This window comes from Aeromicrobium fastidiosum (assembly GCF_017876595.1).
Taxonomy (GTDB): Bacteria; Actinomycetota; Actinomycetes; order Propionibacteriales; family Nocardioidaceae; genus Aeromicrobium; species Aeromicrobium fastidiosum.
Map to the genome: position 1 here is coordinate 54,943 of NZ_JAGIOG010000001.1, position 449,942 is coordinate 504,884.

435 protein-coding genes, 6 tRNA genes, 3 rRNA genes, 1 pseudogene and 3 riboswitches (2 of these 448 only partly in view) are annotated in these 449,942 nt (G+C 70.1%); of the genes and pseudogenes, 172 read left to right on the forward strand and 273 right to left on the reverse strand.

The annotated features are described in order from the left end of the window. Positions 1–826, forward strand: the 3' portion of a protein-coding gene (dapD, locus tag JOF40_RS00300) for a 2,3,4,5-tetrahydropyridine-2,6-dicarboxylate N-succinyltransferase (protein ID WP_129183043.1). Its footprint begins 122 nt before the window's first position; 826 of the gene's 948 nt are visible here — the last part of the coding sequence; the start codon falls outside the window, past its left edge; the stop codon is at positions 824–826. Between the two features lie 27 nt (positions 827–853). Continuing rightward, positions 854–1,678 carry a hypothetical protein gene (locus tag JOF40_RS20105; RefSeq protein ID WP_129183045.1) on the forward strand — a complete coding sequence of 275 codons (825 nt, stop codon included), beginning with the start codon at positions 854–856 and terminating at the stop codon, positions 1,676–1,678. Positions 1,679–1,788: 110 nt separating this feature from the next. Here the strand turns inward: JOF40_RS20105 and dapC are convergent, their stop codons facing one another. Beyond that, the gene (gene dapC, locus JOF40_RS00310; protein WP_246152814.1) at positions 1,789–2,901 is read right to left on the reverse strand and encodes a succinyldiaminopimelate transaminase; all 1,113 of its coding nucleotides are present in this window, start codon (positions 2,899–2,901) and stop codon (positions 1,789–1,791) included. A gap of 6 nt (positions 2,902–2,907) precedes the next feature. Continuing rightward, complete coding sequence (fdxA, locus tag JOF40_RS00315) at positions 2,908–3,231, reverse strand: ferredoxin (RefSeq protein ID WP_129183047.1); 324 nt, start codon at positions 3,229–3,231, stop codon at positions 2,908–2,910. Between the two features lie 98 nt (positions 3,232–3,329). Here fdxA and JOF40_RS00320 point away from each other — a divergent pair, with 98 nt between their 5' ends. Together JOF40_RS00320 and JOF40_RS00325 are read left to right on the forward strand one after the other, a co-directional pair. Beyond that, the gene (locus tag JOF40_RS00320; protein WP_129183049.1) at positions 3,330–4,298 is read left to right on the forward strand and encodes a GNAT family N-acetyltransferase; all 969 of its coding nucleotides are present in this window, start codon (positions 3,330–3,332) and stop codon (positions 4,296–4,298) included. Between the two features lie 39 nt (positions 4,299–4,337). Next, the gene (locus JOF40_RS00325; RefSeq protein ID WP_129183051.1) at positions 4,338–5,192 is read left to right on the forward strand and encodes a dioxygenase family protein; all 855 of its coding nucleotides are present in this window, start codon (positions 4,338–4,340) and stop codon (positions 5,190–5,192) included. Between the two features lie 21 nt (positions 5,193–5,213). Here the strand turns inward: JOF40_RS00325 and JOF40_RS00330 are convergent, their stop codons facing one another. The 3 genes from JOF40_RS00330 to mshB form a co-directional block, all read right to left on the reverse strand. Further along, positions 5,214–7,328 (reverse strand): VanW family protein, encoded by a 2,115-nt coding sequence (locus JOF40_RS00330; RefSeq protein ID WP_129183053.1) that lies wholly within the window; start codon positions 7,326–7,328, stop codon positions 5,214–5,216. Positions 7,329–7,419: 91 nt separating this feature from the next. Then, positions 7,420–7,755 carry a hypothetical protein gene (locus JOF40_RS00335; RefSeq protein WP_129183055.1) on the reverse strand — a complete coding sequence of 112 codons (336 nt, stop codon included), beginning with the start codon at positions 7,753–7,755 and terminating at the stop codon, positions 7,420–7,422. Between the two features lie 6 nt (positions 7,756–7,761). Continuing rightward, on the reverse strand, positions 7,762–8,670 hold the full coding sequence (gene mshB, locus JOF40_RS00340) for an N-acetyl-1-D-myo-inositol-2-amino-2-deoxy-alpha-D-glucopyranoside deacetylase (RefSeq protein ID WP_129183057.1): 909 nt from the start codon (positions 8,668–8,670) through the stop codon (positions 7,762–7,764). Positions 8,671–8,816: 146 nt separating this feature from the next. Between mshB and JOF40_RS00345 the strand changes: the two genes are divergently transcribed. Then, positions 8,817–10,892, forward strand: coding sequence for a S9 family peptidase (locus JOF40_RS00345; RefSeq protein WP_129183059.1), 2,076 nt, complete (start codon positions 8,817–8,819; stop codon positions 10,890–10,892). A gap of 66 nt (positions 10,893–10,958) precedes the next feature. On the opposite strand, the gene JOF40_RS00350 is transcribed toward JOF40_RS00345, so the two are convergent. Beyond that, entirely contained in the window at positions 10,959–11,237 is a 279-nt protein-coding gene (locus JOF40_RS00350) for a hypothetical protein (RefSeq protein ID WP_129183060.1), read from the reverse strand. A gap of 136 nt (positions 11,238–11,373) precedes the next feature. On the opposite strand from JOF40_RS00350, the gene JOF40_RS00355 reads away from it, so the two are divergent. Next, the gene (locus JOF40_RS00355; RefSeq protein ID WP_129183061.1) at positions 11,374–12,945 is read left to right on the forward strand and encodes an ABC-F family ATP-binding cassette domain-containing protein; all 1,572 of its coding nucleotides are present in this window, start codon (positions 11,374–11,376) and stop codon (positions 12,943–12,945) included. Positions 12,946–12,949: 4 nt separating this feature from the next. Here JOF40_RS00355 and JOF40_RS00360 read toward each other — a convergent pair whose 3' ends face one another. Beyond that, complete coding sequence (locus JOF40_RS00360; protein ID WP_129183063.1) at positions 12,950–13,897, reverse strand: NADP-dependent oxidoreductase; 948 nt, start codon at positions 13,895–13,897, stop codon at positions 12,950–12,952. 59 nt (positions 13,898–13,956) lie between these two features. Between JOF40_RS00360 and JOF40_RS20110 the strand changes: the two genes are divergently transcribed. Beyond that, a complete protein-coding gene (locus tag JOF40_RS20110; protein WP_129183065.1) occupies positions 13,957–15,198 on the forward strand; it encodes an FAD-binding protein in 1,242 nt (413 codons plus the stop codon). Here the strand turns inward: JOF40_RS20110 and JOF40_RS00370 are convergent. Further along, positions 15,188–16,051, reverse strand: a complete 864-nt coding sequence (locus JOF40_RS00370; RefSeq protein ID WP_129183066.1) for a bile acid:sodium symporter family protein — start codon at positions 16,049–16,051, stop codon at positions 15,188–15,190. The genes JOF40_RS20110 and JOF40_RS00370 overlap by 11 nt on opposite strands. A gap of 99 nt (positions 16,052–16,150) precedes the next feature. On the opposite strand from JOF40_RS00370, the gene JOF40_RS00375 reads away from it, so the two are divergent. Then, the gene (locus JOF40_RS00375) at positions 16,151–16,885 is read left to right on the forward strand and encodes a YqjF family protein (RefSeq protein WP_246152813.1); all 735 of its coding nucleotides are present in this window, start codon (positions 16,151–16,153) and stop codon (positions 16,883–16,885) included. A 14-nt stretch (positions 16,886–16,899) separates the two neighbouring features. Here JOF40_RS00375 and JOF40_RS00380 read toward each other — a convergent pair whose 3' ends face one another. Both JOF40_RS00380 and JOF40_RS00385 read right to left on the reverse strand, forming a co-directional pair. Next, positions 16,900–17,343, reverse strand: coding sequence for a cupin domain-containing protein (locus JOF40_RS00380; protein ID WP_129183068.1), 444 nt, complete (start codon positions 17,341–17,343; stop codon positions 16,900–16,902). Next, positions 17,340–18,113 (reverse strand): phosphotransferase, encoded by a 774-nt coding sequence (locus JOF40_RS00385; RefSeq protein ID WP_246152812.1) that lies wholly within the window; start codon positions 18,111–18,113, stop codon positions 17,340–17,342. The genes JOF40_RS00380 and JOF40_RS00385 overlap by 4 nt, the downstream gene beginning before the upstream one ends. 9 nt (positions 18,114–18,122) lie before the next feature. Between JOF40_RS00385 and JOF40_RS00390 the strand changes: the two genes are divergently transcribed. Beyond that, the gene (locus JOF40_RS00390; protein ID WP_188111754.1) at positions 18,123–19,373 is read left to right on the forward strand and encodes a YibE/F family protein; all 1,251 of its coding nucleotides are present in this window, start codon (positions 18,123–18,125) and stop codon (positions 19,371–19,373) included. Between the two features lie 319 nt (positions 19,374–19,692). Beyond that, positions 19,693–21,828, forward strand: coding sequence for a DEAD/DEAH box helicase (locus JOF40_RS00395; RefSeq protein WP_129183074.1), 2,136 nt, complete (start codon positions 19,693–19,695; stop codon positions 21,826–21,828). Between the two features lie 72 nt (positions 21,829–21,900). Here the strand turns inward: JOF40_RS00395 and JOF40_RS00400 are convergent, their stop codons facing one another. Genes JOF40_RS00400 through JOF40_RS00415 form a run of 4 tightly spaced genes read right to left on the reverse strand, consistent with a single transcriptional unit; the run spans position 21,901 to position 24,092 of the window. Further along, a complete protein-coding gene (locus JOF40_RS00400; protein WP_129183076.1) occupies positions 21,901–22,083 on the reverse strand; it encodes a hypothetical protein in 183 nt (60 codons plus the stop codon). Positions 22,084–22,140: 57 nt separating this feature from the next. Further along, entirely contained in the window at positions 22,141–23,247 is a 1,107-nt protein-coding gene (locus JOF40_RS00405) for an alkaline phosphatase family protein (protein ID WP_188111753.1), read from the reverse strand. Then, positions 23,244–23,720 (reverse strand): ribonuclease HI, encoded by a 477-nt coding sequence (rnhA, locus tag JOF40_RS00410; protein ID WP_129183080.1) that lies wholly within the window; start codon positions 23,718–23,720, stop codon positions 23,244–23,246. The genes JOF40_RS00405 and rnhA overlap by 4 nt, the downstream gene beginning before the upstream one ends. Before the next feature lie 30 nt (positions 23,721–23,750). Then, complete coding sequence (locus JOF40_RS00415) at positions 23,751–24,092, reverse strand: DUF2200 domain-containing protein (protein ID WP_129183082.1); 342 nt, start codon at positions 24,090–24,092, stop codon at positions 23,751–23,753. 33 nt (positions 24,093–24,125) lie between these two features. Between JOF40_RS00415 and JOF40_RS00420 the strand changes: the two genes are divergently transcribed. The 4 genes from JOF40_RS00420 to JOF40_RS00435 are packed head-to-tail and all read left to right on the forward strand — an operon-like array spanning position 24,126 to position 26,942. Next, positions 24,126–24,527, forward strand: a complete 402-nt coding sequence (locus JOF40_RS00420) for an HNH endonuclease (RefSeq protein ID WP_246152811.1) — start codon at positions 24,126–24,128, stop codon at positions 24,525–24,527. Positions 24,528–24,540: 13 nt separating this feature from the next. Then, complete coding sequence (locus tag JOF40_RS00425) at positions 24,541–24,978, forward strand: hypothetical protein (RefSeq protein WP_188111752.1); 438 nt, start codon at positions 24,541–24,543, stop codon at positions 24,976–24,978. A 12-nt stretch (positions 24,979–24,990) separates the two neighbouring features. Continuing rightward, complete coding sequence (locus JOF40_RS00430) at positions 24,991–26,334, forward strand: MFS transporter (RefSeq protein ID WP_246152810.1); 1,344 nt, start codon at positions 24,991–24,993, stop codon at positions 26,332–26,334. Continuing rightward, on the forward strand, positions 26,331–26,942 hold the full coding sequence (locus JOF40_RS00435; RefSeq protein WP_129183084.1) for a hypothetical protein: 612 nt from the start codon (positions 26,331–26,333) through the stop codon (positions 26,940–26,942). Before JOF40_RS00430 ends, JOF40_RS00435 begins: the two co-directional genes overlap by 4 nt. A 70-nt stretch (positions 26,943–27,012) precedes the next feature. Here the strand turns inward: JOF40_RS00435 and JOF40_RS00440 are convergent, their stop codons facing one another. After that, a complete protein-coding gene (locus JOF40_RS00440) occupies positions 27,013–37,257 on the reverse strand; it encodes a calcium-binding protein (protein ID WP_129183086.1) in 10,245 nt (3,414 codons plus the stop codon). A 30-nt stretch (positions 37,258–37,287) separates the two neighbouring features. Next, entirely contained in the window at positions 37,288–39,075 is a 1,788-nt protein-coding gene (locus tag JOF40_RS00445) for an Ig-like domain-containing protein (RefSeq protein WP_129183088.1), read from the reverse strand. A gap of 260 nt (positions 39,076–39,335) precedes the next feature. Between JOF40_RS00445 and JOF40_RS00450 the strand changes: the two genes are divergently transcribed. Next, complete coding sequence (locus tag JOF40_RS00450) at positions 39,336–41,003, forward strand: bifunctional 3'-5' exonuclease/DNA polymerase (RefSeq protein ID WP_129183432.1); 1,668 nt, start codon at positions 39,336–39,338, stop codon at positions 41,001–41,003. A gap of 304 nt (positions 41,004–41,307) precedes the next feature. Here JOF40_RS00450 and JOF40_RS00455 read toward each other — a convergent pair whose 3' ends face one another. Together JOF40_RS00455 and JOF40_RS00460 are read right to left on the reverse strand one after the other, a co-directional pair. Then, positions 41,308–42,060, reverse strand: a complete 753-nt coding sequence (locus JOF40_RS00455; protein WP_129183090.1) for a hypothetical protein — start codon at positions 42,058–42,060, stop codon at positions 41,308–41,310. An 87-nt stretch (positions 42,061–42,147) separates the two neighbouring features. After that, positions 42,148–43,905 carry a GNAT family N-acetyltransferase gene (locus JOF40_RS00460; RefSeq protein WP_129183092.1) on the reverse strand — a complete coding sequence of 586 codons (1,758 nt, stop codon included), beginning with the start codon at positions 43,903–43,905 and terminating at the stop codon, positions 42,148–42,150. Positions 43,906–43,955: 50 nt separating this feature from the next. On the opposite strand from JOF40_RS00460, the gene JOF40_RS00465 reads away from it, so the two are divergent. Next, entirely contained in the window at positions 43,956–44,741 is a 786-nt protein-coding gene (locus JOF40_RS00465; RefSeq protein ID WP_129183094.1) for an alpha/beta fold hydrolase, read from the forward strand. 626 nt (positions 44,742–45,367) lie between these two features. Here the strand turns inward: JOF40_RS00465 and JOF40_RS00470 are convergent. From JOF40_RS00470 to JOF40_RS00500, 7 genes are all read right to left on the reverse strand, one after another. Further along, complete coding sequence (locus JOF40_RS00470; protein WP_129183096.1) at positions 45,368–45,856, reverse strand: hypothetical protein; 489 nt, start codon at positions 45,854–45,856, stop codon at positions 45,368–45,370. A 55-nt stretch (positions 45,857–45,911) separates the two neighbouring features. Beyond that, positions 45,912–46,307 carry a hypothetical protein gene (locus JOF40_RS00475; RefSeq protein ID WP_129183098.1) on the reverse strand — a complete coding sequence of 132 codons (396 nt, stop codon included), beginning with the start codon at positions 46,305–46,307 and terminating at the stop codon, positions 45,912–45,914. A 112-nt stretch (positions 46,308–46,419) separates the two neighbouring features. Beyond that, a complete protein-coding gene (locus JOF40_RS00480) occupies positions 46,420–46,929 on the reverse strand; it encodes a hypothetical protein (RefSeq protein WP_129183100.1) in 510 nt (169 codons plus the stop codon). Then, a complete protein-coding gene (locus JOF40_RS20115; RefSeq protein ID WP_129183102.1) occupies positions 46,926–48,572 on the reverse strand; it encodes a Tle-like phospholipase domain-containing protein in 1,647 nt (548 codons plus the stop codon). Before JOF40_RS20115 ends, JOF40_RS00480 begins: the two co-directional genes overlap by 4 nt. A gap of 47 nt (positions 48,573–48,619) precedes the next feature. Continuing rightward, positions 48,620–48,916 (reverse strand): type VII secretion target, encoded by a 297-nt coding sequence (locus JOF40_RS00490; protein ID WP_129183104.1) that lies wholly within the window; start codon positions 48,914–48,916, stop codon positions 48,620–48,622. 116 nt (positions 48,917–49,032) lie between these two features. Continuing rightward, positions 49,033–49,731 (reverse strand): thermonuclease family protein, encoded by a 699-nt coding sequence (locus JOF40_RS00495; RefSeq protein WP_129183106.1) that lies wholly within the window; start codon positions 49,729–49,731, stop codon positions 49,033–49,035. 135 nt (positions 49,732–49,866) lie between these two features. Then, a complete protein-coding gene (locus JOF40_RS00500; RefSeq protein WP_129183108.1) occupies positions 49,867–51,006 on the reverse strand; it encodes an InlB B-repeat-containing protein in 1,140 nt (379 codons plus the stop codon). Between the two features lie 265 nt (positions 51,007–51,271). Here JOF40_RS00500 and JOF40_RS00505 point away from each other — a divergent pair, with 265 nt between their 5' ends. From JOF40_RS00505 to JOF40_RS00515, 3 genes are read left to right on the forward strand one after another with little or no spacing between them, the layout of a single operon-like run. Continuing rightward, complete coding sequence (locus tag JOF40_RS00505) at positions 51,272–52,135, forward strand: alpha/beta fold hydrolase (RefSeq protein ID WP_129183110.1); 864 nt, start codon at positions 51,272–51,274, stop codon at positions 52,133–52,135. A 51-nt stretch (positions 52,136–52,186) separates the two neighbouring features. Then, positions 52,187–52,657: a hypothetical protein gene (locus tag JOF40_RS00510; protein ID WP_129183112.1), complete on the forward strand. Its 471-nt coding sequence runs from the start codon at positions 52,187–52,189 to the stop codon at positions 52,655–52,657. Between the two features lie 13 nt (positions 52,658–52,670). Then, complete coding sequence (locus JOF40_RS00515; RefSeq protein WP_129183114.1) at positions 52,671–53,414, forward strand: hypothetical protein; 744 nt, start codon at positions 52,671–52,673, stop codon at positions 53,412–53,414. Between the two features lie 99 nt (positions 53,415–53,513). Here JOF40_RS00515 and ychF read toward each other — a convergent pair whose 3' ends face one another. Genes ychF through JOF40_RS00530 form a run of 3 tightly spaced genes read right to left on the reverse strand, consistent with a single transcriptional unit; the run spans position 53,514 to position 55,784 of the window. After that, the gene (gene ychF, locus JOF40_RS00520; RefSeq protein ID WP_129183116.1) at positions 53,514–54,602 is read right to left on the reverse strand and encodes a redox-regulated ATPase YchF; all 1,089 of its coding nucleotides are present in this window, start codon (positions 54,600–54,602) and stop codon (positions 53,514–53,516) included. 19 nt (positions 54,603–54,621) lie between these two features. After that, positions 54,622–55,143, reverse strand: coding sequence for a GNAT family N-acetyltransferase (locus JOF40_RS00525; RefSeq protein WP_129183118.1), 522 nt, complete (start codon positions 55,141–55,143; stop codon positions 54,622–54,624). Then, positions 55,143–55,784 carry a LysE family translocator gene (locus tag JOF40_RS00530; RefSeq protein ID WP_129183120.1) on the reverse strand — a complete coding sequence of 214 codons (642 nt, stop codon included), beginning with the start codon at positions 55,782–55,784 and terminating at the stop codon, positions 55,143–55,145. Before JOF40_RS00530 ends, JOF40_RS00525 begins: the two co-directional genes overlap by 1 nt. A 137-nt stretch (positions 55,785–55,921) precedes the next feature. On the opposite strand from JOF40_RS00530, the gene JOF40_RS00535 reads away from it, so the two are divergent. From JOF40_RS00535 to JOF40_RS00550, 4 genes are all read left to right on the forward strand, one after another. Further along, a complete protein-coding gene (locus JOF40_RS00535) occupies positions 55,922–56,389 on the forward strand; it encodes a sigma factor-like helix-turn-helix DNA-binding protein (RefSeq protein WP_129183122.1) in 468 nt (155 codons plus the stop codon). Between the two features lie 40 nt (positions 56,390–56,429). Then, complete coding sequence (locus tag JOF40_RS00540; protein WP_129183124.1) at positions 56,430–56,756, forward strand: antibiotic biosynthesis monooxygenase family protein; 327 nt, start codon at positions 56,430–56,432, stop codon at positions 56,754–56,756. Positions 56,757–56,888: 132 nt separating this feature from the next. Further along, positions 56,889–57,971: a DNA recombination protein RmuC gene (locus JOF40_RS00545; protein ID WP_129183126.1), complete on the forward strand. Its 1,083-nt coding sequence runs from the start codon at positions 56,889–56,891 to the stop codon at positions 57,969–57,971. Next, the gene (locus JOF40_RS00550) at positions 57,962–58,402 is read left to right on the forward strand and encodes a DUF6542 domain-containing protein (RefSeq protein WP_209674290.1); all 441 of its coding nucleotides are present in this window, start codon (positions 57,962–57,964) and stop codon (positions 58,400–58,402) included. Before JOF40_RS00545 ends, JOF40_RS00550 begins: the two co-directional genes overlap by 10 nt. 192 nt (positions 58,403–58,594) lie before the next feature. On the opposite strand, the gene JOF40_RS00555 is transcribed toward JOF40_RS00550, so the two are convergent. Beyond that, entirely contained in the window at positions 58,595–60,481 is a 1,887-nt protein-coding gene (locus JOF40_RS00555; protein ID WP_129183130.1) for a Na+/H+ antiporter, read from the reverse strand. Between the two features lie 91 nt (positions 60,482–60,572). Here JOF40_RS00555 and ggt point away from each other — a divergent pair, with 91 nt between their 5' ends. After that, positions 60,573–62,429 carry a gamma-glutamyltransferase gene (gene ggt / locus JOF40_RS00560; RefSeq protein ID WP_129183132.1) on the forward strand — a complete coding sequence of 619 codons (1,857 nt, stop codon included), beginning with the start codon at positions 60,573–60,575 and terminating at the stop codon, positions 62,427–62,429. A 105-nt stretch (positions 62,430–62,534) separates the two neighbouring features. Here the strand turns inward: ggt and JOF40_RS00565 are convergent, their stop codons facing one another. Next, positions 62,535–63,530 carry a 4-hydroxy-3-methylbut-2-enyl diphosphate reductase gene (locus tag JOF40_RS00565; protein WP_129183134.1) on the reverse strand — a complete coding sequence of 332 codons (996 nt, stop codon included), beginning with the start codon at positions 63,528–63,530 and terminating at the stop codon, positions 62,535–62,537. Between the two features lie 144 nt (positions 63,531–63,674). Next, positions 63,675–63,849, forward strand: a riboswitch (cyclic di-AMP (ydaO/yuaA leader). 5 nt (positions 63,850–63,854) lie between these two features. Here JOF40_RS00565 and JOF40_RS00570 point away from each other — a divergent pair. From JOF40_RS00570 to JOF40_RS00580, 3 genes are read left to right on the forward strand one after another with little or no spacing between them, the layout of a single operon-like run. After that, positions 63,855–64,406, forward strand: a complete 552-nt coding sequence (locus JOF40_RS00570) for a C40 family peptidase (protein WP_188111750.1) — start codon at positions 63,855–63,857, stop codon at positions 64,404–64,406. 9 nt (positions 64,407–64,415) lie between these two features. Then, positions 64,416–65,654 carry an exodeoxyribonuclease VII large subunit gene (gene xseA / locus JOF40_RS00575; RefSeq protein ID WP_129183137.1) on the forward strand — a complete coding sequence of 413 codons (1,239 nt, stop codon included), beginning with the start codon at positions 64,416–64,418 and terminating at the stop codon, positions 65,652–65,654. Then, positions 65,647–65,892, forward strand: a complete 246-nt coding sequence (locus tag JOF40_RS00580; RefSeq protein ID WP_129183140.1) for an exodeoxyribonuclease VII small subunit — start codon at positions 65,647–65,649, stop codon at positions 65,890–65,892. Before xseA ends, JOF40_RS00580 begins: the two co-directional genes overlap by 8 nt. Here JOF40_RS00580 and JOF40_RS00585 read toward each other — a convergent pair. Beyond that, positions 65,865–66,389 (reverse strand): DUF4245 domain-containing protein, encoded by a 525-nt coding sequence (locus JOF40_RS00585; protein WP_129183142.1) that lies wholly within the window; start codon positions 66,387–66,389, stop codon positions 65,865–65,867. The two genes, JOF40_RS00580 and JOF40_RS00585, sit on opposite strands and share 28 nt — an antisense overlap. 131 nt (positions 66,390–66,520) lie before the next feature. Here JOF40_RS00585 and glpX point away from each other — a divergent pair, with 131 nt between their 5' ends. The 10 genes from glpX to JOF40_RS00635 all read left to right on the forward strand — a co-directional run bounded on the left by glpX (position 66,521) and on the right by JOF40_RS00635 (position 75,552). Beyond that, on the forward strand, positions 66,521–67,528 hold the full coding sequence (gene glpX / locus JOF40_RS00590; RefSeq protein ID WP_129183144.1) for a class II fructose-bisphosphatase: 1,008 nt from the start codon (positions 66,521–66,523) through the stop codon (positions 67,526–67,528). 63 nt (positions 67,529–67,591) lie between these two features. Next, positions 67,592–68,521 carry an alpha/beta fold hydrolase gene (locus tag JOF40_RS00595; RefSeq protein ID WP_209674291.1) on the forward strand — a complete coding sequence of 310 codons (930 nt, stop codon included), beginning with the start codon at positions 67,592–67,594 and terminating at the stop codon, positions 68,519–68,521. 10 nt (positions 68,522–68,531) lie between these two features. Then, positions 68,532–69,164: an FMN-binding negative transcriptional regulator gene (locus JOF40_RS00600; RefSeq protein WP_209674294.1), complete on the forward strand. Its 633-nt coding sequence runs from the start codon at positions 68,532–68,534 to the stop codon at positions 69,162–69,164. Positions 69,165–69,206: 42 nt separating this feature from the next. After that, positions 69,207–69,620 (forward strand): TOBE domain-containing protein, encoded by a 414-nt coding sequence (locus tag JOF40_RS00605; RefSeq protein ID WP_129183148.1) that lies wholly within the window; start codon positions 69,207–69,209, stop codon positions 69,618–69,620. Then, entirely contained in the window at positions 69,617–70,396 is a 780-nt protein-coding gene (gene modA / locus JOF40_RS00610) for a molybdate ABC transporter substrate-binding protein (RefSeq protein ID WP_129183150.1), read from the forward strand. Before JOF40_RS00605 ends, modA begins: the two co-directional genes overlap by 4 nt. A 9-nt stretch (positions 70,397–70,405) precedes the next feature. Next, complete coding sequence (locus tag JOF40_RS00615) at positions 70,406–71,197, forward strand: ABC transporter permease (RefSeq protein ID WP_129183152.1); 792 nt, start codon at positions 70,406–70,408, stop codon at positions 71,195–71,197. Then, positions 71,194–72,240: a sulfate/molybdate ABC transporter ATP-binding protein gene (locus JOF40_RS00620; protein ID WP_129183154.1), complete on the forward strand. Its 1,047-nt coding sequence runs from the start codon at positions 71,194–71,196 to the stop codon at positions 72,238–72,240. Before JOF40_RS00615 ends, JOF40_RS00620 begins: the two co-directional genes overlap by 4 nt. 76 nt (positions 72,241–72,316) lie before the next feature. Next, positions 72,317–73,489, forward strand: a complete 1,173-nt coding sequence (locus JOF40_RS00625) for a redoxin domain-containing protein (RefSeq protein ID WP_129183156.1) — start codon at positions 72,317–72,319, stop codon at positions 73,487–73,489. 30 nt (positions 73,490–73,519) lie between these two features. Next, a complete protein-coding gene (locus JOF40_RS00630) occupies positions 73,520–74,161 on the forward strand; it encodes a spermine/spermidine synthase domain-containing protein (protein ID WP_129183158.1) in 642 nt (213 codons plus the stop codon). Beyond that, a complete protein-coding gene (locus tag JOF40_RS00635; RefSeq protein ID WP_129183160.1) occupies positions 74,158–75,552 on the forward strand; it encodes a class II fumarate hydratase in 1,395 nt (464 codons plus the stop codon). The genes JOF40_RS00630 and JOF40_RS00635 overlap by 4 nt, the downstream gene beginning before the upstream one ends. Positions 75,553–75,660: 108 nt before the next feature. Here the strand turns inward: JOF40_RS00635 and JOF40_RS00640 are convergent, their stop codons facing one another. The 5 genes from JOF40_RS00640 to JOF40_RS00660 are packed head-to-tail and all read right to left on the reverse strand — an operon-like array spanning position 75,661 to position 81,203. Next, positions 75,661–76,986 (reverse strand): DUF2079 domain-containing protein, encoded by a 1,326-nt coding sequence (locus JOF40_RS00640; RefSeq protein WP_129183162.1) that lies wholly within the window; start codon positions 76,984–76,986, stop codon positions 75,661–75,663. Beyond that, complete coding sequence (locus JOF40_RS00645; RefSeq protein ID WP_129183164.1) at positions 76,983–78,149, reverse strand: ABC transporter ATP-binding protein; 1,167 nt, start codon at positions 78,147–78,149, stop codon at positions 76,983–76,985. The genes JOF40_RS00640 and JOF40_RS00645 overlap by 4 nt, the downstream gene beginning before the upstream one ends. Continuing rightward, complete coding sequence (locus JOF40_RS20120) at positions 78,146–79,123, reverse strand: carbohydrate ABC transporter permease (protein ID WP_129183166.1); 978 nt, start codon at positions 79,121–79,123, stop codon at positions 78,146–78,148. Before JOF40_RS20120 ends, JOF40_RS00645 begins: the two co-directional genes overlap by 4 nt. Next, a complete protein-coding gene (locus tag JOF40_RS00655) occupies positions 79,120–79,941 on the reverse strand; it encodes a carbohydrate ABC transporter permease (protein ID WP_129183168.1) in 822 nt (273 codons plus the stop codon). The genes JOF40_RS20120 and JOF40_RS00655 overlap by 4 nt, the downstream gene beginning before the upstream one ends. After that, on the reverse strand, positions 79,938–81,203 hold the full coding sequence (locus tag JOF40_RS00660; protein ID WP_188111749.1) for an extracellular solute-binding protein: 1,266 nt from the start codon (positions 81,201–81,203) through the stop codon (positions 79,938–79,940). Before JOF40_RS00660 ends, JOF40_RS00655 begins: the two co-directional genes overlap by 4 nt. 64 nt (positions 81,204–81,267) lie before the next feature. Between JOF40_RS00660 and JOF40_RS00665 the strand changes: the two genes are divergently transcribed. Next, positions 81,268–81,516 carry a DUF2630 family protein gene (locus tag JOF40_RS00665; protein WP_129183172.1) on the forward strand — a complete coding sequence of 83 codons (249 nt, stop codon included), beginning with the start codon at positions 81,268–81,270 and terminating at the stop codon, positions 81,514–81,516. Positions 81,517–81,576: 60 nt separating this feature from the next. Here the strand turns inward: JOF40_RS00665 and phoH2 are convergent, their stop codons facing one another. Further along, complete coding sequence (phoH2, locus tag JOF40_RS00670) at positions 81,577–82,902, reverse strand: RNA 5'-3' helicase PhoH2 (protein WP_129183174.1); 1,326 nt, start codon at positions 82,900–82,902, stop codon at positions 81,577–81,579. 305 nt (positions 82,903–83,207) lie between these two features. Then, on the reverse strand, positions 83,208–83,969 hold the full coding sequence (locus tag JOF40_RS00675; RefSeq protein ID WP_129183176.1) for an isoprenyl transferase: 762 nt from the start codon (positions 83,967–83,969) through the stop codon (positions 83,208–83,210). Between the two features lie 77 nt (positions 83,970–84,046). On the opposite strand from JOF40_RS00675, the gene trhA reads away from it, so the two are divergent. Continuing rightward, positions 84,047–84,748 carry a PAQR family membrane homeostasis protein TrhA gene (gene trhA, locus JOF40_RS00680; protein ID WP_129183178.1) on the forward strand — a complete coding sequence of 234 codons (702 nt, stop codon included), beginning with the start codon at positions 84,047–84,049 and terminating at the stop codon, positions 84,746–84,748. On the opposite strand, the gene JOF40_RS00685 is transcribed toward trhA, so the two are convergent. Continuing rightward, positions 84,745–86,730 carry a thioredoxin domain-containing protein gene (locus tag JOF40_RS00685; RefSeq protein WP_129183180.1) on the reverse strand — a complete coding sequence of 662 codons (1,986 nt, stop codon included), beginning with the start codon at positions 86,728–86,730 and terminating at the stop codon, positions 84,745–84,747. The two genes, trhA and JOF40_RS00685, sit on opposite strands and share 4 nt — an antisense overlap. Positions 86,731–86,904: 174 nt before the next feature. Between JOF40_RS00685 and JOF40_RS00690 the strand changes: the two genes are divergently transcribed. Together JOF40_RS00690 and JOF40_RS00695 are read left to right on the forward strand one after the other, a co-directional pair. Beyond that, the gene (locus JOF40_RS00690; protein ID WP_129183182.1) at positions 86,905–87,240 is read left to right on the forward strand and encodes a hypothetical protein; all 336 of its coding nucleotides are present in this window, start codon (positions 86,905–86,907) and stop codon (positions 87,238–87,240) included. After that, positions 87,240–88,622, forward strand: a complete 1,383-nt coding sequence (locus tag JOF40_RS00695) for a site-specific integrase (RefSeq protein WP_129183184.1) — start codon at positions 87,240–87,242, stop codon at positions 88,620–88,622. The genes JOF40_RS00690 and JOF40_RS00695 overlap by 1 nt, the downstream gene beginning before the upstream one ends. A gap of 1,046 nt (positions 88,623–89,668) precedes the next feature. Here the strand turns inward: JOF40_RS00695 and JOF40_RS00700 are convergent. The 6 genes from JOF40_RS00700 to JOF40_RS00725 all read right to left on the reverse strand — a co-directional run bounded on the left by JOF40_RS00700 (position 89,669) and on the right by JOF40_RS00725 (position 94,059). After that, positions 89,669–90,175, reverse strand: coding sequence for a universal stress protein (locus JOF40_RS00700; RefSeq protein ID WP_056610824.1), 507 nt, complete (start codon positions 90,173–90,175; stop codon positions 89,669–89,671). 14 nt (positions 90,176–90,189) lie between these two features. After that, positions 90,190–90,573 carry a fluoride efflux transporter CrcB gene (gene crcB / locus JOF40_RS00705; protein WP_056610821.1) on the reverse strand — a complete coding sequence of 128 codons (384 nt, stop codon included), beginning with the start codon at positions 90,571–90,573 and terminating at the stop codon, positions 90,190–90,192. Next, positions 90,570–91,082, reverse strand: a complete 513-nt coding sequence (locus JOF40_RS00710) for a fluoride efflux transporter FluC (protein WP_197984176.1) — start codon at positions 91,080–91,082, stop codon at positions 90,570–90,572. Before JOF40_RS00710 ends, crcB begins: the two co-directional genes overlap by 4 nt. 10 nt (positions 91,083–91,092) lie before the next feature. Beyond that, positions 91,093–91,164: riboswitch (Fluoride riboswitch) on the reverse strand. A 221-nt stretch (positions 91,165–91,385) separates the two neighbouring features. Then, positions 91,386–91,961 (reverse strand): DUF305 domain-containing protein, encoded by a 576-nt coding sequence (locus JOF40_RS00715; protein ID WP_129183186.1) that lies wholly within the window; start codon positions 91,959–91,961, stop codon positions 91,386–91,388. Between the two features lie 596 nt (positions 91,962–92,557). Continuing rightward, positions 92,558–93,157: a uracil-DNA glycosylase family protein gene (locus JOF40_RS00720; RefSeq protein WP_056610816.1), complete on the reverse strand. Its 600-nt coding sequence runs from the start codon at positions 93,155–93,157 to the stop codon at positions 92,558–92,560. Further along, on the reverse strand, positions 93,154–94,059 hold the full coding sequence (locus tag JOF40_RS00725) for a LysR family transcriptional regulator (RefSeq protein ID WP_056610813.1): 906 nt from the start codon (positions 94,057–94,059) through the stop codon (positions 93,154–93,156). The genes JOF40_RS00720 and JOF40_RS00725 overlap by 4 nt, the downstream gene beginning before the upstream one ends. 94 nt (positions 94,060–94,153) lie before the next feature. Here JOF40_RS00725 and JOF40_RS00730 point away from each other — a divergent pair, with 94 nt between their 5' ends. Continuing rightward, complete coding sequence (locus JOF40_RS00730) at positions 94,154–95,302, forward strand: TDT family transporter (protein ID WP_056610810.1); 1,149 nt, start codon at positions 94,154–94,156, stop codon at positions 95,300–95,302. A 682-nt stretch (positions 95,303–95,984) separates the two neighbouring features. On the opposite strand, the gene JOF40_RS20125 is transcribed toward JOF40_RS00730, so the two are convergent. Together JOF40_RS20125 and JOF40_RS00740 are read right to left on the reverse strand one after the other, a co-directional pair. Then, entirely contained in the window at positions 95,985–97,523 is a 1,539-nt protein-coding gene (locus JOF40_RS20125) for a ThiF family adenylyltransferase (RefSeq protein WP_209674296.1), read from the reverse strand. Between the two features lie 236 nt (positions 97,524–97,759). After that, positions 97,760–98,017, reverse strand: a complete 258-nt coding sequence (locus JOF40_RS00740) for a hypothetical protein (RefSeq protein WP_129183188.1) — start codon at positions 98,015–98,017, stop codon at positions 97,760–97,762. A 192-nt stretch (positions 98,018–98,209) separates the two neighbouring features. Between JOF40_RS00740 and JOF40_RS00745 the strand changes: the two genes are divergently transcribed. Beyond that, positions 98,210–98,575 (forward strand): hypothetical protein, encoded by a 366-nt coding sequence (locus JOF40_RS00745; protein WP_056610804.1) that lies wholly within the window; start codon positions 98,210–98,212, stop codon positions 98,573–98,575. Between the two features lie 180 nt (positions 98,576–98,755). Here JOF40_RS00745 and JOF40_RS00750 read toward each other — a convergent pair whose 3' ends face one another. After that, positions 98,756–99,301, reverse strand: a complete 546-nt coding sequence (locus JOF40_RS00750; RefSeq protein WP_056610801.1) for a hypothetical protein — start codon at positions 99,299–99,301, stop codon at positions 98,756–98,758. A 1,156-nt stretch (positions 99,302–100,457) separates the two neighbouring features. Between JOF40_RS00750 and JOF40_RS00755 the strand changes: the two genes are divergently transcribed. The 3 genes from JOF40_RS00755 to JOF40_RS00765 all read left to right on the forward strand — a co-directional run bounded on the left by JOF40_RS00755 (position 100,458) and on the right by JOF40_RS00765 (position 105,574). After that, positions 100,458–103,814 carry a hypothetical protein gene (locus JOF40_RS00755; protein ID WP_129183190.1) on the forward strand — a complete coding sequence of 1,119 codons (3,357 nt, stop codon included), beginning with the start codon at positions 100,458–100,460 and terminating at the stop codon, positions 103,812–103,814. A 402-nt stretch (positions 103,815–104,216) separates the two neighbouring features. Beyond that, on the forward strand, positions 104,217–104,681 hold the full coding sequence (locus JOF40_RS00760) for a hypothetical protein (RefSeq protein ID WP_129183192.1): 465 nt from the start codon (positions 104,217–104,219) through the stop codon (positions 104,679–104,681). A 404-nt stretch (positions 104,682–105,085) separates the two neighbouring features. Further along, on the forward strand, positions 105,086–105,574 hold the full coding sequence (locus JOF40_RS00765; protein ID WP_129183193.1) for a hypothetical protein: 489 nt from the start codon (positions 105,086–105,088) through the stop codon (positions 105,572–105,574). Positions 105,575–105,691: 117 nt separating this feature from the next. On the opposite strand, the gene JOF40_RS00770 is transcribed toward JOF40_RS00765, so the two are convergent. Beyond that, positions 105,692–106,627: a nucleoside triphosphate pyrophosphohydrolase family protein gene (locus tag JOF40_RS00770; RefSeq protein ID WP_129183194.1), complete on the reverse strand. Its 936-nt coding sequence runs from the start codon at positions 106,625–106,627 to the stop codon at positions 105,692–105,694. A gap of 106 nt (positions 106,628–106,733) precedes the next feature. On the opposite strand from JOF40_RS00770, the gene JOF40_RS00775 reads away from it, so the two are divergent. The 4 genes from JOF40_RS00775 (at position 106,734) to JOF40_RS00790 (ending at position 109,238) form a co-directional block, all read left to right on the forward strand. Then, positions 106,734–107,024, forward strand: a complete 291-nt coding sequence (locus tag JOF40_RS00775; RefSeq protein WP_129183195.1) for an acyl carrier protein — start codon at positions 106,734–106,736, stop codon at positions 107,022–107,024. Beyond that, entirely contained in the window at positions 107,021–107,389 is a 369-nt protein-coding gene (locus JOF40_RS00780; protein WP_129183196.1) for a helix-turn-helix domain-containing protein, read from the forward strand. Before JOF40_RS00775 ends, JOF40_RS00780 begins: the two co-directional genes overlap by 4 nt. Before the next feature lie 149 nt (positions 107,390–107,538). Continuing rightward, a complete protein-coding gene (locus JOF40_RS00785; protein ID WP_209674298.1) occupies positions 107,539–108,399 on the forward strand; it encodes an ImmA/IrrE family metallo-endopeptidase in 861 nt (286 codons plus the stop codon). Then, positions 108,396–109,238 carry a hypothetical protein gene (locus JOF40_RS00790; protein ID WP_129183198.1) on the forward strand — a complete coding sequence of 281 codons (843 nt, stop codon included), beginning with the start codon at positions 108,396–108,398 and terminating at the stop codon, positions 109,236–109,238. The genes JOF40_RS00785 and JOF40_RS00790 overlap by 4 nt, the downstream gene beginning before the upstream one ends. A 3-nt stretch (positions 109,239–109,241) precedes the next feature. On the opposite strand, the gene JOF40_RS00795 is transcribed toward JOF40_RS00790, so the two are convergent. The 18 genes and pseudogenes from JOF40_RS00795 to JOF40_RS00880 form a co-directional block, all read right to left on the reverse strand. After that, positions 109,242–110,405 carry a nucleotide kinase domain-containing protein gene (locus JOF40_RS00795; protein WP_197984178.1) on the reverse strand — a complete coding sequence of 388 codons (1,164 nt, stop codon included), beginning with the start codon at positions 110,403–110,405 and terminating at the stop codon, positions 109,242–109,244. A gap of 321 nt (positions 110,406–110,726) precedes the next feature. Beyond that, positions 110,727–110,891: pseudogene (locus tag JOF40_RS00800) on the reverse strand (DUF255 domain-containing protein); the annotation flags it as partial. Positions 110,892–110,928: 37 nt separating this feature from the next. Continuing rightward, on the reverse strand, positions 110,929–112,029 hold the full coding sequence (locus JOF40_RS20130) for an XdhC family protein (protein WP_129183199.1): 1,101 nt from the start codon (positions 112,027–112,029) through the stop codon (positions 110,929–110,931). A gap of 19 nt (positions 112,030–112,048) precedes the next feature. Further along, a complete protein-coding gene (locus JOF40_RS00810; protein ID WP_129183200.1) occupies positions 112,049–112,939 on the reverse strand; it encodes a fumarylacetoacetate hydrolase family protein in 891 nt (296 codons plus the stop codon). Continuing rightward, complete coding sequence (locus JOF40_RS00815) at positions 112,936–113,343, reverse strand: RidA family protein (protein WP_129183201.1); 408 nt, start codon at positions 113,341–113,343, stop codon at positions 112,936–112,938. Before JOF40_RS00815 ends, JOF40_RS00810 begins: the two co-directional genes overlap by 4 nt. Positions 113,344–113,396: 53 nt before the next feature. Next, complete coding sequence (locus tag JOF40_RS00820) at positions 113,397–113,951, reverse strand: cupin domain-containing protein (protein ID WP_209674302.1); 555 nt, start codon at positions 113,949–113,951, stop codon at positions 113,397–113,399. Further along, positions 113,948–114,640 (reverse strand): hypothetical protein, encoded by a 693-nt coding sequence (locus JOF40_RS00825; protein WP_129183202.1) that lies wholly within the window; start codon positions 114,638–114,640, stop codon positions 113,948–113,950. Before JOF40_RS00825 ends, JOF40_RS00820 begins: the two co-directional genes overlap by 4 nt. After that, positions 114,637–116,256, reverse strand: coding sequence for an FAD-dependent monooxygenase (locus JOF40_RS00830; protein WP_129183203.1), 1,620 nt, complete (start codon positions 116,254–116,256; stop codon positions 114,637–114,639). Before JOF40_RS00830 ends, JOF40_RS00825 begins: the two co-directional genes overlap by 4 nt. A gap of 1 nt (position 116,257) precedes the next feature. After that, a complete protein-coding gene (locus JOF40_RS00835) occupies positions 116,258–116,983 on the reverse strand; it encodes an SDR family NAD(P)-dependent oxidoreductase (RefSeq protein ID WP_129183204.1) in 726 nt (241 codons plus the stop codon). Positions 116,984–117,041: 58 nt separating this feature from the next. Next, entirely contained in the window at positions 117,042–118,100 is a 1,059-nt protein-coding gene (locus tag JOF40_RS00840; protein ID WP_129183205.1) for an Ldh family oxidoreductase, read from the reverse strand. After that, positions 118,097–119,050, reverse strand: coding sequence for an amidohydrolase family protein (locus tag JOF40_RS00845; RefSeq protein ID WP_188111747.1), 954 nt, complete (start codon positions 119,048–119,050; stop codon positions 118,097–118,099). The genes JOF40_RS00840 and JOF40_RS00845 overlap by 4 nt, the downstream gene beginning before the upstream one ends. After that, complete coding sequence (locus tag JOF40_RS00850) at positions 119,047–119,490, reverse strand: SRPBCC domain-containing protein (protein ID WP_129183207.1); 444 nt, start codon at positions 119,488–119,490, stop codon at positions 119,047–119,049. Before JOF40_RS00850 ends, JOF40_RS00845 begins: the two co-directional genes overlap by 4 nt. Further along, entirely contained in the window at positions 119,490–121,937 is a 2,448-nt protein-coding gene (locus JOF40_RS00855; RefSeq protein ID WP_129183208.1) for a xanthine dehydrogenase family protein molybdopterin-binding subunit, read from the reverse strand. Before JOF40_RS00855 ends, JOF40_RS00850 begins: the two co-directional genes overlap by 1 nt. After that, complete coding sequence (locus JOF40_RS00860) at positions 121,934–122,491, reverse strand: (2Fe-2S)-binding protein (RefSeq protein WP_129183209.1); 558 nt, start codon at positions 122,489–122,491, stop codon at positions 121,934–121,936. The genes JOF40_RS00855 and JOF40_RS00860 overlap by 4 nt, the downstream gene beginning before the upstream one ends. Beyond that, on the reverse strand, positions 122,488–123,375 hold the full coding sequence (locus JOF40_RS00865) for an FAD binding domain-containing protein (RefSeq protein ID WP_129183210.1): 888 nt from the start codon (positions 123,373–123,375) through the stop codon (positions 122,488–122,490). The genes JOF40_RS00860 and JOF40_RS00865 overlap by 4 nt, the downstream gene beginning before the upstream one ends. A gap of 286 nt (positions 123,376–123,661) precedes the next feature. Continuing rightward, positions 123,662–124,633 (reverse strand): AraC family transcriptional regulator, encoded by a 972-nt coding sequence (locus JOF40_RS00870; RefSeq protein WP_129183211.1) that lies wholly within the window; start codon positions 124,631–124,633, stop codon positions 123,662–123,664. A 161-nt stretch (positions 124,634–124,794) separates the two neighbouring features. Then, a complete protein-coding gene (locus tag JOF40_RS00875; protein WP_129183212.1) occupies positions 124,795–125,988 on the reverse strand; it encodes an acyl-CoA dehydrogenase family protein in 1,194 nt (397 codons plus the stop codon). Continuing rightward, entirely contained in the window at positions 125,985–127,157 is a 1,173-nt protein-coding gene (locus tag JOF40_RS00880; protein WP_129183213.1) for a CaiB/BaiF CoA transferase family protein, read from the reverse strand. Before JOF40_RS00880 ends, JOF40_RS00875 begins: the two co-directional genes overlap by 4 nt. An 83-nt stretch (positions 127,158–127,240) precedes the next feature. Here JOF40_RS00880 and JOF40_RS00885 point away from each other — a divergent pair, with 83 nt between their 5' ends. Continuing rightward, positions 127,241–127,903, forward strand: coding sequence for a GntR family transcriptional regulator (locus tag JOF40_RS00885; protein ID WP_129183215.1), 663 nt, complete (start codon positions 127,241–127,243; stop codon positions 127,901–127,903). Between the two features lie 4 nt (positions 127,904–127,907). Here JOF40_RS00885 and hglS read toward each other — a convergent pair whose 3' ends face one another. Beyond that, entirely contained in the window at positions 127,908–129,140 is a 1,233-nt protein-coding gene (gene hglS, locus JOF40_RS00890; RefSeq protein ID WP_129183217.1) for a 2-oxoadipate dioxygenase/decarboxylase, read from the reverse strand. Next, on the reverse strand, positions 129,133–130,638 hold the full coding sequence (amaB, locus tag JOF40_RS00895) for an L-piperidine-6-carboxylate dehydrogenase (protein ID WP_129183219.1): 1,506 nt from the start codon (positions 130,636–130,638) through the stop codon (positions 129,133–129,135). The genes hglS and amaB overlap by 8 nt, the downstream gene beginning before the upstream one ends. A 101-nt stretch (positions 130,639–130,739) precedes the next feature. Here amaB and JOF40_RS00900 point away from each other — a divergent pair, with 101 nt between their 5' ends. Next, positions 130,740–131,663 carry a LysR family transcriptional regulator gene (locus JOF40_RS00900; RefSeq protein WP_188111746.1) on the forward strand — a complete coding sequence of 308 codons (924 nt, stop codon included), beginning with the start codon at positions 130,740–130,742 and terminating at the stop codon, positions 131,661–131,663. Here the strand turns inward: JOF40_RS00900 and JOF40_RS00905 are convergent. Both JOF40_RS00905 and mca read right to left on the reverse strand, forming a co-directional pair. Then, positions 131,660–131,899, reverse strand: coding sequence for a hypothetical protein (locus tag JOF40_RS00905; RefSeq protein ID WP_129183223.1), 240 nt, complete (start codon positions 131,897–131,899; stop codon positions 131,660–131,662). The genes JOF40_RS00900 and JOF40_RS00905 overlap by 4 nt on opposite strands. Before the next feature lie 124 nt (positions 131,900–132,023). Next, positions 132,024–132,896, reverse strand: a complete 873-nt coding sequence (gene mca / locus JOF40_RS00910; RefSeq protein WP_129183225.1) for a mycothiol conjugate amidase Mca — start codon at positions 132,894–132,896, stop codon at positions 132,024–132,026. A gap of 126 nt (positions 132,897–133,022) precedes the next feature. Here mca and JOF40_RS00915 point away from each other — a divergent pair, with 126 nt between their 5' ends. Together JOF40_RS00915 and greA are read left to right on the forward strand one after the other, a co-directional pair. Next, the gene (locus JOF40_RS00915; protein ID WP_188111745.1) at positions 133,023–133,400 is read left to right on the forward strand and encodes a DUF4307 domain-containing protein; all 378 of its coding nucleotides are present in this window, start codon (positions 133,023–133,025) and stop codon (positions 133,398–133,400) included. Positions 133,401–133,464: 64 nt separating this feature from the next. Then, positions 133,465–133,968: a transcription elongation factor GreA gene (gene greA / locus JOF40_RS00920; protein WP_129183229.1), complete on the forward strand. Its 504-nt coding sequence runs from the start codon at positions 133,465–133,467 to the stop codon at positions 133,966–133,968. Positions 133,969–134,043: 75 nt separating this feature from the next. On the opposite strand, the gene ilvA is transcribed toward greA, so the two are convergent. After that, positions 134,044–135,234: a threonine ammonia-lyase gene (gene ilvA, locus JOF40_RS00925; RefSeq protein WP_129183231.1), complete on the reverse strand. Its 1,191-nt coding sequence runs from the start codon at positions 135,232–135,234 to the stop codon at positions 134,044–134,046. A gap of 67 nt (positions 135,235–135,301) precedes the next feature. Here ilvA and JOF40_RS00930 point away from each other — a divergent pair, with 67 nt between their 5' ends. Next, positions 135,302–135,760, forward strand: coding sequence for a MarR family winged helix-turn-helix transcriptional regulator (locus JOF40_RS00930; protein ID WP_188111744.1), 459 nt, complete (start codon positions 135,302–135,304; stop codon positions 135,758–135,760). 18 nt (positions 135,761–135,778) lie between these two features. On the opposite strand, the gene JOF40_RS00935 is transcribed toward JOF40_RS00930, so the two are convergent. Beyond that, the gene (locus tag JOF40_RS00935) at positions 135,779–136,111 is read right to left on the reverse strand and encodes an MmcQ/YjbR family DNA-binding protein (protein WP_129183235.1); all 333 of its coding nucleotides are present in this window, start codon (positions 136,109–136,111) and stop codon (positions 135,779–135,781) included. Next, positions 136,108–137,211, reverse strand: coding sequence for an AI-2E family transporter (locus JOF40_RS00940; protein WP_246152809.1), 1,104 nt, complete (start codon positions 137,209–137,211; stop codon positions 136,108–136,110). Before JOF40_RS00940 ends, JOF40_RS00935 begins: the two co-directional genes overlap by 4 nt. 31 nt (positions 137,212–137,242) lie before the next feature. On the opposite strand from JOF40_RS00940, the gene JOF40_RS00945 reads away from it, so the two are divergent. Beyond that, entirely contained in the window at positions 137,243–138,052 is an 810-nt protein-coding gene (locus JOF40_RS00945) for an ankyrin repeat domain-containing protein (protein ID WP_209674304.1), read from the forward strand. Positions 138,053–138,084: 32 nt separating this feature from the next. Next, positions 138,085–138,732, forward strand: a complete 648-nt coding sequence (gene msrA, locus JOF40_RS00950) for a peptide-methionine (S)-S-oxide reductase MsrA (protein WP_129183237.1) — start codon at positions 138,085–138,087, stop codon at positions 138,730–138,732. Positions 138,733–138,840: 108 nt separating this feature from the next. Here the strand turns inward: msrA and JOF40_RS00955 are convergent, their stop codons facing one another. Further along, positions 138,841–139,296: a DUF4279 domain-containing protein gene (locus JOF40_RS00955; protein WP_209674306.1), complete on the reverse strand. Its 456-nt coding sequence runs from the start codon at positions 139,294–139,296 to the stop codon at positions 138,841–138,843. Positions 139,297–139,499: 203 nt separating this feature from the next. On the opposite strand from JOF40_RS00955, the gene JOF40_RS00960 reads away from it, so the two are divergent. Together JOF40_RS00960 and JOF40_RS00965 are read left to right on the forward strand one after the other, a co-directional pair. Further along, positions 139,500–140,072: a hypothetical protein gene (locus JOF40_RS00960; protein ID WP_209674308.1), complete on the forward strand. Its 573-nt coding sequence runs from the start codon at positions 139,500–139,502 to the stop codon at positions 140,070–140,072. Positions 140,073–140,096: 24 nt separating this feature from the next. Beyond that, positions 140,097–140,657 (forward strand): mismatch-specific DNA-glycosylase, encoded by a 561-nt coding sequence (locus tag JOF40_RS00965; protein ID WP_129183241.1) that lies wholly within the window; start codon positions 140,097–140,099, stop codon positions 140,655–140,657. Between the two features lie 91 nt (positions 140,658–140,748). On the opposite strand, the gene JOF40_RS00970 is transcribed toward JOF40_RS00965, so the two are convergent. After that, positions 140,749–141,546, reverse strand: a complete 798-nt coding sequence (locus JOF40_RS00970; protein WP_129183242.1) for an SDR family NAD(P)-dependent oxidoreductase — start codon at positions 141,544–141,546, stop codon at positions 140,749–140,751. A gap of 49 nt (positions 141,547–141,595) precedes the next feature. Continuing rightward, entirely contained in the window at positions 141,596–141,982 is a 387-nt protein-coding gene (locus JOF40_RS00975) for a winged helix-turn-helix transcriptional regulator (protein ID WP_129183244.1), read from the reverse strand. Between the two features lie 105 nt (positions 141,983–142,087). On the opposite strand from JOF40_RS00975, the gene JOF40_RS00980 reads away from it, so the two are divergent. Together JOF40_RS00980 and JOF40_RS00985 are read left to right on the forward strand one after the other, a co-directional pair. Next, entirely contained in the window at positions 142,088–142,939 is an 852-nt protein-coding gene (locus tag JOF40_RS00980) for an SDR family oxidoreductase (protein WP_129183246.1), read from the forward strand. Between the two features lie 68 nt (positions 142,940–143,007). Further along, positions 143,008–143,433, forward strand: a complete 426-nt coding sequence (locus JOF40_RS00985) for a VOC family protein (protein ID WP_129183248.1) — start codon at positions 143,008–143,010, stop codon at positions 143,431–143,433. Here the strand turns inward: JOF40_RS00985 and JOF40_RS00990 are convergent. From JOF40_RS00990 to JOF40_RS01005, 4 genes are read right to left on the reverse strand one after another with little or no spacing between them, the layout of a single operon-like run. Beyond that, the gene (locus JOF40_RS00990; RefSeq protein WP_129183250.1) at positions 143,334–144,869 is read right to left on the reverse strand and encodes a cytochrome P450; all 1,536 of its coding nucleotides are present in this window, start codon (positions 144,867–144,869) and stop codon (positions 143,334–143,336) included. The genes JOF40_RS00985 and JOF40_RS00990 overlap by 100 nt on opposite strands. Positions 144,870–144,903: 34 nt before the next feature. Then, entirely contained in the window at positions 144,904–145,722 is an 819-nt protein-coding gene (locus tag JOF40_RS00995) for an SDR family NAD(P)-dependent oxidoreductase (protein ID WP_129183252.1), read from the reverse strand. Positions 145,723–145,782: 60 nt separating this feature from the next. Continuing rightward, on the reverse strand, positions 145,783–146,682 hold the full coding sequence (locus JOF40_RS01000) for a pirin family protein (protein ID WP_129183254.1): 900 nt from the start codon (positions 146,680–146,682) through the stop codon (positions 145,783–145,785). Beyond that, entirely contained in the window at positions 146,679–147,368 is a 690-nt protein-coding gene (locus tag JOF40_RS01005) for a tyrosine-protein phosphatase (protein WP_129183257.1), read from the reverse strand. Before JOF40_RS01005 ends, JOF40_RS01000 begins: the two co-directional genes overlap by 4 nt. A gap of 85 nt (positions 147,369–147,453) precedes the next feature. Between JOF40_RS01005 and JOF40_RS01010 the strand changes: the two genes are divergently transcribed. Further along, entirely contained in the window at positions 147,454–148,395 is a 942-nt protein-coding gene (locus JOF40_RS01010; protein ID WP_129183259.1) for an SGNH/GDSL hydrolase family protein, read from the forward strand. Between the two features lie 217 nt (positions 148,396–148,612). Here JOF40_RS01010 and JOF40_RS01015 read toward each other — a convergent pair whose 3' ends face one another. The 4 genes from JOF40_RS01015 to JOF40_RS01030 all read right to left on the reverse strand — a co-directional run bounded on the left by JOF40_RS01015 (position 148,613) and on the right by JOF40_RS01030 (position 151,458). Next, positions 148,613–149,446 carry a Bax inhibitor-1/YccA family protein gene (locus JOF40_RS01015; RefSeq protein WP_129183261.1) on the reverse strand — a complete coding sequence of 278 codons (834 nt, stop codon included), beginning with the start codon at positions 149,444–149,446 and terminating at the stop codon, positions 148,613–148,615. An 84-nt stretch (positions 149,447–149,530) separates the two neighbouring features. Next, positions 149,531–150,541 (reverse strand): hypothetical protein, encoded by a 1,011-nt coding sequence (locus JOF40_RS01020; protein WP_129183262.1) that lies wholly within the window; start codon positions 150,539–150,541, stop codon positions 149,531–149,533. After that, on the reverse strand, positions 150,538–150,873 hold the full coding sequence (locus JOF40_RS01025) for a PadR family transcriptional regulator (protein WP_129183264.1): 336 nt from the start codon (positions 150,871–150,873) through the stop codon (positions 150,538–150,540). Before JOF40_RS01025 ends, JOF40_RS01020 begins: the two co-directional genes overlap by 4 nt. 66 nt (positions 150,874–150,939) lie before the next feature. Continuing rightward, entirely contained in the window at positions 150,940–151,458 is a 519-nt protein-coding gene (locus JOF40_RS01030; RefSeq protein WP_129183266.1) for a DinB family protein, read from the reverse strand. Between the two features lie 18 nt (positions 151,459–151,476). Between JOF40_RS01030 and trmB the strand changes: the two genes are divergently transcribed. Further along, the gene (gene trmB, locus JOF40_RS01035; RefSeq protein ID WP_246152808.1) at positions 151,477–152,211 is read left to right on the forward strand and encodes a tRNA (guanosine(46)-N7)-methyltransferase TrmB; all 735 of its coding nucleotides are present in this window, start codon (positions 151,477–151,479) and stop codon (positions 152,209–152,211) included. A gap of 9 nt (positions 152,212–152,220) precedes the next feature. Continuing rightward, the gene (locus JOF40_RS01040; RefSeq protein WP_129183268.1) at positions 152,221–152,607 is read left to right on the forward strand and encodes a DUF3052 family protein; all 387 of its coding nucleotides are present in this window, start codon (positions 152,221–152,223) and stop codon (positions 152,605–152,607) included. A 4-nt stretch (positions 152,608–152,611) separates the two neighbouring features. Here the strand turns inward: JOF40_RS01040 and JOF40_RS01045 are convergent, their stop codons facing one another. The 13 genes from JOF40_RS01045 to JOF40_RS01105 form a co-directional block, all read right to left on the reverse strand. Beyond that, positions 152,612–153,070, reverse strand: coding sequence for a GNAT family N-acetyltransferase (locus JOF40_RS01045; protein WP_129183270.1), 459 nt, complete (start codon positions 153,068–153,070; stop codon positions 152,612–152,614). Positions 153,071–153,135: 65 nt separating this feature from the next. Next, positions 153,136–154,116, reverse strand: a complete 981-nt coding sequence (locus JOF40_RS01050) for an aldo/keto reductase (RefSeq protein WP_129183272.1) — start codon at positions 154,114–154,116, stop codon at positions 153,136–153,138. A gap of 71 nt (positions 154,117–154,187) precedes the next feature. Then, positions 154,188–154,484: a putative quinol monooxygenase gene (locus JOF40_RS01055; RefSeq protein ID WP_129183274.1), complete on the reverse strand. Its 297-nt coding sequence runs from the start codon at positions 154,482–154,484 to the stop codon at positions 154,188–154,190. 67 nt (positions 154,485–154,551) lie between these two features. Next, positions 154,552–154,767 (reverse strand): helix-hairpin-helix domain-containing protein, encoded by a 216-nt coding sequence (locus JOF40_RS01060; RefSeq protein WP_129183276.1) that lies wholly within the window; start codon positions 154,765–154,767, stop codon positions 154,552–154,554. A 27-nt stretch (positions 154,768–154,794) separates the two neighbouring features. Then, positions 154,795–154,868, reverse strand: a tRNA-Leu gene (locus tag JOF40_RS01065). 6 nt (positions 154,869–154,874) lie between these two features. Continuing rightward, a complete protein-coding gene (locus JOF40_RS01070; RefSeq protein ID WP_129183278.1) occupies positions 154,875–155,783 on the reverse strand; it encodes an NAD(P)-dependent oxidoreductase in 909 nt (302 codons plus the stop codon). Positions 155,784–155,914: 131 nt separating this feature from the next. After that, the gene (locus JOF40_RS01075) at positions 155,915–156,838 is read right to left on the reverse strand and encodes a Ppx/GppA phosphatase family protein (RefSeq protein ID WP_129183280.1); all 924 of its coding nucleotides are present in this window, start codon (positions 156,836–156,838) and stop codon (positions 155,915–155,917) included. Positions 156,839–156,919: 81 nt separating this feature from the next. Then, positions 156,920–157,429 carry a DUF501 domain-containing protein gene (locus tag JOF40_RS01080; protein WP_246152807.1) on the reverse strand — a complete coding sequence of 170 codons (510 nt, stop codon included), beginning with the start codon at positions 157,427–157,429 and terminating at the stop codon, positions 156,920–156,922. Beyond that, positions 157,426–157,833: an FtsB family cell division protein gene (locus JOF40_RS01085; RefSeq protein WP_188111743.1), complete on the reverse strand. Its 408-nt coding sequence runs from the start codon at positions 157,831–157,833 to the stop codon at positions 157,426–157,428. The genes JOF40_RS01080 and JOF40_RS01085 overlap by 4 nt, the downstream gene beginning before the upstream one ends. A gap of 186 nt (positions 157,834–158,019) precedes the next feature. Next, a complete protein-coding gene (gene eno / locus JOF40_RS01090) occupies positions 158,020–159,315 on the reverse strand; it encodes a phosphopyruvate hydratase (RefSeq protein WP_129183284.1) in 1,296 nt (431 codons plus the stop codon). A gap of 150 nt (positions 159,316–159,465) precedes the next feature. Next, positions 159,466–160,167 (reverse strand): MazG nucleotide pyrophosphohydrolase domain-containing protein, encoded by a 702-nt coding sequence (locus JOF40_RS01095; RefSeq protein WP_245343203.1) that lies wholly within the window; start codon positions 160,165–160,167, stop codon positions 159,466–159,468. A 2-nt stretch (positions 160,168–160,169) separates the two neighbouring features. Beyond that, positions 160,170–160,817 carry a hypothetical protein gene (locus JOF40_RS01100; protein ID WP_129183288.1) on the reverse strand — a complete coding sequence of 216 codons (648 nt, stop codon included), beginning with the start codon at positions 160,815–160,817 and terminating at the stop codon, positions 160,170–160,172. Positions 160,818–160,840: 23 nt separating this feature from the next. Beyond that, positions 160,841–162,352, reverse strand: a complete 1,512-nt coding sequence (locus JOF40_RS01105) for an APC family permease (protein ID WP_129183290.1) — start codon at positions 162,350–162,352, stop codon at positions 160,841–160,843. A 149-nt stretch (positions 162,353–162,501) separates the two neighbouring features. Here JOF40_RS01105 and JOF40_RS01110 point away from each other — a divergent pair, with 149 nt between their 5' ends. Next, positions 162,502–163,062, forward strand: a complete 561-nt coding sequence (locus tag JOF40_RS01110) for a 1-acyl-sn-glycerol-3-phosphate acyltransferase (RefSeq protein ID WP_129183292.1) — start codon at positions 162,502–162,504, stop codon at positions 163,060–163,062. Positions 163,063–163,065: 3 nt separating this feature from the next. Here the strand turns inward: JOF40_RS01110 and JOF40_RS01115 are convergent, their stop codons facing one another. From JOF40_RS01115 to JOF40_RS01130, 4 genes are read right to left on the reverse strand one after another with little or no spacing between them, the layout of a single operon-like run. After that, positions 163,066–164,532, reverse strand: a complete 1,467-nt coding sequence (locus JOF40_RS01115; RefSeq protein ID WP_129183294.1) for a histidine kinase N-terminal 7TM domain-containing diguanylate cyclase — start codon at positions 164,530–164,532, stop codon at positions 163,066–163,068. After that, positions 164,532–168,089: a transcription-repair coupling factor gene (mfd, locus tag JOF40_RS01120; protein WP_129183296.1), complete on the reverse strand. Its 3,558-nt coding sequence runs from the start codon at positions 168,087–168,089 to the stop codon at positions 164,532–164,534. The genes JOF40_RS01115 and mfd overlap by 1 nt, the downstream gene beginning before the upstream one ends. A 19-nt stretch (positions 168,090–168,108) precedes the next feature. Beyond that, a complete protein-coding gene (gene pth, locus JOF40_RS01125; RefSeq protein ID WP_129183298.1) occupies positions 168,109–168,690 on the reverse strand; it encodes an aminoacyl-tRNA hydrolase in 582 nt (193 codons plus the stop codon). Continuing rightward, positions 168,690–169,358 (reverse strand): 50S ribosomal protein L25/general stress protein Ctc, encoded by a 669-nt coding sequence (locus JOF40_RS01130; protein ID WP_129183300.1) that lies wholly within the window; start codon positions 169,356–169,358, stop codon positions 168,690–168,692. The genes pth and JOF40_RS01130 overlap by 1 nt, the downstream gene beginning before the upstream one ends. A gap of 205 nt (positions 169,359–169,563) precedes the next feature. On the opposite strand from JOF40_RS01130, the gene JOF40_RS01135 reads away from it, so the two are divergent. From JOF40_RS01135 to JOF40_RS01150, 4 genes are all read left to right on the forward strand, one after another. Next, on the forward strand, positions 169,564–171,306 hold the full coding sequence (locus JOF40_RS01135) for a sensor histidine kinase (protein ID WP_129183302.1): 1,743 nt from the start codon (positions 169,564–169,566) through the stop codon (positions 171,304–171,306). Between the two features lie 7 nt (positions 171,307–171,313). Further along, positions 171,314–172,426 carry a GGDEF domain-containing protein gene (locus JOF40_RS01140; protein WP_245343205.1) on the forward strand — a complete coding sequence of 371 codons (1,113 nt, stop codon included), beginning with the start codon at positions 171,314–171,316 and terminating at the stop codon, positions 172,424–172,426. Between the two features lie 97 nt (positions 172,427–172,523). Then, positions 172,524–173,978: a glycosyltransferase family 2 protein gene (locus JOF40_RS01145; protein WP_129183306.1), complete on the forward strand. Its 1,455-nt coding sequence runs from the start codon at positions 172,524–172,526 to the stop codon at positions 173,976–173,978. 62 nt (positions 173,979–174,040) lie between these two features. After that, on the forward strand, positions 174,041–174,772 hold the full coding sequence (locus JOF40_RS01150; protein WP_129183308.1) for a hypothetical protein: 732 nt from the start codon (positions 174,041–174,043) through the stop codon (positions 174,770–174,772). An 81-nt stretch (positions 174,773–174,853) separates the two neighbouring features. On the opposite strand, the gene JOF40_RS01155 is transcribed toward JOF40_RS01150, so the two are convergent. Together JOF40_RS01155 and JOF40_RS01160 are read right to left on the reverse strand one after the other, a co-directional pair. Then, positions 174,854–175,903 carry a response regulator transcription factor gene (locus JOF40_RS01155; RefSeq protein ID WP_129183310.1) on the reverse strand — a complete coding sequence of 350 codons (1,050 nt, stop codon included), beginning with the start codon at positions 175,901–175,903 and terminating at the stop codon, positions 174,854–174,856. Positions 175,904–175,972: 69 nt separating this feature from the next. Then, entirely contained in the window at positions 175,973–176,911 is a 939-nt protein-coding gene (locus tag JOF40_RS01160) for a glycoside hydrolase family 6 protein (RefSeq protein WP_188111741.1), read from the reverse strand. A 194-nt stretch (positions 176,912–177,105) separates the two neighbouring features. On the opposite strand from JOF40_RS01160, the gene JOF40_RS01165 reads away from it, so the two are divergent. Beyond that, a complete protein-coding gene (locus JOF40_RS01165; protein ID WP_209674310.1) occupies positions 177,106–178,389 on the forward strand; it encodes an MSCRAMM family protein in 1,284 nt (427 codons plus the stop codon). Between the two features lie 28 nt (positions 178,390–178,417). On the opposite strand, the gene JOF40_RS01170 is transcribed toward JOF40_RS01165, so the two are convergent. The 5 genes from JOF40_RS01170 to JOF40_RS01190 form a co-directional block, all read right to left on the reverse strand. Then, positions 178,418–179,395 carry a ribose-phosphate diphosphokinase gene (locus JOF40_RS01170; RefSeq protein ID WP_129183316.1) on the reverse strand — a complete coding sequence of 326 codons (978 nt, stop codon included), beginning with the start codon at positions 179,393–179,395 and terminating at the stop codon, positions 178,418–178,420. After that, positions 179,388–180,851: a bifunctional UDP-N-acetylglucosamine diphosphorylase/glucosamine-1-phosphate N-acetyltransferase GlmU gene (gene glmU / locus JOF40_RS01175; protein ID WP_281286507.1), complete on the reverse strand. Its 1,464-nt coding sequence runs from the start codon at positions 180,849–180,851 to the stop codon at positions 179,388–179,390. Before glmU ends, JOF40_RS01170 begins: the two co-directional genes overlap by 8 nt. A gap of 44 nt (positions 180,852–180,895) precedes the next feature. Then, a tRNA-Gln gene (locus tag JOF40_RS01180) sits at positions 180,896–180,977 on the reverse strand. 55 nt (positions 180,978–181,032) lie between these two features. Next, the gene (locus tag JOF40_RS01185) at positions 181,033–181,803 is read right to left on the reverse strand and encodes a methyltransferase domain-containing protein (protein WP_129183318.1); all 771 of its coding nucleotides are present in this window, start codon (positions 181,801–181,803) and stop codon (positions 181,033–181,035) included. Between the two features lie 31 nt (positions 181,804–181,834). Beyond that, positions 181,835–183,199 (reverse strand): amidase, encoded by a 1,365-nt coding sequence (locus tag JOF40_RS01190; protein WP_129183319.1) that lies wholly within the window; start codon positions 183,197–183,199, stop codon positions 181,835–181,837. Between the two features lie 102 nt (positions 183,200–183,301). Between JOF40_RS01190 and JOF40_RS01195 the strand changes: the two genes are divergently transcribed. Further along, positions 183,302–183,925, forward strand: coding sequence for a DUF4232 domain-containing protein (locus tag JOF40_RS01195; protein ID WP_129183322.1), 624 nt, complete (start codon positions 183,302–183,304; stop codon positions 183,923–183,925). A 7-nt stretch (positions 183,926–183,932) separates the two neighbouring features. On the opposite strand, the gene JOF40_RS01200 is transcribed toward JOF40_RS01195, so the two are convergent. Continuing rightward, entirely contained in the window at positions 183,933–184,625 is a 693-nt protein-coding gene (locus tag JOF40_RS01200; RefSeq protein WP_129183324.1) for an SDR family NAD(P)-dependent oxidoreductase, read from the reverse strand. A gap of 101 nt (positions 184,626–184,726) precedes the next feature. Here JOF40_RS01200 and JOF40_RS01205 point away from each other — a divergent pair, with 101 nt between their 5' ends. The 3 genes from JOF40_RS01205 (at position 184,727) to JOF40_RS01215 (ending at position 188,095) form a co-directional block, all read left to right on the forward strand. After that, positions 184,727–185,248, forward strand: coding sequence for a MarR family winged helix-turn-helix transcriptional regulator (locus JOF40_RS01205; protein ID WP_129183326.1), 522 nt, complete (start codon positions 184,727–184,729; stop codon positions 185,246–185,248). Positions 185,249–185,257: 9 nt separating this feature from the next. Then, complete coding sequence (locus JOF40_RS01210; protein ID WP_129183328.1) at positions 185,258–187,063, forward strand: ABC-F family ATP-binding cassette domain-containing protein; 1,806 nt, start codon at positions 185,258–185,260, stop codon at positions 187,061–187,063. A gap of 159 nt (positions 187,064–187,222) precedes the next feature. Beyond that, entirely contained in the window at positions 187,223–188,095 is an 873-nt protein-coding gene (locus JOF40_RS01215) for a hypothetical protein (protein ID WP_129183330.1), read from the forward strand. Between the two features lie 69 nt (positions 188,096–188,164). Here the strand turns inward: JOF40_RS01215 and JOF40_RS01220 are convergent, their stop codons facing one another. The 10 genes from JOF40_RS01220 to JOF40_RS01265 form a co-directional block, all read right to left on the reverse strand. Next, positions 188,165–189,082 carry a 4-(cytidine 5'-diphospho)-2-C-methyl-D-erythritol kinase gene (locus tag JOF40_RS01220; protein WP_129183332.1) on the reverse strand — a complete coding sequence of 306 codons (918 nt, stop codon included), beginning with the start codon at positions 189,080–189,082 and terminating at the stop codon, positions 188,165–188,167. Between the two features lie 165 nt (positions 189,083–189,247). Next, positions 189,248–189,364: ribosomal RNA gene (gene rrf, locus JOF40_RS01225) — 5S ribosomal RNA — on the reverse strand. A gap of 129 nt (positions 189,365–189,493) precedes the next feature. After that, positions 189,494–192,596: ribosomal RNA gene (locus JOF40_RS01230) — 23S ribosomal RNA — on the reverse strand. 357 nt (positions 192,597–192,953) lie between these two features. Further along, positions 192,954–194,470: ribosomal RNA gene (locus JOF40_RS01235) — 16S ribosomal RNA — on the reverse strand. Together the 16S, 23S and 5S rRNA genes form the textbook arrangement of a ribosomal RNA operon. 517 nt (positions 194,471–194,987) lie before the next feature. Next, a complete protein-coding gene (gene rsmA, locus JOF40_RS01240) occupies positions 194,988–195,833 on the reverse strand; it encodes a 16S rRNA (adenine(1518)-N(6)/adenine(1519)-N(6))-dimethyltransferase RsmA (RefSeq protein WP_209674312.1) in 846 nt (281 codons plus the stop codon). Positions 195,834–195,847: 14 nt separating this feature from the next. Continuing rightward, positions 195,848–197,008, reverse strand: a complete 1,161-nt coding sequence (locus JOF40_RS19860; RefSeq protein ID WP_188111613.1) for a resuscitation-promoting factor — start codon at positions 197,006–197,008, stop codon at positions 195,848–195,850. Positions 197,009–197,069: 61 nt separating this feature from the next. Further along, positions 197,070–197,945: a TatD family hydrolase gene (locus JOF40_RS01250; protein WP_129179361.1), complete on the reverse strand. Its 876-nt coding sequence runs from the start codon at positions 197,943–197,945 to the stop codon at positions 197,070–197,072. Then, a complete protein-coding gene (metG, locus tag JOF40_RS01255) occupies positions 197,942–199,534 on the reverse strand; it encodes a methionine--tRNA ligase (protein ID WP_129179363.1) in 1,593 nt (530 codons plus the stop codon). The genes JOF40_RS01250 and metG overlap by 4 nt, the downstream gene beginning before the upstream one ends. A 32-nt stretch (positions 199,535–199,566) precedes the next feature. Further along, a complete protein-coding gene (gene rsmI, locus JOF40_RS01260) occupies positions 199,567–200,394 on the reverse strand; it encodes a 16S rRNA (cytidine(1402)-2'-O)-methyltransferase (RefSeq protein ID WP_129179365.1) in 828 nt (275 codons plus the stop codon). Between the two features lie 121 nt (positions 200,395–200,515). Beyond that, positions 200,516–201,442, reverse strand: a complete 927-nt coding sequence (locus JOF40_RS01265) for a putative endonuclease domain-containing protein (protein ID WP_188111614.1) — start codon at positions 201,440–201,442, stop codon at positions 200,516–200,518. A 211-nt stretch (positions 201,443–201,653) separates the two neighbouring features. Between JOF40_RS01265 and JOF40_RS01270 the strand changes: the two genes are divergently transcribed. The 4 genes from JOF40_RS01270 to JOF40_RS01285 all read left to right on the forward strand — a co-directional run bounded on the left by JOF40_RS01270 (position 201,654) and on the right by JOF40_RS01285 (position 205,827). Further along, complete coding sequence (locus JOF40_RS01270; protein ID WP_188111615.1) at positions 201,654–203,180, forward strand: dolichyl-phosphate-mannose--protein mannosyltransferase; 1,527 nt, start codon at positions 201,654–201,656, stop codon at positions 203,178–203,180. An 87-nt stretch (positions 203,181–203,267) separates the two neighbouring features. After that, a complete protein-coding gene (locus JOF40_RS01275) occupies positions 203,268–204,590 on the forward strand; it encodes a PKD domain-containing protein (RefSeq protein ID WP_129179371.1) in 1,323 nt (440 codons plus the stop codon). Then, positions 204,587–205,363, forward strand: coding sequence for a MotA/TolQ/ExbB proton channel family protein (locus JOF40_RS01280; RefSeq protein WP_129179373.1), 777 nt, complete (start codon positions 204,587–204,589; stop codon positions 205,361–205,363). The genes JOF40_RS01275 and JOF40_RS01280 overlap by 4 nt, the downstream gene beginning before the upstream one ends. Then, a complete protein-coding gene (locus JOF40_RS01285) occupies positions 205,360–205,827 on the forward strand; it encodes a DUF2149 domain-containing protein (RefSeq protein WP_209674314.1) in 468 nt (155 codons plus the stop codon). The genes JOF40_RS01280 and JOF40_RS01285 overlap by 4 nt, the downstream gene beginning before the upstream one ends. Positions 205,828–205,834: 7 nt before the next feature. Here the strand turns inward: JOF40_RS01285 and JOF40_RS01290 are convergent, their stop codons facing one another. The 15 genes from JOF40_RS01290 to JOF40_RS01360 all read right to left on the reverse strand — a co-directional run bounded on the left by JOF40_RS01290 (position 205,835) and on the right by JOF40_RS01360 (position 218,499). Continuing rightward, entirely contained in the window at positions 205,835–206,443 is a 609-nt protein-coding gene (locus JOF40_RS01290; protein ID WP_188111616.1) for a TetR/AcrR family transcriptional regulator, read from the reverse strand. Further along, positions 206,440–207,636 carry an NAD(P)/FAD-dependent oxidoreductase gene (locus tag JOF40_RS01295; RefSeq protein WP_129179377.1) on the reverse strand — a complete coding sequence of 399 codons (1,197 nt, stop codon included), beginning with the start codon at positions 207,634–207,636 and terminating at the stop codon, positions 206,440–206,442. Before JOF40_RS01295 ends, JOF40_RS01290 begins: the two co-directional genes overlap by 4 nt. Positions 207,637–207,643: 7 nt before the next feature. Further along, the gene (locus tag JOF40_RS01300) at positions 207,644–207,808 is read right to left on the reverse strand and encodes a rubredoxin (RefSeq protein ID WP_129179379.1); all 165 of its coding nucleotides are present in this window, start codon (positions 207,806–207,808) and stop codon (positions 207,644–207,646) included. Beyond that, positions 207,805–208,050: a rubredoxin gene (locus tag JOF40_RS19865; protein WP_129179381.1), complete on the reverse strand. Its 246-nt coding sequence runs from the start codon at positions 208,048–208,050 to the stop codon at positions 207,805–207,807. Before JOF40_RS19865 ends, JOF40_RS01300 begins: the two co-directional genes overlap by 4 nt. A 1-nt stretch (position 208,051) precedes the next feature. Next, positions 208,052–209,242 carry an alkane 1-monooxygenase gene (locus tag JOF40_RS01310; protein WP_129179383.1) on the reverse strand — a complete coding sequence of 397 codons (1,191 nt, stop codon included), beginning with the start codon at positions 209,240–209,242 and terminating at the stop codon, positions 208,052–208,054. A 135-nt stretch (positions 209,243–209,377) separates the two neighbouring features. After that, positions 209,378–210,985 (reverse strand): pilus assembly protein TadG-related protein, encoded by a 1,608-nt coding sequence (locus tag JOF40_RS01315; RefSeq protein ID WP_129179385.1) that lies wholly within the window; start codon positions 210,983–210,985, stop codon positions 209,378–209,380. A gap of 1 nt (position 210,986) precedes the next feature. Continuing rightward, positions 210,987–211,415 carry a TadE family protein gene (locus JOF40_RS01320; protein WP_188111617.1) on the reverse strand — a complete coding sequence of 143 codons (429 nt, stop codon included), beginning with the start codon at positions 211,413–211,415 and terminating at the stop codon, positions 210,987–210,989. Between the two features lie 110 nt (positions 211,416–211,525). After that, the gene (locus JOF40_RS01325; RefSeq protein WP_129179389.1) at positions 211,526–212,407 is read right to left on the reverse strand and encodes a type II secretion system F family protein; all 882 of its coding nucleotides are present in this window, start codon (positions 212,405–212,407) and stop codon (positions 211,526–211,528) included. Between the two features lie 9 nt (positions 212,408–212,416). Then, on the reverse strand, positions 212,417–213,349 hold the full coding sequence (locus JOF40_RS01330) for a type II secretion system F family protein (protein ID WP_129185964.1): 933 nt from the start codon (positions 213,347–213,349) through the stop codon (positions 212,417–212,419). Further along, entirely contained in the window at positions 213,349–214,740 is a 1,392-nt protein-coding gene (locus JOF40_RS01335) for a TadA family conjugal transfer-associated ATPase (protein WP_129179393.1), read from the reverse strand. Before JOF40_RS01335 ends, JOF40_RS01330 begins: the two co-directional genes overlap by 1 nt. Continuing rightward, positions 214,737–215,930 (reverse strand): CpaE/TadZ family protein, encoded by a 1,194-nt coding sequence (locus JOF40_RS01340; RefSeq protein ID WP_129179395.1) that lies wholly within the window; start codon positions 215,928–215,930, stop codon positions 214,737–214,739. Before JOF40_RS01340 ends, JOF40_RS01335 begins: the two co-directional genes overlap by 4 nt. Next, complete coding sequence (cpaB, locus tag JOF40_RS19870; RefSeq protein ID WP_129179397.1) at positions 215,927–216,601, reverse strand: Flp pilus assembly protein CpaB; 675 nt, start codon at positions 216,599–216,601, stop codon at positions 215,927–215,929. The genes JOF40_RS01340 and cpaB overlap by 4 nt, the downstream gene beginning before the upstream one ends. 242 nt (positions 216,602–216,843) lie before the next feature. Continuing rightward, entirely contained in the window at positions 216,844–217,041 is a 198-nt protein-coding gene (locus tag JOF40_RS01350; RefSeq protein WP_245343082.1) for a Flp family type IVb pilin, read from the reverse strand. A gap of 150 nt (positions 217,042–217,191) precedes the next feature. Next, positions 217,192–218,247: a hypothetical protein gene (locus JOF40_RS01355; RefSeq protein ID WP_129179402.1), complete on the reverse strand. Its 1,056-nt coding sequence runs from the start codon at positions 218,245–218,247 to the stop codon at positions 217,192–217,194. A 60-nt stretch (positions 218,248–218,307) separates the two neighbouring features. After that, positions 218,308–218,499, reverse strand: coding sequence for a Flp family type IVb pilin (locus tag JOF40_RS01360; RefSeq protein ID WP_129179404.1), 192 nt, complete (start codon positions 218,497–218,499; stop codon positions 218,308–218,310). Positions 218,500–218,768: 269 nt separating this feature from the next. Here JOF40_RS01360 and JOF40_RS01365 point away from each other — a divergent pair, with 269 nt between their 5' ends. Both JOF40_RS01365 and JOF40_RS01370 read left to right on the forward strand, forming a co-directional pair. Further along, on the forward strand, positions 218,769–219,356 hold the full coding sequence (locus JOF40_RS01365) for an RNA polymerase sigma factor (RefSeq protein WP_246152645.1): 588 nt from the start codon (positions 218,769–218,771) through the stop codon (positions 219,354–219,356). Beyond that, positions 219,353–220,336, forward strand: coding sequence for a DUF4349 domain-containing protein (locus tag JOF40_RS01370; protein WP_129179406.1), 984 nt, complete (start codon positions 219,353–219,355; stop codon positions 220,334–220,336). The genes JOF40_RS01365 and JOF40_RS01370 overlap by 4 nt, the downstream gene beginning before the upstream one ends. Positions 220,337–220,339: 3 nt before the next feature. Here JOF40_RS01370 and JOF40_RS01375 read toward each other — a convergent pair whose 3' ends face one another. The 3 genes from JOF40_RS01375 to JOF40_RS01385 are packed head-to-tail and all read right to left on the reverse strand — an operon-like array spanning position 220,340 to position 221,590. Then, a complete protein-coding gene (locus JOF40_RS01375; protein ID WP_246152647.1) occupies positions 220,340–220,834 on the reverse strand; it encodes a GNAT family N-acetyltransferase in 495 nt (164 codons plus the stop codon). 4 nt (positions 220,835–220,838) lie between these two features. Next, a complete protein-coding gene (locus tag JOF40_RS01380) occupies positions 220,839–221,174 on the reverse strand; it encodes a YnfA family protein (protein ID WP_129179411.1) in 336 nt (111 codons plus the stop codon). A 56-nt stretch (positions 221,175–221,230) separates the two neighbouring features. Beyond that, the gene (locus tag JOF40_RS01385; RefSeq protein WP_129179413.1) at positions 221,231–221,590 is read right to left on the reverse strand and encodes an ArsR/SmtB family transcription factor; all 360 of its coding nucleotides are present in this window, start codon (positions 221,588–221,590) and stop codon (positions 221,231–221,233) included. A 109-nt stretch (positions 221,591–221,699) separates the two neighbouring features. Here JOF40_RS01385 and arsB point away from each other — a divergent pair, with 109 nt between their 5' ends. Genes arsB through JOF40_RS01400 form a run of 3 tightly spaced genes read left to right on the forward strand, consistent with a single transcriptional unit; the run spans position 221,700 to position 224,541 of the window. Next, positions 221,700–222,797, forward strand: a complete 1,098-nt coding sequence (gene arsB / locus JOF40_RS01390) for an ACR3 family arsenite efflux transporter (protein ID WP_129179415.1) — start codon at positions 221,700–221,702, stop codon at positions 222,795–222,797. After that, entirely contained in the window at positions 222,794–223,210 is a 417-nt protein-coding gene (locus tag JOF40_RS01395) for an arsenate reductase ArsC (RefSeq protein WP_129179417.1), read from the forward strand. The genes arsB and JOF40_RS01395 overlap by 4 nt, the downstream gene beginning before the upstream one ends. An 8-nt stretch (positions 223,211–223,218) precedes the next feature. Next, positions 223,219–224,541, forward strand: coding sequence for an NAD(P)-binding domain-containing protein (locus tag JOF40_RS01400; RefSeq protein WP_129179419.1), 1,323 nt, complete (start codon positions 223,219–223,221; stop codon positions 224,539–224,541). Positions 224,542–224,634: 93 nt separating this feature from the next. Here the strand turns inward: JOF40_RS01400 and JOF40_RS01405 are convergent. The 7 genes from JOF40_RS01405 to JOF40_RS01435 all read right to left on the reverse strand — a co-directional run bounded on the left by JOF40_RS01405 (position 224,635) and on the right by JOF40_RS01435 (position 230,196). Continuing rightward, a tRNA-Ala gene (locus JOF40_RS01405) sits at positions 224,635–224,710 on the reverse strand. Positions 224,711–224,762: 52 nt separating this feature from the next. Further along, positions 224,763–225,671 (reverse strand): divisome protein SepX/GlpR, encoded by a 909-nt coding sequence (gene sepX, locus JOF40_RS01410; RefSeq protein ID WP_129179421.1) that lies wholly within the window; start codon positions 225,669–225,671, stop codon positions 224,763–224,765. 83 nt (positions 225,672–225,754) lie between these two features. After that, positions 225,755–226,345 (reverse strand): GNAT family N-acetyltransferase, encoded by a 591-nt coding sequence (locus JOF40_RS01415; RefSeq protein WP_129179423.1) that lies wholly within the window; start codon positions 226,343–226,345, stop codon positions 225,755–225,757. Beyond that, a complete protein-coding gene (locus JOF40_RS01420; RefSeq protein ID WP_129179425.1) occupies positions 226,342–226,845 on the reverse strand; it encodes a MogA/MoaB family molybdenum cofactor biosynthesis protein in 504 nt (167 codons plus the stop codon). Before JOF40_RS01420 ends, JOF40_RS01415 begins: the two co-directional genes overlap by 4 nt. Then, positions 226,845–227,315, reverse strand: coding sequence for a cyclic pyranopterin monophosphate synthase MoaC (gene moaC / locus JOF40_RS01425; RefSeq protein WP_209674316.1), 471 nt, complete (start codon positions 227,313–227,315; stop codon positions 226,845–226,847). The genes JOF40_RS01420 and moaC overlap by 1 nt, the downstream gene beginning before the upstream one ends. Continuing rightward, positions 227,315–228,850 carry a molybdotransferase-like divisome protein Glp gene (gene glp / locus JOF40_RS01430; RefSeq protein ID WP_307800751.1) on the reverse strand — a complete coding sequence of 512 codons (1,536 nt, stop codon included), beginning with the start codon at positions 228,848–228,850 and terminating at the stop codon, positions 227,315–227,317. Before glp ends, moaC begins: the two co-directional genes overlap by 1 nt. Positions 228,851–228,855: 5 nt before the next feature. Then, positions 228,856–230,196 (reverse strand): UTP--glucose-1-phosphate uridylyltransferase, encoded by a 1,341-nt coding sequence (locus JOF40_RS01435; protein WP_129181794.1) that lies wholly within the window; start codon positions 230,194–230,196, stop codon positions 228,856–228,858. A 73-nt stretch (positions 230,197–230,269) separates the two neighbouring features. Here JOF40_RS01435 and JOF40_RS01440 point away from each other — a divergent pair, with 73 nt between their 5' ends. Continuing rightward, positions 230,270–230,833 carry a 5-formyltetrahydrofolate cyclo-ligase gene (locus tag JOF40_RS01440; protein WP_129179427.1) on the forward strand — a complete coding sequence of 188 codons (564 nt, stop codon included), beginning with the start codon at positions 230,270–230,272 and terminating at the stop codon, positions 230,831–230,833. A gap of 70 nt (positions 230,834–230,903) precedes the next feature. Here the strand turns inward: JOF40_RS01440 and JOF40_RS01445 are convergent, their stop codons facing one another. From JOF40_RS01445 to JOF40_RS01455, 3 genes are all read right to left on the reverse strand, one after another. Continuing rightward, on the reverse strand, positions 230,904–233,426 hold the full coding sequence (locus JOF40_RS01445) for a penicillin acylase family protein (protein WP_246152650.1): 2,523 nt from the start codon (positions 233,424–233,426) through the stop codon (positions 230,904–230,906). Positions 233,427–233,489: 63 nt separating this feature from the next. After that, a complete protein-coding gene (locus tag JOF40_RS01450) occupies positions 233,490–234,521 on the reverse strand; it encodes a hemolysin family protein (RefSeq protein WP_129179429.1) in 1,032 nt (343 codons plus the stop codon). Continuing rightward, entirely contained in the window at positions 234,514–235,887 is a 1,374-nt protein-coding gene (locus tag JOF40_RS01455; protein ID WP_129179431.1) for a hemolysin family protein, read from the reverse strand. The genes JOF40_RS01450 and JOF40_RS01455 overlap by 8 nt, the downstream gene beginning before the upstream one ends. 84 nt (positions 235,888–235,971) lie before the next feature. Here JOF40_RS01455 and JOF40_RS01460 point away from each other — a divergent pair, with 84 nt between their 5' ends. The 3 genes from JOF40_RS01460 (at position 235,972) to mscL (ending at position 237,442) form a co-directional block, all read left to right on the forward strand. Beyond that, positions 235,972–236,310 (forward strand): FmdB family zinc ribbon protein, encoded by a 339-nt coding sequence (locus JOF40_RS01460; protein WP_129181800.1) that lies wholly within the window; start codon positions 235,972–235,974, stop codon positions 236,308–236,310. 68 nt (positions 236,311–236,378) lie between these two features. Next, complete coding sequence (locus JOF40_RS01465) at positions 236,379–236,969, forward strand: SAF domain-containing protein (protein ID WP_129179433.1); 591 nt, start codon at positions 236,379–236,381, stop codon at positions 236,967–236,969. Between the two features lie 62 nt (positions 236,970–237,031). Continuing rightward, positions 237,032–237,442 carry a large conductance mechanosensitive channel protein MscL gene (gene mscL / locus JOF40_RS01470; RefSeq protein WP_129179435.1) on the forward strand — a complete coding sequence of 137 codons (411 nt, stop codon included), beginning with the start codon at positions 237,032–237,034 and terminating at the stop codon, positions 237,440–237,442. Here mscL and JOF40_RS01475 read toward each other — a convergent pair. The 4 genes from JOF40_RS01475 to JOF40_RS01490 form a co-directional block, all read right to left on the reverse strand. Next, a complete protein-coding gene (locus JOF40_RS01475; protein WP_129179437.1) occupies positions 237,439–237,630 on the reverse strand; it encodes a hypothetical protein in 192 nt (63 codons plus the stop codon). The two genes, mscL and JOF40_RS01475, sit on opposite strands and share 4 nt — an antisense overlap. After that, positions 237,611–238,516 (reverse strand): NAD-dependent epimerase/dehydratase family protein, encoded by a 906-nt coding sequence (locus JOF40_RS01480; protein ID WP_129179439.1) that lies wholly within the window; start codon positions 238,514–238,516, stop codon positions 237,611–237,613. Before JOF40_RS01480 ends, JOF40_RS01475 begins: the two co-directional genes overlap by 20 nt. A gap of 151 nt (positions 238,517–238,667) precedes the next feature. Next, positions 238,668–239,444, reverse strand: coding sequence for an HAD-IIA family hydrolase (locus JOF40_RS01485; RefSeq protein WP_129179441.1), 777 nt, complete (start codon positions 239,442–239,444; stop codon positions 238,668–238,670). A 21-nt stretch (positions 239,445–239,465) separates the two neighbouring features. Further along, on the reverse strand, positions 239,466–240,428 hold the full coding sequence (locus JOF40_RS01490; protein ID WP_129179443.1) for a CE1 family esterase: 963 nt from the start codon (positions 240,426–240,428) through the stop codon (positions 239,466–239,468). 95 nt (positions 240,429–240,523) lie between these two features. Between JOF40_RS01490 and JOF40_RS01495 the strand changes: the two genes are divergently transcribed. The 5 genes from JOF40_RS01495 (at position 240,524) to JOF40_RS01515 (ending at position 246,062) form a co-directional block, all read left to right on the forward strand. Further along, positions 240,524–240,597: transfer RNA gene (locus tag JOF40_RS01495), tRNA-Arg, on the forward strand. 109 nt (positions 240,598–240,706) lie between these two features. Further along, entirely contained in the window at positions 240,707–242,065 is a 1,359-nt protein-coding gene (locus tag JOF40_RS01500; RefSeq protein ID WP_188111618.1) for a pyridoxal phosphate-dependent decarboxylase family protein, read from the forward strand. Then, complete coding sequence (locus JOF40_RS20135) at positions 242,062–244,353, forward strand: putative bifunctional diguanylate cyclase/phosphodiesterase (RefSeq protein ID WP_129179447.1); 2,292 nt, start codon at positions 242,062–242,064, stop codon at positions 244,351–244,353. Before JOF40_RS01500 ends, JOF40_RS20135 begins: the two co-directional genes overlap by 4 nt. Then, positions 244,350–245,054: a hypothetical protein gene (locus JOF40_RS01510; protein WP_129179449.1), complete on the forward strand. Its 705-nt coding sequence runs from the start codon at positions 244,350–244,352 to the stop codon at positions 245,052–245,054. The genes JOF40_RS20135 and JOF40_RS01510 overlap by 4 nt, the downstream gene beginning before the upstream one ends. Positions 245,055–245,066: 12 nt before the next feature. After that, positions 245,067–246,062 (forward strand): DNA topoisomerase IB, encoded by a 996-nt coding sequence (locus JOF40_RS01515; protein WP_129179451.1) that lies wholly within the window; start codon positions 245,067–245,069, stop codon positions 246,060–246,062. 2 nt (positions 246,063–246,064) lie between these two features. On the opposite strand, the gene JOF40_RS01520 is transcribed toward JOF40_RS01515, so the two are convergent. The 3 genes from JOF40_RS01520 to JOF40_RS01530 form a co-directional block, all read right to left on the reverse strand. Beyond that, the gene (locus tag JOF40_RS01520) at positions 246,065–247,456 is read right to left on the reverse strand and encodes a dihydrolipoyl dehydrogenase family protein (protein WP_209674318.1); all 1,392 of its coding nucleotides are present in this window, start codon (positions 247,454–247,456) and stop codon (positions 246,065–246,067) included. Positions 247,457–247,507: 51 nt separating this feature from the next. Further along, on the reverse strand, positions 247,508–248,734 hold the full coding sequence (locus JOF40_RS01525; RefSeq protein ID WP_188111619.1) for a S8 family serine peptidase: 1,227 nt from the start codon (positions 248,732–248,734) through the stop codon (positions 247,508–247,510). A gap of 114 nt (positions 248,735–248,848) precedes the next feature. Next, positions 248,849–249,325: a PGPGW domain-containing protein gene (locus JOF40_RS01530; protein ID WP_188111620.1), complete on the reverse strand. Its 477-nt coding sequence runs from the start codon at positions 249,323–249,325 to the stop codon at positions 248,849–248,851. Between the two features lie 67 nt (positions 249,326–249,392). Here JOF40_RS01530 and JOF40_RS01535 point away from each other — a divergent pair, with 67 nt between their 5' ends. Continuing rightward, positions 249,393–250,727, forward strand: coding sequence for an SAM-dependent methyltransferase (locus JOF40_RS01535; protein WP_129179456.1), 1,335 nt, complete (start codon positions 249,393–249,395; stop codon positions 250,725–250,727). Next, the gene (locus JOF40_RS01540; protein WP_246152653.1) at positions 250,724–251,533 is read left to right on the forward strand and encodes a DUF1295 domain-containing protein; all 810 of its coding nucleotides are present in this window, start codon (positions 250,724–250,726) and stop codon (positions 251,531–251,533) included. Before JOF40_RS01535 ends, JOF40_RS01540 begins: the two co-directional genes overlap by 4 nt. A 100-nt stretch (positions 251,534–251,633) precedes the next feature. Here JOF40_RS01540 and JOF40_RS01545 read toward each other — a convergent pair whose 3' ends face one another. The 3 genes from JOF40_RS01545 to JOF40_RS01555 all read right to left on the reverse strand — a co-directional run bounded on the left by JOF40_RS01545 (position 251,634) and on the right by JOF40_RS01555 (position 253,442). Beyond that, the gene (locus JOF40_RS01545; RefSeq protein ID WP_129179458.1) at positions 251,634–252,050 is read right to left on the reverse strand and encodes a hypothetical protein; all 417 of its coding nucleotides are present in this window, start codon (positions 252,048–252,050) and stop codon (positions 251,634–251,636) included. 156 nt (positions 252,051–252,206) lie between these two features. Further along, complete coding sequence (locus tag JOF40_RS01550) at positions 252,207–252,458, reverse strand: hypothetical protein (RefSeq protein WP_209674320.1); 252 nt, start codon at positions 252,456–252,458, stop codon at positions 252,207–252,209. Between the two features lie 294 nt (positions 252,459–252,752). Beyond that, positions 252,753–253,442 (reverse strand): iron-dependent transcriptional repressor DtxR, encoded by a 690-nt coding sequence (locus tag JOF40_RS01555; RefSeq protein WP_129179462.1) that lies wholly within the window; start codon positions 253,440–253,442, stop codon positions 252,753–252,755. Positions 253,443–253,488: 46 nt separating this feature from the next. On the opposite strand from JOF40_RS01555, the gene JOF40_RS01560 reads away from it, so the two are divergent. From JOF40_RS01560 to JOF40_RS01575, 4 genes are read left to right on the forward strand one after another with little or no spacing between them, the layout of a single operon-like run. Next, positions 253,489–254,850 (forward strand): cryptochrome/photolyase family protein, encoded by a 1,362-nt coding sequence (locus tag JOF40_RS01560; protein WP_129179464.1) that lies wholly within the window; start codon positions 253,489–253,491, stop codon positions 254,848–254,850. 9 nt (positions 254,851–254,859) lie between these two features. After that, complete coding sequence (locus tag JOF40_RS01565; protein WP_209674322.1) at positions 254,860–255,576, forward strand: hypothetical protein; 717 nt, start codon at positions 254,860–254,862, stop codon at positions 255,574–255,576. Positions 255,577–255,612: 36 nt separating this feature from the next. Further along, a complete protein-coding gene (locus tag JOF40_RS01570) occupies positions 255,613–256,896 on the forward strand; it encodes an MFS transporter (RefSeq protein ID WP_129179466.1) in 1,284 nt (427 codons plus the stop codon). A gap of 17 nt (positions 256,897–256,913) precedes the next feature. Further along, positions 256,914–257,195, forward strand: coding sequence for a hypothetical protein (locus JOF40_RS01575; protein ID WP_129179468.1), 282 nt, complete (start codon positions 256,914–256,916; stop codon positions 257,193–257,195). Between the two features lie 16 nt (positions 257,196–257,211). Here the strand turns inward: JOF40_RS01575 and JOF40_RS01580 are convergent, their stop codons facing one another. Beyond that, positions 257,212–257,892 carry a DedA family protein gene (locus JOF40_RS01580; RefSeq protein ID WP_129179470.1) on the reverse strand — a complete coding sequence of 227 codons (681 nt, stop codon included), beginning with the start codon at positions 257,890–257,892 and terminating at the stop codon, positions 257,212–257,214. Between the two features lie 62 nt (positions 257,893–257,954). Beyond that, a complete protein-coding gene (rfbA, locus tag JOF40_RS01585) occupies positions 257,955–258,818 on the reverse strand; it encodes a glucose-1-phosphate thymidylyltransferase RfbA (RefSeq protein WP_129179472.1) in 864 nt (287 codons plus the stop codon). Positions 258,819–258,898: 80 nt separating this feature from the next. On the opposite strand from rfbA, the gene rfbB reads away from it, so the two are divergent. Together rfbB and JOF40_RS01595 are read left to right on the forward strand one after the other, a co-directional pair. Continuing rightward, positions 258,899–259,897 (forward strand): dTDP-glucose 4,6-dehydratase, encoded by a 999-nt coding sequence (gene rfbB, locus JOF40_RS01590; protein WP_129179474.1) that lies wholly within the window; start codon positions 258,899–258,901, stop codon positions 259,895–259,897. A gap of 2 nt (positions 259,898–259,899) precedes the next feature. Then, a complete protein-coding gene (locus JOF40_RS01595) occupies positions 259,900–261,192 on the forward strand; it encodes a sugar nucleotide-binding protein (RefSeq protein ID WP_246152666.1) in 1,293 nt (430 codons plus the stop codon). A gap of 95 nt (positions 261,193–261,287) precedes the next feature. On the opposite strand, the gene pdxH is transcribed toward JOF40_RS01595, so the two are convergent. Beyond that, positions 261,288–261,911: a pyridoxamine 5'-phosphate oxidase gene (pdxH, locus tag JOF40_RS01600; protein ID WP_245343084.1), complete on the reverse strand. Its 624-nt coding sequence runs from the start codon at positions 261,909–261,911 to the stop codon at positions 261,288–261,290. A 60-nt stretch (positions 261,912–261,971) separates the two neighbouring features. Here pdxH and JOF40_RS01605 point away from each other — a divergent pair, with 60 nt between their 5' ends. Next, on the forward strand, positions 261,972–263,078 hold the full coding sequence (locus JOF40_RS01605; protein WP_129179478.1) for a citrate synthase 2: 1,107 nt from the start codon (positions 261,972–261,974) through the stop codon (positions 263,076–263,078). 82 nt (positions 263,079–263,160) lie between these two features. Here the strand turns inward: JOF40_RS01605 and JOF40_RS01610 are convergent, their stop codons facing one another. Next, positions 263,161–266,583, reverse strand: a complete 3,423-nt coding sequence (locus JOF40_RS01610; RefSeq protein WP_188111622.1) for a glycosyltransferase family protein — start codon at positions 266,581–266,583, stop codon at positions 263,161–263,163. A gap of 90 nt (positions 266,584–266,673) precedes the next feature. On the opposite strand from JOF40_RS01610, the gene JOF40_RS01615 reads away from it, so the two are divergent. Continuing rightward, positions 266,674–267,606 carry a hypothetical protein gene (locus JOF40_RS01615; protein WP_129179482.1) on the forward strand — a complete coding sequence of 311 codons (933 nt, stop codon included), beginning with the start codon at positions 266,674–266,676 and terminating at the stop codon, positions 267,604–267,606. Between the two features lie 188 nt (positions 267,607–267,794). Here the strand turns inward: JOF40_RS01615 and JOF40_RS01620 are convergent, their stop codons facing one another. The 5 genes from JOF40_RS01620 to JOF40_RS01640 form a co-directional block, all read right to left on the reverse strand. Continuing rightward, the gene (locus JOF40_RS01620; RefSeq protein WP_129179484.1) at positions 267,795–268,586 is read right to left on the reverse strand and encodes a transglutaminase-like domain-containing protein; all 792 of its coding nucleotides are present in this window, start codon (positions 268,584–268,586) and stop codon (positions 267,795–267,797) included. Between the two features lie 159 nt (positions 268,587–268,745). Beyond that, positions 268,746–269,753, reverse strand: coding sequence for a methylmalonyl Co-A mutase-associated GTPase MeaB (meaB, locus tag JOF40_RS01625; RefSeq protein WP_129179486.1), 1,008 nt, complete (start codon positions 269,751–269,753; stop codon positions 268,746–268,748). A gap of 13 nt (positions 269,754–269,766) precedes the next feature. After that, on the reverse strand, positions 269,767–271,950 hold the full coding sequence (scpA, locus tag JOF40_RS01630) for a methylmalonyl-CoA mutase (protein ID WP_129179488.1): 2,184 nt from the start codon (positions 271,948–271,950) through the stop codon (positions 269,767–269,769). Beyond that, positions 271,947–273,776: a methylmalonyl-CoA mutase family protein gene (locus tag JOF40_RS01635; protein ID WP_129179490.1), complete on the reverse strand. Its 1,830-nt coding sequence runs from the start codon at positions 273,774–273,776 to the stop codon at positions 271,947–271,949. Before JOF40_RS01635 ends, scpA begins: the two co-directional genes overlap by 4 nt. Positions 273,777–273,839: 63 nt before the next feature. After that, positions 273,840–274,154: a hypothetical protein gene (locus JOF40_RS01640; RefSeq protein ID WP_129179493.1), complete on the reverse strand. Its 315-nt coding sequence runs from the start codon at positions 274,152–274,154 to the stop codon at positions 273,840–273,842. A gap of 42 nt (positions 274,155–274,196) precedes the next feature. Between JOF40_RS01640 and serC the strand changes: the two genes are divergently transcribed. Beyond that, positions 274,197–275,303, forward strand: a complete 1,107-nt coding sequence (gene serC, locus JOF40_RS01645; protein WP_129179495.1) for a phosphoserine transaminase — start codon at positions 274,197–274,199, stop codon at positions 275,301–275,303. Positions 275,304–275,407: 104 nt separating this feature from the next. Here serC and JOF40_RS01650 read toward each other — a convergent pair whose 3' ends face one another. The 3 genes from JOF40_RS01650 to JOF40_RS01660 all read right to left on the reverse strand — a co-directional run bounded on the left by JOF40_RS01650 (position 275,408) and on the right by JOF40_RS01660 (position 278,493). Further along, a complete protein-coding gene (locus JOF40_RS01650; protein ID WP_129179497.1) occupies positions 275,408–275,926 on the reverse strand; it encodes a gamma carbonic anhydrase family protein in 519 nt (172 codons plus the stop codon). 23 nt (positions 275,927–275,949) lie between these two features. Next, positions 275,950–277,389, reverse strand: coding sequence for an NCS2 family permease (locus JOF40_RS01655; protein WP_129179499.1), 1,440 nt, complete (start codon positions 277,387–277,389; stop codon positions 275,950–275,952). Positions 277,390–277,476: 87 nt separating this feature from the next. Then, complete coding sequence (locus JOF40_RS01660) at positions 277,477–278,493, reverse strand: hypothetical protein (RefSeq protein ID WP_129179501.1); 1,017 nt, start codon at positions 278,491–278,493, stop codon at positions 277,477–277,479. Between the two features lie 59 nt (positions 278,494–278,552). On the opposite strand from JOF40_RS01660, the gene JOF40_RS20140 reads away from it, so the two are divergent. Further along, positions 278,553–278,966, forward strand: coding sequence for a DUF2530 domain-containing protein (locus JOF40_RS20140; RefSeq protein WP_246152668.1), 414 nt, complete (start codon positions 278,553–278,555; stop codon positions 278,964–278,966). Positions 278,967–279,083: 117 nt separating this feature from the next. Here the strand turns inward: JOF40_RS20140 and JOF40_RS01670 are convergent, their stop codons facing one another. Beyond that, entirely contained in the window at positions 279,084–280,667 is a 1,584-nt protein-coding gene (locus JOF40_RS01670; RefSeq protein ID WP_129179503.1) for an MDR family MFS transporter, read from the reverse strand. A gap of 87 nt (positions 280,668–280,754) precedes the next feature. Next, positions 280,755–281,501: a DUF3027 domain-containing protein gene (locus tag JOF40_RS01675; RefSeq protein ID WP_129179505.1), complete on the reverse strand. Its 747-nt coding sequence runs from the start codon at positions 281,499–281,501 to the stop codon at positions 280,755–280,757. 60 nt (positions 281,502–281,561) lie between these two features. Between JOF40_RS01675 and JOF40_RS01680 the strand changes: the two genes are divergently transcribed. Further along, a complete protein-coding gene (locus JOF40_RS01680; RefSeq protein WP_129179507.1) occupies positions 281,562–283,010 on the forward strand; it encodes an MFS transporter in 1,449 nt (482 codons plus the stop codon). Between the two features lie 74 nt (positions 283,011–283,084). Here JOF40_RS01680 and JOF40_RS01685 read toward each other — a convergent pair whose 3' ends face one another. The 4 genes from JOF40_RS01685 to JOF40_RS01700 form a co-directional block, all read right to left on the reverse strand. Next, entirely contained in the window at positions 283,085–283,480 is a 396-nt protein-coding gene (locus JOF40_RS01685) for a cold-shock protein (protein WP_129179509.1), read from the reverse strand. A gap of 75 nt (positions 283,481–283,555) precedes the next feature. Next, positions 283,556–284,542 carry a YihY/virulence factor BrkB family protein gene (locus tag JOF40_RS01690; protein ID WP_129179511.1) on the reverse strand — a complete coding sequence of 329 codons (987 nt, stop codon included), beginning with the start codon at positions 284,540–284,542 and terminating at the stop codon, positions 283,556–283,558. Beyond that, positions 284,539–284,937 (reverse strand): type II toxin-antitoxin system PemK/MazF family toxin, encoded by a 399-nt coding sequence (locus JOF40_RS01695; RefSeq protein ID WP_246152670.1) that lies wholly within the window; start codon positions 284,935–284,937, stop codon positions 284,539–284,541. Before JOF40_RS01695 ends, JOF40_RS01690 begins: the two co-directional genes overlap by 4 nt. 35 nt (positions 284,938–284,972) lie before the next feature. Next, positions 284,973–285,506, reverse strand: a complete 534-nt coding sequence (locus JOF40_RS01700; RefSeq protein ID WP_129179515.1) for an RNA polymerase sigma factor — start codon at positions 285,504–285,506, stop codon at positions 284,973–284,975. Positions 285,507–285,608: 102 nt separating this feature from the next. On the opposite strand from JOF40_RS01700, the gene JOF40_RS01705 reads away from it, so the two are divergent. Next, positions 285,609–286,187 carry a YveK family protein gene (locus JOF40_RS01705; protein WP_129179517.1) on the forward strand — a complete coding sequence of 193 codons (579 nt, stop codon included), beginning with the start codon at positions 285,609–285,611 and terminating at the stop codon, positions 286,185–286,187. Here JOF40_RS01705 and JOF40_RS01710 read toward each other — a convergent pair. After that, the gene (locus tag JOF40_RS01710) at positions 286,156–287,751 is read right to left on the reverse strand and encodes an AMP-binding protein (RefSeq protein WP_129179519.1); all 1,596 of its coding nucleotides are present in this window, start codon (positions 287,749–287,751) and stop codon (positions 286,156–286,158) included. The genes JOF40_RS01705 and JOF40_RS01710 overlap by 32 nt on opposite strands. A 198-nt stretch (positions 287,752–287,949) precedes the next feature. Between JOF40_RS01710 and JOF40_RS01715 the strand changes: the two genes are divergently transcribed. Beyond that, a complete protein-coding gene (locus JOF40_RS01715; protein ID WP_188111623.1) occupies positions 287,950–288,477 on the forward strand; it encodes a calcium-binding protein in 528 nt (175 codons plus the stop codon). Positions 288,478–288,522: 45 nt separating this feature from the next. On the opposite strand, the gene JOF40_RS01720 is transcribed toward JOF40_RS01715, so the two are convergent. The 4 genes from JOF40_RS01720 to JOF40_RS01735 all read right to left on the reverse strand — a co-directional run bounded on the left by JOF40_RS01720 (position 288,523) and on the right by JOF40_RS01735 (position 292,753). Beyond that, on the reverse strand, positions 288,523–289,947 hold the full coding sequence (locus JOF40_RS01720) for an exopolysaccharide biosynthesis polyprenyl glycosylphosphotransferase (RefSeq protein ID WP_129179522.1): 1,425 nt from the start codon (positions 289,945–289,947) through the stop codon (positions 288,523–288,525). Next, entirely contained in the window at positions 289,947–290,891 is a 945-nt protein-coding gene (locus JOF40_RS01725) for a glycosyltransferase family 2 protein (RefSeq protein WP_129179524.1), read from the reverse strand. Before JOF40_RS01725 ends, JOF40_RS01720 begins: the two co-directional genes overlap by 1 nt. Positions 290,892–290,893: 2 nt before the next feature. Next, the gene (locus JOF40_RS01730; protein WP_246152671.1) at positions 290,894–291,334 is read right to left on the reverse strand and encodes an FAD synthase family protein; all 441 of its coding nucleotides are present in this window, start codon (positions 291,332–291,334) and stop codon (positions 290,894–290,896) included. Positions 291,335–291,415: 81 nt separating this feature from the next. Next, positions 291,416–292,753 (reverse strand): sigma-70 family RNA polymerase sigma factor, encoded by a 1,338-nt coding sequence (locus tag JOF40_RS01735; RefSeq protein WP_129179526.1) that lies wholly within the window; start codon positions 292,751–292,753, stop codon positions 291,416–291,418. 370 nt (positions 292,754–293,123) lie between these two features. On the opposite strand from JOF40_RS01735, the gene JOF40_RS01740 reads away from it, so the two are divergent. Next, a complete protein-coding gene (locus JOF40_RS01740; protein ID WP_129179528.1) occupies positions 293,124–294,437 on the forward strand; it encodes a Wzz/FepE/Etk N-terminal domain-containing protein in 1,314 nt (437 codons plus the stop codon). A 94-nt stretch (positions 294,438–294,531) separates the two neighbouring features. Here the strand turns inward: JOF40_RS01740 and JOF40_RS01745 are convergent, their stop codons facing one another. The 8 genes from JOF40_RS01745 to surE all read right to left on the reverse strand — a co-directional run bounded on the left by JOF40_RS01745 (position 294,532) and on the right by surE (position 305,345). Continuing rightward, a complete protein-coding gene (locus tag JOF40_RS01745) occupies positions 294,532–296,034 on the reverse strand; it encodes an oligosaccharide flippase family protein (protein ID WP_129179530.1) in 1,503 nt (500 codons plus the stop codon). Continuing rightward, positions 296,027–297,322: an O-antigen ligase family protein gene (locus JOF40_RS01750; RefSeq protein WP_129179532.1), complete on the reverse strand. Its 1,296-nt coding sequence runs from the start codon at positions 297,320–297,322 to the stop codon at positions 296,027–296,029. The genes JOF40_RS01745 and JOF40_RS01750 overlap by 8 nt, the downstream gene beginning before the upstream one ends. Continuing rightward, a complete protein-coding gene (locus tag JOF40_RS01755) occupies positions 297,319–298,056 on the reverse strand; it encodes a CDP-alcohol phosphatidyltransferase family protein (RefSeq protein WP_307800752.1) in 738 nt (245 codons plus the stop codon). Before JOF40_RS01755 ends, JOF40_RS01750 begins: the two co-directional genes overlap by 4 nt. Continuing rightward, a complete protein-coding gene (locus JOF40_RS01760) occupies positions 298,053–300,935 on the reverse strand; it encodes a delta-60 repeat domain-containing protein (RefSeq protein WP_129179534.1) in 2,883 nt (960 codons plus the stop codon). Before JOF40_RS01760 ends, JOF40_RS01755 begins: the two co-directional genes overlap by 4 nt. Positions 300,936–301,034: 99 nt before the next feature. Further along, positions 301,035–301,418 (reverse strand): DUF779 domain-containing protein, encoded by a 384-nt coding sequence (locus JOF40_RS01765; RefSeq protein ID WP_129179536.1) that lies wholly within the window; start codon positions 301,416–301,418, stop codon positions 301,035–301,037. Between the two features lie 16 nt (positions 301,419–301,434). Further along, entirely contained in the window at positions 301,435–302,958 is a 1,524-nt protein-coding gene (gene exaC / locus JOF40_RS01770) for an acetaldehyde dehydrogenase ExaC (protein WP_129179538.1), read from the reverse strand. A gap of 184 nt (positions 302,959–303,142) precedes the next feature. Then, positions 303,143–304,432 carry a GAF domain-containing protein gene (locus JOF40_RS01775; RefSeq protein WP_129179540.1) on the reverse strand — a complete coding sequence of 430 codons (1,290 nt, stop codon included), beginning with the start codon at positions 304,430–304,432 and terminating at the stop codon, positions 303,143–303,145. A 52-nt stretch (positions 304,433–304,484) separates the two neighbouring features. After that, positions 304,485–305,345, reverse strand: coding sequence for a 5'/3'-nucleotidase SurE (gene surE / locus JOF40_RS01780; protein WP_188111624.1), 861 nt, complete (start codon positions 305,343–305,345; stop codon positions 304,485–304,487). A 136-nt stretch (positions 305,346–305,481) separates the two neighbouring features. Here surE and JOF40_RS01785 point away from each other — a divergent pair, with 136 nt between their 5' ends. Together JOF40_RS01785 and JOF40_RS01790 are read left to right on the forward strand one after the other, a co-directional pair. Continuing rightward, positions 305,482–307,392 carry a methyltransferase gene (locus JOF40_RS01785; protein WP_188111625.1) on the forward strand — a complete coding sequence of 637 codons (1,911 nt, stop codon included), beginning with the start codon at positions 305,482–305,484 and terminating at the stop codon, positions 307,390–307,392. A 5-nt stretch (positions 307,393–307,397) separates the two neighbouring features. Further along, entirely contained in the window at positions 307,398–308,975 is a 1,578-nt protein-coding gene (locus JOF40_RS01790) for a glycosyltransferase family 2 protein (protein WP_129179546.1), read from the forward strand. A gap of 3 nt (positions 308,976–308,978) precedes the next feature. Here the strand turns inward: JOF40_RS01790 and JOF40_RS01795 are convergent, their stop codons facing one another. The 3 genes from JOF40_RS01795 to JOF40_RS01805 are packed head-to-tail and all read right to left on the reverse strand — an operon-like array spanning position 308,979 to position 311,427. Beyond that, positions 308,979–309,683 carry an acyltransferase gene (locus JOF40_RS01795; RefSeq protein ID WP_129179549.1) on the reverse strand — a complete coding sequence of 235 codons (705 nt, stop codon included), beginning with the start codon at positions 309,681–309,683 and terminating at the stop codon, positions 308,979–308,981. Continuing rightward, positions 309,683–310,501 carry an ABC transporter permease gene (locus JOF40_RS01800; RefSeq protein WP_129179551.1) on the reverse strand — a complete coding sequence of 273 codons (819 nt, stop codon included), beginning with the start codon at positions 310,499–310,501 and terminating at the stop codon, positions 309,683–309,685. The genes JOF40_RS01795 and JOF40_RS01800 overlap by 1 nt, the downstream gene beginning before the upstream one ends. Then, a complete protein-coding gene (locus tag JOF40_RS01805; RefSeq protein WP_129179554.1) occupies positions 310,498–311,427 on the reverse strand; it encodes an ATP-binding cassette domain-containing protein in 930 nt (309 codons plus the stop codon). The genes JOF40_RS01800 and JOF40_RS01805 overlap by 4 nt, the downstream gene beginning before the upstream one ends. Before the next feature lie 43 nt (positions 311,428–311,470). Here JOF40_RS01805 and kynA point away from each other — a divergent pair, with 43 nt between their 5' ends. Then, complete coding sequence (kynA, locus tag JOF40_RS01810) at positions 311,471–312,310, forward strand: tryptophan 2,3-dioxygenase (RefSeq protein WP_129179556.1); 840 nt, start codon at positions 311,471–311,473, stop codon at positions 312,308–312,310. A gap of 185 nt (positions 312,311–312,495) precedes the next feature. Here kynA and groL read toward each other — a convergent pair whose 3' ends face one another. The 13 genes from groL to JOF40_RS01875 all read right to left on the reverse strand — a co-directional run bounded on the left by groL (position 312,496) and on the right by JOF40_RS01875 (position 323,610). Continuing rightward, positions 312,496–314,127 (reverse strand): chaperonin GroEL, encoded by a 1,632-nt coding sequence (gene groL / locus JOF40_RS01815; protein ID WP_129179558.1) that lies wholly within the window; start codon positions 314,125–314,127, stop codon positions 312,496–312,498. A 177-nt stretch (positions 314,128–314,304) separates the two neighbouring features. Continuing rightward, positions 314,305–314,868: a dihydrofolate reductase family protein gene (locus JOF40_RS01820; RefSeq protein ID WP_129179560.1), complete on the reverse strand. Its 564-nt coding sequence runs from the start codon at positions 314,866–314,868 to the stop codon at positions 314,305–314,307. 21 nt (positions 314,869–314,889) lie between these two features. Then, positions 314,890–316,140, reverse strand: coding sequence for a hypothetical protein (locus tag JOF40_RS01825; RefSeq protein WP_129179562.1), 1,251 nt, complete (start codon positions 316,138–316,140; stop codon positions 314,890–314,892). Continuing rightward, complete coding sequence (locus JOF40_RS01830) at positions 316,137–316,598, reverse strand: cupredoxin domain-containing protein (protein WP_129179564.1); 462 nt, start codon at positions 316,596–316,598, stop codon at positions 316,137–316,139. The genes JOF40_RS01825 and JOF40_RS01830 overlap by 4 nt, the downstream gene beginning before the upstream one ends. Next, positions 316,595–316,786 (reverse strand): hypothetical protein, encoded by a 192-nt coding sequence (locus JOF40_RS01835; protein WP_129179566.1) that lies wholly within the window; start codon positions 316,784–316,786, stop codon positions 316,595–316,597. The genes JOF40_RS01830 and JOF40_RS01835 overlap by 4 nt, the downstream gene beginning before the upstream one ends. Next, complete coding sequence (locus tag JOF40_RS01840; RefSeq protein WP_188111626.1) at positions 316,783–318,624, reverse strand: hypothetical protein; 1,842 nt, start codon at positions 318,622–318,624, stop codon at positions 316,783–316,785. The genes JOF40_RS01835 and JOF40_RS01840 overlap by 4 nt, the downstream gene beginning before the upstream one ends. 47 nt (positions 318,625–318,671) lie before the next feature. Beyond that, a complete protein-coding gene (locus tag JOF40_RS01845) occupies positions 318,672–318,872 on the reverse strand; it encodes a cold-shock protein (RefSeq protein WP_129179568.1) in 201 nt (66 codons plus the stop codon). A gap of 120 nt (positions 318,873–318,992) precedes the next feature. Continuing rightward, positions 318,993–319,271 (reverse strand): ubiquitin-like small modifier protein 1, encoded by a 279-nt coding sequence (locus tag JOF40_RS01850; protein ID WP_129179571.1) that lies wholly within the window; start codon positions 319,269–319,271, stop codon positions 318,993–318,995. A 20-nt stretch (positions 319,272–319,291) separates the two neighbouring features. Beyond that, on the reverse strand, positions 319,292–320,578 hold the full coding sequence (gene thrC / locus JOF40_RS01855; RefSeq protein ID WP_246152682.1) for a threonine synthase: 1,287 nt from the start codon (positions 320,576–320,578) through the stop codon (positions 319,292–319,294). A 10-nt stretch (positions 320,579–320,588) separates the two neighbouring features. Beyond that, positions 320,589–320,703, reverse strand: a riboswitch (SAM riboswitch). Between the two features lie 121 nt (positions 320,704–320,824). Then, complete coding sequence (locus tag JOF40_RS01860) at positions 320,825–321,772, reverse strand: putative endonuclease domain-containing protein (RefSeq protein WP_129179573.1); 948 nt, start codon at positions 321,770–321,772, stop codon at positions 320,825–320,827. A 162-nt stretch (positions 321,773–321,934) separates the two neighbouring features. Next, on the reverse strand, positions 321,935–322,750 hold the full coding sequence (gene otsB, locus JOF40_RS01865; RefSeq protein WP_129179575.1) for a trehalose-phosphatase: 816 nt from the start codon (positions 322,748–322,750) through the stop codon (positions 321,935–321,937). A gap of 7 nt (positions 322,751–322,757) precedes the next feature. Then, positions 322,758–323,306, reverse strand: a complete 549-nt coding sequence (locus JOF40_RS01870) for a LytR C-terminal domain-containing protein (protein WP_129179577.1) — start codon at positions 323,304–323,306, stop codon at positions 322,758–322,760. A gap of 7 nt (positions 323,307–323,313) precedes the next feature. Next, positions 323,314–323,610: a DUF3263 domain-containing protein gene (locus JOF40_RS01875; RefSeq protein ID WP_129179579.1), complete on the reverse strand. Its 297-nt coding sequence runs from the start codon at positions 323,608–323,610 to the stop codon at positions 323,314–323,316. 82 nt (positions 323,611–323,692) lie between these two features. Between JOF40_RS01875 and JOF40_RS01880 the strand changes: the two genes are divergently transcribed. After that, entirely contained in the window at positions 323,693–324,670 is a 978-nt protein-coding gene (locus tag JOF40_RS01880; protein ID WP_129179581.1) for a Gfo/Idh/MocA family protein, read from the forward strand. Between the two features lie 29 nt (positions 324,671–324,699). Beyond that, complete coding sequence (locus JOF40_RS01885; protein WP_129179583.1) at positions 324,700–326,130, forward strand: alpha,alpha-trehalose-phosphate synthase (UDP-forming); 1,431 nt, start codon at positions 324,700–324,702, stop codon at positions 326,128–326,130. Here the strand turns inward: JOF40_RS01885 and JOF40_RS01890 are convergent. Next, positions 326,127–327,764: an ABC-F family ATP-binding cassette domain-containing protein gene (locus JOF40_RS01890; RefSeq protein WP_129179585.1), complete on the reverse strand. Its 1,638-nt coding sequence runs from the start codon at positions 327,762–327,764 to the stop codon at positions 326,127–326,129. The two genes, JOF40_RS01885 and JOF40_RS01890, sit on opposite strands and share 4 nt — an antisense overlap. Positions 327,765–327,796: 32 nt before the next feature. Between JOF40_RS01890 and JOF40_RS01895 the strand changes: the two genes are divergently transcribed. Genes JOF40_RS01895 through JOF40_RS01905 form a run of 3 tightly spaced genes read left to right on the forward strand, consistent with a single transcriptional unit; the run spans position 327,797 to position 329,944 of the window. Then, positions 327,797–328,288 (forward strand): ASCH domain-containing protein, encoded by a 492-nt coding sequence (locus tag JOF40_RS01895; protein ID WP_129179587.1) that lies wholly within the window; start codon positions 327,797–327,799, stop codon positions 328,286–328,288. A 23-nt stretch (positions 328,289–328,311) separates the two neighbouring features. Continuing rightward, a complete protein-coding gene (locus JOF40_RS01900) occupies positions 328,312–328,902 on the forward strand; it encodes a GNAT family N-acetyltransferase (RefSeq protein ID WP_129179589.1) in 591 nt (196 codons plus the stop codon). Between the two features lie 10 nt (positions 328,903–328,912). Next, positions 328,913–329,944: a GNAT family N-acetyltransferase gene (locus JOF40_RS01905; protein ID WP_129179591.1), complete on the forward strand. Its 1,032-nt coding sequence runs from the start codon at positions 328,913–328,915 to the stop codon at positions 329,942–329,944. A 12-nt stretch (positions 329,945–329,956) separates the two neighbouring features. Here JOF40_RS01905 and JOF40_RS01910 read toward each other — a convergent pair whose 3' ends face one another. Further along, on the reverse strand, positions 329,957–330,421 hold the full coding sequence (locus tag JOF40_RS01910; RefSeq protein ID WP_209674324.1) for an Lrp/AsnC family transcriptional regulator: 465 nt from the start codon (positions 330,419–330,421) through the stop codon (positions 329,957–329,959). Positions 330,422–330,566: 145 nt separating this feature from the next. Between JOF40_RS01910 and ald the strand changes: the two genes are divergently transcribed. Next, the gene (gene ald, locus JOF40_RS01915) at positions 330,567–331,676 is read left to right on the forward strand and encodes an alanine dehydrogenase (protein WP_129179595.1); all 1,110 of its coding nucleotides are present in this window, start codon (positions 330,567–330,569) and stop codon (positions 331,674–331,676) included. Between the two features lie 72 nt (positions 331,677–331,748). On the opposite strand, the gene JOF40_RS01920 is transcribed toward ald, so the two are convergent. After that, positions 331,749–332,969: an MFS transporter gene (locus JOF40_RS01920; RefSeq protein ID WP_129179597.1), complete on the reverse strand. Its 1,221-nt coding sequence runs from the start codon at positions 332,967–332,969 to the stop codon at positions 331,749–331,751. A 58-nt stretch (positions 332,970–333,027) separates the two neighbouring features. On the opposite strand from JOF40_RS01920, the gene JOF40_RS01925 reads away from it, so the two are divergent. From JOF40_RS01925 to JOF40_RS01935, 3 genes are read left to right on the forward strand one after another with little or no spacing between them, the layout of a single operon-like run. Continuing rightward, positions 333,028–334,179, forward strand: a complete 1,152-nt coding sequence (locus JOF40_RS01925; protein WP_246152683.1) for an MFS transporter — start codon at positions 333,028–333,030, stop codon at positions 334,177–334,179. Continuing rightward, positions 334,176–334,853, forward strand: a complete 678-nt coding sequence (locus tag JOF40_RS01930; RefSeq protein ID WP_129179601.1) for a uracil-DNA glycosylase — start codon at positions 334,176–334,178, stop codon at positions 334,851–334,853. Before JOF40_RS01925 ends, JOF40_RS01930 begins: the two co-directional genes overlap by 4 nt. A 9-nt stretch (positions 334,854–334,862) precedes the next feature. Continuing rightward, entirely contained in the window at positions 334,863–336,008 is a 1,146-nt protein-coding gene (locus JOF40_RS01935; protein ID WP_129179603.1) for an AI-2E family transporter, read from the forward strand. Here JOF40_RS01935 and JOF40_RS01940 read toward each other — a convergent pair. After that, the gene (locus tag JOF40_RS01940; protein ID WP_129179605.1) at positions 335,997–336,917 is read right to left on the reverse strand and encodes an NAD(P)H-binding protein; all 921 of its coding nucleotides are present in this window, start codon (positions 336,915–336,917) and stop codon (positions 335,997–335,999) included. The genes JOF40_RS01935 and JOF40_RS01940 overlap by 12 nt on opposite strands. Positions 336,918–336,997: 80 nt before the next feature. On the opposite strand from JOF40_RS01940, the gene fdhD reads away from it, so the two are divergent. Next, on the forward strand, positions 336,998–337,840 hold the full coding sequence (gene fdhD / locus JOF40_RS01945; protein ID WP_129179607.1) for a formate dehydrogenase accessory sulfurtransferase FdhD: 843 nt from the start codon (positions 336,998–337,000) through the stop codon (positions 337,838–337,840). A gap of 68 nt (positions 337,841–337,908) precedes the next feature. Then, positions 337,909–339,651: a GAF domain-containing SpoIIE family protein phosphatase gene (locus JOF40_RS01950; RefSeq protein WP_129179609.1), complete on the forward strand. Its 1,743-nt coding sequence runs from the start codon at positions 337,909–337,911 to the stop codon at positions 339,649–339,651. A 3-nt stretch (positions 339,652–339,654) separates the two neighbouring features. Here JOF40_RS01950 and JOF40_RS01955 read toward each other — a convergent pair whose 3' ends face one another. Then, complete coding sequence (locus JOF40_RS01955) at positions 339,655–340,218, reverse strand: dihydrofolate reductase family protein (RefSeq protein ID WP_129179611.1); 564 nt, start codon at positions 340,216–340,218, stop codon at positions 339,655–339,657. Between the two features lie 53 nt (positions 340,219–340,271). After that, positions 340,272–341,900 carry an acyl-CoA dehydrogenase family protein gene (locus JOF40_RS01960; RefSeq protein WP_129179613.1) on the reverse strand — a complete coding sequence of 543 codons (1,629 nt, stop codon included), beginning with the start codon at positions 341,898–341,900 and terminating at the stop codon, positions 340,272–340,274. 85 nt (positions 341,901–341,985) lie between these two features. Between JOF40_RS01960 and JOF40_RS01965 the strand changes: the two genes are divergently transcribed. Next, positions 341,986–342,714, forward strand: a complete 729-nt coding sequence (locus tag JOF40_RS01965; RefSeq protein ID WP_246152684.1) for a PaaX family transcriptional regulator C-terminal domain-containing protein — start codon at positions 341,986–341,988, stop codon at positions 342,712–342,714. Here JOF40_RS01965 and JOF40_RS01970 read toward each other — a convergent pair. The 3 genes from JOF40_RS01970 to JOF40_RS01980 all read right to left on the reverse strand — a co-directional run bounded on the left by JOF40_RS01970 (position 342,680) and on the right by JOF40_RS01980 (position 345,324). Then, positions 342,680–343,360: a TetR/AcrR family transcriptional regulator gene (locus JOF40_RS01970; RefSeq protein WP_129179617.1), complete on the reverse strand. Its 681-nt coding sequence runs from the start codon at positions 343,358–343,360 to the stop codon at positions 342,680–342,682. The two genes, JOF40_RS01965 and JOF40_RS01970, sit on opposite strands and share 35 nt — an antisense overlap. A gap of 16 nt (positions 343,361–343,376) precedes the next feature. Further along, a complete protein-coding gene (locus tag JOF40_RS01975; protein ID WP_209674325.1) occupies positions 343,377–344,900 on the reverse strand; it encodes an MFS transporter in 1,524 nt (507 codons plus the stop codon). 82 nt (positions 344,901–344,982) lie between these two features. After that, the gene (locus JOF40_RS01980) at positions 344,983–345,324 is read right to left on the reverse strand and encodes a DUF1801 domain-containing protein (protein ID WP_129179619.1); all 342 of its coding nucleotides are present in this window, start codon (positions 345,322–345,324) and stop codon (positions 344,983–344,985) included. Positions 345,325–345,386: 62 nt separating this feature from the next. Between JOF40_RS01980 and JOF40_RS01985 the strand changes: the two genes are divergently transcribed. Beyond that, complete coding sequence (locus JOF40_RS01985) at positions 345,387–345,710, forward strand: STAS domain-containing protein (protein ID WP_188111627.1); 324 nt, start codon at positions 345,387–345,389, stop codon at positions 345,708–345,710. Here the strand turns inward: JOF40_RS01985 and JOF40_RS01990 are convergent. From JOF40_RS01990 to JOF40_RS02000, 3 genes are read right to left on the reverse strand one after another with little or no spacing between them, the layout of a single operon-like run. Continuing rightward, positions 345,682–346,104 carry an ATP-binding protein gene (locus JOF40_RS01990; protein WP_129179623.1) on the reverse strand — a complete coding sequence of 141 codons (423 nt, stop codon included), beginning with the start codon at positions 346,102–346,104 and terminating at the stop codon, positions 345,682–345,684. The genes JOF40_RS01985 and JOF40_RS01990 overlap by 29 nt on opposite strands. A gap of 35 nt (positions 346,105–346,139) precedes the next feature. Then, positions 346,140–347,375, reverse strand: coding sequence for a fatty acid desaturase family protein (locus tag JOF40_RS01995; protein WP_129179625.1), 1,236 nt, complete (start codon positions 347,373–347,375; stop codon positions 346,140–346,142). After that, positions 347,372–348,502: a ferredoxin reductase gene (locus JOF40_RS02000; RefSeq protein ID WP_129179627.1), complete on the reverse strand. Its 1,131-nt coding sequence runs from the start codon at positions 348,500–348,502 to the stop codon at positions 347,372–347,374. Before JOF40_RS02000 ends, JOF40_RS01995 begins: the two co-directional genes overlap by 4 nt. 108 nt (positions 348,503–348,610) lie before the next feature. Here JOF40_RS02000 and JOF40_RS02005 point away from each other — a divergent pair, with 108 nt between their 5' ends. Further along, on the forward strand, positions 348,611–349,777 hold the full coding sequence (locus tag JOF40_RS02005) for a PucR family transcriptional regulator (protein ID WP_129179629.1): 1,167 nt from the start codon (positions 348,611–348,613) through the stop codon (positions 349,775–349,777). A 15-nt stretch (positions 349,778–349,792) separates the two neighbouring features. Here the strand turns inward: JOF40_RS02005 and JOF40_RS02010 are convergent, their stop codons facing one another. Then, positions 349,793–351,052: a DUF222 domain-containing protein gene (locus JOF40_RS02010; protein ID WP_129179631.1), complete on the reverse strand. Its 1,260-nt coding sequence runs from the start codon at positions 351,050–351,052 to the stop codon at positions 349,793–349,795. 105 nt (positions 351,053–351,157) lie between these two features. Beyond that, entirely contained in the window at positions 351,158–351,454 is a 297-nt protein-coding gene (locus JOF40_RS02015) for a DUF2277 domain-containing protein (protein WP_129179633.1), read from the reverse strand. Between the two features lie 97 nt (positions 351,455–351,551). Between JOF40_RS02015 and JOF40_RS02020 the strand changes: the two genes are divergently transcribed. Then, a complete protein-coding gene (locus JOF40_RS02020; protein WP_129179635.1) occupies positions 351,552–352,604 on the forward strand; it encodes an alpha/beta fold hydrolase in 1,053 nt (350 codons plus the stop codon). A gap of 7 nt (positions 352,605–352,611) precedes the next feature. Here the strand turns inward: JOF40_RS02020 and JOF40_RS02025 are convergent, their stop codons facing one another. From JOF40_RS02025 to JOF40_RS02050, 6 genes are read right to left on the reverse strand one after another with little or no spacing between them, the layout of a single operon-like run. Further along, on the reverse strand, positions 352,612–354,000 hold the full coding sequence (locus tag JOF40_RS02025) for an aminotransferase class III-fold pyridoxal phosphate-dependent enzyme (protein WP_129179637.1): 1,389 nt from the start codon (positions 353,998–354,000) through the stop codon (positions 352,612–352,614). Between the two features lie 3 nt (positions 354,001–354,003). After that, positions 354,004–355,371: a flavin monoamine oxidase family protein gene (locus JOF40_RS02030; protein ID WP_245343085.1), complete on the reverse strand. Its 1,368-nt coding sequence runs from the start codon at positions 355,369–355,371 to the stop codon at positions 354,004–354,006. Beyond that, complete coding sequence (locus JOF40_RS02035; RefSeq protein ID WP_129179640.1) at positions 355,368–356,816, reverse strand: gamma-aminobutyraldehyde dehydrogenase; 1,449 nt, start codon at positions 356,814–356,816, stop codon at positions 355,368–355,370. Before JOF40_RS02035 ends, JOF40_RS02030 begins: the two co-directional genes overlap by 4 nt. Beyond that, on the reverse strand, positions 356,813–357,193 hold the full coding sequence (locus tag JOF40_RS02040) for a cupin domain-containing protein (RefSeq protein ID WP_129179642.1): 381 nt from the start codon (positions 357,191–357,193) through the stop codon (positions 356,813–356,815). Before JOF40_RS02040 ends, JOF40_RS02035 begins: the two co-directional genes overlap by 4 nt. Next, positions 357,190–358,605 carry an NAD(P)/FAD-dependent oxidoreductase gene (locus JOF40_RS02045; RefSeq protein ID WP_129179644.1) on the reverse strand — a complete coding sequence of 472 codons (1,416 nt, stop codon included), beginning with the start codon at positions 358,603–358,605 and terminating at the stop codon, positions 357,190–357,192. The genes JOF40_RS02040 and JOF40_RS02045 overlap by 4 nt, the downstream gene beginning before the upstream one ends. Positions 358,606–358,639: 34 nt before the next feature. Continuing rightward, positions 358,640–360,172, reverse strand: a complete 1,533-nt coding sequence (locus JOF40_RS02050) for a CoA-acylating methylmalonate-semialdehyde dehydrogenase (RefSeq protein ID WP_129179646.1) — start codon at positions 360,170–360,172, stop codon at positions 358,640–358,642. 84 nt (positions 360,173–360,256) lie between these two features. On the opposite strand from JOF40_RS02050, the gene JOF40_RS02055 reads away from it, so the two are divergent. Then, the gene (locus JOF40_RS02055; RefSeq protein WP_129179647.1) at positions 360,257–361,879 is read left to right on the forward strand and encodes a PucR family transcriptional regulator; all 1,623 of its coding nucleotides are present in this window, start codon (positions 360,257–360,259) and stop codon (positions 361,877–361,879) included. Between the two features lie 16 nt (positions 361,880–361,895). Here JOF40_RS02055 and JOF40_RS02060 read toward each other — a convergent pair whose 3' ends face one another. After that, positions 361,896–363,287 carry an NAD(P)/FAD-dependent oxidoreductase gene (locus JOF40_RS02060; protein WP_129179649.1) on the reverse strand — a complete coding sequence of 464 codons (1,392 nt, stop codon included), beginning with the start codon at positions 363,285–363,287 and terminating at the stop codon, positions 361,896–361,898. Between the two features lie 91 nt (positions 363,288–363,378). Between JOF40_RS02060 and mmuM the strand changes: the two genes are divergently transcribed. Next, on the forward strand, positions 363,379–364,293 hold the full coding sequence (mmuM, locus tag JOF40_RS02065) for a homocysteine S-methyltransferase (RefSeq protein ID WP_129179651.1): 915 nt from the start codon (positions 363,379–363,381) through the stop codon (positions 364,291–364,293). Between the two features lie 146 nt (positions 364,294–364,439). Then, complete coding sequence (locus JOF40_RS02070) at positions 364,440–365,477, forward strand: zinc-binding dehydrogenase (protein WP_129179653.1); 1,038 nt, start codon at positions 364,440–364,442, stop codon at positions 365,475–365,477. Positions 365,478–365,506: 29 nt separating this feature from the next. Here the strand turns inward: JOF40_RS02070 and JOF40_RS02075 are convergent. Both JOF40_RS02075 and JOF40_RS02080 read right to left on the reverse strand, forming a co-directional pair. Next, positions 365,507–365,579 (reverse strand) — tRNA-Thr (locus JOF40_RS02075). 138 nt (positions 365,580–365,717) lie between these two features. Next, complete coding sequence (locus JOF40_RS02080; RefSeq protein ID WP_129179655.1) at positions 365,718–366,551, reverse strand: hypothetical protein; 834 nt, start codon at positions 366,549–366,551, stop codon at positions 365,718–365,720. 53 nt (positions 366,552–366,604) lie between these two features. Here JOF40_RS02080 and JOF40_RS02085 point away from each other — a divergent pair, with 53 nt between their 5' ends. From JOF40_RS02085 to JOF40_RS02115, 7 genes are all read left to right on the forward strand, one after another. Then, a complete protein-coding gene (locus JOF40_RS02085) occupies positions 366,605–367,768 on the forward strand; it encodes an alanine racemase (RefSeq protein ID WP_129179657.1) in 1,164 nt (387 codons plus the stop codon). Further along, positions 367,761–369,071 carry a D-arabinono-1,4-lactone oxidase gene (locus JOF40_RS02090; protein ID WP_129179659.1) on the forward strand — a complete coding sequence of 437 codons (1,311 nt, stop codon included), beginning with the start codon at positions 367,761–367,763 and terminating at the stop codon, positions 369,069–369,071. Before JOF40_RS02085 ends, JOF40_RS02090 begins: the two co-directional genes overlap by 8 nt. Positions 369,072–369,360: 289 nt before the next feature. Next, positions 369,361–370,500 (forward strand): dimethylsulfone monooxygenase SfnG, encoded by a 1,140-nt coding sequence (gene sfnG, locus JOF40_RS02095; RefSeq protein WP_129179661.1) that lies wholly within the window; start codon positions 369,361–369,363, stop codon positions 370,498–370,500. Between the two features lie 84 nt (positions 370,501–370,584). Then, positions 370,585–371,826: an acyl-CoA dehydrogenase family protein gene (locus JOF40_RS02100; RefSeq protein WP_129179663.1), complete on the forward strand. Its 1,242-nt coding sequence runs from the start codon at positions 370,585–370,587 to the stop codon at positions 371,824–371,826. Between the two features lie 116 nt (positions 371,827–371,942). Continuing rightward, positions 371,943–372,422, forward strand: a complete 480-nt coding sequence (locus JOF40_RS02105) for an OsmC family protein (RefSeq protein ID WP_129179665.1) — start codon at positions 371,943–371,945, stop codon at positions 372,420–372,422. Beyond that, the gene (locus JOF40_RS02110) at positions 372,389–373,591 is read left to right on the forward strand and encodes an SfnB family sulfur acquisition oxidoreductase (RefSeq protein ID WP_129179667.1); all 1,203 of its coding nucleotides are present in this window, start codon (positions 372,389–372,391) and stop codon (positions 373,589–373,591) included. Before JOF40_RS02105 ends, JOF40_RS02110 begins: the two co-directional genes overlap by 34 nt. A 28-nt stretch (positions 373,592–373,619) precedes the next feature. Next, a complete protein-coding gene (locus JOF40_RS02115) occupies positions 373,620–374,750 on the forward strand; it encodes an LLM class flavin-dependent oxidoreductase (RefSeq protein WP_129179669.1) in 1,131 nt (376 codons plus the stop codon). Between the two features lie 81 nt (positions 374,751–374,831). Here JOF40_RS02115 and JOF40_RS02120 read toward each other — a convergent pair whose 3' ends face one another. From JOF40_RS02120 to cysS, 3 genes are all read right to left on the reverse strand, one after another. After that, entirely contained in the window at positions 374,832–375,338 is a 507-nt protein-coding gene (locus tag JOF40_RS02120) for a flavin reductase family protein (protein ID WP_129179671.1), read from the reverse strand. A gap of 95 nt (positions 375,339–375,433) precedes the next feature. Then, complete coding sequence (rlmB, locus tag JOF40_RS02125; protein ID WP_129179673.1) at positions 375,434–376,381, reverse strand: 23S rRNA (guanosine(2251)-2'-O)-methyltransferase RlmB; 948 nt, start codon at positions 376,379–376,381, stop codon at positions 375,434–375,436. Positions 376,382–376,385: 4 nt separating this feature from the next. Next, positions 376,386–377,807 (reverse strand): cysteine--tRNA ligase, encoded by a 1,422-nt coding sequence (gene cysS, locus JOF40_RS02130; protein ID WP_129179675.1) that lies wholly within the window; start codon positions 377,805–377,807, stop codon positions 376,386–376,388. A gap of 103 nt (positions 377,808–377,910) precedes the next feature. Here cysS and JOF40_RS02135 point away from each other — a divergent pair, with 103 nt between their 5' ends. After that, on the forward strand, positions 377,911–379,137 hold the full coding sequence (locus tag JOF40_RS02135; RefSeq protein ID WP_129179676.1) for a C39 family peptidase: 1,227 nt from the start codon (positions 377,911–377,913) through the stop codon (positions 379,135–379,137). 30 nt (positions 379,138–379,167) lie between these two features. Here the strand turns inward: JOF40_RS02135 and JOF40_RS02140 are convergent, their stop codons facing one another. Then, the gene (locus tag JOF40_RS02140; protein WP_246152691.1) at positions 379,168–380,670 is read right to left on the reverse strand and encodes a molybdopterin-dependent oxidoreductase; all 1,503 of its coding nucleotides are present in this window, start codon (positions 380,668–380,670) and stop codon (positions 379,168–379,170) included. A 36-nt stretch (positions 380,671–380,706) separates the two neighbouring features. Between JOF40_RS02140 and ispF the strand changes: the two genes are divergently transcribed. After that, positions 380,707–381,204, forward strand: coding sequence for a 2-C-methyl-D-erythritol 2,4-cyclodiphosphate synthase (gene ispF / locus JOF40_RS02145; protein WP_129179678.1), 498 nt, complete (start codon positions 380,707–380,709; stop codon positions 381,202–381,204). A gap of 161 nt (positions 381,205–381,365) precedes the next feature. Here the strand turns inward: ispF and JOF40_RS02150 are convergent, their stop codons facing one another. After that, a complete protein-coding gene (locus JOF40_RS02150; protein ID WP_056612020.1) occupies positions 381,366–381,851 on the reverse strand; it encodes a CarD family transcriptional regulator in 486 nt (161 codons plus the stop codon). A gap of 213 nt (positions 381,852–382,064) precedes the next feature. On the opposite strand from JOF40_RS02150, the gene JOF40_RS02155 reads away from it, so the two are divergent. After that, positions 382,065–382,628 carry a hypothetical protein gene (locus tag JOF40_RS02155; protein WP_129179680.1) on the forward strand — a complete coding sequence of 188 codons (564 nt, stop codon included), beginning with the start codon at positions 382,065–382,067 and terminating at the stop codon, positions 382,626–382,628. A gap of 93 nt (positions 382,629–382,721) precedes the next feature. Here JOF40_RS02155 and phoU read toward each other — a convergent pair whose 3' ends face one another. Next, a complete protein-coding gene (phoU, locus tag JOF40_RS02160) occupies positions 382,722–383,363 on the reverse strand; it encodes a phosphate signaling complex protein PhoU (protein ID WP_129179682.1) in 642 nt (213 codons plus the stop codon). A gap of 133 nt (positions 383,364–383,496) precedes the next feature. Here phoU and JOF40_RS02165 point away from each other — a divergent pair, with 133 nt between their 5' ends. Together JOF40_RS02165 and JOF40_RS02170 are read left to right on the forward strand one after the other, a co-directional pair. Then, positions 383,497–384,645 carry a sensor histidine kinase gene (locus JOF40_RS02165; RefSeq protein ID WP_129179684.1) on the forward strand — a complete coding sequence of 383 codons (1,149 nt, stop codon included), beginning with the start codon at positions 383,497–383,499 and terminating at the stop codon, positions 384,643–384,645. Next, positions 384,642–385,322 carry a response regulator gene (locus tag JOF40_RS02170; protein ID WP_129179686.1) on the forward strand — a complete coding sequence of 227 codons (681 nt, stop codon included), beginning with the start codon at positions 384,642–384,644 and terminating at the stop codon, positions 385,320–385,322. Before JOF40_RS02165 ends, JOF40_RS02170 begins: the two co-directional genes overlap by 4 nt. Positions 385,323–385,433: 111 nt before the next feature. Here JOF40_RS02170 and JOF40_RS02175 read toward each other — a convergent pair whose 3' ends face one another. From JOF40_RS02175 to mshA, 4 genes are read right to left on the reverse strand one after another with little or no spacing between them, the layout of a single operon-like run. Next, on the reverse strand, positions 385,434–386,177 hold the full coding sequence (locus JOF40_RS02175) for a phosphoglyceromutase (protein WP_129179688.1): 744 nt from the start codon (positions 386,175–386,177) through the stop codon (positions 385,434–385,436). An 18-nt stretch (positions 386,178–386,195) separates the two neighbouring features. Continuing rightward, complete coding sequence (locus JOF40_RS02180; RefSeq protein WP_129179690.1) at positions 386,196–386,867, reverse strand: DsbA family oxidoreductase; 672 nt, start codon at positions 386,865–386,867, stop codon at positions 386,196–386,198. Positions 386,868–386,896: 29 nt separating this feature from the next. Further along, positions 386,897–387,391 carry a type III secretion system chaperone family protein gene (locus JOF40_RS02185; protein WP_129179692.1) on the reverse strand — a complete coding sequence of 165 codons (495 nt, stop codon included), beginning with the start codon at positions 387,389–387,391 and terminating at the stop codon, positions 386,897–386,899. After that, on the reverse strand, positions 387,388–388,623 hold the full coding sequence (mshA, locus tag JOF40_RS02190; RefSeq protein ID WP_245343087.1) for a D-inositol-3-phosphate glycosyltransferase: 1,236 nt from the start codon (positions 388,621–388,623) through the stop codon (positions 387,388–387,390). Before mshA ends, JOF40_RS02185 begins: the two co-directional genes overlap by 4 nt. A gap of 94 nt (positions 388,624–388,717) precedes the next feature. Here mshA and JOF40_RS02195 point away from each other — a divergent pair, with 94 nt between their 5' ends. Beyond that, positions 388,718–389,455 (forward strand): SDR family NAD(P)-dependent oxidoreductase, encoded by a 738-nt coding sequence (locus tag JOF40_RS02195; RefSeq protein WP_129179696.1) that lies wholly within the window; start codon positions 388,718–388,720, stop codon positions 389,453–389,455. A gap of 61 nt (positions 389,456–389,516) precedes the next feature. Here the strand turns inward: JOF40_RS02195 and JOF40_RS02200 are convergent, their stop codons facing one another. Together JOF40_RS02200 and JOF40_RS02205 are read right to left on the reverse strand one after the other, a co-directional pair. Next, entirely contained in the window at positions 389,517–391,136 is a 1,620-nt protein-coding gene (locus tag JOF40_RS02200) for a DHA2 family efflux MFS transporter permease subunit (RefSeq protein ID WP_129179698.1), read from the reverse strand. Further along, on the reverse strand, positions 391,133–391,588 hold the full coding sequence (locus JOF40_RS02205) for a MarR family winged helix-turn-helix transcriptional regulator (protein WP_209674327.1): 456 nt from the start codon (positions 391,586–391,588) through the stop codon (positions 391,133–391,135). The genes JOF40_RS02200 and JOF40_RS02205 overlap by 4 nt, the downstream gene beginning before the upstream one ends. 160 nt (positions 391,589–391,748) lie before the next feature. Here JOF40_RS02205 and typA point away from each other — a divergent pair, with 160 nt between their 5' ends. Further along, positions 391,749–393,614, forward strand: a complete 1,866-nt coding sequence (typA, locus tag JOF40_RS02210; protein ID WP_129179700.1) for a translational GTPase TypA — start codon at positions 391,749–391,751, stop codon at positions 393,612–393,614. Positions 393,615–393,640: 26 nt separating this feature from the next. On the opposite strand, the gene JOF40_RS02215 is transcribed toward typA, so the two are convergent. Further along, positions 393,641–394,363 carry a putative endonuclease domain-containing protein gene (locus JOF40_RS02215; RefSeq protein ID WP_129179702.1) on the reverse strand — a complete coding sequence of 241 codons (723 nt, stop codon included), beginning with the start codon at positions 394,361–394,363 and terminating at the stop codon, positions 393,641–393,643. A 512-nt stretch (positions 394,364–394,875) separates the two neighbouring features. After that, entirely contained in the window at positions 394,876–395,499 is a 624-nt protein-coding gene (locus JOF40_RS02220) for an alpha-ketoglutarate-dependent dioxygenase AlkB (RefSeq protein WP_129179704.1), read from the reverse strand. A gap of 60 nt (positions 395,500–395,559) precedes the next feature. On the opposite strand from JOF40_RS02220, the gene JOF40_RS02225 reads away from it, so the two are divergent. Continuing rightward, the gene (locus JOF40_RS02225) at positions 395,560–395,853 is read left to right on the forward strand and encodes a hypothetical protein (protein ID WP_129179706.1); all 294 of its coding nucleotides are present in this window, start codon (positions 395,560–395,562) and stop codon (positions 395,851–395,853) included. A gap of 37 nt (positions 395,854–395,890) precedes the next feature. Here the strand turns inward: JOF40_RS02225 and JOF40_RS02230 are convergent, their stop codons facing one another. From JOF40_RS02230 to JOF40_RS02250, 5 genes are all read right to left on the reverse strand, one after another. After that, positions 395,891–397,576 carry a BCCT family transporter gene (locus JOF40_RS02230; protein ID WP_129179708.1) on the reverse strand — a complete coding sequence of 562 codons (1,686 nt, stop codon included), beginning with the start codon at positions 397,574–397,576 and terminating at the stop codon, positions 395,891–395,893. Between the two features lie 85 nt (positions 397,577–397,661). After that, complete coding sequence (locus JOF40_RS02235) at positions 397,662–397,928, reverse strand: DUF2516 family protein (RefSeq protein ID WP_129179710.1); 267 nt, start codon at positions 397,926–397,928, stop codon at positions 397,662–397,664. 83 nt (positions 397,929–398,011) lie between these two features. Next, positions 398,012–398,710 (reverse strand): hypothetical protein, encoded by a 699-nt coding sequence (locus JOF40_RS02240; RefSeq protein WP_188111629.1) that lies wholly within the window; start codon positions 398,708–398,710, stop codon positions 398,012–398,014. Between the two features lie 2 nt (positions 398,711–398,712). Beyond that, positions 398,713–399,153, reverse strand: a complete 441-nt coding sequence (locus tag JOF40_RS02245) for a helix-turn-helix domain-containing protein (protein ID WP_129179712.1) — start codon at positions 399,151–399,153, stop codon at positions 398,713–398,715. A gap of 80 nt (positions 399,154–399,233) precedes the next feature. After that, positions 399,234–400,163 (reverse strand): asparaginase, encoded by a 930-nt coding sequence (locus JOF40_RS02250; RefSeq protein ID WP_246152694.1) that lies wholly within the window; start codon positions 400,161–400,163, stop codon positions 399,234–399,236. Between the two features lie 185 nt (positions 400,164–400,348). Between JOF40_RS02250 and JOF40_RS02255 the strand changes: the two genes are divergently transcribed. The 3 genes from JOF40_RS02255 to JOF40_RS02265 all read left to right on the forward strand — a co-directional run bounded on the left by JOF40_RS02255 (position 400,349) and on the right by JOF40_RS02265 (position 404,405). Further along, entirely contained in the window at positions 400,349–401,641 is a 1,293-nt protein-coding gene (locus JOF40_RS02255) for an endonuclease/exonuclease/phosphatase family protein (protein ID WP_188111630.1), read from the forward strand. A gap of 257 nt (positions 401,642–401,898) precedes the next feature. Beyond that, positions 401,899–403,323, forward strand: a complete 1,425-nt coding sequence (locus tag JOF40_RS02260) for an endonuclease/exonuclease/phosphatase family protein (RefSeq protein ID WP_129179718.1) — start codon at positions 401,899–401,901, stop codon at positions 403,321–403,323. A gap of 5 nt (positions 403,324–403,328) precedes the next feature. Continuing rightward, complete coding sequence (locus tag JOF40_RS02265; RefSeq protein ID WP_209674329.1) at positions 403,329–404,405, forward strand: mannose-1-phosphate guanylyltransferase; 1,077 nt, start codon at positions 403,329–403,331, stop codon at positions 404,403–404,405. Here JOF40_RS02265 and manA read toward each other — a convergent pair. Together manA and JOF40_RS02275 are read right to left on the reverse strand one after the other, a co-directional pair. Further along, positions 404,374–405,612, reverse strand: coding sequence for a mannose-6-phosphate isomerase, class I (gene manA, locus JOF40_RS02270; RefSeq protein WP_129179720.1), 1,239 nt, complete (start codon positions 405,610–405,612; stop codon positions 404,374–404,376). The two genes, JOF40_RS02265 and manA, sit on opposite strands and share 32 nt — an antisense overlap. 69 nt (positions 405,613–405,681) lie before the next feature. Next, positions 405,682–407,529: a DEAD/DEAH box helicase gene (locus JOF40_RS02275; protein WP_129179722.1), complete on the reverse strand. Its 1,848-nt coding sequence runs from the start codon at positions 407,527–407,529 to the stop codon at positions 405,682–405,684. A gap of 198 nt (positions 407,530–407,727) precedes the next feature. Between JOF40_RS02275 and JOF40_RS02280 the strand changes: the two genes are divergently transcribed. Next, the gene (locus JOF40_RS02280) at positions 407,728–409,113 is read left to right on the forward strand and encodes a tyrosine-protein kinase domain-containing protein (RefSeq protein ID WP_188111631.1); all 1,386 of its coding nucleotides are present in this window, start codon (positions 407,728–407,730) and stop codon (positions 409,111–409,113) included. A gap of 10 nt (positions 409,114–409,123) precedes the next feature. Here JOF40_RS02280 and JOF40_RS02285 read toward each other — a convergent pair whose 3' ends face one another. From JOF40_RS02285 to JOF40_RS02295, 3 genes are read right to left on the reverse strand one after another with little or no spacing between them, the layout of a single operon-like run. Then, complete coding sequence (locus JOF40_RS02285) at positions 409,124–409,669, reverse strand: arsenate reductase/protein-tyrosine-phosphatase family protein (RefSeq protein WP_188111632.1); 546 nt, start codon at positions 409,667–409,669, stop codon at positions 409,124–409,126. Between the two features lie 10 nt (positions 409,670–409,679). Then, positions 409,680–410,621: a CAF17-like 4Fe-4S cluster assembly/insertion protein YgfZ gene (ygfZ, locus tag JOF40_RS02290; protein ID WP_188111734.1), complete on the reverse strand. Its 942-nt coding sequence runs from the start codon at positions 410,619–410,621 to the stop codon at positions 409,680–409,682. Position 410,622: 1 nt separating this feature from the next. Further along, complete coding sequence (locus JOF40_RS02295) at positions 410,623–411,117, reverse strand: heme-binding beta-barrel domain-containing protein (RefSeq protein WP_129179730.1); 495 nt, start codon at positions 411,115–411,117, stop codon at positions 410,623–410,625. A gap of 54 nt (positions 411,118–411,171) precedes the next feature. On the opposite strand from JOF40_RS02295, the gene dtd reads away from it, so the two are divergent. Beyond that, positions 411,172–411,594, forward strand: coding sequence for a D-aminoacyl-tRNA deacylase (dtd, locus tag JOF40_RS02300; RefSeq protein WP_129179732.1), 423 nt, complete (start codon positions 411,172–411,174; stop codon positions 411,592–411,594). A gap of 28 nt (positions 411,595–411,622) precedes the next feature. Here the strand turns inward: dtd and JOF40_RS02305 are convergent, their stop codons facing one another. Beyond that, on the reverse strand, positions 411,623–413,428 hold the full coding sequence (locus tag JOF40_RS02305; protein ID WP_129179734.1) for a DUF4012 domain-containing protein: 1,806 nt from the start codon (positions 413,426–413,428) through the stop codon (positions 411,623–411,625). Positions 413,429–413,497: 69 nt separating this feature from the next. Then, the gene (locus JOF40_RS02310) at positions 413,498–413,827 is read right to left on the reverse strand and encodes an LPXTG cell wall anchor domain-containing protein (RefSeq protein ID WP_129179736.1); all 330 of its coding nucleotides are present in this window, start codon (positions 413,825–413,827) and stop codon (positions 413,498–413,500) included. A gap of 215 nt (positions 413,828–414,042) precedes the next feature. On the opposite strand from JOF40_RS02310, the gene JOF40_RS02315 reads away from it, so the two are divergent. Beyond that, the gene (locus tag JOF40_RS02315) at positions 414,043–414,939 is read left to right on the forward strand and encodes a tyrosine-protein phosphatase (protein WP_129179738.1); all 897 of its coding nucleotides are present in this window, start codon (positions 414,043–414,045) and stop codon (positions 414,937–414,939) included. Positions 414,940–415,004: 65 nt separating this feature from the next. Here JOF40_RS02315 and JOF40_RS02320 read toward each other — a convergent pair whose 3' ends face one another. From JOF40_RS02320 to JOF40_RS02345, 6 genes are all read right to left on the reverse strand, one after another. After that, on the reverse strand, positions 415,005–415,301 hold the full coding sequence (locus JOF40_RS02320) for a DUF1416 domain-containing protein (protein ID WP_129179740.1): 297 nt from the start codon (positions 415,299–415,301) through the stop codon (positions 415,005–415,007). Then, complete coding sequence (locus JOF40_RS02325; protein ID WP_129179741.1) at positions 415,301–416,149, reverse strand: sulfurtransferase; 849 nt, start codon at positions 416,147–416,149, stop codon at positions 415,301–415,303. Before JOF40_RS02325 ends, JOF40_RS02320 begins: the two co-directional genes overlap by 1 nt. A 73-nt stretch (positions 416,150–416,222) precedes the next feature. Next, positions 416,223–416,663, reverse strand: a complete 441-nt coding sequence (locus JOF40_RS02330) for a DUF4395 domain-containing protein (protein WP_129179743.1) — start codon at positions 416,661–416,663, stop codon at positions 416,223–416,225. Positions 416,664–416,923: 260 nt separating this feature from the next. Further along, complete coding sequence (locus tag JOF40_RS02335; RefSeq protein ID WP_129179745.1) at positions 416,924–417,361, reverse strand: TlpA family protein disulfide reductase; 438 nt, start codon at positions 417,359–417,361, stop codon at positions 416,924–416,926. Between the two features lie 29 nt (positions 417,362–417,390). Continuing rightward, a complete protein-coding gene (locus tag JOF40_RS02340) occupies positions 417,391–418,200 on the reverse strand; it encodes a hypothetical protein (RefSeq protein ID WP_129179746.1) in 810 nt (269 codons plus the stop codon). A gap of 25 nt (positions 418,201–418,225) precedes the next feature. Further along, the gene (locus JOF40_RS02345; RefSeq protein WP_246152696.1) at positions 418,226–418,471 is read right to left on the reverse strand and encodes a MoaD/ThiS family protein; all 246 of its coding nucleotides are present in this window, start codon (positions 418,469–418,471) and stop codon (positions 418,226–418,228) included. A gap of 154 nt (positions 418,472–418,625) precedes the next feature. Here JOF40_RS02345 and JOF40_RS02350 point away from each other — a divergent pair, with 154 nt between their 5' ends. Genes JOF40_RS02350 through mshD form a run of 3 tightly spaced genes read left to right on the forward strand, consistent with a single transcriptional unit; the run spans position 418,626 to position 421,624 of the window. Next, positions 418,626–419,339, forward strand: a complete 714-nt coding sequence (locus JOF40_RS02350) for a winged helix-turn-helix transcriptional regulator (protein ID WP_129179748.1) — start codon at positions 418,626–418,628, stop codon at positions 419,337–419,339. 12 nt (positions 419,340–419,351) lie between these two features. Then, the gene (locus tag JOF40_RS02355; RefSeq protein ID WP_129179750.1) at positions 419,352–420,779 is read left to right on the forward strand and encodes a carboxyl transferase domain-containing protein; all 1,428 of its coding nucleotides are present in this window, start codon (positions 419,352–419,354) and stop codon (positions 420,777–420,779) included. Then, complete coding sequence (gene mshD, locus JOF40_RS02360; protein WP_129179752.1) at positions 420,776–421,624, forward strand: mycothiol synthase; 849 nt, start codon at positions 420,776–420,778, stop codon at positions 421,622–421,624. The genes JOF40_RS02355 and mshD overlap by 4 nt, the downstream gene beginning before the upstream one ends. Positions 421,625–421,638: 14 nt before the next feature. On the opposite strand, the gene JOF40_RS02365 is transcribed toward mshD, so the two are convergent. Next, complete coding sequence (locus JOF40_RS02365; RefSeq protein WP_129179754.1) at positions 421,639–422,682, reverse strand: alpha/beta hydrolase; 1,044 nt, start codon at positions 422,680–422,682, stop codon at positions 421,639–421,641. 92 nt (positions 422,683–422,774) lie between these two features. Here JOF40_RS02365 and JOF40_RS02370 point away from each other — a divergent pair, with 92 nt between their 5' ends. Further along, positions 422,775–424,901 (forward strand): RNA degradosome polyphosphate kinase, encoded by a 2,127-nt coding sequence (locus JOF40_RS02370; protein WP_129181833.1) that lies wholly within the window; start codon positions 422,775–422,777, stop codon positions 424,899–424,901. A gap of 42 nt (positions 424,902–424,943) precedes the next feature. Here JOF40_RS02370 and JOF40_RS02375 read toward each other — a convergent pair whose 3' ends face one another. Further along, the gene (locus JOF40_RS02375; protein ID WP_188111633.1) at positions 424,944–426,017 is read right to left on the reverse strand and encodes a hypothetical protein; all 1,074 of its coding nucleotides are present in this window, start codon (positions 426,015–426,017) and stop codon (positions 424,944–424,946) included. A gap of 55 nt (positions 426,018–426,072) precedes the next feature. On the opposite strand from JOF40_RS02375, the gene JOF40_RS02380 reads away from it, so the two are divergent. From JOF40_RS02380 to pstB, 5 genes are all read left to right on the forward strand, one after another. Next, positions 426,073–426,960 carry an NUDIX hydrolase gene (locus JOF40_RS02380; protein WP_188111634.1) on the forward strand — a complete coding sequence of 296 codons (888 nt, stop codon included), beginning with the start codon at positions 426,073–426,075 and terminating at the stop codon, positions 426,958–426,960. 124 nt (positions 426,961–427,084) lie between these two features. Next, the gene (gene pstS, locus JOF40_RS02385) at positions 427,085–428,191 is read left to right on the forward strand and encodes a phosphate ABC transporter substrate-binding protein PstS (protein ID WP_246152698.1); all 1,107 of its coding nucleotides are present in this window, start codon (positions 427,085–427,087) and stop codon (positions 428,189–428,191) included. A gap of 98 nt (positions 428,192–428,289) precedes the next feature. Further along, positions 428,290–429,237 (forward strand): phosphate ABC transporter permease subunit PstC, encoded by a 948-nt coding sequence (gene pstC, locus JOF40_RS02390; protein ID WP_188111635.1) that lies wholly within the window; start codon positions 428,290–428,292, stop codon positions 429,235–429,237. Then, positions 429,237–430,304 carry a phosphate ABC transporter permease PstA gene (pstA, locus tag JOF40_RS02395; protein WP_129179760.1) on the forward strand — a complete coding sequence of 356 codons (1,068 nt, stop codon included), beginning with the start codon at positions 429,237–429,239 and terminating at the stop codon, positions 430,302–430,304. Before pstC ends, pstA begins: the two co-directional genes overlap by 1 nt. Before the next feature lie 19 nt (positions 430,305–430,323). Further along, on the forward strand, positions 430,324–431,103 hold the full coding sequence (pstB, locus tag JOF40_RS02400) for a phosphate ABC transporter ATP-binding protein PstB (protein WP_129179762.1): 780 nt from the start codon (positions 430,324–430,326) through the stop codon (positions 431,101–431,103). Positions 431,104–431,324: 221 nt separating this feature from the next. Here pstB and JOF40_RS02405 read toward each other — a convergent pair whose 3' ends face one another. The 4 genes from JOF40_RS02405 to JOF40_RS02420 form a co-directional block, all read right to left on the reverse strand. Next, positions 431,325–432,350: an inorganic phosphate transporter gene (locus JOF40_RS02405; protein WP_129179764.1), complete on the reverse strand. Its 1,026-nt coding sequence runs from the start codon at positions 432,348–432,350 to the stop codon at positions 431,325–431,327. 2 nt (positions 432,351–432,352) lie between these two features. After that, on the reverse strand, positions 432,353–432,970 hold the full coding sequence (locus tag JOF40_RS02410) for a DUF47 domain-containing protein (RefSeq protein ID WP_129179766.1): 618 nt from the start codon (positions 432,968–432,970) through the stop codon (positions 432,353–432,355). A gap of 86 nt (positions 432,971–433,056) precedes the next feature. After that, the gene (locus JOF40_RS02415; protein WP_188111636.1) at positions 433,057–433,209 is read right to left on the reverse strand and encodes a hypothetical protein; all 153 of its coding nucleotides are present in this window, start codon (positions 433,207–433,209) and stop codon (positions 433,057–433,059) included. Between the two features lie 137 nt (positions 433,210–433,346). Continuing rightward, complete coding sequence (locus JOF40_RS02420) at positions 433,347–434,798, reverse strand: MFS transporter (RefSeq protein ID WP_223148456.1); 1,452 nt, start codon at positions 434,796–434,798, stop codon at positions 433,347–433,349. A gap of 117 nt (positions 434,799–434,915) precedes the next feature. On the opposite strand from JOF40_RS02420, the gene JOF40_RS02425 reads away from it, so the two are divergent. From JOF40_RS02425 to JOF40_RS19875, 10 genes are all read left to right on the forward strand, one after another. Next, complete coding sequence (locus JOF40_RS02425) at positions 434,916–436,124, forward strand: sensor histidine kinase (protein WP_188111637.1); 1,209 nt, start codon at positions 434,916–434,918, stop codon at positions 436,122–436,124. Positions 436,125–436,263: 139 nt separating this feature from the next. Continuing rightward, on the forward strand, positions 436,264–436,791 hold the full coding sequence (locus JOF40_RS02430) for a TasA family protein (RefSeq protein WP_129179770.1): 528 nt from the start codon (positions 436,264–436,266) through the stop codon (positions 436,789–436,791). Positions 436,792–436,851: 60 nt separating this feature from the next. After that, positions 436,852–437,439 carry a signal peptidase I gene (locus JOF40_RS02435; protein ID WP_129179772.1) on the forward strand — a complete coding sequence of 196 codons (588 nt, stop codon included), beginning with the start codon at positions 436,852–436,854 and terminating at the stop codon, positions 437,437–437,439. Between the two features lie 198 nt (positions 437,440–437,637). Next, the gene (locus JOF40_RS02440) at positions 437,638–438,165 is read left to right on the forward strand and encodes a TasA family protein (protein WP_129179774.1); all 528 of its coding nucleotides are present in this window, start codon (positions 437,638–437,640) and stop codon (positions 438,163–438,165) included. A gap of 188 nt (positions 438,166–438,353) precedes the next feature. Continuing rightward, positions 438,354–440,177, forward strand: a complete 1,824-nt coding sequence (locus tag JOF40_RS02445) for an Ig-like domain-containing protein (protein ID WP_129179776.1) — start codon at positions 438,354–438,356, stop codon at positions 440,175–440,177. Beyond that, positions 440,177–440,566, forward strand: coding sequence for a hypothetical protein (locus tag JOF40_RS02450; RefSeq protein WP_129179778.1), 390 nt, complete (start codon positions 440,177–440,179; stop codon positions 440,564–440,566). Before JOF40_RS02445 ends, JOF40_RS02450 begins: the two co-directional genes overlap by 1 nt. 1 nt (position 440,567) lies before the next feature. Continuing rightward, positions 440,568–441,293 (forward strand): response regulator transcription factor, encoded by a 726-nt coding sequence (locus JOF40_RS02455; RefSeq protein WP_129179780.1) that lies wholly within the window; start codon positions 440,568–440,570, stop codon positions 441,291–441,293. Next, positions 441,286–442,524 (forward strand): sensor histidine kinase, encoded by a 1,239-nt coding sequence (locus JOF40_RS02460; protein ID WP_129179783.1) that lies wholly within the window; start codon positions 441,286–441,288, stop codon positions 442,522–442,524. Before JOF40_RS02455 ends, JOF40_RS02460 begins: the two co-directional genes overlap by 8 nt. Positions 442,525–442,610: 86 nt before the next feature. After that, a complete protein-coding gene (locus tag JOF40_RS02465) occupies positions 442,611–443,795 on the forward strand; it encodes an SGNH/GDSL hydrolase family protein (RefSeq protein WP_129179785.1) in 1,185 nt (394 codons plus the stop codon). Positions 443,796–443,844: 49 nt separating this feature from the next. Beyond that, positions 443,845–444,531, forward strand: coding sequence for a ferredoxin--NADP reductase (locus JOF40_RS19875; protein ID WP_188111639.1), 687 nt, complete (start codon positions 443,845–443,847; stop codon positions 444,529–444,531). Positions 444,532–444,552: 21 nt separating this feature from the next. On the opposite strand, the gene JOF40_RS02475 is transcribed toward JOF40_RS19875, so the two are convergent. Next, positions 444,553–444,981: a VOC family protein gene (locus tag JOF40_RS02475; RefSeq protein ID WP_129179790.1), complete on the reverse strand. Its 429-nt coding sequence runs from the start codon at positions 444,979–444,981 to the stop codon at positions 444,553–444,555. Between the two features lie 141 nt (positions 444,982–445,122). Between JOF40_RS02475 and JOF40_RS02480 the strand changes: the two genes are divergently transcribed. After that, positions 445,123–445,195 (forward strand) — tRNA-Lys (locus tag JOF40_RS02480). Positions 445,196–445,271: 76 nt separating this feature from the next. On the opposite strand, the gene JOF40_RS02485 is transcribed toward JOF40_RS02480, so the two are convergent. Further along, positions 445,272–445,649, reverse strand: coding sequence for a tyrosine-type recombinase/integrase (locus JOF40_RS02485; protein ID WP_209674333.1), 378 nt, complete (start codon positions 445,647–445,649; stop codon positions 445,272–445,274). Here JOF40_RS02485 and JOF40_RS02490 point away from each other — a divergent pair. Then, positions 445,621–445,860, forward strand: coding sequence for a hypothetical protein (locus tag JOF40_RS02490; RefSeq protein WP_209674336.1), 240 nt, complete (start codon positions 445,621–445,623; stop codon positions 445,858–445,860). The two genes, JOF40_RS02485 and JOF40_RS02490, sit on opposite strands and share 29 nt — an antisense overlap. A 57-nt stretch (positions 445,861–445,917) precedes the next feature. On the opposite strand, the gene JOF40_RS02495 is transcribed toward JOF40_RS02490, so the two are convergent. The 3 genes from JOF40_RS02495 to JOF40_RS02505 all read right to left on the reverse strand — a co-directional run bounded on the left by JOF40_RS02495 (position 445,918) and on the right by JOF40_RS02505 (position 447,559). Next, positions 445,918–446,124 (reverse strand): hypothetical protein, encoded by a 207-nt coding sequence (locus JOF40_RS02495; protein WP_129179792.1) that lies wholly within the window; start codon positions 446,122–446,124, stop codon positions 445,918–445,920. A gap of 161 nt (positions 446,125–446,285) precedes the next feature. Next, entirely contained in the window at positions 446,286–447,011 is a 726-nt protein-coding gene (locus tag JOF40_RS02500; protein WP_129179794.1) for a hypothetical protein, read from the reverse strand. A gap of 176 nt (positions 447,012–447,187) precedes the next feature. Next, positions 447,188–447,559 (reverse strand): helix-turn-helix domain-containing protein, encoded by a 372-nt coding sequence (locus JOF40_RS02505; RefSeq protein ID WP_188111640.1) that lies wholly within the window; start codon positions 447,557–447,559, stop codon positions 447,188–447,190. An 82-nt stretch (positions 447,560–447,641) separates the two neighbouring features. Between JOF40_RS02505 and JOF40_RS02510 the strand changes: the two genes are divergently transcribed. After that, a complete protein-coding gene (locus JOF40_RS02510; RefSeq protein WP_129179798.1) occupies positions 447,642–448,196 on the forward strand; it encodes a hypothetical protein in 555 nt (184 codons plus the stop codon). 273 nt (positions 448,197–448,469) lie between these two features. Here JOF40_RS02510 and JOF40_RS02515 read toward each other — a convergent pair whose 3' ends face one another. After that, a complete protein-coding gene (locus JOF40_RS02515; protein ID WP_129179800.1) occupies positions 448,470–449,369 on the reverse strand; it encodes an AraC family transcriptional regulator in 900 nt (299 codons plus the stop codon). Between the two features lie 113 nt (positions 449,370–449,482). Then, positions 449,483–449,942, reverse strand: partial view of a siderophore-interacting protein gene (locus JOF40_RS02520; protein ID WP_209674337.1) — the 3' portion only. The gene runs 386 nt beyond the window's last position; only the last 460 of its 846 coding nucleotides appear in the window; its start codon lies off the right edge, out of view — the gene reads right to left on this strand; the stop codon is at positions 449,483–449,485.

Genomic DNA, 449,942 nt, shown 5'->3' on the forward strand with positions numbered 1-449,942 from the left:
GACCGAGCCCGCCGAGCTCACGGCGCTCGAGGGCGACGACGCCGTCCGCCAGGTCACCAAGGTCGTCGTGCTGACCGAGATCGACGATCTCGGGGCCGCCCCCGCCGACGCCTACGACGTCTGGCTGCGCCTGCACCTGCTGTCGCACCGGCTGGTCCGTCCGCACGGGCTCAACCTCGACGGCCAGTTCGGGCTGCTCGCCAACGTCGTCTGGACGTCGATCGGCCCGTGCGCCGTCGCCGACTTCGAGGCGACCCGCGCTCGCGCCCGCGGGGCCGGCCAGCACGTCCAGGTCACCAGCGTCGACAAGTTCCCGCGGATGACCGACTACGTGATCCCCACGGGCGTGCGCATCGGAGACGCCGACCGCGTCCGTCTGGGCGCGCACCTCGCCGAGGGCACCACGGTCATGCACGAGGGCTTCGTCAACTTCAACGCCGGCACGCTCGGCCACGCGATGGTCGAGGGGCGCATCTCGGCCGGTGTGGTGGTGGGTGACGGCTCGGACGTCGGCGGCGGCGCGTCGATCATGGGCACGTTGTCCGGTGGCGGCAAGGAGGTCGTCCGGGTCGGCGAGAACTGCCTCATCGGGGCCAACGCCGGCATCGGCATCTCGCTCGGCAACGACTGCGTCGTCGCCGCGGGCACCTACGTCACGGCCGGCGCGAAGGTCACGACTCCCGACGGCTCGGTGGTCAGGGCGTCCGAGCTGTCAGGTCAGGACGGCATCCTGTTCCTCGTCAACAGCCAGACCGGCGTGCTCGAGGCGCGTCCTCGCGGCGACCGCACCGGCATCGAGCTCAACGCGGCGCTGCACGCCAACTAGGCGGGCTGGCGGCGAGGGTCACGCCCGGTGAGGTTCCGATGGTTCGTCGTGCTGGGGCTGGTGTCGGCCGCGGTGCTGTTCGCGACGGTGGTCCGCGACCGCGCTCCGATGCGGGCGGAGTTCTGTGTCGCCGACGTCGGTGACACCCGCGCGCAGCTCGATCTCGAGCAGGGCCGGTGGGCTGCGCTGATCGCGGCGATCGCCCAGCAGCGTGGGCTGCCGCCGCGGGCCACGACGATCGCGATCGCGACGGCCTTCCAGGAGTCGAAGATCCACAACATCGACTACGGCGACCGCGACTCGGTGGGGCTGTTCCAGCAGCGTCCCTCACAGGGCTGGGGCACCGCGGCGCAGATCATGGACCCGCACCACGCGATCGGCGAGTTCTACGACGCCCTGGTCAAGGTCGACGGCTACGAGACCATGGTTATCAATGACGCAGCGCAGCTCGTGCAGCGCTCGGGGTTCCCGGAGGCGTACGCCCAGCACGAGGACTACGCCCGCGCCCTCGCCTCGTCGCTGCGCGGCTACAGCCCGGCGGCGTTCACGTGCCAGGTCAACCCCGGTGGCAGCGGCAGCACGACCGCTGTCGTCGACGACGTGCGCCAGGCCTTCGGCGACATCACGGTGGTCCGCAACGGCGACGACGCGTCGTACCCGCTGAGCGGACGTCCGGCCGACATCGAGGCTCGCGGATGGGCCATCGCGCAGTACCTCGTGGGCCAGGCCGCGTTCCTCGGCATCAGCGAGGTCACGTTCGACGGCTACCGGTGGACGGCCGTCGACTCCGACCAGGGCTGGGAGAAGGGTGCTGTCCCCCGTTCGACGACCGTCCGGGTCTCGACGAACTGAGGCAGACACCTGATGGTCCGTGGCGGGGACCGAGGATGAGGGTTCGTGGCAGCGCAGGCTACCCAAGACCCTCATCGTCCGTCGGAGCCCGACAGCGGGAGGAGGGACGGTCAGGCGGTCAGGCGCTCGACCGCGGCGGCGACACGCTCGTCGGTCGCGGTGAAGGCGATGCGGACGTGCTGGGCACCCGCGGCGCCGTAGAAGTCGCCCGGTGCGGCCAGGATGCCCCGCTCCGCCAGCCACGCGATCGTCTCGCGGCACGGCTCGCCGCGCGTCGACCACAGGTAGAGGGCACCCTCGGAGTGCTCCACCGTGAACCCGGCCGTCTCGAGCGCGGCCCGCAGCGCGGCACGGCGAGCGGCGTAGACCTCGCGCTGCACCGACACGTGGTCGTCGTCGGCGAGGGCCGCGGTCATGGCGGCCTGCACGGGCGTCGGCAGCATGAAGCCCAGGTGCTTGCGGACGGCCAGCAGCTCGGACACGACCGACTCGTCGCCCGTCACGAACGCATCGCGGTAGCCCGCGAGGTTGGACCGCTTCGAGAGCGAGTGCACCGCCAGCAGGCCGTCGAACGAGCCCCCGCAGATGTCGGGGTGCAGCACCGACACCGGCTCACCGTCCCAGGCGAACTCCAGGTAGCACTCGTCGGAGACCAGCAGCGCCCCCCGGTCGCGGGCGAACTCGACGACCTTGCGCAGGTGGTCGGCACCCAGGATGCGCCCGTGGGGGTTGGCCGGGGAGTTGACGTAGATCAAGGCGGGACGACGGGGGCCGATCGCGACGGTCGAGTCGGCGGCCAGCACCTGGCAGCCGGCGTAGCGCGCGCCCACCTCATAGGTCGGATAGGCCAGCTCGGGGAGCACCACGAGGTCGTCGGGGCCGAGCCCCAGCTGCATCGGCAGGTTGGCGATGAGCTCCTTGGAGCCGACCGTCGGCAGCACCTGGGAGGGGCTGAGCCCCGTGATGGCGAAGCGTCGCTCGAGCCAGTCGACGGCGGCCTGACGCAGCGACTCCGGTCCGAAGACCGTCGGGTAGCCCGGCGCATCGGCCGCGGCCACGAGAGCCTCGCGAGCGACGGCGGGCGTCGGGTCGACGGGCGTGCCGATCGACAGGTCGACGATGCCGCCGGGATGCTCGGAGGCGCGCTGCTTGGCCTCGGCGAGGGTGTCCCAGGGAAACTCCGGGAACCTCGTCGACACGCGGGGCGCGGAGCGACCGCCCACCTGCGGCTACTCCTGGTTCTGCGGGGGCAGCGCGGCGATCATCGGGTGATCCTTGTCGATCACACCGAGCTTGGCAGCGCCGCCGGGCGAGCCGAGGTCGTCGAAGAAGTTGACGTTGGCGTCGTAGTAGTCCTTCCACTCCGGCGGCGTGTCGTCCTCGTAGAAGATGGCCTCGACGGGGCACACGGGCTCACACGCACCGCAGTCGACGCACTCGTCGGGGTGGATGTAGAGCATCCGCTTGCCCTCGTAGATGCAGTCGACGGGACACTCGTCCACACACGCGCGGTCCTTGATGTCCACACACGGCTGGGCGATCACGTACGTCACGGGCTTCTTCTCCTTCGGCGAGCTGCGACCAGTATCCCGTCCGGGTGGACGCAGGGACTAGTTAGGTTCGCCTCAAACGACATGGAAGTCTTGTCCCCATGACTCTAGACGCTGCCGCGGTGGGTGCCCGCATCGTCGTGCGCCATGAGACGGGTGGCACGGGCCCGACCGGCGGACCCCAGATGACCGACGTCGTCGGGCACGTCCGAGCGGTCGACGACAGCGTCGTCACGGTCGAGCTGCGGGACGGCTCGACGCGCTCCGTCGAGCTGTCGACCGTCGTGACGTGGAAGCGCGTGCCCGACCGGCCCGTCCGTCGCCGTCGGGCCGTGGCGATCGACCCCGACGAGTTGACACGCATCACCTCGCGGGGCTGGCCGGCCGTCGAGTCCGTCGCCCTCGGCGACTGGGAGCTGCGCCACGCCGGACGCTTCACGGGCCGCGCCAACTCGGTCGCCGTCACGGGCTCCCCCGGCCTGCCGTTCGCCGAGGCCCTCGATCGGGTGCTGGCCTTCTACCGAGAGCGCTCGGCACCTGCGCTCGCGCAGGTCGTGGTGGGCTCCGAGAACGACCGACTGCTGGCAGCCGCCGGGTGGACGCCCACGGCCGGCTATCACGGCGGTGCCGTCGTGCAGGTCGCCGACCTCGGGGCGAGCTACACGTCGGACGCGGTCGCCCGGGTGTCGCCCACGGCCGATGACGAGTGGCTCTCGCACTACGGACGCGTCGACGACCCGGCGTCCGCCCGGGCGGTCATGGAAGGCCCGGCCCGCGTGGCGTTCGTGTCGATCGGCGCACCGACCGTGGCGATCGGCCGGGTCGTCGTCACGGGCGAGTGGGCGGGGCTGTCGGCCGTCGAGGTGGACGTCGCCGCGCGCCGGCAGGGGCTGGCCCGGCGCATCGTCGAGACCTCGTTGGCGTGGGCCGCCAGCGAGGGTGCCGACAAGGCGTACCTGCAGACCATGCGGTCCAACACCGCCGCGTTGGCGCTCTACCGCCCGTACGGCTTCGTCGACCACCACGACTACGTGTACCGCGAGCCGGGCACAGGCTTCTCACAAGGATGACACCGTGAACCCTCAGCCCCGGTCCGTAGGGTCGAGCCCATGAGTGACGACCACACCCCGCACGAGCACGATCTCGGCCTCTCTCACGACCTGCCGACGGTGCTGAACCGCCGCCGGGCGCTGGGCCTGCTGAGCGCGGCTGGCCTGGCCGCCGCGCTGGCGGCCTGCAGCGGCGGCAACAACGCACCCGACTCGTCGGGCGGAGGCAGCACCTCCAACTCGTCCGGCGGGGCCGGCTCGGCCACAGCCCCCACCGCGGCCACGGCCGTCGACGAGATCCCCGAGGAGACCGCCGGCCCCTTCCCGGCCGACGGCAGCAACGGGGTCGACGTGCTGACCGAGAGCGGCATCGTCCGCCCCGACATCAGCGCGAGCTTCGGCGGCTCCAGCACCGTCGCCGCGGGCGTGCCGGTCAGCGTCGCCCTCAGGGTCGTCGACCTGAGCGGCGAGACCGTCACCCCGTACGCGGGAGCGGCCGTCTACCTGTGGCACTGCGACCAGCTGGGTCGCTACTCGATGTACGACGACGAGATCGTCGATGAGAACTACCTGCGCGGCGTGCAGGTGGCCGATGCCGACGGACGACTGTCGTTCACGACCGTCTTCCCGGGGGCCTACCCCGGGCGCTGGCCGCACATGCACTTCGAGGTCTACCCCGACGAGGCGTCGGCCGTGACGTCGTCGGGCCGGTTGCGCACCTCGCAGCTCGCGATCCCCGAGGACGCCTGCACGGACGTCTACGCGACGTCCGGCTACGACAACAGCGCGCAGAACCTGCGCCGCACCTCGCTCGACTCCGACTCGGTCTTCGGCGACGGCTACTCGCTGCAGCTGGCCACGGCGTCGGGGTCGGTCGACGAGGGCTATGCGCTGACGCTCACCGTCGCCGTCTGACCGCCGGCGGCGAGCCCGCCGTCAGTCGTCCTCGGGCTTGGGCTTCTTGCCGCAGATGACGCGGTCGGCGGCCTGGTAGTTGGCCGTGTCGGTCTCGGTCTTGGCGACCTTGCCGTCCTTGATGAACCTGCGGACGATGTCGATGTCGAAGCCCGAGATGGGTGCCTGCGCTACGCACCGGTCGGTGTCGTCGTAGCGGGTGCCCGGGCTGCGACCGTTGCGCCGCGGCGACGCATCGGCCTCGATCTTGTCCCAGACCTTGGTGCTCCACAGCTCGACGTGCATCACGCCCTGCTTGCCGGGGGTGCTCTTGTCGACGTAGGCGCGGATCAGCACGCCGTAGTCGGTGGGGTTCTTGAACCGCAGGTCGAGGCTGCCGTAGTAGACCGTTGCCTCGCGACCCACCGGGTAGCGGTCGATGTAGAACGCGTGCGGGTGGTGCTCGACATCGTCCATGCCGCCGAAGAAGCCTGCGTTGTAGAGCGTCGTGACGACCTGCGAGACGCCGCCGCCGAGCTCTTCGCGGAACACGCCGCCGTTGATCACGGTGCCCGTCACGAAGCCGTTGTCGACGGTGCGCTCGCCGACGGTGTCGTTGAAGCTGAACGTCTCGCCGGGCTTGACGATCGTGCCGTCGATCAGCTCGGCGCCCCGGCTCTGGTTGGTGTTGCGGTACTCCGCGTACGGGAACTGGGTCTCGAACTCGCTGATCTTCTCGGTGATCTTGAGCGCCTCGGCGTCGGCCGTCGTGAACTGGGGCTCCACGACCTTCGCCTCGACCTCGACGGCGCGGGCCTCGCCGGTCTGCGTCAGGGCGGGGACGAGGCTCTCGGCCATCTCCGCCGGCTGCAGCCCGAGGCCCTCCTTGCCGGGCACGACGACGGGCTTGCCGCCCTCGATGACGACCGTCGCGTCGACCGCCTTGGTGCCGATGCCCGTCGTGGAGTCGGTCAGCGGCTGCGCGAGCTTCTCGGGGTCGAGCACCGGTGCCAGACGGTCGTCGCGCACGCGGACGCTCAGGGCCGGGGCGAAGGCGGTGACGGGCAGGGCGACGGTCTTGTCGCCGACGGTGAGCGTGACGGGCGCGCTGACGGCCGGCTCGGCGATCTCGGTCATGGCGGTCGCGAGACCCTCGGCGTCGACGGTCGGCTCGACGGCGGCCGTCGGCACCTCGATCGGCTCGTCGCTGACGAGGTAGGCGTCGCGGATGGCGTCCTCGGCGTCGGAGCGGGACACGACCAGGCCCTCCTCGGGCTGGCGGGCCTTCGGGGCACCGTTCGGGAAGGTGATCAGCGGCTCGACGACCTCACGGTCGATGCCCTCGCTGATCGCGGCCACCGACGCGGACAGTGCGGCCTCGTCGACGTCGAGCACGGGGGCATGGGGGTGCTTGCCGACGAACAGCGCCACCATCGCGCGCGGGTCCCAGCTGCGCGCGCTGCCCGCCCGGTCGAGCGAGCGTTCGACATCGAGCTTCAGGCCCGCGTCGGCCGGGTCGACCGTGAACTCCTGCTTGCCGTAGGTCAGGTCGATCTCGCGGTCGGCGATGGGATTCAGCGCCCGCTCGAGGGTCTCGCGAGCCTCTGCGCGGGTCTGGCCCGACACGTCGACGCCCGCGATGGAGGCGTCGGCTGGCATGCGCGTGCCGGTGAGGAAGTAGCCCGTGACGTAGGCGGCACCGACCAGGGCCAGCACCGCGAGCAGGACGTAGCGCCCCCAGTGACGCCCGGACGTCGACGGCTCGTCGGGCGGGCCAGCGGGGGGCGGGGAGTCGCCTGCCGCGGGGCGCGGACGCTCGTCCCAGTCGTCGCTGACGGCATGCGCGGGGATGACGATGTCGTCGCTGTGGTCGCGCAGGCCGGTCGGGACGGGCTCGGGCTCGGGCTCGATGGGCTCCGGCTCGACCGACGTAGGCTCGGGCTCCGGGTCGACCGGTGCAGCCTCGTCGACCGGCTCCGGTGTCGCATCACTTTGGGGCGGTGTCACGGAGTCGGGGTCGGACGGGGACGGCTCGGAGAGGTCGAGCTCGTCGCTCTCGACGACCAGTCCGGTCTCGGGGTCGACGCGCGACTCGCCAGCGGGAACGTCTCCGCCAGGCATCTCGTCTTCGCGGCGGCCGGGTGTCTCGTCGGTCATGTGTGCCTCCCCTGGACGACCGCCCGCGGCGAACCGCCGTCATCGCAGCGGTGGCACAGGCGAAGAGAGGCTGTCCCGTCCCCCGTCGCGATCATGGAGCGAGCCTAGTTCGCAGCACGACCGGCAGCACGATGGCCCCCAGCGACCCCGCCGTGAACGTCAGGCTGATCCAGTCGGAGGCGACCAGGTAGCTGCCGCTCGGCGACCACTGGAGCGCGAGCAGCGTGGCCGCCCACCCGAGAGCGATCCACGCCCCACCGATGCGGATCACGTCGTTGGCGGCGACCGTGACGAGCCCGGTCACGGCGATCGCGGCGGCCAGCCCCCACGGCCACGCGACTCCCCCCGCTGTCCAGACCTGTCGGTGCACGAGGGCACCCAGGACGCAGACATAGGCCCCGACGACGACCAGGGCAGCACGCAGCACGTCGACCTACAGCCCTGCGAACAGGTCTTCCTCGAGCCCGCTGGCACCCACCGGGCCACGGACCCCCTTGACGAGGCGGTAGAACTCGCTGCCCCAGACCACGGCCGCCATGTCCATGCCCCCGGCGAAGAACGTGCCGTCCTCGGTGATCTGGCTGCGGTGCGCCTTCATCGCGGCGAGCTTGGCCTGGACGTGCTCAGGTGCCTCGACGACCGCGTCGAGGTACTCGTCCTCGACGACGAACGGCGGCAGGTTGTCGGGGTCCATGCCCTCGAACGTCGTGGTGTCGCCCGTGGCGCGGATGGCCCTCAGACCGTCGCGGAAGCGCGACGCCGACATCGCGGACCAGTAGATCTTGGCGACGTCCCAGGCAGCCCCGAGGTCGGGGCGGAACGACCGGGCGGCCGCGAGGGCCGCGGCGTAGTGCGCGACCCGGTGGGCCTGCACGTGGTCGGGGTGTCCGTAGCCGCCGAAGTCGTCGTACGTCACGAGCACCTGCGGGCGCACTTCGCGGATGACCGCGACCAGCTCGGTCGTGGCCTCCAGCAGATCGGCGTGCCAGAAGGCGTTGTCGTGGATCACGTCGGCGGCCGTCGCGTGGCCGTTGTCGTCCCACTTCATGCCGGAGTCGCGGAACCGACCGGCACCTCCGAGCAGGCGGTGGTCGGTCACGCCGAGCTCGGCCATCGCCTCGGCCAGCTCGCCCTCGCGGTGCTGGCCGAGCCGGTCGTCGCGGTCGGCAGCGAGATGCTCGAGCTCTGGCACCAGGATCTCGCCCATCTCGCCCAGGGTGCACGTCACGAGCGTCACCGACGCACCCTCGGCGACGTACTTGGCCATCGTCACCCCGTTACCGAGCGACTCGTCGTCCGGGTGGGCGTGGACGAGGAGGAGACGACGAGCAGGTGAGGTCATGGGGGCAAGGCTACTGACCGCTCAGTTCGCCGTGCGCTTCGAGCGGGTGAGACCGTGGCCTCGCCGGGGCAGTCGACGTCTCCGGGGAGGAGGGCGGCCGCGGACGAGTCCGCAGGTCGCGCCGGCGCGCGTGATTGACTCGTGCCATGACCGTCTCGTACCCCCGGCTGGCCGCCCGCACGCTGCGCTTCACGCTCGGCATCCCCCGCAACGTCACGGTGTCGCCGGACGGTGCGACCGTGCGCTTCATCCGCACGCACGACGGCGTGACGCGCACCGGACAGCTGTGGGAGCACGACGTCGCCACCGGCCGCGAGACCGTCCTGGTCGATCCGGCCGAGCTGCTGGGCGACGCCGGTGAGCAGCTGTCCGCCGAGGAGCGCTCACGACGCGAGCGGAGCCGCGAGTCGGCTGCCGGGCTCGTCGGCTACGACGTCGACGCGACGGGGCGCTGGGCGTGCTTCGCGCTGTCGGGCGCGCTCTGGGCCGTCCACCTCGGGGCAGGTGCCGTCTCGGCACTGCCCAGCGTCGGCGCGGTGATCGACCCGCGCCTCGACCCGACCGGCCGTCACGTCGCCTACGCCTCGGGCGGTTCGCTGCGGGTCGTCGGCGTCGACGGATCCGGCGAGCGCGCCCTGGTGTCTCCGCAGACCGACACCGAGGTGTGGGGACAGGCCGAGTTCATCGCCGCCGAGGAGATGGATCGTCACCGCGGCTTCTGGTGGTCGCCCGACGGCACGTCGCTGCTGGTCGAGCGCTTCGACGACGCACCCGTGCAGACGTGGCACGTCGCCGATCCCGAGCACCCCGAGCGGCAGCCCGTGTCGCAGCGCTACCCTGCCGCCGGGACGCCCAATGCCGAGGTGACGCTGTGGCACGTCGGCCTCGACGGCTCCCGCACCGAGATCGTCTGGGACCGGGACGGATTCGAGTACCTCGGACGCGTCACGTGGACGCGCCACGGTGCGCCGCTGCTGCAGGTGCTGAGCCGCGACCAGAAGCGGTCGCAGGTGCTCTCGGTCGACGTGACGACGGGTGCGACGTCGGTGCTGCGCACGCTCGCGTCCGACACCTGGGTCGAGCTGACGTCCGCACCCCGGTGGACGCCCGCCGGCCGGCTCGTCACGGTCGAGGCCGGCGATGCGTGGCAGGTCGTCGTCGACGAGGCTCCGGTGACGCCGCCCACCTGGCAGGTGCGGTCGATCGTCGAGACGTTCGACGACTGCGTCATCGCGACCGCGTCCGACGACCCCACGCAGGTGCAGGTCGTGCGACTCGGCTTCGACGGCTCGGTGACACCGCTCACCGAGGGTGCAGCCGTGCACGGGGCGGTCGTGGGCGGGCCGACCACGGTCATCTCCCGGTCGGGCCTCGACGTCGTGGGCACGACCGTCACGGTGCACCGCGACGGTGCCGACCCCACCTCGGTCGGCGTCGTGTCCGAGCCGGCCCCGCTCGAGCCCCGCGTGACGATGCTCGAGGCCGGCGAGATCGGCATCCGCACGGCGGTGCTCTTCCCGCGCGACCACCAACCAGGTTCCGTGCGGCTCCCCGTGCTGATGGATCCCTACGGCGGCCCGCACGCTCAGCGCGTGCTGTCGTCGGCGCGCGCGTTCCTCGAGGCCCAGTGGCTCGCCGACCAGGGCTTCTGCGTCGTCGTCGCCGACGGCCGGGGCACGCCCGGTCGCGGCCCGGCCTGGGAGCGCCTGGTGCACGAGGACTTCGCCGGCGTGACGCTCGACGACCAGGTCACGGCGCTGGCGGCGGTGGCCGAGGCCTATCCCGACGACGTCGACATCTCACGGGTCGGCATCACGGGCTGGTCGTACGGCGGCTACCTCTCGGCGCTGGCCGTGCTCAAGCGTCCGGACGTCTTCCACGTCGCCGTGGCCGGTGCCCCCGTGACGGAGTGGCGGCTCTACGACACCTGCTACACCGAGCGCTACCTCGGCGATCCGGCGCAGCAGCCGGAGGTCTACGACCGCAACTCGCTGATCCCCATGGCACCCCTGCTGGAGCGGCCCCTGATGCTGATCCACGGTCTCGCCGACGACAACGTCGTCGCGGCCCACACGCTGCGGCTGTCGTCCGCCCTGCTCGCCGCAGGCCGCCCCCACACGGTGCTGCCGCTGTCGGGCGTCACGCACATGACCCCGCAGGAGGTCGTCGCCGAGAACCTCAAGCTGCTGCAGGTGCAGTTCCTGAAGGAGCACCTGGCCTGACGGCTCCACGCCGTCCGCGATCCGTGACGTCCACGGCGTCATCGACCGCCCCTGACGCCGTGGACGTCACAGATCGCGGGAGTTCTTGAGACGTTTGGGTCCGTCGGGCAGGGGTGGGGGCTCGGACGCCGGGCGGTCGTCGCCCAGCGTCCAGCCCCCGTAGACGTCGACCATCTCCACCACACGGTCGTCGAACGGCTCGACCAGCAGCACCCACGCCCGGTCGTCCCAGTCCTCCTCGCCCGCGAAGGCCTCACGGGTCAGCGTCGTCACGTATCCCTCGGCCTCCAGGGCACCGATGAGCTCGTCGGCGTCGTCTCGCTCGTCGAAGTGGATCGTGGTCACGGTCAGATCGTATGATGGTCTCGATCGCATCCCCGAGAACGAGGTCACCAGTCCGTTGAAGCTCTGAGGTCCGCCCCCGCCCGCACCCGTCGACGACGACGGTGCGAGCGACCAGCTCGACCCCATGGAGCATCCGATGCGTGCATCTCTCTCGTTCAACCACGTCACCTTCTCCTGGCCCGACGGCTCGACCGTCGTCGACGGCCTCGACCTAGCCGTCGGACCCGGCCGACACGGCCTGGTCGGCCCCAACGGGTGCGGCAAGTCGACCCTGCTGAGGCTCGCGGCCGGTGAGCTGGCACCGGGGTCCGGCACGGTCACGGCTCCGGCCGACGTCGCACTCCTCCGTCAGGACCCCGGCGTCGACCCCGACCGCACGGTCGCCGACGTGCTCGGTGTCGGCCCGATCCTCGCGGCGTTGGGACGCATGGCGGACGGCGACGTCCGCGACGACGACTTCGACCTCATCGGCGACGACTGGGACGTCGCCGAGCGCACGGAGGCGGAGCTGTCGCGCCTGGGGCTGAGCCACTTGGGCCTCGACCGGACGGTCGGCAGCGTCTCGGGCGGCGAGCTCGTCCTGCTGTCGCTGGTCGCGCTGCTGTTGCGTCGCCCGTCGGTCCTGCTGCTCGACGAACCCTCCAACAACCTCGACCGATCGGCCCGCGGGCGACTCGTCGACGTCGTCGCCGGCTGGCGCGGGACGTTGCTCGTCGTCAGCCACGACCGCGAGCTGCTCAACACGATGGACGACATCGCCGAGCTGCGTGACGGTCAGGTGACCTGGTACGGCGGCCCGTACGACGACTACGAGGCCGCCGTCTCGGTCGAGCAGGAGGCCGCACGGCGTGCCGTGCGCAACGCCGAGTCCGACCTTCGCGCGCAGAAGCGCGATCTGGTCGAGTCGCAGACCAAGCTCGCCCACCGACGCAAGGTGGGTGAGAAGGCGTGGGCCGAGAAGCGGATGCCGAAGATCGCGATGGGCAACTACAAGCGGCGAGCGGAGGTGTCGGCCGGCAAGCTGACGGGTCTGCACGAGGACCGGCTCGACGCGGCGGGACACCACCTCGACGAGGCGGAGGGCCGGGTGCGGGACGACCGCGAGATCCGGGTCGACCTGCCCGGCACGGCGGTGCCGCCCGGCCGGGTCGTGCTGGTGGCCGAGGGGCTGCGTGCGACGCACGGACGGGCCGTGCTCGATCTCGACGTGCGCGGGCCCGAGCGCATCGGGCTCACGGGCCCGAACGGGAGCGGCAAGACGTCGCTGCTGCGCACCGTGGCCGGGCTGGCCGAGCCGGCAGCGGGCGCGGCCTCGGTGGCGGTGCCGCTCCGCTACCTGCCGCAGCGGATGGACGTGCTCGACGACGCGCTGACGGTCGCCGAGAACATCGCACGGATCGCCCCCGAGGCGACCGAGACCGAGCGCAGGTCGCGGCTCGCGCGATTCCTGTTCCGGGGCAGGGCCGCCGACCAGCTCGCGTCGACGCTGTCGGGCGGTGAGCGGCTGCGGGCGACACTGGCGTGCCTGCTGCTGGCCGACCCCGCCCCGCAGCTGCTGCTGCTCGACGAGCCCACCAACCATCTCGACCTGCCGAGCGTCCGCCACCTCGTCGAGGCGCTCAGGTCGTACCGGGGCGCGCTGGTCGTCGTGAGCCACGACGAGCACTTCCTCGACGACCTCGAGCTCGACCGGCGCGTCGAGGTGTGACGGGCTACGGGACGAGCGCCAGCTTGCCGCCGGGGTGGCCGCCCATCAGCTCGGCGGCGGCGGCCCGCGCGTCGTCCAGGGCGTAGGTGCGCGCCACCGGCACGACGAGCTCGCCGCTGCCGGCCAGCTCGACGAGCCTGGCCCGGACGCTGTCGCGGTAGCGCGCACTGTCCGGGTTCGACCCCGCCAGGGCCGTGAACCCGTCACGCTGGGCGCGGGGCTTCGCGGCGATCGTGACGATGCGGCCCCGATCGGCCACGAGCGCGAGGGACACGTCGACGGCCTCGTCGGCGCCTGCCGCGTCGAGGGCCGCGTCGAGGCCGCCGGGCACGGCATCACGCACCCGCTCCTCGAGTCCGTCGCCGTGGGCCACGGGCACGCCTCCGAATCGGCCGACGACGTCGAACCGTCCGGGGCTGGCCGTGCCGACGACCGTGACCCCGAGCAGGCGGGCCTGCTGCAGGACGCTGACCCCGACGGCACCCGACGCCCCGTGCAACAGGATCGTGTCGCCCGCCACGACGTGCGCGGCGCGCAGCATGTCGAGCGCCGTCGTGCCGGCGAGCAGCAGGTTCGCGGCCTCGGCGAACCCCAGACGCGCCGGCTTCGCGAACACGTCGGAGGCCCGCACCGTCACGGCCGTGGCGTAGCCGCCAGCGATGCGGAACGCGAGCACCTCGTCGCCGACCTCGACCGGACCCGTGGCGATCCGGGTGCCCGGCCCGACCGCCGATACGACCCCGGCGACCTCGTAGCCGATCGCGACGGGCAGCCGGGACGCGTCGGTGCCGGCCGCGACGTGCTTGACGTCGGCGGGATTCATGCCCGCCGCCCGCACCTCGATCGTCACCTCGCCCGGGCCCGGTGCGGGAACCTCGTGGTCGTCGAGCCGCCAGACGTCCGGCCCGCCCAGCTCGTGTGCCGCCCATCGTCGTGCGTGCAGTGCCGTCATGACCCCAGTCAACCGCGCGTGGCAAGCGGGAGTCACCCCCTGGCGCGCACACTGGGGAGGTGACCACCACCAACTGGGCAGGCAACCTCACCTACGGCGCGACGACTCTCCACACGCCGACGAGCGTCGAGCAGCTGCAGCAGATCGTCCGCGACGCGAACCGGCTGCGCGCCGTAGGCTCCCGCCACTCGTTCAACCGCATCGCCGACACCGACGCCGCGCAGGTCTCGGTCGCGGGGCTGCCCTCCACGGTCGACGTCGACGAGCTGTCGCGGACCGTCACGGTCTCCGCCGGGCTGCGCTACGGCGAGCTGGTCGACCGGCTCGACGCCGCGGGCTGGGCCGTCCCCAACCTGGCCTCGCTCCCCCACATCTCCGTCGCCGGTGCGATCGCGACCGGCACCCACGGATCGGGCGACGGCAACGTGAGCCTCGCCGGCGCGGTCGCGGGCGTCCGTCTCGTCGGCGCCGACGGCGAGCTGCACGACATCCGCCGCGGCGACCCCGACTTCGAGGGTGCCGTGGTGTCGCTGGGACGGCTCGGCATCGTGACCCAGGTGACGATCGACGCCGTGCCGACGTTCGAGGTGCGCCAGGACCTGTTTGAGCACCTGCCGTGGTCGGACGTCGAGACGAGCTTCGACGCGATCACGTCGAGCGCCTACAGCGTCAGCATGTTCACCGACTGGAGCGACCGCGGCCCGCACCAGGTCTGGACCAAGTCACGCGTCGACGACGGACCCGTCACCGAGCTGCTCGGCGCGCGGCTGGCGACCCGGGAGCTGCACCCGCTCCCGGGCGTCGACCCGGGGGCGACGACGCGCCAGCTGGGAGTGCCCGGTCCGTGGTGGGACCGGCTGCCGCACTTCCGGCTCGAGTACACGCCGAGCGACGGCGACGAGCTGCAGACCGAGTACCTCGTGCCGCGGTCGTCGGCGCTCGACGCCATCCGCGCGGTGCGCGGGCTGCACGACCGCCTCGAGCCGATCCTGCTGGTCGCGGAGATCCGCACGATCGCGGCCGACGGCCTGTGGCTCAGCCCCAGCCACGACGTCGACTGCGTCGCGCTGCACTTCACGTGGCGCATGGACGTGCCCCGGGTCGAGCAGTTCCTGCCCGTGCTCGACGACGCCCTCGCACCGTTCGCGGCCCGCCCCCACTGGGGCAAGGTGTTCGAGACGACGCCCGAGCGGCTGCTGGCGGCCTATCCCCGACTGCCCGAGTTCGCGGCCCTCGTCGGACGGCGCGACCCGGACGGGGTGTTCGCCAACGAGCTGACCGACCGCTGGCTCACGCGCTGACCCGACTGACACGGCGCGACAGGATCGAGCCCCACACCGCGGCGAAGACGAACATGAACACGGAGTACACCGCGGCCGGCACGGAGATCTCCGTGACGTCGAGGACCTCGACCGCGACGTAGATCGCCAAGGTGCCGTTGTGCACGCCGATCTCCATCGACGAGGCGATCGCCTGCCCCTCCGTGACCCCGAGCGCCTTGGGCACGACGTACCCGACCACGAGGCTGATGGCGCAGAACAGGGCGGTCGCCACCCCGACGTCGCCGAGGTACTCGCCGATCTTGTCGCGTTGGTCGACGATGATGCCGAGGACGAGCACCGCCAGGATGACGGCCGACCCGACGCGCACGGGCTTGTCTGCCCGCTCCGCCACACCCGGTCTGCGCGCCCGCACGAGCATGCCGAGCACGACGGGCACCAGCACCACGGCGAACACCTCGACGACCTTGCCGAGCTGCAGGTCGACGGAGTCCTGCCGGTCGAAGTGGGCGATCGTGAGGTTCGTGATGAGCGGCAGCGTCACGATCGCGACGACCGAGTTGATCGCGGTCAGCGTGACGTTGAGGGCGACGTCGCCGTGGAAGAGGTGACTGAACAGGTTGGCGCTGGTGCCTCCCGGCGAGGCTGCGAGCAGCATCAGGCCGATGCCCAGCAGGGGCGGCAGGTCGAGTGCCACGACGATCCCGAACGCGACGGCCGGCAGCAGGAGCAGCTGGCACGCCAGGGCGATGACGACGGCGCGCGGCTGCTCGCGCACGCGGCGGAAGTCGTCGAGGGTCAGCGACAGGCCCAGCCCGAACATGATGATGCCGAGGGCCAACGGCAGTCCGACAGTCGTGAGTGCGGAGTCCATCACGACACCCTAGGGGTGACCCGCGTCACACGTCGACCTGTGACGTGCTCGGCGTCCCCTCGTCGGGCCGGATCGGCCCGGACCGCCCATACTCAAGAAGTGAACACGTTCAATCCAGAGCCTGCCCCTCTTCGGGGTGCCCGCATCATGCAGCAGGACTGGAACCGCATCAGCTTCGTCCACTGGGCGGTCGACCCCGAGCTCGTCGCCCCGCTGCTGCCTGCGCGAACGCGGCCGGACGTGCTCGACGGCGTCACCTACGTCGGGCTGATCCCGTTCGACATGCGGCACGCAGGCTTCGGCCGGGGCCCGGCGGTGCCGTTCTTCGGCGACTTCGCCGAGACCAACGTGCGGCTCTACTCGGTCGACGCCGAGGGCCGCCACGGCGTCGTGTTCCGCTCGCTGGAGACGACCCGGCTCGTGGTCGCCCTGGGAGCCCGGCTGGCCTTCGCGACGCCGTACACCTGGGCCCGCATGCGCATCGAGCAGGACGGCGACACGCTCGAGTACACGACGCGCCGCCGCTGGCCCCGCCCGGTCGGTGCCGGCGGCACGATGCGGGTGACCGCCGCGGAGCCGATCCCCGACCCGTCGCCCGTCGAGCAGTTCGTCACCGCCCGCTTCGGGCTGCACACGCGCTGGATGGGCCGCACCCTGTGGATCCCCAACCACCACGAGCCGTGGCCGCTGCGCCGCGCGACGCTCGACCGGCTCGGCGACGACCTCGTCGCGGCGGCGGGGCTGCCCGGGCTCGTCGACCGCGAGCCCGACTCGGTGCTGCACTCGGACGGCGTGCGGACCGCGTTCGGGATGCCCCAGCTCGTACGGGCCTGACTCGTACGGGCTGATCAGCCCCGGTCGAGCTCGAAATCGTCGAAGTCGAAGCCCGGCGAGACCGTGCAGGTGACCAGTGCATCTGCGGCGGACGGGACGGTCCGCTGCCACGTCCCGGCGGGGACGACCGCCTGCGGACGCTGACCGGCTTCGAGGTCGAGCCCCACGACAAGCGTCTCGCCGTCGCCCGGACGGTCGCCCGTGCCGCCGAGCTGGAGCCGCACGGCACCCAGCTGGGCGACCCAGATCTCGTCCGACGCGACACGGTGCCACGCCGACGCCTCCCCCGCGGGCAGCAGGAACAGGATCATCGTCGCGGTCGGGCGCATCCGGCCGTCGGCAAGCGTCACGTCGACCGGCGACGCCCACGTGCGCCGGTACCAGCCGCCCTCGGGATGCGGCGAGAGGTCGAGCCGGGCGGCGATGGCCGGGCGAGGTGTCCCCGGGCGCGATGTCACAGGGCGGCCTCGATCTCGGGCAGCCGCGCACGGAATGCCTCGACCCGGTCACGCGTGCGCTGCGGCTCGCCGAGCCTGCCGAGGTTGAGGAACCCCACGTCGCCCCGGGCCTGACCCGCCTCGATGCGGTCGGCCGCGGTCGACATGCGCCGCACGACGGCGTCGAGCACCGTCATCGGGCCCCACTCGCCGTAGGCGTCGACCAGGATGTCGAGGCGGCGGACGACGTCGGCGACGGGGATCTCGCGGTACAGCGGCAGCGCCGTCCACGCCATGAACGCGAGGTCGTCGATGGCCTGCCCCGGCCCCGCCATGTCCCAGTCGATCATCGCGACGAAGTGACCGCTCTGGATGATCCAGTTGTACGCGCCGGGGTCGTGGTGGCAGATGACCTCGCCGTCGCCGAGCTCGACCTCGCCGGCACCCCTCCACACCCGGCTGCCCGACGGACGGAACCCCTCGACGACGTCGTGGAAGTCGCGCAGCCACGTGACGGCCTCCTCGAGCACGGTGTCGAGCACGACCTCCCGGTCGACGGGGACGCCGCGACCCTCGACGTGCTCGAGCACCTCGCGCCCCTGGTCGTCGAAGCCGTGCAGCGCCGGCACCCCACGCAGGTCGTTGTCGTGCAGGAACGTCAGCAGCTCATGGACGGCAGGCGTCCAGGGGCCCGTCGGACGGCGCACCGTGCGTCCCACGCGGGTGGCTCCGCCCACCGCGCCGGGCAGCTCCTCCACCTCTTCCACGATGGATTCACGCGGCTCTGGCACGCTGTCATCGTGGCACATTCGCATTCGCACTCGCACTCCCCCGCGGCCGACGGTCCACCGAGGCGCGGGCTCGCGGTCGTGCTCTCGATGGTCGTCATGACGATCTCGGCCGTGGCCATCGTCGCGATGGTCCTGCTGTGGCCCAACGCCAGCGACGTGCCGAAGGACCAGAACCCCTACGGGGCCGACGGCGTCAGCACCGTCGACGCCACCGTCACCAAGGTCGTGCCGTTCGGGTGCAACAGCGGCGGCGAGGGCCCCGACGGCACGGTCGAGGTCGCGGGCGACTGTGCCCACATCAGCGCCGACGTCCCTGGCGGCACCGGCACGTTCGACCTCGACGCGTCCCGCTACAAGGCCGGCATCGACGTCGGCGACAAGATCACGGTCGTGCGCATCCAGCCCGCGGGTCAGGAGGCGTCGTACGAGTTCCTCGACTTCCGCCGCGGCGTGCCGCTCACGGCGCTGGCCGCGATCTTCGCCGTCCTGGTCGTCGCGATCGCCCGCTGGCGGGGCCTGTTCGCCCTGGTCGGCATCGGCGTGACGCTGCTGGCCGTCACCAAGTTCATGCTCCCCGCGTTCCTGGCCGGGGAGTCGCCACTGGCCGTCGCGGTCGTCGGGTCGACCGTCATCATGATCGTCGTCCTCTACCTGGCGCACGGCATCTCGATCCGCACCACGTCGGCGTTGTTCGGGACGCTGGTGGGCATCGCGATGACGGCGGCGATCGGGCTCGCCGCGACGGGCTGGGCTCAGCTGAGCGGTGTCGGGTCCGAGGACGACCAGCGGCTCATCGCCACGGTGCCCGACATCTCGCTGTCGGCGATCGTCGCGGGCACCATGGTCATCGCCGGGCTCGGCGTGCTCAACGACGTGACGGTCACGCAGGCCAGCGCGGTGTGGGAGATGCGGGCGCTCAAGCCCGCCGCCCGGGGACGCGAGCTGTTCACGTCGGCGATGCGGATCGGCCGCGACCACATCGCGTCGAGCGTCTACACGCTCGTGTTCGCGTACGCAGGCTCGGCGATGACGATCCTGCTGCTCGCGACGGCCTACCAGCGTGGTCTGGCCGATCTCGCCACGACCGAGGAGATCGGCCAGGAGATCGTCCGCACCCTGGTGGGGGCCATCGGCCTGGTGCTGGCCGTGCCGATCACGACCCTCTTCGCGGTGTGGCTGGCGCCGCCGCGGGTCGACGAGCCGGTCGAGCCCGCGCCGCGACGGTCGGGCGGCAGCCACGCCGGGCCCGTCGGCGGCTGAGCGCACGGCCGGCCGGTTCGCGCTGAGCGCCACGCCACGTTCTGGCGAGGTTCGCCGGCACGCGCGTCGGGCCGGGGGTAGCATGGTGGTCACACCGACCCGCAGCGTCTCCCCGAGGGACGATGACTGCTCGAGGGCCGTCGTGCGAAGCCGTTCCCCAGGCTCCCCGCACGACCGACGCCGCCGGACGCAGAATTCCCGGCGGTCGACACGGGTGGCGCACCGGTCACGAGGTCCGGCGCGTCCCGCGTCACGGTCCGCGAGCAGGCCCGGTGCCGCCGTACCGCCGGGTCTGCCCGGCACGCCACAGGAGGATCTCTTGGCTCGACGAGGCCAGCGCCAGTCCGGCACGACCCGCACCGCCCCCCGGCAGCAGCGGGGTGCCGGGCAGCGACCGCTCGAGAAGGGCGACATCATCCGCGTGCTCGCCCGCGCCGTCCGCGAGGTCGAGGCGAAGGCGCAGCGCGGTCCGCTGACCCCCGCCGGTCGCACCAAGTTCCAGGTCGTCGCGGTGCTGGTGCGCGAGGAGCGCACCCGCGTCAAGAACGACAAGGACGCCCCGGAGGCCCACCGGGCCGAGCAGCTCAAGCGGCTCGACGGCGTCGCGCAGATCCTCGCGCAGACCGTCGCCCTCGATCCCACGGTCTACCCCCTGCTCGACGAGAACGCCGTCTTCACCGATGCCGCCGACACCCTGCGCAGCGAGATGCTGCAGGCCGCCGGCATCGAGGCACCCACCGACGACACGTCCGGCAGCGCGCCGGTCGTCGTCACGGAGCGACGGGTCGTCCCGCAGTCGGTCGTCGCCCGCCAGCTCGCCAACCCGTTCCTGGCCCCCGACTTCTCGGCCGTCGAGCAGCGTCCCGCGAGCCCCCGCCGCCTGTCGACGTGGGAGCTGCTCGGGCCGTTGTTCCGCGCCTTCGAGTACGGCGGCTCGTCGTCGTGCATGCCCCTGCCCCCGCCGGGGTTCCTGATGACGCCGGGTGGCCTCGAGCTCATGCCCCACCAGGCGCAGGTCGTCGGCGCGGCCGCCGAGGGTCACCGCACGTTCCTGCTCGCCGACGAGCCGGGTCTCGGCAAGACCGCACAGGCCCTGCTCGCCGCGCACGCCGCCGACGCGTACCCGCTGCTCGTGGTCGTTCCCAACGTGGTCAAGACCAACTGGGCACGCGAGGCCGAGATCTGGACGCCGAGCCGCAAGGCCACCGTGATCCACGGCGACGGCGACACGATCGACGGATTCGCCGACATCGTGATCGTCAACTACGAGGTGCTCGACCGTCACGCCGGCTGGCTCGGCGAGTTCGGGTTCCGCGGGATGGTCGTCGACGAGGCCCACTTCATCAAGAACCGGACGTCGCAGCGCTCCAAGCACGCGCTCGAGCTGTCCGAGCGCATCCGTCACCGCACGGTCCGGCCGCTGCTGATGGCACTGACCGGCACCCCCCTGATCAACGACATCGAGGACTTCCGGGCGATCTGGCAGTTCCTCGGCTGGATCGACGACAAGAAGCCGCAGGCCGAGCTCATGGAGCGCCTCGAGGACACCGGTCTGACGCCGGCCGACGCGGGCTTCTACTCGGCCGCGCGCACCAACGTCATCAACATGGGCATCGTGCGGCGCCGCAAGGTCGACGTCGCCGCCGACATCCCGGCCCGCCGGGTCGCCGACCTGCCCGTCGAGCTCGACGACGCCGTCGGCCGGTCGATCCGCGAGGCCGAGGCCGAGCTGGCCCGTCGCCTGGTCGCCCGCTACGACTCCGCGCTCGAGAACCGCACGTCGGGCGTCACGGTCGACGGCATCGACCACGAGCTCGTCCGCAGCGTCGCCCGCTGGGAGCGCGAGGACGCCGATGACGAGAAGACCGGTCAGAACGTCTTCGGCATGATGCGTCGCATCGGTCAGGCCAAGGCGAGTCTGGCCGCCGACTACGCGGCCCAGCTGTCGCGCAACGTCGGCAAGGTCGTCTTCTTCGCCAAGCACATCGACGTCATGGACGTCGCCGAGGAGACCTTCACGAAGCGGGGCATCCGGTTCGCGTCGATCCGCGGCGACCAGACCGCCAAGGTGCGGCAGAAGAACATCGACGCCTTCGTCGAGGACGAGGACGTCGAGATCGTGGTCTGCTCGCTGACCGCCGCCGGCGTCGGGCTCAACCTGCAGGTCGCGTCCAACGTCGTGCTCGCCGAGCTCTCGTGGACCGATGCCGAGCAGACCCAGGCGATCGACCGCGTGCACCGCATCGGCCAGGAGGAGCCCGTCACCGCGTGGCGCATCATCGCGGCGCAGACGATCGACGGCAGGATCGCCGAGCTCATCGACAGCAAGGCCAGCCTGGCAGCACGTGCGCTCGACGGCTCCGACGAGGAGATCGCCTCATCGGCCGACGTGCAGCTCGAAGCGCTGATCTCGATGCTGACCGAGGCCCTCGAGGACCGCGCCGGCCTCGCCTGACCGCTGGGCCTGACGTTTCTGCGAACACGCCGTCGGCGTGTCTGCAGAAACGTCAGGCCCAGCGGGGTGGTGTCAGCGGTCGGGGTGCTCGTCCTGGTCGGGGCCTGCCTCGGCCGTCAGGTCGCCGGGACGACCCTCGCCGGTGTCGGTCGCGTCCTCGGCCTCCACCGGCACGGGGCCGGGGTTGGCGAGCTGCCCGTCCTCGTCGGTCGTGGAGTCGTCGGTGTCGTTGCGGGCTGTGATGGGATCGCTCATGGCCGACGCGTACCCCGACGACGCGAAGTTCACGCGGTGGACGCGTCCCCGCGCACCTCAGCGGACGACGACGGGCGTGCCGGCCGTGTCCGGCAGCTGAGGCAGGCCCAGCAGCGCCAGCGACGTGGCCGCGACATCGAGGTTGCGCACCGGCTGCGGCCCCGAGTAGCCGGGGCGTCCCGTGCCCGGGTCGGACCGGGTGCTGTCGAGGTCGTAGAGATCGGCGCCGGCACTCACGGTGCGACCCCACACGATGAACGGCACCCGGTAGTCGGCCTCGAGCGTCGCGTCGCCGTGGTCGCGCGATCCCGCCGGTCCGCCGTGGTCGGCCGTCAGGACGATCGTCGTGCGGGCGACGAGCGCGGGATCGGCGTCTAGGGCGGCCAGGACGTCACCGATGCGTCGGTCGGCCTCGCGCACGGCCGCCAGGTAGGCCGGGGTCAGCCAGCCGTTCGCGTGACCTGCGGCGTCGGGTGCGGCGAGGTGCCAGAACACCAGCCCAGCCCCGTCGCCACGCAGCGCTGCAGTGACGTCGTCGACGAGGTCGGCAGCAGGGCCGATCGCCGCCGCGTCGAGCTTGTCGCGCCCGTCGTCGTCTCCCGTGACGTCGTCGGCACCGTGGTTGCGGTCCCACGAGCGCACCAGCAGGCGGAACTTGTCCTTCTCGGCGAACAGCGCGGTGCGCACGCCGTGGTCGTGGGCGACGTCGAACATGCCTGGCACGTAGCTGCCGTGCACCTGCTCGAGCGTGCGGCCGTCGTCGTCGTTGAACGTCACCGATGTGCCGTCGGGGCCATCGACCCGCCGGCCGGTCATCATCCCGGTGTGGTTGGGCAGCGTGATCGTGAGCTCGCGCGACGTGCGGGCGTCCAGCGTCGACGCGCCCTGGTCGATCAGTCGTCGCAGCGCTGGGATCTCTGCGGGTGACAGGGCCGTGAGGGCCTCGGGGTTGAGGCCGTCGATCGAGATCGCCAGCACGACGGGGGCACCGTCAGCAGGAGGCTGCGACGCAGACGGGGACGGGGACGCCTTCGGAGCGGCCGGGGCGGACGTCGCGGACGCGGGCGGCGTGGCAGGAGCGCCCTGCTCATCGGGCGGTGCCGAGGAGCAGGCCACCGGCACCAGGCACAGCGACAACGCCACCAGGTGCGCGGCAGCCCTCACGTGACCACCCCGGTCGAGCCGGAGGCGGAGCCCATCGCATCTACCATGCCGCGGGTCGCCAGGACGTCGGCCAGCTCGTTGTCGGGGACGCCGGAGTGTCCCTTGACCCAGAACCACTCCACGTCGTGCCGCTCGCACGCGGCCTTGAGCCGCTGCCACAGGTCGACGTTCTTGACCGGCTGCTTCGACGCGGTGCGCCAACCGTTCTTCTCCCACCCCGCGACCCACTGCGTGATGCCACTGCGGACGTAGGTGCTGTCGGTATGCAGGTGCACCGTGACCGGACGCGTCAGCGCCTCGAGGGCCATGATCGGAGCCGTCAGCTCCATGCGGTTGTTGGTCGTCGACGTCGGCTCCCCGCCGAACATCTCCCGCACGTGCTCGCCCTGCCGCAGCACCGCGCCCCATCCTCCCGGTCCGGGATTGGGCGTGCAGCCGCCGTCGGTGTGGATGATCACGGGGTCGTTGCTCACCGGACCATCCTGCCTCAGCCCGTCAGCCAGTCAGCCCCGCAGCACCTTCTGCACGGCCTTGCCGCGGGCCAGCTCGTCGACGAGCTTGTCGAGCCAGCGGATCTTCTGCATCAGGGGATCCTCGACGTCCTCGACCCGCACGCCGCAGACCACGCCGGTGATCAGGGCGGTGTGGGGGTTGAGCCGCGCGTCGGCGAAGAAGTCGGCGAACGTCGTCCCCGCCTCGAGATGGGCGTCGAGCTGCTGCTGGTCGAAGCCGGTCAACCACTCGATGACCTCGTCGAGCTCGGCCTTCGTGCGGCCCTTGCGCTCGACCTTGGCGACATAGTGCGGATAGACCGACGCGACGCTGGTCGTGAAGATCCGGTGCATGCCGGCAGCCTAGTGCCGCCGTACGATCGGCTGGTGCCCACGAGCAGGAAGGCCGCGACGTACGCCCGTCGCCGCAAGCGCCGCATGTCGCTGGTCGAGCACGACCTGACCGACGACCAGTGGTACGCGTTGATGGACGCCTGGGCCGGTTGCGCGTACTGCGGCGGGGACGGGGCGGCGCTGCAGAAGGACTGCATGCTGCCGATCTCGCGGGGCGGCCGCTACACCGTGTCCAACGTCGTCCCGGCCTGCGGTTCGTGCAACGCCAGCAAGTGCAACCTCGAGGTCACGACGTGGATGCGGCGCAAGAAGCTCGACGAGGGCAGGTTCCTGCTGCGCCAGATCGAGGTGCTCGGCGAGATCCTGGCCCGTCCGGACGAGTCGGGCCCGATGGGGCTCGACGATCGTCCGCCCGGCACGCCCACCGCTTTCTGAGTACAGTCCGCGCATGGCACTCGACCCCGCGACCGCCCTGGTCGCGGCGAGCGGGCTGCACCTGGGCTTCCAGGCCGTCGTCACGGTGGTCGTCTACCCGGCGCTCGCCGAGGCCCGCGCTGACGACTGGGCGGCCGCGCACGCGGCCCACTCGCGACGGATCGTGTTGCTCGTGGCCCCGCTCTACCTGATCGTCGCAGCGGCCTGCCTCTGGACGCTCGCGGTCGGGCCACGCACAGGCTGGACGCTCGTCGCTCTGGCCGGGCACGCCGTCGCAGCCGCCGTGACCGCGACGTCCGCCGCGCCGTCGCACGGCCGGCTGGGCCGCGACGGGCGCACCGATCGTGAGCTGACCCGGCTGCTCACCGCTGACCGGTGGCGTCTGGCCGCCACGGTCGTCGCGTTCGGTGCGGCGCTGGCGGCCTGGGACGCGCCGCCGCCCGTGCGCTGACAGGATGGCGGGGTGCGCCGTGCCGTCAGTGTCCTCCTCGCCGTCACGGTCGCGATGGTGCTGGCCGACTCGGCGGTCGTGACGCTCGCACTGCCCGACATCCTGCTCAACCTCGACGCGTCGGTTGGGCAGGTCGCGTGGGTGCTGATCGCCTACAACCTGGTGCTGGGCCTCGCTGCCGTGCCGGCCGCGGCCGGGCTCGGCATCGCGCGGCCGCACGTCGTCAGCGCCGCCGGCATCGCGGTGTTCGCGGGTGCCTCCGCCTGGTGCGCCGTCGCGGGCTCGATCGAGGTGCTGATCGTGGCGCGGTGCGTCCAGGCGCTCGGCGGCGCACTGGCCCTCGTCGGCTGCCTGGAGCAGCTGGTCACCGAGCGCGGCGAACGACGGGGCGTCGCCACCTGGGTGACGGCCGGGGTCGTCGGGACGGCGGCGGGCCCCGTCGTCGGCGGTCTCCTCACGCAGGCGATCTCGTGGCAGGCCATCTTCGTGGTGCAGGTGCCGTTCGCCGTCCTGGCCGTCCCCGCGGCACTGGCCGTGCGGTCGACGGTCACACCCCCGTCCGACCGGCACCGTCCGGCCGTGCGGGCCAACCTGACGCTCGCGCTGATGTCGGCAGCCCTCACGGCCGCACTGTTCCTGCTCGTGCTGCTGCTGGTCGAGGGCTGGGGCCGGTCGCCGGCCACCGCCGCCGTCACGGTGTCGGTCGTCGCCGTCGCCGCGGTCGCCGCCCCGTGGCTCGTCCGACCGCTCCGCCCGTCTACGGAGGTCGAGGTCGCGACCGGGTGCTTCCTGGTGGCCGGCGGCTTGGCCGGGCTGGCGCTCCTCCCCTCGTCGCACCTCGGCTGGACCATCGCCCCGCAGGTGCTGGTGGGTCTCGGTCTCGGTTTGACGGTCGACCGCCTGACGTCGCAGGCCATGGAGATGCGTCTGCCGCGGGCACGGCACGCGGGCTGGACGATCGGGGCCCGGCACCTCGGCGTGGTCGTGGGGCTCGCGGTGCTGACCCCGGTGTTCACAGCCGACCTTCGCGACGCCCAGGTGCCGGCGCAGGAGGCTGTCACCGCGCTCGTGATCGACGCACCCCTGACGCCGCAGGGCAAGATCGCCGTCGCCAAGACGCTGGGGTCGGCCCTGGCGGACGAGCGCGGCCAGGTGCCCGACCTGTCACGAGCCTTCTCACGTCTCGACGTCGACGCGCGTGACCGACCGGCCGCCGCGCAGCTCGAGCGGGCCCTCGACGACCAGCTCGAGCGGGCCGCCAACCGCGCCTTCCGCGACTCGTTCCTGATCGGTGCCGGCCTGGCCGCCCTCGCGCTGCTGACCGTCGTCGCGCCACGGCGCAGGAGGACGTCATGACGTCGCCGGCCCGCCGCGCCGCCCTGCCCCTCGCCGCGGTCGCGCTCGTGGCCGGCACGATCGGCGTCCAGCTGGGACACGGCGGAGGCACCTACGAGCCGCTGCGACCAGCCGACGCGTGCATCGAGCGTCCGGTCACGTCGCAGGTCGACGGCATCGAGGGGCTCACCGAGCGGCTCGTGCTGATCGGCATCGATGACGCGGCGTGCACCCTGGGCACCAGCCGCGAGGCCCTGACCCTCCGCATCGCCCAGGCCGACGAGCCCACCGCGGCCGAGATCGGTGCCCTGCGCCGCGGGCTCCTGTCGGCGGTGCGACGCATGAAGGCCGACGGCACGCTGCCGCCCGCGTCCGACCTCGTCGACGAGGTGCTCGGCTCCGCCGACCTCAACCCGCTGCTCGAGCGGGTCGTCAGGGCGCTGCCCGACTCCGCGATCAACGCGGCCCTCAAGACCGATGACGTGCTGAGGCGGACGATCGAGGGCCTCGACCTGCGCCGGCTGCTGCGCGACGTCGACGACGTGTCCGCGATCGACGAGCAGATCGAGCCCGCCGTGACGCAGGCCGTCAAGGACTCCCTCGAGGCGCGGGTGCGCGACCTCGTGTGAGAGGCCCCCACCGTCGGTGACGGTGGGGGCCTCAGGCCTGGCGCGGCCGAAGGCACCTAGGACAGGCGCGTCAGCGCTCGCACACGAACCCGGGGCGACCGGGGTACTTCGTGATGCGCTCCCGGACCGGGAGGGCCAGCTCGGCCGACCCCACCGAGCCTGAGGCCCGGGCCAGCTCGCGGAGCGTCGAGCTCATCGACGAGCTGGGCTCGTCCATGACCTTGCCGGTGCCGCGTCCCGTGCGGCACACCTTGAACGCGCTGGCCCTGGAGGACCAGTCGATCAGGCGGTCGCCCTGACCCTTGCGGGTCCTGCTGCGATCGCCCTCGTCGGCCTGCAGACCGTCGGCGCCCGATCCTCCGTACAGGAGGTCCGAGCCGTTGGTCGTGCGACGACGCGTGTCGGTGTCCTCCACCGGCGCCACCGCCCGCCACAGGGCCGAGTGGCTCCCGCGCCGCTTGATGTCGAGCAGGTCCCTACCCTCGCCGCCGAAGACGCGGTCGTGGCCCGTTCCACCCCACAGCGCGTCGGCACCGTCGGCACCGAACACGACGTCGCCGTCGGCACCGGCGTTGACGACGTCCTTGCCGGCACCGGCGTGGATCGAGTCCGAGCCGCCCTCGCCCAGGATGACGTCGTCGCCGCCCTGGCGAGAGTGCGTCATCGTGACGACCCGCACGAGGCTGCCGCGCGGGCGCACGAACTCGCGGACGAACGACTTCTTGTCCTTGAGGGTCCGGTTGACCGACCCGAGCGACTTGGCGGGAGTCGGCACGTCGACACCCTGGTCGCCGATCAGGGCGTCGTCCCCGAGACCGCCCAGCAGCACGTCACCCGGCACCGACGGCAGACCTGCGAAGGCCTGTCCCGGGCGACGCGTGCGCGTGTTGTCGAACTGTCCGTAGAGGTCGTCGTCGCCCGAACCGCCCGACAGCTGGTCGCTGCCCGACCAGACGCCCGGCTGCTTGTCGGCCATCGCGACCTTGCGGACCGTGTGCGGTCCGGAGGCTCCGCCGCTGAGGACTGCCGGCGGACCACCGCGGGTGATCCGGCCGTTGTCGCCCAGCAGGACGTCGCGCTCGTCACCGCCCGTGAGGGTGTCGTTGCCGTCGAGCAGACCGGACGCCGAGACGTCCGTCAGCTTGCCGGGTGCCGTGAGCAGCCGGTCGACGACGGGGCCCGAGGTCGTGATGACGGCTCCGGTCCTGCTGGAGCCACCGCCCACCAGGTCGTCCTCGCCCGTCCCGCCGTCGAGCGCATCGGCACCGTCGTTGCCCTCGAGGTAGTCGTCGCCCAATCCACCGGCGAGCGAGTCGCCGCCGCCCTGGCCGAAGACCAGGTCACGGCCCTCGCCTGCGGTCACGACGTCGTCGCCAGAGGAGCCGCCGGGTGCCTTCTGCCTGGCCGTGGCCAGGTCGAACAGCAGCACCGAGCGCAGGCTCGTGCCGTCGGCGCGAGTGCCGCCGGTGGTGTCGAGGCGGGCGTTGTCGCCTGCCACGACGTCGTCGCCCGTGCCGCCCGTGAGGACGTCGCCCGTGTCGAGCTGGCCCGCGCCGGAGCGGTCGGGCACGATGCGCCCGTCACCGGACGAGCTGCCGCCGGTCAGGGTGTCGTCGCCGGCACCGCCGTCCATGACGTCCCGGCCCTCGCCGCCCTCCAGCGCGTCGACACCGGCGTCGCCGACGATCGTGTCGCCGCCGCTCTGGCCGAAGAGCCGGTCGTCGCCCGCGCCGCCCGCGAGCGTGTCGCCGCCGGACGTGCCGGCCGCAGGTGCCTTGCCGGCCGCGGGAGCGTCGTGCAGCTGCACGAAGAGCTGGTAGAGGTCAGCCGACCGTCCGTTGTCGCCCAACAGGACGTCGTCGCCGTCGCCACCCTTGAGGTCGTCGCCCGCGTCCGCGGTGCCCGCGGTCCAGGAGCCGCCGAGCAGCGCGTCGTTGCCGGCGTTGCCTGACACGTCGTCCGCGCCGGCACCGCCCTCGACCGCGTCGTCGCCGGAACCGGCCCGGACGGTGTCGTTTCCACCCTGGCCGAAGACCAGGTCGGCCTCGCCGTCGCCGACCAGGGTGTCGGCTCCGCTCACGTCGGCGTCCGGGGCCGATGCTCCGGCCTCGTCGAACAGCTCGACCTCCACGTCGCTGCGCACGCGCTTCCAACGCTCGCGAACGTCCGTGGAGAGCTGCAGACGGGCGTTGTCGCCGACCATGACGTCGGATCCGTCGGCTCCGTCGACGCCCTGGTCACCGACGACCGTGTCGCCGCCGTCGGGGACGCCGGTGGCCGTGCGATCGGTCGTGACCGCGCCGGTCGTCGACGAGCCGCCGACGAGCAGGTCGGCCTGGTCGTCGCCTCGCACGAGGTCGGCGCCGGGGCCGCCCTCGACGACGTCGGTGCCCGGTCCGCCGTAGGCCTCGTCGTCACCGTCCTGGGCGAACACCCAGTCGTTGCCGGCGCCGCCGTAGACCTTGTCGTCCAGGCCCTTCGCAGACGGGGTGTCGAGCAGGGTCACGCCGGTGCCCGAGATCGCCGTCTCGGCGATCGCCGTGCGCGAGAGGGTGGCGTTGCCGCCGAGGACGACGTCGTCCTGCCCGTCGCCGAGCACCTCGTCGGCACCGTCGGTCGCATCAGCCGTGCTGCTGCCGCCCGCGAGGAGGTCCTTGCCGGACCCGCCGCGCAGGACGTCGGCGTCGGCGTTGCCGTACAGGATGTCGGCACCGCCGTCACCTGCGACGAGGTCGTCGCCGGCGTCACCCAGCACCGTGTCGTCGCCCGCGCCACCGCGGACCAGGTCGTCACCGTCGCCGCCACGGACACCCGTGTCGTCACCGGCGCCTGCGTCGAGGTAGTCGGCGCCCACGCCGCCGTCGAGCGTCGTGTCGACCTCGTCGCCGCCGAGGATGCAGTCACCGTTGCCCATGGCCCCGGTGATGCCCGCCAGGGGCACCGAGCCGGTGTCGCCGAGAGCCGACGAGGTGCGTGCCTGGATCTTGCCGTCGCCGTTGACGTCGACCTTGCCGTCGATGAAGACGATGTCGCCGACGATGCCCGTGTACGTGCCGCCGTTGGGTGCCTGGACCAGTCCGGTCTCGACCGACATGCCCTCGAGCTGTCCGGTGTCGCCGGTCACGTTGGTGCCCGACAGGTCGCCGTCGAGGTCGATCCTGCCGCCCACGACGCTGCTCGACATCGAGCAGGCGATGAGCCGGCCACTGGCCTTGGGGTCGGAGTCCGCCGTGACCGCCTCGATGGCGGTCTCGCCGGCCGCGGCGTCACCCATCACGGTGTCGGTGCCCGACTCGCCGAGCAGGAGGTCCGATCCGGCACCACCCGCGAGGTCGTCGTTCGCGACACCGCCGCGGATCAGGTCGTCGTCGGCGCCGCCACGCAGCGTGTCCCTGCCGCCGGCACCGTAGATGCGGTCGCGGCCGGGGCCGCCACCGATCAGGTCGTCGCCCTGCTCGTCGAGCTCGACGGCCGAACCGTCGCCCTGCAGCAGGTCGTCGCCACCACGGCCGCACAGCGTGTCCGCGCCAGCGCCACCGGACATGTCGTCGCCACCGGCACCACCGATCACGATGTCGCGGTCGGCACCGCCGCTCACGACGTCGGGACCGGTCTCGCCGTCCTCGCCCGGATCGGCGCACTGCGTCCGCACCTGCTCGTCGGACGGCAGGGCCACCGTCGCGATGTCGTTGACGTCGACCCGCAGGAGCTTCTTGTCCGCGTCCTGGGCGTCGACCGTCACCTTGTCCTTGGCCGTGAAGGCCGCCTTGCCGCTGTAGGCACCGCCGACCACGACGTCCGAGCCGTCGCCGCCGTTGATCGTGTCGGCACCGTTGCCACCGACCACGAGGTCACCGGCATCGAGCAGGGGCCTGATGTCGTTGGCACTGGTCACGTCGAACATCGCGAGGCGCGATGCGCCCACGCCGCCCTCGAGGCTGTCGTCGCCGTCGTCGCCACGGACGTCGTCGGCACCGGCACCGCCGTTGACGCGGTCGTCACCTGCTCCGCCCTCGAGCGTGTCGGTGCCCTGGCCGCCGTCGACCTGGTCGGCGTCGGTGCCGCCGCGCAGCGTGTCGTCGCCACCTCCGCCACGGATCGTGTCGTTGCCCTCGTCACCATCGACGATGTCGTCGCCGTCGCTGGTCTCGATCGTGTCGGCCGCCAAGCCGCCGCTGATGACAGCACGCGAGTCGAACGTCGGCGGCACGTAGCCGTCGTCGGCCGGGCCCAGCAGGACCGGGTCGCCGTCGGCGTCGGTGGTCACAGCGGGCATCGCGTAGAGGCGCACCGTGTCGGAGCCCGTTCCGGCGTTGGCCACGACGGGCGTGCCCTTGGGCACGACGTAGTTCTGGGTGAGGTTGAACGCCGTGACCTGCATCAGCACGTCGCCCTTGGAGTCCGGGACGCCGACCTGGCGCACGGTGTACTTCTCGGCGACGTCGCCCTTGAAGCCGTTGCGCTTCGAGTCGGCGATGTCGCCCATCGTCAGCACCAGCGACTCCTTGCCGTCGAGCGTTCCCTTGACGGCGAGCACCGGGGTCTCGGGCTTGCAGTTGAAGTCGAACAGCGAGTACCGGGGGCTGCGCACGATGTCGAACTGCTTCTGGAAGGTGTAGAAGACGAACTCGATCGCGAAGTAGAACTGCAGGAAGAACGAGATGCCCGACGAGACGTTGAACGCACAGCCCGGACCGTTCGAGGCCGCCGCGAACTCGTCGGTGTAGATCTTGCCGTCACCGTTGGGGTCGAACGCGTCGAGCGAGAGGTCCAGCGTCGCGCCGCCGCTGATGCCGGCCTCGACGATGCCGATGCTGATCGCCGCGCCCGCCTGCACCATGAAGGACAGCTTGATCTCCGGGACGTCGACACCCTTCTCGAGGTCGTCGATGTAGAAGCCGTCGCTGAAGACCGACAGCTTCTTGCCGTCGGCGTAGAGCGCGTCGAAGCCGGCGATGCTGCCGGTGTCGAGCGCCTCGATCTTGCGAGACAGACCCCTGGTGTCGAAGCCGAAGGCGAATCGGCCGTCGAGCGTCACGGTGCCGCCGATCGACGCCGTCAGCGGGATGGGTCCCACGGCGAACGGGCCGAACTTGCGCGTGATGGAACCGGCCACGCCCGCGTGACCGAGATCGACGTACAGCATCGTGGCGTCACCGGTGTCCTGCAGCAGTCCGAAGATCTGGCTGGTGTCCTGCAGCACGGGCAGCGACACGCTCGGCAGGCTGAGGTACGGCGTCCGCGTGATGGTCTTGTCGATCTTGAGGCCGGCGGGATCCTTCTCGGGCTCCTTGCCGTCCTTGAGCTGCTTGAGCTTGGTGATGGTGCCCGGCTTGCAGCGACCGCTCGTGACCTTGCCGGGGCTGACCTTGCCGTCGGTGACGCGCTTGAACGGCTTGCCGTTGGCGGTGCCCTTCTCGGTGCACTTGGTGCCGAGGCCCTGCTTGTACGGCTCGACCTTGAAGCCCTGGAGGCCCGATCCGCCGATCTCGACGAGGTCGACGGCCTTCTCGTCAGGCTCTCCGGCGATGACGTTCTGCATCTGCAGGAGGTTGACGATCAGGTTGATCGGCGTGTTCTTCTTCTGCAGCAGCGTCAGCAGCGAGGTGGGACCCTGGCCGACGAGCTCGGACAGGTTCGTGACGACGGGGATGGGCTTGGAGAGCTGCTCGACGACCGGGTTGAGCGGCGCCGTCCAGGCCAGCGCCTTCTTGAAGCCCGGGAAGACCGCCTTGTTGAGCGTGCCGACGTCGAGGCGCAGGAGCCCGTACTTGACGTCCTCGTACACGCCGTCCTTCCAGACCTGGTCGATCGTGCCGAGCACGTCGAAGAAGCCGGCCTTGCTGGCGAACGACTCGAAGTAGGTGGACAGACCACCCGTGCCGGTCGCGGTCGTCGTGAACGCCGGGACCTTGTCGGCCAGGGTCGGCGCGTAGACGATGCCGTCCGTCGTGCCGGCGGGCGCTTCGACGTCGACGGCGATGGAGGTCTTCAGGAACGTGCCGGCGGTGCCGTCGGACTTCGGGCGGTCGACGAGCACCGACGGGAACTTGCCGACGAACGCGTCGATGCAGCGGTTGTCGGATCCTGCGGAGTAGTCGGAGACCGACAGGTTGCTGAGACCGCTGCCCGATCCGTCGCCGACCTTGGTCTTCCACTCGTCGGACCGCGACCACTCGTGGCACGCCGTCGTGGAGTTCTTCTGCAGACGCGCGGTGAGGTCGATGTCGAGCAGCGGCTTGGCCGGGTCGACGGCGGGCAGCTTGACGAACGGTCCGGTGCCGCGGCCGATGCCGACCGTGACGTCGAGCTTCCAGGTCGCCTCGGCGCGGGCCGAACGATCCGTGATGATCGTGGAGCCGGCCGGGCCCGCGCGGAACGGGACGTCCTTCTCGCCGAGGGCTCCCTCGAGGGTCACCGGCACGCTGATCTGCTGGATGTCGGAGACCTTCTTGGTCTTGGGATCGCAGACGACGCCGCCCGCACACAGGTAGACGAACGCCTTGTTGCTGGTCGTGATCTTGTTGGTGCCCGCCCCGAGCTGGGTCGAGACGGCCGTGATGGCCTTCGCCAGCTCCGTGTCGAGATCGGTGATGCTCGCGGTCTCGGCCACGGCCTTCTCGACCGGGGAGAGCTTCGAGCGGACCGCGGAGACGTACGTCTCGACGTCCTTCGGCACGTCGGCGCTGCCGTCGAGGTCGATGCCGACGACGGGCAGGCTCAGCGGACCGTCCTCGGTGCCGGCGAGATCGCCGTCGAGGGCGTCGGCCAGCGTGAGGTTGAGCTTCGACAGGCCCTCGGCGAGGAACCGGTACGCGATGGGCTTGGCCGCGACCGAGCCGCCCTTGCCACCCGAGCTCTGGTCGGCGGCCAGATCGACCTCGACCGTCGCGATGGCGGGCGTGCTGTCGATCGGCAGGCGCAGGCAGGCCGCGATCTTCGGGTCCTTGCCGGACCCGTCGACGCACGCCAGGCCGGAGCCGGCGACGGAGCGCTTCTGCGTGAGCTTCTGGGGCAGCGCCGCGAGATCGCTCCAGTCGTCCTTCGTGCCGTCGGCACCGGTGGCCGCCTGGACGTCGATGCCCACCCGGACGTCCGAGTCGGGGCCGGACGTGACGCGTGCCGAGCCGTAGTCGGTGGCCTTGGCACCGAGGGTCTTGCGGACGTTCGCCATCCTGTCGGCGTCGCCGCTGATCTTGGTGATCTTCTCCGTGACGGCCGTGTCGCCGCGCACCTGCGAGCTCGCGTCGGCGAGGTCGATGCCGAGCGCGAACGTGGCACCCGACTCGACGTCGACGGGCAGCGTCGCCGGGACGTCCTTGTCATCGGCGGTCGAGCTGTAGACCTTGACCTCGCTGTTGCCCGTGGCGACCTTCATCGTGGCGTCACGCGTGCCCGTGGTGTCGAGCGACGTCTCGAGCTCGAGACGGTTGCCCTTGAGCGCGAACCCGATCTTCGCGCTGCCCGGCACGGCGACGTCCTCGCCCTCGACGGAGCCCTTGAGCTGCTTCTCGAACGTGCTCCTGAACGACTGCAGCGACGAGACCGACTGCTGCTTGGCCAGCTCACCTGCGTCGATCGTGTCCTGGATCGCACGGATCGTGGCACCGAGGCTGTCACGAGCGGCGCTGATGTCGGTCGGACGCAGGTCGACGAGCGGGAAGGTCTTGTCCGCCCCCACCTCGGGCCCGGCCGTCGTGAACGAGTTGAGGACGCCCGCGAGGTCCTCCATCACGACGTCGCGCAGCGCGTCGGGATCGCCCTCGATGACGTAGGGGTGTCCCTTGCCGACGACTCCGGCCTTGGACAGGGGCCCTTGCTGGCACTCCAGCTTCGTCGGGCTGCTGACGACGAACTGGGTGCAGACCACGCTGCTGGCCTCGGTCGTGCCCAGGTCGTACAGGGGGCGGGTCACGGTCCGCTCGGCCGCGGTCATGCCCGAGGTCAGGCCGAACTGCTTCAGGAAGTCCGCGGTCGGGTCCTGGATCACGCCGTCGGCGGATCCGTCACCCATCGTGGCCTGGCGGGCCGGGACGATGTCGAGCAGGCGGAGCTTGTCGAACCCACCACCGGTCTCGACCTTCGGCAGGCTGCCCGTGAGCAGACTGGTCCACTCGGCCTTGACCGTGCCGTCGGCACCGATCGGACGCTTGCCCGAGCTGTCCTGGGCCGTGTCCTTCACGGTCAGGTCTGCCTTGGCCGTCAGGCCGCGCTGCAGCGTCGCCTTGAGGGACGGGTCGAGCAGGTCGGAGAGCGTGACGGCGTCGTCGATCTCGCCCTTGCTCGGCAGCGGGACGGTCGAGGTGGGCACCTTGACCGACGCGGCCTTGCCGCTCTGGCTCACGGAGTACGACGTGACGTCGACGTCGACCGACAGGAAGCCGATGCGGGCGCCGAGCTTCGCGTCGGTGCCGAGGGAGGCGGATGCGTCGTCGATCTCGTAGACGCGACCGTCGTCGCCGGGCACCAGGTAGTACGTCGGGTCGGCCTGCACGGGCTGGCCCTCGACGGCCGGTGTGGGCTTGACGAGGCCGATGCCGAAGTCGGCGTCGAACGTGCGCGACCCGACCTTGACCGTCGCCTCGCCCTCCTGGGGCACGACGACCGTGCCGTTCGGCTGCTCGCCCGTGGGGCTGCACAGGCGCGGGTTGCTGCCCTTGATGGCCTGGCAGAGTCCGGTGAGACCCGTCAGCGGAGCGAGGTTGCCGTTGCCGCCGGTGGGATAGGTGCCGCCCTTGTCGTCGTCCTCGTCGTCCCGGACCTTGATCTCGAGCGCCTGCTTGGTCGGGTCGTAGACGACCTCGCCGTCGAGCCCGAGCTGCTTGATCGCGTCGCCCAGGGCCTGGATCGAGCGGACGGCCGAGCGAGCGACACGCTCCTTGCCGTCCTCCGAGGTGAACGTCACGCGCAGCGTCGGGAACCCGTCGCCTCCCGTGACCTTGACGTTCTTGGTGGGCGACGTGCCGACGGTGCCGGTCCGGCCCGTCGAGTCGGCGGCGATGTCGACGCCCTTGTCGGGCGACTCCCACGTGATCTTCTCGCCGGACGCCGGCACGAAGCCGGCCGTGACGGCCTGGCAGTAACGCGCCTCACCGGGCTGCGGTGCACCCGAGGGCGGGGACGTGTCGGCGGCGCCGCAGACGATCGTCGCCGTCGCCTGCTCGGTGATGAGATCCTGCAGCTGCTGGGCGGGCGAGTAGAGGTCGGTCAGGGAGAGGTCGACGAGCGGGAACTGCTGGTCGACCGAGGCCTCGACCGACTGCACGGCGCTGGCGTACTGCGTGAAGCCCGACATGGCCTGCACGCGCGTCAGCGACGTGAGGTCCTTGAGGGTGGCCGAGCGGTCGACGACCGGCGCGGCGTACGTCGGCTGGGTCTCCCCGTCCTTGACCTTCGCGCGGGTGCCGACCTTGACGGTGCCGGTCGCGGAGTCGTCCATCGACGTGCTGAGGTCGAGGTCGATCGCGATGTCGTCGGCACCGGGTGCCTGGGTCGTCTGGAAGAGCTCGGACGCGGCGCTGAACTCGAGGTCCTCGGTCGTGATCTGACCGCGACCGTTGGGATCGCGCAGCGACAGGACCGTCGAGCTGTCGACCTTGGCCTCGCCCGAGCCGTCGAGCTGGATGAATCCGTCGACCGCCGTGAAGTCGGGGACGTCGACCTTCTCGGGACCGCCGTCCTTCTTGCCGGCTTCGCGCGACCACACGTGGGTCGTGAGCTCGGACGTGCCGACGACGGCGAAGTTGCGCAGGGCGAGCTTCTCGTCGGGGTCATAGCGGAAGCGGATCGTGCCGTCGAGCGAGGCGGCCAGGTCGCCACCGAGCCTCGCGGTGCCGAACTCCAGCTCGTCCTTCTGATAGGTCATGGCGGTCTTGCGCGAGGCCTTCAGCGACACCTTCATGGTCCACTCGCGGCTGTTGGCCGGGGCACCGGGCAGACGGTCCTTCGCGTCGACCTCCTCGACGACGAGCGGGCCGTCCTTCGGGAACGCCTCGTCGATCGTGTCGAGCGTCGTGTCGCCCTTGGCACTGAGCGCGTCGGTGACCAGTGTGCCGATCACGGTGTCGAGCGACAGCAGGTCACGCACCGAGGTGTCCGTCAGCGGCAGGTCGTCCGACAGCGCCGGCTGCTCGGCGGCGCCCGCGAGGGCACCGCCGAGCTTGATCAGACCGATGCGGACGTCCCGCACGTCGTCGGGCTCCCCCGCCGCCACGGCCGGTGACGGCCCCATCAGCGGGACGAGCAGCGACAGGGCGGCCACCGAGGCGATCCCTGCGGTGCGGCGGGTGGTGAAGACGAGCGGCCGCAGCGACATCGCGGGATTCCTTTGGTGGAGGTGGAGGTGTCAGCGGGTCTTGAGGGCGTTCGAGCGGTCGGTGAGCGACTTCGACGTCGAGCGGACCACGGCGACGTACGTCGTCTTCTTGCTGCGGTTGCGATCGCGAACCTTGAAGGCGGCCGTTCCCTTGCTGTTGACCTTGCGGCTCGAGACCAGCTTCTCCACGCCCTTGACGACGCGGTAGAGGTCGACGCGGGCACCCGAGGCGACCTTGCCCGTGGTGACCGTCATGCGATCGGCGCTGGTCGTGCTCTTGGCCTTGGCCAGTCGTGCACGGACGCCCGCGCCGAACGCTGCGGTGCCGGTCAGCTCGCGGCGGCGGTTGCCGTCGGACACCTCGGCGGTGATGACGGCGCGACCACGACGGGTTCCGATGAAGCTGTAGGTGGCCTCGCCCAGCGCGTTGGTCGTGCGGGTCGCGACGACGTCGCCGTTGGTCGCGTCGGGGCCGAAGCGCAGGAACCGCACCTGGTAGCCCTCGATCGGGTTGCCCTGCTGGTCGACGGCGCGCACGGTCTGCGTGACGGCGGTGCCGACGCGCACGGTGTCGGACACCGACGAGCCCATCGAGAACGAGGACGCGTTGAACGAGATCTCGTAGGTCGAGGAGCGCAGCGAGCCGCTGACGGGCTTGTCAGTCTTCGGCAGCGGCGCGCTGTTCGCGTCGTAGACCGTCGAGGGTGCCTCTTCCCAGGTGCCGGTCAGGTCGATGTAGCCGGCCTTGAGGAGCGTGATCGCGACGTCGCCGAAGGTGTCGAAGTTGGACACGACGTCCTCGGTGTCGGCGTCGACGTCGAACTCGCCGACGTTGCCCGGGAACGTCAGTCCGATCTCGGCACCCGCGACGGGGTTGCCGAACTGGTCGAGGCCGAAGACGTCGAAGAACGTCCGGTTGCCGGCCAGCGTCGGGTTGACCGGTCCGTCCTGCTCGCCCGCGGGCGAGAGGCGCACGGCCACCTGGCCGTTGAGCGGGTCGGCGGTCGACCACGTGGCCGTGCCGCTGCCGACCGGTCCGCCGGCGACCGTGACCGACGCCGCGACCTTGCCGTCGTCGTCGAAGCCGCCGTCGCGGGCGATGCCGATGTCGAAGGGGATCTCGCCCTGGCTGTCGGTCACGGCGGTGAGCGTCGTGCCGTCCTGCTCGAGGTTGCCGACCAGGGCGCCCTCGGCGGTCGACACGTCGTCGCCCGTCGTGAAGAAGCCGTGGTCGACCGTGAGCGTGAAGACCTGGCCGGCGATCGGGTCGCCGTTGGGGTCCTCGATCGTGACGGTGCCGTCCTGCGCCTCGCCCGGCTTGGCCGCGGCGAGGCCGTCGACGGAGGTCGTGCTGCCTGAGGGGGCGGTGTTGCCGACGGTGAAGGTCTGCAGCGTCTTCTCTGCGACGGCGTCATCACCGTTGGTGTCCGCGTTGATCGACGCCTTCAGGCTGTAGGTGCCGGGGCCCTGACCGATCGGCATGACGACCTCGAAGCGGCCGGCGCGGTCGGTGGGCTGGACGTCATCACCGGTGGCGGGGACCGTCACGGAGCTGCTCGAGCCGAACGGCGTGAAGGTCCACGAGTAGCTGAGGTCCTGCTCGTCCTTCGCGTCGACCTTGGCCCCGTTCCGCACGGTCTGCACGAAGACGTCGCCGGCGGCGTAGTCGGACGGCTGGAAGAAGTCGCCGTCCTGCGACAGAGCCAGCAGGTCGAAGCCGACCGGCGCGGCCGAGGCGGGGGCGTACGTCATGGCGGTGGTGGCGAGTGCGCCGACCACCCCGAGTGCGAGCGCGCGAGTGATCTGGGCGGTGTTCACGATGATGTTCTCCCTATGACGGGAGAAGCTCCCGAGTGATGGGACCACCCGGCCAGGGACCTCACCGGCGGCTGATGGACTCCCGAACACCCTGCCCCGACTCACCGATCCCCTCGGTGGTACCGGGTCAGCGTATCCAGACAAAAGTACGATTCCGCCCAATTCCTGAGAATGCGATGAAAGATCATCCGAAGTGACTAGGGGGGTACATTCCGATGGCTCACGTCGCCGATGTGGTCCCGGTCCGAGGAGGTCAGATGGTGCGCGTCTCGCTGTCGCGCCTGCCCGACGACGGCGTCCTCGTCGTCGACGGAGACGCTGGTGAGCACCGGCTGGCAACGGTCGATCTCGCGGAATTCGTGGCGGAGCGAGAGGTCGACCGACCGCGCTGGGTCTGGGACGACACGGCCCGCTGGTACCCCGGTCTGCTGGCCGCCGGGGTGCGCGTCGAGCGGTGCCACGACCTGCGGCTGTGCCACCGGCTGCTGCGCCGAGCACCCGCTGTCGATCCATCCCTGCTCGACGGCGAGCAGTCGGCGCTGTGGGACGTGCTGGGCCCGCGTGAGGCCACGGCTCCTGCGCTGTTCGCGGTCGACGAGCCGTCCGAGCACCTGCGCGCCGACGTCGAGGACGCCCGGCAGCTCGCCGCCGTCGCGGCATCCGCCGAGCCGTCGCGCCTGAACCTGTTGCTCGCCGCCGAGTCGTCAGGGGCCCTGGTCGCGGCCGAGATGACGTTCGCCGGCGTGCCGTGGCGGGCCGAGGTGCACGACCGCCTGCTCACCGAGCTGCTGGGTCCGCGCCCGCTGCGCGGCATGCGACCGCGCCTGCTCGAGGCCCTCGCGGCGGACGTCCGGCAGGCCCTGCAATCCCCCGGGCTCAATCCCGACTCCCGACCCGAGCTGCTCGCAGCGCTGCGCCGCTCGGGCATCGAGGTCGACGACACCCGGGCGTCCACCCTGCGTGCGGTGCCCCACCCCGCGATCGACGTGCTGCTGCGCTATCGGCAGCTCGCCCAGCTGGCCGCGACCAACGGCTGGGCCTGGAGCGACGAGTGGGTCAGCGACGGGCGTTTCAGGCCGGTCTACCAGCCGGCCGGCTCGTCGACGGGGCGCTGGTCGTCCAACGGCGGCGGCGCCCTGTCGCTGCCGACCCAGGTGCGGGCCGCGGCGGTGGCCGACGACGGCTGGCGGCTCGTTGTCGCCGACGTCGCCCAGCTGGAACCCCGGGCGCTGGCCGGCATGAGCGGCGACCGCGCCCTGGCCTCCTCGGCTCGTGGCGCCGATCTCTACCAGGCGATGGCCGACGACGGTGCCGTCGCCAGCCGCACCGAGGCCAAGCTGGGGCTGCTCGGCGCGATGTACGGGGCCACCAGCGGCGAGAGCGGACGCCTCGTGGCCGGCCTGACCCGGCGCTATCCCGCCGCCTTCGGACTGGTCGAGGACTCTGCCCGTGCCGGCGAGCGCGGCGAGGTGGTGCGGACGCTGCTGGGCCGCGGAGCGCCGCGTCTCGGCGAGACCGACGACGTCGATCCCGACGACCCGGCCGTCGATCCCGCCGGGCGGGCGCGTGACCGTCGCGCCTACGGGCGCTTCACCCGCAACTTCGTGGTGCAGGGGACGGGCGCGGAGTGGGCGCTGTGCTGGATCGCCGATCTGCGCAATCGGCTCTGGCGCCTGGGCGGCGACGGCCCGCTCAACGAACGGCCACACCTCGTGTTCTTCCTGCACGACGAGGTCGTCGTGCACACCCCGGCTGCGCTCGCCGACGAGGTCGTCGTCGAGATGGAGCAGGCGGCCGCCACCGCGGCGGGGCTGGTGTTCCGCGACCTCGCGATCGACTTCCCGCTCACGACCTCGATCGTCCGGTCGTACGCCGATGCCGGCAAGGCAGGACGACGCTCGCCCGACGGCGACTCCACCCGGACGTGAAGAGGCGGGCCGATCCCGGTCTGCGTGAGTCCGGTGGCCCGCCATCTTCGTGGTGCTGCGCACTGTTCGTCGCCGGTGTCCCGGTTCAAGCAGTGCACACCTGATGTACCCCGGTTGAACCTGAGCAAACCCTCACGTACAGCACATCCCCACCGAGCCGTGGTGATCCCGGCGGGGACGTCATCACGACCGCTGCGTCCCAGGTACTGAAGTGATGACGTCCGCGGTGGCGTCTCTGGGACGTCATCACAACAGTTTGCGCGTTACCGCAGGAGTGATGACGTCCCCGCGACGTCGCCGGCGATCAGTGACGGACGGCCCGGTCGACCCGGTTGTGGTAGCGGTGACCCAGCAGGCCACCGAGGATCGCCGACACCAACGTGACGGCGATGACGGCCAGACCAGCCACGATCGCGCCCGTGGTGATCTCGTCGGTCGAGAACGGGATGCGCGGCAGGTCGACCCGGCTCAGCACGTCGTAGTCGTCGCCGAAGACCGCACCGAGCACGACCGCGACGATCGAGACCACGAGTCCGAGCACCCACACGCCGACACCCTGGCGGGCACCGTCGAAGCGCGACATGCGACCGGCGACGTACCCTCCGGCGTAGTAGGCGAGGGCGAGGATGACCAGCAGCACGACGGCGGTCGAGACGCCGATCGTCCCGGCCTGTCGCTCGGCCTCCGTCTGGGTGACCTCGATCGAGGAGTTGACGGCGGTCAGCACGGCACCGACGATTCCGGCGAGCAGGATCGCGACGCCGATGGCCACGATCCAGCCGAAGAACGCGGCACCGATGTTGAGGCCACCGAACTTGTCGCGGGCGTGGGCGTCGTCAACGACGACCGCGCCGGCCGGCACGGCCGACGTGGCGGGGGCAACGGGCTCACGTCCGTCGTCCACGCGCTCGTCCTGCAGGCGGTCTGCCGGCACCCGCTCGTCGTGCAGGCGGTCACGGTCGTGGACACGCTCGACGGGGGTCACGCCCTCGATGCGGGTCGCGTCGGGTGCGGCGGCGTACGTGCCGTCCGGGCTGTTGTCGGCGTGCTTGGCCATGACGATCTCCTTCGTGGTGCCGCAGGTCCTGGCGACCCGCGACCGCCCCGGGTACCCGCCGCGCACTCCCCCAAACCACAGCCGCCGTCAGAGCGCGCGCTTGAGACCCACGTGGCTGGTCTCGTAGCCGAGCCGTTCGTAGAACTCGCGTGCCCGTTCACGTGCCTCGTCGGTCGTGACCTGGGCGAGGGATGCTCCGCGTGCGCGCCCGTGCTCGTGCGCCCAGGCCAGCATCGCCGCGCCGAGTCCGCCGGACCTGTGCGAGGCGGCGACACGGAGACCCTCGATCTGCAGGCGGGTCGTGCCGCCACGCACGAGCCCCGGGATGATCGTCAGCTGCATCGTGCCAACGACGTGGTCGGCGTCGTCGCGGACGACCGCGAGGTACTGCGCACCGTCGCGTGCGACCACGTCGAAGGCCGCCTCGTACCTCGTGCTGTCGGCACCCTCGCGCGTCGAACCCAGCTCGTCGTCGGCGAGCAGGGCGACGACGGCCGGCACGTCGGCGCGGGACGCCCGCTGCACGCGGTAGTGCCCGTCGCCGACGCGAAGACGTCCTCCCGCCGACGACACCGCGATCGCCCGCACCCGCTCGACCAGCAGGTCGAGCCAGGCACCCACGTGCATCCGCGCCTCGGAGGTGTCGGGGTATCGGCATCGCAGGTGCAGGCCCTGCTCGTCGAGGATGAACCACAGCATGACGCCGTCGGTGCGGATCGAGGCACCGATGTACTGCGCCTCGAGTCCCGCCGCATCGACCCGCACGGGCAGGCGACGCAGGTCGAGCCACGAGATCGCCAACATCCCCGGAGCCTCCGGCATGCCGCCCCACGGCCGCAGGATCTCCTCGAGCGGCCACGATCCCAGGCGCACGGCCTCCTTGACCGCTGCCGCGCAGGCCGCCGGGTCCGGGTCGGCCGACTCCAGCACGGAGTTGGTGATGAACCAGCCGACCGAGTCGTGCCACGTGCTCTCGTAGCGGCTGTGCACCGGGAAGACCGCGCGCAGCGACGTACCGGCGAGCTCACCGGTGACGGCGGTCATCGCCGACACGGCGAGCGTCAGCGTCGAGACGCCGTCGGACGCAGCCTGCGCCGAGAAGGCCGCGCTGTCGTCGACGTCGAGGACGTCGCGCACCTCGACCCGTTCGAGGTGCGCGACCGGCTCGCCGAGCGGCAGCGGGAAGCGCGGCATCGTCCCGCCGCTGCCCTCGAGGATCTCGCGCCACCGGCGGTGCACCTCATCGGGTGCGGCGGGACGCTCGCGCAGCGCGGCGGAGTGGTCGGCGAAGGCCGGCACCGCGGCGACCTCGTCGATCGTCCCGCCCAGCGCAGCCAGGAGGTCACGGACGATGACCAGCATCGACCACATGTCGACGTGCGAGTGGTCCGCCGCGATGACGACGGTGGGGCCCGTCGCGGTCTCCAGCACGCAGAGCCGGTGCGATGGTGCTGAGAAGGGCGTGCAGGAGCGGTCGAGCTGTTGTCGCAGCGCATCGTTGACCGCCTGACCGGGCGCGATGCGGTGCTCGGTCCACTCCCCCGGCAGCACGTCGACATCGTGCAGGTGCGGCTCGGCGTCGTCCTGCCCAGGGACGAACACGGACCGCAGCGTGCCGTGACGGGCGATGACGGCCAGCCAGGCGTCCGACAGCGCGTCCCGCGACACGGGCGCGCCGAGCCGGAACGAGATCGCCATCCACGACCCGGGACGTTCGCCAGCCTGCACGTGGCGGCGCTGGTCGAACGAGACCGGCAGCCGGCGACCCGGCTCGGAGACCCTCACGTCGTACCCCATCAGTCGTCCGAAGGGGAGGCGCAGATGGGCGACGTTGGTGAGTCGCATGGCCGATACCCTAGCCGTCCGACGTGTCGCGACGAGGAAGGGACGCACCCATGAGCACCTTCACCGTCCCGGGTGCCGACCTCGATGTCGAGCTGAGCGACGAGGGCGGTCACCCCGTCGTCCAGCTGCACGGGCTCACCTCGAGCCGCTCGCGCGACCGCCTGCTCGACCTCGACCTCGGACGCGGCCTGAGCGGCACCCGCCTGCTGCGCTACGACGCCCGCGGCCACGGCCGCTCGACGGGCCAGCCGGAGACCGAGCACTACCGGTGGGGCAACCTCGCGGACGATCTGCTGCGGCTGCTCGACCGGTACTTCCCCGGCGAGCAGGTGCACGGTGTCGGGCCCTCGATGGGCACCGCCACGCTGCTGCACGCGGCGGTGCGCGAGCCCGAGCGGTTCAGCGGACTGACACTGCTGGTGCCGCCGACGGCCTGGGAGACCCGCGTGGCCAAGGGCGAGGAGTACCGGGCCGCGGCCCGCCTCATCGAGCAGCAGGGGCTCGAGGTCTTCCTCGAGGCCGGACGCCTCGCGCCGGTGCCGCCTGCCACCGCCGGTCTGCCCGAGACCCAGCCCGACGTCGACGTGAGCCTGCTGCCGTCGCTGTTCCGCGGGGCCGGCGCGAGCGACCTGCCGTCACCAGACGACATCGCCGCCATCGGTGTCCCGCAGGTCACGATCCTCGCCTGGGTCGACGACCCGGCCCATCCGCTGTCGACGGCGCAGGCACTCGTCGAGCTGCTGCCGCATGCGACCCTCTCCGTCGCGTCCACCCGGGCCGATCTCGAGACGTGGCCCGCCGTCCTGGCCGCCGACGTCGCGCGCCACGGATCCTGACCTCGGCGACTGCCCTCACGGCATCGGGGAGCTTTCCAGCCACCAGGTGACTGGGAAGTTCCCCGATCACGTCCTCAGGGACGCGGCGCTCAGCCCCGGTTGACGCAGCCGAACAAGTCGAGGCCGAGTCTCGTGCTCTCCACCTTGTCCCCCCCCACGCCAGCCAACCAGGATCGGCCGGCGACTCGAGGTCGAAGAACGAAGTCGAGAAAGTGCCGACCGGTCCCAACAGCTTTCCGTCCGAGTCCAGAGCAAGGTACAGAGCCCCGTCGAAGCCCGTGATCCCTCCCGACGCGTCCTCTCCGCCAAGGACCGTGGAGACCAGCAGCACGAGCAACTGGTCGGCACCGAACTTGCGATCCTTCTCCGGCAGCTTCGCGACACTCGAGTCCAGAGGCTCCAGGTGATCGACGAGCACTCCCGTCCCGCCATCGGGGGGCGTCGGACGGAAGTCGGTCCTTGCCCCCGCCATGATCTGCTTGACAAGCGCCGGGTCCGCCTCCTCACACGAGCCCGCGCTTCCTCCCCTCGCGTGGTCCACGTCGCACGCTGCAACACTCGCGAGCACGACGAAGGCCAACAGACCGGCTACAGCGCACCTCACAGCGTGAGTGGCCCGACGCCCCTCAATCAGGATCAACACAGCCGAACAAATCGTTCCCGAGCTTGGACGTCTCGACCTTGTCCCCCCATGCCAACCAACCAGCGTCGGCCGGCGATTCCAGGTTGAAGTGGGACGCGGTGAACTCACCGGCCGGGCCCAAGAGCTTGCCGTCCGCATCCAACGCGAAGTAGAGAGGCCCGTCGTAGCCAGATATCCCGCCGGATGCATCCTTCCCACCAAGCACCGTGGTGACCAGCAACACCACCAGCTGATCGGCACCGAACTTCCGGTCCTTCTCCGGCAGCTGCCCGACGCCGGACTTCAGCAGCTCAAGGTGGTCGACAAGCACTCCCGTCCCGCCATCGGGAGGCGTGGGACGGAAGTTGGTCTTCGCCCCAGCCATGATCTGCTTGACCACCGCCGGGTCAGCCTCTTCGCACGAGCGCCGCGGTCCTCCGGTACCGCCATCCGCGTCGCACGCAGCACCCGCCGTCAGCACGACGAATGCCATCAGACCGCCCACGGCGCACCGAGCGGCTCGCCACGGTCCCACGGGAACGCGGCCCTCAGCCCCGATTGACACACCCAAACAAGTCAAAGCCGAGTTTCGTGTTCTCGACCTTGTCCCCCCATGGCAACCAACCAGCATCGGCCGGCGACTCGAGATCGAAGTACGGAGTCGAGAAAGTGCCGACCGGCCCCAGCAGCTTGCCTTCCGAGTCCAGAGCAAGGTATAGAGCCCCGTCGAAGCCCTTGATCCCCCCTGACGCGTCCTCTCCACCAAGCACCGTAGAGACCAGCAGTACGACTAACTTGTCGGCACCGAACTTCCTGTCCTTCTCGGGCAGCTTCGCGACACTCGAATCCAGAGGCTTCAGGTGATCGACGAGCACTCCAGCCGAGCCGTCAGGAAGAGTCGGACGAAAGTTGGTTCGTGCTCCCGCCATGATCTGCTTGACCACCGCCGGGTCAGCCTCGGCACACGGACCGCGCCCGCCTTGATCCGAGCCGTCTGCGTCGCACGCAGCGCCTGTCGCCAACAGCGTCATAGCAACGGCACAAGCCATCGCTTGCCTAAACATCAAGTTCCTCCCACGACATGCGGCTCACGGACAGGTCATAGTCCTCGACGTCGAGCTCATCGAACGGCCCGTCGAACGCCGTGACTCGGACCAGCAACAGACGGCCCGACTCCGGATGGACCACACCATAGGTCAACACATCCGTCGCAGCAGAGCCGCCGCCGGAACGTGTGCGCACGCACGCGTACTCGGCCGCGTGCTCGATCAGCTCGCCTTCGGCTCCGAGACGGCTCTGCACCCCCGCGCGTGACGGATCACCGGTCTCCTCGCCGGGGGGCCAAGCGAACAGCAGACCAACAGACGGCTCGGAACGGATGCGGAACATCAACAGCACGCCGCCGAGTGCCTTGGTGCTGGCGATCCACGACGTGGGGTCGGGGGTGGCTCCGTCCAGCAGCCGTGTCAGCTCGGCGACCTGGCTTTCGTCGTCGAGGCCGACCCGCACCCATTCGCCCGGCAGCGCGAAGACGACCTCCGGTTTCTCGGCCTGCGACATCGTCATCGGACCTTCGCCTTCGGAGTCTCGAACTTCGACCAGTCGAACGAATCGAGGCCGTGAGCCGAAACGGGATTGCGGGTGGTCGAGTCGACCGTGACCTGCGCACCGGCCGCCGGCCGGATACCCCCGGCGTCTTGCCCATTGGTCAGGATGTCTGGGGCAGTGTGATAGTTGACGATCTGCTTCTCGCTCGTGCCGTGCCCACCGGCGGCCTTGGCCAGCAAGTAGTTGCCCTCACCGATGCTCGCCGCGTTGAACGTCTTGGCAGGATTGCCCGTCGCGACGCTGGCGATGCTGGCGAGCGAGCCGCCCAGGGAGTGCCCGGTGTACTCGATGTCATGGTTCTTGAACCGCGGATCCGCAGCCACGGACTTCGCGACCTCGATGGCCTGCCGGGCCTGGTTGCTGGGCAGATCGGTCGCATTGATGGCATTGTCGCGCCAGTCCTTGACTGACTCCATGGAGGTGCCTCGGTAGGCAAGGACCACGGTGTCAGTGCCTTTCTTCTTGAACGCGACGGCGTAGAAGCCGTCCGTCCCGGGGTAGTCCTGAACTCGCTCCCAGCCTTTCGGCGCACCTGAGGGCTTGTAGGCGAAGTTGGCGAGGTCCTGGCGTTCCTTGACCTCGGCCAGGAAATCTGGATAGGTCAGGTCGCGAAGCGCCGCACGATCAGCAACCTTCGTGTCTTTCATGCGCCGATCATTCAGTCCGAGATCCCGACGGATCTTCCCGGCAATCAACGCCATGACGCCAGCCACGAGCGCGGCGGCACCGTCGAGGACGAACTCGATGACGTCCCACACTTTCTTGCCGAGCGAGATCAAGAAGTCGATCGTCGCCTTCACCGAGTTGACCACGGCGTCGAAGACGATCTTCGCAGCGCTCGCCACCAGGTGGCCGATCGCCACGGCCGCCTTGCGACCGAGCTCGAACAACGTCTCGATGGCTTCGCCAGCGGCCTTGAGCGCCGACTCGATGGCGTCGACGAAGGCTTCGCCGACGGCCTCCAAAGCGCGGACCGCCCCGCGGACGATGCCGCCGATCAGGTCGATGACCTTGTCGATGCCGTCGAGCACCGCGTTGACGCCCCATTCGGCCGCGTTGCCGATGGCCTTGGCCATGCTCTTCACGTCACCGAGGTCGAAGGCTCCGGGGGCGACGGGGCGCATCGTGGGCGTGGGCGGGTGGGGATCCCACGACAGCAGGCGCTCGACGACCTCGTGGGCGAACTTCGCCAGGCCGGACGTCGCTGCGCCGGTGATGTCGCCGAGGATCGGGACGTCCTCGACCTTGTCGTCGAGGCCCTCGATCCCGCGCTTGATCTCGTCGGCGAGGTGCTGGGCGCCGGCCTTGCCCTCGCGGCGGTAGGTGGTCGCCGCCGACTCCATGTCGCGGCGGGCGGACCGTGCGATTCGATCGGTCTCCTCCCACTGCGTGCAGTAGTCGCGAACCTGCGTTGCGGCTTGGTAGTGCGTCTCCGACACGCTGTCGACGGCACGCCGCGCGGCGGCCACCCGCAGGTCGAACGCGGCAGCCGCTTCGCCGTTCCAGCCCTGGGAGACAAGCTGCGACAGCCGATCGATCTCGTTGGCGGTGTCGTGGACGCGCTGCGCCCGCGCCTCGAGATCGGTCGCCGCGTCCTGCACCGTGGCCAGCTCGCCCTTGGGGACGGGCACCGTCAATGAGTCGCCCATCAGTCGTCCGTCGGCACTCTGGAAGCGAGCTCCCGGTCGGTCGCCTCGACGACGTCGGCGGTCATCTCGAGCTCGGTGCCGAAGCCTCTCAGGCCCTCGACGACTCCGGTGTGGGCGCTCTTCAGGGTGCGCAGCAGGTCATCGACGGCGGACTTGACGTCGTCCTGGGAGGTGCCGGACGAGACGTTCGACAGCGACGTCTCGGCACCCTGCGCCTCGATGGCCAGGCTGTCGGCGAGTCGCCGGGTGTCTCGGCCGAGTCCGCGCACGGCGTCGCCGTCGAAGTCCAGGGTCATCGCACGATGGTAACAGCGTGTTACCTATCGCAACCACCCTCTGAACGGCACCATCCGCCGTCCATCGAGTGAACGAACAGAGACGCAGCAAGCCCGGGCGGGCGGCACGCCTGGAGTCAGCGCCAGATGCCGCGATCGGCCTTCTTCGCCGACCGCTCGGCGCGCTTGTACAGGCCCTTCTTGGTCAGCGGAGCGCACGTCCTGGCGTCGTAGAACCTGGCCCATCCCTTCAGCAGCTGCGCCCGGTTGACATCTGTGGAGCCCCGTCGCACGTAGCGCAGCATGCGACCGTACTGGTCGTCGTACGGCTGCGTCGGGTCGCTCGTGAGGGTGACCGTCCTGCCCACGGGCGTGAGCTTCTTCAGCGCCTTCGTCGCGGCCCCGTAGTCCTTCCGTCCCCGCTCGGGCGTGTCGATGCCGAGCAGTCGGACCTTCGTGCGAGCTCCGTCGACCCGGGCACGGAGGGTGTCACCGTCGATCACCCGCTCCACGACGGCTCTCTGTGTGACCTTCGCGTTCTGCACGCACCGCGACACGAGAGGTGCCGGGGCAGGCTGCGGGGCCAGCGGCGCAGGCGATGTGCTGCACGGGCACGGCAGCGTCTCGCACGCGAGGCCGTCGCCCTCCGCATCCAGACGGTGCGGGTCGGCCGCCGGTCCGCCGTTGGCGAGATAGAACGCCTGCGCGTCAGCCTGGGTGGCGAAGTCCGAGCAGTCCTTGTCGACGAATGCGTACGCGGGAGTCGCCACCAGCACCACCACGCCCACCAAGGCGGTGACGAGCACTGAGGCGAGGGCACGGCGGCGATGAGTCATCGCGCGAGCGTAGCCCCGCAGCGTCCCGCGCCTGGGCGAAACGACCAGATCCGGCACGCGGCACGAAAGGCCTCGCCCCGTCGGCGGCGATCCCGCTCGGACGAGCCGAGCACGTCCAGTTCGACGCCGGTGGCGCTACTTCTTCTTGGTGATCTTGAGGGTGTCGAAGCCTCGGCGGTTGATCGCTGAGCCGATGACCTTGACCGTGTGCATGCCGCTCCTGGATGACCTGGGGATCTTGACCGTGCGGGTGATCGTGCCGGCCTTGGACGCCTTGCCCGTGGCGACATCCTTGCCGGCGATACGGAGCGTGTAGGTCTCACCAGCGGCCAGCCCACGGACCGTGACAGTGATCCTCTTGCCGGTCTTGGCTGTGGCGGGGGCCTTGACGATGAACGTGGTTGCCGGCAGCACCGCGGGTGCACTCGGCTTGAGGGGTACGACGGGCACGTCGGGTGTCACCGGCACGTCGACGGTGTCCTGGGTCCAGCCGGCGTACGCGGTGTCGGTGGTCGTGTCGGAGAAGTCGAACGCGGTCGTCAGGTCGGCGTCGGCGTACCAACCGGTGAACGTCCAACCCGCTTCGGTCGGCTCCTCAGGTTCGGTGGTTGCCGTGCCGTACGTGATGTCCTGGCCCTCGATGGCCGAGCCGTGGCCACCCAGGTCGAAGGTCACCGGGACGGTCGTGGTCGTCGTGTAGCCCTTCCACGTGCCGGCGGTGTATCCGCCATCGAACGTGCTGGAGTCGAACTCCCACGGGTAGGTGACGATCAACTTGTTCGGACTGCCCAACGATCCCCCCTCCTCACCAGCGATCATCGTTCCGGCCGGGGTGAAGGTCGTGGGAGGCGCACCGAGAAATGTGAGCGAGGTCAACCATCGACTGCCGTTCTTGAAGGCGCGGGCACCGATCGTGGTGACCGACGCAGGGATCGTCACCGTGGGCATGGGATTCTCCGCAAATGCGTAGTCGCCGATCTCGATGAGGTTGTCAGACAGCGTGAGATCGCTGATACCCCAACTGCTCAAGCCACTGACCTTGGTCACCTTGTACTCGACACCACCGAACGTCACCGAGCTCAGCATGTGCAAGTCGGAGGTGTCCCCCTGCGACTCAGCGAGCTCGGCACCCAAGCTCGGATTGTCGGTGTCGAAGTAGTAGAAGTAACCGTCGTCCACGACGTGATGGGACGTCGCGCTGGCCGACTGGGCCGCGAAGAGGCTTCCGCCACAGAGCGCTGCGGTGGTTGCTACGACCGCGAGGAGCCTGGGCATGAGACGAACGCGTTGATTCACGAGGATCCATCTACTGGGGACCAAGATCTGGTCGAGTCGGGTGAGCGGCCAACGATCTGAGAGTCCCCACCATCAGGTCAGCGGGAGTCTAGCGCCGCCTGGGTGCCTGGATGACTGGAATCAAGGAGTCTGTTCACCGTCACGAGCCCGGACGTCTTGGGGACGGCTCGTGGCCGGGCGACCGCCGCCCCGACGGGCTACCGTGAGCCTGCCCGGTTCACCGACCATGTCGAGGACGACCACCATGCCGCACAGCGCTACCCGCAAGGTCGTGCTCCACGGTCACGAGCTCTCCTACGCCGACCGCGGCGAAGGCCCGGTGGTGCTGTTCATCCACGGCATCCTCGGCAGGCAGCAGCAGTGGTCGCACCTGGTCGACCGGCTGGACGACGACCACCGGGTGGTCCTGCCCGACCTGTTCGGTCACGGCGAGTCGGCCAAGCCCATGGGCGACTACTCGCTCAGCTCCCACGCCGCCACGATGCGCGACCTGCTCGACCACCTCGGCGTCGAGCGCGTCACGCTCGTCGGGCACTCGCTCGGCGGCGGCATCGCGATGCAGTTCTTCTACCTGTTCCCCGAGCGGGTCGAGCGTCTCGTCCTGGTGTCGAGCGGCGGTCTGGGTCGCGAGGTCAACGTGGTCCTCCGGTCGGCGACCCTGCCAGGTGCCGCCCAGGTGCTGAGCGTGCTGGCATCGGCACCCGTCCTCTCCCAGGTCGAGGCGCTGGGCCGCCTCGCGTCGAAGGCCGGGTGGAGGCCCGGTGCCGACATCGGCGCGATCTGGCGGGGCTTCAGCTCGCTCGGCGACCGCGAGAGCCGCCGCGCATTCTTGTCGACGACGCGCGCTGTCATCGACATCGGCGGGCAGAGCATCAGCGCCCACGACCACCTCGAGGGCTCGCTGCCCGTGCCGACCCTGATCGTGTGGGGCTCGAAGGACCACATGATCCCCGCCTCGCACGCGCTCAGCGTCGCCGAGTCGCTGCCGGAGTGCCGCGTCGAGATGTTCGAGGGCGCAGGGCACTTCCCGCACCTGGACGACCCCGACCGCTTCGCCCGCGTGCTGCGCGACTTCATCGCCTCGGACGACGGCTCCGATCCGTCCTGATGCGACGCCTGGCTGGAGCAGCTGTCCGTCCAGCAGTGAAGGATGGGTCGCATGACCCTGCTCGACGACTTCGTGTCGAAGGACCGCGGCCGGATCCTGCACGCCACCTGGGAGGTGTTCCGCACCCGCGACCCCGAGGTGCTGGCACCGCTGGCGAAGCAGCTGCGGCGTATCGACCAGGCCACGGACGACATCGACCTCGGGGGTGCTCTCGCGTCCAACGCGCAGCACGTGGGCCACGCCATCGAGCGCCTGCGCCTGTTCGCCGACGGCGAGTGCCTGTGCGCCGCCTATGCCGACCACATGTTCTACGAGCCTGCCAAGGAGGAGTCGTACGGCTACGTGCAGATCGTGGAGGAGATCCCGGTCTTCACCGAGAAGGGATTCCCCGACCGACCCAAGCGCGTCTGCGAGTGCACCGACTGCGGGCGGATCTTCGACGTCCAGGAGGGCGAGTACCACTACCCCTGGTGGAAGTGGACGCCGCGCGGCAAGCGTCCTCTCACGAAGAAGAGACGATGACGAGGAGCCCTCGGTGGACCGCAAGGAGCTGAAGTCGAAGGGTGTCGCAGCGCGCGGCTACGGCAACGCGTTGTTCCTCGACGAGGGCGACGACGTCGAGCCGGACGCCGTGGTCTTCACGCCGCACGACGGGGCCTGGACGGTCTTCGCGACCGATGGCGAAGGGACGCTGATCGAGTCGACGCGGCGGACGTTCGCGACCGACGCCGAGGCGTTCGACTACATGCACCGGTGCCTGCACGAGCAGATCGCCTCGCGCCGGGCGGCCCGGACGGAGCAGCGGCAGGCCGAGACGACGAGGCCCCGACCGAGCCTGTTCTCGATGTATCGCCAGATGGGCCTGACGGGCGTCCTGACGGTCTTCGCGTCGATCGCGACGGCATGGGGCTGGCTGTGGATCTCGCCGTTCACCTGGACCACCGAGGACCGATTCGCGCTCTACGCCGGCGATCGCGGCTCCTACATCTTCGACGCTGGGAGCGGCGTCTGGGTCGTGACCGCCTGCTACCTCCTGGCCACGGTCAACATGGGCGAGCAGTGGTCGCTCGGCCGGCACGACGGCGGACGTCTGGCGCGCCGGTCGATCGGCGTGGCTCTCGGAACGGCGGTGTTCTCGACCGTCGCGCTGATCTGCATGACGATCCGGTCCGACGAGATCGGCAGCCTGCTGTTCTGGCTGCCGCCATCGCTGGCGCTGCTCAGTTCCGTCGTCGTCGGGCTGGGACTGTTCGCCACCACCGCTCGCTCACCTGCGTGAGCCGGGTGCGGCTGGGCCGCCACCCGCCGAGCACGATCTGTGACGCGCAGGGCGTCACGGCACGCCCATGACGCCGTCGGCGTCACACATCGGAGGACGTCAGACGTTGAAGCGGAACTCCACGACGTCGCCGTCGGCCATGACGTACTCCTTGCCCTCCATGCGCACCTTGCCGACGCTCTTGGCGGCAGCCATCGAGCCGGCCTCGAGCAGGTCGTCGAACGAGACGATCTCAGCCTTGATGAAGCCGCGCTCGAAGTCGGTGTGGATGACGCCGGCGGCCTGCGGGGCGGTCGCACCCTGCGGGATCGTCCAGGCGCGCGACTCCTTGGGGCCGGCCGTGAGGTAGGTCTGCAGGCCCAGGGTGTCGAAGCCGACCCGCGCGAGGGCGTCCAGCCCGGGCTCCTCGACGCCCATGTCGGCGAGCATCTCGGCGCGCATGATCTCGGCATCCTCGTCGTCGCCCAGCTCGACCAGCTCGGCCTCGCCCTTGGCGTCGAGGAAGATCGCCTCCGACGGTGCGACGAGGTCGCGCATCTGCTGCTTGAGCGCCTCGTCCTTGAGCTCGTCGGCGTCGCAGTTGAAGACGTAGATGAACCGCTTGGACGTCATCAGGTGCAGGTCGCGCAGCAGGTCGAGGTCGAGCCCGGCCTTCAGCACGCCGGTGCCAGCCTCGAGCGCCTCCTTGGCCTTCTTGGCCTCCTCGAACGCGGGGACGAGCGACTTGTCCTTGCGCGACTCCTTGTCGAGCCGCGGCAGCGCGTTCTCGAGGGTCTGCAGGTCGGCGAGGGCCAGCTCGATCGAGATCGTCTCGATGTCGTTGGCGGGGTTGACGTCGCCGTCGACGTGCGTGACGTCCTCGTCGCGGAACACGCGGGTGACCTGGCAGATCGCGTCGGACTCGCGGATGTGCGACAGGAACTTGTTGCCCATCCCCTCACCCTCGGAGGCACCGCGCACGATGCCGGCGATGTCGACGAACTGCACCGTCGCCGGGAGGATCTTCTCCGATCCGAAGATCTTGGCCAGCTCGGCCAGGCGCGAGTCCGGGACGCCGACCACGCCGACATTCGGCTCGATCGTCGCGAACGGGTAGTTCGCCGCGAGGACGTCGTTCTTGGTCAGTGCGTTGAAGAGGGTCGACTTGCCCGCGTTGGGGAGTCCGACGATGCCGATGCTGAGAGCCACGAGGGACGATCCTACGTCGTCAGGGGCGGTCGAGGCGAAACGCCCGCAGCTCCCGGTCGTACCAATCGCTGCGCAGGCCGAGGTCGGTCATGCCGAGACGACGGCAGACCGCCTGCGACCGGACGTTGTCGGGGTTCGTGACGGCGTAGACCTCGGGGATGCCGGACGCGAACGCGCGCTCGACCAGGGCCGTCGCCGCCTCGGTGGCGTATCCACGCCCCCAGACGTCCGGGTGCAGGTGCCAGCCGATCTCGTGAGCGTCCCGCCCGAAGCCCTCGCTGGCCGGGATGGGCACGAGGACGGCCATGCCGACAGGCGCTTCGACCTCGTGCGGGACGACCGCGAACACGTCCGCGGCCGGGTGGTCGCCGCGGCGGACGGGCATCCGCTCGATGCGGTCGACGGCCTCCTGCCGGTCGACCATGGGCACCCCGCGCCCGCTCCACCGAGCGACCTCGGGCCGGCTCATGAGAGCGAACAGGGCGTCGGTGTCGCCGAGCGTGAACGGGCGCAGGGTCAGCCGTGCCGTCTCGACGGTCATCACTGCTTGCTCCCCGTGACGGCCAGCGCGCCACCGAGCCCGATCATCATGACGCCCCCACCCGCACCCGCCCGGGCGAGCCGCCGCGGGTCGCGGGCGAACCACTGCCGCGCGGTGCCGGCCGCGAGCGCCCAGACGCTGTCGCATGCGAGCGCGATGACGAAGAAGATGCCGCCGAGCAGTGCGAGCTGCAGGGGTACGCCGCCGGACTCGTGGCTCACGAACTGCGGCAGCACCGCGACGAAGAACACGATCGTCTTCGGGTTGGTGACGCCGACAACGAACCCCTCGAGCACGAGGCGGGCGGACGTCGGCCGTGTCGCCGATTGACCGACATCTGCACCGACATGATCGTGGCGGTGGCGGATCGCCTGGACGCCGAGGAAGACGAGGTAGACCGCGCCGACGAGCTTGACGATGAGAAGCACGACCAGCGACCGCGACACTAGCGCGCCGATGCCCACGGACACTGCGACGATCGCCGGGACCATGCCCAGCGCGTTGCCGAGGACGCTGAGGAAGCCGCCCATGCGTCCCAGAGACAGGGAGCGCCCGATGACGAACAGGACGCTGGGCCCGGGGATGACGATGAGGGCGAGCGCGGCGAGGGCGAAGGCAGCAGCGTGGTCGGCGGGCAGCATGGACGTCCTCTCGATCGGTCGGACCCCGAATCTATCGCGTCGATCCGATGTCCCTGAATAACTTTTGAAGAGGTTCTCTGGCGCTCAGTCGGTTCTTGCGCCATGCTGGGGCCACCCCGACCAGACAGGCACCCGACATGCGAGCTCTCAGCAGCATCGATCCGTCCGCGGCCCCTGATCGTCTCGCGGGTCCGCTCGACGCCCTCGACCGTCATGCGGCCGACCTCAGCCGAGTCGCCGCCACGCTGACCGACGACGTCGAACACGCGACCGTGCTCGTCGTCCGGGCCCTCGCGGCGTGCACCGCAGGCGAGCTCGGGTTCCGTGACCTCAGCGCCCACGTCGTGACCGATTGGCTCTACGGCGACGACGCCGAGCCGTCCTTGTCCGAGCTGCCTGCCGAGGTGTCGATCCTCCACGACCTCCGCGGCTTGCCCCCGACCGAGCGCGCGCTGCTCGCCCTGTGCCGGTTCGGCGACCACACCTACCGCGATGCCGCTGACGCCCTCGGCGTCACCCATCTGACGGCGGCGTCGCTGCTGACCGCGACGGTGCGCAGTCTCGCCGTGGCCGGGCCGGTGGACGGCCTCGCCGACAGCGCCTGAGACCGCCGCTCCCCCACCGACCGGGTCGTAGGGTGCTGGCATGACCGTCATCAAGATCAACGCCATCACCGTGCCCGAGGGATCCGGCGACGAGCTCGCCCACCGCTTCGCCGCACGGGCCGGAGCCGTCGACGGAGCCCAGGGCTTCCAGGGCTTCGAGCTGCTCAAGCCCACCGACGACCGCACCCAGTGGCTGGTGCTGACGCGCTGGGCCAGCGAGGACGACTTCCAGGCGTGGGTCAGCTCGCCGTCGTTCGCCGAGGGCCACCGCTCCGCCGCCGAGCGCGCCGGCGGCGACGCGCCGAAGCCCGTCTCGACGCACAGCGAGATCTGGAGCTACGAGGTCGCCGGGGGCTCGCAGGGCTGAGCCCCGCCGAGCGGTGCATTCCCGTCCCCGAGTGGTGCGGACTGGACAGACACGCCGTCCCAGAATGGCCACTCTGCACCGCTCGCGGAACGGGCGGGCGGAAGTGTCGGAGGTCGCCGACATGCTGAGCGCATGGACGTCTTCCCCCTCCTCCTCACCGCGCTGCTGGCCCTCGTGGCCGGTCTGTCGCTCGGCGTGCTGCTCGGCAGCCGCCGCGCACCGTCGGCATCCGCCCACGACCTGAGCCTGTCGCGAGCGGCCACGGCTGAGGCCGTCGAGCCCGTCCGCGAGAGCCTCGATCGCTTCGGCCAACGACTGCGAGAGCTCGAGTCGAGCCGCATCGAGTGGCACACCCAGCTACGAGAGCAGGTCGACGCCGTCCGGGTCACGAGCGACTCCCTGCGCAAGGAGACCGCCTCGCTCGCGACGGCACTGCGCCGCCCACAGGTGCGGGGCCGGTGGGGCGAGATGCACCTCAAGCGCACCGCCGAGCTCGCCGGCATGCTCGACCACTGCGACTTCGAGCTGCAGGTCAGCGTCGGTGACGCCGACTCGATGCTCCGGCCCGACATGGTCGTGCGGCTAGCCGGCGACAAGCGAGTCGTCGTCGACTCCAAGGTGCCGCTCGACGCCTATCTCGACGCAGCGCAGGCCGGCACCGAGGCCGAGGCCGCCGAGCACCTGCGACGCCACGTCAAGCAGGTACGCACGCACATCGACCAGCTGGCCGCCAAGTCGTACTGGTCGCAGTTCGACCAGACGCCCGAGTTCGTGGTGCTGTTCGTGCCCGGCGAGTCGATCCTGTCGGCGGCGCTCGAGGCCGAGCCCACCCTGCTCGAGCACGCCTCGGCCAAGAAGGTCGTGCTGGCCACGCCGACGACGCTGATCGCGCTGCTGCGCACCGTCGCCTACGCCTGGACTCAGGAGCAGCTCGCCGCCAACGCCCGCGAGATCCAGACGATCGCCCGTGAGATGTACGACCGCATCGGCACCGTCGCCGGTCACGTCGACAAGCTGGGACGCTCGCTGGAGTCGACCGTGCGGTCGTACAACGAGGCCGTCAGCTCGATCGAGTCGCGCTTCCTGGTCACGGCCCGACGCTTCAACGCCCTGCACGTGGCCGACACACCGGTCGACCCGCCCCGTCTCGTCGAGACGACACCCCGTTCATTGACCGCTCCCGAGCTCGTCGATGAACTACCGTCATGGTCATGACGCAGGCGGTGCGCACCCCACCCCCTCGCTCGGCGCGGCGCGACCTGACCGCCCGCCAGGCGATCATCGCCTCGTGCGTCGCAATGACCGCGATCGTGCTTCTCGACCTCGTCGACGGACAGCTCGACCTGCTCTACTCGGTCGGCTTCGTGCTGATCGCCGTCACCGCACCCATGAGCGTCGGCACCAGGCACCTGTTCGCGACCGGTGTGCTGGCCCCCATCCTGATGATCGCCAGCCTGCTCGCCGTGATCCTCGTCGATCCCACCGTCATCCGGGTCGAGGGCATGGACGCGGACGCCGGCACGTTCGCGCGTCTGATCGCCGGCACGCTCGACCACGGCATGACGCTGTTCGTCGGCGGCGGACTGGCCCTCGCCGTGATCGCCCTGCGCCTCGCCGCCGACCGCGGTCGTCCCGCCCGCCGCTGACCCCCTGGCTGTTTCCCAGGTGAACCCCGGAAACAGGGGCCTCGCACGGGGATCTTCTCGGGGTCACCCCGAAAGCCGACACCTCACCCCGGTTGCAACCCGTGCGAGGTGCAAGATCTCGGGGTCACCCCGAAATCTGCGGCACTGGCGGCGAGGATTCCCAGGTGAACCTGGGAAACCGTGCGCTGCGGATCAGCCCGTCGCCTCGTCGACGAAGCACCAGCGCCATGCCTCGCCGGGCTCGAAGCTGCGCATCACGGGGTGGCCCGTCTCGGCGAAGTGACCCGTGGCGTGCTTGCCCACCGACGAGTCGCAGCACCCCACGTGACCGCACGTCATGCACAGCCGCAGGTGCACCCACTGGCTGCCGTCGCGCAGGCACTCCTCGCACCCCGTCGGCGTCAGCGGCTTGGGGTAGTCGCAGGCGACGCGCAGGTGCTCGCACGCCGCGTCGGGGTCGACCGGCGACCGCAGATCGGTCTCCCGGTCGGCCGTCGTCTCGCCCTCCGACAACCGGTCGAGGATCGACTCCTCGACGTCGAGGGCGTTCATGACCCGCTGCAGGATCGACTGGTCGACGCTGCCGAGGTCGCGGATGCGGAGCAGCTCCTCGCGCTCCTTGCGCAGCATGCTCGCCCTCAGCCGTGAGTACTGGGCGCTCGGCGTCTCGAGCCCGCCGAGGCGCTCCCACACCGCATTGGTGCGGTCGGTGGCGCGCTCGCGCAGGCGGTGCATGACGTCGTCGCCGACCGTCCCCTGCACCTCCTCGTCGAGGTAGGCCTTGCCCGCATCCGTGACGGCCTGGTAGATCGTGGCCTCCTGCAGGTGGTCCTCGTGGACGTCGGGCCCCGGCACGCCGAGCACCCGCACGAGCGTCGGGATCGTCAGCCCCTGCACCATCAGCGTCCCGACCGTCACGACGAACGCGATGAGCACCAGCACCTCGCGCTCCGGCACGCTCGGCGGCAGGAGGAACACCGCGGCGAGCGTCACCACGCCGCGCATGCCCGTCCACGCGACCATGAAGATCGTCCGCGGATCGGGCGTGGGCTCGGCGGCGGCGATCCGTGGCACGAGCCGTGGCAGGTACGTGGCCGGGAACACCCAGACGAATCGCAGCACGATGACGGTCGCCAGCACCGCGAGGCACGTGACCGTGATGCGGGTCGCCGACAACGTGCTCTCGTCGAGGTCGTTGACGATCGAGCGCACCTGCAAGCCGATCAGCAGGAACACCGCGTTCTCGAGGACGTACGAGATCGTCGCCCAGTTGGTGCGCTCGAACAGGCGCGAGGCCCCCGACTGGATGAGCGGCGACTTGTGGCCCAGGATCACGCCGGCGACGACGACCGCGAGGACGCCGGACGGCTGCGAGTCGAGACCCTTGACGTGGATCTCCTCGGCCGGCAGGTAGGCGATCCACGGCGTCAGCAGCGATACCGCGACGTCGGTGACCTCGTCCTCGATGTAGCGACGGATGCGGCCGACGACGAGCGCGACGACCAGTCCGATCGCGATGCCGCCCGCGGCCGACACGACGAACCCGGCACCGGCCTGCCAGACACTGACCGTCCCGCCGATCGCAGCGATCGAGGTGCGCAGCGTGACGATCGCCGTCGCGTCGTTGACCAGGCTCTCGCCCTCGAGGATCGTCACGACCCGGCGCGGCAGGCCCACCCGGCGGGCGATTGCGGTGGCCGCCACGGCGTCCGGCGGTGCGACGACCGCTCCGAGCGCGAGTGCGGCCGCCAGCGGCACCCCGAGCAGCTGCCAGACGAGCAGACCGACGCCCGCCGTCGTGAACAGCACGAGGCCCACGCTGAGCAGGATGATCGGACGCTTGTTGGCGCGGAAGTCGACCAACGAGGTACGGATCGCGGCGGCGTACAGCAGTGGCGGCAACAGCCCGACCAGGACGATGTCGGGGGTCAGCTCGAAGTCGGGGATGAAGGGTGTGTACGACCCGGCGATGCCGACGACGATCAGCACGAGCGGTGCCGACAGGTTCAACCGACCCGCGATCGCGCTGACCGCGACGACGATGGCCAGCAGGGTCACGAGCGTCAGGGCGGTCTCCACCCGCTCATTCTGTCAGCCCGCGACGGGTGGTGGAGACGCTCTCGCAGTCGTACGGTGAGCAGACGTCACGCACGCCTTCCGGGGGGAAGCCATGAGCCAGCTCGTCGTCCACAGCCACCAGGTCCACCGTCGCACCGGCCGCCATGTGCGCCTCGTGGCCGCGACCAGCGCCGCCGCCGTCGCCGCAGCTCTGCTGACCGTGAGCCCTCCGGCCGACGCCGCAGAAGCGTCCAAGGCCTCGTCGGGGTCGACCGCGCGGGGCACCGGCGGTGCCGTGTCGTCGGTCGACGTCAACGCCAGCCGCGTCGGCCGTGCCGTCCTCGCGAGTGGCGGCAACGCGGCCGACGCCGCCGTGGCGATGGCCTCGGCCCTCGGCGTCGCCGAACCGTACAGCGCCGGGATCGGCGGTGGCGGCTACTTCGTCTACTACGACGCCAAGAAGGACCGCGTCAGCACGATCGACGGACGCGAGACCGCCCCGGCCGGCATCACCGCCAACGCCTTCGTCGACCCCGCCACGGGCAAGCCGTACCCGTTCACGCCGCAGCTCGTGTCGTCGGGCGTCGCCGTCGGCGTCCCGGGCACCGTCGCCACCTGGGACGAGGCCCTCGACCGCTTCGGCACCCGATCGCTCAAGCGCACCCTCGCCCCGTCCATCGAGCTGGCCCGCAGGGGCTTCCGTGTCGACCAGACCTTCCGCAACCAGACGCTCGACAACAAGACCCGGTTCGCGGCGTTCCCCGACACGGCGAAGCTCTTCCTGCCGGGCGGCGACGCCCCGAAGGTCGGCACCCGCTTCCGCAACCCGCAGCTGGCCCGCACCCTCACCGCCATCGCCGATCGCGGGCCGAACGCGTTCTACCGCGGCTCGCTGGCCCGCGAGATCGCGTCGGTCGTCCAGTCGCCGCGCAAGGACCCCGCCTCGACGCTGCCAGCTCCCGCCGGCAGCCTGACGGCCAAGGACCTCGCCGGGTACCGCGTGAGGAACAGCAAGCCGACGCACGTCCGCTACCGCGGCCTCGACGTCTACGGCATGGCGTCCTCCTCGTCCGGCGGCACCGCCGTCGGTGAGGCGCTCAACATCCTCGAGACCTACCGCCTGGGCGGCGGCAAGCGGACGCCGCGCAGCCTGCACCTCTACCTCGAGGCGTCGGCCCGCGCTTTTGCCGACCGCGCCGCGTACGTCGGCGACCCCCGCTTCGTGAAGGTCCCGACCGCCAGGCTGACGTCGCAGGCCTTCGCCGACTCACGCCGCTGCACGATCGACGACGCGTTGGCCTCGGTGCGCCCCGTCGCGGCGGGCAGGCTCTACGCGAAGGGCTGCGGCACCGTCGTCGCGCAGGACAAGCCCGACACCGAGAACATCTCGACGACCCACCTGTCGGTCGTCGACAAGTGGGGCAACGCCGCGGCCTACACGCTCACGATCGAGCAGACCGGCGGCTCCGGCATGACGGTGCCCGGTCGGGGCTTCCTGCTCAACAACGAGCTGACCGACTTCACCGCGGCGTACGACCCGGCCGACCCCAACCGGATCGTCCCCGGCAAGCGTCCGCGCTCGTCGATGTCGCCGACGATCGTGACCGACCGCGGGCAGGTCAAGTACGTCGTCGGCTCCCCCGGCGGCGCGACGATCATCACGACCGTCCTGCAGATCCTGGTCAATCGCATCGACCTCGGCATGACGCTGCCCGAGGCCGTCGCCGCACCACGGGCGTCGCAGCGCAACTCCGCGTCGACCCCGGCCGAGCCGGCCTTCATCCAACGCTACGGGCCGGCTCTCGGCCGGTACGGGCAGCAGCTGACCCCGTCGGGAGACACCTTCACGTCCGCCGCCGAGATCGGGGCCGCGGCCACAATCGAGGTGGGACGCGGCGGGACGCTCACGGCCGTCGCGGAGCCGAAGCGCCGCGGAGGCGGCAGCGCCCTGGTGGTCAAGCGACGCTGACCGCGGCGGCTGCCGACCCTCCGCAAGATGTCGGCACTTCTGGACGCCAAACCGGGCCGGGGACGTCCAGAAGTGCCAACATCTTGATGGGGCGGGGCTACCGGCCTACTTGTAGGGGACGCCGGCGGCCTTCATGTCCTTGCGCAGCTCGGGCGGCAGCGCGAAGATCAGGCTCTCGTCGGCGGTACGCACGGCATCGGCGTCGGGGTGCCCGTGCGCGCTGAGGAAGCCCAGGACGTCCTGCACGAGGTCGTCGGGCACCGACGCGCCGGACGTGACGCCGACCTTCTCGACGCCCACCAGCCAGGCCTCGTCGAACTCGGAGATGTCGTCGATGCGGTAGGACGCCTTGGCCCCCGCCTCGAGGGCGACCTCGACGAGGCGCACCGAGTTGGACGAGTTGGCCGAGCCGACGACGATGACGAGGTCGGCGTCCTTGGCGATCTCCTTGACCGCGACCTGGCGGTTCTGCGTGGCGTAGCAGATGTCGTCGCTGGGCGGATCCTCGAGCTGCGGGAACTTCTCACGCAAGCGTCTGACCGTTTCCATGGTCTCGTCGACGCTGAGCGTCGTCTGCGACAGCCACGACAGCCGCGTGCCCTCGGGGAACTCGAGGTCGTCGACGTCGTCGGGCGTCTGCACGATCGTGATGTCGTCGGGTGCCTCGCCGGCCGTGCCCTCGACCTCCTCGTGCCCCTCGTGCCCGATCAGCAGGATGTGCTTGCCCTCGCTCGCGAAGCGTCGGGCCTCGTGGTGCACCTTGGTGACCAACGGGCAGGTCGCGTCGATCGTCTTGAGGCTGCGCTCGGCTGCCTCGGCATGCACCATCGGCGAGACGCCGTGGGCCGAGAACACGACCGTGGCACCCTCGGGCACCTCGTCGAGCTCCTCCACGAAGATCGCGCCACGGGCCGCCAGGTTGTTGACGACGTGCTTGTTGTGGACGATCTGCTTGCGGACGTAGACGGGCGCGCCGTACAGGTCGAGCGCCTTCTCGACCGTGATGACGGCCCGGTCGACGCCGGCGCAGTAGCCGCGCGGGTCGGCGAGCAGCACGCTGCCGCCGACGGGGGGCATGCCGAGAGTGACCGTTGAGGACATGGCCCCATGGTAGGCGATGGGGCCATGTCGACCCCGACTGCCAAACGTCCCGGGACCGCAGGGCGATCAACCTCACACGTCCCCGGCGAGACTCATTCGTCATCGGTCTGTAATGTTCTGCGGCGTTGGCCTCACCAGGTCGGCACTGCGTACGCGCCGAGGCCCGTCACGTCCGCAGTCATCGATCCAATAGCGACGGGCATGGAAGACCCAGCAGTGCGGCTCGTCCCGAGCCTTGGGGTTAATCGGTTCCACCGACAGGCATCCTTCGCGCCTGAACCCGACAGGTCATCTTTCACAGGCGTGCACGAAGGAATCCTGCATATGCGTTCTCACGCACGAATTTCTGCGAGCCTCGCGCTCGGTTCGGCCCTCGTTCTCACCGGTCTCGCCGGTCCCGCCTTCGCGGAGGGCTCGTCGGCCGTCAAGGTCAGCAAGGTCAGCACCGCCAAGGAAGTCATCAGCGAGGCCAAGCAGCTCAAGGGCAAGCCCTACCGCTACGGCGGCGCGACCCCCAGCGGCTTCGACTGCTCCGGCTACGTCCAGTACGTCTACAAGCAGGCCGGCAAGAAGATCGGCCGCACGTCGGGTGCCCAGCTCTCCGGCGCCAGCATCCCGAAGAGCAAGAAGAAGCCCGGCGACATCCTGATCTTCATGCGCGGCGGCACGGCCTACCACTCCGCGATCTACGCCGGCGACGGCAAGATGTGGGAGGCGCAGCGCACGGGCGTTCCGGTCGGCAAGCACGGCATCTGGTCGTCGGGCTACGTCGTCCGTCGTCCTGCCGGCACCGTGACGGTCGCGAAGACGTCGGCCAAGGAGGCTTCGTCCACACCCGCGCCGAGCTCGCTCGGGGCAGGGACGTACGCCCCCTAGTCTTGGGCCATGGCCCTCGACACCAGTGCGGACACCCCCGCACCGCTGCGTCAGATCTCGCAGCTGCTCGACGGCTACATCGGCCGCCTCGGCGCGGTGTGGGTCGAGGCGGAGATCGCCCAGCTGACCCGTCGGCAGGGCATCTGCTTCCTGACGCTGCGTGACCTGCAGGCGAAGATCTCGATCGACGCCAAGTGCCACGTCAGCGTGCTCGACGCCTCGCCGGTCCCCGTCACGGAGGGCTCGCGGGTCGTCGTGCACGCCAAGCCGGCGTTCTACGCACCGCGCGGCAGCCTCTCCCTCGACCTGCGCGAGATCCGACCGCAGGGCGAGGGAGAGCTGCTGGCGCAGCTCGAGCGGCGGCGACAGCTGCTCGCGGCCGAGGGCCTGTTCGACCCGCGGCTCAAGAAGCCGTTGCCGTTGCTGCCGCGCGGCATCGGGCTCATCACGGGACGCGCCTCGGCCGCCGAGCGCGACATCCTCGAGAACGCCCGGCTGCGGTGGCCCGACGTGCACTTCGTCGTCCGCCACGCACTCATGCAGGGCAACGACTCGGCCCGCGACGTCATGGCCGCGCTGCGGCAGCTGTCGGACGACCCGTCGATCGACGTCATCGTCATCGCCCGGGGCGGCGGCTCGGTCGAGGACCTGCTGCCGTTCTCGGACGAGGCGCTGATCCGCGCGGTCCACGCCTGCCCCGTGCCCGTCGTCAGCGCGATCGGGCACGAGCCCGACACCCCGATCCTCGACCTCGTGGCCGATCTGCGGGCGTCCACGCCCACCGACGCCGCCAAGCGCATCGTCCCCGACGTGCGCGAGGAGCTGGCCGGCGTCGCGATGATGCGCGAGCGTGCGTCCGTCGCGATCCGCTCGATCCTCGAGCGCGAGGTGCGCGGCCTGGCCGACATCCGCTCGCGCCCCGTGCTGGCGCAGCCGTCGACGTTGGTCGACGCCGAGCAGTCGCTCGTCCACGACTGGCGCGACCGGTCGCGACGCTCGCTGGGCCACCGCCTCGACCGCGCCGGCGACGAGGTCGGGCACCACCTCGCCCGGGTGCGCGCGCTCTCCCCCCTGGCGACGCTCGAGCGCGGCTACGGCGTCGCGCAGCTGCCCGACGGCACCGTCGTCACCTCGATCGCCCAGGTGTCGCCCGACGCCGAGCTGACCATCCGGGTCGTCGACGGCTCGATCGCCGTCCGCACCCTGACCACCCACCCCACCCCGACCGGCGAGGACCCCCATGGCTGACGCCACGACACCCGACCAGGCCACCACGCCCGACCAGACGATCGGCTACGAGCAGGCGCGCGACGAGCTCATCGCGGTCGTCGGACGTCTCGAGCAGGGCGGCACGAGCCTCGACGAGTCACTGGCGCTCTGGGAGCGCGGCGAGCAGCTGGCAGCGATCTGCCAGCAGTGGCTCGACGGTGCCCGTGCCCGGCTGGCCAAGGCCACCGATCAGGACGTCGACAGCGACGCGATGTAGTCCTCGAGCACGGCCCGCGACGCCGAGGTGTTGACCAGCGTCGTGAGGCCGTCCTCGTTGCGCAGATACGTCCACCGGCCGTCGGGGCCCGAGCGGACGTTCCACACCTGGCCCGCGACATCGGCCGTGCCGACGCTCTTGCTGTCCTGGGCGAACCGGTCGACGGCCCGCTCGTTGGTGCCCCGCAGCTGCTCGAGGCCCACGTAGTCGTCGGTGTCGGTCAGGACGCCGAGATGCCACCCGTTCTCCTGGAACCGTGCGGACGTCGCCCGCCATCCCTGGGGCAGCCCGGTCGGCGCGGCCAGCGCGAACGTCGCCGCGGGGCGCGCCTGCTCCACGACGGAGACGTAGTCGACCGTCTTGACATTGGTCTCGGGGTCGGACGTGAACAGCTGTCCGATGCCGTACAGCGCGACCACGACCGCGCCGATCACGACGACGGAGCGGATGATGTCGCCGATCGCGGGATTGCCGCGGGACGAAGCGTTCGAGCTCATCGGACCACGTCCTCCACCTCAGCGACGTACGGACGACGTCGGCGCTGCCACTTTACGGGGCCGCTGCACGACGTGGGCCGTGCCACCTCGTCGCCGACCCACACCCGGTGCCCGACCGCTAGTATGTGGCCGTGGACAGCCTCAAGCCCGCCGCCCAGGCCCCGGATCGCAACCTCGCCCTCGACCTGGTCCGCGTGACCGAGGCAGGAGCCATGGCCGCCGGCCGGTGGGTCGGCCGCGGCGACAAGAACGGTGCCGACGGCGTCGCGGTCAACGCGATGCGCTCGCTCATCAACACCGTGCAGATGCGCGGTGTCGTCGTGATCGGCGAGGGCGAGAAGGACGAGGCCCCGATGCTGTTCAACGGCGAGGAGGTCGGCGACGGCACGGGTCCCGCGTGCGACGTCGCGGTCGACCCGATCGACGGCACCACGCTGACCGCCAAGAGCCTCCCCAATGCCGTCTCGGTCATGGCCGTGGCCCCCCGCGGCTCGATGTACGACCCGTCAGCCGTGTTCTACATGGAGAAGCTGATCGCCGGGCCCGAGGCCGCCGACGTCGTCGACATCCGCCTGCCCGTCGCCGAGAACATCGCCCTGGTCGCCAAGGCCAAGGGCATCTCCCACAGCGACGTCACGGTCTGCGTCCTCGACCGTCCCCGCCACCAGGGTCTCGTCGACGAGATCCGGGCGGCCGGTGCGCGCATCAAGTTCATCATCGACGGCGACGTCGCCGGCGGCATCACGGCGGCTCGTCCCGACACCGGCGTCGACCTGCTGGTCGGCATCGGCGGCACCCCCGAGGGCATCATCACGGCGTGCGCGATCAAGGCGATCGGCGGCACGATCCAGGGCAAGCTGTGGCCCGTCGACGACGACGAGCGCCAGCGCGCGATCGACGCGGGGCACGACCTCGACCGGGTGCTGCACACCGGCGACCTGGTCGACGCCGACGACTGCTTCTTCGTCGCGACCGGCATCACGGACGGCGAGCTCATGAACGGCGTCCGCTACGGCGCGGGCAAGGCGTACACCGAGTCGCTCGTCATGCGCTCGCGCAGCGGCACGATCCGCAAGATCACCAGCGAGCACCAGCTCGGCAAGCTCAAGGCCTACTCGGCGATCGACTACGAGCGCTGAGCCACCTCCGCCCGGGCGGCGGACGGACGGCGTCCGCCCCGTGCGGGTCGTACGATCGTGGACATGTCCGTCACCATGTCCGATGAGCTCTTCGCATCGCTGCCGTCCGGCATCGACATCTGCTACCAGACGTTCGGCGACCCCGCGGATCCCGCGGTCCTGCTGATCATGGGCCTCGGCGGGCCCATGGGCTGGTGGCCGGCACCGTTCTGCGAGCAGCTGGCCGAGCGGGGCTTCTTCGTCATCCGCTACGACAACCGCGACACGGGTCGCTCGACCAAGCTGCGCCAGCACCGGGTCGGCCGCTCCGACGTCGTCCGCGCCTTCACTGGCCTGCCGATCGTCGGCCGCGTCTCGGTGCCCTACTCGATCAGCGACCTGGCGGCAGACGCCGTGGGCCTGCTCGATCACCTCGACATCCCCCGCGCCCACATCGCCGGCGTGTCGATGGGCGGCATGATCGCGCAGACCATCGCGATCGAGCATCCGTCCCGCGCCCTCACCCTGACCTCGATCATGTCGACGACCGGACGACGCACCGTCGGCTTCCAGAACCCCAAGGTGTTCCCGGTGCTGCTGTCGTCAGCGGGACGCACCCGCGACTCCTACGTCGAGCGCTCGCTCAAGGGATCGAAGGTCATCGGCTCCCCCGCGTTCCCGTCCGACGACGCCATGGCCCGCGACCGCGCCTACGAGACGTACGACCGCGGGTGGACCGCGAGCGGCGTGACCCGTCAGATGCTCGCCGTGCTGACGCAGCCCAACCGCACCGCGGCGCTGCGCGGGCTCGACCTGCCGGCACTCGTGATCCACGGCCTGAACGATCCGCTGGTGCACCGCTCCGGGGGCAAGGCCACCGCCGACGCGATCCCGGGTGCCGAGCACCTCGAGATCGCCGGCATGGCGCATGACATGCCGGCACAGCTCTACTCCACCTACATCGACGCGATCGCCCGCACGGCGGCTCGGGCCTCCGACTCCGCCGAGCGATGAGCCCCGCCCCGTGAGGCACAACCCGCGGCACGCCACGACCGACGAGCAGGTCGCGCGCCAGATCATCGACGACCACCCGTGGGCGATGCTGGTCAGCCAGCGCGACGGGGTGCCGGTCGCGTCCCACTACCCCGTGCTGCTCGACGAGTCGGACGAGCTCGCGCTCGTGACGCACGTCGGCAGGCCGGACGACCGACTCCACGACTTCGAGGCCGGCCAGGTGCTGGTCGTCTTCCAGGGAGCGCACGGCTACGTGTCGCCGAGCTGGTACGTGCCCGGCGCGAGCATCGCGCCGACCTGGAACTTCAGTGCCGTCCACTGCTGGGGCACGCCCCAGGTGCTCGACGCCGAGGCGAATCTCGCGGTGCTGGAGCGGCTGACGGCGCACTTCGAGCAGCACGTCGACGAGCCGATGTGGCTCGACCCCGTGGCGGCCGCTCCCCTGGCCCGCGGCACGGTCGGGCTGCGCATCCCGGTCGAGCGCTTCACGTGCAAGGTCAAGATGAGCCAGGACAAGGACGTCGTGTCGGTGCAGAACGTCATCGACCGGCTGCGGGCACCGGGTCCCTACCGGCAACCGCGGCTGGCGGACGACATGGAGCGCGCTCGCGCCGACAGCATCGGACACGCATCCACGGACTGAATCGGTCGGCATCGCCGCAAATGATGCCCTAGGCTTCGATCCATGTCGCACGTACGGATCTCCGATGCCGCCCGGTTCCTCGGCGTCAGCGACGACACCGTCCGCCGCTGGATCAGCGGCGGATCGCTCGCGTCGGTCACCGACGCCTCGGGACGCATGGCCGTCGAGGGGCGTGAGCTCGCACTGTTCGCCCAGCAGCAGGCCCGCACGGCCCTCGACCCGTCCGGCTCGGCCAGCTCGGCCAGCTCGGCGCGCAACCGCTTCGTCGGGCTCGTCACGGCCGTCAAGGCCGACACCGTCATGGCGCAGGTCGAGATGCAGTGCGGCCCGTTCCGCGTCGTGTCGCTCATGAGCAGCGAGGCCGTCGACGAGCTGGGGCTCGAGACCGGCAGCGTCGCGGTGGCCGTCATCAAGTCGACCAACGTCATCATCGAATCCCTCGAAGGACAGTCATGAAGCGCATCATGGGCCTCGCGGCCGCGGCCCTGCTCCTGACCACGACCGTCGCCGCGTGCGGGTCGTCGGACGACGCGTCCCGAGGCGCCGACGCCCCGAAGGCCACGACCATCACGGTGTTCGCGGCAGCGTCCCTCAAGGGAGCGTTCACCGAGATCGGCGCTGAGTTCGAGAAGGCCAACCCCGGCGTCACCGTCACGTTCAACTTCGCCGGCTCGGCCGATCTCGTGTCCCAGATCCAGCAGGGTGCCCCCGCGGACGTCTTCGCGTCGGCCGACACCAAGAACATGGACAAGGCGACCGGCGACGACCTCGTCGACGGGACGCCCGCCGACTTCGCCACCAACACCCTCGAGATCGCCACGCCGCCGGGCAACCCCGCGAAGATCGACTCGCTCGACGACCTCGCGCGCAAGGGCGTCAAGGTCGTGCTGTGCGCCCCCGAGGTGCCGTGCGGTGCCGCTGCCGTCGGCGTGGAGCAGGCCAGCGGGGTCGACATCGCGCCCGTCAGCGAGGAGCAGTCGGTCACCGACGTGCTGGGCAAGGTCATCTCCGGCGAGGCCGACGCGGGCCTCGTCTACGTCACGGACGTCAAGGCTGCCGGCGACCAGGTCGTCGGTGTGACGTTCCCGGAGTCGGGCGACGTCGTCAACACCTACCCGATCGCATCCCTCGCGGGCAGCAAGAGCCCCGAGGCGGCTCGGGCGTTCGCCGAGTTCGTGACCGGCACGAAGGGCCAGGCCGTCCTCGCGGCGGCCGGCTTCGCGAAGCCCTAGGGTCGACGCATGGCCTCGGCGAGCTGGTCGGGCGTGCCCCGCTGGGTGTGGGTGCCCGCCGGGGCGGGGGCACTGTTCATCGTCCTGCCCCTGGTCGCGCTGGCCACCCGGGTCGAGTGGGGCAGCTTCTGGTCGCTCATCACGTCCGAGTCGTCCCGGCAGGCGCTGCTGCTGAGCCTGCGGACGTCCGGGGCGGCGACGGTGCTGTGCGTCGTGCTGGGCGTGCCGATGGCCCTCGTGCTGGCCCGCACCTCCTTCAGGGGTCAAGGCCTGCTGCGCTCGCTCGTGCTGCTGCCGCTGGTGCTGCCACCCGTCGTCGGCGGCATCGCGCTGCTCTACACGTTCGGCCGCAGGGGCCTGCTCGGCGAGACGATGGACGTGCTGGGGCTGCAGATCGCCTTCTCCACCACGGCGGTCGTCATCGCCCAGACCTTCGTGTCGCTGCCGTTCCTGGTCGTGAGCCTCGAGGGGACGCTGCGCACCGCGGGGCAGCGCTACGAGGTCGTCGCCTCGACGCTCGGCGCGCGACCGACGACCGTCCTGCGGCGGGTCACGCTGCCCTTGGTGCTTCCGGGGCTGGCCGCCGGCGCGGTGCTGTCGTTCGCCCGCGCGCTCGGCGAGTTCGGCGCGACGATCACGTTCGCCGGCAGCCTGGAGGGCGTCACCCGCACCCTGCCGCTCGAGATCTACCTGCAGCGCGAGACCAATCCCGACGCGGCCGTGGCGCTGTCGCTGGTGCTGGTCGTCGTGGCGGTGCTGGTCATCGGCTTGGTGCGCGGCACCCGTGGGAGCCAGCCGTGAGCCTGTCACTGTCGGCGACCGTCACGGCCCGTGACGTCGAGGTCGCGCTCGACGTCGAGGACGGGCAGACCGTCGCGGTCCTCGGGCCCAACGGCTCCGGCAAGTCGACGCTCCTGTCCGTCGTGGCGGGCATCCTCCGGCCCGATGCAGGACGGGCAACCCTCGACGGGCACACCCTGTTCGACGTCGCGGCGGGCACCTGGCTGCCGCCGCACGAGCGCGGCACCGCGCTGCTGGCGCAGGACCCGCTGCTGTTCCCGCACCTGTCGGTGCTCGACAACGTCGCCTTCGGGCCCCGCAGCAGCGGCACCGGACGGGCCGCGAGCCGCGAGGTGGCCCGCGCCTGGCTCGACGAGGTCGAGGCCGGCGACCTCGCGGGCCGAAGGCCCGCCGGCCTGTCGGGCGGACAGGCACAGCGGGTCGCGATCGCGCGAGCGCTCGCCGCCGATCCGCGGTTGCTGCTGCTCGACGAGCCGATGGCTGCCCTCGACGTCACCGTCGTCCCGGCGATGCGACAGGTGCTCCGGCGCGTGCTGGCCGGACGCAGCGCCGTCATCGTCACGCATGACGTCCTCGACGCCCTGCTGCTGGCCGACCACGTCGTCGTGGTGGAGGCCGGACGCATCGTCGAGCAAGGTCCGACCAAGGACGTCCTCGCCCGCCCCCGCAGCACGTTCGGGGCCGGCATCGCGGGGCTCAACCTCGCGCGCGGACCCGTCGAGAACAGCGCGGTACGGACGTCCGGTGGCCTCCTCGTCGCCGGCCTGCACGGCGACCGGGTCGTGCCGGAGGGCACCGCGGCGGTCGCGGTGTTCTCGCCCGGGGCCGTCAGCGTCCACCGCGAGCGTCCCGGCGGGAGCCCGCGCAACGTCTACCCTGCGGTGGTGCGCGAGCTGGAGCCACGGGGGTCGCAGGTGCGCATCCGCACCGACGAGATCGCGGCCGACGTCACGGTGCCCGTCGTCGCCGAGCTCGACCTCGCGCCGGGCACTGAGGTCTTCCTCGCGGTCAAGGCCAGCGAGGTCGCGATCTACGAGGCGTGAAGGCATCCGCACTGCGCCGGGCATCCGTCCGCGAGATGCTGGGTCACGTCCCTGACCCTTCTCCCGGACGGATCCCGTGTCACGACTGCGGCAAGCGCTCCGGCAGGTGCTGGGCTCACGGCGTGCGCTCGGCATCTCAGCCGCGCTCGCCCTGCTCGTCGTCGCGGCGCTGGTCGACGTGCCGGGACGCCTCGCGGCCGTCGCACCGTCCGACCCCGCACCGTCGGCGTCCCCCTCCCCCTCACCCATCTCGACGGGCACGGCCGATCGCGGACGCCTCAGCAACCTGACCAACGCCGACAACCAGCAGCTCGACCAGTGCCCGCCGGGCAGCACGACGCTCGCACGCTGCGGCACGGCCCCGCCGCTGGGACCCGGCGCGTGGCTCAACACTCCCGGCGGCACGCCGGTCAGCCTCGACGACCTGCGCGGTTCCGTCGTGTTGGTCGACTTCTTCTCGAGCTCGTGCATCAACTGTCGGCGGGCCAGCCGCTACCTGAACGAATGGCAGCAAACGTACGGCGACGCAGGACTGCGCATCGTCGGCGTCCACAGTGCCGAGTTCGCCTTCGAGAAGGACGATCGCCAGCTCGCCCGCACGCTCGACCAGCTGGCCGTCACCTTCCCGGTGCTGCAGGACCAGAGCTTCGCAACGTTGACCGACTACCGCGCCCAGGTGCTGCCCTCGACGTACCTGGTCGACGCCACCGGCACCGTGCGGGCGATCTCGATCGGCGAGGGCGGGGCCGTGGGCACCGAGGAGCTCATCCGCCGCCTGCTGGTCGAAGGCGACCCCGCCGTCGACCTCCCCGACCGGGTCGGCGGGCTCGACGACGGTGAGGACCCCGGGGCCGACACGACCCCGCAGATCAACCTCGGCGCGTCGGACGGACGGCGCGTCGACGGCGAGTCCGACACCGTCATCGGCGACGACACGCGTTTTCGCCTTCCGCCGTCGCAGCCGGAAGGCACATTCAGCTTCGGCGGCCTCTGGACGGTCGGCTCCGAGAGCTCATCTCCCCGCAACTCCGCCGTCGCCCGCGTCAGCTACCGGGGGCGCTCGGCCTACCAGCTGGTCGCCGGTGACGGCACGCTCGTCGTGACGACCTCGGACGGGCTCACCAGGCAGATCGTGGTCGACGGCCCACCGCAGCTGCTGCAGCTGCACGTGTCCGACCTGTTCGCGCGCGAGACCCTCACGGTCCGCTACGAGGGCGAGCTGCAGGTCTACGCGTTCTCGTTCGGCTGAACCCGTCAGGCCTCTGTCTAGGGTGGTGCCATGGATGAGGTGGTCGTTCGCCGACGCGACGACGGGGCCCTCGAGCTGCGGGTCAACGGCGTGTTCGTGATGGACGACGTCGAGACGACCTCCGAGTGCCTGCTGGCCCGCACGGCCATCGATGCCGGTGCCCGCCGGGTGCTGGTCGGCGGACTCGGACTGGGGTTCACGACCCGTGAGCTTCTCGGCGGCCCCGACGTCGAGCGGGTCGTCGTGGCCGAGCTGCACCGCGAGATCGTCGACGCGATGCGCAGCGGGACGATCCCGGGTGCCGACCTGCTCGACGACCCACGCCTCGACGTCGTCGTGGGCGACGTGCGCGACGTCGTCGCCGCGCAACCGTCCGCCTCGTTCGACGCGATCCTGCTCGACGTCGACAACGGCCCCGACTTCCTCGTGCACGATCAGAACGCGGCGGTCTACGGCCCCGGGTTCGTCGCGACGTGCGCCGACCGTCTGACGTCCGACGGCCGGCTCAGCGTCTGGTCGATGGCCGACTCCGCCGCCGTCCGCGCGACCCTCGCCGAGCACTTCGTCGACGTCGTCGCCGACGCGGTCGACGTCCGCCTGCAGGGCCGTGACGAGCGCTACTGGATCCTCACCGGTCACGCGCCGTGGACCAGCGATATCGTGCCGACATGACCGACACCACCGAGTACCGCATCGAGCACGACACCATGGGCGAGGTCCGCGTGCCCGTCAACGCCCTGTGGCGAGCGCAGACCCAGCGCGCCGTCGAGAACTTCCCGATCTCCGGCACGCCCATCGAGTCCGCACAGATCCGCGCGCTCGCGCAGATCAAGGCCGCGTGCGCCAAGGCCAACGCCGAGCTCGGCATCCTCGACCAGGACATCGCCGACGCGATCGTCGCGGCGGCCGACGAGGTCGCGACGGGCGCCCACGACGCGCACTTCCCGATCGACGTCTTCCAGACGGGCTCCGGCACGTCGAGCAACATGAACACCAACGAGGTCATCGCGACCCTCGCGACCAAGGCCCTCGGCAAGGACGTGCACCCCAACGACCACGTCAACGCCTCGCAGTCGTCCAACGACGTCTTCCCGACCTCGATCCACGTCGCCGCGACCGCCTCGGCGACCCACGAGCTGATCCCCGCGCTCGACCACCTCGCGACGTCGCTGGAGGCCAAGGCCGCCGAGTTCGCATCCGTCGTGAAGTCGGGCCGCACGCACCTCATGGACGCCACGCCCGTCACGCTGGGCCAGGAGTTCGGTGGCTACGCCGCCCAGATCCGTCGCGGCATCGCCCGCGTGGAGTCGGCGCTGCCGCACACCGCCGAGGTGCCCCTGGGCGGCACGGCGGTCGGCACCGGCATCAACACGCCGATCGGCTTCCCGCAGCGGGTCATCGAGATCCTGGCCGCCAGCACGGGGCTCCCGATCACTGAGGCCGTCGACCACTTCGAGGCCCAGAGCGCGCGTGACGGCCTGGTCGAGATGTCCGGACAGCTGCGCACGATCGCCGTCAGCCTCACCAAGATCTGCAACGACCTGCGCTGGATGGGTTCGGGTCCCCGCACGGGTCTCGGCGAGATCGCCCTGCCCGATCTGCAGCCCGGCTCGAGCATCATGCCCGGCAAGGTCAACCCCGTCCTGCCCGAGGCGACGCTGATGGTCGCCGCGCAGGTCATCGGCAACGACGCGACGATCGCGACCGCGGGTGCGTCCGGCTCGTTCGAGCTCAACGTCATGCTGCCGGTCATCGGCCGCAACATCCTGGAGTCGATGCGCCTGCTCGGCAACTCCTCGCGGGTGCTGGCCGACCGCTGCATCGACGGCATCACCGCCAACGAGGAGCGCTGCCTCGAGCTGGCCGAGTCGTCGCCGTCCGTCGTGACGCCGCTCAACCGCTACATCGGCTACGAGAACGCCGCCAAGGTCGCCAAGACCGCGGTCAAGGAGAAGAAGACGATCCGCCAGGTCGTCGTCGAGATGGGCTTCGTCGAGCGTGGCGAGGTCTCCGAGGCCGACCTCGACACGGCCCTCGACGTCATGAGCATGACCCACCCCTGACCCATCCCCTCGCTGACGCGTGGGTTGCGCCCCACTGAGGCGTGGGTTGCGCCCGTCGCAACCCGCGCGTCGGTAGGGCGCAACCCACGCGTCGGCGGTGGTGTGGGGTCAGCGGCGTTGGGCGAGGACGTAGCCGTCGCGGTCGAAGATGACGTCGTAGGTGCCGCCGTGCGCCTGCTCGGCGTAGGCCTTGACGTCGGTCGGCGACCCGATGCCGGCGTCGAGGTCGAACAGCACGTAGTCGGGACGGGCGCTGCCGATCGTCCCGAGCCAGTAGACGGTGTGGTCGGTGACCAGGTGGCCCATCAGCCCGATGTCGGCCTCGACCGAGGCCCCGTCGGGCACCAGCGACAGCACCAGACGCGCGGCGTCGGCGCGCGGCGGCTCCCTGTACGTGGCGGGCTCGATCAGCGCCGCCACAGGTGAGCTCACCAGCATGAACGCCCCCACGACCAGGCCCACCGGGGTGGCCCAGCGCAACAGCGGACGGCGCCGGATCGCGTCGATCATCGCGACGAACACGATCGGCATCAGCACCAGCGAGTAGTGCCACTCCGTGCCCCAGTAGAACGGGACGTCGCCGGCGAACCTCCACGCGAACGTCGGCAGCACCACCAGCACCCACGGCGAGGCCAGCGCCGCGAGTCCCGTGATCGCTAGGGTCAGCACGACCGTGGCCAGCTTGCGGTCGGACGCCTCGAGCAGCGTCGCGACGATCCCGCGGTCGCCGCCGAGCGTCCCCGAGTACGCGTACGAGCCACCGGCGTTGAACGCCGGGACGATCACCAGCAGCACCAGCGCCATCGCCGCGATCGCACCCGCCGCCAGTGCCGTGCCCCGCCGTCGCTCCCCGGCCAGCCACAGGACCGCGCCGATCATCGCCACCGTCAGCCCCATGTCCTCCTTGACCAGCAGCAACGGCACCGACCACATCACGACGCGCCCGAACCGTCGATCGACGTAGGCCGCTCCCGCCAGCGCCAGCAGCGGTGCAGCGAAGGCCACCTCGTGGAAGTCGGCCTCGACGGCCGACTGGATGCCGAACGACAACGCGTAGGCGACGCCGATCGCCACACCCGTCACCGTGCCCAGCGTGCGCATCCCGAGCACCGCGATGACGTACACCGACACCGCGATCAGGACGACCTGGGCCAGCAGGATCGTCTGCGCCGACGGGAACAACCGGTAGAACGGCGCGATGAGGGCCGTGACGGGCGAGAAGTGATCGCCCAGGATGTTGAAGCCCGGCCCCTTGATGTCGACGATCGGCGCGCCCCAGCCGGCGTAGCTCTTGACGGCCTGCTCGAAGATCGCGTTGTCGAACGAGGCGATCGTGAACCGGTCGAAGCGCACCAACGACACGACGGCGTAGACGACAGCTGCGGCCAGCGCCAGCAAGGCGGCCAGCAGGTGCTGCGGACGGGTCGCCGTCATCGCGGAAGCGTGAGGTTCTCGCCCGTCTGCGGGTCGAACACGTGAATCCTCTGCCGCGGGATCACGACACGGATCGACATGCCGGGCTTGACGGCGCTCTCGGCGGGCAGCTGCGCCACGAGGAAGCTCTGGAACAGGTCGAACTCGAGCAGCTCCTCGACCTCGCCCATCACGGCCTCGATCTCCGGCTCGATCTCGTAGCCCAGATAGGCGAACTGCGAGCTGCCGCGCCACTCGATGTCGTCGATGCGGGTCGTGAACTCGACGCGATCGTCCACCGTGGCACCGCCGGGTCCCGTCGCGTCGATGCAGTGCTCCGGACGGATGCCGGCCACGACGAGGGTGCGATCGCCGATGCGCTCGATCAGGTCGTCGTCGAGCAGCATCGTGCCGAGCGGCATGACGAGCTGCTGTCCCGCCGGCACGGCCGGCACGAGGTTCATGGGCGGCGAGCCGAGGTAGCCGGCCACGAACATGTCGGCCGGCCGGTCGTACAGCTCGCGGGGCGTGCCGACCTGGTGGATGAATCCCTGGTGCATCACCGCGACGCGATCGGCCGTGCTGAGTGCCTCCTCGACGTCGCTGGTCGTGAAGATCGACGTGCGCTCGGCCTCCTGCTGCCACTGCGTCGTGACCGACCGGACGTGCGTGCGGACGCGCTCGGACTGCGCCGTGAACGGGGCGTCGAACAGGTAGACCGTCGCTTCCCGCACCAGCGAGCGACCGAGCGCGACCCGCTGACGCTGGGCGGCGTCGAGGTCGGCCGGGCGGACGTCGAGCAGAGCGGTCAGCGCCAGCAGCTCGGCGACCTCGTGGATGCGGTCGGACAGCGCCTCCTTGTCGACCCCCTTGCGCAGCAGCGACGAGAACGCGAGGTTGTCGAAGACGTCGAGGTGCGGGTGCAGGGCGAAGTCCTCGAACACCATCGAGATGTCGCGCCCCCGCGGGTCGACCGCGTTGACGACGATGTCGTCGATGAGGATGTCGCCGGACGTCTGCTCCTCGAGCCCGACGATCGTGCGGAGCAGCCGCGACTTGCCAGCCCCCGGGGGGCCCGTGATGGCCAGGGTCGTCCCGGTCGGCACAGTGAGGGTGATGTCGTCGAGCAGCGGACGACCGCCGGTGCCGTCGGTCGTGACGTGGCTGAGCTCGATGGATGTCATCGGTAGGACCTTCCGAGGAGGTGGTTGATCCGGCGTGGGAGGACGAGCAGGAGGGCCAGCGGCAGCAGGAGCCACAGCAGGCCGGCGGCGGCGACGGCGCTGGACCCGTCGACCTGCCCAGAAGCCACGAGCAACGTCGCCGGCAGCGGCAGGCTGGGACGATCGGGCGCGAGGCCGGCACCGATCGCGAAGTCGTTGCACGCGGCCACGAACACCAGGAGCGTCACCGTGACGACGCCGGGGCCGAGCCGCGGCACGGCGAACTGCCGCAGCGTCTGCGACCGGCTGGCCCCGTCGGCGCGCACCGCGTCGAGCAGGCCCCACGAGACGTCGCGCATGACCGTGACGCTCAGCCACACCGCCAGCGGCAGCGTCACCACGAGCGTGGGGACGACCAGCGCCAAGCGAGAGCCGTAGGCGCCGAGGTCGATGAGCTGCGCGGCGTACGGGCCCGACAGGGCCAGCACCGGCATCAGCAGGGTCGCGACGACGAAGCCGTAGACGATCCGGCGGCCGCGCATCGGCAGCTGCACCAGCGCGTAGGCCGCGGGCACCGCCAGCAGCATCGACACGATCGTGGCGAGCAGCGCGACCAGCAGCGAGGTGCCGGCCGCGGAGCGCAGCGTGTCGGACGAGAGCGCCCCGTCGAAGGCCGCCCACGTGACGTCCTGCGGCATCAACGTCCTCGGCGTCACCCCGGACGGCGTCGTGGCGACCGTGAACGTCCACAGCATCGGCACGAGGGTGAACACGGCGAACAGCTCGACGCCGAGGATCGCCCAGAACGACACCGCGCGGGTCGTGTCGGCGAACAGGACGCCCGCCGCGCCCGTCAGCATCAGGACGACCGACACGGCGATCCACGCCCACTGGTCGGGGCGGGCGATCATCAGCACGCCGTAGTTGCCCGCCGCGAAGCCCAGTGCGAAGGACGTCGCGGAGGCCCAGAGGCGGGACCGCACGGAGGGAGTCACACGACCCTCCTGACCCGCAGGACCGGCACGAGGAAGGCCGCGAGCAGCGCAGCCAGCAGCAGGAGCACGATCGACATCGCAGCACCGAGACCCGTCTCGAACGAGCTGAAGGTCGTGTCCCAGACGACGAACGGCGCGGTGCGCACGTCAGCCCCGGGCTGGTCGACCACGAGCGGCCCCTCGAGCATCCGGAAGGCGTCGAGCGCGCGGTAGGTGACGGCGACGGCCACGGCAGGACCCATCGCGGGCAGGATCACGCGAGTCAGCCGCTGCAGGCCCGTGGCACCGTCCGCGACGGCCGATGCCAGCAGGCTCGACTGCACCCGCAGCAGACCTGCCAGCAGGATCACGGCCGTGATGCCCGTGCCGCGCCACACCTCGCCCAGCGACACCGCAACGAGGGCGCCGAGCGGGCCGGTGTCGTCGAGCCGGAACCACGAGGCCGCGAAGCCCGTGGTGACGGCGTCGCGCCACATGACCGCCGAGACGATCGCGAGCATCCCGAACGGCAGCAGCACCAGCACGCGGGTGACAGGCCAGGCGGCACCCAGGCGGCGCAGCGCGACGGCGAACGCCATGCCCAGCACGAGCTGCAGCGCCACCACCAGCACGACGATCACGAGCGTCGCGGCGACGGCCAGCCACCACGTGCGGCTGGAGACGATGTCGACGTAGTTGTCGACGCCGACGAAGCGTCGGTCGTCGGGGCTCGTGAGGTTCGACCGCGAGAGCGACGTCCACAGCGCCCGACCGAGGGGCACCGCGGTGACGAGCAGCAGCACAGCCACGGCGGGGGCCGACCAGCGCCAGCCCCTCATCGGATCGTCCCCTCGACGGCGGCCTCGACCTCGGCCTGCGAAGTCTGGGGTGTCGCGTCCTGGGTCACCGAGGAGACCGGCGACCAGGTCTCGTCGAGGGCGTCGACGACGTTGCCCCACCACGGGGTCACTGGCACCGTCACGCCCGTGGTCGCCGCTGCCCGGGCGACATCGGCGCTGCGGAACGCCTGCGCGACGGCCGGGTCGTCCAGCACCGCCAGACGGCTCGGGGTGTGCTGGGGGCCGGTCGCGAGCGCCTGCAGCGACGTCGCCGAGGTGAGGCAGCCGACCGCCTCGAAGGCCTGGGTGCGGTCCTTGGCGTGCCGCGGCACCGCGAGCCCGACGCCGGCCATGGGGGCGACACTGGTGTTGCCGACCACGGGGTACGCAGTGGCCCGCATGTCGGCCTGCACGGCCGCGAGGGCCGGATCGGCGATCGCGGACGTCGAGGCGAGCAGGAAGCCGCCGTTCGCGCCCGCGAACCGCGCCAGCGCGTCCGACGAGGGACCCGGACCGACTCCGGCCTCGTCGTAGAACTCCACGACCGAGGCCGCGGAGCGCCCGGCGTCGGAGTCTAGGCCGACCGTGGTCGAGCGGCCCTTGCCGGACACCAGGGCACCGCCGCTGCCGGCGACCAGCCCGTTGACCCACTCCGACAGCCCGCTGCCGTCGCGGTCCTCGATCTCGACCGTGACGCCGAGCCTCTGGGCACCCGCCACGAGGTCGTCCCAGCTGATCGGTTGCGTCGTGTCGAGCCCGGCGCGCTCGGCCGTGTTGCCGCGGAACCACAGCACCTGCGGGTCGAGGAACCACGGCGCGGCCACCAGACGTCCGTCGTGGGTGGCCGCCGCCAGCGCGGCCGGGGTGACGCCGTCGCTCAGGGCAGCGACCTGCGCCGTCGGCACCGGGGCGAGGAACCCGGCCGAGGCCAGCTCGGCGGTCGAGGACGTGTCGAGGCTCAACAGGTCCATCGACGAGTCCTTCGCGAGCAGGCGACGCACCAGCAGGGCGCGCCGGGCCCCGACATCGGCGGGCAGCTGCTCGACCTCGATGCGGTAGTCGCTGCCGGCCTGGTCGTTGCACGTCGCGGCGAGCGCAGCGGCATCGAGCCGGTCGGGACCGACGTACCAGCTGACGACCGGCAGGTAGGGAACGTTGTCGTTCGCGCCTCCGCAGGCAGCGACGGCGCACGTCATCGCGACGGCAGCCACTCCCGCCGTGCGGTGCCTCCACCGACGAGCGGCTCTCCCGGGTGCCCTCACGGGCGCAACTTTGCCACAGACGCGGGGCATGGCCGGCGCGGCGCGACCGACCTAGACTTCGACGATGACCACAGATGAAGGCGTCCACCAGCACATCGCCGACCTGGTCGCCGAAGAGAAGTCGCTCCGCGACCAGCTGGCGTCCGGCGAGATCACCCCGGGCGAGGAGCACACGCGTCTCAACGCGCTCGAGGTGCAGCTCGACCAGGCCTGGGACCTGCTCCGTCAGCGCAAGGCGCTGCGCGAGACCGGAGGGTCGCCCGACGACGCCTCCGAGCGCTCGCCCTCGGTCGTCGAGAACTACCTGGAGTAGACGGCGGACGCGGACCCGGCAGCTGCCGGACCCGCGTCGGCGGTCGTGCTGTGCCCAACCTCAGAGCGAGACGTCCTCGAGCATCTCGGTGACGAGCGCCGCAACGGGCGAGCGCTCGGAGCGCGTCAGCGTGACGTGCGCGAACAGCGGGTGGCCCTTGAGCTTCTCGACGACCGCGACGACGCCGTCGTGGCGTCCGACCCGCAGGTTGTCGCGCTGCGCCACGTCGTGCGTCAGGACGACCTTGGAGTTGGAGCCGATGCGCGACAGCACTGTGAGCAGCACGTTGCGCTCGAGCGACTGCGCCTCGTCGACGATGACGAACGAGTCGTGCAGCGAGCGTCCGCGGATGTGCGTCAGCGGCAGCACCTCGAGCATCCCGCGGTCGAGGATCTCCTCGATGACGGCCGGGGAGGCGACGGCACCGAGCGTGTCGAACACCGCCTGCCCCCACGGCCCCATCTTCTCGGACTCGCTGCCGGGCAGGTATCCGAGCTCTTGTCCGCCCACCGCGTACAGCGGGCGGAAGATCACGACCTTCTTGTGCTGACCGCGCTCCATCGTCGCCTCGAGCCCGGCGCACAGCGCCATCGCCGACTTGCCGGTGCCGGCGCGGCCGCCGAGCGACACGATGCCGATGTCGGGGTCGAGCAGCAGGTCGAGGGCGATGCGCTGCTCGGCCGAGCGGCCCTTGATGCCGAAGGCGTCACGGTCGCCACGGACGAGCTGCACCTCCTTGTCGGCCGTCACCCGGCCGAGGCCGCTGCCCTTGTCGGACAGCAGCACGAGGCCCGTGTGGCACGGCAGGTCGCGGGCCTCCGGCAGGTCGAGCGTCCCCTTCTCGTAGAGGTCGTCGAGGTCGAGGCTGTCGATCTCGAGCTCGCGCATGCCCGTCCAGCCCGACTCGAGCGCCAGCTCGGCGCGGTACTCCTCGGCGACGAGGCCGACCGCCGAGGCCTTGACGCGCATCGGCAGGTCCTTGGAGACGATCGTGACGTCGAGGCCCTCATCGGCGAGGTTCTTGGCGACCGACAGGATGCGGGTGTCGTTGTCGCCGAGCCGGAAGCCCGACGGCAGCGAGGACGAGTCGGTGTGGTTGAGCTCGACCCGGATCGAGCCGCCCTCGTCGCCGATCGGCAGGGGCACGTCGAGGGTGCCGTGGAGGACCCGGAGGTCGTCGAGGAAGCGCAGGGCGCTGCGGGCGAAGTAGCCGAGCTCGGGATCGTGCCGCTTGCCCTCCAGCTCGGTGATGACGACGACCGGGATGACCACCTCGTGCTCGTGGAAACGGTTGACGGCGTTGGGGTCCGCGAGCAGGACACTCGTGTCCAGGACGTACGTGCGGCGGGTCGTGCCCTGCTTCGATGACGTGCGCGGTGCAGCCACAGCTGTCTCCTCAACGGGCCCGCGCGCGCCTACGCCGGCCCTACTCGTGGGTAGGTGATCCAGGCTCAAGCGCGAGCGTCAACACACCTCGAACGTACGACCGACGAACAGCGATTTCCGGCACGACACGCAGAACGAATATGACGCCCACGTGAACATCCGCCCCACCCGCCGCAGGACGTCAGACTCGCCCAAGCCACGTGGCGACCACGAGCCGAGCGAGCGCAGCGAGCGAAGGCAGTGACCCGGGCGAAGCCCGGCAGCCGTGAGGAACGAACGGCTGGAGCGGCGAGGAACGAGCCGCGTCACGCTCCGAAGCGGCGCTCTCGTGACGCGTACGAGCGCATCGCGCGGAGGAAGTCGACGTGGCGGAACGACGGCCACAGCGCGTCGCTGAAGTAGAACTCCGAGTGCACGCTCTGCCACAGCAGGAAGCCCGAGAGCCTCTGCTCGCCGGAGGTGCGGATCACGAGGTCGGGATCGGGCTGTCCGCGCGTGTAGAGGTGCTCGGCGATGTGGTCGACCTCGAGGGTCTCGGCGACCTCCTCGAGCGACCGCCCCTTGGACGCCTGGTCGAGCAGCAGCGACCGCATCGCGTCGGTCAGCTCCTGGCGTCCCCCGTAGCCGACGCAGATGTTGAGCCGCATCTCCTGGACGTCGCCGGTCGACTCCGCCAAGCGCTTCATGCGGGCGGCCGACTCCGGCGGCAGCATGTCGAGGTTGCCGATGACCGCCAGCGGCCAGCGTCGCTCGTCGGCGATCTGCTGCATCAGCGTCTCGACGGCCGCCAGGATGCTGGCGACCTCCTCGGCCGGACGCTGGAGGTTGTCGGTCGACAGCAGCCACAGCGTCACGATCTCGACGCCGAGGTCGTCGCACCACTGGGCGAACTCGATGATCTTGTCGGCGCCGGCCTGGTAGCCGGCCTCGAACTTCGCGCCACCGCGCTTGGCCCAGCGCCGGTTGCCGTCGACGATCGCACCGACGTGATGCGGGAGACGGGCGGGGTCGAGGCTCTTGGCGAGACGGCGCTCGTACACGCCGTACGCGAGATCGCTGACACCCATGACGGAAGAGTAGCCCCGAGGACGGTCGGGGCGGTCGCGCGACCGGGAGGTTGCCACCCGTGCCCTACGCTTCGGGCATGAGCAACCAGGAGCACGAGGGCGTCGTGCAGGAGGCCACCGAACGCCTCCGCGAGACGGTCGAGGAGATCAAGCCGAAGCTGCGCGGTTGGCTACATGCCGTCACGGTTCCGTTGGCGTTCTTCGCGTTCATCGTGATGCTCGTGATCTCCGACGACGTGCTGGTGCGCATCGGCGTCGCGATCTTCATGGTCAGCTCGATGATGCTGTTCACGGTCAGCGCGGTCTACCACCGCGGCACCTGGAACGAACGGGTCAAGGGCTTCTGGAAGCGCTTCGACCACGCCAACATCTTCTTGCTGATCGCGGGCTCGTACACGCCGTTCTCGCTGCTGCTGCTGACCCCCGCCCACGCGACGATCATGCTGTCGCTCGTGTGGGGCGGCGCGCTGCTGGGCGTCCTGTTCAAGATCTTCTGGATCGGCGCACCACGCTGGCTGTACGTGCCGCTGTACCTGCTGCTGGGGTGGGCCGCGGTCATCTACTTCCCGGAGTTCGTCGACAACGCCTCCACCGCGGTCATCGTGCTGCTCGTGACCGGCGGCGCGCTCTACACGATCGGTGCCCTGGTCTACGGCTTCAAGTGGCCCGACCCGTCACCGACGTACTTCGGCTTCCACGAGATCTTCCACGCGTTCACCATCGCGGCGTTCATCGTGCACTACATCGGCGTCAGCCTGCTGGCGTACCAGCAGCGCTAGCCGCGGACGACCTCGGTCAGCTCCTCGACCGTCGTCACCGGCCGGCTGCACACGAAGCCCTCGCACACGTAGGCCGCGGCCCGCCCGTCGACGCGGTCGCGCTGCTCGAACAGCGGGACGTCGAGGCCGACGTCGCCCGCGACGACCACGGCCCCCGGCGAGGTCAGCGCCAGCGCGGCCCGGTGCAGCTCGGCGCGTTCGGCCGGGCCGCCGACCACCGCGACCTCGCGGGGGCCGGCGAGCACGGCCTCGGCGGCGGCGAGCGTCCAGCCGGCGAACCGGGGCGCACCCGTGGCGATGACGGCGGCCGACCCGATGCCCGACTCGGCGGCGACGCGGTAGCGGTGGTCGCCGGTGACGGCGGCGCAGGCGAGCAGCGCGTGCACCGCGGCGGACGTGCCGGCCGGGTAGGCGTTGTCGGATGCGTCCTTGGGCCGGACGACGAGCGCCTCCGCGTCGTCGGCGGTGTCGAAGAAGCCGCCCTCGGGATCGGCGAAGTGCTCGACGACCCGGTCGAGCAGGATGCGCGCGCGATCGAGCCACACCGCGTCGCCCGTGACCCCGAGCACCGCGATGAATGCCTCGGCGACGGATCCGTGATCCTCGAGGACGGCGCTGTTGGCCCCTGCGACGCCGTCACGGGACGTGCGGACGAAGCCGGCGGGCGCCATGTGCACGCCGTGCAGCAGCTCGGCGGCCGACACCGCCGCGGCGACGAAGTCGGGCTCGTCGAGCAGCACGCCCGCCTCGGCCAGCGCCGAGATCGCCAGCCCGTTCCACGACGCCACGACCTTGTCGTCGCGCGCGGGACGGGTGCGGGACGCCCGGGCGGCCAGCAGCTGGCCGCGGACCCGCTCCCACCGCTCGGCGTCGTCGGGGTCGTCACGCAGCTGCAGCGTCGAGAAGCCACGCTCGAACGTCCCCGGACCCGTCACGCCGAGCAGCTGCGCCGCCCAGGCACCGTCCTCGACGCCGAGGACGCGCATCAGCTGGTTGGGGTTGAAGACGTAGAACGTGCCCTCGTGCCCGTCGCTGTCGGCGTCGAGCGCCGAGGCGAACGCACCCTCGGGGGTCATGAGCTCGTCGAGCAGGAAGCGGCCCGTCTCGCGCACGATGCGCTCGGCCAGCGGGGAGCCGCTCTGCCGCCACCAGTGCAGGTAGACCCGCATCAGCTGGGCGTTGTCGTAGAGCATCTTCTCGAAGTGCGGCACGCGCCAGAACCGGTCGACGCTGTACCGCGCGAAACCGCCCGACAGCTGGTCGTACATGCCGCCGCGGGCCATCGCCTCGCACGTGCCCGCCACGAGGTCGAGCGACTGCTGCGAGCCCGTGCGGGCGTGGTGCCGCAGCAGGAACTCCAGCACCATCGACGGCGGGAACTTGGGGCTGGTGCCGAAGCCGCCCGCGTCGGCGTCGTAGCCCTTGGCCAGCTCGGCGACCGCGGCATCGAGCTCGGCCGGACCAAGCGCCCCGCCGACGGGATCGATCGACGACTCGAGGTGGCTCATGACGTCCTTGCTGACCGTCAGCACCTCGTCGCGCCGGTCCCTCCACGCCTCGGCCAGCGCCTGCAGCACCTGCGTGAACGCCGGCGTGCCCTGCCGCGGCTCGGGCGGGAAGTACGTGCCGGCGAAGAACGGCTGCCCGTCGGGCGTCAGGACGCACGTCATGGGCCAGCCGCCCTGGCCCGTCATGGCCTGGGTCGCGCGCATGTAGACCGCGTCGATGTCAGGACGCTCCTCGCGGTCGACCTTGATGTTGACGAAGTGGTCGTTCATGTAGGCCGCCGTCGCGGGGTCCTCGAACGACTCGTGCGCCATGACGTGGCACCAGTGGCAGGCAGAGTAACCAACGCTCAACAAGATCGGTTTGCTGAGACGCTGCGCCTCCGCCAGAGCCTCAGCGCTCCATTCCCACCAGTCGACGGGATTGTCCTTGTGCTGCTGAAGATACGGCGACGTCGCGTTTCCGAGTCGGTTCATGGTTCGTCTCCTTGGTCATCACGGGGCGCCAGTGACAGCGATTGCTCGGAGCACGTCTCAGCATTTGTAACGAGCATTCGACGCTACGAACGAGTTTCGGAAATCAGTGCGAGAAAGTTCGAGCTCGGTGTGTGCACCATTGCAGATCTGTTGGCGGCTCGGACCTTCCCTCTCATGGTTACTTACCCCCCACAGGCAATGTCCACCGGAGATCAGGTCTTCCTGTCTCCCCGTCAGGTCTTCAGCCGTTACGGCTGGGGCCGCACCAAAGGCTACGAGATGTTGAAGTCTCCAAGCTTCCCCAACGCGATCGGCGGCAAGTACCGCCTCGACTCTCTCATCCAGTGGGAGAACTGGCTCCTGGGTGGCGGCGAACTCGCGGCAGACCCGACGCCTCTGAGCGATGGCGCAGATACGTCCGAACACGACCGCAACACGTCAGCTACCACCGTCGCCCCGGTTCGTCCTCGTCGCCGCACTCGCGGCAGCGTCCTGAACGGAGCGATCTGATGGCCCGCACACGCAAGGACGGCAAGCGGTCCGCCAGCGCGACTCGCGTCGGCAAGCCGCGCCCCACCGCCACCGGCGGGACCTGGCAGGTCCGGGCCTACAAGCCCACGCCGACCTCACCTCACGGTCGTGTGGTCTACCGTCACCCGGAGACAGACAGGCAGACCTCAGCCGTTCCGGGGAACGACGAGACGCTCGACCAGGTCTTCGACCAGATCGAGAAGTCCCTCGACCAGAACGTCGCCATCGGGACGCACACGCCGGCAGTCGCTGGTGCATCACCTGGGGTCAAACGCGATCTCGACGCCCTCGGCCAGCTCTACCTCGACTGGCTTGTGACGCTCAACCGCTCCACGGACTACGTCTCGAATCGTCGCAGTCTGCTAAACAAATGGATCTCTCCAGTCATCGGCGAGGTGCTCGTTCGCGACTGGTCGGTCGAGCACTCGCAACAGGTGATCTCGAACGCCCGCCGAGCAGGGTTGTCGGCCTGCCGCGTCGAGGACCTCGGTTCGACACTGTCAGGCATGCGCCGCACAGCACACCGCAAGCGCACAGGTGGCCGCTGGCTCTCGAAGGACGAGAATCCCCTCGAGGATGTGTCCTACGGTCGGTCAGCAAATGTCCAAGGCGCCCACCGCACGTACGTCGCGCCGCGAAAGAGGCCGTCAACCGACCGGGTGATCGCTGCGATCGAGTCCGCTCGGAGTCTTCCTGTCTGGGAATGGATGCCGGATGTCATGTCCTACGCTGCCTTCTGCGCGCCGCGGTTGGGTGAGCAGCTGGCGCTCCGAGCCATCGACGTCGATCTCGAGACCCGCAGGTTCGAGATCAACGGCGTCTGGCGCGTCGATCACAAGGCGGAGGTGGACGGAGACCGACGCGACCGGTATCGCGTGCCGATCCCCAAGAACGGCAAGCGACGGGTCGCCCCGTACCTCGGCTCGCAGCACCTCGGACTGATCAGGCGGTGTGCAATTGCCCTTGAGCTACCCGAAGACGCGTCCGAGGAAATCGTCATCGCTGCCATCGCGGCTGAGCGGGAGCGCAGAGCTCAACTCGACTCGGACGGCGACTGGGCGTCCTACGCCGAGGACCCTCGCAACGAGCCTTGGTTGTTCGTCGATGCCTCCGGGGTCCCTCCCACGCGCGAGGCGTTCAACGACGCCTGGCATGTCATCCGTGACGCCATTGATTGGCCGAAGCACATCCCGTACAAGAACCTTCGACACCATGCCGCCCTCTGGTGGAAGTCCAAGGGGTTCGACTGGGAGCTCATCGCGGAGTGGGACGGTCACGACGTCCGAACGCTGCAGCGGTACTACGTCATCGCCGCAGAGGATGGAACCGAAAAGGCAAGGGGAACCCTGGACGATCTCTGAACAAAGGCGCTGACGCTCACTTCACCGTGCGCGCCAGCGCCTTGCTGGTGTAGTCGAGTCAGCTCCAGGAGCCCTGGTCAAACTGATCAGCACCTAACCTTCTCGAGCTCATCAGCCCTTGGGGCCTGGCGCAAACAAATCAGATTTGTGTGAGCTTCCCATTCGCTACGCCCGACTGCAGACCAAGTCAACGGGCGCGAAGCCACTGGCGAGCGGTCGCGACGCGATGAGTGATTCACGCGAGCGCCCTCTGGGGAAAACCCGAGCACATGGCAAAAGACCCCTGACCGGCATCCATGCTTTTCAGGGGCCTCGTCAGTTGCGGGGACAGGCCAGAACGTCTGAACCTGCCCCCCCCCCCTGGAAGCCTTCTAAGCGTGAAGATGACGGTTGCGGTGGCAGATGCCACCCTCGGCAAAGATTAGATCTGACTACTGACAACGCCGCCACAGTCGCTCAGACACGCAGCCTTTCTGGCCAGCTGGCTCTGCACTCTTCGGCCGACGCGTTCACAACCCAAGGACCTCAACTGAGTGAGCCTTGAGGACGTCCAGCGCCTGTTCTGGAGTGCCGCGGAAGAACTCGCGGGACAGATTGACCTTGTTGAAACGGTGACCCGCGAACGTCTGGTGCGACATCGTCTCGATGCCAACTGCATCGTGGGAGAAGAATGTGCATGGACGGCACCACCACAGTCCTCGACTGATGTCTTCGCACCTGGTCTGTCTGAGGCTCCACCAACCATCGGCGCACAGAAGACCCGATCCAGAAATGGCGGAGGGCGTTCGCCAAGCTCCAGGCACGGCTGTTGGCCTCCGGAGCGCTTGATCTCAGCTCCCTCAGCGCCTTTCGAGCCGACTCGAGCCTCGCCGACACCCCAGCATGGCTGCGGCAAGAAGGTTCTCGCATCCTTGCCGTCGACCGCGCGGACAGAACGTTCTATCCGCGGTTCCAGTTCTCGGAGGCGGGCGACCTACGACTCTCCAAGAGTCGGAAGCACCGCCCGGGCGGATCTGGGCCTGTTTGACGGAGCCAGATGCGCTTCATCATGGCCTGGTACTCGGACTCGGTACGACGAGCACCCCGCAGGGTGGTCTTTCGCTGAGCAGCCGGTGCTCGATCGACCCCTCGAACAGGTGAGCCAGAGCATTGCCCATGCCTTGGCCGTGGCTGCCGACGACGATCATCATGGCCTTGGTCTCCACCGCGACCGCCGCCAGGAGATCGGCCGGGTCATGTCGTCCGGCTTGGTAGGTCCATGCGCAGCCGAAGGGGTCGAGGACATCCTGGACGGTGCGTTCTTCGTCCCGCAACGTCGCTCTTGCCTCCTCCTCCCAGTCGGGACCGTCTGGATCGATCGGGTAGTCGCGAAGATCGACCGCGTGCACGACATGGACGACGATCGACAGCCGGGTTGCCAACGTTGCCGCGCTCTTCAGTGCGGCTGTGGACGCCTCATGTCGGTCGAATCCGACGACCAACCCGCCGGTGGTGGTATCGCCGTCACGAAGCTGGAGGCGCCTGCTGGGAATTTCGGGTGGATTGTCGTTCATGGAGACTCTCCCTTTCATGGGGCTGTGATGAGGTACGCGGCGGCAAGCTCATACCCACCAAGGCACAAGACGATAGTGAGCACGAGGCTCAGACCGAGGTTGAGCACTGCCGCTGTCAGGTGCTGTTGCTCGATGAGTCTGACCGTCTCGAAGCTGAACGTGGAGAACGTCGTAAGCGCCCCGCAGAAACCGGTGCTGATCAGTGCCACTACTGCTTGGTCGAGATCCGAGGTGGCCGCGAGTCCAGCGATGAAGCCGATGACGAATGACCCGATCGCGTTGACGGTGATAGTGCCCCACGGCAAGGACGAGGAATGGCGAGACTGGACGAACAGATCGACCAGGTAGCGGGTCGGCGCTCCTACCGCTGCGCCCAGGGCCACCACGAGAACCGTCATCGCGAGACCTCCATTCGGCGGACGAGCGATCGGGTGGAGACAAGACCAACCCATACCGCCAGCAACGACAAGGAAACGCTCAACGCCAGATAGGCAGCCGCGACGGCCACGTGCCCAGTGCGCAGCAGCTCGTGCACGTCCAATGCTGCGGTCGAAAAGGTCGTGTACCCGCCCAGGACGCCCACGCCGAGGAACGGCCGCAGCAGGCGCTGATCCGGCAGCACATCAACCACCACGACCATGAGGACGCCCAACAGAAGAGATCCGCTCGCGTTGATCGCCACCGTCGCCCACGGCAGCTCACCCAGCCGGTGCGGGAACAGATCCAGCAGCAACCATCGCCCTGCCGCGCCTGCAGCGCCGCCGGCGGCGATCACGCTCAGGATGTCCCATCGCTCACGGAGCACCTGCGCGACCAAGCGCACGTGATGCACTGTTCCGGTTGAACCGACGAGGCCATCAGACGGTTCGACGTCCGGATCGATGGGCTGGTCATCGAATGTGGACACACTTCTCCTGCGAATAGCAGGAGCCATCAGCACAATGCGGTTCGAGTCTGAAACTCAGGCGGGGTCCATCGCCAAGGTCGATGATACCGGCGAACTGCGTGGGACGCCATGCACAATGGGCAGGCGCGCGATCCTGGTCTCGTCGTCTCCGTCGCAGACAGTGTTGGCGGCGCGGGCCAGGCGTCAGACGGCTCGTCGCAGCACAGCCAGTGAAGAACCGCGGCTGGAGGACACCGGCGACGACGAACAGCAACGGGGTGCCGGCCGCGTCGGTCATGGACGCGCCCGGCACCGCGCCGTGCGTCAGGAGCTGAGCAGCCTCTGCATGGTCGAGATCTCGGCCGTCTGATCAGCCTGGATCTTCTCCGCCAGTTCGACGGCCTGGTCGATCCTGCCGTCGACCTCTTCCTGGGACGCCATCTCGATAGCGCCCTCGTGGTGGTCGATCATCATCGTGAGGAATTGCCTGTCGAACGCCGCACCAGATGCGGCCTCCAGCGAGCTCATGTCCTCTTCGCTCATCATGCCGGGCATGTCCGACGACGAGGACCCGTGATCCATCCCTTCCATCTCGCCCATGCCGCTGGAATCGGCGGGGACCTCCTTGTCCCAGGACGTCAACCAGCCCGACATGGTGTCGATCTCGGGTTGCTGTGCAGCGATGACGTGGTCGGCAAGACCCAGAACGTCCGTGTTCCGGGTCCGTTCCGCAGCAAGCTGCGCCATCTCGGTTGCCTGACGGTGGTGCGGGATCATGTCCTGAGCGAATGTCACGTCAGCGCTGTTGAAAGCAGCTGACGACGTGTCGGACCCTGAACAGGCCGACAGTCCGATGAGTGCAGCGGCAGCAACAGCTGTCGCGAGCAGCTTGGTATGCATTGTTCTCTCCTGAGGTCTGTGTGTGCATGACGAAGTAGCGATGCCGACGGGTCGGCCTCGCTGTCAGCACCTCAGGACGCAGGTACGTTCTCGTGGACTGCGTGGATCCCGTGAACGAGTGAGGTCGACAATGCCCAGCTCGAGGGGTGGCGGCAGCTGCCACAGGACCCGTTCGACGCGGCGCCGAGCGACCCACAGGACAACGCCAGCGCCGACGATCATCGCCAGACAGAGCGCGGCGAGTCCGCAGCATCCGTCCATCACACCAGACCTGTCGGGCATCGCAGGCACGTCGTCGGCCGCCGCACTGACAACTGTCTGCGTCGTATGGTGCATGCCCGAGGTCATGGAAGGGACGGTGAGCTCCAGGTTCATCCCAGCACCATGGTCGACACCGAGCAGCAGACCGTGCATGGCCGCGATACCACCGACGACGGCGGCAATCAGCGCAGCGCGAACCCAGTTGGGTGTCCCTACCCTCGTGGTCGTACCGCGACATGACATTGCCGCAACATTAGCCCTGGGCGCAACGACAGCCTGCGCGCCGAACGAGTGCGACAGGTCGGCGGCGGACGTGAGTCGAGATCTTCACGCTCTCAGGAGGTCGCGATCTCCTGGGCTCGTTCAAGAGCCACACGCAGTCGATTGAAGGCTTCTGCGCGAGCGTGGGCGTTGCGTGGTGACGGATGCGGTGCGCCCAGCGCGGGCACGACTCGGGCTGTCTCGTCGATCGTCATCAGCCGCATGACACCTTGGAGGGCTGGTGTCCCGACGGCGACGACGACCTGGAGGTCGGGCAGAGCCGCCCACAGCGCGGCCAGCGCCGGACGCGCCTCTTCAAGATCTCTCACCAGCGGAGGGCGGCGGTGGCCGGCAGCGTCGTAGGTCGGCCACGGCACCACGTTCCACCGCAGATACCCGTCACGGGCCATGCCCGCAGAAACTCGCGCTGCACGGAGTGCGGCCGCCGTCGGGTCGTCGTTGTCCTCGGTGCTGAACCCGAGGTCACCCGCGGCGACGGTGCGAGGGCCGGGCGACTCCATCAGCACCAGGATCCTCGCGTTCACGCCAGGACCGTCCGGGTCGAACCACGGGACAAACCGCTGCTCGTCGACCGCCGCACGCCAAGCACGGACCAGCGTGTTGAGCGCGAAGACGTGCGGCTCGTCAACTCGCGACCGGCGATCGGTGCTCATCTCGTGCGGGCCTTCGTGGCGATCGCCAGCAGATCGCGGACCGGACCGGCCGGCGGGCGGCCGCTGCCGACCCACAGCGCGGTGAGGTCGCGCGACAGGTCCAACCCGATGATCGGCACCTCGACGAGCCGGCCCGCCTCAACATCGCTGCGCACCGAACGTCGGCTCATGAACGCCGGCGGGCTGCCTGCGCTGACCGCCGATCGGATGCCGGACGTGGTGGTCAGCTCGGCGGCGGGCGCCGTGGCGGTCAAGCCGAGTCGTGCGAGCGCGTCATCGACGACACGCCGGGAGCCTGACCCCGCCTCGCGCCACGTCAGAGGCCGCGTGACGATCTCATCTGGCGCCAACGGCGAGTCCTGCTTGGCCCACGGGTCGTGCGGTGCCGAGTACAGGCCCAGCTCGTCGCGAGCGACGACCAGTGACGCCAGGTCGCCGGGGTCCGCACCGTCCTCGACGAAACCGATGTCGGCTGACCCGTCCGCCACGGCCGTCCTCACGTGCTCGCTGTTGGTGGCGATCAGGCTGACGACCGTGTCGTGCTGCTGGCGAAGCCGGACCAGCCACAGGGGAAGCAGATACTCGGCCACGGTCATGCTCGCCACGATGCTCAGCTGGTGCGTCCGGCCCTCGCGCAAAGTCGCGATCGACTCGTCGATCTCCTGAGCAAGATCGATCAGACGTGCGGCCCAGCCGACCACCAGGACACCGGACTCGGTCAGCGTCGATCCCCCGGCAGCACGACGCAAGAGGGTCAGTCCCGTCAGGGCCTCGACGGCTCTGAGCCGTTCGGATGCCGATTGCTGGGTGATGCCGTTCGCTCGGCCCGCAGCGCCGATGCTGCCATGAGTGGCCACGTCGACCAGCAGTTGAAGAGCAGCCAGATCGGGGATGTTGCGCATCTGCCCAGACTACCCGTCCTCCACAGGTCTGCCCTGTGGAGCCACAGGGTGACGGGTTCTACCGGCAACCACGCATCGAGACCACAGTGGAGTCATGACCACCGCACACCTCACGACGACCAGCGAGCACGCCGCCCGCAGCACCCGCGACCGGACGGGCTGGCTCCGCGAGCTCGAGGGCGCTCCGGCTCTCGGCTTCATCGGACCCAACTGGTTTGCCTCGGTCATGGGCACCGGCATCGTCGCAATCGCCGCTGCCTCGCTGCCCTTCTCCGTCCCAGGGATCACGGTCTTCGCCACCACCGTCTGGGTACTCGCCCTCCTGCTGCTCGTCGCTGTGGTCGTGGCGACTGCCGGCCACTGGACGTTGCATGGCGAGGTGGCCCGCGGCCACCTTGACGACCCAATGATGTCGCACTTCTACGGCGCGCCCGCGATGGGACTCATGACCGTCGGTGCCGGCGCGATGCTCGTGGGACATCACCTGATCGGCATGCCTGCCGCGCTGGCGCTGGACTGGGTGCTGTGGACCGTCGGGACCCTGCTCGGTCTGACCACGGCCGTGCTGGTGCCGATCCGTGCCTTCACCTCGCACGAGGTCCGCGAGGACTCCGCTTTCGGCGGCTGGCTCATGCCCGTGGTCCCGCCCATGGTCAGTGCCGCCACCGGCGCTGCCCTCATCCCGCACCTGCCGGCCGGCCAGGCCCAGCAGACGATGCTGCTGGCCTGCTACATGTTCTTCGGCCTCACCCTCATGTGCAGCATCGTCATGATCGCGTTCATCTGGAACCGACTTCTGCACCACGGCATCGGAGCCGCCGGCGCCGTGCCCACCCTCTGGATCGTCCTCGGTCCCGTCGGTCAGTCGATCACTGCGGCCCACCACCTCGGCAACGTGACCCCCGACGTGCTGGACAGCCCCTACGGCACCGCGTTCCACGCCTTCGCCCTCGTCTACGGCATTCCCATGTGGGGATTCGCGATGCTGTGGCTGGCGATCGCCGCCACCCTCACCGCCCGCACCGCCCGGGAAGGACTTCCGTTCAGCCTGACGTGGTGGTCCTTCACCTTCCCGGTCGGCACCGTGGTCACCGGCACCTCGGGGCTGGCCCAGCTGACCGGCAACCACGTGCTCCAGGTCGCAGCCGGCGCATTGTTCGTCCTCCTTCTCAGCGCCTGGTCGGTCGTTGCCGTCCGCACCCTTCGCGGCGTGCACTCTGGGAAGCTGCTCAAGAAGCCCTGAACTCCGACAGACCCATACCTCCGATGAAAGGGAAGCCCTGATGAAGACGCCCCGTAACGCCCTCCAGGCCAACCTCGGGGTTGCCCACCAGTTCCAGCTCAGTGATCATCGCGCTCATCTACTTTCGGTCCGGTCCGCACGGGTGTGCACACTCAGACGTGACTGTGCTTGGGGCACCGATCGTCGCAATCAAGCTCCTGAGTGCAGCCCCGGAGCATCTCGTCCAGGTCATTCATCGGTTCACCCAGCGGGCGAGGTGGCGATGGCGCCGAGAACTAGAGCTCCTCGTCTGTCCTGTCCTGCCCGCTTGCCTCTGGGCTAGTACCTGGGGCAGGGCCGCTCGGCGGGTGCACGACGATCTGGCCGTCGTCGTCCATCGCCACTGAGTAGAGCCCTCTCCTGGACAGCATGGCTCGCCAGTTGATGCTCGCGAGACGGCGTGCCATCGCCTCGTGGACTGCTGTGTTGAATGCGGCGAGTTCGTCTGGTGTCAGCTCGCTGAGCGGGAGGTGGCCAGCTCGGGCTGCCTCGATCCTGCGCGACTTGCTCGGGGGCTGCGAGTCTTCGTTGCGGGTCTCGCGCGGCTCACCTTCCTCCCCCATGCGAGCGTCCCCCTCGGCTGCGCCACGTGACCCTTCCGGATGCCGCAGGTGAAGCGGCGAGATCACGTGTCCTGCTCGCGTTACGGGTGGTGGTTCTCGCACGCGGGATGTGGCGGTAGGTCAACCGAGCGCCAAGAGGCCGGCGTCGGAGCTCCCTGGTCATCGCGCAACGTGGCGACGTAGTAGTCGCCGCCGAGCTGCCGGCGTTCCGCGAGGTGGTGGATGGCTACTCGGCTGGCGTGATGGGAAAGACAACCCGCTTCGCTGTTGGTCCCGGTGAAGGTGGGTTCGGAGCATGAGACCGGGCTCGTCCAACCATCGGGATCGGCGGGCGGCGTCGGCCAGCGGCTGTCTCTGAGTGTTGCGTGGTCGGCGCGGTGATGGGCGAGGCATTCTGTGCAGCCCGTCTGGCCTGGTCGGACCAGGGCGACCCAACCGCCCCACAGGCCCGGGGTGCCGGCGACAGTCAGCAGCGGACTCCGGTTCAGAGCCACGGCATTGAGGATGGCCGTCGCATTGGGGTTGGCTGTGGCGTCGATGATGAGATCGGCATCCATCAGGGTCCGCAGGACCCTCCGGCGGTTGCGTTCGGTGTCCGCGTCAGCGTCGTGCTCGAACAGCCGGGTGACGTTGATGTCCCAGGAGCCGACGCTGCCTGCGAGGGCAGTACCGCGGAGGTGCTCGGCCAGCGCGGCGGTCTTCGACATTCCCGCATGACTAACAGGGCCGTAGCTTCTGGCTCGCGTGTTGGGGTCGACCCAGTCGCAATCGACTAGGTCGAGGCGGTGAACGCCGGTGCGGGCTAGGTCGGCGGCAATGTGGTGCCCGATGGCGCCGACGCCGACGATGGCTACCTTTTTGTCGGCCAGGCCGGCGGCGATGGGTGTGCGGGTCGAGGTGCTGTCGTTCAGCTCTAGTCCCGCCAGCAGGACCGTCCCGTAAACGGGCGCGCCGTCGCGTGTGGTTCCCGTGCGGACTCGGAGAAGGAACATCCAGCACGGCCCGGGCTGGCCGTAGTCGCGCTCGTCCTCGACGAGCAAGCCAACGACGGTGAGAACCCTCGGGTCTGCCTCGACGATGAGTGGATCCTTGTCCCCACTGACCTCCAGTGCCGGTAGGGCTGGCGACAGGCGCTCCCAGAGCTGGTCTGCTGTCTCAGTCGGGTCCCACGACGGCAGACGTAGCCACCAGCCGGTCACGACGATCGGGAAGCTGTCCAGGACGTCGAGGTTGGTGTTCTGGATGTTCAGTCCCGGGCCGAGTATCTGGTCCACGATGCTGGTGACGACGACGCCGGACCGGTCGATGCGCTGGCGCAGCACCAGCGCTCCCCCGGCGATGTTGTCTGGGATGTTCGTGTGCGGGACGACGACTCGGCGGGGTGCGGCGCTGTAGACCGTCCTAGGTTCAGCGACGGGCAGCTCGAGGCCACGGGTCGACGCTGCGAGGCGGTCGGCCGAGGTCAGGTCGTTGGACCGGACGAGCTTCGGCAGCTGGATGGCAAGGAGGTCCGCTGCTGTCCAGGTGGGGTCGTGGTCTGCGTCGTGGACCAGGCACAGCAACCCGCGGGTGGGATCGCGGTGGCGTGTCACGCCGAGCTCGTCGTGGAGGTCGAACACCTGGACCGGCATCCACGCGGGGTACGACTGTCGCGGGTAGACGACCTTCAGGCGAGCAGTCCGAGCAGCGACGTCCTCTGCCGCGGGTAGCGGGTAGTCGACGTGGACCTCCACTCCCCCGTCGACGTACCTGACCCTGTGCGCCCAACCGTGGTCGCCGAAGGCCTGACGCTCACGGGCCCACCTGCGCGGGAACCGGCGATGCCACCCCAGGGACGCGGGTGGGGTGTCGGCGGTCATCCGACGGCCGGCGGATGGCCGGGGACCGAAGGTGCCCGGTACGCAGACGCGGGGAGCAGTTCCTCCACGTCCTCTTCGATGCGGTCATCCACCACAGTTCGGCGGGTCGTCACCGTGCGTCGTGTGATGCGGTAACCACCGTCGGGAAGTTCCTCGAACGTTGATGTCGACGTCGTCTTTTCCGCACCCGGCCCGCTCGGCTCCTCAGCCGTTTCCGGCGGGTGAGCGTCGGCCGCCTTCGGCTCGTCTCTCATGCGTGGACTTTCCGGTTCGTCGCTGCTCAAGATGCCTCCCATCGCCGTCGTGAATGACCAGTTGAGCGGACACCTGACCTCGGATCCACCCGTGTAGCAACTTTTGCGCGACCACGCGGGACTCGCGCAAAAGTTGCCACAGGGAGTCACCGAAGGGGTTGTCTCTGGCCGGTCGCCTCGACGGTCCGCGTCATGTCTAAACGATCCCCCACCCTGCTGCTCAAGCCCAGGGACTACGCGGTTCCCGACTATGCCTTCGGCACGACCGCGGCCATCGACTGGACCGTCCCGGCCGGAGGTGATGAGCTCAGTCGCCGGTTCGCCGAGCTTCAGCACCGGCTCGTCGTAGCCGTGGCCACCCGGCCCGACCCGAAAGCTGAGGTGTCGAGGCGCCCGCGCAAGGACCTGACCGACCGAACAGCCATCGCCCGGATGAGCCGGTCTTGGTCGTTCAGCCGCTCTTGGTACCAGTCGGCCAGCCAAGGCCGCACGTGGCTCCACGTCACGGGCCTCGCCGCCGTGACCGACCTGCTGTTCTTGCAGGACCCTCACCACTGATCTGCCGTCCAGTCCCGCGCGAGACAACTACACGGTCCGCGTCCAAACGTTGGCACGCAATCATTCACACCATGGTCTCCGCCACCAAAGAGCACCGGCCAGCACGAAGACGACCCCCACGCGCTGCGTGGGGGTCGTCTTGATGGTGCCGAAATCTGGGTCAGTGTTGCCGGGCGTCGGTCAGGGCGCCAAGACCGTCATCGGAGGGATCAGTCCCATGTCGGACCGGAACTGCCAACTACTCATCTCTCGTCGGTGACGATCGAGGCTCTCTTCCCAGGTCTCATCCTCCTTGGCGCCGAACGCTTGGTGGCCGCGTTGATCGCATCGCTGCGGCCAGTCGCTGTCGTGAATCGACAAGGTGCTGCCGTGTCCACACGCGTGGCAGAACGGGTCCGTGGGCGCATCTCCCGGCCCACGCAGCATCGTCACCTCGTACTTGTCGGCCGTGGAAGTGGCCTCGATCGCCGCCCGCACCAGACGCGACAGCAACCGGTGCGACTCCTGACAGCTCACGAGACCAAACCCGCCGATGTCCAGCAGGGCCGGTCTCTGCCTGTCGGCCAACGCGAAGGCCATCACCTGGTCCAGTGTGGTCCCGATGCCGACGCCACGCAGCCAAGTGCTCACCTCCCCACCATGCTCCGAGTGCGTGCCTCGCAACAGGACCATTCCGCTTCCAGCCTCGACGACCAGCGCCTCGCAGTCGTACACGTAACCGCTCATGTTCTCTCCTTCTGACACACCGTGGGGATGCGTCGTGTGATGCAGGCACCGGATGGTGACTGCACCTCAGACCGTGCGCAACGACTACTTGCGCGCAATCGAGCCCGCCTTGCACGTCGCCGCATCGGCACGGGCGCCTCGAGTCAGAGTTCCGGCTGGCCCCGAGTGCACGTGCACCATTGCGAACGTTCGGCCTCAGCAGACGGTCGCACTTAGACGCCGCACATCAGGCCGTCCCCACCCATGGTCCGGAAGGCCTGTCATGAGACTTAGATTCACGATTCAGCTGACCGCCTCAAGGAGTCGAAGCCGTCGTACGCCGCATGAGGGCCAGCCTTCGACAAGACCGCCTCAACTTCCGAGATGTGGTGTCGGTTGATGAAGGATCCCGGCTGGAGCCCATCTGGAGGTTCGACAAGCAGGTCGCGTTGCGTCCGGGCAGGGTCTTGACTCATTCACCATCAGAACGTGGCACCGACCTGAAAACCTCTACGGAGAGGGCGGCCGCGCGTTCGAATTCGTGGGCGCGACATCTCCTCTGGTTGCTATCAGCGATCTCTCATCACTCCATAGCGGCCTTGACTTCACTTTCCACATCAGCGCCGCGTAAGAGACCGGGGAAGTGATCCACGCAGCAGACAGATACTTCAGGGATGGGATGTGCGAGTGGTGACAGGCTCCGGAGCGCGTGGTGGATCTTCGCGAATTGGTTCTCAGGCGAACATCCTGTAGACGCTGCTTGAATCCCAAGACTTCCAATGTCTCCGACTCCGAGCGCTCACCTGCCGGCCGAGCCTGCCGCCGACGGCGGCGGATGCGCGGACGGCTGTCGCGCACCCGCGACGCTTCATCAACCGAACTCGCGAGCTGGTCCCGTGTGCCTGGGCTACACCGGCGGGTAGCGCATCGCACTGGCGAGGCGCACCACGCGACCTCAACGATGACTCCTCCCAGCATCGCCTCGAGCTGAACTGCCATTGAAGGGTGAATGGGCAGAGAGTCGACGCCGACCTGGCGGCGGCGGTTCCAGCAAAGAGTCCGTCTCGCGGTAAGCGGTACCGGCTGACTGAGCAGTCCTGCTCGATCTGCACATACCCATTGCACGATGGTCCGCGGCCCGCACTGTCCTAGGCATCACCAACGCCTAGGAGGCACCATGAGCAAGCACCGCACTCGACGAGTCGGACGGCTCACCCAGCGATCGACATACGCACAGCTCGAGTCATGGCTTCGATCTCGTAACGGAGACGCTGTCAATCGCGGCACGATCATCCGCCGAGCTCGCCTCATCAGGACGTCCGGCAGGAGCAGGGAGGCGTGGAAGGCGAGCGCCGAAACGTCATTCGCCTCGATCGACAAGACACTGCCCGACGTAGCGCAAGCACTCGCTCTCGGATTCGATCTCATCCGTAACGACGCCATCGGCGTCACAACACGGTCAGAACTGGGAGACAGCGTCTTTGTTCTGCGCCGTGGGCATGCGCCTGGCGGAAAGGGCGAAGCGCAGATCGGCCTCATCCTGCACGTCGGGGAAACCCTGTTTCTCTATCTCCTGACCTCTGCGCGCGCGAACGACATCAAGGGCGCAACAGCGGACCGCGGCTCCAACGCCTTTACCGAAGTTCTTTCGACGGTCGTTCGTCACATCACCGATGCCGGCCGATCTGCCGATCCGACCTTTCGGCCGGAGGTTCACGCCCGAGAGCACGGGCGATTCGTGCGAAGCGAAAAGCACGGTGCGGCCTTGAAGGAAACCTTCATCCGCTGCAAGGCTCTGGTATTCAAGCCTCAGGAAGTCGACTTGACCGACCCTGCCGCACAGCAGGCTTTCTCATTCGGATCACTCATGGAGGATTCGGCGGTCAACTCCCTGATCAAGGGAATGAACCGGCCCGAGGTCATCATGCAAGCTGACGGCGCGTGGTACGAGGGCCACAAACAAATTCCCTTCACGCACCAACCAGCGAGGACGGTCGAAACGGACTCTCGGACTGGCCGGACCATCGAGACAATCCACAAGCACCGCCTCACTGTTGCTGACGACCTGAACCTCGCCAAGACCATTCTGCGGTCGCTCGTCGATGAGGTTCTCAAGGACAAGGCCGGGACGAGGGGCGTGACCGACTGGGAAGCCGTTGGTGCCGTCGCGGCCGGCTTCGGTTTGCCATCTCGTAGACCGGAGGACGCCGTCAGGGACGTTCTCTTGTCCGACCTGCCGCCAGCCTCTCAAGGGCGCGCGGGCAGGAACTTGCTGCAGAAGAACTACATCGACGGTTGGCGTCACGGGTCCTTCTTGAAGGACGTGAAGATCAAGACGGCGCTAGACCTGGAGCTTGACGGGGTAGAGATTGTCACCACCGCCGACGGTGACTACTACCGGTGCAAGATCGACTTCCCGCTTCCTGAGGGAGGGTGGGGCATCACGGACGAGGAGTGGGACCTCGTCCTGAAGCGCCGCTACCCGCAGACCGAGGAACAGAAGGCCGCCCGGCGAGCAGCAACAACCGGTGAGCGTTTGCCGTTCGCGGGTGTCATCGGGTGGGACGACACCACGACCGGCACGCAGTGGAAGCTGCAAACCAAGAAGACGTACGGGCTGCACTCCCGTCCGCTGGACGAGGCCTACGTCCGGGGTCTTCCTGTCGGGTGGGAGCGCACCACCATGGGCCCGTCCCATGCCACGCTGCGGCCAGCGCTCCTGCACACGTCGGTGGGTAAGGCCATGGAGGCAGCGCTCCTTGCTTTGGACTCGCCCGCGCAGGAAACGTCGATGCCGGTCTATCGCGCAGTGTCCGCCACCGAGTCGACAGCCGACCGTGCGCGGAAGCAGATTCAAGAAGCGGAGGAAGATCTGACCGATGCTGAGGACCAGCTTGCTGGCGCGGAGGACGAGAATGCCCGGGCGGCCGGACGCGTGCGGAAGGACCCGTCCGACACCAACACCCGCACAGCCAAGCGAGCCCGCGCGACGCTAGAGCGGGCACAAAGTCGAGTCGTCGACGCCGAGCAACGCCTCGCCCAGGCCAACAAGCTGACCGCGAAGCAAACGACGAAGGCAACCTCGTCCGAGCACGAAGTGGAGTCCGCTACCGCCGAGTTCACGGCCGTCGCTCTCCAGAAGTGTGTCGAGTCCGCACCCCCTTGGTTGAACCAGGCGTGCGGCTACTTCTTGACCGACTGGACCATGACACCCGTCAGCGTTCCTGGCCGTCGCCCGTCCGTGGACTGGTCGTGCAACCTGGTCCTGGCAGATCCCGAGACCGGTACCGACGTGCTTGTGCCGCTGTCCGGAAACGTCGCAAACACCGCGCACGACGGAACAACTCGCGGCCGCAAGAAGGCCGAAGCCATGGCCTGGGCCTTCCTCTACGACGGCCAAGAAGTAGCAGACATCGCCGAAGCAGCCGGCCTCACACGCTCGTCGGCCAAGAACTCGTACGCCTACAGCGAGATCAGACGAGTCATGTCCGCCGTCGTGACCGACAGCCAGCTGCTGGCAGCAGCGATGGACCACTTCTCTCCGGCTGCACGGCGCGTCCTGTGGGCAGCGGTTAGCGACCAAGCCAAGGCCCTCCACGGCATCGACCCGGGCTTCGCGAAGCACATCAAGACCACCTACACCGGAGTGGCAGCCGTCAACTCCTGGTCGTTGTGCCGAGGCAGCTTCTTCCACCCACGCGCAGTCGCGGGACTGCTCAAAGCAGCCGGCGGATCCATGACCTTGCCCGACCTCACCGAGGCCAGCGGACTCTCGGCCGAGGACATCATGTCGCTGACCCGTGGCGGGTCCAACTCCCCCGGCAGCACAGCGACCAAGCAGATCGCGTACTTCACGAAGAACTTCTCCCGCGGCGGCACGCCCATGCCGATGGCCGAACGCGTCATCAGACTGCGCGAATGCCCACACGAGGACTGCCCCGATCGTCTGCGCGGCAACGCCGCATGGTGCACGATCATCCTCCGCCTACCTGAGACCGAGGCCGGGTTCGGCGTGCTGTGCCCCACCTGCCGGCGATGCCCCGTCCAAACGATGTCCAAGGTCAGGTTCCCCGCCGACTACCTCCGACCCTGGAGCGGACGATTCGGACGAGGCAGCCACGCCGCGGGCCGAAAGCCTGACGTCCGCATCTTCCTGCAACCCGGACTGCGCGACCCCGGACCAGCGGCGCCGTTGCCGGACGTCGGCTGCCTCCCCCGCGAAGACACCACCATCCGCGAACGATCCCCGAGAGCCAAGCGCCCCGACAAGGCACAGAAGAGCCGCCCACTTCGCGGACGGCGCGTCTACGTCGACCCTCGGATCGTCAACGACGAACGCCGAGAGCTCGCGGAGCACATCACTACCAACGGTGGAGATGTCGCCATCCGACTGAACAAGAGCGTCCTCGTCTACGTCCACCCCGGAGACAAACCGCACGGTGAGCACCTCGCGTGGATCACAAAGATGAAGATCCCGACCGCCAACACCGAGTCCTTCTACATGCGCGAACCCAGCAGCTGGGTCGCGTCCTAGGGCATCAGGTCGCAACGGATGCGTGCATGCGGATGCGGGTCCCGAACCGTAGAGGGGCATGCCCACCTCTCATGCCCCATCACGCTCAGACACCAACACCATGGCTGCTCGTATCCGAAAATGGAACGCCCTCAGCTGGGACGAACTCAGTGAGCTCATGAACGCTCAGCCGTTTGACCCAGCAACCATCGGTGATCACCGAGCACAGATCCGCGTCGTGGCCACAGAGCCCGACGCACAAAAGCAGCTATCCGACGCCTAGACGTCCTTCTGCCCACTCATCTCAGTCCTGAGCAACCCGTCGGACGCCTCGGGGCGATCGATCTTGAGGCGAGCCTCATTGCGCAATGAACGCTGAGCCGCACGATCTCAGGTCTAACCCCTCCTACCTAGGACACCGTCATGGAATCGTTCACCTTCAACCTCGTTATCGACGGACCGGCTGACCAGCTCAAAGATTTTTACGACGCCACAGCCCAAGCGTCGACTCTTGCCGGAGGCATGCTGCAGTTCAAGTACGCCCCGTGGACTGCATCCACACCGCCTATCGGTGACTGGACCGCAGACTTCTGTACCGCGACTCTGTACGCCGCAATCCGACACGGCATCAGTCACCTGGTGGCCAGTGCCGAGATCGTCGGCCAGACCCCCTTGAGGCCAACCATGGACGGCAAAGCTGCAATCACGTACGAGCTAGACGTCGTGTCCGTCCCGCTCTACGAGCTGGAAGAGACGTCCCGGCTCCACCCCGACCTGACCTTCACTGCTACCTGGACCGCGCCCTTCGCGCCACCGATGAAGTCCCAGTGGATCGCCGGCGACTGGACTATGGAACGCACTGACACCGACCCTGCCGGCGCTCAGTAGAACGCGACGTCAAGCAGTCAGCCCCGGTCCTGACGTGATCTGACATGCGCGCTGGACCTAGCTCGCCTCAGCATTGACGTCAGCGGCAGCGCCCTCGACGGCGTGCCGCCGTTTGCGCAGCATCTCCGACCACGTCGAGTGACCCAGCTCGCAGCGCGGCCTCCGGCTCGGACTTCTGGCAACCGAGCGGAGTACATCAGCGAATGAAGCTGGTGGCGCACCACGCGACTTCGAGGCCCCGCCGCCTGTCGAAAGCAAGCAACCGCATCTGCCTGCACGCTTCGCCAGATCCTCAGGTATGTGCGCCATTGCGCCCATTGGGGAGCAGCGCACTGTCCTAGTTCTGGCACCTGCCGTCAGAGCCAACGACAACCCCACAACCACACGAGATTGGAACAAGACAAATGAGCAAGACCATCGAGGTGCTGCTGTTCATGAGCGGCCCCACCAAGGACATCAACGCCCTGGCCACCACCGTGCGTTGCGCGACCAGTAAGAACGGCGCCTTTGACCAGGCCCACGTCCAGCAACTCGCAAGCGGAGTGAGCGTCCCCGCCCATCTGGCCATGGAGAACATCAACCAGCAGGCGGTCGACACGTTTGCTCACCTCTCTCCGCGCAGGCTGCGACTTATCGACAGCAATGCACCCATCACCCCCGACACCGCGACCACCGCCACATGGGAGATCCACTTCCGCGGCGACGAGGTGCCCAACCTGACGATCGAACTCGCGTCCATCGCGTACCCGGACGTGTTCTTCGGATGCTGGGCCGTCATCAAGAATCTGAAGGCCGCCTCACCTCACGACCGTGAGATGGAGATGACCGCTACGTGCGAAGCCGGCCAATGGAACTACGCCCACCGAGAAGCGGCACGCAACTCCTGTCCCTGAAGCACCCTCTGGTCCCAAAAGGCGGCTCAAGCATCGAAGGCGGGTGGCACACAAGGTGTCGCCACCCGCAGGTCGAACCGTCTCATCGTTCTGACCCCGACAGCGAGTCGGGCAGACCTACTCGACGCCACGTGCAGTAGATACGCCGTCGGTGGAGTACTCGAACTGGGCCAAGTCGGCATCAAACAGCACGTAACCACCGTCGTTCGCGACTAGGGATCGAAACGCCGAAAGTCCCGACAAGATGGCGACCTCCCACTCCGCAGGGGTCCGCACGCCAACCTCGAGTGGACCGACCAGCATCTCGATGTTGTCGAGCAGGCGTTGGTCCAGACGCTTGATGGTCTTCCCCATCTGGTGCTGCCCGGCGTATGCGAAAACCGTCGCAGAAACACCTTCTTCGATGGCGATGGCGCGACCGCCATCCTCGTTCTCATCAGTCCTCTGAACGCTGCGCCTCTTCAGGCCGGCGAGACTTCGCGTGACCGGCGACCACCCGAGCAGCGTTGCGTAGGCAAGGTGGAACACGTCGTGGAACCGGTAGCCGTCTGCGTTGTGCGACGCATCGGTGAGCTCGTCACCGAGCTGGCGGCCCTCGAAGTAGATGCGTACCGACTCGCGCCCGTCAGCGTTGGTACCGGAGCGGAACTCGTAAACGCCAGCTCTCGGGAGTCGTTCGTGTATGGGGTAGTCCGCGTCCAGCGCCGCTGTCGGTGATGTCAGCCACCGCGAACGGGTTTTCGTGATGTTGGCCTGTGCCACCTCATCCAGATCGAGACCGACGTGGGAGGCGACGTTGGCGACGTACCAAAGCACGTCTCCGAGCTCCTCGCGCATCCGAGCCTTCCACCAGTGGTGCGCCTCGCCATCTCGAAGACGCTTCTTGTATTCGCTAGCCACGGAGCCGGCTTCACCTGCAAGACCCAGCAGGTGCACTACCAGTCCGGCGTCGTAGTCCTCGGCCTCCTTGGGAGTTCCGGTCCCATCGCCGGTCTGCGTGGCATTGAACTGGTCTGTATCTGACGTCTGTCGCTGATACTCGGTGAAATCCATCCTTGACTCCTGTTGTCTTTTCCGACCGCCTTGTGCTCTTTCCAGACAATGTTCTATCATGGGACAAGCGTGTCGGTAAAGCCGACAACACGATCGGAGAAAAAGTATGGATCAACGGCAAGTCGAGGACCTCATCCTGGAACTCATCGCGGACGGACAGCACCGCGACGCTAAGCACCTGCGCGCGGAACTCGAAGCGCTGGGTGAGGAACTGCCCATCGATTCGCTTTTTGCAGTGGAAGTGCTCGCACAGGTCGAAGACCGGTGTGGCGTCACGCTGTCCACCGATCCGGAGCGGGCAGCCGCGATGAAATCGGTCAAGCTATTCGCGGCAGCAATCGTGGCAGAGCTCGAGAAGGTCCAGCGCGCGTCAGCAGGCGGAGAGATGCCGGCGTGAGCGAAGACCCGTCGGCCGAGTGGCGTCAGCTCGGCGTCCGGCTGCGCGACGCACGCGAGTACTTGTCGTTGTCTCAGCAAGATGTCGCGGCGAGCACAGGCATTCCCCGTTCGGCGATTTCCGACATCGAGCGGGGCCAGCGGAAGGTGGACAGTCTGGAGCTGCGGAAACTGGCAAAGATCTACAAACGCCCCGTCGCATCTCTGCTCGGCACCGACGACTCCGACACCGGCTCAGAGACCTCGCGCGATGTCAGTATGCTCGCGCGCGCCGTGGAAGGCCTCACTGTCGATGACCGCGCCGAAGTGGTCCGCTTCGCGGAGTTCCTGCGCTTTCAGTCTCGTGGGAGTGGCGGCACCGCATGACTCAGAAGCCTTCGCACCTCTCGTCGGTCAAGCCTGCTAGCGCAACCTCAACTTCAGCAGCACGACCGATGACGTGGGCGAAGGCGCACCAGGTGGCGCACATGGCGGCAGCAAAAGCTCATCACGCGCTCGGGGTTGATCTGAGCGGGGTGAGCGTCGACGTCGTCAGCGCTCTGGGAGCCGCCGACCTCATCGTCATGTGGCGACCCATGCCGCAACTCTTCGGTGCCTACCTGAACGAGCCGGGTGTCGCGCCGGGTGTCCTCATCAACAGCGCACTCCCACGTCCCGCCCGACGGTACACATGCGCTCACGAACTCGGACACCACTGGATGCGCCACTCCACCAGCGTTGATGACGGGTCGAGCATCGACACGACACTTCACGAGGACATCGACGCAGTCCCGCAAGGAAACCGCCGTCGTCCCTGGCCCGAACAGGAGAAACTCGCCGAAGCCTTCGCCTCCTGGTTCCTCATGCCAAGGCGTGTGGTCGCGACCGCGCTGGACGTGCTCAATCTCAATCGTCCACGCACCGCAGCTGACGTTTACTCGCTATCTCTACTGCTCGGCACAAGCTACCGAACCACCGTCCGCCACCTCCCGAACCTGCGATTCGCGACCCCAACTCAAGCCAACTCCTGGGCGAACGTCGCCCCGGGTCGCCTCAAGGCAACCCTTGACGCCGGAGTGTCTGCTCCCACATCCAGACGCCCGGACGTCTGGATTCTGGATGACCGGTTCGACGGCCTCCGACTACCTGTCAGGCCAGGCGACCGACTCGTCATCCTGGGCCCGCCAGGTGTCGCGTCGCTCAGGCCCTCAAACACTTCTGTCCCGTTCTCAACGACACAGCTCGGCCAAACCAGCGGAACCCTCCGCGACGGCACCGTCCACGTCATCAACGACAACCCAACAGGCTCAGAACTGACTGTCACGTTCAACCACGCTTCCACGACCCTTCACATCCACCCGAGCCCGACCGGGCTGGACCCGCGAGGAGCAGCATGAAGTCCACCGTCGCCACCGGCGTGTTCGCCGGCAGCAATCTTTCCGAGGCCTGGCAGAACACCGTTCTGGGCATCGACCGAGCACCTGACCAGAAGCTGTTTCATACCGTCACCCGCATCGACGACCCGACCACTGAAGACGACCATGTGCGCCGCGCCATCGACTCACTTCTAGCCGACGAGGGGCACATCGACGTCGAGACGGTCGCAAACACCATTTTTCCCGCTCGCCTGGCAGACCACTGCGCCACCATCGAGGAACTAGCTGAACGCTACCGAGCCATGTACACCACCATTCGCCGATTCCGGGACAACAACCGCGGGACGTACTTCGGGCGAATGGTCAGCTACCCAGGACCGACGGCAACGGACAGTACAGACCAGCTCACGGCACTCGTGTCTCGGCTGCGTGACCAACTCGAGTTGAAGGGACCGATGAGCACGCCTTACGAGGTGACCCTGGACAGCCCCGGCGAAGACGCCGCCGGCACGCCGGATCCACGCCACGGCGACTCTCACGACTTCGACAGCACCGCCGTCGCCCACACGAACGCGGCCGGCGAGGGTCGCATCCGCGGCTTTCCCTGCATGTCCCTGCTCAGCGTTCAAATCGACAGGCACCACCTTCATGCGTTTGCGCACTATCGGTATGAGCTGCTCATCGAGAAGGGTTACGGCAACTACCTGGGCATCGCTCGGCTTCAGCAGTTCCTGTCCGAGCAGGTCGGGTTGAAAGTCGGTGTCCTGACCATCGCGACGGGGCGAGCGAATGTGGACGTGTCACACGCCAAGGTGACGAAGCATTTCGCGCAGGACTCGCTGCTCGTACCGCGAAGTTAATGTTCAGCGCGCCGCGAGCAGACCAGTCGAAGCGTCGCGCGAGTTTCGTCGAGGCCGGCGTGTCCGATGCTCGTCTAGATCCGTCGGCACTCGCAGCGGTGAGTCGCACTCCTCTGGGTTGATGCCCCATTTCGGGGGGAACCACGCGGGTGTCGGCGTGCCCGCCGGGGCAAAGCGCTGCTTGATGCGCGACCTGCCGGAGTAGCCAGCAATGTCAGGGTGCACGACTCGTGCGTATTTGTCGGTCTCGCAGAACAGGTTCTGGCAATCGATGAGTTGGAGCGGTCGGCCACGAAGACCGGTGAACTCGAGTCCAAGCCGCTCGAAGTGTTCGTCCTGGTGCTCAGCGACGTACCGAATGAGATCTGCTTCGATGCCCTTCGCTGCGTCACCGAAGCATTTGCGGAGACCGTCACGGGCGCCTGGTCCCGCCACAACGAAATCCATCTCGTCGAAGTTGATGGCCGTTGAGTAGTTCAAGTCGGTCGCGAACTGGAACGCGAGAAACGGCCCCATGCTTGGGTACGAGAGCAGCAGCTCATACACGGTCTTCATCGTCGAGGCCTCGCCGAGCCTGTCCGGTAGACCTTCTCCGAACATCCGTGCCAGCAGACGTAGATGGTTCGTGTGCTTTCGCGTCGCGCCGAGGTGGGGTGCTGGCATGACGTAGGCCGCGGAGTAGATCCGCTGACCCTCCGCCATAGCCGCGGAAAGAACGCGGTCGTACGCAGCAGCATCGAACGACGCCCACGACGGCGCACCAACCTCATCGACGAGCAAATTCCAGGTCTCGATGCGGTTGAAGAATTTGAATAACAGGATCCGGAACGCAACTTCGTCCGTCGCCTGGTCGCCCGTGTAGATGACGTCGTTGATGAGGAACTGGCTCACTCGGTCCGACGCGCGGTAACAGTTCGTGAAGCGGTGACCTAGAAGGACCGGGTCATCAGTCCATGGGCCTTCCGTCCCACTTTGGCGTGCGTCGTACACCTGCTGGCGGGCGTGGGCAAAACGCCAATAGGTGTCAAAGACGGGGGTCGGCGAAATGGTGCGCCCCGCGATAGTGATGGATGGCGCCGGTGCGTTTCTCACTGAGGGCGCGGCGGACCCCACCGCTACAGCATCATCACAAAATTGGGAAGCGACTGACCCCCGGAATTCGACCACGCGTTCACTGTAGGACTCATCCCATCGGCAAGCTGGGATCCATCACGCGACACGTCGCCCGCACGAGGCCAGTCTGCGTCCCTGTTCAATTGGCGCGCTAACCCGCACGCGGTGGTTCCCCACCGGATGACGATGGGATGCGCGCATCGCGAGCCCGGTCCGTCGCATCCTCACTCGGTCTGCATTCCAGCATTGAAGCCCAGCATTCGTAGACCGCGGACCTTCCGAACCACTGCGGAAAAGTCAACACAGTCCGTCAGCATGTGGAACATCCCGGACGCGGCGTCGCAGCAGATTCCCGCGTTTACGCCTAGGACTTGACACGTGGCACCAGTGGCAGGCCGCGTAGCCGACGCTCAGCAGGATCGGACGGTCGAGCGTCCGGGCGAGCGCGAGGGCCTCGGGGCTCCACTCCCACCAGTCGACGGGGTTGTCGGCGTGCTGCTGCAGGTACGGCGAGGTGGCGTCAGCGAGTCGGTTGGCCATGCATCCACCCTAGGCCGCGTCCTCGCCCTCGCCGGGCTCATGCCGAGCCGTGGATCGCCGTCGTCAGCTCGCTGAGCCGCCTGCCGGTGCCCCGACGACGATCGGCGATGACCTCCGCCAGGATCGACACGGCGGTCTCCTCGGGGGTGCTGCCGCCGAGGTCGAGCCCGATGGGCGACCGCAGCCGCTCGAGCGCCTCGCGCGAGACGCCCCGCTCGATCAACGAGGAGATGCGGTGCTCGTGCGTCGAGCGGCTGCCCATGGCACCGACGTACCCCGCGTCGGACGCGAGCGCCTCCTGCAGCAGCGGCAGGTCGAACTTGGGATCGTGCGTCAGGACGCAGATGACGTCGGTCGGCCTCACGTCCACGCTCCGCAGGTACGTGTGCGGCCACGAGACGACGACCTCGTCCGCCAGCGGAAAGCGCCGGGCAGTCGCGAACACCGGACGCGCGTCGCACACCACGACCCGGTATCCCAGCAGCTTCGCCGCGCGGCTGAGGGCGTCGCTGAAGTCGACCGCACCGAACACGTACAGGCTCGGGGTCGCGGCGATCGACTCGACGAAGACCTCGCCGACGGGATCGCAGTACGGGCCGTCCTCACCCACGGTGCAGAGCGCTGACCGTCCGTGGTCGAGCATCGCGCGCAGATGGCGCAGCATGCCGTCGCCGACCGGCCCGGGGGGCACCGGGCCCACGACGCCCGTCCGCGTCAGCACGACACGCTCGGTCGTCCGACGCGAGAGGTCGATCGAGGTCGCGATCGCCACGGCATCCCGCTGGGCGACCGCGCGACGGACCTCCCCCAGCTGCGGGAAGGACCCGGGCCCGACGGGCTCGACCAGCACACGGATCGTCCCGCCGCAGGTCAGCCCGACCGCGAAGGCGTCCGCCCCGGAGACACCGTAGGTCTCGAGCGCCGGGACGCCCGTGGCCAGGACCTCCTCGGCCACCCCGACCAGGGCGCCCTCGACGCATCCACCGCTGACGCTGCCGACCACCTCGCCGTGCTCGCTGACGGCCATCGAGGCACCCGCCGGACGCGGCGCCGAGCTCCACGTCTCGATCACGGTCGCCAACGCGAAGCGCGTGCCGGCCGTGTACCAGTCGTGCACGGCCTCGACGATGTCCTGCACGGCTGCTCCTCCCGCCGGCTCAGACGAGCGCGGTCCGGCGCACGGTGTTGACGAGCGTGCCGAGGGTCGAGATGCCGGTGACGACGCGGTCGCCGTCCTGCAGGAAGACCTGAGGCTCACGCGCGTTGCCGATCCCGCTGGGCGTTCCCGTCAACACGACGTCGCCGGGCCGCAGCGTCATGCCGCGGCTGAGCTCCGCGATGACCCGCGCGATCGTGAAGGCCATCTGCCCGACCGTCGCGTGCTGGACCAGGACGTCGTTGACGCGGCACTCGATCACCAGGTCCGCGACGTCGCCGATCTCGTCGGCGGTCGTGATCCACGGGCCGATCGGCATGGTCTGGTCGATGCTCTTTCCCTTGAGCCACTGCCCGCCGTGCGCTCGTTGCAGGTCGCGCTGCGACACGTCGTTGGCGACGAAGTAGCCGAAGACGTGGTCGAGCGCATCGGCCTCGGGGATCGAACGCCCCTCGGTGCCGATGACGAGGGCCAGCTCGGCCTCGTAGTCCCACTTGCTCGACAGGTCCTCGTCGAACGCGATGTCGTCCATCGGTCCGACCACGGTGTCGGGCCCCTTGGTGAAGAACGCGGGGTGGTCGGGCATCGCGACGGGGTCCTGGCCCTCCCGCTTGCCCTGCGACTCGTAGAAGTGGTCGAGGTAGTTCCACCCCGTGCAGAGGACGTCCCGGTTGAACCGGCGCAGCGGAGCGTCCAGCTCGACCTCCCCGATCGCGACCGACGAGCCGGCAGCGGCGGCGGCGGCGCGCACCTCCTCGAGGGCTGGGCGGCCGCCGCGCACGACGTCGTCGACGGTGCCGAGCGCGGGGTCCAGGACCACGATCCGCTCGAGGTCGTCGCTGACGACGCCGATGCGCGGACCGGACTCCGAGCGGACGGCGGCCAACCTCACGATGCGTCCGTGTCGACGACGGCGATCGCGTTGATCTCGATCAGGTAGTCCTTGTTCACGAACTTCGAGACCTCGACCATCGTCGAGGCCGGCGCACCGTTGCGGAAGTACTCGCGGCGGACGGCGTGGATCGCGTCGAAGTCCTCCATGTTGCGCACGTACACGTCGACGCGGGCGATGTCGTCGAGCGTCCCGCCGGCAGCCTCGACGGCCGCCTGCAGGTTCTGGCACACCTGGTGCGTCTGGGCGGAGATGTCGCCGACGCCGGTCACGCCCCCCGCGGCGTTGCGCGCCGTCATGCCGGAGATGAAGACGAACTGTCCTCGCGGCACGACGCTGGTCGCCTGGGCGAAGTGTCCGTTGGGCACGGCGAGCTGGTCGGTGACGACCTGGGTCTTGGGCATGGGCGATCTCTCATTCGTGGGATGTGTGGCGGGGTGGTCGTGACGTGCGAGGTTCAGCGCGCGTCGTCGGTGGACGTGTACCAGTCGGGCTGGGTCGGGTAGTGCGGTCCGTCGTAGACCTCGAGGAGCACCGACTCCTCCTCGGCGAAGGTCGGGCCGTGCAGGCTGCCCTTGGGGTTCCAGTAGAAGGAGCCCTGGGTCAAGGTGATGCCGGTCGGCACGTACGTGTAGCGACCTCCGAGGCAGAACATGAACTGGTTGGACGCGTGGGAGTGCCGCGAGGGGATGCCCGAGCCAGCGGCGAACTTCACCAGTGAGATCGACGCACCGGTGTCCTCGTCGCGCCACAGGGCCTTGTGGGTCAGGCCCTCGAGGGTCTTGTCGACCCAGTCGAGGTCGGCGGTCTGCACGAGGATCTCCCGGAACCGGTGCGCGGCTCGCCCGTCGTCGGTCGATGCGAGCTGCTCACGAGAGCGGTCGGCGGCGACCCCGCCGTAGCGCGACGGCTCGGACAGGTTCTCGGCCCACTCGGCCTGATCGACCGCCGACGGTCGTAGCGGGGCAGGCACCAGCGGGGCACCCTCGTCGTAGATCTCGCTGTCGGTCATGGGGACTCCTCTGCTCGGGTCGCGGGATGCGCCAGGTAGCTCAGCTCGACGACGAACCATCGGGCGTCGTGCTCCGTGTCGTTGACGATCGAGGTCGGTCCGCCGGCGTGGAACAGCGATCCGCCGTCGGGGCCCTCGGTCAGATCGACCGGCCGGAGCGCCGACAGGACGTGCGGCACGGCGGACAGGTCGAGGTCGACCGTGGTGCCGGCCGGCACCGTCACCTCCCAGACCGTCGTGTGCGGGTGCGAGATCACCGGGACACGACCGTCCGTCGTCGCCGCACCGGCGCTCTCGCCCTCGACGGACCGCGCGCCCGGCCCGATGTCGAGCGGCTCGGACCGGTTCTCGCCGAGCGCCTTGAACTCGACCAGCCGGTTGCTGTACCGGCGGTCGCCGATGTTCGTGAGCCGGTGCACCGGCGAGACGGGGCGGTAGACCGAGCCGCCGACGTACTCGTCGAGGAAGCGGGGCTCGCTGCCGTCCAGCCAGTCCATCCGGCCCGGCGAGGCCTCCAGGCTCAGGACGACGTACGGATTGTGGTGGAGGTGCCAGGGCTGCACCTGCCCCGGCTCGAGCTGGACGGTCCAGACCCGGACGACGTCGTTGTCGACGACCACGGTCTGCCCGATGTCGACCAGGACGATGTGCTCGCCCTGCGGCGAGCGCACCACGGTGCCGGCGCTCATCGCGCGGCCTCCGATCGAACCGCCGCGGCGCCCCTGACGATGTCCAGGTACGCGCTCTCGATCGCCGCGCCCGACTCCGGGCCCCACGGCAGCATCGCGGCGACGTGACCGTCGGGACGCACCAGCACGACGGTGTCCTCGGCGAGGCCGAACCTGCTCCTGACCCGGTTGCCCGGGTCGAACAGTGCCCGGTCGCGCAGGCCCGAGTCGTGCGGAGCGTCCCACCTGCTGACGACGACCTGCCGCAGGCCCGGAGGCGAGGAGGCGGGGATCGACGGCCGGCGCCGGGCGTCCGTGAAGTGCATCGCGACGAACTCGTCACGGACCAGTCGGTGCAGGTGGACCGGCCCCGACGGAGTCACGAGGGGCAGGTCGGGCGCACGGTCGCCGGGTCGGACCGGTGACGGTTCACTGCCCGAGCGCACCATCGACCAGTCACCCGACCCGTCGACGTCCAGGCTGACGCCCAGCAGCGTGCGGGTGAACGCATCGCCCCAGCCACCGGCGGCCATGGCCTCCGTGGAGTCGGAGCGGCGATCCATCACGGCACGGGCGGCCTCGGCCATCTCGCCGGAACCCTGGATCGCGACGGGTGCCTGCTCGGTCTCGTAGCCGTCCAGCAGCGATGGATCGGCCCAGCCCCGCTCGACCCAGGCGAGCCGCCAGGGCAGGTTCGACGCGTCGAGGACGCCGGTGTTGAGGCCGAGCGCCCACATCGGCGTGATGAGGTGCGCCGCGTCGCCCATCAGGAACACCCGCCCCACCTGCCAGGTCTCGGCGACCCGGTGGTGGACGGGGTAGATGTTGCTGCCCAGCACCTCCAGGCCCGAGACCTCGCCGATGAAGCTGCGGGCCTTGTCGACCAGCTCGTCCTGCGTCGGCGGCTCCGCGTCGGTGTCGAGCGGGAACAGGAAGCGCCAGCAGTGCGGCTGACGCACCAGGATCATCCACTCGGCGGGATCTCCGAAGTAGGCGAGGTACGGGTAGTCGCGCGGGTTGTCGACGTCCAGGTCGCAGACCAGGTCGATCAGCATGTACTTCTGAGGCAGGGTGTGGCCCTCGACGACGATCCCGAGCTGCTCGCGGATCTGCGAGCGACCGCCGTCGCAGGCCAGGACCCGCGACGCCTCGAAGGCGACCGGTCCGTCGGGGGTGTCGAGGTGCAGGACGACGTGGTCGTCGTGCTCGTCGAAGCTCGTGAGCCGGTGTCTCATGCGCAGGACGTCCGGGGCCAGCTCGTCGAGCCGGCCCCGCAGGATCGGCTCGAGCTCGTGCTGCGGGATGTTGATGACGAACGGGAAGCGGGTGTCCTCGGTCAGCGTCGCGGTCAGGACGCTGCCGGTCGACACACCGGTCGCGCGGTCGAGCTCGCCGATCTCGTCGATCCGCAGCGACGCCGTCAGCACGTCGTCGAGCGCGTCGTAGCGGTCGAGCACCTCCAGCGTGCGGGTCAGGATCGTGCCGGCCTTGGTGTCGAGGGACAGTGCGTGGTCCTCCTCGAACACCACGACGGGGACGCCGTAGCGGACCAGCCCCAGCGCGGTGATGAGCCCGATGGGCCCGGCGCCGACGATGGCGACGGGTCGAGCGAGCTCGGGCGGTGTCGTGACGTCCATGTCATCGCTCCTTGGGGTAGGCCCGGTCGCGGGTCAGGGTCGAGCCGGTCATGGTGGCGGAGTCGGAGAGCAGGAACAGCAGGGGCTCGACGACGTCCTCGGGGGTGCCGATGCCGGTCACCCGCTCCCAGTGCTCGCGCTCGCCGCCGGTGGGGTTGGCCGCACGGAACTGCGGCGTGTCGATCACGCCGGGAAAGACCGTGTTGACCCGCACGTTGCTGGCCACGACCTCGGCGGCGAGGGACTTGGCGAACGAGATGAGTGCACCCTTGCTCGCGGCGTACGCCGCGGCCTCGGCCCGCCCCTGGTAGGCGAGGCCGGACGCGAACACGACGATGCTGCCGCGACCTGCGGCGATCATCGTCGGCAGCACCGCCTGGCACGCCCACACGACGCCGTCGACGTTGACCGCCATGGTGCGCTGCCACACCTCCTGCGTGGTCTCCAGGACCGAGACCCGCGGCTGCACGGCGGCACCGGCGACGAGGCCGTCGACACGGCCGTGACGCCGGATCGTGCCGGCCACGGCGGCGATCACGGCGTCGCGGTCGGAGACGTCGACCGCGACGTGCTCCACCCCGCGGTGCTCCCGGTCGGGCCTCGCGACGTCGAGGACGACCGAGGTGCCGCCGGCGTCGGCGAAGCCCCGGGCCAGCGCCGCGCCGATCCCGTTGGCCCCTCCCGTCACGACGAGCACCTCGCCGGTTGCGTCGAAGACTGCTCTCATCGTGCGGACCTTCCGTCGATGCCGGAGCCGATGACGACCGCGTCGAGCTCCCGGGTCGTCACGCGAGCTCCTCGGGCAGCTCGGCGCCGACCAGCTGGGCCGCACCGCGCAGGCCGTCGACGACCGATGACTCGACCGGCACGCCGTCCACGAGCGCCGCGGCGGCGCGCTCGTCCTCGAGCTGCCCGGGCAGCAGCACCCGCTCGGTCCCCGGGGCGAGCCTCGACGCGCCGATCTGGGCGACGAGCTCGGTGACGGATCCGTCGAACGTCCCGTCGGGGTCGAACGTCGCGACGTCGATCGCGATGAACACGTGGGCGCAGTTGTTGGGCACCGCGACGTCGGCGTACATGCCCTGCACCGACGCACCGAAGGCTCCCCCACTGAGGACCCCGGTCAGCACGTCGACCATGAGGGCGAGCCCGTAGCCCTTCGGCCCGCCGACGGGCAGCAGCATGCCGGCGATGGCTGCAGCGGGGTCCGTCGTGGCGGCACCGCTCGCATCCGTGGCCCACGTGGCCGGGATCTCGCGGCCCTCGGCCTCGGCGAGCCGGATCTTGCCCAGCGCGGCCTCCGACAACGCCATGTCGAGCACGACGGGGCCGTCACCGGGTCGCGGGACGCCGAAGGCGACGGGGTTGTTGCCCACGACCCGGGTCGCGCCACCGGGGGCGGGCATCAGGGGACGGGTGTTCGACGCGACGATGCCGATGCATCCGGCCGACGCCGCCTGACGGGCGTACCGGAACGCGCCCCCGAAGTGGAAGGCGTGCCGCACGCTGACGATGCCGATGCCGTGGAGGCCGGCCTTCTGCACGGCCAGGGCCATCGCCTGGTCCGACGTGAGCTGTCCGAGCGCGTGACGAGCGTCCAGCACCGCCATGGCCCCCAGGTCGAGCACGACGTCGGCGTGCTCGTGTGTCGCGACGGAGCCGGCGCGCAGCCGGTCGACGTACATCGGGACCAGCATCAGGCCGTGCGAGGGGATGCCACGCGCGTCGCCGTCGACGAGCGATTCCGCGACGCGACGCGCGGCACCCGGCGCGATGCCGGCGGCCTCGAAGATCGAGCCGGCGGCGCGGACGAGCACGTCGACGTCGAACAGGGTGCGGGTCATGGATGGCCTCCGAGAAGAGTCGTGACGTTGCGATGGCTGATGGCGTGCACCGTCTCGGCCGACAGGTGCTGCAGGGAGCCCAGCGGGTCGTCCAACCCCATCGGGAACGGCCAGTCGCTGCCGACGACGACCTTGTCGCCGCCGATGGCCGAGAGGGCCAGGTCGAGCAGGGCCGCGTCGTGGGCGAGGCAGTCGACCCACAGGCGGCGCACGGCCTCGCGCGGATCGATCGTCAGTGGCTGGACGCCCGGTCGGGCGGAGTCGACGCCGCGCTGCCAACGCCCCACCAGGGCGGGGACCGCGCCGCCGCAGTGGACCAGGACGATCCTCAGCAGCGGCCGACGGCCGAGGACGTCGCCGAACACCAGCTCGGCGGCCGCGACCGTCGTCTCGACGGGGTTGCCGAGCAGGTTCGCGAGGTAGTGGTGGTCGAGCCGGCGGTCGGGCGTCGCACCGGGGTGCAGCAGCACGGGCCGGTCGCCGGCCTCGAGCGCATCCCACACCGGCGCGAGGCGGGAGTCGTCCAGGCGCAGCGATCCGCTGGCGGCAGCGGCACACCAGCCGGAGAAGCGCGGGTCACCGCCGAGGCGGGCGATCTCGGCCAGGGCCACCTCCGGCTGGTCGAGCGGCAGGTACGCCAGCGGGTGCAGTGCGTCGTGCCGTGCCAGCCGCTCGGCGATGCCGTCGTTCAGGGCGGCGACCCAGGCCGACGTGCCCTGGGGGTCGAGGCCCTGGCGGAAGAACGGCGGCGGCACCGACACCCAGGCCTGGTCGAGGCCGCGCTCGGCCAGCCAGCCCAGCAGGGCCGCCTCGTCGTACAGTGCCGCCGGTCCGGCGACCCGTCCGTCGATCGACACCGTGTCGCCGACGACCTGGACGCCCTCGAGGGCGTCCAGCCCACCGATCGCGGGTGCCAGGTGTGTGTGCACGTCGGTCGTGGGGCCGTTCACGCCTGCACCTCGCGGCCGTGAGCCGCGGACGCGGCCTGCTCGAGGACGTCCTGGATCGCGTGGGAGGCGACCGATCCGGCGACGCGCTGGCCGACGCTGGCGGCGTTGCCGCGGACGACGAGATCGGCCGTCCACGACACGACGGTCCCGATCGGCACCGGCGAGAACGCGAGGTGCAGATCGACGTCGACGCCGTGGCCGGCCCGCGAGCCGCGCACCCGCAGGCGGGCACCGGCATCGGTGTCGACGAGCGTCTCGATCGTGGTCCGCAGCGGGATACGGCCGAGGGCGGTCGTCGGCGAGAACACCGCGCGGATCATCCCCTCCACGGGGCGGATCTCGCTCAGCGTGCTGACCGACGCGAGCACGTCGGCCGAGCCCGACAGCGACCGCAGCTCACCCACCGTCGCGCGTGCCGTGAACTCACCGGAGATCATCATCAGAGCACCCTCACCTTGTCGGCGCCGGCCCCGGCCAACGCATCGAGCACTGCCTCGGGAGAGGCGTGGCTGTTGAGGATCGCGCCGGTCCTGCCGATCGCGTCCTGCACGGCCGCCGACACCGCGTGCAGCGGCGCTCCCCCGCCCTCTCCCATGCCCTTGGCACCGGTCGGCGTGAACGGGGAGGGGCTGACGACGTTGCCGTACGCGATCGTCGGCATGTCGAGGGCCGTCGCGGCGTGGTAGTCGTAGAAGTTGGCGGCCAGCAGCTGACCGTCGGCGTTGTAGCCGAAGTGCTCGAACAACGCGGCCGACAGGCCGTGGGCCGTCGCCCCGAACACCTGGCCCTGCACGATCATGGGGTTGATCGGCACGCCGCAGTCGTCGACCGCCGCGTAGCGCAGCACCTCGACGAGGCCGGTCTCCTCGTCGATCTCGAGGACGCAGGCATGGATCTGCGTGGCGTACGTCAGGGTCAGGTTGCCGGTCTTGTGCTCGACGTCGGGCAGCTCGAACGGCGCGCGGTAGACCGCCCTGCCGACCAGCCCGACCTCGTCCGCGACCTCGGCGGGCAGCGAGCCCGGCGCGAAGTGCACGATCCCGGCGACGTCGCCGAACGGCAGCATGCGCTCGGGGTCGCCGTCCACCTTGGCGAAGCCGCCCTCGAGGACGATCTCGTCGGGGGACGCCCCGAGGACCGTGCCGGCGACCAGTCGGATCTCCGCGGACAGCTTCGCGGTCGCGTTGAGGATCGCACCGATGCCGGTGACCGCGAACTGCGATGCGTACGAGCCGGAGAAGCCGGTCTGTGCGCTCAGGGCGGAGTCGCCGCCGCGGTGCACGTGGATGTCCTCCGGCCGCAGGCCGAGCGCGTCCGCGACGACCTGCGCGGTCGTCGTCTCGTGACCCTGCCCGAAGGCCACGCCGCCCGTGGTCGCGAAGACCGTCCCGTCCACACCCATCCGCACGAGGCCGCCCTCGGTGTTGCCACCGAACGGCAGGTACGGGTTCATCAGCCGCGCCTGGCCGAAGTTGTTGGTGCCGGAGTCCAGCGTCGATCCGATCCCGATGCCGATCCGCTTGCCCGTACCGACCGCCGCAGCCTGCAGGCGTCGCGCGTCGTCGTAGTCGATCAGTTCCAGGGCCTGTCGCAGGCTGGCGGGCAGGTCGCCGGAGTCGTACACGCAGCCGTTGACGGTCGTGTACGGGTACTGGTCGGGCTGGATGTAGTTGTGGAGCCTGAACGTCACCGGGTCGAAGCCCAGGTGGTGGGCCGCGAGGTCCATCATCCGCTCGACGAGCCACATGTGCTGCAGCCGCGAGTAGCCGCGCACGGGGTGCGTGGGGCCCTTGTTGGTGTAGACGCTCGTGAAGTCGACCCGCAGGTGCTTGAGCTGGTAGCAGGCGTTGGCGACCTGCGCCCAGATCACCGACCCCAACGGTTCGTACCGGGAGTAGGCGCCGATGTCGTCCAGGCACTCGTAGCTCAGCCCCAGGACCGTGCCGTCGTCCTCGACCGCCAGCCTGACGTTGCGGAAGGTCCGCTCGTTGCTGTGCCCGCCCATCTGGTGGTGCTCGCTGCGGGTCTCGGTCCACCGCACAGCCCGCCTCAGCTTGCGCGCCATGAGGGCGACCGCAGTGGCCGGGACGTACATGCCGATCTTCACGCCGAACGACCCGCCGAAGTCGCGGCTCTGGATGCGGATGCGCGACGAGGGGTGCCGCAGCGCCCCGGCCATCATCAGCATCGTGAACTGCGGCATCGCGCAGCCACCGATGATGTCGAACACATCGGTCCCCGCGTCGTAGTCGACCGTCACGACGCTGCACTCCAGGGGCGTCGCCGAGAAGCGGTGGCACACCAGCTCGTCGACCTCGATGAGGTTCTGGGCGTGCTGGAAGGCGAAGTCGACGTCGCCGAAGTCCCAGGCACCGTGGTGGAGCACGTTGTGGCCGATCCCCTCGTGGATCACTGGGGCGTCCGCGGCCACCGCTTGGTCGGCGGAGGTCAGCGGGACGAGCTCGTCGTACTCCACGACGACGGCCGCGGCCGCGTCACGGGCGGCCTCGCGCGAGACCGCCGCGACGGCCACGACCGGCTCGCCGACGAAGCGCACCTTGCCGCCCGAGGCGAGACAGCGGTCGACCTCTGCGTCGGCGGGCGCAACCTGCAGCTCGCCGAACTTGTCGGTCAGCTCGTCGACCTCGTCGGGGGTCAGCGCCCCGAGGAAGCCGTCGACCGTCTCCGCACCGGAGACGTCGATCGACACGATGCGCGCGTGCGCATACGGCGAGCGGACGAAGAACAGGTGCGCCAGCCGGCTGATCGGCGTGTCGTCGCCGAACTCGCCCTGGGCCCTCAGCAGCCGGTCGTCCTCGGTGCGGTTGACCGACTGTCCCGACCAGGTGGCCGTCGTCGTCGCGGCCGTGGTCGTCGAGGTCGTCATGAGCGTCCCCCGTCGAGACCGGCACCGTGCGTGTCGGGGGTCTTGCCGTGGGGCAGCGGGATGTCATGACCTGCCGTCGCGCGGACCGCGTTGACGATGCCCTGGTAGCCGGTGCAGCGGCAGATGTTGCCCTTGAGCGCACGACGCACGCTGTGGTCGGTGATCTCCTCACCGGACTCGAGCAGGTCGGTGGCCGTCATGAGCATCCCGGACGTGCAGTAGCCGCACTGCAGGGCGTGGTGCTCCCGGAAGCTCGACTGCAGGTCGTTGAGCGGGCCGTCGGGGTGGGCGAGCGCCGCAGCCGTCGTCACCGCCGTGCCGTCCGCCTGCACGGCCAGCACCATGCACGACTTGACCAGCAGTCCGTCCCACTGGATCGTGCAGGCACCGCAGTTGCCGGTGTCGCAGCCGATCTTGGGCCCACGCCGGTCCAGCTCGTCGCGGAGCCAGTGCACGAGGAGCGTGCGCGAGGACACCACGCCGCGCTCGGTCGTGCCGTCCACGTCCACCGTGATCGCATGGACGTCCGGAGCGTCGTGCTGCGTGTCGGTCATGATGCGCCTTCCTGCGTCGTGGTCCGTTGGCCGCAGACGTCGGACAACGCCCGTCGCAGCTGGACCCTCGTCACGGCGCGCCGGTAGGCGGCCGATCCGTGCGTGTCGCCGACCATCGCGATGGTCGTGCCGTCGAAGGCCTCGAGCGCGTCGAGCTCGGCACCGGCGCCGACGGGGCGGCCCAGCAGGGACCGCTCGACGGCGTCGAGGCCCAGGGGGCTGTCGGGCACCGCGCCGAGGGCGACCCGGGCTGCGGCGATCAGGCCGTCCTCGACGTCGATGCGGACGACGGCCCGCGCCACGGCCCACGAGTCCGCGCCGACCTGCTGGTGGCGGTAGGCCACCCGTGCCGTCGCCGGCGTCGACGGCACGACGACCTCGGTCAGCAGCGCCTGGCCGCTCGCCGCGGTGACGAAGGTGCCGAGGAAGAACTCCCGCGCCGACAGCGTCCTGGGCGAATCGCCGAGCTGATGGACCACGAAGCTCGCGTCGAGGCACGCCAGCAGCGGCGGGAGGTTGCTCGTCGGATCGTTCAGGCAGCAGTTGCCGCCGATCGTGCCGCGGTTCCTGACCTGTCGGTCGACGAGCCCGGCGGCGACGGTGGCGAGCGAGGGGACGTGCTGTGCGACGAGTGGGTGCGCGGCGAGCGTGGCGTAGGTGACGGCCGCGCCGATGCGCAGGCGTCCGTCCCGCAGCTCGATCCCCGTCAGCTCGGGCAGACGGTGGACGTCGACGAGGACGGACGGCGACACCAGGTCGAGCTTGAGGGCGTTGACGAGGGTCTGGCCGCCGCCGAGCACGACGGCACCCTCGTGGGACGCCAGCATCGTCAACGCATCGTCGACCGTCGTGGCCCGCAGGTAGCGGAACGGCGGCGGGATCATGGGCGCCGGCCCGGTGACGTGGTCACGCCCGAGGAGGGCCGACCGGCGGCCGCGCGCCCTCCCTCGACGTCGACGTCGGCGACGACGGCTGTTCGTCCCTCGAGCGTGGTGGGCATGCGCTGCTCCTGGCGTCGGGCCCCGACCGATTCGGGACCCTACGGACGCTAGGGGCGATGGCGGCCGCGAGATATCCGCGAGGCGAGGGCACTATCCGATTCGCGCAGACGTCGCGGTCGAGGGGGCACCACGGGTACTCGCACGTCGACCCCGGCTCGGCGGGATCGGTTCACTGCACGCGGCGCAGCGTGTCGATGGGGGCCTCGCCGAAGGCTGCCCGGTAGTCGCCCGACAGCCGTCCGAGGTGGGTGACACCCCATCGGTGGGCTGCCTCGGTGACCGACCGGGCGGTGCCGTCGGTCAGCGACTCGCGGACCCGCACGAGGCGAGCCCGTCGGACGTACGCCATCGGGGTCGTGCCGAGATGTGCCTGGAAACCGGCCTGCAGGGCGCGGATCGAGACGCCGACCGCCTCGGCGATGTCGGCGGTCCCCAGCGGTTCGGCGCAGTGCTCGTCGATGAGGCGCGCCGCGCGCCGGACGACCCGCTCGTGGACCGCTCCCGGCGGTGGTGAGTCCTCCGGGGGTGCTGCCAGCGACGCGATCAGTCCGTCGACGACCGCGATCTCCAGCGACTTGGCCACCCGCGGCGACGACATGAGCCCACGGTCGTTCCCGAGGTCGGTCACGACGATCTCGACGAGCCTGCGCCAGCTCTGACCGGCCTCACCGCTGACGTCGAGCAGGGACCCCGGTCCCCACGGCACGACGAGACCGCCGGCCGCGGCAAGGACCAGTCGATCCTGGAGCAGCTCGGGGTCGATCCGCACCAGCAACCGTGGGTTGCCGGCCGAGTAGCGCATGCGCACCGGCGCGCCCGGAGCGATGACGACGGCCCGCCGGGCCGTGACGGTCGTGGCGTGCTCCCCCGCCTGGATGGCGGTGACACCGGCCAAGGGGATCTGGATGAGGTGGAAGTCCATGCGGTCCGCCGTGACCTCGACCTCGGCACCGTAGTCGATGTAGTGCAGGCTCAGTCGGTCGAGCGTCGCGGCGTTGTGCAGGGCCCGGAACTTCTGCGGCTGATCGAGGACGTCCAGCCCGTGGGGCGCGAGCGAGGCAGCGATCGACTCGCGCGCGTCGTGGACGTCGGTCGTCCTCAGGACGCCATGGCACCCGAGTGGCGTCGTCGCACGAACCATGGCTCCACCCCGTCTCCGGACATCGACGGGCTACGCGCGGCCGCCTCACATCACTATCGCACCGATTCGAGCCGATCGGACAGATCGCGTCGAAACGGGGACGACGATCAGCGCTGGGTGGATAGTCGCCGCCGTCAGCGGATAGCGGTGCCCGCGCGTGATCACCGGAACGCGGCGATGCCCGTCATGGCCTGGCCGATCGAGAGGGCGTGCATCTCCGACGTGCCCTCGTAGGTCAGCACCGACTCGAGGTTGTTCATGTGCCGGATGACCGGGTACTCCAGACTGATGCCGTTGGCACCGAGGATCGTGCGAGCCGTGCGGCAGACGTCGAGGGCCTCGCGGACGTTGTTGAGCTTGCCGAGGCTCACCTCGACCGGCGTCAAGCCACGGGCGTCCTTGGCACGGCCCAGGTGCAGGGCGAGCAGGGTGCCCTTGACGACCTCGAGGGTCATGTCGGCGATCTTGCCCTGGGTCAGCTGGAAGCCCGCGATGGGCTTGCCGAACTGGGTGCGCTGGCCCGCGTAGTCGAGCGCGCACTGCAGCGAGGCCCGGGCGGCACCCATCGAGCCCCAGACGATGCCGTAGCGCGCCTCGTTGAGGCAGCTCAGCGGGCCCTTGAGCCCCACGACGTCGGGCAGCACGGCCTCGGCCGGCAGGCGCACGCCCTCGAGCACGAGCTCGCTCGTGACCGAGGCCCGCAGCGACATCTTGTGCTTGATGAGGGGGGCGCTGAAGCCCGGCGTGTCGGTCGGGACGACGAATCCGCGGATGCCCTCGTCGGTCTGCGCCCACACGACGGCGACGTCGGCGACCGAGCCGTTGGTGATCCACATCTTGCGGGCGTCGAGCACCCAGTCGTCGCCGTCGCGGCGGGCGCGGCTGCGCATCGAGGCCGGGTCGGACCCCGCATCGGGCTCGGTGAGGCCGAAGCACCCGATCGCGCGGCCGGCGGCCATGTCGGGCAGCCAATGGTTCTTCTGGTCCTCCGAGCCCCAGCGGTGGATCGCGAACATCGCCAGCGAGCCCTGCACCGAGACCAGCGAGCGCAGTCCGGAGTCGGTCGCCTCCAGCTCGAGGCACGCCAGTCCGTACTCCGTGGCGGTCATGCCGGGGCAGCCGTAGCCATCGAGGTGCATGCCCAGCACGCCGAGCGTTCCGAGCTCGACGGCCAGCTCGCGGATGTCGGGGATCGTGCCGTCCTCGAACCACGTGCCGACGAACGGCTCGACCCGCTCGTCGCAGAAGTGGCGCACCGCATCGCGCACGTCGCGCTCGTCCTGGGTCAGCACGAGGTCGATGCCGGCCGGGTCGGCGGACCTGAAGGGGGTGGCGGGGGCGTGGGAGGTGCTCATGCGTGCTCCTGGTGAAGGGTCGTTAGCCAGCGACGGATCTCGCTGCTGTGCTGCCCGAGGGCGGGCGGGGCGGTGGGCGGGGTGCTCGTGAAGGCGGAGTAGCGGATGGGGTGGGCGACCTGAGGCGAGGTGCCGTCGATCTCGACCACGGGATCGAGCCCCAGCGACGTCGCCAGCTCGATGCCCTGGGCGATGTCGTTGACCCCACCCGCGGGCACCGAGGCGGCCGACAGGAGCGCCTGCCACTCGGCGGCCGGACGCTGTCCGAGGACGTCCTCGAGCAGCCGCACCAGCTCGTCGCGGTGTGCGACGCGGTCGCCGTTGGTCGCGAAGCGCGGATCGCCGCGCAGGTCGTCGAGGCCGAGCACGTCGCACAGTCGGCCGAACTGGCCGTCGTTGCCGCACGCCACGACCAGGAGCCCGTCGGCGCACCGGAGCGACTCGTAGGGCGCGATCGACGGGTGCGCGTTGCCCAGACGGGTCGGCGCGACACCGCTCGCGAGGAAGGCGCTGGCCTGGTTGGCGAGAGAGCCGATCAGGCTCTGCAGCAGGTTGACCTCGACGTGCTGACCGAGCCCCGTGACGTCGCGGTGCCTCAGGGCGGCGAGGATGCCGATCACGGCGTCCTTGCCGGTCAGGACGTCGACCAGCGCCACCCCGACCTTCTGGGGGTCACCGTCGGCTTGGCCGGTGATGCTCATGAGCCCGCCGACGGCCTGCACGACGAGGTCGTAGCCGGGGAGGTCGGCGCCGGCTCCTGCACCGAATCCCGTGACCGAGCAGTGGACCAGGCGCGGGTTCATCCGCAGCGTCGCCGCCGGCGCGAGGCCGAATCCGTCCAAGGAACGGGGGCGGAAGTTCTCGACGAGCACATCGGCTCGGGCGACCAGCTCGTGCGCCACCGCGAGATCGGCGGGGTCGCGGAGGTCGAGGGCGATGCTGCGCTTGGTGCGGTTGACGGCGTCGAAGTACGACGATCCGCCCTCGGTCCACGGCGGGCCCCACCGTCGGGTGTCGTCGCCGCCCTCGGGGTGCTCGACCTTGACGACGGTCGCGCCGAGGTCGGCCAGGGTCATCGCGGCGGACGGTCCGGCCAGCACACGGCTGAAGTCGGCCACGAGGACGCCGTCGAGCGGCGTCGGACCGTCCGGTCGGGCGTGCTGGGTCATGTGTCTCCTGTCGACGGCTCCACGATCTTATAAAATCTAAGATCCGTCAACAGCAGGCGGGCCCGCGATACGATGACGCCGTCATGAGTCAATCTCCCACACGGCCGACGCGGGTCACTGCCCAACAGCTCGCCCTGCGCCACCTCCGCCAGCTGATCTCGGACGGCGTCCTCAAGCCCGACGACCGCATCCGGCAGGAACAGCTGGCCACGGAGCTGGGGTGCAGCGTCATCCCCGTGCGCGAGGCACTCAAGACCCTCGAGGCCGAGGGGCAGATCCGCTACATCCCGCACCGCGGCTATCACGTCACCCGGCTGAGCCTCGCCGAGCTCAAGGAGACGTACCTCATCCGCCGGCTGCTCGAGGACGAGATCGTCCGGATCGCGGCACCCCGCCTCGCCGAGGACGACTTCGAGCACCTCGACCGGTTGATGGACGCGATGGAGTCGGCGAGCTCGACGGGCGACGTCGCCACGATGATCGAGTCCAACCGCGATCTGCACTTCCACATCTTCGAGGTCGCCGGCCAGCCCCGGATGGTCGACTTCATCCGCATGCTCTGGCAGGCCACCGACTCCTACCGGGCGCTCTACTACGGCGACGAGGTCGCCCGCGACCGCGTGGACCACGAGCACCGCAGCATCGTCGAGGCGCTGCGCACCGGCGACGTCGACCGCGCCGTGGCCGAGCTCGAGCGCCACCGCAGCCACGCCGTCGCAGCCCTCGAGGAGCGCCTCGCGGAGTAGCCCGTCAGGCACCTGCTCGTTCGGCGGCGTACAGCTCATACGGATCGTGCAGCGTCCGTCCCAGCACGTCCTGCATCCATGCCGCGTCGCGCAGCGACCCGCGCCGGGACGTGTCGGAGCTGCCCTCGCCGGTCAGGTTGGACGCAAAGATGCCCGCCGCCGACTTGGGCAGGAAGTCCTCGTAGACGATCGGCACGAGCACCCCGGCGTCGGTGCGGGTGAAGTAGGCCAGGTCGTGGGCGTGCAGATCCGCGTCCGAGTCGGGCAGCCCGCCCAACCCCTCCGCGTCGTAGCGCTCGCGACCCGCAGGGGTCAGGGCCACACCGCGCTGCTCGACCTCCCCGAACCTCACCCGCAGGGAGTCCGTGACGATGGTGCCGTCGACCTCCCTGAAGGAGCGGGGCTCCGCGAGGGCACGGAAGGACGTCTGGCGCAGCAGCACGTCGGTGCGGCCGGGAGCGGTGCGAGGAGGACCCTGGATGCGGTCGATCATCTCGATGCCACGGCTCTGCATGCGGCGGTACAGCTCGTCGATGTCGAGCACTCGCGGGGTGAGGTGGTTGATGTGCGTCGACGCGACACCTCCGATGTCGGCCGCGACGCTCGACACCGCCTCGAGCCGCTCGTACCAGTCGCGGTCGACCGGCTCGGGCGACAGCGCGAACGCCGCCGTGGCCAGCTCGATGAAGCGGTCGGCGTCCGCGATCGACAGCTCGTGCTCGCTCTCCATGCGATCGGCCAGCTCGAGCAGCTCGCGCGGGAACAACGTCCGTGCCGCCAGGAACTCCCGCAGCTCCGCCTCGAGCCGCTCGTCGAAGAACCGCCGGTCGTCGACGACCAGCAGCGACGTGAACACGCGGAACGGGTTCTCCCTGAGCTCGGGACGGGCGACGGGGCGGAATGCCGTCGACACCACGGGGATCGCCGGCGTCGCCTCGCGCAGGTCGTAGAAGCCCACGGGGTACATGCCGCAGGCCCCGAAGATGCGCGCGACCTGAGCGAGCTCGTCAGGCGTCCCAAGGCGGATCGCGCCGTGCCGCTCGGCCGTCACCCGGCGGATCGAGCCGAGGCGCTCGGCGTCGTCGCGGGTCGCCAGGACGTCGGCGTTGACCTCGGCCGACACCTCGACCAGCGTCGTGTACGCCGGCACCTCGCGTCCGTAGAGCTCTGACAGCGCCCTCGCGAACCGCGACCGCAGCGTCGTCGGCGAGACGGCGAACCCTCTGTCCTCAGACAAACTCCACCCCCTGGGCAAGGGGCAGCTCGGTCGAGTAGTTGACGGTGTTGGTCGTGCGACGCATGTAGGCGCGCCACGCGTCCGAGCCCGACTCGCGTCCCCCGCCGGTCTCCTTCTCGCCACCGAACGCGCCACCGATCTCCGCACCCGACGGGCCGATGTTGACGTTGGCGATGCCGCAGTCGGACCCGACGACCGACATGAACGTCTCGGCCTCACGCACGTCGAGCGTGAAGATCGACGACGACAGTCCCTGCGCGACCTCGTTGTGCAGCGCCAGCGCCTCGTCCAGCTCGCGGTACGTCAGCACGTACATCAACGGCGCGAACGTCTCTGCCCTGACGATCTCGGTCTGGCGCGGCATGTCGACGATCGCGGGGTGGACGTAGAAGCCGCCGCCGTCGACCTCGGCCCGGGTGCCACCCGTGACGAGCTCGCCACCGTCGGCGCGAGCGGTCTCGATCGCGGCCCCGAAGGCGTCGAACGCGGCCTCGTCGACCAGGGGGCCCACGAGGGTCGACGACTCCAGGGGTGAGCCGATCGGCAGCGTCTCGTACGCGGCCTTGAGGCGCGCGACGAGGTCGTCCTTGATCGACTCGTGCACGATGATCCGGCGCAGCGACGTGCACCGCTGACCGGCGGTGCCGACCGCCGAGAAGACGATGCCGCGCACCGCGAGGTCGAGATCGGCCGACGGCGCGACGATCGCGGCGTTGTTGCCGCCGAGCTCGAGCAGCGAGCGGCCCAGCCGGGCTGCGACGCGCGGGGCGACCTCGCGTCCCATGCGGGTCGACCCCGTGGCCGAGACCAGCGGCACGCGCGGGTCGTCGACCATGATCTCGCCGACCGTCCGGTCGCCGATCAGCAGCGCCGACAGGCCGTCGGGCACGCCGGCACGGCGCCCGGCCTCCAGCGCGAGCGCCTGGCACGCGAGCGCCGTCAGCAGGGTCTTCTCCGACGGCTTCCACACCACCGCGTCGCCGGCGACGAAGGCCAGCGCCGCGTTCCACGACCAGACCGCGACCGGGAAGTTGAAGGCCGAGATCACGCCGATGACGCCCAGCGGGTGCCACTGCTCCATCATCCGGTGGCCCGGACGCTCGGTCGCGATCGTCAGGCCGTGCAGCTGCCGCGACAGACCGATGGCCAGGTCGCAGATGTCGATCATCTCCTGCACCTCGCCGAGGCCCTCCGACACGATCTTGCCGGCCTCGATCGACACCAGCGCACCGAGATCGTCCTTGTGCTCCCGCAGCAGCTCACCGAGCTCGCGGACGAACTGGCCGCGCACGGGCGCCGGCACGGTGCGCCACTGCTCGAACGCCGCGTGTGCCCGGCCGATCAGGTCGGACGCCTCGTCGGCGGTGTGCGACCTGAGCCGCCCCAGCTCGCTGCCGTCGATCGGGGATCGGCACACCAAGTCGCCGTCGGCGGCGAAGGGATCGCCCGCCCCCAGCCGTTCGAGGATCTGCTTCGCCTGCGCCTGGACGTCCGTCATGCCACACCTTTTCGAGTCGAGCGGTCATCTGCCACCGCCATCTTCGCGTGGTTGAATGAATGACGGAACCGAGTTAAGCAGCACTTAAGGAGAAGTTGGTCGTGTCGCCTGATCCGCAGACCGTGACCCGCCTCGTCACGCTCGTGCACGTGTCCCAACAGGGCAGCCTCAGCGGAGCGGCGCGCGTGCTCGGCGTCTCGACGTCCGCCGTGTCCCAGCAGATGTCGGCGCTCGCGGCGGACTGCGGCACCGAGCTCTTCGACCGCCAGCCGCGCGGGGTCGTGCTGACCGGGGCCGGGCTGGCGCTGCTCGAGCACGCGGAGCAGCTCGTACGCCACCTCGACCAGACCGCGACGACGATGTCGCAGCTCAGCGACTCACTGGCCGGGCCGGTGCGCATCGCCTCCATCGCGTCGGCGGCGGCCTCGATCGTCCTGCCCACCGCGCACGCGCTCCACTCGTCGGCCCCCGACGTGACCCTGACCGTCACGACGCTCGAGCCGGCGGCCAGCCTCGAGGCCGTCGAGCGCGGCACCGTCGACGTCGCGCTGATCGACGTCTACGACCACGTGCCGCTGGCGCTGCCGGCCCACCTCGTCGTCGAGGAGCTGCTGCGCGAGCCGCTCGTGGTCGTGGCGCGACGCGGCACCATCTCGTCGCGGTCGGTCGCGCTCGGCACCCTGGCCGGACACCGCTGGGTGCTGCCTCCGTCCGAGGCCGCGTGCGGCGCAGCCACCCGCCACGCCTGCCGGGCCGCGGGGTTCGACCCCGCGGTGTCGTGGCAGACCGACGACCTGCTGCTGCTGGTGGCCGCCGTCTCCCGGGGAGAGGGCATCGCGCTGCTCCCCCGTCGCGCCGTCAGCGACTCGGTCGCACCCGTCGCGCTCCACCGGCTCGTCGACCCCGTGCTCGAGCGACGGATCCTGGTCGTCGGCCGCCCCAGCACGCTCGAGCGTCCGACCGTCCGGGCACTGCTCGACGCGCTGCACCACGTCGTCCGGCACGTGCCGGCGCAGACCCGCTAGCGGGAGCGGTCGTGCGGGGTCGTGCGCTTGACGCCCGGGTCGGCGTCCTCGCCCTCCCACGGCTTCTGGGCCTTGCGCGCGTGCGACAGGAACGAGCGGCACAAGAAGTACGTCGCCACGATCAGGATGCAGACGATGCCGAGCGCGACCCAGCCGGGCTTGACGTCGTTGGGGTCGAGCGGGGTGTCACGGGTGCCCGCGGCAGCGAAGCTCGCGAGAAGGGCGTAGGCGCTCATGTCGTCAGTCTACGCGGGGTCACGTCTCGGGCAGCGCGTCCGGCACCACGGGGACGGCAGCACGGCCTGGGGTTAGCACGCTCAGCGCAGACCCGGCACCGTGCTGGTCGCTTCGCGGGCCCTGCTAGCGCAGACCCGCGAAGAGGTCTGTCTCCGGCAGGCTCGTCTCGACCTTGGCGTCGACGAGCTGGTAGTCCTCACTGGGCCACGCCTCGGCCTGGATCTCGCGCGGGATCGAGAAGAACCAGCCGTCGGGGTCGATCTGCGTCGCGTGCGCCAGCAGGGCGGCGTCGCGCACCTCGAAGTACTCTGCGCACTCGACCTGCGTGGTCATGCGGGCCTCGTCCTCGGGCTTGCGCTCCCAGTCCTTGAACCGCTCGGCATAGGGGTTCTCGAGACCGTGCTCGTCGCAGGCCTTCGCGATCGCCTCCATCTTCGCGTAGCTCCAGCCGAGGTGGTAGTAGAGCTTCGAGACCTGCCACGGCTCTCCGGCGTCCGGGTAGCGCGTGGGGTCGGCGGCGGCCTCGTAGGCGGCGACGCTGACGAGGTGGCACATGATGTGGTCGGGGTGCGGGTAGCCGCCGTTCTCGTCGTACGTCGTCAGCACGTGGGGCTTGAACTCACGGATGAGACGGACGAGGGGCTCAGTGGCCTCCTCGACGGGTACGAGGCCGAAGCAGCCCTCGGGCAGCGGCGGCTTAGGATCGCCCTCGGGCCAGCCGGAGTCGACGAACCCCAGCCAGTCCTGCGTGACGCCGAGGATCTCGCGGGCCCGGTCCATCTCCTCACGGCGGATCTGCGTGATGAGCTCGGGGTCGTCCTCGATGCCCGGGTGCTTGAACTGCGGGTTGAGGATCGAGCCGCGCTCGCCGCCGGTGCAGGTGACGACGTGGACGTCGACCCCCTCGGCGACGTACTTCGCGGTCGACGCAGCGCCCTTGCTCGACTCGTCGTCGGGGTGGGCGTGCACGTGCATCAGGCGGAGCTTCTCGGCCACGGTTCTCCTTCGAAGGCGTGCGCAAATCCTTGCACCTGTGCGAACAATGGGTGCCGCCCGGGTGTTCCACCGTCCGATCCGGGCCGTCGCTGCCGCGGGTGGGACCGGCCTGAGACACTGGACGACGTGACCGACCTCAACGCCCGCTACGCGCCCCGCCAGCGTCCCCGATGGTTCTGGCCTGCGATCGCGGCAGTCGGCATCACCCTCGGCATCGCCTTCGCGGCATGGGTCGGCTTCCAGAAGGATCCCGTCACCGGACGCCTCTGGGGCTACGAGGTCAAGAGCGACAACCAGGTCGCGGTCAAGGTCGACGTGATCCGGCCCGACCCCATCGACGTCACGTGCACCGTCTACTCCCAGGCCGCCGACCACTCGATCGTCGGCGAGAAGACCTTCGACGTCCCGGCGTCGCGGCGCGAAAAGGTTCGCGTCTTCGTCGACATCGAGACCGAGCGCAGAGGCGTCAACGGTGTCCTGAGAACGTGTGTGCCGGCTGATTGAGTGCTAGCCTCGTGAGTTCACCCCGGGCGGTTTCCCGGGGTTCCGTACGTAAAGGAGAGCTCACATGACTCAGCCCACAGACACCGACACCATCTGGGTGACCCAGGAGGCGTACGACCGTCTGAAGCAGGAGCTCGAGCACCTCAAGGGCGATGTCTGGACCGACATCACCACCAAGATCGCCGCCGCTCGCGACGAGGGCGACCTCAAGGAGAACGGCGGATACCACGCCGCCCGCGAGGAGCAGGGCAAGACCAAGGCCCGCATCGACCAGCTCGAGAGCATGCTGCGGCGCGCCGAGGTCGGCGACAAGCCGGCTGACGACGGCACGGTCGAGGCCGGCATGATCGTGACGATCCGCTTCGAGGGCGACACCGACACCGAGGAGTTCCTGCTCGGCTCGCGCGAGCTGCTCAGCATGGACTCCAACGTCGAGATCGACGTCTACTCCCCCACGTCGCCGCTGGGTGCCGCGATCCTGGACAAGAAGGTCGGCGACTCCGCGTCGTACGAAACCCCCAACGGCAAGAGCATCACGGTCGAGATCGTCGCCGCCAAGCCGTTCTGAGCGCATCCGCCGGTTGAGCCTGTCCGCCGGTTGAGCTTGTCGAAACGCCCTTTCGACGAGCTCAAGGGGCGGATTTCAGAGCAGCTGGTAGCCCAGCTGCTCGAGCTGGGTGATGACGTCGGAGCGGTCCTGCGGGCCCCGCGTCGCCACCCGCACGTCGACGTCGACCTGCCGGACCGGCAGCGACTCCGACGCCCGGTCGTGGTTGACGTCGAGCACGTTGACCTGCATCGCGGCGAGATCGCCCAGCAGCCGCATGAGCTCGCCCGGACGGTCGGAGATACGCGCCCGGAAGCTCAGGAACCGACCGGCGGCGACGAGACCGTGCCGGATGACGTCGAGCAGCACGAGGGCGTCGATGTTGCCACCTGAGAGCACCGCGACGACAGGCCCCTCGAACTCGTCCGGACGATCGAGCACCGCCGCGACTGCCGCCGTGCCGGCGGGCTCGACCAGCATCTTGGCCCGCTCGAGCAGGTGCACCAGCGCCGTGCTCATGGCGTCCTCGCTGACCGTGATGACCTCGTCGAGGTGCTGGGTGAGGATCTCGAAGGGGATGTCGCCGGGCTGCGCGACCGCGATGCCGTCGGCCATCGTGACGCCCATCGCCGTCGCGACGGGGTGACCGGCCGCGATCGAGGCGGGGTACGCGGCAGCGTCCTCGGCCTGCACGCCGATGATGCGCAGGTCGGGGCGCTCGGTGCGCAGCAGGGCGACACCCGCCGCCAGACCACCGCCACCCAGCGGCACCAGGATCGTCTTGACGTCGGGGCACTGCTCCAGCACCTCGAGGCCCAGCGTCCCCTGCCCGGCGACGATGTCCTCGTGGTCGAACGGGTGGATCAGCACGGCCCCCGTGCGCTCGGCGAACTCGCGGGCCGGCACGAGCGCCTCGGTGACCCCGGAGCCGTGGAAGCGCACCTCGGCCCCGTAGCCCTCGGTCGCAGCGACCTTGGGCAGCGCCGCGCCGACCGGCATGAAGATCGTGGCCTTCGCACCCAGCAGCGACGCCGCGAGGGCGACGCCCTGAGCGTGGTTGCCGGCGCTCGCCGCGACGACGCCTCGCGCGCGCTCCTCGGGGCTGAGTCGCGCGATGCGCACGTACGCGCCGCGGATCTTGAACGAGCCGGTGCGCTGCAGGTTCTCGGCCTTCAGGAACACGTCCTGCCCCGTGCGGCTGCTCAGCCACCGCGAGTGCGCCATCGGCGTCGTCTCGGTGACTCCCTTGAGCAGGCCGCGAGCCGCCCTCACATCGTCCAGGTCCACCTGGCCACCCTAACCGTCGCAGGTAGCGCATCTTGGTTGCGTCATGCAACTGATATATGCTTGCGTCATGCAACCAGCCGTCATGCCGTCCGCCCCGGTCACCGACGAGGTGCCGACCACCGAGGAGGCCGTCCTGAGATTCGTCATGGCCATGGGCCGGCGGATCCGCGCCCGCATCGACGGCGACACCGTCGACCCGTCCCAGGCCGCGATCCTCTACTCGCTGTCGTGCCGTGGACCCATGCGCCTGGGCGATCTCGCCGAGTCGATGCGGCTCGACGCGTCGACGGTCAGTCGTCACGTGCATCAGCTGGGCGAGCACGAATTCGTCCGTCGCGACCCTGACCCCGCCGACGGACGCGCCAGCATCATCGACATCACCGCGGAGGGCCGCACCGCTCTGCGGCGGACGTTCGACCAGCGTCGCGCCTTCGTCTCCGAGGCCTTGGCCGACTGGAGCGACGACGACCGCACCCGTCTGCGTGACGACATCACCCGCCTCACCGCCGACCTCGGCGACAGCTGAGACTCCCCTCCCCCGCCCTCAGGGGCGGTCGCGGGCCGGCAGCTTGTCGACGACCAGGTCGTAGGAGTCCTCGACGAGCTCCTCGAGCAGACCGGCGGGCAGGCTGCCGTCGAGCTGCACCGTGATCCAGTGCTTCTTGTTCATGTGCCACCCGCGCATGATCGCGTCGTAGGTGTCGACGAGCCCGGTGACGTCCGGCGGCTCGGCCTTGAGGTTGATGCTCGTCGGCTCGTCCTGCGTCAGCGCGAACATGCGTCCACCGACCTTGTAGACCGCCGTGCCCTCACTGAAGGGGTACGTCCGGGTGGCACCGGGCATGGCAGCGCAGAGGGCGTGGACGTCGACGGTCATGCCGGTTCGGGCTCCAGCCCCACATCGTCCTCTGGCTCGTCCTGGTAGTCCTGCGCGACCGACACGAGATGCCTGACGACGCCGTTGAGGCACGCCGCCAACGGCACCGCGATCAGGGCACCGACCACGCCGGCCACCGTGACGCCCGCCGCGATTGCGATGATGATCGCGAGCGGGTGGACGGCGACGAGGCGGCCCATCAGGAACGGCTGGAGCACGTGCGACTCCAGCTGCTGGATGCCGACGACGACCAGCAGCATGAACAGCGCCGTGACAGGTCCCTGCGCGACGAGCGCGACCAGCACCGCGACCATGCCCGACAGCAAGGCACCGATGATCGGGATGAACGCGCCGAGGAACACCAGGACGCCGATCGCGAAGGTCAGCGGCACACCCAGCACCCATGCGCCCAGGGCGATGCCCACGGCATCCGTGAAGGCCACGATGACCGTCGCCCGCACGAACGCCACGAGCGACGCCCATGCGGTGTGGCCCGAGGAGTCGACGCGCTCCCGCGCGGCCCTGGGGAACAGGGCCACGATCCAGCCCCAGATGCGCTGCCCCTCGTACAGGAAGAAGAACGCCGAGAACAGGGCGATGAAGAAGCCGGCGAGCACGTGCGTCAGGGTCGAGCCGAGCTCGCCGACCCGCGTCACGACCGAGGTGTCGCTCGACTGGATCGACTCCTTGGCGGTGTCGATGTAGCCCTGGATCTGGCTGTCGGTCAGCTTGAGCGGGCCGGTCTTGGCCCAGTCCTGCACCTGCGTGATGCCCTGGACGACGTTGTCGCGCAGATCGGTGACCTGCGTCGAGAGCTGCTGACCCACCAGCGCGAGGGCACCGAAGAAGGACACCAGCATGACGATCACGACGACGAACGTCGCGAGCACGCGCGGCAGCCCCTTGCGCTCGAGCCAGTTGACCGCGTTGATCGTCAGCGCCGTGCCGAGCAGGGCGACCGCGAGGGGCACCGTGATCTCGGAGAAGTAGCGCAGCAGGAAGATGCCGACGCCGCCGGCAGCGGCGATCACCAGCAGCCGCCACGCCCACGCCGTCGCGATCTCCACGCCGGGCGGGACCTGATATCTCTCGATGCTCACAGAGCCACTCTCCTCGCGGGTCAGCGTAGCCGTGAAGGAACCTGATGCGCTCGCCGAGAGTTGTCTTCTCGTGACGTTCTCGACCGTGCGCCTCGTCGCGCCCCTCGCCGCGGCGGCCCTGCTCGCCTCCTGCTCGTCCGGCGGCGCGGACCCCGCCGGCTCGGGTGAGGACTCCCCCACGTCCGCGCCGACTGCCGCCGCACTGCCTGATGCTCCGTCCAACCCCTACACCGGCCGATCAGCGCAGTTCCGCGACCGCCAGCTGCTGAACGCCGCCGGAACGGGCGACGCCGACAAGATCGCCCTGCTCGTCGAAGCGGGGGCCAACGTCGAGACACGGGACGCACGTGAGCGCACCCCCCTCCTGATCGCCGCGACCGACGACCACGTCGCCGCGGCGCGCGTGCTCGTCGGCGCAGGTGCCGACCCCGATGCGCTCGACGTCCGGCACGACACCCCGTGGCTCGTCACCGGCGTGACCGGCAGCATCCCGATGGCGCAGGTGCTGCTGACCGCGTCGCCCGACCTGACGATCCGCAACCGCTTCGGCGGCGTCTCGCACATCCCCGCCAGCGAGCGCGGGCACGCCGACTACGTCGCGTTCGTCGTCCAGAGCACCGACATCGCGATCGACCACGTCAACGACCTCGGCTGGACCGCGCTGCTGGAGGCCGTGATCCTGGGCCGGGGAACAGAACCCTGGCAGCGCATTGTTGACACTCTTGTGAAGAACGGCGCAGACGTGTCGATCGCCGACCGTGACGGGATCACCGCTCTGCAGCATGCTCGCCGGCTCGGGTTCACCGAGATCGCCGGCATCCTCGACCGCGCTTCATCCTGACCACTGCACCCCTGCCACGAGAGGCGAACACGATGATCTTCGGTCGCAGCAAGTCTGAGCTTCCCACCCCCGAGTCGGCCCTGCCCGGCCGCGAGGGCCGTCCGTTCCAGGTCGGCGGTACGCACCTCGTGCTCGGCACCCCCGTCGAGACCCAGGTGCCCGACGGCTACGAGTCCGCCGTCTTCGGCCTCGGTTGCTTCTGGGGCGAGGAGAAGACGTTCTGGGAGGTGCCCGGTGTCTGGTCGACGTCTGTCGGATACGCCGGCGGCCAGACCCAGCACCCCACCTACGAGGAGGTGTGCTCCGGCCGCACGGGTCACGCCGAGGTCGTCCGCGTCATCTGGGACCCGGCCGAGCTGACGTTCCACGACCTGCTCAAGACGTTCTGGGAGAACCACGACCCCACCCAGGGCATGCGCCAGGGCAACGACCGTGGCACCCAGTACCGCTCGGTCATCCTCACCACGACGCCCGAGCAGCAGGCCGAGGCCGAGGCATCACGGGACGCCTACCAGGTCACGATGACCCAGGCCGGCTACGGCGAGATCACCACCTCGATCATGCCGCTGGAGCGTTACTACTACGCCGAGGACTACCACCAGCAGTACCTCGTCAAGAACCCGTTCGGCTACTGCCCGCTGCACGCGACGGGCGTGGCGTACGAGCCTGCTGGCGCCTGAGCGCAACAACGGGGAACTTCCCAGTCACTAGGTGACTGGGAAGTTCCCCGTTGACGTCGGCGGCCATCGCGCCGCTCATCGAACGCGGGATCACTCCCAGGTCATCGGTCATCCGTACTCGTCGACATCGATCGTCGCCCCCATCGCCACCAGCAGCTCGAGGGTCTCAGCGTCCAACGACCACCCCAGCATCTGATGCTGCCCGGGCATCTTCTCCCAGGAGTGGCCTTCCTCGTCGATCGTGACGGTCTCCTCCGGTTGACCGTCATCATCGTTGAAGTACCTCACGACCTGCAGCGTGGCGAACACCTCGTTCGTGTCGACGAGCTGACGAATTCGTTCCGCCGCCGGGGCCACCCGGCCGAGGACGGCGGAGGCCAAGGCGTCGAGATCAAGCCCCGGAGTCCGGCAAACGATCTTCCAAGCATGACTCGCCGGACGGACAGGATCGAGCTGCCTGCTCCCCCGAACCAGGACCTCATCGGGATCCACAGCTAGGTAGGCAGCCATCTCGGCCGCCGACATCGAGTCGCTGTCCAGCACGAAGTAGACGTACTGGCTCATCCGCATGCGTGGCTGTTGCCGAATCCGCATCCACGAGGGTCGTCGCACGAATCAAAGACTAGTGCGGGTGCACCTGCAGAAACCGAGGCTGCGGGCCCCCACGGCGTCGCCGACGTCCGACCGTCCCATCCTGATGCATCGTGACCGCATACCGGTCGGGATGCATCAGGATCGGCGAAGGTACGCGGGCGTACCTTCAGTGAATGACCCTTCGACCGTGTGCTGACACGTCACAGGCTGACTGGCTTCTCGCGTCGGGCGTCTCCTGGCACCAGGTGGTGGGCTTCGGGCCTGCGGGCTTCGAGGCCTACGCGCGTCTGAGGTTCATCCCCGATCCCGTGCGGCCGGGACAGCACGAGGGCGACGTCGAGGTGCCCGACGACCACCCGTCCGACTGGTCACAGGCCTTGTCGGCCCTCGATGTCCTCGCACGGTTCACCCAGTCGGAGCGCTGGTTCATCTGCGTGTGGGAGGGGTCGGGGCACGACGTGCCGCCGGCGGTGTTCCGCGAGCCGCTGGTCGGGCCGCCGGAACGTCGCTACTTCATGGCCGAGGGGACGAGCGACGACCTCGCGCAGTGGGAGACGATGTTCGAGCACGGCCAGCCCGTGCCCGCACTCGTCTGGCCCGCCGATCGGGCGTGGTGCTTCGCCAGCGACGTCGACGCGCACTGGGCCGGGATCGGCGCGAGCGCGGCCGCCGTCCAGGCACTCATGAGCAGCGGTCTCGACGTCGTCCCGGCCGATCCTGAGGAGCCTCAACCGACCTACTACTGAGCGCGACCAGATAGCGTCGCCGGCATGGCCATGTCGCGTGCCGAGCTCGAGTCGTTCGCGGGGCGCACGATCCCCGACCTGATGCCCGATGCCCTCCGGCTGCTGTTCATCGGCATCAACCCCGGCCTCGTCAGCGCCGCGACCGGGATGCACTTCGCGCGTCCGGGCAACCGGTTCTACCCGGCGCTGCGGCTGGCGGGGGTCATCCCCCACGGCGCCGTGACGCCCGAGCTGGCGGCACCGGCCCTGACGGCGCGGGGCGTGGGCATCACCAACATCGTCGCCCGGGCGTCGGCACGGGCCGACGAGCTGGACGACGTCGAGCTCGTCGAGGGACGCGTCCGCCTGGAACGACTGATCCACGCGCGGCGTCCGAAGGTCGTCGCGTTCGCGGGCATCACGTCCTACCGCATCGCGTACGGCGAGAAGAAGGCCCGGCCGGGACTCCAGGAGCGGACGATCGCCGGTGCCGCGGTGTGGGTCGTCCCGAATCCCAGCGGCCTCAACGCGCACGAGACCGTCACCTCGCTGGCGGCCGCCTACCGTTCCGCCGCCGCAGCGGCCGGGATCGTCCCGCCGACCTGAGGCACCCACCGAGGGACGCTCTCACCCACCTCGCGTTGCAACCCTCGGTAGGTGACGGAATCCCACGAGACCGTGGTGAACCGGCACCCCGTCAGCGTTTGTCGCGCTGGCCGTCGACCATCGAGGCCGCGACCCTGTCGGCACCACCGGCACGCTGCAGCGACGCCGACAGCGTCGGGAAGACGCCGCCGATCGCCGTGCCGACGCGCAGCTCGACCGGTGCCACCACGACCTCGGCCCGGTTCTTGCGGATCGCGTGCACGACCTTGGCGGCCACCTGCTCCGGGCTGACGGTCCGCACACCGGACGGCAGCTCGGCCCCCGACTCGACGAACATCCCGGCGTCACGGACGAACCCCGGTTCGACGATCGAGAGGCCGACACCCAGCGGAGCGAGGTCCTGCCGCAGCGCCAGCGAGAACCCGCGGAGCCCGAACTTGGTCGCGTTGTACATCGCCGCATTGCCGGAGGCGACCTTGCCCGCCACCGACCCGATCATGACGATGTGCCCACGCCCCCGATCGGCCATCCCCAGCGCGGCGTCGCGGGCCATCAGCATCGGCACCTCGAGGTTGACCGCGAGATTGCGCCGGATCTGCTCGTGCGTGTATTCCAGCACGGCACCCGATCCGGGCAGGGCCGCGTTGGCGACGAGGACGTCGAGGTCGCCCGCGTCGGCCATCAGGCGGCGGACATCATCAGGCTCGGCCAGATCGGCGACGACGACCCGCGCACCCAGCTCGGCCGCCAATGGTTCGAGGACCTCGCGCCGGCGTCCGCTGATCATCAGGTCGCAGCCCTCGGCGGACAGCGCCCTGGCGATGGCCTGACCGATGCCGCCCGTCGCACCGGTCACGAGCGCTCGCGCGCCCCTCAGCTCGAATCCCATCACGATCCTCTCGACGTCCGGACCGCCAGCGTAGGGCGCGCGGGACGGTTCAGCCCGCCTCGGCGACTCTCAGCACCTCGGGCATGACGTCGTAGACCGCGAGGACGAGCTGCTGCACCGCCGCCGCGACCTGCTCGCCGGCTGCGGTCAGCGCGTAGTCGACGTGCGCCGGCAGCGTCGACTGCACACGGCGGTCGATCAGCCCGTCGCGCTCGAGCGACTTGAGCGTCTGCGACAGCATCTTCTCGCTGATGCCGTCGACGTGGCGCCGCAGCTCGCCGAAGCGGGCCGGCTCGGTCGACAGGGCCGCAAGCGTCAGGGCGCCCCACTTGCTCGTGACGTGCTCGAGGACGACGCGGGACGGGCACCCGCCCGCCATGACGTCGAACGGACGATCGGCTTCGCTGGACACGGGCACCTCCTGAGGTTCGCTCATGCTATCACTTGGTTAGCGCTAACCAATAGTTGGCACTTACTAATCGTTAGTGTATGTTCGCAGTGACCGAGCGGACAGCCCGCCCGCACTCGAAAGGACCTCACCATGACCATCGCCGTCACCGCGGCCAGCGGACAGCTGGGCACCCTCGTCGTCGACTCGCTGCTGACCCGCGTCCCCGCCTCCGAGATCGTCGCCATCATCCGCGACAGCGCCAAGGCGCAGCCGCTCGCCGACAAGGGCGTCACGGTCCGGATCGCCGGATACGACGATCCCGATGCCCTCACGGCAGCCCTCGAGGGCGTCGACAGGCTGCTGCTGATCTCGGGCAACGAGTTCGGCCAGCGCCTCGCGCAGCACAGCAACGTCATCGACGCCGCCTCAGCCCAGGGCGTCTCGCTGCTGGCCTACACCAGCGCGCCCTCGGTCGACACGTCCACGCTGCCCGTCGCCCCCGAGCACCTCGCCACCGAGCAGTACCTCGCGACGACCGATCTGGACGTCGTCCTGCTGCGCAACGGCTGGTACCACGAGAACTACCTGACGAGCGTCGACGCGGCCCGTCACACCGGCGTCGTGCTGACGAGCGCCGGCGAGGGCAAGGTCTCGAGCGCTGCGCGTGTCGACTTCGCCGAGGCCGCGGCCGTCGTGCTGACGACCGACCAGCCGCTCAAGCCCGTCTACGAGCTCGGTGGGGACGTCGCGTGGTCGCAGGCCGATCTCGCAGCGACGCTGGGAGACCTGCTCGGCACCACCGTCACCGTGGCCGAGGTGTCGCCCGAGGAGCAGGCCACGACGCTTGCCGCGGCCGGTGTCCCGCAGATGTGGGTCGACTTCACCGTCGCGACCGACGCCTCGATCAAGCAGGGCGAGCTCGAGATCCCGGGCAACGAGCTCAGCACCCTGATCGGACGCCCGGCGACGCCCCTGGCCGACTCGCTGCGCACGGCTGTCTGACCGCACGACCCTGACCGAACGACCCAGCGGGGCCTGACATCGTCGGGCCCCGCCGTTACGGTCTGAGGATGGAACAACGCGTCAGCCTGATCACCCTCGGCGTCTCCGACCTCGCCCGCGCCCGCCGGTTCTACGAGCACGGCCTGGGGTGGACCAAGGGCAATCCCCAGGACGAGGTCGCGTTCTACCAGCTCACCAACGGTCTGGTGCTGGCTGTCTGGACGCGGGACGACCTCGCAGCTGATGCCCGGGTCGCCGACACAGGGGCGACGTTCAGCGGCATCACGATCGCGTTCAACACCCGCTCGCGCAACGAGGTCGACGAGGTGCTCGCAGCGGCCGAGGCGGCCGGCGGCACCGTCACCAAGCCCGCCGAGGAGCAGGTGTGGGGCGGCTACTCGGGGTACTTCGCCGATCCCGACGGACACCCGTGGGAGGTCGCGTTCAACCCGGGCTGGTCGATCGACGAGGCGGGGCACGTCGCGCTCTCCTGACCCGCGGCGGCTGGGGTGGCGTCGGCACCGACGACCCGGGCCGGCGTACGCAGCGTCAGCCCCAGCTCGAAGCCCTCGGGCATCAGCGTCAGCCGCTCGGTGATCGACAGCTCGTACGACAGGTCGGCCGTCAGCTCGTAGCGGTGCAGCATCCGGGCCAGCACCAAGATGGCCTCGTGCAGGGCGAACTGTCGTCCGATGCACGACCGCTCCCCCGTGCCGAACGGCTTGTACGTCTGCGTCGGACGTCCGCGGGAGTGCCCGGGCAGGAACCGGTCAGGGTCGAACTCGTCTGCGGTGTCGCCCCAGACCGATGGATCGCGGTGCACCGCCGGCAGCAGCACGAGAGCCCAGTCCTGCGGCCGCATGACGTGCCCTGACGACAGGGTCGTGGTCTCGCGCGGGCTGCGCGCATAGGCCGGGGCCGTCGGCCACAGCCGCAGTCCCTCGTCGAGCACCCGGCGCAGGAACCGGAACTTCGCGACCTGCTCGAAGGTCGGCTCGACGTCGCGATCCGGCCCCAGGATGCGGTCGACCTCCTCGTGCGCGCGGGCGAGCAGCCCCGGGTTGCGCGTGAGGTAGTAGAGCGCGAACGACAGCGCGCCCGACGTCGTCTCGTGCCCCGCCACCAGGAAGGTCAGGATCTGGTGCCGGATGTTGAGGTCGTCGAGCCGGGCACCCGTCTCGGGGTGCGGGGTGTGCAGCATGATCCCCAGCAGATCGGTGTCGTCCACTTCGGGAGAGGCGCGGCGGGTCGAGATGATGTCGTCGAGCAGCCCGTCGACGTAGGCCTGGTGGTGCGCGTTGCGCTTGTCGATGCGCTTGGCCATCAACGACGCGCCGGGCATCGAGTTGAGCGTGCCCTTGCGCTGACCGGCTCTCAGCGCGGCGATCATCGCCGGGATGAACGGATGCGGCTCGTCGCGGGTGAACGAGCCGAAGTCCTGGCTGAAGGCCGTGCGGCTGATGGTTTCCATCGTCAGCTTGGTCATGTCGGCCGACACGTCGACCGGGGCCGTGGCCTCGTCCCAGTGGTCGAACAGCTCCTGCGCGGCAGCGAGCATCACGGGGTGGTAGCGCCGCATGGCGTCGCGCGTGAACGCCGGACGCAGCAGGTCGTGCGCGAGCGCCCAGTCGGTCTCGTCGTTGTACGCCGTGAACAGTCCCGCACCGGCGAACTCGCGCAGCGCCTCCAGGGCCGGCGAGAGCGCCTTCTCGAAGCGTGATTCGTCGGCCAGCTCGGCGGAGAGCTCGGCCCCCGTGACCACCACGAACTTCTGGTCGAAGATCTTGAGCTCGAAGATGGGCCCCAGCCCCTTCGAACGCTCGAGCGAGCTCTGCAGCGGCTTGCGGGGATCGGCTCCCAGCACGTCACCGACCAGCGGGCGCCGTCCGGGCGGGTGCGGAAAGCTCTGGCCGCTCCAGTCGTTGCGCACCGTCCGCACCCCTCGCCCGTCGTCCCCGGCCGACCTAGAGCCCGCCGCGCTTGCTGGCTGCGGCCACGATGCGCTGGTAGCCCGAGCCCGTCACTCTCACGAGCACGTCGAGCGCCTTGGCGTCCGCGCCGATCAGCACTCGCGCCTTGTTCTTCTCGACCCCGGCCAGGATGACCTCGGCCGCCCGTTCTGGCGAGGTGCGCGCGATCTTGTCGAACGATGATGCGAGGCGGTCGTGGTCGAGCCCCTCGACCTGCTCGCTGTTGCGCGCGATGTTGGTCTTGATGCCTCCGGGGTGCACGCAGGTGACCTTGACCGGGCGGCGGTCGTTGATCATCTCCTGCCGCAGGGCCTCGGTGAACCCACGGACCGCGAACTTGGCGGCGTTGTAGGCGCTCTGCTTCGGCACGGCGAGGAGGCCGAAGAGGCTCGAGATGTTGACGACGTGACCGTCGCCCGACGCGATCAGGTGCGGAAGGAACGCCTTGGTGCCGCTGACGACGCCCCAGAAGTCGACGTCCATGACCCGGTCGATGTCCTTGAACGACATCTGCTCGATGCTGCCCGTGAACGCGATGCCGGCGTTGTTGAAGACCAGGTTGACGACGCCGAAGTGCTCGGCGACCGTGTCGGCGTACGCCAGCACCAGCTCGCGCTGCGACACGTCGAGGGTGTCGCTGCGCACCTCGGCACCCGCCGCGACGAGCAGCGCCTCGGTCTCGGCGAGCCCCGTCACGTCGACGTCGCTGATCGCCAGCCGCGCACCCCGGCGTCCGAGCTCGAGGGCCAGCGCCCGTCCGATGCCTGATGCCGCGCCGGTGACGACGGCGACCTTGCCGGTGAAGTGGCCCATGACGATCCTCTCGACTCGGATACTGTCGGTATCCGAGATCGACGCTACCAGATAATTGCGTTACGTGACAGACCTGCGGCGGGGTGTCAGGCGCACCTCGGGCAGCGGCGGGGCGGGGATGACCTGTCCGTCGTGACCGTCGACGCGACCGAACCGCTCCGCCGCGGCCTGCCAGTCGTCGCGCGCCAGCACGATGTCGTCATGCGAGCGGCCGATGAAGTTCCACCACATCACGAGCTCCTCGTCGAAGGGCTCGCCGCCGATGACGAGGACCGTCGTGGCGCGGGGCACCTGCAGGCCCACCGCCGCGCGTCCGGGCGCGAGGTAGCGGAGCTCGCGGTGCGCGACCTCGACGCCGTCGACGACGACCGGGCCGTCGACCGCGAGGATCGCGTGCTCGAAGTCGGGTCGCAGCGGGAGCGTGGCCGTCCCGTGGTCGAGCGTCACCTCGGCGCCGACGATCGGGGTGTAGGTCGTGGCCGGGGACGTCGCGCCGCCGAGCTCGCCCAGCAGCACTTTCGCCGTCCAGCCGTCGCCGCTCGCGACCGGCAGGTCGGGGTGGTGCTCGAAGCCGGCGGGGCCCTCGAGCGCATCGGACGGCAGGGCCACCCACAGCTGGATGCCGTGCATGGGGGCGTCGGGGTCGCCGACCGAGAACTCGGAGTGGGACACCCCGTCGCCCGACGTCATCAGGTTGAGCTCGCCGGGCTTGAGCACGACGTCGCTGCCCAGGCTGTCACGGTGGCGGATCTCGCCGGCGATGGGCCACGTGACGGTCTGCAGACCCGTGTGGGGGTGGGGCAGGACGGCCATCGAGTGGCTCGTGGGTCCGAAGTGGTCGACGAAGCACCAGGCCCCCACCGTCGGGAAGCCCTTCTGCGGCAGCGTGCGGTGAACGGTGAGGCCGCGCAGGCCTCCGAGGGGCACCTCGCGAGCGCCCAGCGTCAGGTCTTCGGTCATGCGAGGAGCGTACGTCGCAGCTGGTCGACCGACGTCGATGATCCGCCCGCCTCGACGAACCAGCCCTCGACGCCGTCGCCGTGACCGTCCCAGACCTCCAGGACCGACTCGATGGCCTCGGGCGACACGTGCGCGAACCCCGGCGGATAGGTGTGCGCCGGCGGCGGCCCTGCCGAGCTGGGCCGGAGCCTCGCATCGATCTCGTGCCGTGCGTGCTCGGTGAGGTTGTAGTCGTGGAGCACGTCGTCACCCGAGACGCCGACGAGGCGCAGCAGGAGGGCGATCGAGATGCCCGTTCGGTCCTTGCCAGCAGCGCAGTGGACGAGGGTCGGGCCCGGCTCGTGGGCGATCTCGTCGACGAGACGCACCAGCTCGTCGGCCGCGGTGTCGAGCACGAGCCGGTAGAGCAGCGTGAGGGTGTCGACAGGTGCCACGCCCGGGCGCAGTGCCGCCAGCAGCGGGACGTTGACGATGCGTGCCCCGGCCGCCGACAGCGGATGTGCCTCGGCCAGCTCGGTGGACGACCGCAGATCGATGACCAGCGACGGCGGCCACGCGATGCCGTCGGGGGCCAGGTCGCCGGCCCGGGGAACGGCGCTGCGCAGCACGCGACCCGTCGCCGTCGCGCGGCCGCCTGCCGCGGGAAGGCCGCCGATGTCGCGGAGATTGGGGGTGAGGTCAGGCACGCCGCCACTGTAGGGGGAGGGAGAGACATGTCACGTCGGGGCGTCCGCGTCCGATCGACCGGCCAGCGCATCGTAAAATCGGGTTATGGTCCGTCCCCGCAGAGCTGCCACCACTGCGCTCATCGGCAGTGGTGCCACCCTCACCGGGTTCTACGGATTCCTCATCGGAGAAGCCGTGCTCGCCCGCAGGGCCATCGGCACCACCGACGAGCGTCCGCCCTCCCCCGACGGCGTCTACGGCTACGACCTGCCCGGGCGCCCCATCCGACTGCTCGTCATCGGCGACTCAGCCGCGGTCGGCTACGGCATGACGTCCGCCGAGGCGACACCGCCCGCGATGCTGGGCCTGGGGCTGGCGCACGTCATGGACGCGCCCGTCGAGGTGCGCAGCCGGGCGGTCGTCGGCGCGCAGACGTCCGAGCTGATGCAGCAGATCGCCCAGGTCGACGGGTGGGAGCCGCACGTCGCGGTCATCGTCGTCGGCACCAACGACGTGACGCACCAGGTGCCGCCCAGCACATCAGCCCGCCTGCTCGGCGAGGTCGTGCGCCATCTGGTCGCCGGCGACTGCGAGGTCGTCGTGGGCACGACCCCCGACCTCGGGTCGGTGCGGCCGATCATGCAGCCGCTGCGGTCCGTGGCCCGCCGGTGGAGCCGCAACCTGGCCCGCAAGCAGACCGTCGCCGTCGTCGGTGCGGGTGGGCGCGCGGTGTCGCTCGGCGACCTGCTCGGCAACCTGTTCACCGAGAACCGCGACATCATGTTCGGGCTCGATCGCTTCCACCCGTCCGAGACCGGCTACGCCAACATGGTGTCGGTGCTCGTGCCGGCCGTGGCAGCGTCTCTGCGCGAGAGGGCCCGCACGCTGGCCTACGCCGGCTACCCGTCGACCGAGAAGCCCCGCGACCTGATGTCGGTGCGCGAGGCCGCGGCCGAAGCGGCCGAGAACGCGGGCACCCAGGTCGTCCAGGACTCCGCTCCAGGCGGCCGCTGGGCGACCGTGCTGCGCCGCCGCCGCGCCGGCTAACCGGGCGCTGAATACCACGAGACCGTGGGAATCCGGCACCTACCGGGGGTTGCAACCCTGGGTGAGTGCGGGCAGTCCTCGGTGAGTGACGGCGACCCTCGGCGAGCGACGGCATCCCACGGTCTCGTGGTAATCCGACACCGCCGGCGGGAGGGCCGGGACAGACCGATGGCCGGCCCCCGAGGGGACCGGCCATCGTCATGGGTTCAGCTGGTGATCAGTCGCCACGCAGGATCGCGAGGATGCGCAGGATCTCGATGTAGATCCAGACCAGCGTGACGGTGAGGCCGAAGGCCACACGCCAGGACTCGCGCTCCGGCAGGCCTGCCTGGATACCCTTCTCGGCGTAGTCGAAGTCGAGGATCAGGCAGAAGGTCGCGTACACGACCAGCGCACACGAGACGAGCAGCCCCAGGGTGTTGAAGCCGCGCAGACCGCCGGACTCGAAGACGCCCGTCAGGCTCAGCACCATGTTGATCAGCAGCACGCCGATGATCGCGAAGCCCGAGATCATCATGACCTTGCGGAACTTGTCGGTGACCTGGATGTTGAAGAACTTGTAGGCGGCCAGCGTGCCGGCGAAAGCGACGACCGTGCCCAGGACGGCTTGGAAGACGATCGACGTCTCGCCCACGTATGCGGCGATGACCTTGGAGAAGGCACCGATGAAGACGCCCTCGAAGACCGCGTAGGCCAGGACGAGCGCGGGGCTGACGACCTTCTTGAACGAGTTGACCATCGCGAGGGCGAAGCCGACGAAGACACCGACCATCGCGAACGTCATGGCCTTGCCCATGACTGCTTCGCCCGTGGTCGGGTCGATGACGTCGCCGATCGCGAACCACGTGACAGCTGCGGCGACGGTGAGGAGACCCAGCGTGATCGCGGTCTTTTCGACGACCGAGTCGATCGTCATCCGGCCGGTTCCGGGCTGCGTGTGCGTGGGCGACCCGTTGAGGTCGACCTGCCACTGGGACGGGTCGTTGGCGATCGCGCCGCCGCGGCCGTTGAACTCGGCGCTGCGGGCGAAGACAGGGTTGCTGCTCTTCATGGTTTCCCTCCGTGGGATCGGCTCCGAGCTGGAGTCGTCTTCTCTATCCTATCCAACGCCTGAGACGACCTGTTTGATCCCGGATCACTCGTTGGGTGTTGCAACCACCTCGGCGGCGGGAGCAGGCGGACCTTGGACGGCCGGGACCTTGAGGAAGGGTCCGTTGGCGTACGCCGCCGCCTTGTCAGGATCCGGGTTCGGGTCGGGCACCAAGTCACCGAGGTCGTCGTACGTCATGCGCATGACGGTGAGCGGGTAGACGTTGTAGGCCTGCGCGCCGGTCTCGAGCGTCGCCGGCGTCTGCTGCACTTGCGTCTCGTCGACGTTGCGGTTCGGCAGCAACGGCTTCCCGTCAACATCGAACAGCTGGACGCCGGTCAGCTTGTTGCCCGCCGCGTCGTAGGGGTAGATGTTCTCGATCGGCTGCCCGTCCAGCGACAGCCCCTTCCTGTCGCCAGACGACTCCGAGCTAGACCCGTCTGCATACCCCAAGTTGTAATCGTCGCTCTGACCACCCCACGACCTGGCGGCGGCGAGGACCGGCAGGAGCGCGACGAGCGCCAAGACGTTGCCGGCTATCACCACGCCCTTGACACCCGGAAGACGCCATGTGCCGCGCCCCCCTTGCACGCTCACGACGGCGAACGCCAGGAACACGACCCACCACGCCGCCTCGAACCAGTACCCGTCCTCCATCCCGAAGAAGGCCGCAAGGAGCCAGGTCGCCAGCCATGCCCGAACGATCCACCACAACGGCCGGAGGGACGCCGCGAACTCGGACACGGAGTCGAGTGCGGGATTGCGAGCGATCGCCTCGGCGACGCCGGTCCGTGCTCCTCGCCACGTGTCGATTAGGCCCGTCAGCATCCCGCGTTCGGGGACACGTCCCGGCAGCCCGGCCGCAAGCCGCAGTTCGGCCGCGTAGGCGACCGGATCGGGGAGCGTGCGCCGCAGGTCTTCGGCGAGCGACTCGGCGAGATCGGCCTCGAGCCCCTCGGTCAGGTCGTCGACCTCCTCCGGCGGCAGGTCGGCGAGCGCGGCACGCACGCCCTTGGCGAACGTGACGATCTCGGGCGTGACGGTGGACGTGGTCATGCTGCCTCCCCTGTGGTGGTGCCGAGCAGAGCGTTCATGGTGGTGGAGAACTCGGACCAGACCTTGCGCTGGAGCTCGAGCATCGCCCTCCCCTGGGCGTTGATGCCGTAGTACTTCCGGTGCGGCCCCTCCTCGGACGGGACGACGTACGACGTCAGCGCCCCGGCCGAGTAGAGCCGGCGCAGCGTCCCGTAGACCGAGGCGTCACCGACGTCCTCGAGCCCGGCCGCTCGCAACCGGCGCACGACGTCGTAGCCGTAGCCGTCCTCCTCCTCGACGACCGCGAGCACGGCGACGTCGAGCACTCCCTTGAGCAGCTGGGTCGCATCCATGGATGGGACAGTACCACGCAATCCGCACTAGTGCGTGATCCACAAGCCAAGTCGCAGATGGGCAGCTCAGCCGCGGACGTCGACGAGGTGGTGGACGACGTCGTGCAGGAAGTACAGCGCCAGCGTCTCGACCGTGAAGATCGAGCCGTTGCTGCGCCGTCCCGTGCGGCCCCACGCGTCGTCCGGCACCGCGGCGAACGTCGCAGCGGCCGACCGACCGGACTCGTCCAGCAGGGGGGCCACGTCGGACGCTCGTTGGCCGGCATAGTCGTGCTCGATCGCCGTGACGTCCTGGTCCCAGTTGTCGAACGCCGGATCGTCCTCGGCGAGCATCAGGTCGACCCGCCGGGCGAACACGTCGAAGACGTCGCGGACGTGGCACGCGTACTCGGCGGGCGACCACGTGCCGGGCGTGGGACGCTCGGCCGCGTCAGGTCGGGCCAGCACGGCCTCCCAGCGCGGCAGCGTGGCGAGCACGCGGACGGCCACCTCGGTCGCCGGCACCTGCCCGGCATCGAAGCCGCACTCGGGGCACGGCTGCTCGAGGACCCAGGTCCAGTCCTTGGTGTCAGGCTCGATATCCACGCAACTACGCTAGCGCCCGTGGAACCCGCCCCCTACCGCACCGAGCCCGTCTCGTTCACCCGCCGCGGCGGCCGTCTCTCCGAGCGCCAGCAGGCCGCGTGGGACGCCCTGTCGTCCACCTACGTGACCGAGGCGCCCGACAACGGGCCCGAGACGTCGATCGACCCGTCGTACGTCCTCGACCCGACCGCCCTGTTCGGCCGCGAGGCACCCCTGGTCGTCGAGATCGGCACCGGACGCGGTGAGGCCGTCGTGCACGCCGCGGAGCAGCACCCCGAGCTCAACTTCCTGGGTCTCGAGGTCTACGTGCCCGGCGTTGCGCAGACCCTCGTCACGATGCGTCACCGCGGCGTCGAGAACGTCCGGCTCATGATCGTCAACGCGGCCGAGGCGCTCAGCACGATGCTCGCTCCGGCGTCCGTGCACGAGCTGCGGGTCTGGTTCCCTGATCCTTGGCACAAGAAGCGGCACAACAAGCGCCGTCTCGTCACGCCTGCCTTCGCCGAGCTGGCCGCGCGCGTCGTCGAGCCGGGTGGACGGTGGCGCCTCGCGACCGACTGGCAGGAGTACGCCGACCAGATGCGCGACGTGCTGGCGGGCAGCGCCGACTTCGATTTCGACGGTGACTGGGCCCCCCGGTTCGAGGGACGCCCGCTGACCCGCTTCGAGGACAAGGGACTGCGCGTCGACCGCGACATCCGCGACCTCGTGGCGGTTCGGCGGACGCCCGGGAGCGACGTGCCGACCCTCTAGGATGAGGCCATGACCACCGACGTGACGAACGCCGAGAAGCTGCGGATCTCCGACGGGTTCGTGGTGTGGATCATCGGGACCACGGTCGAGGAGACCTCGGTGCTCGATCCCATGCCGGAGGGTGCCGAGATGATCGAGACCCGCGACGAGGACGCGCCGGAGTCGGTCGACGCGGCGATCCTGTTCGCCGACGACCGCACACGGCTCGCCGACAGCTTCGACGACGTGCTGCCACAGCTCGGATCGATCCCCGTCGTGTGGGTCGCCTACGCGATCCGCGAGGACGACATCGACGAGGACTCCATCCAGGAGCTCGTCGCCGACTACGGCTGGTTCGCCGAGGAGTCGATCCTGCTCGACGACACCTGGGCTGCGCTCCGCATCGAGCAGTCGTAGCCGGCTAGCCTCGCGCGAGCCTGAATCGGGTGGTCCAGATGCCCGGCGGCACGTGCTCGTCGGCCTCGCGGACGAAGCCGTGCCGCGCGTAGAACGAGACCGCAGGAGCGTTGTCGCGGCCCGTCGACACGACGACGTCGCGTCCGTCCGTCGCGCTGAGCACCCGACTCAGCATCGCCGTGGCCACCCCCCTGCGCATCGCCGGCGGGCTGACCATGACCTTGGCGAGGTCGACGTGGTCGCCGACGCCGGTCCACGCGACCGCGCCGACGAGCTCGACGCCGTCCCACGCCATGAGCCAACGTCCTCGCCAGGCGGCCAGGGCGTGTGCGTCCTCGAGCAGCGGTGGCAGACGGTCGTCCCCGACCAGCTCGGCCTCGACGGCGTACGACGCGAGCTGCAGCCCCAGCACGGCTGTCGCGACGAACGGGTCGGCGGCCGGGTCGGGCGAGGACAGGATCATCCGGTGCCCTCCCCTCCCCCGTCGTCGATGCGGGTCAGCCTACTGCCGCCGGCGTCCGGACGGCGCTACCAGCGGGGATGGATCTCCGCCCGTAGCAGCCGGTCGTAGATCTCGTGGACGTCGGCGTCGAAGCCGTCCGGCAGGTCGACGGCAGCCGCGGCCGCGTTGCCTCGCGCCTGCTCGACGTTGCGCGCACCAGGGATGGCCGCGGTGACGCCGTCCTGCGCCAGGATCCAGGCGATCGCCGCCTCTGACGGTCGGACGCCGGAGGGCACCAGCGCACCGAACTCGCGCGCCGCGGCGACCCCCGTCGCGAAGTCGACGCCGGAGAACGTCTCGCCGACGTCGAACGCCTCGCCGGACCGGTTGTAGGTGCGGTGGTCGTCGGCGGCGAACGTGGTCTGCTCGGTGTAGCGACCCGACAGCAGCCCGGACGCCAGCGGCACCCTGGCGATGATGCCGACGCCTGCCTCGCGCGCGGCCGGCAGCACCTCGTCGAGGGGCTTGAGCCGGAACACGTTGAGGATGATCTGGACGCTCGCGACGTGGGGGCGGGCGATCGCGGTCAGCGCCTCGTCGACCGTCTCGACGCTGACGCCGTAGGCCGCCATGACCTTCTCGTCGACCAGCGTGTCGAGGGCGTCGAAGACCCGGTCGTCGGCGAACACCGCGCTCGGCGGACAGTGCAGCTGAACGAGGTCGAGGGTCTCGACGCCGAGGTTGCCGCGCGACCTGTCGGTCCAGGTGCGGAAGTTGTCCATCGTGAAGCTGTCCGTCACCTGCTCGCCGCGGCGGCCCATCTTGGTCGCGACGAACACGTCGAGCTCGGGCCGGCTGCGCAGGTACTCGCCGATGATCTGCTCGCTGCGGCCGTCTCCGTAGACGTCGGCAGTATCGAAGAACGTCACCCCCTCGTCGACCGCGGCGTCGAGCACCGCGACGGCGTCCTCGTGACTGACGTCGCCCCAGTCGGCACCCAGCTGCCAGGTGCCGAGGCCGACCACGGAGACGTCGCGTCCCGTGCGTCCGAGTGTGCGGGTGTCCATCAGGCGATGCTCCTTCGAGGGGTGGACCTCCACCCTAGGCACCGGCACCGACGCGCGCCCGCCCGGCGGCCTCAGCCGACGATCAACGGCTGCAGCGGGTGGATCGCCGGTGCGGCGGCGAGCTCGGACCCCAGCACCGAGAGGGCCGACTGGATGTGCGGGGTCTGCATGTGCGCGTCGAGGTCGGACTGGCCGTCCCACTCCTCGACCGTGATGAAGGTGCCGGCGGCGACGGTCGACTCCGACAGGTCGTACGCGATGCACCCCGCCTCGTCGCGGGTCGGCTCGACGAGGCCCTTCAGCGCCTCGCGCACGACGTCCTCCGAACCGGGCTTGGCGGTGATGACGGCGACGACGTTGATGCTCATGCGACCTCCGGGTGGTGGGTGTGCAGTCACCGTACGGCGCGTCGAGCCCTTCTGCCTGTCGGACGTCTCACGGCGCTCGCCACGTGAGGCCACGCTCGGCCAGCTCGTCGGTGAGGAGGCGGATCGCGCGCGGCCCGACACCGTGGATCGCGAGCAGCTGTTTCGGCGTCGCCTCGGTCAGCTGGGCGAACGTCGTGAAGCCGGCGAGCGCGAGCTGACGACGGGCCGTGCGGCCCAGCGACGGTGGGTACTCGGTCGGGACAGGGGAATCCTCGGGTGGCATCGGGCCCTCCTGGTTCGTCTCGGCGGGTGCTCCCGGTGGGGGTCGAACCCACACTGCGACGGGTTTAAGCCATCTGCCTCTGCCAATTGGGCTACGGGAGCGCGAGGTCAGCCTAGGACAACGTCGTCCGGGCGCTGTCCCGCGAGCAGCCGAGCGACCTGGCGGCGGACCACGGCCTCGATGCGAGGACGCATGGCGCTCGACATCCCGCCGACGTGCGGGGAGATCAGGATGCCCGGCGTCGTCCACAGCGGGTGCTCGGGCGGGAGCGGTTCGGGGTCGGTGACGTCGGCGGCCAGCCGGATGCGTCCGGCTTGGCGCACGACGGCATCGGTGTCGACGACCTTGCCGCGCGAGACGTTGACGACGACGGCACCATCGGGCAGCGCCGTCAGGAACGCATCGTCGACGAGCCGCGTGGTGCTGTCCGACAGCGGGACGGCCAGCAGCACCGCATCGACGGTGGGCAGCAGGTCGGGGAGCTCGTCCTGGCCGTGCACCGTGCCGCGGTCATCCTCACGGGACGTCGAGGCGACGCGCACCAGCTCGGCACCGAAGCCCCCGAGCCGTTTCTCGATCTCCCGGCCGATTCCACCCGTCCCGAGCAGCATCAGCCGCCGGTCGATGAGGCTCGCGGTGAAGCTCTTGTTCCACTGCCCGGTCTCGCGCGCATAGCGGTCGATCTCGCGCTGGGACGCCAGCAGCAGGGCCACCGCGAGCTCGGCCGTCGACCCCTCGTGGACCCCGACGGCGTTGCAGTAGACGATCCCGTCCGGCAAGGAATCGGCCACGCCATCGAAGCCGAGCAGCTGCGACTGGACGACGTCGAGCCGGTCGGCGTCGAGGACCTCGAGCCCTCCAGCGGCCAGGGTGTACGGCCGCAGAGCCAGATCGACGTGGTGCTCGGGCTGCGGGGCCCCCATGTCCCACACCGACAGCTCGACGCCCTCGAGGTCGTCCAGGCTCTCGAGCCAGCTCTCGTCGGGGACGGTCACGTGCAGGGTGCGGGAGGTCATGAGTCGATCATGCCGAGTGGCGCAAACCAGTGCGCGAGTGGTGCGTCGTGGTCAGACACGCCGTCCCGAAAAGACCAAACGGCAGCACTCCCCCGCAAGCGGGAGGTGCCCCCAGCGGACCGCGGGAGCGGTCAGGTGGCCATGTCCCAGGCGATGCCGTCGAGGATGTCGTGCTCGCTGACCACGAGGGTGTCGGTCTCGAGCGGCAGCAGGGCCACCAGACGATCCAGGATCAGCGACCCGGCACCGATGACGTCGGCGCGTCCGGGGTGCATGAACGGCAGGGCGCGACGGTCGGCGATCGTCATCTGGGCCAGTGACAGGCACGCGGCGCTCACGTCGTCGAGGTCGAGCCGGGCCAGGTGGATGGCCGCGGAGTCGTACGACGGCAGACCCAGCGAGTGGGCCGCGACCGTCGTGACGGTGCCCGCGACCCCCACGAACGAGCCGACCGGCGCGATCTGCGACACGACGGGCGCGAGCACCGCGTCGACGTGGTCCATGCACGCCGTGACCTCCGCGACGGGTGCCGGGTCGCCCGCGAGGAACCTCTCGGTGAGCCGCACCGAGCCGATGTCGAGCGACACCGACCACTCGATGCTGTCGCCGGTACCGACGACGATCTCGGTCGACCCTCCCCCGATGTCGACCACGAGCGTGCGCACCGAATCGAGCCCACGGGTCGCGCCCAGGAACGATGCCCGGGCCTCGTCGAGCCCCGCGAGCACGACGGGTCGGACACCGAGGATGCCCTCGACGGCGTCCTCCAGCTCGGCCGCGTTGTCGGCATCGCGCACCGCCGACGTGGCGCAGAACCGGATGTCGGTGACCCCGAACATCGCGATGAGCTCGGCGTACTCGCGGGTGGCCTGCAGGGTGCGGGCGATGGCGTCCTCGGCGAGGTGGTGGGTGCGGTCGACGTCCTGTCCGAGACGGACGACGCGCATCTCGCGCAGGAGGTCGGACTTGTCGTCGTCACCCACGTCGCTGATCAGCAGACGGATGGAGTTGGTGCCGCAGTCGATCGCAGCGACTCGGGCGCGATGCTCAGGCATGCCGACGAGCATAGCCATCGCCCGCCCACGCGAGCCGCAGCCGCAGGCGTGCGAAGCCTCACACGCCCGTCGCGTGCCGCCTCAGTCGTCGACGGGCGCGACCCACTCGGGGTCGCACGGGCTGCCCCGCCACCACTCCCCGAGCAGCTCGAGCGTCTCGTCGCCGAGCGGGTTGACGCCGGGGCCCTTGGCCAGGGAGTGGCCGGCCAGCACGTGCAGGCACTTGACCCGGGTCGGCATGCCGCCGGCCGTGATGCCGTCGATCTCGGGCACGTGGCCGAGCGCCTCGCGCTCGGCGAGGTACTCGTCGTGCGCGCGCTGGTAGGCCTCGGCGAGGGCCTGGTCCTCGAGCAGCCGGGCGCTCATCTCGCGCATCAGGCCGGACGCCTCGAGCGTGCCGATCTCGCCGGCCAGGCGCGGGCACGTCAGGTAGAACATCGTCGGGAACGGCGTGCCGTCGTCGAGCCGCGGCTCGGTCTTGACCACGTTGGGATGGCCGGACGGGCAGCGCGACATGATCTCGAGGATGCCCCGCGGGGGACGTCCGAGCTGGTCGGCGACGGCGTCGAGGTCGGCCTGGGCGACTGTCACTGGTTCTTCAGCACCTTGTCGGGTTCGGGTTCGGTGGTCGGGGCGGGGGTGGGCTTCTTGCCGGCCTCCTTGACGCTGCCCCAGAGCTTGTCGTACCACTCGGGGTCGGCCGGCCGGGGAGGTGCGTCGAGCGTCGGGACGTCGGCGCCCTGCACCTTGCCGTCGCTGCCGATGACCCGGTATCCGACCTCGCCCGGCGAGACCCAGCCGAAGCGTTCCTTGGCCTGCTGCTTGACGTACGCGGGGTCGTCCCAGCGGGAGATCTGGTCCTCGAGCTCGACGATCGACTCCTTGCGCGTCGCGATCTCAGCCCTGGTGGCCTGGATCTCGGAGCGCTGCTGCCACCACGCGTGCAACGTCGACGTGTACGACGCGATGAGCAGCAGGACGACCGCGAGCAGCACGATCGCCCGCGTCGTCAGCTGAGGGCCGGAACCGATCGAGCCCGTCGAGACGGACTTCGCCGGTGTCGGGCTCGGGCGGGACGTCGCGGACGCTCCCGCCCGGGGGGTGCGGCGTCCACCCCGCGTCGCGGTCGGCTTCCGGGATGGAGGCCGACCGCGACCGCGGGGCGAACGTGATGCCATGCGTCAGAGAGCCAGCCGGGGGAACGCCGAGGCTCCCGCGTAGCTGGCCGCCGAGCCCAGCAGCTCCTCGATGCGCAGCAGCTGGTTGTACTTGGCGACACGGTCGGAGCGGGCCGGCGCACCGGTCTTGATCTGGCCGCAGTTGGTCGCGACAGCGAGGTCGGCGATCGTGGTGTCCTCGGTCTCGCCCGAGCGGTGGCTCATCATGCAGCTGAAGCCGTGGCGGTGGGCCAGGTCGACCGAGTCGAGGGTCTCCGTGAGCGAGCCGATCTGGTTGACCTTGACGAGCAGCGCGTTGGCAGCGCCCTCGGAGATGCCTCGGGTCAGTCGCTCGACGTTGGTCACGAACAGGTCGTCGCCGACGATCTGCACGTCGTCGCCGATCGTCTCGGTCAGCGTCGTCCAGCCTTCCCAGTCGTCCTCGTCGAGGGGGTCCTCGATCGAGACGATCGGGAAGTCGGCGGCGAGCTGCGCGTAGTAGGCCGACATCTCCTCGGCCGACTTCTGCTGGCCCTCGAAGGAGTACGAGCCTGTCCCAGAAGAAGACGCCGAAAAGAACTCGGACGCGGCGACGTCGAGCGCCATCGCGATGTCGGTACCGACCTTGAGGCCGGCCTTCTCGACCGCGACCGAGATGAGCTCGAGCGCGGCCCGGTTGGAGTCGAGGTTGGGGGCGAAGCCGCCCTCGTCGCCGAGGCCCGTGGAGAGTCCGCGCTCGTTGAGCACCGACTTGAGCGCGTGGTAGACCTCTGCACCCTGGCGCAGCGCCTCGGAGAACGTGGGCGCGCCGATCGGCGCGATCATGAACTCCTGGATGTCGACGTTGGAGTCGGCATGCGAGCCGCCGTTGAGGATGTTCATCATCGGCACCGGCAGCACGTGCGCGTTGGGACCGCCGACGTAGCGGAACAGCGGCAGCTTGGCCGAGTCGGCGGCGGCGCGGGCGGCGGCCAGCGAGACGCCGAGGATCGCGTTGGCGCCGAGCGTGGCCTTGTTGGCGGTGCCGTCGAGGCCCAGCATGGCCAGGTCGATGGCGCGCTGGTCGTCGGCCTCGAAGCCCACGAGGGCCGGGCCGATCGTGTTGTTGACGCCGGCGACGGCCTTGAGCACGCCCTTGCCGAGGTAGCGCTTCTTGTCACCGTCACGCAGCTCGACGGCCTCGAAGGCACCCGTCGAGGCGCCGGACGGCACCGCGGCGCGCCCGATCGTGCCGTCGTCGAGGGCGACCTCGACCTCGACGGTGGGGTTGCCCCGTGAATCCAGAATTTCCCGTGCTCCGACGGCGTCGATGCGTGCCAAGAGACTGCTCCTCATGAGTGAAAGAACGTGCTGCCACAGCCTAGTCCCGCGGGCCCACCGGCCCGCACCGCCTCGCCGCAGGCGGAGCGGCGGTGCACTGACGTCCACCGAGATGGCCGAAGTGGACGCCAGCGCACCGCCCGGGTCGGCTCAGTGGGGGTGCGAGTACGGGTCGGACGCGCGCTCGGTCAGCTTGATGCGCTGCCACTGGGCGTCGATCTCGTCAGCCGTGGTGGGGACGTGGTCGAGCGTCTCGGGCGCGAAGACGTGGGGGTTGCGGCGGATCAGCTTGGCCGCGATGCCGGCTGCCACGTCATCGACGTCCCAGCCCTGCGACTCGGCGGCGATGCGGGCGTGGAACACCACCTGCATGAGCAGGTCGCCGAGCTCTTCGCGGACGTGGTCGGAGTCGCCGTCGGCCAGCGCCTCGTGCACCTCCTGCGCCTCCTCCAGGACGTACCGCGCCAGCGACTCGTGCGTCTGCCCGGCGGTCCAGGGGCACTCGCGGCGCAGCCGGTCCATGACGTCGACGACGTCGAGCAGGCCCGATCCGGGCAGGTCGTAGGAGCCGAAGACCACCTCGACCTGCCGCTGCTGACCGTCCGGTCCCGTCAAGTCGTCGGCCACCGAACGGGCCCACGTCGCGTCACCCGTCGGTGCGATCCATACCGAGCCCGGCTCGTAGGTGGGCGCGCCCGTGCCGGCATCGACGGCGATGCCTGAGTCGACGATCGCCCGGACGTGCGGATCGTCGACGGAGGCCCGCACGACGCTCGCGGCGCGCAGCGCGTCCCACGCGGCCAGCGTCAGGATGCCTGGGGCTACACGCGGGCTGAGCACCAGCACCTGCATCGTCACGAGCAGCGCTGACTCGCCGGCAGCTCCTCGTCGACGGGCGACTCGGGGTCGACCGGCGTCACCGAGACCGACCCCGTCGCGGCGCGCTGCTCGCCCTTGCTGTCGAGCCCGAACCGCGGGGCGAACGAGACGTCGCGGGCGGCGAAGCCCGCCAGGATCTCGCTCTGCCCGAGCTCGGCGAACTGCGCCTCGTTCTCGGTCGTGGCCTGCTGGTTGGTCTTCTTCTCGGCCAGCGCGACGGCGATCGCCGAGACCTCCCGGCTGTCCTCGATGGCCTGGGCGAGCTCGTCGAGATCGGCCCCCGGGAAGGACTTCGACAGCTCGTCGCGCTGCTGGGCGGTCAGCTCGTAGCTGCTGGGCCCGATCGTGATGTCGTGCGAGGCCGCGAGGTCGCGGGCGACCCGCAGCGACACCAGGCCGACGACCGCCTGACGGCGTACCTCCGCGTTGCTGACCGTCGTGATGCCCTGCGCCCGCGCGGCCTGGGCCGTCAGGGTGCAGTAGGCCGAGGCCGTGCGGTCGAGGGTGTCCATCGAGATCGTGCGACCGTCGACGACCGCGGCCGATCCGGGGTGGACGGTGCCGCAGGCAGCGAGCGACAGACCCGCGACCGCGAGGACGACCGCGCGTGTTCGAGTGAGCATGGTCACAGGCTACCCACGGCCGCTCAGCCGCGTGGGAGGTCCCTCGCGTCGGAGCCGGTGGCGTGCAGCGTGGAGTGGTGACGTCCGTAGACGAGGTAGACGACCAGACCCAGCGCCAGCCACACCAGGAACCGCAGCCACGTCTCGACCGCGAGGTTCGTCATCAGCGCGATGCAGGCGACGCCCGAGACGGTCGGCAGCAGCGGCACCTGCGGAGTGCGGAAGGGACGCTTCATCTTCGGCCTCGTGCGACGCAGCACCACGACCGCGATCGAGACGACGAGGAACGCGAAGAGCGTCCCGATCGACACCATCTCGGCCAGCACGGCCAGCGGCACGAACGCACCCAAGATGGCGACGGCGACCGTCGTGCCGACGGTGATGACGACGGGCGTGTGGTACTTCGGGTGGATCCTGCCGATCGCCGGCGGCAGGAGACCGTCGCGGCACAGCGCGAACCCGATGCGTCCCATCGCCACGATGTCGACGAGGATCACCGACGTGAGACCGGCGACGGCCGCCGTCCCGATGATGATGCCCGCCCAGCCGAGGCCGACCTGGTCGAAGGCGTCGGCGAGGGGCTCGCCCGTGCTGAGCCGGGTGTACTTGACCATCCCGGTCAGGACGAAGCACACCGCCACGTAGAGCAGCGTGCAGATGATGAGCGTGCCGATCAGGCCCCGCGGCATGTCCTTGGCGGGGTCCTTGGTCTCTTCGCCCAGGTTGGCGACGGCCTCGAAGCCCGAGTAGGCGAAGAACACGATCGCCGCGGCCACGAGCACGCCCGTGACGCCGTACGCCGTCTGGTCGATGCCGGTGATCCACTGCCAGAGCGGCTGCTTGAGCCCGCTGGCGCCGGTGGCCTTCTCGCTCGGGGGGATGTACGGCTTCTGGTTGTCGAGGCTGACGTAGAAGAGTCCGACGCCGATGATGAACAGGCAGATCGACACCTTGACGACGACGAGGGCGTTGGTGACGAGCTTCGACTCGCGGATGCCCATCGCCGCGATGACGCCGAGCACCACGACGATGAACACGGCACCCAGGTTGATGACGCTGTCCTCCTCGCCGAAGAAGGCCTTGGGCAGGTCGAACACGCCCTGCAGGTAGCCCGACCAGCCGCGGGCGACGACGGCCGCGCCGAGAGCGAACTCGAGGATCAGGTCCCAGGCGATGATCCAGGCGAAGATCTCGCCGATCGTCGTGTAGGCGTACGTGTACGAGCTGCCGGCCGTGGGGACGGCGGCGGCGAGCTCGGCGTAGCAGAGCGCCGCCAGCATCGCGACGACGCCCGCGACCAGGAACGAGATCATGACGGCCGGTCCGGCGTTGTCCTTGGCGGCGGTGCCGGTGAGGGTGAAGATGCCCGTGCCGATCACGATCCCGATGCCGAAGCCCATGAGGTCCCAGACGGTCAGACGGCGGTCGAGGCGGGCGTGGTGCCCCTCCTCGGTCGGGTCCGCGTCGTTCTGGTGGATGACGTCGTCGACGTCCTTGGTGCGCACGAGCTGCTTCCACGTCCCCGGTGAAGTCATGGGACGACGCTAGTACGCCGGTTGCCATCCGCAACCGATTGGGTTCCGGACCGGACCGAGGATGAGGGTTCTCGGCAGCCACCACTACCCAAAGCCCTCATCGTCAGTTCCCCGCCGATGACGCACCGGCGCTCGCCTAGGGTTGTCGCATGATCCGACAGCGGCTGGCCCGCACCATCGCCCGGTTGATGCGCTACCGCATGGTGGGCGACGTCCCGCAGACCGGCATCCTCGTCGGTGCCCCCCACACGTCCAACTGGGACTTCATCACGATGCTCCTGGTCATGTGGCAGGGCGGAGCCCATCCCCGCGTGCTGGTCAAGAAGCAGCTGTTCAAGGGGCCCGTCGGCTGGCTCCTGAGGGCTCTCGGCGGGGTGCCGCTCGACCGCGACAACGCGGGCACGGTCGTGCGCGACCTCGTCGACGAGGCCGGTGCGGGCAACGCCTTCAGACTGATCCTCGCTGCCGAGGGCACCCGGTCGCGCGGCGAGTACTGGAAGTCCGGATTCCTGCGCCTGTCCCGCGAGACGGGGCTGCCCATCACGCTGGCCTTCTTCGACCCGCCGACCAGGACCATGGGCTTCGGCCCGACGTTCCACGCCACCGACGACGTCACCGCCGACATGGACATCGTCCGGGCGTTCTACGCCGACAAGCACGGCATCAAGCCCAAGAACGCGACGCCCCCGCGGCTGCGCGAGGAGGGCTGACCGCTAGGCGGAAGGACGTGCCGTGCCGACCCGGTCGCGACCGGCCCGCTTCGCCCCGTACATCGCACGGTCGGCGGCACGCAGCAGGTCGGCGACCGATCCGCCGTCGTGCTGGGCGACGCCGATCGTGACGGTGACCCGGGCCGAGACGTCACCGAGCGTCATGGGCGTGCCCGAGACCGCGGCGCGCATCGCCTCGGCCACCTCGGCCGCCTCCGAGGCACGCCGACCGGCGAGCACCGCGACGAACTCGTCGCCGCCGAACCGGCCCAGGACCGTCGCCGCGCCCGCGGCCCGGTCGACCCGTTCGGCCATCTCGCGCAGCACCTCGTCGCCGGCGACGTGGCCGTAGGTGTCGTTGATCGCCTTGAAGGCATCGACGTCGAGCAGGGCGATCGACAGCGGCTCCGCCTCGTCGCGGGCCGCGATGACGGCGCGCCGCAGGACCTGGTCGAGCTGGCCGCGGGTGAGCACTCCAGTTACTGGATCGTGCCGGACACTGTCGGCCGAGCTGCTGTGCGTCGATGCCAGGGCGACGTCACGGCACATGATCATCCAGCCGGAGGCCCGTCCCTGCGCATCCGTCAGCGGCGAGCACCGCGTGACGGCCTCGCGGGCGGACGCTCCCGAGCCGAGCACGACCCTGGTCTCGACGTGCTCGGCGAGGGGCACGGTCGTGCCGAGCACCGTCTCGACCGAGTCGCCCACGCCGACGCTGCTCCCGCCCGGCACCGCCACGACCCGCCTCGCCGACGCGTTGAGGCCCACGAGGCGACCTCTCGTGTCGAAGAAGAACACCGGATCGCCCATCTGGTCGACCGCCGCACCGAGATCGACCGGCACGACGTCGTTGAGTCCCTGCCCGAAGACCGAGCGGTGCAGCACGGCCAGACCGGCCACGGCGATGTACTGCGAGAGGTGCAGCTGGCCGACCTCGACCACGAAGATGGCCACGACCAGCACCTGCAGCACGACGATCTGGCTCCGCTGCTCACGATCAGCGCGCGAGGCGCGCGTCGCCAGTGCGATGGCCGACGCCAGCACCAGGGCGATGCAGTAGGCCGTGTGCACCTGGTAGGCGATGCCGAACACGAGCTCTCCACCCGGCTTCGAGCCGACCAGGCCGTGCCACGGGTTCGTGACCTCGAGCACGAAGATCGAGATCGACTCGAGCACGAACACCCCGACGAGCCACCGAGGGGGCGACCAGCGCGGCAGCACTGCGCGACGGGACATCACGAACACCGCGGCGACGCATGCCGAGACGGCCGCGAGCCACAGCCCGACGACGGGGTAGGGATAGCGTCCCGGTTCGTCGAGGCGGTCGAAGGCCGCGATCGACCAGCACCAGACGGCTGCGGCGAACGCCGCCGCAACGAACGCGCCGGCCCCGAACGTCGCGCGCCTCCGGGCCCACCCGGAGATCGCCAGCATCAGCGCCACGAGCCCGGCGACGACACTGACGGCCATCAGCTCGCCGCCGGCACCAGGGTGTCGATGACGGTGCGGGTCCACTCGAGCAGCTCGCGGCCCACGAGCGGCTTGCCGCCGATCGGCGCGGTCTTCGGGCGCGGGATGAGCGCGACCTCGGCGGCGACCTTGTAGGTGCTGCGCGGGTAGACGCGCTGCAGCCGCATCTGCGCCGAGTCGGGCAGCTTGAGCGGAGCGAACCGGACGTTCGGCCCGGCTGCCGTCACCTCGGTGAGTCCCGCCTCGCGCACCCGGACGCGCAGGCGGGCGACCTCGAGCAGGACGTCGACGGCCTCGGGCGGCTCGCCGTAGCGGTCGACCAGCTCGCCGCGGATCTCGTCGACGTCGGCCAGCGCGCGGACGTCGGCCAGCCGCTTGTACATCTCGAGCCGCAATCGCTCGCTGCTGACGTAGTCGTGCGGCAGGTGCGCCTCGATGGGCAGCTCGATCTTGACCTCACGCTCGGGCTCCGCGTCGCCGCGGGCCTCCGCGACGGCCTCGCCCACGAGGCGGACGTACAGGTCGAAGCCGACGTCGGCGATGTGGCCGGACTGCTCGCCGCCCAGCAGGTTGCCGGCACCGCGGATCTCGAGGTCCTTCATCGCCACGGCCATGCCGCCACCGAGCTCGGAGTGCTGCGCGATCGTGGCGAGCCGGTCGTGCGCCGTCTCGGTGAGCGGCTTCTCCGGCGGGTAGAGGAAGTAGGCGTAGGCGCGCTCACGCGAGCGTCCGACACGGCCACGCAGCTGGTGCAGCTGCGACAGGCCGAGGGTGTCGGCCCGCTCGATGATCATGGTGTTGGCGTTCGACACGTCGAGCCCCGACTCGACGATCGTGGTGCAGACCAGCACGTCGTAGCGCTTCTCCCAGAAGTCGACCATGACCTCCTCGAGCTGGTGCTCCCCCATCTGGCCGTGCGCCGCGGCCACCCGCGCCTCGGGCACGAGCTCCTTGATCTTGGCGACGGCCCTGTCGATCGACTGCACGCGGTTGTGGATGAAGAAGGCCTGGCCCTCGCGCAGCAGCTCGCGGCGGATCGCAGCGACGACCTGGCGGTCCTCGTACGGCCCGACGAACGACAGCACGGGGTGGCGCTCCTCGGGCGGCGTCGCGATCGTCGACATCTCGCGGATGCCGGTGATGGCCATCTCGAGCGTGCGCGGGATGGGCGTCGCCGACATCGAGAGGACGTCGACGGCTGCGCGCAGCATCTTCATCGCCTCCTTGTGCTCGACGCCGAAGCGCTGCTCCTCGTCGACGATGACCAGGCCGAGGTCCTTGATCCTGACGCCGGGCTGCAGCAGCCGGTGCGTGCCGATGACCATGTCGATCGAGCCGTCGGCCAGACCTGCCAGCGTCTCCTTGGACTCCTTCTCGGTCTGGAACCGCGACAGCGGCTTCATGACGACCGGGAACTGTCCGAACCGCTCGGCGAACGTCGCGTAGTGCTGCTGGACGAGCAGGGTCGTCGGGACGAGCAGGATGACCTGCTTGCCGTCCTGGATCGCCTTGAACGCCGCCCGCACCGCGATCTCGGTCTTGCCGTAGCCGACGTCGCCGCACACCAGGCGGTCCATCGGCACGGTGCGCTCCATGTCGCGCTTGACCTCGTCGATCGTGACCATCTGGTCGGGCGTCTCGACGAAGGCGAAGGAGTCCTCGAGCTCGGCCTGCCACGGCGTGTCGGGGCCGAAGGCGTGACCCTTGGTGGCCTGCCGCGCAGCGTAGAGCTTGATCAGCTCGCCGGCGATCTGGCGGACGGCCTTGCGCGCCTTGTTCTTTCGCGTCGTCCAGTCGGCACCGCCCAGCCGGTCGAGCGAGGGCGACTCGCCGCCGACGTAGCGGCTGATCTGGTCGAGCTGGTCCATCGGCACGAACAGGCGGTCGGCGGGCTGTCCGCGCTTGGACGCCGCGTACTCCATCACGAGGTACTCGCGCGCCGCGCCCTGCACGACGCGCTGCATGAGCTCGACGTAGCGGCCGACGCCGTGCTGCTCGTGCACCACGAAGTCGCCGGGCTTGAGCTCGAGCGGATCGACCTGCTTGCGACGCCGGGCGGGCATCTTGCGCTCGCTGCGATCGGCGGCACGCTGCCCGACGAGGTCGTCGTACGTCATGACCGCGAGCTGCAGCGGCGACGACACGAAGCCCGTCGACAGCTCGCCGATGACGACCTGGACGATGCCGGGCGTCGGGGCGGTCACCTCGTCGTCGAGGGCGGCGGGCACGTCGCTGTCGGCGAGCCACTCGAGGGTGCGCTGCGCCTGACCTGCGGCGGGGGCCACGAACACGACCCGCATGCCGGCCGCGACCCAGCGGCGGATGTCGTCGAGCGCGGCGGACGTGTCGCCGCGGTAGGCCGACCCGGCCTCCATCTCGACGGCACGCTGGCCTTCGTCCAGGTCGAGGCCGAAGGGCGTCTGGGTGAACCAGGTGTGACCCAGCGCGAGCGTCTCGAGCTTGACGTCGTCGAGCGAGTGGAAGGCAGCCGAGCCGAGGTCGATCGGCGACTCGCCGCCGCCGGCGGCCGCGGCCCACGACGCCTGCAGGAACTCCTCGCTCGTCGCGACCAGGTCGGCGGCCCGGGCCCGGATGCGCTCGGGGTCCATCAGCAGGACGGCCGAGCGCTCAGGCAGCAGGTTGACGAACGACTCCATTCCCCCGCCGGCTACGCCCCCGTTGGCGGGGGGACCCCCACTATCGGTCACCAGGACGGGAGTCAGCGACTCCATGCCCTCGACGGCGTGGCCCTCGGACAGCTTCGTGAAGATCTCAGCCAGGCTGGGGTGCTCGACGGCCAGGCGGGCCGCGCGCGCCCGCACCTCGTCGGTCAGGAGCAGCTCGCGGCACGGCGGAGCCCAGACGTGCGTGATCTCCTCGAGCGTCCGCTGGTCGGCCACGGCGAAGCGCCGGATCTCGTCGACCTCGTCGCCGAAGAACTCGATGCGCAGCGGGTGGTCCTCGGTGGGCGGGAAGACGTCGATGATGCCGCCGCGCACCGCGAACTCGCCCCGGCGCTCGACCAGGTCGACGCGGGAGTAGGCCGCACCGGCGAGGTCGGCGACGACCTGGTCGAGGGCGATCTCGTCGCCGCGGTGCAGCTCGACCGGCACGAGATCGGCCAGCCCCTTGACCTGCGGCTGCAGCAGCGACCGGATGGGGGCCACGACGACCCGCAGCGCGCCGCTCGCGGTCTCGGAGTCGAGCTCAGTCGCCTGCGTCGGGTGCACCAGGCGACGCAGCACGGCCAGCCGGCGGCCGACGGTGTCGGACCGCGGCGAGAGCCTCTCGTGCGGCAGCGTCTCCCATGCCGGGTAGTACGCGACGGCGTCAGCGCCCAGCAGCTCGCCGAGCTGGGCCGTCAGGTCCTCGCCCTCGCGGGCCGTGGCGGTGACCGCGACGACGGTCGCCTGCTGCGCGAGAGCCGCGGTGAGGAACGGTCGCAGCGGCTCGGGGGCCTGGACGTCGAGGGCATCGACGCCGCCGGCACGCTCGGCGAGGACGGCCGCGACGGTGGGCTCGGAGGAGACGATCGAGGCGAGGCGAGAAAGAGTCATGTCTATCGGTCACCTCCCCTCATCGGTTGAAGGCGCTCTGGGTCTGGTCCAGTCCCACCGTGACGAGGCTCTCGACCGCATCGGCAGCTTCCTCGATGTACACGGGCAGGTCCTTGCGCTCGGTCGAGCTGTACGGCTTGAGCACGAAGTCGTGGACGTCCTGCCGCCCCGGAGGACGACCGATGCCCACGCGTACCCGGTAGAACTCACCCGAGTCGAGCGACTGCCGCATCGACTTCAGCCCGTTGTGACCGTTGTCGCCGCCGCCGAGCTTGACCCGCAGCATGCCGAAGTCGATGTCGAGCTCGTCGTGGATCGCGATGACGTGATCGGGCTCGACGCCGTAGAACTTCGCCAGCGTCGAGACCGGCCCGCCGCTCTCGTTCATGTACGACTTGGCGCGACCGAGGACGACCCGCTCACCCGCGAGCCGTCCCTCGATCACGTCACCTCGGCCGGACTTGTGCTTCTTCCAGCCGAGGTTCTTCATACTTCCGCCCATGCGCAGCGCGAGGGCGTCGGCGACCATGTAGCCGATGTTGTGCCGCGTGGCGGCATACGTCGGGCCCGGATTTCCGAGCCCGACGACCAGCCAGGTCACTACTCGGACTCGGCAGGAGCCTCAGCCTTGGCGTCGCCCTCGGCAGCGGCCTCTTCGGCGTCGGTCGGCTCGTGCTCGATGCCGAGATCGGCCTCGGCCTCGGCGAGCTCGGCCTCGAGCTGGGCCTCGGTCGGGGCACCCGTGACGTTGACGATGAGGATGTCGTCGTCGACAGCGAGGGTCGAGCCCTCGGGCAGCTGGACGTCCTTGGCCAGGATCTGGTCGCCGGCGACCAGGCCCTCGACCGAGACCTCGAACGACTCGGGGATGTGGGTGGCCTCGGCCTCGATCGCGATCGACGCGTTCTCGAGGACCACGAGGTTGCCGCTGACGGCCTCTCCGACGGTCGTGATGCGGACGTCGACGGTGACCTTCTCGCCCTTGCGGACGATCAGGAGGTCGGCGTGCTCGATGAAGCCCTTGAGCGGGTCGCGCTGGACCTGCTTGGGGATCGCGAGGTGCGACTCGGAGCCGACCTCGATCGTGAGCAGCGCGTTGGCCGAGCCCTTGAGCGCCAGCATGAGCTGGTGACCCGGGAGGGTCAGGTGGACGGGGTCGGCGCCGTGACCGTAGAGGACGACGGGGACCTTGTCGGCGCGACGGATGCGGCGGGCCGCACCCTTGCCGAACTCGGTGCGGGTTTCGGCGGCGATCTTGATCTCGGCCACGGGAGGCTCCTGTTGGGTACGTCGAACGTGCGAAGGATGGGGATGTCACCCTGGGGTCGAGGCGCTCGACACAGCACTCCTGTGGAGCGCCCTGTCGATCACGGTCCGTGAGGACCCTCGCCGAGGCAACCTCACCAGCCTATCGCAGCGTCCTTCGACGGTGAAATCGCGGCCACAGGACCTCCTCGGAAGATAGGCTGTGCGCATGGAGCCGTCCCCGGTCCGCGATCGGGTCCCCGACCCGGCGGCCACGCACTTCGGCGAGAGCGTCTTCCGGTCCCAGGTGCTGCTGACCGGAGCCGTCGGCTTCGTCATCTGCATCACCGTCGCCCTCTCGAAGCGCGACCTGAGTGACAGCCCCGCGTTCTTCATCGGCATCACGGCGATCCTGTGGGTCACGATCGCTGCCGCCCTGGTGCCGTGGCTCCGCATGGCCCAGCAGTGGCAGATGGTCGTCCCGCTCCTCGACATCGCAGCACTCGGCATGCTCCGCATCGCCGTGCCCGACAGCGGCTTCGGCATCCTCATGATCTTCCCGGTCATCTGGCTGGCGACCTCGTTCGGCCGGTGGGGTGCCGTCTCGGGCGCGGGGCTGGGATCGGCGATGCTCGTCACCCAGACCGTGCTGATCGAGACGGGCCGGACGTCCTTCGCCCGCGGGACCACCAGCCCCATCGCGACCACCAGCCTCGCCGTCGCGCTCACCTTCGTCGCCGGGGTGCTCTACACGACCTCGCAACGGGTCTCGTCCCAACGCGTGCTGCTCCGCCGGCAGACCCGCATGCTGGAGGCCGCGCTCGGCCGGGCCCGCACCCAGGAGCTGACCCTGCGCGAGGCGCTGGACGCCGTCGAGTTCGCGGTCATCAACCTCGACCCCGACGGGCGCACCCTGACGGCGAACCGCGCGACCCACGCCCTGCTGTTCGAGCTCGGCCTGCCGGTCACGACGACGTGGGACCGGTTCCCGCTGTACCGCTCCGACAAGGTCACCCCGGTGCCGCCCGCCGAGTTCCCTCACGTGCGGCTGCTCGCCGGCGAGGCGGTGGGCAGCACGACCTACTGGATCGGGCATCGCACCGGCACCCGGTTCGCAGTCGATGTGTCCGCCCGTCTGATGCACGACCACGCCGGCCAGGTCGACCGGATCGTCGTCGTGGTGCGCGACGTGTCGGCCGAGGTGCGGGCCATCGCCGACCGCGACGACCTCGTGACGTCGATGTCACATGAGCTGCGCACGCCGCTCAGCTCGATGCTCGGCTACGTCGACCTGGCCCTCGAGACCGATCTCCCACAGGCCACACGCGACATGCTGCAGATCGCGCTGACCAACGCCGAGCGGCTCAACGCCTTGGTCACCGACCTGCTCGCGGCCCGTTCCACGAGTCCTGCCAACGCCATCACCCTCAGCCCCGCCCCGTACGACGTGTCGGCCCTGGTCAGCGAGTCCGTCGACGCGATCCGGCCCATGTCGGCCGAGCGGCTCATCTCTATCCACCTCGACATCGACGACGGCGTCGAGGCCGAGGTGGATGCTTTCCGCCTGCGGCAGGTCGTCGACAACCTCCTGTCCAACGCGATCAAGTACAACCGCATCGGCGGTCGCATCACGATCTCGGTCGCGGCAGTCCCCGGCGACGATGCCGACGGCACGGTCGAGATCCGCGTCGCGGACACGGGTCGCGGCATGTCGCTGGAGGAGCAGAAGGGCCTGTTCGAGCGCTTCTACCGGGCCGAGTCCGTGCGCGGTTCGACGGTCCACGGCACCGGGCTCGGCCTCAGCATCTCCCGCGAGATCGTCGTCCTGCACGGCGGGACGATCGAGGTCGACAGCGAGCCCGGGCGTGGCACCGAGGTCGTCGTCCGCGTGCCCCGACGGTCGACGTCCGGCGCGGCCGCCTCCCATGCCCCACCGGCCCTCGCGGCCGACTCCCACCACCGAGAGGCCTGACGTGTCCATGGACATCGACCTGGAGACCCTGCTGATCGTCCGCGTCCTACCGGTGACGATCGCGACCGCGATCTTCGCCACGACCGCCGCCCTGCGCCACAACGACGAGGCCAACCGGGCCTGGACGGCGGCCTTTGGCGCGGCGCTCTGCGTCTCGGCGCTCGACGCGATCTACGCGGCGGACGGTCAGGCACCACTCGTCGTGACGGCCGCCGGCGACGCCTCGACGGTCTTCGCGCTCGGCGCGATGTGGTCGGGCGCGCGGCTGCTCGACGGCCGGGCGCGCTCCCACATCTGGGTCGTGGTGGTCGTCGCCCTGGCCGCAGCGGTGCCGACGCTCGTGCAGTCGTCGACCCCGGGCCCGGGCCTGAGCACGGCTCTGCCCACGGGTGCTGCCGGCGTGTTCGCGTGGCTCGCGGCGTCCGAGCTGATGCGCGGCACCATGCGGCTCAACCTCAACGCCAGGATCCTGCAGACCGTCTACTTCCTGTTCGGGGCCTGGTACATCACCGCGGCCGCGCTGGAGGCCAGCGGTGCCGCGACACCCAGCATCTACAGCACCGCGCTGCCCTTCACGGGAATCTTCATCGTCTCGGCGATCTGCCTGTCGGCCCTGCGGGTCGAGCGCGCGGGCAACTGGTGGTCGGTCAGCTCGGAGGCCCACCGGCGCTCCGACCTCGGTGTGCTCTCGTCCGAGGCCTTCCGCGAGGACGCCCACGACCGCATCGAGCGCGCCACCCTCGCCGGCAGCCACGTGGCCCTGGTGCTGGCCGAGATCGAGGACCTCGACGAGCTCAACTCGGCCTTCGGCCGACAGGCTGGCGACAGCGCCCTGCTGCACTTCGCGGGCATCATGCGCTCGCGTCTGCCGGCCGATGCCCTGCTCGGCCACCTCGGGGCCGGCCGGTTCGTCGTGCTGGTGGCGTCCGCGGCCCCCGACGCACCGGCGACCGTCGTCGACGCGATCCGCACCGGTCTGACCGAGTCGCCCGTCGGCGAGGGCATGGAGCTGCGTTCCGACGCCAGCTTCGGCACCGCGCACTCCCTCGACTCGCCTGCCACCCTCGACTCGCTGCTGGGCCGGGCCGACGCCGACCTGACCCGCGCCCGGCAGAACTGAGCCGATCCTGAGGCGGCCCTGAGCCAATCCTGATCTTGACCCGTCAGGCTGGTGCTGTGGGACGGCACCGGCCGGTCCACGGCGGACGAGGAGCAGCATGAGCGACGAGGGCATCGGCTACGCCGGCCAGGCGGCACCCTTCATCGACCCCCTGATGGACCAGTACGCCGACCAGTTCATGGCCAGCATCGAGGCCCTCCCGACCTACCGGTCGACGGTCGGCTGCGTCATCCCGGCCTACAACGAGGAGGACGCCATCGCGGGCGTGCTCGACTCGCTGCTCTCCCAGACCCTCCTGCCCGACGCGATCCACGTCATCGTCAACAACACGACCGATGCAACGGTCGAGATCGCCAGCCACTACGCGGGGCTGCACACGCGTGGCGAGGGTCGCGACGAGCAGATGACCGAGATCTTCGTGCACGACATCGGCGAGAACCCCGACAAGAAGGTCGGTGCCCTCAACTACGGCTACACGCTGGTCGAGGGCATGGACTACCTGCTGGGCGTCGACGGCGACACGACCGCCGATCCGCACGCGATCGAGTACCTCGTGCGCGAGATCCAGGACGACGAGCGCATCGGCGGCATCTCCGCGATCTACAGCATCGACGACAGCGGCCTCGACTCGCTGATGGGCAAGTTCCTGATCGCCGGGCAGCGCGCCCAGTTCGCGGCCTTCAACATGCAGAACCTCCTGCGCGGACGCAACATGGCGGTCCTCGGCGGCCAGTACTCGATCTTCTCGACCACGGCGCTGCGCGCGGTCGTCAAGCAGACCCACCAGCGGTACCCGTGGGTCCGCGACAGCGAGATCGAGGACTCGCTGCTGTCACTGGAGATCAAAAGCGCCGGCTACCTGACCAAGATCAGCGCCCACGCGCGCGCCAACGTCGGTGGCATGACGACGCTCCAGTCGCTCGACGCCCAGCAGGTCAAGTGGAACACCGGCGCGATCGACCTGATGTGGCCCGGCCAGCGAGGCGACACCAAGGGGCAGCCGCTGCACCCCAACCTGCGCCTGCGCTGGTTCGAGAACATCTCGATGGCCACGAACGGGTTCACCCGCCTGGTCTTCCTGTTCCTGCTCATCACCTCGCTGATGCTTCACGCCTTCGTGTTCGTGTGGCTGTGGATCGTCCCGACGATCATGGCGACCCTGCTGAACCTCCGCACGGCCCATGCGATGCAGAACGCCAACCGACGCGACTACCTGTTCGCCCTGCTGTTCTTCCCGGCCGAGCTCTACATGTGGGTGCGCCTGGGCCACTTCGCCCGGTCGTGGACCAAGTTCGCGAGCAGCTCGCAGACCGACAACTGGGCCCTGCAGGCCAAGGCCGAGAGCGGCGGAGGCGGCCTCGCGCACTTCTTCCCGATCGCCGTCGTCGCGGTCGTCGTGTCCGGCGCCGTGGCGATCTGGGCCCAGCTGCCGACGTCGCTGCAGTCGGACGTGCTGGTGGGCGGCTGGACCGTCCTCGGCATCGTCACGGTCCTCCAGACCGCCTGGATGGCGCTCAAGCTGCTCAAGCGCCACAAGGGCTTCCAGGCATGACCCGTCGCCCGTCCCCCCTTCGTTCAGCACAGTCCCTCCCCCGCCGCCCTCAGGAGCATCCCGTGACCACGCCCCACCACCACCGCGCCCTCCGCCGCCGCGTGGGCCAGGCCGCCATCGCCGTCGTCGCCGTCACGGCGCTGGGCGGCTGCAACCTCGGCACGTTCTCCGCGTCGTCCGACGCGCCGGCCACCGCGGCCACGCCCACCCCGACCCCCACGCCGACGTTCGACTCGCAGTTCACCAAGGACGGGACGTTCCAGTCTCACGTCGACATCGACGGCGTCGACTTCGTCTACACGCTCTACCCGACCAAGTCGACGCCCCGCACCAACGAGTGGTTCCCGAAGGGCAACAAGTTCTTCTCGTTCACGTTCCAGGCCTACGACCTCGATCGTGAGCTGCGCGACCCGTTCAAGACCAAGCGCAAGGTCTACCTCGACCGCATCGAGGTCGAGTCGGCGACGACCACCCCGACGGGCACCGTCGAGCGTCCGTACGCGCTGGATGCCCGGGCCCAGGACATCACGTTCGACCCCGAGGCCGTCACGTCGAAGTACGGCATGCTCATCACCTCGCCGAAGGGTGCCTTCGAGCTGCGCAACCAGCCGATCGGCGACCTCGCTACCGACACCACCGGCCTGACGCTGACCTTCCGGGCCACGGTGCGCATCCAGCGCTCGGCGGGCTCGAAGTCGTTCATCCGCGAGACGATCCGCCAGGAGGTGCCGATCGCGATCTTCGCCTCCGACACCCCGACGCAGGTCGCCGAGATCCCCGTCGACGCGAACTGACCTCGCCCTGCACGACGAAGCGCCCCGGCCCATGGGCCGGGGCGCTTCGTCGTGCAGGCTGCAGGTGTCGCCGTGCGTGCGTCAGGCGGAGTCGCGGTCGGACGCCAGTCGGTAGCCGACGCCGCGCACCGTCTCGATGAAGCGGGGTGTCGCCGACGAGTCGCCGATCTTGCGGCGCAGGTTGGCCATGTGGACCTCGACGGCGCGCTTGTCGGCGTCGTTGACGTAGTAGGTCGTCACGTAGCTCTCTCCGCGCAGGGCCAGCACGAGGTCTGCCTTGCTGCGCACCCGGCGGCCCGAGTTCATGAGCGTGGCGAGGAGGTCGAACTCGCTACGGGTCAGCTCGACCCCGCGTCCGTCGACCTGGGTGAGCCTGGTCTGGGTGTTGAGCTGCAGCCCTCGGTGCTCGAGCCAGCCGTCGGCGGTCGCTGCCGGCGCCGCCGGTGCGGCCGGCGCGGCCGGCGCGGCCTCGGCAGCCGGAGCCGGTGCCGGCTCATGGACCGGCTGCCGGTACGCGGGCGCGGGCGGTGCCGCAGCGACGGGAGCGGGCGCGACGGGCGGCGCCGCCGGTGCCGGGGCGTGGTGGACCGTGACCGGCGCGGGCTGCGCCACCGGCTGGGGTGCGACCGGCTGCTGAGGCGCGACGGGCTGGACCGGCGGGGTCGGCTGGGGCGGGATCGGCTGCGGTGCAGGCACGGTCTGGACCTGCGCGTCGACGGGTGCCGCAGCGGCTCCGGCGACCCCTGTGCGCTCGCGCGGACGGCGCAGCAGCGTCTCAATGCGCGCCCGCAGCTCGCGGGGCCGGAAGGGCTTCAGCAGGTAGTCGTCGGCACCGGAGTCGAGCCCCTGCACGATGTCGATCTCGTCGGCCAGGGCCGTGAGCATGATGATGTAGGTGCCGCTGAACTCGCGGATGCGCTTGGCAGCGGCGAAGCCGTCCATGCCGGGCATCGAGACGTCGAGCGTGGTCAGCACCGGGTCGTGGGTGCGAACGGCCTCGATGCCGTCGGCACCATTGGTCGTCAGGATCGTCTGGAACCCGCTCTGCGTCAGCACCGTCTTCAACAGGTTGCGGACGTCGGCGTCATCCTCGATGATCACCGCGAGCTTGTCTTCGACTCCTTCAGGCATGATCTCGATCCTAGTGGCGGCCGGGGTCGGGCGCGGTCAGCCCGACCCACCGTGTCGATGACATTGGTCTCACCAGCCGGCCGTACGGGCCAGCTGCAGCGCCCGTTCGGTCCAGAACTGGCCCGCCGGTGGGCCCCCGCCGCACGTCCCGTCGCTCTCGCCCGGCGGCTTGATCCACAGGTAGGCGTCGAGGTGACCGTCGTCGGCCACGGCAGGCTCACGCCCCAGGGCACGCCCCTCGGGGTTGCACCACTCACCGTTCGAGCCGGCACCGTTGCGGCTCGTGTCGGTGACGTAGTGCGCGCCGCCGAGCGCCTTGCTGATGGCCTCGGCGTACGTCCGCTCGTCGGCGGCCGACTCGTAGCCCGACACGTTGGTCGAGAAGCCGCGGGCTCGGTCGACCCCGGCGTCGGTCAGCATCGTGGCCATGGCGCGAGGATCGGTCCAGCTCGCGTGGCCCGCGTCGACATAGACCGTGACGTCCCGGTCGTCGAGCTGGTCGACCGCACCACGCAACAACGTGGTGCGCTGCTGGCCCTGCCCGCACTCCGCGGCCGTCGCGAGGGCGTCGGGCTCCAGGATCGCCACGGCGTGCTTGCCGGCCGTCGCTGCGATGGCCCCGACCCACTGCGCGTACTGGTCGGCGGGCAGACCACCGCTGCTCTGGCCGCCACTGCAGTCGCGGTCGGTGATGCCGTAGATCACGAACACCGGCGTGCGACCCGCGAGGTCAGCGGCCATCGCGACCTTGGTGACGACAGCACCGACCCGGTCGACGGGGTACGCCTCCGGCGTCAGCCAGAAGCCCTGCGGGACCTCGGCGAGCCGGCTCAGGATGCGCTGGTCGTCGCCCGAGGCCGCCTGTGCGGCACCCGCGGCGGCAGTGTCGGGCGACGTGTAGAGGGGCTGGTCGGCGAAGGGATTGGACGACCCGCCCACGCCCAGCAACCGGGCGCCGGCGAAGACGACGACGAACAGCACGACGGGGATCGCCAGAAGGACGGGCATCGACGGGCCCCGACGTGTACCGGACATGCTGCTCAGCACCCTTTCGTCGCCTGCAGCACCGCCGTGGGCCGCTGTTCACTCAACCCTCTGAGGATACCGGCCGGTGCGGTCAGGGGCCGGGCGGGACGGTCGGCACTGACCCCTGCGCGGGGCTAAAGTGGCTCGGTGTCGAGATCGCGCGGCACGCGTACCGGATGGAGATCTCCCACATGCCCACTCGACGTCGCACCGTCGTCGCCGCGCTGCTGTCGGCCCTGCTCGCATCGGGGGCGCTGGTCGGCCTGTCGGCACCCGCCGAGGCCGCCGGCACCCAGATCTTCGGCCGCGTGACCGACGGCTCGACCGGCAAGCCGATCCGGACCGTCAAGGTGCTGCTGTTCGGACAGGGCTGGAACTACCTGACCCGGGTCAAGGTCAGGTCCAACGGCGTCTACCAGATCACGGCACCCGGCCCGGGCAGCTACCACCTGCAGTTCGTCGACGGACGCCCCGCCTACAACACCAAGGCCTATGCCGCGCGGCTCGACGTGCGGGTGCGCGTGGGGGCCACTCCGGTGCAGAAGAACGTCCGTCTCAAGCGCGGCGGGGCCATCGGCGGCGTCGTCAAGGTCAAGGGCAAGCGGGCCGCCAGCGCCCACATCCGTGCCATCAGCAGGGGCGGCCAGGTCATCGAGGTCGACGCCAACAAGCGCGGCGAGTACGCCCTCGGCGGCTTGGCCAAGGACGACTACCGGGTCTTCGCCTACGACGTCAAGAACCGCCGCGTCGGCACGAGCAAGCTGATCCGCAAGGTCAAGCTGCGCACGTTCCGGCAGGCGTCGTTCAACCTGAACACCAAGCCGGGCCTCATCCGCGGGTTCCTGACGATCGGCGGCGCACGCGCCCGCGGCATCGTGTACGTCACGGCCGTCAACAAGAAGACCGGCGAGTTCTGGGTGCAGAAGGTCTCGGCCGGCAACATCTCGCTGCGCGGCCTGACGCCCGGGCCCTACCGGCTGCAGGTGCCCGACACCAACGGCTACCTCGGCGGCTCGTTCAACATCGGCAACGTGCGTGCGGGCGGCAAGCGCAACGCCACGATCAACCTCGCCACTCGCGGCGGGACGGTCTCGGGAGTCGCTCTCGACGCCGAGACCAGCCGGGGCATCCCCAACATCAGCGTGCGACTCACCGACGCCAAGGGACAGGTGCAGGCCGAGATGCCGACCAACCAGGACGGCACGTTCCGCATCGGCGGCACGATCCGCCCGCAGAACGGCATGACGCTGACGGTGTTCGCGTACAGCACGATCCAGGGCCGTACGTACGTCCCTGACAGTCGCACCGTCAACATCGCCAACGACAGCGACCAGTACGTCGAGGTGAGGCTCGGCAACACCGATCCTCCGAAGCCGGCACCCAGCACGTCGACGCCCGCGCCGAGCACATCGACGCCTACGCCAGCACCCACGACGTCGACCCCGACACCGATCGCCTAGGGCTTCAGGGCGCGGAGCGCCCTGAGCCTCAGGACTTGAACAGGCTGGTGACGGAGCCCTCTTCGAAGACCGCGGCGGTGGCCTGGGCCAGCAGCGGGGCGATCGACAGCACCGTGAGCTTGTCGAAGCGCTTGTCGTCGGCGATCGGCAGCGTGTTGGTCACGATGACCTCGCAGGCCGTCGAGTTCTTGAGCCGGTCGACCGCCGGACCGGAGAACACCGCGTGGGTCGCCGCGATGACGACGTCCTCGGCCCCGTCGGCCATGAGCGCCTCCGCAGCCTGCACGATCGTGCCGCCGGTGTCGATGAGGTCGTCGACCAGGATGCACACGCGCCCCTCGACATCGCCGACGACGCGATTGGCCTTCGACTCGTTGGGACGGCGCGGGTCGCGGGTCTTGTGGATGAACGCCAGCGGCGCGCCCCCCAGGGCAGCGGCCCACTGCTCGGCGACCTTGATGCGTCCGGCGTCGGGCGAGACGACCGCGAGGTCCTTCTTGCCGTAATGCTTCTTGACGTGGCGGGTCAGGATCGGCATCGCCAGCAGGTGGTCGACCGGCCCGTCGAAGAAGCCCTGGATCTGGGCGGTGTGCAGGTCGACCGTCATGAGGCGGTCGGCACCGGCGGTGAGGAACAGGTCGGCCATCAGGCGGGCCGAGATGGGCTCGCGGCCGAGGTGCTTCTTGTCCTGGCGGGCATAGCCGTAGAACGGCAGGATGACCGTGATGCGCTTGGCGGACGCCCGCTTGAGCGCGTCGACCATGATGAGCTGCTCCATGATCGCCTCGTTGATCGGCGCGGCGTGGCTCTGCAGCACGAAGGCGTCGCAGCCTCGTACCGACTCGTCGAACCGCACGTAGATCTCGCCGTTCGCGAAGTCGTACGCCGTCGTCGGCACGACCTCGATCTGGAGGAGGTCGGCGACCTCCTGCGCGAGCGTGGGGTGCGCACGCCCCGAGAACAGCAGCATGTTGCGGGTCGGGGTCCGCTTGGACAGGCTACTCACCGGGTGCCTCCTGAAGGGGTTCTGCCTCGGCCTCGCCGGCGGCCAGGTCTGACGGGGTGCCCGGACGCTTCGCCGAGACCCACCCCTCAATGTTCCTCTGTGCCCCCGCGCTGACTGCCAGCGCCCCCGGTGGGACGTCCTCGCGGATCGTCGCGCCGGCACCCGTGAACGCGCCGTCGCCCACCGTCACCGGCGCGACGAAGGTGTTGTTGGAGCTGGTCTTGGCGTGCCGGCCGATCGTCGACCGGTTCTTGTGGACGCCGTCGTAGTTGGCGAAGATCGTGCCGGCACCGATGTTGGCCCCCTCGCCGATGTCGGCGTCGCCGACGTACGACAGGTGCGGCACCTTGGCACCCGCTCCGATGGTCGAGTTCTTGACCTCGACGAACGTGCCGATCTTGCCGCCCTCGCCGAGCTCGGCACCGGGCCGCAGGTAGGCGAACGGGCCGACGGACGCCTCTGCCCCGATGACCGCGTCGGACCCGTGCGTGCGGACGACCGTGGCACCGGCCCCCACCTCGACGTTGCGCAGCGTCGTGTCGGGTCCGATGGTCGCTCCGGTGGCCACGTCGGTGGCACCGAGCAGCTGGGTTCCGGGCAGGATCGTGACGTCGGGAGCCAGGGTCACGGCGGAGTCGATCCACGTCGTGGCGGGGTCGACGATCGTGACTCCCTCGGCCATCCAGCGGCCGGTGATGCGCCGGTTGAGCTCGCGGCCGAGGCGGGACAGCTGCGCCCGGTCGTTGACGCCCTCGGTCTGCCAGACGTCCTCGAGCACGTGCGCGCCGACCGGGCGTCCCTCGGCGACGGCCTTGCCCACGATGTCGGTGAGGTAGAGCTCGCCCTGGGAGTTGTCAGACTCGAGACGGGCGACCGCGTGGGCGAGGAACTCACCGTCGACGACGAGGATGCCGCTGTTGATCTCGCGGATCGCGCGCTCGTCCGCCGAGGCGTCGGCGTGCTCGCGGATGGCCGTGACGGCCCCGTCGGGGTCACGCACGATGCGGCCGTAGCCCGTGGGGTCGTCGACCTCGGCCGACAGGATCGTGACGATGCGCCCGGCCGCGCGATGGTCGACCAGCAGCTCAGCGAGGGTCTGCGACGTCAGCAGCGGCACGTCGCCGTAGGTGATGACGACGGTCGCTGCGGGCTGCGCGTCGAGTGCCTGGAGCGCCACGTGAACCGCGTGCCCCGTGCCGTTCTGCTGCTCCTGGACGGCCTGCACGATCGCGGGGTCGTGGGCAGCGATCGCGGCGGACACCTGCTCACGGTCGTGTCCGACGACCGCCACAGTGGTGCGGACGCCCGCGCCGGCGACGGCGACCAAGGCGTGCTCGATCATGCTGCGGCCCGCGATCTCGTGCAGCACCTTCGCGCGGCTCGACTTCATGCGGGTGCCGGCACCCGCGGCCAGGACGATCGCGATGATGCCGGTGTCGTTCGAGCTCGTGGTCACAGGACTCCTTCGTGGGCGGAGCACGGTCGGGCGTGCAGAGCTGCTGGCTCCCCGGGTAGGAGTCGAACCTACGTCGCTTGTCCGCATTCAAAGTGCGGCGGGCCCTGCCGGCAGACCAACCGGGGAACGTCGATCCCGCGTCGGCGGACCGACCCGGGACAACCCGGTCAGCGTACCGGAGTCAGCGGCTCCGGCGGGCGACGGCGAAGACCCGGGCGAACGGCATGACGGTCCCCCACGTCCTGGCCGGGTAGGCCGCGCGCAGCGCTGCGCCGTACTCGGCGACGAAGTCTGCGCGCAGCCCCTCGGGCAGGGCGGCAAGGACGGGACGGGCCCCCGTCCCCGAGATCCAGTCGAGCACGGGATCGTCGCCGTGCAGCACGTGGAGGTAGCTCGTCTCCCACACGTCGGCCTGCCAGCCGGCGCGCACGAACAGGTCGAGATACGTCTCGGGTGACGTGCCGCGGTCGTCGTGCAGCCCCTCGGTCAGCTCACGGTAGGCCGGCCTCGAGGCGATCTCGGACAGGAGCCGGTGGCTGGGCCCCGAGTAGTTGTTCGGCGTCTGCAACGCGAACGTGCCACCCGGCGCGACGTGCCCGCTGAGCCGCTCGATGACGGCGAGCTGATCGGGCACCCACTGGAACAGGGCGTTGGAGACGATCAGGTCGACCGGTGCCTGCGGCACCCAGGTCGCGACGTCCGCCAGCTCGTACGACGCCCGGTCGTCGGCGTTGTCGGCGGTGGCGCGGTCGATCATCTCGGGTGACGAGTCGACGCCCAGCACGGTGGCGTCGGGCCAACGGGACCGCAGGACGGCCGTCAGGTGGCCCGGGCCGCAGCCGAGGTCGACGATCGTGCGCGGCTCACCGTCGACGCGGGCGACGAGATCGACGAACGGGCGCGAGCGCTCGTCGGCGTATCTCAGGTATCGGTTCGGGTCCCAGGTCGTCATGGTCCGACGGTACGTCCGGCATATCTTGATGTCAAGATACTTGACGTCGTGACATCGACATGCGCTCCCACTGACCCGCCAAGGCCATGAGCCGCGCGTCGTCGTCGCGGCGGGCGACGAGCTGGATCGCGAGCGGCAGCCCGTCGTCGGTCGACCCGGACGGCATCGAGACGGCCGGGACACCGGCGTGGTTCCACTGCGCCGTGTACGGGTAGAACGCGCCCATCGCGAGCACCGTCGACAGACCGCCCCGCCCCTTCCAGTGCCCGACGGGGATCGCGGGACCGCTCATGACGGGCGTCAGCAGCACGTCGACGTCCAGGGCGTCGTGCACCGACCCACCCCACGTCACACCTTGGCGTCGCGACCATGCGACGGCCCGCCGCCCGAAGGGACGGCCCAGCCGGGCGATCGACCGCGTCCTCGCCTCGACCGCCTGCGGGTCGTCGAGGTCGGCGGCGTCCTGCGCGATGCCGCCGAGGTAGCGCACGGTCAGGGCCTTGGCCGCGACGGGATAGGGGATGTCGACCTCGGTCACGGCGTGGCCCGCGTCCCGCAGCAGCGTCGCGGCGCGCTCGACCTGATGCCGCACCCGCGGGTCGAGGGGTGCGGCGGTGGTCGCTGCCGCTGCGCTGAACGAGACGCCGATCCGCACCGGGGCCGGGTCGGCGGACGCCGCCTCGACGAGCGAGGTCGCGAACGCGCCGAACGCGTCGAGGAACACGGCGCTGTCGACGACGCGCGCGGCGAGGCCGCCCTGCGTCGACAGGTCGTGCCATCCGCCCGAGCTCGGCATCGTGCCCTGGGTCGGCTTGAAGCCCACCAACCCGCAGCACGCGGCCGGGATGCGGATCGAGCCCGCTCCGTCGGACGCTGTCGCGAAGCTGACGGCTCCCGCGGCCACCAGGGCTGCCGACCCGCCCGACGACCCGCCGGGCGTGCGGCCCAGATCGTGGGGGTTGCGGGTGATGCCGGTCAGCTCGGACTCCGTGAACCCCGTGATGGCCAGCTCCGGCATGGTCGTCTTGGCCACCACGACCATGCCGGCGGCGCGCATCGCGGCGACGAGGTCGGAGTCGGCGACCGCCACCGTCGTCGCTCCACGGCTGCCCTGCCCGGTCACGCGACCGCGGACGTCCAGGTCGTCCTTGACCGCGACGGGGACGCCGAGCAGCGGGCCCTCCTCCCCCGCCGCACGCCGACTATCGGCGTCGTCGGCGGCCTCGAGCGCCTCATCGGCCAAGACCGCGACGGTCGCGTTGATCGTGGGCTCCACCGCGGCGATCGCGGCCAGGGTGGCCTCCGTGAGTCGACGCGACGTCAGCTCGCCGGCGCGCATCAGCTCGGCGAGGCGGGTGGGACCGGCAGCGACCAGAGCCGCATCATCGAGGGACACGTCAACACGCTACCGCCGGGCTCCGGGCACCGGAAGCGGTATCGCGGGCAACCCACAGGTCGCTCTCAGGCGCGCGGTCGGGCTCGTGCCTACGCTCGGGACATGAACTCCTTCTCACCCCGGCGGGCCGGAGCGCTCGCCGCCCTCGGCGTCGTCGCAGCCCTCGCTCTCGCGGCCTGCTCCTCGACCGGTGACGACCCGGCCGCCTCGTCGCAGCAGTCCGCGACGACCCCCACGACGCCGTCACCGGCACCCACCACCGCCGACACCACGGCCCCGCCGGCGAGCCCGAGCCCCGCCGCCGGCCCGCCCACCTGCCGTGCGGCCGACCTCACGGTCCGCTACGCCGATGACGCGGGTGGCGGCGCGGCCGGCAGCACGTACGGCGACCTCGTGCTCACCAATGCGTCCGGCAGCCCGTGCGCCATGACGGGCTGGCCCGGCGTCTCGTACGTCGGCGGCGGCGACGGCCCCCAGCTCGGGGCCGCCGCCGACCGCACCGGCACGGCCGACGTCATCGTGCTGGGGGCCGGGCAGCGGGCGGAGGCGCAGCTGAGAGAGGTCCGGGCGGGCGACATCGGCGGCACGTGCTCGCCCGTGGAAGCTGACGGCCTGCGCATCTACCCGCCCAACTCGACGACGGCGGTGTTCGTGAAGCACCCCGCGGAGGCGTGCCGATCCGGTTCCGCTCACCTGCTCAGCGTCGGTCCTGTCCGCGCCGGGTGATCCCCGACTAGGACGTGAACGACTCCGAGCCGAGCACTTTCTCGCCGTCGGCGATGGCCTGGACGATGCGGCCCGCGACCGCGTCCGGGTCGAGACCGGCCTTCATGCGCGGCGCCGTGCCTGCCAGCGGACGATCGGCCAGTCCCGTCTCGGTGTGTGGCGGACGCACGTCGACGAGCCTGATCTTGCGCCGACGCAGCTCAGTCGCGACAGCCGTGCCGAACGCCGTGAGCCCGGCCTTGCTGGCGCTGTAGGCGGCCATCCCCGGCATCGGCCGCTCCGCCACCACGGCGCTGACCTGGACGACGAAGCCGCCCTCGACGACATGCGGCGTCACAGCTCGCACGACCCTGATCGGCCCGATCAGGTTCAGCAGGAGCAGGTCGTCCAGCACGTCGTCCTCGAGGTCGACCACGTCACCGAAGGCCACGACGCCCGCCGCCAGCACGACTCCCGTCAGAGCCCCGCCGTCGGCCGCAGCGGCGACGATCTCGTCGGGGCTTCCCGGCAGGCGGAGGTCGGCTGCCGTGGTGCCCAGCACGGAGGGTCCCAGCTCGTCGGCCAGCGCGGCCAGGCGCTCGCCGGATCGGGCGGACAGCCACACATCCGCACCGGCAGCCACGAGCCGCCGGGTGATCGGGGCACCGAGGCCTCCGGTCGCACCGAGGACGAGCACGCGGGCACCACTCAGATCGGTCATGCCCCCATCGTCGGACCGATCGGCCCGCGCTGCACGGCACCGACGATCTGATCAAGAATCTCGACGTCAAGAATCTTGACGAGCATTGGTAGTCTGGAGACATGGAGGACGACGTCGACCGGCTCATCGCGGCATGGCAGCGCGAGCGCCCCGACATGGACGTGGCACCGATGCACGTGCTCAGCCGCATCTCGCGGCTCGCCCTGCACCTCGACCGGGCCCGCAAGGAGGCCTTCGCCGGCCACGGTCTCGAGCCCTCCGAGTTCGACGTCCTGTCGGCCCTGCGCCGCTCCGGGGAGCCCTACCAGCTCTCGCCCGGCCAGCTCGTGCAGGAGACCCTCGTGACCAGCGGCACCATGACCAACCGGGTCGACCGGCTCGTCACGAAGGGCCTCGTCGAGCGCCTCCCCGATCCCGCCGACCGCCGGGGGGTCCAGGTACGACTGACGCCGTCGGGCCGCGCTGCCGTCGACGGAGCGCTCGACGCACTGATCTCCCGCGAGCGCGATCTGCTGGCCGGTCTGGAACCCGCGAGCGCCGACGGCCTCGCCGCCGCCCTGCGCACGCTGTCGCAGCCCTTCGACCATCAGGGCGCGCGGGCTCGGCCCACGGTCGGGGCCTAGACTCCTTCGGTGGCTCACCTCCTAGGCGTGGAACAGATCGCGCTCGACTTCCCGACCAAGACCGTCTTCAACTCGGTGACGATCGGCATCGACGAGGGCGACCGCATCGGCATCGTCGGCCGCAACGGTGACGGCAAGTCGACCCTGCTGCGCATCTTCTCCGGCACGCTGCAGCCCGACTCCGGGCGGGTCACGACCCGCGGCGGCGTCACGATCGGGATGCTCGACCAGACCGACACCCTCGACCAGGCCGGCACGGTCGGACGTGCGATCGTCGGCGACCTCGAGGACTACGAGTGGGCCGGCGACGCCAAGATCCGCGACGTCATCGCTGGCCTCGTCGCCGACATCCCGTGGGACGCCACCGTCGGGACGCTCTCCGGCGGGCAACGCCGACGTGTCGCCCTGGCCCGGCTGCTGGTCGGTGACGACGACGTCCTGTTCCTCGACGAGCCCACCAACCACCTCGACGTCGAGGGCATCACGTGGCTCGCCGGCCACCTCAAGAAGCGCTGGTCGGCCAGCGCCGGCGGCCTGCTGGTCGTGACCCACGACCGCTGGTTCCTCGACGAGGTCTGCACCGCCACGTGGGAGGTGCACGACGGCATCGTCGAGCCCTTCGAGGGCGGCTACGCCGCCTACATCCTGCAGCGCGTCGAGCGAGACCGGCACGCCTCGGCCACGGAGTCCAAGCGCCAGAACCTCATGCGCAAGGAGCTCGCCTGGCTCCGCCGCGGCGCCCCCGCTCGCACGTCCAAGCCCAAGTTCCGCATCGACGCGGCCAACGAGCTGATCGCCGACGAGCCGCCCGCGCGCGACCCCATCCAGCTCAAGCAGATGGCCACCTCGCGCCTCGGCAAGGACGTCGTCGACATCCTCGACGTCTCGGTGTCGTACCCGTCGTCGATCGATGGCGAGCCCGACAAGCAGGTGCTCAAGAACGTCGAGTGGCGCGTGGGGCCCGGCGAGCGCACCGGCATCCTCGGTGCCAACGGTGCCGGCAAGTCGACCCTGCTCGGCCTCGTGACCGGCAAGGTCGAGGCGACCAGCGGCCGGGTCAAGAAGGGCAAGACCGTCAAGGTCGTCACCCTGACCCAGGAGCTCGACGAGCTCAAGGACGTCGGCGACGACCGGGTCAGCGACGTCGTGGGCCGCCAGCGCACCGCCTATGTCTCCGGCGGCAAGGAGATGACGCCGTCGCAGCTGCTCGAGCGGCTGGGGTTCTCCAGCGCCCAGATGTCGACGCCCGTCCGCGACCTGTCGGGTGGCCAGAAGCGTCGCCTGCAGCTGTTGCTGATCCTGCTCGACGAGCCCAACGTCCTGGTGCTCGACGAGCCGACCAACGACCTCGACACCGACATGCTGGCCGCGATGGAGGACCTCCTCGACTCGTGGCCCGGCACGCTCCTGGTCGTCTCGCACGACCGCTACCTGCTCGAGCGCATCACCGACCAGCAGTACGCGATCCTCGACGGACACTTCCGCCACCTGCCCGGCGGCGTCGACCAGTACCTGCGGCTGCGCGCCGAGCAGGACTCCCCCGCCGCGACCAACCCCTCGACGGCAGGTCACGTCAAGGTGTCCCGGCTGTCGAGCGCCGAGGAGCGGACGGCCCGCAAGGAGGTCGGATCGATCGACCGCAAGATCCAGAAGGCGACCGAACGCATCGACGCGCTGCACGTCGAGCTGTCCGAGCACGATCCCTCCGACGTCCCGGGGCTGCTGTCCCGCTCGACCGAGGTCAAGGAGCTCGAGCAGAAGGTCGCGGGGCTCGAGGAGCGCTGGCTCGAGCTCACCGACCTGCTCGAGGGCTGACCCCTCCGGGGTGGACCGACGATGAGGGTTTTCGGTAGCTGGCGCTGCACGTAACCCTCGTCGTCGGTCCTCCTCCACAGGGCGGGCGGGAGCCGGCGACGTCCACAGCCGGCACCGACCGGATGGACGTCGCCCCGCCGCGCGGACGAGCGTCGACCCATGAAGACCGTGTTCCGCACCGCCGAGGTGCTGGCCCTCCACGGACGTGGTGCCGTCCGCCATGCGATCGCCTGCGGCCGGTGGCAGTCGCCGCACCGCGGGGTGGTCGTCGTCCACAGCGGTCCGCTCTCACCGGCCGAGCACGAGCTGGTCGCGCTGGCGATCTGTGCACCCGCCTCGGCGCTGGGCGGCCTGAGCGCGCTGCGCCACGACAAGCTGGTGGGATTCGCGCCCGAGACCACGGTCGTCGTACTCCCCGAAGGGGCCGACCGGCCGGACGGGGTGCCGTTCACGACGCACTGGAGCACCGATCTCGGCTCCGCCGACGTCCACCCGAACCGCGAGCCGCGGCGCACGCGTCCCGCCCGCAGCCTCATCGACGCCGCCAGCTGGTGCGGCAGCGACCGGTACGCCCGCACGATCGTGCTCGCCGGCCTGCAACAGGGTCTGGTCAACGTCGCCGGGATGCACGAGGCGCTCGACCGCCGGGGCATGTGCCACCGTCGCGGGCTGATCCGCGAGTCCGTCCTCGACGCGGGAGGGGGCATCCAGTCCCTGCCGGAGCGGAACTTCGACGACATCCGGATCCGAGCCGGGCTGCCGATGCCGACCCGGCAGCGCCGTGTCAAGGGCACCGACGGCCGGTACCACCTCGACGTCTCGTGGGACGACCTGGACCTGGCCGTCGAGGTGCATGGCACCCAGCACCAAGAGGTCGGCCAGTGGGATGCCGACATCGTCCGGGGCAACGAGATCGTGATCGCCGGTCGGCGCCTCCTGATCTTCACGTCCTATGCGATCCGGCACCACCCCGATCTGGTCGTCCGGCAGCTCCGACACATGTTCAGCTCGCTCGGGTGGCGCGCGGCGTGACCGACGATGAGCGTTTCGGGTAGCTGGAGCAACCCCGAACCCTCATCCTCGGTCGTCCCCCGGACACGCTCAGGTCAGACGCGCACCGGGCACCGGGCCGCGTGACTGCACGACATCGGCGCATCCCGAGGCGCTGCTCAGCGCGAAGGCGATGTCGAGGCTGTGCTCGGCGTCCGACGCCAGGAACAACGCCGTCGGGCCCGACCCCGACAGGATCGCCCCGAGCGCTCCCGCCTCGATGCCGATGCTCAGGGTGTCGCTCAGCTCGGGCCGCAACGACAGGGCGGCCTCGGTGAGGTCGTTCGAGAGCGCGCTGCCGAGGGCCTCGGCGTCCCCCGCCCTCAACGCGGCGAGGAGGGCGTCCGGCACGACCGGATCGGGCACCGGCCTGCCCGCGTTGATGCGGTCGAACTCCGCGAAGACGGCCTTGGTCGAGAGGCCGTCGTGCGCCATCGCGAAGACCCAGTGGTACGAGCCGCGGGCCAGCACGGGACTGACCGTCTCGCCTCGGCCCCCGCCGATCGCGTTGCCGCCGTGGAGCAAAAACGGCACGTCGCTGCCGAGCCTCGCCGCCAGCACCTCGAGCGCCTGCCGGCTGAGCCCCGTGCCCCAGACCTCGTTGCACGCCACGAGTGATGCTGCGGCATCGGCCGACCCCCCGGCCATCCCTCCTGCCACCGGGATGACCTTGCGGATCGCCAGGTCGACGCCCTGCGTCGATCCGGTCCGCTCACGCAGGAGCCTGGCCGCCCGCACCGCGAGGTTGTCGTCATCCTCCGGCACAATCGCGACCTCCGACCGCGCGTCGACGTCGGAGTGCACCGTCACGGTGATCTGCTCGTCGTCGCGCACCGTCGCACGCACCTCGTCGTGCAGGTCGACCGCCTGATAGACCGTCGCAAGAGGGTGGTATCCGTCGCCCCGTACCGGTCCGACGCCCAGGCAGAGATTGATCTTGGCGGGGACCCGGACGTTGGCTGAACTCACTGACCCAACCTAGGGCACGACCGCAGTAACGGCATGGGGCACCTCCACGTCTCCGGACGCGCGAAAGACCGGTCGTACCGCATCTAGGTGCGGGACGACCGGTCGGATTGGTGTGTAAATGCAGCGAGGCCGCCCCAACTGTGGGGCGGCCTCGCACTAATGATTGTCCGGCGACGTCCTACTCTCCCACACCGTCTCCAGTGCAGTACCATCGGCGCTGAGAGGCTTGACTTCCGGGTTCGGAATGTAGCCGGGTATTTCCCTCTCGCCATGGTCGCCGTAACTCTATGGAGATATATAGACCCTCACCCCCATCTGAGAGCTCCGATGAGCTCCCAGAGTGACTGGAGATGGGGTAACCGATACATATCTCGGGAACCTCACAGTGGACGCGGTGGTGCAAACTTTGTAAGAAACAAGCCCTCGGCCTATTAGTACCGGTCAGCTCCACACATTACTGTGCTTCTACTTCCGGCCTATCAACCCAGTGGTCTGCTGGGGGCCTTACCTGGTAAACCAGTGGGAAACCTCATCTTGAAACACGCTTCCCGCTTAGATGCTTTCAGCGGTTATCGCTTCCGAACGTAGCTAACCAGCAGTGCTCTTGGCAGAACAACTGGCACACCAGAGGTTCGTCCATCCCGGTCCTCTCGTACTAGGGACAGATTTTCTCAAGTTTCCTACGCGCGCGGCGGATAGGGACCGAACTGTCTCACGACGTTCTAAACCCAGCTCGCGTGCCGCTTTAATGGGCGAACAGCCCAACCCTTGGGACCTGCTACGGCCCCAGGATGCGACGAGCCGACATCGAGGTGCCAAACCATCCCGTCGATATGGACTCTTGGGGAAGATCAGCCTGTTATCCCCGGGGTACCTTTTATCCGTTGAGCGACGCCGCTTCCACTTGCCAGCGCCGGATCACTAGTTCCGACTTTCGTCCCTGCTCGAGCTGTCACTCTCACAGTCAAGCTCCCTTGTGCACTTACACTCGAAACCTGATTGCCAACCAGGCTGAGGGAACCTTTGAGCGCCTCCGTTACATTTTAGGAGGCAACCGCCCCAGTTAAACTACCCATCAGGCACTGTCCCTGATCCAGATAATGGACCTAGGTTAGATATCTAGTACAGCCAGAGTGGTATTTCAACGATGACTCCACACTCACTGGCGTGAATGCTTCACAGTCTCCCACCTATCCTACACAAACTGAACCAAACACCAATACCAAACTATAGTAAAGGTCCCGGGGTCTTTCCGTCCTGCCGCGCGTAACGAGCATCTTTACTCGTAATGCAATTTCGCCGAGTCCATGGTTGAGACAGCGCCCAAGTCGTTACTCCATTCGTGCAGGTCGGAACTTACCCGACAAGGAATTTCGCTACCTTAGGATGGTTATAGTTACCACCGCCGTTTACTGGGGCTTAAGTTCTGTGCTTCGCTTGCGCTGACACGTCCCCTTAACCTTCCAGCACCGGGCAGGAGTCAGTCCGTATACGGCGTCTTTCGACTTAGCACGGACCTGTGTTTTTAGTAAACAGTCGCTTGGGCCTGGTCTCTGCGGCCGTCAACGCTTCGCACAGCAAGTGTGCTCACGAATCGGGCCCCCCTTCTCCCGAAGTTACGGGGGCATTTTGCCGAGTTCCTTAACCATGGTTCACTCGATCACCTTAGTATTCTCTACCTGACCACCTGAGTCGGTTTGGGGTACGGGCGGCTCTAGATCTCGCTAGATGCTTTTCTCGGCAGCATAGGATCACTCACTTCGACTAAAACGTCTCCCCATCAGATCTCAGGCTATGTGAATGACGGATTTGCCTATCATTCGCCCTACATCCTTAGCCCGGGACAACCATCGCCCGGGATGAGCTACCTTCCTGCGTCACACCATTGCTTGCCTACTACCAGATCGGGTCGTGCGCAGCACCAGCATCGCTCCGAAGAGTCCCGCTAGCTTTGGGCACTTAGCATTTCTGGGTTCAGCATGGGCGATCTAATGCCGGTACGGGAATATCAGCCCGTTGTCCATCGACTACGCCTGTCGGCCTCGCCTTAGGTCCCGACTTACCCAGGGAAGATTAGCTTGACCCTGGAACCCTTGGTCATTCGGTGGAGGAGTTTCTCACTCCTCATTCGCTACTCATGCCTGCATTCTCACTCGTGTAGCCTCCACGGCTGGATCACTCCGCCGCTTCGCTGGCCACACGACGCTCCCCTACCGATCCACACACCTGGACCACGAAGGCCTGGTTATTGTGTAAATCCCATAGCTTCGGTGGATAACTTGAGCCCCGCTAAATTGTCGGCGCGGAATTACTTGACCAGTGAGCTATTACGCACTCTTTCAAGGGTGGCTGCTTCTAAGCCAACCTCCTGGTTGTCTGGGCGACTCCACATCCTTTTCCACTTAGTTATCGCTTTGGGACCTTAGCTGATGGTCTGGGCTGTTTCCCTCTCGACAATGGAGCTTATCCCCCACTGTCTCACTGCTGCGCTCTCACTTATCGGCATTCGGAGTTTGGCTGAGTTCAGTAAGCTTGTAGGCCCCCTAGCCCATCCAGTGCTCTACCTCCGACAAGAAACACGCAACGCTGCACCTAAATGCATTTCGGGGAGAACCAGCTATCACGGAGTTTGATTGGCCTTTCACCCCTATCCACAGCTCATCCCCCCAGTTTTTAACCTAGGTGGGTTCGGTCCTCCACGCGGTCTTACCCGCGCTTCAACCTGGCCATGGATAGATCACTCCGCTTCGGGTCTAGATCCTGCAACTATGGTCGCCCTATTCGGACTCGCTTTCGCTACGGCTACGGCTCGACGCCTTAACCTCGCTACAGAACGCTAACTCGCAGGCTCATTCTTCAAAAGGCACGCTGTCACACATCACAAGGATGAGCTCCAACGGATTGTATGCACATGGTTTCAGGTACTATTTCACTCCCCTCCCGGGGTACTTTTCACCTTTCCCTCACGGTACTAGTCCGCTATCGGTCATCGAGGAGTATTTAGGCTTAACGGGTGGTCCCGCTAGATTCACACCGAATTTCAGGGGTTCGGTGTTACTTGGGATGACACAAAAGAGCCATGAGCTTACGTGTACGGGGCTATCACCCTCTACGGCGCGACTTTCCAGTCGGCTTTCACTTCACTCATGGTTTATGACTCTTTGCCTGGACGGCAGTCCAGACCATGTGGTCCCACAACACCGCACTGACAACGCCTGCCGGCTATCACATCAATACGGTTTAGCCTGATCCGGTTTCGCTCGCCACTACTACCGGAATCACTTTTGTTTTCTCTTCCTGTGGGTACTGAGATGTTTCACTTCCCCACGTTCCCTCCAAACGCCCTATGTGTTCAGGCGCAGGTACCTAGACTTTACTCCAGGTGGGTTTCCCCATTCGGACATCCCCGGATCACAGGTCGGTTGTCACCTTCCCGGGGCTTTTCGCAGACTCCAACGTCCTTCATCGGCTCTCGATGCCAAGGCATCCACCATGTGCACTTAGTAGCTTGTTGTTACTACAAAGATGCTCGCGTCCACTGTGAAGTTCTCAAAATACGATCGGTCCCGCACAACACCCCCACGCCTACCAAGAACTCCTCAAGAGGAGAACCTGACGGTTCGTAAGAATATGCGGTCCGAGGAAACCAACTCTGACGAGCTGATCCCTCAGGACCCAACAGTGTGCCTGATTCAATGAACACGTCCCAACAACTTTCCTGCCTCCCAAAGGAGGTGTACTCATCACTGATGGCATCCATCAAGCCAAATAATCGACAATCCACTAGTGAGCTGAGACCGCATCCACACGAACGGTGAATAAACGACTCATGGACAACCACCACGATGGGCAGCTGCCAGATGCTCCTTAGAAAGGAGGTGATCCAGCCGCACCTTCCGGTACGGCTACCTTGTTACGACTTCGTCCCAATCGCCAGCCCCACCTTCGACAGCTCCCTCCGTAAACGGTTGGGCCACTGGCTTCGGGTGTTGCCGACTTTCATGACGTGACGGGCGGTGTGTACAAGGCCCGGGAACGTATTCACCGCAGCGTTGCTGATCTGCGATTACTAGCGACTCCGACTTCATGGGGTCGAGTTGCAGACCCCAATCCGAACTGAGACCGGCTTTTTGGGATTCGCTCCACCTTACGGTTTCGCAGCCCTTTGTACCGGCCATTGTAGCATGCTTGAAGCCCTGGACATAAGGGGCATGAAGACTTGACGTCATCCCCACCTTCCTCCGAGTTGACCCCGGCAGTCTCCTATGAGTCCCCACCATAACGTGCTGGCAACATAGAACGAGGGTTGCGCTCGTTGCGGGACTTAACCCAACATCTCACGACACGAGCTGACGACAGCCATGCACCACCTGTATACCGACCACAAGGGGGGCCACATCTCTGCAGCTTTCCGGCATATGTCAAACCCAGGTAAGGTTCTTCGCGTTGCATCGAATTAATCAGCATGCTCCGCCGCTTGTGCGGGCCCCCGTCAATTCCTTTGAGTTTTAGCCTTGCGGCCGTACTCCCCAGGCGGGGCGCTTAATGCGTTAGCTGCGGCACGGAAACCGTGGAAGGTCCCCACACCTAGCGCCCAACGTTTACGGCATGGACTACCAGGGTATCTAATCCTGTTCGCTCCCCATGCTTTCGCTCCTCAGCGTCAGGTAATTCCCAGAGAACCGCCTTCGCCACCGGTGTTCCTCCTGATATCTGCGCATTCCACCGCTACACCAGGAATTCCGTTCTCCCCTGAATACCTCTAGTCTGCCCGTATCGGAAGCACGCTCAGGGTTGAGCCCTGAGTTTTCACTCCCGACGCGACAAACCGCCTACGAGCCCTTTACGCCCAATAATTCCGGACAACGCTCGGACCCTACGTATTACCGCGGCTGCTGGCACGTAGTTGGCCGGTCCTTCTTCTGCAGGTACCGTCACTCTCGCTTCGTCCCTGCTGAAAGAGGTTTACAACCCGAAGGCCTTCATCCCTCACGCGGCGTTGCTGGATCAGGCTTTCGCCCATTGTCCAATATTCCCCACTGCTGCCTCCCGTAGGAGTCTGGGCCGTGTCTCAGTCCCAGTGTGGCCGGTCACCCTCTCAGGCCGGCTACCCGTCAATGCCTTGGTGAGCCATTACCTCACCAACAAGCTGATAGGCCGCGAGCTCATCCTTCTCCGCCGGAGCTTTCCAACCCCCAACATGCGAAAGGGGTTCATATTCGGCATTAGCCATCGTTTCCAATGGTTATTCCAAAGAGAAGGGCAGATTGCTCACGTGTTACTCACCCGTTCGCCGCTCGTGTACCCCGAAGGGCCTTACCGCTCGACTTGCATGTGTTAAGCACGCCGCCAGCGTTCGTCCTGAGCCAGGATCAAACTCTCCATTGAAAGCCACAAAAGCGTGACTCAAACTTCAGTTCAACCTAACCAAACATTCGCTGGCAAAATAAATTTTGCCGGAATTAATACCATCAAAACAACCAACAACCCCAAAAGGGCCATCAGCCAGTCTCGACGGGGATACATCTAATTAATCTCGTCGATTTTTGGCACACTGTTGAGTTCTCAAGGATCAGACGCACACCAAACCCCCAATCAAAAGACCAGGACCTCAGGGCAACTCGTCCAACTTACACGGCTCGTTTTCACCGGTCAAACCGGGTCGGTCACCATGCACAGCGCGTGAGTCTTGGTCCGTCTCCGGGCACTCGCGCGCCCTGCCGTCAACCACTTCTACGCTCTGGTCAGAAGCCCTGCTTCAGCGCCGTTTCCGGCCCGTTCCGCTGTGCTGTCCAACAAGAAGAACACTACCGGGCCCCTCCCGAGAACTCCAAATCGGGGTACCCCTGTTGTTCATCTCGGGTGAGCATTTGCCGTCATTGCAGGGTGCGCGACGACGCGGTTGCTAGATGAACGCGGCCAGACGCGCGAACTGGTGCACCGTCAGCGACTCGCCACGGGCCTGCGGGGAGATGCCCGCCGCGGTCAGCGCGGCCTCGGCAGCGGCTCCCGATCCAGCGAGCGTCGCAAGAGCCGCACGCATCGTCTTGCGTCGTTGGGCGAAGGCAGCGTCGGCGATCGCGAAGGTCCTGAGCCGCAGCTGCTCGTCGCCCAGGGGTTCGTGCCGCACCCAGCTGACGAGCGAGGACTCGACGTTGGGCATGGGCCAGAAGACGTTGCGCCCGACGGACCCGGCCAGCTTCATGTCGGCGTACCAGGCCGCCTTGACACTGGGGATGCCGTAGGTCTTGGAGCCCGGGCCGGCCGCGAGACGGTGCGCGACCTCGGCCTGCACCATCACGAGACCCGTGCTGATCGAGTCGAAGCGCTCGAAGAAGGTCAGCAGCACGGGCACCGAGACGTTGTAGGGCAAATTGGCGACCAGCGCGGTCGGAGCAGGACCCGGCAGGCTGGTGACCTTCATGGCGTCGGCCACCACAAGGTCGAACGAGCCGGCCTGGTCGGGTGCGTGCTCGGCGATCGTGGTCGGCAGCTGCCCCGCGAGCACCTCGTCGATCTCTACGGCGGTCACGTGAGCGGCGACCTCGAGCAGGCCCAGCGTCAGCGACCCCAGCCCGGGGCCGATCTCGACGACGACGTCGTCGGGCGTGATGCCCGACGCCTTGACGATGCGGCGCACGGTGTTGGCGTCGTGCACGAAGTTCTGTCCGCGCTGCTTGGTGGGCCGGATACCGCACGACTCGGCCAAGCGACGGACGTCAGCGGCCCCGAGCAGGCGGGGCGGCGACACGGGGGTCGGTGGTGTCAGTTGAATCGCGCCCCGGCGCAGCCCCACTGGCCCCAGCCCGAGCGGGCCTGGAGGATCTTGGCGTACTTGATCTGCACCTCGCGGCTGTTCTGGTGCGGCAGGCCCGGACCGCCGACGCTCTTCCACGTCGCGGCACTGAACTGCAGCCCGCCGTAGTAGCCGTTGCCGGTGTTGATCGACCAGTTGCCGCCCGACTCGCACTGGGCGATCTTGTCCCACACGCTGTCGGGCGGTGTGCGGCTGGTGCCGCGAGACACGACCTCGGTGACGGGAGGCGTGACGGGATCGGAGGCGACGACGACGCGGTCACGCAGCTTGCCGTCGGCGTACACGAGCGTGACCTGCTCTCGGGCCTTGCCGTTCTTGCCCTCCGTGACGACCTCGGTCTCGCCCATGAGGGCCTCGGGGTCGTCCTTGACCTCGGTGTCGTGCTTGACCTTGACGGTCTCGGTCTTCTCGACCTTCTCGATGCGCACCACCCGCAGCTTCTCGTCAGGCGTGACGTAGGCGTCGACCCCTGGCGCGATCTCGTCGTCGGCGTCGAGGGCCACCCCCGCCTCGTCGAGCACGTCTGCCACGGTAGGTCGCGTGGTCGTGAGGGTCTTGGTCTGGCCATCGGCCACGACGGTGACGTTCTTGGGGGTGCTGACGACCAGCTCCATGCCGTCGCGCGGGACGGCCTTGGCAGCCTTCGCCGAGACGTAGGTGCCGGACGTCGGTGCCACACCCAGCGACGTCAGGGCCTTGCCGACCGTGCGGTCGAACACGACCTTCTGGCTGACGACCCCGTCGACCGTCAGCGTGACGGGCTTGGCGTAGGCCACGTCGATCGTGTCGCCGTCGGAGATCGAGGCCGACGATTCGTGGTTGAGGCGGTCTCCGGCGCGCACCGTCACTCCGTGGTCGTCGAGGACGTCGGCGACCGTGCCGCCGAACGTGCGCACCGTCTGGCTCCTGCCGTCGACGGTGAGCGTGACCGTCTGGCTCAGTGCCCCGTAGGCCGCGGTGCCCCCCGCGAGCACCAGCACGATCGCCAGGTTGAGGGCCAGCAGCGCGGGCGATTTGCGGCGGCGGCGCTTGGCCCGGTGACCGGGAGCGCGGCGGGGTTCGACGCGCACCGTCGAGTCGAGGTGGAGCGGAGTGTTCTCGTGACGCACTGAGTTCCTCGGAAGTCGATGACTGGGCCGATCTTCCACCATAGCCAGCGGCTCCCTTCCGTCAAGTTCTGTGCGCCCAGGGCCCGCCGAAGGCCCTGTCGGTGTTGGCATCGATCGCCCGACACAGCTCGTCGACCGAAACTCCTGCAATACCGGCCATGAATCGCACCGTCAGCGGGATCAGGAACGAGGCGTTCGGCTGACCACGGTGCGGCGACGGTGTGAGGAACGGCGCATCGGTCTCGACCAGAATACGGTCGAGGGGCGTCACGCGGAGCGCTTCGCGCAGGTTCTCTGCGTTCTTGAAGGTCACGGTGCCCGCGAACGACAGGTAGGCACCCCGCTCGACGCACTCGCGCGCGAAGTCCGCATCGCCCGAGAAGCAGTGCATCACGGTGCGGTCGGGGACGCCCTCGTCGTCGAGCACGGCGAGCACGGCGGCGTGCGCGTCTCGGTCGTGGATGACCAGGGTCTTGTCGCGCCGCTTGGCGATGCGGATGTGCTCGCGGAAGGAGGCGTGCTGGGCCTCGCGGCCGTCCGCACCGGTGCGGAAGTAGTCGAGGCCCGTCTCTCCGACGGCTCGCACGTGCTCCCCCGAGCCCGCGAGCCGGTCGATCTCGGCCAGAGCGGCATCGAGCCGGCCGGCATCGGCCAGCAGCGGTGCCTCGTTGGGGTGCAGCGCCACGGCGGCGACGACCGAGTCGTGGGCAGCCGCGGTCTCGACGGCCCAGCGCGAGCCCTCCAGGTCGCAGCCCACCTGCACCACCCGCGTCACCCCGACGGCGGCCGCGCGGTCCAGCGCCTCGTCGACGGGGATCAGCAGTCCCCCCTCGACGTGCTTGCTGTAGGCACGGTGGTCGAGGTGGCAGTGGTTGTCGACGACCGGGGACGGCAGCGCCTCGGGTGCCTCCGGCCACCCCGTCGTGGCTGTGGTCACTCGGCCGCGGTCTCGATGCGCGGGAACAGCGATGCGGGCTTGGTGATGGTCGATCCCGGGTGCAGCTGGCCCCAGGCGGCGACCGCGTCGATGCGCTGGTCGGCCAAGGCTCCCAGCGCCGGCTCGGCCCCCAGGGAGTCCCACAGCACGGCGGACGCCTTGGGCATCACGGGGTTCAGCACGACCGCCAGCACCCGCAGGCCCTCGGCCGTCGTGTTGAGGATCGTCGCCAGCCGCACCGCGGCCGCCTCGTCGGTCGCGGCGTCCTTGGCGACCTTCCACGGCGCCTGGTCGGTGATGTAGCCGTTGAGCTCGTCGACGATGCGCCAGATCGACGCGAGAGCGTCCTGCGGAGCGACCGCCTCGATCGCGGCGTCGGCCGCGGCGACCGCCTCGGCCACGGTGTCGACGACGGTCAGCTCGGCGTCGGAGTGATCGCCTGCTGCGGGCAGGGCACCGTCGAAGTACTTGCCGATCATCGCCGCGACGCGGGAGGCCAGGTTGCCGAAGCCGTTGGCGAGCTCGGCGTGGTAGCGGGCGCCGATGTCCTCCCACGAGATCGAGCCGTCGCTGCCGAACGTCAGGGCACGAGCGAAGTAGTAGCGGTAGGCGTCGGAGCCGAAGGTGTCGACGATCTCGTCGGGGCGGATGCCGTTGGCCTTGGACTTGCTCATCTTCTGGCCGCCGACCAGCAGCCATCCGTGGGCGAAGACCTGGTGCGGGACGGGCTGGCCCGCGGCCATCAGCATCGCGGGCCAGATGACGGCGTGGAAACGTGCGATGTCCTTGCCGACGATGTGGATGTTGGCGGGCCACAGCTGCGCGAAGCGCTCGTCGTCGACGCCGTAGCCGGCCGCCGTGACGTAGTTGAGCAGCGCCTCGATCCAGACGTACATGACGTGCTCGTCGTCCCACGGCACCTGGATGCCCCAGTCGAACGTCGAGCGCGAGATCGACAGGTCGCGCAGCCCCCGGCTGACGAACGAGATGACCTCGTTGCGGGCCGACTCGGGCTGGATGAACGTCGGGTTGGCCTCGTAGAAGTCGAGCAGCTTCTGCTGGTAGTCGCCGAGGCGGAAGAAGTAGTTGTCCTCGCTCATGTACTCGACGCGGCTGCCGTCGAGCTTGCTCACCTTGAAGCCCTCGTCGTCGCCCTCGCCGTCGACGACGTCGTCCTCGCCGACGAACTCCTCGCTGCCGACGCTGTAGTGCCCCTCGAACGAGCCCTTGTAGACGGCGTCGCGCTCGTACAGGGCCTGCCAGAAGGCCTTGGAGCCGTCGATGTGACGCTGGTCGGTCGTGCGGATGTAGTCGTCGTTGGCGATGTCGAGCGTCTCGAGCATCGGTCGCCACTCGTCGTCGACGAGCTTGTCGACCCAGTCCTGGGGCGAGACGCCGTTGAGCTCCGCCTTGCGGAGCACCTTCTGGCCGTGCTCGTCAGTGCCGGTCAGGTACCAGACGCTCTCGCCGCGCTGACGGTGCCAGCGGGTGAGGATGTCGCCCATGACCGTCGTGTAGCCGTGCCCGATGTGGGGGGCGTCGTTGACGTAGAAGATGGGCGTGGTGACGTAGAACGTTTCGGCGGACACGCCCTCAATCGTAGGGGGTGTCCCGGGACCGCCTAGGAGTGCGCGGCGTCGTAGACGTCCTTCTTGCGCGTGCCGGTCTCGCCCGCGACCTGCTCGATCGCGTCCTTACGGCTCAGCCCCTCCGCCTGCCGGGCGGCGACGAGCGCGCGCAGGTCGTCGCGACCGTAGGTGCGCGCCTCGGCGGGTGCACCACCGACCACGATCGTGACCTCGCCGCGCACCCCCTGCTCCTGCGCGGCGGCCCACTCGGCGAGCTCGGTCAGGCCTCCGCGGGCGACCTCTTCGTACGTCTTGGTGAGCTCGCGGCACACCGCGGCCGGACGGTCGCCGCCGAGCACGTCGGCCATCGCGCGCAGCGACGTCTCGGTGCGGTGCGGCGACTCGAAGAACACCATGGTGCGGCGCTCGCGCACGAGCTCGGTGAGCGCCGTCGTGCGCTCCCCCGCCTTGCGGGGCAGGAACCCCTCGAAGCAGAACCGGTCGACGGGCAGGCCGGAAACCGCGAGGGCCGTCAGCACCGCGGACGGCCCGGGGATCGCGGTGACGGCGACATCGGCGGCGATCGCCGCGACCACGAGGCGGTAGCCGGGGTCGGACACGCTGGGCATGCCTGCGTCGGTGACCAGGACGACGGTCAGGCCCTCGGTCAGCATCGCTGCGAGCTCGGGCGTGCGTCGCTCCTCGTTGCCCTCGAAGTACGAGACGACGCGTCCGCCGATCTCGACGCCCAGGTCGGACGCGAGTCGCTTGAGCCGGCGGGTGTCCTCGGCCGCGACGACGTCGGCGGAGACCAGGGCGTCCGCGAGGCGTCCGCTGGCGTCGGCGACCTGTCCGATGGGCGTCGCGGCGAGGATCAGCATGCCGGCCAGTCTGGCACCCGGCCGGCCTCCCGGCCTGGGCGGTGCGTATGCCACGTTCTGGAAGCGAATCTGCGCTCGTACGGTGGCAGATCCACCGCTGAGGCCGGGAGACGCGGGCGATTCAGACGGTGACCGGCTGGAAGAGCGACGCCCATCGGCGGCCGAAGACCGGGGCCGGCCCGTTGTATCCGCGGTGGACCAGCTGATCGTGGAGCGCCAGGACCAACGACCGCGGCCGCGCGAGCCGCTCGTTGGTGACCTGGTGGTAGTCCCAGCCGATCCGGCGGAAGCCGGCATAGCGGTCGATGTCGCGCGCGAACTGCCGGATGTCGAGGGCGTGCTGCCTGCCCTCGTACTCCACCACCAGGCGCCAGAGGCGATAGACCAGATCGCCGATGCCGACCAACGTCCCGGCGGCGTCGCGAACGTCGACGTTGACTTCTGGCCGCGGCAGGCCGGCGAAGACGACGACGGCCCGCGTCTCGGACTCCTTGGTCGACCGCGCCCGTCCGTCGAGGTGAGCCGCCACGACCGTCGCCTGGGCTGCGCCCGACCGCCACGGGAGATTCGGACGAACTCGGCCAGGGGTCGTCCTCATGTGATCGTTGCTCAGCAGCCAGTCGCCGATGATGATCAGGTCGATCATCCGCTCGGTGGCGGCCAGCGCGACGAACGCTGCCTCGGCGCACACGCCCGTCGGGCCGGACGGTGGCATCCGCTTCGTCCGGTGCAGCACGATGCCGTCGACGTCGAGATGGAGATCGCGGGCCACGACGAAGTGCAACGGCTCGAGCCTGCCGTGCTCCATCCCCAGCTCACGCAGTCGGGTCGAGTGCGTCGTCCGTGCGTCCGATGGCAGATTGCGACGCGCAGCGGCGATCTGCTCATCCGGTGGCAGCTCCAGATCAGCGAGGCAGTACACACGCGGATAGACCTGCCTGAAGCGTGCGTGTTCGAGCATCCGCGGCGTGATGCCGGCTCGGCTGGCCTCGTCCAGGCTGAACGTCCGACCGGCGAGATGGTCGGGGACGGGAGTGGGAGTTCGCATGCTCCATCCGAAACGGTGCGAACGCAGGCCGGCCACGGTCCCAGCCGCGGCTGTGGACGTCCGGGGCTGCAACACCGCCTGTGGACCAGGCTCAGGGGTGGATGGACCACCGTCTGAGCCGGCAGCGGCACCTATCCGGTGGCAGATCCACCGCCCCCGCCGGGACAGTGGCTCATGCACACCGGGGGCGGGTGCACCTAGGCTGTTCGGCGTGACGGTCCTGGAACGCATCCCCCACCGCGTCTGGGGGTGGATCGGCCCCCTCGGCATCACGGTGCTGGCATTCGTGCTGCGCGTCTGGAACGTCGGCTACCCCAACGCCTTCGTGTTCGACGAGACGTACTACGCCAAGGACGCCTGGTCGCTGCTGCAGCACGGCTACGTGCAGGACTTCACCGAGACCGCCAACGCCCAGATCGTCAAGGGCGACCTGACCGGCATCATGACCGGCGAGCCGTCGTGGATCGTGCACCCCGACGGCGGCAAGTGGCTCATCGCGCTCGGCGAGCAGGCATTCGGCTTCGACTCCTTCGGGTGGCGCATCTCGGGCGTCGTGATCGGCGCGCTCACGGTGCTGGTGCTGGCCCGCCTGGTGCTGAGGATGACCGGATCGGTCGTGGTGTCGTGCATCGCGGCGCTGCTGCTGACGGTCGACGGCATGCACTTCGTGATGTCCCGTCTGGCGCTGCTCGACATCTTCCTGGCGTTCTGGATCGTGTGCGGCGTGGCCTGCGTCGTGGCCGACCGCGACTGGATCCGCAGTCGCCTCGACCGGTACCGGTTCGTGCGGCCGTGGCAGCTGCTCGCCGGCGTGAGCTTCGGGATGGCCTGCGCCACCAAGTGGAGCGGTGTCTACGCACTCGCAGCGTTCGGCGTGCTCGCCGTCGTGTGGGAGGTCATGGCCCGGCGCAAGGCAGGTCCGAGCCACGGATGGCTGCGCCGCACCCTGACGGTCGGCGTGCCGGCCTTCGGCTCGATCGTCGTCGTGGCCCTGCTCGTCTACCTCGTGACCTGGACCGGGTTCCTGCTGCACCACGAGGTGTACGAGGCCCGCTTCGGGCACGGCTACGGCGACTACTCGGCACCGTGGGGGTCCTACGTCGACCGTCCGACGACGGGCTTCCTGGGCGAGACCCGCGACGCGTTCCGGTCGCTGTGGCACTTCCACGTCATGACCTACGGGTTCCACACCAGCGACCTGAACTCGGCCACGCACCCCTACCAGTCCAATCCGGCCTCGTGGCTCCTGCAGCTGCGCCCGGTCGGGGCGGACGCCCGCTTCGACCTGCCTGCCTCGACCCGGTGCGGACAGGCCGAGGGCAGCACGTGCATCCGCGAGATCCTGATCCTCGGCAACCCCGTCATCTGGTGGAGCGGCGTGCTGGCGCTGGTCGCCGCCTTCCCGCTGTGGCTGCGCACCTGGTCGTGGACGTGGGCCGTCCCGATCGTCGCGGTGCTGGTGAGCTGGCTGCCGTGGTTCCGGTTCGATGACCGTCCGATCTTCTCGTTCTACGCCGTCGCGTTCGTGCCGTTCACGATCGTGGCGATCTGCCTGGTCATCCACTGGCTGCTGGGCCTCGCGACGACTCCCCGGCTCAGGTACGGCATCGGTCTCGCGGTGGGCGCGTTTGTGGTCGCCGCGGTCGTCTCGTTCTGGTTCTTCCACCCCGTCTACACCGACGACCTGATCCCGTACGACTCGTGGCGCGACCGCATGTGGTTGTCGCGCTGGATCTGACCCCGGGGCGACACCGCTCGGCGGAGTGCGGCACCGGCGTTGATAATGGTCGGGCACGTGCTCGGACGACATCGGAGGGGATTGGTCGTGACCACGCACCGCAGACGTCGTCGTGCTGCGCTCACCGCCGTTGCGCTCGGCGCTGCCTGGCTGGGGATGGCCCCGTCGCCGGTCGCTGCTGCCGAGTGCCCGCAGCAGCTGCCTTCGTGCATCGTCGTCTCCGTCGTCTCGACGTCGGGCGGTCAGACCACGGTGCTGACCGAGTACACCGTGTCGCCGGCCGACCTGCAGCCGCTCACCGACGAGGCCCTCAACGCCAAGCCCTACGCGCTGCGCAAGAACCCGGCGTCGAAGGGCGGCAAGGTCGACACGCGCCCCATCGCCCAGGGCCAGCGGGTGACGGTCAACACGCTGCTGAAGACCCTCGACCCGAACCTGCTCGGCACGGCGACCTATCTCGAGACGCCCAATGCCGCTGGCGTCCCGGCGGTGCTCTCACCGGCCGACCTCGCCGATCCTGACGCCCCCGACGACACCGACGGTGACGGCCAGCCCGACACCGTCTACCCCTTCGTCGACCGGCTCGCGCCTGCGGTGTTCGTGACGCCCAGCGGCCGCCTGGGCTACATCCGGCCCCTGCGCGACGCGGATGAGGACACCAACGCGTCCGACTACTTCCAGGTGACCGGGCGGCTCGACCTGACGGTGCACACGACCGGCAGCCTCCTGGCACCGTCCGTCACGTCGAGCAACGGCACCGAGCTCGACCTCGACGGCCGGACGACGTTCTCGGTCACGTTCGCCGAGAAGCCGCGGACGCGGGTCGTCAGCACGACGTGGGACTTCGGCGACGGATCCGTCAAGGGCACCAAGCGCGAGAAGCCGTCCAAGTCGTATGCCGAACGGGGCACCTACGCGGTCGCGGTCGCGGTGCGGACGAGCGACGGGTCGTACGGCCGGTCGGCACCGGTCGAGGTCAAGGTCGCGAAGCCGCCCAAGGCACCGACGAGCGGCTCCGGCGGCGGCGACGGGCTGGGCGGTGGTGGCGGGTTGCCCGCTCCGTACGACCCGTTCGACGGCGGCCTCGACGTGCCCCAAGACGTCCCGGAAGAACTCGCGCCCGACGACGTCCCCGAGGACGTGCCGTCCGCACCCGTCGACGACGGCCTCGAACCGGTCGAGGGATACGTGCTCGCCGGGGCCGAGCTCGTCCCCGGCGGTACCCCCGAGTCGATCCCGGGCACCCAGTCGTCGACGGCTCCCGCCCCGGCCACCCAAGCATCCACCCGTCAGCGCATCGCGACCTGGACAGTGGCCGCACTCGCAGTGCTGCTGCTGGTGGGCGTGGGCGCTGCCAGCGAGAGCCGCTGGCTCCGACACCGACTGCGCCACCTCAGGAGAGCCGCATGAGCGACACGATCTACGACATCATCTTCCGCGTCGCGGAGGTGCTCGAGCTGCCGGTGGTCATCCTGACGCTGCTGGCCCTCGCCACAACCCTGGTCGAGGTGGGTGCCTTCATCGCCGAGCTCGTCAAGCGGCGCGGGCGCACGTTCGCGCAGCTGTCGAAGGCCGGTGCGTCGGCGCGCCGCGCCGTGGACGAGAAGCGGTACGACGAGGCCCGGGCGCTGCTGCAGACCGCCGCGTGGAGCACGCCGGTCGGCAAGGCGTTCACGGTGCTCGTCGACGCCGTCGCCCAGCCCGGAGCCGACACCCGCATCGCCAAGGAGCTCGCCGACTTCGACTTCGGCCGGCAGGCCCGACTCTCCCGCACCCGCCTGCTGGTGCGCCTCGGCCCCGCGCTGGGCCTGATGGGCACGCTGATACCTCTCGCCCCTGCGCTCGACGGCCTGGCCCGCGGCGACGTCGACGCGCTCACCGAGAACCTGCGCCTCGCCTTCAGCATCACGGTGCTGGGCATCCTGATCGGCGTGATCGCCCTGGCACTGTCGCTGTTCCGCGAACGACGGTACGGGCAGGACTTCTCCGATCTCGAGTACGTCGCGGCGATCCTGACCGACGACGGATCGGCAGCCGCGTCGATCGCGGCTCCTGCGCCGGCGTCGTCGACCGCTCCTGCCTCGGCCACCGCTCCCCTGCCGTCCCTGGTGCCACCTGCCCCGCCCACGCCAGCGGGTCCGACACCGGCTCCGGCTCCGAAGGACCCCGGAGGTACCTCGTGATCAAGGTGACGCCGCGTGCGCGCGTGCACCAGGACCGCGCGGGTGACCCGCTCGACGGCCTGGTCAACATGTTCGACATCGGCATCGTGCTGGCGGTCGGGTTCCTCCTCGCGGCGCTGTCGTCGCTGGGCCTGTCGGACGCGGTCAACGAGAACGGCCTGACCAAGCCGACGCTCGACTCGATCCCGCTCAAGCCCGGCCAGACCCTCGAGCCGGTGCCGAGCGAGGGCGTCAAGACGGAGGGCCGGGGCACACCGGTCGGCACGGTCTACCGTCTCGCCGACGGCCGTCTGGTCTACGTGACCGGCGACGGGTCCACGGCTCCCGTCAGCCCCGACGCCGGCTCGTCCGACCCCGACACCGCGCCCGACCAGGACGAGCAGCCCGACGACGTGCCGGACGAGCTGACGCCCGACCTGCAGGGCGAGCTGCCGGCCCCCGACTTTCCGACCACGGCCCCGTAGGACGCAGCTACCCGGTGGCCGGTCGCCTGACCGCCGCCCCGTCGAGCACCATGCCGACGATCCAGGCGATGTCGGCGGCTGCCGCGACCGGTGGCCGCGACGGGCGGGTCAAGGACGACAGCACGAGGCGCACCATCGCCTCGACGACGGTACGCAGCTCGTCGGCGTCGAGACCGGTCGGCGGGTACAGCTCGTCGATGGTCTGCTGCACCACCATGACGGCGGCGTCGACGATCTCGCCGGACTCGGTCGTCAGGATGGTCAGGAAGTCGTTGTCGCGCGATGCAGGAGCCGTGCCGACGATCGTGCGGACGAGCAGGCTCTCCTCGCCCAGCTGCAGGGTGCCCTCGCAGGCCGCCCGGATGCCGTCGAGGATGTCGGCCTCGGCCCGCATGCGGGTGCTCACGACGGTCAGGAACCGCTGCAGCTCGCGCAGGGCCAGGTGCTCGGCCAGGCCGTGCTTGGTGCCGAACTCGTTGTAGACGGTCTGGCGGCTGACGCCCGCGGCACCGGCCACGCCCGACATCGTGACCGCCGCCCACCCCGACGACTCAATGACCGCCTGCGCGGCGTCGAGCAGCCGTTCGCGCACCGGGGTGCGCGAGGGCTCGGTCACGGGGCCTGGACGTCGACGGTCATGGCGTCCAGCCTCGCACCTGCGGCGATCCACCCGCGAGCCGACCTGACGTCGCGGGGACGTCCGATCGAGACGGCTCCGCGCACCACGCCGTCGTCGAGGAGGTAGGCGATGAAGTCGCGCTCGGCCAGCGAGCCGTCGACGACCAGGTCGTGCGAACCCTCCGGCCAACCGGCGACCTGGAGGTTGAGGCCGTACTGGTCGGACCAGCACCACGGCACCTCCGCGAAGGGCTCGTCACCTCCGGCCATGACCTTGCCGACCGCGGTGCCGTGGTTCTGCGCGCCCTGCCAATGCTCGACGCGATGGCGGCCGCCCAGCACGGGGCGTGGCTGGTTGGCGACGTCGCCGGCCGCGAACACGCCCTCGAGCGAGGTGCGGCCGAGGGCGTCGACGAGGATGCCGCCGCCGTCGCCGGACGATGCCAGGGCGATGCCGGCGCGCTCGGCCAGCTCGGTGCACGGCTCCATGCCGACCGCCACGACCGCGACGCTCGCGGTCCACGTGCGTCCGTCGCTGGCGCGGACGACCGTGCCGTCGCCGGTGTCGACGATCGACTCCACCGTCACGCCGGTGTGCAGCTCGGTGCCTTCGCGACGGTGGATGTCGACGTACATCTCACCGAGCTCGGGTGGCAGGAGCCTCGGCAGCGGCAGATCGGCGGTCTCGAGCAGCGTGACCTCGCAGCCCGCCCCGCGCGCGCTGGCGGCGATCTCCGAGCCGATCAGCCCGGCTCCGACGATGACGACCGACGCTCCCGCGGCGAGCTCGGCCGCGAGGCGCGGGACGTCGGCGAGACCGCGCAACGTCCGCACGCCCGAGGCGTCCCACGGGTTGCGCGCCCGGCCACCTGTCGCGAGGAGCAGCTGCTCGAACGGCAGCGCCTCGCCGTCGTCCAGCACGACAGCACGGCTGGGGGCGTCGATCTCGACGGCGCGACGCCCGGTCATGAGGGTGATGCCGTGGTCGGCGTACCACTCGGCCTTCTTGATGCGGATCTCGTCGGCCGTCTTGTCGCCGCGGACGATCTCCTTGGAGACCGGCGGTCGGCGGTAGGGCAGCTCGGGCTCGTCGCCCACGAGGTGCACCGCGCCTTCGTAGCCGGCTGCCCGCATGGCGGCGGCCGCGCTGACCCCCGCGATGCCCGTGCCGACGATGACGGTGCGTGTCATCGGCGGCTCAGAGCTCGACCATCACGAAGTCGGCCTTGGCCGCACCGCAGTCGGGGCACGTCCAGTCGTCGGGGATGTCGTCCCACCTGGTACCCGGTGCGATGTCCTCCTCGGGCCAGCCCTCGGCCTCGTCGTAGACGAATCCGCACTGCTGGCACTCGAAACGCTTCATGACGGGTCTCCTGTGGTGGGGGTGGCGGCGCGGGTCTCGGCGGCGATGATGTGGCCGTCCTGGTCGTTGCGGACGAACTGCTCGATCGGCAGGAAGTCGACCTGCTCGCGCACGCCGCAGTCGGGGCACGTCCAGTCGGGGTCGATGTCGGCGAAGGCCGTGCCGGCTGCCCAGCCCTCGCGGGGGTTGCCGGTCGTCTCGTCGTAGACGTACTCGCAGTTGGGGCAGATGAACCGTGCCATCTCAGGCGACCTTCCCGTACCGGCGCTCGTAGGCGGCGGCCGTGCGTGGGTGCAGGTTGGTGCGGGACAGGTCGCCGTCGTAGTGGCGCACGACCTTGTCGTCCATGATGCGGCGCCAGACCTGCGGGACCCAGCTCAGCACGATCATCCCGGCGTAGCCCGTCGGCAGCACGGGGGCCTCCTTGAAGTCGCGCAGCGCCTGGTAGCGACGCGTGGGGTTGGCGTGGTGGTCGCTGTGCCGCTGGAGGTGGTAGAGCAGGACGTTGGTGCCGATGTTGTTGGAGTTCCAGCTGTGGCTCGGGTTGACCCGCTCGTAGCGGCCCGACTCGAGCCTCTGGCGCTTCATGCCGTAGTGCTCGAGGTAGTTGACCGACTCGAGCAGCCAGATGCCCGCGACGGCCTGCAGCACGAGGTACGGGAAGATCTGCCAGCCGAAGGCGATCATCAGCCCGCCCCACAGCACGACCGAGAACGCCCAGGCGTTGAGCACGTCGTTCTTGAGCGACCAGTGGGACGTCTTGAGACGTCCGAAGCGCTTCTTCTCCAGGCTCCACGCACTCTTCAGGCTGCCGACGACGGTGCGCGGCATGAACTCCCACACGGTCTCGCCGAGGCGACCGCTCGCGGGGTCCTCCGGGGTGGCGACGCGGACGTGGTGGCCGCGGTTGTGCTCGATGAAGAAGTGGCCGTAGAACGTCTGGGCGAGGGCGGCGCGAGCGAACCAGCGCTCGTACTCCTCCTTCTTGTGGCCCAGCTCGTGCGCCGTGTTGATGCCGATGCCCGCCACCATGCCGAGGCCGAGGGCCAGCCCGATGCGCGCCGCGACCGACAGCGGCTCGTCGATGCCGGGCAGCGTGCCGCCGCCGAGCAGGTAGCTGCCCCAGATCAGTCCGCCGATCTGCGCCGGGATGAACAGGTAGGTCACCCAGCGGTAGTAGCGGTCGTCCTCGAGCTGCTCGAGCACCTCGTCGGGCGGGTTCTCGCCGTCACGACCGGCGACGAGGTCGGCGAGCGGCACGATGACGAACAGGAAGAACGGGCCGAAGTACCACACCACGGTCGACCCGGTGAGGACGTGCAACCCCCACATGCTCACGGGGATCAGCGGCACGATCGCCCCGATGATCCACAGGTATCGCTTGCGGTCACGCCACTGGACGGTCGTGCCGTCGACGGTTGCCTCGATCGTCATGATGCTCCTTCACGCGCCTCGGGAGCGGCGCTTTACAAGAAGGTAGCAAATGTAAAGTTTGCTGGCAAGTATCCGTCGAACCGGCACCGCGGCGTCACTCCGGGCACCCGAGATGCCAGGAGTGACGCCGTGCGCTCAGCCGACGAGCTTGACCGTCGAGCAGTCCGGGCTGCCCGGGGCCGTCACGTCGGTCTTGGCGACCTGGACGCCCAACAGCTTGAACACGGGGTAGATCAGCGCGGAGAGCAGCTTGTCGATGGGGCCGTTGGCCGCCACGAGAGGGTTGATGATCGTGTTGATGATGCCGCCGAGGAGCGGATTGATGATGGCCCCGAGGACGTCACCGACGAACGTGCCGTCCATCAGGCCGATCTTGGAGTCGGAGATCGCCAGGCCGAGCACCCCGGATCCTGAGACCGATCGCGTGGTGACGGTCGGTGGCGTGAACGTGAGATCGGTCGGTCCACCCACGGCACCGGTCGCCGTGAGCTTCGACTTCACCGACAGGAGCGCATCGCCGAACAGGAGGCCGAGATTCTGCAGCACCCCGACGTTCAACGTGCCGACTCCGAGGACCGCCCCGGTCTTGGCGGTGATGACGGCTCCGCTCGGGGACCCGCACGCGATGCTCTTGAGCGTGGCCTCGCCGCGTCCCATCTCGAGGTCGAGCTCCATCACGACGGAGGCGGCACCGATGCTGAGCGGGTCGACGGTCGACTTGACGTGGACCTTGACCTGGGCGCTCTTGGCCGTGATGCCGGCCTTGCCACAGGCGATCTGCGGCGGCTCGACGATGATGGCCGTGAGGTCCAGGAGCCGCTCGGCCCCGGGCAGGCCCACGCCGAGGTTCTTGACGTTGAGGGCGTTGGTGCCGTTGGACGCGAAGACCGCCGCCGTCACGAGGTCGAACACGTTGACCAGGGCCGACAGCCCTGCGGAGTTGGCGGTCTCGAGGTTGAGGATCTTGCCGATGTCGACTGTTCCTCCCGAGATCTGCAGGCCGATCGCCTGCAGCGCTGCCGCCTGGACGGTGTAGCCGTTCTTCGACAGCGCAGTGGCCGTGGCCAGCACGAAGTCCCGGGTGCTGACGGTCGTGGCCAGCACCGCCTGCGGCGTGCCGACGCCCAGGGCGACAGCCAGGTCGGCCAACGGCACCACGGTGTCCTTGACGGTCAGCAGCCCCGCCGGGCTCAGCACGTTGAGCTGCGTCTTGAGGATCAGGTCGAGCAGGGGGCCCAGGGCACCGGTCGAGCTGTTCAGCGACAGCTCGCTCGACGAGGCCGAGAAGCACATCGTCGGATCGGCGCTCGTCGCGACGGCCGGGCGCGCGGCCTTGCCGTCGCCGGGCGCGAAGGCGAAGCCCACCGAGGTCGCCGCGATGACCTGCACGGCCGTCGGAACGGCACCGCCCGACACCGGCGTGAAGACACCCGTCGTGTTGCTGACCGTGCCGAGGGCCACGGTCAACGTCGGCGGGCGGCCGACGGTCTTGTTCTGCTCGACCGCCTGGGTCTTGACCGCTGCGAACTTGGGGTCGGCGAGGATCACCGATGCCGTGCGGCCCTTGAGCTGGCGGGCGAGGTCCATCGCCGCGGAGTCCGCCAGCGACTGCATGTCACGGCGCGCCACGCGCTGGGTGCCGAGGTCGACGGCGAACGCCGTGAACGTCAGCACCACCGTCATGAGCAGCACCGCCATCACCAGGATCGCGCCGCGCTCGTCGCGCTCGTCACGTCGCGTCATGTCAGTTCACCTCGACCACGGACGTGTAGGTGAGGTTCTGCGGCAGGGTGACACCCAGACCCGGGAACGACGGCACCAGCGGGTTGGCGCGGTAGGCGTGCGTCACGGTGACGACCGCGCACCGGCGTGTCGCATCAGCAGGGCACGCGACGTTGGGCTGGATGCTGCAGGTGCCGTCGGTCGAGCTGCCGTGCACGAGGTTGGTGCCGGAGCAGGTCACGCCGTAACCGCCCAGGGCGTCGTTGATCGCCGTCCGGGACTTGGTCGTCTTGGTGGCGGTGTCCATGCCCGACGGCACGATCGCCACCGCCCGCGCACCCTCGCTCGCGGCCTGCCCGAGCGCCTGGCGATAGCTCAGCATGTAGCCGTAGCTGACGATGCCGAAGACCAGTGCCACGAACACCGGCAGCACCAGCGCGAACTCGACCATCGCCGCACCTCGTTCACGCTCGGACCGCCGTGATGGGGACCCCTCCGGCCGCACGATCCCCGGGGATCTGGCGAGGGAGCGCCGGGCCGAAGAGGCCTCCATCACGGCGGTCATCCGTTGCTCGCATAAGCAGTGACGACCGACGGAGCGAGGACGATGATGAACAGGACAGGCAGGACGCAGACCATCAGCGGGATCAGGATCTTGACCGGGACCTTCTGCGCCCTGGCCTCGGCCCGCATGCGCCGTGCGAGCCGCATCTCCTTGGCCTGGCTGCGCACGACCGACGCCACCGAGATGCCGTACTCCTCCGCCTGGACGATCGACTTGGCGAAGCCCCGCACGTCGTCCACCGACGTGCGATCGGCCAACGCGGTGTACGCGTCGCGGCGGGACATCCCGAGCGAGACGTCCTGCAGCAACCGGACGAACTCGTCGACGAGCGGACCCTCTCCCACCTCGGCGACCTTGATCAGCGCCTGCTCGAAGCCGACGCCCGCCTCGATCGAGATGACGATCTGGTCGAGCAGGTCCGGCAGCGTCTTCTGCATCTCCTCCTGGCGCTTGACGCCACGGTTGTAGATCAGCAGGTCGGGCACGAAGTAGCCCAGGACGATCACTGCCAGGGCGACCAGCAGGACGAAGGGCGACGACCACTTCGATACGATGACGACCGCGAAGAACAGTCCCACCGCAGCGCCCGCGGGCTTGAGCACGATGATCCGCTGCAGCGTCCAGCCGACCGGACGTCCGGCCAGCACGATGTTGCGCTCGATCCGTCGCACCAGCGTCGGTGCCGTGAGGCGGGCGAACAGGCCATCGGCCGAGACGTCCGACCGGATGCGCTTCCACGCGCTCTCGGTCGCGGCCTCGGGGGCGGCCAGCATGCGGACGCGCTTCTGCACGCCCCGACCGGGCAGCACCAGGACGCCACCGGCGGTCGCAGCCATGAGCGCGGCGCCTGCGAGGAGGAGGACTCCGATGATCAACATGGCAACCCCTCAGAACTCGATGTTCACGATGGATCGCATCCACAGGCCGCCGAGGAGGTACAGGACGGCGCTGCCGAGCAGCAGCAGCTTGCCGATCCCGGTGGCGACGAACAACGACATCGTGTCGGCGCTGACGAGCATGTAGTAGATACCGATGCACACCGGCAGTCCCATCAGGATGACGGCCGACAGGCGACCCTCGGCCGACAGGGACATCACCTGCATCCGCACGTGCAGGCGCTCGCGGATCGTCTCGGCCACCTGGTCGAGGATCTCGTTGAGGTTGCCGCCGGTCTCCCGCTGCGCCGAGATCGCCCCGGCGACCCACCTGAAGTCGGTCGACTGCATGCGCTCGGCCACGGCCTCCAGCGACTCCACGAGATCGCGACCCAGCCGGTTCTCGTTGACGACGCGAGCCAGCTCCTCGCCCATGGGAGCGTCGAGCTCCTTGGAGATCGCGTCGAGCACGCGCGGGAGGCTGTGGCCCGCGCGCAGCGAGGCGGCCATCATCTGCAGCCCCTGCGGCAGCTGCTTGGCGAAGGCACGACGCTGTCGAGCGCCTCGGCGGCTCAACCACACCTTCGCGAGGACCGGGACGAGCACGGCGAGCAGCAGGCCCAGCAGGGCGTGAGCCAGCACGAGGCCGACCGAGAACGCCACGACCGAGATGCACAGGAGCATGACGACGAGGTTGGCCACGGGCATCGCCACGTTGGCCAGCTCGAGCTCCCGGGCACCGAACGGCCGCCAGCCCTGGCGGCGCATGACCGCCTCGACCCCGTTGATCACGGCATCGGTGACCCGTGTCAGCAGGCTCCGGCGCTCCTGCACGACCAGGCGCGAGATCCGCGCCGAGTCGACGCGACCCACCGGCACTCCGTTGACGGCGACGTACACGCCGCCGAGCGACATGGTGACGAGCAGCACCCCGAGCAGCAACATCACCGCTCACCCGCCGTCGTACGTCGCGGATCGAGGTTGTCGAGGTCGAAGGTGATGCCGTGGTCGGCGAACCGCTCGCTGAACCGCGGCCGGACCCCGGTGGGGATCGCCTGGCCCAGGAATCGGCCGTGCTGGTCGACGCCGGCGGAGTAGTCGAACACGAACACGTCCTGCAGCACGACGACGTCGTCCTCCATGCCGTGCACCTCGGTGACGTGCGTGATGCGCCGCGACCCGTCGCGGAGCCGGGTGATCTGGACGATCAGGTCGACCGCCGAGGAGGCCTGCTCCCTGATGGCCCGCAGCGGCAGGTCCATGCCGGCCATCAGCACCAGGGTCTCGAGACGGGCCATGGCATCGCGCGGCGAGTTGGCGTGCAGGGTCGACAGCGAGCCGTCGTGGCCGGTGTTCATCGCCTGGAGCATGTCGAGCGCCTCGCCGCCGCGGCACTCGCCGACGATGATGCGGTCGGGCCGCATGCGCAGCGAGTTGCGCACGAGATCGCGAATGCGGACCTCGCCGCTGCCTTCGATGTTGGGCGGGCGGCTCTCCAGACGCACGACGTGGGGCTGCTGGAGCCTGAGCTCGACGGCGTCCTCGATCGTGACGATGCGCTCCTCCCGCGGCACGAAGCCGGACAGGACGTTGAGCAGCGTCGTCTTGCCGGTGCCCGTGCCGCCGCTGACCAGGATGTTGAGCTTGGCCTGGACGCACGCGTGCAGCAGGTGGGCCATCTGCTCGGTCATGGTGCCGAACTCGACCAGGTCGCTGACGCCGAACGGACTCTTGGAGAACTTGCGGATCGTCAACGAGGAGCCGTCGACCGCAAGCGGCGGGATGATGGCGTTGACGCGCGACCCGTCCGCGAGGCGCGCGTCGACCAGCGGCGACGACTCATCGATGCGGCGACCGACCTTGGCGACGATGCGCTCGATGATCCGGCGCAGGTGGGCCTCGGAGCTGAACCTGGCGGGCGAGACCTGCAGGCGGCCGTGGCGCTCGACGAACACTTTGTCATAGCTGTTGACCATGATCTCGGTGATGGAGTCGTCGTCGAGCATGCGCTGCAGCGGACCGAGACCGATCGCATCGTCCTCGACCTCGCGGGTCAGCCGGCGGCGCTCGTCGACCGACAGAAGAGCTTCGGAGTCGATGACGCTGCTGAGCTCCTCGCGCACGAACTCGTGCAGCTCGTGCTCGGTCAGTGTCGAGTCGTTGGCGCGGGTGCCGAGCCGTTCGAACAGCGCCTCGGACGCCCGGGCCTTGATGTCGGTGAAGGCGTCGGAGACGGACGCCACGGCGTCAGGGCTGTCGAAGTGCTCCTGGTCGATCGTGTCGAGATCGGCCAGCGTGCGCTCCCGCACGGCGTCGAGTCGGTCGCTGAGACTCATGCGACGTCCAGACGTCGGTGACCGCGCTTCTGCTCGGCGGCACGGGCGCGGTCGAAGATGCGCTTGGCCAGCGACTTGACCGACTTCACGAACGGGCCGGACTTGGCGGTCACCATCAAGGGAACCCCACGGTTCGAGGCCAGTGGCAGCTCCTTGCTGCGGGGCAGCACCACGTCGACCGGTGCCCCGATGACGGCCTCGACGTCCTTGATGCGCAGACCCGACGACTTGTCGGCGAAGTTGACGACGACGTGCCGCGACGCCGGGAGGAGTCCGAGGGTGCCCAGCAGCTCCATCTCCTTCTGGACGCTGCGCAGGCACGCGACGTCCATCGTGGTGACGATGACGGCGTCGTCGCTGCACTCCAGGGCGGCCAGCGTCGTCTCGTCGAGTCCTGCGGCTGTGTCGAGGATGACGTAGCGGAACTGGTCCTGCAGCTGGCGGATGAGCTGGACGACCTGCTCGCCGGTCACCTTGTCGTTGGCGGCCGGCGACTCCGCGCCGCACAGCACGTAGAACCCGGCCGAGTGGACCGTGAGGTACGTCTTGAGCAGCAGGTTGTCGCGGGACGTGAGCCCGAAGGCGTCCTGCAGGGTGTGCGTGGGCTTGAGGTCCAGCACCGTCGTCAGGTCGCCGAACTGCAGATCGAGGTCGACCAGCACGACCTCCATGGGTGACTGCTGGGCCAGGGCGACGGCGAGGTTCGACGAGATGCTCGTCTTGCCGACACCGCCCTTGGGCGACAGCACGGTCATGGTGCGCGACGAGAAGTCGACCGGTGCCTGCGGGACGGCCTTGAGCGTCTGCTGGCGCGTGGTGTCGGCGCGGGCGTCGAGCCTGTCGCGAATGCCGGCCAGCACCGCGGGATCGTCGAGCGACGGCCCGACGTCGCGGATGCCGACACGCATCGCGTCGAGCATGATCTGCTTCTCGACCGCCGAGATCAGCACCATGTCGATGTCGGGGCGCACGGCGTGCACCTCGGCAGCCATGGCGAGGGACCGCGGGATCGGCACGAGCGAGGTGAAGACGATCGTCTCGGGCAGGCTCGCGGGGTCGAGACCCCGCAGCAGGCTGGCGGTCTCGGCGGCGACCGACTCGGCCGAGAGGGCGACGATCCGGTAGCCGACGGCTCCTGCCACCCGTGCGGCTTCTTCGTCGTCCGCGCCGACGATCAGGGCGATGCTCATGGGGCCACGTCCTTCGACGTGATGGTCTTGCCGCCGCCGGTCTCGGTGTCGTCGTTCTGCAGCGTCAGCCAGATCGTGCCGAACTCGATCGTGTTGACGAGCTTCTCGGCGTCGAGCGTGTTGACCGCGACCGTGATGAGCGTGCCAGCGGCACCGTCCGAGCCGACGGCACCCGAGTCGACCTTGAGGACGAGCAGTCCGTTGATCGGGTTCGCCGTCTGTCCGGAGAAGTTGGCGATGACGCCGACGCGGTCGCCGCTCTTGACGGCACCGCCGACCAGGCGGGCCCCGTCCACGGGGATCGTCAGCTCCTGCATGCCCTTCGGCACGGTCGTGCCCGCCTTGACGTCGTCCGGCTCGGAGAGCTTGGCGGTGCTGAGCTGGTCGCCCGGCACGAGCGCGACGCTGGTGACCAGGCCCTGCGCGTCGTCGAGCGAGCTCAGCGCACCCGGCACGAGTGCCGCGCGCGGCACCTTGACCGTCTCGGTCTTGCCGACCAGGTCGGCGGCGGTCGTCCGCGCCGGCACCTCGGTCGTGGCCCTCACGACGTCGACCATCTCGGTGCCCTCGAAGGCCCGGTCGTCGGCGTCGTTGGCATACGCGATCAGCGCCGCGATGCCCAGCACGGCGAGCAGTGCCGCCATGCCGATGATGATGAACTGCTTCTTCACGTCTTCTCCCTAAGACTCGAAGCGGTGCCACGGTGCGGCCTGAGCCGTCCGTGCACGAAGGACTCGCGGAGGATGACGCAGTGCGATCCCTCCGCTCACCTGTGTTGAGCCACGCGACCCATGTGACGACCGAGGTCGTCCACGAGGCGTGGCCCCCATCGGTCTCCCTACCGATGGGTGGGCGCGGCGAGCCCGAGCTCGACCGCGCCCCCGTGCGACCTGCGTCAGCAGATCGCGGTCGATCAGAGCTTGCTGTTGATCGAGCTGAAGGCACCGGTGATCTTGGTGCCGAGCAGCGCGACCGCGACGACGATGATGGCCGCGATCAGGGCGACGAGCAGGCCGTACTCGACAGCGGTCGCGCCCTTCTCCTCGCGTGCGGTCTTCGCCGTGAACAGCGAGGCCGACATGTAAGCCAGTGCAAAGTGGAACTTCGACATGATTTTACTCCCTCAATCATTTACCAGTCATCAGACGATGACTGCTCCCACCGAGGAATCTAAGCCGGGACTTTAGTCCCGTCGAGGGCTCTGGCCGAAGATGGCTCGAATTGACTACGGGAACCATCCGACACAGTCACGAGGAATAGGTCACACCGCGCCGCGGGGGTGCGCCGCACGAGTCAGGCGCGCGACCGCCCGCGGCGCGAACGCGAGTCCGGGCAGCAGGAGCGGGCCGAACAGGATGCCCCAGTACAGGTTGTTGTCGCGCCCGACCACCGCGAAGACCAGGGCGTACGCGACCAGCACGGCCGCGACGGGGCGCGCGTCGACCGAGTCGTGCAGCACCCATCCCAGCAGCGCCAGAGGCACCAGGAGCACCGCGACGAGCACGGGTGCGACGGTCAGCACCGTGCTGAACCACGCCGCATTGACGAAGAAGGGCCAGCCGTTGACGTCGAGCCAGCCCGACGAGGGCTCGGAAGCACCCGCGGACATCCGGCCGACCTGGAGCACGTGCCAGCCGTAGAACGCCAGGAAGCCGGCCACGGCCACGACAGAGGCCAGCCTGCGACGCACCGACAGACGGGGCCACGCTGCGGCGAGGACTGCGAGGCCGGCGGGCAGGGCCAGCTCACGCACGACACAGGCAGCCAGCAACGCGATCAGGGCGGGCCAGAACCAGTGCCTCGTCGCCGCGAGCGCCGCGACGTAGGTGAGCAGGCCGGCCCAGGTCTCGTGGATCCAGACACCGTCGGGTGAGCACAGGGCGGCCACCCCGACAGCCCCGACGACGCTGGCGACCGCCCACTCCGCCCGCGTGCGGGTGAGGCTGTCGAAGCACACGATGCTCAGGCCGATGGCGACGGCCGCCAGGGCGAGCAGGATGCCGTAGGCCGTCCCCTCGCCCGCCGTCGATGTCAGCCAGGCGAGCGTGGGCTCCCGCACGGTCACGGCGGGGGACGTCGGGAATCCGCGCGCGGGCTGCTCGGCGGCGACGGCGACGTAGTACGACTCACCGTCGCCCATCCGTTCGGAGATGGCTTGGTAGAGGGCGACGTCGGTCTTGTCCGGATCTGCCTCGAGGAAGCCGTCGGGCACCTGACTCCCGGCGACAGCGCCCCACACCACCAGGACCAGGGTCACGGCGATCGCCAGGAGCGCCCAGCCCCGCCGCAGTCGCGTCGAGGTCCCGAGGCCGCTCATGCAGCCATGATCGGTGCTCGGAGGGTCAACGGTCCACCGGCGGGGCGTCCCCGGCCGACGTCACCCCGGCAGCTGATCGGTGATCGACGTGAAGGCACCGGTGACCTTGGTGCCGAGCAGCGCGACTGCGACGACGATGACGGCCGCGATCAAGGCGACCAGCAGCCCGTACTCGACGGCGGTGGCACCCTTCTCGTCACGGCGGCTCTGCAGGTTGACGACGTACGACATGACAGTTGCGATCGCGAACATGATGACTCCCTCTTGGTGCAGCCAGATGTGAGTGACTGACTCTCCCTGGGCCGAATCCTAGGGTCTTAGGTCCCGGGACGCCTGTGGCAAGAATGGATCATCTTGACCTGGTTCGAGCGGGCCATGGCCGCTGGTCGACAGCCCGGCCCGCGCGAGGTCATCCTGCCCAGGACGTCGGGGATGCGTGAGACGGTTGACCGGGTCCGGACATCTGAGAGGTAGGGACCCCCACCGCCCGGAGACCCGCACCCCACAGATCGGAGCCGCTGGTGAGCCTGACCGCGACCCTCGACGACGTCCCCGACGATGACGAGGAGGCCGACCGCGCCCTGCTCGACCGCGCCGCCCGCGGTGACCGCGTCGCCTTCGGGTGCCTCTACGACCGGCACGTGCGACCCGTCTACTGGCAGGCCTACAGCGTCCTGAAGGACGACCGCGAGGCCGAGGACGCGACCCAGGACGTCTTCGTCACGACCTGGAAGAAGATCCGGACGATCACGGTCGTCGACGAGTCGGTGCTGCCGTGGCTGCTCGTCACGGCCCGCTACACGGCACTGAACGCCCGCCGCAGCCGGCAACGTCGGCGCACGCAGGCCGAGATCGACGACCTGCTGCCCGCCCGTTCCGCCGTCGAGGACGAGGTCGAGGCGGGATTGATCCGCGCCGAGATCGACAAGGCCGTCGGGGCCCTCTCCCCCGTCGACCAGCAGCTGTACGAGCTGTGCGTCGCGGGCGACCACACCTACGAGATGGCAGCGCGCGAGCTGGGCGTGAGCCACGCCGTCGTCCGCAACCGACTCTCGCGCCTGCGCACCCGCCTCCGCGCCGACCTGCGATCCCTCAAGGAGATCTCATGAGCACCCCGACGCTCCACGACGACCGCGTCGAGAAGATGCGGATGTCGGTCATGCACCGTGTCGACCTCGACGTCACGCGTCGCGGTCGACGCGCCCGCACCGCCCTCGGTCTGTCGGTCGCCGGCGTGCTGGTCGTGGGCCTCGGCGGCTACGCCGTCAGCAGCATCGGCGGCACCAGCACGAGCGAGGTCAGCGCCACCTCCGACCGGTCCGACAGCTCCGCTGGCGGCAAGGCCGCTGCACCGGAGGCACAGCTCGATGCACAGAACGGCGCCGCCAACCTCAAGCAGAGCGAGACCGCTGCGAAGCAGGAGGCACCCGCCGCAGACCGCCAGGTCATCACGACCGGCTCGGCCAGCGTGACGGTCAGCCGTCCCCGCACGACGGTGCAGCAGCTCAGCACGTGGATAGAGTCGATCGGCGGACGGGTCGACGACCGGTCCGAGAGCGGCACGGGCGACGACGCATCCGCGTCCGTCACGGTCCGCGTGCCCAGCACCCGGGTCACGGCGACACTCGACCGCCTCGCAACGTACGGACGGGTCGACGACGCCTCTCTGCAGAACACCGACGTCACGGCCCAGACCGTCGACCTCGACGCCCGCGTCGACGCACTGCAGGTCTCGATCGACCGCCTCACCGCGATCCTGGCCGGGGCGACGTCGAGCAAGGACGTCATCGCGGCCGAGCGGGCGCTCACCGATCGCCAGGAGCAGCTCGAGAGCCTGCAGGCCCAGCGCAAGGACCTGGCCGACCAGGTCTCGCTGTCGACACTGACCATCACCTTCGCCCAGAAGCCGACCGCGAGCTCGGTGGAGCCCGGCGGGTTCGCGGGCGGCCTGCGCGACGGCTGGAACGGGCTGGTGTCGACGGTCAACGCCGTCGTCGAGGTCGCCGGGGTGCTGCTGCCCTGGGCCCTGGTCGTCGCCGGCGTCCTGCTCGTGGTGCGGCTCGTCACGCGCCGCCGTGGCTCGAGCTGAACGTCAGGACGGCTCCGGGGCGCGGCGCTCGAGCAGGATGGTGTCGCGCCACGCGCCGGCGAGCTGCGCGATGCGCTCGCGGCGTCCCACCTCTCTGAACCCCGCCGCGCGGTGGATGGTGAGGCTGGCCCGGTTCTCCGAGAAGATCGAGGTCTGGAGCGTCCAGAGGCCGCCCTCGTCGGCGGCGGCGACCTGGTGCCGCACGAGGGCTGCACCGATGCCCCGTCCACCGTGCTGCGCGTCGACGTAGACGGACGTCTCGCCGACCCCTCGATAGCACTCCCGGCGCGAGGTGGGGCTGACCGCTGCCCATCCGGCCACGGCACCGTCGATCGTGGCGACCCATCTCTGGCCGGGCAGCCACTGGGCGTCCAGGACGGCGGCCGGCGGAACCTCGGTCTCGAAGGTGGCGTTCTTGGTGGCGATGCCGTCGGCGTAGATGCGGCGCACGTCGTCCCAGTCGGCGGCGGCCAGGGCACGGATCGTCGTGGGCGGCACGACGTCAGGCCGTTCTCGGCGCGTACATGATGACCGCGACGCCGATGAGGCAGATGAGGGCACCGGCGATGTCGTACCGGTCTGGGTCGTAGCCGTCGACCACCTTGCCCCAGGCGAGTGATCCTGCGACGAAGATTCCTCCGTAGGCGGCGAGAATGCGTCCGAAGTTCGCGTCAGGTTGCAAGGTGGCGACGAATCCGTAGATGCCGAGGGCGATGATGCCTCCGCCGATCCAGAGCCAGCCCCGGTGTTCTCGGACGCCTTGCCAGACGAGCCAGGCGCCGCCGATCTCGGCGAGCGCTGCTGCGATGAAGAGCGCCGTGGAGCGCAGGATGTCCATGTGGATGATCCTGTCAGCCGCCGGCGATGTTCCTGATCTGTACCCGGCCCCCAGGCCTACTGCGCGGCGGGGGTGCGCAGGATGTCGGCGAGGTTGTCGAGGGCACCGGGGACGAGGGCGTAGAACGACCAGGTGCCGCGCTTGGAGCGGGTCAGGAGCCCGGCGTCGACCAGGACTTTGAGGTGGTGCGACACGGTGCCCTGCGAGAGGTTGACCGGCTCGGTGAGGTCGCAGACGCACGCCTCCGCGCCGTCGTGTGCGGCGACCAGCGAGAGGAGGCGCAGGCGCGTCGGCTCGCCGATGGCCTTGAACTTCAAGGCCAGGTTTGCCGCATCCTGGGCACTCATGGCGTCGCGCACGATGGGGGCGCAACAGAGGTCCGAGCCGAGGTCGAGGACGGGAAGCACGGTGGTCATGCACTCATCATGCCCCATTCATTGACATTCGTCGATGCATTGCTACGGTTGCTCCATCGACGACCGTCGATGAATGTGAACGCGTGGTGACCACGCACCGAGGAGCCCTGTGAGCGACACCCTGGACGCGACCGCCGACGGCGGGGCAGACGAGGCCGTCGTCGCCCGTTTGTCACGTCTCGACCGCTTCCTGCCGGTCTGGATCGTGGTCGCCATGATCGCCGGCCTGGTCCTGGGCCGCACGTGGTCCGACCTGACCGACGCCCTCGACTCGTTCACCGTCGGGTCCGTCTCCGTGCCGATCGCCATCGGCCTGCTCGTGATGATGTACCCCGTCCTGGCGAAGGTCCGCTACAGCGAGACCGCCCGTGTCACCGGCGACCGACGTCTCCTCGGTGCCTCCTTGGTCATGAACTGGCTCATCGGCCCCGCGCTGATGTTCGCGCTGGCCTGGCTGCTGCTGCCCGACCTTCCCGAGTACCGCACCGGCCTGATCATCGTCGGCCTCGCCCGGTGCATCGCCATGGTGCTGATCTGGAACGATCTCGCCTGCGGCGACCGCGAGGCCGCCGCCGTGCTGGTGGCGATCAACTCGGTCTTCCAGGTCTTCGCGTTCGCCGCGCTGGGCTGGTTCTACCTCCAGACACTCCCCGGCTGGCTCGGCCTGTCGACCACGAGCGCGGACTTCTCGGTGTGGGCGATCACCGCCAGCGTCCTGGTGTTCCTCGGCGTCCCCCTGGTCGCCGGGTTCGCCACCCGCCAGATCGGCGAGCGCACCAAGGGCCGCGACTGGTACGAGAGCGTCTTCCTCCCCCGCCTCGGCCCGTGGGCCCTGTACGGGCTGCTGTTCACGATCGTGCTGCTGTTCGCCCTCCAGGGCGACGCCATCACGAGCAACCCCTGGGACGTCGTGCGCATCGCCGTCCCGCTGCTGGCCTACTTCGCGATCACCTTCACCCTCGGCATGGTCATGGGCCACGGGCTCGGCCTCGGGTACGCCAAGAGCGCCACCCTCGCGTTCACTGCCGCAGGCAACAACTTCGAGCTGGCCATCGCCGTGGCGATCGGCACCTTCGGCATCACCTCCGGCCAGGCGCTGGCCGGTGTCGTCGGCCCGCTCATCGAGGTCCCCGTGCTGGTCGGCCTCGTCTACGTGTCCCTGTGGGCGCGCAGATTCTTCCCCGCCTCCGAAGGAGTCATCTCGTGACCAAGCCCACCGTCCTGTTCGTGTGCGTCCACAACGCCGGCCGCTCCCAGATGGCCGCCGGGTTCCTGCGGGAGCTGTCCGGCGGGACCATCGACGTCCTCTCGGCCGGGTCGATGCCCGGCCACCAGATCAACCCCGTCGCGGTCAAGGCGATGGACGAGGTCGGCATCGACATCGCGGGCGAGCAGCCCAAGAAGCTGTCCACCGAGGCCGTGCAGGCGTCCGACGTCGTCATCACGATGGGCTGTGGCGACGAGTGCCCGTACTTTCCCGGCAAGCGCTACGAGGACTGGGACCTGACCGACCCGGCAGGGCAGGGCATCGAGACCGTCCGCGAGGTGCGCGACGAGATTCGCACCCGCATCGAGGACCTCGTTGCATCCCTGTCCCCCGCCGCCGCGACCGAGGGCTGAGACCCGCCATGACTGACACGACCGAGCTGCCCGTGGTGGTCATCGGGGCCGGACCGTCGGGCCTGGCTGCTGCCGCGAACCTGCACCGGCGGGGCATCCCGGCTCTCGTCCTCGAGGCCGGGGACGTAGCCGGTGCGGCCGTCCGCGAGTGGGCGCACATCCGCCTGTTCTCGCCCTGGTCGGAGCTGGTCGACCCCGAAGCAGCGAAGGTGCTCGCCGACGCCGGCTGGGAGGTGCCCAACCCGAAGCGCTACCCCACCGGCGGCAACTGGGCCGCCGACTACCTCCAGCCGCTGGCCGACGCCCTCGGCACCGTGAGGTTCGGCCACACCGTCACCGGCGTCGCGAAGTGCGGACGAGACCTCGTGGTCGACTCCGGCCGCGAGGACGCGGCCTTCACGCTTCACGTCACCTCCGCCGAGGGCGACCGGCACATCGCCGCCCGCGCCGTCATCGACGCATCCGGAACCTGGTCAGGACCCAATCCCCTCGGCGGCGACGGCCTCCCCGCGGCCGGCGAGAACGCGCACGCCGACCGGATCGTCCACCGCGTGCCCGACCTGACCGACGCGGCGACCGCTGCTCGCTATGCAGGCAAGCACGTCGCGATCGCCGGCACCGGAGCATCCGCCAAGACCGCGCTCATCACGTTCACGAACCTGGCGCGGGAGCACCGCGGCACCCGGATCAGTTGGCTCGTGCGTCGACCCACCATCGGGACGGCATTCGGTGGCGGCCAGGACGACGAGCTGTCCGAGCGAGGCGCTCTGGGCGACCATGCCAAGGCCGCGGTCACCGGCGGTCCGACCACGACGTTCACAGGATTCCGGACCGCCGGGATCGAAGCGCACGGCGAGAATCGCCTGCGACTGACGTCCTTCGACGGGCAGACGCTCGACGACGTGGACGAGGTCGTGGTGCTGACCGGCTTCCGCCCCGACCTCGGATTCCTGTCCGAGGTGCGCCTCGACCTCGACCCTGTCCTGCAGGCCCCGCGCACGCTGGCACCCCTGATCGACCCGAACGTGCACTCCTGCGGGACGGTCTACCCACACGGTGCCGCCGAGCTCGCCCAGCCCGAGCACGGCTTCTACCTGGTCGGGATGAAGAGCTACGGCCGCGCCACGTCGTTCCTCGCACTCACCGGTTTCGAGCAGGTGCGCTCCGTCGTCGCCGAGATCGCCGGCGACCACGCAGCAGCCGCACGCGTCGACCTCGCACTGCCCGAGTCGGGGGTCTGTGGCGGCTCAGGGGACTTCGACGAGCCCGAGGCCGCTGCCGGCGGCTGCTGCGGTCCGGCCGATCAGACGGCGGTCATCCCGGTGCCGTGACGCCAGGACCTGGACATGGCCCGGAGACGAGACGACGCCCAGGCCATCTCTGACCTGAGCGTCGATCCTCACCGCTGTCGCGGCTACATCTGCTGGTGGAGCATAGGAGATTCGAACTCCTGACCTCTTCGATGCGAACGAAGCGCGCTACCAACTGCGCCAATGCCCCAGGTGCCCTCGCGAACGAGCGCTCCGCAACTTTATCAGGCGGCCGACTCGGCTCAGTCGCCGACTGCGCGGCGGTGCTCGGTCGCGTCGCCCGACCGCTGCGGCAGCTCGACGTCCTCGCCCTCGATGTGCCCCGACGTCCAGGTGTGGGGCTGCGAGAAGTCGATCGTGCGCACGGTGCGGCCGGCGCGCGGCTTGGTGACGTAGGTGGGCAGCGTGACCGGGAGCGGGTCCCACAGCGCCTCGCCTGCCGTCGACACCGACGGGACGGCGATGACGATCTTGTCGTCGAGCGCATCGGCCTCGAGCGGAACGTCTTCCATCTCGTGCTTGCGGCCCGGGTCGATGTCCTCGAACTGCCCGGACACGATGACGGTGTCCTCCTCCACCGCGGCCGACGAGCCGGCTGTGCGCTGGGTCTTGGGCCGCGCAACGACGGCCGTGGCCTTCGCGAGGTCGATCTTGGGCAGCCGGCCGTGCGGCAGGCGCAGGCGGCGGCCCTTCGCGGACGACGGACGCTGACGGGCCAGGCCTCGCTCGCTGCGCACCTGCACCCGGCACGCCACGAGCCACGCGACCACCAGTGCGACGGGCGCCGCGAGCCAGACCGGCGAGATGACGCCGAAGCCGGCGACCCCGCCGACGACGGCCGTGACGAGTAGCAGGGACAGCAACGTGCGGCGACGGCGCTTGGCGGCCAGGCGTGAGGCCGGACGATCGGCGGTGCGCGCCGGACGCGACGTGGCACGAGGCGCAGCGGTCGTCTTCGTGGGAGCGGGGGCCGTCTCGGCCACCTCGACCTGCGGGCGGGCCGGCCGGCGGATGACCCGGCTGAGCGATCCGGTGGTCTCGACCGAGGCATTCTTGCTGGCCTCGTCGTAGCGGCGCAGGGCGAGCGGAATGAAGTACGCCGCCCACACGACCACGACGAACGCGATGATCAGACCACTACTGGAACCCACGATCAAAACCGTAGGGCGTCCGGATGCACGAACCGCGCACGCGCGGCCGTGTGTCGCCTGAGAACTTGCGTGACGGGTGGGACTCAGCCGTGGTCGAGCCGGGCGAGCAGCCCGTCCGGCACGTCCTCGGCCAGCACCTGGAAGACCCGGTGGTCCTGCCACGTCCCCGCGATGTGCAGGAACCCCTTGGCGAGCCCCACCTCGCTGAACCCGAGCTTGGCGACGACTCGCAGGCTCGCGGCGTTCTCGGGACGGATCGCGATCTCGATGCGGTGCAGGCCCACCGTCGTGAGCAGGTGGTCGCACACCAGCGCGACCGCGGTGGGGGTGACGCCGCGCCCCGCATGGGTCTGCGAGACCCAGTAGCCGAGATTGGCCCACCGGGCCGATCCCCAGGTGATGCCGTTGACGGTCAGCATGCCGACCACCTCGTCGTCCCACGTGACCGCGAACGGCATGGTCTGGCCGAGGCGTGCGCGCCGCCGCAGCGTCCCGATCATGCCGACGTACGAGGTCGCGGCCTGACCGGCCTCGCGCGGGAGCGTCGCCTCCCACGGTCCGAGCCATGCCGCGTTGTCGGCGCGCAGCCGAGCCCACGTGCGGGCGTCACGCCGCCGCAGCGGACGCACCCCGATCGACCCGTGCCGGAGGGTGACCGGCCAGCCGGGGCTCACGACGCCGAGCTCGGGTGGTCGCCACCACGCAGCTGGTCGACGGCGTGGGGCAGGACGTCGGCCAGCACTCCCAGCCCGTCCTTGACCCCGCCACGCGAGCCGGGCAGGTTGACCACGAGCGTCGTGCCGGCCACGCCGGCGAGCCCGCGTGACAGCACGGCCGTGCGGACGCCGTTGGCGACTCCTGCGGCCCGCAGCGCCTCGGCGACCCCGGGCAGCTCACGGTCAAGGTGCGGCCGGGTGGCCTCGGGCGTGCGGTCGGTCGGGTTGATGCCCGTGCCGCCGGTGGTCAGCACGGCGGCGACGCCGTCGGACAGCGCCTCGCCGATCGCGACGCCCACGGGGTCGCCGTCGTGCACGACGACGGCGTCGTCCACCTCGAAGCCCCAGGACCGCAGCGCGTCGACGATCAACGGGCCGGTCTCGTCGGCGTACACGCCGTCGGCGGCACGGTTGGACGCCACGATGACCGCGGCACGCAAGGACGTGGACGTGTCCATCAGCGGTGCCAGTCGCCGCTCTTGCCGCCCGACTTGGCGACGACCTCGATGTCGGTGATGCGGGCCAGCTTGTCGACCGCCTTGACCATGTCGACGACCGTGAGGGCCGCGACGCTGACGGCGGTCAACGCCTCCATCTCGACCCCGGTGCGATCGGCCGTGCGCACCGTCGCCTCGATCGCGACGGCGTCGTCGGCGACGACCAGGTCGACCTCGACGCCACCGATCGCCAGCGGGTGGCACAACGGGATCAGGTCGGGGGTGCGCTTGGTGGCCATGATGCCGGCGATGCGGGCGACCGCGATGGCATCGCCCTTCGGGACGCCCTCACCGCGCAGCAGGGCGATGACCTCGGCGCTGACCTCGACCCGTCCGCGGGCCGTCGCGGTGCGCGCGGTGACGGTCTTGGCCGTGACGTCGACCATGCGGGCCGCGCCCGTCTCGTCGACGTGGGTGAGACGGTCGGCCACTAGAACGGCCTGTCGAGCACGAGCGTGCGGACCGTGTCGCCGAGATTGAGGGCCGTCTGGTCCTCCCCCACGATGATCAGGGCGTTGGCCTGCGCCAGCGTGCCGACCATGTGCGAGCCGGCACCCGTCAGCGGCGTCACCTTGGCACCTCGGTGGGTGACCTCGAAGACCCCGCGGACGTACTGGCGCACTCCGGGTCGCGACTGCAGGTCGGCCGCGAGGACGGCGTGCACCATGGGACGCCGATAGGGCGTGCGGCCCATCATGCGGCGGATCGCCGGCAGGACGAACACCTCGAACGACACATAGGCCGAGACGGCGTTGCCGGGCAGCGTGATGATGGGCGTCTGCTCGTCGAACACCTTGCCGAAGCCCTGGGGCTTGCCCGGCTGCATCGCGACCTCGTTGAACTCGACGGTGCCGAGCGCCGAGAGGGTCTGCTTGACGACGTCGTGGTCGCCCTTGCTGATGCCGCCGCTCGTGACGACGAGATCGGCTCGCACGAGCTGCTCGGACAGCACCTTCTGGAAGGTGCGCGGGTTGTCGTCGACGGCACCGACGCGGTAGCAGATCGCACCGGCCTCGCGGACGGCCGCGGCGAGCATGTAGCTGTTGCCGTCGTTGATCGAGTCGTAGTCGAGGTGGGTGCCCGGCTCGCGCAGCTCGCTGCCGGTCGAGATCACCACGACGCGCGGACGCGGACGAGCCTTGACGCGCGGAGCGCCCAGCGCAGCCAGGAGGCCGATCTCGCGGGGTCCGAGGACCGTGCCCTCGGCGAGCACGGTGTCGCCCGTCGTGACGTCATCGCCCTTGGGGCGGATGCGCTGGCCCTTCTCGGTCGACGCGAAGATCTGCACCCGGGCGTTGCCGCGGTCGGTCTGCTCGTACGGCACGACCGCGTCGGCGCCCCGCGGGATGGGGGCGCCCGTCATGATCTTGACCGCCGTGCCGGCGCTGATCGCGAACGGCCGGGCCGAGCCGGCCTGGATCTCGCCGACGACCGGCAGCGTGACGGGACGTTCGCGCGACGCGGAGGCGACGTCCTCGGCGCGCACGGCGTAGCCGTCCATCGCGGAGTTGTCGAACAGTGGGAGATCCATGGGGGCCACGAACGACTCGTGCAGCGGCAGACCCAGCGACTCGACGAGCGGCTGGTCGTAGGCGGCGAGCGGGCCGATGCCGCGCAGGATCTTCTCGAGGTGGTCCTCGACCGTCAACATGCCGTCGGGGATGCTGGCCGCGCGGAGTCGGGTCTGACCCGAGGGAGCTGCGGCGGGCGGGGTGCGGGGGGCCTCGACAGGCTCAGCCGGCGGGGTCGGCGGGGTCGGCGGGGTGCGGGGGGCCTCGACAGGCTCAGCCGGCGGGGTCGGCGAGGTGCGGGGGGCCTCGACACGCTCAGCCGGCGGGGCATGGGGCGCGACGGGGGCGGTGTGCTCCTCGTCGGCAGCGGTGCTGCGAGAGCTCTCGACGGGAGCGTCGGGACCGATCGGCAGCATGTCCTGCTCCGACCCGCGGCCGTCTTCTCCTGTCGACATGTCGATCAGCCTAACGTCGACCCCTCGGCCACGCTGCCGGCCTCGCCCGTGTCGTCGAGCGTGACGTCGCCGCGGACGACCACGTCGCGCCCGAACCGCCAGTCGCCCTCGACCGTCAACGACCGGGCCTCGACCAGCGAGGGCGGCTCCGGCAGGCGGGCATCGAAGTCGGAGATCGTCGTGAAGTACCGGCGGTCGAGGTCGACCAGCGGCACCGGCCGCGCCTGGGCCCGCACCCGGAAGTCGTCGCCGACCTCGTAGACGTCGGACCGCAGCAGCAGCAGGTCGTTGGTCGTCTTGACCGGCAGGAATCGCGACCGGTCGACCTCGATCGCCGTCGCCCCGTCGAACACCTCGACCGCGGCACCCATCGCCGACTCGATCTGGACGACCGGTGTGGACGTCGGATTGGTCGGGTCGACGGTCTTGGCGTTGCGGATCAACGGCAGCCCCAGCACACCGTCACGCTCCTCGAGCGTCCGCTTGACGACGCGCAGGTCGAACCACAGGTTGTTGGTGTGGAAGTAGCGGTGCCGCTCGGGATCGGCCGCGGCCGCCGCATCGGCCTCGGGCGTCTGTGCCGTCTCGCGCAGCACGAGTCGTCCATCGCTCCTGCGCACCACGATGTGGCCGCCCTTGACGTCGGCGGGCGTGCGGCGGCACACCTCGGCCGCGTAGGGCGCGCCCGATGCGGCGAACCAGCCCATCATCCGGGCATCGGGGGCCGCGCCCAGGTTGTCGGCGTTGGAGACCGTCGCGTAGCGGTAGCCGGCGTCGAGGAGCGCGTCGAGGATGCCCGACACCTCGAGCGCCGTGTAGAGATCGCCGTGACCCGGCGGGCACCACTCGAGCGACGGGTCGGCCGGCCACTCGACCGGTGTCAGGTCGTCGGCGCGCAGCTTGGGCTCGCGGTTCTGCAGGAAGTCGATCGGCAGGCCCTCGACGGCCAGGTCGTCGTACTTCGCCAAGGCGGCGAGCGTGTCGTCGCGCGTGCGGAAGCTGTTCATGAACAGCAGCGGCAGCGGGACGCCCAGCTGCTCGCGCAGTGACAGCACCTGGCCGGCGATGACGTCGAGGAAGGTGCGGTCGGGCCGCACGGGCAGCAGGGTCTTGGCGCGGTCGAGGCCCATCGAGGTGCCGAGTCCGCCGTTGAGCTTGATGACCGCCGTGACGGACGCGGCCTCGCGGCACTGGTCGTCACTGAGCTCGATGTCGTCGGCGTGGTCGATGTCGACGAGCGGGTCGACGTCCGACTCGGGGATCATGCCCGTCGCTCCCTGCTCGAGCTGGGCATAGAACGACGAGAACACGTCGATCGCGCGCTGCGGCACACCGCCGTCGTGCATCCGCTGCTGTGCCTGCGACAGACCGTCCACGAATCCTCCCTCAGTGCTCGGGGCCACAGGCTATCGTCAGCCCGTGACGAAGGCACGGGGACGCGAAGAGCTGCTCGCCCGCCGTCGCGCGCAGTCGCCCGCCGAGCGTGCCGAGTCCGCCCACGCCATCGCGATGCACGCGCTGGCCGTGCCGCTGGTCGGCCGGGCGCGCCGCGTCGCGTGCTACCTGTCGATGGACTCCGAGCCCGGCACCGGACCGCTGATCGCCGCGCTCCACGAGCGGGGCGTCGAGGTCGTCGTGCCGATCAGCCTGCCCGACCACAGCCTCGACTGGGTCGTGCACGAGCCTGCCGCGCCGGTCGTCGTGACGGGCCTCGGCATCCCCGAGCCCGAAGGGCCCCGCCTCGGCGCGGACGCCCTGCGGACGTGCTCGGTCGTGATCGTCCCGGCGCTGGCGGTCGACCACGCGGGCCACCGCCTGGGGCGGGGTGCCGGCTACTACGACCGGGCGCTCGCGGACGTCACTGTCCCACTGTGCGCGCTCGTGTTCGCCCACGAGCTGCTGCCCGAGGTGCCGCACGAGCCCCACGACGTGCCGGTGCAGATGGCCGTGACGCCCTCGGGGCTGTTCCGCGTGCCGTCCTGAGCGGTGCCGAACTGCCTTCTCGACAGGCGCAAGGGGCGGCGGGACAGGCTCAAGGGGCGAGCGAGCAGGCTCAGGAGGCGGCGGGGCTGAGGGTCAGCGTGTCGTCGGTGGCCTCGTCGACGGCCTTGGTGCCGAACGCCCAGGGCAGGGTCTGCCCCTTGCGCCACAGCTCCTGCTGGTCGACGTAGTGCGGGTGGAACGCGTGGCCCGAGCTGCCCGTGAGCTGGATCCACCGTGACCGGTCGAGGTCGTCGAGATCGACCACCATGCGCATCGACGGCACCGCGGTGACCGCGTAGCCCTCGCGGGCGTCCCAGCTGGTGGCGTCGACGATGCCGTTGCCGCCGGCGACCTTGTACGGTCCACGGTTGAACAGGCGGTCGACGAGCCCCACCCCGGAGTCGCCGAGCGTCGGGTTGACCAGCTCGAGGCGGTGCATCTTGCCCCAGCGCCAGTCGCTCGGGTTGCGCGACTGGATGCGGGTGAGCTCGTCGCGCGCGTCGCGCATCGCGTCGGCCAGCACCTGGTCGCGGGTCTCGCGGATGCCCGGCGTCGTGACGTCGTCCCACCAGTGGTTGCCCGGACGGTCGAGGATCGAGTCGACGAGCGAGAACCACCGCTCACCGCCGTCGGGCCACTGGTCCTTCGGCAGCTCGTCGTGGAACGTGCGGGCCAGCAGGTGGCGCCACACCGAGTTGAAGTAGGCGGCACCCGGCGAGTCGGCGTCCTGCATGAAGTCCCACTTCGCGAGCGTCGCCTGGCCCTGCTCGTAGTAGTCGGTGTCGAGCGGGATCTTGAGCAGCTCGGGCACCAGCCGGGCGGCGTTGGCGTTGTAGGTGTCGTTCTGGAACCGCGACATGTCGTCGACCGTGAGGCCCTGGCCCGACGACCGGGTGCGGCCCGAGACGAGGTCGCGGATGCGCTCCGAGCGGTAGCCCGCGGCGGTGTCGGCGCCCAGCAGCACGGGGTACTGGTCGCCGATGACCTTGTTGTTGGCCGTGACGATGAAGCCCTCGTCGGGGTTGAGCACCGAGGGCAGCTGGTCGAACGGCACCGATCCCGACCACTCGTAGGCTGGGTCCCAGCCGGGCACGGGCCACCGACCGTCGCCCGTCGTGCGCACGGGGATGACGCCCGGCGCCTGGTAGCCGATGTTGCCGTCGACGTCGGCGTAGACCAGGTTCTGCGACGGCACCGTGAACAGCTTCGCGGCGGCCCTGAAGTCGGTCCAGCTCTGCGCCCGTCCGAGGGCGAACACGGCCTTGATCGTGGGCTTGGGGTCGAGCGCGGTCCACCGCAGGGCCACCTCGTACGAGCCCTGTGCGGTCGTCTTCTGCGCCGCCGCACCGACGGCGGCGGCCTCGTCGTCGAGGTCGGACAGGATCGGCCCGTGCCGGGTCGAGCGCACCGTGATGGTCTCGGGCTCGCCGCCGGCTACCTCGAAGGTCTCCTCGCGGGTCTCGAGCGGCACCTGCTGCCCGTCGTACTCGTACGTGTCGCCCGTGACCCGCTCGAGGTACAGGTCGGCGACGTCGGCGTACATCGTCGTGACGCCCCACGCGACCTTGGCGGTGTGGCCCACGACGACACCCGGGAGCCCCGAGAACGAGAAGCCGGCCACGTCGTAGGGGCACGCCTCGCTGACGGTGCGGCAGTGCAGGCCGACCTGGTACCAGATGCCGGGCATCGACGGCGCGAGGTGCGGGTCGTTGGCCAGGATCGGCTTGCCCGTCGCGGTCTTGTCGCCGCCGACGACCCACGAGTTGGAGCCGATGCCGTCGCCCGTTCCCAGCAGGGCCGGCAACGCCGCGGCACCGTCCTTCGCCGATCGCAGGGAGGCGACGGCCGCACGGGCCAGGCCCGCATCGGTCGGAGTCTTCTCGGCGACGAACGCCCCGTCCTGCACCGTCCCGGTGTCGCCGACGATCGTCGCGTGGTCCTCGGGGTAGGCGGGGTAGAGCTCCTCGACCTGGTCGACCGTGAGCTTCTGGGTCGACAGCACGCGGTCGATCTCGTCGGTCATGTTGCTGCGCAGGTCCCACGCCATCGCCTTGATCCACGCGAGGGAGTCGACCGCCGTCCAGCGCTCCGGCGTGTAGGCCGGACCCGTCAGCCCCAGCACGGCGTACTCGAGCGACAGCTGCGACGCCGACCGTCCGTCGATGTACGAGTTGACCCCGCGGGCGTAGGCGTTGACGAGGCGCAGGGTGTCGTCGTCGAGGAGCGCGAGCTCCTGCTCCGCGACCCGCCGCCAGCCCAGGGTGCGGACGTACTTGTCGGTCTCGAGCGCCGCGTCGCCGACGAGCTCGGCGAGCCGGCCCGCCGTCACGTGGCGACGGAAGTCCATCTCGTAGAACCGGTCCTGGGCGTGCACGTAGCCCTGGGCCAGGAAGAGGTCCTCGGGGGTGTCGGCGTAGATCTGCGGGATGCCCTTGCCGTCGCGCTTGACCGTCACCTCGCCGTCGAGGGCGGCGATCCGCACCTCGCCCGTGGTGTCGGGGAACGACCGCCGCACCGTGATGAACGAGAAGACCGCGAGGCCGACGATCACGAGGGCGAGCAGACCAGCGATGACCATCCCGATGCGACGCACCGAGCCATTCTCACCCACGCACGGCCGTCGGGCGACATCGCCGCCGGGGAGTCTGCCGGCGACTCAGCCAGCGCTGCGGATCTCGCCGACGAGCTCCTCGAGGACGTCCTCGAGCATGATGACGCCCAGCACCGCGCCCGATGCGTCGGCGACCCGTGCCATGTGCGAGCCACGAGCCTGCATCGTGCGCAGCGCCTCGTAGAGGCCCGAACCGGCCGCGACGGTCGCCAGGGGGCGCACCCACTTGTCGGCGATCGTCTCGCGCCGCGAGGCCTCGTCGGTCTCGAGGACGTCCTTGATGTGCAGGTAGCCCGCCAGGTCGCCCGAGGCGTCGGTGACCGGGAACCTCGAGAATCCCGTCTCGGCACACGCCTGCTCGACGTCGACCGGTGTGGCCGACGGGGTGATCGTGACGAGCCCGTCGCGCGGCAGCAGGACCCGGTCGACCGTGCCGTCGGAGAAGTCGAGCGCGCCCGACACGAGCCCGTACTCGTTCTCGTCGAGCAGGCCCTCGCGGCGCGACTCCTCGACCAGTCCGGCGACCTCGTCGTGCGTGTAGGTCGACGACACCTCGTCGACCGGCTGCACGCGGAACAGCCTCACGACGAGGTTGGCGGTGCCGTTGAGCAGCAGGACGAAGGGCTTGAGCACGAGCACGACGCCGAGCATGAACGGCCCCAGCACCAGCGCCGCCCGGTCGGGCCCGACGAGCGCGAGGTTCTTGGGCACCATCTCGCCGAGGACGACATGGGCGCCGACCACCAATGTCATCGCGATGACGAACGAGATGGGGTGCACGAGACCCTCCGGCACCGCGACGGCCTCGAACGCCGGCTCCATGAGGTGGGCGATGGCCGGCTCGCCGACGGCACCGAGGCCCAGCGAGCAGATCGTGATGCCGAGCTGGGCCGCGGCCATGACCTGCGTGATGCTCTCGATCGCCCGCATCGCCATGCGCGCCGGTCGTGACCCCGCCGCGATCCGCGGCTCGAGCTGCGTGCGGCGGGCCGAGATGAGCGCGAACTCGGACGCCACGAACAACGCGTTGAGCGCCAGCAGCACAACCGTCAGGAGCACCCCGTACCAGTCACTCATGGGAGCCCTCCCCCACGACCGTGACGGCGTCGACCGTCAGCGAGACCCGGTCGATGCGGCGACCCTCCATGCGGTCGACGGTCAGCGCCACGACGAGCGGCTCCGCGGAGTCGTCGTCATCTCCGCCGGCCCCGCGGTCGAGCTCGAGCGTCACGACGTCGCCGCGCACCGCGATGCGTCCCAGCTCGGCATGGACGAGGCCCGCGATGGTCTCGTAGTTCTCGCTCTCCGGCAGCGCGACGCCGGTCTGCTCCTCGACCTCGTCGGGCCGTAGCAGGCCCGAGAGCGACCAGGTGCCGTCGCGCCGGTGCCGACTGCGCGCTGAGAGCCGGTCGTGCTCGTCGGCGATGTCGCCCACGATCTCCTCGACGAGGTCCTCGAGCGTCACGACGCCGTCGGTGCCGCCATACTCGTCGACCACGATCGCCATCTGCATGCCCTGGTCGCGCAGCACCAGCAGCAGCGGGTCGAGCTCGATGCTGTCGGGCACCGTCGTCGCCGGATCGATCAGCTCGGTGACCCGCACGCTCCGTCGGCGGTCGACGGGCACGCCGACAGCGCGCTTGACGTGCACGATGCCGAGGACGTCGTCGGGCGTGCGACCGATGACCGGGAACCGCGAGTGCCCCGTCTGCCGGGCGGCCTCGATGACGTCGAGGGCCGTGCTGCGTCCCTCCAGGAAGTGCACCCGCACGCGGGGGGTGCGGACGTCGGCGGCGGTGCGGTCGCCGAAGGCGATGCTGCGCGCCACGAGATCGGCGGTCTCGTCGTCGATGGCCCCCTCGACGGCCGAGCGGAGCACCAGCGACCGCAGCTCGACCGGCGATCGCGCCGACCGCAGCTCCTCCTGGGGCTCGACGCCCAGCATGCGCAGGATCGAGTTGGCCATGCCGTTGAGCAGGCGGATCGGCCATGCCATGGCGCGGGTGAAGATCCGCTGCGGCAGCTGCGTCAACGCCGCGGTGCGCTGGGGCAACGCGAGGGCGAAGTTCTTGGGCACGAGCTCGCCGACCAGCATCGTGACGACGGTGCTGACGACCAAGGCGATGCCGTAGGCGACCCCTCGCACGGCCCCGCCCTCGAGGCCCGCCGACGACAGGGGGTCGCGCAGCAGGTTGCCGATCGCCGGCTCGGCGAGGTAGCCGATCGCGAGGTTGGTGATCGTGATGCCGAGCTGCGCGCCGCTGAGCTGCGTCGACAGCGACCGCAGGGCGATCAGCGTGCCCTGGGCACCTTTGTCACCGGCCGCGGCGTCACGCTCGATCGTGGCCCGGTCGACCGTGACGAACGAGAACTCGGCGGCGACGAAGACCCCGCACGCGAGCATCAGGAGCAGTGACGTGGCCAGCAGCAGCCATTCGGTCATCGACGGGCTCCGGGAGGGACGGCAACGGTCACGATGGCGCAACTGTACCCTTGGAGGGTTGTAGCCAAGGAGTGGGAGCACGCCGTGCCGAAGTACCAGTACCAGTGCAAGGACTGCGGAGAAGCGCTGGAGGTCCAGCAGAGCTTCACCGACGATGCGCTGACCGTCTGCCCCACCTGCGGCGGCGATCTGCGCAAGGTGTTCAACGCCGTCGGCGTCGTCTTCAAGGGGTCCGGCTTCTACAAGACCGACAGTCGTTCGGGGTCGTCCTCGTCGACCTCCTCCTCGGGATCTTCCAACTCGTCCTCGTCGTCGTCGGACAGCTCGAAGCCCGCCGGCGACGGCGGAGGCACGTCCGCCGCCAAGAGCGAGCCGGCAGCCAGCAAGCCCGCGACCAAGAGCGGCTCCGACTCCGCCGCCTGACCAGTTCGCCGCCCGTCCCTGTGGACGGACGGCGACGCCCCGCCCATCATCTTTCCTAGAGTCCGGGCATGGCACGCCTCCTCCTCCTGGTCGACGAGCACCGCCGGCTCCTTGCGGCCGTCTGCGCTGGTCTGGCCGTGCTGGCCGCCCTCTCCGCCGTCCGTCAGTCTCCGCGCACCGAGCAGGTGCTGGTCGCGCGTCACGACCTCGCCAGCGGTCACGTCGTCACAGCCGGCGACATCCGCTCGGCGTCCGTCCCGCCGGCCTCGGTGCCGAGTCACGCGCTCAGCAGGGCCGCTGCCGTCGGTCGGCGAGCCGCCGGACCGATGCGTGCCGGAGAGCCGTTGACCGACTTCCGCCTCGTCGGCCCGGGCTCGCTGGCGGGCTACGGCGAGTCGGCCGTCCTCGCGACGATTCGCGTCGACCGCTCCGACGCCGCCGCCCTGCGGGTGGGTGACCGGGTCGACGTCGTCGGGGTCGCCCCCGGCGGCGAGACGCCAGCCGAGGTCGTGGCACGCGACGTCGAGGTCGCCACGGTGCCCCGCGACGACGAGACCGAGTCGGTGGCTCTCGGCGTCGTCACGACCGAGGAGGGTGCCCTCGCGCTGGCACAGGCAGGACTCACGTCCCGACTCGCGGTCATCACGACGTCTTCCTAGGAGGAAGGGCCGCGCCTCGCTAGGGTCGAGTCACCACACCCGACACCCAACCAGGGGGACGCATGCTCAAAGGCTTCAAGGACTTCCTGCTCCGCGGCAACATCGTCGACCTCGCGGTCGCCGTCGTCATCGGCACGGCGTTCACGGCCCTCGTAGGCGCATTCGGCGACTCGTTCATCAAGCCGCTGCTGGGCCTCATCGGCGGCGGAGGACCCGAGGGCATGACGCTCGAGGTCAACGGCCAGTTCTTCACCTTCGGTGCCTTCATCACGGCGATCATCACGTTCACGATCACCGCGGCTGTCGTCTACTTCGCGGTCGTCGTCCCGATGAAGACCGTGCAGGAGCGGCTCGCGAAGGGCAAGGAGGAGGCCCCCGTCGCGGTGCCCGAGGACATCCAGCTGCTGCGCGACATCCGCGACAGCCTCGCCGCCCAGAACCCGAACCGTCCGGGCGGACCCACCGGCCTCTAGCCGTGGTGGGGAGGGACGTCGCGCAAGAACTCGTCGTCGCGGGCGTCGGTGCCGCGCGAAGCCCCTCCCCGCTCACCCCACCCCTCGTCGGTCTCGTCCGACGTCGTGCTGGGCAGCAGGTCGCCCAGCAGGTCGGCGGCCCGACGGCGTCGCTCCCGCTCGGCGCGGTCAGGCCCGGACGAGGTCATCGAACCAGTCGGGGGTGAGCTTGGGGTGGTCGGGATGCCAGCCCGTGCGGTCGCTGAACAGCTGCGAGCTGACCCGCTGCGATCGCACCAGGATCTCGAGCTTCTCGGCACCCAGGCGCAGGATCCAGGGCGGCAGGAAGTGGCCGCCGCTCCTGCGTCCCGCGGCCAGCGCGATCATGTCGACGTAGTCGCGCCGCTGCACCGGCTCGGCACCCACGTTGTAGGTGCCGCCCGGAGCGCCGAGAGCGTGCACGACCGCGGTGCCGACATCGTCGGTGTGGATCAGGTGCATCCAGGACTTCTCGTCGCCGAGGCCGATCGACCGCCCGGCGGCGGCCCGGCGGAACAGCCACGCGGTGTTGGGGTCGTCGCCCGTGATGAGCCCGAAGCGCAGGCTCACGGCCGTCCCGCCCTCGGCCGCGAAAGCCTTGACGTTGTCCTCGGCGACGACGACGGGCTCGGTCGCCCGGGTGACGTCGACGGGGCTGTGCTCGTCGAGCCAGTCGTCGCCGTGGTCGGCGTAGATGAAGCTGAGGCTCTGCTGCACGAGGCGTCCGACCCCGGCCCGCAGGGCTGCCTCGGCCACGATCCTCGAGCCGTGCAGGCGGATGCGGTCGATCTTCTTGAGCGATCCGGGCCGCAGCGCGCCCGACCCGACCGGCACCTTGGTGGCCAGGTTGGCGACGGCGTCACAGCCGCGCATGCCGGCGGTCATGGCCGGCCGGTCGTAGATGTCGCCCGGCACGGGCTTCGCGCCGGCGGCGGCGATCACGTCGGCCGCCTGCTGCGAGCGGGCCAGACCGACCACGTCGTGGCCGGCTCGGTGCAGTGCGTCGATGGACGATCGGCCCATCACTCCGCTTGCACCCGTGAGGAAGACCTTCACGATTCACTCCCTGGGTGGGCTCCCCCGGCATGTCTTGCCCGGGTCTCCGCATCGGACCGGGTGAGGCCGTCGGCAGATTACGAAACGATAACAAACTTCGCCTCGTGAGGATTACCCGCAAGTAACCGTCAGGTGAGAAACGCGCGCCGGATCAGGTCACCAGAGGGACGACGTCGGCGATCGAGTCGAACACCTCGGTGGGCCGGAAGGGGAACCGGTCGACGGCGCTGGCGGGCGTCGAACCCGTCAGCACGAGGAAGGTGCGCAGGCCTGCCTCCAGGCCCGAGAGCACGTCGGTGTCCATCCGGTCGCCGATCATGACGGTCGTCTCGGAGTGCGCCTCGATCTGGTTGAGCGCGCTGCGCATCATGAGCGGATTGGGCTTGCCGACGAAGTAGGGCTCGACTCCCGTCGCCTTGGTGATCAGGGCGGCGACCGAGCCCGTGGCGGGCAGCGATCCCGCCGGCGACGGCCCCGTGGCGTCGGGGTTGGTCGCGATGAACCGTGCCCCGTTCTCGATGAGCTGGATGGCCCGGGTGATCGCCTCGAACGAGTAGGTGCGCGTCTCGCCGAGGACGACGTACTCGGGGTCCTGGCTCGTCATGACATAGCCGACGTTGTGCAGCGCGGTGGTCATGCCGGCCTCGCCGATGACGTAGGCCGTGCCGTCGGGTCGCTGCTCGGACAGGAACTTCGCCGTGGCCAGGGCCGAGGTCCAGATCGCCGACTCCGGGACGTCGATGCCGGCGGCCCGCAGACGGGCGCAGAGATCGCGCGGCGTGAAGATCGAGTTGTTGGTCAGCACGAGGAACTTGCGCCCCGTGCTGACGAGCCGGGCAATGAACTCGGCCGCCCCCGGGATGGCGGTCTCCTCGTGGACGAGGACGCCGTCCATGTCGGTCAGCCACGTCTCGATCGGCTTGGTCATCGGCGCGCACCAGTCATGGCGCTATTGTCCACCAGCCGCGGACCTGCTCGCGGGGTGTCGCTCGAAGAACGACCACAGCAGGGCCGTTGCGTCGACCGGGCTGTCCTGGGTGCGCGACGCGCGGCCGGGTGACATGGGGCCGCCGCCGGGCCAGCCGTGGACACCTCCGACGACTGCGTAGATGTCGACGTCGGTGCCGCCCTTGCACGAGCGCCAGGCGAAGTGGTGGATCGAGTCGTCGGCCGTCGTGAACGCGCCCGACGCCGGGCACCGGCCGCGGGTCGCCCACTGCGACATCGTCGTGTTGACCGGTGGCAGCCGGCCGATGACGGTGTCCGCGCCCCCGAACGGCACCGTCGTGTCGGCCGTGCCGTGGAAGTAGATGATCGAGGCCGGGGGCGCGTCGTCGCAGCGCGGCTCGTAGTAGGGCCCGGACACGGCCGCATAGGCGGCGAACCGCGTCGTGCCGTCACATGCCAGCGCGAGCGTCAGGGCCGAGCCGTTGGAGAACCCGGCCGCGAACAGCCGGTCGGGGTCGGTGCACGCGGTGCGCTGCACCTGGCCCACGAGGTCGTGCACGAACGCCAGGTCGGACGACGGGTCGCTGGCCGGCTTGCGGAACGTCCACCGGGCCGGCTCGCCGCGCCCGAGCGGGACGACCAGGATCGTGCCGTCGGCGTCGGCCCGATCGGCCATGCCGGTCGCGTCGAGCACCGTCTGGGGGTCGCCGCCGAGGCCGTGGAACATCACGACGACCGGCGCGCGCGTCGTGCCGTCGTAGGTCGCCGGCACGTGCAGGAGGTAGCTGCGGGTGTGGTCACCCGAACGGATCGTCTGCGTCGACGTGCCGGCCGGGAGCTGGCGTGCGTCACGGCACGGGGCAGGCGCCGGGGCCACCTCGGGGGTGGCTCCGTTCGCGCCGTAGAAGACGATCCCGGCCGCCGCCATGACGAGGATCGAGATGCCGACCAGCAGCTTTCTCATCGCACGCGACCCGTGCGTCGAGGATGAGATGGGAGTCGGGACACAAGGGCGATCGTATGCGCTACGACCCCCAGTCGATAACCTGACTCGTGAACGCCCCCGTAGCTCAGTCGGATAGAGCGACCGCCTCCTAAGCGGTAGGCCACAGGTTCGATTCCTGTCGGGGGCACCCTCCGGCTCCCACCGGTTGGATCACGGTCCCTGGCCGACCTGGTCGCCCTCCTCGGGCGGCCCGACGAGGCCCGAGGGATATCCTTCAGAACCGGCGACGAGAATCGGTGGGCGCAGTGCACGACTTCGCGGTGCAGGACAGGCAGGTCCTCGGCGATCTGGCCACCTGGATCGCCGATCGGCGCACATCCCCCGCCGCGCCCCGACCGGCACGCTCCGCGCGGCTGCCCGACGTGACGTCCACCGGCATCGGCATCAAGGCCACGTGGGCCGTTCTGCGCGACCTCGTGCTGCCGACGGCGTTCCCGACCGACCATCCCCGCTACCTCGCCTTCGTGGGCGGCTCGCCGACACCCGCGGCGATCATCGCCGACGCTGCCCTGTCGGCTGCCGCGGTCTACGGAGGGTCGGAGCTCGAGGCAGGCGACGTCGTCGTGGTCGAGCGGGCCGCGATGCGCTGGATGTGCGACCTCGTGGGCTATCCCGAGCAGGCCCACGGTGCCTTCGTCAGCGGCGGGTCGCTGGCCAACCTCAGCGCACTCGTGACGGCCCGGCACGGCCTCGCTGCCCCCGGCGGCGGGGTCCCCGACGTCATCGTCGCGAGCGCAGCCGCCCACTCGTCGATCCGGTCTGCCGCCGCGATCATGGGATGTCGCGTGGTCTCCGCAGGGTCGCCCGACCGCCCGCTGGGCGCGTACGAGCTGACCGCGGTGCTCGACTCGCTCGATCCACGCGACGTCGTGGCGGTCGTAGCCAACGCCGGAGCCACCAACACCGGTGCCGTCGACCACCTCGAGGAGATCGCCGAGTGCTGCGAGGTGCGGGGCACGTGGCTCCACGTCGACGCCGCCTACGGCGGAGCGGCCATGCTGGCACCGTCTCGTCGTGACGGCTTCAAGGGCATCGAGCTCGCCGACTCGATCACGATCGACCCGCACAAGTGGCTCTTCACGCCCTTCGACTGCGCCGCGGTGCTCTACCTCGACCCGACCGTCGCCCGGGCCGCGCACCAGCAGCGCGCCGAGTACCTCGACGCGGTCAGCCACGCGGACGACGACAACCCGGCCGACTACGCCGCCCACCTGAGCCGCCGGGCCCGCGGCGTGCCGGTCTGGGCCTCGCTCGTCGCGAACGGCACCGACGCCTACGTCGACGCCGTCGAGTCGTGCCTGACGACGGCCGGCTACGCCGCCAAGCAGATCGCCGACAAGCCCCACCTCGAGCTCGCGACCGAGCCGCACCTGTCCGTCGTGCTGTTCCGCCGCCGCGGCTGGTCGCCCGACGACTACGCCCGGTGGTCGTCGCGCGCCCACACACGGGGGATCGCCCTGATCACGCCGACCACGTTCGCGGGCGAGACCGCCCTGCGACTGTGCTTCGTCAACCCGTTGACGACGAGGGCCGACGTCGACACGATCCTCGACAGCCTCGAGCAGGACGCACCCGGCAGGTGGCAGGCGTCGTGACCGCCGCCCGTCGTCCCACCCGCACCACACCACGGCTCGCAACCGTCCAGCGCATCGTCGCTCCGTTCTCCTGGGCAGTCGTCGTCGCCGGACTCGTGCTGAACGGCGTCACCCAGCTCACGGGAGGCTCCAGCACTCCCACGATCCTGCTCGGCACACTGGTGGTGTTCTTCCCGCTGCTGCTCGTGCGGCTCGTCCTGGTCGCCGTCCTCCAGCCCGCCCGTCGCCGCGCCGTGGTGGTGCTCCTCGCGGCGATCGCCTGCTGGTCGCTGGGCTCGATGTGGATCAACTCGTCGCTGGGCGGGTCGACGTCCGAGTTCCCGGCCGACGGCGAGTGGCTGTTCATGCTGTCCTACCTCGGGCTGGCCGGCTACCTGCTGCTCGACGTCGACCGCCGGCACTCCAAGCCCGCCCGCGCGTGGCTCGACATCGTCATCATCTGCGGTGGCACGGCGTGCCTCGCATCCCTTCTCCTGGTCTCCCCGGTGCGGGCCGTGTCCCACCTCGACGGCATACCCCTGCTGCTGGCACTGATCTATCCGCTCGCCGACCTCACCCTGGCCCTGCTGGTGCTGGGCCAGTCGCTGCTGCAGACACGCATGGACCACGCCAAGTCGTGGATGATCGGCACGGCCTTCGTGCTGCTGGCCTGCGCCGACTCGGGGTTCGCGCTGCGCGGCGCGGCCAGCACCTATGACTTCGGCAACTTCAGCTACGCCCTGTGGGGCGGGGCGTTCCTGCTCATCGTGTCGGCCACCTGCCGTCCGTCGCAGATCGTCATCCGGGCAGTGCCCCGCTCGGTGGGAAGCCCTGTGCTGGTCGGGGCCGGCGTCCTGGCCCTGGCCACACTGGCGATCCGTCCCGACGACACGCTGGCCACCTACATGCTGCCCCCCGCGGTCCTGACCCTGACTGCCGTGGCCGCCCGCATGGCACTGGCGCTGCGCGACGCCAACCGTGCCACGGAGGCCTTCGCGCTGTCGCAGACCGACGACCTCACCAAGCTGCCCAACCGGCGTGCCGTCCGTGCGTGGCTGTCGGGCGGCCTCGCGGCCCGCCGGCCGATGGCCCTCATGCTCCTCGATCTCGACGGGTTCAAGGAGATCAACGACTCCCTCGGCCACCGGGCCGGCGACACCGTGCTCACGATGGTGGCCGTGCGCATCCGCGAGGCCGTCGATCCATGGGTCCGGGTGGCCCGCCTCGGCGGTGACGAGTTCGCGATCATCGTCGACAGCACCGACGAGATCGAGCTGATGGAGATCGCCCGCAGGGTGCTGGCCGAGCTCGCCCAGCCGCTCCTCGTCGAGGGCATCGAGATCTCGGCCGCGGCGTCGATCGGGGTGACAGTCGCCCGCGCGGGCACGGCCGACGGCAGCGAGGTGCTGCGCCGGGCCGATGTCGCGATGTACCAGGCCAAGAACTCCGGTCTCGGGGCGGCGCTCTACGACGCCGAGCTCGACGAGTTCTCCCGGTCACGGCTGCAGCTGGCCGAAGAGCTGCGCAAGGGGCTCAGCGACGGGCAGATCGAGGTCTGGTACCAGCCGCAGCTCGAGGCCGCCACGATGCAGGTGGCCGGTCTCGAGGCGCTGGTGCGCTGGCGACACCCCACGCAGGGCGTCATCAGCCCCGTGTCGTTCCTGCCCGCGGCCCGACGAGCAGGGCTCATGGCCAGGCTCTCGGAGGTCGTCGCGCGCCAGGCGGTCCGCGACCTCATGGCGCGCCGGGAGGCAGGCATCGACGTGCGTGTCGCGATCAACTGCGCTCCCCCCGAGCTGCTCGGACCCACGTTCCTGCCGATGCTCTACGCGGTGCTGGCGGCCGAGGACGTCCCCGCCGACCAGCTCGTGCTGGAGGTCACCGAGGACTCGTTCCTGGCCGATCCGCAGCACACCCGCGAGGTGCTGCTCGAGCTGCGCAGCCACGGCGTGCAGGTCGCGATCGACGACTACGGCACCGGATTCTCGTCGCTGGCCTATCTGCGCAACCTGCCCGTCCAGGAGCTCAAGATCGACCGGGCGCTCATCGGCAACGTCGCCGACGACGCCCGCAGCCGCATGATCGTCGCCTCGACGATCCAGCTCGCCCACGCCCTCGAGATGCGCATCGTCGCGGAGGGCGTCGAGAACGCCGCCGACCTCGCCGAGCTGGTCGCGATGGGCATCGATGCGGTGCAGGGCTACCACCTGGCACGACCCATGCCGTCCGGCGAGCTCAACCGCTGGGTCCGCGACTGGACACGCTCCGACCACCACCCCACCGACACCGACACCGAGGAACTCCGATGACTGCCCCGCTGAGATTCGTGTTCGACCCCACCGGCGACGAGCTCGACGCCGCCAAGAGGTGCGAGGCCGACGTGTTCCTCGAGACGTATGGCAACACCACCGAGGAGTTCGACCGCGAGTACGGCCCCTATGAGGAGTCGACCGGCTTCATGACGGTGCTGGAGGACGACGGGACGGCCGTCGCGACGGCACGGTTCATCACTCCCGGACCCGCCGGCCTCAAGACGCTCAACGACGTGAGCCGTCCGCCGTGGGAGGTGGACGGCATGCGGTCTGCGCGGTCTGCCGGCGTCGATCCCGACCGCACGTGGGACATCGCCACGATCGCGGTGCGCAAGGGCAAGGGCCGCGGCGGCCTGTGCGCCGCAGCGCTGTATCACGGCATCATCACGGCGGGCCTGGCCAACGAGATCGACACGATCGTCATGATCATGGACTCGCACGCCCGTCAGCTGCTCACGGGGCTCGGCATGCAGACCCAGGCGCTGCCCGGCACCTCGACCGGCGAGTACCTCGGCTCGACCAGCAGCACCCCACTGTGGGGGCACCTGCGACGAGCCATGGAGCAGCAGCGCCACGAGAGCCCCGACGCCTACCGCCTGATCTTCCAGGGCGTCGGCCTCGACGGCATCGCGTTGCCGACCGACTGGACGTGGAGGCACGGCGCCGCACGACGTGCCGAGAGCCCGACCAGCGCCTAGCGTGGACGGGCCATGGTCCGTCTGCGTCGTACGTCCGCCAGCTCGCCCGGATGGTCGCGCACGCGGCACGGTCGGGGCTTCCGCTACCTCGACCAGGACGGCAACCCCCTGCAGCCCGAGCAGGTCGAGCGGTGCAAGAAGCTGGTCATCCCGCCGGCCTGGACCGAGGTGTGGATCTGCTCGGTCGACAACGGCCACCTCCAGGCCGTCGGCACCGACGACGCAGGTCGCCGGCAGTACCTCTACCACCCGGGATGGCGCGAGCGGCGCGACGCCGAGAAGTTCGAGCGCATGGAGGACTTCGCCTCAGCCCTGCTGAAGCGGCGCGGGACCGCCCGCCGCGACCTGGCCGGTGACGAGCTCGACCTGCGCCGTGTCGCCGCGGCGACGTTCAGCCTGCTCGACCTCGGCATGTTCCGCATCGGCTCGGTGCGGTACGCCGAGGAGAACGGCAGCTTCGGCCTGACGACCCTGCTCAAGCACCACGTGGTGCCGGGCAACGACGGTCTCTCCTTCGCCTACGCCGCGAAGTCGGGGCAGGAGGTGCAGGTCACGGTGCGGGACGAGCGGGTGCAGACGGTGCTCGAGACCCTGCGGCGACGTCGGGGCGGCAGCGACCAGCTGCTGGCGTACCGGGCGGACGGCGCATGGAAGGACCTCGACGCGACCGACGTCAACGCCTATGTCAAGGAGGTGCTGCGGGGCGACTTCACCGCCAAGGACTTCCGCACGTGGCGCGGCACCACGATCGCCGCACTGGCCCTGGCCGGCAGCGACGGATCCACGGCCACCAAGCGCAAGAAGTCGGTCGCGGCCGCGATGCGTGAGGTCTCCGAGCACCTCGGCAACACTCCCGCCGTCGCCCGCTCCTCGTACGTCGACCCACGCGTCGTCGACCTCTTCGAGCACGGCGTCACGGTGTCGGCGGACCACCGACGGGTCGCCCCCGGTGCCCCCACGAGTCGCACGCTCGAGCGCGAGGTGCTCGGGCTGCTGGGCGGGGCCTGACCTCAGGTCGCGAGGGCCGACTCGATCGCCCGCCAGAACGTCGGATACGCGTAGATCGTGTTGGTCAGGGTCTCGACCGGGATCTCGGCACGCACAGCGAAGGCCAGGCCTGCGAGCGTCTCGCCGCCGGCCACCCCGACGCTGTTGGCACCCACGATGACGCCGCGCTCGTCGTCGATCACGACCTTGATCAGCCCCTCGTTGCCTGGCCCGTGGACGAACCCGCGGCTGCTCGCAGCCAGATCGGTGACGCCGATCCGCACCGCGATTCCCCGGTCGCGGGCCTGCTTCTCGGTGAGGCCCACCCCGCCCACCTCGGGATCGGTGAACGTGACGCGCGGAAAGCTGGCGTCGTAGTCGCCCAGAGGCTCACCGAGGATCGAGCGCGCAGCGCGCTCCGACTGGTACATCGACACGTGGGTGAACGCGCCCCGCCCGACGATGTCGCCGATCGCCCACAGGCCACCCTTGACCTGCATCGCGTCGTCGACCGTCAGGTGCCGCCCGGGCTCCACGCCGACCGTCTCGAGCCCGACGTCGTCGATGCGCGACCGGCGGCCGGCCGCGACGAGCAGCCGCTCGGCCTCGAACGTCCTGGCCTGTCCCGAGCCCGTCGAAGGGTCGCCGCAGGTCACGTGGAACACGCCGTCTGCGTGCGCGACGGCATCGATCGAGACCCCGGCGTGGACGCCGATGCCCTCGGCGGCGAAGACCGACGCGATCAGCGCGGACGACTCGGGCTCCTCGACCGCCAGGATGCGGGGGCCGACCTCGAGCACCGTGACCTCGGTGCCGAACCGGGAGAAGGCCTGCGCGAGCTCGAGCCCGATGGGCCCGCCACCGATGACGATCATCGACGCCGGTGCCGTCTCGGTCTCGAGGATGCCGCGGTTGGTCCAGTAGGGCGTGCCCGCCAGACCGGGGACGGGCGGCTCGGCGGCGGTCGTGCCGGTGTTGAGCACGACACCCTTCGAGGCCACGATCGTCGTGACCTCACCCGCGTCGCCCGTGTGGTCCACGACGACGCGCCGGTCCCCGTCGAGGCGTCCGTGCCCGCGCACCAACCGAGCCCCGGCGTCGACGATGCGGTCGGCCGCGACGGTGTCGTCCCAGTCGTCGGTCGCCTCCTCGCGGATGCGGCGGGCGACCGGGCCGAAGTCGGGCTCGACGGGGGCCCTGCCGGCGAGCCGGTCGACGCGGCGGGCCTCGGCGAGGGCGTTGGCGGCGCGGATCACCATCTTCGACGGGATGCACCCCCAGTAAGGGCACTCGCCCCCGACGAGCTCCTTCTCGACCGCGACGACGTCGAGCCCGGCAGCGGCCAGCCGGGCGACCAACGCCTCTCCCCCGGGTCCGAGACCGACGACCACGACATCACACGAGAGCTCAGGCATGTCGCCATCCTGAGCCATCACGGTCCGTCCCGCGACCCCGGGACGGACCCGTCAGCGACCGACGAGCGCGCGACGGATGTTGAGGACGCCGCGACCGGACGTCGTGTCGTAGCCCGGCGTGACGATGTCGTCAGCCCGCGCGGTCAGCAGGTACGCGACCTTCGACAGCGTCAGACGGTGCTTGGTGCGCGAGATCAGGATCGCCGCGGCGGCGGCCACGTGCGGCGATGCCATCGAGGTGCCGTCGAGCACGCAGTAGCTCTTGCCGTAGGCGCACGGCAGCGACAGCGACGGGCGCTTGATCATGGTCGACGTGATACCCGTGCCGGGTGCGACGACGTCGACGTAGGTGCCGCAGTTCGAGAACGGCGCGACCCCGTCAGAGCGGTCGCTGGCACCGACGCCGATGACGCCCGGGAACGCGGCGGGATACGTCGTCGGGGCGTTGCAGCCGCTGTTGCCGGCGGCGGCGACGACGACGACACCGCGACGGACGGCGTACCGGACCGCCGCCTGCACCTGGGCGTCGGGGCTGTTGCCGGCCAACGACAGGTTGATGACGTCGGCACCCTTGCGCGCGGCGTAGACGATGCCGCGCGCGACGGCCACGGTGCTGCCGGTGCCGGCCGAGTTGAGCACCCGCACGGGCAGGATGCGCGATGACGGTGCCAGGCCCGCGATGCCTCGCTTGTTGTTGGCCTTGGCGGCGATGATGCCGGCGACGTGCGTGCCGTGGCCGTTGCGGTCGTTCGCCTTGCTGTCGGACTCCACGAAGTCCCAGCCCTTCAGCACCTGCCCCTTCAGATCGGGGTGGTTGGCCTGCACGCCGGTGTCGACGACGGCGACGACGACGCCCTTGCCGGACGACTTGCGCCAGACCTTCTCGGCGGCGAGCCGGTCGAGCGCCCACTGCCGCTTGCGCTGGCTGTCGTTGCTGCGGCGCGTCTTGGAGGACTTGCGCTTCTTGGTGACGGCGGTGTCGGTCGCGATCGAGACCTGGTGCGCCAGGTCGACGGCAGCCGTGCCGGGGTCGGCCAGAGCGTCGGAGATGAGTGCCTTCGCCTCGGCGTGGGATCCGGCGACCTCGGTCGTGAACTGCGGGCCGGACGCCGTCTCCGTCGTGGTGACGACGGTCAGCGGCTCACCGGGGGTGGCGGTCGCGAGAATGCCCGCGGCCTCCCGGTCGGTCGAGGTGGGCCCTGCGACTGCGGCGGGGGCTGCGCCCAGCACGAGCACGGCGGCGGTTGCCAGGGACAGGATGATGCGTCGGTGTGCCACGGTTGAAGAACGTCCTCGCGGTGTCGGCGGTCGGCGGGACATCAGAGCCCCCGTCTGCGAGAACAGTACGTGCCCGCGGCCCCCTCGGGCCAACCGATGCCGCGTCGGGATGGGCTACGGGGCGTCGACGGTGCGCCCGCCATGGGGTTCGCGCCACCTGACGACGCTGTAGACGAGCAGCCCGAGAGCCGCGGCCGCCGACGCCCACAGGCCGAGCGCCGTGACCCAGCCCTGGGCCGGGAGCTCGGGACCGAAGCCGACGCCCAGCACCTCGAACTCCGGGATGTCCGGGCCGATCCACCAGATGACCCCGAGCACCGCGAGCCACACCCCGCCGGCCGCGCTCAGCAGGATGCGCGGCCAGGTGGCGACGCCGAACTTGGCAGCCTCGATCGCCCGGCGCTCCAGCGGGCCGAGGATCCTCTGCGCCCACACGTAGTGTCGCGACAGCAGGGCGATCCCGCCCACGAGGACCAGTGTCCCGGGGCCGGGCGCGGGCATCAGGATGATGCCGAGTGGAACGAGCACCCAGCCCAGCGCCTCCGAGCCCGTGCGTCGGAACCAGCCCTTGATCCTGGTGCCGACACTCATGCGTCCAGTCTGCCGCATCACAGGTTTTCGGATGGCGCAACCCCGACGCGAGCGGTTGACTTGGCGCGTGAACATCGCATCCTCCCTCCTGTCGTTGACCGAGGAGACCCTCGGTCTGAAGCTCCCCATCCGCCTGCGGGCGTGGGACGGCAGCGAGGCCGGTGTGCCCGGCGCACCCGTCGTCGTCATCCGCAGCAAGCGAGCCCTGCGCCACATCATCTGGAAGCCGGGCGAGCTCGGCGTCGCCCGCGCCTACGTGCAGGGCGACCTCGACGTCGAGGGCGACCTCGGCGACGGTCTGCGCGCCATGTGGGACGCCGTCCGCAACGCCCGGGTCGCCGACGGCAGCGCCGGACGTCCGTCGATCGGCCCTCGGCAGGTGGCCAAGGCCGTGGCCCTCGCCGTCCGGCTCGGTGCCATCGGCAGGCGGCCGCCGGCACCCGCGGCCGAGTCGAACCTCACGGGCGAGCTGCACAGCAAGGAGCGCGACCAGGCCGCCATCTCGCACCACTACGACCTGTCGAACGACTTCTACGAGCTGATCCTCGACCCCAACATGGCCTACTCCAGCGGCTTCCACGTGACGCCGGAGATGACGCTCGAGGAGGCGCAGACCGCCAAGCTGCACCTGATCTGCAAGAAGCTCGACCTGCAGCCCGGCATGAGGATGGTCGACATCGGCTCGGGCTGGGGCTCGCTGACGCTGTTCGCGGCCGAGCACTACGGCGTCCACGTCACGGGCGTCACGCTGTCGGTCGAGCAGCGTGACTACGTCATGGGCAAGGCGGCCGAGCGTGGGCTCGCCGACCGCGTCGACGTCAGCCTGCGACACTTCCGCGATCTGGAGGCGTCCGGCGTCCGCGACGGCCAGATCGACGCGATCGCCTCGATCGAGATGGGCGAGCACGTCGGCGACGCCGAGTACGTCGTGTTCGTCGACTCGATCTTCCGCTACCTCAAGCCGGGCGGACGGGCGCTGATCCAGCAGATGTCGCGCAGCAACGACGCTCCCGGAGACAGTCCCGGCGGCGGACCGTTCATCGAGACGTACATAGCGCCCGACATGCACATGAAGCCGCTCGCCAAGACGATCGGTCTCATCGCGGCGTCGGGCCTCGAGATCCGCGACGTGCAGGCGATGCGCGAGCACTACCCCCAGACCGTCGCAGGATGGGCCCAGCAACTCGAGGACAACTGGGACGTCGCGGTCAAGCTCATCGGGGAGGAGAACGCGCGCGTGTGGCGGCTGTACCTCGTCGGCGGCGCGCTGGCGTTCGAGGAGAACCGCATGGGCGTCGACCAGATCCTGTCGGTCAAGCCGAGCCCGCGCGGTGTCAGTGGCATGCCGACCTCGCCGCTCGCCTGGCTGACCGGCGACGCCGTCGGAGGTGCCGACGCGTGATCGCCAACGACCTGTCGCAGACCGTCGTCACGCTGGGTGCCGGCCTGGCCGCGCTGCTCGTGTTCATGGGGCTCGGCCTGGCCTACGCGCTCAAGAACTCGCTGCTCTCGATCGTCGACACCCTGTGGGGGCTCGGCTTCGTGGTCGTCGCCGCGGTCTCGGCAGTCGTCTCTCTGGGCGGTGACGGCGGGCAGGCCCAGCGCTGGATCGTCCTCGTGATGGTCGCTGTGTGGGGCCTGCGCCTCGCGTGGCACATCGGCGGCCGCAACCACGGCCACGGCGAGGACCCCCGCTACGCCGATCTGCTCGAGCAGGGCGAGAAGGCGGGCCGCTCGTTCGCCCAGACGGCGATCACCCGGGTGTTCCTGCCACAGGGCATCGCGATGTTCATCGTCTCGGCACCGCTCATGGTCGGCCCCAACAACGAGCGCCTGTCGGTGCCGCTCACGGTCATCGGCGTCGCGGTGTGGGCGGTCGGCCTGTTCTTCGAGACCGTCGGCGACGCACAGCTCAAGAGGTACAAGAGCGATCCGGCCAACAAGGGCAAGATCATGGACACGGGGCTGTGGAGCCTGACCCGGCACCCGAACTACTTCGGCGACGCGACGGTCTGGTGGGGGCTCGGACTCGTCGCCGCCGGTTCGTTGCCGGGCCTCGTGGCGCTGATCGGGCCGGCGATCATGAGCTACTCGCTCGTCAACGTCACGGGTGCCAAGCTCAACGAGAAGAGCCAGCGCAAGAAGCCCGGCTGGGACGACTACGCCCGCCGCACCAGCTACTTCATCCCCCTGCCGCCCAAGAAGTAGGCCCTCGTGGAGGGGACGTCATCACGACGGCTCTGGACCAGGTACCGATGTGATGACGTCCCTGCCACCCATCGCGGACGTCATCACATCAGTACCTGGGTCAGCGCATCCGTGATGACGTCCCTGCTGGGTCCACAGCCGGGTGCCTGGACGCCGGCTGTCCCCAGGCCGTCGCCTCGGTTCGCACGGCCGACAGCGGCGGCCACAGATTCTCGGCATGAACACCAGCCACCGTCTCCGCCGCCACGCCCTCGCCCGTCCCCTCGCCGACGCCCAGGACGGCGTCGCGTCCCGCCGTCAGCTGCTCGCTCTGGGCCTGACGCGCTGGGACATCGCCGCCGAGCTGCGCGCCGGCCGCTGGCGACAGCACCACCGTCAGACGATCTGCGTCCACACCGGTCCGCTCGGCGAGCGGGCGCGCCTGTGGCACGCCGCGATCGAGGCCGGCACGCGAGCCGTCCTCGACGGGACCGGGTCGCTGCTGGCCGCCGGCCTCCGGGGGTTCGAGGCTGATCACATCCGCGTCTCGATCCCCCGCGGCGGAAAGGTCCTGACGTCGCCGGGCGCGATGGTTCGGCAGACGCGCCGCCTGAAGGCGTCGGACGTCATCACCGATGGCATCCCGCGCGTCCGCGCACCTGTCGCCGCGGTCCGGGCCGGGCTGTGGGCAGCGTCAGACCGGCAGGCGGCGCTGCTCCTGACCATGACGGTCCAGCAGAGGTTGGCCACGGCCGAGCAGGTCGCGGTGGCGCTGCTCGACGTCCGCCGGGACAAGCGCCGTCGCTTCCTCGAGCGGGTCGTGCTCGACCTGATGGGCGGTGCCGAGTCCCTCGGAGAGCTCGACGTCGCAGGCATCTGCCGTCGCCGCGGCCTGCCAGAGCCCGACCGCCAGGTCGTTCGGGAGGGCCCGAACGGCCGGTACCACCTCGACGTCGTGTGGGAGCGATACCGGTTGGTGCTCGAGGTCGACGGCATCCACCACGCCTGGGCCACGTCGGTCATCGGCGACGCGCTGCGCCAGAACGACCTCAGTCTGCAGTCCCTGACCGTGCTGCGACTGCCACTGCTCGGCCTGCGGGCCACCGAGGAGAAGTTCTTCGACCAGGTCGAGGCCGGCCCGCAACCACGGGTCGAGCGAGCCCTGCGAGCGAAGACTGGCGCCTGGGCGAAGCCCAGCAGCGGCGACGGAAGAGCCGCTGGAGCGGCGAAGCCGCGCGCCCTAGGCGGTGACGAAGATGTGGGCTGCGGCCTCGGCGTCGATCTCGGCGGTCTCGCCCTGGCGCGCGACGACGAGGCCGTCGTGGCCGACCGAGACCAGCACGTCGTTGCCCGGCAGGGCACCGACGCGGCGCAGCACCGACATGACCTCGGTGTCCTTCTGCAGCTCCTCGGCGATGCGGCGCACCACCAGGCGGATCGGCTCGCTCGACAGGCCGACGGCCTTGGTCATCGCGATGACGCCGGTGAGGAACCTCGCCTCGTCGCCGGCCTCGCCCAGCTCGGCGAGGCCGGGGATGGGGTTGCCGTAGGGCGACTCGGTGGGGTGCTCGAGGATCTGCACGAGGCGGCGCTCGACCTGCTCGGACATGACGTGCTCCCAGCGGCACGCCTCCTCGTGGACGAACTCGATCTCGAGCCCGATGACGTCGATCAGCAGGCGCTCGGCGAGACGGTGCTTGCGCATCACGCGGGTCGCGAGCTGGCGACCCTTCTCGGACAGCTCGAGGTGACGATCGCCCTCGACGGCCAGCAGGCCGTCCCGCTCCATGCGCGCGACGGTCTGCGAGACCGTCGGGCCGCTCTGGTGCAGGCGCTCGGCGATGCGGGCGCGCAGGGGCACGATGCCCTCCTCCTCCAGCTCGTAGACCGTGCGGAGGTACATCTCGGTGGTGTCGATCAGCTCGCTCACGCGCCCATTGTTCCATGCCGTGCGGACAGCACGTACACGCGTGAGGATGGGACCCGTGCCAACCTCCGTGATCTGCTTCCGGTCCGACTTCCGTCTGAACGACAACCCCGCCCTGCGGGAGGCCATCGACGCCGGCCCGGACGGCGTCGTGCCGATGTTCGTGCTCGACGAGCACTACTGGGGCCCGAACGGACGCACCCGGCTGGCCTACCTCATGGCGCTGCTGCGCGACCTCGACGAGCGGGTCGGCGGCCTGACCGTGGTGAAGGGCAAGCCGGAGGAGGTCGTGCCCCAGGTGGCGCTGGCCGTCGGGGCCGGCAGCGTGCACGTGGCCGCCGACTACGGCCCCTACGAGAAGGGCCGCGACGAGCGCGTCGAGCAGGCCCTCGCCGACGACGACGTCGCCCTGGTGCGCACCGGATCGTCGTATGCGGTGGCCCCGGGGCGCGTGACCAAGGGCGACGGAACCCCCTACCGCGTCTTCACCCCGTTCCACCGCGCGTGGCAGGAGCACGGCTGGCGTGCACCCGCACCCGGCGTGCGGTCCGTACCGTGGATCCGCGCCGACGTGAGGACGACGGAGATCCCCGACGTCGACCCGCCCGAGGGCGTCACCCTCCCTCCCCTGGGCGAGGAGGCGGCCCGGCGGCAGTGGCACGCCTACCTCGACCACGTCGACGACTACGACGACGTGCGCGACCTGCCGGGCCGCGATGCGACATCGCGCATGTCGGTGCACCTCAAGTGGGGCACGATCCACCCGCGCACCATGCTGGCCGACCTCGCCGAGCGCGGAACGAAGGGTGCCGAGGCGTACGCGCGCGAGCTGGCGTTCCGCGAGTTCTACGCCGACGTCGTGCACCACCGGCCCGACACGCTCGACGGCTACTACGACAAGCGGTTCGAGGCCATGGACTACGACGAGCCCGGCGACGACCTGCAGGCCTGGAAGGACGGCCGCACGGGGTTCCCGATCGTCGACGCGGGCATGCGCCAGCTGCTGGCCGAGGGCTTCATGCACAACCGCGTGCGGATGATCGTCGCCAGCTTCCTGGTCAAGGACCTCCACCTCGAGTGGACCGTGGGCGCCGACCACTTCCTCGACCTGCTGGTGGACGCCGACCCGCCGTCGAACCAGCACGGCTGGCAGTGGGTGGCCGGCTGCGGCACCGACGCGTCGCCGTACTTCCGCATCTTCAACCCGACGTCGCAGGGCAAGAAGTTCGATCCCGACGGCACGTACGTCCGCCGGTGGGTACCCGAGCTGGCCGACGTGCCGGCGAAGCACGTCCACACGCCGTGGGAGATGGACGAGCCGCCGGCCGACTACCCCGCGCCGATCGTCGACCACGCCGAGGAGCGGGCCGAGTCGTTGCGCCGCTACGAGGTGGTCAAGACCGCTGGGTAGGGTCGCTGCATGGTGACGATCGCGGCACGGTTCAACGGACCCGATCACTCGGGCAACGGCGGCTACGTCGCGGGCATGCTCGGTGCCGAGGTGGGCACCGACGTCGTGACGTCGACCCTGCGCATCCCGCCGCCGCTCGACGTCCCGCTCAGCTGGGAGCACGACAGCCACCACGACGGCGAGCTCGTGAGGCTGCTGACCGCCGGCGGTGCCGTGGTCGGCGAGGCGTCGCCGGGCGGGTTCGCCCGAGTTGTCCCTGCCGCACCCGGTGCCGACGAGGCACGGGCCGGGCTCGCCGCCTACAAAGGGCACCTGCAGCACCCGTTCGACCGGTGCTTCACGTGCGGCACGGCTCGCACCGACGGCGACGGTCTGCGGCTTTTCACGGGTCCCACCGCCACCGGCCGGGTCGCGGGATCCTGGACGCCGCACGACGCGTTCGGCGGGGACGACGGACGCCTCGACGTCCCCACGACGTGGGCGGCCCTCGACTGCCCCGGCGGCTGGGCGGCCGACTTCACGGCTCAGACGATGGTGCTCGGACGCATGACGGCGCAGGTGCTGCGGGCCCCCGTGGCCGGAGAGCCGCTGCTGTCGGTCGGCGAGCTGCGCGAGCGCGACGGTCGCAAGTTCGCGACCGACACGGCGCTGTACACGAGAGCGGGCGAGCTGCTGGGCCGTGCCGAGCAGGTGTGGATCCAGGTCGATCCCGCCGCCTTCCACTGACCGGCCGTCGCGGCCGCAGGCGTATGTTCTCCTGACGTGGCCCGGCCCTCCCTCGCGAACGTCCTCGCGGACACGCGTCCCCTGCGCAACGAGCACTTCCGGCGGCTGTGGCTGGCCAACATCGTCACGGTCGTCGGGGCGCAGCTGACCGTCGTCGCCGTCCCGGCTCAGCTGTACGCCGACACCGGCTCGTCGGCCTACGTCGGGCTGGCCGGCGTCTTCGGCCTCGTTCCCCTCGTGGTCTTCGGGCTCTACGGGGGCGCGCTGGCCGATGTGTTCGACCGGCGCACCCTGCTGATCGTCACGACCGTCGGACTCATCGTGACGAGCGGGCTGTTCTGGGTGCAGGCCGCTGCCGGCAGCACCAGTCCGTGGCTGCTGCTGTCGCTGTTCTCGGTGCAGCAGGCCTTCTTCGCCGTCAACCAGCCGACGCGCAGCGCCATCATCCCGGCACTGGTCGACGCGACGCTGCTGCCGGCCGCCAACTCGCTGAACATGACCGTCACGATGGCCGGCGCGATCGCCGGCCCGCTCGTCGCCGGGGTGCTGATCCCCGTCATCGGCTTCGAGTGGCTGTACCTGATCGACACGTTCACGCTGTTCGCGACGCTGGGGGTGGTCGTCCGCCTGCCCAGCCTGCGGGCGCTCGAGGCGGCCACGTCGGTGCCGGGCCTCCGGGCGGTCGTCGACGGCCTGGTCTACCTGCGGACCCAGCCGGTGCTGATGATGTCGTTCGTCGTCGACCTGATCGCGATGGTGTTCGGGATGCCACGGGCACTGTTCCCGGAGATCGCGCACCTGTCGTTCGACGGTCCCGACGAGGGTGGACTGGTGTTCGCGCTGCTGTTCGCCGCCATCCCGGCGGGTGCCGTGATCGGCGGGGTCTTCAGCGGCTGGGTCTCACGCGTCGAGCGTCACGGGCGTGCCGTGATCGCGTGCATCCTGGTCTGGGGCCTGGCGATGACCGGCTTCGGCGTCGCCGTGGCGCTGGCCGACCGCTGGGGCACGGCGATGCTGGTCGTGGCCCTCGCGATGCTCGTGATCGGCGGAGCGGCCGACATGGCGTCCGCGGCGTTCCGCACCAGCATGATGCAGGCGGCGGCCGCCGACGCCATGCGCGGACGCCTGCAGGGCGTGTTCATCGTCGTGGTCGCCGGCGGTCCACGCATCGCCGACACCCTCCACGGTGCCACCGCGGCGGCGGTCGGGACCGCAGCAGCCGCGGCCGGCGGCGGCGTGCTCGTGGTGGTCGGCGTCGTGATCGCCTCGCTCGCCGTGCCGTCGTTCGTCCGGTACCGCATCACCCGTCCGACCCCCTGACCCGCGATACTGACCGCGTGTCCGTCCGCGAGCTGAGCATCGAGCAGGTCCAGCGCTGGGTCGTCTCGTTCCTCATCCTGGCGGTCGCCTCGTTCCCGCTCGGTGCGCTGACCGCGGTCAGTCGCACGATCGACCGCGAGGGACGGCACAGCGACGCGGTGCTCCTGGTCTGCGTCATGGCGGCGCTGGGGACGCTCGCGCTCGCCGCGATCCGCCTCGTGCACCGTCGTCCGCCGGCGTCACCGTGGCTCGTGCTCGGGCTCGTGCCTGCGCTGCTCGCCGCCCTCGTGGCCCTCTGACACGAGCGGCGGGACGTCAGGCACCGGGTTGCGGATCTCCCGCCAGGGTGAGGCGCGCCTGCCGCGGCATGACGCCGGTGGCCAGCTCCAGCGAGGCCACGTCGGGTGCCGCGACAACGGGACGGACGCCGATGACGGCCCGCACGAGCAGCACCGGCACCACGGCGAGGGCCAGCAGCACCAGCACGAGCCAGGAGGCTCGCCCGAGGAGGTCGCTCGTCACCGCGGTCAACGCGGCGACGGCCGAGCCCCCTCCCACGTAGGCCGTCGCCCACAGCGCGGACCCCGACAGCGAGGCGACCGCGAACCGGCGGTACTCGAGCCCCGACGCGCCGGCCGCGGCGGGCGTCAGCGTGCGGACGACGGGCACGAGGCGGGTCATGAACACCGCGGTGCCGCCGCGTCGCCGCAGCAGGTCGGTGGCACGGTCGTAGTGGTGACGGCCCAGGCGGCGCACGGCGCGGGTCTCGCCGAGGGCGTCGCCGTAGCGCCGACCCAGGAGGTAGCCCACGTGGTCGCCGAGGCTCGCGCCCAGCATCACCACGACGCCCAGCGCGACCATCTGGCCCGTCGTGCTCATGGAGGCCGCCAGCAGCACGACGGCCGTCTCGCCCGGGAGCACCATGCCGAGCCCCAGGCCCGACTCCGCGAAGGCCAGGCTGAATCCGACACCGAGGGACACCAGCAGTCCGTTCATGCCACCACGGTGCCTCGCGCAGGCGTCATCCACCTGGCGTCCAGGTGGACGCCGGGTGACGATCAGTCGTCGAGCAGGCCCAGCAGGTAGTCGCCGTAGCCGCTCTTGGCGTACACCGCGGCCTGCTCGCGGAGGCCGTCGTCCGACAGGAAGCCTCCGCGCCAGCCAGCCTCCTCGGGGCAGCCGATCGACAGGCCCTGACGGTGCTGCACGGTGCGGATGAACTCTCCGGCCTCGGACAGCCCGTCGAACGTGCCGGTGTCGAGCCAGGCCACGCCCCGCTCCAGCACGTCGACCTGCAGGCGGCCCTCCTCGAGGTACAGGCGGTTGAGGTCAGTGATCTCGAGCTCGCCGCGGGCGGACGGCTTGAGCGCACGCGACTTCTCGACGACGTCGTTGCCGTAGAAGTACAGGCCGGGCACCGCGAAGTGGCTCTTGGGCACCTCGGGCTTCTCCTCCAGCGAGATGGCCTTGCCGTCGGCGTCGAACTCGACGACGCCGGAGGCGGAGGGGTCCTTGACCCGGTAGCCGAAGATGACCGCTCCGTCGACGTCCTCGAACCGCGTCAGCTGCGTGCCGAGACCGGCACCGTAGAAGATGTTGTCGCCGAGCACGAGCGCCACGGAGTCGTCGCCGATGTGGTCGGCACCGATGACGAAGGCCTGCGCGAGGCCGTCGGGGCTCGGCTGCTGCGCGTAGGTGATGTGGATGCCGAACTGCGAGCCGTCACCCAGCAGCCGCTCGAACTGCTCCGCGTCGTGCGGGGTCGTGATGATCAGCACCTCGGAGATGCCCGCGAGGATCAGCGTCGACAGCGGGTAGTAGATCATCGGCTTGTCGTACACCGGCATCAGCTGCTTGCTGACGGCCTTGGTCACGGGATGCAGACGGGAGCCGGTTCCACCGGCCAGGATGATTCCACGCATGCGCAGCATCCTAGGCGTACCAAGCCGTCGAACCCCTACGGTGTCTTGGGCAAGGCCCCTCCTGCCCTAGGCTGGACCCCATGCATTCTGTCCTCGTCACCGGTGGTGCCGGCTTCATCGGCTCCAACTTCGTCCGCCATCTCATCTCCACCACGGACCTGTCGGTCACGGTGCTCGACAAGATGACCTACGCCGCGAGCCGCGAGTCGATCGCCGACCTGCCGGAGGACCGCTGCCGCCTCGTGGTCGGCGACATCGTCGACGCCGCGCTGGTCGACGAGCTCGTCGCGTCGCACGACGCCGTGGTCCACTTCGCGGCCGAGTCGCACAACGACAACTCGCTCAACGACCCAAGCCCGTTCGTGCAGACCAACCTGGTCGGCACGTTCACGCTGCTCGAGGCCGCCCGCAAGCACGACGTCCGCTTTCACCACATCTCGACCGACGAGGTCTACGGCGACCTCGAGCTCGACGACCCCAACAGGTTCACCGAGGCCACGGCCTACGAGCCCTCGAGCCCGTACTCGTCGACCAAGGCCGGCTCCGACCTGCTCGTGCGCGCCTGGGTGCGGTCGTTCGGCGTGCGCGCCACGATCAGCAACTGCTCCAACAACTACGGGCCGTACCAGCACGTCGAGAAGTTCATCCCCCGCCAGATCACGCAGCTGATCGACGGCCTGCGCCCGCGCCTGTACGGCGACGGCCTCAACGTCCGCGACTGGATCCACGTCGAGGACCACAGCAGCGCCGTCCTGACGATCCTCACCAAGGGCGAGATCGGCCAGACGTACCTCATCGGCGCCGACGGCGAGAAGAACAACCTCGAGGTCGTCCGGGCCCTCCTGGAGGCGTTCGGCCGCGACGCCGACGACTTCGACCACGTCACCGACCGCCCCGGCCACGACCGCCGCTACGCGATCGACTCCACGAAGCTGCGCACCGAGCTCGGCTGGCAGCCGCAGTTCGGCGACTTCTCGTCGGGCCTGGCCGACACCGTGCAGTGGTACCGCGACAACGAGTCGTGGTGGCGTCCGGCCAAGGCCGCCACCGAGTCGATGTACGCCGCCCAGGGGCAGTGAACGTGCAGATCTCCGAGACCCCCATCCCGGGACTGCTGGTCCTGAACATCCCCGTGCACGGTGACAACCGCGGCTGGTTCATGGAGAACTGGCAGCGGCAGAAGATGGTCGCAGCCGGCCTGCCCGACTTCGGCCCCGTCCAGCACAACGTCTCCTACAACACGTCGGCCGGGGCCACCCGCGGCATCCACGCCGAGCCGTGGGACAAGCTCGTCTCGGTCATCGCAGGACGCGTCTTCTCGGCGTGGGTCGACCTGCGCGAGGGCGACTCGTTCGGTGCCACGTTCACGATCGAGATCGAGCCCGGTGTCGCAGTGTTCGTGCCCAGGGGCGTCGCCAACTCGTACCAGACGCTCGAGGACAAGACCGCCTACTCCTACCTGGTCAACGCCCACTGGAGCGCCGACGCCGAGTACACCAACGTCAACCTGACCGACGAGACCATCGCGATCGACTGGCCGCTGCCGATGGCCGAGGTCTCCGACAAGGACAAGGCGCACCCGCGGCTCGGTGACGTCGTCCCCGTGCCGCCGCGCCGCTCGGTGATCCTGGGTGCCGACGGCCAGCTCGGCCGCGCCCTTCGCGCGCTGCTGCCCGACGCGATCGCGCTGACCCGTGCCGATCTCGACCTCACCGATCCGGCGGCCTACGACAGCGTGCCGTGGGACGACGTCGACACGATCTACAACGCGGCGGCCTACACCGCGGTCGATGCCGCCGAGACGCCCGACGGTCGTCGCGCGGCCTGGGCCGTCAACGTCACGGCCGTCGCGACGATGGCGCGCATCGCGACCGAGCACGGCCTGACGCTGGTCAACGTGTCGTCCGACTACGTGTTCGACGGCACCGCCGAGTCGCACACGACCGACGAGGCACTCTCGCCCCTCGGCGTCTACGGACAGACGAAAGCAGCCGGCGAGGCTGTCACGTCGACGGTCCCCCGCCACTACATCGTCCGCACCAGCTGGGTCATCGGTGACGGCGGCAACTTCGTCTCGACGATGCAGCGACTGGCCCGCGACGGCGTCAGCCCGACGGTCGTCGACGACCAGCACGGGCGACTCACGACCGCCGCCGAGCTCGCGGCCGGCATCGTCGACCTGGTGCGCACGGGCGCGCCCTACGGCATCCACCACGTCACCGGAGGTGGGCCCGTCAAGACCTGGGCCGACATCGCCCGCGAGGTCTTCGAGGCGGAGGGACGCGATGCCGCCGACGTGACCGGCGTCAGCACCAAGGTCTACGGCGAGGGCAAGCAGCTCGCACCGCGCCCCCGTCACAGCGCCCTCGACTGACGTCCTCGTCCCTCGAGCCACTGCACCCCTTGAGCTTGTCGAAAGAGGCCCTTTCGACAAGCTCAAGGGGCGGTGTCAGCTGAGGGCGGCTTCCCTCAGGGGGCGAGGCGCTCACGCGTCCAGCTGCCGTCCGGCTCGCGGGTGTAGCGCAGCCGGTCGTGCAGACGTCCGACGCGGCCCTGCCAGAACTCGATCGACTCGATCGCGATGCGGTAGCCGCCCCAGTCGGCGGGACGGACGACGTCGCGCCCCGCGAACTCCTGCTCGACCTCGGCGACGCGCCGCTCGAGCGCGGTGCGGTCGGGGATGGGCTGCGACTGCGGCGACGCGGCGGCCCCGATCTGCGAGCCGCGCGGTCGCGACGCGAAGTAGGCGTCGGACTCCGCGGCGTCCAGCCTGGTGACGCCGCCCTCGACGCGCACCTGCCGCTGCAGCGGGTGCCACAGCATCGTGGCCGCCGCCCGAGGGTTGTCGTCGAGCTCGCGACCCTTGCGGGAGCCGTAGCCCGTGAAGAACGCGAGGCCCCTCGCGTCGAGCCCCTTGAGCAGGACGATGCGCGACGAGGGCCGGCCGTCGCGCGTCGCCGTGGCCAGCGCCATCGCATTGGGCTCGTGCACGCCGGCGTCGACCGCCTCGTCGAACCAGCGCGCGAACAGGGCCAGCGGATCGTCGCCGGCACCCTGCTCGTCGAGCCCGTCACGGGCGTACTCAGATCTCATGCGCGCCAGATCAGGGGACTCCATGTGCCCACGGTATCGGCGCAGGGCACAATGCGATGCATGACTGAAGTGCACCACGGACTAGAAGGCGTCATCGCGTTCGAGAGCGAGATCGCCGAACCCGACAAGGAAGGGTCCGCACTTCGCTATCGCGGCGTCGACATCGACGACCTCGTCGGCCGCGTCCCCTTCGAGAAGATCTGGGGCCTGCTGGTCGACGGGACGTACGAGCCCGGCCTCCCCCCTGCAGAGCCGTTCCCGATCCCCGTCCACTCGGGCGACATCCGCGCCGACGTGCAGAGCGCGATCGCGCTGACCGCTCCCGCATGGGGCATGAAGCAGCTGTACGACATCGACGACGTGCAGGCCCGCGACGACCTGGCCCGCGCCGCCGTCATGGTGCTGTCGTACGTCGCCCAGGCCGCACGCGGCGTGGGTCAGCCGTTCGTCCCGCAGGCCGAGGTCGACAAGGCCGGCACCATCACCGAGCGCTTCCTGACGCGCTGGCGCGGCGAGGTCAACCCCGACCACGCGAAGGCCATCGACGCCTACTGGGTCTCGGCCGCCGAGCACGGCATGAACGCCTCGACGTTCACGGCCCGCGTCATCGCGTCCACGGGTGCCGACGCCGCCGCTGCCCTGTCGGGTGCCGTGGGTGCCATGTCTGGCCCCCTGCACGGCGGTGCCCCGGCTCGCGTGCTGACGATGATCGAGGAGGTCGAGAAGTCCGGCGACGCCACCAAGTACGTCAAGGGCCTGCTCGACTCCGGCGAGCGCCTGATGGGCTTCGGCCACCGCGTCTACCGAGCACAGGACCCCCGCGCCCGCACCCTGCGGCGCACCGCCAAGGAGCTCAACGCTCCCCGCGCCGAGGTGGCCATCGCGCTCGAGGAGGCCGCGCTCAAGGAGCTCAAGGAGCGTCGTCCCGACCGCGTGCTCGAGACCAACGTCGAGTTCTGGGCCGCGATCGTGCTCGACTACGCCGAGATCCCCCCGCACATGTTCACCGCGATGTTCACGTCGGCCCGCACGGCCGGCTGGAGCGCGCACATCCTGGAGCAGAAGCGCACGGGACGCCTCATCCGTCCGTCCGCGATCTACACCGGTCCCGCCTCGCGCGGTGCCGACGAGGTCGAGGGCTGGAACCCGGAGTGGGCGCAGGGCTGACCGTCCTCGGCTGACAAGAGAATCGGGGTTCGTCCGCGCCGGCGCGGACGAACCCCGATTGTCTTGTCGCGCCCCGGAGGGCTCAGAGGTCGTGAGCGACGCCGCGGACGTCCAGCACATCGGCCAGCAGCGTGCGCGCCCGTGCCTCGAACGAGTGCTCGGCGGCGACGCGGGACGCATTGGCCGCCAGCGTGGCCTCGTCCGGCCACACCGGCGACGCGGGGTCGAGCAGCTCCCGCAGGTCGTCGGTCGTGCGGTACGTGCGCGCCGAAGGGCCCAGGACGTCCTCGAGGCCGTCCACGGCGTCGCTGACGACCCGCGCGCCCGACGCGACGGCGTCGAACAGCCGGTTGGAGTAGAACCCGAGCCGCGCCATGTCGGTCCAGTGGTCGTTGAGGACGACACGCGCGCCCCGGTAGGCGGCCGGCAGGCGCTCGTTGGGCAGGTGGTCGGCAGCGACGTGCGCGGCGTCGATGAACTCGTGCCAGCCGTCACCGAAGACCGTGAGATCCGCACCCACCTGGACGGCGTCGCGGACGATCGGGCGTGCGACCTTGCGCGTGCGGCCGACGAACAGCGTGCCGAGACCCGGCGTCGCCTCGCCGACGGGTGTGAACCTCGCAGAGTCGGTCGCCTGCAGCAGGGTGCGCACGCGCAGCGAGGTGGCGGCCTCGACCTGCTGGGCCCAGCCCCGCCCGGCCGAGTAGACGAGGTCGAATCCTTGCGTCAGCTCGTCGAGGGGCACCTCGTCGGGATGGCTGATGACCCACAGGACGTTGGTGGCGCCGGGCTGCGCCACGGACGGCCAGCGTCCCCGCAGCGTGAGGGTCACGTCGTCGAGGTGGTCGACGCCCGGCCGCTCGTGGGCTCCGCGGCGGTCGACGAAGGCCTCCTGCCCCCAGGACCGCAGCCCCCGGACGAGATCGGCGGCGAAGAACGTGTCGCCCCACTCGTCACCGCTCGGACCGCCCCTGGCGGCGATCTTGACGGCCCAGCGCAGGCTCGGCAGTCCCGCGCCGGGGCCGTCGGTCACGAGACGCGTGCGGCGGCTCAGCAGCGGCGTCGCGGTCACGCGGCGACCGCTGGCCGGCAGGCTGTCGCCGGGACGGAAGCCGTCGACCTCGAGCCCGGCACGCTCCCAGTGGTCGGCCCGCGCGGCCGGCAGGCGTCCACCCCATCGGTCGAGCAGCCGCAGTTGATCGGGCTCGGACGGCACCGGCAGGGGCCTGCGCGAGCGACGGCTGGCGCGCGACGCCAGGACCGTCACGAACCGGCCGCCCCCGTCGTCGCCGCTGGCGTCGGCCAGGCGCAGCGACAGGTCGACGTCGCCGAGGTCGTCGAAGGCCGGGTCGAGGCCGCCCGCCGCCACCAGCACATCGGCGCGCACCGCGACGCACGCCCCGCTGACCGCGTCAGGCACCGGGTCTGCCGCCGGGAGGTCGTCGAGAGGATGGTAACCCAGCAGGTGCACCGGCACGACGTGCGGTCCGGCCGAGACGAGTCCTGCCGACCAGATCGTGTCGTCCGCCGTGAGCAGCAGCGACTGGGCGGCGATCACGTCCGGCCGGGCCACGGCCGCGAGCAGGGGCGGGAGCCAGCCGGGGTGCACCTCGACGTCGGGGTCGAGGAGCACGACCACCTCGCCGGTCGAGAGCGCGAGGGCACGGTCGGCAGCCACGGTGTGGTGCGAGACGGCCGCGACGCGGTCGACGCGCACGCGCGCGTCTGCGGCGTAGCAGGCCGACAGGACCGACGTGATCTCGCGGTCGGAGCCGTTGTCGACCACGACGACCTCGAGGTCGGCAACGGCACCGGCGCTGCGCTCGAGCACCCGGTCGACGACACGCCGGGTGCGGTGCCGGTCGCCGCGCGACACGACCAGCACCGAGACACGTCCCGCGACCCGGTCGGAGGGTTCGTGGCCGAACGTCCCGAGCCGCACCGTCTGCTCGTGAACACTGCGACGACCCACTGCCGTCGGCTGCTCGGCGAGATCGCCGCCCCGCACGCCGACGAACGGCACGAACACCGGTCGCAGACCGTGTCGCAGCAGCAGGTCGAGGCCGGGCCTGTCGACGTCGGCCAGCCCGACCTCGCGGAGGCGGTCGGTCGGCACCAGCACGCCGGCGAGCGAACGCGGGGCGTCCCACGCGAGCGACTCGCGGGCCGCCAGAGCACCCCAGCACCGTCCGTCGGCGTCGTCGACCACTGCCGCGTGCACGAGGGCGTCGGGTGCAGCCTCCGACAGGAGACCGCCCAGCAGGAGGGGCGACCACGACTCGCAGGGCCGCCAGAAGGCCGTCCACGGCTCCTCGACGGTGACGAGCACGTCGCGGAGGCGTCCGACCGGCGACTGCTCTGCCGTCGGCACCAGCACGACCCGGGGATCGTCGGCCAGCGCGAGCACCGCAGCGGGGACGGACGCGTCGGCGTCGACCGCGAGCCGCAGGGTCCAGTCACGGTGCTCCTGCGCCAGCACCGTGGCGAGGTGGTCGGGCACCGCCCGCCCCCACCCCCGCACGTCCGCGACGATCGCGACGGCACCCGTGCCGGTCGGCGGCCGTGCAGCCTCGAGGTGCCAACATGCCTCCGTCGTCGCCGGGGGTCGCAGCAGCGCGGCCTGTCGACCCAGCTCGGCGGCGACGCCGAGCGCGCCCTCCCGGAACGCCGGCCACGGCACCGGCTCGATGCCCGAGCCGGGCTCCGGCACCGTGGACGTCTCGGCACCTGCATGGGCCAGGAAGTGGCCGAGCGCACCGCCCGGATGCTCCGCCGCCTCCGGCACGCGAGCGAGGTACGTCGCGCCGTCGAAGTGCGGTCCGGCAGCACCGGCGACCTGCCCCGTGCGCAGCAGGTGCATCAGCGTCATGGGCATGCGGACGCCCGCCCTGCTGCGGTACCACGCACGCTCGTAGAGCGGTGACGGCGACAGCGCCGGCGACTCCCCCGTCTCGAGGAAGTGCCAGACGGCGGCCCGGTCGTCGACGAACGTCCGACCGGCCTGCGCCTCGTAGAACGGCCGGTCGACCAGGCCCGAGGCCAGGATCGCGCCGATGGCCGCGGACTGCTGCTCGCGCAGCCGCACGAAGCGCTTCCACGACCAGCGCCCCACCCGTGGGACCGGCGCACCGGCATGGGCGTGCTGCAGGTAGTGGCCGACCGGGCCTCCGGGGTGCTCCGCGGCGGACGGGGCGAGCGCGACGATCTCGAGGTCGTCCACCAGGCGCACCGGGAAGGTCCTCGCCGATCCGTCGAGCAGCGCATCGACGACCTCGGTGGACGACAGCCCGGTCGCCTCGACGTCGGTCAGCGGATTGGGCAGCAGGCCGGCTGCCGCACCCTCGCGAAGGTAGTGGGCGACCGCGTCGGCCGGCGCCAGCTGATCGCGGGTCTGCAGCGCGTAATACCACGGGTCGAACAGCCCCGTGGAGAGCAGCGGCGAGGTCTCGGACTCACGACCGCTGCGCGCGAAGACACGCAGCCGGTCCTTGGGCGACGGCGACATCATCCTCCTCGGTGGCAGCCATCCCGAAGACTACGCAATGGCAGCGTGCGCCCCGGAACCCCCGCGCCGGGCTCCCCTATGCTGATCGCGATGAGATCCCGGGCCCTGAAGCTGCTGATCGGCACGGTCGTCGTGATCGCGGTCGGCAGCGTGGCCTTCGGCCTGGCCTGGCCGGACGGATCGATCGACGACGCAGCACCCGTCAACCAGGGGCCCCGCCCCACGACGGCTGCGACTGCCGCCCCCACCGAGCCCGCCCCCTCTGCGTCCCCGTCACCGTCCAGCACCGCGGCACCCGGTGCCGACCTGGCACCCGCATCCGTCAGCGGCACGTGGCCCGGCGCGCCGCGAGGCGTCGTCGCCGGAGACGGCACCGTCGACTGGTGCCGCGCCGTGTCGACCACGGGTGCGGCCAAGGCCGAGGCGCAACGCGTCTTCGGCACCGAGGCCGTCGACGCCGCAGCCTGCGCCGCCGTGCGCTTCGTCTTCGAGCACCGCTACTCGCGTACCTCGCTGCCCCGGGCCAGCTACGCGGTCGCGGACTTCGACGCGGTCCTCCCGGCGCTCGACGCGCGGACGGCCGCCGACGTCTACCGTCCCCGCATCGCCAGGTTCGTCGCCGATCCACGGTCGGACACCGCCGGCGAGCAGCTCGGCCTGGTCCTGTTCACGGGGAGCGCCACCCGCAAGGGTGCCACGCACGCATCGGCCGGTGCCGGCCACGTGTTCTACGGCCCCGCCTTCACGACGGACGGCTACGCCGACCGGGCCGCCTGGATCAACCCGAGATGGACGACCGTGACCGTCCGTGTCGACCGGACGGCCGCCCGTCCCCGCATCGAGGCGCGGTTCACGGCATCGGCGTCCGTGCCCGTGTGGTCGACGTCAGCACGAGGCGACGCGATGCTGACGGTGCCGACCACGGCGACGTTCCTCCTGCGGCCCGACGGCGACACCTGGCGCATCAACGGCTGGACGATCGGCCGCGGCGACGTCGGCTACGCACCGCTCGACGTCCGCTGACATGAGAGGGGGCCGGCCATCCCCCCGAGACGGCCGGCCCCTCGACGCCTCGCGTCGGTGCCTCTGCCATCGACCATAACGGCATCTCGCCGTCAAGTGCAGTCTTGACTTTCGGGCCGGCACTAGTTATTTAGGACTATGGACACCTAGTCCGCTCGGACTCCCTGTTCAGAGTCCGATTTACCCTGTCATCGCAGGGCGACCAGCTGCGTCAGGTCATCGGTCGGCAGCTCGTCGACAACGGCCGTGACCGCCATCCACCGCAGGTCGACCGCCGCACCGTGCTGTGACAAGAAGGCCGTCTCCGACGCGTCCTGACCCGTCGCGATGCGCACGAGCGAGCTCCGAGGGGCCAGTGCGGTGGCGTCGACGACCTGCCACGCGCCGTCGACGTGCGCCTCGGCGACGGCGTGGAAGTCCATCGGGAACAGGCCTGGCGCATAGACCGATGCCAGTCGCGCCGGCACGTCCAGCGCACGCAGCAGCGCCACCACGAGGTGCGCGTAGTCACGGCACACGCCGGCACGGGCGAGCATCGTCGCCACGGCCCCGTCGGTCGGCTGGCTCGCGCCCGCCACGTAGGAGAGTCGGTCGCCCACCCACGAGCTGACGGCGTCGAGCAGCTCCTTGCCCTCGATGCCGGCGAACTCGGACTTGGCGGTCGGGAACAGCGTGTCGGACTCGCAGTAGCGGCTGGGTCGCCGGTACTCGATGATGTCGAGCTCCTCGGTCGACGCGAGCGCGGCCTGCCCCGTGACGTCGGCGGCGTAGTCGATGACCATCGGCCCGACCGGCCCGACCAGCCGGTGCAGCCGCGTGCCGTGGCGCCCGATGACCTCGTGCGCGTCGACCGGGTTGCCGTTGGACGTGATCGTCAGCGTCTCGTCGACGTCGGCGCCCTGGGCGACGGCGACCGACAGGATCAGGTCGGCCTCGCCGTGCACGTAGAGCTCGAGATGGGCCGTCACGGATCGCTTCACCGGACGATCCTGTCATGTCGGCGAGCCATCGGCACGACTCCCCCGCAAGCGTGAGCCGCCCCCACTCGAGTGCTGTGTTCCGGGGCCCGAGCGGTGCATCGTGGACAGACACGCCGTCTCACCCTGACCGGTCCGCACCACTCGCCCGCAAGCGGGAGGTCAGGAGTCGTAGGCCTCGAGGATGTGATCGGCGGCGGTCGCGGCGGGCATCTCGCCCGACAGCACCGCCTCGCGGATCTCAGCCCGGACGGCAGCGACCGCCGCGTCGTTGCGCAGCCGCTGGTCGAGCTCGTCGCGCACCAGGGCCCACGTGAAGTCGAGCTGCTGCTGCGCCCGCTTCTCGCGCAGGCCCTTGACGCCCATGAGCTCGCGGTGACGGATGACGCGGTTCCAGACCGTGCCGATGCCGGTACCCTCGAGCGCCGAGCAGGTCAGCACGGGAGGAACCCAGTCGGTCGTGCCGGCGTAGACCAGGCGCAGCGCGCCGGCGAGGTCCTTCGACGTCGCCTCGGCCTCCTGCGCCCGGTCGCCGTCGGCCTTGTTGACGGCGATGACGTCGGCGATCTCGAGGATGCCCTTCTTGATGCCCTGCAGCTGGTCGCCGGTGCGGGCGATCGTGAGGAACAGGAACGTGTCGACCATGCCGGCGACCGTGATCTCGGACTGGCCGACCCCCACGGTCTCGACGAGGATGACGTCGAACCCGGCCGCCTCGAGCACCGTCATGGCCTGGCTCGTGGCCCGCGCGACGCCGCCGAGCGTGCCTGCGCTGGGCGACGGACGGATGAACGCGTCGGGGCTGACCGCCAGGCGCGGCATGCGGGTCTTGTCGCCGAGCACCGACCCGCCTGTGCGGACGCTCGACGGGTCGACCGCCAGCACACCGACTCGGTGCCCCTCGTCGATCAGGTGCGTGCCGAGGGCCTCGATGAACGTCGACTTGCCGACGCCCGGCACGCCGGAGATACCGACCCGGATGGCACTGCCCCCACCACCTGAAGCGCCGCCGCCCCCTGAGCCTGTCGAAGGGTCGGTCAGCAGCCCCAGCAGCTCGCGCGCCTCGCCCCGGTGGTCGTCGCGGCGCGACTCGACCAGCGTGATGGCCCGCGAGATCGAGGCCCGCTTGCCGACGCGGACGTCGTCGGCAAGCTCTGCGACATCGACCATCAGACCGCCACCATCAGGCGAGGGTCGTGCGCAGCTTGTCGAGCAGGTCGAGCGCCGAGTCGGCGATGACCGTGCCGGGCGGGAAGACCGCGGCCGCACCCATCTCGATCAGGGTCGGGACGTCGTCGGGCGGGATGACGCCGCCGATGACGACCATGATGTCGGGACGCCCGAGCTCAGCCAGCGACTCCTTGAGCGCCGGCAGCAGCGTCAGGTGCCCCGCCGCGAGGGACGAGACACCGACGATGTGCACATCCGCGTCGATCGCCTGCTGGGCGACCTCCTCGGGCGTCGAGAACAGCGGGCCGACGTCGACGTCGAAGCCCATGTCGGCGAAGGCCGTCACGATGACCTTCTGGCCTCGGTCGTGCCCGTCCTGGCCCATCTTGGCCACGAGGATGCGGGGACGACGGCCCTCGGCCTTCTCGAACTCCTCGGTGGCCTCGATGACCCGGGCGACGTTGCCGGCCTTGCCTGCCTCGGTGCGGTACACACCTGAGATCGTACGGATGACGGCCTGGTGCCGCCCGTAGACCTTCTCGAGGGCGTCGGAGATCTCGCCGACGGTCGCCTTGGCGCGCGCGGCGTTCACCGCGAGGTGCAGCAGGTTGTCGTCGAGGGATCCATCACTCGCAGACCCTCTGGCCGCGCTGCGGGTCAGCGCCTCGAGAGCCGCGTCGACCTCGACCTGGTCGCGCTCGGCGCGCAGCCGCTCGAGCTTGGCGATCTGCGAGGCGTAGACGGCCTTGTTGTCGACCTTGAGCACGTCGAGGGGGTCCTCGTCGGCCAGGCGGTAGGTGTTGACGCCGATGACGGCCTGCGTGCCGGAGTCGATGCGCGCCTGGGTGCGGGCCGCGGCCTCCTCGATGCGCATCTTGGGGATGCCGGCCTCGATGGCCTTCGACATGCCGCCGGCCTTCTCGACCTCCTGGATGTGGGCCCAGGCCCGGTTGGCGAGGTCGTGGGTCAGGCGCTCGACGTAGTAGGAGCCGCCCCACGGGTCGATGATGTCGGTCGTGCCCGACTCCTGCTGCAGCAGCAGCTGGGTGTTGCGGGCGATGCGAGCACTGAAGTCGGTCGGCAGGGCGATGGCCTCGTCGAGCGCGTTGGTGTGCAGCGACTGCGTGTGGCCCTGCGTCGCGGCCATCGCCTCGATCGCGGTGCGACCGACGTTGTTGAAGACGTCCTGCGCCGTCAGCGACCAGCCGGACGTCTGGCTGTGGGTGCGCAGGCTCAGGCTCTTGGGGTTCTGGGGGTTGAAGTCGGCGACGAGCTGGGCCCACAGCGCACGGGCCGCCCGCAGCTTGGCGACCTCCATGTAGAAGTTCATGCCGATCGCCCAGAAGAAGCTGAGCCGCGGCGCGAAGGCGTCGATGTCGAGACCCACGTCGAGGCCCGCCCGCAGGTACTCGACGCCGTCGGCCAGCGTGTAGGCCAGCTCGAGGTCGTTCGTCGCCCCGGCTTCCTGGATGTGGTACCCCGAGATCGAGATCGAGTTGAACCGTGGCATCTTCTGCGCGGTGTAGGCGAAGATGTCGGAGATGATCCGCATCGACGGTGCCGGCGGGTAGATGTAGGTGTTGCGCACCATGAACTCTTTGAGGATGTCGTTCTGGATCGTGCCCGACAGCTTCTCGGGCGGCACGCCCTGCTCCTCGGCGGCGACGATGTAGAGCGCCAGCACCGGCAGCACGGCGCCGTTCATCGTCATCGAGACGCTCATCTCGTCGAGCGGGATGCCCTCGAAGAGCTTGCGCGTGTCGTAGATCGAGTCGATCGCGACACCGGCCATGCCGACGTCGCCGACGACGCGGGGGTTGTCGGAGTCGTAGCCGCGGTGGGTCGCGAGGTCGAAGGCGACCGAGAGGCCCTTCTGGCCGGCCGCCAGGTTGCGGCGGTAGAACGCATTGGACTCCTCGGCGGTCGAGAAGCCCGCGTACTGGCGGATCGTCCACGGCTGCGTCGTGTACATCGCGGGGTACGGACCGCGCAGGAACGGTGTCAGGCCCGGGTAGGTGTCGAGGCCGTCGAGACCGTCGAGATCGGCCGCGGTGTAGAGGCCCTCGACGTCGATGCCCTCGGGCGAGGCCCACGGCTCCGCGCCGTCGGTCGCGCGGGCGTACGTCTCCGGATCGGGCTCGTACGGCTGCTCGGGGTCGAGCGGCAGGCCCTGGAAGCTGCTGGGAACGCCGGTCATCGAACCAGCTCCTCTCGGATCGAACGGAGGAAGGCCAGTGCGTCGACCCCCATCGCGATGGTCGTGTCGGCTCCGACCTCGGCCTTGCCGGCCAGGACGACGTGGCTGGCTCCCGCCTGCCGCAGGGCCCCGACCAGATCGGCGCCCCACGCCTCGTAGGCCTTGTCGTTGCCCACGAGGCACACGACGGAGGGACGACCGGCCGACTCGTAGGCCGTCAGCACCTCGTCGACGCCCTCGGACGGGCCGCCCACGACCGTGCCGACGCCTCCGGCGGCCAGCAGGTTGGCGGCGAAGGTCGCGCGGGCCGTGAAGCCCGCGACCGTGCCCATCGATGCCAGGAACACCGGCGACGAGACCGGCTCGTCGCGCAGCGCCTCGAACTCGCCGGCGTAGCGGTGCACCTCGAGCGGGCGGTCGTACGGACGTCGCTCGGGCAGCGTCTCGTCGACCTGCGGGAACTCCGAGACGCCCGTCAGCGGACGTCGGCGCTTCGCGACGGCCAGCGCCCGGTCGGAGACCGTCACGGCCACCCGTTCGCGGACGAGGTCGAGCGCCGCCTCGAGACTGTCGGCCGCGTCGATCTCGCCGAACAGCGCCCACGCGTCGCGGGCGAGGTCGTCGGTCAGCTTCTCGACGGCGTGCGAGCCGCCGGCGGGGTCGGTGACGGCCGCGACGTGGGACTCGCTGATCAGCAGGCTGGACGTGTTGCGGGCGATGCGGCGGCTGAACGGCTCGGGCAGGCCGAGCGGCTCGTCGAAGGGCAGCACCGTGACGGAGGCGGCTCCGCCGACACCTGCCGCGAAGGCCGCGACGGTCGTGCGCAGCATGTTGACGTAGGGGTCGTAGCGGGACATCATCGGCCGCGACGTGACGGCGTGCTGCAGCTGGCCGGCCGCCGCGCTGGTGACGCCGCTGAGCTCGGCCACGCGCCCCCAGAGCCGGCGGGCCGCGCGCAGCTTGGCGATCGTCGGGAACTGCTCGTCGGTCGCGGCGTAGCGGAAGTCGATGAGCCCCGCTGCCTCGTCGACGCTGAATCCGGCCTCGACGAGCGTCCGCAGGTACTGCGCGCCGGCGGCCAGCGAGTAGGCGAGCTCCTGCACGTCGGAAGCGCCGGCGTCGTGCACCGCGGTCGCATCGACCGTGAGGCCGCGGATGCCCAGCGGGTGGGCCAGTCGGGCGATCTCGACCGTGGCGTCGAAGTCGACCACGCCGCGGCCACGGAACGCCGCACCGATCGGATCGGCACCGAGGCTCGTGCCGGCCGCCGCCTCGACGCCCTTGTCGGCGATGACCGCGGCCAGTGCCCGGGCAGCCTCGAGGGGCTCGAACGGGGCGTCGACGACGACGGCGGCGAGGTCGACGAAGACCGGCTCGAGGATCGCGGCGAGGGCGTCGATCGGCACGCCGCCCGTGCCCGCCGAGATCCACAGCGAGTTGACGCCGTTCTCGAGGTCGGTGACGACGTCACGCGCGGTGCGCTCGGCATCAGGGTCGGTGAACCAGGCGCGAACGTCCCAGCCGTCGAGCTCCCGGGTCGCCGTGGCACCCCGGGTGAAGGGAGCCTGACCGGGCAGGCCGCCGTCGGGCAGGTCGGCGCTCAGCGCCGGGGTGCCGAGGGGGGTGACCGAGATGCCGTCGAGGGTCGTGGTGGCGAGCGTTCCCCACACCTCGCCGGGGTCGGCGTCGTCGGACAGTCGGCGCGACTTGCGCAGCACCGCGGCGGTGGCGGACTCCCACTCGTCCTGCGTGTGCTCGAGGCCCTGCGAGAGGGGAACCTCGATCGTCACTGGAGTGCCCGAGCTCGTCGAGGGGTCAGATGCCATAGGGGGCATCGTACGAACACCTTGTGACCTCGGCCACCCAATGTGACGAATGTGACGAACGGGTTACGACGTGGGCCGCAGCTCGACGGCGAAGCCGGCCATGTCGAGCACCTGGACGTGCTCGGCGGGCGTGGCCGTGATCTCGCTGGCAGCAGTGCGTCGGCGGCCCGTCAGCATCACGATCCTGGCCACGGTGCCCTCGACCTCGTCGTCGCCGTCGTCGTCGACCGCGCTCGTGATGTCGTGCTCGAAGCCGGCGGGCAGCTGGGGCAGCAGCTCGTCGAAGCCGTCGGTCAGCACGGTCCACGCGACGTCGTCGCCCACGGCGAATCCGCCCTCGACCACGATGTCCTCCGCGCCGTCCACCCAGGTCCACACGCCCTCAACCGTACGGCCCGGACGTCCTGAGATGATGGGGAGGTGAAGATCCCCGCCGACCTCCTCCCCCGCGACGGACGATTCGGGTCCGGCCCCTCCAAGATCCGGCTCGAGGCGCTCGACGCCCTCGCCGCGACGGGCGACACCCTGCTGGGCACGTCGCACCGCCAGGCCCCCGTCAAGAACCTCGTCGGCAGTCTCCGCGAGGGGCTCGCCGAGCTGTTCACGCTGCCCGACGGCCACGAGGTCGTCCTCGGCGTCGGCGGCTCGCACGCCTTCTTCGACGCCGCGACGTTCGGGCTCGTCGACCGGCGCTCGCAGCACCTCGTGCACGGCGAGTTCACCCGCAAGTTCGCGACCGCCGTCCAGCAGGCACCCTTCCTCGACGCGCCCGAGATCCTCGAGACCGATCCGTCGACGCACCCGCTGCCCCACGCGACCCGCGGCGTCGACGTCTACGCGTGGGCCCACAACGAGACGTCCACGGGTGTCATGACGCCGGTCGCGCGACCGCACGACATCGACGACGGTGCGCTCGTGCTGGTCGACGCGACGTCCGGCGCGGGCGGACTGCCGGTCGACGTCGCCGAGACCGACGTCTACTACTTCGCGCCGCAGAAGGGCTTCGCGTCCGACGGCGGGCTCTGGATCGCGCTGATGTCGCCCGCGGCGATCGAGCGCGCCGAGCGCATCAAGGCCGGGGGCCGGCACATCCCGGGCTTCATCGACCTGCCCGTCGCGATCGACAACTCACGCAAGAACCAGACCTACAACACCCCGGCGCTCGCGACGCTGTTCCTGATGGACCAGCAGGTGCGGTGGATGCTGGCGCAGGGCGGCCTCGACTGGGCGGTGGGCCGCACCGCCGACTCCTCGCGACGCCTGTACGAGTGGGCCGAAGCGTCGCCGTTCGCGTCGCCGTTCGTGACGGCCCCGGCCGAGCGCTCTCTCGTCGTGGGCACGATCGACCTGCAGGGCGTCGACCAGGGCGACGTCACCGCGGCCCTGCGCTCCAACGGCATCGTCGACGTCGACAGCTACCGCGGGCTGGGCCGCAACCAGCTGCGCATCGCGATGTTCCCGGCCGTCGACCCCGACGACGTCACGCAGCTGACCCGCTCGATCGACTGGGTCGTCGACCACCTCTAGCCCGGGGCGGTGCGCTGGCGTCCACCGTCTCACCCAGGCGGTGCGCTGGCGTCCACCTTCGCCGTCGCGCTGGACGCTGGCGCACCGCCTCGAGGGCGGGGAGGTCAGCCGATGACGGTGCCGCCCCGGTGCAGCTCTCGGTGGCCCTCGTAGATCTCGGCGTTGTGGTGCAGCTTCGCGACCTCGTCGTCCGAGAGCTCGCGCCGCACCTTGGCCGGGACACCCGCCACGAGCGAGCGCGGCGGCACGACCATGCCCTCGGTGACAAGGGCACCGGCGGCGATCAGGGTCTCGTCGCCGATGACGGCCCCGTTCATGATGGTCGCGCTCATCCCCACCAGCACGTGATCGCCGATCGTCGCACCGTGCACCACCGCGCCGTGCCCCACCGACACGCCCTCGCCGAGCACGACGGGCTTGCCCTGGTCGACGTGGAAGGCGCAGTTGTCCTGGACGTTGGAGCGGGCTCCGATCGTGATGGGCTCGTTGTCGGCCCGCAGGACCGCGCCGTACCAGATGCTCGCCCCCTCGCCGATGCGCACCGAGCCGGCCAGCACCGCCGTCGGAGCGATCCACGCCGTGTCGGCGACCTGCGGTGTCTTGTCTCCCAGTGCGATCAGCATGGGCGCACGCTATCCAACCGGGGTCAGCTGATCCAGCGGGAGATCGGGTCGATCGCGAAGTAGACCACGAACAGGACGCCGATGACCCACAGCAGCGGGTGGACGGCAGCGATCTTGCCCTTGACCACCTTGATGACGACGTACGCGATGAAGCCCGCCCCGATGCCGGCGGTGATCGAGTAGGTGAACGGCATCAGCGCGATCGTGAGGAACGCGGGGATCGCGATCTCGACGTCGTCCCAGTCGATGTGCTTGACCTGGCTCATCATCAAGAAGCCCACGAGCACCAGCGCCGGCACGGCGGCCTCGCTCGGGATGTGCTCGACGAGCGGTGCGAAGAACGTCGACAGCAGGAACAGCACGCCCGTCACGACCGACGCCAGGCCCGTGCGGGCACCGTCGCCGACGCCCGACGCCGACTCGATGTACGACGTGTTGGACGAGACGCCCGCGGCCCCACCGGCGATCGCCGCGACCGAGTCGACCACGAGGATGCGCTGCGCCCCGGCCGGCGAGCCGTTCTCGTCGTTGAGCCCCGCCTCGGCACCGATCGCCGTCATGGTGCCCATGGTGTCGAAGAAGTCGGCCAGCAGCAGCGTGAAGACCAGCAGCGCCGCCGTCACGAAGCCCACGCGCTCGAAGGAGCCGAACAGCGAGAACTCGCCGAGCAGCGAGAAGTCCGGCTTCTGCACGAGGCTGTCGGGCCACGACGGGACGTTGAGGTTCCAGCCCTTCGAGGTCGGGTCGCCGCCACCGGCGGGGACGTCGGCCAGCGCCTGCACGATGCCGGCGAGAGCCGTCGTGGCGACGATGCCGATGAGGATCGCGCCGGGCACGCCGCGCGCGTGCAGGGCGATCATGATCAGCAGGCCGATGCAGAAGACCAGGACGGGCCACCCCGACAGGGTGCCGCCGATGCCGAGCCCGATGGGCGGCGCGGCGTTGCCGGTCGTCCGGACGAAGCCTGCGTCGACGAAGCCGATGATCGTGATGAACAGGCCGATGCCCACGGCGATGGCGGTCTTGAGCTGACGGGGCACCGCGTCGAAGACGGCCTTGCGGAACCCGGTCAGCACCAGCAGCAGGATGATGATGCCCTCGAGCACGACCAGGCCCATCGCATCGGCCCACGTCATCTGGCTCGCGACCGAGAAGGCCACGAAGGCATTGAGCCCGAGACCCGTGGCCAACGCGAGCGGGAAGTTGGCGACGACGCCCATCAGGATCGTGAGCAGGCCGGCGACGAGGGCGGTGCAGACGGCGATCGTCGCGAAGCCCGAACCAGGCGTCGAGCCGCCGCCCAGGAAGTTGCCGTCCTTGTCGGCGACGCCCGCGAGGATGACCGGGTTCAGCACGATGATGTAGGCCATCGTCAGGAACGTGACGACTCCGCCGCGCACCTCGCGACCGATCGTCGATCCGCGCTGCGAGATCTTGAAGTACTGCTCGATCGTGCCTGTCATGGCGCTCCCCTCACGGCCGACCCGCTCGACGTGAGACGGGTCCGACGACGCAGCATGCCAGATGCGCGCGACGACGACGCAACCGTGTCAGCGCCGCTTCGTGGTCATGGCAGCGCTGACCGCGGCGAGCAGCGCGACCACGACGAAGCCCCAGAACCAGGTGGCACCCGCGAATCCGCTGTTTCCCGGCGGCGTCGCGACCCGCCCCGAGGCGGTCGCGGACGGCGTCGGGCTCGGGGTGCTCCCGGCACCGTCGTCGTCCGTGGCGGGCGGCGTGAATGGGACCCGGATCAGGGGCGACGCGGTGCCCTCGCTGCCGACCAGGAACGAACGGCCGCCGGCCTCCATCGCGAGGGTCTCGCCCTGGTCGACCGGCGGTAGGTCGAACGAGGTGACGATCTGCCACGTCACGGGGTCGAGCACATAGGCCTCGGTGTAGTCGCGCGCGACGACGAAGCGCCCGTCGGGGGTGAACGCGGCGTCGGTCACGAGCCCCGGGACGTCGCCCGCGAGGGTCTTCGCCTCGTTGGGCCGATCCGGGCTCAGACGGCCCGGCAGCGAGAACACCGTGCCACCGAACAGCCCCTTGCTGATCAGGAACTTCGCACCCGAGGTGGGGTCGATCGCGAGTGCCTCGACGTCGAGCGGGCCGCCCGGATAGGTGATCGGGAACCGTCGCGCCGTCACGGTCGTGGTGCCGTCGGCGATCTCGGGCAGAGAGTAGAGCGCGACGTCGTCGCGCTGGCCGCTGTTGTCACCGGTGTCGGCGATCCACAGCGTCCCGTCGCGGTCGATCGACAATGCCTCGGTGTCGACGAGATCGGCGTCGACCGTCGCCGCTCCCAGCGTCCTGCCGGTCGACACCGAGACGGCGTAGACCACCGGCGCGCCGCCGGAGTCGTTGATCGTGTAGGCGCGGTCGGGGTCGTCGGGGCTGATGACGAGACCGCTCGACTCGTTGATGCGGCCGTCGGACAGGGTGCTGACGACCTCGGGCTGCGCCGTCGCACCGTCGGACCGACCCGTCACCGAGCTGATCAGCACGACGACAAGCAGGACGATGAGCAGGCCGGGGATCAGCAGCCGGCGATGACGCGGATTCATTGCTGATCAGCATGACAGGACACGGACGCCGCCACGATCCGGGCGGGTAGTGTGGCCGTGTGAGCGACGGCAACGGCGACGACTGGATCATCCGACAGGGTGACGGTCCGGAGACCATCGAGCGCAAGATGGGTCATCGCGAGATCGCCCGCCTCGAGCGCGCCGCGCGCCGCCACGAGTTCGGTCGCCCCGACGTCACCGAGCTCGAGATCGGACGCACGACCCACCGCGTCGCCGAGGTCGAGCCGATGGACGTCGACGGCGTGCGCACCATGACGGTCGGCACCATCACCTGGGGCGTCATCGCGATCGCGCTGCTGCCGTTCCTCGGCACCCTGGAGTCCGACGGCCGCACGTGGTGGCTGTGGACCGCCGTCGCCGGCTTCGGCCTCGGCCTGATCGGCATCGAGTACTGCCGCCGGCGGCGCAACGCGCTGCGCATGCAGCCGGGCCGCCGGCGCAAGCTCGACTAGCTCCACGGCCGCGAACCCCGCGCTCGCGAGCCACTCCGTCACGCACCGCGAGCCACTGCGTCACGGTCGAGCTGTGACGGAGTGACTCGCGGTTCGTCATTCAGTGACTCGCGAGCATCACTGGGCGGCGTCGTCGGACGCCTTGCGGACCGTGGTGCGCAGCGGCACCTCGCGGATCAGCAGGGCGGCGACGAGGCTCAGCACCGCGACGACCGCGGCCACGCCGAAGATCGTGCCGGTCGCGTCGCCGTAGGCCGAACGGACGATCTCGGCGACCTGCGGCGGCAGGCTCTTGACGTCGAGCAGCGATCCTCCGCCGCCCGCGCTGTCGATGCCCAGGGCCGACAGCTTCGACGTCACGTCGCTCTTGACCTGCGAGGCCAGGATCGCGCCCAGCACCGACACGCCCACGGCGCCGCCGAGCGACCGGAAGAACGCGACCGTGGCGCTCGACGCGCCGACCTGCGACACGTCGACGGTGTTCTGCACCGCGAGCACGTAGTTCTGCAGCAGCATGCCCATGCCGACGCCGACGAAGGCGATGAAGACCATGGCGTGCCACTCCGGCGTCGTGTGGCTGATGGTCGACAGCAGGCCCATGCCCACGATGAGCGAGACCGAGCCGATGACCAGGAAGCGCTTCCAGCGGCCGAAGCGGGTGATCAGCTGGCCAGAGACGAGCGTGCCAACGAGCGATCCGACCATCAGCGGGATCGTCAGCAGTCCTGCCTCGGTCGGCGTGCGTCCGCCGGCGACCTGGAAGTACTGGCCGATGAAGACCGATCCGCCGAACATCGCGATGCCAACGGCGATGCTGCCGATGATGGCCAGCGCCGTGGTGCGCTCGCGGACGACCGCGATGGGCAGCAGCGGCTCGGGGTGGCGCAGCTCGACGCGCACGACGAGCACCGCGGCCAGGGCTGTGCCGCCCAGGAAGGCCGCCGTCTGCCAGGAGAGCCATCCGAACGAGTCGCCCGCGAAGGTGACCCACAGCAGCGGGAGGCTCGCGGCGATCGCGATCAGCACGGCACCCACGTAGTCGAACACCACCTTGCGGCGCTGCGTCGCGATGTGGAGGTACTTCTGCAGCACGACCAGGCTGATGACGGCGAGCGGGACGCAGACGAAGAACGTCCAGCGCCAGCCGAGCCCCGGCGTGTCGACGATGACGCCGCCGAGGAGCGGGCCGCTGACCGTCGCGACCGCCATGGTCGCGCCCATGTAGCCGCTGTACCGGCCGCGCTGGCGCGGCGGGATGATCGAGCCGATGATCGACTGCGCGTTGGCGGTCAGGCCACCCATCGCAATGCCCTGCACGACGCGCATCGAGATGAGCTCGGGAAGGTTGCGCGAGAGCCCGGCCAGCATCGACCCGATCACGAAGATCACGATCGAGATCTGCACCAGGGTCTTCTTGTTCATGAGGTCCGAGAGCTTGCCCCAGATCGGCGTCGACACCGTCATCGCGAGCAGGGACGCCGTCACGACCCACGTGTACTGGGTCTGCGACCCGTCCAGGTCGGCGATGATCGTCGGCAGCGCGTTCGACACGATCGTGCTGCTGAGGATCGCGGTGAACAGCGCTGCGAGGAGGCCGAACAGCACCTCCATGATCTCGCGGTGGCTGAGCTCGCCCTGCGTGGGCGACGGGGGTGTGGACGACGTGGCGGTGGGCTCAGCGGCCTTGGTACCTAGTTGCATGCTGCAACCATACGTCGGATACATGCATCGCGCAACAAAAACCGCCCTCCGTGAGCGGACTCACGAAGGGCGGCTGGACGAGGAGGGTCAGAGACCGTCGATCTCGTCTCGCGTCAGGGTGTCGAACACCGGATCGGGCAGCTTTTGCGCCCCGGCCGACCGGCTGAGCCGGGCACCCGAGTGGGCACCGCAGCCGTGGTCGAACGACACGACGCGCCCGTCGTCGTTGGCCATGCCGTTGGCGCACACGCCGAACCGCTCGGACAACGGACCCGCCAGGCTCACCATGAACCCGCACGAGTGGCACACGCCGGCCGCCTGCTGGGCGATCGGTGCCTCGGGTCCCTGGTCGCCGGCCTGCCAGCGGTCGGCCGCGAGCTCGCGGCCCTCGAGCGACAGGACCCATTCGCGCCCCAGACCAACCTCTCGCGCGAAGAAGCGGTCGTCGGTCTGCTCGTCGCCGTCACCGGCCGTCCACGACGGGACGAGGCGGGCGTCGTCCTCGTCGGGAGGAAGCACGTCTCCCGGGCTGAGGTCGCCGGGGCGGATGCGGTCGCGGTAGGGCGTCCAGGCCGGCGCGATGATCGCGTCGTCGCCGGGGAGCAGCACGACGTCGTTGATCGTGACGTGCTCGCTGTCGGGCGCGCGCGAGACGCTGACCGACCAGTACCAGCCGCCGTAGCCGGGCTTGAGGCACTCGAAGTGGTGCGACACGAGCAGGTCGGCGTCGGCGGACGCCTGCAGGTGCGAGCCGACCGAGCCGGTGTCGGCGGCCTCGTCGACCGCGGCGCGCGCGATGTCGACAGCGGCTGCGAGCTGGTCATCGATGGGCATTCACCCATTGTCGCCCATGTCGCGGCACACGACGTGACGGGGTGGGGCAGGATGAGACGCATGGAGGAGCGCGACTGGCCGTACGACCACGCGACCGATCCCGGCTTCGACAGCGAGCGGTCGGGTCCGTCGACCCCGCCCCCGGCATCCAACCTGCGCCGCACGGCCCAGGCAGCGGGCCGCGTGTCACGCGGGACGGCCCGCGCGGTCGCCAAGGGCGGCACGACCGCGTTCTCCGGGGCACGGCGCTTCACGCACTCCGGGGGTGCCGGCGAGAGCGGGTTCTCCCGGTTGCTCGAGCTGCACGCCTTCAACACCGCGGGCGACGCGGCCGTGGCGATCTCGCTGGCCGGCACGCTGTTCTTCACGGTCCCGACGGGTGAGGCGACGGGCCAGGTCGCGCTGTTCCTCGCCGTGACGATGCTGCCGTTCGCGATCGTCGCGCCGCTGATCGGCCCGTTCCTCGACCGCTTCCGCCGGGGCCGCCGGTGGGCCATCGGATCGACGCTCGCGATCCGCGCGTTCTGCTGCTGGGTCCTCGCCGGCGCCGTCACCGACGCGACGCCACCGCCCGCGTTCTACCTGGCCGCCCTGGGCTGCCTCGTGTCGTCCAAGGCGTACGGCGTCACGCGCGCGTCCGCCGTCCCGCGCCTGCTCCCCGAGACGTTCACGCTCGTCAAGGGCAACTCGCGCATCTCGCTGACGGGCACCGGGGCCGCAGCCATCTCCGCGCCCCTGGCCGGCGGTGCCGCGCTGCTCGGCCCCGACTGGGCGCTGCGCTACGGCGCGCTGCTGTTCGCCGTCGGCACGGTGCTGGCGATCCTGCTGCCGGCCAAGGTCGACTCCAGCGAGGGCGAGGAGCCGGTCGACCTCGTCAACCCCAGCGCCACGACGGTGCGCAAGGGGCTCACGATCACGCGCGCGGTCGTCAACGGCCTGCGCAGCAACGCCGGGCTGCGGCTGCTGTCCGGGTTCCTCACGATCTTCATGGCCTTCACGCTGCGCGAGCCGCCCGCCTCGATGGGCTGGGACTACAACGCCACGATCCTGCTGGGACTGGTGATCGGCGGCGCCGGCGCGGGCAACACGATCGGCACCCTCATCGGCTCGGCCGCGAGCACGCGACGTCCCGAGCAGGTCGTGATCTTCGTGCTGGTCCTCGACGTCGCGGTGCTCGCCACGGTCGGCGTCTTCTTCACGTGGTGGACCGCCGTGATCCTCGGACTCACGGTCGGCATCTGCCAGTCGCTGGGCAAGCTGAGCCTCGACGCGATGATCCAGCGCGACGTGCCCGAGCGCGTGCGCACCAGCATGTTCGCCCGCTCCGAGACCCTGCTCCAGCTGGGTTGGGTCATCGGCGGCCTGATCGGCATCGGACTGTTCACGCTCGACCTCACGCCCCAGGTCGGCCTGCTGATCATCGGTGCCCTGCTGATCGCCTGGTTGGCGCTCGTCGTCAGCCAGGCCCGCAAGCCCGAGCGCGAGCCGGCGGCGAGGTGGACGGAGTGACGACCTTCTCCTTCGCCCGGCTGCACCACGTCCAGCTGGAGTTCCTCGAGCCGCTCAGCTGAGCGGCTCGACTGTCAGAGCTCGAGCTCGGTGGCGACGGCCCGCAGCACCTGGGCGATGGGCTTGGCCTTCTTGCTGTCGGGGTGGCGTCCGTGACGGTAGCCCTCGCCGACTGCGTCGAGCATGCGGATGAGGTCCTCGACGATGACTGCCATGGCCTCGGGGTCCTTGCGCCGGGCGTGCGACTGCGAGCGCGACACCGACGTGACGGGGTCGAGCAGTCGCACCTGGAGCGCCTGGTCGCCGCGGTTGCCCTGCACGATGCCGAACTCGACCCGCGTGCCGGCCTTCAACGTGGCGACGCCCTCAGGGAGCGCGTCGGCACGGACGAAGACGTCCTCTCCCTCGTCGCGGCTCAGGAAGCCGAAGCCCTTGTCTGCGTCGTACCACTTCACTTTGCCCGTGGGCATGGTGCCACCTTCACGTCGTCGCGGTGACGACACCTGTCGTCGGAGCCCAGCCTAGTGGGCCGCGACACACCGACGTCATCGGTCCTCGAAGGTGACCTCGACCGACTGGAACCCCTTGTGGCGCTGCGACTTGGCGTAGGCGGCGTAGGCCTTCTGGTCGGCCTCGGTCAGCACGACGTTGTCGGTGAACGGCGTCAGCAGGGCCCGCGGGTACAGGTGCCGGCGCAGGACGACGTTCACCTCCAGACCCAGCACGACCATGATCGACGCGACGTAGATGAACGCGAGCAGGCCGAGCACCAGGGCGAAGGTCTGGTTGACCTGGTTGTCAGCCTTGCCGATGACCTCGCGGACGTACGTGTTGCCGCCGGCCTGCAGCAGCTGCCACAGCAGACCCGTCACGAACGCCCCCGGCAGGACGGCCCGCAGCCTGGCGCGGCCGAGACTGACGAGCCGGAAGATCGCGGCGAAGATCATGACGGTCAGCAGGAAGCTGGCGAGCCTGATGCCGAGCCCGAACGCCGGCGCGAGCTCGGTGCCGAGGACATCGGGATTGGACAGCACCGAGGTCGTGACGGCCAGCGCCAGGATGCCGATGCCGCTGATCGACAGGAACAGGATGCTGCGAAAGCGCAGCAAGAACGGGTTGGCACGACTGTTGCGGGGCACCGACCAGGCGATGTTGGCGGCGTTCTGGATCGCCTGGCCAAGACCCATGGCACCGTAGGTCGCAGTGATGGCACCGACGATGATCGCCCCGGTGCTGCCCTGCAGGCCGTCGGGGGTGCCGAGCTCGGTGCCGATGATCGGGAACTGGCTGAGGGCGGAGTCCAGCAGCTTGTCGCGCAGGCCCTCGTTGCCCTGGAGCACGAAGCCCAGGATCGAGGTGCTGAGCAGCAGCAGCGGGAAGATCGCGACGAAGGCGTAGTACGTCACGATCGCCGAGAGGTAGGCCCCCTGGTCGTCGAAGTACTTGTAGATGACCGCGAGCGGCAGCCCGATGACCGGGTGCCGTCGCTGGAAGGCGTCGATGCGGGGGATGCTCGGTCCGTCGTCGGTCATGCGCGCTCCCCCTCCCCACCGGGCACGAACGGTCGGACGGCCGCCGCGACGGCCTCGAACCGTTGCTCGTCGAGCACCGCGCCCTCGCGCCGGATATCGGCCGGGTCGACCACGAGGAAGCGGTTGAGCCGCACCTCGCTGGGCCGACCGGCAGGGTCCCACGGCCCCGTGCCGAGGTCGAGCCAGAACCGTCCTGCCTGCCGCTCCTGCTCGTGGTCGCGGTCGTGGTCCTTGGACGTCATCGCGAGCGCGACGAGCAGGTCGCCGTCGCGGGCGATCAGCAGCACCGGACGGTCCTTGCCCTGGGCCGGGTCGTCCTCGTAGGGCACCCACGTCCAGACCACCTCGCCCGGGTCCGGCCTCCCGTCGGGATGCGGGTCGTAGGCGATGTGCACGCAGCAAGACTGCCACAGCCCGCACGATGTGCCGGTCAGGCTGCGCGCGACCGCTCGAGGTAGGCGGCACGCAGGGCCACCCGGGCCCGGTAGCCGAGCGCGGAGACCGCGTTGGCCGTGAGGCCGAGCTCGACGGCGAGCTCGTGCGGACGACGCCCCTCGACCTCGAGCTGCCACAGCGTGCGGCGCCAGCGTGCCGGCAGCGTCGCGTAGGCCTCACGCAGGTGGCCGTCGACGTCGACGTCGGGCGTGACGTCGGGCGTCCATCGCTCGACCTCTGCCACCGGCTCGCAGCGTCGCGCCGACGCGGCCCGCCGGCCCGCCTCGTGCCGCACACCCGTCAGCAGGTAGGCGCGGAAGCTCTCGGTGGGCCCGCGCCCGGCCCTGATCTGCAGCAGCACCCCGGCGAACACCTCGGCCACCACGTCATCGGCCTCACCGGCACGGCCTGATCGCACGGCCACCCGTCGCGCCACCGCTTCGTGCCGCGCGAACAGCTCGCCGTAGGCCTCGCAGTCGCCGTCGCGCACGGCCTGCACCAGCTCGTCATCGTCCTCGGTCCGGGTCATGCCACCAGTTATGTCCCAGATCGCGGCGGCCCACCACGCACATCCCGCCGGCCTGTGGACAACTCGCGACGCCGTCCACCGCGGCCGCACGAGACTGTGGTCGTGGAGACACTCACCCTCACCGAGCTCGCGGCCCGCATGGCCCAGCGCTGGCGCGTGCTCGTGGTCGGCGCGCTGCTCGGGCTGATGTCCGGCGTCGTCGCCCACGTGGCCCTGCCGACCCGCTACGAGGCGACCGCCGTCGTGTTCGTCGACGCGGCCGAGACCGATCGCATCGACATGACGGCCGAGGCCGCCGTGGCTTCGTCGCGCCGCGTGACGGCCGAGGCCCTCGACGCGATCGGCGACCCACGCCTGACGATCGCCGATCTCGAGGACGCTGCTTCGGCATCGCCGGTCGAGGAGTCGCGGCTGCTGCGCATCGCCTACGACACCGACGAGCCAGCCGCTGCTGCGCGCGGTGCCGACGCGGTGGCCCAGGCCTACCTCGCGGTGCGCACCCTGACCCCCACCGGAGCGCCCGACGCCGGCTTCACCGGGACCGTCGTCGACCCGGCCCGACCGCCACGCGCACCGACCGGGCCCGGCCTGCCCGCGACCGCCCTCGGCACCACGGTGCTGGGCCTGCTCGTGGCGGCCCCGCTGTCGGCTACTCGAACTCGGGCAGCTCGCGCTTCATGACCTTGCCCGTGGGGTTGCGCGGCAGCTCGTCGAGGAACATCAGCCGCCCGGGCACCGCGAAGCGCGCGACGTGCGTCTTGGCGTACTGCTTGACCTCGTCCTCCGTGAGCGAGACACCCGGCTTGAGCACGACGTACGCCGCCAGCACCTGGCCGAACTTCTGGTCGGCGATGCCCGTCACGACGACGTCGGAGATGTCGGGATGGTCGATCAACGCGTCCTCGAGCTCGCGCGGGAACACGTTCTCGCCTCCCGAGATGATCATGTCGTCGTCGCGGCCCGACACGAACAGGCGACCGTCCTCGTCGAAGTGGCCGAGGTCGCCGGTGTTCATCAGACCGTCGGCGAACGCCTTGGTGTTGCCGTCGGTGTAGCCGCCGAAGGGCATGTCGTTGCCGACGTGGATGACGCCCGTCTCGCCCTGCGGCAGCTCGCGCCCCTCGGGGTCGAGGATCTTGACGGTCGTCCGGAACGGCGGCACGCCGGCGGTGCCGGGTGCCTCGCGCAGGTCCTTCGGGCTCGCGATCGTGACCCAGCCGGTCTCTGTCGCGCCGTAGAAGTTGTAGACCGAGTCGGTGAACAGGTCCATGTAGTGGTTGGCCAGCTCGCCGGCCAGCGCCGAACCACTGCTCGCCGTGATGCGCAACGACGAGACGTCGGTCTTCTCGACGACCGCGGGATCGGCGTCGACCATCCGCTGCATCATGAGCGGGACGACGACCAGCACCTCGGCGCGGTAGGTCTCGATGTCGCGCAGCACCTGGGCCGGGTCGAACTTGCGACGCAGGACGTACGTCGGCGCTGTCGACAGCCCGAAGCCGAAGTTGATCAGGCCCCATGAGTGGAACAGCGGCGACGCCAGGACGACCGTCGAGTTGCCGCGGTACGGAATGGCGCCGAAGAAGGCGATGAGCGGCTTGAGGTCCTTCGGCTCCTCGCGCCGGGCACCCTTGGGCAGGCCGGTGGTGCCGGACGTGAAGATGATGATCTGGCCGTGTCGCTCCGGCTTGGGGTGGGCCCGCGTCGACAGACCCTCCGAGAGGCTCGACACCGATGGCAGGTCGTCGGGGGCGTCGGCATCGGCCCACGCCAGGACGACGAGCGACCGGTCGACGTCCTGCGCGACGTCGAGGAACTCCTGGTCGACGATCACGAGGCTCGCGTCCTCGCGCTGGGCGAGCTCGCCGAGCTGGGAGCGGCTGGCCATCGTGTTGAGCAGCAGCACGCGACCGCCGAGCTGCATGATCGCGACGATGGCGATGATCATGTAGCGGTGGTTGCGCGACAGCACGGCGATCGAGTCGCCGGCCTCGACGCCGCGGTCCTTCAGCGCCTGGGTCATCTGGTTGATCTCGCCGGCCAGGCCGGACCACGTGATCTCACCGGCGTCGTCGATGATCGCGAGCTGGTGCGGAAAGCGCTTGGCCGCTGCGTTGACGCCTGACGGCAGGCCCGGACCCCACTTGGCCAGCTGGACGCCCGCTCCGAGGAGGCGGTGGGGGGCGACCGGCTTGAGCAGCCCGATCTGCTTGAAGACCTTCAGGCTGTAGGTCAGGTCGCTCATGGATCTCCCGTTCGGTGTGGTGGCTCGACCGTAACGATGCCGGGCCGACCGCAAAAGAGTAACAACGAGTTACAGGCGACACCCTGCCACGTGAACAGACCGTCACATGAGAAGGCTCTCATCCACGGCTCACGGGGCCCTCATGCTGCGCCGTTGTCATGGGGTCATCACCAACCCATCCACGACTGGAGACACGACATGCGCACTCGCACCCGTTCCGCCGCCGCCCTGGCCCTCGCGGGGCTCGGCCTCAGCACCGTGGCCGTCATGGGCCTCGCGAGCCCTGCCTCCGCCGCTGCCCCGGAGTGCCGCGGCGTCGCCGCGACGATCGTCGGCACTGCCGGCGAGGACGAGATCGAGGGCACGCCCGGCCGCGACGTCATCGTCGGCCTGTCCGGCAACGACGAGATCGACGGCAACGGCGGCAACGACCTGATCTGCGCCGGCAGCGGTCGCGACGACGTCGACGGCGGATCCGGCAACGACCGCATCGACGGCGGATCCGGCAGCGACGACCTCGACGGCTCGGCGGGCAGCGACCGCATCTGGGGCCGTGACGGCAACGACGACCTGACCGGCGGCTCGGGCAACGACCGCCTGTGGGGCGGCAACGGCCGCGACACGCTCGAGGGCGAGCGCGGCACCGACCGGCTCTCCGGCGGTGCCGGCAAGGATCGCGTCTACCAGGGCAGCGAGCCCGACCGCGACGACAACGACGACGACTGAGCCACCCCGACCTCGACCGCTCCTGGCCGAGTCCGCTGAGGACACCTAGTGCGCACCGTCGCGGGACAGCACCGCCCCGACGGTGCGCGCCAGGATCGCCAGGTCGAGCCGCAGGTTCCAGTTGTTGACGTACTGCAGGTCCATGCGGATCGAGTCGTCCCACGACAGCGCTGAGCGACCGCTGACCTGCCACAGCCCGGTGAGCCCCGGCCGGACGTGCAGACGGCGCCAGACCCACTCGCTGTACTGCGACGTCTCGGCCGGGAGCGCGGGCCGAGGGCCGACGAGCGACATGTCGCCCTTGACGACGTTGAACAGCTGGGGCAGCTCGTCGATCGACAGGCTCCGCAGCACGCGGCCGAGCGGGGTGATGCGCGGGTCGTTGCGCAGCTTGAACAACGGCCCGGCACCCTCGTTCTGACGCATGAGGTCGTCGAGCCGGTCCTCGGCGTCGACCGACATGGTGCGGAACTTGTACATCACGAACGGCCGGCCATCACGCCCTGACCGCACCTGACGGAAGATCGCCGGGCCACGTGACCCGAGCCGGATCATGATGCCGACGACGAGCAGCACGGGCGACAGCAGCACCAGCGCGACCAGCGCGCTGACGCGATCGAACAGCGACTTGACGACCAGCGACATCAGGTGGTCGTTGGGGGCGCGCAGCGACAGCGCGATCTGGTCGCCGACGCGGCGCGGGCTGAGGTACTCGACGTGATCGCTCATGTCGGCCACGACGAGGCACTCGACCTCGGCGCGCTGCAGGGCCCAGGCCAGGTGCCGGAGCGCCGGGTTGGTGAACGCGCGACTGCTCGCGATCACGACTGACGTCGCGTGACGCTCGGCCACGGCGGCGAGCACCTCGCGGACGACGTCGTCGAAGCTGTGGTCGGAGACCGCCCCGGCGGGAGCGAGCTCGTGGGGCGACCGCCACGAGCACGTCGCGACGACGGTGACGTCGCGGCGCGCAGCCCAGCGCTTCTCGAGCCGGCGCACCGACTCGACCTGACCCACCAGGATCGTCGGCGTGCGGCGGAGCACCTGGCGGTGCACGATCGCGGAGACTCCGAGGAGCGCCGGTCCAGCGAGCACCGCGACCATCGCGCGACGCGCGGTCGGCGTGCTGTCGAATCCGGCGATGACCAGCGACACCGTCGCCACGCCCAGCAGCTCGACGAGTCGCGTCGACGGCTTGAACGACCGCGCCCGTTCGAAGGCCGGCAGCGCCGCGAAGCTGTAGAGCAGCCACGCACCCACGACCGCGACGACACCGGACGTCCACTCCTGCGGCAGGTCGAAGCGCTCGGCGGCCAGGAACCACGCGCCGGCCAGCGCCGCGACGTACCCCACGACGCCCTGGCGCAGGATCGCCCCGCCCACGCGGCTCAGTGCGATGGGCCGCCGGGCGGTCGACGCACGATCCGTGCGCAGCCCGCGCAGGGGCTGGTTGATGTTGAGGACGGCCATCAGATGCCCTTGCCGACGAGGTTGGCGACCCGGGCGACGAGACGGGCCGACAGCAGCCGGTAGGAGATCAGCAGCCCCAGCCACGCCCGGACGTTGAGCGGCTGCAGCCGCAACGAGCGACGCAGCCACGTGCGCGCCTGGCGACCCGATCCGTCGGCGGCGAGGGCGAACCCGATCTGCGAGCTGATGCGGGAGCGCGCGTAGTCGTCCGCCTGCAGCTCGGGGTGCTTGTCGAGCAGGTAGATGTGTCCTGCCGCGTAGGGGCCCCAGTGACCGTAGAAGTACGACTCGCCGGACCACCGGACCGACACGAGGGGGGTGTTGACCAGCCGGATGACCGAGTGCCGGGACGTGGCCAGCAGCACGTCGTAGTCCTCGCCGTGGGCACCCGGCAGCTGCTCGTCGATCATGCCGACCTCGTCGAGCACCTCGCGGCGGAAGACGAAGCTGCTCGAGTGCAGTCCCGCGATGCGGTCGTGCACCAGATCGCCGTGCGTCACGACCGCGTGCGGCACGAGCCGGTCATGGCGCCGCCGGCCGTCGTCGACCTGCATCGCGGAGCCGACGAGCCCGGACTCGGGGTGCCGCTCGAAGACCGTCATCTGGGCATCGAGCTTGCCGGGCATCCAGACGTCGTCGTCGTCGAGGAAGGCCACGAACTCGTGGCTCGCCGCGAGGATGCCGCTGTTGCGCGCCCCGGCGAGGCCCCGCACACGGTCGTTGCGGATGCCCCTCAACGTCCGGTGCGCCGGCAGGGCGAGCTGGGGCAGCTCGACCTCGCAGGCGTCGAAGACGACGATGATCTCGATGTCGCCCCGATAGGTCTGGGCGACGATGCTCTCGACGGCCTCGCGCATGCGTTCAGGGCGACGATGGGTCGGCACGACGGCGGTGACCGAGGCCGGGAGATCGGTCGCGAGCGGTGCGACGTGCTCGTCGAACATGATCACTCGCCGCCACCACCGGCGAGGAAGCTGCGCAGCATCGAGCTGGACGTGTGACGGGTGTACGGGAAGTAGACGACCTCGACGCCGACACCGGCCATCTCGCGCTCCAGCCGGTACCCCTTGGGGGTGCCCTGCCAGTCGGTGCCCTTGAAGATCGCGTCGAACGGACGCTGCTGCCACACGGCCAGCTTGTTCTCGGACCGGTCGATGACGACCTCGTCGACGATGCCGAGCGCCGAGATGATGTCGATCCGCTCGTCGCACGGGACGACCGAGGGACGGCCCTTCAGCTGCTCGACGTACTCGTCGCTGGCCACTCCCACGACCAGGTGGCGGCACTGGTTGCGTGCCCGGCGGAGCAGGTTGAGGTGGCCGACGTGGAACATGTCGAAGACCCCGCTGGAGTAGCCGACGTCGAACGTGGGGCGTGCATCGGTCACGGGGGTCCTCGTCCTTCACTAGGTCTCTGGATGGAAGAGGCCCCCCGGGCCCGATCGTGACGGCGTCACGACAACTTTCGCCTACGGCGCGGTCGGCTCCGCCTGCCCGAGCTCGAGCGACACCGGCAGGTCGGCGCTGGGATCGATCTCGACCTCGATCGGCCCCAGCGTGGCCTTGGCGCGCAGCTGGTCGAGGCCGGCCAGCGTCGCGGGAGTCGTCACCTGGAGGTCCACCGGCGGGGTCGACGGCCGGGGAGGCACCACGGGATCGGTCCCCGTGGAGGCAGGCGTCACGGCCGAGTCACCGCGCGGAGCACGAGGTTCGGTGGCGGGCTTCGACGGCACGCCGGCGGTCGCCGGCGCGGCGAGCTCGGACGCCGCCGACACGGTCCGTGGCACGTCGGCGCGCGGAGCCCGCGCGCCGGCCAGCGGCACGTCTTGCGCGACGGCCCGGACCTGGACCTGCGAGGAGGCCATCGGCTGACGCTGGGGCTCGCGCGAGGTGTGCCCGGGCACCGCGATCAGCGTCGCCGAGGCGATCGCGGCGGCGGCCGGGACGAAGGCACCGGCCAGCCCCTTCAGCAGGAAGGTCAGGTGGGCGCCGAGCGACGTCAGGGAGAGTCCCGCCAACGTCGCCGCGGCAGCCGGCACAGCGATCGCGCCGACCTCGCGGTTGACCTCCTGCAGGTCGAGGTAGATCGCCATGCAGTCGCCGCACGACTCGAGGTGCGCGTGCACCCGCTCCTGGTCGCGGGCGGACGCCGTACGACGGACGAACGCCGAGAGCTTGGACCGGTGCTCGACGCACGTGCGGCTGTCGCCGGCCTGCTCGTCCTTGACGTGCTGCTGCAGGTAGGCCTCACGCAGCCCCGCCCGAGCCCGGTAGACCAGCGCCGAGACGCTGTTGGGAGACAGCCCGAGCAACGGGCCGAGCTCGTGCGGCTTGCAGCCCTCGACGTCGAGGTGCCAGAGCACGGTCTGCCACCGGTCGGGCAGGGACTCGTACGCGGCGCGGATCGCCGACCGCTCGAAACCGTCCAGCTCACCGTTGCCGAAGGCGACCGGTGTGTCGATCTGGCGCAGGTCGTCGGTCGGCGTCACGCGCTTGCGCGCCTTGGCGCGTCGTGCGCACTCGTGACGCACCGTCGTGAACAGGTAGGCCCGGAAGGCCCGCTCGGGGCCCTTGCCGCGGCCGAGCAGGTCGAGCACCTGGGCGAAGGCCTCGGAGACGACGTCGTCGGAGTCCTCCTTCTGCCCCAGGTGCCTGGCCAGCCGATGCGCCGCGTAGCTGTAGCGGGCGAACAGCGTGGCGTAGGCCTGCTGGTGTCCTGCACGTGCCAGTGCGAGGAGCGCGCCGTCGTCGCAGTCGACGAGCGGCAGCTCTTCGCCAGACACGTTGACGGTGTCAACGTTCTGCATGTTTCATCCCCTGGATATGTGTCGTCCGTAGCCTCTGTAGAGGCGGTGGAAGATCTGTAACCGTGGTTGACGGTTTGGCCAGAATGGCATGGCCCGCGAGGGCGCGCCAGACAGGTGCCGCTCCATTTTTCACTGCAATGGGAACGAAGAATAAATAATCGACCCTCGGCCCCCATGTTGCGCGTGGTCACAAGTGACTAGTTCCTTGTGATCCCAACGGGTCACGTTGATTTTTTCTCGGTCTGACGCAGCCGCACCTGGCGGCGCACGACGTCTGTGATCTAGCACTCATGCACAAAAAACAGCGGCGAGCCGTCATACCGGCGCAGCGCGCGGCTCCCTTCTGGTAGAGGTCCCGCACCGTGACCTCGTGAGACCCAAGGACATCGCGATGGCCACACCTACTCCCCCCGTTCAGCTCACGGACCTTGCCTCCTCCCTGAGACGGCACTGGACGACCGTCGCCGCGACGGCCGTCGTCGGGCTGCTGCTCGGGATGGCCGTGTCGGTCGTGCTGCCCTCGCGCTACGACGCCACCGCGACCGTGTCGGTCAACCCCATCACCGCGGACCCCCTCGGTGCCCAGGCCGATGCGGACCGCTCGGTCAGCATGCCGACCGAGGTGCGCACGGCGACCTCCGCGCAGGTCGCCGCCGCCGCGGCGACGGCGCTGAAGGCCGACCACCCGATGTCGGCGCAGGACGTGCGCGACGCGACGAAGGTCGAGTCGCCGGACGACTCCCTGATCCTCAGCATCCGGTTCTCGGGGGCCTCGGCGTCGGAGGCCGCGGCGGGTGCCGATGCCGTCGCCGAGGCCTACCTCGAGACGCGTCGTGCCGATGCCGCCGCGCAGGTCGAGCGGCTCCGGAAGACGGCCCAGGAGCAGGTCGCCGCGGTGCAGGCGAGCACCGTCGCACCCGAGAACGCCGGAGCCGTCCAGCAGCGTGCGCTGGCGATCCAGGCCGATGCCGCCGGCACCCGCCTGGCCGAGCTCAGCAACACCGATGTCGACCCGGGCACGCTGATCGGCAAGGCCGACGTCCCCGACGAGGCCTCGAGCCCGGGGCTGGTCGCGCTGGGCCTGGCCGGCCTGTTCCTCGGCCTGCTCGCGGGCATCCCCGTGGCGCTGACCAAGAAGGAGGAGAACTCCGAGATCGGTGGCGTCGACGGCCTCCAGGCGATCGGCGACCAGATCGTGCTCGACGGCACCAAGGACACCAACCGTGCCGACACCTGGGACATCGCGGCGTTCATGCTGAAGATCCCCACCGACATCGGCATCGAGGACCCGTTCCTCATCATGGTCGACGCCGAGGAGGCCCCGGGCAGGACGATCACCCCGGGCCAGGAGCTCGTCGACGCGCTGTCCCGCCGCGGCCGCTCCGCCCGCTTCGTCGACGCCGGTGCGATCAACGAGGGCAAGATCAGCCGCGGGTGGCCGACCGACAAGAAGCGCGTGTCGTGGGCCGGCGAGATCATCATCATCGACACGACCAACCTGACGTCCGACGCCAACAAGGTGGCGCTGGCCACGCGGTCCGACTCGGTGCTCTTGGCCCGGTCGACGGCCGATGACGCAACGGCCCTGCGCCGCCTCGCCGGGCTGCTGCGGTCGAAGGGCGTCGACATCGCGCTGACCGCGCTGTTCCCGCCGCGGCCCGAGCTGATGACGCTCAACCGCTGAGCCTCTGAACCGCTGAGCCTCTGAACCGCTGAGTCCCCGGAGCCGGGTCGCCCCTCGAGGCGGCCCGGCTTCGTCGCCTCCGGGCACCGTCCCGTCAGCCGCTGCGGTGCCGGACGAGCTCGGTCAGACCGAGACGGTGGCGCAGCGGGACGCTCGCCGCGACGAAGAGGACGGCAGCCACGGCCGTCGCCGTCGCCATGACGGCCAGGGACTCGCCGGCCACGAGGCGCGCCGTCACGGTCGTGGCACCCACGAGACCGACGCTCAGCGCGACCGCCGTGCGCAGCTGGTGCCCGTGACCCGTCGGCCGGACGCCCATGAGGTGCTGCACCTGGTGGACGACCAGCGCGGTGTCGGCCAGGATCGTGACGGCCCAGGCGACCGCCGCCCCCTCGATGCCCCAGACCGGCACGAGCGTCACGGTGAGCACGACGTTGAGCGTCAGCGCGGCCGCCTTGTCGGCGAGCTGCCAGCTGCTGCGCCCGCCCATCAGCAGGATCGTCTGCACGGTGCCGGCCGCCGTCGCCAGCGCCATCGCCACGCTCAGCACCGTCAGTGACACCGCCCCGTCCTCGAACCCCGGTCCGAAGATCGACAGCACGGCCTCGGGGAACACCGCCAGGACGACGAAGAACGGCCACGACATCCAGATCATGGCCGCCGTCACGAGGCCGTAGACCTGTCGCGCCTCGTCGACGGCACCGCGGGCCAGCGCGGCACTGATCTGCGGTCCGACCGCGACGCGTGCAGCCTGCTGGACGATCTCGCCGACCCGCGCGCACCGGGTCACGACGGCGTAGATGCCTGCCTGCTCCGCCGACGTGAGCACTCCCACGAGGATCACGTCGAGCCACTCGAGCAGGATCTCGACCGTCGCGGACACCCCGCGGACCGCGCTGAACGTCCAGAAGTCGCGGGTGAGGCGTCGCCGGTCGACGTTCGAGGCGGGTGCCGTGCGCAGACCGCCGGCGCGACGCACCAGGAGGCGCAGGGCCACGGCGGTCGCGAGCACCAGCACGACAGGCACCGGGACGAGCCAGGCGGTCAGCACCGCCGCGGTCCCTCCGCCCGCCGTGACCACCACCAGCACGCCGCCCAGGCGGAGCACCGGAAGCGCGATGTTCTGCAGCACCGGGTACGACAGGACGTCGCCGAGACCCCGGGTGACCGCGAGCATCACCGCGACGAGCGACGACAGCACCGCGACGCCGGCAGCGACGATCACGAAGGTGCCGGACACATCGGGCAGGCGGACCGGCGAGAGCGCCACCGAGGCTGCCACGCCCGAGACCACGACGACACCGCCGACGACGACGGGGCGGACCGCGACGACGACCAGGTGCGGGACGTCCTGTGGACGTCCCGTCGCCCGGGCGACCGACAGATATCGGACGAGACCTGTGTCGGCACCGAGCTCGGCGACGTTGGACGCCACCATGAACACCGCGACGACGACGAAGTACGTGCCGGCACCCTCGGTGCCCAGCTGGTGCCCCACGACGGCCGCCAGCACCAGGCCGATGACCGACCCGGTCGCCCCACCGATCAGGTTGACCGCGCCCGACCAGGCGATACCGCGTGAGCCCTGCTCAGCCACCGGTCTCGATCGGGTCGAGACCGTGACGTCGCCTGAGCAGCACCGCGGCCACGAGCATGATCGACAACAGCTGCATGATGTCGAGCCCGTAGATCACGATGATGACCGAGGCGACGACCAGGACGCTGTGCAGCACGAGGTCGACGTCGCCGGGGGCACGCCACGTGCGCAGCGTCGTGCCCCACAGGAACGTCAGGAACAGCACGAGCCCGACGAAGCCGAAGCTGAACATCAGCATCCACACGTAGCCCTGCGTGCCGGCCGAGATCAGCGGCTCCGAGGCCGAGGGTCGCGGAGCGCCGTAGCCGAGCAGCGGCGACTGCAGGGTGCGCTCGAAGGTCTCCTGGTAGAGCGACCACCGCGTGCCCGACGAGTCGCCGTATTGCTGCCGCGTGCTGATCTGCCGCAGCAGCCCGTTGCCGATCAGCACGGTCGCGCCGATGCCGGCCAGTGCCGCGATCGCCAGCACGGGTGCCGCCCGGTCACGGGCCACGAGCCGCACGATGACGTAGACCGCGGCCAGCACGAGACCGGCGAACATGCCACGGTTGGATGTCGCCAGGGCCGGGGCGATCATCGCGACGAGACCCGCCACCACGACGACCCGGATGGCCAGCCGACGGGCCTGCAGGAAGCACGCCACCGCGACAGGTGTCAGCAGGACGATCGCCACGCCCCAGCTGTTGGCGTAGGGAAAGGGCGCTGACGGACGGACGAAGTCGACGGGCGAGCCGAAGGGGTGCTGCACCTCGGCCAGGGGCGGGAAGAACAGGTCGCGCACGTAGTCGTTGCCGGTCAGTCCCTCCGGCAGCAGGAGACCCACGGGGGTCGACAGCCGCGCCTCGGGGAACATGAGCCCGAGCAGGCCGCCGACGATCGTGAACAGCCACACGAAGGTCAAGCCGTCGACGATCTGCCGGCGCGTCAGCCGGACACCCGCGGAGATCGTGTAGACGAAGGCCGTTCCGACGATCAGCAGGATCGAGAACCGGTAGGCGTAGCCGAGCAGACGCGCGCCCGAGTCGATCATCGCGACGCAGGGCACGACCCAGATGACGAAGGCCGTGAACGCGTAGACGCCCGGCACGAGCCGCGTCGCGCGGTGGTGCACCAGGTACGACAGCATCACGACGGTCAGCGCCACGCCCGCGATGACGGTCGCCCCGAGCAGCCAGAAGACCGGGAACCCCCACAGCAGCGCGAGCACGGGCCAGGCCGGCAGGGCGTCGTGAACGTCGTCGACGACCGCCGCCCCACCCCGACGCGTGCCGACCTCAGAGCTCGTCATGCCTGCTCCCGGGGCAGCGCGCCCAGCTCACGGTGGCGCCGGACCACGGTGGCGACCAGCAGCAGCGCGTTGAGCGCCGCGAACATCCCGTAGACCGCGAGGTACGGCGTGGTCCAGGCCCACAGGAGCACGACGAGGTTGAGCAGGCCCGTGTCGGCCGGCGCCTGGATCCAGACACCGAAGCGGGGCACCGAGGCCGGACCGGCGACCGGATCGCGTCCGGCGAGCTGCTCGGCGAGGATCTGCGCGAAGAACCGGACGGACGACACGACGGCGAAGCCCAGCGGCACGAGCAGGACCACGTCGGGGACGTCAGCGAACCGGACCAGCCCGACCAGCACCGCGAGGTGGAACAGCAGGTGCCGTGCCGCGTCGACGACGTGGTCGAGCCACTCCCCCGCCGGCGACCCGGTGCCTCGCAGTCGCGCGAGCTGTCCGTCGGCCGAGTCGAGCGCGAAGCCGAGCTGCAACAGCACCGTCGCGCCGACCGCGACCGGTACGGACGGGGCCACGCCCACGAGCAGGCCAGCCGCGGCCAGGAAGGCGACGAAGCTCGCGGCGGTCAGCTGATCGGGGGTGGCACGGGTCTGCGCCACACCGGCGGCGATGCCCCGGCCGAGCCGGCGGTTGACGACGCGCATGTACCAGGGGACGCCGGCGCCGCTCTTCTGGGCACGGGCGAGAGCGTCGTAGTGGGCTCGCACCCCGGGACGATCGACCACGGGCGCGGTCACTTCGTCCCCGACAGCGCCAGGTCCATGCTCATTGAGGGAGTCAGGCGGTAGTTGGAGTGCACCTCGACCGCGACGGTGTTGGTGCCGTCGACCAGCAGGCTTGGCGGCACCGTGAACGTGACGGGGCTGGCCAGCGCCGTCGCGGTGCTCGGGGCCGATCCGGCGTAGGTGGTCGGGGTCAGGGCACCTGACGGGAGGTTGCTGCGACCGACCTCGGTGCCGTTGACGTAGACCGCGATGCCGTCGTCGGCCCGCGTCGTCAGCGTGAGCCGGGTCAACGACCCGACGTCCTGGGCCGTGAACTGGCGCCGGAAGTACGAGGTCAGCGGCCGCGTCGAGCCGGCCGGCACGTCGACGTTCGTCGCGATCGCGCCGGTGCCCCAGCCCAGAGCCGCCGAACCCGTGCGCCACGAGGCAGCGTCGAACGTCCTCGCGGTCCAGTCGGACGGCACCGTCACGGACTTGTCGACGAGGTACGACCACGTCGAGCCGGCGGCGACCAGCGGCACCGTCGTGACGGGCGCACCGGCAGGCGGCCCGACCACGGCCGTCGACGCCGACCGGTTGCCCCACGCATCGGCCGAGCGGACGGCGAAGCGGTCGGTGCTGACCGAGCCCGCGATCGTCAGCTCCTTGGACGTCGTGAGCCCCACGACCCGGTCGTTGCGCAGCACCTCGTAGGTCGTGCCGGACGGCGCCGACGAGCTCCACGTCAGGCGTGCGTCCGAGCCGCTGAGGGAGACCGCGAGGCTGTTGGGCCGGGACGGGGCCGTGTGCGGGCGCACCGCGAAGCGCGCGAACCCGCCGACCCACTGGTTGGCACCGTTCTCCTTGACGGCGCTGGTCAGCGTGCCGCCGGCCCACAGGGTGCCGTCGGAGGCGACCATCAGCGCCCAGGCACCGCGGCCCTCGCGGGCGCGCATCTCGGGCGTGAACTCGGGCGCGTAGTCGCCCGTCTTGGCGTCCCAGGCCCCGACGTAGTAGATCTTGTCGGCCTGCGACCACGAGATGTTGGTCGAGCCGGGCGTTGTCGTCGTGTCGAAGTCGGACGTGTCGGAGTAGTTCCAGTTCTCGCAGTGGCAGCCCCCGAACACCAGCCCGTTGCCGCCCGTGATGGCCTGGAGGTCACCGCCGTCCTTCGTGATGTGCGTGTTCTGCAGCGCCAACGTCGAGGCGCTGTAGGCGAACATGCTGTGCTGCGAGCCGCCCAGCCACACCTTGCCGCCGACCTGCTTCACCGCCTGCTGGTAGCGCGCGGAGCCCGCGGTGCTGAACGTCGGCTGCCACTCCTTGGCGCGGTTGGCCCCGGACGCCGTGCTGATCGCGGCTGCACGGTCGGCGACCGCGCCGCCGCGCATCGTCGTGAAGTAGCCCGAGAAGTAGACCGTCGTCCCGTCGTCGCTGACGTCGATCGCGGTGCCGGTGCCGTTGAAGTCGGGGTTCCAGGCGTTGTCGGCGATGCCGGTCGACAGGCTGATGCGTGCCCCGCCCTTGGCGTAGCGCTCCGCGGTGCCGGGGCGCAGCAGGTGCGTGAAGGCACCCGTGAGGTAGAGGTAACCGCCGCTGACGTCCATGCCGCGGACCGAGACTTTCCCGCCGGTCAGGCGGTTGGCGAGGACCGTCGTGAAGCCCGTGTCGACCGCTCCGGTCGACGGGTCGAGCACCACGAGCCCCGCACGGGACACACCGTTGACCGTCGCGAACTCACCGCCGACCGCGAGCTTGCCGCCCGGCAGCGCGACGAGCGACTTGACCTGGTTGTCGAGCTTCGGCGTGAACGAGCGGATGTAGGCGCCCGTGGTGGCGTCGAAGGCCGCGAGGTAGGGCTGCGCCACGACGTCGGAGCCCGTAGCCGACGCACCCTTCTGCACCGTCGTGAAGTTGCCGCCCACGTAGACCGTGCCGCCGACCTGGGCGAAGGCCTGCACCTCGCCGGACGTCTCGGCCGATCCGCCGGCACCGATGCCGGTCACGCCCCACTCGGTGGCCAGCGCGCCGTTGCGCGGGGCGGCGCGGATGGTCTCCGGTGCCGTGCCGGCGTCGGGGACTGTCGTGAACGAGAGCTGCGAGCTCAGCAGCTTGGGGCGGATGAAGACCTGCGAGAACGGGACGGCATAGGCCCCGCCCCCGTTCTTGGAGTAGAGATAGCTCGTCGCCGACGTGCTGCCGGTCACCTGGCTGCCGTACGTGAAGCCGCGCGTGTAGGAGTTGGCCGGGTCCTCGGCCGTCCAGATGCGCTTGTACGCGTCGTCCGTGCCGAAGTTGCGGGTCGTCGTGCCGGAGCCCGTGGCCCCGTCGATCGCGAACGAGGCGAGGGGGAACCCGGCGGGCAGCGCCCAGCTCCACCGGTCGCGCGAGCCGGAGCGGAACGTCCACCGCGACTCCTGCCAGTCGGTGCCGGCCGCGTTGCGCGCGCGACGCACCCGCACACCGCTGCCGTAGGTGAGGTCGTCGATGCGCTTGCCGCCCATCAGGCCGTCGATGACGGTCGAGCCGAGCTGGCGCGGCGAGAAGGCCGCAGTGCCGGTCACGGTGCCCGCGACCTCGGCCGCGGTGCCCCTGCCGTCGTAGGTGTAGGCCCACCCGTCGCGGCCGCGACCGATCAGGGCCCAGCCGCCGCCGTCGGTGGTCTGGTCGCAGTAGATCTTGGTCGGCACCTTCAGCTGCGGGGTGAGGATCCAGTACACCTGGCTGGGTGCCGACGAGTCGTTCTTCTTGATCTCCCAGCAGGAGGCGGCGGCGGTTGCCTGGGTCAGGCCGTCGACGACCGGAGCGGCCGATGCGGGGGCCGCCGCGATCGTGAGCCCGGTCGAGACGACGGCGAGGGCGATCGCAGCACGAAGGCCAGTCCGCCAGGTCAGCTGGGAGTGTGCGCGCACGTGAAGGATCCTCGGTGTCAGGTGCAGGCACGACGGGACGTCGTGCCGTTCACCAGAGGAGAGACACGACGGCCCGGGACATGACGCCGGTTCGGCCGGTCAGCGCGCGGGCTCGGACGACAGGAGCGCTGTCTCCTCCTCGGTGAAGACCCGCGAGCGGATGATGAACCGGTTGCCGGTGGGCCCCTCGATCGAGAACCCGGCACCCCGCCCCGGCACCACGTCGATCGTGATGTGGGTGTGGGACCAGTAGGCGAACTGCTCGCGCGAGATCCACACGGGGGCGACCTCGGACGCCCCGTAGTCGAGATCGCCCAGGTGGACGTCCTGGTGCCCCGTCAGGAAGGTGCCCTGCGTGAAGCACATCGGGGCCGACCCGTCGCAGCATCCACCGGACTGGTGGAACATCAGCGGTTTGTCGTGGGACGCCCGAAGGCCGCGGAGGAGCTCCGCAGCCTTCGGGGTGATCGCCACGCGATCCACGGTCACAGGCTGGCCATCAGAAGAAGCCGAGCTTGTTCTCGTCGTACGACACCAGCAGGTTCTTGGTCTGCTGGTAGTGGTCGAGCATCATCTTGTGGTTCTCGCGCCCGATGCCCGACGACTTGTAGCCGCCGAACGCCGCGTGGGCCGGGTACTGGTGGTAGCAGTTGGTCCACACGCGACCCGCTTGGATGTCACGGCCTGCCTTGTACGCGGTGTTGGAGTCGCGCGACCAGACGCCGGCACCCAGGCCGTAGAGGGTGTCGTTGGCGATGTCGATCGCGTCGGCGTAGTCGTCGAACCCCGTGACGGAGACGACCGGGCCGAAGATCTCCTCCTGGAAGATCCGCATCTTGTTGTGGCCCTGGAAGATCGTCGGTGCGACGTAGTAGCCGCCCGACAGGTCGCCGCCGAGGTCGACGCGCTCGCCGCCGGTGATGATGCGGGCTCCCTCCTGCACGCCGATCTCGAAGTACGACAGGATCTTCTCGAGCTGGTCGTTGCTGGCCTGGGCGCCGATCATGGTGTCGGTGTCGAGCGGGTTGCCCTGCACGATGGCCTTGACCCGCTCGGTCGCCGCCGGCAGGAACTGCTCGAGGATCGAGTTCTGGATCAACCCGCGGCTCGGGCACGTGCACACCTCGCCCTGGTTGAGTGCGAACATCGCGAAGCCCTCGAGCGCCTTGTCGTAGAACGCGTCGTCCTTGCTGGCGACGTCCTCGAAGAAGATGTTGGGGCTCTTGCCGCCGAGCTCGAGCGTCGCGGGGATGAGATTCTGGCTCGCGTACTGGGCGATCAGCCGTCCCGTCGTCGTCTCGCCGGTGAACGCGATCTTGCGGATGCGGGTGCTCGACGCCAGCGGGGCGCCGGCCTCGACGCCGAAGCCGTTGACGATGTTGATGACGCCGGCCGGCAGCAGGTCGCCGACCAGCTCGATGAACAGCATGATCGAGGCGGGCGTCTGCTCGGCCGGCTTCAGGACGACGCAGTTGCCGGCGGCCAACGCCGGGGCCAGCTTCCACGTCGCCATGAGCAGCGGGAAGTTCCAGGGGATGATCTGCCCGACGACACCGAGCGGCTCGTGGAAGTGGTAAGCGACGGTCTGCTCGTCGAGCTGCGACAGCGAGCCCTCCTGCGCACGGATCGCGCCCGCGAAGTAGCGGAAGTGGTCGACGACGAGCGGCAGGTCGGCGGCCAGGCACTCGCGCACGGGCTTGCCGTTGTCCCACGTCTCGCCGACCGCGAGCATCTCGAGGTTCTGCTCGACCCGGTCGGCGATCTGGTTCAGGATGTTGGCGCGCTCGGTCACCGACGTCTTGCCCCACGCGGGTGCCGCGGCGTGGGCCGCGTCGAGAGCGGCCTCGATGTCCTCGGCGGTGCCACGGGCGATCTCGGTGAAGACCTTGCCGTTGACCGGCGACACGTTCTCGAAGTACTGGCCCTTGACGGGCGCGACGTACTCGCCGCCGATCCAGTGGTCGTAGCGGGGCTTGTACGTGACGACGCTTCCGTCGGTTCCGGGCTGGGCGAACACGGGCATGGGGGATGCTCCTTCGGATCGGGGTTCTGTCGTGACCGTAGTCACATCCGGGTTGCTCCAACGTTGCAGCGCGCGGCTCGTTCCTCACCGCCCCAGCGGCTCCTCCGTCGCCGCTGCCGGGCTTCGCCCGGGCGCTTGTCTCGCTTCGCTCGACCAATGGGTCAGAGCTTCGCTTGACCAGGGGTCAGACGCCGAGTTCTTCGTCCAGGACGCTGACGTGGGCTCTTACCTGGGCGTGGCGGGGGGAGGTCGGGGGCAGGATCGACAGCACCCGCTCCCACACCTCGAAGTCGTCGCGACCGTGCGGCGTGTCGGCGAACGACAGCAGCGCATCGGCGTCGCTGGACACGAGCAGCTGCGAGCGCACGTGCATGTGCAGCTCGTCGCGGATCCGTTCGACCGCAGGAGCGGTCGACGCAGGCAGCACGGGGCCGCGGTAGCGGGCGACCGCCCGCCGCAGGTGCCCGGCCGCGAGGTCGGCGCGCACGCCGGCGACGTCGGTGTCGACGACGTTCTTGAGTCGGTAGGGCCGCGACGCCAGTTCGATCGGCCCGAGCACGGCGCGCAGCCGCGACAGCTCGGCGCGCACCGTGACCTGCGCCTGCTCGTCGTCGCTGAGCGCCACCCCGAGCTCGGCGGTCGTCATGCCGTCGGCCGACTCGGACAGCAGCAGGACGATCTCGCTGTGCCGCAGGCTCAGGCGCGTCGTGGTCGAGCCGTGCCGGAGCGTCGCACCGTGGCCGCCCAGCACCTCGAGGCTGGGCGCCTGCCAGCCGGTCGTCGCGACCGACGCGCGCGGGGCCGGGCTGAGCCGTTCGATCCGCAGCTCGGCCTCCACCGCCGCGACGGTCGCCCGCACCAGGGTCAGGCTCTGCGGGGTCACGACCTCGTCGCCGCCGGTGAGGTCGAGCACCCCCAGGATGGCCCCCGTGTCGGGATCGTGGATGGGAGCCGCGGAGCAGCTCCACGGCGTGACCTGCCTCGCGAGGTGCTCGGCCCCGAAGATCTGCACCGGGCGGTCGAGGGCCAGCGCCGTCCCCGGGGCGTTGGTGCCGGCGCTCGCCTCGCTCCAGTCGGCCCCGGCGACGAAGTGCATCCGCTCGGCCATCGACCGCAGGCCCGCGTCGCCCTCGACCCACAGCAGCTGACCCGCCGCATCGCTGACTGCGACCAGCAGGCCGGAGTCCGCAGCACTGTCGACCAGCAGGCGCCGGATGACCGGCATGCCAGCCGCGAGCGGGTGCTGGTCGCGGATGGCCGCCAGGGCCGCGTCATCGAGCCGGATCGCGGCCATCGCCTGCTCGGGGTCGAGCCCGCCCTCGATGCTGCGCCGCCACGACTCCTGCACGAGCCGCCGCACCGCGGGATCGGTCGATCCGGTCGCGACGAAGTCGTCGTGCGCTCGGTTGAGGTATCGCGAGAGCGTGGCCGGATCGGCACCGGGCGGCATCGCGAGGTCCAGAGGTCGACCCATGCAGCGAGTGTACGGGTCGATGTGACGCCGGTCACGCCAGAATGGTGCGCGATCAGCGCTTGAGTGCGTCCACCAAGTCGTCGACCTCGACCTGCCGGGAGGACGGCGAGGTGCGGGCCGCCGTGAGCCAGGTGACGGTCGACCAGCCGTCGGCCAGCTGCTCGGCATCGGCGGACGGCCGTCCCACACGCGGGTCGTAGGTGAAGCTCGGGGTCCAGGTGGTCGGACCGCTCTGCGCGTACGTGACGGTTCGCGGGCCGCCCGTCGCCAGCGGGACGGCTCGCACGCCGCGTGGCTCGCGACGTGACGCGGTCTCCGCCGGGACGTTGACGTTGAGGAAGCCGGCTCGTCCCAGACCCTCGAAGCCGCGGGCAGCGAGCTGGTCCACCATCTCCACGACGAGGCGCGAGGCGTCGTCGAAGTCCGACTCGCCCTGCGCGTCGGTGTCTGCGCTCACCGCGACGGCCGGCAGACCAGCCTCGGCCGCCGCGGCCGCTGCTCCGACCGTGCCCGAGTAGCTGGTGTTCGCAGCGACGTTGGCGCCCTTGTTGACGCCCGACACCACGAGGTCGGGCGGGTCGCCGGCGAGGACGCCGAACAGGCCCACGTTGAGCGCGTCGACCGGCGTCCCGTCCACGGCGTAGATCGGTGCGTCAGCGCCCCGGGGTCGCGTCACCTCCATCGCGGTCACGTCGGTGGCCATGCTGCGTCCGCTCTGGTTCTCGAGCGGGCCCACGAGCGTCACGCGATGACCGGCCTTCGTCAACGCCTGGTAGACCGAGGTGATGCCCGGCGCGTCCCACCCGTCGTCGTTGACGAGCAGGATCGACAGCGGGCCGGTGACGGGGGAAGGGCCCGGCGCGGAGTCGTCGGAACATGCTGTCAGCAACCCGGCACCGACGACGGCAGCCATGAGGAAGCGGAGCGCGCGTGGCGCTCTGGTGAATGACTGCACTGCCCAGCTCCAACCTCGACCCGCGCCGTTGTCAGCGCTCGGGCGACAGTATAGTTGCGGCGACGTCCGGCCCCACGTCGACGAGGAGCTGCCCATGAACACGCGCACTCCGCTCCGCGCATCCGGCCCCGGCACGTCGCGGCCGCAGGACGTCGCACCCAGCCCGCTGCTCGACCGTCTCGCCCACGTGCTCGCGACCACCCAGGACCTGTCCGCCTCGAGCGATGCCTTGGCGCTCGCGGCCAGCACGTGGGAGGAGAGCTACCACCTCTCGCCGCAGCGCGGCAACATCCTGCGAGCCCTGCCATTGCCGGAGTCCCCCGTCGTCCTCGAGATCGGTGCCCGCTGCGGGGGGTTGACCCGTCACCTCGGCGAGCTGGGCGGGACGGTCGACGCCCTGGAGCCCCATCACGGCATGGCGCAGGTCGCGCGGGCCCGCTGCGCCGACCTGACGTCCGTCGTCGTCCACGAGGCGACGCTCGACGACGTGCCGCTCGAGACGACCTACGACCTGGTGGTCGCGGTCGACGCTTCTGACCTGCTCGCATCACAGGGACTGACCACGGCAGACCTCGCCGAACGGGCCACGGCGCTGCTGCGGCCGGGCGGACTACTTCTCATCGCCGGCGACAACCCGCGGGGCGTCCGCTTCCAGGCGGGCGACAGCACCCCCACGATCGGGCGCGATGGCGGGGCACCTCTCGCCCGCCTGCACCAGGCCGATGTCGAGTCGGCGGTGAGGGCCGCGGGCCTCGAGCCCCGGTCGCTGCTCGCCTTCCCCGACCACCGGCACACCCAGCTGCTCTTCGACCATGACGCCCTGGCAGCGATCGACTCCCAGCTGCTGCTCGCGCTCCCGTCGTTCCCCAGCCCGCCGTACCTAGATCGTCCGGCGACCTTTCCGGAGGAGCACCTCTGGGCCGCGGCGGTCGAGGCGGGCACGGGTGCACAGCATGCCAACGCGTACGTCGTCCTGGCCGGCACCGCTCCGGCTCCCGTCAACGCAGCGGCGTCCTTCTGGACGGTCGGGCGGCGGGCCGCGCAGTCGGCGTTCAACCGCATCCGCCAGCGCGGCGACGAGCTCGTGGTCGAGCGCGCCCTGGCATTTCCGGGTTCCCTTGCCCCGGACGGACCCCTCAGCATCCGGCCGCACACCGAGGCCTTCGTCGCCGGCGCCACGCTGACGCGCCGGCTCGGCAGCGCGGCCTCGATCGACGAGGCGCGCGCCCTCCTGCGTGGCTGGCGCGATCTCGTGATCGCCAGCTGCCACGAGGGTGAGCCCGTGCCATGGGACCTCATCCCGCGCAACGTCGTCGTGACCGACGACCAGCGACTCGTCGCGATCGACCAGGAGTGGCAGCTCGACGGAGGCGACGCCGAGGTCATCCTCACCCGCGGCTGCTTCTGGTTGACCTATGACGTGGCGATCGCCAGACGCCCTCCGTCCTGGCTACCCGTCACCGGCACCACCGACGTCGCCGCGCTCGCCGACCTCATCGCCGACCTCGCGGGCTGTCAGCTGTCCGCGGGGTGGGTCGACCGGCTCATCGACCGCGAAGCCCAGCACATGTCCCATGTGTGGCCCACCGACGACCGACATTCCCGGGCTGCCCGGGCCCGAAAGGAATGGCACCAGTTGACCGATCTCAGCAGGACACCGCCCCAGACCGATGGCCCGACCGAGACGACCGAACCCGTCTCGTCGGAGGCCTTCTCCACCGTGGTCGAGGCCCTCTCCTCCACCAATGCCGCCCTCCAGCAGCAGGTGCGCGACCTCGAGCTCGAGCTGCGACATGCCGAGCTGATCCACCGCGACCACGCGATCGGTCTCATGGCCACGGCCGAGAAGCTGCGTGACCGGCACGAGATGTCGCAGTCGTCCCTGCGCCGGGCCCGCGCCAAGATGAGCCGCCTGCAGAAGCGCAACGCCGCGATGAAGGCCTCGGCGACCTGGCGCGTCGGCAGCTTCTTCGTGCGTCCGTTCAACCGCCTCCGGCGTCGATGAGCGCCATGGCACCCAACGACCAGCCCCTCTTCTCGATCATCACGCCCGTCTACGACACACCTCTCGACGTGCTCGGGGAGACCGTGGACTCCGTCCTGGCGCAAACCTTCGTCGACTGGGAGTGGATCCTGGTCGACGACTGCTCGCCCGACGTTCGCGTCCAGGCCGAGCTGCAGCGTCATGCCGCCCGCGATCCTCGTATCCGCGTGTTCAGCCGCGACGTCAACGGGGGCATCGTGGCCACGTCGAACGATGCGGCCTCGCACGCTCGTGGACAGTTCATCGCACTGCTCGACCACGACGACCTGCTGACCACCCATGCGCTGCAGGCCATGGCCGCCGCGATCGCCAAGAATCCCGACGAGGTCGACTACCTGTACAGCGACGAGGACAAGGTGATGCCCGACGGCAGCATCGGTCACACGTTCCTCAAGCCCGACTGGTCACCCGAGCGGTTCCGGCACCAGATGTACACGTGCCACTTCTCGGTGCTGCGCACCTCCCTGTTCCGGGCGGTCGACGGCTTCCGCGACGGGTACGACGGATCCCAGGACTGGGATCTCATCCTGCGGGCCACCGAGCGGGCGCGGTTGATCCATCACGTCCCGCAGGTGCTGTACCACTGGCGTGCCATCCCCGGTTCGGCCGCTGCCGAGCTGGATGCCAAGCCGTATGCGTTCGAGACCGGCCGGCAAGCCATCCAAGGACAGCTCGAGCGCCTCGGCATCGATGCGATCGTCACCCACCGACCCGAGGTCGGCGTGTACGAAGTACGTCGCGAGCCCGATCTCACGACGCCCACCAGCATCATCATCCCGACGATCGGCTCCTCAGGACGGGTCTGGGGTTCGACCCGGTGCTTCGTCAGCGAGGCGATTCGATCGGTCCGCGACCACACAGCGCACGCCGACCTCGAGTTCGTCGTCGTCTACGACACGCCCACGCCGCCGCAGGTGCTCCACGAGCTGCGGTCCATCCCGGGCATCGACCTGGTGCTCGTCGAGTTTCGCCAGCCGTTCAACTTCAGCGCCAAGTGCAACATCGGCGCTCTCCACGCACGCGGCGATGTGCTGATCTTCCTGAACGACGACGTCCAGGCCGAGTCCGACGAGGTCGTCGGACAACTCATCGCACCGTTGTCCGAGGCCGGAGTCGGCATGACCGGCGCGAAGCTCCTCTTCGAGAGCAACCGCGTTCAGCATGCGGGTGTCGAGTACGGCAGCGGCAGCATCTACCACACCCTGTACAAGCAGCTGCACGTCGACGTGAAGAACCCCGAGCTGCTGATGAACCGCGAGGTCTCCGCTCTGACGGGTGCCTGTGTCGCGCTGCGCCGCGACGTCTTCACGGCGGTGGGCGGCTTTACCGAGGAGCTGCCTGTCAACTTCAACGACGTCGACTTCAGCCTCAAGATCCGCCGCGAGGGCCTCCGACTCGTGTGGCTGTGGGACGTCGTCCTGTGGCACTTCGAGTCGATCACCCGGTCGCCGACGGTGCACGCGTTCGAGAAGGAGTTCATCGTCAACCGGTGGGGTCAGTACCGCACCCAGCGGGAGCGCTACCGCGCCACGTTCACGCCCTGAGCCTCACGGCACGTCGTCGTGGCTCCAGGTCACGCCCTCGCGCACGACGCGCGCGGGCGTGCCTGCCGCGACGGTGAACGGCGGCACCTTCTGGCCACGCACCATGCTGCGCATGCCGATCACCGAGCCCTCGCCGATCTCGGCGTGGCCCGTCACGACGGCATCGCGACCGAGCCACACGTGCTGGCCGAGACGGATGTGGGCACCGAAGGGATTGATCCGTTCCCCCGTGCCGACGTCCTCGAGCCGGTGCATGTCGTCGGTGGCCACGTAGACGTCGGCGGCCCACAGCTGGTCGGCCGCGGCGACGATGGTGCCGCCGTTGCGGGCGTCGACGATCGCACCGCGGGTGCCGACCAACGGGCCGTGCAGGACGATGCTCGACCGGGCACCGCAGTAGATCTCTCCCGCGGTCAGCACGCAGTCGCGGCCGAGGAACACCGTCGCCTCGTCACCGCCAACCAGCAGCGACGAGAGCCATTCCATCGGCGAGCCCACGACGATCAGCACGTCGCGCACCGGGAACATGCCGAGCGACGCGACGACCTTCTCGGGCAGCCATGCGTGCGGCGAGACGTAGAGCGCGTTGCCGCAGTCGTGCCACCAGGCGGGGAGCGCGTCCTCGACCAGCGACCACGTCGTCCCGTCGATCGTGGCGGCCTCGACCCCGGCCGTCCTCAGCCGGTCGCGGTGCTGCGAGCTCAGCATCAGGCGTCCCGCCGCATGAACAGCGCGTAGGAACCGGCCAGCAGCGCACCGACGAACACCGCCATGACGATGCCGCCGCCGACGGGCCCGAACGGCTCCGCACCGAGGGCACGCTGCACGAAGCCGTCGACCGACGACTGCACGAACATCTGGCTGCCGGCGTCGTAGGGCAAATACTTGAGCACCACGGTGACGCCCCCCGCCGACTGCGGATCGTCGGAGTTGGTCTTGATGATGACCACGATGCTCTGGATGATGAACTCGAACAGGCTCGGCACCAGCATGAGCATCGCCACGCCAGCGGTCTGGTTGCGCAGCAGCGCCGCGAAGGCCAGGCCCGACAGGGCGAAGAGCACCGTGAACAGCACGAGCCCGACCGACCCCTCGACGAGGGCCGACGCACTGGGCATGTCGAGCCCGAACAGCGCGAGGCAGCCGAGCGCGATCACGACGCAGGTCACGGCGGTCAGCGCCGCCACGAGCGCCGTCGAGACGACCTTCGCGACGAACACGTGCGTGCGGTTCGGGATCGCCGTCAGCGTCGCGCGGATCATGCCGTGGCGGTACTCGTGCCCCATCGAGAAGACACCCACCAGCCCCACGATGTACGCCATCAGCAGCGGGGCACCCGTGGAGCCGCCGATCGTCGACAGGATCTCGAAGCCCTCGTCGCCGCCCCCGAACGTCGAGGAGGTCGCGAGCGACAGGGCGATCAGCACGGCGAACACGAGCTGGAACACCAGCGCCGTGCCGACCAGCCAGTACGTCGACCCGATCGAGCGCAGCCTGAACCACTCATAGCGCAGTGCCCCGATCATCGCTGTCCCCCGTCGTTCGTCGTGTGGGATCCGCGGAACTCCTCGGACAGGCCCGTCGCCTCGAGGAACGCCTCCTCGAGCGTCGCCTCACGGGTCGTCAGCTGGTGCAGCCGGGCGCCGGCGGCCTGGGCCGCGTCGCCGATCTGCTCGGCGGTGGCCCCGCGGACGACGAGCGAGTCGCCGGAGGCCGTGAGCGTCGCGCCGAGCGACTCGAGCCGCGGAGCGAGGGCGGAGAGGTCGGGCGTGCGCACGACGACGTCGCCCAGCCCGCTGTGCGCGATGAAGTCGTGCACGGGGCCGTTGGCCAACATGCGGCCACGACCGATGACCACGAGCTCGTCGGCCAGCAGCGCCATCTCCTGCAGCAGGTGGCTCGACACGAAGACGGCCCGTCCCTGCCCGGCGAGGTGCTTGAGCAGGTTGCGCAGCCACGTGATGCCCTGCGGGTCGAGGCCGTTGCTCGGCTCGTCGAGGATCAGGGTGTGCGGATCGCCGAGCAGCGCCGCGGCGATGCCGAGCCGCTGCCCCATGCCGAGGCTGAACTTGCCCGGACGTCCTCGCGCCACGTCCGTCAGGCCCACCATCTCGACGACCTCGTCGACTCGCCGGTCGGGGATGCCGTTGGGTGCCGCGAGCATGCGCAGGTGGTTGCGGGCTCGCCGGGTGGGGTGAAACGGCTTGGCCTCCAGCAGCGCGCCGACGTGGCGCATCGGCTGGTCGAGATCGCCGAACCGGACGCCGTCGAACGTCGTCGCCCCGTCGCCCCGGTCGAGGCCCAGCATGAGCCGCATCGTGGTCGACTTGCCCGAGCCGTTGGGCCCGAGGAACCCCGTGACGCTGCCGGGACGCACCGTGAACGACAGGTCGTCAACCGCTCGGTGGTTGCCGAAGGTCTTGCCGAGCGACTGAGCCTCGATGAGCGCCATGGCCACCAGCCTGCCACGGCCCGGCACCACCTACCGTGGGGGCATGGACGACAGAGCGGTGCGACCGATCGAGGACGGGGTCGCGACCGACCTGCGTGGCGAGCTGACCTACGCGGGCTACCTGCAGCTGCCGACGCTGCTGTCGGCGCAGCAGCCGGTCTCTGACCACCACGACGAGATGCTGTTCATCGTCCAGCACCAGGTCACCGAGCTGTGGCTCAAGCAGCTCATCCACGAGCTGCGCTCGGCCATCGCCCTCGTCGAGGCCGACGACCTGTCGCCCGCGCTGAAGCGGTTGGCGCGGGTCAAGGCGATCCAGCGGCAGATGTTCGAGCAGTGGTCGGTACTCGCGACGCTGACGCCGGTCGAGTACGTCCAGTTCAGGGACGATCTCGGCAAGGCGTCGGGCTTCCAGTCGCCGCAGTACCGCACCGTCGAGTTCCTGCTCGGCAACAAGAACCCGGCGATGATCGCGGTCTTCGAGCACGACCCGGTGCTGCGCGACGCCCTCCTGGCCGACCTCGCGGCTCCCAGCATCTACGACGCCTTCCTGCGGTTCCTGGCACGTCGCGGCCACGACGTCCCGGCATCTGTGCTCGACCGCGACCTGTCGCAGCCGTACGTCGCCGATCCGGGCGTGACGGAGGTGCTGCGCCGCGTCTACGCCGACCCCGACACCCACTGGGACGCCTACGAGATGTGCGAGGAGCTCGTCGACGTCGAGGAGAGCTTCCAGCTGTGGCGCTTCCGGCACATGAAGACCGTCGAGCGCATCATCGGCTTCAAGCGCGGCACGGGTGGCTCGTCGGGCGTCCACTTCCTGCAGAAGGCGCTCGAGCTGACGTTCTTCCCCGAGCTGCGCGACGTCCGCACCCACCTCTGACCCGGCCCCAAGCCGCGAGTGGCGCAAACCCGTCCCCGAGTGGCGCAGTCTCGTGGGACACGCCGTCCCAGAACCGCAGGATTGCGCCACTCGCGCGCCAGGGGAGCGCGGACGGACGAGGGCCCCGACCCCACGCGGTGCGTGGAGCCGGGGCCCTCGAGGTGGTGCGGGTCAGTGACGTGGGCTCAGAAGCCCATGCCGCCCATGTCACCCATGTCAGGCGCACCGCCACCGGCAGCAGCCGGCTCGGGCTTGTCGGCGACGACAGCCTCGGTGGTGAGGAACAGGGCTGCGATCGAGGCTGCGTTCTGCAGCGCCGAGCGCGTGACCTTGGCCGGGTCGATGATGCCCGCGGCGATCAGGTCGACGTACTCGCCGGTCGCGGCGTTGAGGCCGTGTCCGTCGGGCAGGTTGGTGACCTTCTCGGCGACGACTCCGCCCTCGAGACCGGCGTTGATCGCGATCTGCTTGAGCGGGGCCGAGGCGGCGACGCGCACGATGTTGGCACCCGTGGCCTCGTCGCCCGTGAGCTCGAGCTTCTCGAAGACCGCAGCGGCAGCCTGGACGAGAGCGACGCCACCACCGGCGACGATGCCCTCCTCGACAGCGGCCTTGGCGTTGCGGACCGCGTCTTCGATGCGGTGCTTGCGCTCCTTGAGCTCGACCTCGGTGGCAGCGCCGACCTTGATGACGGCGACGCCGCCGGCGAGCTTGGCCAGACGCTCCTGGAGCTTCTCGCGGTCGTAGTCGGAGTCGCTGTTCTCGATCTCGGCCTTGATCTGGTTGACGCGGCCGGCGATCTGGTCGTCGGAGCCACCGCCCTCGACGATCGTGGTCTCGTCCTTGGTCGTGACGACCTTGCGAGCCGTGCCGAGCAGCGTCAGGTCGGCGTTCTCGAGCTTGAGACCGACCTCCTCGCTGATGACCTCACCACCGGTCAGGATGGCGATGTCGGCCAGCATGGCCTTGCGACGGTCGCCGAAGCCCGGGGCCTTGACGGCGACGGACTTGAACGTGCCGCGCATCTTGTTGACGATCAGCGTCGCGAGGGCCTCGCCCTCGATGTCCTCGGCGATGATGACGAGCGGCTTGCCCGACGCCATGACCTTCTCGAGGACGGGGACCATGTCCTTGACCGACGTGATCTTGCTGTTGACGATCAGGATGTACGGATCGTCGAGGACGGTCTCCTGACGCTCCGGGTCGGTGACGAAGTAGCCCGACAGGTGACCCTTGTCGAAGCGCATGCCCTCGGTCAGCTCGAGGTCGACGCCGAACGTGTTCGACTCCTCGACCGTGATGACGCCTTCCTTGCCGACCTTGTCCATCGCCTCGGCGATGATCTCGCCGACCGTGGTGTCAGCGGCGGAGATCGAGGCGGTGGCAGCGATCTGCTCCTTGGTCTCGATGTCCTTGGCCATGCCGAGCAGCTGGGCGCTGATGGCCTCGACGGCGGTCTCGATGCCCTTCTTCAGGCCCATCGGGTTGGCGCCGGCCGCGACGTTGCGCAGGCCCTCGCGGACGAGTGCCTGGGCCAGGACCGTGGCGGTCGTCGTGCCGTCGCCAGCGACGTCGTCGGTCTTCTTGGCGACCTCCTTGACGAGCTCGGCACCGATCTTCTCGTAGGGATCCTCGAGCTCGATCTCACGGGCGATGCTGACGCCGTCGTTGGTGATCGTGGGAGCTCCCCACTTCTTCTCCAGGACGACGTTGCGACCCTTGGGGCCGAGCGTCACCTTCACGGCGTCAGCGAGCTGGTTCATACCGCGCTCGAGGCCGCGACGGGCTTCCTCGTTGAAAGCAATGGTTTTTGCCATGTGTACGTTTCTCCGACTTGGTTGTCGACGTGGGGTGGTCAGGCGATGCCCGCGACGGACGGCTGCGGCGTGCGGCGAACCCTTCTCGCCGCGGCCCACACCCTCATCGTTCTGACCGGTGCTTCCAGATTGGTATCTGGCACTCTCACTATACGAGTGCTAATCAACGGAGCGCAATCAGGTGGCTGGACCGACGTCGTACGTCAGCTCGGCGAACGGTCCGCGCCGCTCGACCGATCGCAGGGCCAGTCGGTCGGACCGGATGTCGCGCGGCAGCAGCGGTGCCCCGGCCCCCAGCGTGACGGGCGCGATCGTGACCGTGACCCGGTCGAGCAGGCCCGCGTCGGCGAACTGCCCGACCAGGTCGCCCCCACCCATCAGCCACACGTCCCGGTCACCGGCCGCAGCGACCATCTCGGCGTGCACGTCGACGACGGGCGCCCGGGTGAACCGGATGTCTGCGCCCTCGACGACCGGCAGGTCACGGGTCGTGAAGACCCAGGTGGGACGGTCGCCGTACCAGGCCGTCCACGTGTCGGGGCGCTCGAGCAGCGACTCGTGCTCGACGACCCACTCGTACGTCGACCGTCCCATCGCGAGCGCCCCGACTCCGGCGAGGAAGTCGGCGATGCCCGGCTCCTCGTCGTCGGCACCCGGCACGTCGAAGAGCCACTGCAGCGAGTGGTCGGTCGTCGCCAGGAAGCCGTCGAGGCTCGTCGCGGTGTTGTAGATCGTCGCCATGGGGCGACCGTACCGCCGGGGTCAGACGGAGAACAGGAGGTACAGGCCCGTGAAGGTGTACGCGACCATCAGCACCAGCATCGCGAGCTGGCCGCTCAGGCGGTGGGCCGCGGGCAGGACGGCGAGCGCGCGGTCGTGCGCGGCGACCACCGCGAGGACGTGGCCGATCACGACGCAGCTCACCTTGATCGCGGCGAGCGTCGAGGTGTGCTCGCTGAGGACGTACGTGACCGACGGGTCGCCCAGCGGTGCCCATCCGCGGTCGAGCGGGTCGAGCAGTGCGAAGAACGCCGCCTGCCCCTTCTCGAGCAGGTAGGTGAGGTAGTGGGCGAACACGTAGCCGACCACGATCGGCACCAGCGAGTGGGCCAGCAGCCCGGGCAGGCGTCGCCGCTCAGACCGGTCGACGCCGCCGGTGGCCGTGGCCGCGAGGATGAACAGGATGCCGACGACCATGCAGAAGACGAGCAGGACGGCGCTGTGCTGGGCGGACGTCAGCGTGCGGCTCTGCCAGAACGGCGAGGCAGAGAAGCTGTCGTAGGCCGTCGAGCCCAGCAGCACCGCGAGCACCGCGACGAGTCCCGGGGCGACCGGCACGGTCGGCAGGGTGCGCAGCGGGTTGTACAGGCCCCACCGGCCGTTCCTGACGAAGGGCGACAGGTGCGCGACGAGGCCGCTGTAGACGTCGAAGGGATCGGCCCGGTCGAACCACCTCTGCCCGAAGGCGAGACCGCCGAGCAGCATCGCGATGGCGTAGATCGCGACCCACCGCCGCACCGCCTCGACCGAGCCGGGGTCGGACGACGCGAGCTCGAGCCAGACGAAGCCGAACAGGCCTGCGGCCGCCGGCCAGTAGCCGAGGCGCTCCGGATAGGCCCAGATGCCGTCGCCCGCGACCGTGCGCCACGGCGAGAGGTCGCGCCACACGTGGCCGGCCAGCAGCGCCAAAGGCACGAGGCCGACCCACACCAGGATGTAGAACGCCTGCACTCCCCCGTTCGACGCGTCGTCGGGGCCGCCGTACAGGGCGAGCAGCACCCATCCCGTCAGCAGGAGGCCGATCAGGGCCACGAAGGGACGTCGCGCGGGTGGCGGTGGGGTCGCGGTCTCGAGGTCGTCCGCGGACGTGAACCGCGGCTCCTTCCAGGCCAGCGCGAGCACCGCGAACGAGATCGTGAGCGCCCACGAGGCACCGACCATCGCGTAGATGAACGGGATCGGCAGATCGGTCGCCCCGCCGACGCCGTGCGCCGCGAACCCGGCGGGGGTCACCGCACGACGAGCTGGACGATCGTGACGCCGAGCCCGTGTGCCTCGACCGCAACCTGGCCCGGCCTGTCGATCGTGAAGGTCTTCTCGATCGATCCACCCGCCGTGACCTGGTAGGTGTGCTCGGGATCGGAGTGGACGTGGATCTCCTCGTCGACGTCCGACGTGACCAGCAGCGTCACAGGCTTGCCGGCAGCGACCTCGACACGGGCACCCTGCGGCGTGACCTTGCCGTCCTTGATCGTGATCTCGACGTCGGTGCCCTCCGCCTTGACCTCGTCGGCCTTCTCGTCGACCTTCTTCGCGAGCTCGTCCTGGGCCTTCTGCGTCGCGTCGGCCAGGTCAGAGGTCGAGGTCGAGGACGGCGAAGCGCTCGGCGCAGGCTTCACCTCGTCATCGGACGAGCCGGAGCAGCCCGCGAGCAGCAGCAGGGCCGCCAGCAGCATGGTCACGATCTTCATTCGTCCTCCTGGTCGAACGCGCGCTCGATGAGCTCGCGCTCCTCACGTTCTTCTCTGCGGTCCTTGCGGGCGATGTAGAGCACGACGCCGACGACGATCACGGCCGGCACGATGGCCGGGATCGCGAGCAGCGCGACGTGGTGGGCCAGCAGCACGTCGTCGAACGGCACGCCGCCGGCAGGTGTCATGGCGACAGCGTAGGGGCTCGGTCAGCCGTTGCGGCATCCCCCACCTCGGCCGCCTCGGACTCCTCGATCCTGCGCGCCACCCGCGACACCGAGACGCAGATGCCGAGGATGATCGCGAGGCTGCACAGCAGCACGACCATGTTGGCGGCGGCCCAGATCCAGGCGGGGTGGTCGTCGGTGCGCTCACGCTGCAGGATGTCGATCTCCGGCACGAAGTCGCGCGTGAACGTCGTCTCGGCAGGCAGCTCGTCGGCACCGAGCGGCCCGTCGGCCGGCAGGTAGATGGGGACGGCGGCGAGCGTGCGGCCGTCCTGCACCCGCAGCAGGGTCTTCCAGTTGCCGCCGACCGGCACGGGCCGGGTCGACTCATACGAGTTGTCGCCGGTGCGGCGCAGCCGGTCGGTCACGACACCCTCTCCCCCGCCCTGCCACGCCGTGATCTGCACCCACGTGGGGTCACGGTCGATGACGCCGTCGTCGATCGTGACCTTCGCCGTGACCGCAGGCTCGTCGACGGTGCCGACCTGCGTCAGCGCGAAGGACGCTGACGCATCCTTGGGCACCGTGGCGTGCAGGCCGTTGGCGACGGCCGCCGACAGCACGACGACCGAGGCGACGACGATGACACGTCCGACGTTCTTGGCCGGCAGACGACCCATCAGCCCGAGGGCGAACAGCGAGCCGCACAGGCCCGACGCGATCGCGACCGGGACGGCCATCACGAGGCCCTCGGCCCACATGTCACGGGTCCACGCGAACTGGAAGACCTGGTCGTTCCAGAGCTTCTCGATCACCAGTCCGACCGTGCCGATCAGCAGGCCCGCGACGGCACCGAACCACAGCGGCGACCGGCGCAGCCGCGAGATCGCGAGCAGCTCGACGATCACGGCGCTGCCCAGGTAGAGCGGGAACACGTGGTGCGCCTCGCCCATGACGTCGGTGACGACGAACGAGATGATGCCGCGCATGAGCAGGAAGAACACAGCGGCCCCCAGGGCAGCCCCCGGTCCGACGTAGAGCCGTGCCGCGACCAGTGTGATGCCGGCCGCCGCGACGATCATGAGCGGCGCGAAGACCATCCGGAACTGGGCGATGCCGAAGTCGAACTCGGCCTGGAACACCGACAGCCCGATCAGCAGCCCGCCGAACGCGGTCGAGGTCATGATCGTCTTGAGCCACACCGGGATGGCCCTGCCCCGCTGGCGCATCGCGATCTCGGCCTCGCGGTTGAGCAGGATGATGCCGGCCGTCGACAGACCCGCTCCACCGATGAGCATCAGGTGCGTCGGGCCCCACAGCGTGACGTCCTGGCCGAACAGCCGGTGCCACACGTCGTCGAGCGGGAAACCGATGAGGGCGTAGAGGCCGCACGCCGCGATGAAGATGCCGCTGACGGGGGCGTACCAGTGGCGCGTGATGCGCACCGCGGCGACGCCGGGACGCTCGCCGTCGCGCGGGTAGACGATCGCCGACATGCCCGCCACGAACAGCGCGAAGAGCCCGTAGAGGATCAGGTAGTGGGCGGGGTTGGCCAACGGCCCGGCATCACGGCCGCGACCGGCGTGCAGGCTGACGTCCCACATGAACCCCAGCAGCGCGACGATCAGCGAGCTGCCGACGAACATCGTCGGGATCGTCGACCAGCCGGGCTCGCCGTACCTCGCGCCCAGGAGCCGGCCGAGACGGTCGAACCACTCGATGCGGTGCGTGCGGTGCGCCCACGCGATGACGAGGAGGACGACCGTGACGACGGTCGCTGCGACGGAGAGCCAGATGACCTGCTGGAGCTCGGCACCGCCGACGGGAGCGGTCGCGGGATCGGTTGCTGTGACGAACATTCCCGGAGTATGTCAGTGACGATGTGCCATGACAAGTGTCAGATAGCTCAGTGAGCGATGACCTCGTGCGCCTCGCGGCCCTTGGGACCGTCGACGACCTCGAACTCGACCTTCTGGCCGTCCTCGAGCGTCTTGTAGCCGTCGGACGCGATCTTCGACCAGTGGACGAAGACATCGTCCTGACCCTCGATCTCGATGAACCCGTAGCCCTTGTCAGCGTTGAACCACTTGACGGTGCCATGCACCATGCCGCTACTCCCACCTGTCACGAACGAACCCACCTGCCGAGGGGCCGATGCGCTGAGCCTATACGTCTCGAGGCCCACGGGCTACGGCGGGACTTCGCCCCGCCGCGAGCCACTTCGAGCTCAGCTGCCGCCGGCAACGGCGGGGATAATCGACACCTGGGAGCCGTCCGGCGTGGGGGTCTCGAGGCCCTGCGAGAAGCGGACGTCCTCCTCGGCGACGTAGATGTTGACGAACCGGCGCAGCTTGCCCTCGTCGTCGACGACGCGCGCCCGGATGCCCGGGAAGCTCGCCTCGAGCGAGTCGAGCACCTCGGTCAGGGTGGCTCCCTCGGCGGTGACCTGCGACTGCTCCTGCGTGTAGGTGCGCAGGATCGTGGGGATGCGGACGTTGATGCTCACGGTGCTCCTAGGGATGGGACTCAGGCGATGCCGGCGGCCACGAAGGCGTCGTACGTCGGTGCGATGGTGGCGACGGGTCCGACGAGGTCGGAGACCGCGTCGAGCGTCTTGAGGCCGTGGCCCGTGTTGATGACGACGGTCTCGAGCTCGGGGTCGAGCTGGCCGGTCTCGACGAGCTTCTTGAGCACGCCGATCGTGGTGCCGCCGGCCGTCTCGGTGAAGATGCCCTCGGTGCGGGCCAGCAGCACGATGCCCTGGCGCACCTCGTCGTCGGAGATGTCGGCGACGGCGCCGCCGGTCTCGCGGCAGATGTCGAGCACGTAGATGCCGTCGGCGGGGTTGCCGATCGCCAGCGACTTCGCGATGGTGTCGGGACGCTGCGGGCGGACGACGTCCCAGCCCTCGCGGAACGCCTCGGAGACCGGCGAGCAGCCGGTGGCCTGCGCACCGAAGATCTTGACCGGCTTGTCCTCGACGAGGCCCAGCGCCACGAGCTCGCGGAACGACTTGTGCACCTTGGTGAGCTGCGAGCCGGACGCCACGGGGATGACGATCTGGTCGGGCAGCCGCCAGCCGAGCTGCTCGGCGATCTCGTAGCCGAGCGTCTTGGACCCCTCGGCGTAGAACGGCCGGACGTTGACGTTGACGAAGGCCCAGCCGTCCTCCTCGCCCGCGATCTCGCTGGCGAGCTTGTTGACGTCGTCGTAGTTGCCGTCGACCGCCACGAGGTTCTCGGTGTAGATCGCCGAGTTGACCTTCTTGGGGGTCTCGAGGTTGCTGGGGATGAACACGACGGTCTTGATGCCGGCGCGCGCCCCGGCGGCCGCGACGGCGTTGGCCAGGTTGCCCGTCGACGGACAGGCGAAGACCTTGCTGCCGAACTCGCGGGCGGCGCTCAGCGCGCACGCGACGACGCGGTCCTTGAAGGAGTTGGTCGGGTTGGTGCTGTCGTCCTTGACCCACAGCTTGGCCAGTCCGAGCTCGGCGGCCAGGTTCTTGGCCTCGAGCAGCCGGGTGAATCCGGGCTCGAGGTTGGGGCTGGCCTCGATGTCGTCCGGGACGGGCAGCAGCGCCTTGTAGCGCCAGATGTTGGCCGGGCCGGCCTCGATCTGCTCGCGCGTCACGGCCGGGAAGTCGTACTTGATCTCGAGCGGGCCGAAGCAGTCGGTGCACACGTAGTGCGGTCCGATCTCCTGCGTAGCGCCGCACTCACGGCACACGAGGCCCGTCGCGTGGCCGAAGGCACCGTCGCGGATGCTCGGGCTGGTGGCGGGTGCTGCAGTGGTGTGGTCGGCGGTGATGCTCACGCGATTCTCCTGGTCATCTTTCCCGGATCGACTGTCGTCCGGGACGGATTGAGCACCTGGTCGCATCGTGCGACTGGTTGCTGGGGTGTCGTCGGGCCGTGTCCCTGTACCCCTCTGGATGAGTGATCCCAGCGTAGGTCGGCGTCTCACGATGTGTCTACTCGGTCCACATCGTGGACGCTCGTGTCCCGGTGCGTGGGCACTCCCGCTTGCGTCATGGGAAGTGGGGGTCGGAGACCTCGCTTGCTATGACGCAACGGAACCCGTGCGCCAGCCGCCGGCGACGAGCCCCTCGCGCACCTGCCGCATGAAGTCGTCGGGCGCGATGCGCAGCCCCAGCAGCGGCAGGCGCAGCACGGTGTCGGACGCCAGCGAGAGGTCGTTCTGCCGCAGCGCGTCCGAGACCACGGCCGGTGCCTTGAGGTGATGGATGCCGTCGATCTCGACGACGAGCCGGAACGCCGCCCAGTACGTGTCGAGGTACGCCGTGCCGCTCGAGGCCCGGCGCACGACCTGACGGTCGGGTGCCGGTAGGCCATACCTGCGGCACAGCCGAGCGACGTCGAGCTCGCCCATCGCCTGCGCGCCGTCGAGCAGGTCGAGCACGACCGCCTCCAGGAACCTCCTGCGTCGATGCCGTCTCACGTCGAGCAGCGCCTCGGCGATGTCGTCGGCCCGGCACAGTCGCTGCTGGACGACCATCGCCAGGATCGTCGCGGCCTGACGATCACTGACCGCCCAGAGCGCCGCCCGAACCGCCGCGATCGACGGACGGACGCGCGGCACGCCGGCCGGGACGACGTCTGATCGCCGGAGCCGGCGGGTCTGCCGCACCGTGAGCCCCGGGCGTCGGACGGCGGGTGCGCCTCGGGGCACCGACACGCGGATGGTGTCGCGCTCGAACCCCGTCAACCCGGCCGCCTCGAGCGCGCTGACGCCGTCGAGCGCCGAGCGGGGTCCCGCCTCGATGACGGCGTACCACCGAGCGGCGGCGACCGGCAGCGCGCCGGTATGCAGGCAGATCGACTGACGGCCGTGCAGCCGCCAGCGCCGGGCCCGGAGGTTCGCGGTGATCATCCACCGTGTGATGCCGAGGCGGTGGAGCTGACGACGTGAGACGACGCCCTCCTGCGAGGTCGCGACATCGGACAGCGAGGCGCGAAGGGCCGGCGGGACGTGGTCGAGGGCGAACATCCGTCGACGATCGCGGGCAACCGGCCGCGACAACAGGACGTCTGCGGCACCTGTGGGCGTCCGCACAGCATGCCCGAGCCTGTGGACCCACCGGTTGCGTCATACGAAGCGAGGTGCCGGGACCTCAGTTCCTATGACGCAACCGGCAGCCGCGGGCCGCGGTCAGGCGGGGACGATCTCGTCGGCCAGCGCCGTCAGCCATGCGGCCACCGCGTCGGGCCCCTCGAGCACGACGTCGGCGCGCGCCACCAGGGCGTCCTGCTCGGCGGACGCGGAGCACAGCAGCAGCCCGCCGACGCCCTGCGCCCTCAGCTGCTCGACGGCGGCGAAGGCCGGGAGGTCGCCCAGGTCGTCGCCGCCGAAGACGACCTGCCGCGCGCCCACTGCCTCGGCCAGGGCGAGGAGCGCCGCGCCCTTGTCGTGCCCCGGCGCGCGCAGCTCGACGACCTGGCGTCCGGGCTCGACGACGAGACCCAGTTCTGCGGCGAGGGCGGCCACGGGTGCCCGCAGCGAGTCGAACAGACCGGGGTCGACGCCGCGGGTGTGCAGCGCGATCGCCAGGCCCTTGTCCTCGATGCGCACCCCGTGCGCCCCCCGCTCGTCGAGCCAGCCGGGCAGCACCTCGGCCAGCCGGGCGATCGCTGCGGGACGCGGCGGCTCCGACACGACGCCGTCGGCCGCGTCCCACCGCTCGGCCCCGTACTGCCCGTAGATGACCAGGCGCTCGAGGCCCGGGCGACCCTCGAAGCCGCTGAGCTCGAGAGCCTGGCGCACGGGACGACCCGTGATGATCGCGACCTGGCCCAGCACCGTGCCGAGCCGCCCCAGCGCCTCGACCGATCCGGGATGGGCGAAGGCGCGCGTCGGGTCGTCGACGATGTGGGACAGCGTGCCGTCGAAGTCGAGGGCCAGGAGGGTCCCGCCGGGATCGGCGACGACGGAGGCGCGTGCGAGGGGCTCGTGGATGGACGGCGACATGCCTAGATCATTGCGTTCCCGACAAGATGATCGTCAACCGGTCCGTCCGCATGGGCGAGACGCTCGGCCGGACGCGCTCGATGCCGACGTCGGCGGCGAGCAGCTCGGCCTGCGCCTGCAGGGCGGGCGGGTAGTAGACGGTGTTGGCCGGGATCGACCCGGTCCAGTTGCCGATGCCGCCGAGCCGCCAGCCAGCGGCCGTGACCTTGGCGGAGAACGTGCGGGCGGCGCCCACGACGCCGGAGTTGTTGAGCACCGAGACCGGTGCGGTGCGCTGGGCGGCTGGTGCCTCGGAGGGGTCGGGCTCCTCGGGCGACGGGGTCGCGTCGGAAGCCTCGGGCTCGTCGGGCGACACGGACCCGGCAGGTGCCGAGGGCGAGGCCGCCGGAGCCGTCGCGGCCTGGCTGACGGTGTCGGCCGGGGCGGGGTCGTCGTCGACGACCAGCCAGCCGAGCCATCCCCCGGCACCGATGACGACCAGGACCGTCAGGACGATGAACCAGCTCGACGGGACGTAGGCCTCGGGAGCAGGCACGTTCTTGCGATGCGCCACCATGGCGCGCTCAGAGGTCGATGCCGAGGCGCCTGGCCGAGCGGCTGCGCTGGCGCTGCGCACGGAGGCGACGGAGACGCTTGACCAGCAGCGGGTCGAACGCCAGGGCGTCCTCGCGGTCGATCAGCGCGTTGAGCACCTGGTAGTAGCGGGTCGCGGACATGTCGAACTTGTCGCGGATCGCCTGCTCCTTGGCCCCGGCGTACTGCCACCAGAGGCGCTCGAGGGCCAGGATCTCGCGGTCACGATCCGACAGGGACGCGGCGACGGCCGAGCCGTGCGCGTCGGTCCTCTCCACAGCACTCATGCTGCGATCGTACGGCACGAATCACACCCGTGTCATTCCCTTGGCGAGAACGCTTCCGGCGGGCAGTGGCACAGTGAGGGGCATGACCGTCACCACGCCCGTCCGCTGGGGCATCCTGGCCACGGGATCCATCGCCGCCAACTTCTGCCGCGACCTGTCCCTCGTCGACGACAACGAGATCGCCGCCGTCGGCTCGCGCCGCCCCGAGGCCGCCCGGGCCTTCGCCGACCAGTTCGGTGCCGCCCGCGCCCACGGCTCGTACGAGGAGCTCGTCGCCGACCCCGACGTCGATGTCGTCTACGTCGCGACGCCGCACAGCCGCCACCTCGAGGACGTCCTGCTGTGCCTCGAGGCCGGCAAGCACGTCCTGTGCGAGAAGGCGCTGACGATGAACGAGGCCGACTCGGTCCACCTCGTCGAGGAGGCCCGCCGCCGCGGGCTGTTCTTCGCCGAGGCGATGTGGATGCGCACGCAGCCCAACGTCCGGGCCATGCGAGACATCGCCCACGGTGGCGGCCTCGGCGAGGTCGTGCAGCTGCGCGCCGAGCTGGGCATGGTCGGCAAGAAGGAGCGCGAACGCCTGTGGGACCCGTCGCTCGGTGCCAGCGCACTGCTCGACGTCGGCATCTACCCGCTGACGTTCGCCCACCTGATCCTCGGCGAGCCCGTCGACATCGCCGCGACGGGCGTGCTGTCCGACCGCGGGGTCGACGTCAACGGCGGCGCGACGCTCACCTACGACTCCGGTGCCGTGGCGAGCATCGCCTGGACGCAGCTCGCCCAGGGCGACAACCGCGCCGTCATCGCCGGGCCGGCCGGACGCATCGAGGTGCCGGGCCGCTTCCACGAGCCGTCGGGGTTCTCGGTGGTCACCCCTGACTCGTCGACGTCCACGAGCCTGCCGGTCACGGGCCGCGGCTACTCGCACGAGATCGAGGAGGTCGCGGCGTGCCTGCGCCAGGGGCTCACGGAGTCGCCGCTGCTGCCGCTCGACGAGACGGTGTCGATCCAGCGACAGATGGACGAGATCCTGTCGCAGCTCGGCGTCGCTCCCCGGTAGGGCGACCCGTTCGGCGCTAGGGTGGCGCCATGGCCTCAGGCACCGCAGACTTCGTGGTGATCGCCAACCGGCTCCCGGTCGATCGCGTCACCGCCCCCAACGGCGAGACCCTCTGGCGCACGTCGCCCGGCGGCCTCGTCACGGCCCTCGAGCCCGTCATGAAGAGCAACGGCGGCGCGTGGATCGGCTGGCATGGCGCGGCCGACGAGAAGGTCAAGCCCTTCGACCACAACGGCATGCACCTCGTTCCGGTGCCCCTGACCGAGAGCGAGGTCGAGGAGTACTACGAGGGCTTCTCCAACGCGACGCTCTGGCCGCTCTACCACGACGTCGTCGCGCCCCCGGAGTTCCACCGCGAGTGGTGGGACGCGTACGTGCGGGTCAACCGGCGGTTCGCCGAGAAGGCCGCCGAGGTCGCCAACGAGGGTGCCGTCGTCTGGGTGCAGGACTACCAGCTGCAGCTCGTGCCGACGATGCTGCGCGAGCTGCGCCCCGATCTGCGGATCGGCTTCTTCCTGCACATCCCGTTCCCTCCCACAGAGCTCTTCCAGCAGCTGCCGTGGCGGCGCGAGATCCTCGAGGGGCTCCTGGGTGCCGATCTCGTCGGCTTCCAGATGCCCGGCGCGGCGCAGAACTTCGTGCGACTCGTGCGCCAGCGCGTCGGCCACAAGACGCACCGCGACATGATCTACCTGCCCGACGGGCGCACGGTGCTCGCCAAGGCGTACCCCATCTCGATCGACGCCGCAGGCTTCGAGGAGCTGGCCCGCACCCCCGAGGTCATCGCCCGGGCCGCGGAGATCCGCGAGAGCCTCGGCAACCCCAAGACGATCCTGCTCGGCATCGACCGGCTCGACTACACCAAGGGCCTCCGGCAGCGCCTGCGCGCCTTCGGCGAGCTCATCGCCGACGGCTCGGTGCACGTCGACGACGCGGTGTTCGTGCAGGTCGCGACCCCGTCCCGCGAGCGGGTGCAGCAGTACAAGCTGCTGCGCGACGACATCAACCGACTCGTCGGACGCATCAACGGCGACGTCGGACGCATCGGGCAGCAGCCCGTCACCTATCTGCACGCGTCCTACCCCCGCCAGGAGATGGCGGCGCTCTACCGGGCCGCCGACGTCATGGTCGTGACGCCTCTGCGTGACGGCATGAACCTCGTCGCCAAGGAGTACGTGGCGTGCCGCTACGACGACCAAGGTGCCCTGGTGCTCAGCGAGTTCGCGGGAGCGGCGTCCGAGCTGAAGTCGGCCTACCAGGTCAATCCGCACGACATCAACGGCATGAAGAGCATGATGCTGGCCGCGATCAACGCCGGCCCGCGCGAGAACGGCCGACGGATGAAGGCCATGCGCAAGCAGGTCATGGAGAACGACATCGAGCTGTGGGCCAGCAACTTCCTCGAGGAGCTCACGTCCGACCGCGAGCTGCACGAGAAGAACCCCCGCCCGGTCGCCTAGGTCTTCGTGACCTGCCCGGCCTCGACGTGCCACCGCTCGTCGAGGTCGACGTTGTCGAGCAGTCGGCGGTCGTGCGAGACCAGCAGGAGGGCGCCCTCGTAGGCGGCCAGCGCCAGCTCGAGCTGCTCGATGGCCGGCAGGTCGAGGTGGTTGGTCGGCTCGTCGAGCACCAGGACGTTGACCGAACGGCCCTGCAGCAGCGCCATCGCCGCACGCGTCCGCTCCCCCGGCGAGAGCCGGCCCACAAGGCTGCCGACCTGATCGGCCTTGAGCCCGAACTTGGCGAGCAGCGTGCGCGCATCGGCGGGTGACAGGTCGGGCACCGCCGCCTCGAACGCGTCGCCGAGGGTCACCTCGTCGGGCAGCACGGCGCGCGCCTGGTCGATCATGCCGACCGCGAGGGTCGCGCCCTGCGACGCCCGACCCTCGTCGGGCTCGATCTCGCCGAGCAGCAGGCGCAGCAGCGTCGTCTTGCCGGCACCGTTGGGGCCCGTGATGCCGATGCGGTCGCCCGCGTCGACCTGCACCGTGACGGGTCCGAGCGTGAAGTCGCCGCGCCGCACCACCGCACCGTCGAGCGTCGCCACGACCGAGCTCGACCGGGCCGCAGCGGCGATCTCGAAGCGCAGCTCCCACTCCTTGCGCGGCTCCTCGACCTCCTCGAGCCGGGCGATGCGCGACTCCATCTGGCGCACCTTCTGCCCCTGCTTCTCGGACGACTCGGTCTGCGCCTTGCGGCGGATCTTGTCGTTGTCGGGACTCTTCTTCATGGCGTTGCGGACGCCCTGCGAGCTCCACTCGCGCTGCGTGCGTGCGCGCGCCACGAGATCGGCCTTGGTGCCGGCGAACTGCTCGTAGGCCTCGCGGGCGTGCCGGCGGGCGACGTCGCGCTCCTCGAGGAACGACTCGTAGCCGCCGTCGTGCACCCGCACCTGGTGCTGCGCGAGGTCGAGCTCGACGACGCGGGTCACGCACCGCGACAGGAACTCGCGGTCGTGCGACACCAGCACGATGCCGGCCCGCATGCCGTCGACCATGCGCTCGAGACGGTCGAGGCCGTCGAGGTCGAGGTCGTTGGTCGGCTCGTCGAGCAGGACGACGTCGAACCGGCTCAGCAGCAGTGCGGCGAGCCCGACGCGGGCCGCCTGTCCTCCCGACAGCGACGTCATGAGCGCCTCGCCACCGAGGCCCAGCCGGAGGTCGCCGAGCACCGACGGGATGCGGTCGTCGAGGTCGGGCGCACCCGACGCCATCCAGTGGTCGAGGGCCGCGGCGTAGGCGTCGTCGGCCCCGGGCTCGCCCGAGCCGAGCCCCGAGGCGGTGCGCTCCATGGCCTCGGCTGCGGCCGTGGCTCCCGTGCGGCGGGCGAGGTAGGCCGCGACTGTCTCGCCCGTGACGCGCTCGTGTTCCTGCGGCAACCAGCCCACGAAGGCGTCCGACGGTGCCGCCGCGACGGTGCCGGCCAGCGGCGCGGTGTGCCCCGCGAGGATCTGCAGCAGCGTCGACTTGCCCGCCCCGTTGGCCCCGACGACCCCGACGACGTCGCCGGGAGCGACCGTCAGATCGAGGCCCTCGAACAGGGTGCGGTGGGCATGTCCCCCGGACAGGGCCTTCGCGACCAGGGTGGCACTCACCCTTCGATCGTCCCACAGGCAAGGATGGGCCCATGACCGCCGAGCAGATCGATGCCTTCTGGAGCGTGGCCCGCCACCAGACCCGCGCCAATCCCGTTCCCGGCTACCTCGGCACGTACGCGGGCGAGGCGCTCGCGCCCCCGGCCTGGGCCTTCGGGGCCACCGAGCAGCAGGCCGACGAGCTCATCGCGCTGGTGCTGGACGGCACCAAGACCGCGACGGCGGGTGCCCTGTGGGACTACGAGCAGGGCGACGAGCAGCTGCCACGGGTGGGCGATCTCGCGATCCTGCTCGACGGCTCCGAGCACCCGCGCGCCCTCGTCGAGGTCATGCAGGTCGACGAGGTCCCCTTCGAGGACGTCGACGCCGAGCACGCCTACCTCGAGGGCGAGGGCGACCGATCGCTCGAGCACTGGCGCACCGTGCACGAACGCTTCTTCACCGATCACGCGACCCACGACCGCGGGTTCTCGACGACCATGCCGGTCGTCCTCGAGCGGTTCAGGGTGCTCTACCCGCGCTGACGCCGACCTGTCAGGCTGCTGACATGGACGCAGGACACGACTTCACGGCCACGCCCGTCCTGGCGGGGCGACTCGTCCGTCTGGAGCCGCTGACACCTGAGCACGCTCCCGACGTGCTGGCCGCCGCCGACGACGACGAGGTCTTCCGGTGGTTGCCGTTCGTGCGGCCTCGCACGCTGGCCGAGGCCGAGACCCTCGTCTCGCGCTACCTCGACGGACCGACCGTGCCGTGGGTGCAGGTCGACGCCGCGGCCGGGGACGTCATCGGCATGACGACGTTCTACGACGTCGACGCCGCGATGCGCACCGTCGCGATCGGGTGGACCTGGCTCGCGCGGCGCGCGTGGCGCACGGGGGTCAACACCGAGGCCAAGCTGCTGCTCATGCGCCGCGCCTTCGACGACCTGGGCTGCGTGCGGGTCGTCTGGCACACCGACATCCGCAACGAGCGGTCGCAGGCCGCGATCGCCCGGCTCGGTGCGCAGCGCGAGGGCGTCATGCGCAAGCACAAGCTGCGCCCGGACGGTTCGTGGCGCGACACCGTCACGTTCTCGATGCTCGATGACGAGTGGCCTGCCGCCCGCGCAGCCTTGGAGGCCCGGCTCGGCCGCTAGGGTGGTCGCGATGACCGATGCCACCAGCGACGACCTGCCGACCCTTCCCGGAGCCTGGCGTGCGCGCGTCCCGGGCTACGCCGACATCGACGCGCTCGTGGCGCTGAGGCATCTCGACGAGCTGCAGGGCACCGGAGAGGCGCACATCGACCCGGCCGGCATCGAGTCGGAGGTCGCGGGCCAGGCCTCGTGGACACGGCGGCAGATCGTCGCCGTCGGCGACGACGACGTCCCCCGTGCGTGGATCACGGTGCACGACCGCGCCGCGGGACGCGCGCTGATCTGGGGCTACTTCGACCGCGACGTCCACGAGATCGACTCGATCGCCCGCGTGTTCTACGCGTGGGCCGAGGAGACAGCGGTCGGCATGGCACGCCTGCGCGGCATCACCGAGACCCGCCTCGACGAGAGCCCGTTCGCGACCGACACGCGCCAGGCCGGCTGGCTGTCGCTCGCCGGCTACACCAAGCGCCGCACCTGGCTGCACATGAACCGGACCGTGACGGCCGAAGACGCCGGGCTCGAGCCGCGCGCCGGTGTGCTGGTGCGTCCGGTCGAGAAGCACGAGAACGGCTTCCCGGTGGCCGCCGACCTGCAGACCGTCCACCAGATGCTCGAGGAGTCGTTCGAGGACCACTTCAACTCCTACCGCGAGAGCTTCTCGGAGTTCGTGCAGCGCCTGCGCGAGGAGCCCGGCCACCGCTGGGACCACTGGTGGCTGGCCTATGTCGAGCCCGAGGACGGGGGCGAACCGGTCGCCGCCGGCACCGTCGTGTGCTCGGTGCTGTCCGCCCCCGAGGGAGGCGTCGAGGGCTCCTACGTCGAGTACATCGGCGTCAACCGTGCCGCGCGCGGCCGCGGCGTCGCCAAGTCGCTGCTCGCGACCGTCATCGCCGACGCCGCCGAGCGCGGACGCGACCGGGTGGGCCTCGAGGTCGACGCCGACTCGCCCACGAGCGCAGACCAGCTGTACCTCGGCCTGGGCTGGGTCACCGACTACGCCACGGACTCGTGGTTCAAGGACATCCGGCTCGACGCCTGATCGCCGCCGGCCTCAGGCCAGCCGGCCGCGCTTGTGCTCGAAGATCAGGTTGGTCTCGGTCAGCGCGACCTCGGGCGCCGAGCTCAGGTGGTCGACGACGAACGCCCGTAGGTCGTCGGGGTCCTTCGCCGCGACGTGGACGTGGAAGTCGTCCGCCCCGGCCAGGAAGTAGACGTTGAGCACCTCGGCCATCCCGGCCAGGCGGTCGGAGAACTCGCTGATCGCGCCACGGGCGTCGCCGCGCAGCCGCACCGCGATCATGGCCTGGATGGGCCGGCCGAACCACGCGGGGTCGACCTCGGCGTGGAAGCCGGAGATGACGCCGCGGTCGACCAGCGACCGCACCCGCGTCAGGCACGTCGACGCCGCGACGCCCACCTCGGCGGCCAGCGCGTTGTTGGGCAGACGGCCCTGACGGCGCAGGGCCGACACGATCCGTTCGTCGAGGTCGTCGAGCTCGCGAACATCCTTCGCCACAGCGCCTCCCGGGCCGGTCAGATCGGCGGATCACACCGCCTGTCACCACTCTACAGAATCTTCTTCGCGCAGTTGCACACGCTTCCGCAGTTCCTTCACGATGGAGGTGCCTCCACCGTGGAGAGTGTCTTCTGAAGGAGCAGCCATGCTGGTCGGTGTCCCCCGCGAGATCAAGAACCACGAGTACCGCGTCGCCATCACGCCCGCCGGCGTGCACGAGCTCGTGCGCCACGGCCACGACGTCGTGATCGAGCAGGGTGCCGGTCTCGGCTCGTCGATCACCGACGACGAGTACGTCGCCGCGGGTGCCAAGATCCTCGGCACCGCCGACGAGGTCTGGGCGACCGCCGAGCTCGTGCTCAAGGTCAAGGAGCCGATCGCCGAGGAGTACGGCCGCATGCGCTCCGGCCAGACGCTGTTCACCTACCTGCACCTGGCCGCGTCGCGCCCGTGCACCGAGGCGCTGCTCGCCGCCGGGACGACGTCGATCGCCTACGAGACGGTGCAGCTCGCGGACGGCTCCCTGCCGCTGCTGGCCCCCATGTCGGAGGTCGCCGGCAAGCTCGCCCCCCAGGTCGGCTTCTACCACCTGATGCGCTCGGCCGGTGGCCGCGGCGTGCTGCCCGGCGGCGTGCCCGGCGTCCACCCCGCCGACGTCGTCGTCATCGGTGCCGGCGTCTCGGGCGTCCACGCGGCCCGCGTCGCGCACGGCATGGGTGCCAAGGTGCAGATCCTCGACCTCAACGTGCCGCGCCTGCGTCAGGTCGACGCCCAGTTCGGCGGTGCCATCACGACCGTCGCGTCCAACGCGTACGCGATCGAGAAGGCCGTCAAGGAGGCCGACCTCGTCGTCGGTGCCGTGCTGGTGCCGGGTGCCAAGGCCCCGACGCTCGTCAGCGACGCGCTCGTGGCCCAGATGCGTCCCGGCTCGGTGCTCGTCGACATCGCGATCGACCAGGGCGGCTGCTTCGAGAGCTCGCGCGCCACGACCCACGACGACCCGACGTTCGCGGTGGCCGACTCGATCTTCTACTGCGTCGCCAACATGCCCGGTGCCGTGCCGCACACGTCGACGTACGCGCTGACCAACGTCACGCTGCCGTACGCCGTGGCGCTCGCGAACAAGGGCTGGAAGCAGGCCGTCACCGATGACGCCGCGCTCGCCGGCGGCCTCAGCACCCACGAGGGCAAGCTCGTCAACGGCCCCGTCGGCGAGGCGCTCGGCATCGACGTCACCCCCCTCGCCGCGCTGTAGCCGGTACCGCCCGCCGGGGACGTCATCACATCAGTACCTGCGACAGCGCATCCGTGATGACGTCCCCGCTGGTCAGTAGCCCTGGTCGACGGGGACGGCCTCGCGTAGCGCCCGGTTGGACGCCAGGGCGATGACGACGGCCAGCCCGGCCGCCGCGACCGTGACGGCGAAGGCCGCGGTGTGCCCGTTCACGTCGGCGAGGCGTCCGGCCAGCGCCGCCCCCAGCGCGTAGCCGATGCCCGTCGCGCCGGCCAGCAGCGTCATCGCCGCGCTGACCCGGTGCACCGGCACGAGGATGCCCGCGAGGGCGAAGTTGCTGATCATGTAGGGCGCGACCGCGAAGCCCAACAGCGCGATGACGAGCACGAGCGACGGAAGCGAGTCGACCAGCAGGAGCGGGGCGGCGAGCACCAGCAGCGCCAACGCGGCCACGGCCATGCGGGTCGCGTAGAGCACCCGCTCGGGCAATCCCGTGATCGCGAGGCCTGCGATGACGCTGCCGATGCCGAGGACGGCGTGGATCAGGCCCGCGAGCCCGGCCTGCCCCTCCGCGGTGGCCAGCACCGTCGTGCCGGTCTGCACGCTGCCGAAGATCATGCCGATGCACAGCTGGGCCATCACGAGCACCGTGAAGACCCCCGTCCACAGCGGCTCGCTGCCCTCTCCGGCGGCCACGGTGCGGCGCGCGACCAGGGCGGAGGTCGGGTGCACCGCGAACCACGACCCGAACACCGCCAGCACCACCGCGGCCGCGAGCAAGGCGCCGGCCGGCTCGGCCACGATCGCGAGCACGCCGATCATCGCCGGGCCCAGCACGAACGAGGCCTCGTCGGCGGCACCCTCGTACGAGAACGCCGCGTCGACCAGGCGACGCTGGTCGCCGCTCTCACGCGTGATGGGCCGCCACCGCACGCGGGCCAGCGGACCGACCTGCGGCATCACGAATCCGGTCAGGCCGGCCAGCAGGAAGATGAGGCCCTGCGGGGCACCCGGATCGGTCACGGCGACGACGCCCGCGAGCCCGGCGGCACCCGCGAGCGACTGCACCAGCACGACGGGGCGCTGGCCGATGCGGTCGGTCAGCGTGCCGAACAGCGGCGCTCCGACGGCGTTCGAGACCGCCAGGATGCCCGCCGCGGCACCGCCGACGCCGTAACGCCCGGTCGTCTCGCTGACCAGCACCAGGACGCCGAGCTGGCTCATGGCAAGCGGGATCCGCCCGAGGAAGGCTACGAGGATGTAGGCGGGCCCGACGATCCGCAGGAGCGCGCGGTACGCGGCGATGGCTGACACAGCCGGACCAGCCTACCGTCGATCGGCTCGGCGTCCCGACCGCGGATACGCTCGTGACGTGCCACCCACCAGAGCCAGGATCGCGACGTCCGGCGTGTTCGCGCTCAACGGCTTCCTGCTCGGCATGTGGATCGTCAACATCCCGACGATCAAGGACCGCACCGGCGTCGACCAGGCCGATCTGGGGCTCATGCTGCTGGTGCTGGGCGGCATGGCGTGGATCGGCATGCAGCTCTCGGGCCCGGCGGTCGACCGATTCGGCAGCCGCCCCGTGGCGATCCTCGCGACGATCGCCCTGGCGGCGACGCTGCCCGGCCCGGGCTTCGCCACGAGCGGCGGCCAGCTCGTGGCGGCGCTCGCCGTGGTCGGCTTCTTCAACGGGTTCATCGACGTCGCCCAGAACGCGCAGGCCGTGGTCGTCGAGCGGGAGTACCGGCGTCCCATCATGTCGGCGTTCCACGCCTTCTACTCGTTGGGCGCGCTCCTCGCGTCGATCCTGGGCGGCGGCCTGATCGCACTCGGGGTGGACGTGCGGACGACCCTCGTGGTCGCCGCCGTCATCGGCGTCGCGGCTGCCGCCGGGGTCCGCCCGTTCCTCATCCCGGCACCCGCCCCCGTCGAGGACGCTCCGGCCAAGGGCCGTGCACCCTGGACGTCGAAGGTCCTGCTGCTCGGGCTGCTGGCGTTCTCTCTGCTCCTGGCCGAGGGCGTCGCGTACGACTGGAGCACGATCCACCTGCGCGACTCGCTCGGCTCGAGCGAGACGATCGCCGCCGTCGCCTACGGCGCGTTCTCCGCCGCGATGACGATCGTGCGGCTGCTGGCCGACCGGGTCGTCGCGGCCTGGGGACCGGCCGTCTACGTCAGTCGTGCCGCGTTGGTCGGGGCGCTCGGACTGCTCGGTGCCGCGCTGGCACCCGACGCGGGGCTCGCGATCGTCGCGTGGGCGGTCTTCGGCGTCGGGCTGGCCGGCTGCGTGCCGCAGTTCTTCTCGGCCGCGGGCAACGTCGACCCCGCGGCGTCCGGCACGTACCTCGCCCGGGTCACCAGCATGGGCTACGTCGGGCTGCTCGCCGGGCCGTCGGTCATCGGCCTGCTGACGCACTGGATCCCGCTGACGACCGCCTTCGCGCTGCCGATCGTCGGATGTCTCGCGGCCGGCCTGCTCGCCCCGCGCGCCTTGGCCCCTGCCCCGAAGGAGCGCGCATGATCCGGCCGCTCCATGAGCTCGTGGCCCCCGACTGGGCCGAGGCGCTCGAGCCCGTCGCCGACCGCATCGCCGAGATGGGCGAGTTCCTGCGAACCGAGATCGCGGCCGGGCGCACCTACCTGCCCGCCGGCGACCGGGTGCTGCGGGCCTTCGCCGAGCCGATGGCCGATGTCAAGGTGCTCATCACGGGCCAGGACCCCTACCCCACGCCCGGCCACGCGGTCGGGCTGTCGTTCTCGGTCGAGCCCGACGTGCGTCCGCTGCCACGCAGCCTGGTCAACATCTTCACCGAGCTGCAGTCCGACCTCGGCATCGCACCGGCCACCTCGGGAGACCTGACGCCGTGGAGCCGCCAGGGCGTCCTGCTGCTCAACCGCGTGCTGACCGTGGCACCCGGCGAGGCAGCCAGCCACCGACGCAAGGGGTGGGAGGCCGTCACCGAGCAGGCGATCCGGGCGCTGGCCGCACGCGACCGTCCGCTTGTGGCGATCCTGTGGGGACGCGATGCGCAGAGCCTCCGCCCCCTGCTGGGCGACGTGCCCGCGATCGAGTCGGCGCACCCCAGCCCCCTGTCGGCATCGCGCGGCTTCTTCGGCTCACGCCCCTTCAGCCGCGCCAACGAGCTGCTCGTGGCACACGGCGCCGAGCCCATCGACTGGGCGCTGACTGACTAGGCTGTTCGGGTGGCCGAGCAACCGAGGATCAGGGACAGGGGCGTCGTCATCGACGACGCCTTCGCAGGTCTGCAGCGATGGGGTCTGCGCCTCGTCGTGATCGCCGCGGCGGCCTACGTCGTCGGCTGGGGCATCGGTCATGTCTGGATGGTCCTGTTCCCCGTCTCGATGGCCCTGATCGTCGCGACGGTGCTGTCGCCGCCCGTGTCGTGGCTGCGCTCGAAGGGCGCACCGGCCGCCCTGGCCGCCGGCGTCGTGATCGTGGCATTCCTCGCGACGCTGGGCGGCATCGTCACGTTCCTCATCCCCCAGGTCACCGAGCAGGCGGGCGAGATCGCGTCGAGCGCGTCGGACGGCCTGCAGGAGGTGCGCAACTGGCTCACGGGCGAGCCGTTCAACCTGTCCGAGAACCAGATCTCCGCGGCCATCGCAGCCCTGCAGGACAAGCTGCAGGACAGCGCGAGCGCGATCAGCTCGGGCGTCTTCACGACCATCAGCACGGCCACGTCGATCATCATCAACATCGTCCTGATCCTGATGCTGTCGTTCTTCTTCATCAAGGACGGCCACCGGTTCCTGCCGTGGCTCAACACCCTCGGTGGTCACCGCGCCGGCGACCACCTGACCGAGGTGCTCGGACGCGTGTGGAACACGCTCGGCAGCTTCATCCGCACCCAGACGCTCGTGTCGTTCATCGACGCGCTGATCATCGGCATCGGCCTGGCGATCCTCGGCTCGCCCTTGGCGCTGCCACTGGCCGTCATCACGTTCTTCGGCGGCTACATCCCGATCGTCGGCGCGTTCATCAGCGGCGGTGTCGCGGTGCTCGTGACCCTCGTGACCAACGACTACAAGGACGCGCTGATCGCGCTGGTCATCGTCGTCGCGGTGCAGCAGCTCGAGGGCAACGTGCTGTCGCCGATCCTGCAGGGCAAGACCATGAACCTGCACCCCGCGGTCGTGCTGCTCAGCGTCACGGCGGGCGGCTCGCTGTTCGGCATCACGGGCGCGTTCCTGGCGGTGCCGGTCGCCGCGACGGTCGCCGAGATCCTGCGCTACGTCAACGAGCGCATCGACGACTCGGTGTCGGTGCTGGCACCCAAGGACGACGGCCGGGCGGCCGAGATCCTCGCCAACGACGAGCTAGCCGACTGACAGAGCGGCCGACACGGCGTCGCGGAAGCTCGCGACGCCCCCGGCCGGAGCCCCGACGAGGTCGTCGAGGTCGTGCTCGCGGCACACCATGTCGAGCATCAGGCTCTCGATCAACGAGCTCGCGAGACTCGTCGGCACGGGCGCGAGGATGCCGGCCCACAACGCCGCCGTGCGCGGAAGCAGCACCGGCACCGTCAGGATCGGCCGCCTGCGCAGCCCCGCGACCTCGGCGTAGACGGCGATCAGGTCGCGGTACGGCAGCGCATCGGCACCGCCGATGTCGAACGCTCGGCTGACGTCGGCGGGCAGGTCGGCGGCCGTCACGAGGTAGTGCAGCGCGTCGTCGATCGCGATCGGCTGCACCCGGTTGGCGAGCCAGTCGGGGCCGACGACGACCGGCAGCCGCTCGGTCACGGTGCGCAGCAGGTCGAACGAGACCGAGCCGGCGCCCACCACGATGCCGGCCTGCAGGACCGCGGTCGGCACGCCCGACTCGACCAGGATCTGCCCCACCTCGCGCCGCGACTCCAGGTGCGGCGACAGCGCGACGTCGTCGGGGTAGAGCCCGCCGAGGTAGACGATGCGCGAGACGCCCCGGGCTCGGCAGGCCTGGCCGAACCGGGTCGCGATCGTGCGGTCGCGGACCGCGTAGTCGTACGTGCCGGTCATCGAGTGGATCAGGAACCACGCGACGTCGACGCCGTCGGCCGCCCGGTTCAGCACCTCGACGTCCTGGGCGTCGCCCTCGACGACGTCGACCTGTGACGCCCACGGCTGTCCGTCGAGCCCCGCGGCGTCACGGGTCAGGACCCGCACGGTCCAGCCGTCGGCGAGCAGCCGGTCGACGACGTTGGCACCGATGTATCCCGTGGCCCCGGTGACGAGGGCGCTGCGGTGGGCGGCAGGCATGGATCGACCATCGCACGGCGCCGACGGCGTCGCCTCCCGAGTCGTGCGAGGATCGAGGGAATCGACAGGAGGTGGCCCCGATGGCAGGACGACTGGTGCGTCGCACCCGCGTCACGCGGTTCGCCGCCGACGGGTCGTCGATCGGACGCGAGGACTCGCTGGCCGTCGAGGAGCCACTCGAGATCCGCGTCAGCGGCAGCTCGTTCTCGGTCACGATGCGCTCGCCGGGCGACGACTTCGACCTCGTCGGCGGCTTCCTGGTGTCCGAGGGCGTCGTCTGGGACGCCGACCAGCTCGCGTCGATGCGGTTCTGCGCCGGCACCGACGACCAGGGCCTGCAGACGTTCAACGTCATCGACGCCGAGCTGAGCCCCGGCACCGCCCCGCCCGACCTGAGCCTCGAGCGGCACGTCTACACGTCGAGCTCGTGCGGCATCTGCGGCACGGCCTCGATCGACGCGGTGCACAAGGCCACGCACTTCAGCCTGGGCGACGACGACACGTCCTGGAGCAGCGCCCTGCTGGGTTCATTGCCCGACCGCCTCCGAGAGCACCAGAAGGTGTTCGACCGCACCGGCGGCGTCCACGCGGCCGGGCTGTTCTCGACCGACGGCGAGCTGCTCTGCCTGCGTGAGGACGTCGGCCGGCACAACGCGGTCGACAAGGTCGTCGGCTGGGCCCTGCGCGAGCGGCGACTCCCCCTGCGCGGCACCGTGCTGCAGGTGTCGGGGCGCGCGTCGTTCGAGCTCGTCCAGAAGGCGCACATGGCCGGCATCCCGGTGCTGGCCGCCGTCTCGGCACCGTCGTCCCTGGCCGTCGAGCACGCGGAGTCGGCCGGCATGACGCTGCTCGGGTTCAGTCGCGGGGGCGGGTTCAACGTCTATGCGGGAGTTCACCGGATCACGACACCCTCGCCCTCGTAGACTGTCCCGGTCTGCCGCTCCTGGCACGGTGCAGACACCGGCCCTCGCGAACAGGTAGATGGATCTCCGTGAACGACAGCAGCACCTTCAGCGCCTCCCCGCAGACGACCCTCGTCGACGCAGGACGGCTGGCAGCGCTGGCGGCGCTCGGACTGACGGAACGGTCGGACCCGGGCATGGAGCGGTTCGCCGAGCGCGTGCGCGACCAGCTGGGCGTCCCCGTGTCGCTGGTGTCGCTGGTCCAGCATGATCAGCAGGTCTTCCCGGGCATGTGCGGGCTGCCCGACCCCTGGGCGAGCCGCCGCGCCACGCCGCTGAGCCACTCGTTCTGCCAGCACGTCGTCACGACCGGCGAGCCGCTCGTCGTCGAGGACGCCCGCCTGGCACCGCTGGTGCGCGACAACCTCGCGACGATCGAGATCGGGGTCGTCGGCTACGCCGGATCACCCCTGACCGACGACCGTGGTCACGTGCTCGGATCGCTCTGCGCGATCGACACCAAGCCCCGGCGGTGGACCGAGCGTGAGCTGGCGATCCTGCACGACATCGCGACCGACTGCTCCAACGAGCTGCGGCTGCGGCTCGCCAGGCTCGACGCCGAGCTCGAGCGCGAGCGACGCGACGCGATCGATGCCGAGCTGCAGATCGCGCTGACCCGGTCGCAGCAGCTCCTGAGCGTCGCCGAGGTGCTCAACGCGTGCCGCTCGATCGACGACGTGCGCCGCGCCCTCGACAGCTTCGTCGACCCCCGCAGCGGGCTGATCGAGCTCACGGTGCACCTCGACGCCAGCCGGCCGCGCCTGGCCGCCGACACCGAGCTCGTGGTCGTCGCCGACATCGAGGCCCCCGACAGCCGGCTCGACGCGGACGAGCGCTCGGCCCTGCGGCAGCGCGGGGCGCGGAGCGTGGCCTACCTGCCCCTGCACGGCTCGGGTCCCCTGCTGGGGCACGTGGAGCTGGTCTGGGACGCCCCCCGCGACATGGAGCCGCAGGAGCGTCCCATGGCCGCGGCCCTCGCCGCCTACACGGGCCAGGCGCTGGAGCGCGCGATCCTCATCCAGAACCGCATCGACGTCGCCCGCGAGCTGCAGGCAGCGATGCTCGCCCCGCTGCCCCGCGAGACGGGTCTCGACCTGGCCGCGTGCTACCTGCCGGCGATGGCCGAGGAGCAGATCGGTGGCGACTGGTACGACGCCTTCGTGCTGCCGGGGGGCGACGGCGGGGGCGCGTCGGTCGTCGTCAGCGTCGGCGACGTCACGGGCCACGACATCGCGGCGGCGACGGTCATGGGCCAGGTGCGCGCGATGCTGCGGCAGACCGCCTGGGACCACCCCGATGCCGCGCCATCGGCCCACCTCGCCGGGCTCGAGCTCGCGTGCGAGGCCTTCGACATCCCCGCCAGCGGCACGGCCGTCGTGGCACGCCTGACCCCCGTGCCGGGCACGGGCCGCTGGCAGATGACGTGGGTCAATGCGGGCCACCCGCCGCCGCTGGTCGTCGAGCCCGAGGGCCGCACCGGCTTGCTGACCGACCACGACATGCTGTTCGGGTATCCCGATCTCGCGACCCGGTCACGTCGGGACCACATGATCGAGCTGCAGCCGGGAGCGACCGTCGTGCTCTACACCGACGGCATCACCGACGAGTCGTCGATCGACCGCGACGACCAGGTCGTGGCCCTCGTCGACGTCGTCGGCCGCACCCGCGCCCAGGGATCGCAGGCTGTCGTCCGGGCGCTGGCCGACCGGTTCGTCGACATGTCCGACGACGTCGTCGCGCTGGTGCTGCAGGTGCCCCCGGCCGACGCGTAGGCGTCAGCGCACGACGTCGAACACGTTCTTCTGGATGCCGTTGGAGTAGACCTCGTGCTCGACGAGCGACAGCTTCGTGGCGTCGACGTCGGAGGTGCCGAACAGCCGCCGGCCCGCGCCGAGGAGCAGCGGGAACACCAGCAGGTGGTAGCGGTCGACGAGGCCCGCATCGGCCAGTCCCTGCGCCAGGGTCGCGCTGCCGTGCACCGCGATGGGGCCGCCCTCGGTCTGCTTGAGCGCGGCGACCTCGTCGAGCGACGACAGCACCGTCGCCGGCCACCTCTCGTCACCCTCGGTCAGGGTCGTCGAGACGACGTAGCGGGGCATCGCGTTGTAGCCCGCGAAGTCGTCCATCGTCGGCCACACGGGGGCGAACGCCTCGTACGACACCCGGCCCAGCAGCAGCGCCGCGGTCTCCTCCTGCTCGCGGCCCTTGATCTCGTAGGCCTCGGGGACGAACTCGACGTCCTTGAACGTCCAGCCCGCGTTGCGGTATCCGGCCTCGCCGCCCGGTGCCTCCATGACGCCGTCGAGGGACACGAACGAGGTGACGATGAGGGTGCGCACGGATTCTCCTGGGGTGGTCGGGCGACCCAGCCTGTCAGTCCGTCACGGGTCTGTCACGCACCCGTGGGCAGCGTCCGCTCCAGGATCGCCGCGACGTCGAGGCCTGCCGGCAGCGTGCCGTAGGCGGTGCCCCAGTCGCCGCCGAGTCGCGAGGCGCAGAAGGCGTCGGCGACGGCCGGCGTGGCGTGGCGGACGAGCAGTGAGGCCTGGAAGACCAGCGCGAGCTGCTCGACGACGCGCCGGGCCCGGTGCTCGATGTCGTCGAACGACGTCAGCTCCTTCTTGAGCCGCACAAGCGCATCGTCGAACCGGGCGTCGGAGCCCTCGGCCTGCTCGACCTCGCCGAAGTAGACGTCGAGCGTGTGCGGCTCGCGTGCCATCGCCCGCAGCGCGTCGAGCGCCGCGACGTTGCCGGAGCCCTCCCAGATCGACATCAGGGGTGCCTCGCGGTAGAGGCGCGGCAGGTCGGAGTCCTCGATGTAGCCGTTGCCGCCCAGGCACTCGAGCGCCTCGCCGACGACCATCGGGGCCCGCTTGCAGACCTGGTACTTCGTGACGGCCAGGGCGATGCGCCGCAGTGCCGCCTCCTGCTCGTCGCCGCGGATCGCCCGGTCGTTGGCGCCGGCGAGGCGCATCATCGCGGTCGTCGCGGCCTCGGACTCCAGGGTCAGGTCGGCGAGCACGTTGCGCATCAGCGGCTGGTCGACCAGCTGCCGACCGAAGGCCGACCGGTGCCGGGCGTGGTGCGTCGCCTGGACGAGCGCCGAGCGCATCGCGGTCGACGATCCGATGACGCAGTCGAGGCGGGTCATGTTGACCATCTCGACGATCGTCCGCACGCCCCGGCCCTCCTCGCCGACGAGCCAGCCGGAGGCACCGTCGTACTCGATCTCGGAGGACGCGTTGGAGCGGTTGCCGAGCTTGTCCTTGAGCCGCATGAGCTGCAGGCTGTTGCGCTCGCCGCCGGGCAGGACGCGCGGCACCATGAAGCACGACAGGCCCGACCCGGTCTGCGCCAGCGTCAGGAACAGGTCGGACATCGGCGCACTCGTGAACCACTTGTGCCCCACCAGCTCGTAGGTGCCGTCGGGACGTTCGGTCGCCGTCGTCGTGTTGGCCCGCACGTCGGAGCCGCCCTGCTTCTCGGTCATCGACATGCCGGCGATGAGCCCCCGCTTGGTCGCGGGATCGGCCAGGACCGGGTCGTACTCGCGGCCCGTCAGCAGCGGCTCGAACTGCGTCGCGAGGTCGGGGGCCGCCCGCAGCGCCGGGACGACGGCGTACGTCATCGAGATGGGGCAGCCGTGCCCGGCGTCGACGTTCCAGACCGCGAACTTGGCGGCTCGCGCGACGTGTGCTCCGGGACGGTCGTCGGCCCACGGAGCCCCGTGCAGCCCGTGACCGACCGCGGTGCGCATGAGCTCGTGGTACGACGGCGTGTACTCGACCTCGTCGATGCGGTGGCCGTAGCGGTCGTGCGTGTGCAGGACGGGCTTGTCGCGCTCGGCGACGCGCCCGAGGTGCTGCGCCTCGGCCGTGCCGGCGAGGCGACCGAGCGCGGAGACGTCCTCGAGCGCCCATCCGGCGCCCTCGCGCTCGAGCCCCTCACGCAGGGCCCGGTCGTCGCTGGTGTCGTGGCCGACCAGCGGCGGGACCTGGTTGAGCACCTCGTGGGTCGTCATGACTCGATGTTACGACCTGTTGCTCGACTGTCAACTATTTCGTAACAGCACGGGTGGTCGGACGGCGTGTGGCAGAGTGGCCGCCGTGACCGCGTACGCACCTCTCTCGGCACGCTCGGTCGTCCTCAGCCTGATCCTCGGCACGCCGTCGCGGGCCCTGACCGCGGCCCAGCTCGCCGACGCGGCCCGCCACGTCGGCATCAATCCCGCGACGGTGCGCGTCGCGCTGACCCGGGCGGTCGCGAGCGACGAGCTGGTGCGGGACGGATCGCTCTACCGCCTGGGCCCGCGGCTGGTCGAGCGCCGCGAGCGCCAAGACGCCCACGCATCGGTCACCGCGTGGGACGGGACGTGGGAGACGGTCGTGGTCGTGACATCGGGGCGCTCGAGCAGCGACCGCGCCGCGCTGCGCACCCTGCTGACCCGGGCGAGGCTCGCCGAACTGCGTGAGGGCGTGTGGATGCGTCCGGCCAACCTGCGCCGCGAGACCCCGGCGGACGCGTCGGTCGACGTCCGGACGTTCTCCACGACGTCCGACGACCCTGCCGGCCTCGTCGCCGACCTGTGGGACCTCTCCGGCTGGGCGGCCGAGACCCGCCGCGTCGTGACAGCCCTCGAGCGCACCCGACAGCCGGGTGAACGACTCGCCGTCGCGGCGCACCTCGTGCGCCACCTCTCGGACGATCCACTGCTTCCGGCCGAGCTGGCGCCCGCCGACTGGCCTGCCGACGAGGCCCGCGCGGCCTACAGCAGCTATCTCGCCGAGCTGGAGGACGTGGTCAGCGCCGGGCGAACACGTCGTCGTCCGGCCTGATGACCGCACCGGTGCTCGCAGCGTACGAACGGTCGATCGCGGCCAGGACCTGGTCGAGCGTCTGATCGCGCGACGCGTCGGGAGTCCCGGCGAGCGGTCCGTCGATGTGCAGGAGCGAGAAGCCGTGGACGACGGACCAGCACGTGGCCTCGGCACCCACGCGGGCGTCGGTCGACAGGTAGCCGACCGCGACGAGCCCGTCGAGGGCCGCGCTCAGCATCCCGTACGGATCGACGGAGGGGTCGAGTGCGAGGTCGATCTCGCCGTCGGGACCGGGCTGCGGCCTGACGGCGAACGCACTGCGGAACAGGCCCGGCTCGGCCAGTGCGTAGGCGACATAGCCCTCACCGACCGCCATCAGGCGCTGGCGTGCCCGCAGCACCGCGTCGACGGGGCCGGTGCGCTCGACGGCGTCGAGCCGCAGCTGCATCGACTCGACGAGCCCCCGCATGGCCCGGACCGCGACCTCGGCCACGAGCTCGTCGCGGTGGGCGAAGTGCCGGTAGGCCGCACTGTGCGACACACCCACGGTGCGGGCGAGATCGCGCAGCCCGATGCCGTCGGGCCCATTGGTGCGGGCGGCCTCGACGGCGGCCTCGACCAGCGCCTCGCGCAGGTTGCCGTGATGGTAGGACGAGGCGGGCATGGCCTCACGGTAGCCGTCAGACGCGACCGCTCGCGGCGTCGACCCCGTCGGCGAGTCGGGCACCCGGCAGCGACACCAGCGCGGCGACAGCACCGACGAGGCACAGGAGTCCGACCACGGTGCAGCTCACCGCGAGCCCGTGGATGAAGGCGTCGTCGACAGCGCTCTCGAGACCTGGCACCCGCTGCGCCAGCGCGTGGGCCAGACCGACGGAGTCGGCGGCCGCAGCGCTCGTCGCCGTGTCGACGCGTCCCGTCAGCTGGTCGACCAGCCGGTCACCGTACCGGAACGAGAACAGGGAGCCCACGACGGCGACGCCGAGCGTGCCGCCGAGCTCGCGGGTCGCGTCGTTGACCGCCGAGCCGACTCCGGCACGGGCCGGCGGCAGCACCTGCATGATCGACTCGGTCGCCGGCGTGCTGACCAGGCCGATGCCGACTCCGAGCAGCACCATCTGGGGCACGATGACCGTCGCGTAGTCGACGTCCGCCCCGATCGTCGAGATCCACAGGAACGATGCACCCATCATGGCCAGGCCCGGCGTGACGACGGCCTTGGTGCCGAGTCGCGGGGCGAGCGCACCGCCGATGAGCGACGCGGCGGCGATCGACACCGCGACGGGCAGGAACCGCAGGCCGGTCTGGAGCGCCGAGTAGTCGCGGACGAACTGGAAGAACTGCGTGATGAGGAAGACGAAGCCGAACAGCGCGAAGAACGCGATCGTCACGGCGGCACAGGCGGCGCTGAACCGTCGGTCGAGGAACAGCGTCACGTCGACCATCGGATGCTCGACGGCCCGCTCCACCGACACGAACGTCAGGACGAGCGCGGCCGCCACGACGAACCCGGCGACCGTCTCCGGGCTGCCCCATCCGTGGTCGGGTGCCTCGATGATCGTCCAGGTCAGGATGCCGAGCGCCGCGACCGACACGAGCAGACCGGCGATGTCGATGCGCGGGACGCCAGGGTCGCGCGACTCCGGCACGAACGCCGCGGCCATGCCCGCCGCCAGGAGGCTCACGGGCACGAGCGCCCAGAACACGCTGTGCCACGAGAAGTGGCTCAGCAGCAGGCCACCGCCGACCGGTCCGAGGGCGACGCCGATCCCGACCGACGCACCCCACAGCCCCAGTGCCGAGGCGCGTTCGCGTCGCTCCGTGAACGTGTTGGCGATGATCGACAGCGTCGTCGGGAAGATCAGGGCGGCGAACACGCCCATCGCGACGCGCAGCGCGATGAGCTCACCACTGGAGTCGGCCAGCGCCGCGAGGATGCTGCTGAGGGCGAAGCCCAGCAGGCCGAGGATGAGGGCCGGACGCCTGCCGAACCGGTCGGACAGGCTGCCCATCGCCAGGACCAGGGCGGCGAAGGCCAGGTTGTAGCCGTCGACGATCCACAGCAGCGACCGCGTGCCCGCCTGCAGCTCGTCGGCGAGGGTCGGCAGCGCGATGTTGACGATCATCGTGCTGAGGTTGATCGTCAGGGCCGCGAGGCAGACCGTGAGCAGGACGAGCGGCTTGCGGACCATGGCGTGGGACATCCTTGAAGTAGACGGTGACAACATCCACTCTGGGGGTCGATGTTGCCACTGTCAAGATGCATGCCGAGCGGTCCGCCGTCGGTCAGGCCAGGTTGCGCTCCGCCGCCCGCCGGACGAGCGCAACGAACTCCGAGTGGTCGACCGAGCCGCCGGCCGGGACGTCGATCGCCCGGCGCGTGCCCGCGTCGAGGCTGGCGTTGAACAGCCCCGCCGGGTCGTCGACCGACGCTCCCTTGGCGAACGTCACCTTGACCTTGTCCTTGTAGGTCTCGACGGTGCAGATCAGCCCGCCGCTCGAAAAGGTCGGCACACCGTCGGGATTCGACGGCTTGCGCCACTTGACCTCCTCGGTCACGTCGGGAAGCGCCTCGACGATCCACGCCCTCAGCTGCTCGACGCTCTCTGCCCGCCAGTCGTTGTCCATGGGCGCGACTCTACTCAGGCAACCGACGCGCCGTCCCCCTCGAAAACCCCTACGATCTGAGGGTGACATCCGTCGTCGTCCGCACCGAGCTCGACCACGTCGTGCTCGAGGTCAGCGGCGACATCGACCTGGCCACGGCTCCCCAGCTGCGCGACGCGGGTCTGCGCGCCCTCGGCATCGAGCCGACGCGGGTCGTCATCGACCTCACGGACGTGACGTTCATCGACTCGTCGGGACTGGGCGTCCTGGTGCTGCTGCGCCGCAAGGCCCGCACCCACCGCAGCGAGCTGGCCCTGGTCTCGAACAGCCGTGTCGACGCGGTGCTGCGCGTCTCGGGGCTCGAGCACGTCTTCACGATCAGTCGCGGTACTGCAGCTCCGCGGTGACTCTCAGGCCGTCGGTGTGCTCGACGGTCCAGGCGTCGCAGATGTGCTCGACGATCGCGAGCCCCCGGCCGCGCGCACCGTCGTCGCTGAACGAGACCTTGCGCAGGGTCGAGGGCGGGCCACCGTCGCACACGCTGATGCGCACCATGCCGTCCTCGATGCACCACGAGACGTCGATCTGGCCGTCGGTGTCAGGCTGCCCGTGCTCGAGGCCGTTGGCCACCAGCTCGGCCAGCACGAGCTCGGCGTCGTCGACGAACGTGGCCCGCAGGTCCCGCGATTCGAGGTCGCGCCGCAACCGGTGACGCGCGACCCGGCCGCTCGCGAGCTCGAACGGGAGCTGGAACGAGGTGCACGGATCGTCAGCGGGCTGCTGCGCGTGTCGAGAGGTCATCCCCTCACTTCTACCCCATTGCGGTCAGGTCAAGCTCAGGCGGCCTTGGCCATGTCGGCCTGGCGACGCAGCTGGTCCTTGAGCTCGATCGCGCGACGGACCTTCTTGCCGCCCGTCGTCATCTTGTAGAGCTTGACGAGCTGCGAGGGGACGTTCTTCGGCGTCGTCTCGGCGAGCCACTCGTTGGGCAGCGAGAGGCGGACGATCTTGTGCCACGCGGAGTAGACCTGCTTCGGCAGCGGTGCCGAGATGTAGTTGAGCTCGTACTTGTCGAACAGCGCCTTGACCTGCGGGGCGATCTCGGCGTACCGGTTGCTCGGCAGGTCGGGGAACAGGTGGTGCTCGATCTGGAAGCTCAGGTTGCCCGTCATGAGGTGCATCAGCGGGCTGCCGGAGATGTTGGCCGAGCCGAGCATCTGGCGCAGGTACCAGTCGCCGCGGGTCTCGCCGTCGATCGACGTCTTCTCGAACGTCTCGACACCCTCGGGGAAGTGCCCGCACATGATGACCGAGTGGGTCCACAGGTTGCGCACGACGTTGGCCGTGAAGTTGGCGGCCAGCGTCGGCACGAACGAGCCGGTCGGCAGCGACAGCGCGGGGTGCACGAGGTAGTCCTTCGTGGCCTGCTGGCGGATCTTCTTCAGGGTCTGCTTGGCGCGGGCCTTGAAGTCGTCGCTGCGCTTGTCCTTCGGGATGGACAGGTTCTTGCCGAGCTCGAGGTCGTACGCCGCGATGCCGTACTCGAAGAAGCACGCGTTGACGAAGTTCCACAGCGGCTGTGCCAGGTAGAACGGCACCCAGCGCTGGTCCTCGTCGACGCGCATGATGCCGTAGCCGAGGTCGTTGTCCTTGCCGACGACGTTGGTGTACGTGTGGTGCAGCTCGTTGTGGCCGTGCTTCCACTGGTCGGCGGGGCTCGCGTTGTCCCACTCCCACGTCGTCGAGTGGATCTTCGGGTCACGCATCCAGTCCCACTGGCCGTGCATGACGTTGTGCCCGATCTCCATGTTCTCGAGGATCTTGGCGACGCTGAGGCCCGCCGTGCCGACCAGCCAGAACGGCGGGAACACCGAGAACAGCAGCATGGCGCGGCTGCCGGCCTCGAGACCCCGCTGGGACTTGATGATCTTGCGGATGTACGCGGCATCGCGCGAGCCGCGGGTGTCGAGGACCTCCTGGCGGATCGCGTCGAGCTCGCGTCCCAGGGTCTCGATGTCCTCGGTGGTCAGGTGCGCGGTCGGGTCGACGGTCTTCTGCTGGATCGTGGTCATGACGTGGCTCCTAGGTGACATGCGCCGGCTGCGGCGCTGATGCAGGTCTGGATGGGGACTCCGCCGTGGGCGGACGAGATGGGGTCGACGGTCGTGATGGCACCGTTGCGCAGATCGCGCACCGAGCCCTCGCGCAGCGGCAGCACGCAGCCGAAGCAGACGCCCATGCGGCATCCGCTCGGCATCAGCTGTCCACCGGCCTCGGCGACGTCGAGGATGGGGATGGCACCGTCGGCGTCCAGCACGGTGCCGTCGTCGAAGGTGATCGTGCCGCCGTCGCCGGCCTCGACGAACGCCGCCCGGAACTGCTCGGTGAACAGTGACAGGCCAGCGGCCTCGTGGTGGGCTGTGAGTGCGTCGAGCAGACCGCCCGGGCCGCAGGCGTACGTCGTGCGGTCGGCGAGATCGGGCACGAGCCCGGCGAGATCGGCGACGTCGAGGATGCCGTGCTGGTCGTCGTAGCGGGGCACCAGCGTGATGGCGCCGTGGGCGGCCAGCTCGCGGAGGTTGGACAGGAAGATCGAGTCGGGCTCGGTGGGGGCGACGTGCACGACGACGATGTCGAGGTGGCTGCTGCGCGGCAGGTCGACGACGCCGGAGTCGGTGACCGGGAAGAGATTGCGGAGCATGCCGATGACGGGGGTCACGCCCGAGCCGGCGGTGACGAACAGCAGGCGCGAGGCCGACGGGTCGAGCACGAAGTCGCCCGTGGCCTGCTCGAGGTGCACGAGGGTGCGCGGACGGGCGTGGTGCACGAGGTGGTTGCTGACCTTGCCACCCGGCACGGCCTTGACCGTGATCGAGATCAGGCCGTCGGCCCGCGGTCCGTGGGTCAGCGAGTAGGCGCGCCACTCGCGGACGCCGTCGACGTCGATGCCGATGCGGACGTACTGGCCGGGGACGTGCCCGGCCCAGTCGGCACCCGGCTTGAGCAGGATCGTGGCGGCGTCGCGGGTCTCGGGCTGCACCGCGACGATGCGCGCGCGCAGGTCGGTGCCGGACCGCAGCGGGGCGGCCAGGTCGAGGTAGTCGGCCGGCAGCAGGGGCGTCGTCGCGGCCTCGGCGAGCCGCGAGAGCCGGTGGCGCAGCGATCGCGCTGCGGTCGGTCGCTGCATCGTCTCGGTCATACCTCCATGATGCGCCCCTGAGGAGTTAACTTCATGACCTCAGTGCGTGAATCGTGTCGTAGTATCTGTTCCGGGCGAACAAATCTTGTCGATGGGTTGGGGATGGTCATGGTCGATCTGGAGGACAAGGCACTGAGGCTGCCCGCGACGGTCGTCTCGCAGATGCGGTCGGGCATGGCCGGCGTCGCCGAGCAGACCATCGCGGCGGTCATCAGCCAGGTGCCGAGCTATCACGACCCGTTCCAGGGCCGCATGGGGCGCAACATCGAGATGGCCGTGACGGTCGCGCTCGACGGGTTCCTCGACCTCGCCGCCCGGCAGGAGGGCATCGACGCCGGTGACCAGATCGAGGCGGTCATGGAGGCCGCCTACGAGCTGGGCCGTGGCGAGGCCCGCAGCGGCCGCACGATGGACGCGCTGGCCCAGGCGTATCGCGTCGGGGCCCGCACCTCGTGGCGCGGCATGAGCGCAGCGGCGGTCGAGAGCGGCCTCGACGCGACGACCATCGCGCGGCTGGCCGAGCTCGTCTTCACATTCATCGACGAGCTCTCCGACGCCAGCGTCAGCGGGCACGCCGACGAGCTCGCCACCTCGGGACGCCTGCGCCAGCAGCTGCGCGACCGGCTGGCGATCCGGCTGCTCGACGGCTCCCCCGAGACCGAGCTCGTCGCGGCGGCCGAGCGGGCCGACTGGGAGCCGCCCGAGCTCCTGACAGCCGTGATCGTCGCCGACTCCAGGGTGCGCCCGCTCCGCGGCCTCCTCGACGCCCGCACCCTGCACCTGCCCGAGGACGCCGCCGGGCTGACCCTCGAGCCCGGCACGTCGGTGCTGCTGGTGCCCGGTGGTGCCGACCGCGACCGTCGCGCGCTCGGTCGACTGCTGGCCGAGGCTGATGCGGTGGTCGGACCCGCCCGCCCGTGGGTGGGGGCACGCTCGTCGTACGAGCGGGCACGGCGGGCGCACGAGCTCGGCCTGACCGGCGACACCGACACGCACCTCGCGGATCTCGTCGTGCAGGCCGATCCCGATGCCCGCGCCGATCTGCGCGCGCGGGTGCTGGCACCCCTCGCCGACCTGAGCCCGGCGTCGCGCGACAAGCTGACCGCCACCCTGCGCGCCTGGCTGCTGCACCACGGACGCCGCGAGGAGGTCGCCCAGGCACTGTTCGTGCACCCCCAGACGGTCCGCTACCGGATGAACCAGCTGCGCGATCTGTACGGCGACGGGCTCACCGACCCGCAGCTCGTGCGCGACGCGACGATCGCGCTGGCGTGACCGCGTGCCGGTTGCTCACGCAGCGGTGAGCGCTTCGACCATCTGGTTGAACTCGTCGGCCCAGGGGTCGATGGGTAGCGCTTGGTCTGCTGTCTGGTGCTCCAGTTCCCAGTCCGCTATCGGTAGTGGTTCTGGGGTGCGTGTGTAGGTGTGCCCGGTGCTGGTGGTCCATGCGAAGACCCCGGGCGCGGGTTGTCGAAGACGTAGGTGTCCCTCGGTCTTGAGGTTATGTGCACGCCGGTTCAACGGTCCGGTGTTCGCGGCGGACGTCTCGGCGGGCCATGGATCACTGTGGTCGGTGTCGCAGGCCCGGGCGGGGACGGTGCTGGTCGGAAAGACGCTGGTGCCGTCGCGGAACTCCAGCACCTGAGCCAACCGGGTGGGTGCGAACCGTCCGAGCCAGGTGACGGTCATCAGGTTGCCGACGTCATCGGTCACCAACCGGTACAGCAGCGACTGCTCGTCGGCCATCGCGGCCCGCACGACGTGCGCCGGAATCGTGGCCGACCGGTCCGTCAGCTCACCGGGCACATCACTGAATCCCATGAGGGACGAGAGCGGGACGGTGATGCCGATGACCGCCCGGAATCCGAGCCCACCGGGCTCGCGGCCCAATAGCGCGTCGACGAACAGATCGGCGCGCGCTTGGTCGATCGTCCGCCCGTCGTCAGCGGGAAGCGCGTGGGCGGCTCCGGTGAGCGACTGCATCACCGCGGCCGCATCCGTGGCGGCGACGTCGGCGGTCAGGCGGGTCATCCCATCGCCCAGCGGCCGGGATGAGACCTTCCGGTCGGCATGCGCGCGTTCGTGACGGCGGGCCGACTCGGTGGCTTCGGTGCGTTCGACCCACCGGTCCAACCACCGAGTCGCCTGACCCGGCGTCAACCGGCCGACTCGCTCGACAGCGATGTCATCGAGCGCGGTCACAGACTCGGCATGCACCAGACGGGTCGCGGCACGGTCGATGGCTGTGACGTGGGTGGTGCTGATCCGTCCGTCGAGCCACGCCTGCCACACGTCGGGCATCGTCGACCGCAACCGCCGGGCACGGGCCACACGGCGTTCGACAGTGGGGACCGGCAGGCGCATCGCGAGCGACAGCTCGTGCACCGCCGCATCGACCCGCCGCCGTCCCTGCGCCTCACTGACCGCCTCACCGGCAGCACGGGCGCGGTCGACGAAGTCCAGCATGTCGACCGCTTCGGCGGCCTCGAGCGCGGCGAGCGCCTCGCGACGCACGACCACCTGCTCGATGACCTGCCGATCGTCCAACACCCGAAAACCCCCGCCGTCTCAACCTTTCTCCCACTCTAGAGACAGGGTCAGACAACACCTCAGGGCTCAGGCGGCGATGTGCACAGCCGACAGGATCACGACCCACTACGTCCCAGCCGTGCGGAGGCGAACCTCGCGCTGCATGCGCTTCTCGTGGCGTTCGCGGCCCTTGACCGCCTCGAGCTCCCTGCTCTTCGGCGGTGCCTTGGTCACGAGCCCGTCGAGCAGGCGGCGCGTGGCCGCGGCGATCTCGTCGACCGCCTGGTCGAAGGCCTCCGCATTGGCCTGCGAGGGCCTGGTCGACCCGCTGACCTTGCGCACGAACTGCACAGCGGCCTCGCGGACCTCGTCGTCGGTCGTCGGTGGCTCGAAGTTGTGGAGCACCCTGATGTTCCGGCACATGCAGCGACGATAACCCCGTGGACCGCCGCCGGGCGAGAGCTCAGCCGGTCGCCCGTGAGACGGTCTACTCGGCCCACCCCAGCTCCCAGGAGGACGCGTGCCCGTCCCGCAGATCACTGCCGTGCGACTCGGCGGCTCCCCCGCCCTCCCGCTGCTCGTGCTCGGCCCCTCGCTCGGCACGTCGGCCAGGACCCTGTGGTCCGCCGCGGCCGCCCACCTGTCGGACGCGTTCGAGGTCGTCGCGTGGGACCTGCCGGGGCACGGCAGCAACCCGATCGTGGCCCGACCGTTCACGATGTCCGAGCTGGCGGCCGGTGTTCTCGCGATGATCGACGACATGGTCGCCGAGCGCGGCGACGTCGACACGTCGTTCGTCTACGCCGGCAACTCCGTCGGGGGTGCCGTCGGGTTGCACCTGCTGCTCGACTCGCCCGCCCGCGTCGACGCCGCCGTGCTGCTGTGCACGGGCGCGAAGATCGGGGACGCCGCGGCCTGGCACGACCGCGCCGCGACGGTGCGGGCGTCGGGCACGTCGGCCGTCGTCGAGGGCTCGGCCGCCCGCTGGTTCGCGCCGGGATTCCTCGAGCGCGAGCCCGCGAGGGGCAGCGCCCTGCTGCAGGCACTGCGGGACACCGATCGCGAGGGATACGCCCAGGCCTGCGAGGCACTGGCGGGGCACGACGTGAGGTCACGGCTCGGCCGTGTCGGCACGCCCGTCCTCGCGGTGGCGGGCAGCGACGACGTGCCGACGCCGACCGAGACACTGCAGGAGATCGCCGCCGGGGTCAGGGACGGCCGGCTCGTCGTCCTCGACGGGATCGCCCACCTCGCACCCGCTGAGGCCCCGGCGGAGGTGGCCCGGCTCGTCCGGGCCCACGTCCGGGGCGAGGCCGACGCCGCGACCCTGGCACCCCCGTCAGCTCTCGACCCCCGCAGCACGTCCCTCGTCACCGTGACGGCGCTCGTGGCCGGAGGCCACCACGACGAGCTCGCGACGCACCTGCGGACGGCACGCGCCCACGGGCTCTCGACGGAGGAGCTCGACCACCTGCTGCAGATCGTTGTGCTCTCCGGTGTCCCCGCCACGAGCGACTCGATCCGCGTCGCCCGTGACGTGCTCGCGGAGATCGACCGCGAGGAATCCGCCTAGACCCGAGTCACAGACCCATGTGCTTGCCGGCGTCGCGCAGGACGTCGGTCAGGCCTGCCACGATGTCGTCGAGCAGGGCCGCGTCGCTGATGAGCGGCGGGGCGATCTGCAGCACGGCGTCGCCGCGGTCGTCGCAGCGCGCGATGAGCCCGGCGTCACGCAGGCGACGCGGCAGGTAGCCCCGCAGCAGGTCGTTGCGCTCGGCCTGGTCGAAGCGGGTCGCCTCGTCGTCCTTGACCAGCTCCATGGCCCAGAAGAAGCCGGCACCGCGGACGTCGCCGACGATCGGCAGGTCGAGCAGGTGCTGCAGGCGCGCCTGCAGGGGACCGGCCTGCGCCCGGACGTTCTCGAGCACCTGGTCGCGCTCGATGATCTCGATGCTCTTGGCCGCGAGCGCGGCGCTCAGCGGGTGGCCGCCGAACGTGATGCCGTGACGGAACACCTTGTTGTGCTCCACCAGCGGTGCGACGACGTGGTGGCGGGCCAGCATCGCGCCCATCGGCGCATAGGCCGAGGTGAGGCCCTTGGCGACGCTGATCAGGTCGGGTGCCACGCCCTCGCGCGACGACGCGAACCACTCGCCGATACGGCCGAACCCGGTGATGACCTCGTCGGCCATCAGCAGGACGCCGTACTTGTCGGCGATCGCGCGCAGGCCCGTCCAGTAGCCGGCCGGTGCCGTGAAGCAGCCTCCCGCGTTCTGCACCGGCTCGGCGATGATCAGCGCGACCTCGTCGGCCCCGGCGGCGATGATCGCGTCCTCGACCTCGGCCAGCAGGCGGGCGCAGAACGCCGCCTCCTCGTGGCCGTCGTCGGCGCGGAACCGGTTGGTGTTCGACACCTTGGTGACCTCGACCGGCGGGGTGCCGAAGCCCTCCTTGAACGGCTGGACGCCCGTGAACGACAGCGCCCCCAGGGTGACGCCGTGGTAGGCCCGGTCGCGGGCGATCGCCTTGGTGCGCTGCGGCTGGCCGATCGCGATGAAGTGCTCGCGCACCATCTTCCAGGCCGACTCGACCGACTCCGAGCCGCCACCGGTGAAGAACACCCGGTAGTCGTCGGCGGGTGCCAGCTCGCTGATCTTCTCGGCCAGGTCGATCGTGGCGGGGTGCGCCGTGCCCCAGCTGGTGTTGAACGCCATGGTGGTCAGCTGCTGGGTCGCTGCCTCTGCCATCTCCTCGCCGTACGAGTAGCCCAGCTGCGAGCAGAACAGGCTCGACAGGGCGTCGATGTAGCGGCGGCCGTGGGTGTCGTAGACGTACGGGCCCTCGGCCCGATCGATGACCAGGAGGTCGTCGATCTCCTGCTTCGAGAAGTGCAGGATCAGGTTGTCCTTGGCCGACTGCTGCAGACGGTCGTGGGCGGGGTTCGGGCTGAAGGAGCTGGGGCTGGTCACGGCTCAGACCTCTCGTGTGTCGGTGGCGATGATGTGCTGGGCCAGCTCGGCGCCGACGCGCAGGGCACCGTCGACGTGCTGGAAGCCGAGACCGGCGACGTCGGAGCTGCCGATCTGGATGGGTCCGACCGGCTCGCGCAGGCGCGGGCCGAACCGGGTGAGGCCGCCGAGGTCGAAGCTCGTGGCGTAGGCGCCCTGGCCGAGCTCCTCGGACGTCCAGTCGCTCTCGTAGTACGAGGTCGGCGTCAGTGCCTGCTCGCCGTAGTAGTGGGCGAGCGACGTCAGGATCGCCGTGCGACGAGCCTCGGCGTCGAGGCGGCTGACCTCGTCGACCCGCTCGTCGGAGATGAAGCCGACCAGGGTGCCGCGCGAGTCGCCATGGTTGGTGTTGTCGTAGGCCTCGTGCACGAGCTCGTACGGGCTGAACACCGTGCCCGACAGGCCGGCCTCGCGCCAGAACGGCGTGTCGTACGTGATGTGGAGCTTGGTGACCAGCCCGAACGACTGGTGCTGGTGCGCCTCGCGCTGGGCCGACGGCAGCGGCGGCTCGAACCGGATGCGCGGCACGACGGTCGGCGGCACGGCCAGCACGAGGTGCCGGGCCGACACCGTCAGGTCACCCGCGACGACCTCGACGCCGGTGCCGCTCCAGCGCACCTTCTCGACGTCCACGCCGAGCCGGACGGCGTCGCCGAGCCGCTCGGCCAGCGCCAGCGGCACGCCCTGCAGACCGCCGACGACCCGCTTGTCGAGGATGAACTCGGAGTCGACGAGGTGGCTGAAGCTGCCGGCACTCGCGGCCATCTGCACGGCCTGCAGCGCCGAGAAGGCGTGGGCGGGCTTGGTCAGCATGGCCTGCGCGATGAACATCGCGATGTTGTCGATGGCCTCCTGCTCGTCGCAGCGGTCGGCGAGCCAGGCCGCGAAGCTCACCTGGTCGAGCTCGGCGGCGAAGGGGGCGTCCCACGGACGGTCGGGGTCCATCTGCGCGGCCAGCTCGTCGAGCTCGTCGGTCAGTGCGACCATGGCCTTCTCGACCGCGGGCGGGACGGGCAGCTGCTCGCCCTCGAACGTGCGACGCTCGCCCGAGATGCCGATGTAGACCGACGCACCCTCGCGGTAGCGCGAGAAGGTCTCGAGACCCAGCTCGTCGAGCACGCGCAGCAGCTCGGTCTGGTCGGGCGAGACCCACTGGCCGCCGAGCTCGAGGTCGACGCCGTCGACCTCGTCGGTCCACAGCCGTCCCCCCACGCGTTCGCGAGCCTCGAGGACGACGACCGAGCGGCCGGCCTGCTGCAGGGCGTGCGCCGCGGACAGGCCGGTCGCTCCGGCCCCGATGACGACGACGTCGATCTGATCGGACATGCTCATGCCTCCACGTTGCTCATGACGTGCTTGACCCGGGTGTATTCCTCGAGACCGTACGCCGACAGGTCCTTGCCGTGCCCCGACGCCCCGAACCCGCCGTGCGGCATCTCCGAGACGAACGGGATGTGGGTGTTGACCCACACGCAGCCGAAGTCGAGCTCGGCGGTCATCCGCAGCGCCCGACCGTGGTCCTTGGTCCACACGCTGGCGGCCAGGCCGTACGGCACGTCGTTGGCGAGGTCCTGGGCCTGCTCGTCGGTCGTGAACGACTGCACCGTGAGCACGGGCCCGAAGACCTCCTGCTGCACGATCGCGTCGTCCTGCCGCACGCCCGAGATGATCGTCGGCGCGAAGTAGAACCCGTCGCCGTCGAGGCGCGAACCGCCGGTCTCGATCGTGGCGTGGTCTCCGAGCCCGGCGATCATCCGCTCGACGGACGCGAGGTGACCCGCGTTGTTGAGCGTCCCGTACGCGGCGGAGTCGTCGTCGGGGGCACCGGGGCGAGACGCCTCGGCCTGCTCGACCAGCAGGCGCAGCAGCTCGTCGTGGACGCTCTCGTGCACGATGACGCGCGTCGCGGCGGTGCAGTCCTGGCCCGCGTTGAAGAATCCGCCCACGGCGATGCCCTCGGCGGCCGCCTGCAGGTCGGCGTCGGCGAACACGACGGCCGGTGCCTTGCCGCCCAGCTCGAGGTGCGCGCGCTTGAGGTTCCTGGCCGCGGACACGGCCACCTCGATGCCGGCACGCACCGATCCGGTGATGGCGACGAGACCCGGAGTCGGGTGCTCGACCAGGAGGCGTCCGGTGTCGGCGTTGCCGTTGACGACGTTGAAGACGCCGGCCGGCAGGATCTCGCCGGCGATCTCCGCCAGGCGGACGGTCGACCGCGGGGTCGTGTCGCTCGGCTTGAGCACGATCGTGTTGCCCGCGGCGAGCGCCGGGGCGATCTTCCAGATGGCCATCGCGAACGGGTAGTTCCAGGGCGTCACCTGGGCGACGACGCCGATCGGCTCGCGGCGGATGCTCGACGAGAGGCCCTCGACGTACTCGCCCGTCGCCTTGCCCTCGAGCAGGCGCGCGGCACCGGCGAAGAAGCGCAGCTGGTCGACGCCCTGGTCGATCTCCTCGGTCGCGACGTGCACCTTGATCTGTCCCGTGTCGCGCGACTGCAGCAGGGCGAGCTCGTCACGGGCTGCCTCGATCGCGTCGGCGATCTGCAGCAGGGCGAGCTGGCGCGCCTTCGGCGTCGTGCGCTTCCACGTCTTCGATGCGCGCAGGGCCGCGGCGAACGCGGCGTCGACCTCGTCGGCGGTCGAGATCGGCGAGCGTCCGTCGGGACGTCCCGTCGTGGGGTCGACGAGCTCGATGAAGTCGGTGGCTGCGGAGTCGACGAGGGCACCGTCCACGTAGTTCTTGATCAGATCAGTGTTCTGGATGGTGTCGGTCATGGCGTGGGCTCCTCGTGATCGGGCAGAAGGACGTAGATCTTGCGGAGGGTCTCGTAGACGATCCAGCGGGTGCGGTCGCCGGCTCGCAGCCGGACGACGGTGCCCGCGGCCAGGGGGATGCTGCTGCCGTCGGCGAGCTCGACCAAACCCCGGCCGGACAGGACGACGAACATCTCCTCGACCTCGGTGTCCTTGACGACGCCCGACGTGATCTCCCAGACGCCGAGCTCGACGTCGCCGTGGGTGTGCAGCGTCTCGGCACCCATCGTCGGGTGCCCGCCGAGCACGTCGTCGTCCTGGACGGGTGCGTGCTCGATCGGCACCGCCAGGGCGTCCTGGGCCAGGAGGCGCTCGGTGGCCAGCTCGTGACCCGTCATGAGTCGAACCCGAGGCCCAGGCGGTCGAGCGTGCGCAGCAGCACGTTGCGCTGTCCTTCGCGGTGGTCGGCGCGATCGAGCGACCACTTGGTGGCCTCGATGCCGATCTTGGCGAACGGCTCGGGCGGGAACGGCAAGGGCTTCTTGCGCACCATCTCGAGCTGCGTGCGGGGCGTCTGCTCGCCCGCGAGCCGGTCGAGCATGACCTGGGCGGCGAAGCGGGTCGCGACGACGCCGAGTCCCGTGAACCCCGCGGCATAGGCGACCCGGCCGCGCAGCGCCAGGCCATTGAACGCGCAGAACTGCGTCGACGTGTCGATCGCCCCGGCCCACCGGTGCGAGAACCGGACGCCCTCGAGCTGCGGGAACGTCGTGAGCAGGTGCGACGCGAGCGTGCGGTAGCTGTCGTCGCGGTCCTCGTACTCCGGCCGGACGTTGCGCCCTGCGTGGTAGACGGCGTCGTAGCCGCCGTAGAGGATGCGGTCGTCGGCGGTGAGCCGCGAGTAGTGGAACTGGTTGGCCAGGTCTGTGAGGCCCTGGCGGCCGTGCCAGCCGATGCTGTCGCGCTGCTCGGCGGTCAGCGGCTCGGTCATCAGGACGTAGTCGTAGACCGGCACCGTCATGAGGCGCGTGCGGCGCAGGAGCGAGGTGAAGACGTTGGTCGCGAGGACGACCTGCCGGCTCCGCACCAGACCCGCGGCGGTGCGCACCTCGACGCCGCCGCCACTGCGGCGGGGCGGACCCACGACCGCCGAGTGCTCGAAGATCTCGACCCCGAGCTCCTCGGCGGCACGGGCGAGCCCGTGGGCCAGGCGACCGGGGTGGACGAGTGCGTCGTCGCCGTGGGTCAGGCGTCCCGCGGCGAACGCGGGGCTGTTGATCTCGGCGCGCACCTGCTGGGCGTCGAGGAACGTCCCGGCCTGCTCCTCCTGCAGCCAGCGCACCTGGTGCGGCTCGTAGGCCACCGACAGCACACCCGTGAGCTCGAGCTGCGCGTCGATGCCCAGATCGCGGATGTCGCTCGTGAACCCCTCGAAGTTGTCGTCGCTGTGCTGCTCGAGCGCCTCGTACTCGTCAGGCCAGCGGCTGCGACCGTTCTCCTCGCCGTGGGTCAGGCTCGACTCGGCGAAGCCGCCGTTGCGACCCGAGGCCGCCCAGCCGATCGTCTGTGCCTCGAGCAGCACGACCCGCCGCGACGGGTCGCGCCGCTTGGCCAGCACCGCGGTCCACAGACCCGTGTAGCCACCGCCGACGATCGTCAGGTCGGCGTCGCGCGTGCCCACGAGGCTCGCGCGCGGCTGCGTCTCGACGTCGTCGAGCCAGAACACCCGCTGCTCGGACGCCGCGAGGCTCGCCGTCACGAGGGACGCCGAGGGCGCGTTCCGCTCGAAGACTGTCGAATGGCGTGTCATGGTGTCGGGCCCGTTCTGTCGAGGATCGTGGAGGTCAGGCGTTCTGGGGGAACCCGAGGTTGATGCCGCCGTGGCTCGGGTCGAGCCAGCGGGAGGTGACGACCTTGCCGCGGGTGAAGAAGTGGACGCCCTCGGTGCCGTGCGCGTGGCTGTCGCCGAACAACGAGTTCTTCCAGCCGCCGAACGAGTAGTAGGCCATCGGGACGGGCACCGGCACGTTGATGCCGATCATCCCGACCTCGACCTCGTTCTGGAAGCGGCGGGCAGCGCCACCGTCGTTGGTGAAGATCGCGGTGCCGTTGCCGTAGGGGTTGGAGTTGATGATCTCCAGCGCCTCGTCGTACGAGTCGACGCGCAGCACCGCGAGCACGGGGCCGAAGATCTCCTCGGTGTAGATGCTCATGCCGGTCGTGACGTGGTCGAACAGCGTCGGCCCCACGAAGAAGCCCTCGCCGTCGGCGTCGACCGACGGGTCGCGGCCGTCGACGACCAGCGTCGCACCCTCGGCCTCGCCGGCGTCGACGAAGCCCGCCACCCGGTCGCGTGCGGCGGCCGTCACGAGCGGGCCCATGTCGCATCCCCGGGTGCCGTCGCCGGTGCGCAGCGCCTCGGCGCGCTGCTTGATCTTGGCCACGAGCTCGTCGGCGATGTCGCCGACCGCGACGCACGCCGAGATCGCCATGCAGCGCTCGCCCGCCGAGCCGAAGCCCGCGTTGATGGCCTGGTCGGCGGCGAGGTCGAGATCGGCGTCGGGCAGCACGATCATGTGGTTCTTGGCACCGCCGAGGGCCTGGACGCGCTTGCCGTGCGCCGTGCCGGTCTCGTAGACGTACTTGGCGATGGGGGTCGAGCCGACGAACGAGACGCTCTTGACGTCGGGGTGCGTCAGCAGCCCGTCGACCGCGACCTTGTCGCCGTGCAGCACGTTGAAGACGCCGTCGGGCAGGCCCGCGTCCTTCCACAGCTGCGCGATCCAGTTGGCCGCGGTCGGCACCTTCTCCGACGGCTTGAGCACGACGGTGTTGCCGGCCGCGATCGCGATCGGGAAGAACCACATGGGCACCATCGCCGGGAAGTTGAACGGGCTGATGATCGCGACCGGCCCCAGCGGCTGCCGCACGGAGTGGACGTCGACCCCGGTGGAGGCGTTCTCGGTGAAGCCGCCCTTGAGCAGGTGCGGGATGCCGCACGCGAACTCCACGACCTCCTGGCCGCGGGCGACCTCGCCGGCGGCGTCGGACAGCACCTTGCCGTGCTCGGAGGTGATGATCGCGGCGAGCTCGGGGGCCCGCTGGTTGAGCAGCTCGCGGAATCGGAACAGCACCTGCGTGCGCTTGGCCAGCGACGTGTCGCGCCAGCCGGGGAAGGCGGCCTTCGCCGCAGCCACGGCCGCGTCGACGTCGTCCGCCGAAGCCAGTGCCACGGTCGAGGCGACTTGGCCCGTCGCGGGGTTCGTCACCTCGCCGGTGCGGTCGCTCGTGCCGGCGTGCGTGGTGCCGGCGATCCAGTGCTGCGTGTGGGTGCTCAAAGCGTCTCCTCGAAGTGTCACCCTCCCATCGTCGGGCATCCGACCGCGTCCCGGAACGCGCACAGTGTCACTGCGTCGGCGTTGAGCCGTACACAGTGTCAACCCATCACCTAGCCTTGTCCCGTGACCCCCACCCTGCGCTCGATGCTGACGATGAAGGTCCTCGCCGACGGGCTTCCCGATGTCGTGGTGGGGGGTGCCGGCCTCGACCGTCCCGTGCGCTGGGTGCACGTCACCGAGATGCGCGACCTGCTCGACCTGCTCGACGGGCAGGAGGTCGTGCTGACGACGGGCCTGCCGCTCGCCGGGCCCGACGCCGACCCGTCCGGCTTCGTGCGCCAGCTCGCGGCAGCCGACGCGTGCGGCCTGGTCGTCGAGCTGGGTGCCCGGCTGCCCGAGCTGCCGCCCGAGGTCGTCGCGGAGGCTCGCACGCACGGACTGCCGCTCGTCGCGCTGCGCGGACCCGTCAAGTTCGTCGAGGTCACCGAGGCGGTGCACCGGGCGATCGTCGGCGAGCAGTACCGCGGCCTGGCCTTCGCCCAGCAGACCCACGAGGTGTTCACCGAGCTGAGTCTCGACAGCGCCGACGCCGCCACGATCGTGACCCGGGCCGCCGCGCTCGTCGACGAGACGATCGTCCTCGAGGACGCCGGGCGGCACGTCGTCGCCCTGGCCGCCGCCGACCGCTCGCCGCGCGACGTGCTCGACCGGTGGGAGGAGCGGTCGCGCGCCGCCCCGGTGCTTGCCGAAGCAGGGACGACAGGGGCCGAGGGCTGGTTGACGTGCCCCGTCGGTCTGCGCGGATCGGCGTGGGGACGCCTCGTCGCGCCGCAGGCGGTCGCCGACCCGGTCGAGACCTCGGTCGTCCTGCAGCGCGCGGCGCAGGCGTTGCAGCTGTCGCGGCTCGTCGAGCGCGACGTCGCGGGCCTGCAGTTCCAGGCCCGGGAGTCGCTGCTGCTCGACCTCATGGAGGCCCGCGTGGTCGACGAGGTCGACGCCGTCGCCCGCGCCCGGGCCCTCGGCGTGCCGGCGCGGTCGCAGTACCTGCCGGTCGTGGCGCACTTCGGCGCCACCGCGGTGACCGACCAGATCGTCCGGCAGCGGCGCGCACGCGCACAGCTCGAGGCCGCCGGCGGGGCGGTCCGTGCGGCCGGTCTCGACGCGATCGCCGGCGGTGTCGCAGACGGCCACGTCGGGCTCGTGCTGGCCCTGAGGCCGGGGGCCCGAGACGACGCCGCGCTCACGGCCCTGTCGTCGGCGTTCAGCTCACGACAGGGCACGCGCGATCCCGTCACGCTCGGCATCGGCCTGACCTCGACGTCACTCCTGGGGGCCACGGCCCAGCTGCGCACCACGATGCACATCGCCTCGGCGGGGCGCGCGCTGCCCGGGCCGCCGCGACCCTGGTACCGGTCGGGCGACGTCCGCATCCGCGGTCTCGTGGCCGAGCTGCAGTCGGACGACCGGGTCGTCGCGTTCGCGGAGTCCGAGCTGGGCCCGCTGCTCGCCCACGACGCCGGCACCCGCGACGACCTCCTGCGGCTGCTGCGCTCGTACCTGCGGCTCGGGGGCAACAAGGCCGCAGTCGCCGCCGACGCCCACCTGAGCCGCCAGGCCCTCTACGGACGCCTCCGTCGCCTCGAGACGATCCTCGGCGTCGACCTCGACGACGCCGAGTCGACCCTGTCGCTCGGCGTCGCGGTGCTGGTGCACGACCTGCGGGCGGCCGCGCCGCGCCGGGTCTGAGCATGGCCCGGCGCGGTCAGCGTCCCGACAGCCGGTCCCCGAGGCGGGCCAGGCGACTGACCGACGGACCTCCCTCGTCCTCGTGCCGGTCCGCCGCGCGGTAGAGGCCGTACATCGCCTTGACGCCCAGCCAGCGCAGCGGCTCCGGCTCCCAGCGACGCACCCGGTGGTCGACCCACGGCAGCGCCGTCAGGTCGGTCGACTCACGCAGGACGAGGTCGCGCAGCGTCCGACCCGCGAGGTTCGTCGCGGTCACGCCGTGGCCCACATAGCCCCCGGCCCAGCCGAGACCCGTGCGGCGCTCGACGCCGACGCTGGCGCACCAGTCGCGCGGCACCGCCAGCACGCCGCACCACGCCCGGGCGACCGGAACGTGCCGCGCCTGCGGGAACGCGGAGTCGAGGATGCCGCGCAGCGACTCGATCGTCCACGCCTGCGTCTCGCCGTTGGTGTCGGTGTGCGAGGCGAAGCGGTAGGGGACGCCGCGTCCGCCGATCGCGATGCGGTCGTCGGCGGTGCGCTGCGCGTAGAAGTAGGCGCTGGCGGCGTCGCCGAGCAGCTCACGCCCCTCCCAGCCGATCTCGGACCACACGTGCTCGGGCAGCGGATCGGTCACGATCATCGCGGAGTTCATGGGCAGCCAGTGCCGGCGCAGCCCGTGGATGCGGGCGGTGTATCCCTCGGTGCAGCGCAGCACGTGAGGCGCGCGGACGCGGGCGTGCTGCGTCGTCACGAGTCCCGGCTCGATGCGCAGGGCCCGCGTGCTCTCGTGCACCTCGACGCCCATCGCCCGGACGACCGAGAGCAGGCCTCGCGTCAGCCTCGCGGGCTGCACCCTGGCGCAGTCGGGGTCGAAGGAGCCGCCGATGGCACCGGCGACCGCGATCCGACGGCTCGTCTCGTCGCCACTGAGCTCGACCGCACGGTTTCCCGGAAGGGCGTCGGCCAGACCCGCCCGCACCCTCAGCAGCTGCGCGGGTGACCGTGCGACCGACAGCACGCCCGACTTGACGATGTCGGCGTCGATGCCCTCAGCGGCCGCGACGCGGATGACCTCGTCGACCGACGACCGCAGCTCGTCCTCGAGGGCCTGCACGCCCTCCGTGCCCCGCGGGCCACGTGCATACGCCGACGCGCTGCCCATCAGCGCCGACGACAGCCACCCGCCGTTGCGTCCCGAGGCACCGAACCCGGCGAACTCGGCCTCGAGCACCGCGATGCGGATCGTGGGGTCGGCCTGCTTGAGGTAGTACGCGGTCCACAGCCCCGTCAGGCCGCCGCCGACGATGCACGCGTCGACGTCGAGGTCACGCGCCAGCGGCGCCCCCGGCACCGGGAGGCCGATCTCGGAGTACCAGTGCGAGACGCCGCCGTTCATCGTCCCGTCCGTGCGTGTCGGCTCGTACATCCGTGGTCTCCGTCTCCTGCGCGTCGGCTCGCCTCATCGCGATGCGCGGCACCAGCAGATCACACCGGCCGGTCTCTCCTAGGCTCGTGCCATGACCAGCCCGACCTCGACCCTGCGTCACGCCGTCGCCACCGACACCGTCGTCGTGCTCGACGGCGGGCTCTCGACCGTCCTGGCCGAGGCGGGGTGCGATCTGTCGTCGGATCTCTGGACCGCGGCGCTCCTGCGGGACTCGCCCGACCAGGTCGTCGCCGCGCACGGGCGCTACCTCGCCGCAGGTGCGCAGGTGTCGACGACCGCGAGCTACCAGGCCAGCCGCGACGGCTTCGGGTCGACGGGGATGTCGCCCGACACCGCGGACCGCCTGATCGGCGACAGCGTCCGGCTGGCCCGGCGGGCCCGGGACTCCGCGATGGGTGCCGAGCCGTCGTGGGTCGCCGCCTCGGTCGGTCCGTACGGCGCTGCCCTGGCCGACGGCTCGGAGTACCGGGGCGACTACGGGGTGACGGCACGGACGCTTCACGACTTCCACGCCCGGCGGCTCGAGGTGTTGGCCGCTGCCGCCCCCGACGTCCTCGCGGTCGAGACGATCCCCGACGTCCGCGAGGCGGAGGTGCTGGTGCCCCTGCTCGACGACCTCGGCATCGACGCGTGGTTCTCGTACGCCGTCGCCGACGGACGCACGCGCGCGGGGCAGCCGCTCGACGAGGCCTTCGCCGTCGTCGCCGGCAGCACGTCGGTCATCGCCGCAGGGGTCAACTGCTGCGCGCCCGACGAGGTGCTGGGCGCACTGCACGCCGCCCGGGCCGCAGGGGTCACCGCCGGGGTGGCCTACCCCAACCAAGGTCGGGTGTGGGACGCCGACCAGCACGTCTGGACCGGACGCGCGACGTTCGACCTCGACCTCGTGCCGTCGTGGATCGAGGCGGGTGCGCGGCTGGTCGGCGGCTGCTGCGAGGTCGGACCCGACCACATCGCAGCCCTCGCCGCCTCCCTCCCTCGCTAGCCCCCGAGGACCCGCGAGTGGTGCTGTCTGGACGTTCCGAGACGGCGTGTCGGTCCACGACGCAGCACTCGAGACCGTGAATGCACCACTCGGGCGCGTGGACCCTCGACCTCGCGAGCCCAGCCGGCTGTCGGCACCATGGACTCATGCGTGCCGTCGTCGTCCCGTCCATCGCTGCCGAACCCGAGGTCCGCGAGGTCGACGCGCCCGTCGCACCTGACGGCGGAGTCGTCGTCGAGGTCAGGGCGACCGGGATGTGCCGCAGTGACTGGCACGGCTGGGCCGGCCACGACGACATCGCCTTCCCGCACGTCCCCGGGCACGAGCTGGCCGGGGTCGTCGTCGAGGTCGGCGCCGGAGTCACCCTCTGGGGCGTCGGCGACCGCGTCACGGTCCCGTTCGTCTGCGGATGCGGGACGTGCGAGTGGTGCCTGGCCGGCGACGCCCAGGTGTGCCGCCACCAGCGGCAGCCGGGCTTCACCGACTGGGGCTCGTTTGCCGAGCGCGTCGCGCTGTTCGAGGCCGACGTCAACCTCGTCGCGATCCCGGACGCCGTCGACTTCGCGACCGCCGCGAGCCTCGGCTGCAGGTTCGCGACGGCCTACCGGGCGCTGACGAGCCGCGCGCACGTCGCCGACGGCGAGTGGGTCACGATCGTCGGGGCCGGAGGCGTCGGGCTCAGCACGGTCATGATCGCCCAGGCGCTCGGTGCCCACGTCGTGGTCGTCGACCGCAACCCCGAGGCGCTCGCCGCAGCGTCGGCCCTGGGTGCCGACCACGCCCTGCTGGCCGACGACGCCGACCTGGCCACGGCCATCCACGAGCTCACGGACGGCGGGAGCCACGTGTCGGTCGACGCCGTGGGCAGCGAGCAGACCTGCTCCGTCGCCGTCCACAGCCTTCGTCGTCGCGGTCGCCACGTCCAGATCGGGCTGCTCCAGCCGATCGACGGCCATCCGCGCGTCCCGATGGACCGGGTCATCGGCTGGGAGCTCGACCTGCTCGGCTCGCACGGGATGGCCGCCGTCGACTACCCCGGGATGCTCGACCTCATCGTGCGGGGAACGCTCCGACCCCAGGATCTGATCGAGCGCACGATCGGCCTCGAGGAGGCCGCCGATCTGCTCCCCCGGTTCGACCGGGCCACCGTCGCCGGCATGACAATGATCGACCCGTCGCGCTGAGGAACGTCGCTGCTCAAGACGTCACACGGAGCCCCCGACAGGAGTCGAACCCGCGACATCCTCATTACAAGTGAGGCGCTCTACCAACTGAGCTACAGGGGCGTACGGGCCAGGCCCGAGGCTCCATCGTAAGGGTCTGGGCACGAAGGTGTCCGCGGACCCGCCCCCATACCGAGATGTCGGCACTTCTGGTGGGTTTCGAGCACGCAACAGGTCGACAAGTGCCGACATCTCGGGTGCCTAGGTCGTCGAGTCGCGGCAGCGCTGCAGGTAGGCACCGTCGACCTGCTCGTCGGTGTCGAGGGCCGGCATCCGCACGGACGGCTGGCCGCCGATGTCGGCGAACGTCGCGAGGTCGGCGGCCGCGTCCGCGGCGTCGTTGTCGGGGACGAGGTCGTCGTCGAGGGCCAGGGCGCAGTCACCGGCCCCGAACTCCTGCCAGCCACCGCTGACCCCAAAGTCGTCGGTCGTGCCGGGATACGCACTCAGGCCGTGCACCCGGAGCACGCCGACGACCTGGGTGGGTCCGTCGTCGCCGAGTCGCACCTCGTACGCGGCCCGGGTCTGCAGCTCGAGCAGGACGTACTCCTGACCCGAGTCGTCGTCCTGCGTCGAGACCTTCCACGCCGTCGTGACGCGCGGCTCGCCCACGACCGTGACGTCGTCGCCGAACACGTTGGCGACCGCCAGCTCGGGCGAGACGGCATCGGCCGTCTGCTGGCGCAGCGCCGCCGCGGGCTTGGCGGGGAGCGTCGCGGTGACGGTGTCGACCGGTGCGTCGCCCTGCCAGACGTCGGGGTCGGTCGTCGTGGCGGTGGCCCACGCCTCCAGGACGTCCGACATCCGGCCGAGCAGGGCGTCGTCGAAGCCCTCGGGTGCGGACGGCGGCGCAGTCACCTCGAGCGCCGATCCTGCACGCGGCCAGTCGATGCCGAGCGAGGTCAGGCTGATCGCCGGCACGTCCGACGTCGCGGACGTCCGTGGCGTGGGTACCGGTGCGTCGTCGCCGGTCGTCGACGTGCATCCGGCGGCGACGACCGCCACCGCGACGAGACCTCCGAGCCACCTGCGCATCGGTCCAGTATCGACGACCTCGACGTGGAACCCTGCTGCGACATACTGACCAGATGCACGCACTCTTCGACCGGCTGCTCGATGCGACGAGCCGGATCGAGACGCCCTTCGCGCTGGTCGACGCGCCGGCCCTGCAGGCCAACGCCGACGACCTCGTGCGCCGAGCCGCGGGGGTCCCCATCCGCGTCGCCAGCAAGTCGGTGCGCGTCCGGTCGATCATCGAGCAGACCCTGAGTCTCGACGGCTTCGCCGGCGTCATGTCGTACTCGCTGGCCGAGTCGAACTGGCTCGTCGACCACGGCCTCGACGACGTCCTGCTGGCCTACCCGACGGCCAGCCGCCAGGGCCTGCTCGACCTCGTCGCCGACGACCGTCGCCGGGCCGCGATCACGCTCATGGTCGACAGCACCGAGTCGCTCGACCACATCGACGCGCTGATCGGTCGCGACCACCCACCGATCCGGGTCTGCATCGACGTCGACGCGTCCCTCAAGCTCGGTCCGATCCACCTGGGCGTGCGCCGCTCCCCCGTGCACACCGCCCGCCAGGCGCGCAGGCTGGCCGCCGCGATCGAGCAGCGCGCCGGGTTCGACCTCGTCGGGCTGATGTTCTACGACGCCCAGATCGCCGGCCTGCCCGACACGTCGCGCGCCGTGCGCCTGATCAAGCAGCGGTCGGCCGCCGAGCTGCTCGAGCGTCGCGGCGAGGTCGTCCGCGCGGTCGGCGAGCACGCGCGCCTCGAGATCGTCAACGCCGGCGGCACGGGCAGCCTCGAGGTCACTGGCCAGGACCCGTCCATCACCGAGCTCACCGCCGGATCAGGCCTCTTCTCCCCCGTCCTGTTCGACGGCTACGACGCCTTCGAGTCGCGCCCGGCCGCCTACTTCGTGCTGTCGGTCGTCCGCAAGCCCGCCAAGAACATCGCGACGCTGTTCGCGGGCGGCTACATCGCGTCCGGACCGACCAACAAGAACCGGCAGCCGCTGCCGACCTGGCCCGAGGGCCTGACGGCGATCGGCACCGAGGGGGCCGGCGAGGTGCAGAGCCCCGTCAAGGGACGCGCCGCGAAGTCGCTCGCGATCGGCGACCGCGTCGTCATGCGCTACGCCAAGGCCGGCGAGATGTGCGAGCGATTCGACGCCGTCGCGGTCGTCGGCGCGGACGGGGCCGTCGAGGTCGTGCCGACCTACCGGGGCGAGGGGAAGAACTTTGGCTGAGCACACGTCCGGTCACCACTGGACCAACTGGGGACGCAGTGCCGAGTCCCACCCCGTCCGCATCGCTCACCCGACGTCGACCGACGACGTCGCGGCGATCGTCCGCGAGGCCGTCGCGGCGGGCCTGACGGTCAAGGCGATCGGCGCGAGCCACTCCTTCACCGCGATCGGCGCGACCGACGGCGTGCTCGTGCGGCTCGACCGCATGACCTCGATCGTCTCCTCCGACACCGCGACCGGACGCGTGCGGGTGCAGGCCGGCATCTCGTTGCACGACCTCAACCCGCAACTGAACGCCCGCGGGCTCGCGCTGCCCAACCTCGGCGACGTCGACCCGCAGTCGGTCGCCGGGGCGATCTCCACCGGCACCCACGGCACGGGCGGACGCCTGTTCGGCATCTCCGCGGCCGTCGTCGCGGTGCAGCTCGTCACCGCGACGGGCGAGGTGCTCGAGATCGACGAGCAGCACCCGTGGTTCGGCGCGGCGCGCGTGACGCTCGGCGCGCTGGGCATCGTGACCGAGGTGACGCTGCAGTGCGTCCCCGCGTTCCTGCTGCACGCCCGCGAGGAGCCGATGGCCCTGCCGGCCGTCCTGGAGCGGCTCGACGAGCTCGTCGACGACAACGACCACTTCGAGTTCTACTGGTTCCCGCACACGACCAAGACGCTGACCAAGCGCAACAACCGGGTCGCCGAGGGCACGGTCCGGCGTCCCCTCGGCCGCTTCCGGCACTGGCTCGACGACGAGCTGCTCAGCAACACCGCGTTCGAGGGGCTCAACCGGGTCGTCGCCCGTCAGCGCTCGTGGATACCGCGACTCAACGGCGTCGCCGCCTCGCTGCTGAGCCCCCGCGAGTACGTCGACGACTCGTTCGAGGTCTTCGTCTCGTCGCGCACCGTGCGGTTCCGCGAGTCGGAGTTCGCGATGCCCCGCGCGGCCCTGCCTCACGTGCTCGGCGAGCTCGGGGCGTGGTTCGGGGCGGGGCACGAGAACATCTCGTTCCCGATCGAGGTGCGGTTCACCGCGGCCGACGACGTGTGGATGTCGACCGGCCACGAGCGCGACAACTGCTACGTCGCGGTGCACCAGTACTGGCGCAGCGACTACCGCGACTACTTCGCCGCCGCCCAGGACATCTTCACGGCGCACGAGGGACGCCCCCACTGGGGCAAGCTGCACACGCTCGACGCCGACTACTTCGCCGGACGGTACGCGCGCTTCGGCGACTTCGTGGCCGTCCGGAACGAGCTCGACCCCGGTCGGACGTTCTCGAACCCCTACCTCGACCGCGTCCTGGGCTGACGCGCCGCTCGCCCCACCCGCGCTTGCGTCATAGAGAGCGAGGGTTCTGACCCTCCGTTCCCATGACGCTACGGCGGGGGCGACGCGCGCGTTTATCACGCGCGAGCCCTCCCACACCTCGTCCGTCCACGACGTGAGAGCCCCCCGCACGGGCTCGTCACGGGCCTACCGTCGAGGTCATGAGCACACCGGCCACCGGCACCACCTGCCGCAGCTGTCGCCGTCACTGACGACACCCGCCCCGTCCTCACCTCACACGCACCACCCATCCCGAAGGGACCGTTCTGCCATGCCCGAAACACCCAGCCTCCCCTCCACCGACCCGTTGAAGTTCGCCTACTGGGTCCCCAACGTCTCCGGTGGCCTCGTCACCAGCACGATCGAGCAGCGCACCGACTGGTCGTACGACTTCAACGTCGAGGTCGCGCAGCTCGCCGAGAAGGTCGGCTTCGAGTACGCCCTCAGCCAGGTGCGGTACACCGCCTCGTACGGGGCCGACCAGCAGCACGAGTCGACGTCGTTGAGCCTGGCCCTGCTGACCCAGACCGAGAAGCTCAAGGTCATCGCCGCCGTGCACCCCGGCCTGTGGCACCCCGCCGTGCTCGCGAAGTTCATCATCACCGCCGACCACATCTCGGGTGGCCGGGCTGCCGTGAACGTCGTGAGCGGCTGGTTCAAGGACGAGTTCACGGGCCTCGGCGAGGCGTGGCTCGAGCACGACGAGCGCTACCGCCGCAGCGAGGAGTTCATCCGCGTGCTGCGCGGGCTCTGGACGGAGAAGAACTTCGAGCACCGGGGCGACTTCTACCGGATCCACGACTTCACGCTCCAGCCCGCGCCCGTCGACGTGCCGGGTCGCGCGCACCCCGAGATCTTCCAGGGTGGCAACTCCACGGCGGCCCGCCGCAACGGCGGCACCGTCGCCGACTGGTACTTCTCCAACGGCAAGGACTTCGACGGGTTCACCGAGCAGTACCTCGAGGTCAGGCAGAACGCCGCGCTGGCCGGACGCGTGACGCCGCCGAAGTTCGGCCTCAACGGCTTCGTCGTGGCCCGTGACTCCGAGGACGAGGCGCACGCGGTGCTGGAGGAGATCATCGCCAAGGCCAATCCCGAGGCCGTCGAGGGCTTCCGCCAGGCGGTCCGGCAGGCCGGCGCGTCGAGCGGCGACGGCAAGGGGATGTGGGCGGACTCCACGACCCGCGATCTCGTCCAGTACAACGACGGCTTCCGCACGGGCCTGATCGGCACGCCGGAGCAGATCGCGACCCGGATCGTCGAGTACAAGAAGCTCGGCGTCGACCTGTTCCTGCTCGGCTTCCTGCACTACCTCGAGGACATCGCGTACTTCGGCGAGAAGGTGCTGCCGATCGTCCGCGAGCTCGAGGCGGACGCCGTCCGCGCCGGCGAGCTCGCCCCCGCCCGCTGAACCACTCGCCCGAAAGAAAGTGCCTGCCGGGTCGACCAGGACCCGGCAGGCATGTCATCCCCAGTAGAGAGACAAGGAAAGACTATGACCACAACAGTTCACGAAGCGCTGTCCTCCTCGCCGTGGAAGGGAAGGCCCCGACCCACGACGACCGCCGGCTGGCTCGACCGTGCCGCCGACGTCGCCGGCATCCTCGCGACCGACGCCGTCGAGCGCGACCGCACGCAGGCAGTCCCCACCGCCGAGGTGCAGCTGCTCAAGGACGCCGGGCTCGTGACCCTGCTCGGCCCCGTCGAGCACGGTGGTGCCGGCGAGACGTGGGAGACCGCCTATCAGGTCATCCGCGAGATCGCGTCGGGCGACGGGTCGATCGGCCAGCTCATCGGCTACCACTACCTGTGGGCGTGGGCCGTCCGCCTGGTCGGCACGCCCGACCAGATCGCGGCGGTCGAAGAGCTCTACACGACGAACGACTTCTTCTTCGGCGGTGCGGTCAACCCACGCGACAACGACCTGACGATCACCGAGGACGGTGACGAGCTGGTCTACAACGGCCGCAAGTCGTTCTCGACGGGCTCGAAGATCAGCGACCTCACGGTCCTCGAGGGAGTCCTCGAGGGCACCGAGAAGCACGTGTTCGCGATCGTCCCGACGCAGCAGGACGGCATCGCCTTCCACGACGACTGGGACAACCTCGGCCAGCGGCTCACCGAGTCCGGCGGCGTCACGATCACCGACGTCCGCATCCCGTGGGCGGCCGCGGCCGGCTACGTCGACAAGGAGCCCGTCGAGCTGACGTACGGGACGCTCAACCTGCCGGCGATCCAGCTGGTCTTCGCCAACTTCTACCTGGGCATCGCGCAGGGCGGTCTCAAGGCCGGGACGGCGTACACCCGCAAGAACACCCGGGCGTGGCCGTACGGCGGCGACAACAAGGAGAGTGCGTCCGAGGAGTGGTACGTCCTCGAGGGCTACGGACGCCTGCAGTCGCAGGTCTGGGCCGCTGAGGCCCTCGCCGATGCCGCAGGTGCCGAGATCTCGGGCCTGCTGCACGCCGAGCGCGAGGCCTTGACGCCCGAGGAGCGCGGTCACGCCGCGGTCCGCATCGCGGCGGTCAAGCAGCTGACGACCGACGTCGCGCTCGAGGTCGGCACCAAGATCTACGAGCTGACGGGCGCCCGTGCCACGAGCAGCTCGGTGGGCCTCGACATCTACTGGCGCAACGCCCGCACGCACACGCTGCACGACCCCGTCGCCTACAAGCGCCGCGAGGTCGGCGAGTACGCGCTGCTGGGCCAGCTGCCGGAGCCGTCCTGGTACACGTGAGGCACGCGAGGTAGCACGGAACACCGTGTCCCGCCGGGCGGTCCCGGACGTCGAGAACGTCCGGGACCGCCCCTGTTCGCGGGGCACGATCGAGACTCACCCACCGAAGGACTCCCATGACCCAGCAGAGCAAGCAGACCGTCCCGTTCGTCGTCGACGCCAGCGGGACCGGCGTGATCCAGGACCTCGTCGTGGCCGGCGACAACCGGCACGACTTCCGGTCGGACACGTACCCCGCGTTCGGCGGCACCGACGCCTCCCCCAGCCCGCTGGTCTACGCGCTCGGCGCCCTGACCTCGTGCAACCAGATCACCGCCCAGCTCGTCGCGAAGGACCTCGGCGTCACGCTCGGCGCGTTCACCTTCGCGGCTCAGGGCGACCTCGACCCGTCCGTGCTGGTCGGTGGTGCCGAGGGCAACGCCAACTTCGACGCCGTCTCGATCACGGCCAGCGTGCAGACCGACGCCGACGAGGCGACGTTCGCGACGCTCGTCAGCGAGCTCGAGCGCCGCTGCCCCGTGACCCAGCTGTTCAAGCGCAGCGGCCTCGACTACACCTCGACGTGGTCGGCCCTCCCGCTCGAAGCCGCGTCCTGACGGTGTCGAGCGTCCCCGAGCTGCTGGCCGCCGTGCGCGAGCTCGTCCCGACGATCGCGGAGGGAGCCGTCGACCGCGACCGCGAGCGGCGACTCCCCCGCGCCGAGCTCGACGAGCTGTCGCGCGTCGGTGCGCTCGCCGTGACGGTGCCGGCGTCCCACGGCGGGGTCGGCGGCGGCGCGGCGGCGGCCTTCGAGGTGACGCGGCTGCTGGCCACGGCCGATCCGAACGTCGCGCAGATCCCGCAGAGCCACTTCGTCTACCTGCGACTCGTCGAGCTCGCCGGCCCGACCGCGCTGAAGGACCAGATCTTCGCCTCCGTCCTCGGCGGTGCAAGGGTCGCCAATGCTCAGTCCGAGCGTGGCGGCCGCACCCTCACCGACATCCGCACGACGATCCGTCCCGAGGGGCAAGAGGCCGTCGTGGACGGCGAGAAGTTCTACTGCACCGGCAGCCTCACCGCCGACTGGCTGGCGGTGCTCGCACGGGACGCCGAAGGGCTCGACCACATCGGCTTCGTGCGTGCCGACGCTCCCGGCGTGGCTCTCGTCGACGACTGGACCGGCATGGGCCAGCGCACCACCGCGAGCGGCACGATCACCTTCGACGCCGTGCGGCTGCCGACCTCGCACATCGCTCCACGCGCCGACGCAGTGACCGGGCCGTACGGCTACGGCGCGCTCGCCCAGGGCCTGCATGCCGCGATCGACGTCGGCATCGCGCGGGGTGCCCTGACCGAGGCAGCGGCCTTCGTGCGGTCGTCGAGCCGGCCATGGTTCGAGGCGCAGGTCGACCGCGCCGAGGACGACCCCCTGCTGGTGCAGCGGTTCGGCGAGCTCGAGGTCGAGGTGCGCGCAGCCGAGGCCACGCTGGCCGCCGCCGGCGCTGCGGTCGACCTCGTCGACCGCGCCCGCACCGACGAGGCCGCCGCCGAGGCGTCCCTGCAGGTCGCGACTGCCAAGGTGCTCGCCGACCGGGCGGCCATCTCCGTCACGAACGCGCTGTTCGAGCTCGGCGGCACGCGGTCCAGCGACGACCGGCTCGACCTGCACCGCCATTGGCGCAACGCCCGCACCCACACCCTGCACGACCCCGTCCGCTGGAAGCTGCAGCATCTGGGGCGGTGGGCCGTCCGCGGCGAACGTCCGCCCCGCGGCCCCCAGCTCTGACCCACCACGCACCTCAGGAGAAACCCCGATGACGCTCACGTTCGACTGGTTCCTGCCCACCACCGGCGACAGCCGCGCCCTCGTGGGCGGCGGCCACAGCGTGCCGAGCGACGTCGGCCGCACCGGCGGATCGATCGACACCGCCGGCCGGTTCCGCGAGCCCGACCTCCGCTACCTGGCCCATGTCGCCCGCACCGCCGAGGACCTCGGCTTCGACGCCGTCCTGACGCCAACCGGCACCCCCTGCGAGGACGCGTGGATCGTCGCCTCGGCCCTGATCCCCGAGACCGAGCGGCTCAAGTTCCTCGTCGCGCTGCGTCCCGGGCTCATCACCCCGACACTGCTGGCGCAGATGTCGTCGACGTTCCAGCGACTGTCGTCGAACCGGCTGCTGCTCAACGTCGTCGTGGGCGGCGATCCCTCCGAGCAGCTGCGCTTCGGCGACCGGGTGGGCAAGGACGACCGCTACGCCCGGGCAGCGGAGTTCCTGCAGGTGTTCCGGGAGTCGTTCACCGACGCGGGCAGCAGCTTCACCGGCGACTACTACGACGTCGAGGACGCCCGCACGCGCCGACCGGCGCAGGTGCCGGAGATCTATCTCGGCGGCTCGTCGGCCGCGGCAGGGCCTGTCACGGCGGCGCACACGGACGTCTACCTGACGTGGGGCGAGCCGCCCGCCGCGGTCGCCGAGAAGATCGCCTGGATCCGCGGCCTGGCCGAGGCCGAGGGACGCACCGTGCGCTTCGGGGTGCGGCTGCACACCATCAGCCGCGACCACTCCGAGGACGCCTGGCGGGTCGCCGACGACATGCTGGCCCAGCTCGACCCCGCCGACATCGCCAAGGCCCAGGAGGCCATCGCCAGCAGCGAGTCGGAGGGCCAGCGCCGTATGCGCGAGCTGCACGGGGGCCTCACGACGTTCACGGAGGCCCGCCAGCTGGAGGTGCACCCCGCGCTGTGGTCGGGCATCGGCCTGATGCGCAGCGGTGCCGGCACGGCGCTGGTCGGCAGCCACACCGAGGTCGCGGACCTCATCGCCGAGTACGCGGCCGTCGGGGTCGAGGAGTTCGTGCTGTCGGGGTACCCGCACGTCGAGGAGGCCTACTGGTTCGCCGAGGGCGTCCTGCCGGTGCTCCGCCGCAAGGGCCTCACGACCTGACCCCACCCCGTGCGTCATGGCTTCTGATGGCCATGACCCCCAGAAGGTATGACGCAACGCCGGCCCGCCGGCGGGCGGGCGTCAGAAGCTCTGGTGGCTGCCGAAGGCGCGCTGCCAGTAGGTCAGCGCCAGGTTGGACGACGTGTCAGCCGCCTCGACGTCGCCGAGCACGAGCGTGTGGTCACCGGCGACGACCAGCTGGGCCACGGTCAGCGCGACCCAGGCGTGACGATCCGACAGGGCCGGGGCCCCGTCCTCGAGCTGCCACGGGACGTCGAGGAACTTGTCGTCGCCCTTGCCCGCGAAGCGCAGGGCGATCTGGTCCTGGTGGGCGGCCAGCACGTTGACGCCGATGCGCGAGCCGACCTCGAGCTTGGCCAGCAGCTGGGAGCGGTTGTCGAGCGAGACCAGCAGCATCGGCGGGTCCATCGACAGCGACGAGAACGCGCTGACGGTCGTGCCGTGCGGCGCACCGTCGTGGAACGTCGTGACGACCGAGACGGCGGCAGCCACGTTGCCCATCGCGGAGCGGAACGACTTCTGGAGCACGGCCGGGTCGGTCGCCGGAGTGTCGTCGTGGGTGCTCATGTCTTCGACGGTATGCCTGTCGTCATCAGTCAGCACCGCACTCCCACATCTCGGACGATCCGTCGACGGCACGACGACCGTGCTACGACGGACGGTCAGCCCCGCTGCTGGCTGATCGCGTAGAGCGCGATGCCCGCCGCGACACCGGCGTTGAGGCTCTCGAGGCCCGTGCTCATCGGGATCGACACGATCTCGTCGCACGTCTCACCGACGAGGCGCGACAGGCCCTTGCCCTCGCTGCCGATGACGACGACCAGCGGGCCGTCGACCATCTGCGAGTCGGCGACGTCGACCGTGCCGTCGGCGGCCAGGCCGATGACCATGCAGCCGTCCTCCTGGAACTGCTTGAGCGTGCGCGTGATGTTGGTGACGCGTGCGACCGGCACGCGGGCCGCCGCACCGGCCGACGTCTTCCAGGCCGCGGCGGTGATCTGCGCTGCGCGACGCTCGGGGATGACGACGCCGTGTGCACCGAAACCCGAGGCCGAGCGGATGATCGCGCCGAGGTTGCGGGGGTCGGTGATGCCGTCGAGCACCAGGATCAGCGCCGGCTCGTCACGCTCGGCCGCGAGGTCCATGAGGTCCTGCGGGTTGGCGTACTCGTAGGCGTTGAGCTTGGCGGCGATGCCCTGGTGGACGGCACCACCCGTGAGCTTGTCGAGCTCGATGCGACCGATCTCGAGCAGGCTGACGTGCTGCTCGGCGGCGAGCTTGAAGATCTCGCGGATCTTCTCGTCGCGGTCGGTGCCCTCGGCGACGTACAGCGCGTGCACCGGCACCGTCGCGCGCAGCAGCTCGAGCACGGAGTTGCGTCCGGCGACCCACTCGGCGGCCTCGCCGGGCTTGCCGCGCTTGGGACGGGCCTGCTCGCGCTTGGCCGTCGCGTTCTTCATCTTGTAGAGCTTGTGGTTGGGGCGGTCCTCCGCGCGGGGCGTCGGGCCCTTGCCCTCGAGTCCCTGGCGGCGACGGCCACCCGAACCGGCCGTGGGGTTGCCCTTGCCGGTCTTCTTGATGGCGCCTCTGCGATTGCTGTTGCCTGGCATGGTGCTAGCTCCCTAGAAGATCAGTCTTCACGGACCAGCGCGCACCCTGCGGCGTGTCCTCGATGTCGATGCCGGCCGCCGTGAGCTGGTCGCGCACACGGTCTGCGGTGGCGAAGTCCTTGGTGGCACGTGCCTGCTGGCGCTGCTCGAGAAGTCCCTCGACGAGGGAGTCGATCACCTGCGCATAGGCCGCATCGTCACCCCCACGATCCCACGTCGGGGACAGCGGGTCCAAACCGAGCACGTCGAGCATCCCGCGGACGGCCGCGAGAACCCCCGCCAGGGCGTCCGAGGCACCTGCCGCGACGAGCGAGTTGCCGTCGGTGACGTGCCCCTGGAGCACCGCCAGTGCGGCCGGCACCGACAGGTCGTCGTCCATCGCAGCAGCGAACTCGGCAGGGACGTCGCCCGGCTCGCCGGGCCCGCACAGCTCGGCGGCACGGCGGACGAATCCCTCGACCCGGCCGAAGGCCGTCGCGGCCTCGGCCAGCGACTCCTCGGAGAACTCGACGATCGAGCGGTAGTGCGACGCGGCGAGGTAGTAGCGCAGGTCGATCGGCCGGACGCGCTTGACGACCTCGCTGACCATGAGGGTGTTGCCGACCGACTTCGACATCTTCGCGCCGGCCAGGTTGAGCATCGCATTGTGCATCCACACCCGGGCGAACGGCTGCCCCGCGGCACGCGACTGCGCGAGCTCGTTCTCGTGGTGCGGGAAGCGCAGGTCGAGCCCGCCGCCGTGGATGTCGAACTCGTGGCCGAGGTACTTGGCGGCCATCGCCGAGCACTCCAGGTGCCAGCCGGGACGTCCGCGGCCCCACGGCGTCGACCACGACGCCGACTCCGGGTCGCCGTCCTTGTGCCCCTTCCAGAGCGCGAAGTCGCGGCCGTCGCGCTTGCCCTCGGGCGGGGCGTCCTCGGCGTTGAGCATGTCGTCGACCTTCTGCCGCGACAGCTCGCCGTAGGCGGGCCACGACCGGACGTCGAAGTAGACGTCACCCGACTCGTCGCCGGCGGCGTACGCGTGGCCCCGCTCGATCAGGGTCTGCATGAGCTCGATCATCTCGGGGACGACGCCGGTCGCCCGGGGCTCGTACGTCGGCGGGATGCAGCCCAGCACCTCGTAGGCCGCGTGCAGGGCCCGCTCGTTCTCGTAGGCGACCGCGAACCACGGACGTCCCTGTTCGACGCCCTTGGCCAGGATCTTGTCATCGATGTCGGTGACGTTGGCGACGATCGTGACCTCGAGGCCCGAGCGCTCGAGCCAGCGGCGCAGCACGTCGAACACGACCTCCTTGCGGATGTGGCCGATGTGCGGCGGACCCTGCACCGTCAGGCCGCAGTGGTAGATCGACACCTCGCCCGGGACCACCGGGTCGAGGGCGCGGGTCTGCCGGGACGCGGTGTCGTAGAGGTGGAGTGCCACGCGGCAAGACTATCGGCTCGCGGTCCTGCGGCGATCGTCGTCCGCGGCCGGGCATCCTGTCACATCTGCCCCACCCGCCCCATTCGACGCCTACCATGGTGCGATGCGCCGCATCCTTCCCCTGCTCGCCGCCTCCGTCATGGGCCTCGGCCTCGTCACCGCCGTCCCGACCTCGGCCTCGGCGGCCTCCGACCAGAGCGCCTTCAACCGCTGGACGTCCACCTCCGACTTCGCCGCCGGCACCGCCAAGGGGCTCGCCGCGAAGTCCGGCCGCATGACGATCGGCACCGGCACGACCGGCACGACGTACAAGGACCCTCGCGTCTCCGGCCGCAAGAAGTCGTACGACAAGGGCTCGTGGCAGAGCCCGTGGCAGTCGACCGGCTTCGGCGCGACCTCGCTGATCCCCTCGTGGAGCATCACGACGCCCGGCGGCACTTGGGCCCGCATCGACGTCCGGGTGCGCAACGCCTCCGGAGTCGGCAGCTGGGACACCGTCGCCCGCTGGGCCGGCAGCACGTCGCGGGTCAAGCGGTCCTCCTACCCCGCGCAGGCCGACGACATCGCGCGACTCTCGACCGACACCGTGATCGCCAACGCCGGACAGAGCTTCGACCGCTACCAGGTGCGGGTCATCCTGCACCGCCCCAAGGGCAGCAAGTCCACCCCCACGCTGCACGCCGTCAACGCCGTCGCCGCGACGTTCACCACCCGCTCCGCCCCCACCAGCGCCACGACCATGACCGCCGCCACCGAGCTGGCCGTGCCCCAGTCGTCCCAGATGATCCACCGCGGCGAGTTCCCGCAGTGGGGCGGCGGTGGCGAGGCATGGTGCTCCCCCACGTCGACCTCGATGGTCATGCGGTTCTTCGGCCGCGGGCCCTCGGCCTCGGCCTACTCGTGGTCGCGCTTCGCCGACTCGTTCGTCGACCACGCCGCCCGCTACACGTACGACCACCAGTACAAGGGCACCGGCAACTGGCCGTTCAACACTGCCTACGCGGCGGGCTACTCCCTCGACGCCTACGTGACGCGGCTCGGCTCGCTGCGCGACGCGGAGGCCTACATCCGCGCCGGCATCCCGCTGGTCGCCTCGGTCGCCTTCGGCCGCGGACAGCTCACGGGCGCCCCGATCTCGTCGACGCCGGGCCACCTGCTGGTCATCCGAGGGTTCACCGCGACGGGCGACGTCATCGTCAACGACCCGGCGGGGTCGAAGAACTCGAACGTCCGCCGGGTCTACTCCCGTGCGCAGCTCGAGAGGGCGTGGCTGGGCGGCAGCGGCGGCGTCGTCTACGTCATCCGACCCGACAGCGTCCCGCTCCCCTGACCCAGCCCGCCCCTTGAGCTTGTCGAAAGGTCAGCCGACCGAGACCGTGATGCCGTCGTAGCCCGTGGCACCATCCGGCAGCACGTCGGCCCGCTCGGCGGTCTGCGTCGCACCCGTCGCGTCGGTGGCCCGCACCTGGATGTCGTGGCGACCCGGCTCGGCGTCCCAGTCGATGCTCCACTGCACCCACGTGTCGGGGTTCGGCGCCACCGCGAGCGTCGCCTCGCGCCAGTCGGCGTCGTCGATCCTGACCTCGACCCGTTCGATGCCGACGTGCTGGGCCCACGCGACACCGGCGATCGTCATGGTGCCCGCGTCGACCGTGCTGCCGTCGGCCGGGACGTCGATGCGTGACTGCGTCTTGACGGGTCCCCGTTCGCCCCAGCCGCGCTGGGTCCAGTAGGCCTCGAAGTCGGCGAACCGGGTGACCTCCCAGTCTGTGACCCACTTGGTCGCCGAGACGTAGCCATAGAGCCCCGGCACGACCTGGCGCACCGGGAAACCGTGCGGCACCGGCAGCGGCTCGCCGTTCATGGTCAGGGCCAGCAGGGCGTCGCGGCCGTCCATCAACGCGTCGATCGGCGTGCCGCACGTCCAGCCGTCCTCCGACGTCGACAGCAGGGCGTCGGCACCGGCCCGGACACCGACCTCCTCGAGGATGCCCTTGATCGGAACGCCTCCCCACACGGTGTTGCCGATCAGGTCGCCGCCGACCTCGTTGGATACGCAGCAGATCGTGATCCACGCGTCGGTCAGGCCGCGGTCGAGCAGGTCCTGGTACGACAGCGTCAGCTCGCGATCGACCATGCCGTGGATGCGCAGCCTCCACTCGGCCGGGTCGATCAGGGGTGCCTGCAGGGCCGTGTCGATGCGGTAGAAGTCGCGGTTGGACGTCAGCCAGGGCGCCTGCCCCTGGATGTCGAGATCGGCCCCGGCCGGGACGACGACGGCGCGGGTCGGGATCTTCAGCGCGGCGCGGGCCCGCTCGACGACCTCGCGACGGCGGTGCCGCGACGCGAGGGCCTGGCCGGCGGCACCCACCACGACGGTCGCGACGGCGACCGCGGCAGCCGTGCGCAGGAAGATGCGGCGCGACGCGTCGACCGTCGTGTGCTGGCCCTCGCGGAGCAGCAGCTGCAGCACCCCCATCAGCACGACACCCCCGGCCACAGAGGCGAAGACGCCCTCAGGCGACGCGTACGGGCGCGACAGCACCGACGCGACCGCGAGGACGACGAGGACCGCGACGAGGGAGAACGCCGCGAGACGTCGGGTCTGCCACCACCGCCCGACGACGCCGCCGAGCACGAGGATCGCGACGGCGACGCTCGCGACGGCCAACGGCTTGTCGCCCGTGCCGACGACCCCGATGATGGCCTCGGCCACGGGGCCGGGGGTCAGGGCGATGACCGACTGCCCCACCGACAGCAGCGGCGACTCCCGGAGGTCGAGCACCGCGGCGAGGGCCTCGCTGGCCGCGATCGCGGCCGCTGCGGCCAGCACGCCGGCTGCGGTCGTCGCACGAGATCTCACCCGGTCATCCTCGCGCGCGGCACCAACCCGCGCCGGATGAACTGGCATGATCGCGGTGTGACTTCCGCGCGCATCGGCATCGGCACCGACGTCCACCGGCTCGTCGACGGTCGCCCGATGTGGCTCGCCGGACTCGAGTGGCCAGACGAGCCGCAGGGACTCGAGGGACACTCCGACGGCGACTGCGTGGCCCACGCGATCGTCGACGCGGTGCTCGGAGCCGCGGGACTCGGCGACATCGGCAGCCACTTCGGCACGTCCGACCCGCAGTGGTCAGGTGCCGCGGGGGCCGACTTTCTGGTCGAGACGGCCCGCCGCCTGGACGAGCACGGCTGGACCGTCGGCAACGTGTCGGTGCAGGTCATCGGCAACCGCCCGAAGATCGGACCCCGCCGCGAGCAGTCCCAGCGGGTGCTCTCGGACGCGATCGGCGGTGCCGTCAGTCTCTCGGCCACGACGACCGACGGGCTGGGCCTGACCGGACGCGGCGAGGGCATCGCCGCGATCGCCACGGCCCTCGTCGTCCCGCGCTGACCCGCGCTGGCCGGTGCGCTGGCGTCCACCCATCCGCGGGGCCGGTGCGCTGGCGTCCACGGCGATCGTTGCGGTGGACGCTGACGCACCGCTCCCCGGGGCCGGACGCACGAGGCCCCGGTCCCCGTACAGGCGGGGACCGGGGCGTCGGACAACTCAGATCAGGACGCGAGGACCTCGTCGAGACGGGTCTCGGCCTTGTCTTCGTTGGTCTTCTCGGCGAGCGCGAGCTCGGAGACCAGGATCTGGCGGGCCTTGGCCAGCATGCGCTTCTCGCCGGCCGACAGGCCACGCTCGTGATCGCGGCGCCACAGGTCGCGCACGACCTCGGCCACCTTCAGCACGTCACCGGAGTGCAGCTTCTCGAGGTTGGCCTTGTAGCGGCGCGACCAGTTGGTCGGCTCCTCGACGTGCTCGGCACGGAGAACTCCGAAGACCCGCTCGAGTCCTGCTTCGTCGACGACGTCGCGGACTCCGACCAGATCGAGGTTGCACGCGGGGACGCGGACGACCAGGTCGTTCTGCGAGACGATGCGCAGCACGAGGTAATCACGCTCCTCGCCCTTGATCGTCCGGGTCTCGATGTCCTCGATCACTGCAGCACCGTGATTGGGATACACAACGGTTTCGCCGACAGTAAAAGTCATAGAGAAAACACCCTTCGTAGATTCCAAGAATACCATGAGGAGCCCACTGCGGCCCTTGCGCTTTCAGGGGATGGACCCCATAGCAGACCAGATGTCAGCAGGTCAAAGGCACAGCGACGGACGCCCTCCGATATCATCGGAGCGGGCTCCCGGCCCTCTCGCCGTCCCCGGCGGATCCGTCCCCGAACGTCTCCCTAAAGAAAGCGTGACCTGGTGAGCTCCGTACGACGTCGCCGTCTGACCGCCGTCTCCCTGACCGCCGTGGCAGGACTGACCCTGACCGCCTGCGGCACGAGCTTCGGCGCCCAGACCAATCAGGTCTACCAGCCCGCCGTCGGTGCCAACGAGCGCGGCGAGGTCGAGTCGCACAACACGCTGCTCGTGGGCAACCGAGACGGCTCCGCAACGCTGTCGGCCGGCGTCGTCAGCAACCTCGACACCGACCAGACGCTGACCAAGGTCACCGTCGTCGACGAGGACGGCAAGACCCTCACGGTCAAGGCCCCCAAGGCTCCGCTGACGCTGGCCAGCCGGGCGTTCACGACGCTGGGCGGCACGACTCCCGACAGCGTCTTCGTCGTCACGTCCGGTGCCGTGCCCGGAGACTACGTCACGGTCACCTACACGTTCAGCGACTCGGCCGAGGTCGAGATCGACGCCCCGGTCGTGGCACGCGCCGACCACGCGGGGGAGTACGAGGACGTCGCCGGCGGCGACGGCCTCGTCCCCGCCGCTGTCAGCGGCAGCGAGAGCTCCACGGAGACCGAGACCGAGTAGCCGTCCAGGCATGACAAGACCCCCGGTGCGGCAGGCAGCGGGGGTCTTTCCATGTCCCGGGGAGGCAGGCTCCAGCGGGACGGCTCGGGCGGGTCAGGCCATCTGGCCGGTCACCAGGTAGACGACCCGGCGGGCCATCGACACGGCGTGGTCGCCGATGCGCTCGTAGTAACGACCCAGCAGGGCGATGTCGACCGCCGGCTCCACGCCGTGGTCCCACGAGTCACCCAGCAGGGCACGGAACAGGTCCTTGCGCAGCAGGTCCATCTCGTCGTCCTCGGCCTCGAGCTGCGCGGCCTTGGCGACGTCGCGGTTGGCCACGATGCGCGATGCCGACTCGATCATCGAGTCGGCCACGGCGGCCATCGACAGGATCGTCGGGTGCAGGTTGAGCGGCACCGCGGACTCGGGCATGCGACGGCGGGCGATCTTGGCGACGTGCACCGAGAGGTCACCCATCCGCTGCAGATCGGCCAGCATGCGCAGGGTCGCGACGAGCTGGCGCAGGTCGGTCGCGACCGGCTGCTGGGTGGCGAGGAGCAACAGGGTGCGCTCCTCGATGGTCTCTGTCTCTTCGTCGATGAGCTTGTCGCCTGCGATGACGGCCTCGGCAACCTGACCGTCTGCTTCGAGCAGGGCCTTGGTCGCGTCGGCGACGGCACGGCGGACGGTCCCGGTGAGGTTCACCAGGTCGTCGACGATGGCATCGAGCTGTTCGTAATACTGATCGCGCATGTCCCCCACCGTAGAGAGAGCGGGTGAACGGACGGCGACGCCCGGTGAACGCGGCATGAACGCCAGCCGAAAGCCCTGTCGCTGCGGGCGTCCAGACACGGGTTTCGGCTCGACCGCCCCCTACGATCAACGTGTGGACATCAGCGCAGGCCTCGTGATCGCCGGAGCGATCGGAGCCGTCATCGGCGCGATGATCACGTACCTGTGGAGATTCAGCGAGAGGACGCAGCAGACCGTGGCCGAGCCGACACCCGTGGTCCCACCCGGCGCAGAGCTCGTCCTGTCGGTGCTGTCGTCGTCGGCAGTGCTGATCGACTCCGCCGACACCGTCGTCAAGGCGTCAGCGCCCGCCTTCGCGATGGGCATCATCAACGACGACCGGCTCGAGCCCGACGAGCTCATGGCCCTCGTGCGCCAGGTGCGCCGCGACGGCCAGGTGCGCGAGGCCGACATCTCGCTGCAGCCCAAGCGCGGCACGACGGCCTACATCCACGCTCGCGTCGCGCCGCTGACGTCCCGGCTCATCCTGGTGCTCGCCGACGACCGCACCCGTGAGCAGCGCGTCGAGTCGATCCGGCGCGACTTCGTCGCCAACGTCAGCCACGAGCTCAAGACGCCCGTCGGGGCGCTCAACCTGCTGGCGGAGGCCGTCGGCGAGGCCAAGGACGATCCCGAGGCCGTCGTGCGCTTCTCCAGCCGCATGCACCTCGAGAGCGAGCGGCTGACTCGGCTCGTCCAGCAGATCATCGACCTGTCGCGGCTGCAGAACGACATCTTGAGCGACGACGCCACGGCCATCAAGGTCGGCGAGCTCGTCGGCGAGGCCTGCGAGCACTCCTCCACCGAGGCCGAGCACAAGAAGATCGAGATCGCGACGTCGGTCGAGCCCGATCTGCAGGTCCACGGCGACCGATCGCAGCTGCACGCCGCGGTCAGCAACCTCGTCGAGAACGCCGTGACCTACAGCCCCGAGGGATCCCGTGTCACGGTCACCGCGCAGCTCGCGGACGGCGACGTGCGCCTGACCGTCACCGACAACGGCATCGGCATCCCGGGTGATGAGCTCGACCGCATCTTCGAGCGGTTCTACCGCGTCGACCCCGCCCGGGCCAGGGCCACCGGCGGGACGGGGCTGGGCCTGTCGATCGTCAAGCACGTCGCGGCCAGCAACGGCGGCACCGTGGAGGTGTGGAGCGAGCCGGGCCTCGGCTCGTCGTTCACCCTCGTGCTGCCGGCGTTCCAGCACGACATCGATGAAGACTCTGAGAGGAAGCCCGCGTGACGAAGGTACTGGTCGTCGAGGACGAGACGAGCTACAGCGAGGCGCTGTCGTACGTCCTGCGCAAGGAGGGTTTCGACGTCGCGATCGCCGAGACCGGGCCCGACGCGCTCACGGAGTTCGACCGCGGCGGTGCCGACATCGTCCTGCTCGACCTGATGCTGCCCGGCCTGTCGGGCACCGAGGTCTGCCGGGCGATCCGGCAGATCTCGTCGGTGCCGATCATCATGGTCAGCGCCAAGGACACCGAGGTCGACAAGGTCGTGGGGCTCGAGCTGGGTGCCGACGACTACGTCACCAAGCCGTACTCCCCCCGCGAGCTGGTCGCCCGCATCCGGGCCGTGCTGCGACGCGGCGCGACCGATGAGATCGACGACAACGCCTCGCTCGAGGCAGGCCGCGTGCGCATGGACGTCGACCGGCACCTCGTCACGATCGACGGCTCGGAGACCAAGTTCCCGCTCAAGGAGTTCGAGCTGCTCGAGTACTTCCTGCGCAACCCCGGCCGGGTGCTGACCCGCGGGCAGCTCATCGACCGCGTGTGGGGCGCCGACTACGTCGGTGACACCAAGACGCTCGACGTCCATGTCAAGCGACTGCGCGCCAAGATCGAGCCCGACCCCACCAACCCCATCACCCTCACGACGGTCCGAGGCCTCGGTTACAAGTACGACAGCTAGGGCGCGCGGCTTCGCCGCCTCAGCGGCTCGTCCCTCGCCGCTGCCGGGCTTCGCCCGGGCGCCAGCCTTCGCTCGCTGCGCTCGCTCGGCCCGGGGTCACCTTGATGAGCGTCAGCGACCCTGATTCTTGACGGCGGCGATGGCGGCCGCGGCCGCGGCGGGGTCGAGGTACTGGCCGCCCTTGACGGTGGGACGCAGATCGGCGTCGAGCTCGTAGACCAGCGGGATGCCGGTCGGGATGTTGAGGCCGACGACCTCGTCCTCACCCAGTCCGTCGAGGTGCTTGACGAGGGCTCGCAGCGAGTTGCCGTGCGCCGTCACGAGGACGACCTTGTCGTCGAGCAGGTCGGGGACGATCGCGTCGTACCAGTACGGCAGCATGCGGTCGAGCACCTGGGCGAGCGCCTCGGTGCGGGGCAGCAGCTCGTCGGGCAGGGCCGCGTAGCGGGGATCGGTGGCCTGGCTGAACTCGTCGTCGTCGGTGATCGCCGGCGGCGGCGTGTCGTACGAGCGCCGCCAGGTCATGAACTGCTCCTCGCCGTACTCCTCGAGGGTGGCCTTCTTGTCCTTGCCCTGCAGCGCACCGTAGTGGCGCTCGTTGAGGCGCCACGACCGCTTGACCGGGATCCAGTGGCGGTCGATGCCGTCGAGCACGATCTGCGACGTGCGGATCGCGCGACGCAGCAGGGACGTGTGCGAGACGTCGGGCAACAGGCCGGCCTCGGCAAGCATCGAGGCACCCTTGCCGGCCTCCTCCACGCCCTGGTCGTTGAGGTCGACGTCGACCCAGCCGGTGAACAGGTTCTTGGCGTTCCACTCGCTGTGGCCGTGACGCAGGAGGATGAGAGTGCTCATGCCCCTGAGCCTATGGGGTCACTCGTCCGCGGATGATTCGCCCTCGCCGCGGCGCTCGGCGTGCATCTGGCTCAGCGCCTGCACGTAGTCGTTCTGCGACTGGATGCCCTCGAGCGTCCAGCGCTGGTCGACCACGACGTACGGCAGCTGGGTGATGCCGAGCGACTGGCCGGTCTCGTTCTGCGTGCGGACCTCGTCGGCGTACTCGGTGCTCGCGAGCAGCGCCTCGGCCGTTTCGAGCTCGAGGCCGACGAGCGCAGCCCGCGTCGCGAGGGTGAACGGGTCGGCGACGTCGGCACCCTCCAGGAAGTGGGCGCGCCACAGCTGGTGGGCGAGGTCGCGCTGGAACCCCGGCCCGGCCTCGTCGGCCCAGGTCAGCAGCCGCCACGCGTCGAACGACGACGCCTCGACGGCCTCCTCGAAGTTGAGGTCGATGCCGGTGATCCTGGCGGCGGCGGTCACGCGCGCGTTGACGAGCTCGACCTCGTCGCGGCCCCCGAGACGCTCCTGCATCGCGTCGAGCAGCAGGCGTCCCTCGCTGGACGTCTCGGGCTCGAGCTGGAAGGCCCGGAACGTCATCTCGACGGGCTCACCCGTCAGGATCGAGAACATCGCCGCGGCCCGCTCGAACCGGGTGGAACCCACATAGGCCCACGGGTCGGTGACGTCGGCGAACACGATGACCTTCACGCGACGAACCTACGTGAGCGCTGGTCGCGTCACGGCCGGAGGTGCTTGAACGCGTCGAGGTTGCGGGTCGACTCGCCGCGCGACTCGCGCCACTCCCACTCCTTGCGGATCGAGGTGGCGAAGCCCAGCTCGAGGATCGTGTTGAACGACTCGTCGGCGTAGGTCAGCACCGAGCCCAGGAGCCGGTCGAGCTCGTCGGACGTGACCGACTCCAGCGGCACGCGTCCGTCGAGGTAGATGTCGCCCGCGGAGTCGACCGCGAACGCGACGCCGAACATCTTGAGGTTGCGCTCCAGCAGCCAGCGGTAGACGACCTGGTGGTTCTCGTCGGGGTTGCGGGCGACGAAGGCATGGACGCCGAGGGCATGCCGGCCGATCTCGAGGCGGCACGTCGTCTGCAGCTTGCGCTCGCCGGGCAGGGTCACCTCGAACGTGCCGGTCTGGTGCTCGGTGTAGGCCAGCTCGGCGGCCTCGAGCGTGTCGATGATGACGCGGCGGACGTCGGACGTCGGGTGCGTGGTCATGGGCGTGCCTCCTGGTGGGCGGTGACGGCCTCGCCGTAGACGGCGAGCGTGCGGTCGGCGGTGACGTCCCAGCCGAATCCCTCGGCGTGGCGGACGGCCTTGTGGCTCATCGCCTCGCGGGCGTCGGCGTCGGTCAGCAGGTGGTGGATCGCGGCGGCGTAGTCGACCGGGTCGTGGCCGTCGACGAGGACGCCGGTGACGCCGTCGGCCACCGACGTGACGAGCCCGCCGACCCGGGCGGCGACGACGGGCGTGCCACAGGCCTGGGCCTCGATCGCGACGAGCCCGAACGACTCGTTGTGCGAGGGCACGCAGACCACGGACGCCGCGGCGTACCAGTCGGCGAGCTCGCGCTGCGCGACCGCGGGGACGAACCGGACGACGTCCGCGATGCCGAGCTCGACCGCGAGGTCGGAGAGCGCGGACGGCTGGTCGAGCCCCGAGCCGGAGGCACCGCCCACGACCGCGACCACGAGGCGCGAGCGCAGCGCAGGATCGTCCTCGAGCATCACGGCCGCGGCGCGCAGCACGACGTCGGGTGCCTTGAGGGGCTGGATGCGTCCGGCGAACAACAGCAGCGCCGCATCGGCGGCGATGCCCAGGCGTCGGCGCGACTCGTCGTGCCGGCCCGCGCTGAACACCTCCAGGTCGACGCCCGGGTGCACGACCGCGACCCGCTCGGGTGAGGCCCCGTAGAGGTCGACGAGCTCGCGGCGCTCCTCGGCGGTGTTGGCGATCAGGCGGTCGGCGAGGCGCACGATCTCCTCCTCGCCGTAGATGCGACCGATCGGCTCGGCGGCATCCCCCTCGGCGAGCATCGCGTTCTTGACCTTGGCCATGGTGTGCATCGTGTGGACGAGGGGGACGTCCCAGCGGTCGCGGGCGACCGTCCCGACCTGTCCCGAGAGCCAGTAGTGCGAGTGGATCAGGTCGAAGTGGCCGGGCTCGCGCTCGACCTCGGCCCGCAGCACGTCCCGCACGAACGAGCACAGCTGAGAAGGGAGGTCGTTCTTCTCGAGCCCCTCGAACGGACCGGCGGCGACGTGGTGCACCCGGATGCCGGGCTCGGCGTCGTGCACCGCCGGCTGGTGGCGGGACGTCGCGCGGGTGAAGATCTCGACCTCGATGCCGCGGGCGGCGAGCTGGCGGGACAGCTCGAGCACGTAGACGTTCATGCCGCCGGCGTCACCGTCGCCGGGCTGCTCCAGCGGCGACGTGTGCGCAGAGAGCATGGCGATTCGCCTGAGCATGTGCACCCCACCTTTCGGTTCCATCGTCCCACCTGCGCCGAACCGTGCACTCGCAGCCGTCTGCGACGATGGGCACATGCCTACCGCCGTCGTCACCGGAGCCAGCAGCGGCATCGGTGCCGCCACCGCCCGAGCCCTGTCCGCCGCCGGGTTCCACGTGTTCTGCGTGGCGCGCCGCACCGATCGCATCGCGGCCCTCGCCGACGAGATCGGCGGCACGGCCGTGACGTGCGACGTGACCGACGAGGCCCAGGTCGCCGCCCTCGCCGAGGCCGTCGGGCCGACGCTCGACCTGCTGCTCAACAACGCGGGCGGCGCCCTCGGCACCGATCACGTGTCGGCCGGCGACCCCGACGACTGGCGGCGCATGTACGAGGTCAACGTCATCGGCACGCTGCTCGTCACCAAGGCGCTGCTGCCGGCCCTCGTCGCGAGCGGTGCCGGCACGCTGGTCAACCTCGGCTCGACCGCCGGGCACGTCACGTACGAGGGCGGCGGTGGCTACACCGCGGCCAAGCACGGCGTCACCGCGATGACCGAGACGCTGCGCCTCGAGCTCAACGGGCAGCCCGTGCGGGTCACCGAGATCGCGCCGGGCATGGTGCGCACCGACGAGTTCTCGCTCAACCGCTTCGGGGGCGACGAGGCTCGCGCCGACGCGATCTATGCCGGTGTGCGTGAGCCGCTCGTGGCCGACGACATCGCCGACACGATCGTGTGGGTCGCCACCCGACCCCATCACGTCAACATCGACCTGCTGGTGATCAAGCCCCTCGCCCAGGCGGCGGCTCACAAGGTGCACCGCGAGGGCTGAACCCGCCACCAACGACGACGGCCCCACCGGATCGATCCGGTGGGGCCGTCTGCGTGGCGCGTCAGTGCATCATGATCGGCGGCGTGGCACCGTCCTGGTCGTCGAGCAGGTGCGACTTCTCGCGCTTGCGCGGTAGCATCGCCACCGGCACGAGGGTCACGACCAGCACCGCGAAGGCGATCCAGTAGGACGACTGGAACGCGTCCGCGAGGTCCTGGAACCCCTGCCGCAGGACGTCCGCCGGCACGCCGAGCGCGTCGACGAGGCCCTGTCCCTGGGCGGTGTGCGAGCCTGCGGCCAGCTGGGCCGGCGTGAGCCCGCCCTCGACGCCCGGCAGCTGGTCGGATCCCGCGATGACCGAGCCGCTCTTCATGGCGTTGGTCAGCACGACCGAGATCGTCGCGATGCCGGTCGCGCTGGCGACCTGCTGCGTGACGTTGAGCAGCGTCGAGCCGCGGGCGACGTCGGACGCCTTGAGCGTCTTGAGCGCCGAGGTGAACAGCGGCATCATCGTCGCGCCCATGCCGAGGCCCGTCACGAACAGCCAGGCCATGATCGTCTGGTCGGCCGTTCCGGGATCGGTGCTGTTGGCCAGACCGAACATGCCGATCAGGATGCCGATGAAGCCGAACGGGACGATGCGCCCGACCGGCATCTTGTCGGTCAGCGCACCGGCGATCGGCATCGTCAGCATCGCGCCGATGCCCTGGGCGGCGATCAGCAGGCCGGCCTTCTTGACCGAGTAGCCGTCGACCTGCTGGAAGTAGGTCGGGACCAGCAGGAGGGCACCGAAGAACGCTGCGGCGAAGAAGAACATCGTGATGATCGAGACCGTCAGGTTGCGGTCACGGAACAGGCGCAGGTCGAGCAGCGGGTGCTCGGGCTTGAACGACCAGAACGCGAACGCGGCGATCAGCAGGACGCCGGCGATCGCCGACAGCAGCACCTTGGCCGCGAGGACCGTGCCCTCCTCGGGGATCGAGGAGACGCCGTACAGCAGCAGCGCCAGGCCGGGCGACAGCAGGATCATGCCCACGACGTCGAGCTTCTCGGTGGGTTCAGGAGCGTCCTTGGGCAGCACGCGCTGGGCGTAGAGCAGGCCGATGATGCCGATGGGCAGGTTGATCAGGAAGACCCAGTGCCACGAGGCCGCGTCGATCAGGACGCCGCCGAGGATCGGGCCGAGGATCGGTCCCAGCAGCATCGGCACGCCGAGGATCGCCATCAGGCGGCCCATGCGGTGCGGGCCGGCGGCCTTGGTCATGATCGTCATGCCGAGCGGCATGAGCATGCCGCCGCCGAGGCCCTGGAGCACACGGAAGCCGATGAGGGCCTCGATGTTCCAGGCCGTCGCGCACAGCAGTGAGCCGATCGTGAACAGCGCGATGGCGGTCATGTAGAGGCGCTTGGTGCCGAACCGGTCGGCCGCCCAGCCCGTCAGCGGGATGACTGCGGCCAGCGCCAGCATGTAGGCCGTCGCGGTCCACGCCACGGTCGAGTAGGCCAGCGGCTCGCCGTTGCTGGAGAGCTCGGTCTGGAACGTCGGCAGGGCGACGTTGACGACCGTCACGTCGAGGATCGACATGATGGCACCCAGCACGACGACGCCGGCGATCTTGAGCAGATCTGGGGTGATCTTGTCGTCGTCGGGGACGGCGACGGCGGGTTGGTCGGTGGTCATGCGGAGAGCTCCTGTTCGAGGGGGCTGCAGCGGAGCAGCGGGATGAGGGCGTCGTGGAGGCGATCGGCCTCCGCGGCGTCGAGTCGGCCGATCTGGGCACGCATGGCGTTCTTCTTGGCCTCGATGTGCGCCTCGGTGGCATCGAGCCCGGCCTGGGTGATCGTGACGAGCTTGACGCGCCGGTCGGCCGGGTTCTCGCGTCGCTCGGCCAGACCCGCCGTGACGAGCAGGTCGACCGTTCGTCCCGTCGCCGCCACCGAGAGCCGCATGCGCTCGGCCAGTGCGTGGATCGGCAGCGGGTCGGGAGCCTGGGCCAGGACGAAGATCGCCTTGACCTGGCTGAGCGACAGCTCGAGCTCGACGAAGTGGTCGACTGATTCCGAATCACCCGCAGCCATGCAGGTCGCGAAGAATCCGTGGAGTGCGTCGAAGAGTCGGTCGTGGCTTGTCACATCCCGATACTAACCCATCTGCAACTATTGCGATAACGAAATCTTTGTCACATCGCAATGAACGGGGTGTTACGCGATTAGTCGGGGCAGGTCGTCCACCCGTAGAATGGGAAGGCTCCGTCTCTGTCGAGCATTCCCCCACGCTGAGGACTTCTTTCGCATGCCCATTCGCTCCGACCTGCGCAACGTCGCAATCGTCGCCCACGTCGACCACGGCAAGACCACGCTGGTCGACGCCATGCTCCAGCAGCAGGGTCACTTCGACGAGCACCACCAGCTCACCGAGCGTGCCATGGACTCCGGCGACCTCGAGCGCGAGAAGGGCATCACGATCCTCGCCAAGAACACCGCGGTCCGCTACAACGGCCCCGGTGCCCCCGAGGGCGGCGTGACGATCAACATCATCGACACCCCCGGGCACGCCGACTTCGGCGGTGAGGTCGAGCGCGGCCTGTCGATGGTCGACGCGGTCATCCTGCTCGTCGACGCGTCCGAGGGCCCGCTGCCCCAGACCCGCTTCGTGCTGCGCAAGGCCCTCGCGGCCAAGATGCCGGTCGTCCTGGTCGTCAACAAGGTCGACCGTCCCGACTCGCGCATCGCCGAGGTCGTCGACGAGACCTACGAGCTGTTCCTCGACCTGCTCGAGGACGGCGCCAGCGAGGACGCCCTCGACTTCCCCGTCGTCTACGCCTCGGCCCGCGCCGGTCGCGCCTCGCTCAACAAGCCCGAGGACGGCGGACTGCCCGACAGCGAGAACCTCATCCCGCTGTTCCAGACCATCATGGACGCCGTGCCGGCCCCCGAGTACACCGAGGGCGCGCCGCTGCAGGCGCACGTCACCAACCTCGACGCCTCGCCGTTCCTCGGCCGCCTCGCGCTCGTCCGCGTCTTCCAGGGCACCCTCAAGAAGGGCGCGCAGGTCGCGTGGATGAAGCACGACGGCACGGTCGAGAAGGTCAAGATCACCGAGCTGCTCATCACCGAGGAGCTCGAGCGCGTGCCCGGCGAGAGCGCCGGCCCCGGCGACATCGTCGCCATCGCGGGCATCCCCGACATCACGATCGGCGAGACGCTGGCCGATCCCGAGAACCCCGTCGCGCTGCCGCTCATCACGGTCGACCAGCCGGCCATCTCGATGACGATCGGCACCAACACGTCCCCGCTCGCCGGACGCGAGAAGGGCACCAAGGTCACCGCCCGCCTCGTCAAGGACCGCCTCGACCGCGAGCTCATCGGTAACGTGTCACTCAAGGTCGTCGAGACCGAGCGTCCCGACGCCTGGGAGGTCCAGGGACGTGGCGAGCTCGCGCTGGCGATCCTCGTCGAGCAGATGCGTCGCGAGGGCTACGAGCTCACGGTCGGCAAGCCGCAGGTCGTCACACAGGAGGTCGACGGCAAGATCCACGAGCCGATGGAGCGCCTGACGATCGACGCCCCCGAGGAGTACCTCGGTGCCATCACGCAGCTGCTCGCCGTCCGTCGTGGCCGCATGGAGCAGATGATCAACCACGGCACCGGCTGGGTGCGCATGGAGTTCATCGTCCCGGCGCGCGGTCTGATCGGCTTCCGCACCGAGTTCCTCACCGACACCCGCGGCACCGGCATCGCGCACCAGACGTTCGAGAAGTACGAGCCGTGGGCCGGCGAGATCTCCACCCGCCCTTCGGGCTCGCTCGTCTCCGACCGCGCCGGCGCGGCGACGTCGTACGCGATGACCAACATCCAGGAGCGCGGCACGCTGTTCATCGAGCCCGCCACCGAGGTGTACGAGGGCATGATCGTCGGCGAGAACTCGCGCGCCGACGACATGGACATCAACATCGTCCGCGAGAAGAAGCAGACCAACGTCCGCTCCAACGCCGACGAGTTCGAGAAGCTGGTGCCGCCGCGCAAGCTGTCGCTCGAGCAGTCGCTGGAGTTCTGCCGCGAGGACGAGTGCGTCGAGGTCACCCCGGCGTCGGTCCGCATCCGCAAGATCATCCTCGACGCCACCGAGCGCAACCGCGCCAACCGCGGCAAGAAGTAACCCCACCGAGGCGGCGACCTAGTCGCCTATCCGGCGGCAGAACGGCGACCTGGTCGCCCATCCCTGTAGGGACGGGTGGCTGGGTCGCCTTTCTCGTTGTGGATGGGCGACTGACGCACCGCCCCCGCCGGGATAGGTGCGTGCAGCTCGTCCCATCGACGCCCGAAGACAGGTGCCGGACCGTCGTAGCCCAGCTCGACCATGCGTGTGTGAATCCTGCTCACCAGCGTCCGTGGTCGGGTCCTCATCTCGTGGGTGACCTGCAGGTACTCGACACCATGCCGTCGAAAGGTCGCATATCTCTGGATGTCCCGGTTGAACTGCACGATGCTCTCGGCGTGCTGGCGTCCCTCGTACTCCAGTGCCAGCATCACCTCACGAACGAGCAGGTCGACGATGCCGAGCAGCTCACCGTCGACCACGATCGAGACATTGACCTCAGGGACGGGGAGCCCCGCGAAGCCCAAGAGCAGGCGGACCTCCGACTCCGGCAAAGAGCGCGATCCTGCATCGAGGTGACGAAGCACTTGGCGCGCCTGTTGCGCACCCGGACGCCAACGATCCCTCCGGACCAGCTCCGCCAGCTCGATGATCGACAGGTGGCGACGATGGGCCAACCAGTCGCCTACCCCGATGGCATCGATCAGCCGGGCCGTTGCGCAGTACTGGATGTAGGCGGCGGCGGGGGTGAGTCCCACGTCGTCGAGCGGCGGCATCACCTTCGTGCGGTGGAGGACGACGCCGTCCATGTCGAGGTGCAGGTCGCCGCTGATCGTGAAGTGGACGGGCATGACCTCACCGATGTCGAGACCGAGGTGCTGAAGACGCGACACGTGACTGAGCTGCGCACGGTCGGGCATCGCGAGGGTCGCTGCGGTGAGCCAGTCCGCGGACGTCATCACGTGATCGCGATGCACCCACACACGCGGCAGGACACGCGTCCACGTCCGACCATCGAGCATGTGCTTCGTGAGGCCGGCCGCGGCGGCCTCCACCTGGCTGAAGGGTCGGTGACGAAACTCGGCGGGTACGAACGGTTGCGGGGGCATGCGTCCAGCACACGCCGGGTTCCAACGACGATCCAGCGGCATTCGCGGTGCTGTGGACGGCCTCCGCACATCACATCCCCTGTGGAGCGGTGCCCCTGTCGTCCATCCGTGAGGCGGAGGGGCGACTGCACGACCGCCCTTCCTGACGATCAACGACCATGTCACCGCCCGCTCCCGGGATGGGCGACCAGCGCACCGCTTCGGGGGAGGGGTCAGAGGACGCCGCGGGGGCGGAACTGGATGCTGATGCGGGGCCCGACCGGGCGGGCGGTCTTGAGGATCGCGTGGTCCCAGGTGCGCTGGCACGAGCCGCCCATCACGACGAGATCGCCGTGACCCAGCGAGAAGCCCACCTGCCGCCCTCCACCGCGCGGACGGAGCGAGAGCCGGCGAGCGGCTCCCAGCGAGACGATCGCGACCATCGTGTCGTCGCTGCGACCGCGACCGATGCGGTCGCCGTGCCACGCCACGCTGTCGCGGCCGTCGCGGTACAGGCACAGCCCCGCCGTCGCGAAGCGCTCGCCGAGCTCGGGCTCGTAGTGGTCGCCGAGCCTCTCGCGGGCCTCGAGCAGCAACGGATCGGGCAGCTGATCGCCCACCCCGAAGTGACACAGCAGCCGGGGGACGTCGACCACCCGGTCGTACATCTCACGTCGCTCCGCGCGCCATGCCACGCGATCCTGGAGCCGCAGGAACAGGTCGTCGGACCCCGCGACCCACCCGGGCAGCACGTCGACCCAGGCCCCGTCTCCCAGCACGGTTCGCTGCGGCGCGAGCCCGCCGAAGCCGGTCGCCTCGGCGACGTCGAGCAGCGATCCCTGGTAGTAGTCGGACACGAACCGATCGTACGCCTGATCGAACACATGTTCTAGAGGTCGGGGCACTAGGCTCGTGCCATGGACTCCGCCTGGGACCGACTGCTCGAGCTCGTCGAGCACCTCGCGACCGACCCCGGCGTCCCCCTCGACGCGCAGACAGAGGGCCGGCTGTCGCACCTGGCGGCCGAGGCCGTCGAGGACCGCCACATCGACATCGAGCTGCACGTCCCCGACGTGACCCGCTGGCTGGCAGGCCTCGTGACGGCGCACCGCGCGTTGCGTGAGACCCACGGCGAGGTCGATGCCGACACCGAGCTCGGCAACCTCCTGCGCATCGTCACCCGCTGGCTGCACCCCGCCCGCCCCCGCTGAGGCGAGGACGGGCAGGCAGCAGGGCGGGCGGACGCCGTCAGCTGCGGTCGGGACCGTCCGTTGAGCCGTCGGACGGCTCGGCCGCCTCGACCACGAGGACGAACTCGCCGTCGTGCTCCTCGACGCCCGTCAGCACGGCACTCTCGACCATCTCCTCGCCGAGGCGACCGCGGACGACCATCGGGTCGGTCTGCAGGTCCTTGTAGAGCGAGACGCACAGCGCCGCCATCACGAGCACGAACGGCACCGCCGCGACGATCGTGATCTGCTGCAGCCCGGTCAGCGCGTCGTCACCACCGGTGACCAGCATGATCGCCGCGACACCGCCCATGACAGAGCCCCAGAACACGACCGAGCGCTTCGACGGCTCCGTCGATCCGTGCTCGCTCAGCGTGCCCATGACGATCGAGGCCGCATCGGCGCCCGAGACGAAGAAGATGCCGACCAGCACCATGACGAGCACCGTCGTGACCGACGCCAGCGGCAGCTGGTCCAGCACCTGGAAGAGCGCCGAGTCGGTGTTGACCTCGCCTGCCGCGTCGACGAGCTTGCCGGTGGTGCGCTGGATGTCGATCGCGGTGCCGCCGAAGATCGCGAACCACACGAGGCTGACCAGCGACGGGACGATGAGCACACCCGTGACGAACTGGCGGATCGTGCGACCGCGACTGATGCGGGCGATGAACATGCCGACGAACGGCGTCCAGCTGACCCACCAGGCCCAGTAGAAGATCGTCCAGCCCGCGAGCCAGTCCTCCATGGCCTTGTCACCGCTGGCGGCGGTCCGCGACGCCATCTCGGTCATCTGCGAGGCGTAGTCGCCGAGCGCCGTGGGCAGCAGGTTGAGGATCAGCAGCGTCGGGCCGGCGATGAAGACGAATGCGGCCAGGATCAGCGCGAGCACCATGTTGGTGTTGGACAGCCACTGGATGCCCTTGGCGACGCCCGAGACCGCCGAGAAGATGAACGCGATCGTCAGCACCACGATGATCGCGACCAGCACGATCTTGCCGGGGTTGTCGACCCAGCCGTTGTACCTCAGGCCGCTGCCGATCTGCAGGGCACCGAGGCCCAGCGAGGCGGCCGAGCCGAACAGCGTCGCGAAGATCGCGAGGATGTCGATGATGCGACCGATCGGTCCGTCGGCCTTGGCCCCGATGAGCGGCCGGAAAGCCGAGGAGATGAGCTGCGAGCGCCCCTTGCGGAACGTGCCGTACGCGATCGCGATGCCGACGACGGCGTAGATCGCCCACGGGTGCAGGGCCCAGTGGAACATCGTGGTGGCCATGGCCGTCTGGAAGGCCTCGTCGGACTGCGCCTTGGACGTTCCCGGGGGCGGCGTCACGAAGTGCGACAGCGGCTCGGCGACGCCCCAGAACATCAGGCCGATCCCCATCCCGGCGCTGAACATCATCGCGATCCACGAGACGGTCCTGAACTCCGGCTCCTCGTCGTCGTCACCCAGCGGGATGCGGCCGTACTTGCTGGCCGCGAGCCAGATCACGAAGATGACGAAGAACGTCGACGACAGGACGAAGAACCAGCCGGTGTTGGCGATGACCCAGCTCTGGGCGTCGCCCGAGGCCGTGCCGAGGCTGGACGTGCTCACCAGGCCCCACAGCACGAAGGCGATCGCGATGGCACCCGTCACGAAGAAGACGACCGGATCGATCCGGTCGCGCCACGTGCGGGTCTGGTCGGAGTTGTCGAGAGTTTCGGTCATACAGGTCCCCTGATCCGTTGCTCTGGTGGTTGCCGGTCGAGAAGGCAACCACCCGACACTACGCGACGAGACGACCTGACGCGATTCAGCGGCTGACCGAGCCCCTCACCTGGGCGAGGTAGACCAGCGCGGCAACGGTGCCCACGAGGTTGAGGATCGTGAGCGGGCCCCAGAAGACGGCATGCGCCAGGACGGCGAGTCCGAGGATGATCAGCCACGTCTGCTTGGGGAGCGTGTCGAGGGACGCGAGCTGGGCTGGCCGGCGGGACACGCAGTCGACGAGGGCGAAGCCCTTGATCGCGAACAGCACGATCGTCAGGACCATCATCACGGCACCTTGCAGCTCGAACATGCCCGAAGGCTACCGGGACGACGAGAGGCGGACCCCCCTCAGGGAGTCCGCCTCGGCGTCGCGCGATCGATCGCGCTGAGGTGTCAGGCCTGGTCGGTCGACGCAGGCTTGGCGGCGGGGGCCTTCTTGGCAGCGGCCGTCGTGGTGGCGGTCGCGGTCTTCTTGGCCGCCGTGGCGGTCTTGGCGGGGGCCTTCTTGGCCGCCGTGGCGGTCTTGGCCGGAGCCTTCTTGGCCGCGGTCGCGCTCTTGGCCGGAGCCTTCTTGGCCGCGGTCGCGCTCTTGGCCGGAGCCTTCTTCGCGGCGGGGGCCTTCTTGGCCGCAGGAGCCTTCTTCGCGGCGGGAGCCTTCTTGGCGGCGGGAGCCTTCTTGGCGGCGGGGGCCTTCTTGGCCGGCTCCGGCGTCTTCTTGACCGTCGTGTCGACCGTCTCCGCGGCCTTGCGCACCGTCGTCGGCGCCTTCGACGTCACCTTGGTGACCTGCGCCTTGGCGACCGACACGTAGTCGAACGCGATCTTCTGGGCGTCGGCCGCGAAGCCCTTGGCCTGCTTGGTGACGTCCTCGACGACGTCCTCGACGCTGTCCTCGGCCTTGTCGAAGAAGTCGTCGGCCTTGCCGCGCAGGTCGGAGTAGGTGCTCGTCGCGGTGCCGAGGGCGATCTGCGCGAAGTCCTGGGCCTGCTTCTGCAGGTCGGCGATGTCGATCTTCTTGATCGTGTCGGGAAGGCCCAAGACGTCGTCGACGATGGCCTTGACCTGGGTCGTGATGGTGTCAGTGATGGTCATGCTCACTCCTTGGTGGGTGAAGTCTGCTCGGTGGGTGCACTCGGGTGGTTGGCGGCCGTCACGGTCGTGGCGAGCTCGTTGTCGGTGGCCTCGTCGCTGCCGACGAAGGAGCGGTAGATGTCGAGCATCGCGCTCTTCTGACGCTCCGTGAGCCGCGGATCGAGGGCGATGGCGTCCTCGACCATGCGGGCTCCGTGCTCGTCGGCATCGAGGATGCCGGCGCGGACGTAGAGCGACTCGGCCGAGATCCTGAGTGCTTTCGCGATCTGCTGCAGGACTTCTGCCGACGGCCGGCGCAGCCCACGCTCGATCTGGCTGAGGTAGGGGTTGGAGACGTCCGTCAGCTCCGAGAGCTGACGTAGCGACATCTGCGCCAGGCCGCGCTGCTCACGCAGGTAGTCGCCGAGTCCTTCGACGGTCCTGTGCATGCTCAGCTTGGCCATGCCTCCATCGTGCTTGCAAAAGCAAGCAAGTGCAAGCAGAACTGTTTGCGAGATGGGTCACAGCACCACATCCGTGCAGGTCAGAAGGTTGTGCGCACCTCTCCGACCTGCTTGCCGCCACCCAGCACGGAGGGCCGTTCATGCAGGATCGGCGCGTCGAGACCGGCCAGCTCGAGCATCCGGGCCATGACCGCGTGGAGCGGCCGCTCGGCACCGTCCTCGATCTTGAGGGCGAAGGCCGAGCCGTCGGGGAGCCCCACGACGTAGACGCTCTCGGCACCCGACTTGGCGACCAGCCCGGGGAACGCCAGCATCAGGTCTCGCTCGGTGCGGCCCGTGCCGCTGACGTACTCGGGATGCTCGCGCATGGCCCCGACCAGCCGGGCGCCCGGCGATCCGGCCGGTTCGCGGACGATGCGACCGATCGCCCGGGCCAGCTGCTGCAGCGGGGTGGCCAGCAGAGGGGCGCCGCACCCGTCCGTGCCCACCGCCGCGGGGGGCCCGTCGGTGAGATCGGTGAACGTCGCGGTGACGGCCTGCTGCAGGGGGTGGTCGACCTCGAGGTACGTGCCGGTGTCCCACCCGTTGACGACGCACGTCAGCAGCATCGCCGCGTGCTTGCCCGAGCAGTCCATGCAGATGGGCTCGCGCCCGCCGCCCGCGCGCAGGTGATCGGCGTGCACATGGGGGTCGAGGGGGTACGACGGCGGCGTCTGGAGGGCCGACTCGTCGAGCTCGGCCAGTGCGAGGATCTCGCGCACGGCCTCGAGGTGGAACGGCTCCCCCGAGTGGCTGGCCGACGCCAGCGCGAGCAGGCGTCCGTCCAGCGGCAGCCCCGCGCGCAGCATCGCGAGCGCCTGGATCGGCTTGTTGGCCGACCGCGGGAAGATCACGGTCGCGGGATCGCCCAGCGACCACACCACCTCGCCGTCGGAGTCGACCCGCACCGCGACACCTCGATGACGGCTCTCGACGAGCCCTGAACGCACGACCTCGGCCAATGTCTCCACGGCCCCGAGCCTACGCGGCACCCGGCGCGGGCTTCTCGTCCTGCCATTCTTCGCCTACCCTGTGTGGATTGGTCCTCTCGGGCCGCTCGACTGTCCCTTCCCCTACGACCGAGGCGTCCCGCCAGCGCTGCAGGCATGGCCGCGTCGCGACAATCAGCCGACACCAATTCACCTAAGGTTCACCCATGCGCAGATCCTTCGCCGCCATCCTGGTCGGCTTCCTCGTCGTCGCCGGGCTCCAGGCCCAGCCCGCCTCCGCCGCCACCAAGAAGCCCAGCAAGGTCGGGCTCGTGTCGTTCGTCAAGGCCGACTACGACCGCAAGAGCAACCGCACGAGCCTGTCGCTGGACTGGCCCGACGCCCGCAACGCCAAGAAGTACGAGATCTTCGTGTCGCGCTACTCGTCGATGAAGAAGGCCAAGCGCTACCAGCAGAAGTCGAGCAAGACCACGATCCGCAAGCTCGTCCGCGGCAAGGACTACTACTTCCAGGTGCGCGGAGTCAACGGCCGCAAGCACGGCTCCAAGTCGTCGGTGGTCGCCCGCACGACGATCCTGCGCCCCGGCCCGTCGACCAACCTCATGCCCCTGCGCCTCATGACCTACAACGTGTGCAGCAGGGTCTGCGACGACAACGGATACCCGTGGTTCGGCCGCCAGCCGGGCGTCTGGGACCGTGCCGCCACGTCGGGTGCCGACATCATCGCGACGCAGGAGGCCGACAACCTCGACGCCGTGCCCGGCTACACCCTCGCGGTGAGCTTCAGCGCCAAGAAGCTCTGGTACAACGCCGGCCGCTTCGCCCTGGCCGACGCTCCCGCGCCGGTCGTCGCGCCGACACCGACACCCACCCCGACGTCACCCACACCGACACCCACCCCGACGCCGACGGCCCCCGTCGACCCGGCCACGGGATGCCGCATGACGTCCGACCTCTCCCAGCCCAAGGGCCAGATCTGGCTGGGCCGTCACGGCGGCGGCTGCCGCTACGCCGTGTGGGCCGAGCTCGTCGAGCGCGCGACCGGCCGCAGCATCATGATGGTCGACGTCCACACGGTCAGCGGCTTCACGAAGGCCGCGAACGACTACCGGCGCACCGAGATCAACACGATGCTGGCCGCGATCCAGACGGCCAACTCCGAGGGACGCCCCGTCGTCTACGCGGGCGACTTCAACTCGCACAAGCAGACCCGGCCCAGCGACTCCCCCCGTCCGGTCATGAACCGCCAGAAGTTCTACGACGCCTACGACCAGGCCCGCCGCGTCTCCGGCCAGCACATCAACAGCTACAACGGCTTCAAGAGCACCCCCGTGATCGGCACCAAGTGGGGCGACCACATCGACAAGGTGTGGATCGACCCGTGGAAGGTGCGCGTCGACGGCTGGTACAACCACGCGCTGATCGGCGCCAACGGCAAGATGGTCCAGCCGATCCCGTCCGACCACAGCCCGGTCATCGTCGACCTGCGCATCGGCTGACCCGGCGGGGTCATCACGGGCTCCGGCTCGTGGTGACCCCGTAGAATTCGCCTGACCTGTCCGCACGCCTCTGGAGCAGTCCCGTCGCCACCCGCAGAAGAATCGCGCCAGCACGTCGGCGCGCGACGACCCAGGGCACGCGACCCCCGGCTGCCCGACGTCGCGTCGGCGGTCGTCGCCGCACCCCTGACCGCCGACGGCTGCTCGTCGTCGGTCTGAGCCTCGCCCTGGTCGCGGTGCTCGTGGGCGGGCTGTCGATGACCTATGCCAAGCAGGATCGGCTTCAGGCCCCCACGCGGGTCGCCGCGACGCCGCTCTCGCCGACGAGCGTCGAGCTCGATTGGTCCGGTGCTGGCGACGTCGACTCCTACGTGGTCAAGGTGGGCGCCGACCGCGCCCTGACCCAGCCCGTCAGCACCCGGGTGCCCGCCACGGGCACCAAGGTGACGATCGACGACCTCGCCGCCTCGACTCCCGGCGTCGACCACTTCTACCGGGTCGACGCCGTGCGCGAGGGCGAGGTCCGCTCGTCGCGCACCGGACGCTTCGTGCTCAAGCCGGGCAACGTCGCCGACCTCGCCGTGACGGCCGTCAGCGCCAACGGCTACCGGGCCGACTGGGCGGACGTGCCCAACGCCCGCCAGTTCGACGTGGCCATCGCCCGCGACAAGGGGTTCACGAAGGACGCCAGCGCGGCGCGCACCGTGGGTTCGGCCAGCGAGTTCGTGCAGAAGGGCCTCAAGCCCGACACCAAGTACTGGATCCGCGTCCGACCCGTCAACGGCGACCAGGTCGGTGCCTTCACCGCGCCGGTCGCGCTGCGCACCAGCGTCCGCGAGGCCTCGTTCAAGATCGCCACCTGGAACGTGTGCTCCGAGAAGTGCAAGGGCTACGCCGGACGCGCCCGCATCATGGCCGACTTCCTCACCGCCAACGAGGTCGACATCTTCGGCCTGCAGGAGGCCGGCGGGGTCCGCGTCGGAGCGGTCACCAAGTCGATCTTCAGCGGTGGCCCGCGCGGCTTCGTCGTCGCCGAGGGCGGGGCCAAGGCGCGCTACATCTTCTTCCGCCCCGACGTGTTCGAGCAGGAGAGCGGTGGCAACTTCGACGTCGGCGACGGCCGTGACGCGACGTGGGCCAAGTTCCGCGTCAGGGCCACCGACCGCATCTTCTACTACGTCGACGTGCACCTCGACAACGGCAAGAGCAAGGACGCCAACGCACGCCGCGCCCGCGAGATGGGCCGCCTGCTGTCGCAGATGGCGTTGATCAACGACACCGACAAGCCCATGATCTACGCCGGCGACTTCAACTCCGGCCTGCACCGCGATGCCGACGCCCCCGGCGACCGCATGCGCGGCGCGGGGCTGCGCAACACCGAGCTGCTGACCAAGAACGTCGAGAACGCCCGCATCAACACCGGACACACGTTCAGCACCGAGGTGCTCTCCTCGGGTGCGCACATCGACCACATCTGGGTCACCCCCGACTTCGAGGTCGACTCCTGGAAGCAGCTCGTGCGCATCACCGGTGGGCGCTACACGACCCCCGTCGTGTCCGACCACAACGCGGTCAGCGCCGTCGTGGCGCTCGACGCGCCGCGCAAGTCGATCGGCGAGGCGACCCCGACGGTCGAGGTGCCCGCAGACCCACCAGCGACCGCCCCGCCTGCCCTAGACTGACCGCCGTGTCGCACCCTCTCGAGTCGTTCCACGCCGTCATTCCGGCCGGCGGTGCCGGCACCAGGCTCTGGCCGCTGTCGCGGGCCTCGCGCCCCAAGTTCCTGCTCGACCTCGACGGCTCCGGCCGGTCGCTGATCCAGCAGACGTGGGACCGTCTCCACGACCTGATCCCCGCCGACCGCATCCACGTCGTCACGGGGCGCGCCCACGCCCAGGCGATCCGCGAGCAGCTGCCCGATCTCACGGGGCTCATCGTCGAGCCGTCGCCGCGCGACTCGATGCCGGCGATCGGTCTCGCGGCAGCCGTGATCGGCGCGCAGCACCCCGGCGCGATCATCGGCTCGTTCGCCGCCGACCACGTCATCGACGACCAGGTCTCGTTCGCCGAGGCGATCGGGCAGGCCGTCGCCGTCGCCCGCACGGGGCTCGTCACGACGATTGGCATCACGCCCACCGAGGCATCGACGGCGTTCGGCTACATCGAGTCGGGCGAACGGCTCGGCGTCGAGGGCGCCGGATCAGCACGGGCCATCCGCTCGTTCGTCGAGAAGCCCGATGCCGCCACCGCCGCCGACTACGTCGCGTCCGGCTCGTACAGCTGGAACGGCGGGATGTTCGTGACCCGCACCGACGTGCTGCTCGGCCACCTCGAACGACTCCAGCCGGGGCTCCACGCCGGACTCATGACGATCGCCTCTGCCTGGACCGGTGGCGATCGTCAGGCCGTCCTCGACTCGACGTGGCCAGCCCTGACCAAGATCGCGATCGACCACGCCGTCGCGGAGCCCGTCTCGCTCGAGGGCGGCATGGCGGTCGTCCCGGGCGAGTTCACGTGGGACGACGTGGGCGACTTCGCCGCACTGCAGGACATCGGTGCCGCATCGTCACCCGAGACGATCTGGGTCGACGCCGGCGGGCTGGCGATCGCCGAGGACGGCACGACGATCGCGGTGGTCGGCCTCGACGACGTCGTCGTGGTGCGCACCTCCGACGCGCTGCTCGTCGTCGCCCGTGACAGCGCCCAGAGCGTCAAGGACGTCGTGGCCGAGCTCAAGCGTCGAGGTCGCGACGACCTCGTCTGAGCTGCCGCACGTCGAACGGCACCACGAGGTCGACCAGCTCGCCCACGGGCAGGTCGGCGTCGGGCGTGTAGGCCTGGGCGACCTCGCCGGTGCCGAACACCCGCACATCGCCGTCGTCGGGCCCCGCGTACACCGAGTCGCCGCGCCCCAGCAGGAGGCGCTGGTCGGCGCCGTTGACGAGCTCGACCTCGCCGCCCGTGCAGACCACGATGCGGTGCGCGGCCGGGGGCAGCAGCGTGCCGTGGGGCTCGGCCTTGGAGCACTGGCTGACCGCCAGCGCGAACTCGTCGACCTCGGGGTTGAAGATGTCGGTCGAGAAACCGAACGGCTCGGGCGTGACCCGAGCCAGCCGTGACATGCCCTCCTCGAGGCACTGCACGAGCCCCGTGGGATTGAGCGCCTTGCTGGTCAGCCCGGCGCGCAGGACGTTGTCGGAGGCGGCCATGATCTCGAGGCACATGCCCTTGAGGTGGGCATGGATGATGCCGGCCCCCAGGAACGCCGCCTCGCCCGGCTGCAGCGTCAGGCGGTTGAGCGTCAGGGAGATGACGACCCCCACGTCGGACGGATGGTGGTCGGCGATCTCGACGGCCGTCACGTAGGCCCGCTTGACGTCCACTCCCGCATCGACGAGCTCACGGCACGCCGCGACGACGGTGGCGACGTCGGCGGCATCGACCCCCTGCGTCAGCAGCCGCTCGACGAGCCGCACGATGCCGCGGAAGCCGGGCTCGGCGTGCAGCTCGTCGGCGAGGCTGCGCGTGAGCGGCGTGTCGATGCCGTGCAGGACACGCAGGATCTCGGCGGTCGGACGAAAGCCCACGAGCGTGTCGAACGTCGTGAGCGCATAGGCCATCTCGGGCTTGTGCGAGGCGTCCCGGAAGGTGCGATGCGGAGCGTCGAGCGGCACACCGGCCGCCTCCTCGGCGTCGAAGCCCGCACGCGCGATCGAGGCGTTGGGGTGCACCTGCAGCGACAGCGGCCGGTCGGCAGCCAGGATCTTGAACATGAACGGCAGGTCACCGGCGACCTCCGACAGCGGGACGACCGCCCCCGTGGGGTCGACGACCGTCGACTGGCCCAGGGGGTGCGTGCCCATCCAGACCTCGGCCAGGCGTCCGCCGTCGGGACGCTGACCCAGGAAGCGCGGGATGTCGGAGGCAGAGCCCCAGTCGTACGCACGTGACGCGTTGTCGAGCAGGAACATCAAGCACCTCTGGGCCGGGGAGTGTCGGACGACATCAGTGTAGGGAGTCGGTCGACCCGCGACCGTCCCCTACTTGTGACGGGGCTTGCGCTCCGGCTTCTCCCACGTCTCGTCGGAGGAAGGACGCCTGACGGCCGGCTTCTTGTCGGGTGCCTTGGAGGGGTACGCCCGGTTCTCGTGGCTCTTCTTGTACGGCTTGCGGTCCTCGCGCGTGCGACGGATCGGCGGGCCGGAGTCGCGCTCGAGGTTGATGAGCCGGCCCGAGATGCGGGTGTTGGCCAGCGCCTCGAAGACCGCGTCGGGCAGGTCGGCCGGAAGCTCGACGAGGGTGTGGTCCTGGCCGATCGTGATCTTGCCGAAGTCGGACCGCTTGAGGCTGCCCTCGTTGGCCAGCGCGCCGACGATCGCCGAGGGGCCGACCTTGTGCCGCTTGCCGACCGCGACGCGGTAGACCGCGGCACCCTCGGCGGGCAGACGGTCGCTGCGACCGTAGCCGGCCGGCTTGCGCCCCGGGCCGTCGTCACCGTCGTCGCGACGGGGTGAACGTTCGCGCGGCGCGGCCTTGGGCGGGTCAGGCCGCAGGAAGAACTCCTTGTCGGTCTGGCTCATGACGGCCAGCGCGGCGGCGACGTCGGTCATCGAGACGTCGTTCTCGCTCGCGTACTCCTCGACCAGCGACCGGAACGCGTGGAACGTCGGCGACCCCATGCTGGACGTGATGGCCTGCGCGAAGCGTCCGGCGCGGCGCTCGTTGACCTCCTCGGCCGACGGCACCGACATCTCCTCGACGGGACGCCCCGACACCTTCTCGATCGCGGACAGCATGCGGCGCTCGCGCGGCGTGACGAACAAGATCGCCTCGCCCGTGCGCCCGGCGCGGCCCGTGCGGCCGATGCGGTGCACGTAGGCCTCGGTGTCGTGCGGGATGTCGTAGTTGACGACGTGCGTGATGCGCTCGACGTCGAGCCCTCGGGCGGCGACGTCGGTCGCGACGATCACGTCGATCTGGCCCGACTTGAGCTGGGCGACGGTGCGCTCGCGCTGCGCCTGCACCAGGTCGCCGTTGAGAGCTGCTGCCGTGTACCCGCGGGTGCGCAGCTTCTCGGCGATCTCCTCGGTGGCCGACTTGGTGCGGACGAACACGATCATGCCGTCGCCGGTCTCGACCTCGAGCAGACGCGTCAGGGCGTCGAGCTTGTGGTGGTGCGAGACCTGGATCCAGCGCTGGCGGACCGTCGTGGTCGACGTCGTCGCCTTGGGCGTCGCGATGTCGACGGGATCGTGCAGGTACTTCTTGGCCAGCCCGCGGATGGTCTTGGGCATCGTGGCCGAGAACAGCGCGACCTGCTTGTACTCGGGGGTGTCGGCGAGGATGCGCTCGACGTCCTCGGCGAAGCCCATGTTGAGCATCTCGTCGGCCTCGTCGAGCACCAGGAACTCCAGCGCCGTCAGGTCGAGGCTGCCGCGCTCGAGGTGGTCGATGACGCGACCGGGCGTGCCGACGACGATGTGTGCGCCGCGCTGCAGGCCCTGCAGCTGGAAGCCGTAGCCCTGGCCGCCGTAGACGGGCAGCACGCGGATGCCGGGCAGGTTGATCGCGTAGGTCGTGATGGCCTCGCAGACCTGCAGAGCGAGCTCACGGGTCGGCGCGAGCACGATGGCCTGCGTCTTGGAGTTCTTGGGGTCGATCTTCTGCAGGATCGGCAGCGCGAACGCAGCGGTCTTGCCGGTACCGGTCTGCGCGAGGCCGACGACGTCCTTGCCCTCGAGCAGGGTCGGGATCGCCCGCGCCTGGATGGGCGTCGGGGTCTCGTAGCCGAGCGACGAGAGACGGTCGACGAGGACGTCGAGCAGACCGAGGTCGGCGAACGTCGGGGTCGAGTCGGGCAGCGTCTCGGAAGAGATGTCAGTGGTCATGGATGCTCCTGTTGGGATGACGCGGGACCGGATCGGCCGGGACCGGTGCAACCTCACAGTCGACAGGCAGTACACGCGCAGGACCAACGGTATCGGTCCTGACCTCGATCGGTGAAACCCGTGACCCCGCGGACGCGGACGGAGACCCGGCCGGGGGCCGGTAGCCTGTGGTCCCTCGACACCCGAAAGGATCGTGGCGTGAGCCAAACCCGTCGTGCCTCCCCCGTCCTGAGCCGCTGGCCGTCGATCGTCGTCCTCACGCTGCTCGGCGTCGGCGCCGCCGCGCTCGTGCTGTCGCTCGTGACGCCGCGCTACGCGGCCCACGCGGACGTCCTGGTGTCCCCGCCCGAGGCGCAGAGCACGTCGGCCCCCGCGGAGCGCACCGTCGCGTCCTACGCGGAGGTGCTGGGCGGACGCACCACGGCCGCCGACGTCGTCGACGCGCTGGCGCTCGACCGCAGCGTCCGATCGGTCGACGGCGACCTCTCGGCAGCGGTCGTCGACGGCACCGCCGTGTTGCGCGTCACGGCCACCAGCACCGACGCCGACGAGTCCGCCCGCATCAGCCAGGCGGCGGCCGACGCCTTCGTCACGTGGGTCAAGCAGCAGAAGACGACGCTCACGGCATCCGTCGTCAGCACCGCGGTGCCGCCCACGACGCCTGCCAGCCCCGCCCGCCCGCTGTGGCTCGTCCTGGGCGGCCTCCTCGGCCTGCTGGTGGGCGTCACTGCAGCGGTCCTGCGCCAGCGGGCCGACCACAGCATCCGCTCCCCCGCCGAGCTCGAGGAGGTCGCCGGGGCACCCGTGCTCGGTGCCATCGCCTACGACAAGGCGGCGACCGACACGCCACTCATCACCTCGCTCGGCACGCACCACCCCCGGTTCGAGGCAGTCCGGATCCTGCGCACCAACCTGCAGTTCGTCGACATCGACCACGACCACAAGGTCATCACCGTGACGAGCGCGGTCCCGGGCGAGGGCAAGTCGACGACGGCCTGCAACCTGGCGATCGCCCTGGCCCAGACGGGCGTGCGCGTGGCGCTCGTCGAGGGCGACCTGCGGCGTCCCCGCGTCGCGGAGTACCTCTCCCTCGAGCGCTCGGTCGGGCTCACCACGGTGCTCGTCGGCCGGGTCGCGCTCGAGGCAGGCCTGCAGCAGGCCAGCACCCCGGGACTCGACGTCCTGACGAGCGGCGCGCTGCCGCCCAACCCGTCCGAGATCCTGCAGACGTCGGTCATGAGCGCGGTCGTCGCCGACCTGCGCGAGGCCTACGACATCGTGCTGATCGACGCCCCTCCGCTGCTGCCCGTCACCGACGCCTCACTGCTGGCGTCGATCTCCGACGGTGCGCTGCTCGTGGTGCGCCACGGCGACACCGGACGCGAGGCCGTCGCCAGCGCCGTCGGACGCCTGGAGGCCGTCGGGGCCCGGGTGCTCGGCACGGTGCTGACGATGGCACCGGTCAAGGAGCTCGCCCGCACGGGCTACGGATACGGCTACGGGTACGGCCCCGAGTTCTTCTCCCGCGCCACGGGTGAGCCGAAGGCCCGCGGTGGGGCACGGCGCACCCGCCGGACGGAGTAGGGGCCGCGGTCTACCGGGCAGCCGGCACGAGGGCGTTGAGCCGGGTGGCGATCGTCGCGACGGCCGCGTCGATCTGGTCGGCCGTCGCCCGGTGCACGTCGGGACCCCGGCGGTAGGGGTCGGCGACATCGGCGTCGGCCGGTGCGAGGCTGCGCCGCTGGGCCGCCTGGGCGACCAGCGCGGCGGGATCGGCACCGTCGACCAGCTCGGTCAGCGCCGCGAACTCGACCAGCGTGAAGCTGCGGCGCAGGGCCTGCGGGTTCATCGACAGCACGGCCGAGCGGTGCTCACGGGTGGCCGTCAGGATCAGATCGGCCGAGTCGACGAGGTAGGAGTCGATCGCGTGCGACCGGAACGACTCCGAGGAGTGTCCCAGTCGCGCGAGCTCGAGCGAGGCCATCGAGTCCATGGGCTTGCGGTCCCAGCCCCGCACCCCGGCGCTGGCGACCTCGAACCGCGCGTCGTCGAGCCGTGCTCGCAGCAGGATCTCGATCATCGGCGACCGGCAGATGTTGGCGGTGCAGACCGCCAGCACCGCGAACCGGTGCCCGCTCACGGTCGCGCCGTCACGACAGCACCGGACGCACGTGCAGCCCGGCCTCGGGGTCGACCAGGACCTCCTGCGTCGCGGCGACGCCATCGGCGAGCAGCGTCGCGTCGACCGGGACGTTGCGCTTGACGGTCGCGAGTGCGATGGGTCCCAGCTCGTGGTGGCGCGCCGCCGTGCCGACGACGCCGACGGCCTTGCCGTCGAGCACGACCTCGGCCCCGTGCGGCGGGAGGTGGTCGACGGAGCCGTCGAGGTGCAGCATGACGAGACGGCGGGGCGGACGTCCGAGCGTGTGCACGCGCGCGACGGTCTCCTGGCCGCGGTAGCAGCCCTTGTCGAGGTGCACCGCGACGCCCAGCAGCCCTGCCTCGTTGGGGATCGAGCGCTCGTCGGTGTCGAGGCCCACCCGCACGTGGCCCGCCTCGATGCGCAGCGCCTCCCAGGCCCACAGGCCGACGGGGTCGCCGAGCTCGGCCGGGAGACCCGCGAGCGTCTCGCGCGGCACGATGCGCCACGTGAGCCCCGGCAGTCCGATGACCGCGAAGGCATCGGTGACGTCGGCGACCTCGACCCGGGTGAAGAACTTCATCCGGTCGAGGAAGGTCACGAGCGGAGCGCCCGCACCCTGCTCGGTGTGCGCCCAGAACGTCTCGCCGTCGTCGACTCCCGAGAACCCGTGCTCGATGCGGCCCTGCGGCGACAGCAGCAGCACCTCGGTGGGCACGCCGGGGGCCAGGCCCTCGAGGTGCTGGGTCGTCAGGGAGTGCAGCCACGTCAGCCGGTCGGGTCCGGAGATCGTGACGACGTCGCGGTGCGACAGGTCGACGAAGGTCGACCCGGCGACGAGGCTGCGCTGCTCGGACGAGATCGCCCCGTAGTGCGCGGCGACGTCGCCGTCGGGGGCGTCGCCCGGCACGGCACCCGGCAGGTCGAGCAACGGGCTGCGGCGCGCGGACACGTCAGACACGCTGCAGCCGTCCCCACAGGTGCGACTGCATCTCCTGGCCCTCGGCGGCCATGTCGTGGGCGTACATCAGGTCGCCCTCGACGAGGCCGTACATGCGCTGGCCGGCGGTGTACTCCTTGGCCGACGACGTGCGGGCCACGAGATCGGTCGCCAGCGTGACGCGGGGCCCGTCGACCTCGCCGTACCAGACCTCGGCGTAGCCGGTCGGGTGCGCCAGGACCAGCTCGAGCTGCTTGTCGCCCGCGGGTCGCAGGAAGCCCGTCTCGAGGGCACCGGGGCGCACGCGCTCGCCGGCCTCGTCGGTGATCCACGTGCGGCTGAAGTAGTGCAGGAACGGCCGGGTGTCGTGGGCGAACACGACGTCCTGCTCGTACGTGAACGGATCGATCGTCGGGTAGTCGCCCTGACCGTTGCCGTGCCACGAGCCGAGCAGCCACACGACCGGCATGAGGTCGGGGTGGAGGTCGGACGGGATCTCGAACGGCATACCCCCGATTCTACGGGTTCGGGCCAGTCTCCCGACCCCCGCTAGCGTTGCCCCATGAGAGCCGTCGTGCAGAGGGTCACGCAAGCGCACGTCGACGTGGACGGCCGCACCGTCGGTCGCATCGGCACGGGTCTGGTGGTGCTGCTCGGCGTGACGCACCACGACACGCTCGACACCGCCACGCGGCTGGCCGCCAAGGTGCACGGGCTGCGCATCCTGCGGGACGAGCAGTCGGTCGCCGAGACGGGTGCCGGCATCCTCGTCGTCAGCCAGTTCACGCTCTACGGCGACGCGCGCAAGGGCCGCCGCCCGACGTGGACCGCCGCGGCCCCGGGGGCCGTGGCCGAGCCGCTCTACGACGCGTTCTGCGGGGCGCTGCGCGCCTTGGGCGCGACGGTCGAGGAGGGGGTCTTCGGGGCCGACATGACCGTGAGCATGACCAACGACGGCCCGACGACGCTGCTGCTCGACCTCTGAGGCCGGCGTCCGGCGTGCGGCCGGCAGGTCAGCGACAGGCCGACGGGACGGCGACGTCGTTGCGGATCGTCTGCACCCCCGGGGTCGTGCTGAGCACCGGGTCGCCCTCCTGCCCCGGGCCACTGACCATCGTCGCGGTCAGTCGCCGGCGCTGACCGGGGTCGAGCGTGAAGGGCACCGACGTCTCGGCACGACCGTCCAGCGAGGCCGTCGTGACGACCTGGGGCTTGCCGTCGAGCCGGATGTCGGTGAACCGTCCCCCGGACGGGGCGTAGAGCCAGGCCAGCAGACGCATCTGGCTGAGGGGGACGTCGGCGTCGATGCTCGAGACGCCGCGCGGCAGGCTTCGCGGCGCGTTCGACACGACGTCGGCGGTCACCGTGATGAGCTGGCGGCCGTCGGCGAGACAGCGGCGTGACGTCGCGAGCGTCGTGAAGTCGAAGTAGTACTCCATCTTGCTCGCGGTGGTGTCGCCGAAGTAGACACCCACGTGGGGCGTGCGATCGTCGCCCCGCGGGAACGCCCCCGAGACGCCCGTCCGTGCGATCGCGGCCTGCTCGCCCGGGTGCCGCGACCACAGCATCAGCCGGTTCTCGTCGGCGGCCCGCACCAGCCCGCCGATGACGGTGCGGGTCTGCCCGTCGCCGGACGTGACGACGTCGAAGATCGAGCGCGCCGCGCTCTCGTAGAAGTCGTCCTGGGCGAGGAGGTCGGTCGACGTGAGGTAGACCCGGTTGAGCAGCTGCTCGACCGCAGTGCCCTGGTCGAGCGTGGCTCCGCTCTCGAGCGTGACCGGTCCGGTGCCGGCCAGGAGATAGCTCATCGCGACGGGATCGACCGACAGCACGCCGTCGACGTCGACGCCGAGGCCGTCCTTGGCCATGGTGCGGGCGATCTCCCCCGACCGTGGGAAGTCGGGGGTCACGTTGACGTCGCGCAGGTCGCGCACGAGCTGGTCGGTGAAGACCGACGTCTCGTCCTTCGTCATGGGCAGCACGGGGTCGTCGAACTGCTTCAGGTCGAGGTTCGAGCCCTGCTCCCCCATCGTGAGCCGGCCGTTCTTCGCGGTGATGACGGCGTAGGAGCCGACGATGCCGCCCGTCGCCCGCACCTCGGCGTTGTTCTGGATGACCAGCAGGTAGCGCCGCGTGCCGCTGCCGCCCAGCATCGTCGGCATGAGCCGTGCCGCGACGTCGCTCGACGCAGCCGCCTCCTGGGCCCGGACGACCTGGTCCTTGATCGTGCCCACGGGTCGGCGCAGCGGCGCGAGCAGATCGGTCGGGTCGATCCCGGCCAGATCGGCGCGTGCCTTGGTCAGTGCCGCGTCGGCAGCGGCGACAGCCGGGGCGATCGCCTCGACGTTGGCCAGGTCGACCGTGCCGTCCCGCGGGCTGAACGCGTCGAGATCGACCCGGGCCGACACCTCCACGACGGGTGGCAGCGCCTCGCGGGCGACCAGGTCGAGCGCTGCCGAGACGGTGCGGACCGCCTCGACGTTGTCGCCGACGACCGGCAGCAGCGATCCGATCGACCACAGCACGCCGTCGGTGCGCGACTCGGCGGACGCCGTCGAGGCACGCAGCTCGTCGAGCGTCCGCCGGGCCGCGGCGTCGCCCGTGATGACCTGCTCCTGCAGGAGGGTCGACTGCTGGGCGGCACGGCGCAGGTCGGAGGTCGTGCGCAGTGCCTGGTAGGTGAACACCAGCAGGCCGAGCGCCAGCACCGCCGCGACGCCCATGACGACGACGCGCCGCGTGCCCTGCCGGCGGTACCAGCGCCTGATCCGGCGTCGGGTGCGACGTGCCCGGGTGCGGACCCGGTCGAGGAGCTCCATCACCGATTCCCTCCCGGTCGCCGAGCGCGGTCGGTCACGCGCGCACGGCGAATGTGTCGACCGGTGGGATCAGTAGGCGTTCTGACGGCGGGACGAGTAGACGACTCCTCCACCGACGACCAGCAGTGCGCCGCCGATCAGCAGGACGTAGATGCTCGCGCCGCCCGTTCCGGGCAGGACGCCGTTGGCGTCTGGGGCCAGCGCCCTGTCGTTGTCCGGCGCAGTGTCGTCGGGTGCCGCGCTGTCGTCGGGCGAGAGCGCGTCGTTGTCGGGCGCGATCGACGCGGTCGGGGACGGCGTGGCGACGGGGTACGGATCGGCGGCCTGCGCGAGCGAGCCCGTGATCAGCAGGAGCACGCCGGTCAGCAGCGCCACGGCGGCGAGACGAATGGTGGTCATAGCGATACTCCGAGCTCACGGTCATGAGGGGTTGTGCGTGCGCTGGGCACACACAGACAACGACGCGCCGGGGCGGACGTTATGCCCGACCTCACGCGTCGCGGACCGTTCATCCGGTGTTCGGTCGATCGCCCACGAGCGGCGCTAGCTTGCGGTAGTCGTCCACGGCCCATCGGCCTCTTCCCGCCGGACGACCCGATCTGACAAGGACCCTCATGACCACCCGTCACCGCCACGCGTCCACGCCGCTCGTCGCATCCGCCCTCGCCCTGATGGCGGCACTCGGCACCATCGGCCTGTCGTCGACCAGCGCCAGCGCCGCCGACTCCTCATCCCTCCAGCCCGCATTCGCCGCCACGGACCACCCCGTCACCGACGTGCCGGGCCTGGTCAACGCTCGTGAGCTGGGCTCCTTCGTCACCGCAGACGGCCGGTCCGTTGCCAGCTCGAAGCTGATCCGCTCGGAGTCGCTCGACAAGATCACCCCTGCGGGTGCCTCGACACTCGCGAAGAAGTACCACGTCGAGCTCGTCATCGACCTTCGCACGCCGGCGCAGATCGCGGCCAAGCCGGACGTGCCGGTGCCCGGCGCGAAGGTGGTCAACGTGTCCGTGCTCGGCGCGGATGCCGACTACAGCGACGACACCGTCATGTATCACGACCTGGCCGACAAGGGCTACGTCAGTGCTTCGACCCCCGGTCCGACGATCAAGGCCTATGCGAAGGTCCTCCACCTGCTCGCGAAGCAGCGTCACGGCACCGTGCTGATCCACTGCTCGCACGGCATGGACCGCACCGGCACGGTCGTCGACCTGCTCGATCACGTCCTCGGCGTCTCCCGCTCCGACACGCTCCACGACTACCTGCTCTCCAACACCCAGCTGGGCGTCACGTGGGCCACGCCCGAGCTCTTGCAGGGCACCTTCGAGACCGACGTCGCGAACACGTACGCCGGCCTGGACTCGTACATCAGCAAGACCCTGAAGGTCTCTCACCACGACCTGGCCGAGCTCCGCACGACGTACCTCGTGGCCAAGGCGGCACCGGGTGACCCCTGCCACCATGGCAAGGGCAAGGGCCACGGGGCCGGTCCTGCAGGCCACGCGATCTGATCGCACCACGACGAAGGCCCGCCCGGACGAGCCGGGCGGGCCTCTCACGTGGTGCGGGGGGCAGGTCAGACGGCGACCGCGACCTCCGCGACGACGCCCTTGGCGGCCGTCACCGTGTTGTCGACCGACACCGCGCGGGGTGCCAGCGTGCGCAGCGTCCACTCGCCGGGACCGGCGAAGAAGCGGAACTGGCCCGTGGCCGAGGTCGGGACCTCGGCGGTGAACTCGCCCGTCCGGTCGAGCAGACGCACGTAGGCGTTGCCGACCGGCTCGCCGTCACGCGTCACGACGCCCTGGATGACGGCTTCGTTCTTGACGTCGACGCCCTCGAGCGAGGGGCCGCCCTTGACCGCGCCGCACATCAGGCAGCACCCGGCTCGTCGCCCAGGGCGACCGGCACGCCACGCAGCGAGCCGTACTCGGTCCAGGAGCCGTCGTAGTTCTTGACGTTGTCGTGGCCGAGGATCTCCTTGAGCACGAACCACGTGTGCGAGCTGCGCTCGCCGATGCGGCAGTAGGCGATGGTGTCCTTGGAGTCGTCGAGCCCGGCGTCGGCGTAGAGCGCCTTGAGCTCGTCGTCGCTCTTGAAGGTGCCGTCGTCGTTCGCGGCCTTGCTCCACGGCACGTTGCCGGCCGTCGGGATGTGTCCACCGATCTGGGCCTGCTCCTGCGGCAGGTGCGCGGGGGCCAGCAGGCGTCCGGCGAACTCGTCGGGGCTGCGGACGTCGATCAGGTTCTTGGTGCCGATCGCGTCGATGACCTCGTCGCGGTAGGCGCGGATCGAGGTGTCGGCGTCCTTGGCGGTGTAGGTCGTGGCGGCGCGCTCGGGCACGTCCTTGCTGAGCTCGCGGGCGTCGAGCTCCCACTTCTTGCGGCCGCCGTCGAGCAGACGCAGGTTCTCGTGGCCGTAGTACGCGAGGTACCAGTAGGCGTAGGCCGCGAACCAGTTGTTGTTGCCGCCGTAGAAGACCAGCGTGTCGTCGTTGGCGATGCCCTTCGACGAGAGCAGCTCCTCGAGCTTCTCCTTGCTGACGAAGTCGTGGCGCACGCCGTCCTGGAGGTCCTTCTTCCAGTCGATCTTGATCGCGCCGGGGATGTGACCGGTGTCGTAGGCGCTGGCGTCCTCGTCGACCTCGACGAGGACGATCTTCGGGTCGTTCAGGTGCTCTTCGACCCAGTCTGCGCTGACGAGCGCTGATTCGCGGCTCATGGATTACCTCCGTTGTGCCCGGGTGGGCGTTGGTTGTCGTGTCGGGTGACGTGGTGGATGTGGGGTGAGGGGGTCAGGCGCCGGCCGGGGAGAGCCGGCGCACGGCCAGGTACAGCTCGCAGCCGAGGCACAGGCCCACGACGGCGTTGAGCAGGGCCGCCACGAGCGCGAACGCCGTGGCGACGAGGGCGATGGTCGTGGACCCGGCGAGCAGGGCCACGAGCGCGACGGTCGTGAAGGCGAGCCCGACCAGCTGGGCGAACCGGGGCGGACGGGCGTCCTCGAGCGCGGCCGGCGGCGCGAGCCGTGGGCGGACCACCTTGGCGTAGACGAGCGCCCACGGCGATGCCGTCAGCCCCACGAACGACGCGATCGCGAAGACCGCCACCTGAACCGCCAGCAGCGCGGTGCGGACCGGCTCGGAGGGGACCACCAGCACGAGTGCGAGGACGACGGCCGTGATGCCGGCGACGACCCGCAGACCGCGCGGGTCGACCTGGGTGGGCTGGGACATGATGCTCCTGGGCTGGGACGGACGGCACGGCTGGCCTGCCGCGAGAACGGCAGGGGCGTGCGGGCTGACGGAGGGTACGGGTCAGCGCATGCGACACAGCGACGAGCGCGTGCGGCAGTTGTCCACTGCACGGCGGCGCGTCAGGTGTGTCGTCCGGAACATGACTCCAGAGTAGGGACACCCGGCGTGTCATCCACCGTGCGATCTCACCATGTGGATGCTCGTCCCACTATGTGGCGGGGCTGCTGGAACGGCAGCAGTTATTTCTCGACGTCGGCGGCCCGCGCGAGGGCCGCCATGACCTGATCGCGGCGCGGGAGGCCCGAGGCACGGGTCGTGACGGTGCCCGCCGCGTCGAGCACCAGCACGGTCGGCGTGCGCCGGACGTCGAGGTCGCGGACGAGCTGCAGGTGCGACTCGGCGTCGATCTCGACCGTCTCGACGCCCGGCACGGTCGCCGCGATGTCGGCGAGCAGCACCCGCGTGGCCCGGCAGGGGCTGCAGAAGGCGCTCGAGAACTGCACCAGGGTCGCCCGGTCGCCCAGCGACGCACCGATCTGGTCGGGCGTGAGCCGCTCCCGGTCGTCCGTCACGGCCGGCGCAGCGACGGTCGAGAACCTGCCGTTCTTCCAGCGCAAGGCCGCGGCGATCACGATCGTCGCGAGCAGCGCGGCGGCAAGGACGAGGAGACCGGTCACACGACCAGCCTACGACCGTCCGCGAGGCGCTATCGCAGCAGCGGCACGGTCACGAGCTGGCCGCCGATGTAGACGACGGGAGCGGCGAAGGCCACCGACATCGCCCCCGGGAATCCCCAGCGCGCAGCCGGCTGGAGGCTGTTGCCGGCCATGACCCGTCCGACGACCTGCCCCAGCACCGCGAAGAGGGCCGTGCCAGCGCCGACCACGACCCCGAAGTAGACCGTCATGCTCGACTCGACGGTCGCCGCGACGGCGGCACCCCCGGCCGCGCCGGCTGCCGTGGCCAAGCTGAAGCAGATCCACCGGTCGATCGGCAGCATCCAGACCACGAGCCCCGCCGCGAGCCCCGCCGCCCCGACCGCGACGGCCTGGGCGTCGCCCAGCGACTGGGCGGCTCCCAGCCAGCCGGCCGCGAACGCCGCGACGACCGACAGCGTCACGGCGTAGCCGACCGACGACACGAGCTGACCCCGACCGTCCTTGCGGAGCATCTGGGCCACCAGCGCGACGAACACCGCCACCATGACGGCGGGGAGCACCCCCGCGAACATGCCGGTGTCGGTCACGTCGACGACGTCGGGCGAGGTGCCGTCGGCGCCCTCCAGCAGCGCGGGCTCCAGCGTCAGCACCGTCGCGACCACGCCCGCGACCAGGACCGGGACGAAGCGGGGCGACCCGATGACCTCGCCCGACGCGGACGTCAGCGGCGGCGACACCGCGACGAGCACCTGCACCAGGACGACGGCGGCGGCGACCACGACCGGATCGGCGTAGGCCGCGAGCGTCAGGACCCCCGCGAGAGCGAGGGCCAGCAGCGTGGATCCGAGTCGTGACACCCCACGCATGATGCCAGTCGCCGGCTCAGCCGCCGGCGAACGGTGGCAGGAACTCGACGTTGACGCCCGCGGGCAGCCGCACGTCCGCCGGGTCCTTGGCACCCACCGGGGTCTCGCCGACCAGGACCGAGCAGAACTCGATGACGTCGTCGAACCGGTCGCGATGACCGTGGCGGCGGTGGATCTCGGTCAGCAGCTCGGCGAGGGTCACGGCCGAGACGTGCTCCTCCGCGATACCTGCGGCAGCCCGGGCCGCGGCCCAGTAGTGCACTGTGACGTCGTTCTCATTCGCGTCACCTCGTGGCAATTGATCCGACACATGTCGTATTCTTGACCATGCAACGAGGCCACGGTGACTCACCATGGCCTCTTCGCACATCTGCACACTGTGCCCGGCACGAATCGCAGCACCGGAGGTAGCGACGATGTCCCACCTGCTCCTGCTCACCAAGAGCACCCAGTCCTCGGTCGAGGTGCTGCCGGCCCTCGCGCTGCTGCCGCACCACGTCAAGATCCTGCCCGCCGAGGCCAGCGCCCTGCTCGACGCTCCCCCGTGCGACGCCGTCCTCGTCGACGGACGTCACGACCTCGCGCAGGTGCGCAGCCTGACCCGGGTCATCCGCACGACGGGCGTCGAGTGCCCGCTGATCCTGATCCTCACCGAGGGCGGCCTCGCGGTAGCGGCGTCCGACTGGGGCATGGACGACGTCATCCTCACGACAGCCGGTCCCGCCGAGCTCGAGGCCCGGTTGCGCCTCGGCATCGGCCGCATCGCGGCATCGCTCGACACCGACAACGAGAGCCACGTCATCTCCTCGAGCGGTCTCGTCGTCGACGACGCGACCTACACCGCGAAGCTCGAGAACCGCACGCTCGACCTGACGTTCAAGGAGTTCGAGCTGCTCAAGTTCCTCGCGCAGCACCCCGGCCGGGTCTTCACCCGCCAGCAGCTGCTGCAGGAGGTGTGGGGCTACGACTACTTCGGCGGCACCCGCACCGTCGACGTCCACGTGCGCCGGCTGCGCGCCAAGCTCGGCACCGACAACGAGACGCTGATCGGCACGGTTCGCAACGTCGGCTACCGCTTCGTCGCGACCAAGTCCGAGCCCGCTCGCGAGACCGCCGACATCGACGGCTGACAGACTGGGCCCATGGCCCACCTGACAGCGCACGGTCTGCTCGACCTCGTCCTCGACGACGGCTCGTTCGAGTCGTGGGACGAACCGGTCGACCACTCGGGCCTCGACGCCGGCTACCGCCAGGAGCTCGCTGCCGCGGCCGAGAGGGCCGGCACCGACGAGTCGGTGCTGACCGGTCGCGGCCTGATGCGCGGACGTCCGGTGGCCGTCGTGGTCAACGAGTTCCGCTTTCTGGCCGGCTCGATCGGCCAGGCCGCCGCGGCCCGCATCGTGTCGGCCGTGCGACGGGCGACTGCCGAGGGCATCCCCGTCCTGGCCACCACGGCGTCCGGCGGCACCCGCATGCAGGAGGGCACGCCGGCGTTCGTCCAGATGGTCGACATCACGCGCGCGATCATGGACCACCGTGCGGCTGGTCTGCCGTACCTGATCTACCTGCGTCACCCCACGACCGGCGGGGTCTTCGCCTCGTGGGGCTCGCTCGCACACGTCACGGTCGCCGAGCCCGGCGCGCTGATCGGCTTCCTCGGGCCCAAGGTCTACGAGCTGCTCGAGGGCAAGCCCTTCCCTCCGGGCGTCCAGACCGCCGAGAACCTCGCCGACCGCGGCATCATCGACGCCGTCGTGCTGCCCGACGAGCTGCCGCTCATGATCGACCGCGCCCTCGGCCTGCTCGTCGACCCGCCCACGGCGAGCACCCGCGACCGGCGCGCGGGCGCGACGGGGCGACCACTACGCACGGCATGGGAGTCGATCCAGATCACGCGGGGGCCGCAGCGGGCCGGGGTGCGAGAGGTGCTGCGCTACGGCAGCGACGCGACCGTCCGCCTGCAGGGCACCGAGAAGGGCGAGCGCGACTCCGCGATGATCGTGGCCCTCGCCCGCATCGACGGCCAGCCGTGCGTCGTGATCGGCCAGGACCGCACGACCCAGACCCGACTCAAGCCCATGGGCCCCGCGGCGCTGCGCGAGGCCCGGCGCGGCATGCGCCTGGCCAACGAGCTCGGCCTGCCGCTGGTCTCGTTCATCGACACCCCCGGTGCCGAGCTGTCGCCCCGCGCCGAGGAGGGGGCCGTCGCCGGCGAGATCGCCCGGTGCATCAGCTGGATGTCGACCATGAAGGTGCCCACCGTGTCCGTCCTGCTGGGTCAGGGGTGCGGCGGCGGGGCGCTGGCCCTGCTGCCCGCCGACGTCGTCATCGCCGCCGAGAACGCCTGGCTGTCGCCCCTGCCGCCCGAGGGCGCGAGCGCGATCGTGCACGGTGACCTCGACCACGCCGCCGAGATGGCCGGGGCGCAGCGCGTCGGTGCCCTCGACCTGCACGCCAACGGCACGGTGCACCACGTCGTGCCCGAACCTCCCGGCGACACCGCCGAGGCCTTCGCGCGGGCCGTCGCCGCCGAGGTCGCGGCCCAGCTCGTGGGGCTGAGGTCGCGATGAGCATCGTGCAGCTGGCCGAGCGCGCACGCCTCGCCGACGGCGTCGCGCCCCTCAACGAGGCCAGCCTGCTGGCGCTGCGCGACCGGGCACGCGCCCGGGTCGTCGTGCACCAGACGCAGCCCGACGGCACGGTCGTCGCGGCCGCCTACGCGGTCGGCGACGCCCCCGTCGAGATCGTCGTCGACCCCGCCCACCGGCGAACCGGCATCGGGCGCCGCCTGCTCGACGAGCTGCTGGCCGACGGCGAGCACCACTTCTGGGCGCACGGCGACCTGTCGGCGGCGCAGGCCCTCGCGGCGTCGGCCGGCCTGACGGCCGAACGCACACTGCTGGTGCTGCGCCTGACGTTCGACGGTGCCCCCGAGCCCGAGCGGGTCCCCGACGGCATCGCCCTGCGGACGTACACGCCCGCCGACGCCGACGCGGTCGTCGCGGTCAACGGTCGGGCCTTCGCCCACCACCCCGAGCAGGGGGCGATGGACCGGGCCGATCTCGACCGACGCATGTCGTCCGACTGGTTCGATCCGGCCGGCCTGTTCATCGCCGAGCGGGACGGGCGGGTCGTCGGGTTCCACTGGACCAAGGTCGAGGACTCCGTCGGCGAGGTCTACGTCGTCGGCATCGACCCCGACGCCCAGGGCGTGGGCCTCGGCACGGCGTTGACGGCCCGCGGCCTGCGGCACCTGTTCGACCGGGGGCTCGACGTCGTCGACCTCTACGTCGAGGGCGACAACGGCGCGGCGCTCACGGTCTACCGCCGGCTCGGCTTCGTCGACCACGCCCGTGACACCCTCTACGTCGCGCCGCCCCCACCCGAGGATCCCCACACCCACGACCACCCCTGACGCCGAGGCGTGGGTCAGGAGAGGCCGCGCTGAAGGGCCGCGGCGGCGCGGCGGACGGCCCTGGGTGCCGTGCGGCCCATCGCGACCATGTTGATGAAGCCGTGGATCAGGCCGTCCTCGGTGACGTGCTCGACGCGCACGCCAGCGGCCTTGAGCTTGTCGGCGTAGGCATTGCCCTCGTCGAGCAGCGGGTCGAAGCCGGCCGTCACGACGTACGCCGGGGCGACACCCGTGACGTCCCCGTATAGCGGGGACAGCCGCGGGTCCGACCTGTCCTCGCCGCCGACGAGGTAGTTCTCCTCGGCGAGATCCATGAACGCCTTGGTCAGGAAGAAGCCGTCGGCGTAGGTCGTGCGGCTCGGTGCCGTCTCGAGGAAGTCGGTCGCGGGGTAGATCAGCAGCTGGAAGGCCGGCGACGGCCCACCCGCCTGCACCGTCTGCTGGGCGACGATCGCGGCGAGGTTGCCCCCGGCGCTGTCACCGCCGACGGCGATGCGCGCCGGATCGATGCCAAGGCCCTGGGCGTGCTCGGCGATCCAGTGCCAGGCGGCCATGACGTCGTCGACCGCCGCCGGGAAGGGCGCCTCGGGCGCGAGCCGGTAGTCGACCGCGACGACCCGCACCTGGGCCTCCTCGGCCAGGAACCGGCACGTCGCGTCATGGCTCTCGAGGTCGCCGTAGATCCAGCCGCCGCCGTGGAAGAACAGCAGCGCCGGTGAGCGTCCCGACAGGCCCCGCGGCGTGTAGAACCGCAGGCGCAGCGGTCCGCCCGGGCCGTCGATCGTCCGGTCGGTCACGGCACCGATCGGCTGACGCCCGCCGGCCAGCACCGACGACGAGACGATGATGCGACGGCCGCGGCTGATGGAGACCGACTCGGCTGCCGGGCCCTCGAGGTGCTGCAGCTTCAGCAGCAGCTGCATCTCGGGGTCGAGCGTGCGACCGTTGACGACGACCGGGGCACCCGCGAGCCGGGTCAGCACCGGCCTCGGCAGCTGCATGATCGAGCGTGCGGTGGCACCGCGGACGGCACCGATCAGCTGGGGCACGAGAGACATGCAGCACACGCTAGCGGGTCGGGCGTCCTCCGGCGCTCGTTCAATCCGCGTTCATCTTGGTCTGACACTCTGGACATGTGGACACACACGACATGGCGGTCGCCGCACTCGAAGATCCGGCCTCTCCCGACGAGTTCGACGTCGACCCGCCCTACGAGCCGGCCGAGAGCGTCCTGCCCCCCGACCGCTTCCTCGACCGCGAGCTCTCGTGGATCGCGTTCAACTCCCGCGTGCTCGAGCTGGCCCAGGACGAGAACCTGCCGCTGCTGGAGCGCGTGCGGTTCCTGGCGATCTTCGCGAGCAACCTCGACGAGTTCTTCATGGTGCGCATCGCGGGCCTCAAGCGCCGCATCGCCGCCGGCGTCGCGGTGCCGTCCGCGAGCGGCCTCAACCCCCGCAACGTGCTGACCCGGAGCCTCGAGGCCAGCCAGGACCTCATGGTGCGCCACGCCGAGACGTACCACGAGCACCTCGTGCCGGCGCTGGCCGCCGAAGGCATCGAGCTGCTGCACTGGGACTCGTTGCGCGACGACGAGCAGGAGCGCATCACGGCGGTCTACCGCGACCGGGTCTTCCCGATCCTGACGCCGCTGGCGGTCGACCCGGCCCACCCGTTCCCGTACATCTCGGGACTGTCGCTCAACCTGGCGCTCGTGATGCGCAACCCCGCCACGGGCAAGGACCACTTCGCGCGCGTCAAGGTGCCGCCCATCATCAACCGCTGGATGGAGGCCGACGCCGGACGCTTCGTGCCCCTCGAGGAGGTCATCGCGGCCCACCTCGACCTGCTGTTCCCTGGCATGGAGCTCATCGCCCACCACGCGTTCCGCGTGACCCGCAACGAGGACCTCGAGGTCGAGGAGGACGACGCCGAGAACCTGCTCAAGGCCCTCGAGAAGGAGCTGCTGCGCCGCAAGTTCGGCCCGCCCGTGCGTCTCGAGGTCGAGGAGTCGATCGACGACGACGTGCTCGACCTGCTGGTCTCCGAGCTCGGCGTGCGGCCCGACGAGGTCATCCGGCTCAAGGGCCCGCTCGACCTGCGCAGCCTCAACGAGATCGCCGATCTCGACCGTCCCGAGCTGCGCTACGAGCCGTTCGTCCCGGGCACCCACCAGCACCTCGCCGAGGTCGAGACCGCCAAGCCGGCCGACCTGTTCAGCGCCCTGCGCAAGCGCGACGTGCTGGTGCACCACCCGTACGACTCGTTCGCCACGAGCGTGCAGCGCTTCATCGAGCAGGCCGCGACCGATCCGCACGTGCTCGCGATCAAGCAGACGCTCTACCGCACGTCGGGCGACTCCCCCATCATCGACTCGCTGGTCGATGCGGCACGCGCCGGCAAGCAGGTGCTGGTGCTGGTCGAGATCAAGGCCCGCTTCGACGAGCAGGCCAACATCCGCTGGGCCCGCAAGCTCGAGCGCGCCGGCTGCCACGTCGTCTACGGGCTCGTGGGCCTCAAGACGCACTGCAAGCTCGCCCTGGTCGTGCGCGACGAGCCCGACGGCCTGCGCCGCTACGCCCACATCGGCACCGGCAACTACAACCCCAAGACCGCGCGCCTCTACGAGGACTTCGGCCTGCTGACGTCCGACCCCGCGATCACCCACGACCTCACCGACCTGTTCAACAACCTGTCGGGCTTCGCGCAGGACTTCTCGTACCAGCAGCTGCTCGTGGCCCCCGCGGGGCTGCGCGACGGGATCGTCGACCGCATCGACGCCGAGATCGCGCACCATCGGGCCGGCCGCCCCGCCTGCATCCGGTTCAAGGTCAACTCGCTGGTCGACGAGGCCGTCATCGACAAGCTGTACGAGGCCTCGCGCGCCGGCGTCGAGGTCGACCTCGTGATCCGCGGCATCTGCACGTTGCGTCCCGGGGTGCCCGGACTGAGCGACACCATCCGCGTGCGCAGCATCCTCGGACGATTCCTCGAGCACAGCCGCATCTACTGGTTCGCGGGCGGCGGCGAGCCCGAGGCATGGATGGGCTCGGCCGACCTGATGCACCGCAACCTCGACCGGCGCGTCGAGGTGCTGGTGCGCGTGCCGACGGCCGAGCACACCGAGGCCCTCGGCGACCTGCTCGCGCGGTCGGTAGACCCCGAGACGACGTCGTGGCACCTCGACGGCGACGGCCGGTGGCACCGCCACCTCGGCTCGTCCAATCTGCAGTCCGAGCTCATCGCCCGGGCGCGGTCACGACGGTCCCGCCAGGTCTGACGGGGCGGGCCGGCTCAGACGGGCCGGATCAGACGGGCCGGATCAGGCGGGGCAGGCCGCGAACAGGACGGGGCCCTCGCCGCTCATGTACGCGGCGAGGTCGGGGTCGACCGAGAAGCGGAGCGTCGTGACGGTGCCGTCGGCCGTGGCGTCGCGCAGGGCGAGGGTGTCCTCGATGCGTCCGGTGCGACCGATGAACGGCCCCGTCGTGAGGGCCGAGCGGACGCGGAGCTGCTCGGCCGCCTCGGCCGGCGAGCCGAACGCCGCGACGAAACGGATCGACTGGTGCCCCGGGCCGTCGGTCAGGCCACGGCCCGTGAACGTCGGCGACGTGAGCTCGCCCACCCGGCTGAGCGCGGCGCGGGCCTGCGCCTGCACGGTCGCATCGGCCTGGGCGAACGACGTGGCCCGGCAGCCGAAGGCACGCCCCTGCAGCACCGCCGTGTCGGAACCGACCAGAGACTGCGCGACGTCCGCGAGCGGCCGGACGGACAGTGCCGATGCCCTGGTGCCGGCGATCGTCGCCAGCACGTCGGGGACATAGCCGGCGCGGTCGGCCGCGACGACGAGCCGCCGGTCGCGCACGAACGACAGGTTGCCGAGGGTGCTTGCGAGCTCGGGTCCCACGCTCGACCCGTTGGCCGAGTCGAGCGACCAGACGTCGCCGCTGCGGGTGTATCCCAGACGGCCGAGCCGCTTCTCGACCGCGTCGATCGACACACCGTCGGAGAACCGTCCCACCATCGCGGCACCACCCGGTGCCCGGCCGTAGGACTCCCAGTCGAGGTCGGCCGCCGACCAGCCGTAGGCGTCGTGCATGTCCTCGACGAACCCGCCGATGACCGAGCGGGTGGTCAGGTCGCGCAGCGATGCGTCGTCGGCCAGCGCGGCCCGGCCGGCGGCGGTCGACGCCGAGCCGAGGCCCAGGCTGCGACGGATGCCCGCCCAGTCGGTGAAGCCCGCGACCACGGTGTCGCGCGGCAGGGCGTCGAGCGCCTGGCTCAGCGCCGGACGCGGATCGGCGGCGCGACCCGAGGCCCACGACCCGGCGGACACGGCCAGGGCGATCGCGACCAGCGGCGCCACCACGAGGATCAGGGAACGACTAGGACGCATGTCGGTCGCACCTCCTGACATCGTCCGTTCATCTCCTCAGGGGACAATACGCACCATGGCAAGTGAACGGATCACGACCGCAGCGGGTGGAGTCGTGTGGCGCAAGCGTCCCGGGACACGTCGGCCGGAGACCCGCGTCGACGTCCTCGTCGTCCACCGCCCGTCGTACGACGACTGGACGTTCCCGAAGGGCAAGACCGATCCGGGCGAGACGCTGCAGCAGACCGCGGTGCGCGAGATCGGCGAGGAGGCCGGCGTGCGCGTGCGCCTCGGCCATCCGCTCCGGCCCGTGACCTACCCGATCAGCGGCGGCACCAAGATCGTCTCCTACTGGAGCGCCCGGATGACGGGCACCGACGACGAGACCCCGTTCGTGCCCAACAAGGAGGTCGACGAGATCCGCTGGGTCGGTCTCGCCGAGGCGCGGACGCTGCTGACGTACGACCACGACCTCGGACTGCTCGAGGAGTTCCGCGCGCTGCGCGAGCGGCAGGCGCACCGCACCCGGACGCTCGTCGTGCTGCGTCACGCCAAGGCCGAGGCGCGTTCGGCCGACGTCGACGACCTCGACCGTCCGCTGACCCCGGTCGGCGAGGCGCGCGCCGCAGACCTCGTACCGGTGCTCGACGCGTACGGCGTCGAGCGGGTCGTGACGAGCCCGGCGGTGCGGTGCGCGCAGACCGTCGAGCCGTACGCCCGGTCGATCGCGACGTTCCTCGAGGTCGACGACCGATTGTCCGAGCAGACCAGCGTCGTCCACGTGCGGCGATCCCTCGCGACGCTGATGGATCGCAAGAAGCCGGTCGTGCTGTGCAGCCACCGCCCGACCCTGCCCTGGGTGCTCGACGCGATCGGCACCGAGCTCGAGGAGTTGGCCCCCGGTCAGGGTGTCGTGGTGCACCACCGCGGCGGGGTGATCCACGCCACGGAGAAGCTGCTCTGACCAGCGGTTCGTCTCGACCGTTACGGCGCCGTTCACCCTGCGTTCACTCTCGCGCGGAGATCGATACATCTGCGCTGCCTACGTTCACCGGGTACGTATCATCTGATCCCAGAGAGGGACCCCCGTGAACCGCAAGAACCTGCGCATCGCCGCCCCGGCCGCCATGCTCGCCCTCGCACTCGGCCTGAGCGCCTGTGGCGCCGGCAACGAAGACTCGTCCTCCGACTCGAGCGGCTCCGGAGACTCCGGCAGCAAGATCTCAGGCACCCTGAACGGCGCCGGATCCAGCGCCCAGGAAGCCGCCGTCGCCGCCTGGAAGAAGCAGTTCCAGACCGCCAACCCCGACGCCACGGTCAACTACGACCCGGTCGGCTCGGGCGGCGGCCGTGAGCAGTTCATCGCGGGCGGCGTGCAGTTCGCCGGTTCCGACGCCTACCTGACGGACGAGGAGCTCGCCTCCGCCAAGGAGAAGTGCGGCAGCGACATCGTCGAGGTGCCCACGTACGTCAGCCCCATCGCCGTGGTCTACAACCTCGACGGCGTCGACGACCTGAACCTCTCGGCCAAGACGATCGGCGAGATCTTCGAGGGCAAGATCACCAAGTGGGACGACGCGGCCATCAAGGCCGACAACCCCGACGCCGACCTGCCCGACAGCAACATCACGGCCGTGCACCGCTCGGACGACTCGGGCACCACGAAGAACTTCACCGACTACCTCGACAAGGCGTCCGAGGGCGGCTGGAGCGGCGGAGTCGTCGAGACGTGGCCGCTGAAGGGTGGCGAGGCTGCCGAGGGCACCTCGGGCGTCATCTCCGCCGTCCAGGGCGGCAACGGCACGATCGGCTACGCCGACGAGAGCCAGGCCGGCGAGCTCGGCAAGGCCAACGTCAAGGTCGGCGACGACTTCGTCGCTCCGACCCCCGAGGCCGCCGCCAAGGTGCTCGACACGGCCAAGCCCGTCGAGGGCCGCGACGCGACCGACATCGCCGTCGACATCGACCGCACGACGACCGAGTCAGGCGTCTACCCCATCGTCCTCGCGTCGTACCAGATCGCCTGCCAGACGCAGAAGGACGCCGCGACGGCCGATCTCGTCAAGGGCTGGCTGACCTACGTGACGAGCACCGAGGGTCAGTCCGCTGCGGCTGAGACCGCCGGCTCGGCACCGCTCTCGGGCGACTTCGCCTCGAAGGTCCAGGCCGCGGTCGAGACGATCAAGGCTTCCTGAGCCACCTGCTCCTTGGGCTTGTCGAAAGACCTCTTCGACAAGCCCAAGGAGCGTTCGTCCGCCACCCCACCACCCCTCTTCGCTGAAAGGCACCGCCTGTGACCAGCACGCTGGAACCCCGTCGCAAGCGCTCGACCGTCGTCCGTCCCGGTGACCGCATCTTCTCGGGTCTGTCGACCAGCGCGGGAATCCTCATCCTGCTGGTCCTCGCCGGCGTCGCGGCCTTCCTCACGATCGAGGGCGTGCCCGGCATCACCGCCAGCCCCGACGAGGTCAAGAGCGGCGAGAGCTTCCTGCCGTACGTCTGGCCCCTCGTCTACGGCACGCTGCTCGCCGCGACGATCGCCCTCATCATCGCGGTGCCCGTCGCGATCGGCGTCGCCCTGTTCATCTCGCACTACTCGCCCCGCAAGCTCGGACAGGTGCTCGGCTACCTGATCGACCTGCTCGCCGCGGTGCCCAGCGTCGTCTACGGCCTGTGGGGCATCGGCTTCCTGGCCCCGAAGATGGCACCCATCTACGCGTGGCTCGAGACCCACCTCGGCTTCATCCCGTTCTTCGCCGGCCCCGCATCGGCCACGGGCCGCACGATCATGACGGCGTCCATCGTGCTGGCGGTCATGATCCTGCCGATCATGACCGCGATCTGCCGCGAGATCTTCCTGCAGACGCCCCGCCTGCACGAGGAGGCCGCGCTCGCGCTCGGCGCCACCCGCTGGGAGATGGCCCGCATGGCGATCTTCCCGTACGCGCGCTCCGGCATCGTCTCGGCCGCGATGCTCGGCCTCGGCCGCGCACTGGGCGAGACGCTCGCCGTCGCGATGGTGCTCTCGGTCTCGGCCGGCACCGTCACCGCCAACCTGATCAGCAGCACCAACCCCAGCACGATCGCCGCCAACATCGCCCTCAGCTTCGGCGAGGCCAGCGGCAAGACCGTCAACGTCCTGATCGCCAGCGGCCTGGTGCTGTTCGTGATCACCTTCCTCGTCAACTTCGCAGCGCGGGCCATCGTGGACCGCCGCAAGGAATTCTCCGGAGCCAACTGATGACGACCACTCTCACGCCGCCTCCCGTCGACGTCCAGAAGGAGCTGCACGGTGCCCAGCTCCCGGCCCGCGCCCCCCTCGGGGTGGTGTGCGGCGGCCTGGTCGTCGGTGCCGCGCTCTACCTCGGGGCCGGCGTCAACCTGATGCTCGCCGCGCTGGTCGTGTTCGCGATCAGCCTGCTGCTGCCGGCCTGGTCGGCCGCGGTCGAGGGACGCCGCAAGGCCACGGACCGCCTCGTCACCGTGCTGGTGACCTCGTCGTTCGTGCTCGCGATGTTCCCGCTGTTCAGCATCTTGGTGACGGTCATCAGCAAGGGCTCGAAGGTGCTGGGGGTGGACTTCTTCACCTTCTCGATGCGCAACGTCGTGGGTGAGGGCGGTGGCATCTACCACGCGCTGGTCGGCACGCTGCTGATCACCGGCGCGGCCACCCTGATCTCGGTGCCGATCGGCCTGTTCGCCGCGATCTACCTCGTGGAGTACTCCGAGGGCAACCGGCTCTCGCGCTGGATCCGCTTCCTGGTCGACGTCATGACCGGCATCCCCTCGATCGTCGCCGGGCTGTTCGCCTACGCCTTGTTCGTGCTGTTCTTCGGCGAGGGTGTCCGGATGGGCATCGGCGGTTCCGTCGCCCTGTCGGTGCTGATGATCCCCGTGGTCGTCCGCTCCACCGAGGAGATGCTGAAGCTCGTGCCCAACGAGCTGCGCGAGGCCTCGTACGCGCTGGGCGTGCCCAAGTGGCGCACCGTCGCCAAGGTCGTGCTGCCGACGGCCCTGGCCGGCATCGTCACCGGCGTGACGTTGGCGATCGCCCGCGTCATCGGCGAGACCGCTCCCCTGCTGATCATCGCCGGGGCCACCGACTCGGTGAACTTCAACCTGTTCGACGGGCGCATGGCGTCGCTGCCGGTGTTCGCCTACGCCTCGCAGCGCAACCCCGGCATCCCGCCCGAGTTCAGCATCGACCGTGCCTGGGGCGCGGCCTTCACGCTGCTGCTGATCGTCATGCTGCTCAACCTCATCGCCCGTCTCGTCTCCTACTTCTTCTCGCCCAAGGGCGAGCGTTAATCCGGAAGGACCACCCCTCATGGCCAAGAGCATCGACGTCTCGGACCTGAACATCTACTACGGAGACTTCCTCGCTGTCGAGGACGTCACCATCCCGATCGCGGCGAAGTCCGTCACCGCCTTCATCGGCCCCTCGGGCTGCGGCAAGTCGACCTTCCTGCGGTCGCTCAACCGCATGCACGAGGTCATCCGCGGTGCGCGTGTCGAGGGCAAGGTGCTGATCGACGGGCAGGACCTGTACGCGTCCGACATGGACCCGGTCAACGTCCGCCGCATGATCGGCATGGTCTTCCAGCGGCCGAACCCGTTCCCGACGATGTCGATCTACGACAACGTCCTGGCCGGGCAGAAGCTCAACAGCAAGCGCATGAAGAAGACCGAGTCCGACGACATCGTCGAGCGCTCGCTGCGCAGCGCCGGTCTGTGGGCCGAGGTCAAGGACCGTCTCGACCGTCCCGGCTCGGGGCTTTCGGGTGGTCAGCAGCAGCGTCTGTGCATCGCCCGCGCGATCTCGGTCGAGCCCGAGATCCTGCTGATGGACGAGCCCTGCTCGGCGCTCGACCCGATCTCGACGAGCGTCATCGAGGACCTGATCCACGAGCTCAAGACGCAGTACACGATCGTGATCGTGACCCACAACATGCAGCAGGCGGCGCGCGTGTCGGACGAGACGGCGTTCTTCAACCTGTCGGGCGTCGGCAAGCCGGGACGCCTGATCGAGGTCGGCCGCACCGAGGCGATCTTCTCCAATCCCCAGGACCCCGCCACCGAGGCCTACATCCAGGGAAGATTCGGATAACTCCCAGTCAGCGAGACCACGAAGACGCCGCGAGCCACCAGGCTCGCGGCGTCTTGCGTCCCGGCCACGGGCCGAGGAAGCGCCAGCGAGCCACCAGGCTCGCGGCGTCTCGCGTCCCGACCACTGGCCGAGGGAGCGCCAGCGACCGAAGGCAAGCGCCCGGGCGAAGCCCGGCTGCTGCGAGGGACGAGCAGCAGGAGCCGCGAGGTACGAGCGGCGCGCTACTGGGGGATGAAGCTGTGCAGCACGACGTAGGTCAGCGCGGCGACGGCGGCCGACGCCGGGATCGTGATGATCCATGCGGTGATGATGCCGCGCGCGACGCCCCAGCGGACGGCGCTGAACCGCTTGGTCGCTCCCGCACCCATGACGGCGGACGTCATGGTGTGCGTGGTCGAGACGGGGGCGTGGGCGCCGATCGCCATGCCGTAGAGCACGATCGCGGCGGTCGACTCGGCGGCGAAGCCACGTGGCGGGTCGAGTGCGATGATGCGCCGGCCCATCGTGCGCATGATGCGCATGCCGCCCGACATCGTGCCGAGCGAGATCGCCCCGGCGGCCGAGAGGATGACCCACAACGGGATGTCGTCGTTGGCGGACGTGTGATAGCCGCCGGCGATCAGCGCGAGGACGATGACGCCCATGGTCTTCTGTGCGTCCTGCAGGCCGTGACCCAGCGAGAGTGCTGCGGCCGAGACGGTCTGCGAGAGCCGGAACCCGCGGTTGACGGTGTGCGGGTTGGCGCGTCGGAAGATCCACATGATCGACGTCATGATGATGAACGCGCCGCCGAAGCCGAGCGCGGGGCTCAGCACCATCGGGATCGCGACCTTGTCGATGACCTTGTCCCAGTCGACCGTGACGCCGGCCGCCATGCCCACGCCGATCAGGCCGCCGATCAGGGCGTGCGACGAGGACGACGGGATGCCGAAGTACCACGTGATGAGGTTCCAGACGATCGCGCCGACCAGGGCGCTCAGCACGACCGTGAGGGCATGTGACTGGCTCTGCGCGGTGATGTTGTCGAACCCGCTCAGGATGTCCTTGATGGTCTTGGCCACCCCCACGCCGAGCAGCGCTCCGACGAAGTTGAGGATGCCGGCCATCGTCAGGGCGATGCGCGGGGTCAGCGCACGCGTCGACACCGAGGTCGCGATCGCGTTGGCGGCGTCGTGGAAGCCGTTGGTGTAGTCGAAGAACAGGGCGATCGCGACGGTGGCGATCACCAGGACGAGGACGAGGTCCACCCTCAGGACTCCTTGACGGCGATCTGCTCCACCGTGTTCGCGACCGACTCGAGGGCGTCGATCGCGTGCTCGAGCGAGTCGACGACGTCCTTGAGCTTCAGCACCTCGAGCGACTTGTAGCTGCCGCCGAACAGGTGGGCCACGATGCGGCGGTAGGAGCGGTCGCCCTGGTTCTCGAGGCGGTTGATCTCGATCCAGTACTCGTCGAGGTCCTTCATGGTGCGCAGCCGCGGCATGGCCTCGGCGGTCAGCTGGGTGGCACGCTGCAGCACCTCGACCTGCGGGGCGAAGTCGGCTGGCAGGTCGCCGAGCTCGTACAGGCCCACGAGGTCGACGGTCTCCTCCATGAAGTCCATGACGTCGTCGAGGCTGCTCGCGAGGCGGTAGATGTCCTCGCGGTCGAAGGGCGTGATGAACGTCGAGTTGGCCCGCTTGATGATCTTGTGGGTCGTCTCGTCGGCCTGGTGCTCGGCCTCTCGCATCTGTTCACCGAGAGCCGTCTTGTCGGTGCTCGAGTCGAGCATCTGCGCCAGCAGATTCGCGCCTTCGACGAGGTGGTTCGCCATCTCGGTGAACAACTCGTAGAAGGATGTCTCAACTGGTCGGATGCGAAAACGCACGACTAGCTCCTGTCAATGCTGAGTAGGGCACGCCCATGCTAGAGGCACGATGTTCATCGGTGTCAATCGCGGGTGTCGCCGTCCGTTCAACTGACGGTGGCAATGCCCAGGATCTCGTCGACCTCGCGTTGGCTGAGGTGGGTGTCCCTGGCAGACGCGGCGATGATCAGCCGGCTGGTCAGCTCGATCTCGTCGAGCGCCTGGTCGTCGCGGAGGCGACTGTCCAACGGCTCGGGCATGGTGCGTGCTCCCACGGTGATCGGTGCTGACAACGACGGGTCGCCTGCTGCAGCGTGAGCGGCAGCCGGCCGGTTTCCCCGTCACCGAGGCTAACCGGTGGGTCCACGTCCGCGCAGCGAATCGGGTGTCTCGGACCTCACGCGACGCCGGTGTCGTCTCGGTCGCGGGCGCGCCGCACCAGGTCGAGCAGCCCCATCGCGAGCGCCACGACGACGAAGGCGATCGTGACGTGCAGGCTGTACGACAGGGCATCGGCGAAGTCGCCGTCGCTCGACCGCACCCGCTCGAAGAACAGGGCCAGCACGATCGCGACGCCGATCGCCGACCCGACCCGTTGCGCAGTCTGCAGCAGTCCCCCACCGGCACCGGCGCGCGCCGGCTCCACCTCGTCGAGCGAGAGCGTGATGTTGGGGGTGATGACGAGCCCGCCGCCGAGGCCGGCCAGCAGCAGGACGGGTGCCAGCTTGAGACCGACGTCGCCCGACAGGTGCGGGACGAGGAGGTCGACGACCACGAGCGCCACGGTGATCAGCGTCAGGCCTGTCACGACGAGCAGCCGTCCGAACCGCTCGACGAGGCGTCCGCCGACCAGTGCGGACGTGGCCGACCCGACGGCGAACGGCAGCTGTGCGAGACCGGCCTCGAGCGCCGAGTAGCCGAGGCCCTGCTGCAGGTAGAGGGTCAGGACGATGAAGATCGACGTGAAGCCCGCGAAGTAGAACGTGCCGAGGCCCACGCCGAGGACGAACGACCGCACCTTGACCAGCGAGAGGTCGAGCAGCGTCTCGCGACCCGTCGACGTCCAGCGACGCTCCCACAGGACGAACACGGCCAGCAGCACCGCCGAGACGCCCAGCAGCCACCACGGGCGCTGCGACAGCGAGTCGTCCTGGCTGCCCGACACGAGCGGCAGCAGCACGAAGAACATCGCGGCACCGAACAGGACGACGCCGACGGGATCGAGCGACTGCCGCGGCCCGCGTGCGGACACCGGGAGGTAGCGGTGCGCGAGCACCAGGAGCAGGATGCCGATCGGCACGTTGACGAAGAACACGAGCCGCCAGCCCGACTCCTGCCCACCGAGCTGGATCAGCAGGCCGCCGAGCACGGGGCCGATCGCGGTCGAGACGCCGATCGTCGCGCCGAACAGGCCGAACGCCCGACCGCGCTCCGGTCCCTTGAACAGGTTCTGGATGAACCCGGACACCTGCGGCGTGATGAGACCCCCGCCGATGCCCTGGACGACGCGCGCCGCGGCGATCCACAGCGGCTCCTGCGCGGCCCCGCACACCGCACTCGCGACGGTGAACACCGCCACGCCGACCATGAAGACGGTGCGCCGGCTCCGGGCGTCGCCGAGACGACCGGCCGGCACCAGCACGATGCCGAAGGCCAGGGCGTAGCCCGCGACGACCCACTGGATCGTGCTGTTGCCGGCGTCGAGCCCGTCGCGGATCGAGGGCAGGGCGACGTTGACGATGCTGACGTCGAGCAGCGTCATCGAGCCGGCCAGCAGGCACACGGCCAGGGCGTGCCACCGCCGCGCGCGCTCCTCGGGGGTCAGCTCGGGCTGATCGGTCTGGGTCACGCGTCCACGGTAGGTGCAGCCCGTCCTGTGCGCTGGGCGTCGGCGTCGGCCACCGACGCGATGCCAGCAGCGGGGTCCCGTGAGACAGTAGGACCTAAGTCCCAAAGGGGGGATCGCATGGTGCAGGATGTCGTCGAATCAGCCGTCGTCGACCACGAGCTCGAGCGCTATCGCGCCCTCGAGCGGTCATCCGGTCGTGATCTGCAGTCACTCGTCGACCTGATCGCGCAGATCTGCGATGTGCCGCACGCCGTCATCAACATGATCGGCAGCACCGACCAGCACCAGATCGTGGCGACGGGCTTCGAGCCGTCGATCTGCGCCCGAGAGGACTCGATGTGCGCCATCGTGATGGACGAGCCCCGGGCGATCGTGGTCGCCGATGCCAGCGTCGATCCACGTTTCCGGCACAACCCCTTCGTCACGGGCGAGATCGGCACGGTGCGGTTCTATGCGTCCGCTCCGATCGTCACGCCTGACGGGGTACCGATCGGTCGCCTGTGCGTGTTCGACGTCGTCCCGCGCACCCTGTCCGACCTGCAGAAGCAGGCCTTGGGGGTCATGGCCTCCCAGGTCATGGACCTGCTGGAGCTGCGGTTCCGCAGCCAGGAGCTCGAGGACTCCCTGCGCGAGCTGACCCAGGCGCGCGACGACCTGCGCCGCTCGAACGAGCACCTGACACTGTTCGCCGGACAGGTCAGTCACGACCTGCGCACGCCGCTCACCGCGATCCTCGTCAACGCGGAGCTGTTGGCGACCGAACCCGTCGTCGCGAGCGATGCCGACGTGGCGCAGATGGTCGGGGCCGTCGAGCAGGCCGGGCACCGGATGGACTCGATGATCCAGCGGATGCTGTCGTTCGCGCAGCAGGGTGGACGGTTGCGCAGCGCGGACGTCGACCTCCGGTACGTGCTCGACCTGGCGCTGAAGGACGTCGCTCCGCTCTCGCAGCGCAGCGACGCCCAGATCACGGTCGGCGAGCTGCCCCTGGTGATCGGCGACGCCGACCTCCTCTACTCCGTGCTGCTCAACCTCATGACCAATGCGATCAAGTTCGCCCGTCCGGATCGACGGCCAAAGGTGACCGTGTCGGCCGAGCAGCGCGAGCGGCATTGGCGCATCCGCGTCGACGACAACGGCATCGGCGTGCCGGAGGACCGGCGCGAGTCGATGTTCGACCTCTTCACGCGTGACGACCACGACCGTGCGGGCCATGGCATCGGGCTGGCGACAGCGCGGCAGATCGTCGAGGCACACGGCGGGACGATCGCCATGGAGGGCAACGTCGCGGGCGGCACGAGCGTCTGGTTCGACCTGCCGCTGTAGCCCCGAGCACTGGTCGGCAGGTGGTGCCGAAGTGTGGAGATCGTGGGGAAGTGATGTGGAGATCGCGTGGATCGCGGCTCCATAAGTTGGTGCCACAAGCCAACGCAGCACCCGCCGCCCACGACTCCAAGGACCCGCCATGAAGAGCAAGAAGATCCTCCTCCCCCTCGCCACCCTCGTCGCCGCCGGCGCCATCGCCGTCGGATCGGGTGCCACGTTCACCTCGACCAGCGCCAACACGATCAGCTCGGTCACCTCCGGCACGCTGACGCAGAGCAACTCCAAGGCCGACGCGGCCATCTTCAACCTCAGCAACATCAAGCCCGGCGACGTCGTCAACGGCAGCCTCACGATCAAGAACACCGGCAGCCTGCCCGCCACGTTCTCGCTGACCGAGACCTCCTCGGTCAACGGCTTCGCGGCGGCCAACCTGACGCTCGACATCACCAACACCACGACCGGGACCAAGGTCTGGTCGGGCACGTTCGGCGACCTGGTCGACGGCGCGAAGACCCCCCTCGGCCTCGTCGAGCCCGGCGTGTCGAACGTCTACACGTTCAGCGCCAAGCTGGCCACCGCGACGCCGAACACCGATCAGGGCAAGACCGCCTCGGCCGCCTTCCAGTGGGACTCGGTCCAGGCCGACGCCACCACCACCAACCAGTAAGCCCCTCCGGGGTGCCACCCGGCACCCCGGCCCGATGACCGGTCCCGAAAGGACGACATCATGAGCCGCGCCCTTCGTACCCGCCGCAGCGCCGCCTCGCGCGCCGGCTCGTGGCTGGTCAACATCGTCATGGTCGTGGCGACGGTGGCCGGCGTCGGCTACCTCGCCCCCAGCCTGTTCGGGTTCGAGCGCTACGTCATCACCGGCGGATCGATGTCGGGGACGTTCGAGAAGGGCTCCATCGCCTTCGAGCAGCGCGTGCCGGTCGAGGACGTCAAGATCGGCGACGTCATCACGTACCTGCCGCCCGCCGACAGCGGCACGAACCACCTGGTCACCCACCGCGTCATCTCCGACACCGTGCTGCCGACCGGAGTCCGCCAGCTGCAGACGCAGGGCGACGCCAACCCCGACCCCGACCCGTGGAAGTTCAGCCTGACCGAGAGCACGCAGCCGGTCGTCCGCACCACGGTGCCGTACGCCGGATGGGTCTTCGTCGCCCTGGCCGACCGTGAGATCCGCATGGTGGCGATCGGCGTCCCCGCCGCGCTCATCGCCCTCGCCAGCCTCGTCGAGCTGACCCGTGGCGTGCGCGGGGTGCGGGTCGAGCGACGCGAGAAGCGCCACGCGGCTCTCGTCACCGCCTGACGCCTACGCCACTCAGCACAACCCGGCTCAGCACGACCCCGCACATCGACACCGAACCGTGTACATCGTGGGGAGATCGTGGGGAGATCGCGTGGATCGCGGCTCCATAACGTTGGTGTCACCAGCCGAGGAACGCTCCCGGCCAACGACCTCCCCCCACCTCGGACCTTCAGGGTCCACCACCCGAAGGGCACCACCATGAAGACCAAGAAGATCCTCCTCCCCCTCGCCACCCTCGTCGCCGCCGGTGCCATCGCCGTCGGATCGGGTGCCACGTTCACCTCGACCAGCGCCAACACGATCAGCTCGGTCACCTCCGGCACGCTGACGCAGAGCAACTCCAAGGCCAACGCCGCGGTCTTCAACCTCACGAACATCAAGCCCGGCGACGTCGTCAACGGCAGCCTCACGATCAAGAACACCGGCAGCCTGCCCGCCACGTTCTCGCTGACCGAGACCTCCTCGACCAACACGTTCACGGCGTCCAACCTGTCGATGACGATCACGAACGCCACGACCAACAAGGTCGTCTACACCGGCACGTTCGGCGGACTGGTCGACGGCACCAAGAACGACCTCGGCCTCGTCGCACCGGGCGTCTCCAACGACTTCGTCTTCAGCGTCAAGCTCGACCAGGGCACCACGAACGTCGACCAGGGCAAGACCGCCTCGGCCGCGTACCAGTGGGACTCGGTCCAGGCCGACGCCACCACGACCAACCAGTAGGTGCACGACACCCCCGAACCCGCGGCTTTCCCCCGAGCCGCATGAGAAGCGCCGCCGACCCACTCCCGGGTCGGCGGCACTTCTCGTCGTCCCGGGGATCGATCACCCCGTGGGCTCGCGCGCAGATGTGGAGAACGTGGGGAACTCGCGTGGAGTTCGCGTGGATCGACTCTCCCTAGGCTCGACACATGAGCTCGACGACTCCCCGACACCGCCAGGTGGCAGCCCGGAAGACCTCCCGGTTGCCCCTCGCGCTCGCTGCCCTGGTCGCAGTCGTCGCCGCCGTCGCGCTCACCGGATCGTCCTCCGCCTCCTTCGTCTCCACCTCGGCGTCGACGGGCACGGTCAGCGCCGCGGCCGACTGGACGCCGCCGACCGTCGCGGTGTCGGCACCGGCGTCGATCGTCAAGGGCATCGTCACCGTCACCGCCACGGCGTCCGACGCCGACTCGGGCGTCGCCGGCGTCAACATCCAGCGCGCGGCCGCCGGCAGCTCCGACTGGACGAGCCTGTGCATCACCAACACGTCGCCCTTCTCCTGCAGCTGGGACACCACCCAGGTCGCCGACGGCGCCTACGACCTGCGCGCCATCGCGGTCGACCGGGCGGCCAACTCGACCACGTCCGCCGTCGTGAGGACCACGGTCGCCAACAACGTCACGGTGGTGCTGGCCCGTCCCGGCGACGTCCTCAGCGGCACGGCGACCACCACGACCACCGTCACCGGTGCCGCCGGCATCACCCCGACGGTCCGCGTCGAGTACGCGCCGACCGCCACCACGACGTGGACGACGCTGTGCACCGCGGCGACCTCGCCGTTCACCTGCTCGGTCAACACCGCGAACCTGCCCAACGGCACGTACGACCTCCGCTCCGTCGCCGTGTCCGGCTCGACGACCTACACCTCGGCCGTCGTCAGCAGGGTCGTCGTCGACAACCTCGCCCCCACCGTGACGATGACCGACCCGGGCACTGCGCTCAAGGGCACCAAGACCTTCACGGCCACCGCCGCCGACACGCACTCGGGCATCGCCAAGGTCGTCATCCAGTCGTCGACCGGTGGCACCTGGAGCGACCTGTGCACCATCACGAGCAGCGCGACCACGTCGTACTCGTGCTCGGTCGACACCGGCGCGCAGCTCCCCAACGGCACGTACAGCTTCCGCGCCCAGGCGACCGACCGCGCGGGCAACGCCACCACGTCCGCCGCGATCACGGGCCGCGTCGTCCAGAACACCGTCTCGACCGTCGTGCTGAACGCTCCGAGCACCTACCTGCGCGGGACGGTCCCCTTGACCGCCACCACGACCACGAACGGGACCATCAGCTCGGTCAGGTTCCAGCGCTCGCCCGCCGGGGCCGGCACGTGGACCGACATCTGCACCGACACCACCTCGCCGTACACGTGCTCGTTCACGACGAACGGCACGGCCGGCGTGGCCGACGGCACCTACGACCTGCGCGCCGTCCTGACCGACTCCGACGGCCGCACGACCACCTCGACCGTCGTCACGAACCGCATCGTCGACAACACGGCAGCCAGGGGCGTCGACGTCCAGACCACGAACGGCGGCACCGCCGGGCGCATCGACGCCGGCGACACCATGGTCTTCACGTTCAGCGAGCAGATGGACCTCAGCTCGATCTACGCCGGCTGGTCGGGCTCCGCGACGTTGGGCACCGTGCGCGTTCGTGGCGCCCTCTCCGGTGCGTCCAACGTGCTCGACGTCACCGCTCCCTCGAACGTCCGGCTCGGCACCGTCGACCTCATCGAGAACTTCAGCCTGCTGTTCGACAACACGGCCGACATGTCGATGACGGCGTCCACGGTCACGGTCGACGGCGTCGCCCGCACCGTCGTCACGATCAAGGTCCTGAGCGCGAGCGGCTACCAGGTCAGCTCCCCCGCGACGATGGTGTGGACGCCCTCCGCCGCCGCGCTCGACCTGGCCGGCAACCCGACCAGCACCGCCACGGTGTCCGAATCCGGCCAGCCCGACCTGGACTTCTGATGCGCCGCCGCAGCACGACGTCGAGGATCACGACGGCGACGATGGCCTTGCTCTGCGTGGCGCAGCTCGGGCACCTGGTCGCCGACGGCCACACCCCCTACATCGCCGCGCTGCTGCTCACCCTGCTCGTGCTGCTCGTCGCGACGACCGTCAAGCTGCATCGCGACGACTGCGTCGAGTCGCGGATGAGCGCCGCGGTCCTGGCGCTGCTCAGCGGCGGAGGTGTCGCCCTGACCGCGACGATCGGTCTGCCGGGCCAGTCCGACAACGGTCTGGACCTGCTCGGCGCCGCGACGCTCGTCCTGTCGGTGACAACGCTGACGACGCTCGCCCTGACCGCACGACGGCAGGCTCGCGAGACCGGTCCGAGGTCACCGTATGCTCTCTGAGATGCCCCACCTCGTGCTGATCGTCGAGGATGACGACCAGATCGCCGCGCCCCTCGTCCGTACGCTCGAGCGGGAGGGATACGCCGTCGAGCGAGTCGCTGCCGGGCTCCCCGCGGTCGAGCGGGTCCGCGCGGGTGACGTCGACCTCGTGCTGCTCGACCTCGGTCTCCCCGACGTCGACGGGCTCGAGGTGTGTCGCCGCATCCGCGCCAACGGCTACCTCGGCGGCGTCCTGATCCTGACCGCACGAGGCGGCGAGCTCGACCGGGTCGTCGGGCTCGACGTCGGTGCCGACGACTACCTGGCCAAGCCCTTCGGCCTCGCGGAGCTGCTCGCACGGGCGCGGGCCCTGCTGCGCCGCAGCGCGCCGGCAGTCGACGCACCGGCAGCTGTCTCCGCCCCGGCTCCGGCTCCGGCCGTCGACCACGGCACGAGCCTGCGCATCGACACCGGGTCGCGCCGCGTCTGGGTGGGTGCGGACGAGCTCGCCGTGACGGCCAAGGAGTTCGACGTGCTGGCACTGCTGCACTCCTCGCCCGGGGCGGTCTTCACCCGCGAGAGGGTCATGGACGAGGTGTGGGACGAGAACTGGTTCGGCTCCACCAAGACCCTCGACACGACGATCGGACGACTCCGGCAGAAGCTCGAGGACAGCGGCACGTCGTCGCGCATCGTGACGGTGCGGGGCGTCGGCTTCAGGCTCGAGAGCGAACCGGCGGATGCGTGAACGCCTGGTCGTGACGCTGGTTTCGATGACGGTCGGCATCCTCGCGGTGTTCGGCGTCGTCCGCGCCTACTCGACCGCAGACCTGGTGCGCGATCAGGAACGCGTCAGCGTCCAGCAGACGGCTGACCTAGCTGCCGTCGCGATCGCCGCACGCCTCCAGAGCGGTGCTCCGGTGACGCCGACCTTCCTGGCCTCGATGGCCGGCGAGGACCGACGCATCACCTTCGTCGACGGCCAGGACGCCCGCACGTCCGGGGGTAGCGCCGGGAGCGACGGCGTCGACGCGCGGCGAGCCGTCGAGGGCGGGGGACGCGTGACGGTCTCCGAGTCGGGGTCGGTGCAGTCCGAGCGGGTCTCGGACGCCCTGCTGCCGCTGGTGCTGCTGGGGCTGGCCCTGGCCGCTGCGGCAGCCGTCATCGGCTGGCTCCTGGCTCGTTTGTTCGCGCGGCCGTTCCGCCTGCTCGCCGATGACGCGACCCGCATCGGCGACGGGCACTTCGACGTCAAGGTGCACCACTCGTCGATCAGCGAGGCCGAAGACCTGGGCAACGCGCTCAGGCGGGCCGCGAGCCAGCTCGACACGCTCGTCCGGCGCGAGCGCGAGCTGGCGACCGTGGCGTCCCACGAGCTGCGCACCCCCATCACGGCGCTGCGACTGTCGCTCGAGGACCTCAGCCTGTGGCCACAGACGCCGGCCGATGTCGCCGAGGAGCTGCAGCGGGGGCTGACCGAGGTCGACCGCCTCAGCGACGTCGTCAGCACGCTGCTCGAGAGCGGCGACCGCAGCCAGCTCGGCGCCGTCTCGGAGGTCGAGCTGCGCGAGCTGGCCGGCGACGCCGTCGACCGCTGGGCCGACCGCGCCCGCCACCTCCGCCGGCCGCTCCTGCTGGGATCGGCGGCCCCTCTGCGTGCCACGGTCGTCCGCGCGTCGGTCGACCGCATCCTCGACGAGCTCGTCGAGAACGCCCTCCTGCACGGCACCGGCACCGTGACGGTCGACGCCGTCGTGGGTCACACGTATGCCGGGATCGGAGTCTCCGACGAGGGTGCCAAGGCCTTCCAGACCGGGGTGCTGCACGCCTCGCCCGCGGGCGGCAGCCACGGGCTGACCGAGGCCGCCGTGCAGGCCGAGTCGCTGGGCGGGTTCATCAGTGTCATCGACGTGCCCGAGACCCGGGTGGTGCTGGCCCTGCCGTTGCCGGGCCGCGCAACGGACCACCATCCCGTGTGACTCAGGTCACGCGGAGCCATTGACTTCTCGACGTCCGTGGGCTGGCATGGCTGGAGCGACACGGCGTCGCCGGGGATGGGGACGACATGCGCAGACTTCTGGCCGGGGCACTCACGATGACGATCGTCGCGGCGCTGGCACCGCTGTCCGTGGCCGGTGCGGCCACCACCGGCGGCGATGTCTTCGACCGCGGCCCGGGCGGGCTGAGATACGTGGCGCTGGGCGACTCCGCCGCTGCCGGCCCGATCATCCTCCCCCAGCGCGCCGGCTCCCCATGCTTCCGCAGCGAGCGGAACTTCGCGACCGCGACCGCCGCCGCGCTGGACGTCCGCGCGTTCACCGACGTGACCTGCTCCAGCGCCACGGTCGACAACATGACCGTCCCGCAGGACTCGGAGCCTCCACAGCTCGATGCGCTGCGCCCCGACACGACGCTCGTGACCCTCGGCCCGATCGGGGCCAACGACGCCGGCATCGTCAGCACCGTGACCGGGTGCCTGGTGCCCGGCTGCAAGGAGCGCGACGGCCGGACCGTCCACGACAGGATCGACGCGATCCGTCCCGAGCTGGCAGCCACGTTGGCCGCGATCAAGGCGAGGTCGCCGAAGGCCGCGATCGTCGTCGTCGGCTACGGCCTCTACGTCCCGGCCGGCGGCTGCCCCCTGACCCAGCCCGTCACCCCGTCCGACGCCGACTACGTGCAGGGACTCGTCAACCACACCAACGACGTGCTGCTCGAGGCCAGTCGCGCCGCGGGAGCGACCTTCGCCGATCTGCGGACGACGTCGGGGGCCCTCGACCACACGGCGTGCGCGCCCGCCGGCCAGCGCTGGCTCGAGGGAGTCGTCCCGGCCAGCCTCGACGGAGCCATCCCGTTCCATCCCACCGCCCTGGGCATGAGCGCCTACTCGGCGACGGTGGCCGCGGCGGCTCGCGAGGCGATCGCCCGTCAGGCTGCTGACCGGCAGACGGAGGCCCGGGCCCAGCTCGCCGCGGCCGCCAGGAAGGTGCGGGGCCAGGCCGTGTGCCGTGGCTCCAAGGTGCGGCTGCGAATCCTGACCCGGCACGCGCCCGTCGTGCGGGCCGACTTCAAGGTCGGTAGGCAGTTCATCGTCCGCGACAGCAAGGCTCCGTTCACCCGATCGGTGAAGCGCTCGGCGATCGCGAAGCGGTCGGGCTCGTTCACGGCGCGGGTCAAGCTCGTCGTGCCCGATGCGCAGGCGACCGTCACGATCCGGTTCCACCGACCCCGGTGCTCGCGCCGGGCCTGACGGCGCGACCGCTCGCACATCCTCCGACCGGCTGCACCAGACTGGTCGCGTGGCACACCAGCTGGTCGACATCGAGCTCACCGTCAAGCACGTCCGCGCCGAGACGCCCCAGCACCTCAGCGTGGTCTACGAGCGTCCGCGAGGCTTCGACTACGAGGCCGGCGACTGGATCGACCTGCAGCTCGAGGGCGATCCGCGGGGCGGACGGACGTACTCGCTGTCGTCGTCGCCGACCGAACCCGATCTGATGATCACGTTCAAGGAGGGGCAGAGCGAGCTCAAGAAGGCGCTGGCCGCATCCTCCGCCGGCGACACGGCTCGCATCACGGCCTTCGGCAACGACTACGAGTTCCAGCTCGACGAGCACCGGGACAGCGTGCTGATCGCCGGTGGCGTCGGCGTGGCCCCGTTCCGCGGCATGCTCAAGGACATGGTCGACCGACAGGTACCCGGCTCCGTCGAGCTGGTCTACCTCAACGCGAGCGACGACTTCTTGTTCAAGGACGAGCTCGACACCTGGCAGACCGAGCTCGCGGAGGCGCGCGTGCACTACGTCGTCACGCGCGGGCTCAAGCGCAAGGATCGCGAACGCGTCCTGCGCGACCTCGTGCCCGCCACGGCACACCTCTACTACGTGGCGGGGCCCGAGGGCATGGTCGAGTCGACCGAGACGATGCTGATGGCGTCGGGTGTCGACCACGACGACATCCGCATCGACGTCTTCGGCGGCTACTGACCTCTCAGCTGTCGACGGCCGTCAGCGGTTGGGGGCGGTCAGCTCGAGCGCGATGTTGTCGGGGTCGCGGAACTCGAGGATCGCGATGCCCGCGTCGCCGAGGTCCTTGACGCCCTCGTGGGCGATGCCCAGGTCGTCGAGCACCGTCACGGCCGCCTCGAGGGCTGCGAGGTCGGGCACCGAGAAGCTGACGTGGTCGAGACCCGCGCGGTCCTCGTGGAACGAGTCGTCGCCGGGAGCGACGGGACGCAGACCCAGCAGGCCCCCGCCGAAGCTGTAGATGACGCCGCCGAACAGGAACGACAGCGCCTCCTGGGTCGCCGCGTCGGGGTTCGGCGGCAGCTCGAATGCGACGTCGAACCCGAACACGGAGTCGTAGAACGTGCGCGAGACGTCGATGTCGCGGACGGTCAGGCGGACGTGGCTGTAGTCGTCGACGGTGACGGGCATGGTGCTCCTCTGGTCGGGGGTCCTTCCACGTTCGCACGCGCGCGGCGGGGTCGCTTGGTCAAACCGTCGGGCCGAGCCCCGTGCTGTTGCGCCGCTGGTCTGGTGTTCTGCGATACTCGCTGGTGGACGCTCAGGTGTCCCGGGCCTCTAGCTCAATTGGCAGAGCAGCGGACTTTTAATCCGCGGGTTGTCGGTTCGAGTCCGACGGGGCCCACCGACATCGTCGCTGGTCAGAGGCATTGCGTCGCCGATCTCCTCGTCGTCGTGGAGCGCCTCGTGGAGCAGTGTGGTCAGAATGTGGGAACCGTCGGCCCCGCGAGGTCCGCGAGGCACCAAGGCGGCGGCCTTCTCGGCCGCGTCGCGGCCGACGCCTCGAGCAGGTGCGAGTAGATGTCCATCGTGATCGCGATCGACGCCTGACCGAGCCTCTTGGACACGATCTCGACGGGCACGCCGGCGGCGAGCATCAGCGAGGCCGAGCCGTGCCGCGGGTCGAGCAGTCGGATGCGACGGACCCCCGCCGCGGCACTGAGCCGGACGAATGCCTTGCTGATGGTCGACGGGACGAGGGGGCGTCCGTCGACGTGGGAGAAGACCAGGCCGACCGTCGCGATGATCGGCGAAGCCGGACCTGAGGTCGTGGCCCCGCTGTCCGGGTCGAAGGGCAAGGCTGCGATGGCGTCGCTCGGCTCGGGGCCGGGCAACTCCGAGGAGCTCGCGATGCAGCTGACCGAACTGCTCGACGTCACCCGCGAGCAGTCCGACCTGCTCGCCGCGGTGGCCGACCGCGACATCACCCCGGCCGTGGACGGCCGCCAGGCAGGCACGATTTACAAGGCCGGCGAGCACGCTGCAGGCAGACTCGGAAGGCCCCGCTGATAAGTGTCCCGTTCGTGCTCAACGTGCCGCGTCGGGCGGGCGCAGCCGCAGCGCACACTATCCCTGCGGGCTCGCCTCGACTATCTCGGCGTTCTCCCACTTGCCCGGCGCGTAGATCGCGAGGGTGTCCGCATGCTGCCGCGCCGGGTTGTCGCCCACGACCAGGTGCCCGCTGTCGAGGAAGATGCCACGGCCCTTCTCGTAGCGGTCTGAGACCTCACTGCCAGCTGGGCTCTGGTGCCTGACTGTGACCTTGACCGTCATAACGGTTCCTTCCGTCTGCCGCCGGTGCCTTCCGTCGGTCGCTGCCAGTCAACCGCTCATCGGTGACAGTTTTCCTCTTCAAGGGTGGCGGGGCGCTTCACCCCGAGCCTGGCGCGCACCCAACCAGAGAGTCCAGGAGGCTGAGCATTTGGTCGCCCTCTTTAGCTGAGCCCGGACTCAATTGCCTTCTGCGCGCCGTCAGCTGCCCGAAGTGCCAACTGTCCGCCCAGTCCGCCCGCGAGCCCGGCCACCAGCTGGTCTCGCGTTGCCCGCCACCGACTCGCGGTAGGAACGTCACCCGATCCTTCCGCGATGTCAGCCTGCAGTGACATCGCACCACCAAGCTCGAGCAGGATGCTCCGCGGCGGGTCGTCGCCGAAGGTGTCGATCTCGTCGAGGGTGGCCTGCGCCTCTACGATGAGACTCCAGATGTAGCGACGGCTCTCGAGACTCAAGCTGCGGTCGGTCGCCACGAGGAGCTTCGCTTCCTCCAGGACTGTCATGAGCGACTTCCGCTCGTCTGCGGAGATCTCGATGCCGCCGACCTGGTCCAGGAGCAGGCCAAGGCCCTGCAAGTTCTCGAGCCGGGCTGACTCGACGATCCGTCGTCCCCCACTGTTCAAAGTTTTCCATGGCGCGGTGTAGGTGAAGACAGCCTCGTACCACGAGACGACCGAAGCATCGAACATCTTCGTCTGCTGGCCGGCAGCCTCCATGCCTCGCAGGATGCTGTCCACGCGGTGCGCTAGTTCGACGGCCCGAGCTTGCTCTCGCCAGAAGTCTCGGGGGTCTACCTCGGAGTGCCCGCGCGTCGTCTCGGCCGTCATGTTCGCCTCGACGTTCCAGGTGGCGAGTAGGTCTGCGAGTGCGGTGGCGGCGTTCGTCATGATGACTCCTGGGTGGGGGCGAACCTGTGTCTCGTGCTCACCGTGGGGACGGGCAGGAGAAATATCAGGCTAGCTCCCGAGATCCCTCCGGCTGGCGTCTCTTCATCGGTCCGCTACGTGTCGCGGCCCCACCTACCGTCCGAAGATGGGTGCAGTGGGGCCGCGATCACAGCATGTCAGACAGTGAAGATCCTGATGTCGTCGAAGTCGAACAGGTCGTTTTCGTCGAGCAGGCCTTCCTCGATGCAGGCACGCCGGATCCGCTCTCGCTCTCTCTGCTTGGTCGTCAGGTACGGCGGCTCGACCTGCGCGGCGAGGTCGCGCTTGTGAATAGCGGTGAGGAACACCGGCGGGCCGGTGTGCTCCGTCGTCGGGGCCGGAGTCAGGAACTCGTCGAGCGCGGCCTGGCTGATGAGGTACTTCCGCCCGGGACGGACGGCCTTGATCTCGCCCCGCTTGCACCGCCGCGACACGTTCTCCCCCGACTCGCGCAGCACCGCGGCGACCTCGGCGGTCGTGTAGAAGATGGGCAGCTCTGGGAGAGTCATGCTGCGAGTCTCCGCCCGTGACCCAGCCATGTGCTGGGATTGGCCCCCGGACGACCGGCGTCCGAGCAGGAGGGTGCTCCCCATGGCGGACGTGAATCTCTGGGCGGTCGCTGGAGGAGTTGCGATATACGCAGGTGGTCTCGGCACGGAGTTGCTGCGCGGCGTCCTGACCCGCAGCGCCAGCAGGACGGAGCGGGAAGACGCTCGCACGCAGCAGCGCCAGGACCGTCGCGAGGACTTCGAAGTCGCTGCGCTGCTTGAGCTGCAGGAGGTGATTCTCGTGATGGCCCGGCAAGTTGGCGTGGGGATCGTGTCTGACGACACTCACTTCAGGGCGACCGGAAGTTGGAGACGCGGTGCACCTCTGCTTCCCGACGAGGCCGGCGGCGAAGCAAGTCTGGTTGCCGGGAGAACGTTCTTGAAACTGAAGCCACGCATCCCAAGTGCGGAGCTCAGGACTGTTCTCGAGGCGTTCCACTATTCCTGTACGGAGGTGACTCTCTCGCCCCCCGGCGACGGACACAACGACCAAGCGATGCACGACGAAGGCATGCGGCGCGCGGCGGCGATGACCGATCGCCTCGTAGCCGCGCAGGATGCCATCGACGCTCGAATCCGGGATCTCTACGCGACCTGAGGTGTGGGAACACCGTGGGAACGGACACGCCATGAACCAGCGAACGAGCGCGGATTCGCCCGACACGAAACGACTGCAATCCCGAACTGTGACGGACATTGGCGGCATCATGCGGACTCCCCCGGCACAGGGTTCCCGCTACTTTTAATCCGCGGGTTGTCGGTTCGAGTCCGACGGGGCCCACCGACCGCAAGACACTCATCGGCGATCGACGACGCCTTCGAGCCGTTACGCGCGTGCGCCGTCGGGCCCGAAGGTCTCGACGGGCTCGCCTCAGAGGCGGTGGCGGTAGGCGTTCGGCGTCGAGTTCCAGTAGGCGCGGAACCTGCGGGCGGCGTAGCTGGGGTCGGTCCAGCCCACGGCCCGGGCCGCCACCGCGACCGTGAGGTCGGTCGTCCTCAGCAGGTAGCCCAGCCGCTCGGCGCGGATCCGCTGCAGATACGCGATCGGCGACGTGCCGGTATCGGCCCGGAACACCCGGGCCAGCTGCGAAGGGGACAGGGATATCTCCCGGGCCAGCTCCTCCAGCGTCCAGTTACGGTCGATCTGGTCGTGCAGGAGGGATACCGCGTGCGAGACGCTGTACCGGTAGCGCATCGCCGGATTCGACGTCGTGGTCGAGTGCTGGGAGTGCAGCGGCCGCACCTGCGAGACCCGGCTCGCCCGGCTGCCCGACAACGCGGGCTCCAAGCAGGCGAGCAGGTCGAAGAATCGAGCGAGCCGGTAGAACAGGTTCTGGGGGTCGCTGAGGGTCAGCAGCTCCAGGGATGCGTTCGCTCCTGCTTGCAGCGCTGGGTCCAGCTCGAGGGTCAGCGCGCTCGCACCCGCCCCGGACACCGAGCGATCCTGGAGCAGAGGGCCGATCATCGGCAGAGCCCTGAGCCACGCGAGCTCGGCACCGAGCAGAGAGGTCGACACCAGCACGTTGGTGACCTCCACCGACGACTCCGGCTCGAGGGCGTGCCAGCTGCCCGGTGCCAGCACGACCAGGCTTCCCCTCTGCAGCGAGGTGATGCCTTCCTCGGTGTGCTGCTCGGCTCGCCCGGATCGCACGAACAAGAGCTCGGCGAAGTCGTGCGAGTGCGCGCAGACAGGCCGGTCGATCGTCACGCTCTCCGCCGCCAGCGCGACGTGGCCTGCCGGGAAGACCTCGGCCTCCGTCATGGTCATCATCTCGACCGCTCCTTCCCGTTCGATCCACTGACCACGACCTCGTGGACGACACCAGGTGAGGGTCACCTAATATCCTATCCGGGTGCCGTCGCGACGGTCGCGCGGAGTCGGCGCTACCCCGGGCTGGCCTTGCCGTGCTTCCAGTAGCCCTGGAAGGTGATGTCCGTCTTGGGCATCCCGACCTCGTTGACGAGGAACCGCCGCGCGCCGGTGGCCAGACCGCTCTCCCCGGCGATGAACGCATAGGCCGGCCTGTCGCGCGGGCGCACCGTCTCGGAGAGAGTCTGCAGGGCCAGCCGGCCGGGTACGGCGTGCTCGTCCTCGCGGGGCAACCAGTGCATCGTCACTCCGGCCGGGACCCGGACGTCCCGGACGTCGCCGGCGTGCGGGACCTCGAGGAACACCTGCGCCTCGAGATCGCGAGGGGCCTGCTCGAGGATGGCCAGGATCGCCGGCAGGGCGCTCTCGTCGCCGACCAGGAGCTGCCGGCCAGAACCCGGCGGCGGCGCATAGGTGGTGCCCTCGTCGAAGATGCCCACCGTCTCCCCGGGCTTCGCCGACAACGCCCACCCC

What these genes read in the sequence shown, in the direction of transcription:
- JOF40_RS01200 (WP_129183324.1), bottom strand. Translation starts at nt 184,625, where the DNA reads ATGACCGATCTGAGTGGTGCCCGCGTGCTCGTCCTCGGTGCGACCGGA.
- JOF40_RS00550 (WP_209674290.1), top strand. Translation starts at nt 57,962, where the DNA reads ATGGTCATGACGCAGGCGGTGCGCACCCCACCCCCTCGCTCGGCGCGG.
- JOF40_RS00865 (WP_129183210.1), bottom strand. Translation starts at nt 123,375, where the DNA reads ATGATCCCGCCGCCGTTCCGCTACCTGCGGGCCACGACGGTCGACGAT.
- JOF40_RS00820 (WP_209674302.1), bottom strand. Translation starts at nt 113,951, where the DNA reads ATGACCGACAGCGAGATCTACGACGAGGGTGCCCCGCTGGTGCCTGCC.
- JOF40_RS01215 (WP_129183330.1), top strand. Translation starts at nt 187,223, where the DNA reads ATGAAGACCGTGTTCCGCACCGCCGAGGTGCTGGCCCTCCACGGACGT.
- JOF40_RS02195 (WP_129179696.1), top strand. Translation starts at nt 388,718, where the DNA reads ATGCCTACCGCCGTCGTCACCGGAGCCAGCAGCGGCATCGGTGCCGCC.
- JOF40_RS01715 (WP_188111623.1), top strand. Translation starts at nt 287,950, where the DNA reads ATGCGCACTCGCACCCGTTCCGCCGCCGCCCTGGCCCTCGCGGGGCTC.
- JOF40_RS00320 (WP_129183049.1), top strand. Translation starts at nt 3,330, where the DNA reads ATGACTCTAGACGCTGCCGCGGTGGGTGCCCGCATCGTCGTGCGCCAT.
- JOF40_RS02175 (WP_129179688.1), bottom strand. Translation starts at nt 386,177, where the DNA reads ATGAGCACTCTCATCCTCCTGCGTCACGGCCACAGCGAGTGGAACGCC.
- JOF40_RS01675 (WP_129179505.1), bottom strand. Translation starts at nt 281,501, where the DNA reads ATGCCCATCGATGACCAGCTCGCAGCCGCTGTCGACATCGCGCGCGCC.
- JOF40_RS02005 (WP_129179629.1), top strand. Translation starts at nt 348,611, where the DNA reads ATGGTCGATCTGGAGGACAAGGCACTGAGGCTGCCCGCGACGGTCGTC.
- JOF40_RS00885 (WP_129183215.1), top strand. Translation starts at nt 127,241, where the DNA reads ATGAGTCAATCTCCCACACGGCCGACGCGGGTCACTGCCCAACAGCTC.
- meaB (WP_129179486.1), bottom strand. Translation starts at nt 269,753, where the DNA reads ATGGTCGATGTCGCAGAGCTTGCCGACGACGTCCGCGTCGGCAAGCGG.
- JOF40_RS00995 (WP_129183252.1), bottom strand. Translation starts at nt 145,722, where the DNA reads ATGGGCCACTTCACCGGCAAGGTCGCCGTCGTCACCGGCGCGGCATCA.
- JOF40_RS01070 (WP_129183278.1), bottom strand. Translation starts at nt 155,783, where the DNA reads ATGACCTCCCGCACCCTGCACGTGACCGTCCCCGACGAGAGCTGGCTC.
- JOF40_RS01450 (WP_129179429.1), bottom strand. Translation starts at nt 234,521, where the DNA reads ATGAGTGACTGGTACGGGGTGCTCCTGACGGTTGTGCTGCTGGCGCTC.
- JOF40_RS02305 (WP_129179734.1), bottom strand. Translation starts at nt 413,428, where the DNA reads ATGGAGCTCCTCGACCGGGTCCGCACCCGGGCACGTCGCACCCGACGC.
- JOF40_RS01135 (WP_129183302.1), top strand. Translation starts at nt 169,564, where the DNA reads ATGGAGCCGTCCCCGGTCCGCGATCGGGTCCCCGACCCGGCGGCCACG.
- JOF40_RS02085 (WP_129179657.1), top strand. Translation starts at nt 366,605, where the DNA reads ATGCACGCACTCTTCGACCGGCTGCTCGATGCGACGAGCCGGATCGAG.
- JOF40_RS01930 (WP_129179601.1), top strand. Translation starts at nt 334,176, where the DNA reads ATGATCCGGCCGCTCCATGAGCTCGTGGCCCCCGACTGGGCCGAGGCG.
- JOF40_RS01605 (WP_129179478.1), top strand. Translation starts at nt 261,972, where the DNA reads ATGACTGAAGTGCACCACGGACTAGAAGGCGTCATCGCGTTCGAGAGC.
- JOF40_RS01580 (WP_129179470.1), bottom strand. Translation starts at nt 257,892, where the DNA reads ATGAACGGACTGCTGGTGTCCCTCGGTGTCGGATTCAGCCTGGCCTTC.
- kynA (WP_129179556.1), top strand. Translation starts at nt 311,471, where the DNA reads ATGGACGACAGAGCGGTGCGACCGATCGAGGACGGGGTCGCGACCGAC.
- JOF40_RS00695 (WP_129183184.1), top strand. Translation starts at nt 87,240, where the DNA reads ATGGCCCGCACACGCAAGGACGGCAAGCGGTCCGCCAGCGCGACTCGC.
- JOF40_RS01490 (WP_129179443.1), bottom strand. Translation starts at nt 240,428, where the DNA reads ATGAGAAAGCTGCTGGTCGGCATCTCGATCCTCGTCATGGCGGCGGCC.
- JOF40_RS00980 (WP_129183246.1), top strand. Translation starts at nt 142,088, where the DNA reads ATGACCATCGCCGTCACCGCGGCCAGCGGACAGCTGGGCACCCTCGTC.
- JOF40_RS02310 (WP_129179736.1), bottom strand. Translation starts at nt 413,827, where the DNA reads ATGACCACCATTCGTCTCGCCGCCGTGGCGCTGCTGACCGGCGTGCTC.
- JOF40_RS00540 (WP_129183124.1), top strand. Translation starts at nt 56,430, where the DNA reads ATGACCGTCATCAAGATCAACGCCATCACCGTGCCCGAGGGATCCGGC.
- JOF40_RS00905 (WP_129183223.1), bottom strand. Translation starts at nt 131,899, where the DNA reads ATGAGCGCCTACGCCCTTCTCGCGAGCTTCGCTGCCGCGGGCACCCGT.
- JOF40_RS01530 (WP_188111620.1), bottom strand. Translation starts at nt 249,325, where the DNA reads ATGAGTGTCGGCACCAGGATCAAGGGCTGGTTCCGACGCACGGGCTCG.
- JOF40_RS00835 (WP_129183204.1), bottom strand. Translation starts at nt 116,983, where the DNA reads ATGAGAGCAGTCTTCGACGCAACCGGCGAGGTGCTCGTCGTGACGGGA.
- greA (WP_129183229.1), top strand. Translation starts at nt 133,465, where the DNA reads ATGACTCAGCCCACAGACACCGACACCATCTGGGTGACCCAGGAGGCG.
- JOF40_RS00840 (WP_129183205.1), bottom strand. Translation starts at nt 118,100, where the DNA reads ATGACCCGCACCCTGTTCGACGTCGACGTGCTCGTCCGCGCCGCCGGC.
- JOF40_RS02315 (WP_129179738.1), top strand. Translation starts at nt 414,043, where the DNA reads ATGACCACCCGTCACCGCCACGCGTCCACGCCGCTCGTCGCATCCGCC.
- JOF40_RS01515 (WP_129179451.1), top strand. Translation starts at nt 245,067, where the DNA reads ATGGTCCGTCTGCGTCGTACGTCCGCCAGCTCGCCCGGATGGTCGCGC.
- JOF40_RS01475 (WP_129179437.1), bottom strand. Translation starts at nt 237,630, where the DNA reads ATGACCTCGTCCGGGCCTGACCGCGCCGAGCGGGAGCGACGCCGTCGG.
- JOF40_RS00755 (WP_129183190.1), top strand. Translation starts at nt 100,458, where the DNA reads ATGAGCAAGCACCGCACTCGACGAGTCGGACGGCTCACCCAGCGATCG.
- JOF40_RS00825 (WP_129183202.1), bottom strand. Translation starts at nt 114,640, where the DNA reads ATGAGCGCCGGCACCGTGGTGCGCTCGCCGCAGGGCGAGCACATCGTC.
- JOF40_RS02440 (WP_129179774.1), top strand. Translation starts at nt 437,638, where the DNA reads ATGAAGACCAAGAAGATCCTCCTCCCCCTCGCCACCCTCGTCGCCGCC.
- JOF40_RS00630 (WP_129183158.1), top strand. Translation starts at nt 73,520, where the DNA reads ATGGATGAGGTGGTCGTTCGCCGACGCGACGACGGGGCCCTCGAGCTG.
- JOF40_RS01980 (WP_129179619.1), bottom strand. Translation starts at nt 345,324, where the DNA reads ATGGACAACGACTGGCGGGCAGAGAGCGTCGAGCAGCTGAGGGCGTGG.
- JOF40_RS02240 (WP_188111629.1), bottom strand. Translation starts at nt 398,710, where the DNA reads ATGACCATCACTGACACCATCACGACCCAGGTCAAGGCCATCGTCGAC.
- JOF40_RS02515 (WP_129179800.1), bottom strand. Translation starts at nt 449,369, where the DNA reads ATGATGACCATGACGGAGGCCGAGGTCTTCCCGGCAGGCCACGTCGCG.
- JOF40_RS00495 (WP_129183106.1), bottom strand. Translation starts at nt 49,731, where the DNA reads ATGACTCATCGCCGCCGTGCCCTCGCCTCAGTGCTCGTCACCGCCTTG.
- JOF40_RS01880 (WP_129179581.1), top strand. Translation starts at nt 323,693, where the DNA reads ATGACCGTCACCACGCCCGTCCGCTGGGGCATCCTGGCCACGGGATCC.
- crcB (WP_056610821.1), bottom strand. Translation starts at nt 90,573, where the DNA reads ATGACGGTTCTCGTGGTGGCCCTGGGCGCAGCGGTAGGAGCGCCGACC.
- JOF40_RS01560 (WP_129179464.1), top strand. Translation starts at nt 253,489, where the DNA reads ATGGGACCCGTGCCAACCTCCGTGATCTGCTTCCGGTCCGACTTCCGT.
- JOF40_RS00360 (WP_129183063.1), bottom strand. Translation starts at nt 13,897, where the DNA reads ATGACGGCACTGCACGCACGACGATGGGCGGCACACGAGCTGGGCGGG.
- JOF40_RS02035 (WP_129179640.1), bottom strand. Translation starts at nt 356,816, where the DNA reads ATGACCGACACCATCCAGAACACTGATCTGATCAAGAACTACGTGGAC.
- JOF40_RS01340 (WP_129179395.1), bottom strand. Translation starts at nt 215,930, where the DNA reads ATGAGCATCGCCCTGATCGTCGGCGCGGACGACGAAGAAGCCGCACGG.
- JOF40_RS01265 (WP_188111614.1), bottom strand. Translation starts at nt 201,442, where the DNA reads ATGCGAACTCCCACTCCCGTCCCCGACCATCTCGCCGGTCGGACGTTC.
- JOF40_RS01010 (WP_129183259.1), top strand. Translation starts at nt 147,454, where the DNA reads ATGGTCCGTCCCCGCAGAGCTGCCACCACTGCGCTCATCGGCAGTGGT.
- JOF40_RS02275 (WP_129179722.1), bottom strand. Translation starts at nt 407,529, where the DNA reads ATGACCACTGACATCTCTTCCGAGACGCTGCCCGACTCGACCCCGACG.
- JOF40_RS01680 (WP_129179507.1), top strand. Translation starts at nt 281,562, where the DNA reads ATGGAGGAGCGCGACTGGCCGTACGACCACGCGACCGATCCCGGCTTC.
- mscL (WP_129179435.1), top strand. Translation starts at nt 237,032, where the DNA reads ATGCTCAAAGGCTTCAAGGACTTCCTGCTCCGCGGCAACATCGTCGAC.
- JOF40_RS01015 (WP_129183261.1), bottom strand. Translation starts at nt 149,446, where the DNA reads ATGAAGAGCAGCAACCCTGTCTTCGCCCGCAGCGCCGAGTTCAACGGC.
- JOF40_RS02015 (WP_129179633.1), bottom strand. Translation starts at nt 351,454, where the DNA reads ATGTGCCGGAACATCAGGGTGCTCCACAACTTCGAGCCACCGACGACC.
- sfnG (WP_129179661.1), top strand. Translation starts at nt 369,361, where the DNA reads ATGCCCGAAACACCCAGCCTCCCCTCCACCGACCCGTTGAAGTTCGCC.
- JOF40_RS00500 (WP_129183108.1), bottom strand. Translation starts at nt 51,006, where the DNA reads ATGCCCAGGCTCCTCGCGGTCGTAGCAACCACCGCAGCGCTCTGTGGC.
- JOF40_RS02120 (WP_129179671.1), bottom strand. Translation starts at nt 375,338, where the DNA reads ATGAGCACCCACGACGACACTCCGGCGACCGACCCGGCCGTGCTCCAG.
- JOF40_RS01995 (WP_129179625.1), bottom strand. Translation starts at nt 347,375, where the DNA reads ATGACCACGATCCAGCAGAAGACCGTCGACCCGACCGCGCACCTGACC.
- JOF40_RS00740 (WP_129183188.1), bottom strand. Translation starts at nt 98,017, where the DNA reads ATGAGAGACGAGCCGAAGGCGGCCGACGCTCACCCGCCGGAAACGGCT.
- JOF40_RS02245 (WP_129179712.1), bottom strand. Translation starts at nt 399,153, where the DNA reads ATGGCCAAGCTGAGCATGCACAGGACCGTCGAAGGACTCGGCGACTAC.
- JOF40_RS00850 (WP_129183207.1), bottom strand. Translation starts at nt 119,490, where the DNA reads ATGATGATCTCCGGTGAGTTCACGGCACGCGCGACGGTGGGTGAGCTG.
- JOF40_RS00595 (WP_209674291.1), top strand. Translation starts at nt 67,592, where the DNA reads ATGTCCGTCACCATGTCCGATGAGCTCTTCGCATCGCTGCCGTCCGGC.
- JOF40_RS00720 (WP_056610816.1), bottom strand. Translation starts at nt 93,157, where the DNA reads ATGAGCACCGATCGCCGGTCGCGAGTTGACGAGCCGCACGTCTTCGCG.
- JOF40_RS01205 (WP_129183326.1), top strand. Translation starts at nt 184,727, where the DNA reads ATGGAGGACGACGTCGACCGGCTCATCGCGGCATGGCAGCGCGAGCGC.
- surE (WP_188111624.1), bottom strand. Translation starts at nt 305,345, where the DNA reads ATGGCTGCCGTCGTCGGTGCCGGGTTGCTGACAGCATGTTCCGACGAC.
- JOF40_RS00725 (WP_056610813.1), bottom strand. Translation starts at nt 94,059, where the DNA reads ATGCGCAACATCCCCGATCTGGCTGCTCTTCAACTGCTGGTCGACGTG.
- JOF40_RS01350 (WP_245343082.1), bottom strand. Translation starts at nt 217,041, where the DNA reads ATGTCGAAGTTCCACTTTGCACTGGCTTACATGTCGGCCTCGCTGTTC.
- JOF40_RS02045 (WP_129179644.1), bottom strand. Translation starts at nt 358,605, where the DNA reads ATGACACGCCATTCGACAGTCTTCGAGCGGAACGCGCCCTCGGCGTCC.
- JOF40_RS01725 (WP_129179524.1), bottom strand. Translation starts at nt 290,891, where the DNA reads ATGTTCGACGAGCACGTCGCACCGCTCGCGACCGATCTCCCGGCCTCG.
- JOF40_RS02510 (WP_129179798.1), top strand. Translation starts at nt 447,642, where the DNA reads ATGGCGGACGTGAATCTCTGGGCGGTCGCTGGAGGAGTTGCGATATAC.
- JOF40_RS01650 (WP_129179497.1), bottom strand. Translation starts at nt 275,926, where the DNA reads ATGCTGATCGCACTGGGAGACAAGACACCGCAGGTCGCCGACACGGCG.
- JOF40_RS02475 (WP_129179790.1), bottom strand. Translation starts at nt 444,981, where the DNA reads ATGCCCGTCACCGTCGACGACTACAGCCACGTCCGCCTGACCGTCCGC.
- JOF40_RS02000 (WP_129179627.1), bottom strand. Translation starts at nt 348,502, where the DNA reads ATGACCGAGACGATGCAGCGACCGACCGCAGCGCGATCGCTGCGCCAC.
- JOF40_RS01055 (WP_129183274.1), bottom strand. Translation starts at nt 154,484, where the DNA reads ATGAGCATCAACGTCGTCGCCGTCATCACCGCCAAGCCCGGTTCGGAG.
- ggt (WP_129183132.1), top strand. Translation starts at nt 60,573, where the DNA reads ATGAGCCAGCTCGTCGTCCACAGCCACCAGGTCCACCGTCGCACCGGC.
- JOF40_RS00655 (WP_129183168.1), bottom strand. Translation starts at nt 79,941, where the DNA reads ATGAGGGGCTGGCGCTGGTCGGCCCCCGCCGTGGCTGTGCTGCTGCTC.
- JOF40_RS00615 (WP_129183152.1), top strand. Translation starts at nt 70,406, where the DNA reads ATGGCCTCGGCGAGCTGGTCGGGCGTGCCCCGCTGGGTGTGGGTGCCC.
- JOF40_RS01785 (WP_188111625.1), top strand. Translation starts at nt 305,482, where the DNA reads ATGAACACGCGCACTCCGCTCCGCGCATCCGGCCCCGGCACGTCGCGG.
- JOF40_RS00325 (WP_129183051.1), top strand. Translation starts at nt 4,338, where the DNA reads ATGAGTGACGACCACACCCCGCACGAGCACGATCTCGGCCTCTCTCAC.
- rsmI (WP_129179365.1), bottom strand. Translation starts at nt 200,394, where the DNA reads ATGCTGATCCTCGCCGCGACGCCCATCGGACAGGTCGCCGACGCCAGC.
- JOF40_RS00965 (WP_129183241.1), top strand. Translation starts at nt 140,097, where the DNA reads ATGGCCATGTCGCGTGCCGAGCTCGAGTCGTTCGCGGGGCGCACGATC.
- JOF40_RS01565 (WP_209674322.1), top strand. Translation starts at nt 254,860, where the DNA reads ATGGTGACGATCGCGGCACGGTTCAACGGACCCGATCACTCGGGCAAC.
- JOF40_RS02375 (WP_188111633.1), bottom strand. Translation starts at nt 426,017, where the DNA reads ATGCGTCCTAGTCGTTCCCTGATCCTCGTGGTGGCGCCGCTGGTCGCG.
- JOF40_RS01000 (WP_129183254.1), bottom strand. Translation starts at nt 146,682, where the DNA reads ATGACCGAAGACCTGACGCTGGGCGCTCGCGAGGTGCCCCTCGGAGGC.
- JOF40_RS01900 (WP_129179589.1), top strand. Translation starts at nt 328,312, where the DNA reads ATGGACGCAGGACACGACTTCACGGCCACGCCCGTCCTGGCGGGGCGA.
- JOF40_RS02070 (WP_129179653.1), top strand. Translation starts at nt 364,440, where the DNA reads ATGCGTGCCGTCGTCGTCCCGTCCATCGCTGCCGAACCCGAGGTCCGC.
- JOF40_RS00760 (WP_129183192.1), top strand. Translation starts at nt 104,217, where the DNA reads ATGGAATCGTTCACCTTCAACCTCGTTATCGACGGACCGGCTGACCAG.
- JOF40_RS01370 (WP_129179406.1), top strand. Translation starts at nt 219,353, where the DNA reads ATGAGCACCCCGACGCTCCACGACGACCGCGTCGAGAAGATGCGGATG.
- JOF40_RS02060 (WP_129179649.1), bottom strand. Translation starts at nt 363,287, where the DNA reads ATGTACGAGCCGACACGCACGGACGGGACGATGAACGGCGGCGTCTCG.
- otsB (WP_129179575.1), bottom strand. Translation starts at nt 322,750, where the DNA reads ATGTCGCCGTCCATCCACGAGCCCCTCGCACGCGCCTCCGTCGTCGCC.
- glp (WP_307800751.1), bottom strand. Translation starts at nt 228,850, where the DNA reads ATGTCGACAGGAGAAGACGGCCGCGGGTCGGAGCAGGACATGCTGCCG.
- JOF40_RS01685 (WP_129179509.1), bottom strand. Translation starts at nt 283,480, where the DNA reads ATGCCCACGGGCAAAGTGAAGTGGTACGACGCAGACAAGGGCTTCGGC.
- JOF40_RS02460 (WP_129179783.1), top strand. Translation starts at nt 441,286, where the DNA reads ATGCGTGAACGCCTGGTCGTGACGCTGGTTTCGATGACGGTCGGCATC.
- JOF40_RS00775 (WP_129183195.1), top strand. Translation starts at nt 106,734, where the DNA reads ATGGATCAACGGCAAGTCGAGGACCTCATCCTGGAACTCATCGCGGAC.
- JOF40_RS01105 (WP_129183290.1), bottom strand. Translation starts at nt 162,352, where the DNA reads ATGACTTCACCGGGGACGTGGAAGCAGCTCGTGCGCACCAAGGACGTC.
- JOF40_RS02450 (WP_129179778.1), top strand. Translation starts at nt 440,177, where the DNA reads ATGCGCCGCCGCAGCACGACGTCGAGGATCACGACGGCGACGATGGCC.
- JOF40_RS01160 (WP_188111741.1), bottom strand. Translation starts at nt 176,911, where the DNA reads ATGCCCGTCCTTCTGGCGATCCCCGTCGTGCTGTTCGTCGTCGTCTTC.
- trhA (WP_129183178.1), top strand. Translation starts at nt 84,047, where the DNA reads ATGAGCAACCAGGAGCACGAGGGCGTCGTGCAGGAGGCCACCGAACGC.
- JOF40_RS02215 (WP_129179702.1), bottom strand. Translation starts at nt 394,363, where the DNA reads ATGGACGGCGTCGTCCTCCACCGCACGAAGGTGATGCCGCCGCTCGAC.
- JOF40_RS01355 (WP_129179402.1), bottom strand. Translation starts at nt 218,247, where the DNA reads ATGAGCGGCCTCGGGACCTCGACGCGACTGCGGCGGGGCTGGGCGCTC.
- JOF40_RS02100 (WP_129179663.1), top strand. Translation starts at nt 370,585, where the DNA reads ATGACCACAACAGTTCACGAAGCGCTGTCCTCCTCGCCGTGGAAGGGA.
- JOF40_RS00400 (WP_129183076.1), bottom strand. Translation starts at nt 22,083, where the DNA reads ATGAGCGATCCCATCACAGCCCGCAACGACACCGACGACTCCACGACC.
- JOF40_RS02330 (WP_129179743.1), bottom strand. Translation starts at nt 416,663, where the DNA reads ATGTCCCAGCCCACCCAGGTCGACCCGCGCGGTCTGCGGGTCGTCGCC.
- JOF40_RS02465 (WP_129179785.1), top strand. Translation starts at nt 442,611, where the DNA reads ATGCGCAGACTTCTGGCCGGGGCACTCACGATGACGATCGTCGCGGCG.
- JOF40_RS00870 (WP_129183211.1), bottom strand. Translation starts at nt 124,633, where the DNA reads ATGGTTCGTGCGACGACGCCACTCGGGTGCCATGGCGTCCTGAGGACG.
- groL (WP_129179558.1), bottom strand. Translation starts at nt 314,127, where the DNA reads ATGGCAAAAACCATTGCTTTCAACGAGGAAGCCCGTCGCGGCCTCGAG.
- pstB (WP_129179762.1), top strand. Translation starts at nt 430,324, where the DNA reads ATGGCCAAGAGCATCGACGTCTCGGACCTGAACATCTACTACGGAGAC.
- JOF40_RS01110 (WP_129183292.1), top strand. Translation starts at nt 162,502, where the DNA reads ATGATCCGACAGCGGCTGGCCCGCACCATCGCCCGGTTGATGCGCTAC.
- JOF40_RS01870 (WP_129179577.1), bottom strand. Translation starts at nt 323,306, where the DNA reads ATGGTGGCGCATCGCAAGAACGTGCCTGCTCCCGAGGCCTACGTCCCG.
- JOF40_RS02320 (WP_129179740.1), bottom strand. Translation starts at nt 415,301, where the DNA reads ATGTGCGGCGCGGTCAAGGGCGGCCCCTCGCTCGAGGGCGTCGACGTC.
- JOF40_RS02505 (WP_188111640.1), bottom strand. Translation starts at nt 447,559, where the DNA reads ATGACTCTCCCAGAGCTGCCCATCTTCTACACGACCGCCGAGGTCGCC.
- JOF40_RS02425 (WP_188111637.1), top strand. Translation starts at nt 434,916, where the DNA reads ATGGTGCAGGATGTCGTCGAATCAGCCGTCGTCGACCACGAGCTCGAG.
- JOF40_RS01905 (WP_129179591.1), top strand. Translation starts at nt 328,913, where the DNA reads ATGACCGATGCCACCAGCGACGACCTGCCGACCCTTCCCGGAGCCTGG.
- JOF40_RS00455 (WP_129183090.1), bottom strand. Translation starts at nt 42,060, where the DNA reads ATGGCCAAGCACGCCGACAACAGCCCGGACGGCACGTACGCCGCCGCA.
- JOF40_RS01060 (WP_129183276.1), bottom strand. Translation starts at nt 154,767, where the DNA reads ATGCCACCCGAGGATTCCCCTGTCCCGACCGAGTACCCACCGTCGCTG.
- JOF40_RS00490 (WP_129183104.1), bottom strand. Translation starts at nt 48,916, where the DNA reads ATGACCCTGGACTTCGACGGCGACGCCGTGCGCGGACTCGGCCGAGAC.
- JOF40_RS00585 (WP_129183142.1), bottom strand. Translation starts at nt 66,389, where the DNA reads ATGAGCTCGAACGCTTCGTCCCGCGGCAATCCCGCGATCGGCGACATC.
- scpA (WP_129179488.1), bottom strand. Translation starts at nt 271,950, where the DNA reads ATGACCGGCGTTCCCAGCAGCTTCCAGGGCCTGCCGCTCGACCCCGAG.
- JOF40_RS00440 (WP_129183086.1), bottom strand. Translation starts at nt 37,257, where the DNA reads ATGTCGCTGCGGCCGCTCGTCTTCACCACCCGCCGCACCGCAGGGATC.
- JOF40_RS00570 (WP_188111750.1), top strand. Translation starts at nt 63,855, where the DNA reads ATGCGTTCTCACGCACGAATTTCTGCGAGCCTCGCGCTCGGTTCGGCC.
- JOF40_RS00370 (WP_129183066.1), bottom strand. Translation starts at nt 16,051, where the DNA reads ATGGACTCCGCACTCACGACTGTCGGACTGCCGTTGGCCCTCGGCATC.
- JOF40_RS01775 (WP_129179540.1), bottom strand. Translation starts at nt 304,432, where the DNA reads ATGGGTCGACCTCTGGACCTCGCGATGCCGCCCGGTGCCGATCCGGCC.
- JOF40_RS01435 (WP_129181794.1), bottom strand. Translation starts at nt 230,196, where the DNA reads ATGCACGACGGCGGTGTGCCGCAGCGCGCGATCGACGTGTTCTCGTCG.
- JOF40_RS00745 (WP_056610804.1), top strand. Translation starts at nt 98,210, where the DNA reads ATGTCTAAACGATCCCCCACCCTGCTGCTCAAGCCCAGGGACTACGCG.
- JOF40_RS01025 (WP_129183264.1), bottom strand. Translation starts at nt 150,873, where the DNA reads ATGGATGCGACCCAGCTGCTCAAGGGAGTGCTCGACGTCGCCGTGCTC.
- JOF40_RS01155 (WP_129183310.1), bottom strand. Translation starts at nt 175,903, where the DNA reads ATGCCTGAAGGAGTCGAAGACAAGCTCGCGGTGATCATCGAGGATGAC.
- JOF40_RS00690 (WP_129183182.1), top strand. Translation starts at nt 86,905, where the DNA reads ATGGTTACTTACCCCCCACAGGCAATGTCCACCGGAGATCAGGTCTTC.
- JOF40_RS01310 (WP_129179383.1), bottom strand. Translation starts at nt 209,242, where the DNA reads ATGACGATCGAGGCAACCGTCGACGGCACGACCGTCCAGTGGCGTGAC.
- JOF40_RS00465 (WP_129183094.1), top strand. Translation starts at nt 43,956, where the DNA reads ATGAGCACCTTCACCGTCCCGGGTGCCGACCTCGATGTCGAGCTGAGC.
- JOF40_RS01280 (WP_129179373.1), top strand. Translation starts at nt 204,587, where the DNA reads ATGAGCGACACGATCTACGACATCATCTTCCGCGTCGCGGAGGTGCTC.
- JOF40_RS00855 (WP_129183208.1), bottom strand. Translation starts at nt 121,937, where the DNA reads ATGACGACCTCGACGACCACGGCCGCGACGACGACGGCCACCTGGTCG.
- JOF40_RS01465 (WP_129179433.1), top strand. Translation starts at nt 236,379, where the DNA reads ATGGCACGCCTCCTCCTCCTGGTCGACGAGCACCGCCGGCTCCTTGCG.
- JOF40_RS01335 (WP_129179393.1), bottom strand. Translation starts at nt 214,740, where the DNA reads ATGAGTCTCAGCGACCGACTCGACGCCGTGCGGGAGCGCACGCTGGCC.
- mshB (WP_129183057.1), bottom strand. Translation starts at nt 8,670, where the DNA reads ATGACCTCACCTGCTCGTCGTCTCCTCCTCGTCCACGCCCACCCGGAC.
- JOF40_RS01330 (WP_129185964.1), bottom strand. Translation starts at nt 213,349, where the DNA reads ATGTTGCTGCTCGGGGTGCTGCTCGTCACCATGTCGCTCGGCGGCGTG.
- JOF40_RS02235 (WP_129179710.1), bottom strand. Translation starts at nt 397,928, where the DNA reads ATGTTCGAGCTGCAAGGTGCCGTGATGATGGTCCTGACGATCGTGCTG.
- JOF40_RS00770 (WP_129183194.1), bottom strand. Translation starts at nt 106,627, where the DNA reads ATGGATTTCACCGAGTATCAGCGACAGACGTCAGATACAGACCAGTTC.
- JOF40_RS02415 (WP_188111636.1), bottom strand. Translation starts at nt 433,209, where the DNA reads ATGCCCGAGCCGTTGGACAGTCGCCTCCGCGACGACCAGGCGCTCGAC.
- JOF40_RS02105 (WP_129179665.1), top strand. Translation starts at nt 371,943, where the DNA reads ATGACCCAGCAGAGCAAGCAGACCGTCCCGTTCGTCGTCGACGCCAGC.
- JOF40_RS01360 (WP_129179404.1), bottom strand. Translation starts at nt 218,499, where the DNA reads ATGTTCGCGATCGCAACTGTCATGTCGTACGTCGTCAACCTGCAGAGC.
- JOF40_RS01185 (WP_129183318.1), bottom strand. Translation starts at nt 181,803, where the DNA reads ATGACGACCTGGGACCCGAACCGATACCTGAGATACGCCGACGAGCGC.
- JOF40_RS00830 (WP_129183203.1), bottom strand. Translation starts at nt 116,256, where the DNA reads ATGGACGTCACGACACCGCCCGAGCTCGCTCGACCCGTCGCCATCGTC.
- JOF40_RS00790 (WP_129183198.1), top strand. Translation starts at nt 108,396, where the DNA reads ATGAAGTCCACCGTCGCCACCGGCGTGTTCGCCGGCAGCAATCTTTCC.
- JOF40_RS01400 (WP_129179419.1), top strand. Translation starts at nt 223,219, where the DNA reads ATGACTGACACGACCGAGCTGCCCGTGGTGGTCATCGGGGCCGGACCG.
- JOF40_RS00510 (WP_129183112.1), top strand. Translation starts at nt 52,187, where the DNA reads ATGACCCTGCTCGACGACTTCGTGTCGAAGGACCGCGGCCGGATCCTG.
- JOF40_RS01315 (WP_129179385.1), bottom strand. Translation starts at nt 210,985, where the DNA reads ATGACGCGACGTGACGAGCGCGACGAGCGCGGCGCGATCCTGGTGATG.
- JOF40_RS02445 (WP_129179776.1), top strand. Translation starts at nt 438,354, where the DNA reads ATGAGCTCGACGACTCCCCGACACCGCCAGGTGGCAGCCCGGAAGACC.
- rfbB (WP_129179474.1), top strand. Translation starts at nt 258,899, where the DNA reads ATGCATTCTGTCCTCGTCACCGGTGGTGCCGGCTTCATCGGCTCCAAC.
- JOF40_RS01100 (WP_129183288.1), bottom strand. Translation starts at nt 160,817, where the DNA reads ATGCTCACTCGAACACGCGCGGTCGTCCTCGCGGTCGCGGGTCTGTCG.
- msrA (WP_129183237.1), top strand. Translation starts at nt 138,085, where the DNA reads ATGATCTTCGGTCGCAGCAAGTCTGAGCTTCCCACCCCCGAGTCGGCC.
- JOF40_RS01380 (WP_129179411.1), bottom strand. Translation starts at nt 221,174, where the DNA reads ATGGACATCCTGCGCTCCACGGCGCTCTTCATCGCAGCAGCGCTCGCC.
- JOF40_RS01895 (WP_129179587.1), top strand. Translation starts at nt 327,797, where the DNA reads ATGACCGCCGAGCAGATCGATGCCTTCTGGAGCGTGGCCCGCCACCAG.
- JOF40_RS00675 (WP_129183176.1), bottom strand. Translation starts at nt 83,969, where the DNA reads ATGGGTGTCAGCGATCTCGCGTACGGCGTGTACGAGCGCCGTCTCGCC.
- JOF40_RS02365 (WP_129179754.1), bottom strand. Translation starts at nt 422,682, where the DNA reads ATGTCTCTCGTGCCCCAGCTGATCGGTGCCGTCCGCGGTGCCACCGCA.
- xseA (WP_129183137.1), top strand. Translation starts at nt 64,416, where the DNA reads ATGGCCCTCGACACCAGTGCGGACACCCCCGCACCGCTGCGTCAGATC.
- JOF40_RS02295 (WP_129179730.1), bottom strand. Translation starts at nt 411,117, where the DNA reads ATGCCGTTCGAGATCCCGTCCGACCTCCACCCCGACCTCATGCCGGTC.
- JOF40_RS01095 (WP_245343203.1), bottom strand. Translation starts at nt 160,167, where the DNA reads ATGCAGGTGCTGGTGCTCAGCCCGCGTGTAGCCCCAGGCATCCTGACG.
- JOF40_RS02350 (WP_129179748.1), top strand. Translation starts at nt 418,626, where the DNA reads ATGTCCCACCTGCTCCTGCTCACCAAGAGCACCCAGTCCTCGGTCGAG.
- JOF40_RS00435 (WP_129183084.1), top strand. Translation starts at nt 26,331, where the DNA reads ATGACGTCGCCGGCCCGCCGCGCCGCCCTGCCCCTCGCCGCGGTCGCG.
- JOF40_RS01485 (WP_129179441.1), bottom strand. Translation starts at nt 239,444, where the DNA reads ATGACCAAGCCGATCGAGACGTGGCTGACCGACATGGACGGCGTCCTC.
- JOF40_RS01875 (WP_129179579.1), bottom strand. Translation starts at nt 323,610, where the DNA reads ATGAGTGCTGTGGAGAGGACCGACGCGCACGGCTCGGCCGTCGCCGCG.
- JOF40_RS01455 (WP_129179431.1), bottom strand. Translation starts at nt 235,887, where the DNA reads ATGACCGAATGGCTGCTGCTGGCCACGTCACTGCTCCTGATGCTCGCG.
- dtd (WP_129179732.1), top strand. Translation starts at nt 411,172, where the DNA reads ATGAGAGCCGTCGTGCAGAGGGTCACGCAAGCGCACGTCGACGTGGAC.
- JOF40_RS01385 (WP_129179413.1), bottom strand. Translation starts at nt 221,590, where the DNA reads ATGACCACCGTGCTTCCCGTCCTCGACCTCGGCTCGGACCTCTGTTGC.
- JOF40_RS01510 (WP_129179449.1), top strand. Translation starts at nt 244,350, where the DNA reads ATGACTGCCCCGCTGAGATTCGTGTTCGACCCCACCGGCGACGAGCTC.
- JOF40_RS02030 (WP_245343085.1), bottom strand. Translation starts at nt 355,371, where the DNA reads ATGAGCATGTCCGATCAGATCGACGTCGTCGTCATCGGGGCCGGAGCG.
- JOF40_RS01805 (WP_129179554.1), bottom strand. Translation starts at nt 311,427, where the DNA reads ATGGCGCTCATCGAGGCTCAGTCGCTCGGCAAGACCTTCGGCAACCAC.
- typA (WP_129179700.1), top strand. Translation starts at nt 391,749, where the DNA reads ATGCCCATTCGCTCCGACCTGCGCAACGTCGCAATCGTCGCCCACGTC.
- JOF40_RS01860 (WP_129179573.1), bottom strand. Translation starts at nt 321,772, where the DNA reads ATGTTCGCCCTCGACCACGTCCCGCCGGCCCTTCGCGCCTCGCTGTCC.
- JOF40_RS02200 (WP_129179698.1), bottom strand. Translation starts at nt 391,136, where the DNA reads ATGACCACCGACCAACCCGCCGTCGCCGTCCCCGACGACGACAAGATC.
- JOF40_RS01735 (WP_129179526.1), bottom strand. Translation starts at nt 292,753, where the DNA reads ATGCAGAACGTTGACACCGTCAACGTGTCTGGCGAAGAGCTGCCGCTC.
- JOF40_RS01820 (WP_129179560.1), bottom strand. Translation starts at nt 314,868, where the DNA reads ATGGCGACGATCTACAACACCGCGACGAGCCTCGACGGCTTCCTGGCG.
- JOF40_RS01700 (WP_129179515.1), bottom strand. Translation starts at nt 285,506, where the DNA reads ATGACCCGGACCGAGGACGATGACGAGCTGGTGCAGGCCGTGCGCGAC.
- JOF40_RS02455 (WP_129179780.1), top strand. Translation starts at nt 440,568, where the DNA reads ATGCCCCACCTCGTGCTGATCGTCGAGGATGACGACCAGATCGCCGCG.
- JOF40_RS02255 (WP_188111630.1), top strand. Translation starts at nt 400,349, where the DNA reads ATGCGCAGATCCTTCGCCGCCATCCTGGTCGGCTTCCTCGTCGTCGCC.
- JOF40_RS00975 (WP_129183244.1), bottom strand. Translation starts at nt 141,982, where the DNA reads ATGAGCGAACCTCAGGAGGTGCCCGTGTCCAGCGAAGCCGATCGTCCG.
- JOF40_RS02185 (WP_129179692.1), bottom strand. Translation starts at nt 387,391, where the DNA reads ATGACCACGCACCCGACGTCCGACGTCCGCCGCGTCATCATCGACACG.
- JOF40_RS01830 (WP_129179564.1), bottom strand. Translation starts at nt 316,598, where the DNA reads ATGAAGATCGTGACCATGCTGCTGGCGGCCCTGCTGCTGCTCGCGGGC.
- JOF40_RS00715 (WP_129183186.1), bottom strand. Translation starts at nt 91,961, where the DNA reads ATGCATACCAAGCTGCTCGCGACAGCTGTTGCTGCCGCTGCACTCATC.
- JOF40_RS01970 (WP_129179617.1), bottom strand. Translation starts at nt 343,360, where the DNA reads ATGCCCGCCTCGTCCTACCATCACGGCAACCTGCGCGAGGCGCTGGTC.
- JOF40_RS02040 (WP_129179642.1), bottom strand. Translation starts at nt 357,193, where the DNA reads ATGACGGGTCACGAGCTGGCCACCGAGCGCCTCCTGGCCCAGGACGCC.
- JOF40_RS01710 (WP_129179519.1), bottom strand. Translation starts at nt 287,751, where the DNA reads ATGAGCGACCTGACCTACAGCCTGAAGGTCTTCAAGCAGATCGGGCTG.
- JOF40_RS01040 (WP_129183268.1), top strand. Translation starts at nt 152,221, where the DNA reads ATGACCACCGACGTGACGAACGCCGAGAAGCTGCGGATCTCCGACGGG.
- JOF40_RS02135 (WP_129179676.1), top strand. Translation starts at nt 377,911, where the DNA reads ATGCGCCGCATCCTTCCCCTGCTCGCCGCCTCCGTCATGGGCCTCGGC.
- JOF40_RS00425 (WP_188111752.1), top strand. Translation starts at nt 24,541, where the DNA reads ATGGCACTCGACCCCGCGACCGCCCTGGTCGCGGCGAGCGGGCTGCAC.
- JOF40_RS01660 (WP_129179501.1), bottom strand. Translation starts at nt 278,493, where the DNA reads ATGAATCCGCGTCATCGCCGGCTGCTGATCCCCGGCCTGCTCATCGTC.
- JOF40_RS01790 (WP_129179546.1), top strand. Translation starts at nt 307,398, where the DNA reads ATGGCACCCAACGACCAGCCCCTCTTCTCGATCATCACGCCCGTCTAC.
- manA (WP_129179720.1), bottom strand. Translation starts at nt 405,612, where the DNA reads ATGTTCCTGCTCGACAACGCGTCACGTGCGTACGACTGGGGCTCTGCC.
- JOF40_RS02115 (WP_129179669.1), top strand. Translation starts at nt 373,620, where the DNA reads ATGACGCTCACGTTCGACTGGTTCCTGCCCACCACCGGCGACAGCCGC.
- JOF40_RS02080 (WP_129179655.1), bottom strand. Translation starts at nt 366,551, where the DNA reads ATGCGCAGGTGGCTCGGAGGTCTCGTCGCGGTGGCGGTCGTCGCCGCC.
- JOF40_RS01050 (WP_129183272.1), bottom strand. Translation starts at nt 154,116, where the DNA reads ATGGACACCCGCACACTCGGACGCACGGGACGCGACGTCTCCGTGGTC.
- JOF40_RS01420 (WP_129179425.1), bottom strand. Translation starts at nt 226,845, where the DNA reads ATGGACACGTCCACGTCCTTGCGTGCCGCGGTCATCGTGGCGTCCAAC.
- JOF40_RS02430 (WP_129179770.1), top strand. Translation starts at nt 436,264, where the DNA reads ATGAAGAGCAAGAAGATCCTCCTCCCCCTCGCCACCCTCGTCGCCGCC.
- JOF40_RS00580 (WP_129183140.1), top strand. Translation starts at nt 65,647, where the DNA reads ATGGCTGACGCCACGACACCCGACCAGGCCACCACGCCCGACCAGACG.
- JOF40_RS02355 (WP_129179750.1), top strand. Translation starts at nt 419,352, where the DNA reads ATGGCCCACCTGACAGCGCACGGTCTGCTCGACCTCGTCCTCGACGAC.
- JOF40_RS00960 (WP_209674308.1), top strand. Translation starts at nt 139,500, where the DNA reads ATGACCCTTCGACCGTGTGCTGACACGTCACAGGCTGACTGGCTTCTC.
- JOF40_RS01990 (WP_129179623.1), bottom strand. Translation starts at nt 346,104, where the DNA reads ATGACCTCTCGACACGCGCAGCAGCCCGCTGACGATCCGTGCACCTCG.
- JOF40_RS00765 (WP_129183193.1), top strand. Translation starts at nt 105,086, where the DNA reads ATGAGCAAGACCATCGAGGTGCTGCTGTTCATGAGCGGCCCCACCAAG.
- phoU (WP_129179682.1), bottom strand. Translation starts at nt 383,363, where the DNA reads ATGCGCGATCAGTATTACGAACAGCTCGATGCCATCGTCGACGACCTG.
- JOF40_RS00645 (WP_129183164.1), bottom strand. Translation starts at nt 78,149, where the DNA reads ATGACATCCATCGAGCTCAGCCACGTCACGACCGACGGCACCGGCGGT.
- JOF40_RS01960 (WP_129179613.1), bottom strand. Translation starts at nt 341,900, where the DNA reads ATGACGACCCACGAGGTGCTCAACCAGGTCCCGCCGCTGGTCGGCCAC.
- pstA (WP_129179760.1), top strand. Translation starts at nt 429,237, where the DNA reads ATGACGACCACTCTCACGCCGCCTCCCGTCGACGTCCAGAAGGAGCTG.
- JOF40_RS00935 (WP_129183235.1), bottom strand. Translation starts at nt 136,111, where the DNA reads ATGACCGTCGACGTCCACGCCCTCTGCGCTGCCATGCCCGGTGCCACC.
- JOF40_RS01115 (WP_129183294.1), bottom strand. Translation starts at nt 164,532, where the DNA reads ATGGCCGTCAGTGTCGTCGCCGGGCTCGTGGCGCTGATGCTGGCGATC.
- JOF40_RS02260 (WP_129179718.1), top strand. Translation starts at nt 401,899, where the DNA reads ATGACCTATGCCAAGCAGGATCGGCTTCAGGCCCCCACGCGGGTCGCC.
- JOF40_RS02150 (WP_056612020.1), bottom strand. Translation starts at nt 381,851, where the DNA reads ATGACTTTTACTGTCGGCGAAACCGTTGTGTATCCCAATCACGGTGCT.
- JOF40_RS01295 (WP_129179377.1), bottom strand. Translation starts at nt 207,636, where the DNA reads ATGACACGCACCGTCATCGTCGGCACGGGCATCGCGGGGGTCAGCGCG.
- JOF40_RS01655 (WP_129179499.1), bottom strand. Translation starts at nt 277,389, where the DNA reads ATGACAGGCACGATCGAGCAGTACTTCAAGATCTCGCAGCGCGGATCG.
- JOF40_RS01940 (WP_129179605.1), bottom strand. Translation starts at nt 336,917, where the DNA reads ATGCCTGCCGCCCACCGCAGCGCCCTCGTCACCGGGGCCACGGGATAC.
- JOF40_RS00750 (WP_056610801.1), bottom strand. Translation starts at nt 99,301, where the DNA reads ATGAGCGGTTACGTGTACGACTGCGAGGCGCTGGTCGTCGAGGCTGGA.
- JOF40_RS01635 (WP_129179490.1), bottom strand. Translation starts at nt 273,776, where the DNA reads ATGGCATCTGACCCCTCGACGAGCTCGGGCACTCCAGTGACGATCGAG.
- JOF40_RS01690 (WP_129179511.1), bottom strand. Translation starts at nt 284,542, where the DNA reads ATGACCGACGACGGACCGAGCATCCCCCGCATCGACGCCTTCCAGCGA.
- modA (WP_129183150.1), top strand. Translation starts at nt 69,617, where the DNA reads ATGAAGCGCATCATGGGCCTCGCGGCCGCGGCCCTGCTCCTGACCACG.
- JOF40_RS00480 (WP_129183100.1), bottom strand. Translation starts at nt 46,929, where the DNA reads ATGACGATGTCGCAGGCCGAGAAACCGGAGGTCGTCTTCGCGCTGCCG.
- JOF40_RS02500 (WP_129179794.1), bottom strand. Translation starts at nt 447,011, where the DNA reads ATGACGAACGCCGCCACCGCACTCGCAGACCTACTCGCCACCTGGAAC.
- JOF40_RS00880 (WP_129183213.1), bottom strand. Translation starts at nt 127,157, where the DNA reads ATGACCCAGCACGCCCGACCGGACGGTCCGACGCCGCTCGACGGCGTC.
- JOF40_RS01800 (WP_129179551.1), bottom strand. Translation starts at nt 310,501, where the DNA reads ATGATCGGGGCACTGCGCTATGAGTGGTTCAGGCTGCGCTCGATCGGG.
- JOF40_RS00330 (WP_129183053.1), bottom strand. Translation starts at nt 7,328, where the DNA reads ATGACCGACGAGACACCCGGCCGCCGCGAAGACGAGATGCCTGGCGGA.
- JOF40_RS01145 (WP_129183306.1), top strand. Translation starts at nt 172,524, where the DNA reads ATGAGCGACGAGGGCATCGGCTACGCCGGCCAGGCGGCACCCTTCATC.
- JOF40_RS02050 (WP_129179646.1), bottom strand. Translation starts at nt 360,172, where the DNA reads ATGCCCGACGATGGGAGGGTGACACTTCGAGGAGACGCTTTGAGCACC.
- JOF40_RS00525 (WP_129183118.1), bottom strand. Translation starts at nt 55,143, where the DNA reads ATGACCGTCGAGACGGCACGGCTGACCCTGCGCCCGTTCACGCTCGGC.
- JOF40_RS02225 (WP_129179706.1), top strand. Translation starts at nt 395,560, where the DNA reads ATGGACTCCGCCTGGGACCGACTGCTCGAGCTCGTCGAGCACCTCGCG.
- JOF40_RS01325 (WP_129179389.1), bottom strand. Translation starts at nt 212,407, where the DNA reads ATGTTGATCATCGGAGTCCTCCTCCTCGCAGGCGCCGCGCTCATGGCT.
- exaC (WP_129179538.1), bottom strand. Translation starts at nt 302,958, where the DNA reads ATGCCCGTGTTCGCCCAGCCCGGAACCGACGGAAGCGTCGTCACGTAC.
- JOF40_RS01840 (WP_188111626.1), bottom strand. Translation starts at nt 318,624, where the DNA reads ATGTTCGTCACAGCAACCGATCCCGCGACCGCTCCCGTCGGCGGTGCC.
- JOF40_RS00985 (WP_129183248.1), top strand. Translation starts at nt 143,008, where the DNA reads ATGGAACAACGCGTCAGCCTGATCACCCTCGGCGTCTCCGACCTCGCC.
- ald (WP_129179595.1), top strand. Translation starts at nt 330,567, where the DNA reads ATGCTGGTCGGTGTCCCCCGCGAGATCAAGAACCACGAGTACCGCGTC.
- JOF40_RS02435 (WP_129179772.1), top strand. Translation starts at nt 436,852, where the DNA reads ATGAGCCGCGCCCTTCGTACCCGCCGCAGCGCCGCCTCGCGCGCCGGC.
- JOF40_RS01140 (WP_245343205.1), top strand. Translation starts at nt 171,314, where the DNA reads ATGGACATCGACCTGGAGACCCTGCTGATCGTCCGCGTCCTACCGGTG.
- JOF40_RS01610 (WP_188111622.1), bottom strand. Translation starts at nt 266,583, where the DNA reads ATGTCGCCGTCGCCCAAGGACCGGCTGCGTGTCTTCGCGCGCAGCGGT.
- JOF40_RS19865 (WP_129179381.1), bottom strand. Translation starts at nt 208,050, where the DNA reads ATGGCACGGTTCATCTGCCCCAACTGCGAGTACGTCTACGACGAGACG.
- JOF40_RS01300 (WP_129179379.1), bottom strand. Translation starts at nt 207,808, where the DNA reads ATGAAGCGTTTCGAGTGCCAGCAGTGCGGATTCGTCTACGACGAGGCC.
- JOF40_RS00530 (WP_129183120.1), bottom strand. Translation starts at nt 55,784, where the DNA reads ATGCTGCCCGCCGACCACGCTGCTGCCTTCGCCCTCGCCGCGCTCGCC.
- ispF (WP_129179678.1), top strand. Translation starts at nt 380,707, where the DNA reads ATGAACTGGCATGATCGCGGTGTGACTTCCGCGCGCATCGGCATCGGC.
- JOF40_RS00345 (WP_129183059.1), top strand. Translation starts at nt 8,817, where the DNA reads ATGACCGTCTCGTACCCCCGGCTGGCCGCCCGCACGCTGCGCTTCACG.
- JOF40_RS01670 (WP_129179503.1), bottom strand. Translation starts at nt 280,667, where the DNA reads ATGCAACTAGGTACCAAGGCCGCTGAGCCCACCGCCACGTCGTCCACA.
- mmuM (WP_129179651.1), top strand. Translation starts at nt 363,379, where the DNA reads ATGACCAGCCCGACCTCGACCCTGCGTCACGCCGTCGCCACCGACACC.
- JOF40_RS02495 (WP_129179792.1), bottom strand. Translation starts at nt 446,124, where the DNA reads ATGACGGTCAAGGTCACAGTCAGGCACCAGAGCCCAGCTGGCAGTGAG.
- fdhD (WP_129179607.1), top strand. Translation starts at nt 336,998, where the DNA reads ATGGCAGGACGACTGGTGCGTCGCACCCGCGTCACGCGGTTCGCCGCC.
- JOF40_RS01720 (WP_129179522.1), bottom strand. Translation starts at nt 289,947, where the DNA reads ATGGCCGTCCTCAACATCAACCAGCCCCTGCGCGGGCTGCGCACGGAT.
- mshD (WP_129179752.1), top strand. Translation starts at nt 420,776, where the DNA reads ATGAGCATCGTGCAGCTGGCCGAGCGCGCACGCCTCGCCGACGGCGTC.
- JOF40_RS00730 (WP_056610810.1), top strand. Translation starts at nt 94,154, where the DNA reads ATGACCACCGCACACCTCACGACGACCAGCGAGCACGCCGCCCGCAGC.
- JOF40_RS01165 (WP_209674310.1), top strand. Translation starts at nt 177,106, where the DNA reads ATGGAGATCTCCCACATGCCCACTCGACGTCGCACCGTCGTCGCCGCG.
- JOF40_RS01020 (WP_129183262.1), bottom strand. Translation starts at nt 150,541, where the DNA reads ATGACCACGTCCACCGTCACGCCCGAGATCGTCACGTTCGCCAAGGGC.
- JOF40_RS00565 (WP_129183134.1), bottom strand. Translation starts at nt 63,530, where the DNA reads ATGTCCTCAACGGTCACTCTCGGCATGCCCCCCGTCGGCGGCAGCGTG.
- JOF40_RS01320 (WP_188111617.1), bottom strand. Translation starts at nt 211,415, where the DNA reads ATGGTCGAGTTCGCGCTGGTGCTGCCGGTGTTCGTGGCACTGGTCTTC.
- JOF40_RS00640 (WP_129183162.1), bottom strand. Translation starts at nt 76,986, where the DNA reads ATGACGGCGACCCGTCCGCAGCACCTGCTGGCCGCCTTGCTGGCGCTG.
- JOF40_RS01520 (WP_209674318.1), bottom strand. Translation starts at nt 247,456, where the DNA reads ATGCCTGAGCTCTCGTGTGATGTCGTGGTCGTCGGTCTCGGACCCGGG.
- JOF40_RS01835 (WP_129179566.1), bottom strand. Translation starts at nt 316,786, where the DNA reads ATGACACCTGCCGGCGGCGTGCCGTTCGACGACGTGCTGCTGGCCCAC.
- JOF40_RS00470 (WP_129183096.1), bottom strand. Translation starts at nt 45,856, where the DNA reads ATGGCATTCGTCGTGCTGACGGCGGGTGCTGCGTGCGACGCGGATGGC.
- amaB (WP_129183219.1), bottom strand. Translation starts at nt 130,638, where the DNA reads ATGACGGACGTCCAGGCGCAGGCGAAGCAGATCCTCGAACGGCTGGGG.
- JOF40_RS01975 (WP_209674325.1), bottom strand. Translation starts at nt 344,900, where the DNA reads ATGTCCCACGCCATGGTCCGCAAGCCGCTCGTCCTGCTCACGGTCTGC.
- JOF40_RS00505 (WP_129183110.1), top strand. Translation starts at nt 51,272, where the DNA reads ATGCCGCACAGCGCTACCCGCAAGGTCGTGCTCCACGGTCACGAGCTC.
- JOF40_RS00605 (WP_129183148.1), top strand. Translation starts at nt 69,207, where the DNA reads ATGTCGCACGTACGGATCTCCGATGCCGCCCGGTTCCTCGGCGTCAGC.
- JOF40_RS00815 (WP_129183201.1), bottom strand. Translation starts at nt 113,343, where the DNA reads ATGCCCAAGACCCAGGTCGTCACCGACCAGCTCGCCGTGCCCAACGGA.
- JOF40_RS00930 (WP_188111744.1), top strand. Translation starts at nt 135,302, where the DNA reads ATGCAACCAGCCGTCATGCCGTCCGCCCCGGTCACCGACGAGGTGCCG.
- JOF40_RS00665 (WP_129183172.1), top strand. Translation starts at nt 81,268, where the DNA reads ATGACCACAGATGAAGGCGTCCACCAGCACATCGCCGACCTGGTCGCC.
- JOF40_RS00535 (WP_129183122.1), top strand. Translation starts at nt 55,922, where the DNA reads ATGCGAGCTCTCAGCAGCATCGATCCGTCCGCGGCCCCTGATCGTCTC.
- JOF40_RS01845 (WP_129179568.1), bottom strand. Translation starts at nt 318,872, where the DNA reads ATGGTGCATGGCACCGTCAAGTGGTTCAACGCTGACAAGGGCTACGGG.
- JOF40_RS01195 (WP_129183322.1), top strand. Translation starts at nt 183,302, where the DNA reads ATGAACTCCTTCTCACCCCGGCGGGCCGGAGCGCTCGCCGCCCTCGGC.
- JOF40_RS01795 (WP_129179549.1), bottom strand. Translation starts at nt 309,683, where the DNA reads ATGCTGAGCTCGCAGCACCGCGACCGGCTGAGGACGGCCGGGGTCGAG.
- JOF40_RS00970 (WP_129183242.1), bottom strand. Translation starts at nt 141,546, where the DNA reads ATGGGATTCGAGCTGAGGGGCGCGCGAGCGCTCGTGACCGGTGCGACG.
- mshA (WP_245343087.1), bottom strand. Translation starts at nt 388,623, where the DNA reads ATGCTCTCTGCGCACACGTCGCCGCTGGAGCAGCCCGGCGACGGTGAC.
- JOF40_RS01045 (WP_129183270.1), bottom strand. Translation starts at nt 153,070, where the DNA reads ATGATCCTGTCCTCGCCCGACCCGGCCGCCGACCCGTTCGTCGCGACA.
- JOF40_RS00860 (WP_129183209.1), bottom strand. Translation starts at nt 122,491, where the DNA reads ATGACCGACACGCAGCACGACGCTCCGGACGTCCATGCGATCACGGTG.
- JOF40_RS00875 (WP_129183212.1), bottom strand. Translation starts at nt 125,988, where the DNA reads ATGAGCACCTCCCACGCCCCCGCCACCCCCTTCAGGTCCGCCGACCCG.
- JOF40_RS00460 (WP_129183092.1), bottom strand. Translation starts at nt 43,905, where the DNA reads ATGCGACTCACCAACGTCGCCCATCTGCGCCTCCCCTTCGGACGACTG.
- JOF40_RS00355 (WP_129183061.1), top strand. Translation starts at nt 11,374, where the DNA reads ATGCGTGCATCTCTCTCGTTCAACCACGTCACCTTCTCCTGGCCCGAC.
- JOF40_RS01075 (WP_129183280.1), bottom strand. Translation starts at nt 156,838, where the DNA reads ATGCCTGAGCATCGCGCCCGAGTCGCTGCGATCGACTGCGGCACCAAC.
- JOF40_RS01750 (WP_129179532.1), bottom strand. Translation starts at nt 297,322, where the DNA reads ATGACGAGCTCTGAGGTCGGCACGCGTCGGGGTGGGGCGGCGGTCGTC.
- JOF40_RS00635 (WP_129183160.1), top strand. Translation starts at nt 74,158, where the DNA reads ATGACCGACACCACCGAGTACCGCATCGAGCACGACACCATGGGCGAG.
- JOF40_RS00415 (WP_129183082.1), bottom strand. Translation starts at nt 24,092, where the DNA reads ATGCACCGGATCTTCACGACCAGCGTCGCGTCGGTCTATCCGCACTAT.
- JOF40_RS02380 (WP_188111634.1), top strand. Translation starts at nt 426,073, where the DNA reads ATGGCAAGTGAACGGATCACGACCGCAGCGGGTGGAGTCGTGTGGCGC.
- JOF40_RS02230 (WP_129179708.1), bottom strand. Translation starts at nt 397,576, where the DNA reads ATGACCGAAACTCTCGACAACTCCGACCAGACCCGCACGTGGCGCGAC.
- JOF40_RS01885 (WP_129179583.1), top strand. Translation starts at nt 324,700, where the DNA reads ATGGCCTCAGGCACCGCAGACTTCGTGGTGATCGCCAACCGGCTCCCG.
- JOF40_RS00955 (WP_209674306.1), bottom strand. Translation starts at nt 139,296, where the DNA reads ATGAGCCAGTACGTCTACTTCGTGCTGGACAGCGACTCGATGTCGGCG.
- JOF40_RS00685 (WP_129183180.1), bottom strand. Translation starts at nt 86,730, where the DNA reads ATGAACCGACTCGGAAACGCGACGTCGCCGTATCTTCAGCAGCACAAG.
- JOF40_RS01615 (WP_129179482.1), top strand. Translation starts at nt 266,674, where the DNA reads ATGAGATCCCGGGCCCTGAAGCTGCTGATCGGCACGGTCGTCGTGATC.
- JOF40_RS02325 (WP_129179741.1), bottom strand. Translation starts at nt 416,149, where the DNA reads ATGAGCCGCGAATCAGCGCTCGTCAGCGCAGACTGGGTCGAAGAGCAC.
- JOF40_RS02370 (WP_129181833.1), top strand. Translation starts at nt 422,775, where the DNA reads ATGGCGGTCGCCGCACTCGAAGATCCGGCCTCTCCCGACGAGTTCGAC.
- JOF40_RS00700 (WP_056610824.1), bottom strand. Translation starts at nt 90,175, where the DNA reads ATGAACGACAATCCACCCGAAATTCCCAGCAGGCGCCTCCAGCTTCGT.
- pdxH (WP_245343084.1), bottom strand. Translation starts at nt 261,911, where the DNA reads ATGAGATCTGAGTACGCCCGTGACGGGCTCGACGAGCAGGGTGCCGGC.
- rfbA (WP_129179472.1), bottom strand. Translation starts at nt 258,818, where the DNA reads ATGCGTGGAATCATCCTGGCCGGTGGAACCGGCTCCCGTCTGCATCCC.
- mfd (WP_129183296.1), bottom strand. Translation starts at nt 168,089, where the DNA reads ATGACTCTTTCTCGCCTCGCCTCGATCGTCTCCTCCGAGCCCACCGTC.
- rlmB (WP_129179673.1), bottom strand. Translation starts at nt 376,381, where the DNA reads ATGCCAGGCAACAGCAATCGCAGAGGCGCCATCAAGAAGACCGGCAAG.
- JOF40_RS00545 (WP_129183126.1), top strand. Translation starts at nt 56,889, where the DNA reads ATGGACGTCTTCCCCCTCCTCCTCACCGCGCTGCTGGCCCTCGTGGCC.